General features: G+C 58.7%; 411 protein-coding genes, 2 tRNA genes, 2 pseudogenes and 2 riboswitches. Of the genes and pseudogenes, 211 read left to right on the top strand and 204 right to left on the bottom strand.

Features of this window, described 5'->3' with window-relative positions:
* Positions 1-213, bottom strand: a pseudogene (locus tag GOW98_RS04410) (recombinase family protein); the annotation flags it as partial.
* 676 nt (positions 214-889) lie between these two features.
* On the opposite strand from GOW98_RS04410, the gene GOW98_RS04405 reads away from it, so the two are divergent.
* From GOW98_RS04405 to GOW98_RS04395, 3 genes are all read left to right on the top strand, one after another.
* Entirely contained in the window at positions 890-2,497 is a 1,608-nt protein-coding gene (locus GOW98_RS04405; protein ID WP_170329842.1) for an amidohydrolase, read from the top strand.
* A gap of 43 nt (positions 2,498-2,540) precedes the next feature.
* The gene (locus tag GOW98_RS04400; RefSeq protein ID WP_170329841.1) at positions 2,541-3,098 is read left to right on the top strand and encodes a hypothetical protein; all 558 of its coding nucleotides are present in this window, start codon (positions 2,541-2,543) and stop codon (positions 3,096-3,098) included.
* Between the two features lie 363 nt (positions 3,099-3,461).
* Entirely contained in the window at positions 3,462-4,481 is a 1,020-nt protein-coding gene (locus GOW98_RS04395; RefSeq protein WP_170329840.1) for a helix-turn-helix domain-containing protein, read from the top strand.
* A 47-nt stretch (positions 4,482-4,528) separates the two neighbouring features.
* On the opposite strand, the gene GOW98_RS04390 is transcribed toward GOW98_RS04395, so the two are convergent.
* The 3 genes from GOW98_RS04390 to GOW98_RS04380 all read right to left on the bottom strand — a co-directional run bounded on the left by GOW98_RS04390 (position 4,529) and on the right by GOW98_RS04380 (position 7,099).
* Positions 4,529-5,044 (bottom strand): hypothetical protein, encoded by a 516-nt coding sequence (locus GOW98_RS04390; RefSeq protein WP_170329839.1) that lies wholly within the window; start codon positions 5,042-5,044, stop codon positions 4,529-4,531.
* A gap of 234 nt (positions 5,045-5,278) precedes the next feature.
* Positions 5,279-6,238 (bottom strand): hypothetical protein, encoded by a 960-nt coding sequence (locus GOW98_RS04385; RefSeq protein WP_170329838.1) that lies wholly within the window; start codon positions 6,236-6,238, stop codon positions 5,279-5,281.
* A 162-nt stretch (positions 6,239-6,400) separates the two neighbouring features.
* Positions 6,401-7,099 (bottom strand): GAP family protein, encoded by a 699-nt coding sequence (locus tag GOW98_RS04380; protein WP_170329837.1) that lies wholly within the window; start codon positions 7,097-7,099, stop codon positions 6,401-6,403.
* Between the two features lie 334 nt (positions 7,100-7,433).
* Between GOW98_RS04380 and GOW98_RS04375 the strand changes: the two genes are divergently transcribed.
* Positions 7,434-7,583: a hypothetical protein gene (locus GOW98_RS04375; RefSeq protein ID WP_170329836.1), complete on the top strand. Its 150-nt coding sequence runs from the start codon at positions 7,434-7,436 to the stop codon at positions 7,581-7,583.
* Entirely contained in the window at positions 7,570-8,004 is a 435-nt protein-coding gene (locus GOW98_RS04370; protein ID WP_170329835.1) for a hypothetical protein, read from the top strand. The genes GOW98_RS04375 and GOW98_RS04370 overlap by 14 nt, the downstream gene beginning before the upstream one ends.
* 316 nt (positions 8,005-8,320) lie before the next feature.
* Here the strand turns inward: GOW98_RS04370 and GOW98_RS04365 are convergent, their stop codons facing one another.
* Complete coding sequence (locus GOW98_RS04365) at positions 8,321-9,661, bottom strand: mechanosensitive ion channel family protein (protein ID WP_170329834.1); 1,341 nt, start codon at positions 9,659-9,661, stop codon at positions 8,321-8,323.
* A 488-nt stretch (positions 9,662-10,149) separates the two neighbouring features.
* Positions 10,150-11,691, bottom strand: a complete 1,542-nt coding sequence (locus tag GOW98_RS04360; protein WP_170329833.1) for a hypothetical protein — start codon at positions 11,689-11,691, stop codon at positions 10,150-10,152.
* 552 nt (positions 11,692-12,243) lie between these two features.
* On the opposite strand from GOW98_RS04360, the gene GOW98_RS04355 reads away from it, so the two are divergent.
* Positions 12,244-12,828 carry an outer membrane protein gene (locus GOW98_RS04355; RefSeq protein ID WP_170329832.1) on the top strand — a complete coding sequence of 195 codons (585 nt, stop codon included), beginning with the start codon at positions 12,244-12,246 and terminating at the stop codon, positions 12,826-12,828.
* A 220-nt stretch (positions 12,829-13,048) separates the two neighbouring features.
* Entirely contained in the window at positions 13,049-13,696 is a 648-nt protein-coding gene (locus GOW98_RS04350; protein WP_170329831.1) for a sulfotransferase family 2 domain-containing protein, read from the top strand.
* Between the two features lie 276 nt (positions 13,697-13,972).
* On the opposite strand, the gene GOW98_RS04345 is transcribed toward GOW98_RS04350, so the two are convergent.
* Positions 13,973-14,638: a YrbL family protein gene (locus GOW98_RS04345; protein WP_170329830.1), complete on the bottom strand. Its 666-nt coding sequence runs from the start codon at positions 14,636-14,638 to the stop codon at positions 13,973-13,975.
* A gap of 358 nt (positions 14,639-14,996) precedes the next feature.
* Here GOW98_RS04345 and GOW98_RS04340 point away from each other — a divergent pair, with 358 nt between their 5' ends.
* On the top strand, positions 14,997-16,265 hold the full coding sequence (locus GOW98_RS04340; protein WP_217359335.1) for an agmatinase family protein: 1,269 nt from the start codon (positions 14,997-14,999) through the stop codon (positions 16,263-16,265).
* Positions 16,255-16,788, top strand: a complete 534-nt coding sequence (locus GOW98_RS26175) for a DUF3299 domain-containing protein (protein WP_217359333.1) — start codon at positions 16,255-16,257, stop codon at positions 16,786-16,788. Before GOW98_RS04340 ends, GOW98_RS26175 begins: the two co-directional genes overlap by 11 nt.
* A gap of 678 nt (positions 16,789-17,466) precedes the next feature.
* Here the strand turns inward: GOW98_RS26175 and GOW98_RS26005 are convergent.
* The 3 genes and pseudogenes from GOW98_RS26005 to GOW98_RS04320 form a co-directional block, all read right to left on the bottom strand.
* Positions 17,467-17,574, bottom strand: a pseudogene (locus tag GOW98_RS26005) (IS481 family transposase); the annotation flags it as partial.
* A gap of 371 nt (positions 17,575-17,945) precedes the next feature.
* On the bottom strand, positions 17,946-18,779 hold the full coding sequence (locus tag GOW98_RS04325) for a class I SAM-dependent methyltransferase (protein WP_170329828.1): 834 nt from the start codon (positions 18,777-18,779) through the stop codon (positions 17,946-17,948).
* A 255-nt stretch (positions 18,780-19,034) separates the two neighbouring features.
* Positions 19,035-19,307, bottom strand: a complete 273-nt coding sequence (locus GOW98_RS04320) for an integrase core domain-containing protein (RefSeq protein WP_170329827.1) — start codon at positions 19,305-19,307, stop codon at positions 19,035-19,037.
* Positions 19,308-19,839: 532 nt separating this feature from the next.
* Here GOW98_RS04320 and GOW98_RS04315 point away from each other — a divergent pair.
* From GOW98_RS04315 to GOW98_RS04305, 3 genes are all read left to right on the top strand, one after another.
* A complete protein-coding gene (locus GOW98_RS04315) occupies positions 19,840-20,373 on the top strand; it encodes a hypothetical protein (RefSeq protein ID WP_170329826.1) in 534 nt (177 codons plus the stop codon).
* A 36-nt stretch (positions 20,374-20,409) separates the two neighbouring features.
* Positions 20,410-20,982, top strand: coding sequence for a helix-turn-helix transcriptional regulator (locus GOW98_RS04310; protein ID WP_170329825.1), 573 nt, complete (start codon positions 20,410-20,412; stop codon positions 20,980-20,982).
* 165 nt (positions 20,983-21,147) lie between these two features.
* Complete coding sequence (locus tag GOW98_RS04305) at positions 21,148-21,834, top strand: LamG-like jellyroll fold domain-containing protein (RefSeq protein ID WP_170329824.1); 687 nt, start codon at positions 21,148-21,150, stop codon at positions 21,832-21,834.
* A gap of 328 nt (positions 21,835-22,162) precedes the next feature.
* On the opposite strand, the gene GOW98_RS04300 is transcribed toward GOW98_RS04305, so the two are convergent.
* From GOW98_RS04300 to GOW98_RS04280, 5 genes are all read right to left on the bottom strand, one after another.
* The gene (locus GOW98_RS04300) at positions 22,163-23,179 is read right to left on the bottom strand and encodes an endonuclease/exonuclease/phosphatase family protein (RefSeq protein ID WP_367646800.1); all 1,017 of its coding nucleotides are present in this window, start codon (positions 23,177-23,179) and stop codon (positions 22,163-22,165) included.
* Entirely contained in the window at positions 23,176-24,222 is a 1,047-nt protein-coding gene (locus GOW98_RS04295; RefSeq protein ID WP_170329823.1) for an ABC transporter ATP-binding protein, read from the bottom strand. Before GOW98_RS04295 ends, GOW98_RS04300 begins: the two co-directional genes overlap by 4 nt.
* Before the next feature lie 11 nt (positions 24,223-24,233).
* Positions 24,234-25,127, bottom strand: coding sequence for an ABC transporter permease subunit (locus tag GOW98_RS04290; protein ID WP_170329822.1), 894 nt, complete (start codon positions 25,125-25,127; stop codon positions 24,234-24,236).
* Positions 25,128-25,138: 11 nt separating this feature from the next.
* Positions 25,139-26,020 carry an ABC transporter permease subunit gene (locus tag GOW98_RS04285; RefSeq protein WP_170329821.1) on the bottom strand — a complete coding sequence of 294 codons (882 nt, stop codon included), beginning with the start codon at positions 26,018-26,020 and terminating at the stop codon, positions 25,139-25,141.
* A gap of 72 nt (positions 26,021-26,092) precedes the next feature.
* Positions 26,093-27,397 (bottom strand): extracellular solute-binding protein, encoded by a 1,305-nt coding sequence (locus GOW98_RS04280; protein WP_170329820.1) that lies wholly within the window; start codon positions 27,395-27,397, stop codon positions 26,093-26,095.
* 217 nt (positions 27,398-27,614) lie between these two features.
* Between GOW98_RS04280 and GOW98_RS04275 the strand changes: the two genes are divergently transcribed.
* On the top strand, positions 27,615-28,628 hold the full coding sequence (locus GOW98_RS04275) for a LacI family DNA-binding transcriptional regulator (RefSeq protein ID WP_170329819.1): 1,014 nt from the start codon (positions 27,615-27,617) through the stop codon (positions 28,626-28,628).
* An 18-nt stretch (positions 28,629-28,646) separates the two neighbouring features.
* Here the strand turns inward: GOW98_RS04275 and arsB are convergent, their stop codons facing one another.
* From arsB to GOW98_RS04255, 4 genes are read right to left on the bottom strand one after another with little or no spacing between them, the layout of a single operon-like run.
* On the bottom strand, positions 28,647-29,699 hold the full coding sequence (arsB, locus tag GOW98_RS04270) for an ACR3 family arsenite efflux transporter (protein WP_170329818.1): 1,053 nt from the start codon (positions 29,697-29,699) through the stop codon (positions 28,647-28,649).
* Complete coding sequence (gene arsJ / locus GOW98_RS04265) at positions 29,696-30,961, bottom strand: organoarsenical effux MFS transporter ArsJ (protein WP_170329817.1); 1,266 nt, start codon at positions 30,959-30,961, stop codon at positions 29,696-29,698. Before arsJ ends, arsB begins: the two co-directional genes overlap by 4 nt.
* A complete protein-coding gene (locus GOW98_RS04260) occupies positions 30,958-31,956 on the bottom strand; it encodes an ArsJ-associated glyceraldehyde-3-phosphate dehydrogenase (RefSeq protein ID WP_170329816.1) in 999 nt (332 codons plus the stop codon). Before GOW98_RS04260 ends, arsJ begins: the two co-directional genes overlap by 4 nt.
* Positions 31,953-32,786 carry a helix-turn-helix domain-containing protein gene (locus GOW98_RS04255; RefSeq protein WP_170329815.1) on the bottom strand — a complete coding sequence of 278 codons (834 nt, stop codon included), beginning with the start codon at positions 32,784-32,786 and terminating at the stop codon, positions 31,953-31,955. The genes GOW98_RS04260 and GOW98_RS04255 overlap by 4 nt, the downstream gene beginning before the upstream one ends.
* A 183-nt stretch (positions 32,787-32,969) precedes the next feature.
* On the opposite strand from GOW98_RS04255, the gene GOW98_RS04250 reads away from it, so the two are divergent.
* Together GOW98_RS04250 and GOW98_RS26000 are read left to right on the top strand one after the other, a co-directional pair.
* Positions 32,970-33,045 (top strand) — tRNA-Thr (locus GOW98_RS04250).
* A 285-nt stretch (positions 33,046-33,330) separates the two neighbouring features.
* Positions 33,331-33,573, top strand: coding sequence for a glycine zipper 2TM domain-containing protein (locus GOW98_RS26000; protein WP_170329814.1), 243 nt, complete (start codon positions 33,331-33,333; stop codon positions 33,571-33,573).
* 208 nt (positions 33,574-33,781) lie between these two features.
* On the opposite strand, the gene GOW98_RS04240 is transcribed toward GOW98_RS26000, so the two are convergent.
* A complete protein-coding gene (locus tag GOW98_RS04240; protein WP_170329813.1) occupies positions 33,782-34,093 on the bottom strand; it encodes a hypothetical protein in 312 nt (103 codons plus the stop codon).
* Between the two features lie 113 nt (positions 34,094-34,206).
* Entirely contained in the window at positions 34,207-34,983 is a 777-nt protein-coding gene (locus GOW98_RS04235; protein WP_170329812.1) for a hypothetical protein, read from the bottom strand.
* Between the two features lie 128 nt (positions 34,984-35,111).
* Between GOW98_RS04235 and GOW98_RS04230 the strand changes: the two genes are divergently transcribed.
* From GOW98_RS04230 to GOW98_RS04215, 4 genes are all read left to right on the top strand, one after another.
* Entirely contained in the window at positions 35,112-35,285 is a 174-nt protein-coding gene (locus GOW98_RS04230; protein WP_170329811.1) for a hypothetical protein, read from the top strand.
* 53 nt (positions 35,286-35,338) lie between these two features.
* Positions 35,339-35,482 carry a hypothetical protein gene (locus tag GOW98_RS04225; RefSeq protein WP_170329810.1) on the top strand — a complete coding sequence of 48 codons (144 nt, stop codon included), beginning with the start codon at positions 35,339-35,341 and terminating at the stop codon, positions 35,480-35,482.
* A gap of 500 nt (positions 35,483-35,982) precedes the next feature.
* Positions 35,983-37,485 (top strand): hypothetical protein, encoded by a 1,503-nt coding sequence (locus tag GOW98_RS04220; protein WP_170329809.1) that lies wholly within the window; start codon positions 35,983-35,985, stop codon positions 37,483-37,485.
* Between the two features lie 315 nt (positions 37,486-37,800).
* Entirely contained in the window at positions 37,801-38,499 is a 699-nt protein-coding gene (locus GOW98_RS04215) for a hypothetical protein (protein WP_170329808.1), read from the top strand.
* Positions 38,500-38,753: 254 nt separating this feature from the next.
* On the opposite strand, the gene GOW98_RS26170 is transcribed toward GOW98_RS04215, so the two are convergent.
* From GOW98_RS26170 to GOW98_RS04180, 8 genes are all read right to left on the bottom strand, one after another.
* Complete coding sequence (locus tag GOW98_RS26170) at positions 38,754-39,092, bottom strand: Arm DNA-binding domain-containing protein (protein ID WP_367646799.1); 339 nt, start codon at positions 39,090-39,092, stop codon at positions 38,754-38,756.
* Between the two features lie 219 nt (positions 39,093-39,311).
* Positions 39,312-39,746 carry a hypothetical protein gene (locus tag GOW98_RS04210; protein ID WP_170329807.1) on the bottom strand — a complete coding sequence of 145 codons (435 nt, stop codon included), beginning with the start codon at positions 39,744-39,746 and terminating at the stop codon, positions 39,312-39,314.
* A 260-nt stretch (positions 39,747-40,006) separates the two neighbouring features.
* Positions 40,007-41,935, bottom strand: coding sequence for a 1-deoxy-D-xylulose-5-phosphate synthase (dxs, locus tag GOW98_RS04205; RefSeq protein ID WP_170329806.1), 1,929 nt, complete (start codon positions 41,933-41,935; stop codon positions 40,007-40,009).
* Between the two features lie 16 nt (positions 41,936-41,951).
* Positions 41,952-42,818: a polyprenyl synthetase family protein gene (locus GOW98_RS04200; RefSeq protein WP_170329805.1), complete on the bottom strand. Its 867-nt coding sequence runs from the start codon at positions 42,816-42,818 to the stop codon at positions 41,952-41,954.
* Positions 42,819-43,061 (bottom strand): exodeoxyribonuclease VII small subunit, encoded by a 243-nt coding sequence (locus GOW98_RS04195; protein WP_058272726.1) that lies wholly within the window; start codon positions 43,059-43,061, stop codon positions 42,819-42,821.
* On the bottom strand, positions 43,058-43,984 hold the full coding sequence (locus GOW98_RS04190; RefSeq protein WP_170329804.1) for a histone deacetylase family protein: 927 nt from the start codon (positions 43,982-43,984) through the stop codon (positions 43,058-43,060). The genes GOW98_RS04195 and GOW98_RS04190 overlap by 4 nt, the downstream gene beginning before the upstream one ends.
* Positions 43,985-44,052: 68 nt before the next feature.
* Complete coding sequence (locus GOW98_RS04185) at positions 44,053-44,754, bottom strand: response regulator (RefSeq protein ID WP_170329803.1); 702 nt, start codon at positions 44,752-44,754, stop codon at positions 44,053-44,055.
* The gene (locus GOW98_RS04180; RefSeq protein ID WP_170329802.1) at positions 44,751-45,263 is read right to left on the bottom strand and encodes a MarR family winged helix-turn-helix transcriptional regulator; all 513 of its coding nucleotides are present in this window, start codon (positions 45,261-45,263) and stop codon (positions 44,751-44,753) included. Before GOW98_RS04180 ends, GOW98_RS04185 begins: the two co-directional genes overlap by 4 nt.
* A gap of 159 nt (positions 45,264-45,422) precedes the next feature.
* On the opposite strand from GOW98_RS04180, the gene GOW98_RS04175 reads away from it, so the two are divergent.
* From GOW98_RS04175 to GOW98_RS04155, 5 genes are all read left to right on the top strand, one after another.
* Positions 45,423-46,289, top strand: a complete 867-nt coding sequence (locus tag GOW98_RS04175; protein WP_170329801.1) for a branched-chain amino acid aminotransferase — start codon at positions 45,423-45,425, stop codon at positions 46,287-46,289.
* A gap of 125 nt (positions 46,290-46,414) precedes the next feature.
* Complete coding sequence (locus GOW98_RS04170) at positions 46,415-47,365, top strand: AraC family transcriptional regulator (protein ID WP_170329800.1); 951 nt, start codon at positions 46,415-46,417, stop codon at positions 47,363-47,365.
* Positions 47,366-47,474: 109 nt separating this feature from the next.
* The gene (locus GOW98_RS04165) at positions 47,475-47,840 is read left to right on the top strand and encodes an SPW repeat domain-containing protein (protein ID WP_170329799.1); all 366 of its coding nucleotides are present in this window, start codon (positions 47,475-47,477) and stop codon (positions 47,838-47,840) included.
* A gap of 133 nt (positions 47,841-47,973) precedes the next feature.
* The gene (locus GOW98_RS04160; protein ID WP_170329798.1) at positions 47,974-49,542 is read left to right on the top strand and encodes an alkaline phosphatase D family protein; all 1,569 of its coding nucleotides are present in this window, start codon (positions 47,974-47,976) and stop codon (positions 49,540-49,542) included.
* Positions 49,543-49,741: 199 nt separating this feature from the next.
* Complete coding sequence (locus GOW98_RS04155; protein WP_170329797.1) at positions 49,742-49,936, top strand: hypothetical protein; 195 nt, start codon at positions 49,742-49,744, stop codon at positions 49,934-49,936.
* A gap of 33 nt (positions 49,937-49,969) precedes the next feature.
* Here the strand turns inward: GOW98_RS04155 and cobO are convergent, their stop codons facing one another.
* From cobO to GOW98_RS04130, 5 genes are all read right to left on the bottom strand, one after another.
* Positions 49,970-50,569 (bottom strand): cob(I)yrinic acid a,c-diamide adenosyltransferase, encoded by a 600-nt coding sequence (gene cobO, locus GOW98_RS04150; RefSeq protein WP_170329796.1) that lies wholly within the window; start codon positions 50,567-50,569, stop codon positions 49,970-49,972.
* A gap of 58 nt (positions 50,570-50,627) precedes the next feature.
* Positions 50,628-51,563, bottom strand: coding sequence for a DMT family transporter (locus tag GOW98_RS04145; RefSeq protein WP_170329795.1), 936 nt, complete (start codon positions 51,561-51,563; stop codon positions 50,628-50,630).
* Positions 51,564-51,595: 32 nt separating this feature from the next.
* Complete coding sequence (locus GOW98_RS04140) at positions 51,596-52,270, bottom strand: HD domain-containing protein (RefSeq protein WP_170329794.1); 675 nt, start codon at positions 52,268-52,270, stop codon at positions 51,596-51,598.
* Positions 52,254-53,354 (bottom strand): chorismate synthase, encoded by a 1,101-nt coding sequence (gene aroC / locus GOW98_RS04135; RefSeq protein ID WP_170329793.1) that lies wholly within the window; start codon positions 53,352-53,354, stop codon positions 52,254-52,256. Before aroC ends, GOW98_RS04140 begins: the two co-directional genes overlap by 17 nt.
* A gap of 94 nt (positions 53,355-53,448) precedes the next feature.
* The gene (locus GOW98_RS04130; RefSeq protein ID WP_170329792.1) at positions 53,449-53,889 is read right to left on the bottom strand and encodes a 6,7-dimethyl-8-ribityllumazine synthase; all 441 of its coding nucleotides are present in this window, start codon (positions 53,887-53,889) and stop codon (positions 53,449-53,451) included.
* Between the two features lie 72 nt (positions 53,890-53,961).
* A riboswitch (FMN riboswitch) is annotated at positions 53,962-54,106 on the bottom strand.
* 112 nt (positions 54,107-54,218) lie between these two features.
* On the opposite strand from GOW98_RS04130, the gene GOW98_RS04125 reads away from it, so the two are divergent.
* Positions 54,219-54,827, top strand: coding sequence for a glutathione S-transferase (locus tag GOW98_RS04125; RefSeq protein ID WP_170329791.1), 609 nt, complete (start codon positions 54,219-54,221; stop codon positions 54,825-54,827).
* A gap of 50 nt (positions 54,828-54,877) precedes the next feature.
* Here GOW98_RS04125 and GOW98_RS04120 read toward each other — a convergent pair whose 3' ends face one another.
* Positions 54,878-55,324: a c-type cytochrome gene (locus GOW98_RS04120; protein ID WP_170329790.1), complete on the bottom strand. Its 447-nt coding sequence runs from the start codon at positions 55,322-55,324 to the stop codon at positions 54,878-54,880.
* 484 nt (positions 55,325-55,808) lie between these two features.
* Between GOW98_RS04120 and petA the strand changes: the two genes are divergently transcribed.
* The 4 genes from petA (at position 55,809) to GOW98_RS04100 (ending at position 59,100) form a co-directional block, all read left to right on the top strand.
* Positions 55,809-56,393 carry a ubiquinol-cytochrome c reductase iron-sulfur subunit gene (petA, locus tag GOW98_RS04115; protein ID WP_170329789.1) on the top strand — a complete coding sequence of 195 codons (585 nt, stop codon included), beginning with the start codon at positions 55,809-55,811 and terminating at the stop codon, positions 56,391-56,393.
* A gap of 14 nt (positions 56,394-56,407) precedes the next feature.
* Positions 56,408-57,739 carry a cytochrome b gene (gene petB, locus GOW98_RS04110; protein ID WP_170329788.1) on the top strand — a complete coding sequence of 444 codons (1,332 nt, stop codon included), beginning with the start codon at positions 56,408-56,410 and terminating at the stop codon, positions 57,737-57,739.
* A 17-nt stretch (positions 57,740-57,756) separates the two neighbouring features.
* Positions 57,757-58,542, top strand: a complete 786-nt coding sequence (locus GOW98_RS04105; protein ID WP_170329787.1) for a cytochrome c1 — start codon at positions 57,757-57,759, stop codon at positions 58,540-58,542.
* A 144-nt stretch (positions 58,543-58,686) separates the two neighbouring features.
* A complete protein-coding gene (locus GOW98_RS04100; RefSeq protein WP_170329786.1) occupies positions 58,687-59,100 on the top strand; it encodes a nuclear transport factor 2 family protein in 414 nt (137 codons plus the stop codon).
* A gap of 12 nt (positions 59,101-59,112) precedes the next feature.
* Here GOW98_RS04100 and mtaB read toward each other — a convergent pair whose 3' ends face one another.
* Positions 59,113-60,369 carry a tRNA (N(6)-L-threonylcarbamoyladenosine(37)-C(2))-methylthiotransferase MtaB gene (gene mtaB / locus GOW98_RS04095; protein WP_170329785.1) on the bottom strand — a complete coding sequence of 419 codons (1,257 nt, stop codon included), beginning with the start codon at positions 60,367-60,369 and terminating at the stop codon, positions 59,113-59,115.
* Positions 60,366-61,208: a diaminopimelate epimerase gene (gene dapF / locus GOW98_RS04090; protein ID WP_170329784.1), complete on the bottom strand. Its 843-nt coding sequence runs from the start codon at positions 61,206-61,208 to the stop codon at positions 60,366-60,368. The genes mtaB and dapF overlap by 4 nt, the downstream gene beginning before the upstream one ends.
* 212 nt (positions 61,209-61,420) lie before the next feature.
* On the opposite strand from dapF, the gene GOW98_RS04085 reads away from it, so the two are divergent.
* Positions 61,421-61,496 (top strand) — tRNA-Lys (locus tag GOW98_RS04085).
* 198 nt (positions 61,497-61,694) lie between these two features.
* Here GOW98_RS04085 and GOW98_RS04080 read toward each other — a convergent pair.
* The 9 genes from GOW98_RS04080 to GOW98_RS04040 form a co-directional block, all read right to left on the bottom strand.
* A complete protein-coding gene (locus tag GOW98_RS04080; RefSeq protein WP_170329783.1) occupies positions 61,695-62,540 on the bottom strand; it encodes an MBL fold metallo-hydrolase in 846 nt (281 codons plus the stop codon).
* Positions 62,541-62,654: 114 nt separating this feature from the next.
* The gene (locus GOW98_RS04075; protein ID WP_217359329.1) at positions 62,655-63,035 is read right to left on the bottom strand and encodes a hypothetical protein; all 381 of its coding nucleotides are present in this window, start codon (positions 63,033-63,035) and stop codon (positions 62,655-62,657) included.
* Between the two features lie 135 nt (positions 63,036-63,170).
* Positions 63,171-63,803: a hypothetical protein gene (locus tag GOW98_RS04070; RefSeq protein ID WP_170329782.1), complete on the bottom strand. Its 633-nt coding sequence runs from the start codon at positions 63,801-63,803 to the stop codon at positions 63,171-63,173.
* A 304-nt stretch (positions 63,804-64,107) separates the two neighbouring features.
* On the bottom strand, positions 64,108-67,962 hold the full coding sequence (locus tag GOW98_RS04065; RefSeq protein ID WP_170329781.1) for a hypothetical protein: 3,855 nt from the start codon (positions 67,960-67,962) through the stop codon (positions 64,108-64,110).
* Positions 67,963-68,075: 113 nt separating this feature from the next.
* A complete protein-coding gene (locus tag GOW98_RS04060; RefSeq protein WP_170329780.1) occupies positions 68,076-70,250 on the bottom strand; it encodes a KAP family P-loop NTPase fold protein in 2,175 nt (724 codons plus the stop codon).
* A gap of 75 nt (positions 70,251-70,325) precedes the next feature.
* A complete protein-coding gene (locus GOW98_RS04055) occupies positions 70,326-71,690 on the bottom strand; it encodes a hypothetical protein (RefSeq protein ID WP_170329779.1) in 1,365 nt (454 codons plus the stop codon).
* Between the two features lie 33 nt (positions 71,691-71,723).
* Positions 71,724-72,077, bottom strand: a complete 354-nt coding sequence (locus tag GOW98_RS04050) for a hypothetical protein (protein WP_170329778.1) — start codon at positions 72,075-72,077, stop codon at positions 71,724-71,726.
* A gap of 18 nt (positions 72,078-72,095) precedes the next feature.
* Positions 72,096-72,503, bottom strand: a complete 408-nt coding sequence (locus GOW98_RS04045; protein ID WP_170329777.1) for a DUF2000 family protein — start codon at positions 72,501-72,503, stop codon at positions 72,096-72,098.
* A gap of 14 nt (positions 72,504-72,517) precedes the next feature.
* Positions 72,518-73,105, bottom strand: coding sequence for a LysE family translocator (locus tag GOW98_RS04040; protein ID WP_170329776.1), 588 nt, complete (start codon positions 73,103-73,105; stop codon positions 72,518-72,520).
* Between the two features lie 130 nt (positions 73,106-73,235).
* On the opposite strand from GOW98_RS04040, the gene GOW98_RS04035 reads away from it, so the two are divergent.
* Positions 73,236-73,718, top strand: a complete 483-nt coding sequence (locus GOW98_RS04035; protein ID WP_170329775.1) for an Lrp/AsnC family transcriptional regulator — start codon at positions 73,236-73,238, stop codon at positions 73,716-73,718.
* 87 nt (positions 73,719-73,805) lie between these two features.
* Here GOW98_RS04035 and GOW98_RS04030 read toward each other — a convergent pair whose 3' ends face one another.
* From GOW98_RS04030 to GOW98_RS04000, 7 genes are all read right to left on the bottom strand, one after another.
* Positions 73,806-74,462, bottom strand: a complete 657-nt coding sequence (locus tag GOW98_RS04030; protein WP_254437892.1) for an SDR family NAD(P)-dependent oxidoreductase — start codon at positions 74,460-74,462, stop codon at positions 73,806-73,808.
* 4 nt (positions 74,463-74,466) lie between these two features.
* Positions 74,467-74,832 (bottom strand): nuclear transport factor 2 family protein, encoded by a 366-nt coding sequence (locus GOW98_RS04025; RefSeq protein ID WP_170329773.1) that lies wholly within the window; start codon positions 74,830-74,832, stop codon positions 74,467-74,469.
* Positions 74,829-75,269: a nuclear transport factor 2 family protein gene (locus GOW98_RS04020; protein ID WP_170329772.1), complete on the bottom strand. Its 441-nt coding sequence runs from the start codon at positions 75,267-75,269 to the stop codon at positions 74,829-74,831. Before GOW98_RS04020 ends, GOW98_RS04025 begins: the two co-directional genes overlap by 4 nt.
* 9 nt (positions 75,270-75,278) lie before the next feature.
* Positions 75,279-75,716: a nuclear transport factor 2 family protein gene (locus GOW98_RS04015; protein ID WP_217359325.1), complete on the bottom strand. Its 438-nt coding sequence runs from the start codon at positions 75,714-75,716 to the stop codon at positions 75,279-75,281.
* A 13-nt stretch (positions 75,717-75,729) separates the two neighbouring features.
* Positions 75,730-76,113 (bottom strand): nuclear transport factor 2 family protein, encoded by a 384-nt coding sequence (locus GOW98_RS04010; protein ID WP_170329771.1) that lies wholly within the window; start codon positions 76,111-76,113, stop codon positions 75,730-75,732.
* Between the two features lie 66 nt (positions 76,114-76,179).
* On the bottom strand, positions 76,180-76,671 hold the full coding sequence (locus GOW98_RS04005; protein ID WP_170329770.1) for a nuclear transport factor 2 family protein: 492 nt from the start codon (positions 76,669-76,671) through the stop codon (positions 76,180-76,182).
* A 15-nt stretch (positions 76,672-76,686) separates the two neighbouring features.
* Positions 76,687-77,580, bottom strand: a complete 894-nt coding sequence (locus GOW98_RS04000) for an alpha/beta hydrolase (protein ID WP_170329769.1) — start codon at positions 77,578-77,580, stop codon at positions 76,687-76,689.
* A 28-nt stretch (positions 77,581-77,608) separates the two neighbouring features.
* On the opposite strand from GOW98_RS04000, the gene GOW98_RS03995 reads away from it, so the two are divergent.
* A complete protein-coding gene (locus GOW98_RS03995) occupies positions 77,609-78,577 on the top strand; it encodes a LysR family transcriptional regulator (RefSeq protein ID WP_217359323.1) in 969 nt (322 codons plus the stop codon).
* A 92-nt stretch (positions 78,578-78,669) separates the two neighbouring features.
* Here the strand turns inward: GOW98_RS03995 and GOW98_RS03990 are convergent, their stop codons facing one another.
* The 5 genes from GOW98_RS03990 to GOW98_RS03970 all read right to left on the bottom strand — a co-directional run bounded on the left by GOW98_RS03990 (position 78,670) and on the right by GOW98_RS03970 (position 85,136).
* On the bottom strand, positions 78,670-79,098 hold the full coding sequence (locus GOW98_RS03990; protein WP_170329768.1) for a LysR substrate-binding domain-containing protein: 429 nt from the start codon (positions 79,096-79,098) through the stop codon (positions 78,670-78,672).
* Between the two features lie 151 nt (positions 79,099-79,249).
* On the bottom strand, positions 79,250-79,315 hold the full coding sequence (locus GOW98_RS26165) for a hypothetical protein (RefSeq protein ID WP_217359359.1): 66 nt from the start codon (positions 79,313-79,315) through the stop codon (positions 79,250-79,252).
* Positions 79,316-79,455: 140 nt separating this feature from the next.
* Positions 79,456-81,798, bottom strand: coding sequence for an alginate lyase family protein (locus GOW98_RS03980; RefSeq protein WP_170329767.1), 2,343 nt, complete (start codon positions 81,796-81,798; stop codon positions 79,456-79,458).
* Between the two features lie 559 nt (positions 81,799-82,357).
* Positions 82,358-83,263, bottom strand: coding sequence for a glycosyltransferase family 2 protein (locus GOW98_RS03975; RefSeq protein ID WP_254437890.1), 906 nt, complete (start codon positions 83,261-83,263; stop codon positions 82,358-82,360).
* Between the two features lie 91 nt (positions 83,264-83,354).
* Positions 83,355-85,136, bottom strand: a complete 1,782-nt coding sequence (locus GOW98_RS03970) for an ABC transporter ATP-binding protein (RefSeq protein WP_254437889.1) — start codon at positions 85,134-85,136, stop codon at positions 83,355-83,357.
* Positions 85,137-85,788: 652 nt separating this feature from the next.
* Here GOW98_RS03970 and GOW98_RS03960 point away from each other — a divergent pair.
* Positions 85,789-86,772, top strand: a complete 984-nt coding sequence (locus GOW98_RS03960; protein ID WP_170329765.1) for a glycosyltransferase family 2 protein — start codon at positions 85,789-85,791, stop codon at positions 86,770-86,772.
* A 979-nt stretch (positions 86,773-87,751) separates the two neighbouring features.
* On the opposite strand, the gene GOW98_RS03955 is transcribed toward GOW98_RS03960, so the two are convergent.
* Genes GOW98_RS03955 through ubiT form a run of 4 tightly spaced genes read right to left on the bottom strand, consistent with a single transcriptional unit; the run spans position 87,752 to position 91,361 of the window.
* On the bottom strand, positions 87,752-88,948 hold the full coding sequence (locus tag GOW98_RS03955) for an NnrS family protein (RefSeq protein WP_170329764.1): 1,197 nt from the start codon (positions 88,946-88,948) through the stop codon (positions 87,752-87,754).
* Entirely contained in the window at positions 88,945-89,856 is a 912-nt protein-coding gene (gene ubiV, locus GOW98_RS03950) for a ubiquinone anaerobic biosynthesis protein UbiV (RefSeq protein WP_170329763.1), read from the bottom strand. The genes GOW98_RS03955 and ubiV overlap by 4 nt, the downstream gene beginning before the upstream one ends.
* A gap of 3 nt (positions 89,857-89,859) precedes the next feature.
* Positions 89,860-90,837, bottom strand: coding sequence for a ubiquinone anaerobic biosynthesis protein UbiU (gene ubiU / locus GOW98_RS03945; protein WP_170329858.1), 978 nt, complete (start codon positions 90,835-90,837; stop codon positions 89,860-89,862).
* On the bottom strand, positions 90,837-91,361 hold the full coding sequence (gene ubiT / locus GOW98_RS03940; protein ID WP_170329762.1) for a ubiquinone anaerobic biosynthesis accessory factor UbiT: 525 nt from the start codon (positions 91,359-91,361) through the stop codon (positions 90,837-90,839). Before ubiT ends, ubiU begins: the two co-directional genes overlap by 1 nt.
* A gap of 157 nt (positions 91,362-91,518) precedes the next feature.
* Here ubiT and GOW98_RS03935 point away from each other — a divergent pair, with 157 nt between their 5' ends.
* Together GOW98_RS03935 and GOW98_RS03930 are read left to right on the top strand one after the other, a co-directional pair.
* Positions 91,519-93,123 carry a UbiD family decarboxylase gene (locus GOW98_RS03935; RefSeq protein ID WP_170329761.1) on the top strand — a complete coding sequence of 535 codons (1,605 nt, stop codon included), beginning with the start codon at positions 91,519-91,521 and terminating at the stop codon, positions 93,121-93,123.
* Positions 93,023-93,595, top strand: a complete 573-nt coding sequence (locus GOW98_RS03930; RefSeq protein WP_170329760.1) for a UbiX family flavin prenyltransferase — start codon at positions 93,023-93,025, stop codon at positions 93,593-93,595. The genes GOW98_RS03935 and GOW98_RS03930 overlap by 101 nt, the downstream gene beginning before the upstream one ends.
* Here GOW98_RS03930 and GOW98_RS03925 read toward each other — a convergent pair.
* The 3 genes from GOW98_RS03925 to GOW98_RS03915 are packed head-to-tail and all read right to left on the bottom strand — an operon-like array spanning position 93,592 to position 95,644.
* Complete coding sequence (locus GOW98_RS03925; protein WP_170329759.1) at positions 93,592-94,389, bottom strand: iron chelate uptake ABC transporter family permease subunit; 798 nt, start codon at positions 94,387-94,389, stop codon at positions 93,592-93,594. The two genes, GOW98_RS03930 and GOW98_RS03925, sit on opposite strands and share 4 nt — an antisense overlap.
* Positions 94,389-95,129, bottom strand: a complete 741-nt coding sequence (locus tag GOW98_RS03920; RefSeq protein WP_170329758.1) for a metal ABC transporter ATP-binding protein — start codon at positions 95,127-95,129, stop codon at positions 94,389-94,391. The genes GOW98_RS03925 and GOW98_RS03920 overlap by 1 nt, the downstream gene beginning before the upstream one ends.
* Positions 95,130-95,131: 2 nt before the next feature.
* Positions 95,132-95,644 carry a Fur family transcriptional regulator gene (locus tag GOW98_RS03915; protein ID WP_170329757.1) on the bottom strand — a complete coding sequence of 171 codons (513 nt, stop codon included), beginning with the start codon at positions 95,642-95,644 and terminating at the stop codon, positions 95,132-95,134.
* Positions 95,645-95,700: 56 nt separating this feature from the next.
* Here GOW98_RS03915 and GOW98_RS03910 point away from each other — a divergent pair, with 56 nt between their 5' ends.
* Positions 95,701-96,906, top strand: coding sequence for a zinc ABC transporter substrate-binding protein (locus tag GOW98_RS03910; RefSeq protein ID WP_170329756.1), 1,206 nt, complete (start codon positions 95,701-95,703; stop codon positions 96,904-96,906).
* A 280-nt stretch (positions 96,907-97,186) separates the two neighbouring features.
* Here GOW98_RS03910 and GOW98_RS03905 read toward each other — a convergent pair whose 3' ends face one another.
* Genes GOW98_RS03905 through GOW98_RS03890 form a run of 4 tightly spaced genes read right to left on the bottom strand, consistent with a single transcriptional unit; the run spans position 97,187 to position 100,307 of the window.
* Complete coding sequence (locus tag GOW98_RS03905) at positions 97,187-98,200, bottom strand: FecCD family ABC transporter permease (protein WP_170329755.1); 1,014 nt, start codon at positions 98,198-98,200, stop codon at positions 97,187-97,189.
* A gap of 1 nt (position 98,201) precedes the next feature.
* Positions 98,202-99,149 (bottom strand): ABC transporter substrate-binding protein, encoded by a 948-nt coding sequence (locus GOW98_RS03900; protein ID WP_170329754.1) that lies wholly within the window; start codon positions 99,147-99,149, stop codon positions 98,202-98,204.
* A 19-nt stretch (positions 99,150-99,168) separates the two neighbouring features.
* Positions 99,169-99,954, bottom strand: a complete 786-nt coding sequence (locus GOW98_RS03895) for an ABC transporter ATP-binding protein (RefSeq protein ID WP_170329753.1) — start codon at positions 99,952-99,954, stop codon at positions 99,169-99,171.
* Positions 99,951-100,307, bottom strand: coding sequence for a DUF1636 family protein (locus GOW98_RS03890; protein ID WP_170329752.1), 357 nt, complete (start codon positions 100,305-100,307; stop codon positions 99,951-99,953). Before GOW98_RS03890 ends, GOW98_RS03895 begins: the two co-directional genes overlap by 4 nt.
* 94 nt (positions 100,308-100,401) lie before the next feature.
* Positions 100,402-100,601, bottom strand: a riboswitch (cobalamin riboswitch).
* A gap of 140 nt (positions 100,602-100,741) precedes the next feature.
* On the opposite strand from GOW98_RS03890, the gene GOW98_RS03885 reads away from it, so the two are divergent.
* The 6 genes from GOW98_RS03885 to GOW98_RS03860 all read left to right on the top strand — a co-directional run bounded on the left by GOW98_RS03885 (position 100,742) and on the right by GOW98_RS03860 (position 104,857).
* A complete protein-coding gene (locus GOW98_RS03885; protein WP_170329751.1) occupies positions 100,742-101,503 on the top strand; it encodes a DUF3299 domain-containing protein in 762 nt (253 codons plus the stop codon).
* A 374-nt stretch (positions 101,504-101,877) separates the two neighbouring features.
* Positions 101,878-102,306, top strand: a complete 429-nt coding sequence (locus tag GOW98_RS03880) for a hypothetical protein (RefSeq protein ID WP_170329750.1) — start codon at positions 101,878-101,880, stop codon at positions 102,304-102,306.
* Positions 102,303-102,968, top strand: a complete 666-nt coding sequence (locus GOW98_RS03875) for a MotA/TolQ/ExbB proton channel family protein (protein ID WP_170329749.1) — start codon at positions 102,303-102,305, stop codon at positions 102,966-102,968. The genes GOW98_RS03880 and GOW98_RS03875 overlap by 4 nt, the downstream gene beginning before the upstream one ends.
* Positions 102,961-103,326: a biopolymer transporter ExbD gene (locus GOW98_RS03870; RefSeq protein WP_254437888.1), complete on the top strand. Its 366-nt coding sequence runs from the start codon at positions 102,961-102,963 to the stop codon at positions 103,324-103,326. Before GOW98_RS03875 ends, GOW98_RS03870 begins: the two co-directional genes overlap by 8 nt.
* The gene (locus GOW98_RS03865) at positions 103,323-103,700 is read left to right on the top strand and encodes an ExbD/TolR family protein (protein WP_170329748.1); all 378 of its coding nucleotides are present in this window, start codon (positions 103,323-103,325) and stop codon (positions 103,698-103,700) included. The genes GOW98_RS03870 and GOW98_RS03865 overlap by 4 nt, the downstream gene beginning before the upstream one ends.
* Positions 103,697-104,857 (top strand): energy transducer TonB family protein, encoded by a 1,161-nt coding sequence (locus tag GOW98_RS03860; RefSeq protein ID WP_170329747.1) that lies wholly within the window; start codon positions 103,697-103,699, stop codon positions 104,855-104,857. The genes GOW98_RS03865 and GOW98_RS03860 overlap by 4 nt, the downstream gene beginning before the upstream one ends.
* A 24-nt stretch (positions 104,858-104,881) precedes the next feature.
* On the opposite strand, the gene GOW98_RS03855 is transcribed toward GOW98_RS03860, so the two are convergent.
* From GOW98_RS03855 to GOW98_RS03835, 5 genes are read right to left on the bottom strand one after another with little or no spacing between them, the layout of a single operon-like run.
* Positions 104,882-105,424 (bottom strand): DUF3833 domain-containing protein, encoded by a 543-nt coding sequence (locus GOW98_RS03855; RefSeq protein ID WP_170329746.1) that lies wholly within the window; start codon positions 105,422-105,424, stop codon positions 104,882-104,884.
* Positions 105,421-106,038 (bottom strand): DUF3833 domain-containing protein, encoded by a 618-nt coding sequence (locus tag GOW98_RS03850; RefSeq protein ID WP_170329745.1) that lies wholly within the window; start codon positions 106,036-106,038, stop codon positions 105,421-105,423. Before GOW98_RS03850 ends, GOW98_RS03855 begins: the two co-directional genes overlap by 4 nt.
* On the bottom strand, positions 106,035-107,258 hold the full coding sequence (locus GOW98_RS03845) for an MFS transporter (protein WP_170329744.1): 1,224 nt from the start codon (positions 107,256-107,258) through the stop codon (positions 106,035-106,037). Before GOW98_RS03845 ends, GOW98_RS03850 begins: the two co-directional genes overlap by 4 nt.
* Positions 107,258-107,803: a hypothetical protein gene (locus GOW98_RS03840; RefSeq protein WP_170329743.1), complete on the bottom strand. Its 546-nt coding sequence runs from the start codon at positions 107,801-107,803 to the stop codon at positions 107,258-107,260. The genes GOW98_RS03845 and GOW98_RS03840 overlap by 1 nt, the downstream gene beginning before the upstream one ends.
* Positions 107,754-109,088, bottom strand: coding sequence for an NAD(P)/FAD-dependent oxidoreductase (locus GOW98_RS03835; RefSeq protein WP_170329856.1), 1,335 nt, complete (start codon positions 109,086-109,088; stop codon positions 107,754-107,756). The genes GOW98_RS03840 and GOW98_RS03835 overlap by 50 nt, the downstream gene beginning before the upstream one ends.
* 164 nt (positions 109,089-109,252) lie before the next feature.
* Here GOW98_RS03835 and GOW98_RS03830 point away from each other — a divergent pair, with 164 nt between their 5' ends.
* The gene (locus tag GOW98_RS03830) at positions 109,253-109,978 is read left to right on the top strand and encodes an SDR family NAD(P)-dependent oxidoreductase (protein ID WP_170329742.1); all 726 of its coding nucleotides are present in this window, start codon (positions 109,253-109,255) and stop codon (positions 109,976-109,978) included.
* Between the two features lie 17 nt (positions 109,979-109,995).
* Here the strand turns inward: GOW98_RS03830 and GOW98_RS03825 are convergent, their stop codons facing one another.
* A complete protein-coding gene (locus tag GOW98_RS03825; RefSeq protein ID WP_170329741.1) occupies positions 109,996-111,648 on the bottom strand; it encodes a DUF6504 family protein in 1,653 nt (550 codons plus the stop codon).
* A 61-nt stretch (positions 111,649-111,709) separates the two neighbouring features.
* Positions 111,710-111,997 (bottom strand): I78 family peptidase inhibitor, encoded by a 288-nt coding sequence (locus GOW98_RS03820; RefSeq protein ID WP_170329740.1) that lies wholly within the window; start codon positions 111,995-111,997, stop codon positions 111,710-111,712.
* 130 nt (positions 111,998-112,127) lie between these two features.
* Between GOW98_RS03820 and GOW98_RS03815 the strand changes: the two genes are divergently transcribed.
* Positions 112,128-113,240 carry an S-(hydroxymethyl)glutathione dehydrogenase/class III alcohol dehydrogenase gene (locus tag GOW98_RS03815; RefSeq protein ID WP_170329739.1) on the top strand — a complete coding sequence of 371 codons (1,113 nt, stop codon included), beginning with the start codon at positions 112,128-112,130 and terminating at the stop codon, positions 113,238-113,240.
* Between the two features lie 52 nt (positions 113,241-113,292).
* On the opposite strand, the gene GOW98_RS03810 is transcribed toward GOW98_RS03815, so the two are convergent.
* The 3 genes from GOW98_RS03810 to GOW98_RS03800 all read right to left on the bottom strand — a co-directional run bounded on the left by GOW98_RS03810 (position 113,293) and on the right by GOW98_RS03800 (position 117,757).
* On the bottom strand, positions 113,293-114,231 hold the full coding sequence (locus tag GOW98_RS03810) for a DMT family transporter (protein WP_170329738.1): 939 nt from the start codon (positions 114,229-114,231) through the stop codon (positions 113,293-113,295).
* Between the two features lie 145 nt (positions 114,232-114,376).
* Positions 114,377-114,790 (bottom strand): group III truncated hemoglobin, encoded by a 414-nt coding sequence (locus GOW98_RS03805; RefSeq protein WP_170329737.1) that lies wholly within the window; start codon positions 114,788-114,790, stop codon positions 114,377-114,379.
* 48 nt (positions 114,791-114,838) lie between these two features.
* Positions 114,839-117,757 carry an error-prone DNA polymerase gene (locus GOW98_RS03800; protein ID WP_170329736.1) on the bottom strand — a complete coding sequence of 973 codons (2,919 nt, stop codon included), beginning with the start codon at positions 117,755-117,757 and terminating at the stop codon, positions 114,839-114,841.
* Positions 117,758-117,878: 121 nt separating this feature from the next.
* On the opposite strand from GOW98_RS03800, the gene GOW98_RS03795 reads away from it, so the two are divergent.
* Positions 117,879-118,346, top strand: a complete 468-nt coding sequence (locus GOW98_RS03795) for a DUF1203 domain-containing protein (RefSeq protein ID WP_170329735.1) — start codon at positions 117,879-117,881, stop codon at positions 118,344-118,346.
* Here GOW98_RS03795 and GOW98_RS03790 read toward each other — a convergent pair.
* A complete protein-coding gene (locus GOW98_RS03790; RefSeq protein WP_170329855.1) occupies positions 118,343-119,332 on the bottom strand; it encodes an ABC transporter ATP-binding protein in 990 nt (329 codons plus the stop codon). The genes GOW98_RS03795 and GOW98_RS03790 overlap by 4 nt on opposite strands.
* 87 nt (positions 119,333-119,419) lie before the next feature.
* Here GOW98_RS03790 and GOW98_RS03785 point away from each other — a divergent pair, with 87 nt between their 5' ends.
* The 3 genes from GOW98_RS03785 to polA all read left to right on the top strand — a co-directional run bounded on the left by GOW98_RS03785 (position 119,420) and on the right by polA (position 122,966).
* On the top strand, positions 119,420-119,602 hold the full coding sequence (locus tag GOW98_RS03785) for a zinc-finger domain-containing protein (protein ID WP_170329734.1): 183 nt from the start codon (positions 119,420-119,422) through the stop codon (positions 119,600-119,602).
* Positions 119,603-119,706: 104 nt separating this feature from the next.
* Positions 119,707-120,030, top strand: coding sequence for an SH3 domain-containing protein (locus GOW98_RS03780; protein WP_170329733.1), 324 nt, complete (start codon positions 119,707-119,709; stop codon positions 120,028-120,030).
* Positions 120,031-120,167: 137 nt separating this feature from the next.
* Positions 120,168-122,966, top strand: coding sequence for a DNA polymerase I (polA, locus tag GOW98_RS03775; protein ID WP_170329732.1), 2,799 nt, complete (start codon positions 120,168-120,170; stop codon positions 122,964-122,966).
* A gap of 56 nt (positions 122,967-123,022) precedes the next feature.
* On the opposite strand, the gene GOW98_RS03770 is transcribed toward polA, so the two are convergent.
* Together GOW98_RS03770 and GOW98_RS03765 are read right to left on the bottom strand one after the other, a co-directional pair.
* Entirely contained in the window at positions 123,023-123,253 is a 231-nt protein-coding gene (locus GOW98_RS03770) for a DUF2798 domain-containing protein (protein WP_170329731.1), read from the bottom strand.
* Positions 123,254-123,315: 62 nt separating this feature from the next.
* The gene (locus GOW98_RS03765; RefSeq protein ID WP_170329730.1) at positions 123,316-124,071 is read right to left on the bottom strand and encodes a hydroxypyruvate isomerase family protein; all 756 of its coding nucleotides are present in this window, start codon (positions 124,069-124,071) and stop codon (positions 123,316-123,318) included.
* Between the two features lie 152 nt (positions 124,072-124,223).
* Here GOW98_RS03765 and GOW98_RS03760 point away from each other — a divergent pair, with 152 nt between their 5' ends.
* Positions 124,224-125,189 carry a DMT family transporter gene (locus GOW98_RS03760; RefSeq protein WP_367646798.1) on the top strand — a complete coding sequence of 322 codons (966 nt, stop codon included), beginning with the start codon at positions 124,224-124,226 and terminating at the stop codon, positions 125,187-125,189.
* Here the strand turns inward: GOW98_RS03760 and GOW98_RS03755 are convergent.
* Positions 125,186-125,764, bottom strand: coding sequence for a DUF1285 domain-containing protein (locus tag GOW98_RS03755; protein ID WP_170329729.1), 579 nt, complete (start codon positions 125,762-125,764; stop codon positions 125,186-125,188). The two genes, GOW98_RS03760 and GOW98_RS03755, sit on opposite strands and share 4 nt — an antisense overlap.
* 64 nt (positions 125,765-125,828) lie before the next feature.
* Between GOW98_RS03755 and GOW98_RS03750 the strand changes: the two genes are divergently transcribed.
* From GOW98_RS03750 to GOW98_RS03735, 4 genes are read left to right on the top strand one after another with little or no spacing between them, the layout of a single operon-like run.
* A complete protein-coding gene (locus GOW98_RS03750) occupies positions 125,829-126,836 on the top strand; it encodes an AAA family ATPase (RefSeq protein WP_170329728.1) in 1,008 nt (335 codons plus the stop codon).
* Positions 126,833-127,708 carry a DUF58 domain-containing protein gene (locus GOW98_RS03745; RefSeq protein ID WP_170329727.1) on the top strand — a complete coding sequence of 292 codons (876 nt, stop codon included), beginning with the start codon at positions 126,833-126,835 and terminating at the stop codon, positions 127,706-127,708. The genes GOW98_RS03750 and GOW98_RS03745 overlap by 4 nt, the downstream gene beginning before the upstream one ends.
* On the top strand, positions 127,705-130,467 hold the full coding sequence (locus GOW98_RS03740) for a DUF4159 domain-containing protein (protein ID WP_170329726.1): 2,763 nt from the start codon (positions 127,705-127,707) through the stop codon (positions 130,465-130,467). Before GOW98_RS03745 ends, GOW98_RS03740 begins: the two co-directional genes overlap by 4 nt.
* Positions 130,464-132,506: a hypothetical protein gene (locus GOW98_RS03735; RefSeq protein WP_170329725.1), complete on the top strand. Its 2,043-nt coding sequence runs from the start codon at positions 130,464-130,466 to the stop codon at positions 132,504-132,506. Before GOW98_RS03740 ends, GOW98_RS03735 begins: the two co-directional genes overlap by 4 nt.
* On the opposite strand, the gene GOW98_RS03730 is transcribed toward GOW98_RS03735, so the two are convergent.
* Complete coding sequence (locus tag GOW98_RS03730) at positions 132,507-133,355, bottom strand: 2-keto-4-pentenoate hydratase (protein ID WP_170329724.1); 849 nt, start codon at positions 133,353-133,355, stop codon at positions 132,507-132,509.
* 116 nt (positions 133,356-133,471) lie between these two features.
* Here GOW98_RS03730 and GOW98_RS03725 point away from each other — a divergent pair, with 116 nt between their 5' ends.
* Together GOW98_RS03725 and GOW98_RS03720 are read left to right on the top strand one after the other, a co-directional pair.
* Positions 133,472-135,679 (top strand): response regulator, encoded by a 2,208-nt coding sequence (locus GOW98_RS03725; protein ID WP_170329723.1) that lies wholly within the window; start codon positions 133,472-133,474, stop codon positions 135,677-135,679.
* A 9-nt stretch (positions 135,680-135,688) separates the two neighbouring features.
* Positions 135,689-136,147 (top strand): VOC family protein, encoded by a 459-nt coding sequence (locus GOW98_RS03720; RefSeq protein WP_170329722.1) that lies wholly within the window; start codon positions 135,689-135,691, stop codon positions 136,145-136,147.
* On the opposite strand, the gene yaaA is transcribed toward GOW98_RS03720, so the two are convergent.
* The 3 genes from yaaA to GOW98_RS03705 form a co-directional block, all read right to left on the bottom strand.
* A complete protein-coding gene (gene yaaA / locus GOW98_RS03715; RefSeq protein WP_170329721.1) occupies positions 136,138-136,908 on the bottom strand; it encodes a peroxide stress protein YaaA in 771 nt (256 codons plus the stop codon). The genes GOW98_RS03720 and yaaA overlap by 10 nt on opposite strands.
* Before the next feature lie 133 nt (positions 136,909-137,041).
* On the bottom strand, positions 137,042-139,081 hold the full coding sequence (recQ, locus tag GOW98_RS03710) for a DNA helicase RecQ (RefSeq protein WP_170329720.1): 2,040 nt from the start codon (positions 139,079-139,081) through the stop codon (positions 137,042-137,044).
* 78 nt (positions 139,082-139,159) lie between these two features.
* Positions 139,160-139,447, bottom strand: coding sequence for a YggT family protein (locus tag GOW98_RS03705; RefSeq protein ID WP_170329719.1), 288 nt, complete (start codon positions 139,445-139,447; stop codon positions 139,160-139,162).
* Positions 139,448-139,577: 130 nt separating this feature from the next.
* Here GOW98_RS03705 and GOW98_RS03700 point away from each other — a divergent pair, with 130 nt between their 5' ends.
* The 10 genes from GOW98_RS03700 (at position 139,578) to smpB (ending at position 147,713) form a co-directional block, all read left to right on the top strand.
* A complete protein-coding gene (locus GOW98_RS03700; RefSeq protein ID WP_170329718.1) occupies positions 139,578-140,945 on the top strand; it encodes an MFS transporter in 1,368 nt (455 codons plus the stop codon).
* Positions 140,942-141,805 carry a penicillin-insensitive murein endopeptidase gene (gene mepA, locus GOW98_RS03695; protein WP_170329717.1) on the top strand — a complete coding sequence of 288 codons (864 nt, stop codon included), beginning with the start codon at positions 140,942-140,944 and terminating at the stop codon, positions 141,803-141,805. Before GOW98_RS03700 ends, mepA begins: the two co-directional genes overlap by 4 nt.
* Positions 141,778-142,659 (top strand): esterase-like activity of phytase family protein, encoded by an 882-nt coding sequence (locus tag GOW98_RS03690; protein ID WP_170329716.1) that lies wholly within the window; start codon positions 141,778-141,780, stop codon positions 142,657-142,659. The genes mepA and GOW98_RS03690 overlap by 28 nt, the downstream gene beginning before the upstream one ends.
* A 91-nt stretch (positions 142,660-142,750) precedes the next feature.
* The gene (locus GOW98_RS03685; protein WP_170329715.1) at positions 142,751-143,395 is read left to right on the top strand and encodes a queuosine precursor transporter; all 645 of its coding nucleotides are present in this window, start codon (positions 142,751-142,753) and stop codon (positions 143,393-143,395) included.
* Between the two features lie 264 nt (positions 143,396-143,659).
* Positions 143,660-144,079, top strand: a complete 420-nt coding sequence (arfB, locus tag GOW98_RS03680) for an alternative ribosome rescue aminoacyl-tRNA hydrolase ArfB (protein ID WP_170329714.1) — start codon at positions 143,660-143,662, stop codon at positions 144,077-144,079.
* Positions 144,080-144,133: 54 nt separating this feature from the next.
* A complete protein-coding gene (locus tag GOW98_RS03675; protein WP_170329713.1) occupies positions 144,134-144,880 on the top strand; it encodes an SDR family oxidoreductase in 747 nt (248 codons plus the stop codon).
* Positions 144,881-144,889: 9 nt separating this feature from the next.
* A complete protein-coding gene (locus GOW98_RS03670; protein WP_170329712.1) occupies positions 144,890-145,906 on the top strand; it encodes a P1 family peptidase in 1,017 nt (338 codons plus the stop codon).
* A gap of 113 nt (positions 145,907-146,019) precedes the next feature.
* Positions 146,020-146,433, top strand: coding sequence for a c-type cytochrome (locus GOW98_RS03665; protein WP_170329711.1), 414 nt, complete (start codon positions 146,020-146,022; stop codon positions 146,431-146,433).
* A 207-nt stretch (positions 146,434-146,640) separates the two neighbouring features.
* On the top strand, positions 146,641-147,183 hold the full coding sequence (gene idi / locus GOW98_RS03660; RefSeq protein ID WP_170329710.1) for an isopentenyl-diphosphate Delta-isomerase: 543 nt from the start codon (positions 146,641-146,643) through the stop codon (positions 147,181-147,183).
* Positions 147,184-147,230: 47 nt separating this feature from the next.
* The gene (gene smpB, locus GOW98_RS03655; RefSeq protein WP_170326303.1) at positions 147,231-147,713 is read left to right on the top strand and encodes an SsrA-binding protein SmpB; all 483 of its coding nucleotides are present in this window, start codon (positions 147,231-147,233) and stop codon (positions 147,711-147,713) included.
* A gap of 13 nt (positions 147,714-147,726) precedes the next feature.
* Here the strand turns inward: smpB and glpK are convergent, their stop codons facing one another.
* The 3 genes from glpK to panB form a co-directional block, all read right to left on the bottom strand.
* Positions 147,727-149,205, bottom strand: a complete 1,479-nt coding sequence (gene glpK / locus GOW98_RS03650) for a glycerol kinase GlpK (protein WP_170329709.1) — start codon at positions 149,203-149,205, stop codon at positions 147,727-147,729.
* Positions 149,206-149,272: 67 nt separating this feature from the next.
* Positions 149,273-150,115: a pantoate--beta-alanine ligase gene (gene panC, locus GOW98_RS03645; protein ID WP_170329708.1), complete on the bottom strand. Its 843-nt coding sequence runs from the start codon at positions 150,113-150,115 to the stop codon at positions 149,273-149,275.
* The gene (panB, locus tag GOW98_RS03640) at positions 150,112-150,951 is read right to left on the bottom strand and encodes a 3-methyl-2-oxobutanoate hydroxymethyltransferase (protein WP_170329707.1); all 840 of its coding nucleotides are present in this window, start codon (positions 150,949-150,951) and stop codon (positions 150,112-150,114) included. Before panB ends, panC begins: the two co-directional genes overlap by 4 nt.
* A gap of 170 nt (positions 150,952-151,121) precedes the next feature.
* On the opposite strand from panB, the gene GOW98_RS03635 reads away from it, so the two are divergent.
* From GOW98_RS03635 to GOW98_RS03610, 6 genes are read left to right on the top strand one after another with little or no spacing between them, the layout of a single operon-like run.
* Positions 151,122-152,609: an ABC transporter substrate-binding protein gene (locus tag GOW98_RS03635; protein WP_170329706.1), complete on the top strand. Its 1,488-nt coding sequence runs from the start codon at positions 151,122-151,124 to the stop codon at positions 152,607-152,609.
* A 54-nt stretch (positions 152,610-152,663) separates the two neighbouring features.
* On the top strand, positions 152,664-153,731 hold the full coding sequence (locus GOW98_RS03630; RefSeq protein ID WP_170329705.1) for a hypothetical protein: 1,068 nt from the start codon (positions 152,664-152,666) through the stop codon (positions 153,729-153,731).
* A gap of 40 nt (positions 153,732-153,771) precedes the next feature.
* Positions 153,772-154,719: an ABC transporter permease gene (locus tag GOW98_RS03625; RefSeq protein WP_170329704.1), complete on the top strand. Its 948-nt coding sequence runs from the start codon at positions 153,772-153,774 to the stop codon at positions 154,717-154,719.
* The gene (locus GOW98_RS03620; protein ID WP_170329703.1) at positions 154,716-155,531 is read left to right on the top strand and encodes an ABC transporter permease; all 816 of its coding nucleotides are present in this window, start codon (positions 154,716-154,718) and stop codon (positions 155,529-155,531) included. The genes GOW98_RS03625 and GOW98_RS03620 overlap by 4 nt, the downstream gene beginning before the upstream one ends.
* Positions 155,528-157,126, top strand: coding sequence for an ABC transporter ATP-binding protein (locus GOW98_RS03615; protein WP_170329702.1), 1,599 nt, complete (start codon positions 155,528-155,530; stop codon positions 157,124-157,126). The genes GOW98_RS03620 and GOW98_RS03615 overlap by 4 nt, the downstream gene beginning before the upstream one ends.
* 32 nt (positions 157,127-157,158) lie before the next feature.
* A complete protein-coding gene (locus tag GOW98_RS03610; RefSeq protein ID WP_170329701.1) occupies positions 157,159-158,610 on the top strand; it encodes an aldehyde dehydrogenase family protein in 1,452 nt (483 codons plus the stop codon).
* A 3-nt stretch (positions 158,611-158,613) separates the two neighbouring features.
* Here GOW98_RS03610 and pncB read toward each other — a convergent pair whose 3' ends face one another.
* The gene (pncB, locus tag GOW98_RS03605) at positions 158,614-159,906 is read right to left on the bottom strand and encodes a nicotinate phosphoribosyltransferase (protein ID WP_170329700.1); all 1,293 of its coding nucleotides are present in this window, start codon (positions 159,904-159,906) and stop codon (positions 158,614-158,616) included.
* Positions 159,907-160,173: 267 nt separating this feature from the next.
* On the opposite strand from pncB, the gene GOW98_RS03600 reads away from it, so the two are divergent.
* Positions 160,174-160,605, top strand: a complete 432-nt coding sequence (locus tag GOW98_RS03600) for a hypothetical protein (RefSeq protein ID WP_170329699.1) — start codon at positions 160,174-160,176, stop codon at positions 160,603-160,605.
* Here the strand turns inward: GOW98_RS03600 and pncA are convergent.
* Entirely contained in the window at positions 160,602-161,195 is a 594-nt protein-coding gene (pncA, locus tag GOW98_RS03595) for a bifunctional nicotinamidase/pyrazinamidase (protein WP_170329698.1), read from the bottom strand. The two genes, GOW98_RS03600 and pncA, sit on opposite strands and share 4 nt — an antisense overlap.
* A gap of 95 nt (positions 161,196-161,290) precedes the next feature.
* On the opposite strand from pncA, the gene trhO reads away from it, so the two are divergent.
* Together trhO and GOW98_RS03585 are read left to right on the top strand one after the other, a co-directional pair.
* On the top strand, positions 161,291-162,196 hold the full coding sequence (gene trhO, locus GOW98_RS03590; protein WP_170329697.1) for an oxygen-dependent tRNA uridine(34) hydroxylase TrhO: 906 nt from the start codon (positions 161,291-161,293) through the stop codon (positions 162,194-162,196).
* 75 nt (positions 162,197-162,271) lie between these two features.
* Entirely contained in the window at positions 162,272-162,775 is a 504-nt protein-coding gene (locus GOW98_RS03585; RefSeq protein ID WP_170329696.1) for a potassium channel family protein, read from the top strand.
* An 11-nt stretch (positions 162,776-162,786) separates the two neighbouring features.
* Here GOW98_RS03585 and GOW98_RS03580 read toward each other — a convergent pair whose 3' ends face one another.
* A complete protein-coding gene (locus tag GOW98_RS03580) occupies positions 162,787-163,116 on the bottom strand; it encodes a hypothetical protein (protein WP_170329695.1) in 330 nt (109 codons plus the stop codon).
* Positions 163,117-163,308: 192 nt separating this feature from the next.
* Between GOW98_RS03580 and betB the strand changes: the two genes are divergently transcribed.
* The 3 genes from betB to GOW98_RS03565 all read left to right on the top strand — a co-directional run bounded on the left by betB (position 163,309) and on the right by GOW98_RS03565 (position 168,682).
* Positions 163,309-164,763 carry a betaine-aldehyde dehydrogenase gene (betB, locus tag GOW98_RS03575; RefSeq protein ID WP_170329694.1) on the top strand — a complete coding sequence of 485 codons (1,455 nt, stop codon included), beginning with the start codon at positions 163,309-163,311 and terminating at the stop codon, positions 164,761-164,763.
* A gap of 137 nt (positions 164,764-164,900) precedes the next feature.
* On the top strand, positions 164,901-167,342 hold the full coding sequence (locus GOW98_RS03570; protein WP_170329693.1) for a GcvT family protein: 2,442 nt from the start codon (positions 164,901-164,903) through the stop codon (positions 167,340-167,342).
* On the top strand, positions 167,339-168,682 hold the full coding sequence (locus tag GOW98_RS03565; RefSeq protein WP_170329692.1) for an MmgE/PrpD family protein: 1,344 nt from the start codon (positions 167,339-167,341) through the stop codon (positions 168,680-168,682). Before GOW98_RS03570 ends, GOW98_RS03565 begins: the two co-directional genes overlap by 4 nt.
* A gap of 76 nt (positions 168,683-168,758) precedes the next feature.
* On the opposite strand, the gene GOW98_RS03560 is transcribed toward GOW98_RS03565, so the two are convergent.
* From GOW98_RS03560 to GOW98_RS03540, 5 genes are read right to left on the bottom strand one after another with little or no spacing between them, the layout of a single operon-like run.
* Positions 168,759-170,903, bottom strand: a complete 2,145-nt coding sequence (locus GOW98_RS03560; protein ID WP_170329691.1) for a hypothetical protein — start codon at positions 170,901-170,903, stop codon at positions 168,759-168,761.
* Positions 170,900-171,769 (bottom strand): flagellar motor stator protein MotA, encoded by an 870-nt coding sequence (gene motA, locus GOW98_RS03555; protein ID WP_170329690.1) that lies wholly within the window; start codon positions 171,767-171,769, stop codon positions 170,900-170,902. The genes GOW98_RS03560 and motA overlap by 4 nt, the downstream gene beginning before the upstream one ends.
* A gap of 37 nt (positions 171,770-171,806) precedes the next feature.
* On the bottom strand, positions 171,807-172,382 hold the full coding sequence (locus GOW98_RS03550) for a MotE family protein (RefSeq protein ID WP_170329689.1): 576 nt from the start codon (positions 172,380-172,382) through the stop codon (positions 171,807-171,809).
* Positions 172,379-172,978: a hypothetical protein gene (locus tag GOW98_RS26450; RefSeq protein ID WP_170329688.1), complete on the bottom strand. Its 600-nt coding sequence runs from the start codon at positions 172,976-172,978 to the stop codon at positions 172,379-172,381. Before GOW98_RS26450 ends, GOW98_RS03550 begins: the two co-directional genes overlap by 4 nt.
* Before the next feature lie 9 nt (positions 172,979-172,987).
* The gene (locus tag GOW98_RS03540) at positions 172,988-173,485 is read right to left on the bottom strand and encodes a flagellar basal body-associated FliL family protein (protein ID WP_170329687.1); all 498 of its coding nucleotides are present in this window, start codon (positions 173,483-173,485) and stop codon (positions 172,988-172,990) included.
* Between the two features lie 119 nt (positions 173,486-173,604).
* Between GOW98_RS03540 and fliF the strand changes: the two genes are divergently transcribed.
* Genes fliF through fliP form a run of 4 tightly spaced genes read left to right on the top strand, consistent with a single transcriptional unit; the run spans position 173,605 to position 176,801 of the window.
* Positions 173,605-175,194 carry a flagellar basal-body MS-ring/collar protein FliF gene (fliF, locus tag GOW98_RS03535; protein WP_170329686.1) on the top strand — a complete coding sequence of 530 codons (1,590 nt, stop codon included), beginning with the start codon at positions 173,605-173,607 and terminating at the stop codon, positions 175,192-175,194.
* Positions 175,194-175,790: an ABC transporter ATP-binding protein gene (locus tag GOW98_RS03530; protein WP_170329685.1), complete on the top strand. Its 597-nt coding sequence runs from the start codon at positions 175,194-175,196 to the stop codon at positions 175,788-175,790. Before fliF ends, GOW98_RS03530 begins: the two co-directional genes overlap by 1 nt.
* Positions 175,783-176,070 (top strand): FliM/FliN family flagellar motor switch protein, encoded by a 288-nt coding sequence (locus tag GOW98_RS03525; protein ID WP_170329684.1) that lies wholly within the window; start codon positions 175,783-175,785, stop codon positions 176,068-176,070. Before GOW98_RS03530 ends, GOW98_RS03525 begins: the two co-directional genes overlap by 8 nt.
* On the top strand, positions 176,070-176,801 hold the full coding sequence (gene fliP / locus GOW98_RS03520; RefSeq protein WP_170329683.1) for a flagellar type III secretion system pore protein FliP: 732 nt from the start codon (positions 176,070-176,072) through the stop codon (positions 176,799-176,801). Before GOW98_RS03525 ends, fliP begins: the two co-directional genes overlap by 1 nt.
* A gap of 4 nt (positions 176,802-176,805) precedes the next feature.
* Here the strand turns inward: fliP and GOW98_RS03515 are convergent, their stop codons facing one another.
* Together GOW98_RS03515 and GOW98_RS03510 are read right to left on the bottom strand one after the other, a co-directional pair.
* Positions 176,806-178,257, bottom strand: coding sequence for a sensor histidine kinase (locus GOW98_RS03515; protein ID WP_170329682.1), 1,452 nt, complete (start codon positions 178,255-178,257; stop codon positions 176,806-176,808).
* Entirely contained in the window at positions 178,254-178,991 is a 738-nt protein-coding gene (locus tag GOW98_RS03510; protein ID WP_170329681.1) for a response regulator transcription factor, read from the bottom strand. Before GOW98_RS03510 ends, GOW98_RS03515 begins: the two co-directional genes overlap by 4 nt.
* Before the next feature lie 218 nt (positions 178,992-179,209).
* Between GOW98_RS03510 and GOW98_RS03505 the strand changes: the two genes are divergently transcribed.
* Genes GOW98_RS03505 through GOW98_RS03490 form a run of 4 tightly spaced genes read left to right on the top strand, consistent with a single transcriptional unit; the run spans position 179,210 to position 183,387 of the window.
* Entirely contained in the window at positions 179,210-180,454 is a 1,245-nt protein-coding gene (locus tag GOW98_RS03505; protein WP_170329680.1) for an ABC transporter substrate-binding protein, read from the top strand.
* 59 nt (positions 180,455-180,513) lie between these two features.
* A complete protein-coding gene (locus GOW98_RS03500; RefSeq protein ID WP_170329679.1) occupies positions 180,514-181,386 on the top strand; it encodes a carbohydrate ABC transporter permease in 873 nt (290 codons plus the stop codon).
* Positions 181,379-182,284 carry a carbohydrate ABC transporter permease gene (locus tag GOW98_RS03495; RefSeq protein WP_170329678.1) on the top strand — a complete coding sequence of 302 codons (906 nt, stop codon included), beginning with the start codon at positions 181,379-181,381 and terminating at the stop codon, positions 182,282-182,284. The genes GOW98_RS03500 and GOW98_RS03495 overlap by 8 nt, the downstream gene beginning before the upstream one ends.
* 5 nt (positions 182,285-182,289) lie before the next feature.
* Positions 182,290-183,387, top strand: a complete 1,098-nt coding sequence (locus GOW98_RS03490; RefSeq protein ID WP_170329677.1) for an ABC transporter ATP-binding protein — start codon at positions 182,290-182,292, stop codon at positions 183,385-183,387.
* Between the two features lie 57 nt (positions 183,388-183,444).
* Here the strand turns inward: GOW98_RS03490 and GOW98_RS03485 are convergent, their stop codons facing one another.
* Positions 183,445-184,053: an MlaC/ttg2D family ABC transporter substrate-binding protein gene (locus GOW98_RS03485; RefSeq protein WP_170329676.1), complete on the bottom strand. Its 609-nt coding sequence runs from the start codon at positions 184,051-184,053 to the stop codon at positions 183,445-183,447.
* On the bottom strand, positions 184,043-184,813 hold the full coding sequence (locus GOW98_RS03480; RefSeq protein WP_170329853.1) for an MlaA family lipoprotein: 771 nt from the start codon (positions 184,811-184,813) through the stop codon (positions 184,043-184,045). Before GOW98_RS03480 ends, GOW98_RS03485 begins: the two co-directional genes overlap by 11 nt.
* A 334-nt stretch (positions 184,814-185,147) precedes the next feature.
* Between GOW98_RS03480 and GOW98_RS03475 the strand changes: the two genes are divergently transcribed.
* From GOW98_RS03475 to GOW98_RS03460, 4 genes are read left to right on the top strand one after another with little or no spacing between them, the layout of a single operon-like run.
* Positions 185,148-185,603, top strand: a complete 456-nt coding sequence (locus GOW98_RS03475; protein WP_170329675.1) for a RidA family protein — start codon at positions 185,148-185,150, stop codon at positions 185,601-185,603.
* A complete protein-coding gene (locus GOW98_RS03470) occupies positions 185,600-186,367 on the top strand; it encodes a glycerophosphodiester phosphodiesterase family protein (protein ID WP_170329674.1) in 768 nt (255 codons plus the stop codon). The genes GOW98_RS03475 and GOW98_RS03470 overlap by 4 nt, the downstream gene beginning before the upstream one ends.
* Before the next feature lie 45 nt (positions 186,368-186,412).
* A complete protein-coding gene (locus tag GOW98_RS03465; RefSeq protein ID WP_170329673.1) occupies positions 186,413-187,600 on the top strand; it encodes a GNAT family N-acetyltransferase in 1,188 nt (395 codons plus the stop codon).
* A complete protein-coding gene (locus GOW98_RS03460) occupies positions 187,597-187,890 on the top strand; it encodes a 4a-hydroxytetrahydrobiopterin dehydratase (protein ID WP_170329672.1) in 294 nt (97 codons plus the stop codon). The genes GOW98_RS03465 and GOW98_RS03460 overlap by 4 nt, the downstream gene beginning before the upstream one ends.
* Here the strand turns inward: GOW98_RS03460 and GOW98_RS03455 are convergent.
* The 4 genes from GOW98_RS03455 to GOW98_RS03440 all read right to left on the bottom strand — a co-directional run bounded on the left by GOW98_RS03455 (position 187,887) and on the right by GOW98_RS03440 (position 189,439).
* Positions 187,887-188,192: a hypothetical protein gene (locus tag GOW98_RS03455; RefSeq protein ID WP_170329671.1), complete on the bottom strand. Its 306-nt coding sequence runs from the start codon at positions 188,190-188,192 to the stop codon at positions 187,887-187,889. The two genes, GOW98_RS03460 and GOW98_RS03455, sit on opposite strands and share 4 nt — an antisense overlap.
* A 53-nt stretch (positions 188,193-188,245) precedes the next feature.
* Positions 188,246-188,593 (bottom strand): hypothetical protein, encoded by a 348-nt coding sequence (locus tag GOW98_RS03450; protein WP_254437887.1) that lies wholly within the window; start codon positions 188,591-188,593, stop codon positions 188,246-188,248.
* Between the two features lie 11 nt (positions 188,594-188,604).
* Positions 188,605-188,850: a glycine zipper 2TM domain-containing protein gene (locus GOW98_RS03445; RefSeq protein WP_170329669.1), complete on the bottom strand. Its 246-nt coding sequence runs from the start codon at positions 188,848-188,850 to the stop codon at positions 188,605-188,607.
* Positions 188,851-188,953: 103 nt separating this feature from the next.
* A complete protein-coding gene (locus tag GOW98_RS03440) occupies positions 188,954-189,439 on the bottom strand; it encodes a peroxiredoxin (RefSeq protein WP_170329668.1) in 486 nt (161 codons plus the stop codon).
* Between the two features lie 98 nt (positions 189,440-189,537).
* Between GOW98_RS03440 and GOW98_RS03435 the strand changes: the two genes are divergently transcribed.
* Genes GOW98_RS03435 through GOW98_RS03420 form a run of 4 tightly spaced genes read left to right on the top strand, consistent with a single transcriptional unit; the run spans position 189,538 to position 192,138 of the window.
* Positions 189,538-190,749, top strand: coding sequence for an NAD(P)/FAD-dependent oxidoreductase (locus tag GOW98_RS03435; RefSeq protein ID WP_170329667.1), 1,212 nt, complete (start codon positions 189,538-189,540; stop codon positions 190,747-190,749).
* Entirely contained in the window at positions 190,746-191,306 is a 561-nt protein-coding gene (rsmD, locus tag GOW98_RS03430; protein ID WP_170329666.1) for a 16S rRNA (guanine(966)-N(2))-methyltransferase RsmD, read from the top strand. The genes GOW98_RS03435 and rsmD overlap by 4 nt, the downstream gene beginning before the upstream one ends.
* Complete coding sequence (locus GOW98_RS03425) at positions 191,299-191,934, top strand: HAD family hydrolase (protein ID WP_170329665.1); 636 nt, start codon at positions 191,299-191,301, stop codon at positions 191,932-191,934. The genes rsmD and GOW98_RS03425 overlap by 8 nt, the downstream gene beginning before the upstream one ends.
* A gap of 24 nt (positions 191,935-191,958) precedes the next feature.
* Positions 191,959-192,138 (top strand): hypothetical protein, encoded by a 180-nt coding sequence (locus tag GOW98_RS03420; protein ID WP_170329664.1) that lies wholly within the window; start codon positions 191,959-191,961, stop codon positions 192,136-192,138.
* Here the strand turns inward: GOW98_RS03420 and map are convergent.
* Complete coding sequence (gene map, locus GOW98_RS03415) at positions 192,126-192,938, bottom strand: type I methionyl aminopeptidase (protein WP_170329663.1); 813 nt, start codon at positions 192,936-192,938, stop codon at positions 192,126-192,128. The two genes, GOW98_RS03420 and map, sit on opposite strands and share 13 nt — an antisense overlap.
* Before the next feature lie 189 nt (positions 192,939-193,127).
* Between map and GOW98_RS03410 the strand changes: the two genes are divergently transcribed.
* Entirely contained in the window at positions 193,128-194,798 is a 1,671-nt protein-coding gene (locus GOW98_RS03410) for a tetratricopeptide repeat-containing sulfotransferase family protein (RefSeq protein WP_170329662.1), read from the top strand.
* A gap of 123 nt (positions 194,799-194,921) precedes the next feature.
* Here the strand turns inward: GOW98_RS03410 and sfsA are convergent, their stop codons facing one another.
* Positions 194,922-195,620 (bottom strand): DNA/RNA nuclease SfsA, encoded by a 699-nt coding sequence (gene sfsA / locus GOW98_RS03405; protein ID WP_170329661.1) that lies wholly within the window; start codon positions 195,618-195,620, stop codon positions 194,922-194,924.
* Between the two features lie 51 nt (positions 195,621-195,671).
* Between sfsA and GOW98_RS03400 the strand changes: the two genes are divergently transcribed.
* The 5 genes from GOW98_RS03400 to GOW98_RS03380 are packed head-to-tail and all read left to right on the top strand — an operon-like array spanning position 195,672 to position 199,351.
* A complete protein-coding gene (locus GOW98_RS03400; protein WP_170329660.1) occupies positions 195,672-196,394 on the top strand; it encodes a competence/damage-inducible protein A in 723 nt (240 codons plus the stop codon).
* Positions 196,391-197,101: a GNAT family N-acetyltransferase gene (locus tag GOW98_RS03395; protein WP_170329659.1), complete on the top strand. Its 711-nt coding sequence runs from the start codon at positions 196,391-196,393 to the stop codon at positions 197,099-197,101. Before GOW98_RS03400 ends, GOW98_RS03395 begins: the two co-directional genes overlap by 4 nt.
* Positions 197,102-197,115: 14 nt before the next feature.
* Entirely contained in the window at positions 197,116-197,688 is a 573-nt protein-coding gene (locus GOW98_RS03390) for a peroxidase-related enzyme (protein ID WP_170329658.1), read from the top strand.
* A complete protein-coding gene (locus GOW98_RS03385; protein WP_170329657.1) occupies positions 197,685-198,587 on the top strand; it encodes an OmpA family protein in 903 nt (300 codons plus the stop codon). The genes GOW98_RS03390 and GOW98_RS03385 overlap by 4 nt, the downstream gene beginning before the upstream one ends.
* Positions 198,588-198,640: 53 nt before the next feature.
* Positions 198,641-199,351, top strand: a complete 711-nt coding sequence (locus GOW98_RS03380) for an SDR family NAD(P)-dependent oxidoreductase (protein ID WP_170329656.1) — start codon at positions 198,641-198,643, stop codon at positions 199,349-199,351.
* Positions 199,352-199,409: 58 nt separating this feature from the next.
* Here GOW98_RS03380 and GOW98_RS03375 read toward each other — a convergent pair whose 3' ends face one another.
* Positions 199,410-200,315: a LysR family transcriptional regulator gene (locus GOW98_RS03375; protein WP_170329655.1), complete on the bottom strand. Its 906-nt coding sequence runs from the start codon at positions 200,313-200,315 to the stop codon at positions 199,410-199,412.
* A 228-nt stretch (positions 200,316-200,543) separates the two neighbouring features.
* Between GOW98_RS03375 and GOW98_RS03370 the strand changes: the two genes are divergently transcribed.
* Together GOW98_RS03370 and GOW98_RS03365 are read left to right on the top strand one after the other, a co-directional pair.
* A complete protein-coding gene (locus GOW98_RS03370; protein WP_170329654.1) occupies positions 200,544-200,984 on the top strand; it encodes a DUF4399 domain-containing protein in 441 nt (146 codons plus the stop codon).
* 77 nt (positions 200,985-201,061) lie between these two features.
* The gene (locus GOW98_RS03365; RefSeq protein WP_170329653.1) at positions 201,062-201,670 is read left to right on the top strand and encodes a LysE family translocator; all 609 of its coding nucleotides are present in this window, start codon (positions 201,062-201,064) and stop codon (positions 201,668-201,670) included.
* Here GOW98_RS03365 and GOW98_RS03360 read toward each other — a convergent pair whose 3' ends face one another.
* On the bottom strand, positions 201,671-203,698 hold the full coding sequence (locus tag GOW98_RS03360; RefSeq protein WP_170329652.1) for an NADPH-dependent 2,4-dienoyl-CoA reductase: 2,028 nt from the start codon (positions 203,696-203,698) through the stop codon (positions 201,671-201,673).
* A 137-nt stretch (positions 203,699-203,835) separates the two neighbouring features.
* Between GOW98_RS03360 and GOW98_RS03355 the strand changes: the two genes are divergently transcribed.
* Positions 203,836-204,321: an RNA pyrophosphohydrolase gene (locus GOW98_RS03355; RefSeq protein ID WP_170329651.1), complete on the top strand. Its 486-nt coding sequence runs from the start codon at positions 203,836-203,838 to the stop codon at positions 204,319-204,321.
* On the opposite strand, the gene GOW98_RS03350 is transcribed toward GOW98_RS03355, so the two are convergent.
* Entirely contained in the window at positions 204,309-204,995 is a 687-nt protein-coding gene (locus GOW98_RS03350) for an NYN domain-containing protein (RefSeq protein ID WP_170329650.1), read from the bottom strand. The genes GOW98_RS03355 and GOW98_RS03350 overlap by 13 nt on opposite strands.
* A 143-nt stretch (positions 204,996-205,138) precedes the next feature.
* Here GOW98_RS03350 and GOW98_RS03345 point away from each other — a divergent pair, with 143 nt between their 5' ends.
* From GOW98_RS03345 to GOW98_RS03335, 3 genes are all read left to right on the top strand, one after another.
* Positions 205,139-206,512: a radical SAM protein gene (locus GOW98_RS03345; protein WP_170329649.1), complete on the top strand. Its 1,374-nt coding sequence runs from the start codon at positions 205,139-205,141 to the stop codon at positions 206,510-206,512.
* Positions 206,509-207,351, top strand: a complete 843-nt coding sequence (locus GOW98_RS03340; RefSeq protein ID WP_170329648.1) for a DUF547 domain-containing protein — start codon at positions 206,509-206,511, stop codon at positions 207,349-207,351. Before GOW98_RS03345 ends, GOW98_RS03340 begins: the two co-directional genes overlap by 4 nt.
* Before the next feature lie 224 nt (positions 207,352-207,575).
* A complete protein-coding gene (locus GOW98_RS03335) occupies positions 207,576-208,178 on the top strand; it encodes a VPLPA-CTERM sorting domain-containing protein (protein WP_170329647.1) in 603 nt (200 codons plus the stop codon).
* 230 nt (positions 208,179-208,408) lie between these two features.
* On the opposite strand, the gene GOW98_RS03330 is transcribed toward GOW98_RS03335, so the two are convergent.
* Together GOW98_RS03330 and nth are read right to left on the bottom strand one after the other, a co-directional pair.
* Positions 208,409-209,398, bottom strand: a complete 990-nt coding sequence (locus tag GOW98_RS03330) for an adenosine kinase (protein WP_170329646.1) — start codon at positions 209,396-209,398, stop codon at positions 208,409-208,411.
* On the bottom strand, positions 209,395-210,039 hold the full coding sequence (gene nth / locus GOW98_RS03325) for an endonuclease III (RefSeq protein WP_170329645.1): 645 nt from the start codon (positions 210,037-210,039) through the stop codon (positions 209,395-209,397). The genes GOW98_RS03330 and nth overlap by 4 nt, the downstream gene beginning before the upstream one ends.
* Before the next feature lie 118 nt (positions 210,040-210,157).
* On the opposite strand from nth, the gene GOW98_RS03320 reads away from it, so the two are divergent.
* Positions 210,158-211,009, top strand: a complete 852-nt coding sequence (locus GOW98_RS03320; RefSeq protein WP_170329644.1) for a methylated-DNA--[protein]-cysteine S-methyltransferase — start codon at positions 210,158-210,160, stop codon at positions 211,007-211,009.
* A 44-nt stretch (positions 211,010-211,053) separates the two neighbouring features.
* Here GOW98_RS03320 and GOW98_RS03315 read toward each other — a convergent pair whose 3' ends face one another.
* On the bottom strand, positions 211,054-212,493 hold the full coding sequence (locus GOW98_RS03315) for an aldehyde dehydrogenase family protein (protein WP_170329643.1): 1,440 nt from the start codon (positions 212,491-212,493) through the stop codon (positions 211,054-211,056).
* A 184-nt stretch (positions 212,494-212,677) separates the two neighbouring features.
* Between GOW98_RS03315 and GOW98_RS03310 the strand changes: the two genes are divergently transcribed.
* A complete protein-coding gene (locus GOW98_RS03310; protein WP_170329642.1) occupies positions 212,678-213,328 on the top strand; it encodes a peroxiredoxin in 651 nt (216 codons plus the stop codon).
* A 165-nt stretch (positions 213,329-213,493) separates the two neighbouring features.
* Here GOW98_RS03310 and GOW98_RS03305 read toward each other — a convergent pair whose 3' ends face one another.
* Positions 213,494-214,183 carry an outer membrane protein gene (locus GOW98_RS03305; protein ID WP_170329641.1) on the bottom strand — a complete coding sequence of 230 codons (690 nt, stop codon included), beginning with the start codon at positions 214,181-214,183 and terminating at the stop codon, positions 213,494-213,496.
* 505 nt (positions 214,184-214,688) lie between these two features.
* Here GOW98_RS03305 and GOW98_RS03300 point away from each other — a divergent pair.
* Positions 214,689-215,324 (top strand): DUF1326 domain-containing protein, encoded by a 636-nt coding sequence (locus tag GOW98_RS03300; RefSeq protein ID WP_170329640.1) that lies wholly within the window; start codon positions 214,689-214,691, stop codon positions 215,322-215,324.
* Between the two features lie 6 nt (positions 215,325-215,330).
* Here the strand turns inward: GOW98_RS03300 and GOW98_RS03295 are convergent, their stop codons facing one another.
* The 3 genes from GOW98_RS03295 to GOW98_RS03285 form a co-directional block, all read right to left on the bottom strand.
* Entirely contained in the window at positions 215,331-215,720 is a 390-nt protein-coding gene (locus GOW98_RS03295; protein ID WP_170329639.1) for a nuclear transport factor 2 family protein, read from the bottom strand.
* An 87-nt stretch (positions 215,721-215,807) separates the two neighbouring features.
* Positions 215,808-217,958 carry a polyribonucleotide nucleotidyltransferase gene (gene pnp, locus GOW98_RS03290; RefSeq protein WP_170329638.1) on the bottom strand — a complete coding sequence of 717 codons (2,151 nt, stop codon included), beginning with the start codon at positions 217,956-217,958 and terminating at the stop codon, positions 215,808-215,810.
* 215 nt (positions 217,959-218,173) lie between these two features.
* The gene (locus tag GOW98_RS03285) at positions 218,174-218,338 is read right to left on the bottom strand and encodes a hypothetical protein (protein ID WP_170329637.1); all 165 of its coding nucleotides are present in this window, start codon (positions 218,336-218,338) and stop codon (positions 218,174-218,176) included.
* 58 nt (positions 218,339-218,396) lie between these two features.
* On the opposite strand from GOW98_RS03285, the gene GOW98_RS03280 reads away from it, so the two are divergent.
* On the top strand, positions 218,397-219,998 hold the full coding sequence (locus GOW98_RS03280; RefSeq protein WP_170329636.1) for a BCCT family transporter: 1,602 nt from the start codon (positions 218,397-218,399) through the stop codon (positions 219,996-219,998).
* 155 nt (positions 219,999-220,153) lie between these two features.
* Positions 220,154-221,401: an MFS transporter gene (locus tag GOW98_RS03275; protein WP_170329635.1), complete on the top strand. Its 1,248-nt coding sequence runs from the start codon at positions 220,154-220,156 to the stop codon at positions 221,399-221,401.
* Positions 221,402-221,575: 174 nt separating this feature from the next.
* On the opposite strand, the gene rpsO is transcribed toward GOW98_RS03275, so the two are convergent.
* From rpsO to rbfA, 7 genes are all read right to left on the bottom strand, one after another.
* Complete coding sequence (gene rpsO / locus GOW98_RS03270) at positions 221,576-221,845, bottom strand: 30S ribosomal protein S15 (RefSeq protein WP_170329634.1); 270 nt, start codon at positions 221,843-221,845, stop codon at positions 221,576-221,578.
* 143 nt (positions 221,846-221,988) lie between these two features.
* Positions 221,989-223,035, bottom strand: coding sequence for a calcium-binding protein (locus GOW98_RS03265; RefSeq protein ID WP_170329633.1), 1,047 nt, complete (start codon positions 223,033-223,035; stop codon positions 221,989-221,991).
* Between the two features lie 94 nt (positions 223,036-223,129).
* Positions 223,130-223,633 (bottom strand): DUF1643 domain-containing protein, encoded by a 504-nt coding sequence (locus GOW98_RS03260; RefSeq protein WP_170329632.1) that lies wholly within the window; start codon positions 223,631-223,633, stop codon positions 223,130-223,132.
* A 76-nt stretch (positions 223,634-223,709) separates the two neighbouring features.
* Positions 223,710-224,300: a hypothetical protein gene (locus GOW98_RS03255; protein ID WP_170329631.1), complete on the bottom strand. Its 591-nt coding sequence runs from the start codon at positions 224,298-224,300 to the stop codon at positions 223,710-223,712.
* A gap of 171 nt (positions 224,301-224,471) precedes the next feature.
* A complete protein-coding gene (gene truB / locus GOW98_RS03250) occupies positions 224,472-225,383 on the bottom strand; it encodes a tRNA pseudouridine(55) synthase TruB (RefSeq protein WP_170329630.1) in 912 nt (303 codons plus the stop codon).
* A gap of 54 nt (positions 225,384-225,437) precedes the next feature.
* Positions 225,438-226,181, bottom strand: coding sequence for a phosphodiester glycosidase family protein (locus tag GOW98_RS03245; protein WP_367646794.1), 744 nt, complete (start codon positions 226,179-226,181; stop codon positions 225,438-225,440).
* Positions 226,178-226,573, bottom strand: coding sequence for a 30S ribosome-binding factor RbfA (gene rbfA / locus GOW98_RS03240; RefSeq protein WP_010438628.1), 396 nt, complete (start codon positions 226,571-226,573; stop codon positions 226,178-226,180). Before rbfA ends, GOW98_RS03245 begins: the two co-directional genes overlap by 4 nt.
* Before the next feature lie 92 nt (positions 226,574-226,665).
* Here rbfA and dapB point away from each other — a divergent pair, with 92 nt between their 5' ends.
* Positions 226,666-227,475: a 4-hydroxy-tetrahydrodipicolinate reductase gene (gene dapB / locus GOW98_RS03235; RefSeq protein ID WP_170329629.1), complete on the top strand. Its 810-nt coding sequence runs from the start codon at positions 226,666-226,668 to the stop codon at positions 227,473-227,475.
* A 6-nt stretch (positions 227,476-227,481) separates the two neighbouring features.
* Here dapB and GOW98_RS03230 read toward each other — a convergent pair whose 3' ends face one another.
* The 4 genes from GOW98_RS03230 to tmpA form a co-directional block, all read right to left on the bottom strand.
* Positions 227,482-228,339, bottom strand: coding sequence for a hypothetical protein (locus GOW98_RS03230; RefSeq protein ID WP_170329628.1), 858 nt, complete (start codon positions 228,337-228,339; stop codon positions 227,482-227,484).
* Between the two features lie 83 nt (positions 228,340-228,422).
* A complete protein-coding gene (locus GOW98_RS03225) occupies positions 228,423-229,091 on the bottom strand; it encodes an ureidoglycolate lyase (protein ID WP_170329627.1) in 669 nt (222 codons plus the stop codon).
* A complete protein-coding gene (gene tmpB / locus GOW98_RS03220; protein WP_170329626.1) occupies positions 229,088-229,678 on the bottom strand; it encodes a (R)-1-hydroxy-2-trimethylaminoethylphosphonate oxygenase in 591 nt (196 codons plus the stop codon). Before tmpB ends, GOW98_RS03225 begins: the two co-directional genes overlap by 4 nt.
* Positions 229,675-230,811, bottom strand: a complete 1,137-nt coding sequence (gene tmpA / locus GOW98_RS03215; protein ID WP_170329625.1) for a 2-trimethylaminoethylphosphonate dioxygenase — start codon at positions 230,809-230,811, stop codon at positions 229,675-229,677. Before tmpA ends, tmpB begins: the two co-directional genes overlap by 4 nt.
* 97 nt (positions 230,812-230,908) lie before the next feature.
* Here tmpA and GOW98_RS03210 point away from each other — a divergent pair, with 97 nt between their 5' ends.
* A complete protein-coding gene (locus tag GOW98_RS03210) occupies positions 230,909-231,763 on the top strand; it encodes a LysR family transcriptional regulator (protein WP_170329624.1) in 855 nt (284 codons plus the stop codon).
* 4 nt (positions 231,764-231,767) lie between these two features.
* Here GOW98_RS03210 and GOW98_RS03205 read toward each other — a convergent pair whose 3' ends face one another.
* Positions 231,768-231,950 carry a DUF1674 domain-containing protein gene (locus tag GOW98_RS03205; RefSeq protein ID WP_170326393.1) on the bottom strand — a complete coding sequence of 61 codons (183 nt, stop codon included), beginning with the start codon at positions 231,948-231,950 and terminating at the stop codon, positions 231,768-231,770.
* Positions 231,951-232,039: 89 nt separating this feature from the next.
* Between GOW98_RS03205 and GOW98_RS03200 the strand changes: the two genes are divergently transcribed.
* From GOW98_RS03200 to GOW98_RS03165, 8 genes are all read left to right on the top strand, one after another.
* Positions 232,040-233,296: an RsmB/NOP family class I SAM-dependent RNA methyltransferase gene (locus tag GOW98_RS03200; protein ID WP_170329623.1), complete on the top strand. Its 1,257-nt coding sequence runs from the start codon at positions 232,040-232,042 to the stop codon at positions 233,294-233,296.
* A gap of 90 nt (positions 233,297-233,386) precedes the next feature.
* Complete coding sequence (locus GOW98_RS03195) at positions 233,387-235,126, top strand: heparinase II/III family protein (protein ID WP_170329622.1); 1,740 nt, start codon at positions 233,387-233,389, stop codon at positions 235,124-235,126.
* A 22-nt stretch (positions 235,127-235,148) separates the two neighbouring features.
* Positions 235,149-236,738 (top strand): bifunctional phosphoribosylaminoimidazolecarboxamide formyltransferase/IMP cyclohydrolase, encoded by a 1,590-nt coding sequence (gene purH, locus GOW98_RS03190; RefSeq protein ID WP_170329621.1) that lies wholly within the window; start codon positions 235,149-235,151, stop codon positions 236,736-236,738.
* Positions 236,738-237,208 (top strand): signal peptidase II, encoded by a 471-nt coding sequence (gene lspA, locus GOW98_RS03185; protein ID WP_170329620.1) that lies wholly within the window; start codon positions 236,738-236,740, stop codon positions 237,206-237,208. The genes purH and lspA overlap by 1 nt, the downstream gene beginning before the upstream one ends.
* A gap of 50 nt (positions 237,209-237,258) precedes the next feature.
* On the top strand, positions 237,259-237,777 hold the full coding sequence (locus GOW98_RS03180) for a DUF3035 domain-containing protein (protein WP_170329619.1): 519 nt from the start codon (positions 237,259-237,261) through the stop codon (positions 237,775-237,777).
* An 82-nt stretch (positions 237,778-237,859) separates the two neighbouring features.
* Positions 237,860-239,200: a M16 family metallopeptidase gene (locus tag GOW98_RS03175; RefSeq protein WP_170329618.1), complete on the top strand. Its 1,341-nt coding sequence runs from the start codon at positions 237,860-237,862 to the stop codon at positions 239,198-239,200.
* Positions 239,197-240,501, top strand: a complete 1,305-nt coding sequence (locus GOW98_RS03170) for a M16 family metallopeptidase (protein ID WP_170329617.1) — start codon at positions 239,197-239,199, stop codon at positions 240,499-240,501. The genes GOW98_RS03175 and GOW98_RS03170 overlap by 4 nt, the downstream gene beginning before the upstream one ends.
* A gap of 410 nt (positions 240,502-240,911) precedes the next feature.
* Positions 240,912-241,079, top strand: a complete 168-nt coding sequence (locus tag GOW98_RS03165; RefSeq protein ID WP_170329616.1) for a hypothetical protein — start codon at positions 240,912-240,914, stop codon at positions 241,077-241,079.
* 42 nt (positions 241,080-241,121) lie between these two features.
* Here GOW98_RS03165 and GOW98_RS03160 read toward each other — a convergent pair whose 3' ends face one another.
* The 3 genes from GOW98_RS03160 to deoC are packed head-to-tail and all read right to left on the bottom strand — an operon-like array spanning position 241,122 to position 245,299.
* Positions 241,122-241,931, bottom strand: a complete 810-nt coding sequence (locus tag GOW98_RS03160) for an SDR family oxidoreductase (protein ID WP_170329615.1) — start codon at positions 241,929-241,931, stop codon at positions 241,122-241,124.
* Positions 241,932-241,955: 24 nt separating this feature from the next.
* On the bottom strand, positions 241,956-244,289 hold the full coding sequence (locus GOW98_RS03155; RefSeq protein WP_170329614.1) for an aldehyde dehydrogenase family protein: 2,334 nt from the start codon (positions 244,287-244,289) through the stop codon (positions 241,956-241,958).
* An 11-nt stretch (positions 244,290-244,300) separates the two neighbouring features.
* Entirely contained in the window at positions 244,301-245,299 is a 999-nt protein-coding gene (deoC, locus tag GOW98_RS03150; protein ID WP_170329613.1) for a deoxyribose-phosphate aldolase, read from the bottom strand.
* Between the two features lie 198 nt (positions 245,300-245,497).
* Here deoC and GOW98_RS03145 point away from each other — a divergent pair, with 198 nt between their 5' ends.
* The 6 genes from GOW98_RS03145 (at position 245,498) to GOW98_RS03120 (ending at position 252,815) form a co-directional block, all read left to right on the top strand.
* Complete coding sequence (locus tag GOW98_RS03145; RefSeq protein WP_170329612.1) at positions 245,498-246,451, top strand: metal ABC transporter solute-binding protein, Zn/Mn family; 954 nt, start codon at positions 245,498-245,500, stop codon at positions 246,449-246,451.
* A 3-nt stretch (positions 246,452-246,454) separates the two neighbouring features.
* Complete coding sequence (locus tag GOW98_RS03140) at positions 246,455-247,258, top strand: metal ABC transporter ATP-binding protein (protein ID WP_170329611.1); 804 nt, start codon at positions 246,455-246,457, stop codon at positions 247,256-247,258.
* Between the two features lie 3 nt (positions 247,259-247,261).
* The gene (locus tag GOW98_RS03135; protein ID WP_170329610.1) at positions 247,262-248,467 is read left to right on the top strand and encodes a metal ABC transporter permease; all 1,206 of its coding nucleotides are present in this window, start codon (positions 247,262-247,264) and stop codon (positions 248,465-248,467) included.
* The gene (locus GOW98_RS03130) at positions 248,464-249,393 is read left to right on the top strand and encodes a metal ABC transporter permease (protein ID WP_170329609.1); all 930 of its coding nucleotides are present in this window, start codon (positions 248,464-248,466) and stop codon (positions 249,391-249,393) included. The genes GOW98_RS03135 and GOW98_RS03130 overlap by 4 nt, the downstream gene beginning before the upstream one ends.
* 280 nt (positions 249,394-249,673) lie before the next feature.
* Positions 249,674-251,533: a DNA mismatch repair endonuclease MutL gene (gene mutL / locus GOW98_RS03125; protein WP_170329608.1), complete on the top strand. Its 1,860-nt coding sequence runs from the start codon at positions 249,674-249,676 to the stop codon at positions 251,531-251,533.
* A 52-nt stretch (positions 251,534-251,585) separates the two neighbouring features.
* Positions 251,586-252,815 (top strand): DNA recombination protein RmuC, encoded by a 1,230-nt coding sequence (locus tag GOW98_RS03120; RefSeq protein ID WP_170329607.1) that lies wholly within the window; start codon positions 251,586-251,588, stop codon positions 252,813-252,815.
* A 3-nt stretch (positions 252,816-252,818) separates the two neighbouring features.
* Here the strand turns inward: GOW98_RS03120 and GOW98_RS03115 are convergent, their stop codons facing one another.
* Genes GOW98_RS03115 through GOW98_RS03105 form a run of 3 tightly spaced genes read right to left on the bottom strand, consistent with a single transcriptional unit; the run spans position 252,819 to position 254,588 of the window.
* Positions 252,819-253,223 carry a hypothetical protein gene (locus GOW98_RS03115; RefSeq protein ID WP_170329606.1) on the bottom strand — a complete coding sequence of 135 codons (405 nt, stop codon included), beginning with the start codon at positions 253,221-253,223 and terminating at the stop codon, positions 252,819-252,821.
* Between the two features lie 47 nt (positions 253,224-253,270).
* Complete coding sequence (locus tag GOW98_RS03110) at positions 253,271-253,921, bottom strand: ChrR family anti-sigma-E factor (protein WP_170329605.1); 651 nt, start codon at positions 253,919-253,921, stop codon at positions 253,271-253,273.
* A 10-nt stretch (positions 253,922-253,931) separates the two neighbouring features.
* Entirely contained in the window at positions 253,932-254,588 is a 657-nt protein-coding gene (locus GOW98_RS03105; RefSeq protein WP_170329851.1) for a sigma-70 family RNA polymerase sigma factor, read from the bottom strand.
* A 146-nt stretch (positions 254,589-254,734) separates the two neighbouring features.
* Between GOW98_RS03105 and GOW98_RS03100 the strand changes: the two genes are divergently transcribed.
* From GOW98_RS03100 to GOW98_RS03075, 6 genes are all read left to right on the top strand, one after another.
* Entirely contained in the window at positions 254,735-255,508 is a 774-nt protein-coding gene (locus GOW98_RS03100; RefSeq protein WP_170329604.1) for a DUF1365 domain-containing protein, read from the top strand.
* Positions 255,509-255,595: 87 nt separating this feature from the next.
* Positions 255,596-255,913, top strand: a complete 318-nt coding sequence (locus GOW98_RS03095) for a DUF3775 domain-containing protein (protein ID WP_170326413.1) — start codon at positions 255,596-255,598, stop codon at positions 255,911-255,913.
* 133 nt (positions 255,914-256,046) lie between these two features.
* Complete coding sequence (locus GOW98_RS03090; protein ID WP_170329603.1) at positions 256,047-257,054, top strand: hypothetical protein; 1,008 nt, start codon at positions 256,047-256,049, stop codon at positions 257,052-257,054.
* Between the two features lie 152 nt (positions 257,055-257,206).
* The gene (locus tag GOW98_RS03085; RefSeq protein WP_170329602.1) at positions 257,207-257,443 is read left to right on the top strand and encodes a DUF1127 domain-containing protein; all 237 of its coding nucleotides are present in this window, start codon (positions 257,207-257,209) and stop codon (positions 257,441-257,443) included.
* 43 nt (positions 257,444-257,486) lie between these two features.
* Entirely contained in the window at positions 257,487-257,687 is a 201-nt protein-coding gene (locus GOW98_RS03080) for a hypothetical protein (RefSeq protein ID WP_170329601.1), read from the top strand.
* A gap of 147 nt (positions 257,688-257,834) precedes the next feature.
* Positions 257,835-258,914, top strand: a complete 1,080-nt coding sequence (locus tag GOW98_RS03075) for a tetratricopeptide repeat protein (RefSeq protein WP_170329600.1) — start codon at positions 257,835-257,837, stop codon at positions 258,912-258,914.
* A gap of 38 nt (positions 258,915-258,952) precedes the next feature.
* Here the strand turns inward: GOW98_RS03075 and GOW98_RS03070 are convergent, their stop codons facing one another.
* Genes GOW98_RS03070 through GOW98_RS03055 form a run of 4 tightly spaced genes read right to left on the bottom strand, consistent with a single transcriptional unit; the run spans position 258,953 to position 262,449 of the window.
* Positions 258,953-260,095: a saccharopine dehydrogenase family protein gene (locus tag GOW98_RS03070; RefSeq protein ID WP_170329599.1), complete on the bottom strand. Its 1,143-nt coding sequence runs from the start codon at positions 260,093-260,095 to the stop codon at positions 258,953-258,955.
* 3 nt (positions 260,096-260,098) lie between these two features.
* Positions 260,099-261,154 carry a saccharopine dehydrogenase gene (locus tag GOW98_RS03065; RefSeq protein ID WP_170329598.1) on the bottom strand — a complete coding sequence of 352 codons (1,056 nt, stop codon included), beginning with the start codon at positions 261,152-261,154 and terminating at the stop codon, positions 260,099-260,101.
* A 14-nt stretch (positions 261,155-261,168) separates the two neighbouring features.
* The gene (locus GOW98_RS03060; RefSeq protein ID WP_170329597.1) at positions 261,169-261,783 is read right to left on the bottom strand and encodes a glutathione S-transferase family protein; all 615 of its coding nucleotides are present in this window, start codon (positions 261,781-261,783) and stop codon (positions 261,169-261,171) included.
* Positions 261,784-261,798: 15 nt separating this feature from the next.
* Entirely contained in the window at positions 261,799-262,449 is a 651-nt protein-coding gene (locus GOW98_RS03055) for a histidine phosphatase family protein (RefSeq protein WP_170329596.1), read from the bottom strand.
* A gap of 348 nt (positions 262,450-262,797) precedes the next feature.
* Here GOW98_RS03055 and gcvT point away from each other — a divergent pair, with 348 nt between their 5' ends.
* From gcvT to gcvP, 3 genes are all read left to right on the top strand, one after another.
* On the top strand, positions 262,798-263,892 hold the full coding sequence (gcvT, locus tag GOW98_RS03050; RefSeq protein WP_170329595.1) for a glycine cleavage system aminomethyltransferase GcvT: 1,095 nt from the start codon (positions 262,798-262,800) through the stop codon (positions 263,890-263,892).
* A gap of 18 nt (positions 263,893-263,910) precedes the next feature.
* Complete coding sequence (gene gcvH, locus GOW98_RS03045; RefSeq protein WP_170329594.1) at positions 263,911-264,276, top strand: glycine cleavage system protein GcvH; 366 nt, start codon at positions 263,911-263,913, stop codon at positions 264,274-264,276.
* 114 nt (positions 264,277-264,390) lie between these two features.
* Complete coding sequence (gene gcvP, locus GOW98_RS03040; protein WP_170329593.1) at positions 264,391-267,246, top strand: aminomethyl-transferring glycine dehydrogenase; 2,856 nt, start codon at positions 264,391-264,393, stop codon at positions 267,244-267,246.
* A gap of 43 nt (positions 267,247-267,289) precedes the next feature.
* Here the strand turns inward: gcvP and GOW98_RS03035 are convergent, their stop codons facing one another.
* The 8 genes from GOW98_RS03035 to GOW98_RS03000 all read right to left on the bottom strand — a co-directional run bounded on the left by GOW98_RS03035 (position 267,290) and on the right by GOW98_RS03000 (position 278,950).
* A complete protein-coding gene (locus tag GOW98_RS03035; RefSeq protein ID WP_170329592.1) occupies positions 267,290-269,920 on the bottom strand; it encodes a molybdopterin-dependent oxidoreductase in 2,631 nt (876 codons plus the stop codon).
* Positions 269,917-270,249: a nitrite reductase small subunit NirD gene (gene nirD / locus GOW98_RS03030; protein ID WP_170328020.1), complete on the bottom strand. Its 333-nt coding sequence runs from the start codon at positions 270,247-270,249 to the stop codon at positions 269,917-269,919. Before nirD ends, GOW98_RS03035 begins: the two co-directional genes overlap by 4 nt.
* Positions 270,246-272,678 (bottom strand): nitrite reductase large subunit NirB, encoded by a 2,433-nt coding sequence (gene nirB, locus GOW98_RS03025; protein ID WP_170329591.1) that lies wholly within the window; start codon positions 272,676-272,678, stop codon positions 270,246-270,248. Before nirB ends, nirD begins: the two co-directional genes overlap by 4 nt.
* A 5-nt stretch (positions 272,679-272,683) precedes the next feature.
* The gene (locus GOW98_RS03020; RefSeq protein WP_170329590.1) at positions 272,684-274,369 is read right to left on the bottom strand and encodes an ABC transporter ATP-binding protein; all 1,686 of its coding nucleotides are present in this window, start codon (positions 274,367-274,369) and stop codon (positions 272,684-272,686) included.
* Between the two features lie 5 nt (positions 274,370-274,374).
* Positions 274,375-275,460 (bottom strand): ABC transporter permease, encoded by a 1,086-nt coding sequence (locus GOW98_RS03015; protein ID WP_170329589.1) that lies wholly within the window; start codon positions 275,458-275,460, stop codon positions 274,375-274,377.
* Positions 275,461-275,556: 96 nt separating this feature from the next.
* Positions 275,557-276,924: a CmpA/NrtA family ABC transporter substrate-binding protein gene (locus tag GOW98_RS03010; protein WP_170329588.1), complete on the bottom strand. Its 1,368-nt coding sequence runs from the start codon at positions 276,922-276,924 to the stop codon at positions 275,557-275,559.
* Between the two features lie 272 nt (positions 276,925-277,196).
* A complete protein-coding gene (locus tag GOW98_RS03005) occupies positions 277,197-278,369 on the bottom strand; it encodes an ABC transporter substrate-binding protein (RefSeq protein WP_170329587.1) in 1,173 nt (390 codons plus the stop codon).
* Positions 278,366-278,950, bottom strand: coding sequence for an ANTAR domain-containing response regulator (locus GOW98_RS03000; protein WP_170329586.1), 585 nt, complete (start codon positions 278,948-278,950; stop codon positions 278,366-278,368). Before GOW98_RS03000 ends, GOW98_RS03005 begins: the two co-directional genes overlap by 4 nt.
* A gap of 285 nt (positions 278,951-279,235) precedes the next feature.
* Between GOW98_RS03000 and GOW98_RS02995 the strand changes: the two genes are divergently transcribed.
* From GOW98_RS02995 to GOW98_RS02985, 3 genes are all read left to right on the top strand, one after another.
* Entirely contained in the window at positions 279,236-280,390 is a 1,155-nt protein-coding gene (locus tag GOW98_RS02995; protein ID WP_170329585.1) for a phosphoserine transaminase, read from the top strand.
* A gap of 56 nt (positions 280,391-280,446) precedes the next feature.
* Positions 280,447-282,042, top strand: a complete 1,596-nt coding sequence (gene serA, locus GOW98_RS02990; RefSeq protein WP_170329584.1) for a phosphoglycerate dehydrogenase — start codon at positions 280,447-280,449, stop codon at positions 282,040-282,042.
* Between the two features lie 117 nt (positions 282,043-282,159).
* A complete protein-coding gene (locus tag GOW98_RS02985; protein WP_170329583.1) occupies positions 282,160-282,897 on the top strand; it encodes a metallophosphoesterase family protein in 738 nt (245 codons plus the stop codon).
* On the opposite strand, the gene GOW98_RS02980 is transcribed toward GOW98_RS02985, so the two are convergent.
* From GOW98_RS02980 to GOW98_RS02970, 3 genes are all read right to left on the bottom strand, one after another.
* Entirely contained in the window at positions 282,884-284,401 is a 1,518-nt protein-coding gene (locus GOW98_RS02980) for a malonate--CoA ligase (protein WP_170329582.1), read from the bottom strand. The two genes, GOW98_RS02985 and GOW98_RS02980, sit on opposite strands and share 14 nt — an antisense overlap.
* An 84-nt stretch (positions 284,402-284,485) precedes the next feature.
* On the bottom strand, positions 284,486-285,190 hold the full coding sequence (locus GOW98_RS02975) for a GntR family transcriptional regulator (protein ID WP_170329581.1): 705 nt from the start codon (positions 285,188-285,190) through the stop codon (positions 284,486-284,488).
* A gap of 9 nt (positions 285,191-285,199) precedes the next feature.
* On the bottom strand, positions 285,200-286,552 hold the full coding sequence (locus tag GOW98_RS02970) for a formimidoylglutamate deiminase (protein ID WP_170329580.1): 1,353 nt from the start codon (positions 286,550-286,552) through the stop codon (positions 285,200-285,202).
* Between the two features lie 81 nt (positions 286,553-286,633).
* Between GOW98_RS02970 and hutI the strand changes: the two genes are divergently transcribed.
* From hutI to GOW98_RS02930, 8 genes are all read left to right on the top strand, one after another.
* Positions 286,634-287,842 carry an imidazolonepropionase gene (gene hutI / locus GOW98_RS02965; RefSeq protein WP_170329579.1) on the top strand — a complete coding sequence of 403 codons (1,209 nt, stop codon included), beginning with the start codon at positions 286,634-286,636 and terminating at the stop codon, positions 287,840-287,842.
* Positions 287,839-289,368 carry a histidine ammonia-lyase gene (gene hutH / locus GOW98_RS02960; RefSeq protein ID WP_170329578.1) on the top strand — a complete coding sequence of 510 codons (1,530 nt, stop codon included), beginning with the start codon at positions 287,839-287,841 and terminating at the stop codon, positions 289,366-289,368. The genes hutI and hutH overlap by 4 nt, the downstream gene beginning before the upstream one ends.
* Entirely contained in the window at positions 289,368-290,165 is a 798-nt protein-coding gene (gene hutG / locus GOW98_RS02955; protein ID WP_170329577.1) for an N-formylglutamate deformylase, read from the top strand. Before hutH ends, hutG begins: the two co-directional genes overlap by 1 nt.
* The gene (hutU, locus tag GOW98_RS02950; RefSeq protein ID WP_170329576.1) at positions 290,162-291,844 is read left to right on the top strand and encodes a urocanate hydratase; all 1,683 of its coding nucleotides are present in this window, start codon (positions 290,162-290,164) and stop codon (positions 291,842-291,844) included. The genes hutG and hutU overlap by 4 nt, the downstream gene beginning before the upstream one ends.
* A 71-nt stretch (positions 291,845-291,915) precedes the next feature.
* Entirely contained in the window at positions 291,916-292,794 is an 879-nt protein-coding gene (gene serB, locus GOW98_RS02945) for a phosphoserine phosphatase SerB (protein WP_170329575.1), read from the top strand.
* A 46-nt stretch (positions 292,795-292,840) separates the two neighbouring features.
* Positions 292,841-293,170 (top strand): ArsR/SmtB family transcription factor, encoded by a 330-nt coding sequence (locus GOW98_RS02940; RefSeq protein WP_170329574.1) that lies wholly within the window; start codon positions 292,841-292,843, stop codon positions 293,168-293,170.
* Entirely contained in the window at positions 293,158-293,583 is a 426-nt protein-coding gene (locus tag GOW98_RS02935) for an SRPBCC family protein (protein WP_170329573.1), read from the top strand. Before GOW98_RS02940 ends, GOW98_RS02935 begins: the two co-directional genes overlap by 13 nt.
* Positions 293,584-293,607: 24 nt before the next feature.
* On the top strand, positions 293,608-293,928 hold the full coding sequence (locus tag GOW98_RS02930; protein WP_170329572.1) for a YciI family protein: 321 nt from the start codon (positions 293,608-293,610) through the stop codon (positions 293,926-293,928).
* Between the two features lie 3 nt (positions 293,929-293,931).
* On the opposite strand, the gene GOW98_RS02925 is transcribed toward GOW98_RS02930, so the two are convergent.
* The gene (locus GOW98_RS02925) at positions 293,932-294,930 is read right to left on the bottom strand and encodes an asparaginase (RefSeq protein WP_170329571.1); all 999 of its coding nucleotides are present in this window, start codon (positions 294,928-294,930) and stop codon (positions 293,932-293,934) included.
* Positions 294,931-295,109: 179 nt separating this feature from the next.
* On the opposite strand from GOW98_RS02925, the gene GOW98_RS02920 reads away from it, so the two are divergent.
* From GOW98_RS02920 to GOW98_RS02900, 5 genes are all read left to right on the top strand, one after another.
* Entirely contained in the window at positions 295,110-295,643 is a 534-nt protein-coding gene (locus GOW98_RS02920; protein ID WP_170329570.1) for an invasion associated locus B family protein, read from the top strand.
* A gap of 162 nt (positions 295,644-295,805) precedes the next feature.
* Positions 295,806-295,973: a hypothetical protein gene (locus tag GOW98_RS02915; RefSeq protein ID WP_170329569.1), complete on the top strand. Its 168-nt coding sequence runs from the start codon at positions 295,806-295,808 to the stop codon at positions 295,971-295,973.
* Positions 295,974-296,103: 130 nt separating this feature from the next.
* Entirely contained in the window at positions 296,104-296,481 is a 378-nt protein-coding gene (locus GOW98_RS02910; RefSeq protein WP_170329568.1) for a lysozyme inhibitor LprI family protein, read from the top strand.
* Between the two features lie 79 nt (positions 296,482-296,560).
* On the top strand, positions 296,561-297,748 hold the full coding sequence (rlmN, locus tag GOW98_RS02905) for a 23S rRNA (adenine(2503)-C(2))-methyltransferase RlmN (protein ID WP_170329567.1): 1,188 nt from the start codon (positions 296,561-296,563) through the stop codon (positions 297,746-297,748).
* A 224-nt stretch (positions 297,749-297,972) separates the two neighbouring features.
* Complete coding sequence (locus tag GOW98_RS02900) at positions 297,973-298,599, top strand: cytochrome P460 family protein (RefSeq protein ID WP_170329566.1); 627 nt, start codon at positions 297,973-297,975, stop codon at positions 298,597-298,599.
* Between the two features lie 3 nt (positions 298,600-298,602).
* On the opposite strand, the gene GOW98_RS02895 is transcribed toward GOW98_RS02900, so the two are convergent.
* The 3 genes from GOW98_RS02895 to GOW98_RS02885 form a co-directional block, all read right to left on the bottom strand.
* Complete coding sequence (locus GOW98_RS02895; protein WP_170329565.1) at positions 298,603-300,261, bottom strand: U32 family peptidase; 1,659 nt, start codon at positions 300,259-300,261, stop codon at positions 298,603-298,605.
* Between the two features lie 63 nt (positions 300,262-300,324).
* The gene (locus tag GOW98_RS02890) at positions 300,325-300,663 is read right to left on the bottom strand and encodes a hypothetical protein (RefSeq protein WP_170329564.1); all 339 of its coding nucleotides are present in this window, start codon (positions 300,661-300,663) and stop codon (positions 300,325-300,327) included.
* Positions 300,660-301,577, bottom strand: a complete 918-nt coding sequence (locus GOW98_RS02885; RefSeq protein ID WP_170329563.1) for a DnaJ C-terminal domain-containing protein — start codon at positions 301,575-301,577, stop codon at positions 300,660-300,662. The genes GOW98_RS02890 and GOW98_RS02885 overlap by 4 nt, the downstream gene beginning before the upstream one ends.
* 147 nt (positions 301,578-301,724) lie before the next feature.
* On the opposite strand from GOW98_RS02885, the gene GOW98_RS02880 reads away from it, so the two are divergent.
* Positions 301,725-302,108, top strand: a complete 384-nt coding sequence (locus GOW98_RS02880) for a hypothetical protein (RefSeq protein WP_170329562.1) — start codon at positions 301,725-301,727, stop codon at positions 302,106-302,108.
* Here GOW98_RS02880 and GOW98_RS02875 read toward each other — a convergent pair whose 3' ends face one another.
* Positions 302,109-303,203 carry a cystathionine gamma-lyase gene (locus GOW98_RS02875; RefSeq protein ID WP_170329561.1) on the bottom strand — a complete coding sequence of 365 codons (1,095 nt, stop codon included), beginning with the start codon at positions 303,201-303,203 and terminating at the stop codon, positions 302,109-302,111. It lies immediately after the preceding gene.
* A gap of 3 nt (positions 303,204-303,206) precedes the next feature.
* Complete coding sequence (locus GOW98_RS02870; RefSeq protein ID WP_170329560.1) at positions 303,207-304,049, bottom strand: TIGR00730 family Rossman fold protein; 843 nt, start codon at positions 304,047-304,049, stop codon at positions 303,207-303,209.
* Between the two features lie 79 nt (positions 304,050-304,128).
* Here GOW98_RS02870 and GOW98_RS02865 point away from each other — a divergent pair, with 79 nt between their 5' ends.
* Both GOW98_RS02865 and dapD read left to right on the top strand, forming a co-directional pair.
* Positions 304,129-305,046: a threonine/serine dehydratase gene (locus GOW98_RS02865; RefSeq protein ID WP_170329559.1), complete on the top strand. Its 918-nt coding sequence runs from the start codon at positions 304,129-304,131 to the stop codon at positions 305,044-305,046.
* A 108-nt stretch (positions 305,047-305,154) separates the two neighbouring features.
* A complete protein-coding gene (gene dapD, locus GOW98_RS02860; RefSeq protein ID WP_170329558.1) occupies positions 305,155-305,982 on the top strand; it encodes a 2,3,4,5-tetrahydropyridine-2,6-dicarboxylate N-succinyltransferase in 828 nt (275 codons plus the stop codon).
* Positions 305,983-306,034: 52 nt separating this feature from the next.
* Here dapD and GOW98_RS02855 read toward each other — a convergent pair whose 3' ends face one another.
* Positions 306,035-306,370, bottom strand: coding sequence for a cupin domain-containing protein (locus tag GOW98_RS02855; RefSeq protein ID WP_170329557.1), 336 nt, complete (start codon positions 306,368-306,370; stop codon positions 306,035-306,037).
* 106 nt (positions 306,371-306,476) lie between these two features.
* Here GOW98_RS02855 and GOW98_RS02850 point away from each other — a divergent pair, with 106 nt between their 5' ends.
* Complete coding sequence (locus tag GOW98_RS02850; RefSeq protein WP_170328148.1) at positions 306,477-306,821, top strand: hypothetical protein; 345 nt, start codon at positions 306,477-306,479, stop codon at positions 306,819-306,821.
* Here the strand turns inward: GOW98_RS02850 and GOW98_RS02845 are convergent.
* Positions 306,818-307,876, bottom strand: a complete 1,059-nt coding sequence (locus tag GOW98_RS02845; RefSeq protein WP_170329556.1) for a transporter substrate-binding domain-containing protein — start codon at positions 307,874-307,876, stop codon at positions 306,818-306,820. The two genes, GOW98_RS02850 and GOW98_RS02845, sit on opposite strands and share 4 nt — an antisense overlap.
* Before the next feature lie 199 nt (positions 307,877-308,075).
* Here GOW98_RS02845 and dapE point away from each other — a divergent pair, with 199 nt between their 5' ends.
* From dapE to rnr, 3 genes are read left to right on the top strand one after another with little or no spacing between them, the layout of a single operon-like run.
* Complete coding sequence (gene dapE, locus GOW98_RS02840) at positions 308,076-309,215, top strand: succinyl-diaminopimelate desuccinylase (protein WP_170329554.1); 1,140 nt, start codon at positions 308,076-308,078, stop codon at positions 309,213-309,215.
* Positions 309,216-309,218: 3 nt separating this feature from the next.
* Positions 309,219-309,794, top strand: a complete 576-nt coding sequence (locus tag GOW98_RS02835) for a TIGR04282 family arsenosugar biosynthesis glycosyltransferase (RefSeq protein WP_170329553.1) — start codon at positions 309,219-309,221, stop codon at positions 309,792-309,794.
* A 47-nt stretch (positions 309,795-309,841) separates the two neighbouring features.
* Entirely contained in the window at positions 309,842-312,100 is a 2,259-nt protein-coding gene (rnr, locus tag GOW98_RS02830) for a ribonuclease R (protein WP_170329552.1), read from the top strand.
* On the opposite strand, the gene GOW98_RS02825 is transcribed toward rnr, so the two are convergent.
* On the bottom strand, positions 312,091-312,477 hold the full coding sequence (locus GOW98_RS02825) for a DUF1801 domain-containing protein (RefSeq protein WP_170329551.1): 387 nt from the start codon (positions 312,475-312,477) through the stop codon (positions 312,091-312,093). The two genes, rnr and GOW98_RS02825, sit on opposite strands and share 10 nt — an antisense overlap.
* A 111-nt stretch (positions 312,478-312,588) precedes the next feature.
* On the opposite strand from GOW98_RS02825, the gene GOW98_RS02820 reads away from it, so the two are divergent.
* Complete coding sequence (locus GOW98_RS02820) at positions 312,589-313,887, top strand: lytic murein transglycosylase (RefSeq protein ID WP_170329549.1); 1,299 nt, start codon at positions 312,589-312,591, stop codon at positions 313,885-313,887.
* A gap of 50 nt (positions 313,888-313,937) precedes the next feature.
* Here the strand turns inward: GOW98_RS02820 and GOW98_RS02815 are convergent, their stop codons facing one another.
* From GOW98_RS02815 to GOW98_RS02805, 3 genes are all read right to left on the bottom strand, one after another.
* Complete coding sequence (locus GOW98_RS02815; RefSeq protein ID WP_170329548.1) at positions 313,938-314,414, bottom strand: hypothetical protein; 477 nt, start codon at positions 314,412-314,414, stop codon at positions 313,938-313,940.
* Positions 314,415-314,428: 14 nt separating this feature from the next.
* Positions 314,429-315,826 (bottom strand): aspartate aminotransferase family protein, encoded by a 1,398-nt coding sequence (locus tag GOW98_RS02810; protein WP_170329547.1) that lies wholly within the window; start codon positions 315,824-315,826, stop codon positions 314,429-314,431.
* Positions 315,827-315,901: 75 nt separating this feature from the next.
* Complete coding sequence (locus GOW98_RS02805; RefSeq protein ID WP_170329545.1) at positions 315,902-316,585, bottom strand: GntR family transcriptional regulator; 684 nt, start codon at positions 316,583-316,585, stop codon at positions 315,902-315,904.
* Between the two features lie 140 nt (positions 316,586-316,725).
* Here GOW98_RS02805 and GOW98_RS02800 point away from each other — a divergent pair, with 140 nt between their 5' ends.
* From GOW98_RS02800 to GOW98_RS02780, 5 genes are all read left to right on the top strand, one after another.
* Entirely contained in the window at positions 316,726-317,811 is a 1,086-nt protein-coding gene (locus GOW98_RS02800; RefSeq protein ID WP_170329544.1) for a polyamine ABC transporter substrate-binding protein, read from the top strand.
* A 67-nt stretch (positions 317,812-317,878) separates the two neighbouring features.
* The gene (locus tag GOW98_RS02795; RefSeq protein WP_170329543.1) at positions 317,879-319,006 is read left to right on the top strand and encodes an ABC transporter ATP-binding protein; all 1,128 of its coding nucleotides are present in this window, start codon (positions 317,879-317,881) and stop codon (positions 319,004-319,006) included.
* Entirely contained in the window at positions 319,006-319,896 is an 891-nt protein-coding gene (locus GOW98_RS02790) for an ABC transporter permease subunit (protein WP_170329850.1), read from the top strand. Before GOW98_RS02795 ends, GOW98_RS02790 begins: the two co-directional genes overlap by 1 nt.
* Positions 319,893-320,711, top strand: a complete 819-nt coding sequence (locus GOW98_RS02785; RefSeq protein ID WP_170329542.1) for an ABC transporter permease — start codon at positions 319,893-319,895, stop codon at positions 320,709-320,711. The genes GOW98_RS02790 and GOW98_RS02785 overlap by 4 nt, the downstream gene beginning before the upstream one ends.
* On the top strand, positions 320,708-322,009 hold the full coding sequence (locus GOW98_RS02780) for an NAD(P)/FAD-dependent oxidoreductase (RefSeq protein ID WP_170329540.1): 1,302 nt from the start codon (positions 320,708-320,710) through the stop codon (positions 322,007-322,009). Before GOW98_RS02785 ends, GOW98_RS02780 begins: the two co-directional genes overlap by 4 nt.
* Positions 322,010-322,012: 3 nt before the next feature.
* On the opposite strand, the gene GOW98_RS02775 is transcribed toward GOW98_RS02780, so the two are convergent.
* The 3 genes from GOW98_RS02775 to GOW98_RS02765 are packed head-to-tail and all read right to left on the bottom strand — an operon-like array spanning position 322,013 to position 324,826.
* On the bottom strand, positions 322,013-322,987 hold the full coding sequence (locus tag GOW98_RS02775; protein WP_367646793.1) for a phosphotransferase: 975 nt from the start codon (positions 322,985-322,987) through the stop codon (positions 322,013-322,015).
* Entirely contained in the window at positions 322,935-323,600 is a 666-nt protein-coding gene (locus GOW98_RS02770) for a flagellar hook capping FlgD N-terminal domain-containing protein (protein ID WP_170329539.1), read from the bottom strand. Before GOW98_RS02770 ends, GOW98_RS02775 begins: the two co-directional genes overlap by 53 nt.
* 2 nt (positions 323,601-323,602) lie before the next feature.
* Positions 323,603-324,826, bottom strand: a complete 1,224-nt coding sequence (locus GOW98_RS02765) for a flagellar hook-length control protein FliK (protein ID WP_170329538.1) — start codon at positions 324,824-324,826, stop codon at positions 323,603-323,605.
* 110 nt (positions 324,827-324,936) lie between these two features.
* Between GOW98_RS02765 and GOW98_RS02760 the strand changes: the two genes are divergently transcribed.
* The 6 genes from GOW98_RS02760 to GOW98_RS02735 all read left to right on the top strand — a co-directional run bounded on the left by GOW98_RS02760 (position 324,937) and on the right by GOW98_RS02735 (position 328,659).
* Positions 324,937-325,218, top strand: a complete 282-nt coding sequence (locus GOW98_RS02760; protein WP_170329537.1) for a rod-binding protein — start codon at positions 324,937-324,939, stop codon at positions 325,216-325,218.
* Positions 325,202-325,561 (top strand): flagellar biosynthesis protein FlgN, encoded by a 360-nt coding sequence (locus GOW98_RS02755; RefSeq protein ID WP_170329536.1) that lies wholly within the window; start codon positions 325,202-325,204, stop codon positions 325,559-325,561. The genes GOW98_RS02760 and GOW98_RS02755 overlap by 17 nt, the downstream gene beginning before the upstream one ends.
* A 209-nt stretch (positions 325,562-325,770) precedes the next feature.
* Complete coding sequence (locus GOW98_RS02750) at positions 325,771-327,018, top strand: flagellin (RefSeq protein ID WP_170329535.1); 1,248 nt, start codon at positions 325,771-325,773, stop codon at positions 327,016-327,018.
* Positions 327,019-327,095: 77 nt separating this feature from the next.
* Positions 327,096-327,470, top strand: coding sequence for a flagellar biosynthesis regulator FlaF (gene flaF, locus GOW98_RS02745; protein ID WP_170329534.1), 375 nt, complete (start codon positions 327,096-327,098; stop codon positions 327,468-327,470).
* Entirely contained in the window at positions 327,470-327,871 is a 402-nt protein-coding gene (gene flbT / locus GOW98_RS02740) for a flagellar biosynthesis repressor FlbT (RefSeq protein WP_170329533.1), read from the top strand. Before flaF ends, flbT begins: the two co-directional genes overlap by 1 nt.
* Entirely contained in the window at positions 327,868-328,659 is a 792-nt protein-coding gene (locus GOW98_RS02735; RefSeq protein ID WP_170329532.1) for a DUF1217 domain-containing protein, read from the top strand. Before flbT ends, GOW98_RS02735 begins: the two co-directional genes overlap by 4 nt.
* Positions 328,660-328,721: 62 nt before the next feature.
* Here GOW98_RS02735 and GOW98_RS02730 read toward each other — a convergent pair whose 3' ends face one another.
* The 4 genes from GOW98_RS02730 to GOW98_RS02715 all read right to left on the bottom strand — a co-directional run bounded on the left by GOW98_RS02730 (position 328,722) and on the right by GOW98_RS02715 (position 331,979).
* Complete coding sequence (locus GOW98_RS02730; RefSeq protein WP_170329531.1) at positions 328,722-330,293, bottom strand: DUF427 domain-containing protein; 1,572 nt, start codon at positions 330,291-330,293, stop codon at positions 328,722-328,724.
* Between the two features lie 106 nt (positions 330,294-330,399).
* Complete coding sequence (locus GOW98_RS02725) at positions 330,400-331,101, bottom strand: winged helix-turn-helix domain-containing protein (protein WP_170329530.1); 702 nt, start codon at positions 331,099-331,101, stop codon at positions 330,400-330,402.
* Positions 331,073-331,360 carry a hypothetical protein gene (locus tag GOW98_RS02720; RefSeq protein WP_170329529.1) on the bottom strand — a complete coding sequence of 96 codons (288 nt, stop codon included), beginning with the start codon at positions 331,358-331,360 and terminating at the stop codon, positions 331,073-331,075. Before GOW98_RS02720 ends, GOW98_RS02725 begins: the two co-directional genes overlap by 29 nt.
* A 232-nt stretch (positions 331,361-331,592) precedes the next feature.
* On the bottom strand, positions 331,593-331,979 hold the full coding sequence (locus GOW98_RS02715) for a hypothetical protein (RefSeq protein WP_170329528.1): 387 nt from the start codon (positions 331,977-331,979) through the stop codon (positions 331,593-331,595).
* A gap of 155 nt (positions 331,980-332,134) precedes the next feature.
* On the opposite strand from GOW98_RS02715, the gene GOW98_RS02710 reads away from it, so the two are divergent.
* The 3 genes from GOW98_RS02710 (at position 332,135) to GOW98_RS02700 (ending at position 335,496) form a co-directional block, all read left to right on the top strand.
* Positions 332,135-332,752 (top strand): ribonuclease HII, encoded by a 618-nt coding sequence (locus GOW98_RS02710; RefSeq protein WP_170329527.1) that lies wholly within the window; start codon positions 332,135-332,137, stop codon positions 332,750-332,752.
* 107 nt (positions 332,753-332,859) lie between these two features.
* A complete protein-coding gene (locus GOW98_RS02705) occupies positions 332,860-333,963 on the top strand; it encodes a site-specific DNA-methyltransferase (RefSeq protein WP_170329526.1) in 1,104 nt (367 codons plus the stop codon).
* A 144-nt stretch (positions 333,964-334,107) separates the two neighbouring features.
* A complete protein-coding gene (locus GOW98_RS02700) occupies positions 334,108-335,496 on the top strand; it encodes an adenylate/guanylate cyclase domain-containing protein (RefSeq protein WP_170329525.1) in 1,389 nt (462 codons plus the stop codon).
* 78 nt (positions 335,497-335,574) lie between these two features.
* Here the strand turns inward: GOW98_RS02700 and GOW98_RS02695 are convergent, their stop codons facing one another.
* Both GOW98_RS02695 and mutY read right to left on the bottom strand, forming a co-directional pair.
* Complete coding sequence (locus tag GOW98_RS02695) at positions 335,575-336,711, bottom strand: alkane 1-monooxygenase (RefSeq protein ID WP_170329524.1); 1,137 nt, start codon at positions 336,709-336,711, stop codon at positions 335,575-335,577.
* Between the two features lie 59 nt (positions 336,712-336,770).
* Positions 336,771-337,826, bottom strand: a complete 1,056-nt coding sequence (gene mutY, locus GOW98_RS02690) for an A/G-specific adenine glycosylase (RefSeq protein WP_254437886.1) — start codon at positions 337,824-337,826, stop codon at positions 336,771-336,773.
* 81 nt (positions 337,827-337,907) lie between these two features.
* On the opposite strand from mutY, the gene GOW98_RS02685 reads away from it, so the two are divergent.
* Together GOW98_RS02685 and GOW98_RS02680 are read left to right on the top strand one after the other, a co-directional pair.
* Entirely contained in the window at positions 337,908-338,414 is a 507-nt protein-coding gene (locus tag GOW98_RS02685; protein WP_170329523.1) for a DUF721 domain-containing protein, read from the top strand.
* A 14-nt stretch (positions 338,415-338,428) separates the two neighbouring features.
* Positions 338,429-339,091 carry a DsbA family protein gene (locus GOW98_RS02680; protein ID WP_170329522.1) on the top strand — a complete coding sequence of 221 codons (663 nt, stop codon included), beginning with the start codon at positions 338,429-338,431 and terminating at the stop codon, positions 339,089-339,091.
* Between the two features lie 39 nt (positions 339,092-339,130).
* On the opposite strand, the gene lpxK is transcribed toward GOW98_RS02680, so the two are convergent.
* The 4 genes from lpxK to GOW98_RS02660 are packed head-to-tail and all read right to left on the bottom strand — an operon-like array spanning position 339,131 to position 343,481.
* Complete coding sequence (lpxK, locus tag GOW98_RS02675) at positions 339,131-340,129, bottom strand: tetraacyldisaccharide 4'-kinase (RefSeq protein ID WP_170329521.1); 999 nt, start codon at positions 340,127-340,129, stop codon at positions 339,131-339,133.
* On the bottom strand, positions 340,116-341,351 hold the full coding sequence (locus tag GOW98_RS02670) for a 3-deoxy-D-manno-octulosonic acid transferase (protein ID WP_170329520.1): 1,236 nt from the start codon (positions 341,349-341,351) through the stop codon (positions 340,116-340,118). Before GOW98_RS02670 ends, lpxK begins: the two co-directional genes overlap by 14 nt.
* Positions 341,348-342,148 carry an inositol monophosphatase family protein gene (locus GOW98_RS02665; RefSeq protein ID WP_170329519.1) on the bottom strand — a complete coding sequence of 267 codons (801 nt, stop codon included), beginning with the start codon at positions 342,146-342,148 and terminating at the stop codon, positions 341,348-341,350. Before GOW98_RS02665 ends, GOW98_RS02670 begins: the two co-directional genes overlap by 4 nt.
* Positions 342,135-343,481 carry a TldD/PmbA family protein gene (locus GOW98_RS02660; RefSeq protein WP_170329518.1) on the bottom strand — a complete coding sequence of 449 codons (1,347 nt, stop codon included), beginning with the start codon at positions 343,479-343,481 and terminating at the stop codon, positions 342,135-342,137. Before GOW98_RS02660 ends, GOW98_RS02665 begins: the two co-directional genes overlap by 14 nt.
* A gap of 236 nt (positions 343,482-343,717) precedes the next feature.
* On the opposite strand from GOW98_RS02660, the gene GOW98_RS02655 reads away from it, so the two are divergent.
* Positions 343,718-344,062: a hypothetical protein gene (locus GOW98_RS02655; protein WP_170329517.1), complete on the top strand. Its 345-nt coding sequence runs from the start codon at positions 343,718-343,720 to the stop codon at positions 344,060-344,062.
* 480 nt (positions 344,063-344,542) lie between these two features.
* On the opposite strand, the gene GOW98_RS02650 is transcribed toward GOW98_RS02655, so the two are convergent.
* Complete coding sequence (locus GOW98_RS02650; protein WP_170329516.1) at positions 344,543-346,066, bottom strand: DUF2125 domain-containing protein; 1,524 nt, start codon at positions 346,064-346,066, stop codon at positions 344,543-344,545.
* Between the two features lie 139 nt (positions 346,067-346,205).
* On the opposite strand from GOW98_RS02650, the gene GOW98_RS02645 reads away from it, so the two are divergent.
* Genes GOW98_RS02645 through GOW98_RS02635 form a run of 3 tightly spaced genes read left to right on the top strand, consistent with a single transcriptional unit; the run spans position 346,206 to position 348,288 of the window.
* Entirely contained in the window at positions 346,206-346,949 is a 744-nt protein-coding gene (locus GOW98_RS02645) for an SDR family oxidoreductase (RefSeq protein WP_170329847.1), read from the top strand.
* Entirely contained in the window at positions 346,946-347,554 is a 609-nt protein-coding gene (locus GOW98_RS02640) for an enoyl-CoA hydratase/isomerase family protein (protein ID WP_170329515.1), read from the top strand. Before GOW98_RS02645 ends, GOW98_RS02640 begins: the two co-directional genes overlap by 4 nt.
* Positions 347,551-348,288, top strand: coding sequence for a VOC family protein (locus tag GOW98_RS02635; RefSeq protein WP_170329514.1), 738 nt, complete (start codon positions 347,551-347,553; stop codon positions 348,286-348,288). Before GOW98_RS02640 ends, GOW98_RS02635 begins: the two co-directional genes overlap by 4 nt.
* On the opposite strand, the gene GOW98_RS02630 is transcribed toward GOW98_RS02635, so the two are convergent.
* Positions 348,289-348,585, bottom strand: coding sequence for an HNH endonuclease (locus GOW98_RS02630; protein WP_170329513.1), 297 nt, complete (start codon positions 348,583-348,585; stop codon positions 348,289-348,291).
* 48 nt (positions 348,586-348,633) lie between these two features.
* On the opposite strand from GOW98_RS02630, the gene GOW98_RS02625 reads away from it, so the two are divergent.
* Positions 348,634-349,818 (top strand): TIGR03862 family flavoprotein, encoded by a 1,185-nt coding sequence (locus tag GOW98_RS02625; RefSeq protein ID WP_170329512.1) that lies wholly within the window; start codon positions 348,634-348,636, stop codon positions 349,816-349,818.
* Here the strand turns inward: GOW98_RS02625 and holA are convergent.
* The 4 genes from holA to GOW98_RS02605 form a co-directional block, all read right to left on the bottom strand.
* On the bottom strand, positions 349,810-350,838 hold the full coding sequence (holA, locus tag GOW98_RS02620; protein ID WP_170329511.1) for a DNA polymerase III subunit delta: 1,029 nt from the start codon (positions 350,836-350,838) through the stop codon (positions 349,810-349,812). The genes GOW98_RS02625 and holA overlap by 9 nt on opposite strands.
* A complete protein-coding gene (lptE, locus tag GOW98_RS02615) occupies positions 350,835-351,326 on the bottom strand; it encodes an LPS assembly lipoprotein LptE (RefSeq protein ID WP_170329510.1) in 492 nt (163 codons plus the stop codon). The genes holA and lptE overlap by 4 nt, the downstream gene beginning before the upstream one ends.
* Positions 351,313-353,865 (bottom strand): leucine--tRNA ligase, encoded by a 2,553-nt coding sequence (leuS, locus tag GOW98_RS02610; protein ID WP_170329509.1) that lies wholly within the window; start codon positions 353,863-353,865, stop codon positions 351,313-351,315. The genes lptE and leuS overlap by 14 nt, the downstream gene beginning before the upstream one ends.
* 72 nt (positions 353,866-353,937) lie before the next feature.
* Positions 353,938-354,423 (bottom strand): DUF3576 domain-containing protein, encoded by a 486-nt coding sequence (locus GOW98_RS02605; RefSeq protein WP_170329508.1) that lies wholly within the window; start codon positions 354,421-354,423, stop codon positions 353,938-353,940.
* Between the two features lie 282 nt (positions 354,424-354,705).
* Between GOW98_RS02605 and GOW98_RS02600 the strand changes: the two genes are divergently transcribed.
* On the top strand, positions 354,706-355,779 hold the full coding sequence (locus GOW98_RS02600) for a porin (RefSeq protein ID WP_170329507.1): 1,074 nt from the start codon (positions 354,706-354,708) through the stop codon (positions 355,777-355,779).
* Between the two features lie 102 nt (positions 355,780-355,881).
* A complete protein-coding gene (locus tag GOW98_RS02595) occupies positions 355,882-356,541 on the top strand; it encodes a YggS family pyridoxal phosphate-dependent enzyme (RefSeq protein WP_170329506.1) in 660 nt (219 codons plus the stop codon).
* Here GOW98_RS02595 and GOW98_RS02590 read toward each other — a convergent pair.
* Both GOW98_RS02590 and ribA read right to left on the bottom strand, forming a co-directional pair.
* The gene (locus GOW98_RS02590; RefSeq protein ID WP_170329505.1) at positions 356,525-357,025 is read right to left on the bottom strand and encodes a L,D-transpeptidase family protein; all 501 of its coding nucleotides are present in this window, start codon (positions 357,023-357,025) and stop codon (positions 356,525-356,527) included. The two genes, GOW98_RS02595 and GOW98_RS02590, sit on opposite strands and share 17 nt — an antisense overlap.
* Positions 357,022-358,116 carry a GTP cyclohydrolase II gene (gene ribA, locus GOW98_RS02585; protein ID WP_170329504.1) on the bottom strand — a complete coding sequence of 365 codons (1,095 nt, stop codon included), beginning with the start codon at positions 358,114-358,116 and terminating at the stop codon, positions 357,022-357,024. Before ribA ends, GOW98_RS02590 begins: the two co-directional genes overlap by 4 nt.
* A 161-nt stretch (positions 358,117-358,277) precedes the next feature.
* On the opposite strand from ribA, the gene GOW98_RS02580 reads away from it, so the two are divergent.
* Entirely contained in the window at positions 358,278-358,964 is a 687-nt protein-coding gene (locus GOW98_RS02580; protein WP_170328103.1) for a response regulator transcription factor, read from the top strand.
* A 185-nt stretch (positions 358,965-359,149) separates the two neighbouring features.
* Here the strand turns inward: GOW98_RS02580 and GOW98_RS02575 are convergent, their stop codons facing one another.
* Positions 359,150-360,133 (bottom strand): Hint domain-containing protein, encoded by a 984-nt coding sequence (locus tag GOW98_RS02575; RefSeq protein ID WP_170329503.1) that lies wholly within the window; start codon positions 360,131-360,133, stop codon positions 359,150-359,152.
* Between the two features lie 340 nt (positions 360,134-360,473).
* Between GOW98_RS02575 and GOW98_RS02570 the strand changes: the two genes are divergently transcribed.
* The 4 genes from GOW98_RS02570 (at position 360,474) to GOW98_RS02555 (ending at position 363,110) form a co-directional block, all read left to right on the top strand.
* A complete protein-coding gene (locus GOW98_RS02570) occupies positions 360,474-361,262 on the top strand; it encodes an exodeoxyribonuclease III (RefSeq protein ID WP_170329502.1) in 789 nt (262 codons plus the stop codon).
* A gap of 76 nt (positions 361,263-361,338) precedes the next feature.
* Positions 361,339-362,256, top strand: a complete 918-nt coding sequence (gene trxA / locus GOW98_RS02565; RefSeq protein ID WP_170329501.1) for a thioredoxin — start codon at positions 361,339-361,341, stop codon at positions 362,254-362,256.
* Between the two features lie 27 nt (positions 362,257-362,283).
* Positions 362,284-362,928: an LON peptidase substrate-binding domain-containing protein gene (locus GOW98_RS02560; RefSeq protein ID WP_170329500.1), complete on the top strand. Its 645-nt coding sequence runs from the start codon at positions 362,284-362,286 to the stop codon at positions 362,926-362,928.
* Positions 362,925-363,110, top strand: coding sequence for a Trm112 family protein (locus GOW98_RS02555; protein WP_170329499.1), 186 nt, complete (start codon positions 362,925-362,927; stop codon positions 363,108-363,110). The genes GOW98_RS02560 and GOW98_RS02555 overlap by 4 nt, the downstream gene beginning before the upstream one ends.
* Here the strand turns inward: GOW98_RS02555 and GOW98_RS02550 are convergent.
* Entirely contained in the window at positions 363,107-364,333 is a 1,227-nt protein-coding gene (locus GOW98_RS02550; protein ID WP_170329498.1) for an FAD-dependent monooxygenase, read from the bottom strand. The two genes, GOW98_RS02555 and GOW98_RS02550, sit on opposite strands and share 4 nt — an antisense overlap.
* Before the next feature lie 89 nt (positions 364,334-364,422).
* Here GOW98_RS02550 and GOW98_RS02545 point away from each other — a divergent pair, with 89 nt between their 5' ends.
* From GOW98_RS02545 to GOW98_RS02530, 4 genes are all read left to right on the top strand, one after another.
* Positions 364,423-365,751, top strand: coding sequence for an amidase (locus GOW98_RS02545; RefSeq protein ID WP_170329497.1), 1,329 nt, complete (start codon positions 364,423-364,425; stop codon positions 365,749-365,751).
* 109 nt (positions 365,752-365,860) lie between these two features.
* Positions 365,861-367,042, top strand: coding sequence for an aminotransferase class I/II-fold pyridoxal phosphate-dependent enzyme (locus GOW98_RS02540; protein ID WP_170329496.1), 1,182 nt, complete (start codon positions 365,861-365,863; stop codon positions 367,040-367,042).
* Positions 367,043-367,056: 14 nt separating this feature from the next.
* Positions 367,057-369,951 (top strand): DNA translocase FtsK, encoded by a 2,895-nt coding sequence (locus tag GOW98_RS02535; protein WP_170329495.1) that lies wholly within the window; start codon positions 367,057-367,059, stop codon positions 369,949-369,951.
* 39 nt (positions 369,952-369,990) lie between these two features.
* Entirely contained in the window at positions 369,991-370,587 is a 597-nt protein-coding gene (locus GOW98_RS02530; RefSeq protein WP_170329494.1) for a LolA family protein, read from the top strand.
* 12 nt (positions 370,588-370,599) lie between these two features.
* Here GOW98_RS02530 and GOW98_RS02525 read toward each other — a convergent pair whose 3' ends face one another.
* Both GOW98_RS02525 and GOW98_RS02520 read right to left on the bottom strand, forming a co-directional pair.
* A complete protein-coding gene (locus GOW98_RS02525) occupies positions 370,600-371,181 on the bottom strand; it encodes a transglycosylase SLT domain-containing protein (protein WP_170329493.1) in 582 nt (193 codons plus the stop codon).
* A gap of 60 nt (positions 371,182-371,241) precedes the next feature.
* On the bottom strand, positions 371,242-372,123 hold the full coding sequence (locus GOW98_RS02520; protein WP_170329492.1) for an AEC family transporter: 882 nt from the start codon (positions 372,121-372,123) through the stop codon (positions 371,242-371,244).
* An 80-nt stretch (positions 372,124-372,203) separates the two neighbouring features.
* Here GOW98_RS02520 and hspQ point away from each other — a divergent pair, with 80 nt between their 5' ends.
* A complete protein-coding gene (hspQ, locus tag GOW98_RS02515; RefSeq protein WP_170329491.1) occupies positions 372,204-372,530 on the top strand; it encodes a heat shock protein HspQ in 327 nt (108 codons plus the stop codon).
* Between the two features lie 24 nt (positions 372,531-372,554).
* Here the strand turns inward: hspQ and GOW98_RS02510 are convergent, their stop codons facing one another.
* The 3 genes from GOW98_RS02510 to GOW98_RS02500 form a co-directional block, all read right to left on the bottom strand.
* Entirely contained in the window at positions 372,555-374,132 is a 1,578-nt protein-coding gene (locus GOW98_RS02510; RefSeq protein WP_170329490.1) for a gamma-glutamyltransferase family protein, read from the bottom strand.
* A gap of 211 nt (positions 374,133-374,343) precedes the next feature.
* On the bottom strand, positions 374,344-374,784 hold the full coding sequence (locus GOW98_RS02505; protein WP_254437884.1) for an ATP-binding protein: 441 nt from the start codon (positions 374,782-374,784) through the stop codon (positions 374,344-374,346).
* 32 nt (positions 374,785-374,816) lie between these two features.
* Positions 374,817-375,155 (bottom strand): STAS domain-containing protein, encoded by a 339-nt coding sequence (locus GOW98_RS02500; RefSeq protein ID WP_170329488.1) that lies wholly within the window; start codon positions 375,153-375,155, stop codon positions 374,817-374,819.
* 102 nt (positions 375,156-375,257) lie between these two features.
* Here GOW98_RS02500 and GOW98_RS02495 point away from each other — a divergent pair, with 102 nt between their 5' ends.
* Both GOW98_RS02495 and GOW98_RS02490 read left to right on the top strand, forming a co-directional pair.
* Positions 375,258-376,430 carry a thiolase family protein gene (locus tag GOW98_RS02495; RefSeq protein WP_170329487.1) on the top strand — a complete coding sequence of 391 codons (1,173 nt, stop codon included), beginning with the start codon at positions 375,258-375,260 and terminating at the stop codon, positions 376,428-376,430.
* A 54-nt stretch (positions 376,431-376,484) separates the two neighbouring features.
* Positions 376,485-376,937 (top strand): GAF domain-containing protein, encoded by a 453-nt coding sequence (locus tag GOW98_RS02490; protein WP_170329846.1) that lies wholly within the window; start codon positions 376,485-376,487, stop codon positions 376,935-376,937.
* Positions 376,938-376,990: 53 nt separating this feature from the next.
* Here GOW98_RS02490 and GOW98_RS02485 read toward each other — a convergent pair whose 3' ends face one another.
* Both GOW98_RS02485 and GOW98_RS02480 read right to left on the bottom strand, forming a co-directional pair.
* Positions 376,991-377,380, bottom strand: a complete 390-nt coding sequence (locus GOW98_RS02485; RefSeq protein WP_170329486.1) for an SHOCT domain-containing protein — start codon at positions 377,378-377,380, stop codon at positions 376,991-376,993.
* 111 nt (positions 377,381-377,491) lie between these two features.
* On the bottom strand, positions 377,492-377,833 hold the full coding sequence (locus GOW98_RS02480; RefSeq protein ID WP_367646792.1) for a DUF1294 domain-containing protein: 342 nt from the start codon (positions 377,831-377,833) through the stop codon (positions 377,492-377,494).
* Positions 377,834-377,889: 56 nt separating this feature from the next.
* Here GOW98_RS02480 and GOW98_RS02475 point away from each other — a divergent pair, with 56 nt between their 5' ends.
* From GOW98_RS02475 to rarD, 9 genes are all read left to right on the top strand, one after another.
* Positions 377,890-378,459: a helix-turn-helix domain-containing protein gene (locus tag GOW98_RS02475; RefSeq protein WP_367646791.1), complete on the top strand. Its 570-nt coding sequence runs from the start codon at positions 377,890-377,892 to the stop codon at positions 378,457-378,459.
* A 77-nt stretch (positions 378,460-378,536) separates the two neighbouring features.
* Complete coding sequence (locus GOW98_RS02470; RefSeq protein WP_170329483.1) at positions 378,537-378,917, top strand: GFA family protein; 381 nt, start codon at positions 378,537-378,539, stop codon at positions 378,915-378,917.
* 16 nt (positions 378,918-378,933) lie between these two features.
* Positions 378,934-381,381 (top strand): GcvT family protein, encoded by a 2,448-nt coding sequence (locus GOW98_RS02465; RefSeq protein WP_170329482.1) that lies wholly within the window; start codon positions 378,934-378,936, stop codon positions 381,379-381,381.
* A gap of 17 nt (positions 381,382-381,398) precedes the next feature.
* Positions 381,399-381,875: a cupin domain-containing protein gene (locus GOW98_RS02460; RefSeq protein WP_170329481.1), complete on the top strand. Its 477-nt coding sequence runs from the start codon at positions 381,399-381,401 to the stop codon at positions 381,873-381,875.
* A 12-nt stretch (positions 381,876-381,887) separates the two neighbouring features.
* The gene (locus GOW98_RS02455) at positions 381,888-382,940 is read left to right on the top strand and encodes a zinc-binding dehydrogenase (protein WP_217359315.1); all 1,053 of its coding nucleotides are present in this window, start codon (positions 381,888-381,890) and stop codon (positions 382,938-382,940) included.
* A gap of 13 nt (positions 382,941-382,953) precedes the next feature.
* Positions 382,954-383,847 carry a homocysteine S-methyltransferase family protein gene (locus GOW98_RS02450; RefSeq protein WP_170329480.1) on the top strand — a complete coding sequence of 298 codons (894 nt, stop codon included), beginning with the start codon at positions 382,954-382,956 and terminating at the stop codon, positions 383,845-383,847.
* 10 nt (positions 383,848-383,857) lie between these two features.
* The gene (locus GOW98_RS02445) at positions 383,858-384,823 is read left to right on the top strand and encodes a GlxA family transcriptional regulator (RefSeq protein WP_170329479.1); all 966 of its coding nucleotides are present in this window, start codon (positions 383,858-383,860) and stop codon (positions 384,821-384,823) included.
* 89 nt (positions 384,824-384,912) lie between these two features.
* Positions 384,913-387,366, top strand: coding sequence for a GcvT family protein (locus GOW98_RS02440; protein WP_170329478.1), 2,454 nt, complete (start codon positions 384,913-384,915; stop codon positions 387,364-387,366).
* 160 nt (positions 387,367-387,526) lie between these two features.
* Positions 387,527-388,432 (top strand): EamA family transporter RarD, encoded by a 906-nt coding sequence (gene rarD / locus GOW98_RS02435; protein ID WP_170329477.1) that lies wholly within the window; start codon positions 387,527-387,529, stop codon positions 388,430-388,432.
* Here the strand turns inward: rarD and GOW98_RS02430 are convergent.
* Together GOW98_RS02430 and GOW98_RS02425 are read right to left on the bottom strand one after the other, a co-directional pair.
* Positions 388,423-389,127 carry an SGNH/GDSL hydrolase family protein gene (locus tag GOW98_RS02430; protein WP_254437883.1) on the bottom strand — a complete coding sequence of 235 codons (705 nt, stop codon included), beginning with the start codon at positions 389,125-389,127 and terminating at the stop codon, positions 388,423-388,425. The genes rarD and GOW98_RS02430 overlap by 10 nt on opposite strands.
* A gap of 2 nt (positions 389,128-389,129) precedes the next feature.
* Positions 389,130-389,540: a nuclear transport factor 2 family protein gene (locus GOW98_RS02425; RefSeq protein WP_170329476.1), complete on the bottom strand. Its 411-nt coding sequence runs from the start codon at positions 389,538-389,540 to the stop codon at positions 389,130-389,132.
* Positions 389,541-389,638: 98 nt separating this feature from the next.
* Between GOW98_RS02425 and GOW98_RS02420 the strand changes: the two genes are divergently transcribed.
* Complete coding sequence (locus GOW98_RS02420) at positions 389,639-390,286, top strand: RluA family pseudouridine synthase (protein ID WP_170329475.1); 648 nt, start codon at positions 389,639-389,641, stop codon at positions 390,284-390,286.
* 3 nt (positions 390,287-390,289) lie between these two features.
* Here GOW98_RS02420 and GOW98_RS02415 read toward each other — a convergent pair whose 3' ends face one another.
* Entirely contained in the window at positions 390,290-390,475 is a 186-nt protein-coding gene (locus GOW98_RS02415; protein ID WP_170329474.1) for a hypothetical protein, read from the bottom strand.
* Positions 390,476-390,579: 104 nt separating this feature from the next.
* Between GOW98_RS02415 and GOW98_RS02410 the strand changes: the two genes are divergently transcribed.
* From GOW98_RS02410 to GOW98_RS02395, 4 genes are all read left to right on the top strand, one after another.
* Entirely contained in the window at positions 390,580-391,272 is a 693-nt protein-coding gene (locus GOW98_RS02410; RefSeq protein ID WP_170329473.1) for a helix-turn-helix transcriptional regulator, read from the top strand.
* 118 nt (positions 391,273-391,390) lie between these two features.
* Entirely contained in the window at positions 391,391-392,062 is a 672-nt protein-coding gene (locus tag GOW98_RS02405; RefSeq protein ID WP_170329472.1) for an OmpA family protein, read from the top strand.
* A gap of 114 nt (positions 392,063-392,176) precedes the next feature.
* Positions 392,177-392,719, top strand: coding sequence for an NADPH-dependent FMN reductase (locus GOW98_RS02400; protein ID WP_170329471.1), 543 nt, complete (start codon positions 392,177-392,179; stop codon positions 392,717-392,719).
* A gap of 38 nt (positions 392,720-392,757) precedes the next feature.
* Positions 392,758-393,549, top strand: a complete 792-nt coding sequence (locus GOW98_RS02395; protein WP_170329470.1) for an acyl dehydratase — start codon at positions 392,758-392,760, stop codon at positions 393,547-393,549.
* Here the strand turns inward: GOW98_RS02395 and GOW98_RS02390 are convergent.
* Complete coding sequence (locus GOW98_RS02390) at positions 393,541-394,020, bottom strand: GNAT family N-acetyltransferase (RefSeq protein WP_367646790.1); 480 nt, start codon at positions 394,018-394,020, stop codon at positions 393,541-393,543. The genes GOW98_RS02395 and GOW98_RS02390 overlap by 9 nt on opposite strands.
* Positions 394,017-395,057 carry an NAD(P)/FAD-dependent oxidoreductase gene (locus GOW98_RS02385; RefSeq protein ID WP_170329469.1) on the bottom strand — a complete coding sequence of 347 codons (1,041 nt, stop codon included), beginning with the start codon at positions 395,055-395,057 and terminating at the stop codon, positions 394,017-394,019. Before GOW98_RS02385 ends, GOW98_RS02390 begins: the two co-directional genes overlap by 4 nt.
* Positions 395,058-395,106: 49 nt before the next feature.
* On the opposite strand from GOW98_RS02385, the gene mnmD reads away from it, so the two are divergent.
* Both mnmD and GOW98_RS02375 read left to right on the top strand, forming a co-directional pair.
* Complete coding sequence (mnmD, locus tag GOW98_RS02380) at positions 395,107-395,772, top strand: tRNA (5-methylaminomethyl-2-thiouridine)(34)-methyltransferase MnmD (RefSeq protein WP_170329468.1); 666 nt, start codon at positions 395,107-395,109, stop codon at positions 395,770-395,772.
* Positions 395,769-396,638, top strand: coding sequence for a DMT family transporter (locus GOW98_RS02375; RefSeq protein ID WP_170329467.1), 870 nt, complete (start codon positions 395,769-395,771; stop codon positions 396,636-396,638). Before mnmD ends, GOW98_RS02375 begins: the two co-directional genes overlap by 4 nt.
* Here the strand turns inward: GOW98_RS02375 and GOW98_RS02370 are convergent.
* A complete protein-coding gene (locus tag GOW98_RS02370; RefSeq protein WP_170329466.1) occupies positions 396,612-398,576 on the bottom strand; it encodes a lytic transglycosylase domain-containing protein in 1,965 nt (654 codons plus the stop codon). The genes GOW98_RS02375 and GOW98_RS02370 overlap by 27 nt on opposite strands.
* Positions 398,577-398,709: 133 nt before the next feature.
* Between GOW98_RS02370 and dapA the strand changes: the two genes are divergently transcribed.
* Positions 398,710-399,582, top strand: coding sequence for a 4-hydroxy-tetrahydrodipicolinate synthase (gene dapA / locus GOW98_RS02365; protein ID WP_170329465.1), 873 nt, complete (start codon positions 398,710-398,712; stop codon positions 399,580-399,582).
* A gap of 73 nt (positions 399,583-399,655) precedes the next feature.
* On the opposite strand, the gene GOW98_RS02360 is transcribed toward dapA, so the two are convergent.
* The 5 genes from GOW98_RS02360 to pta all read right to left on the bottom strand — a co-directional run bounded on the left by GOW98_RS02360 (position 399,656) and on the right by pta (position 406,261).
* A complete protein-coding gene (locus GOW98_RS02360; protein ID WP_170329464.1) occupies positions 399,656-400,543 on the bottom strand; it encodes a dimethyl sulfoxide reductase anchor subunit family protein in 888 nt (295 codons plus the stop codon).
* Positions 400,543-401,292 (bottom strand): 4Fe-4S dicluster domain-containing protein, encoded by a 750-nt coding sequence (locus tag GOW98_RS02355; RefSeq protein ID WP_170329463.1) that lies wholly within the window; start codon positions 401,290-401,292, stop codon positions 400,543-400,545. The genes GOW98_RS02360 and GOW98_RS02355 overlap by 1 nt, the downstream gene beginning before the upstream one ends.
* Complete coding sequence (locus GOW98_RS02350) at positions 401,289-404,108, bottom strand: molybdopterin oxidoreductase family protein (protein ID WP_170329462.1); 2,820 nt, start codon at positions 404,106-404,108, stop codon at positions 401,289-401,291. Before GOW98_RS02350 ends, GOW98_RS02355 begins: the two co-directional genes overlap by 4 nt.
* 27 nt (positions 404,109-404,135) lie before the next feature.
* Positions 404,136-405,167, bottom strand: a complete 1,032-nt coding sequence (locus GOW98_RS02345; RefSeq protein WP_170329461.1) for a YeiH family protein — start codon at positions 405,165-405,167, stop codon at positions 404,136-404,138.
* 71 nt (positions 405,168-405,238) lie between these two features.
* Positions 405,239-406,261 carry a phosphate acetyltransferase gene (gene pta, locus GOW98_RS02340; protein WP_170329460.1) on the bottom strand — a complete coding sequence of 341 codons (1,023 nt, stop codon included), beginning with the start codon at positions 406,259-406,261 and terminating at the stop codon, positions 405,239-405,241.
* Positions 406,262-406,325: the final 64 nt, after the last annotated feature.

Raw genomic sequence — 406,325 nt, 5'->3', positions numbered from 1 at the left:
TCCTACTCCCGCAACCACTTTTACCGAACACAGTGTCGAACAAGCCGCCTCAGGGCGGCTTTCGTCGTTCTGTGCCAGACCAATCATCGCTGAAAGTGCACCCTCCAGTTCGATCTGCACGCCATCCCGTTCATGTTGGATCGTAACACGTTCGATCAGACCCCGGATGATCTCCAAAGCACCTGTGCGGATCGACGGGTCCGATAACGTCATCCCGCACCGACGCGGCTCCTTCTGGCCCAGTGCAGAAACTCGACTACGGAACCCACCGGTCGACGGACGTCTTCAGGCACTAGTAGGACCGGGGACCGCTGAGACTGTGCGGTGTTAGAGCGGGGCAGGTGAGAAGCCTTCGGGGAAGCGGCTGGCCTCCGACAAAAGGCAACGCTCGAATACGAACCTGAAAGTGAAGGGCCTTCTCCCACATGACGGGGGGAAGGAGCGGGGGCCGGGGTTGTCTAGAACGTTTGACGTCTCCGCGCTGTTTGGCTTAGCTCACCTCAGCATGCCTAGCTTGCACACTTTGTGAAAATTAAACTTGGGCGCAACATCTGCCTGCCTCAGTTCACGCCAGTACCATCTGCACTATAGCAGTTCACCGATTGCTGGGAAAATCGTGCGAGCCGCTCTGAGAACGTGACTCTGAAATTGTTTTGCAACTGAACCCTTTGACAAGCGGATGGGCGGTAAGGCGAACAAATTCATTTGACATGCATACATTTTGTTTCATGCTTTATTGGGTAATTTCTTTGGGTTGGCAGTGTGTGCGATGAAGTGGATGATGATAACAATCGGTTTGTTAACTTCTCTCGCAACCAACTCCGTTGCTCAGACTGCGCGCCTAAACCCTACAACGGACTATGCGCTTATTAACGGCGAAATCCACACAATGGATGAGGCAGGAACCGTTGCCGAAGCCATCGGGATTAAAGGAAACGAAATCGTCTATGTCGGCGACGCGGCGGGCCTTGCGAATGTGATCGGGATTGGCACCGAGGTAATCGATCTGCAAGGCACGATGGTCTTGCCGGGCTTTGTTGAGGGGCACATGCATCCCACAGCAGGTGCGCTAATCATGCGAGGGGTGGACCTTCAGGTCGACGACGTCGACGGTATCCTTGAGCGCGTGCGGGCTTATGCCGAAGAAAACCCGGATCTTCCAATCATCCACGGCTACGGGGTGCGGCTTCACCTTTGGGAAGACGGCTACGGCACGAAGGAGATGCTGGACGAGATCGACTCCGATCGCCCAATATACCTCTGGGGTGTGGATGGCCATCAGGCCTGGGTGAACTCCAAAGCCTTCGAGATCGCCGGGATCGACGAAAACACGCCCGAAACGGTGCCTGGATTCTCCTACTTTCGCAGAAACGAAGATGGCAAGCCCGCCGGTTGGATTGTTGAAGTTCCGGCGCAGTTGCAGGTACTCTCGAAGCTGATCGATCTGAATATTGAATACACTGAGGCTGGAGTTCGTGAATGGTTGCCTCGGTTCGCGGCTGCCGGAATTACGACCGCTCATGACTATGGTGTTCAGGGCCTTGGCACGGAGGAAGGTTTCCAATTGATGACGGATCTGGCCGAGGCCGGTGACCTTCCTATCCGGGTTCAGGGCAATTTCTATTGGAATGATCCGAACATCGACCCGATCCCGTTGGTGGAATCTATTAGGGAGCAATTCAACTCCGAGTTTGTCACCGCACGAGGCCTCAAGATCAACATGGACGGTGGCGACGATGCCTATAGCGCTCTTTACACCGAACCCTACAGTGACAACCCGGACGCCGACCCATCCCCCATTATTCCCTATGACGTCCTAAACGATGCTGTGGTGCGTGCTGATGCGGCCGGCATCAACGTCGTTTGCCATTGCTTTGGGGATGCCGCAGTGCGGGCAGTTTTAGATGCTATTGAAATGGCGATTGAGCAGAACCCGCCACGTGATCGGCGCAATGTGATCAGCCACGCGATGCTGGTTCATCCCGATGATATTCCACGCTTTGGGGAACTTGGCGTGACGTGGGATTCCACCGGCGCATGGATGAGCCGTGATCCATCGTTGGAAAGTATCTCTGTGTCTCGCCTTGGTGAAGAGCGGATTCAGAGGTACGTTCCGATGAAGGCGATTTCAGAGGCTGGTGGAAACGTGTCCTTGGGCTCAGACTGGCCTGCCGCTGGCTATATCTCGGAATACCGCCCGTTGGTGGCGATCCGCACCGCGGTGATGCGCCAACTTCCGGGACGCGACGACGTACCGCCGCTGGGTGGCGAGGAAGCACGTGTGCCGGTTGACCTCGCAATCCGCGCGAACACGATCAACGCAGCGTACGGTATGGGGCGTGATCACGAAATTGGCAGTATCGAAGTCGGTAAACTCGCCGACCTCGTTGTATTGTCCGAAAACCTCTACGAGATCGACCCCAGCACAATCCACGAAGTCGATGTGCTCTACACGATCATGAACGGCGAACTGACCTGGGATCATACGAAACAGTAAAAAGCCACCATTCTGGTATTCAGCCTCCGAAAGGAGAATAGAAATGAAGCATGTCTTGAGAGCTTTTTTGGCTGTGTGTTTGTTGTTTGGCGGAGTGGGGCAATCCTTTGCCTGCGGGAACCCCCTGCTTTGGGCACTTCTTTTTGAACACCATCCAGAGGCCAAGGTTGCGTTTCAGGCGGACTTAGACGGTAGGAAGGCTGGCATTGTTCAAGCTAGGCCATTCTTGGGAAGGCCCGGCGTCTCATACCATTCCTGGTCCATCAAGTCCTTGAACAAGCTCGCGCAAGAGATGGCTCCTTCAATTTCTGCAAATTTGCGAGAAGGTGAGACATTTACTGTACTCTTGGCAATTGAGGTCGCAGCCATACGCTTTCGTGGCGGGGATAGTGCGCCTGAAATTATTTCAGCTGCGCAGATAAAGACCATTTCCGAGTACGACGTCACGACAACAGTTAATGTACTTCATTCGGGCTGGCGGAATTCTCTCGCCTATGACGCAATGGTCGAGAATGATCTTTTAATTCTAGCGACTCCTGAGGCGGGTGAAACGATCGCCAGCCTTTTCGGCACAATGTCCAATGCTTCGCTGCGCCCCTGAAGGTCTTGTGGTTATGGTTTTCGGCAGAGCTAAAAAGAGTCTGATCAACTTAGTGGTGTCTGTGTCGCGATAGATATTCGCCTTTTCAGAGGTGCCAAGCCCATCGTGAAAGGTCGCGGAATAAGTAGAGTTCGGACCATTTCAATACCGATCTTGTCAGTTGATTTGACCGGCACCCTTCCTTTGCCAGCAACTGCCTCTGCGCTGGAAAGAACTAGGCCATCAGCAAAGCGCCTGTTACCGTTTCTGGGCCCTATTAGTGTCAGTTTTGCAATTGGTGTTGGATTGTCGTTGAATTATCAAAACTCGTAGCTCTGGTAATATTCTGTATCAGAACTGCTTAGCCTTTTACTGGAACAGCTTATGGGCGTCGACAATACGTGGCTGAGGCATTTTGCTGGGGCGTTTGAAGAACGCGCTCCGGATGCCAGCGTATTCAATGATGTGATAAAGGAATCTGGGCTAATACATAGTGAACTAAAGGAGGCTACGCATAAGATTGATCCGTACAAAGAAGGTGAATTTGTTCGTCTCGCTTGCGACCAGTTGAAAAACCCTGCATTTGCCACCGTGGCTGGCTTAGAATTTAAATCACCGCGCGACATTGTCTGGTACATAGCAAAATACTCAAGAAATCTAAGGGAAGCCATTGAAAACGCGTCGTTTTATGGTGCTTTGGTTGATGATACTATTGACTACGGTCTGGTTGTGTCAGGAAATTGTGCTTCCCTTCAGATGCAAGTTACTGACAGCGGACTCGTCAAATTCCATCGACGGACCGAGTTTATTGTTTTCTCGGCGCTTTCGCTAATGCGTGTGGTTACGAATACTCCTGTCCAGCCTCTGGAGGTTCGGTTCCAACATATGGTCAAATCAGCAGGACCCGATATTCAGAGAGCCGCCGGGTGCACTGTTTCCTTTGATTCCGAGAAGACGGAACTCATCTTGACGTTATCATCTCTCGACCTTCCGATACCAACTTATGATCCAGCTCTCAAAGAACACCTGTCTGACTACGGCGACAAACTTTTGAAAGAAACTGCCGGGTGTGAACCTAGTACACGAAGCAGGGTTGAAGCACTGCTTTTGAACGCGTTGCCCGGGCAAATGCCGAGTGTGCAAGAAGTGGCCGTAAATGTCGGTCTCAGCACACGATCATTGTCGCGGCGCCTCAGTGAGGAGGGCGTGAGTTTTCGTAGTATTGTAAGTCATATCAGGTGTGATCTTGCGAAGACGTATCTCAAGGACGGGTTCGGCATCGGAGAGCTTGCATTTTATCTGGGTTTCGCCGACCAGCCCGCTTTCTCCACTGCATTCAAACGTTGGACCGGTTTAACACCGCGCGAATTTCAAAGGCAAAACCAGGCTGACACATCGTCCTGACTGTTGCCGTTGGAGTGGAGCCAAATATAAGATACGCTTCCGTTTCATTAGTGTGTAACCGAGGAAACTTGGGTGACTACACAATCCGAAATCTGTGGTGCTTTCCACAGAACAAGCTCATTTGGTTCACCCTTTTTAATGACCATTGCCACCGCACTTTTGGGGACTCTAGTTTCAAGGATGATCGGAGTTTTGGCTGTTAAACCGTGACATCCAATTGCATAGTCTAATGCTGCATCAAAGTTTGTTGTCCAAGACAACCCGACTTCCTTTCCGAGACTTTGACCGCGATAAACCGAGATCTCTCTGGGAAGCTGATGCCATTCTGCAGTTGGAATCCAACATGACCTTCGCTTTTCGGCGTCCATTGCGTGAACAAACATGGTGTGGTTAACTTTTTCGAACCCACCCCACAAACCCTGCAGCAAGGGCCAGAAATCCGCGCTGGAGATTTCATTTTCAAGCAACATTTCGACAACGGCATCTGCCCGCTGATCGGCTTCGTAGTGTCTGTTCAAATGCATATTGATTACTTCGACGGCACTGACTGCTTCGGTCTTCATGACTGACGCTCCAATTCTATCTCTGTAACTTGCAAAGCACCCTGTGTGGCGCTGTCATCCAATATTGGTTGGGAGTGTCCATTCATTCATTTGAGTTCCCGCCAAAAGTTTTTCTTTTTAGGCCAAAGCGTGATGAAACCGTACACATCCATGATTGACCGAGGGTTTGACCGCAGTGATCTTACCTTTCGACGATGACTATTGGTTTTGGTCAGAAAAACTCTGAATGCGGCACTAAAATCTGAGACCGAGCCCTATGGAAAACCCGTCGAAATTTTCCGCAACAACACCGTTCAGCATTATTCGCCCAGCTTTGACTGCAGGGATGCCTAATCGGCTCGTGTCTAACTCAACGCCAACGCCTGCGGTTGCCAGCCAGTCTGTATCCAGAACCTCAGCGGCATCCCCGTGGTAGTACACCAATCCTGTATCCAGCACGAGCTGGGTCGATAGGTTGAAGAGGTCCACATTCTTCAATGGATAGCGGTGACGTGAAAAAAACGTTGTCTGATTGGAATTTGCTTTGGCGTCCCCAGCCTGTGGTTCATCAATTGGATGAAATTCAAGGAATGTTTTGCGAAACCGGTATTCAGCTTGCCAAAGGCCATAGCTGGCTTCTCGATAGAGTCCGACAGACGCACCTACACCCAGTGCATTCAAATCACCATCAATTGGGTCATTTGTCCCTGAATTGAGAGGCAATATTGGGAAGTCTATGATTGATGCATCTGCGGTAACGTGACCGACCGAAAAATGACCGACAGGACGAAGGTGCCAGTTACTACCTAATGGGAACTCCCAGCCAATTCCAACGGTGGCGGCCACGCTTGCCCAAGTGACGTCCACATCAACGTCAGGAGCGATTTCGGGAAAGATGTCAACCGGGTTGTAGACTTGGTAAGCTACAAGTCCTTCAAAGTAGAGGCCGTTTTCAAGCGGATGAAAACCACCCCGAAGCTGAGTGGACCGAAGGCTGTTGGTGTCACCTGATGCTCTTAAGAAAGAAAGCGAAGACAGTGTCTCATTCGGCGTTGCGGCAATGCTCAAGACCGAAAGCGCTGCGCGTGCGGCTGCTTCTGATGCATCCGGATCAACAGTTTGCGCAGTCGTGGCAGATGCGAGACCCCAAATTGCAATCGACGTACAAACCTGGGGCGCCTTCAGTAATAGCTGACCGGGCTCTTGACGCTTCACCTGTTTTCGTGTGCCCTTCCTAGATTGCGTAGGCATGAGTGTCAGCGCTTGTAAAATGTGCCCCAATCGGACCCGTTCGGCTGCTTGTATTCGTGAGAAAGATCTCGACATAAAAAAGGGTGCTGAGAAGCAGAAGACCGTTTCTGAGCAATATGTTTGGCATCAGACCAAACCGGATCCAGTCAAAAAGTATTTGATTGCGTCAACTACAAACGCCAATCCCAAGATGCCGAACAATAGCGGGACAAACCACGACGCAGTGGTGCTTAAAAACCGATTTAGCGCTTTCAACTTGTCCACAATCGAATTTCCCGCAAGAGCATATGCAAGCGGAATAAGTGCAAACGGAAGCGCATAAAAAAGATTGTAGATCAGCAAACCCACGGGTTTGGATTGCACGTTAAATCGGAACATCTCATTGATGAAACCGAAGTACGGTACGGCAAATGGCATACCTACAATACAAAGTGTTGCGCCCATTACGAAGGATGGAAACACGCCTTCTTTCTGCTGGCGGACCTCGGAACGGGCTGATTGTTTTTCCATTTCGGCACTTGTGCTCACCCGGAAAGCGAGGCTGAGAAGAACCAAGCCGAGAAGAAACCCAATGACGAAATTGATAGGCGTCGGATTCGCGAACCCTTTGACGACAAAGTCCACTACCGGACTGAACAGTTCCGCAAGCCCGTAGACGATCAGCATCCCCATCACAAAGTACGCGATTGAATGACCCAAGATAAGCGCGATGCTATTTGCAATTGGTCGGTTCCCGGTCAGAGCAAAAGCAGTCGCAGCCAGAAGAACGGGACTGACGACGTCAACCAACAAAATTGGTATTCCAACCACCCAAATGTCACTCATTTTCTACTCCGTCCGGTCGGTCTTTTGCCTGTCTGGGAAACTTCGACGACTTTTGCTTTGCCTGCTTCCAACTTCTACGAAAGGAAAAGGTCAAAAGACACAGTGGCCTCTGCCCTAATCCCCTTGCTCCTTGCTCTCTTCGGAGAGCTATTAGCCTAATTTGGTGGCCTTACATCACCAGTTTATCCATCTTTCATTTCGCTGCAAATTCTGAGCTTTTGAGGCCCTACACGCAGACACTGTTATCCCTTTTTGTGTAGTTATCATGCAGTTATATTCTCAATGCGGTGCCGCCCCAATTGAGAGTGAAACTGGGTATCCCAAAAACTCGGTAGTGGGTTGGCAAGCAAAGCTGCCTGCTTTCCCACAAGATTTTTTTGTAGTTTACGGTTACGCTACAGTAGGAAACCTGCTGTTTGCAGTCACTCTTTCCCACTTCTGTTTTGTGAAAACGGAAACAGGAGCGAAAGATGTCTCAATTTGAACTTCTGGAGATCTTAAGGGATCAATACCCTTCAACCACTGCTGCTGCTCATAGTCTTGTGCTGAAAGCATCAGAACTGAGGATAGCCCGTGAGAACAAAACTTGGATTGATTTTCAAGGATTCGAAAAAGCACAAGTCGCGTTCGAAAACGCAATGTGGGAAGCCTTGCTTTGGGCCGCTCGGGAATCTCGAGAAACAAGCGCAGAACGGCTGTTCAAGTTCATGGCCAACTTTTTTGCTCAATTTGCGCTGGCTTGCCCTAGCTGGAATAGCGCGTTGCCTCAGGTAACTGACTTTTTGCTCGAAGCTAGCGAAAAGGAGGACTCAATACTAGTCGGCGCGCTTGCTCAGGTTAAGGGAGAGCATTTGGTGGTGAGAGGCGTTGGTCGACCAGAGCTAGAGAATACACTCCAGGCTTGAGCCTTTAGGCTTTGGACGAGGAAACCAGGCCTGAACAAAAAACAATTAATCGCCCGAACGGAACAATTTGCAACGAGATAGCGTGATTCTATCGGGCGGTTTCAACAAATGCGATTGATTTCGCTGATGCGATCATGCTGCAAAGGTTTATCAAAAATATCTAGGCGGTTTATCGACCACACACAAACCGTGCACGTTAGTACTTAGACATCAATGCGTCGCGACCAATCCCGGTCGCGTGAAAATCCACATAAGAAACGGCTCGAAACCGTTCAGACAAACCGAACCACCTCTAAGAAACAAGCTCGGGGGCATTTCACTTGTCCGACGAAGCTACTTCCTTGGTGTGGACATGCACGTCCATTTGTGGGAACGCGATAAAGATACCATTATTCTGCAAGCGGGTCTTGCCAATCTCTGTCAGGTCCCACATCACATCCCAGTAATCGTCGGTTCGAACCCATGGTCTGCAATAGATGTTCACGGAAGACGGGCCCAATTCACCGACGAATATCTTCGTTTCCGGATTTTTCAGGCAACGTTTGTCTGCCTCAACTATCTCAAAAAGGATCGCTTTAGCGCGCTCGATATCATCGGTGTATCCAATTCCGAAAACAAGATCGACGCGTCGCACTCGGTACTTGGTGAGGTTCTCCATCGACCCTTGCCAAATGGACTGGTTTGGAATCTGTACCAACCGATTGTCAAAAGTTCTGAGCTTTGTCGAAATTATGTTTACGTCGACGACCGTTCCAATTGTTTGATTGATAGATATAATGTCGCCCTTTGTATAAGGGTTTGTTGCCTGTAGCAAAAAGCCGCCAATCACACTTTGAAATAAATTTTGCAGCATGAATGCCACAAGGAAGCCAAGACCACCGATAATGGCAGTTGTCACGCCGATATTTACACCAAGTCCCCACAAAGCGAAAAACAAGCCAAGAACAAGAATGCTCCAGCGAATAACATTTGGAATCACTACTGCAGCAATTTCATTTTCTTCGTTGCGGCCGCGCAGCAATCGGTTTGATAATCTTTTCAGAACCCCGCTGAGCAGAAAAGCAACGACCAAAACTAAGATCGCTTGGAAAAGCCCGCTTAATGCCCTGAGCCCACCCCTGCCGGACATCACCCAGTCCCATGACAGATGAGCAATGGCTGACCATTGGTATGAAAGCAATAGCTCACCGATAAAGCCCTTGATAAACCCTTCGTGCTTTTTCAGTTCCTCTTCAGGACCGCCTTTTCGATCCAAAGCGTAAACCACGGTGATGTAGTTCTGGAGGTCACCAATGTTTTTTTGGTTCGTCGCCTTTATCTCGTCTACGAGTCCTGGGACCTGTTCATCGGCGACAGTTTCCAGCTGCGTTAAACCCTCTGCTATTCTAGCGAGGTTTGTTTGAACCCGGCGTTGCCAGATATCTGCAATCTCTGAAAGATCGTCTGCACCCAAAGCGACTACATGCCGGGATAGTACGTCTTCGTTCACATTTGCCTCGCTCGCTATTGCAACTGAGTTTTGATACGGGTCCGAGTGGGCGAGTTGCTGTGCTTTCGCTGTTCCCAAATCCAGCAATAGAATTAACGCGACAAACAATGCCGTAGTACTAACCGAAGCCACTGCTCTGATGGTAATTTGAAATTGGACCTGCTTCATGTGTCTACTCGCAAAAGTTTCAGTTTATTGTGGCACACAATGGTATTGTTCCCGCAAGAAATACTGTTCCAATAGACAATACCGTTGCGGATCGGCTGAGGTTAATTGCGTCTTCAATCATCAGCGACAAACGGCTCTTTCATTTGTTGCTTCACAGTCAGGGTAGCATAGATTGCCAGGAGCGTATGGCCTGCTTGAACTGCGCTGATGGCCCTGAGTTCGCATCTCACGCTGCGGCAAAACCCTAAAATCCATCGCTATTTTCGACGGCTACCAATAGAGCTTGAGGCTTCAATTCACTTGTAGGCTTTGGTCTGTCGCGCTCACAAGCGCCCAGAATGCCATTGATCTGTTCTCCACTAATACGGCTTCTGTTCATCGTCTGTCTCCACGGTTGGAGAACAGGCTGGCTCCAAATCGAGGACTTTTCAGGGAGCTGGTCAGGGCCCTTCCAGCTCGGCACCAGTTTCGCTAAACCAAACTGAAATCTAGAAGGAACGTAAGTGTTTTGTACCTTCCCTTAGCAGCTCCACCACGCCAGATGCATAAGGAAGATCATCAAGATACTCTTCGAGAGAAAACTTTGTAGTAGGGAAGTTGGACAGCGCGTTCGTTGCCAGTTTAGTCTCACCCGCCATGCCGTGAATAGCAGCGATCAACAACCAGTCGCCTGCGTGTTCACGAGCATCAATCCGCTGCACTTTTTCTGAGGCCTTTGCGTAGTCTCCTTCCTGAACATCGTCCAAGCAAAGTGTGATATTTGTCCAGATCGGCAAAAATGGATTGATGTCCAAAGCCTGCCTTACCATTTTCCCGCCTAACTTAATATCACCAACTAGCGCAATCCAAGCGCCAGCCAACGCAATCAGCAATGCACTGTTTGGATTGGCCTGAATTGCAGCCTCAATCAAGCGATTGAACCTTTGGGTGTCTCTGGTCAGTAGCGCATAAATTGCGGCTGCAAATAGAGCCTCTTGACATTGAGGATCCAGAGTCACTGCCTTTTCAGCATGCATTCGCCCCTGTTCCAGAATGTCTCTCAGGCGTTTTTGGCCTAATGCCACTTCCTCTACATATCCTAACGCCATAAGCGCGTGGGCCAGTCCACTGGCATCATTGCTCTGAATGGCAGAGCGCGTCAGATCCATCATTTGCTGCAAGCTGCTCGATCTCGAAGTGCGAACGTGGGCATGAAAAGCCAAAAGAGCTTGATAGGTATTACCCCAGGCCAGCGAGCGGCTTGCCAAATGACCTGCGGCGTCGGCTGCGACAACTCCATAAGCATCAACCAGCTTTGTCGCGCATTGTTTCGCAATTTCTTCCTGGGCTGTGAAAGGATCGGAGGCGTCTGGAACAATATCACGCCGGTCGGCCCACAAAACAGAGTCGTCAACGGTTCTTCTTAGTTGCACAATCAGGCGCAGGTTGTCCTGATCGTCCCGCACGGAACCATTCAGAACATAATCGCAAGAGGGTAAGGTTTCCGCCTTAAAACCATCTGGGTACTTGTCTGAATACCCGGTTAAAACACGGATATGAGCGAAACGCGCAAGTTCCAGAGCCAGTTCCTCAGGAAAGCCCTCTCGGAAAAGCTTCGCGCGAGACGAATCTGAACCGTCAAAGGGAGTGATCCCGAGAACAGGCCACCCTTCATGGAGCACTGCAGACGATTTTTGCAGTTCGGCGTTTTGGGTGTTTATTTCAAAAAGTGGGCGGTACTGCCCCTTAGGGACAGATATTGAAACCGGGTCGTTGTTGCCTGTCGTCAGGTAATAATAGTCCAATGCCTTTCGCAGCTTGACGGCTTCAATCCTAACGACCGGATCAGAATTAGGATCAAATTCAGCGCCTCTTCCGAAAACATCCATTGCCAAAGCAGTGCCCCGTAATTCGTCACCGCGGCCTTCAAGTTCTCGATGAACAAGGTGCTCGAAGAACGCCTTTGTTCGCGTACTGCACGGGAAATTCTCAGACGTTGTGATACGTTCAAGTTGTTTCAGAATACCCGCCTTATCGACATTATCCGCCACGACTATTCTCCTGCACTTTCGCGAAGCAACGTGTGTTGACCACAACTACTGTATAGCAACATGTAATTTCCTACCGTCAATTCCTTCTCCATCCCATCTTTGAGCCACAGAAGTTGTTTACGTTGGATCGAAGGAGGCTACTTATGACACACCGATGGATGATTACGGGAATTGTCACGCTTGCGGTGCTAGTGACGGTTGTTTCAAAAGTTTATGACGCTGACTTGGTGCAAGAATTTCAGCATCAGTCGATTAGCGGGGCTTCGGTAAGTCCTGGAGTGTTGTAACCCCCGATCTAAAAGCTTTGTCACGGAGACTCTACCCTTTGTCAGTGAGTTCTCACGTCAGTAGTCAGGTAAAAGGCGATGAAACTCAGAACTATTAGAAACTCACTGTGACTTAATCTTTTCGAAACCAGTGTAAAGCATTGCTGCTTCGACACGCTGGGTGCCGTATTTCTAAGGTTGTAGAACCACCACCCTATAACAATGCGGTGAATCTGCGCTAGGCTAGGGGTTCAGGTAAGTTGTTAAGGATTTGATCATTATGACAATGAGCACCCACGCTGTAGTTCTCATGGTTGCTGCGATTTATCCAGCAGTCTCAATCGCGGGCAATGCTGAAGTTTCTCAAGTCTTATCACCGTTTAAAACGCCTGCTGAACTGCCTGCGTCAGGCGTTGACTGGACGGGTTTCTCCTTCGGTTTGGAACTTGGCTATGCTCTTGATGTAGAAGGCACCAGCAGTCCGATTTACGGGGCGAAGCTGGCCTACGATTACGATTTCGGCAGTTTTACACTTGGTTACATCTTTCAATACACCCGACTAGAGCAAGATATTGATGCTGGATTCGAACTCGTTTCATACACTCGTCTTGGTGCGCGTGGTGGCATCGACAGAGGACTGAACTTGTTCTACGCCAGCGCTGGCTACGCTGAAATCGACACGCACGCCGCCGGCAATACGAACCCTGGCGACGGCAGCGGTTATTTCGTGAGCCTTGGCTATGAACGCTTCATTCGGGAAAAGCTCACCGTTGGGGCCGAGTTGGTGTATTCTGAGTTCTCAGATTTTAACCGCGAGTTTAGAGACGTGGATCTGACCGCGCTTTCTTTTTCATTGAACTACAGGTTCTGATCCCGTGCGGGATCCTTCCCCATTCAATACTCCGGTGCGAAATGGGTAGTATCAGGGCCGCGTAGACAACCATTGAGAAGGAGATGGGCGATGATATCGACATTCTTCCGACACTATTTTTTGCCCACCACCAGTGTGTACCAAAACACCGGAGTATATCGCGCCAGACCTTCGGCGCATCGCTCAGCACGCGTTATCGACAAGGAGGCGTAGCAAATCTGTGCCAGTCTATCCCAAGCTTAAGACCGTATTCGTTCATATTCCGAAAACTGGGGGATCAACGGTCTCTACAATTTTGCGCCGTCCGAGTCATTTTAGTCTGACCAAACATGATCCTATTCCAGCGATCGACAAACACTCGTCAGTGTTCGTGAATCTGCAACACTTGGGACCGGATGCGGAGGACTACTTTAAGTTCAGTTTTGTTCGGAACCCTTGGGACCGTTTGGTCTCGGCATACCATTACATCATCGCGCGGCGCGAGAAATTAGAGTCGGTGACAAACAACGACACTTTTGAGAGCTTCCTATCTTCATTCATTGAAGAGCCCTCAAAGTATCTGGAAATACCATATTTCAAACCCCAATCTGATTTTCTCGTGGATGACAATGGAGAAATGCCGTTGGATTTTCTGGGTCGCTTTGAAACCTTCGAGAAAGACCTGAGCGTTGTTCTTAGGGAGATCGGCGGTCGGCGTATGTTCTTCAAGCATCGGAAAAAGTCGAAGAGGAGAGACTATCGAGACTACTATTCTGCTGAAAGCAGCAAAGCAGTCGGTGAGGTATACATCCGTGATGCTGAGAATTTCGGGTATGTTTTCAATGACGGCTTAATTCGCAAAAAAAACTTTGGTCTTCGAAAATTGTAGTTTCGGGGTCGGCAGACAAAGTGCGGAGTTGTTTCTGCTCTGATATTGAAGTTGCCCTGAATGCTGTGGGGAAAAGCACTTGCAGTTTGCCGTTTCGCTTCCAACTTTATGTTGATTTTGGTGCTAAGAGGACATGCCCACCGTTTGCTCTGGTTGACCGCTTCGGCACGCAAATAGAACCTTAGTTTCATTTGTTGAATGTTCCGATTGAACAGAATTGCTCCAATCGAGGTCCATTTCCCTGCACGTCAGTTGTAATTGGTAATAAATCAAACGTTAGCCTGAAAAGGCTGGTATGCTGACCTGATCGACCTGCGCCAACGCCTCCTCGGCTCGACCGACAACCACCTTTCGCACCCGGTTCAAGCCATAGGCGTTTATCCGACTCGAGCACTTCCGCAGAGGTAAAGCCTGCTTACACCCAAAGCTGTCTATCCAGACGAACCTGCCCCGGCCGTCTCCCTGCGTCTGGAACACGATGTTGCTTATGTTCTTGTTGCTAATCACGACATGATTATCGATTAGAGTATCGAAGAAAGTGTTTAATAGCGTCAAGTGCCAGGACGCGAGGCGACCTTCGCAAATCATCTGCCTTAACGTCGGGGGCAGGTTTCCGTCGGGGTCGGAGATGCGCTCGTAGACCAATCCCAGCCCGAGGTCGGTTGGGACCGTTCCGTGAACCTCGCAGATCGGCAATTGTACTCCAAGCTGCTGCACACGGGCCTTTAGCTCGAGATACTCGTGGAACTCCCGCAGAAAGCCCTTGTACATGGTTGCCCGGCGAAATCGGCGCTCGATCCGGTTTGTATTTGGGATATGGCCATGGTCGTCGAAAGTACCCGGCTGCGGCACTTTCACAATAAGAGCCGGATCGCCCGGATGGGCGAAGACATACTGACGGTTACCCTTTGCAAGCACTGGCTCGGCGCTTAACTTCAGCATCTATCACCTCACTGCGCAGTGAATAAAAGTATCCTATCGCACTCTCTCGGTAAGAAAAAGTGTGTGCCTCCGGATGGCAAAAAACTGTGTTGCATCAATACTGGCGCTTCATCTGATCGCATTTAAGCGTGACTGTGTCCGGTTCGGGTTCCAGGACGGCATTCGCGGCACTCAGCTTGCGTGATTGCTGTGTGGACAAAGCCGTAAAGGTGGGAAAAGACTTTTGGATACGAGGGAAGTCCAATAACCTCACAAGACCGCCCACTATTTAGTAACAACTGCAATAAGTCAAAATTTGCTTTTAACAGCGGTTTCGGTGATAGTTTTGGGATAGCCAAAATTCGAGGAGGGACTTCCGGTGTTTCAAAGTCTCCGTACCGCGCTCGCCATTCTGTGCGTTGTTTTTTCTGGTGCAGCCAACGCCCAGTACTATGGCCATGAATTCGAAGGTACTCAGGCCCCGATCCGTGAGGGGGAACAACCCGTTATTCCTTTGGACACTGAAGATCCAACCTACAATGCATGGCGCACACCCTTGCCAAGTTTTGAAGGAGAGCGTGAAGGACGAGACCCCGGAATTGTTGACCCTCAGCGTTTCCCTGGTCAAGGCTACATGCAGCTTCCAACGTTTTTGCACCAACCGTTAGCCTTCACGCCCGGCGATCTGGCCGCCGCTGAGGTCGACGTCGCCATCATGGGTGCCTTTACTGACATGGGGACCGGCGCGCGCGGGGCGTCGCGCGGTCCGAATGCGGTTCGTAACTCCTCGATGTATCTCGGCCGTGGGGCGCGGCAGCCGCATATGCACGTCATGGTCGACCCGCTGCAGGAAATGACAGTCGTTGACTACGGAAACGCCCCGAACGACATCATGAGCACCGAGCGCACAATTCATGCGGTCCGTTCTTTTGTTGGTCAGGCAGCGGCGGTGCAACACGCTGACGGTAGTCGTGTGATACCCTTTATCGTGGGTGGTGATCATTCATTGATGTACCCAAACGTCGCTGCGATGACGGACGTTTATGGAAAGGGCAATGTGGGTGTCGTTCATTTCGATGCACACTACGATGCCGGAAAATATGGCTTTGGACACCTGATCAATCATGGCATGCCTGTTTTCAGGTTGATCGAAGAAGACTTGGTTCAGGGTAAAAACTTCATTCAAGTTGCTTTGCGCGGATACTATCCAGACGAAAAAGCATTTGAATGGATGCGTATGAATGGGTTCCGATATCATACGATGGCTGAGATCGAAGAACGCGGCTGGGACGCTGTTATGGAAGACGTCATTGCCGAGGCGAATGACGGGCCGGAGTATATCTATATCTCTTTCGACATCGACACCTTTGACCCGGCATTCGTACCGGGAACGGGGACACCTGAGCCTGGCGGCCTGATGCCCCGAGAGGTTTTCCCAATAATTCGTCGCCTTTGCGCCGAGTCAAACGTGATTGGGTTCGAAATTGTTGAACTTGCTCCTTTGATGGACCCTACCTACGTTTCTGCTTTGAACGCCAACCGAACCATCAGGGAATGCCTGACGGGCATTGCGATGCGTAAACAAGGTTTGACCGAACCAGATTACAAAAGCCCGCTTACTGTTTCGCACGGTCAGAATGACAACTAGGCTACTCGTCTGTACAGTCTGTTTGGTTTCTCTAACAGGTTTGGCAGTGCACTCCGAACCACTGGAGATTTCGTGGTCTGATCTTCGCGAAGGTCGCCTTGTTGAGTGCTCAGAGTTTTTAGAAGGCTACCTGTCAAATCCAGGTTGTCTGCCAAGAGACTTAAGTGATCGCATGCTTTCAATGCAGATAGCCGAGTGCGTACCCGGGAACTCTAACCTTGAAGGCAGTCTTGTTCTCATTGCAGGTTACGCTCATCCCGTTGAGTTCGAATTTAAGGACGTGAAAAGCTTATTGTTGGTTCCTAAGCTGTCTCAGAAGTGCCGACATCCAACGGCACCTCTTCCTGATCAAGTCATTTCTGTTGAGTATCCAGAAGGCGTCGACATAACAGCTGACCCTGTGTGGGTTACAGGCAAACTTTTCATTCGCCAAAGTCAGAGCGAACTCGCGCCTTCAATATATAGGATTAAAGCTTCGGAAATAGTCACCGCAACCATTCCAGACGTTTCAGCCGCCGAGTAAGGTCTTACGTCGCGAGGCCAGTTACCGCTATGGATTGTTTCGGATATTTGATCCTGTTTCATGATCGCTAGTAATGCCGGTCACAGCGGTCATTCGGCGAAAAAAGTCTTGTCAAAATGCAACAAAAGACCGAGCTGACATGCTTCACTAGAAAAAAGGAGTTTCGTTGACGTTCGGCAAAGGCCAAACCCTACTCCCGCAACCAAACACAAAAAAACAAATACTTAGCGCCCCAAGGGGCGCTTTTAGCGTTTTGGAGCACTGCACCCGGTGCTACACTTGTACTACGCTGCACAGCAAAGAACAGCACCTTGGAAGAAGCGAAACTAACCGTCAGAGTCGCCGATTCTTCCCCCAGAAGAAAAACCAACCCGCAGTCACCGTCTGTTCTGTCAGCCAAGTGAAACTGCCTTGCCCGCAGACGTACGAAAAAGGATTTTCCCCTACCCCGGGTAGGGAGAAACCACGGCTCAAGATGATATCTCGAATGGCGACTTTGAGCCCGTTTCTCGAATGCTGCAGTAAGCACAGATGACGGCAAAGCGCAGATAGCTGACCTTGCAAAGTCGCAAGAAAGAACAGCTTGGCAACCGTTGGATGGTCAAAAGAAGCATTGAGCCGTTGCCGCGAGAATTATTCCTGTGTCGGCAGAGTCGCAAAAGACACTAAAAGAATGGCTCGGACAAAGCCCATCACCTCACAGGCTTTCGAGACATTGCCCAGTTCCTCGGCCAGATTCAGCAAGCCAGTTTTGTGTTTGATGATCTCGTAGGTAGTATTCAACATCGTGGTTTCCTCGTTTCGATGGTTTGGTTGGCACCACCATCAAATCGGACAACCATCTCCCTTCAAGGAAACCACCGCCCCCAATCCAATTTGAAAATTTGGGGGCGGTGTCAGATCACATCGAGACTAATTCACATCAAAGAACGAGGATGGATCGCAGTATATTTTATTGCAATTCATACTGACACACCGTTGGTCTCAATAGGGCTTGTCCACTACTGACGCCCATAAGTCTCTGGCAGAAAATGTTGTGGTACAAGCAGGAGACAGTTGCCGGTTGTTCTAGCTTATATCGAACAACAGCCCCACAAAGACATACTCCCGCTGCTGATACACGTTTTTCATGATCTCTGCTGAGTCGCTGATCTCGTTCAACCGCCGAACAAAGATGTCAATTTTCGTTTCTTCTTGGCGGGCTGCTCAACCGCTTTTTCATTGAAGCGCATGTCGCCAGAACTATCGTAGATAAGATCTGTCCATTTTGTTTTCGCTTCGAGATCAGAAAGCAATTCCGGATCATCTTTCATCAGTATGATCGCTCCGATCTGCCGATAGACGGGTTGAGAGAATTCGATAGTGGGTTTCGGTCCATGAAGGTCCGCGTCATAGTCATGCTGATTTGGGGGCGCATCATAAGGATGGACGCAGGTGTCTGAACTGTCGGTGACAGGTGTTCTTGAATAGATGCGCCACCGACGAGCAGAATTTACACGAGAGATCATACGATAGAGTTCTAGTGACGTCATCGCATTTGGATGCCCTGCCCAATCGGACCAGTATAGCTTTAGTCCATTCTCAAAAAGGTAACCGTCGCTGTCAAACCAGGGTTGTCTTATGAATACGAAGTCTGTTGCTGCCTCACAGGCTGCTTCGATACAGCTTCCCGCTAAATCAACACTCGGCAAATGCTCGAGAAAGTCCATCATAGTGACAAACCGAGCGCTGTTGGGTTGGGCCTTTAGTTGAGTAACATCAGCCAATGCGGCATCGTAACCTGCATTTCGTGTCTGCTCTACCTTTGAACAGCTTATGTCAAGGCCAATACCGCTAGATCCGCCCAGATCTTTCTGTCCATACGCCAACGATCCTCCGTTGCTACAACCAAAGTCGATCTGGTCGTATTGATTGCTTTCAAACAGTGCGCGCAGGTCTGTGTCAGAAAGCAGTTTTGTACTAGCGCTATTTGCAGTCTGTTCTTCCGACATTATCTGTGTCTCCATGAAAAAATTTATTGGAAAAGCATGGCTTGAAGTCTGTCCTCTAAACTGACCTCCAAAGCTCGATAGCTGGTCCTTTCCTTATTTCGACTAGGCTGGAGGCTGAAAAGAATCAACCGTCATTTTCCAAGTGGCAAATTTTTGTGTAAGTCTTCCGTTTCTGGACGTACATACAAAGGTAATTGACCTGAGCCCCAAGTTTCCTCCACCTTGGGGAGTGTCCTAGGGTTTGATTTGATGGCGTTAAGCGACCAGTTTGTCCATCATGGTTTTCTTTCCAAATTCTCTGGGCATCAGGATTCCGAGAGCCGCATGTGGTCTGTGGGTGTAGTAGTCCTCCTGCCACGCGTTCAGCGTGTCACGGGTCTCAGCCAATGAGCTGAAGAGCGTCTCGTTCAGGCACTCATCGCGCAGCTTGCCGTCGAAGTTTTCGATGAACGCGTTTTGTTGAGGTTTGCATGGGTCGGTATAATACCAATCGATCCCGGTCTCCTGCAGCCACTTGAGCACAGCCATTTATGAAGTTCTCTCCGGTTCTTCGAACTTGAGCAACTTGGACAAACCCAGAAACCTTGGCGAGCGTTTCCACATTTAAGCGGTCGTTTGACGAAACACCTATCACTTGGTTGGGGCCAGCATTTTTCGCATCGAAGAATTCAGTTGTGACGTAGAGTCCTCCACAAAACCTCGGATAGGTGACGCAAAGAGTGACGCAAATAGTACTGTGATTGATATAAGGTTCTGTAATTAAATATAAAAATGCAAAAGTAAACAAAAAGTAATCCTGCCGGGGTCGCCAATGCGTTATTATTTTGTTTGTCGATCTGGAAACAAATAAGCTCAACGGAAGCCATCAGAAAATCTGGACCAAAAAAGATATATGTCCACAATCGGAGTCCTTTGAGATGTGATAAAAGGAACGATTTCGCACTTTATTAACACCTGATGGCTTTATGTGAAAAAATGATTAGAAGATCTTTGGCCCAACAAATTAATTTGACCTAGTGGCGGTATGAATTCCATAATTGCGTCCTTCTAGGTGTTTCTTATGGATAAAAATTTCTCGGATCTGGTCGTACCTATTGTCGAAGCCTCCTACCGGCCTGAATTGTGGCCTGGGGTTTGCGATCAGGTGGTTTCGTTGATAGGCAATGCAACAGCTTTTATGATTTTCGAGTATGACTTCGAGGATTTTGGAAGCCAAATCTTCCACAGCTCTTACGAGTTTTCCATTTATGGCCGAGAAGTGATTGAGGTAACGAAGTCGCCAACCCTCATACCAGTCGAAGAAATGGAGGGGTATTCACGTTTCGCGCGGAAGCCATCCGGAAAATTCTATTCTGAGTTCGAGCTTTACGATCTCGAACATGACCAGTTCTTACCTGAGAACCCTTTTCGAGATCGCGTACTGGCGGCTGGAAAATCAAAAAGCCGCAACGTGGCAAAAATGAACGATGTCGGTCCTTGGGCGGATATTGGTGCGTTACACATGGCGCAGTTCGGTGCCGAGATTCCTACGAGAGTGCGCGGCCTTATGGATGACATGGTACCAATCCTGTCAAATTCGATAGAGGCTGGTTGAATAATACGGGGTCTTACCCGAAGTTACGCAGCACTATTGGACGCCTTTGATGCACTCGATTTTGCGGTGGCATTGTGTAAGGCTGATGGCCGCATATTGGTGTCCAACCAAGCGTTCAAAGAGACTGCTGCAGAACGTGATTCACTAACTGATCATAGTGGGACCGTTGGCGCGGCATTGCCGAGTGAAACCGACGCATTGCGTTCAATTCTTAGGTCGGCACTCGACACACGCGCGAGCCCGGAACACCTCATTACGTCACTTCGTCGGCGTTCAGGCAGGTTACCTGTCATCGCAAAAGCCGCGCCAATCCGGGAAAGCGAGGTTGCCCCCGCAACCCTGGCATTATTTGTATTGATTGACCCAGAAGACTCACACTGCCTCAACGTTTCAGGCCTTGAAGCCTTTAATCTTCTGAGCCCTGCCGAGCTGGAGGTTTGCGAACATATCATCCGAGGCACAACAACCGAAGAAATAGCCCAACTCCGTTCGACAAGCCTCAATACCACGCGGGATCAGATCAAATCCTCTACTGCAAAATTGGCCTGTAAATCCCGTCTGGACCTTGTTCGTCTTGCGCTGTCTGCCCGCCCTCCAATCCGAAATTGACGGTCAATCCTCCACATAGGGGATGACGCAGGGTCAATTGTTGTGACATGATGCGGTGTGCAATTTCGAGTTGGGGGTAACGTTAAAATGTTAAGAACGTATCTGATTTCTGCATGCATTCTGCTTTATCCGGTGGGCACTGCAAGCGCTGCAACACTGCAGCACATGTTCACTTTCGACACGGACGAGAACGACGAAGTTGGATCAGCATCGGGAAACCTAATTGGTGGTGCCGTTGTATCGGGCGGCGTGCTTAACTTGGATGGAGGGAATGACTACCTCCAGATGTCAGGTAACTTGCTTCCCACAGACGGAAGCGACTTCACATTGGCATTTCAGGCGTTGAACTCGCGTACTTCGCAATCTGGAATACATGAAATAGTCTCGCAAGGGACTTCGGGTGGACCGGGCTTTTATGTAGGCAATATCAACGGACAGGTGCGTTTCACAGATCAATTTGGCGCAATTTCTACACCCACCCCAACGGACGGGCTGTTTCATGATTACGTAGTCACAAGTGAAGTAGGGGTCGGAACAAAGCTATACCTAGACGGGACTGAAGTTTTTTCATCTGCAACGCCCATTTCAATTGGCGGTTCAACACCGACGCGAATTGGTACCCAATTTAATATGCCAGGAGCAACGCCATTTAATGAGTACTTCCAGGGGCAAGTCGACAACTTCTTCGTTTTTGATGGCGCACTGGGCTCTGGTGAAGTAAAAACCGTTTTTAGCGATGTCGTGCTGGCTCCTGTACCGTTGCCACCGTCGAGTATTCTTTTAATTGGTGGTTTTGCTGGATTAGCTTTCCTTCGCCGACGCAGGACAGTAACTCGGGCACAGAAGAGTTAGGCATCATCCCCAAGCAGTGCTTTTGTAATCAGCGCGATTGGGGAGTTTCATGAAATTCCTCCGGAAAGCGCTGACTCGAACAGGCAGTAAGCTGAAAAAAGCGTTAGCGAGATCAGGGTCAACCCCATACGATTACTCTTTTGATGCTTAATACAAGCCTTTGTTGATATTTCTGCTACAACACTATGCTCAGGATTCCTGCAGTATTCGATTTAGTTTACCCTTTGTTGCAGGAATCCAATGAAACAGTTTTCTAACATTATAGTAAGAATAATAGCATCCTACGTCAAAACGAGAATGAGGGAGTTACCTGACGCGGCCGCTAGTTTTAATCTGACTTCTCTTGCGGTCTGACGGTGCTCCAGACGCAATCGTGGTCCGACAAGGGGGTGCCCGAAGCGGAAATCGAGGTCAGAATTCCGCTTTCAACCGGCGCGTACCCACGGCCTACCAGCCAGTCCAGCTTCATTTTCCGGTCCGGGTGCGGCGTGATCAGGCTTGGTCGCGTCGTGAGACCCGGCGGAGTGAACGCCCAAGAATAGCCCTGACCTTCGGCCAGATCGAACAGGGTCTCCTGCCGCCAGTCGAAATCGGGCGGAAGGTGGTTACCAGTGTTGAGGTCTCCACCGATGAGGACCGGCAGACCGGGGGCAAATGTATCAACAGCCTGCAGCAACAGGTTGAACTGCGCGTGCCTTTGTGCCGCATCCGCATTGCTTTCCAGATGGGTCGAGGCCACGCAGACGGGGCCGTTGGCAGTAGGGATTACGGCGGCGATGGCCATCCGGCCGCCGATACGGGGTTGTTCGGGATCTGCCGCTCCGGCTTCGGGCGCGAACCAGTGGCCATGGTCGTCCAAACGGATCAGGGCGGTGCGTTCAAACGGCACCGAGGACAGGACCGCGTTGCCGTGCCAGCCACGTTCGTTGAATGTATCGGTGCAGAACGCCCGCTCGGTCGGGCCGCCCAGATCAAGCTCGTGAAACTCGACCCCAAAGGCGTAGACCATACCCAGGGCGCGCGCCATCTCTTCGGTTGTGTGACGTTGAGAGGTGCGGGCCATGCCGTGATCGACCTCGGACAACAGCACCACATCCGGAGCGATCGGTTTCAGGTGGGTGGCTGTGTCTTTGGGAAACAAGCAGCGTTCCACATTCCAGGCCGCGACGGTAAATTGAGAGGGAAGTTGGGCGGCTGAACTGCCTCCCCCCACTTGTAGCGCGTTCATCGCGGGCAGGCCGGACAACAGGCCCCGGTGCGCCTCGGACGTGCGTGGGGCGGCCAGAATTTCCCGGCGCTGATCCGGGGTTACAGCGGGAAGAACATTAAAAACGTCACTGATCACAGGGTTTTTCCCGTTTCCGCATCGAACAGCCGCAAGGCGTCGGGTTTTAGGGTGACGCGGGTCTCGCCAGTTTGGACGTCCTCGTCCTTGCCAACCAATACCGAAAAGGGTTGTTCCGCAATCGTACCATGCAGCAGGCGGTGGGCGCCAAGTTCTTCCAGAATATCAACGCGGAACGTGACGGAACCCTGATTGTTCAACTCCACATCCTCGGGTCGGACGCCCAACGTGACCGGGCCGACATAGGCGGCGGGGGCGGGCATCAACCCGTCATACCCGTTGATCCGGACCTGCTGTTCGGCCACTTCGGCCTCGATCAGGTTCATCGGCGGCGCGCCCATAAACGAGGCGACAAAGGTCGAGGCGGGGTTGTGATAGACTTCGTACGGGGTGCCGATCTGTTCGATCCGACCTTCGTTCAGAACGATGATGCGGTCGGCCATTGTCATCGCCTCGACCTGATCGTGGGTGACGTAGACGGCGGTGGTGCCAAGGCGACGCTGCAGGGCCTTAATCTCGATCCGCATCTGGTTGCGCAGTTTGGCGTCGAGGTTGGACAGCGGTTCGTCAAACAGGAACAAGGCCGGATCGCGGACCACCGCGCGGCCCATGGCAACACGTTGACGCTGGCCGCCGGATAGCTGCGCCGGTTTGCGGTCCAGATACTCGGTCAGGTTCAGCATCTTGGCGGCATCTTCCACCTTGGCCGAGATCTCGGTTGCAGGCGTGCCGCGGTTTTTCAGCCCGTAGCCGATATTCTTGCGCACCGTCATATGCGGGTACAAAGCATAGTTCTGAAACACCATTGCGATGTCCCGATCCGCCGGGTCCACGTCATTAACTACCCGGTCGCCGATTTTCAGTGTGCCGTCGGAGATATCCTCGAGCCCCGCGATCATCCGCAGAAGTGTGGACTTTCCGCAGCCCGAGGGGCCGACCAGAACGACGAATTCGCCATCCTGAATGGTGAAACTTGTGCTCTCAACCGCCTGAAAGCCGTTGGGATAAACCTTGCGGATGCCCTCTAAAGAAACCTGAGCCATGCGCGTATTCCTTATTTGTCGGATTCTGTGAGGCCCTTGACGAACCAGTTCTGGAAAAAGATGACGATGGCCACGGGCGGGATCATTGCCACGATGGCCAGCGCCAGGGCCAGTCCATGTTCGGGGATGTTGGCGTCTGTATAGGTCAGAACGATCTGCTTGATGCCCCGGACCAGCGTGAAAAAGCTTTCATCCGTGGTGATCAGAGTCGGCCACAGATACTGGTTCCAGCCAAAGACGAACATTATGATGAAAATCGCCGCGATCATCGTCCGGCTCAGCGGTACGAGGATGTCGATAAAGAACTTCCACGGGCCTGCTCCGTCAATGCGGGCGGCTTCGGCCAGTTCCTCAGGGACGGACAAGAAGAACTGACGAAAGAAGAACGTGCCAGTGGCCGAAGCGATCAGCGGCACAATCAGGCCAGTATAGGTGTTGGTCAGGCCCAGCTTTTGGATCGCCTCGTATGAGGGCAGGATGCGCACCTCAAGCGGCAGCAGCAGGGTGGTGAAGATGATCCAGAAGGCCAGCGTGGCAAAACGCAGACGGAAATAGACAATCGCATAGGCGGCCATCATCGAGATGATGATCTTGCCCACAGCAAAGCCGATACCCAGAATGAACGAGTTCATCAGCATCAACATGCCGTTCACATTCTTGGTGAATCCGCCTTTTTCAAACAGGGCATTTTTGAAGTTCTTGCCCAGATCGTCGCCCAGCGTCAGTTGCAGCCCTTCGCGGTGGATCGTCACCGCATCATGACTGGCCGTAGTGAGTGCGATCAGCGGCGGCAGCATCATCAGTAGAGAGCCGAGGATCAGAACGACATGATCTCCGACCGTCTCCCACCGAATGCGGCGGGGGCGACGGGTGGCGGCGGGTGCTTCAAGCGTTGTGTCAGCCATGATGTGCCCCCTCAGGTATAGTGAATCCGGCGTTCAACCAGCCGGAATTGAAAGACGGTCAGTGCCAGCACCAGCACCATCAGAACCACGGATTGCGCGGATGAACCGCCCAGATCATTGCCCCGGAAGCCGTCCAGATAGACCTTGTAAACCAGCGTCATCGGGTTGTTGCCCGGGTTGCTTTTCATCAATGCGTCGATGATGCCGAATGTGTCGAACAGGGCGTAGGTGATGTTGATGATCAGCAGGAAAAACGCAGTCGGCGCCAGCAGCGGGAAGGTGACCTGCCAAAAACGTCCGGTGGCCGAGCGATTGTCGATCATCGCGGCCTCACGCACGGAACGCGGGATGGATTGCAGGCCAGACAGGAAAAAGATGAAGTTGACTGGGATCTGTTTCCAGACCGACACGATGATCATCGCCGTGGCCGTGGCGTTGTAATCAACGCCCAGTTTGAAATCCCAGCCGAACATCTGGAAGAACCTGGTCATCGGACCGGTGCTTTGGTCGAAGAACAGAATGCCAAGAAAACCTGCCACCGGCGGCGCGATGGCATAAACCCACATCAGCAGCGTCCGGTAAGACTTGGCCCCGCGCAGCACCTTGTCCGCCTTGACCGCCAGCAACAGGGCGATGGCCAGCGAAAAAAAGGTAACCAGAATAGAAAAGACAACCGTGAACCATGCGACGCGCAAGTAGTGATCGTTGCCGATCAGCGAAGTGTAATTGTCCGCCCCGACAAAGGTGGATCCGAACCCGAACGGGTCCTGTAAGTAGAACGATGATTGCAAAGCCCAGCCCGCAGGCCAGTAAAAGAAGATGGCTATGATCATCAATTGTGGCAGCAGCAGCGCCACAGGTAACCAGATATTGTCGAAGCCCGCGCGTTTCATGATTGGTCCGATACGAAAATGAGGAACGGCCGCGCCTGAACGACGCGACCATCCTGGGGGTGATCCCTAAGCTTAGCTTTGGGTTTTGGCGAAGCGAGCCAGCAGAGCGTTGGCTTCTGCTTCGATGGTCTCGAAGGCGGTATTCACGTCGGTTTCACCGGTCAGGATACGGCCATATTCGCGATTCATGATGTCGCGGATCTGGACGTAGAACCCCATGCGGTAGCCCTTGGTGTTGTCGCCCGCTTTGTCCTGCAGCTGGTTCACACCAATTTCGGCGGCCGGGAAACGATCATAGTGACCATCCGACTTTGCAAGCTCATAGGCCGCCTCAGTGATCGGCACATAACCGGTTTCCTGATGCCAGAAATACTGGGTTTCAGGCGCGGTGAGAAAGCGGAAGAACTCGGCTGTTGCCTTGTTTTCCTCGTCCGACTTGCCCGACATGGCGAACAGGGCGGCGCCACCGATGAAGGTTTGGGTCGGCTCGGCGGTGACAGCTTCCCAATAGGGCAGCTCGACTGCGCTGAATTCGAAGCCCAGGTCTTTCTGCAACAGGCCACCAAACGAACCCGACGAGCCCAGCCACATGGCAACCTTGCCTTCTTCGAATGGTTTGGCGTTGTCGCTCCAGCCGGTGCCGTACCATTCGAACAGGCCGTTTTCGTTCCACTCAGACACGGCGGTGAAGTGCGCCTTGATCGCGTCATTGTTGACGAGGATTTGGGTGTCGGTGCCGTCATAGCCGTTGTTGTTGGTCGCGAACGGCAGGTCATGGCGCGACATGAAGTTCTCGGTGAAGATCCAGGGCAGGTGCGACTGGCTGAGTGCGATATAGCCCGCGTCTTTCAGCGCCGGAGCGGTGGTCGACTGGAACTCTTCCCAGGTTTTCGGCGGGGTGACACCTGCGGCTTCCAGCGCGTCGACGTTGTAATACAGGATCGGGGTCGACGAGTTGAACGGCATTCCGATCATCTTGTCGTCGCTGTCTGCATAGAAGTAGCGGACACCGGCGATGTAATCGTTGATGTCGAATTCAATGCCATTATCGGCCAGAAGATCCTGAACCGGGATGGTCGCGCCCTTGGCACCGATGACGGTTGCGGCGCCGGCGTCGAACACCTGCATGACGTTGGGCTGCTCGCCCGCGCGGAAGGCGGCGATACCAGCGGTCAGCGTTTCTTCGTAGCTGCCTTTGTAGACCGGAGTGATCTTGTAGTCGTCCTGCGAGGCGTTGAAATCCTCGGCGATTTTGTTGACGGTTTCGCCCAACTGGCCGCCCATCGCGTGCCACCAGGTGATTTCGGTTTCGGCAAAAGCTGCGGTCGCGGACAAGGCGACAGCGGCAGCGGTTGCGCTGAACTTGAAGTTGGTCATTTCGATCCTCCGGTTCGGGAGCAGCCCCGATTGTTGGCAGATACGCCGTGCTGAGGGGACGGGCCCTCGTCGTGAAAAGTCTGATGCAATCGGGGAAAAACCCGGGCACAATGCACAGGATGTGCACACGTGGTCACGTACGCGGATCGTGTGACAGTTGGGTGAAACTTTTTTAGCAATATTGACAAATTACGCGGAAACGGACGACAGCTTGGACGTGGAGGACGACAACGCCAAACCCGCCAATAGGCCCCGCCGTGTGACGGCGCAAGCCGTTGCCGACGCGGCCGGAGTGTCCCGTTCCGCCGTCTCGCGGGCTTTCACGCCGGGCGCTTATCTTGATGCGGACAAACGAACGAAGATTCACAACATGGCTGCGCGCATGGGCTATCAGCCCAACGCTCTGGCGGCGGGGTTGAAAGGCGGGCGATCGCATCTGGTGGCGGTCTTTGTCGGCAACATGCGCAGCACCTACGATTCTGAATTCGTGAACCGTTTGGTGGGTCAGCTAAACGCGTTGAACAAGTGGCCGATTCTGATTGATGGCGGTGACGACCGAGCAGAAGCCGCCATTGATCAGGTGATGCGATACCCGCTGGATGCCCTGATTCTGCGCGGTGGCAGTATGCCCGGCGCGCTGGTCGAGCAATGCAGCAAGTTCGGTGTTCCGATGATCTCATCCGGCCGGATCGTGGATGCGCCGAGGGTCGATAACGTGTGCTGCCGGAACGCCGAGGGGATGCGCATCGCCACACAGGCCCTTATCGACCGGGGGCGCAAGCGGTTCGGGTTCATCGCCGGTGCGGAGTGTTTTGCCTCATCTGCCGATCGCCGGGCGGGTTTGATCAAGGCCCTGGATCAGGCCGGGCTGCCGCTGATCGCGGAAGAAGCGGGCGAGTTTACCGTCGAGGCCGGGTATGATGCGTCGATGACCCTGTTGCCGGGCAACCGTCTGGATGCGCTGGTCTGTGCCAATGACGCCAGCGCAATCGGCGCGCTGACCGCAGCACGGGAGCTTGGTCTGGATGTGCCGGGCGCGCTGTCGATTGTTGGCTTCGACGATATCGAGATGGCCGGTTGGCCCACCTTTAATCTGAGCACCGTGAACAACCCCATCGACGAGGCGGTCGAGCACGTCATCCACTTGCTGGAACGCCGGTTGTCCGAGCCTGGCAGGCCCAGCGAAACCCTTCTGATCGATCCCTATTTCGTGCCGCGCGGAACTCACTGATCACATGAGGTGCTCGCGCTAGGGATTGAGTTTTCCCGCATCCAGCGCGTCGACCCCGGTGGGCTCGGGAAACCGGGCACGGGTGCGGTTGGCAAAGGCCACCAGTGACAACATCACCGGCACTTCGACCAGAACGCCAACCACAGTTGCCAGCGCCGCGCCTGAGTTCAAGCCAAACAGGTTGATGGCAACGGCGACGGCCAGTTCAAAGAAGTTCGACGTGCCGATCATGGCGCAAGGGGCGGCGATACGGTGGGGGACTTTCAACGCATAGGCTGCTCCGTAGGCCAGGGCGAAGATGCCGTAGCTTTGGATCAGGATCGGCACGGCGATCAGGACAATCACCAGCGGTTTGGCCAAAATCGTCTGCCCCTGCAGGCCAAACAGGATGACCACCGTGGCAATCAGGCCCAGCACCGACCACGGCTTCACCCGGGTCGAAAACGTATCAATGGCGTCTTGCGAGCCCAGTTTCCGCCGCGTGATCAGCCCGGCAATCAGGGGCAACACCACATAAAGCACGGTTGCCAGCACCAGTGTTTGCCACGGGACCGAGATATCGGTGACGCCCAGCAGAAAGGCCACGATAGGGGCAAAGGCCACGACCATGATCAGATCGTTCACCGAGACCTGCACCAGCGTATAGATCGCATCTCCTTTGGTTAGTTGTGACCAGACAAATACCATCGCGGTGCAGGGGGCCGCGCCCAGCAGGATCAGACCGGCAGTGTATTGCGCGGCATCCTCGGGCTGAATCCACGGCGCAAAGACATAGTCGAAAAACAGCACCGCCAGCAGCGCCATGGTGAAGGGCTTGATCAGCCAGTTGACCACCAGCGTCACGATCAACCCTTTGGGCTGGCGCGCCACGCCCGCGACCGCGCCGAAATCAACGCCGACCATCATCGGATAGACCATGGCCCAGATCAGCAAGGCCACCACCAGATTGACACTGGCCACCTCAGCCGAGGCGATCAACCCGACCAGCCCGGGCGCGGCGAGGCCGATCAGAACTCCGCCAATCATGGCCAATGCGACCCAGACGGTCAGGTAGCGTTCGAAAATGCTCATGAGTATGCCTCAGTCGTTTGATCGGTCAGTTTGCTCGAGGTAAGCGCCGCCAGCGCGACCATGACGGCCGCGGTGCCCAGAACCAAAGGCAGCCCGCCGATCTGATAGGTCAGGCCAGACAGCACGGTGCCCACAAGGCGGCCCGTTGCGTTGGCCATGTAATAGAACCCCACATCCATTGTCACCCGCTCGGATTTGGTGAAGGCCAGGATCAGGTAGGAATGTAGCGAGGAATTGACCGCAAAGATCGCCCCGAACACCAACAGGCCCAGAACCAGCGTGACAGTTAGCCATGTCTGCGGCCCTTGGGAGACCAGCGCCGCTATCGTCAACGCTGCCGGAACGCAAAACAGGGCGGCGGCCCAGCTGCGGGCGGCGTGGATCAGGTCGCCCTCGGTGCGCTCGGACGCACGCAGGATTTTGGGCGCGCTGGCTTGAACGGCTCCGTAAAGGATCACCCAGACGGCCATGAAGGTACCGATCATGAAGAAGGCCGCGCGGTTGCCCTCCTCGGTGCCGTCGGACAGCACCGCGTAGAAATAGATCGGTATGCCGACCACAAACCACACGTCGCGCGCGCCGAACAGAAACACCCGTGCCGCCGACAACCAGTTCACGTTGGAGGATTTCGAGAAAACCTCAGAGAATTTCGCACCCTTGCGCCCCTTGGGCAGGCCCGGCGGCATGAACAGGATGACGGCAACCAAAATGACCGCCAGTACAATCGCCATGGCCAGCGTGGCCCACACAAAGCCCAGCGTCGCCAGCAAAGCGGCCCCCAACAGGAAGCCCAAGCCTTTGACGGCATTTTTCGAGCCGGTCAGAACAGCAACCCAGCGGAACAGCCCGCCGCCTTCGGTCGGCGCCAGCAGTTTCACGGCGGATTTCGAAGACATCTTGGCCAAATCCTTGGCCACGCCACTGGCCCCCTGCACGATCATCACAAAGGCAACTTTGGCCGGAATCGCCCAATTAGGGTCTAATTGGGTCAGAACAAGTAGTGCCCCAACCTGCAACGCCAACCCCGCGTAGAGCGTCGAAGTCAGCCCAAACCGCGCCGCAATCCAGCCCGCTGCAAGGTTGGTCCCCATACCGGCGATTTCATAAAGAACAAACAGATATGCCAACTGAACCGGCGAGAACCCCATCGTATGAAAGTGCAGCAGCACCAACATACGCAGAGCCCCGTCGGTCAGCATAAAGGCCCAATAGGCCGCCGTGACCGCGATATAGGCCGACAGTCCTTCGGGCCGGGTGGTCACAGCGAGGCCCCAACCTTCAGCGCGACATCGACCAGACGGTGGGCATAGCCCATCTCATTGTCGTACCACGCATAGATTTTTACCTGCGTCCCGTTCACCACCATGGTCGAGGGTGCGTCGACGATCGTAGACCGTTCGTCATTGGTATAATCGGTCGACACCAGAGGTCGGGTTTCATAGCCCAGAATGTCCTTTAACTCGCCCTCGGCGGCAGCCTTGAAGAAGCCATTGACCTCTTCAACGGTGGTTTCGCGTTCAACCTCGAACACGCAATCAGTCAGCGAGGCGTTCAGCAACGGCACCCGCACTGCGTGGCCGTTCAACCGGCCCTTCAGCTCGGGATAGATCAGCGTGATCGCGGTGGCCGAGCCGGTGGTGGTCGGGATCAGCGAATTCAGTGCTGAGCGCGCGCGCCGTAAGTCCTTGGCCGGGCGGTCCACGATGGTTTGCGTATTGGTCACGTCGTGGATCGTGGTCATCGAGCCGTGGCGGATGCCGAGGTTTTCGTGAATGACCTTGACCACCGGGGCCAGACAGTTGGTGGTGCAGGAGGCCGCCGTCACGATGTGATGCGTGGCCGGGTCATAGACGTCTTCGTTCACACCCATGACAATATTGGCGGTGGGGCCGTCCTTGACCGGCGCCGAGACAACAACCTTTTTCACCCCCGCCTCGAAATAAGGAGCCAGCTTGGCCTCGGTCTTGAAAACGCCGGTACAGTCGATCACCACGTCCACGCCATCCAAAGGCAGGTCGTTCAGGTTCTTGGTGCCGATAAAGGGCAGGCGGGTGCCGTTGATGGTGACGTTTTCCGCGTCGTGGGAAAACTCGGCATCCCAGCGACCATGCACCGTGTCGAACTCCAGCAGATGCGCATGCATCTCGGGGTTGCCAACCCCGTCATTGATCCAGGCGATTTTTGCGCCCTTCTCCAGCAACGGTTTCAGGGCCAGTTTTCCCATCCGGCCCAGGCCGTTTACAGCGTAAGTCGTCATTTCGTGTCCTCAAGTGACGTCCTGCCGATGTCATCGACAGCAGTTTGCAATGCGATCCGATCAAGGCTTTCGACCGGCAGAGAGGTAAAGGCCTCGATCCGACGCTTCAGCGCGCCATAGGCGTTCTGGAAGGCCAGGCTTTTCTCGGCATCGGTGCCGGTGGCCTTGACCGGATCCACCATGCCCCAATGACCGCTGATCGGCTGGCCTTCCCACGCCGGGCATTCTTCGTTGGCGGCCTGGTTGCAGACGGTAAAGACAAAATCCATGTCCGGCGCGCCCGGCGCGGCAAACTCGGACATGTGTTTCGAGCGCAGCACCGAGGTGTCGTGCCCCTTGTCTTTCAACACCTGCACGGCAAAGGGATGGAGCGCCGATGTCGGCTGGGTTCCGGCAGAATAGACGTTGAACCGATCGCTGCCCAGCTCGCGCAGCAGCGATTCGGCAAAGATCGAGCGGGCGGAGTTGCCCACGCACAGAAACAGTACATTGAATTTGCGGTCCGTCATGGTGTCATTTCCTTGGCTGAAAGGCATGCAAATATCAGGGCGGCCACGGCAGCAATCGAGGACCAGAAAATCCAGCATGTGCTGCACGTTCTTCATATCGACCGAGTAGAGCAGGGACGTTCCCGACCGTTCCTGCGTCACCAACCCCGAACGCTGTAGTGCGTTCAGATAGTTCGAGAGGGTGCTGGCTTTGATATCCAGCTCTGCCGCCAGCTCTCCTGCGGGCACAGTGTCAGGAAAGCGTCGCATTAACATGCGAAACACTGAAATGCGCAGCGGGTGGCCGAGGATGGCAAGTTGGTCAGTTATCTGTTCTATCATATTTCATGAAATATAGAAATAAAGATTATGTGGCAATCAGGAATCCACACCGTCACAAAATCTTCACAGACTGGCCAATAGATCAGGGTGCGGAAACGTGAGGCACCAATAAAACTGTAGATGAAAATCACAAAGATCGAGACTTGCGCGTATTATTCTGACCGTTTAAACGAACCATCGCTTGCCTCAATAGCTCAGCTGGTAGAGCAGGTCCTTCGTAAGGACAAGGTCGGGGGTTCGAGTCCCTCTTGAGGCACCACTTAATAAAAAAATATCTCTAAATTACAGCGCAGTATACAAGTTGTATCTATTTTCGTCCACCCTTATATCCACCTTTATGGGGTGGCCAGAAGCTTAGGGGATGCCTCGTGTAACCTAATTAGGTGATGGCGATTCATAACTTTGCTCTGAGGAACTTAACCTGGGGTTTATTTCATTAAGATATGGTTAATCTCAAATTACGTAGACGCTGAAGCCTTGTACAGAATTCTGCCGAGAGCCACCTAGTTAGGTGACTCATTTGGTAATTCGAAAGGCAACCGATATGAAGAAGGTATTGATAGCCTGCGCGCTTGGCGGTTCACTGCTCTTAGCTGCATGTGGGGCACCGACGACGCCAACTCAGGCTCAGGTGCAGCATGACGCTCGCTGTGCTGCTGGTGTCCTAGGAGGCGCTGCACTCGGGGGAGTGGTCGGAAACCGGTTCGGCGGCGGAACTGGCAAAACCCTGGCAACCGCAGCAGGGGCAGGTCTTGGTATGTATGCAGGTCAATCAGCCTGCTACTGACTCTATTAATTCAGTAGCTTGCCTGAATTTGGGAGGCACTTGCGTTCTCAGAGCAGGCTCTGGATTTCACGGAAAGCCTAAGTTGTGTAACCCACATCACTGACTGCCGCGCCTGATCCGTCAATACTGATTGCAGTTATCGAGTTGGCGTTCACGGTGTTTTTGAGAGCGCAGTATTTTCATTATCCTCCCTGAGACTGGGGCGTGCTTATGGTAAGCGCGCCCTCATTCCGTACAGCACAACACCCTTGTCGTGCTCAGTGCCTTTGATGGCGTCTCTGGCCTCATGCGTGACACCCTCGGCACGGGAAACAGCACGCTGAACAGTGCGGGTGTCAACTCCGGCCACCTCTGCCGTTTCAGAGGCAAATTCACTCGGGCGACCTCCGCGGGGTTTCGAGACAACTTGTCGGGAAATTGCACGCGCCGCCCAAAGCTCTTTTCGCTTAGCCAAATGCTCAGCCATCTGCGTCGGCGTCAGTTCCGACCGCATCAGGTTTTCATCAATCTCCCAAATCAAAAAACGTTTTCGGAAGTTAGGGCCTGCTACATTGCTACATAGATGAGCGCGCCTCCGCAGCGCGAAGCTTTCCAGATTTGTCCCAAAGTGGGGAGTTCCGCTTTGGCCCTGCCTTAGGCCCGCTCATAGGCTTTGCGACGTTCAACAAATGCTATGTCGCCTTCGCTGCGCACATTCACCAAGGCAGATGAAACCCAAACGCGCTTGCCACTCGATAGTACGCGTTCGTGAGCTCGTCTTAGGTGCGGGATCGGACTCGCATGAGTTCCACCGTTGTCAGTGTCAGTAAGCTCCGATCCCAGAGCAGAGAGGTACTCCCCCGCATCGACATTGTAATGTGCTGGAATCGGGGTTTTACTAAGTCGCCGACGCCTTGCGTTCACTACACTTGGGGCGCGCTTGAGATCCACGCTGCAACCACGAGTAATGAGCACTGCAATCGCAAGTGGGTAGTTGGAAATTGCGGCCCGTTCTTTAGGAGATTCCGACTGACTAGACGTCGGCGTAATGATGGCGGTCGTACCATCAGGGCCGTGCCTGAATAGGAAATTATTTACAAAGTGTAGCCGCTTGGGGAGGGCGAAAAACTGGCTGACGTATACAGCGCCATCCGATTGTGGTCTCACTACCTCTATAAAAGTTGCTGGTTTCGATAATCCATCATCTTCCATCGTGGAGTAGTCGAGCGTAAAGGCACACGGATGCAAACCAAATGGTTGGCCTACATGTTCTCTGAGTCCCTCTACCACTTCAACTACCCGGTTAAGTTCCAAAACTGTACTATTGAAGGCCCCCAGCGCGAATAAGCGCACCTCATCTATTGCCCCCTGCGGTATCACGTTTCGACTGGCGAGGTCGGGCAATCTCTCTAACAAACGGCTTAGTTTCATATCATGCTTCTTGTCCCATGTTGCGGACTATGGCGACCCGCTCAATGTTCTTGGCCCAAAAGCCAACTATCAGAATCACGCATTTTCAGGTAAACACCCGGCATTGATTTATTCTTTGAGGTATTGCCATGAGCATTGTCCGCACCCCGACCGAGTACCGTGCCGCATTGCGGGAAATCGAATACTTGTGGGGATCTGAACCAGACACAGACGAAGGCAAACAGCTCAAAGAATATCTGTCGGCGGTCGATCAATACGAACAGCTTTCAATCACGGCACCTGTGAAGCTGAGGACGGCTTGAAGCTATAGGTGTCAGCCGCTGTTCGATCCGTTCACCGCACTGGGAGAATAGATATGAACAAAAACTATGTGATAATTGCAATTGCGATCCTTGTCGTTGTCTTGGTCTTCATCATGATGGGGTCAGGCGACGACGGAGCTACCGAAGAAACCGCACCGGCTGCCGATACGGAAACAGCACCCGCCGCTACGGAATGAACGCCCCACAGGGCCGCGAAAGCGTCTGACGTCGGGACGCCACGCTGATACCGCCAAATGTGCCTGACGGGCATATTTGAGGCCTCTGCGGCTAAATGTAGGCTGATCCCATAATTGTGACGCGGTGGAACAATTGGCCCCACCTTGGACTTCAGCCGCTCCGCGTACTCTGGCTTCCTGTGTGACGCCCTCGGCGCGGGAAACAGCCTCTTGAACCCTTCGCTTGTCGACCCCAGCAACCTCCGCCGTTTCAGCCGCAAAACCTTTTGGCCGACCAGGAGTTTCGCGCGGATTCCGCGCAGTATCTCACGCGCCGTCCAAAGTTCCTTTCGTTTTGCCAAATGCTCTGACATCTGCGTCGGCGTAAGTTCCGAGCGCATCAGGTTTTCGTCAATCTCCGAAAGTTGCCATTAACTAGCTTGGCGACACCGACATGGACGCGAAACAGCGTTTCAATTTAGCGTAGTTGGGGTGATTAAAGTAAGTAGGTGGTGAATTAGATGTATAATCTTTTGTTTAGCGCGGGTGCAATTGGACTGCTTTTTCTCAATTTTAACCCTGCTACTGCTGAAACCGTCAACCTGAATTTAATTAATACTATTGATGAAGTTAGTGAATCGGATGACCGAACAGCGATATCTCTGACGAACGCGATTGAAAGTAGAGGGTCCTCGGGGTCATCAGGAGATGGCGGCGGCGGTCCTGGCGGCGGATCGGGTGGCGGTAAGCCCGGTGGCGGCGAGATGTTTCAACCCTCTTCGAACTTTGGTGACCCTTCGTCACCGCCACCCAGTTCTACCGAGTATGCGATTGGTGGTGACACTCTTAACTTCCAGAGGGACAAACCAACGGTAGCGTTTGTTCACGGGCGTCAGCCCAGTTTTGGTGGACAGTATTTGTACACTGGAAACCCATTTGATGTGGAGCAGTTGGAGGGTGCGTACAACAACATCAAAGCAAACTATCCAGACTTCAATGTCTTGCTGGTAACATGGGAAGCCGCATTTGTTTTTAGGGCATCTTTATCCTCAGGGGGGCTACTTAGCCCAATTGGAGATATTTATGATGTTGGCAACTCGATAAGTGACAGCCTGTTTCAGACAATCGGGGGAACGGATTATGACCAGCAGATACATTTTGTTGGTCACTCTTACGGTAGCGCATTGAACAACACCATCGCACCAAATTTGCAGCGACTAGGTGCCGATGTATCTCAGATTACTGTGCTAGACGCCCCGACAAATGTTCTTTTTGGCCCGTATGACGTTCTTAGGCCAGAGCAATACCAGCTAGCGGCCACAGTAGCGCAGGTGGAACGATTCGAGAATTATTACGGTGACCTATTAGATGCATATGGTGAAGCAATAAGCGGTGCGGAAATTAACGGCGGTTATTTCTTAGACCTAGAACATACAGAAATATTTGACACTTATGTTGAGTCCATAAGGGACCCAAGCGCATTGGAAATGGGTGGATTTAATCGGCCTTTGTTAGTTGAAAACCAAGTATTGAAGTCAATCGTATTTGATTTCGTTGTTGAGGACATAGATTTCATTGATCCATTTTTCGCAAATGTACTTTTTGAACCCTCCGGCGGTCTGCTTTACGAAGGTTCAGACGCATATTGGGGCGGAACAATTGGGAATTTAAGCAATTATGGAGCCTTGGGTTTCTCGATTTCTGACATGGATTTGGGGCCAGAAGACTGGTTTGAAGTGTTACTTGACGGTCGCACACTTGCTTATTTCGACCCAGGATCAAAAATTAACGACCTGGATTTGTTTCTGACTTGGGATCAGGATCAAGTAACTGACGGAATACTTTCTTTCCTCTTATCTGGTCGTGGTCTGGTAGACTCCAGCTTAAAAGTTACAGATTTAAAGGTTTACACCTATCAAACTGAGATAGCTCCCGTTCCGCTTCCCGCCTCACTTTCCTTGTTTCTCGTCGGCCTGACTGGACTTGGTTTGGTGGCGCGTAGGCGACGGAACAACCACATTTAAAACGTCCTCCACTTCGCTCTGCTTTAAACGTCGCTTCCTTGCGGCCCGCTTTCTGCATCCCTCAGAACAATACTGAGCGTCCGTTCTGCGATAGTCGGGAAGCTCGTCGCCACACCACCGGCATACCCACGTGCCAGACTTCACACGGCGCAACATGGCTAGACGATAAGGCAACTTGCGCGGTCGTGGTCGCAAGCGGTCGACCAATAGCTAGCAGAGAGCACTTTTTGTAGTGGCTATTCTAATCCTACCGAAACTCTTCTAAAGGTTGAGAAAACACCTATAGGGCGAACGAAGGCGGGCATCAGTATTAAAATGAAGAAGATTTTCTCGGGATTTCCGCACCTAGAGCGGGCCATTGGCTTTGGGGCCAGCTTTGCTGAAGTTTGTGCGTTGTTCGCAGCGGTTTACGCATTTGTTTTTCCGGCCAAAGTTGCCGAAGCTGTTGTGGGCTTCGAACAGCTGTTGACTGAGGCTAGAGCGGATCTCTCAGACATTTCTGAGAACACGGCTCAGACTGCTGAAAACACACGGAAAACAGCTGAAAACACGCTTAACACCGCTGAAAACACGTTCGAAATCTCCGAAGATACACAAAAGATTGCTGAAGCGGTTCCGATGTGGGTCCGCTTTCACGGCGACCCCGATATTAAACGTAGTATGCAAACTGGCGCGACTAAGGTTTTGGTTTTAGTTGAGAACGACTCTCCCTTTGCAATCAACCTTTCAGCAAAGGTTGTCGTCGGTGGCGTTGAAGTCGTTGATCAAAACTCGGTGGTTCCGTCGCGCGAAAGAGAAGGCTTCAAATCGCGAGAATTCGCATTCGATGACGTAAGTTATTTTGATGACTTTAGCGATTCTTACATTTGCCTAAGTGGAAAATCCAAGGGATTTGGCAATCAAACCTTTTACGAGAAGCGTACATATTGGAGAGAGAATGACGGACGTCTGGCCCGGAACCTTGGCAAACCGGTTGATTTAAAACAGGCATTCTCTCCAATCGAGGGTTGCTAATTCGAGACGTGGCGACTCTTCGTTTCCTGATGAAAAAAGAAATGGTGCCAGAGGGTTGGACTTTTGCCCGCACCTTCTAGCGCCTCTTTAAACACTATTTCCCCCCCCCCGCAGAGGGCGACTGCAGGGCCACGCCGCCTCATTGGCCAAACTGTCTTTGCAGTTCACGAACCATGCGCACATGCTCATTAATGGCCTTTCTCACTGCTTGGGCCTTCCGGCTGCGCATACCATGCTTGTAGGCCGGGTTGGACTTACCGGGACCGTGCCCGCCTCCTGCGGCGTGCATCCGGCATACTGTCCAGCCTTTGACCGCCGGATTTTTGCAAGGAAGACCAGTGCGTTTCGACGTTGCAGTGCATCTTGGAGCCGCATGGGCCTTTTGCATGGGGTTGGCGAACTTCCTTAAGTGATACCTCAGGATATGAGCCCAGGCCCATTTCACGCCGACGCCCGTGGACAGTGACGCGGAGAAACCATTGCGCCCCGCCGTCCACACGTCGATGGAACCACAGCCCACCGCCGTCAGAGAGCTTCCCCGGCGACGCCGACTTTAGAGTTGCAGCACTGAGCTTGTTTAGAGGGCGTGACACTCATCCACCTCTCTACCCACCCAATACATATAGTATAGGTTGGGGCACAGTGGAACACAGTGACATAGTAAAACCACCGAAAATCAATTATTTCGTGATTTCTTGGGATACGATGAAACATCTTGAAACAAGGATTAGATGCCCTCTGGAGGCACCACAATTGCCTAAGAAATACTTGGTGCTAACCTCGTGCTCCGAATAGAGGTGCGCCTTTGTGCTTCATACGCACTCCTTCACTCCGAGACCGATCAGGTATTCTCCCGATACAAAGAGCAGCTCACCCGGACCTGCAAATCTTGCTTTGGACATGAACCAGCTGCTGACCGGGCCTGGGAAGTAACTTGAGAGCGTTACACTTTTCCTGTCGAATTCATCGGTCGACATTTTTTTCCGGTCCAACCTGTGAGGGCCGTGAAACCCAAAAATCGTTTCGGATGATACGCAAACATCCTTCGCGCCCAGCAGCATGGTACAACTGGAGTTGCAATAGTCTCCGATAATCTGGAATTGCACGTCGGTTCGATTGGCGATTTCTATCTGGACCATCCGATCCATGATGCGACCGCCGGGGTCGTTGCCAATTTGAATCTCTTTTGATGTCGCCGGAAGACTCATAAGAATGAGTGCCGCCAACGCAGCGATCGTGTTTCTCATCCGCCCGCCTGCTCAAGGGTGGAGTTTTTGTTTTTTAACCTCTAGCAGAAACTTCGGCAGGCAGAAATACCACCCGGAAAAGCGATTTAATCCTGTGTTCACAATGACTCACCCCCAAAATCGCAGGTAAACGAAGAGTTTTGAACACGGATGCAAAACGACCTTACGGGGATTTCAACCTGCACAACAGCTGCCGTTGCTTTTCCGACCTTGGCCGTAAGCGGGCCTGAGCGGCGATGCACGCGCCGCCCCGAACTGACTCAGGCGCGTTTTTCACCGATGGTTGTCACGCCAAGAACCGACAGCACCTTGGCTTCGATCTGTTCGGCGTTCATGCCCGCGACAGCATACATATCCGCCGGGTTGGCCTGATCGATGAAGATATCCGGCAGCACCATCGAACGGTATTTCAGACCGTGATCAAACACGCCCTCATCCGCCAGCAGTTGTGCCACGTGGCTGCCGAACCCGCCAACCGCGCCTTCTTCGATGGTAATCAGGGCCTCATGGTTGGCCGCCAGATCAAGGATTAACTCACGGTCCAGCGGTTTGGCAAAGCGGGCATCGGCGATGGTGGGGGTGATGCCCCTGGCCGAGAGCGCCTCAGCGGCCTTCTGCACCTCGGCCAGACGAGTGCCAAAGGACAACAGTGCCACGCGCGCTCCGGTCTGGATCACGCGGCCTTTGCCGATTTCCAGCACCTCTCCGCGTTCGGGCAGGTCGACGCCAACGCCTTCTCCTCGCGGGTAGCGGAAGGCAATGGGGCCGTCGTTATGGGCCGCGGCGGTGGCGACCATATGCACCAGTTCAGCCTCATCTGCGGCGGCCATGACGGTCATGCCGGGCAGGTTGGCCAGATAGGCGATGTCGAACGACCCAGCATGGGTGGCTCCGTCGGCGCCCACAAGGCCCGCACGATCAATGGCGAAACGTACCGGCAGGCGTTGTATGGCGACGTCATGCACGACTTGATCGTAGCCGCGTTGCAGGAAGGTGGAATACATCGCGCAGAATGGCTTCATCCCCCCGGCCGCCAGTGCGGCAGCGAAAGTTACGCCGTGTTGTTCCGCAATCGCTACGTCAAAACAGCGCGAGGGGTAGCGTTCTGCAAACAGGCTCAGCCCTGTGCCATCTGGCATCGCGGCGGTGACGGCAACGATTTTGTCATCGCGTCCGGCCTCTTCGACCAGCGTCTTGCCAAAGACCGAGGTATAAGACGGCGCGTTGGATGGCGCCTTGTGCTGCTTGCCGGTCACCAAGTCGAACTTGGCCGTCGCATGACCTTTGTCGCGGGCCTGCTCGGCGGGGGCGTAGCCTTTACCCTTTTTGGTCAGCACATGGATCAGGATCGGACCGGTAGCCCGCGCCCTGACCGTTCGCAGAACCGGCAGCAGTTGCTCCATGTCATGACCGTCCAGCGGCCCGATATAGGAAAAGCCCAGTTCCTCGAACAACGTGCCACCCACGGCCATGCCTTTAAGCATTTCCTTGGCGCGTTTCGCGCCTTCGCGGAACGGTTCGGGCAGCAGCGAGACCGCACCTTTGGCGGCGGCTTTCAGGTCGTGAAAAGGGGCCTCGGTGTAAATCCGCGACAGATAGCTGGACAGCGCACCAACGGGCGGGGCGATGCTCATCTCATTGTCGTTTAGGATGACGATCAGGCGTTTCCCAAGATGCCCCGCGTTGTTCATCGCCTCAAAGGCCATGCCTGCAGACATCGAGCCATCGCCGATCACAGCAATTGCGTCGCCAAGTCCCTCCGTCGTCACGCCGCCCAGATCGCGAGCCACAGCAAAGCCCAGCGCAGCGCTGATCGAGGTTGAGCTATGCGCTGCGCCAAACGGGTCATAAGGGCTTTCGCTGCGTTTGGTAAAACCGCTCAGGCCGTCTTTCATACGCAGTGTGCGGATACGGTCGCGCCGTTCGGTCAGAATTTTGTGCGGATAGCATTGGTGGCCGACATCCCAGATGATCTTGTCGCGGGGGGTGTCAAAGACGGCATGCAGCGCGGTAGTCAATTCGACCACACCCAGACCAGCGCCCAGATGGCCGCCGGTGACGGACACGGCCGAGATCGTCTCGGCCCGCAATTCCTGCGCCACCTGATGCAGCTGCGCATCTGAGAACTGCTTGAGGTCCGCAGGGCGGTTCACAAGGTCCAGCAGGGGCGTGTTCGGGCGGTCAGACATTTGGCGCGTTCCTGGCTTAGCTGTCCCGGGCAATAACGAAGCGGGCGGCGTCCTTCAAGGTTTCAGCCGAAGCACCGTACCCATCCAGCGCAGCGCAGGCCAGATCGATCAGCTCTACAGCGCGGGCCTTGGCCGCAGCCAGACCCAGCAAGGATACAAACGTGGCTTTGCCAGCCTCGGCATCCTTTTGCAGTCGTTTTCCGGCCTTTTCGGCATCACCTTCCACATCAAGGATGTCATCCGCGATCTGAAAAGCAAGCCCAAGGGCTTGGGCATATTGGCGCAAGGGGTCCGGATCGGTCTGCGCCAGCCGAGCCCCCGCACAAGCCGACCATTCGATCAAAGCCCCGGTTTTGCCCGCTTGCAAGCGCGTGATTTCCTCCAGCGTCAGCGGAGCCTCCGCCGATTCCGCCGCAATATCCAGCGCCTGACCCAGCACCATACCTTGCGACCCGCTGGCTTTGGCCAGTGTCAGGGCCAGGTCCGCGCGGACTTCGGCAGTGCCGACCTCGGGCCGGGTACACAGCTCAAAGGCCAGCGTCTGCAACGCATCACCCGCCAAAACGGCGGTGCCTTCGTCCCATTTCACATGCACGGTCGGACGCCCGCGCCGCAGGTCATCGTCATCCATGCAGGGCAGGTCGTCATGCACCAGTGAATAGGCGTGCAGCGCCTCAATCCCCGTCGCAGGCCAGATCGCACGGCCCGCGTCCACGCCATGCAGGCGCGCGCTTTCCAGCACCAGAAACCCGCGCAGCCGCTTGCCGCCTTCGGTGGCATAGGCCATCGCTCGGGTCACATCCAGATCGTCCAGCGCGCCCAGAACCAGATCGAATTGGTCCTGAATCCGCGCCGCATCCTGCGCTAGCTTTTCGCGAAACATTTACTGACCTTCGACAGGCGTCGTCCCGGTCGGTTGACCATTGGCGTCGAGAGTGATCGCAGCCACTTTTTCCTCGGCCCTTTTCAGCTCATCCTCGCACCGTTTTTTCAACGCAGCCCCGCGCTCATACAGCGCAATCGACTGGTCCAGCGCCACGTCGCCGCGCTCCAGCTGGCCGACCACGGCCTCAAGCTCTTTCATCGCCTGTTCGAATGTCATCTGATCAACGGGGGTATCGGTCATCGGGCTGCCTTCATCAATTCTTCCACATGGGCGCGGGTGGCCTCGGCCAGTGCGTTCAGATCATACCCGCCTTCCAGAGTCGAGACGATACGTCCCCCACACAGCTCATCAGCGATCTTGCACAGCTCGGCAGTGACCCAAGCAAAGTCGCCGGTGGACCAGTTCAGATTGGCCAGAGGATCGTCCTGATGCGCGTCGAACCCGGCTGAGATGATGATCAGTTCAGGCTTGAAAGCCCGCAGACGCGGGAAGGCTTGTGTTTCATAAGCCGCGCGCATCTCCGCCCCGCCAGTGCCCGGCGACAGAGGGATGTTCAGAACAGTCTCAAAAGCACCGGTCTCGTCCGGACGTCCGGATCCGGGCCACAATGGCATCTGTTGGCTGGTGATAACCAGGGCGCGCTTCTCTTCCCACAGCAGGTCCTGAGTGCCATTGCCGTGATGCACGTCGAAATCCACCACCGCGACCCGCTTCAATCCATGATGATCCAACGCATGTTTCGCCGCCAGCGCCGCATTGCCAAACAGGCAGAATCCCATGGCGGTGTCGGTCTCGGCATGATGCCCTGGCGGGCGGATGGCACAAAACGCATTCGGAGCCTCGCCGCCCAGCACCATATCCACTGCCCGCACCACAGCCCCGGCGGCGCGATAGGCCGCATCGACCGAACCCAGAGACATGAACGTGTCCCCGTCGATTTGGGCAAACCCCTCCGCCGGGCGGGCGCTGCGAATATCGCGGATGTAGCTTTCCGGATGCACCCGCAACAGATCGTCATCCGCCGCCAATGGGGCCGTCACCCGGTTCAGGTCCAGCGATTCCAGCGCGTGCAGGATGTGCTCCAAACGCGCCACCCGTTCCGGATGCCCGTCCGGCGTCACATGCCCCAAACAATCCGCATGAGTCAGAAGGGCAGTTTTCATCGGAATCCCCTGTTCATCTGGCTAAAAAATCCTCGCCGAAGGCATAAAATCGCCGCGCAGCGGCCAAATCAATCCGGTGCCAGCATATATCCGGCGCCGCGCACTGTTTGCAGATACCGAGGTTGCTTCGGGTCTTGTTCAATCTTGCGTCGCAGGCGGGTGATCTGGACGTCCACCGCGCGCTCCTGCGCCTGCCCCTTATCGCGGCCCAGATCCTCAACCAATTTGGCACGGCTGATCGGCTCCCCCGGCTGGGCCGAGAAAATCTTCATCAACTGGCTCTCGGTTGCGGTCAGGCGCACGGGCTCTTCGCCCTGCCACATTTCGCCGCGTTCCACGTCATACCGGATTGGTCCGAGGTTCAGAATCTTGGTCGCTGTGTCCTGCGCCGGCGTTTCCGGCATCCGCCGCAGGATCGCATTGATCCGCAGCAGCAGCTCTTTCGGCTCAAACGGCTTGGCAAGGTAGTCATCCGCTCCGGCTTCAAGCCCGGCGATCCGGTGCTCGGTCTCGCCGCGTGCGGTCAGCAGAAGGATCGGCGTGGTATGGGTTTCGCGCAGCGTTCGGGTCAGGCTCACGCCATCTTCACCGGGCATCATCACGTCCAGCACGATCATGTCGAAATCCAGCCCCGACAACACCCGCCTTGCGTGTGCCGCATCCCGGGCAGCGGTGACCAGAAAACCGCTCCGCATCAGAAACTTCTTGAGCAGATCACGAATACGCTCATCGTCGTCAACGATCAGCAGATGGGCGTCCATTTCGCTCATGAGGTGGTATCCCGCAGTTTCGTGTAAGCATGACGCATATCAGTATCCATCATCGCTTCAAGCACTTTACGAAATCCTGACACGGCCTCGGGGCCCGCGTCCTTATATGCTGCACGCATCCGCACGCGCTGGGCCTCGGACAGCTTGGCCTCTAGCGCCTTGCCCTTTTCGGTCAGAAACAAATGCCGTTCGCGCTTGTCCACCGTACCCACGCGGCTTTCGACCAGACCGTCCTCAATCAGAGTCCGCAGCACCCGGTTCAGAGACTGCTTTGTCACCCCAAGAATGGCCAGCAAGTTGTTCACCGTGGTGCCCGGCGCGCGGTTGATGAAATGAATCGCCCGGTGATGCGCCCGGCCATAAGCCATCTGCGTCAAAATGCGATCGGGGTCCGCGGTGAAACCGCGATATGCGAAAAACATCGCCTCGATCCCCTGCCGAAGCTGTTCGTCGGTTAAAAACAACAAGCTTTCACCGCCAAAGACTTGGGCGGGACGCGTATCCGACATAGTATGCCTCATTCGTTACTCGTTCCAAGTTTATGTCAGCGTTGTTGACATTCCAAGAGTGGACAGGTATCGAATCGCAGTTTCTGCGCAACTTTATGTCCGCATCGGACTTAATTGGCGCAACAATCGGAAAATTCAACCCAAGGCTGGAGGTTTCGCATGGCGGGGTATGATGATCGTGACGGCACCATCTGGTTGGATGGCAAACTTGTGCCCTGGCGCGAGGCCAATGTGCACATCCTGACCCATGCGATGCACTATGCGTCCTCGGTATTCGAGGGCGAGCGCGCCTATAACGGCAAGATTTTCAAAAGCCGCGAGCATTCGGAGCGTCTGATCGCCTCGGCCGAGGCACTGGACATGCCGATGCCCTATTCGGTGGATGAGATCGAGGCCGCCAAGGAAGAAGCCCTGAAAGCCAGCGGGTTGCAGGACGCCTATGTGCGTGCGCTGGTCTGGCGCGGCTCGGGCGAAGATATGGGTGTCGCATCGGCCAAGAACCCGGTGCGGATGGCCGTGGCTGTCTGGCCGTGGGGGGCCTATTACGGCGACGCCAAGATGCAGGGCGCCAAGCTGGATATCGCGGAATGGAAACGCCCCAGCCCCGAAACCATCCCGGTCCACGCCAAGGCGGCGGGTCTTTACATGATCTGCACCATTTCCAAGCACAAGGCTGAGGCCAAGGGCTGCTCGGACGCGCTGTTCATGGACTGGCGCGGCTACGTGGCCGAAGCGACCGGCGCCAACGTCTTCTTCGTCAAGGATGGTGAGGTGCATACCCCTCTGGCCGATTGCTTCCTGAACGGTATCACCCGCCAGACCGTAATACAGATGCTGAAAGACAAAGGCATCACCGTCCACGAACGCCGCATCAAGCCCGAAGAGATGGCCGATTTCGAACAGTGCTGGCTGACCGGCACCGCGGCCGAGGTCACTCCGGTCGGGCAGATCGGCGATTATACCTTCGAGGTCGGAGACCTGACCCGCGAGATCGCGTCCGAGTATGAGGCACTGGTCCGCGCCTGACCCAAGCGACCGACGTTTTCTGGAACCCCCGCCAAGAGCGGGGGTTTTCTTTGCCTGCCGTTCAAGATTTTGTGCAGATCGTTCAGGTGGCTGGACGAATGCGCCGTCGGGGTTAGGTTTACCCCATGTTGGACCTGCTCAGCGATATCCTCACCCGCCTGTCTCTGCGCGGCACATTCTATTTCCGTACCTCTTTCACGCCGCCCTTTGGCGTTCAGGTCCCTGCCTTCGAAAACGTGGCTCGGTTTCACTTCGTTCAACGGGGTGAGCTGAAGGTGTCAGTCTCTAACACAGGTGAAACCTTGCGTTTGAAGCAAGGTGACCTGATCCTGATCCCGCATGGCGCGGCCCATGCCTTGCTGTGCAACGAGGTCAAACCGACGGACGCGCTGCCGCTTGAGCAGGTGTTGGACGAAGCCGGATATCAGGGCGATGGCGTGCTGATTTATGGCGGGGAGGACAAGAGCCGCGACACCCAACTGATCTGCGGTCATTTTTCGTTCACCGGACCGCCGGGGCGGCAAGGGACCGGACATATGCTAATCGACCGCTTGCCGCCTTACATTCTGATCGAAAACTACGGAGAGGAGGCCGGGGCCTGGATCGAGGCCACCCTGCGCATGATCGGGTCGGAGGTCAGCGGCGCCCGCATCGGCGGAGACCTGATCGCGTTGAAACTGTCCGAAGTGTTGTTTGCGCAAGCCATCCGCGCCCATTTGGAACATCAAAGCCCCAGCGAGTCCGCTTTGGCCGGGTTTGCAGACCCCCGCATTTCCCGCGCGCTGACCGCTTTTCATCAGTCTCCGGCGCAAGAGTGGAGTGTCGAGACGCTGGCCCGTGAGGCCGGAATGTCGCGCACCGCTTTCGCGCAGCTCTTTGTCGAGAAGATGGGCACCACGCCGATGCAATACCTGACCGACTGGCGGATGCAGATCGCCTGCCACGGTCTGACTGAGGCCCGCTGGAACGTGGCGGATGCGGCGGCCGAGGTCGGCTATGCCTCCGAGGCCGCGTTTTCGCGCGTGTTTAAAAAGCAGATCGGCTTGTCCCCGGCGGCCTATCGGTCGATGCACTGATCAAACCCGGTTCTGAACGATCTGCAAGATTTCACGAACGATCCGGAGTTAAACGTCCGAACACCCTTTCCTAATTTGGGATCATGCCAAGCAAGGAAAGGAAATAACAATGTCTGTTCGTTTCGTTACCCGCTCCATTCACGCCTATCTGGACTACCCGGTTGCCTTTGCACTGATGGGACTGCCCTTTGTACTGGGGCTGGGGCAATCCAACCCGATGGCCCTGTGGCTGTCTGTGGTAACAGGGGTCGCGGCCTTTGTGCTGACCGTGCTGACCGATCACCACCTCGGCATCTGGCGGGTGCTGCCCTACAAGGTCCATTTGGCCGTCGATCTGCTGGTCGGCGTCGCGTTTCTGGCCGCGCCCAGCCTGTTTGGGTTCTCGGGGCTGGATGCGATATACTATTGGCTGAACGGCGCGGCGGTGGTCGCCGTCATTTCGCTCAGCACGCCGGAACAGAGTGTTGCCGTCTGAGTAAGTTATCCACAAGTGTCACAATTTCATCGTGATACTTTCAAGAATCTGAGCCGCTTGTTTTACAAACAGGCGGCTCACTGCCGCTCACCAATCGCGTGGCCCACAAGGGCCATCAGACAGGAGAGCTCCTATGACCCGAATCCTTCGCCCCAATCGCCGCGCCTTTCTGGCTGGCAGTACTGCTTTTGCCGCGTCGTTGTCCATGCCCGCGATCAGCCACGCCTCATCCCGCCCCGTCTTTACCCACGGCGTGCAGTCGGGCGACGTCGATATGAGTTCGGGCATGATCTGGACCCGCACGGATCGCCCTGCGCGGGTGATGATGGAGGTGTCGACCACCGAGAGCTTTGCCGACGCCCGCCAGTTGACCCCGATGGACGCCATCCCGAACAGCGATTTTGCGGTGAAGCGTCTGGTCGAGGGGCTGCCCTCGGATCAGGATATCTTCTACCGCTTCGTGGCTGCTGATCTGAGCGATATCAACGTCACATCAGAGCCTATTATTGGCCAATTCCGTACTGCACCGTCCGAGCGTCGCAACATTCGCTTTGCGTGGTCGGGTGACACGGCGGGGCAGGGCTGGGGTATTGATGATGAAGGGATGCGTACCTATGCGACCATGGTGCAGCATCGTCCGGATTTCTTCATCCACTCGGGCGACACGGTTTATGCCGATGGTCCGATGCAGGATGAGGTCGAAAAAGACGGCCAGCTGATCTGGAAAAACACCACGCTGATTGACGAAAAACGTAAAGTGGCCGAAACGCTGGACGAATTCCGCGCCCAGTGGAAATACAACATGATGGACGAGCATGTGCGCGCGATGAACGCTGTTTGCCCGACCTTCTTTCAGTGGGATGACCATGAGGTTGTGAACAACTGGTCGGATGCCAAGGATCTGATCTCGGACGACCGCTATAGCGAGAAATCTGTGCATGTGCTGCAATCTCGTGCGAGACGTGCGTTTCACGAGATGACTCCGCTGCGGATCACGCCGGCCGAGCCGGGGCGCGTGTATCGAAAGATCTCATACGGACCGATGCTGGACGTGTTCTTCCTGGACCTGCGCAGCTATCGCGGGCCGAACGGCGCATCGATGGAGGATGAAGTCACCGACAAGTCGCGCATTCTTGGCGCTGAGCAACTGGCCTGGCTGAAACGCGAACTGGCTGCTTCACAGGCCACGTGGAAAGTGATCGCCTCGGACATGCCGATCGGTTTGATCGTTTGGGACAACTGGAAGGAACAGGCCGGGGCCGAGGCAATCTCGAACGGCGACAGCGGCTCTGCCAAGGGGCGTGAGTTGGAGATCGCCGATCTGCTGCGCTTCATCAAGACAGAAGGGGTCTCCAATACGGTCTGGTTTACGGCGGATGTGCACTATACGGCTGCGCACTACTACGACCCTAACAAAGCGCAATTCCAGGATTTTGAACCGTTCTGGGAGTTCGTGTCCGGCCCGCTTCACGCCGGAACTTTTGGCCCGAACGCGCTGGACGGTACATTTGGGCCAGAGGTGAAGTTCGTCAAAGCGCCGACCAAGGAACAGGGCGCAAACCTGCCCCCTAGCGCCGGCCTGCAGTTCTTTGGTCTGGTCGATATCGACGGCGCAACGCAGCAGATGACTGTGCGCCTGATGGACCGCGCCGATACCGAGCTGTGGTCGGTCACACTGGACCCGCAGCCGCAAGGAATCTGATCGTTCGTCCCACCGCGCCCCAAGGACTGATTTGGGGCGCGGTTTTTTTGCCCTTGAAATTCCCGACTAAAATAGTCAGATAGTGGGCAACGCCAGATGTGCGAGCATCCGGCACAGGGTTTCGAGGCGGTTTGCGGGCTTAGCGCATGAATAGGTGACGGCCTGCCACCGCCTCGGAAAGGAATGATCGGGGTAAGACATGGGCGATCCGCTGGATGAAATCATGGCACGGCACGAGGCAGCCACTGCTTGCGGCTGTTGCTGTGACGATGATTTTTGCGCCTATGTCGACAAGACACCCAAAGCAGAACGCGACCCGCCCGAAACCTTGCCGACTAGTGCTGCAAGTCGGCGCGGTTCCGTTCGGTTTCTCAACGAAAACCCGGACCGGTAACAGCCACGGATTGGGGCTGTTCTAGCTTATTTCTTAGAAATCCACGCCGCGCTGGGCTTTGATTCCAGCTTGGAACGGGTGCTTTTCTTCGGTCATTTCGGTAACCAGGTCAGCATAGTCGCGCAGCGCCTGCGGGGCATCGCGGCCGGTCAGGAACACGCTGGTCTTGTCGGACCGTTCATTCAGCCCGTCGATCACCTGGTCCACCGTCAGGTATTCATAGCGCAGGGCGATGTTTATCTCGTCCAGAACCACCAGATCATACTCCCCACTGGCCATCAGCGCGCGGGCCTTGTCAAAGGCGGCGTTGGCTGCGGCGATGTCACGCTCGCGATCCTGCGTGTCCCAGGTGAAGCCTTCGCCCATCGTGTGCCAGGTCACCAGATCACGCTCCTCGAAAAAACGGCGCTCGCCGGTTTTCCACTTTCCCTTGATGAACTGCACCACGGCAACCTTCTGGCCCCAACCCAACGCGCGGATCACCACGCCAAAGGCAGCCGAGGATTTGCCTTTGCCCTTACCGGTGTTGATCAGAACCAGCCCGCGTTCAGGGTCGACGGCCTCGGACACTTTTTTACGGTGCTGGGCCTGCACCTTCTGCATCTTTTCCTTGTGATCTTGTGCGTCGCTCATGGGCGGAACCTTTCCTGATGTTGCGCCCAACCTAAGCGAAGTTTGCCAAAGGTAAAGATCAGGACTTTGGGTCGGGTGCCGACTTGTCCTTGCCGCGATCGACGCCCAATTGCCGTTCCCGCAGGATGACCAGCACGTTGCCTGCGATCACTAACACCGCTCCGCCCAGCATGACAAGCGTCGGCAGTTCATCGAACCACACATAGCCGATGACAATGGCAAACAGCATGGTGGTGTAATCGTAAGGAGCTAACATCGAGGCCTGTCCAAAACGATAGGATGAGGTCACCAGGATTTGCGCCACTCCGCCGATCAACCCCATGCAGGCCAGTATTAGAGCCTGTTCCCACGTCGGCATAGTCCAGCCCCAAAAGGCTGTTAGGGATGACAGCAGCGTGGCAGTCATCGAGAAGTAGAAGACCACCGCAGCAGGGTGATCGACTTGAACCAGTTGCCGGATGTGGATCTGAACGAAAGCCCGAGCCATGGTCGCCGCCAGCACGCAGAGCGCACCGATGGTGGCGGCGGTGTCCATGTTGTTGCCGCCCAGCCGAGGCCAGATCATGATCAGCACCCCCAGCAGGCCGATGGCTACCGCGCCGATGCGGATCATACGGATACGCTCGCCCAGCATGATCGCGGCCAGAATCAGGGTGAAGATCGGCGTGGCATAGCCAATTGCCGTGACCTCGGGCAAAGGCAGCAGGCTGAGGCCGGTAAAGGTCAGGCCCATGGCGCTGGTACCCAGAACGCCGCGCCAGAAATGACCCATGGGTTTTTTGACCACCAACCCTTGCGCCAGCTCTCCCCTGTAGACCAGCCAGCCGATGATCACAGGAACCGCAAAGAGCGAGCGGAAGAACACCATCTCTCCGGGCGGGAAGTCGACTGACAACGCTTTGACCAGCGCCTGCATTGCGGTGAACAGCACCAGCGCGCTGAGCTTCAGCGACACGGCCAGTACAGGTCGATGCGATGTTAAGGGTTTTGCCATCGGCGCGACCCTGCGCCTTTGGCTGTCAAAGATCAATGTCCGGTGCGGGAATTTGACCAGTCGGCGGGCAGGGGATGACCGATCTCGTCGGCAAACTCTTCCAGAAACCGGATCATCCGTTGGGTTCGTCGCCGTGCCAAGTCCGCGCCGCCTTCGGTCAGCATGTCATCGGGCAGAGCCAACAGCTTGACCTTCCAGTGGTCGATCGAAAAGGCAAGATCGTCCAGCGGCCGGTTTGCAGCAAAAGGATCGGCCGCATCATAAAGCGTCCGCCCCAATGCGCCCGAGACGGAGAAGTTCCGAGCAACCCCGATGGCCCCAAGTGCATCCAGCCGGTCTGCGTCGCGCAGAATGCAGGCCTCGGGCGTTTCAGGCGTGATATTGGCCGAAAAACTATGCGCCTCGATAGCGTGCTGAATCGCGCTGATCTGGGTCTCGTTGTAGCCCAGTTCCCGCAGAATAGGCTCTGATTTCTGCGCCGACTTGCGCGAGGCCAGATGACGTTCGGGGTCGTCTTTCGGCAGGTTGACCAGATCATGCAAATAGCAGGCGGCCAGCAAAACGGACCGGTCCGTCGCCTCATCGGCGATGTTCTGAGCATTGACCCAGACCCGGTCCAGATGGGCCAGATCGTGCGCCGGATCGGTTTCCATCCGCTGCGCGACCACCGCTCGCAGGCGGGAGCGCAGATCAGCCGATCCGTCCACGGTTCTCTCCGATCTGGCCGCGGTGCAGCAGCAGGTGGTCGAGGATCACGCAGGCCATCATCGCCTCACCCACCGGTACCGCGCGGATACCGACGCATGGGTCATGGCGGCCTTTGGTGATGATCTCGGTTTCCTCACCGGACTTGGTAATCGTCTTGCGGGTAGTCAGGATCGACGAGGTCGGCTTCACTGCAAACCGCACCACAACGTCCTGTCCGGTCGAGATGCCGCCCAGAATGCCGCCCGCGTGGTTCGAGCTGTATTGCGGGCCATTCTGACCCATGAAAATCTCATCCGCGTTGGCTTCACCGGTCAGTTCAGCAACGGCCATGCCCTCACCGATTTCAACGCCTTTGACGGCGTTGATCGACATCATTGCAGCGGCCAGATCAGTGTCTAACTTGGCATAAACCGGTGCGCCGAGCCCGGCTGGGACGCCGCGGGCCACAACTTCGACCACCGCACCGACTGAGTTGCCGGATTTGCGCAAATCATCCAGATAGGTCGCCCAGTCTTCGGCTGCCTGCGCGTCGGGTGTCCAAAACGGGTTCTGTTCGATCTGGGACCAGTCGAAATTGGCGCGATCGATCTTGTGGGGGCCAATCTGGGTCATATAGCCAGTGATCTGCACGTTCGGTGCGATCTGTTTGATCGCCTCGCGCGCCAAGCCACCTGCCGCCACCCGCGACGCGGTTTCGCGGGCCGAGCTGCGCCCACCGCCGCGATAATCGCGGATGCCGTATTTCTGCCAATAGGTGATATCGGCGTGGCCCGGGCGGAACTTGTCCATGATATCGCCGTAGTCTTTCGATCGCTGATCGGTGTTCTCGATCATCAGCTGCACGGGCGTGCCAGTGGTCTGACCTTCGAATACGCCGGAGAGGATTTTCACCTGATCGGGCTCGCGCCGTTGGGTGGTGAACTTGTTCTGCCCCGGTTTGCGCTTGTCCAGCCAGTGCTGGATCATCGCCTCGTTGATTTCCACACCCGGCGGGCAGCCGTCAACGGTTGCACCCAAGGCGGGCCCGTGGCTTTCACCCCAGGTGGTGACGCGGAAGAGGTGTCCAAAGCTGTTCATCGACATGGGGCGTGCTCCTTTGAGGGTTGTGATTAGCGGGCAAGGCCCGGGGCCTCAAGCGGATTTGCGGTTGGGGCAGGGGCGCCCCAACCAGTTGTAGTTAAGCCGCACGGGTCAGCGTGGCGCGAGTTTCGGTGATTTTCAGGGCGGCCTGCGCGGCCTCGCGCCCCTTTTCCACGAAATGCGCGCGGTAGATGGTGTTATGGTGGTCGGTTTCCTGATATTGATGCGGGGTCAGCGACACCGACAGGACCGGAACTCCGGTATCCATTCCGGCGCGCATCAGGCCATCAACCACGGCTTGCGCCACGAAGTCGTGCCGGTAGATGCCGCCATCCACCACAAAGGCGGCACAGGCGACGGCAGCGTATTGGCCGGTCTGGGCCAGATCGCGGGCCAGCAACGGCATCTCGAACGCGCCAGGGACGTCGAAGACATCGACTTGCTCGGTGGGGATAAGCTCCAGAAAACCGTCAAGCGCGCGGTCCACGATATCGGAATGCCAGTTGGCTTTGATAAAAGCATAGCGGGTGTGTGTCATCATGATCTCCTTTCGTAACAGACACGTCACCCAAGGCGATCACGGGCAGGCGCGCCGCATCACCGGCACGCTGCACGTTCTCTTTCATCCGGACTTTAACCGTCGGCTCTGGCCTCTCACCAGATCTGCTGACACCCCGGCATGGGGCCGCTCGCGGGCTTACGGGTCTAGCCCGCATACCGCCGGTGGGGAATTCCACCCCGCCCTGAGAACGGGGTGGAATGTGCCAAGGTGCGTTCACTTCTGCAAGAGGCTTTGCGTCCCGCCCAATTGACGGGTTTTGTTTTCATGGTCGTCCTGTAAGGTCGCAGCAACCAAGGAGCGCGTGAATGAAACTCTATCACAGTCCAACTTCGCCCTATGTCCGCAAGGTTATGGTTTTGCTGCACGAAACCGGCCAGCTTGAGGATGTCGAGGTGCTGAACGTCGCCACCACTCCGCTGGCTCCTGCGGACGAGCTGCAGGGCAAGGTGCCGCTGAGGCGCATTCCCGCGCTGGAGCGGCCGGATGGCCCGACCCTTTTTGACAGTCGGGTGATCTGCGCCTTTCTGGACGCACGTGCCAAGGCGGGGATGTATCCCGAAGGGGCCGGACGGTGGGACGTGCTGACGTTGGAGGCGTTGGCCGATGGCATTCTGGATTCGGCGGTGGGGATGGCCTACGAGGCACGCCTGCGTCCTGAAGACAAACAATGGGACACATGGCTGGATGCGCAATGGGGCAAGATCGAACGGGCCTGTGCCGCGCTGAACCAGCGCTGGATGGCGCATCTGTCGGGGCCGCTGGATATGGGGCAGGTGGCTGTGGCTTGTGCGCTGGGCTATCTGGACCTGCGCCACGATGCGCGGAACTGGCGTAAGGGCAACGACGCGCTGAGTGAATGGTTTGCCGCGTTCAACGAACGGCCCAGCATGGTAACGACCCGCCCCGAGGGCTGACCCTGATTCAGATGCGCTGGCCGTGACGTGCAGGGCCAGCGCATGGTGGGTCAAGGGGCGCTGAAGGTGGCGAGATAGGCGGCGATGTCGTCGGCGCCTTTTTTCAGCTTCACGCTCATGTTCGGGCGCGCGGTCTCGTCATTCAGATATTCCCGAATGAAACCGATCGGATCCTGCGAATAGGCGGCGATGTTTTCCTGGGTCCAGACCAGACCCTCTTCGCCGGCGCGGATCATGTCATCGGTGAACATGCCGACGGGCAGACGCTCGCTACCGTAGCGGTAGTCATTCTCGGCTCCGGCGACGCGGCCGACAACACCAAAGAGATTCGGCCCGGTGATGCCGCCTTTGACGAGAACCTCGCCATCTTTAATGATCGCATGACAGGAAGAGCAGCGGTTATAGAGTTTTTCGCCTTTGGCCGGGTCGCCGGCGGCTGCGGCATGTGACGCTAGGGCAATTGTAAGAGACAACGCAGTTGGAATGAGTTTTGGCATGGAAAACGTCCTGCTGAGGTTGGGATTTATCCGGCCCTTCGTAGATTCCCGTTAAAAGTGCAATCGAAATCAGACCCGGGTAAGCCCCTATAAAATATCTATTTTTAACTCAGTTTTTTCGCGGTCACAGATTTCCAGAAAGGTGAAATTTGCGTGGCGAAACTGGGTCAGAATCTTGCAGATCCGACATCGCCGGTCAGATGGAAACGGGCCAGGCGGGGTTTTCCCGGCGCGGCGCATCTGACGCGAATCACATTGGCCCCGGCTTCCAGTGATCGGCGGATTTCCCCGCTTAAACCTGTCCAAAACTTGAAAAATCACCCCTTCGTTGTGACATGAATGCCCAGATGCGGCGTAGTGCGCGCCTATGACCGCTGGACGAACCGATTTCTCCCGGCTAGATAGCCGCGATGAGACGCCGCTTTGATGCGGTGCTGATGCATGTTTGCCCGCAACCGCGGGCGCCGGAATCGGAGAAAACCTCGTGTCCCACGCAGAAGACAACGAAGGCACCCGCAGAGATTTCCTCTACTACGTCGCTGGCGGCGCAGGTGTCGTTGCGACGGGTGCAGCCGTATGGCCCCTGATCAACCAAATGAACCCATCGGCAGACGTTCAGGCGCTGTCCTCAATCCGCGTGGACGTGAGCGGCGTTGAGCCGGGTACGCAGCTGACCGTGAAATGGCTGGGCAAACCCGTGTTCATCCGTCACCGCACCGGTGCAGAGATCCAGAAAGCGCAGGAACAGGATGCCGAAGGCGTTGGCGCCCTGCCTGACCCGCTGGCGCGCAACTTCAACCTGAATGCGGACGCTCCGGCGACCGATGCCAACCGCGTAATGCCATCGCCTGAAGGCGAAGGAGCGGGCGCATGGATCGTTCAGATGGGCGTGTGTACCCACCTGGGCTGTGTGCCTTTGGGCGATGCCGGTGATTTTGGTGGCTGGTTTTGCCCCTGCCACGGATCGCACTACGATCTAGCCGGACGTATTCGTAAAGGCCCCGCGCCTGAAAACCTGCCCGTCCCGCCCGCTGAATGGGTGGACAACAGCACCATCAAGCTCGGCTAAGGGAGACCCAACTTATGTCCGGAATTCCCCACGATCATTACGAGCCGAAGACAAACGGCGAAAAGTGGCTGAACAGCCGCCTGCCGATTGTCGGCCTGATCTACGACACCATCATGATCCCCACCCCCAAGAACCTGAACTGGTGGTGGATCTGGGGCATCGTCCTAGCGTTCTGCCTAGCGTTGCAAATCGTCACCGGTATCGTTCTGGTGATGCACTACACCCCGCATGTTGATCTGGCCTTTGCCAGCATCGAGCACATCATGCGCAACGTGAATGGCGGCTATATGCTGCGCTATCTGCACATGAACGGCGCGTCGCTGTTCTTTGTCGCGGTTTACATCCACATCTTCCGTGGCCTGTTCTACGGCTCGTACAAAGCCCCGCGTGAGATCACGTGGATCGTTGGTATGCTCATTTACCTGATGATGATGGGCACCGCGTTCATGGGTTATGTTCTGCCCTGGGGTCAGATGTCCTTCTGGGGTGCGACCGTGATCACCGGCCTGTTTGGCGCGATCCCGTTTGTGGGTGAAGCGATCCAGACCTGGTTGCTGGGCGGACCCGCGGTGGACAACGCCACGCTGAACCGCTTCTTCTCGCTGCACTACCTGCTGCCGTTCGTTATTGCGGCGCTGGTAATCGTGCACATCTGGGCCTTCCACACCACCGGCAACAACAACCCCACGGGTGTGGATGTGCGTCGCGGCTCAAAGGCCGAGGCCGAGAAAGACACCCTGCCGTTCTGGCCCTACTTCGTGATCAAGGACCTGTTCGCACTGGCCGTGATCCTGGTCGTGTTCTGGGCGGTTGTCGGCTTCATGCCGAACTATCTGGGCCACCCGGACAACTACATCGAAGCCAACCCGCTGGTTACGCCTGCACACATCGTGCCCGAATGGTACTTCCTGCCGTTCTACGCGATCCTGCGTGCCTTCACCGGTGAAGTTTGGGTTGTTCAGTTCGCCAGCTTCATCACCGGTGGCATCGTCGACGCCAAGTTCTTTGGTGTGATCGCTATGTTCGGTGCGATCCTGGCCATGGCCCTTGCGCCCTGGCTGGACACCTCGAGCGTGCGTTCGGGCAAGTACCGTCCGATGTTCAAATGGTGGTTCTACCTGCTGGTCATCGACTTCTTTGCCCTGATGTGGCTGGGTGCGATGCCCGCGGAAGAGCCCTACGCGACTTTCTCGCTGATCGCGTCCGCCTACTGGTTCGCCTATTTCTTCGTGATCCTGCCGATCCTCGGTGTGATCGAGAAGCCTTTGGCCCAGCCCGAGACCATCGAAGAAGACTTCAACGCGCATTATGGCAAGGCTGACGCCGACGCCACGCCGGCCGAGTAAGAAGAGGGACCGGAATCATGTTCAAGAAACTTGCAATCGGTGCCGCGTTTGCTCTGGCCCTTGCTCCTGCTGCGTCTTTCGCAGCAGGTGGTGGCGAGCAGCATATCGAGGACTTCAGCTTCTCCTTCGAAGGCCCCTTCGGCACTTGGGACAAGAACCAGCTGCAGCGTGGCCTTCAGGTCTATACCGAGGTTTGCGCGGCCTGCCACGGTCTGAAATACGTACCCCTGCGGACGCTGGAAGATCTGGGCTATTCGGAAGAAGAAGTCATCGCCTATGCGGCGGGCAACTTCGAAGTGTTCGATCCTGAGCTGGACGATTTCCGCCCGGCGATCCCGACCGATCACTTCCCGGCCAATGACGGCGTCGGCGCACCGGACCTGAGCCTGATGGCCAAGGCCCGCGCCGGGTTCCACGGCCCGTACGGTCTGGGTATCAACCAGTTCTTCAAAGGTATGGGTGGCGCGGAATACATCGCCTCGTTGCTGGATGGCTATACCGGCCATGAAAAAGAAGAAGCCGGTACGGTTCTTTACGAAAACACCGCCTTCCCCGGCGGCTGGATTTCGATGGCACCGCCGCTGGCCGAAGATCAGGTTGAGTTCACCGATGGTCACCCGGCCACAGTTGAAGCCATGTCCGAGGATATCGCTGCCTTCCTGATGTGGACGGCCGAGCCGAAGATGATGGAGCGCAAATACTCGGGCTTCGTCGGCGTCATCTTCCTGTCGCTGCTGTCGGTGCTGCTGTACCTTGTCAACAAGCGCCTTTGGGCAGCCGTGAAGGGCAAAAAGACCGCCTGATCGCTTTTTCCCATGAATTCATAGAGGCCCGGTGCTTTGCGCCGGGCCTTTTTTTGTTTGTGAGTTTCAGGATGCTATACTCACCCCGCCCTGAATGCTTTGAGGGCATGTATTTTTAGCGCAATTCATTTGGGAGAGCGGGTTATGGACACGCAGAACAATGTCAAAAAGATGTGGAAGGCTTTTGAGGAATGGAACGACTGTAAGGCCTCGGACGTGGGGATGTGGGAAAAGTACACAACCGAGGATCTGTGTATGCGCTCGCTGGGCCGGGGAAAGTACGGGTTGGATTTCAGTTGCTCGCGCGATGGCAGGGCTGAGATGCGGGAATATCTAGAAGACCTGACAGCCGCGTTCGAAATGGAACACTGGACTTTGAAAGACACTATCGCACAGGATGATCGAGTTGTCGGGATCGGTGAATGCGCCTGGACGCACAAGGCGTCCGGCAAGAGGGTGGAAACACCGATTGTAATCATCTGCCGGTTTCGCGACGGATTGGTCTGCGAATACGAGGAATTCTACGACACCGCCGCTGTATCAGCTGTCACCAGTTGAGCAAGGTCCCGCTCAGGCAGTCAGTTGGGTGTTCGTATGACCGGAAATTCTGGCCGAGACGATCTGCCCTTCGGTTTGAGGGGCGCTGAACGTAACCTCGGTGAATTGTTCGGTGCGGCCCATATGCGGGTTTTCCATCAGGATGTGATGGGTTTCGCCAACTTGGGCTCTCAGGTGTTTAGCGATCTGAGCTTCACCCGCGGCACGCAGACGGGCGGCGCGGTCCTTGATGATGGTGCCGTTGATCTGCTGCGGTATCCGGGCTGCTGGGGTGCCTTCGCGTTTGGAATAGGGGAAGACGTGCAGCCAGGTCAGATCGCAGTCGGTGACCAGCTTCAGAGAGTTCTCGAAATGCGCCTCGGATTCGGTCGGAAAACCCGCGATGATGTCGGCGCCAAAGGTCATCTCGGGGCGCAATTTGCGGGCCTCTTGAGTGAAACGGATGGCATCATCGCGCAGGTGGCGGCGTTTCATCCGTTTCAGGATCAGGTCGTCCCCGTGTTGCAGCGACAGGTGTAGATGCGGCATCAGGCGCGGCTCGGTCGCGATGGCCTGCATCAGGTTTTCATCCACTTCGATCGAGTCGATCGAGCTGATCCGCAGGCGCGGCAGGTCGGGCACCAGTTTCAGGATGCGCATGACCAGATCGCCCAGCTTGGGCTTTGCGGGCAGGTCTGCACCCCACGAGGTCAGGTCAACGCCGGTCAGAACAACTTCGTTATAGCCTCTATCCACCAGCCTCTTGATCTGGTCCACCACCACGCCCGCTGGGACACTGCGAGAGTTGCCGCGGCCGTAAGGAATGATGCAGAAGGTGCAACGGTGATCGCAGCCGTTCTGGACCTGCACATAAGCGCGTGAGCGGGTTCCGAACCCGTCGATCAGATGACCGGCGGTTTCGGTGACCGACATGATGTCGTCGACCTGCACCGCTTCGGTCTGGCCGATGAAATCCGCCGCCATCCCTTTCCAGGTGTCGGGCTGCATTTTCTCGGTGTTACCGATGACAGCATCGACTTCGTCCATCCGTGAGAATGTTTCGGGCTCGGTCTGAGCCGCACATCCTGTCACGATCAGCCTTGCGTTGGGGTTTTCGCGCCGCAGTTTACGAATCTCCTGCCGCGCCTTGCGCACCGCCTCGGCCGTGACAGCGCAGGTATTCACCACAACCGCATCGGTCAGGCCGGCCTGTTGCGACAGTTCTTTCATCGCCTCGGTTTCATAGGCGTTCAGGCGGCAACCCAGCGTGGTGAATTTGGGTGCACTCATCCCAACGTCCTCAGAAACTCGGGTGTCAGGGTGCCCGAGAATACGTGACACGTGGGCCCGGTCATCCAGACGCCATCCTCGCGCCAGTCGATCCAGATGGTGCCGCCGTCTAGGTCGATCTGGACCTTACGCCCGGTCAGGCCCCGCCGTGCGGCGGCAACGGCGGTTGCACAGGAAGACGATCCCGAAGCCAGCGTGATGCCTACGCCGCGTTCCCACACCCGCATGCGGATATGGTCAGGGCCGATAACCTGCGCCACCTGCACGTTCGTGCGCTCGGGGTACAGCGGGTGGTATTCGTAGCGCGCACCGAATTCTGTGAGCGGGATGGCCTCGGCGTCCTCAACAAAGAAGGTGCAATGCGGATTGCCCATCCCGGTGGCAGTCGGTCCGCCCTCGATCGGTAGTTCCAGCGTGTCGACCTCTTCGGCCAGCGGGATTGCTTTCCAGTCGAGTTGCGGCGCGCCCATGTTGACCGAGGTCAGCCCCTCGCCTGCATCGCGTGCATACAGGGTGCCGCGTTCGGTGGTCAGCGTCAGCTTGGATTTGCCGGTTTCCTCCATCAGGAAACGCGCAATACAGCGTGTGGCATTCCCACAGGCGGCCGAAGTCGATCCGTCGGCATTGTAGAACACCAGATGGGCATCCGATTCGCCGTTTTTGATCACGGCCAGCTGATCGAATCCGACACCGAACTGCCGATGTCCGATTCCCCGCGCCAGGGCGGGTGTAATCTCAACGCTTTGCGCGCGCGCATCGACAATGACAAAGTCATTGCCCAGCCCATGCATTTTCATGAAGGGCAAACCGGAGGTCAGTATTCGTTGCATGGCGCGCATATAACCCTGCGTTGGAAAGGAATCCACCCTGCGGTGAAGATTCCTGAAAAAAGGGGTTGACCCCCCCGCGCCACCTGCCTAATTAGGCCGCCTATCGGGACGCTGGAAACAAGTTAAGTTAAGGCGAAACGAGGCGTAAAATAAGGACTTGCACCCGGTCGGGAAAATGCCTTAGAGAGCGCCACGGATCGACAAGATCCAAACAAAAGAGTGGGCCGTTAGCTCAGTTGGTAGAGCAACTGACTTTTAATCAGTGGGTCGCAGGTTCGAATCCTGCACGGCTCACCACTTTTTTCAATTGTGAATGAACCATAAGAGTGCGAATTTGGAGCATAAGCTTGCGAATTCGCTCTTCTGACGGTGGTTCTTAAGATCAGAACGTGAACAAACTTGCTGCCTGGCATTTGGGATCACGATTGCTGAGGTTCTTGCCCTTTGCCCTCGCAGGTCATGTGTTTGATTGTTTGAGCCAGCTTTCTTGCCGATCTACTCTTCCCAGCGAAACGCGCCCTTGTCCTCTTTAATCCGACCCAATGAGGGCAAGGCGAAGTGGTTCCCAAGCACAAGGCACCCAGTTTCCGAGGCGCTTTCCAGCAGTCTCCGGCGAGAGGTTACGGCCATTTCTGCATCGGAGTCGAACTTGAAGTGCCATTCCGGGTGCCAGCACTGCGCGGTTGTGTGGATCGCATCTCCCGTAATCAGAGCACGCTGATCTCCGCTGTTGATCTCGACCGAGACGTGGCCGGGTGTATGGCCCGGTGTGGGCATCAAGGTGATATAATCGCCTAGCATATGTCCGGTCGCTACAAGTTCCGCCTGTCCGGCTTCGATGACAGGTAGAACGCTTTCCAAATAGAGATCGCTGTTATCCTCGAGCTGATACGCCTCGTCCGCCGCGGGCATCAGGTAGCGCGCGTTCGGAAAGGTGGGCACCCAGCGCCCGTCCTCAAGCCGCGTGTTCCAGCCGACATGGTCGACGTGCAGATGAGTGCACAGAACATAGTCGACATCCCCCACATCCAACCCTGCAGCCGTGAGGCTTGCCATAAAGCGTGTGCTTGATCGTCTATTCCAGTCGGGATGTCGAGGCGCGGTCTTGTCATTGCCGACGCAACTGTCGACCAGAATGTTATGCGTGGGTGTTTTCAGCAGAAAACCCTGAACCGGCAGGATCAACCTCCCGGACTGTTCGCAAACACCGCCGGGCACATGCGCCTCGACAATGGCCCGGACATCCGGCCCCGCAGTTGGAAACAGCTCTTCTGTGGTCAGGAAAGGGGCGTGGATCTCCAGAATGCGCCAAACTTCAACGTCGCCTATTTTGCACAGCATGCCCGGTTTCCTCGCTAAGTGCTCATAGCCAAGCACCTTTGGTGTGGTGTTCAGCGTTTCAGTTTCCTAAAGGCGAAGGCTGCAGGAAACATCCTACAGCCTTCCGATCTTTGGCTATTCGACGGCTTTATCTGACCTTTGGCTGGCGTAAGCTTTGAGCATCATTTCCGTGTACTCCACAGTACTGGAAGTGTGCTCACCCAAACCAGGCCAAGCAAAAGGCAACTCTCGTAAGCAAATCTCTTGCTCCACCTTCACTCCTAGAAGAGCCGCTACTGCTAGAGCGGACACAGGTTCCTTCAGTTCCGGCCAAAGGTCTACATCAAGGGTGATGCAGACGTCATTGTCTTCATGAACGTTGATATCTGCAAATAGAGCACCTAAACGCTCGCTTGCGTTTGAAGCGTCTTCTACAAGTGCGCTTCGGATCAACAGCGTAATTTTTTCGGGATTGAGCTCTAATTTCAGCCGTGTGTCTCTGACATCGACAACCAAGTCAGGCCTCCGGGGAATGTCTTTGTCCGCGATTGGTTCGGGTCTTGCATCACCATCTTCAAGCCACCAAGCGTTCACGTGGATATCGAGCGGAGAGGCGCCACAAGTTGGGCAATGCCAAAGGCTCTTCGCAATCTATTTGCCCGTCATCGATGAATTACAATGCAGGCAATACCATTTATTCGACTCAGCGCCATTTATCGGATGACGGGCGACACCTTCTTTGTCAGGTTTTGTAGATCGTCTCGGCCAGTCAGATGCAATACCGGCACGAACTTGCTCCGCCCGTTTGAGTGCAATACTAAGTGCCTGTTTCTGAAATTGCGGTTCGTGAACGGGTGCCTCTTGTTCGATCTGTTCAGCGATCTCAAGGCGAGGTGCCTTGTTCGGTGCTTCCGGCACGTAAAGGTGCCATCCTGTCCCGTACAAATGAACATCGCCCAGTGAAACTGAGATTTGGTATTCGTGCCCGTCGATCTTTCCGTGTTGAACATCGTTTTCGAAAATCGAGGTTTGAATATAAGAGCCATGTTTGGGTCGGCCAGCTTCATCTCCCGGAAGAGAGTTTATGAGCAGGCTTTCGATGCTCGACAGTTGCGCCTGCGTTGGAAGCCAACCTGTTCTGTGCTCCTTTGTGACGTCGTTCCAATGTGGGAACCCAAGCTGCCTGGCAACAAAGTCACGTGCTTGGTGCAAAGGAACCTGCTGCGCTCGTGCATAGCGCTTTGACAGTTCTTTCAGTTTTTTTAGTGAATGTGTCGGTTTCATGATCCATATCCGAACTGGATCCGAAAAGGTGCCCGCTGCTTATCGGACCCTGCCAACGGCATGGTATCCAAAAAATTTATTTCGCGTTGCTTTGCTTCGCATGGCGGGCACACCGGCCTACGCCTCAGGCCAACTACACTATCCGACGATAGCTGAGGAAGTTCAAGCGGCTCTTAGTTGAAATTGGACGAAAAACCAAAAAACTACGCTCGCATCCCGTATTGCTGCCATTTGTTGCATTCCAGCCCATTTATCACATTGAACTTACAAACCAAAGAATAGTCGATGAGTTCGTAGAGAGATTTCACTCAAATCGCTGTTCGCGTTCCTCGTCTCGTTGTCGGTCACGGACCCGTTCGCGTTCGATTTCCATCGCAAGTCGATCTGACACCGACTTAGCGGCCTGAGCTATCTCTTCCCGCTCATGCTTGGTTAGTTCGGCAATGGCATCAGCCCTTGGCTGCATGACATCTGCACGGCTCCCCGACCACGACGATGGAGTTACACGATCTGCGTAAGCATGAAGAACCTGCCCGGGCTCTGGGGCGGCTTCAAGAAACTCAACGGCGGATGACGTGATGGAAGAGCCATCCCCGTTCCCATCGCTTTTCTCCCAAAGCCTGATACCTGACGCGACCAAACCCCAGACATCCGCATCTTTCCGTTGCTTACACCACTCAATCAGGTCGGTCACATCGACCTTGGAGAGTGGGCAGCGCCGAATGCCCCCATGACGAATGAAGAAAGTACGTCGATTCTGCTGATCCTCTGTCCCCTGGAAAACACGATTCAGAAATGCCTTGGGCATCAGCCCTGCTGTAGTCTCAATCGCTTTCTCGAACGAATGAATGTAGCCGTAACGCTCATCAACGACAGAGAATATAGTGTCCACCCACTCTGTCTTTTCGGCGTCATTACCGTCGAAGGTAAGTGCGGCCTTGATGACATTTTCCATGCTATGATCTTTGCTGCCACCAGGGTCGCTGTGATCGGCCAACAGGGATTTCGTTGCGGTCTTCAAACCAAGTTTTCTTAGTGCAGGTCCTAACGTATCGTCCGCAGGGTCCTTTCCGTGCAGTTTCATACTGAGTGCGTCAAGCAATGTGTCGTCACCGCCTGACTTGGCCAGTAGCTTCTGTGCAAGCTCCAACATACGTTCAGACGGTAGGTGTGCGTAGTTATCCCGCCAAAGGATAGATCCGAACATCCAAGTCCGAGTTTCTTCATTGTCGAGTAGGGCCATGCACCGATCCAGATCACTCTCTGTGAAGTCATCCCATGGATGCAGGCCCACAAGGACTTTTCGAAGTTCCGAGTGTTCCGCACATTCGTCCAAGAGTTCTCTCGAAATCGCATTGTCATTGGCGGCAACCTCTTCGATAAAGCCACCAATCACGGCTAGGTCGTGGTTCGAACCGGAGGGCCGAGTGAGGTGTTTCAGCAAGCCTTGCCAACCTTCACGATAATTGTGGGCCCCTTTAGCAAGGCCGATCCCAAACGCCTTGCGATACGGCATCCATTCGTTTGAAAACAGGTCAGACCCCAACTCATCGAGTTGATGGTCAGACGCTGCAAAGCTCTCACCTAAATCCGCTGCCCTTGCGGCTAGCCGATCCTCAGCCGCGCGGTATTTGTCATCGCTACTGTCGTCGAACTCGTCGTCAAGCGCCCAATGATCATGCCCTTTGCCAAGCACGTAGGTTTTGATCTTTGCAATCAGGTCGCGAGGTTCCAGTTCCCGATCCAGATCGACCAGGTCCTGGGGAAGTCGTTCCTGCTCAGGTTCGTCATTTTGCCGGGTGTGGTCGAAATAGATGATTGAGCGAACGGCCTTCCAGCCTTCTCCCCAGGGCTCGTGATCTTTGATCGCCCGAGCCGCTTCGACCAGTTTTTCCCGCATTGCCTCCTGATGCCACAGACTGCGAAACTTATTCGCTAGTACTTGCCGTGCACGGCTCTTGATGTCCTCGTCGTCTGAATTTGCAAGCCGCACTGCCAGATTGATGAAAGTAGCGCGCCACTCAACGAGTTGGTCGTGGTTGGGACGGTAGCCATAGTCCCTTGGCCGTGCCCCAAACTCGTTAAGACCGAAGCCAGTCCATGGTGGTCCATCCAGTGCCGTCGAGAGCAGCTTCAGACCCAAGGAACGTCGTGCCGCATCTTCAGAACTTAGACATCCTTCTACGATGGCGAGGCGTTGTGCCAGTGAAGCATGAGTGCCGGATAGGTAGGGTTGAAAGAATCCCGAAATCTTGTCTCTTACGGCATCATAGTTGTTGTTTTCATCTTCATGGTCCGCAACGCGGATCAGAAGTGAAATGCAGCGGTCAAAAGCATGTGCCTCATATGCCAAGGACTGTAGCAGGTTGAGGATCGTGGTCCTACGCGGATTTTGCTTCGGCTCCATCCCCTGAAAATCGGGAGAGGTGAGTTCGGCTTCGATCCGATCAAGCAGCGCGTCTGGTGCCACGGGCCCAATGTAGTCCAGTATCCTCGATCCATTCTCATCGAGGTTTGAAATACGGCCCAACAAACCATCCGGTTGCAGCCAAGCCTCAACGATCTCCTTGGCAATAGGATGATCATGCATCAAGCCAAGCCTGTGAGCGAACGACATCAGAAGCCGACTATTCCCAGGCGATTCAAGTGTCGATCTCAGTGTTTCTACGGGGACGCTCTCCAGCGCGGAGCTTGCCAGCCTGTTTGCGACGGCATGGGGCAATATTGCCCTCCAATGCGCTCTCTTTTGCACAACATGCCTGTCCGCCAGCAATTTTGTGGCTAGGAATAGTTGGTTTTTTGAGTGCCCTGAAATCGAGCCCAAGACTTCCAGTTCATTGTGACCGACTTCTGGGTCAGAAACCGAGAACGAATACACCAACGACAGAGTCTCCGCCTGTTCGCGAAGATCACCATCTTCTGCCTTCCGTTGTTGAAAAAGACGATCGAATAATTCCGCATCCGACAGTTGAGCTAGGCTCTCACCCTGTTCGACCCGTTCCGCAATTGCCAAAGCTACCCTGGAATTACCATCGGCAAACTCGGCGACCCGCCGTGCATTTCCCTGGCCGATTTCAGGAAACCGCCGTAGTAGGAGTTCTTCGGCGACTTCTGGGCCGTTCGCCTCGATGTGGATCACTTCAGTGGTTTGCGGTTTGTCGTCTCTGATATCGTATTCAACCGTGATCAGGCTGACATCGCTACTTGCAGCCGACACCTTGCTTGCCAATGCCGAATGCAGATCGGATGGGCAGTTGTCGAGGATCATAACGGCGCGACGCCCCTCGGCAATCAAACGGTCCAGCATAGCCGACGCTGAAGGATCAGGGTCTTGTCCTGTGTCTACATAGACAGCGATAGTCCTATCGAGTGGATCGTTACCCACAGTTTCGTCAAAGAGTGCTTGGACAATCCGAGTCTTACCAACACCTGAAAGCCCCGTGATACGGATCGCCTTGTTTGATGTGCGTATCAGACGACGCATAGGTTCTATTGCGTCTTCGATTGAAAGCTCCTGACCTCGCTCAGTCGGCACATGGACAGTTACGCCTGGAGCAGAGATGAGCGTGTCAGGTGATCCCTTTGGGGGATTACTCCAGGCCCCATAAGGTTGCCATCCCGAATATCCTTGACCGAGCTTGCCTTTCAACCACAGCAACACCGAAGGGTGCTGTCGAACCCATTGAACCAGCTTGGAACGGTCGAAGAAATCGAGGTGGATGTTCTCATTGTTGGGATCATTGGCCACAGCCGCCCGCATGGCGTTGAGGCGATGCTTCTTCATCTGCGGTGAACAATCGTCGGTTAGGCTCACAATGATGTAGCTGCCGCCGATCTTCGCCTGGTTTGCGATTGTCGGGTTCAGTTTTGCTTCCTTTAGCATCTCCGCCGCAATTGCGGACTTTGGCATAGAGTCCTTCTTGGACTGGAGAACGGTATCTGGGCGGCTTAGGAAGCTCGTTTCCAGTTTTGTTGTTTCCACCTGAACATGAATATCGATGCCTTCATCAGGGGCCTTAATCGAGCCTGACCAACTCACACTCGCAGGGCTATGGCCAAGTGCGGCAACCTCCGCCTCAGCAAGACGTGCTATCAACTCTTCCAGTCGTTCGTCGGACAACCGAAGCAAGTCATCCTTTTCAATGTCGAAGATCGCCATCTCACCACCTGAATACAACAAGTTGCAGGTCTAGCATGTCCGCCCATCAACACCTAGCGACGCAGGCTTGGTGTTGGCCAATGGAAAACCGGCTCAAGTCGAGCCCAGGATCATCAATCCTCACCAGCGTCGCGTCGATCCCATGCAGCCAAAAACCGACCGATGGTAGACTTTTGCGATTCATCGAGGGCATCGCCTTGAAGGGCTTCACTCAACCGCCGTCTGAACTCGCTCTCATCCAGCAGTCGGTCAATTCCATCCACTTGTGCGCGGTCGTTCTCTCGTTGCACGAGATCGCCAGGTGCGCCACCGAAACCTCCCATACCATGACTGTATGATTTCCCAAGGAAAGCCGAAGCGAGTTGGTAGAGCTTCGTGTCGTCCCTCAATGCTTGAGTTGTGTAGGCCATGACCTCACCAGCCCCATCAGGCTGCAATCTGTCCCAATCAAAGAGAAGGCGGGCTGGGTTCTTCGCAGGCAACATTGTGTTGTCGGCGGCGGCTGCGCGGAGCATTTCGAGTGATTTTTCCTGAAGCTGCTCGGCCACGTCTTCAGTCGTAAGCGTATTGTCTTCAGGCGTAGGATCGCTGTCTGAACCACTTGGATGGTAATCACCCCAAGCTGAGTTACTAAAGTCGAGGTGCCATTGCAGGGTCGCGCCCTCAATCGCTCTGGCGAGCATCTCCGATCTTTCTTGGAGTGTCGTCCGATCCAAAAGGATGGACCGCAAAAGCCAGTGCAATCTATACCTGTTATCGCCGAATGATGCGAAACCGCGTCCCTCATCTTGGTCCAAGAACAGTTCGTCAGCTATGCCAAACAATGCGGTCAGCAGCTTCTCTCCTTGTTCCAAGGAGACGCTAGGTCCGTGAGCCGTCAACTCATCAAGGACATAAGAGGCTTTGGTTCGCCCCTCGGCTTGAGTGATCCCAATTGCCTCCCGAACACGGTTCTGTATCTCTTCAACCGTCCGCGACGCATCGAGAAGATAGTCTAGTTCTGCCTTTGGTATCGTCTTGGGGGACACAGAAAACCGGAAGTAGGTATCAAAGTGCTCGGTTGAACAAACCCGCCTTTGACGAGCCCATTCCCTGGTGCCGGAATAAGACATGTTCGCGAAGACATTCTGCAACTGAGGGAACAGCCTCATGAGGGCTTGTCGAAGCTGACCATGGTCCTCTTCAGGTTCACTGCTCAGAAGCATGGATGTATATTGTGCAGAAAGGGCATCACGCTGGTCATACCTATCGTTCTGACCAGCGTTTAGGATGACTGATTTGTTCTGTCGTATGGCCCTATACACCCCTGGCCGGAACACTCGCAGAGTCTCAAGACTCACAAAATCCGGAAAAAAGACATCTGACTTGATAGGGGTGATGGTGATCGAGAGTGTATTCGCCAACCGTAATACATCCCGTGGCGTTTTTAACTCCGGCACCATGATGGAATGAAACAAATTTCCAAACTCGACCGGATCAATGGCAGGTAGATCAGCCGCCAAACCATTCAGCACCTCACCCATCATAACGTTCAAGTGCGATTGATCGGGTTGAGGAAGCTCGAACCCCGCTTGGATGATCTTCTCAAGGTAATGCGCACCTTCAGACGGAAACCGACGTGCAACGGCCTGCTCAGTGGTCTCTCGGTCATATGCCAAGAGATACATCACGTTTGGAAGCCGTCCTACAGACTTGACCAACCGGAAGATGACCAGCGCCTCCTCTGGTGAAAGGCGGTCCAGATCATCAATGACTACAAGGAACTTCTTCCCCGCTTCACGAAGGGCGTCTGCTAGAGTTGCCTGTAGGTCCTCCGCTGTTTCACCCTGCTCGATGAAGCCACCTAGTGCGTCCAGGGTTGCAGTCGTTGCTTTCTCTCCAAGTGACCCTGCAAACAAGCCGACAGCCATACCTGCAAGGCTGCTTGCGCCTGCAAGGTTCGCCCCCAACTTTCGGAGGGCTCCAGCGGCCTTTTTCTGGTCCGACAGAACGGGTGAGAGCCCAGCATAGAGTTCCTTGAAGAACCCCACGGCCAGCGCATCTTCGGTTCGATACATCCACGCCGGAAAGCTGATTGCATCAAGATCGGGTGCATCATTCGCAAGATGGTGCCGGACAAGATTGATAACGCTACTCTTCCCTGAGCCCCAAGGACCATAGATGGCCACGACGCTGCCAAGAGGGTTCTCAATACTACGAATGCAATCGCTGATCGCATTGGCGAATGGGTCAAACCCAAATCGATCTTTGTCGGGGGTGTTGATTGGAACGTCGTCAAAGTTACTCATGGCATATCTCGTGTTGTTGTGCCCCACAGGGGGTGTCCATTCTCAGAAAAACGGGGGCCGTGCTTATACTGATACTCATCGAGATAGGGTCAGGATAACTTCAAAGCCCATGTCGCTCGGATACCGTTCACCCCAAGCCCTTATTGCTGTTCCATCGATGGTCATTTCGTTTTCAAACACTTGGGAATTTGGAATGAGTGAATCAATTGCGATGTCACCGCGCCCGATAGCTTTTTCGCAAAGTAATGCACCGATCACCTTGAGCCTCTGGATTGCTTCTCCGTTGTCGAAACCATCCATGAACTTCCCGGTTAGTTTGAGCGTGGTAACGACACCTTCTTGTCCCTCGGCGTAGAAGACAGCCTTGTTCGGAAGGATATGACTATCAAGCTCGACATATTCTGAACTAGCCCAGTATTCATCGTGGCCCTTGTGGTAGTCGTTTGTTCTCAATCCCTGCTCACTAAGGAAGTCTCTGGCTTCGAAAGGGCTCCAACCCAGCCTTTTGTCGACGGTCGGTGGGTCTTCCTCGTTTCGTTCGTAGTTCAGAATATCGGCGATGATCCGGTCCACATCTGCATTGGTTTTTGCAGGGAGTGTATGGAATTGGCGTGTTGCCCGCCGCAGAAGCCAGGGACGCAGTGGGAAGATCAGAAAGAAGCGTTTACGTGCATACCCTTTGAGGTCGTCAGACTGAAAGGCATTTTGATCAATCTGGATACGGGCTTGTTCAATGTGAGAATAGCAAAACAGCACATAAAACACTGGGATGCTTCCGACGGTCAGCAGGATCGGTAGAACGAAATTGCGACCCGTATCAGTCGTGAAGAAGATATCTGGCTGTGACCAAATCGATGACACTGAGTTCCAGACTAGAACAATGGCAAAGGCAGCCAGGATGAACTCCAGAAAGAACTTTGCTTTCGCGTACTCTGGTTTTGTGCTCGCGAAAGCCAGAGTAGCTGCCAAAAAGAAGAGGACAGGGGTTAGGACCAACTCGGTCGTCAGACTGAAGGTGTTGGCAACCACGATAAATTCAAAGATACCTCCGAGCCTCAAACTGCCCCGAAACAGGTTTCGGAAATACTGATCGTCTTCCTTCGATTGCAATGCACGACCAGCAAAAACGCAGCCGGCCATTACAAACCACAAAACAGTGGGTGGCACCTGGGTCTTTGACCACAACCTGACTTCTGCCAATAGCCAGCACAGTGCGACTACATTGAGAGCAACAATGCCGAAGAACAGCAACAGCCTCGGGGCAATAAGCGCCTTAGCGACGCTCCAGAGACTATTTCGGAGATCTACCTTAGCAATACAAAACAAGAGGCCAAGGATGATCCACAGGCCAATGGCTAATTCACGATTGTTGAAGGCTTGCTGCAACCAAGTGAGAAACTGTTCGATATTGATGTCCCTTGAAATCGCAAAGTGAGGCATTCTACGACGCCGTCACTACAGCCTGCGTCCTAGTCAGATGAACTCTTTCGCCGGGGCAAATTGCGGACAGGGCAGGAATCGAATGTACGGTTTCATGACCGTGAACTTAAGCTCTTCGCACGCGTAGTTAAAGTCCGCTTCCCGCACTTCGTGCTGAAACGCCACACGTTTTAGTTGAAACCGGCTCACGTAACGAACCGAGAACATCACTGAATGGGTGTTATGTGAAGCGATCTCCGGTTGAGTGAACGGTTCGTCTAAGTGCTCAGCAACCGGCGCGCCAATACAGCTCAGTTGCCATTGAGACGGAATGCAGAGAATGTCGGGAGCGAGCCCATTTATTCGAATGCTGCGCCACGAATGAATGTTCGCTGCGGGCTTTACCAACGGAGCGATCTGGGCAAGTCATCCATGCATTTTTGCGCCCTTGGTGATCTTGTCCACGATCTTCTTTTCGGCGCGCAAGGCGATGCCAACAGTATTGGCCTCGTCGGGGCCATGTTCTGCAAAAACCGCCCGATTGGCGTCGTCGTGCCCTGTGGCAAACATTTCCTCAATGTAAGCCACAGTTTCGACACCTCTGGCGCGCGCTCGATTTTGGATGTTGGTCAGCACATTGGCCGCGCCTGACAAAACGATTACAGGCTGAACACTCATCGGCAGATGCGTGTTACCGTCACAGTCCTCGTAATGTTTGCCGATCAGGTCAGGATTTGCCCCAGTGATACCACTCATCAGAAACGCAGTGACATTCAGTTTCTGCCATGTGGCTAAGTCATCGCGGACAATGATGGCGATTTTCGTATCGAACAAGTTTGTGTTCCTTCTCAGATAATCGTGATCATGGATGCGGCGAGACTTAAGCCAAGGGTATAGTTGAAGAATCGAGCAACCGTTGGGTTCTGTAAGAGCTTGCGTAGGGCGGCCCCGCTGGCCAGCCATGGGAAACATCCCAGAATGGCAGCAGAAATGAACACCGCGCTAAGCGTACTCGCCTGTAGGAAGGCAGACCCATCTGCGGCCATGAACGCCCCGACAATCGACACCGAGATAATCCATGCCTTGGGGTTCAACCATTGAAGCAGGAACGCTGGCAAAAATCCTAAAACCTTAGTGTCGTCCTGTTTTGCAGTGTCCTCAACTGGTGCGGTTGCAATCATCCAAGCCAACCAGAGGAGTGCTCCCATCCCTACGAAGCGCAGCGCAGACAAGGCCATGTCGTTCTCCAGCAGAGTTGCGCCAAGACCGAACCCAACGATGAACAGAACGAGGCCCGTGCCCACAACCGTTCCCAGAAGGGCGGGCACGCCGCGCAAAATGCCCATCCGTGCGCCAACCGTTGTCAGCAAAACATTCGATGGCCCGGGTGTGACGGAGGCTATGAGCGCGAAAGCGAAGAAAGCTGAGAGTTCCATTGCACATCCCCATATTTGTTTTGTCAAAATCGACGTTACGCAGAACTTAGTTCTATATTTTGGGTAATTGACGTTTATCATCCGGTTATTGCCGGAGCCATCGAAACGATTTCGGGAAGAAGGGCTCAAAATGGAAATCGACCGAACAGATCAACGGATTTTGGCGCTTTTGTCGAAGAATGCGCGGATGACCAACAAGGAGCTCTCTCATGCGGTTGGTCTTGCGGCTTCAAGCGTCCATGAACGACTGAAGCGGCTGCAGGAAAGCGACCTGATTGCGGGAACATATACGGATGTCCGGCTGGATCGGCTGGGCCTGTCGCTCAAGGCGCTGCTTTTCATCCAGATGGCCGAACATCAGAAAACGGAACTTGATCGATTTCTCAGAGAAATTTTGAAAATCCCAGAGGTTCGTGCGGGCCGAATGATCGGTGGGCGCTTCGACGCGATTGTAGAAGTTGTGACGCGGGATACGTCTCACCTGCATCGACTGGTTGTAGAGCGGTTTTCTTCGCGCGAAGAGATCAGCCGCATTGAAACGTCCATTGTTTTTGAAAGCGTTGACCAGCGGGATCTGACTAACACACTTGCCTTGTCAAATGAGCGCCCTTGAGCGTGTAAGTCCTAGGCGCAGATTCTCTCGGCCAGCGGCGACTGTGAGCCAAAAATCGCCGATGCTGCGATGCACGAATGGCCGCTTTCACCAATAGATTTCTTTTCTGTCTTTGAAGAATTTCCCGGTTGGCCCAGTATCTTCCAAATTTCCGAGCCAGATCGCCGTGTCAGCACCTTGTTCGGGTGAACGGTTTGCACCCCCGCCGCCCATGCGGGTTCTCACCCAGCCAGGGCACATGGCGTTGACCTTTACGTTGGCTGGCAGAGTCCGCGCGCTGGCGACTGTAAGTGCGTTCAAAGCGGCCTTGGCCACGCCGTAGGATGCAGGTCCATTGACCCCATCAGAAAATGCACCCCAGCCTGAAGACACATTCACCACTCGCCCGTAGCCCTGCGCCACCATATGCGGCGTCAGGTGATGCATCAGGAGATAGGGCCCGTGGACCATCACGGCCATCGAGGCTGCGAAATCCTGAGGGTCATCAAGAAGGCCGCCAGTTCCGAGGATGCCTGCATTATTCACCAGCACATCAACCGCGCCAATCGCTTGAACGGCTCGGGCAATGCTCTCAGGGTTGGCCACATCCAGTTCCACTGCGCTGGCACCGACCTGCTCGGCGGCATCTTGTCCGGCTTTGGCACTACGCGCACCGATCACCACCTCAAACCCACGGTCGGCCAGCCCCTGAGCAATTGCCAGACCGATGCCACGATTGCCACCTGTCACCAAAGCACGCCTCATCTGATCACTCCGCATATTGTAGGGACATCTTGGTGATCTTACCCTCGGCGTCCCACCAATAGGAATAATGCACCACCCAAGACAGCCAGTTCACCTCTGTTTTGGCATAGCCGTCCGACTGCTCCAGAATCTCCCGATGGCGGAAGGTGTCGCCGTTAGGAATGACTTCGCGCATGGCCCTGGGGCGAATGGCGCCTGCGCCAGAGAAGGTGCGCGACACATCGATGATTTCGGCGTCTTCGGTTAAGCAGCCCATGTAGGCGTCGATGTCCTCGGCATTTGCACTGGTTTGATAGCACTGAATCGCCACTGGAAGGTCTTGAGCCATTGCAGGTGTGGAAAGCAGTGCAAGAATAACTGCCCGGATCATGCCGCACGCTCCTGTGCCATGGCGGGAAGATTGGCGTTGCCTTGAAGGAATTTGAACGTGAACGTATTGCCGGACAGTTTCCATCCGCCATCATTCACTAAAGTCAGGACATAGCTGCCATAGACGGTCCATAGCTCCCCGCCTTCAGCCTCGGTGATCTGATGAGTCGCGGTGACATATGCTTGGACGGTTGCTGAACTACCGTCCTGCGTGATGTCCAAGGGACCTAGTTGGTGGTGTGTTTGGTCGAATCCGGGAAGCATTGCTTTCCAGCCGGTTAGTATGTCGATGGGTACGAGGTCTGCGCCTTCTGGCGCGCCAAAGCTGGAATAGTCCAGATGGAATGGGTTGGTCATGAGGGATTCAGCGCCGTCCCAATCCCGCTTGTCTATGGCGGCGAAGAATTTCTGCACGGTGTTGGTGATGTCTTGGGTCATGACGCTCCCCTACTTTAGCTGTTCCAAGAGGCCAAAGCCCTTGGCTGCGGTCACAGGGTTGAAGATCTCAACATATTCCGTGATCTCACCCGCGTCGTTGAATTTGAAAGTCGAATAGTAGTCATTCTCATACCACCCGGCATCATTTTTTAGCTTGATCCGCCCAGTGTAGCGGACAAAGACGGCCCTACCCTCCATGTCCAGCATCTCGTGAATCGGGAAGGTCATCCCTTCGAAGTTCGGAAACGTTGGAGCCCAGTAAGCCTCAATTGCCTCGCGACCTTCGGCGCCGGTTGGAAAAACACCGCAATTGTATGGATTGATGTGTTTGCCATCCTCCGCAAAGAGCGCGGCCACGGCTTTCGGGTCTTCGCTTTCGAGCGCGGCGAAGAAAGCGCTGACAGTGGATTTATTGCGATCAGAAGCTGTGGCCATGATGGTGTCCATTTCAAGTTGTCGTTCAAGCGAATGCCGGGCCTGGGTCCATGAAAATCCGGTAGTCTGAGACTTTGCCATCCTGGGTCAACCGCAGCGTGCTGGTGACCGGAAGCGACACCTTGCGGCCATCGAAAATCTTATAACGTGCTATGGCTTCGACACTGACCACCGGGCCATGCTCGCCGTCGCCTGTCCAAACCCCAAGGATATCGTGATGAATTGACCTAAATCTCTCTTCAGTTGCCTTGAAGGCCACGATCATCTCATCTGCGCCTCTGGTAGGATCCAGGTTTGCCATCTGCAGTCGGATGTCACTCGCAATATACGGACGCAGATCTTCTGCATTCTGAGCATCCACTTTGCCGAAAAACATGCGGGCAAAGATTTCGAGTTCATTTCGGGTCATGACGGCCTCTAAGTTCCGGGTTCGAGGCACTATGGGAATAGACCCATTGGCACCTCGGAGTTTGCCCTAGTTAGCCAGACGTTCCGGGATCGGTTTCAGGTCGTAGTTTGACCAAAAGAAGGTGTTGGCCGCATCCTGATCCGCAGATAGGTTTGTGGCTTCGACGATTTTGCCATCTTCGATCCGGTAGACCAGCGCCCATGTGGTATCGACATTGGGTTTGCCCTCCACATTGGACCAGCCCCGATGGATATCCACGACATAGCTTTCATCGGCTCCGAAATAGATCGGATCTGCCTTAAATCCGGCGCTGCCAAGTTCTGCGAATAAGGCTAAAACCTCGTCACGACCATTCTTGGTTCCGGACAAAGGATGGCGACCAGGAATGTGCCAACGTACATTTTCGTCCATGACTGCGGCGATGCCGTCGAGGTCGTTGTTTCCGTAAGCCGCGAAGAAGTCTTGTACAACTTTGATGTTGTCTTCTGGCGACTGGGCGAACGCACTTTTTGCACAGAGAGTTGCAGCAACGGCGATTGTTTTGGTTAGTTTGTTCATCACGTTCTCCTTGGTTTAGGCTTTGAAGAAGTCAGCAACTGCATCAGCCGAGGCTTTCACGGCATCCGCACGGTCGTAGAAGTCGAATTGCGTGACATCGTCGCCCAACCAGGTCTTTTCCAACGGCGCTTTGGTTCGCGCTTCGTAAGCCGCAGCACCAGTGGGGAGAGCGATTGAAGCCGAGCCAACCATCATCATCGGTTTGGACAAACGATCCGCCGATGCTTGCGCATCATAGGTCAGCCATGGTTTCCAGGTCGCCACCGCAAACTTGTTGTCATAGGCGGCAATCAGGCCCCGGTTTCCTTCGGTATAATACGGTGCGTTGAACATCGGTGCGGTATTGTCGGTCGTGCTGGCTGCTGTCAGAACAGCGCCATCGTCTGCTTCGCTGGCCGCGATCAGGCCTCGCGCGGTGTCATGCCCGCCGTAGATGCCTTCTGCCATATCCGGGTCGTGCAGCCACGGGGCCACGAGCGCCAACTTGCTCAGGCGGTCGTCATCGGCAACAGCTTCGGCCATGTAGCCGGACGAGGCGCAGACGCCCAGACCAGAGAGAGCCGCAATATCATCCCGACCGGCCATATAATCCGTCGCCGCTTTGATGTCGGCGGTCTTCACCGCCGGGTTTTCAACGTAGCGAGTTGCACCACCGCTCTCGCCCCAACCGGTGAAGTCAAACGCCAAGGCTGCCATGCCGCGCAATGCAAGCTCACGAGCATAGGTGCCGGGCATCTGTTCCTTCACGGTGGTCCAGGCGCCGGTGACAATTGCACCAGGCAAAGCGCCTGTTGCGCCTTCGGGCTTGTAAAGCGTGCCTTTGAGGGTGACGCCGTTGCTGTCAAAGCTAACGGCCTCGGAAGTGACACCTGCCTTTGTCGGTGTGTTCTGCAAGTTGATAAGGGTCATCTTGGACACTCCCATTTGCCAAGAATTGATGTTGAAGAAAGAGATAATTGATACACATAAAAATGATAATATTGGTACTTTTCACAACTTACATGTATTATATCGAATAATGCGCTTACCACTTTCAACTCTTGAAATCTTCGATGCCATCGCCCGTGAGGGGTCGTTCAAAGGTGCGGCAAACAGGCTTGGACTTCAGCCATCCACCGTGAGCCATCAGCTAAAGACGCTAGAGACCCAACTTGGGACTGCGTTGATCATACGAACTACGCGGTCCCTGAGCCTGACCGAAGCCGGGCGGGCTTTGTTGCGTGGTGCCGGGCCAGCTTTTGACCAACTCGCCGACGCCGTAGAAAGCGCCAAGGCAACTGGCCACGAGGCTCGTGGCAAATTGCGCTTGGCGATACCTGAATTTGCCTACAAAATTCTTGTCGGCCCGGCAGTGAAATCCTTCCGTAAAGCTTATCCCGAGATCGAGTTGGAGTTTTCCTTCACCGATGCGTTCTCGGACATACTGGGCGAGGAACTACATGCCGGATTCCGTCTTGGCGACCGCATTACCCAAGACATGGTTGCCATCCGCCTTACTCCGCCTTTGCAGCTTGGGGTCTTTGCTAGTCCAGACTATTTGGCTCAGTACGGCACACCAGAACACCCCGGCGATCTTTTGAGTCACGAGTGTATCCGCTATCGGTTTCAAACATCAGGCAACCTCGCCCCATGGACATTTGTGAACGACGGAACGACCTACGATGTAGACGTGGGCGGACATCTGGCGGTAAATACCTTGCCAGCTTCGGTAGACTTGGCGGTGCAAGGGCAAGGTTTGATCCTGACGTTCAAGGCGTATTGCAAAGATGCGCTGGATGCAGGATTACTCCAGTCAGTGCTTGAACCCCATATCGGTGAAACGCCGGGCCTCTATATCTATTTCCCGAGAGAATACCGGGCGATGATGCCGCTCAGGCTGTTCGTTGAGCATCTGAAAGGGCCATGAAATCTATCAACCGCCTGATCCGGTCGGGCAGCAAGCGGCGGCTTGGATAGACGACAAACATTTCCCTTTGTATGGGGTTGCCTCCCTTGATCTCAAGCGGGCGCAGCTGCCCCCTGATCATGTCGGATGGCAACCCCAAGGTTTCGCGCAGCGGCAGCCGCCACAATATCCAGATCATCTATTGAATGGACTACGTCTCTGGGTCGAAGGGTCTGGCCATTTTGCAGAACCCAGGGTTGGCGCGAGATGATTGCGGGCAAGTTGCTTGGCTCATCGAGCGTCAGGCGGTCCAAACCATTATCAGCAATGAACCCAGCTCCTGCGCAAAAACTGTAGGGCACGGACCAGAGGCGTTTGGCCACGAGGCTGGAATCGCTCAGCGGACCCAGTCGGAACGCAATGTCGATATTATCCCGGAAGAAGTCGAGCATTGCGGTTGTGGTGGTCAGGTCAATACTCACGTCCGGGTTTTGTCGCGCGAACTCCAGCAAGCGCGGGCCAATGGTTGTGCGGGCGGCCAAAGGGGGGGGCTGTGATGCGGATGGTGTGGCGTCCAATATCGTCAGAAAAGCCAGCCACCTCCTGGAGCGCTTCAATCGAAGCCTGACACCGATCCAGCAGTCGTCGACCTTCTTCGGTCAGGCGTACCTTGCGCGTGGTTCTTTCGAAAAGCTATATGTCGAGATGATCCTCAAGTTCAGCAATCCGGCGGCTCACGCGGCTGAGCGGAATGCCCAACCTTTGCGCCGCTTGCCGATTACTCTTGTTTGACCCTTTCCTGGGCGGAACGCAAATTCCTCGACTTCATCAAGTTCATAGGATGTGATGTCGCATAGTCGAGGTGCCTCCTCCAGCGTCCAGCCGGTGCTCTCTGACGACTAGTGAGAGACCTTGTATCCACTTGCCTGACGCCAGAAAGGTGCCACCCCATCATGCGGGAAGTAGCAAAATGGTGCGTCTTCCGTCGCCCATGTTCCTTCTCCGGTTCGCTCGCGCAATGCGCTATCAATCGGGAACAGCCGCGCCATATTGAATGGATCAATTTGCGGATGGCTCCATCCAGCCTCCGACTCTGAAAGAAGACGATTCATTGCGGAAATCAATCTTTCACCGGCGGCGCTGCTCCAAGGACGAAATCCCACATTTTCGAGCAAATTGAACAGGTTTATCCAGGACTGCAAATTGAACGTGCAATAGTGCTGGGTCAGCGTGCGTTCCATCTCAAACGGTTGCTCGCCATTCGGTGTAATAGTGCCAAGTAGTCGTGCCTGGGCTCGCAGATTGATTTCTTGCAGGGCCTGTACGTCATCCAGAAAGGCTGCAATGGATGCCACCTGAAGATCAAAACAGCTGCCATGGTTGTTGGTAGCACCGCATTCATCAATGCCTTGCTCGCTGGTGGTCAACCATTCCAGAAATGCGGAAAGCCAGGTTTTGAGTTCCCTTGCGAGCAGATCATCTTCCAGCAGCCGGACAGCATCAAGAAAGAAGTAGAAGTCCTTTGTTTCGATCAGGCCATGTGCCTCCCCTCTGTCGCTCCTATGACCCCGGCGCACCTGCGCGTAATTCAAATTGGGGTTCATCCGCGTTTCAGGGTCAACGAACCATGTTAGAATCAGGTTTTCGGCCTTGTCCGAATACTTCTTTTCTCCGGTCACGCGCGCCGCAAGGGCAAGCGCCGTTGTGTCGTCGAAAAGCCGTTGCAGGCGGGTTCTGTCATAGCGGTCGCTATCCGCTTCATAGAGCTGCGTTCCGGGTACCCGTTTCCCGTCCTGACGAATATAGGGCAGGCCGTCTTTCTTTTTCGGGTTCGGCCACCAATAGGGCGCAGGATGGTAATAGTCATGCGGGTCGCCACTGGGCGCTGGCTCTGGTTTGTCCGTCACAGAGTACGGCCCGCGCGTCATTGCCTCATCCGCGGCAGAACGGAGCGCTACATAATCCGGATCGTCGTTCTTGGCCGATAGTGCTTCCAGACGTGCCGGATCGTAGAAGAATTGACCATGACCGCTCAAATTTTCGGTCACTTTGCGCGCTTCCAGCATGTCCAGAGTTGCGCGGATTGCGTCATTTCTTGCCAGGCCGCGGTTTTTGAAGCTTTTTGTATCTTCTTTTTCCAAGCCCGATTGGCCGGAGAACAGTCGCGCTACCCAACCCGCCTGTGCAACCCGGTGGCCTTCGGGGCTGACTTTTCGTGGGGGTGTGTCAAAAAACTCCACTGGCCACTTTTGCCAAGGACCGTCGATGCCAAGGTGCACAAAAAGTTCGACCTTTGGTCTGCGTCCGTAGGGGTGCTTCTCGTCAAACCGCAGGGGGGCATCGCACCGGAACGCCATCTGTGGTTCTTCAGTCGCATTGAACGTGGTGCCGTCCTCAAGAAGTTCCGCGTTGTCCTGCATCCGAGCCATCGGAACGGTGAAATACCGTTTGTCCCTGTTGGCCACAACATCATCGCGAAATGAGTTCCAAGCACTTTTGGTAAAGTAGCAATTACCATCGAATGGCAGCGCCCATTTGGCGTGACGCAAGCACAACTCAAGCGCTGCATTTCGTGCACCGTTATTATTCATCACATAGTTGTTCTTAGCTCGGTAGGCCTGAGTTATCATTCGGGCTCGGGTTTCCTCATCCACGGAATCGAGCGTACCATCAGAAAAGACTAGTGGATTTTCAAACGTTTCAAAGTGATAGCCCGTCGCTTGCAGTTCTTCCGCATCGTACGGGATTTTTTCATAAACCTGTTGATGCTCATCCAGAAGCGCAACAAGTTTTGCCTCGTTCTCGGGGTCGAAGATCCGATTGAGAATCCACAGCTTGGTGCAGTTTTCAAAGTCAGGCTCGTTTTCGAGAATGAACTTCACGTTCGCCAATGACTGACCTGCGCGGTGTCGGGGTACCAGATCGTTACCGATGACGCGGCAAAGAGCAAACGTATCAGGCAGAGAGTTGACACGTTCTTCTTCCGCTTCGTCCTTCGCCGCAGGCGCGACAGACTTAAGCGATCCGGCGATTTGGCCCATGCTGGGCTTTGAGCGCTGTCGTGCCACGGAGCCCTTATGTGCCGCGCGGTGCACAAAGTAGATTGGCAACAATACGGGAGATAATAGAACCAAGACAGGTGACAGGAGGATGAGTATGAGGTTACGCCGTTTTTTGCGGCGAATTCGTTCCTCCAGAGATAGGGCGGTTTTTTTTGCCTCTGTTCTCACCTTTGTATTCATTTATTCAACCTGTCTCTGCATATGGCGAAGCGGTGCCAGATCTTTAGAAATCACTGACGCTCAAAATACTGTTATGCAATCTCATTAACGCTTGCGAGGTGCAACCGCGGGCATACATTACATTTTTGGTTTTCCCAAAAACCACTCGCGTGATGTCAGCATAGTGTATCGCAAGCATTGGTTACCAAATTTTTTCTGGTTTTGATGGTATATGCTCGCACAAGTCGAATTGATTGCGATCCGGAGATAGCACGGAGAGGCCAGCAGAGGCGCCTACAAGGTCCTGATCCTCCCCCCACCGAAGTGGTCCGCCCCTATAGTTAGGAAACGGAGGATCAAAGACGGGAATAAAACGCCACAAACTAGAAGAGATTGTTGCGAAGTTGCGGCAAGTTGAGGTGCTGTGCGGTCAAGGGATGCTGCGCGTTGACGCAATCCGTCAGGTACAGATTACGTAAGAGACCTTTTTCGCTGGCGTAAGCAATATGGCGGTGCTTTCAACTACGCACAGGTGTGTGCTTCTTAACGTGACACCACATCGCAGTTTTCTTACCCGCTACTATTTTCGCACGTCCGGCTGTCGAAACCAAAGTAGCCGAACCGTTTCCGAAACCCGGACCAGTCGCAGTATGTATTGTACTCTCCAAATCGCCAAAACCTGCGGCCAGCTAAGGTCCGGGTTTTTCCTCAGCTTTTTAAATGTGCGAAACGACGGGATCAGTTTCTGGATCGGTGGGATATAGTTTATGGCACCGCGCCGGGCGTTTCGCCGTATTCTGGCGCCTTCGATGCGGCGCGTTTTTTGGGCGAATTCGCGCAAAGTAGCCCGGGCGGGATGGCGGACGATCGCGTCCGCGGCGAAAACAATAGGTTCGCCAGCTGCAGCTGCCCGATCATTCCACTCCATGTCGCCCCCTGACAACACTTCGCTATTGAACAAACCGACACGGTCAAACATGTCGCGACGCACGATAAGATTAGCCGTGACGGCGCGGCCTCGCTCCACCCATTTCCTTTGCTCAAGCCCGAGGTGGTAGTCGTACAACTCAACAGCCGTCCATTCCGAACCATTGGGAACGAGCGCAACATCTCCCCCGAAACGGCTGACTTCCGGGTGTTCGCGTGCGATGCGTAACCCGCTTTCAACATATTCCGGCACCGGAAGACAATCGGAGTCAGTGAAGAACAACAACTCAGCGCGCGCGGCAGCAATTCCTTTGTTTCGGGCGGCATAAGACCCCGGCTTGCCTTCCGTGATAATCTGCGCATTTGCTGGAAGACGGAAGTCTGCAGGAGTGGGATCCGAAGGATCGTTGTTTACCACAACGATCTCAAATTTTTCGGGTTCAACAGTCTGGGACGCAAGGCAATCTAGGCAGGATTGCAGCTTGTCCCAGCTATGATAAGTCGGAATTATAACTGATGCATCCATGTCAATTCTTTTTGTATTGAGCCCGTCGCGCAATTTCTATTGATGTATGAAACCAGCAAAAACATGGCGTCGCCGTCCAGTATTTACACAGAACTGGCAATGCATTTTCCGGGTATCCCCCTGATTAATCAGCATGTACCACATTTGCATACTGGTGATCGTACAAAGTTCGGAATGGGCCGCTGTTTTTCAGCAGCTCGTCTGCGTTTCCTTTTTCGACAACCTGCCCTGCCTCGATCACCACGATTTGGTCAGCGTGCAGAATAGTGGAAAGTCGGTGGGCGACGATAATGGTTGTCCGTCCTGCGGTCAGTCGCTGCAAAGCCTCCTGCACCAGGTGTTCAGACTTCGAGTCCAGCGCACTTGTAGGTTCGTCCAGTAGCAAAATTGGGCTGTCACGCAACAATGCGCGGGCAATTGCCAGCCGCTGCTTTTGACCGCCAGACAGGAAAGCACCGTTTTCACCCACCAGAGTGTCGAAGCCATCATCAAGATTTTGGATGAAATCGTAGGCGTTGGCGGCTTTGGCGGCTTCGATCACATCCTGTTGTGACGCCCCCTCTCTGCCGAGCCTGATATTGTCAGCAATAGATGCCGAGAACAAAAAGGTTTCCTGTCCGACAAAAGACATGTTCGCCCGTAAGCTTTTGAACGAAGCATGCTTGACGTCCTGGCCATCAATCGTGACCGTGCCGGTTTGCGGGTCGTAGAGTCGAAGCGCGAGGTTAAGGATCGTCGATTTTCCACCTCCAGACAAACCAACAAGCGCGGTTGTTTTCCCAGCGTCAAAAGTCAAAGAAAGGTCTTTGAGTATTGGATCGCTCGTGCGATAGCCAAAGGTGACATTCTCGAACTTTACCTCTTTGGCGCCGGAAGGAAGGGCTTTGGGATCGTCACCTTCCGCCAGGGTCTCAGGTTGGTCCAGCAGATTGAACAGCATTTTTACGGCTCGTAAACTGACTTCGAGCTTGACGCGAACACGTGACAGTCTTTTGGCTGGCTCATATGCCATCATCAATGCGGTCACGAACGACATTAGCTCACCGGGCGTCGAGCCGCCGGACCCGAATATGTTGGCCGCGCTCAATCCGATGACTGATGCGATAGCAAAGCCCGCAAGGATATCCATCAGGGGGCTGGTCGCAGCTTGTAAGCGTGCAAGTTTATTTCGGCGTTTCTCGACACTCTTGACGGCGTCGAACATGCGATTGGCCATCCGCTCTTCCAGCCCGAACGACTTTATGACCCGGATACCGCCAGACGTTTCCTGGATCACTTGCATGATCGCCCCAAGAGATTGCATTTCCATATCGGCAATCTCTCTTACTTTTCGCAAAAGAGTTCTGACGCCCCAGATCGCAAGAGGACCAATTACTAATGTAAAAAGCGACAGCAGAGGTTGCTGGTAGAACATAACTGCCAGCAATCCGATCAAACTCAGCGTGTCGCGAACGGCCGTGGTAACGATGATCTCGACGACCTTACGCGCTGCCTGAGCCGATTGGGTGACCCTCATCAGCAGGTTGGAGCTTTCCGTGAGATTGAAGAAAGACACGCCCTGACGCAGCAGTTTATCATAGAGTTTTATCTGTTGATGCGAAACAATTCTGTTACCAGCGCGCGTCAAGGCCACAACCTGTACATAGGTTGCAAGACCTTTGACCAGAAAAATCACAAACACTGCGATTGAAACACTCATAACCTGCGACGCATTATCCGCCTCGAACAATGAGTCCACGACATCTCTCATGATGAAGGCTATACCGGCAGTGGTCCCTGCGACAAATACCATTGCAATGATTGCAATGATATATGGGACCATCTGAGATTTCAGGTTTTCCCTTAACAGGCGCCACAGAATCGAGTTGTCCAGCGTTTCTGCGATTTTCAGTTTTGTTTTTTGCAATGCAAAATTCCAACCTGTCTGAGTTGCAGTTGTTCCTGATCGAATTCGGGCCGCAATGCAACCCTACCCGATTGATCGTGCGCTTAGCCAGACGACACCCGGCACGTTTTCCAATTGCCAGAACCAATTTTGGCTGGTTCTGCACCTACCACAAGTTTGTCTCCGCAATGTAGTTGACTTCTTGCCGCTCGGAGTCCGGCATTTGCCAAACGGTGGCTATACATCTTTTAATGAAGTTGCCGTTACTTATGGCGCTAAAATCAGGTTTCAACCCGAATATCAGAATTTTGGCATCGCGCTGAATTTAATGGGTTTTGGTGAGTGTAGGACGCTCGGGCGCGGTCGCACACGCATTTGGAATACGAACCCGAAAGTTTCCTATCACTTTGCATAAGATGTAGTAGTAATGGCGTTGACGACGGAGTGGAACGACTGTCGCGCGTTAGGTCGCACCGATCATGCAGAGCCGATGAATTCGGCCAACCGAGTGGTTACATGTAGATTTCATACAATGATCACGGTGCCAAAATCGGGCTTTGACACCTATGTCGGCATCGGGCGATAAACGCGCCCGGAGAACCCTGTTCAGAGGCCGTTTTGAGAAATTTAACACCAGCTTATCAAATCTAAACCAGAGCTATATGAAGTATATATGGATCGTCGTTCGACTCATCTTAAGATCACCGTCTCGACCCTGACCAGACAGCGCCCGGAAATGCTGTCGGCGTTGCTGGAAAGTTGGGGAGAGATGGGTGTTCCGGAAAACTGCTCAGTCCAGTGTCTGGTGGTCGAGAATGACTCGGTTCCGTTCAGTGAAGACGTGGTTCGTGCGTATGAGGGAACACTGCCGAATGGCGTACCGCTTCTGTATGCGCTTGAGACCGAACCGGGCATCCCATTTGGTCGCAATTGCGCCGCCCGAAATGCAATCGCGCAAAAGTCTGATCTGCTGTGCTTTATAGATGACGACGAAACTGTTGCGTCAGACTGGCTAGACAATCTGGTGACCGGATACAGAACCAGTTCAGCCGTTCTATTGGGCGCACCACTACGGGCCGCACCACCCTCGGGAGGCGAATCCGCAATACAGAGGTTGATGCTGAGCAATATCAAAAACCGATATCTGACAAAGGAAAGAAAGGCGTCCAAGCGGGCCACGCTGGAAGACACCGGTGGAGTGACAATCGTAACCAATAACTGGCTGGGGGAGACCCGGCTTTTTACCGACCATAATATCTGGTTCGATGAAACTATGCGGATGACAGGCGGTACTGACGCCAAGTTTTATGCTGAAACTGTTGCCGCAGGATTGCCAGTCGGTTGGGTCGACAATGCGTTTGTTTACGAAAGGATACCACCTGAACGTCTGTCTTTCTGGTATCAGGCTGCACGCGGCAGGGATCAATCCAACACTTACATGCGCAGAAAGCTGGAACAAAGGCCGGTCAATGCGGTGGCGCAGATCGCCGCCGCGCCTCTTCGAATAGTAGCGTTGGCGGGGTTGATTATTTTGCTGCCATTCCAGCCTCAAAAAAGATTTATCGATATTGCCCGTACCGCTGGATGGCTGGTTGGTGTCCTTGGCATCCCTTTTGGCTATAAATCTGAACTCTACAAAAAGGTCACCGGTCACTGACACATTCCAGGCCAGCGGCTTCAACCAAACCCAGAACGCAAGGGTAAGCCGCGCACTTCAGGTTTGGATAACAATCATGCCAATTCCACGTCGTTCACGGCGGTTGGTTCTCTGACACGTAAATAACGATCTCATTCAAGGGCTGCTATTATTGCAAGGATGCAGTCTGTATCGGCCCTTGAGGGCCGATCACCGCATTTACGGTTATGTATGCCTTTTGGTCGCCGGAGCGCCGAGTGGTCTTCATGTTCGTTGCTTTGGTGCCGGAGGTGATGACGGTACGGGCACGGGCCATTCCAACTCAATTGGCAAGATAAACCCATGGTTTATAAATCAGCGCGGCAGGAAAGCTTTGTGGATGGATTGCGCCATTTCCACTTTGCAAAAAACTCCCCATTTCTGGCGAGTAGACTCGGATAAGAATTCAGGCTGCACTAATCCATAGTTGCCTTGCGGCGAAAAAACCGCCTACCGTAGATGTTCTTTTGCGAGATGGGTGGAACGAGGGGCTGGACGAGGGGGTAAAAGCCAGCCCCTCATTCTTAGGGGGTGTGCGGAGCTACGTGCACTGGCTCCGTTAGCTTTACTCTAACGAATGACGGGTAACCGTAATATTGGGGGTTCCCCGTAGTCGGTTAAAATTAATCTTTCAGACACAATTCCGACAGAGCAAGCGGCTATTAAGAAAGTGCGACGCGCCTTGAGGGGGTTAACAATTTCTTGAGGGGGTACGAGTTTGGCGCGTCGCACCTTTAGTTGATGTGCGCGGAGTTGGTCGAAAGATTCAAAACCTCCCCAATGAAATCAACGTAATCACATCTCCACTCAAACTCTCAAAATGTCAGCTTTCGTGTTTCCGTCCGGTGAAACCGAGCAGTTTTTAGCGTGATTTGATTGACGTAGTACCAGAGCATGAGTTCATCGAGGCAGTTGGTCTTGGAAACCACTTTCCTCCCACCTTCACGCGTCGATCATGATTCTAGGCCGGGTTCTTAGGTAATCTGCCGCTGAGCACTGGTCGAACAGGTGGTCCTGAAAGTGTCGGGCGCATGGCGATCAGATAAAACGTCCAGCTGGCGCACCAAAGTAAGGCGGCGGTGTTTTCCCAAGTTTCGGCGTCGGCGACCAAAGGTACGGCCAGGCGCGTCACGGTGGCGCTCCACAGCAAGACCATCGCACAGGTCAGAGCAGGAGGCGCACGCAGAAAACCCTCTGGCGTATGAGACGCGGCGCGACCGGTAAAAGCCATGATCATGCCGGAAATCGCCCCAATGGTCAGGGCGTGCAGGCCGTTTTTCATCGGATAAGCGGTTGGAAAAAACCACAGAGATCCCACAAGCAGCAGGCCAAGAGGAAGCCAGAGAAACGCTATGTGCAGCCCGAACAGAAGCGGGTTGCGCCACGTGCTGAGGCTGCGCCAACGGGTCATCGTTGCCAACAGGACCAGAGCAGCCAGAACGAGCAAGCCATATGTAAAGTCGGGGGCGTTCAGAAGCAGGGCAAATACCGCGCTGGCCAATAACACAAGGGCAGTCAGGCGGAGCCGTTCGTTGTGGGGTGCATTCAGTGCCGGAAGGTTCTGGTGTTGACGCCAGATGGTGGTGAAGGCGGGGACGGCACGAGTTCCGATGGCGGTGATCAGGATCGCAAAACCAATTAATACCGCGCGAGCAAGCGACAGGCTGGCAGTGACATCACCGGATTTAGCGAGGGTCATATAGGTGGTGTCGACCAGACCCAAAGCGAGGATGGCAATAGCAAATGGGGTTTTGACATAGACGCCCGCTGCTACGATGCGCCAAAAAAGCAGGCCAAACAAAACGAAGAAAAAGATCGCATTGCCGATCAATACCAAGCCGAGGGGAAGATGGTCAGCCGTAACCGTTGCAAGGCGGCCCAATGCCCAGAACCCCATCAGAGCCTTCAAAACCAAGCCCTTTTCAGGCGGCTTGCCCACCCAGTTGGGAAGAGCCGTCAGCAGGTAACCACCCACGGCCAGCGCGGCGAAGCCGAACAGCAATTCATGCACGTGCCACAGCACAATTGGGCCAAACCCCGGTGCTGGCAGGCCCAGACGTACGCCCAATGGCCACCACCCGATGCAGATCAGCGCCCAAAACGCCGCGCCGGTGAACATAGGCCGATACGGCGCGGCCCAGAACGAATACTGGGTCACTCTACTGGAACGGGCTGACCGGCGGACCAGTCTGCGCCGCATGCACCTTGCAGGAAACCATCGGAAAAGCGGGCGTCCGGCGTGAGGGATTGAAGCTCAGCTGCCGTCGTCGCTGCTGTCGTGCCCCCTTGCAGGAGGGAGTGATAGGCTGCGCAAATGGCGGGAAATCCCTGTGATTGCGGGGAAAGACGCAGGGCAGAGACACCCGCGCGTGCCAGCGTGTCGGTCTGGTAAACGGCAGCTGCGTGGGTGTCCGACAGAGTCTGCACACCATTCATGGTCATGAATGGCTGACCTTCCAGCGTCTTGACCTCCAGCCCGTCCGGATCGTCTTCGCAAGCAAATTGACAGTTGTCTTTGGTACGACCGTGCAGGCGCGCGTGATAGCAGCGGCCTGAGATTGCCAAGGGCAGGCGGCCGTGGCCCCAGACCTCGACAGCAACGCCGAGATCAGCGGCGGTTTTGGACAGCACCTCAACACTCTCCAACGGTAGTTCGGGCGGCAGGCACACCCGCGTGGCACCCAGCGAGGCAAGCCATGCCAGCGTGCCTTCGTTGTAGACATTGACCAGCGGGCCGACCCAGAATGGCGTGCCTTTGGGAAGATGGGGCAGCGTGGAAAGGTCGTTGACCTCAACCGGCAGGCCCATGTCGACAAGATCGGCGGTCAGCTTGCGCTCGCGTTTCAGGGTGACAAGCGCCAGACTGGTCAGGGCGACCTCTTTGCCAGCGTTTTGCAGCGTGTCGATCGCCTCGGAGATATGCTCCTGATAAAACGGCAAACGTTTGGAACAGACCAATTCGCCCAGAACGACACGGGCAACGGGCGTATCGGCCAGTGAGGTATAAAACTTCAGCCAACGGTCTTTGGACCAGAAGAACTGGGTCGGCCCAGCGGTGAGATCCATGGGTTATCTCCAGGTTTTTTTGTAGGCGCCGGTGGTCATGGCCTGACCCTCGGACAGGCGGGCCAACATGCCCTCGGGCAGAGGGCGGCCCGCGTCCAACGCATCCACGGCGGCGCGGAAGTTGCGCACCACCTGCGCCACGTAGGAACGCGACCGCTGGCGGCCTTCGATCTTGAGTGCGGTGACGCCTGCCTTTTGCAGTTGTGGGATCAGTTTCTCGGCGTTCAGGCTGACCGGATCTTCGAACAGGTGACCGGTTTTCTCACCAGCGCTGAAGCAGCCTTTGCACAGGGTTGGATAAGGGGCGGCTTCGCCTTTGTTGACGCGGTGAATGATGTAGCCGCCTAGCCGCGCATCCAGCACGCCGTTTTCCTCATGATATTCCACATGGCTTGCTGGCGAGCAGACGCCGTTCATGTTGGGCGATTTGCCGGTGGCATAGGACGACAGCGAACAGCGGCCCTCGGCCATCACGCACAGGCCGCCAAAGACGAACACCTCGGTTTCAACCTCGGTTTCGGCGTTGATCGCGGCAATCTCGGGCACCGAAAGCACGCGCGGCAGCACCACACGTTTCACACCAAAGGTCTCGGCATAATAGTTGATGACATCCGCATTGGCAGCGGCGGCCTGGACCGAAAGGTGACGGCGCAGTCCGGGATGGTGGCGCGCGGTGTGGGCCAGAAGGCCGGCATCGGCCAGGATCACTGCATCAGCGTCGCAGTTTTCCGCATCCGCCACGGCACGGTGCCAGATCGCCTCGTGCCCGGCGCGCGGAAAGGTGTTGATGGCGACCAGAACCTTAGCGCCATGTTGGTGGGCAAAGGCGACGCCCTCGCGCATTTCCGCGCGGTCGAAGTTCAGGCCGGGAAAGTTTCGCGCATTGGTTTCATCGGCAAAGCCGCAGTAAACCGTGTGCGCGCCCGCTTTTACCGCCGCACGTAACGCGGCGGGGGTACCGGCAGGGCAGACAATTTCCATTACCATAGGTCTGCCTCTTCAGGTCTGCTCAGGTTAACGCCGGTTCTTCGCTCGATCAGTGCAAGAACCCTCTGCATGGATTGCGCCAGGGGGCCTGACAGGTCCGAAAGTTCCTGCGCGAAGTCCAGCTCGGCATCATCGACAGCATTGCGCAGGGCCAGCGCTGCGGCCGTATCGCCTTCGATCACCAGATCGCGGGAAAAGAACAGCGCGTCCCCGTCGTAAGCACCGTGAACCAGACCCAGCAGGGCGGCCAGCGGGCCGGCGATCCGTGCAGCACCGTCGCGGCGGCCGCGCGTGACCGTCACCCGCGGGTTGCCGCCGTTTGGTTCAAGACAGATCACAAACGGCAAGTCGGTCGGATCAAGGACGAACCGGGTATGATCATGTTCACCCAGCCTGCGGAACATGCCCGGGTGTTTTTGGGCGATCTTGCGGGAAAAGGCAGTCAGGATTGCCGACAATGGGGCGAAGGGCAAAACGCGCAACGGATAGGTGGCCACCTGCGGAAAGCGCGGAATCATAGCGGGCGATTGGGGCAAGCAGAGCTCCTTTGGCACGGTCGACATGTCTCTTGCCGGAACTCATAAGTGTTTGCGCGCTTTCCCAAGTTGACGATTGTCAATTTTGTTGTGGAACTTCGCTGATAGGCAGGTCGGGCTTTCTTGAACAGGATCTTCCGTGCGATCTTTGCCCTCCTTCCCCAGCCTGCGCAGTTTTCTTGACTGGTGCGGGGATACCAATCAGTTGCTGGCGGTGTCCGAGCCCGTCTCGGTTCGCCACCAGATGACAGCGGTCCACCGTATTGTACTGGAACGGGCTGGCCCGGTGCTGCGGTTCGATAGCCCGGTAAGCGAAGATGGAACCGTTTCAAAAATACCGGTTGTCGCAAATCTGTTCGGGACAACAGAACGCGTGTGTGCAGGGCTTGGGATAAAACCGGACGAATTGGATGAGATGGGCGCCTTTCTTGCGGCTCTCAAAACCCCGACACCTCCGGGTGGGCTACGTGATGCCCTGTCGCGCTGGCCGATGTTGAAGGCCGCCTTGGCGACGCGGCCCAAAATAACTAAGTCCGCATCCAGCCAGCAAGTGGTGCTGGAAGGGGCGGATATTGATCTGGCCTCGATCCCGGTGCAGACCCATTGGCCGGGCGACGCGGCGCCGCTTGTGACCTGGCCGGTTGTTATCACCCGGTCGCACGGGTCCGAGGCGGGGAATGTCACGTCCTACAATGCGGGCATCTACCGCGCACAGGTGTTGGACCGGGACAAGCTGATCATGCGATGGCTGCCCCATCGCGGTGGCGCAGCCCATCACCGGAGCTGGGTGAGACACGACCAAAAGACCCCCGTCGCCATTGTCTTGGGGGCGGACCCGGCCACGCTGTTGTCTGCCGCGCTGCCGCTGCCCGAGACCGTATCGGAACTGACCTTTGCAGGCGCGCTCAACGGGGCCCGCCCTCGCATGGTGGCCGCCAAGTCGGTGCCCTTGATGGTTCCCGCCGAGGCCGAGATTATCCTTGAGGGCTGGGTATCGCCCACCGAAACCGCGCCCGAGGGGCCGTTCGGCGATCACACCGGATATTACAACCGGGCCGAGCCTTTCCCGGTGATGCAGGTGACAGCCGTGACCCATCGGCAAGATCCGCTGTACCTATCCACCTATACCGGTCGCCCGCCAGATGAGCCCGCGATCATTGGCGAGGTTTTCAACCGTCTCGCGCTGCCCACCATTCGCGCCCAGATTCCCGAGGTTCGTGATCTGTGGCTGCCGCCCGCCGCTTGTTCGTACCGCATGGCCGTTGTCAGCATCGACAAACGCTATCCCGGTCAGGCGCGGCGGGTGATGATGGCATTGTGGGGGATGCTGCCGCAATTCAGCTATACCAAGATGATCGTGGTGGTGGATGACGATATCGACCCGGCGAACTGGGATGACATCGCTTGGGCACTTGCCACGCGCATGGACCCGGTGCGCGATGTGATGACGCTGGAAAATACACCGATGGACTATCTCGATTTCGCCTCTCCGCAACCGGGGTTGTCCGGCAAAATGGGCATCGACGCCACAAGCAAGATCGAAAGCGAAACCACCCGGGACTGGGGAACCGTGATGAAAACAGCGGACAAGGACGCGGAATTCGCAGCCAATCTTGTTTCGCGACTGATGACAGGGGGGTGTCATGAGCCAACACCGTGTGATTTTGGGCGTAGCTGGAGCCTCGGGCGCAGCACTCGGCATGTCGGTGGCGCGGCAGTTGTCAGATCTGGACGTCGAGATTGACCTTGTCACCAGCGACGCGGCAAGACGCACGCTGCTTGAAGAATGCGGGGGCGATGCGTTTGATACCCTCAGGGGATTGGCCACCCGCCACCATTCTATCGATAACATCGGTGCCAGTATTGCGTCGGGATCAGTCCCGGTCTCCGGGATGATCGTCGCGCCCTGTTCGATGCGCTCCTTGGCAGCAATTGCACATGGTTTTGATGACAACCTGCTGACCCGCACCGCCGGTGTTCAGCTCAAGGAACGCAGGCGTCTGGTCCTCCTGACCCGCGAGGCGCCGCTGACATTGGTGCATCTTCGAAACATGACGACCGTGACCGAGATGGGTGCGATTGTTTTGCCGCCGGTCCCGGCATTCTATCTGAAGCCACAGGGCGTGTCGGATATCGTTGACCAGATTGCGGCCCGCGCGATTGACCTTTTGGGCATTTCCGAACCCGCAGCACAACGATGGGCCGAAGCGATCTAGGTTCTGCTGCGTGTCTGCCATCCGATGAGGCTGAAGCACGCGAATACGACAGCCGCCACACAGACAATTGACGGGCCCGCGGGCGTATCGAAGACGTAGGCCGCCCGTAATCCGGCGACTGCGGAGAACGCACCGATTGCCGCTGCGATCAAAGCCATCGTTTCAGGCGATTTTGCCAAGCTGCGGGCTGCCGCCGCCGGTATGATCAGCATTGCGGCGATCAGCAGAACTCCTACGACCTTGATCGCCACCGCCACGGTCACCGCAAGAGAAAGCGTCAGGATCAATTGCTCGCGCTTAGGGTCATAGCCACTGGCATAGGCCAGTTCCTCATTCAGAGTCGCGGTCAACAGTTGTGACCAACGCCACGCGATCAGTGCCACGACCAGCGCAGCACCACCCCAGATCACCAGCAGATCCGAGCGTGACACCGCGAGAATATCGCCAAACAGATACGCCATCAGGTCAATACGAACGCCAGACAGGAACGATACCGCAACAAGGCCAAAAGCAAGCGCGGAATGTGCCAGCACACCCAGCAAGGTGTCCATCGCATACCCCCGACCGGCCAACAAGGTGACGGTCAACGCCATGATCAACGCAACGGCCAGCGCCCCGGTGAAGACCGACATTTGAAAGGTCAGTGAAAGGGCGACACCAAGGATTGCCGCATGCGCCGTTGCATCCCCGAAATACGCCATCCGGCGCCAAACGACGAAACACCCAAGGGGGGCTGCGGCAAAGGCCACGCCGACACCCGCTAGCGTGGCGCGGGTCATAAAATCATCAAGCATTATTCTGCGGCTTCCTGAGAGTGGTCACAGTTGTCGTGATCGTGATCATGATCATGGCGATAAAGCGCCAGCGCACCGCCCGTACCCGTCCCGAACAGCGCCCGGTATTCCGGGGCCGAGGCGACAACGGCGGGGGAGCCTTCGCAGCACACGTGGCCGTTGAGGCAGATCACCCGGTCAGACGCGCTCATGACCACATGCAATTCGTGGCTGATCATCAGAATGGCGCAGCCGGTGTCACGCCGCACATCTTCGATCTGACGATAAAAGGCGGCTGACCCCGGTTGGTCTAGGCCTTGGGTCGCTTCATCCAAAAGCAGAACGTCAGGGCGGTTGATCAGCGCCCGTGCTAACAAAACCCTTTGGAACTGCCCGCCCGATAGCTGCGACATTTGGCGTTTCAACAGGTCTGGCACACCGGCCGATTCAAGTGCTTCCATGCATTGTTTGCGCGAAACGGGGTTGGTCAGACGCATGAACCGTTCGACTGAAATCGGCAGTGTCGGATCGATATGCAGTTTTTGCGGGACGTAGCCCAGTTTCAGGCCGGGCTTGAGAGAGACATTTCCAACAGACGGCTTGGTCGCCCCGATTATGGCGCGCAACAGGCTGGTTTTGCCCGACCCGTTTGGGCCGACAATGGTGACGATCTCACCGGGCTCGATTGCCATATCCACATGACGCAAAACGGTATTTGCGCCATAGCGGACGCTGAGATTCTCAACGGTGATCAGAGTCATCGCTACGCCTTTTCGGTGCAGTCCGGGCAGAGGCCCTCGGCTTCTACAACCGTTCGCTCAATCTCGAAACCCGCTGCACGCGCAGCCGCACCCAGAACACCCTTGGCCGGGGCTGATTGCGCTTCGGCCACGGCATCGCATTTTCTACAGATCATAAAAGCCGGGGAATGCGCCGCACCGGGATGCGAACAGGCGACGAATGCATTTAAACGCTCGATTTTATGCACGAAGCCGTTTTGGACAAGGAAGTCGAGGGCGCGATAAGCGACCGGAGGTTGGGACCCAAACCCTTCGTCACGCAAACGATCAAGAATGGCATAAGCCCCAAGCGCGCGATGCTCTTGCAGCAGCATCTCCAGAACCTTGCGGCGAACCGGGGTCAGACGCAGCCCTTCTTCTTTGCAGCGCGCTTCCGCCGTGGCCAGCGCGGTCTCGACGCAATGCTCGTGGTCATGTTTCTGAAACCCGACCGGGGCTGAATCGTCCAACGGTATGGGGTGCGCGTCACTTGTCATGTTATTCCATATCATGTATGCGGCTCATAATGTTATAAAATCACACAGAGGGTCTGATGTCCAGAAAGCTTCTCCCACTATCTATCTCGGCTGCGCTTATGGGCGGAACGGCCATGGCTGAAGTACCTAACGTTGCGGTCGATATCGCGCCAGTTCATTCGTTGGTGGCCCGCGTTATGGAAGGTGTTGGAACGCCTGACCTTATTATCCCGCCTGGCGCGTCGCCCCATGAATATAACCTGCGCCCCTCGGAGGCCTCTGCACTGCAAGAGGCGGATCTGGTGTTCTGGATCGGTGAAGATCTGACGCCTTGGCTGGAAGACGCGGTTGGAACCCTGGCAGATGGCGCAACCGTTACGAGCTTGCTTGAATCGGACGGCACCGTTCTTTTGGATTTCCGTGAAAGCGCTTTGTTCGAAGCGCATGATCATGAGGATCACGAAGATCACGCCGACCACGATGACCATGACGACCACGACCATGGCGACGAGCATGCCGAAGACGGTGAGCATGAACACGAAGACGAACATGGTCACGATGAACACGATCATGATGAGCATGCTGAAGACAAGGACCATGATGACCACGGTCATGAGGAAGAGCATGCGCATGAAGACGAGCATGACCACGATGATCACGCCAAGGATGATGATCACGAGGACCATGCTGACCATGCTGACAATGACGATCATGACCACGAAGATCATGCCGACCACGACGGGCACGACGACCATGAAGGTCACGCACATGGCGAACATGACCCTCATGCCTGGCTGTCTCCGGCAAATGCGGAAACCTGGTTGAACCTGATCGCGGCGCAACTGTCGGCGGCTGACCCTGACAACGCGGGCGCGTATTTTGCAAACGCGGCTGCTGCGCGCGAAGAAATGGCTGCGCTGTCTGCGGAAGTGGCTGAAACCCTGGAGCCTGTCCGTGGCGGCAGCTTCGTCGTGTTCCACGATGCCTACCAATACTTCGAGGATGCATTCGATTTCCCGGCCTCGGGCGCGATTTCTGTCGGTGATGCAGTTGACCCGAGCCCTGCGCGCATCGCTGAAATTCAGGGCCGTATTCGCGAAGAAGGCGTCGATTGCGTGCTGGCAGAACCGCAGTTCGACTCCGGGATTGTCGCTACTGTTCTGGATGGAACCGAAGCCAATACCGGCGTGATCGATCCGCTTGGGTCTGATCTGGAACCCGGAGTGGCGCTCTACCCACAAGTTATCCGCAATATGGCAAAGACACTGGCAGAGTGCCTTTAACTTGAACGACAGGCCCGGTCGAATTTGAACCATCGACCGGGCCAAACTCCGTCAGTGACAACGCAGGTAATTGGTTCTTGTGTTTCATGTGACAGCGATGTCCCTGACGCCCTCAGGCAGTGCGCATTTGAAAATTTCATACTTTTCAATGCTTTCGGTCAACGACTAGGACCTTTATGACGATTTGCGTTTTGCGTCCTTTGATCTCCGTAGAGTCACAGACAAATAGTGGTCGTGAGTGGATTCCGCGACGCAGGACTGAACTGCGATGAAGTCGGAGCTAGTGCCGGGCCTTCGCTGTTCTGAACAGCAGCAAAAACACAAAGACCGAGCCAATCGAAGTTGTTACGATTCCCACCGGCAACTCCTGCGGTGCCAGCAGAAGCCTGCTGATTATGTCCGAGCCCGTCAGAAGCGCTGCGCCGACAATTGCGGCAGTTGGCAACAGTCGGCTGTGCAGCGGCCCGGCGATGCCTCGGGCAATATGAGGCACCATCAGGCCGACAAAGCCGATCACCCCGGCGACCGAGACGAAGACTGCGGTCGCAAGAGCCGCAACGAAGAACATGCTGAACCGCAGCCCTTGCACAGGCACGCCCAGCGTTGAGGCGGTCAGATCCCCGGTCAGCAGAGCGTCCAGCCAGCGGCTGCGATACAGCGAATAAGACAGGATCAGCAGCAGGCCGACGCAGACCAGTGGGAAGGTTTCCCACCGGGCCAAACCCAACCCGCCCAGCATCCAGAAGATCACCGAATGAGCGGCACGGCTGTCGCCAGCGAAAATCAGATAGTTGGTGATGGCCGAGAACAGGAACGACACCGCCAGACCGGCCAGAATTAGTTTTTCAGGCGCGCTTGTGCGCAAGGCATGCACCAGCGCCAGCACGATACCGGACGCCACAAGGCCACCGCAGAACGCCGCCAGTGGCAAAGTCCAGAAACCCAGAATATCGCCGGTCACGGTTATGACGAAAACCGCTCCGGCCGCCGCGCCGGAGGACAGGCCGAACAGGAAGGGGTCGGCCAGATCGTTGCGGGTGGTGGTCTGCAGGACAACTCCGACAAGGCCAAGCCCGGCGCCAATGACGGCCGCGAACAGAGCACGGGGCAAACGTAGATCGAACACGATCCGGTGCAGCGCGGACATGTCACCGTCAGCCAGACCGGTGCCCAGCAACACGGCATCAAACGCATCCCGCGCGGGGATGGGTGTGGTGCCGTAGACGGTCGAAATCAGCAAGAGGGCGGCCAGAATGACCGCCCCCAATATCAGAACCAGGCCTAATCGGCCCATATCAGTTGATGCCTGGATGTATGGCTTGGGCCATTTTCGAGATCGCCTCGATATTTGCCGGTCCGGGGGTCAGTTCCTCGTACCGCAGGCCGATCCAGCGCTCGTTTTTCACGGCGTCTGTCTCAGACATCACCGGATGTTCCTGCAGGAACTTGAACGTATCCTCCGCGCCATTGCCGGTTTGATAGTCCAGCAGCACAAGAAACTCCGGGTTTGCGGCAGCGACGGCCTCCCACGAAGTGCGGCCCCAGCTGGTTTCCATATCATGGGTAACGTTCTCTCCACCTGCAGCTGCGATCATCGCGTCGGGGATAGCGAATTTGCCCGCGGTAAAGGGTGCATCGGCCGGGCCATCCAGCAGGAACACACGGGGTTTCGACAGTTCGGCGGTTTGCGCTTCGATGGCTGCCAGTTCCTCTTTCCAGCTACCGACCAGTTCTTCGGCCTTGTCTTCGACACGCATCACTTTGCCCAGACGCAGCACGTCGTCGAACAGCAGATCCATGCTGGCCTCGGGGCGATCCTTGTCCAGATGCACGCAGCTTTCCGTCAGGATCATGGTCTTGATGCCAAAAGGCTCCAGCGTGTCGGGCGTGACGTCGCCACCGGGCTTCATGCCATAATACCAACCGGCAAAGAACAGGTCGGGTTCAACCGCGACAAGGTTTTCAACGGTCGGGTATTTCGGCGCAAGCTCGGGGATGTCACCGCGCAGGGTGTCGAATTCCGGACTGGTTTTGTACCAGCCGGTGATGCCGGTCAGGCCGACGATCTTGTCCTGCAGACCCAGCGCAAAGGCCATGTCGGTCATGTTCATGTCATGCACGACCAGCCGTTCGGGTTGGGTCTCAAAAACCAGCGGCGCGCCGCAATTGTCGACCGTCACCTCATGCGCAAAGGCGCCGCCTGCCACGGCGGTGATCAGGGCCGCAGACCAGATTTGTTTCATTGGGGGAGTTTCCTTAACTTTAGTTTGAGACGGGAGTTCTTCGGATATCCAGCGCCGGGATCACCCGGCCTTCGTGCTGGAAACACAGGTAATCAACGCCGAACGTGTCGCGTACATGCGCGGGTGTCAGCACCTCGGCCACAGGGCCGAAGCTGGTCAGACGTGTGGATTTCATCAGCGCCACATGGGTGGCGAATTCGGGTATCATGACGAGGTCGTGCACGATCATGACCACGGTGATGCCAAGCTCGGCCACCAGCGACAGCATCCGCCCCTTGGCATCCGGGTCCAGATGATTGGTGGGTTCATCCAAGAATAGAAGCGACGGGCTCTGTGCCAGAGCTCGGGCGATGTGCGCCCTCTGACGCTCACCGCCGGACAGCAGGGCCATCCGTTTGCCTGCCAGTGCGGTCAGCCCGGTCAGGTCCAGTATCCGATCCAGCTCGGCCGCGTGGGCGTCGGCAGATCGGTCGGACCGGATCGGAATCTGACCCAGGGCAACATAATCCCGCAGCAGCAGACGACCGTCCGGGAATTCCTGCTGGCTGACAACGGCGATCATGCGGGCGCGCTCGGATGCGGACATCTGTTTCAAGCTGCGCCCGTTTACCAGAACATCGCCCAGAACCAGTTCGGCCGCGCCGCAGAGCAGGTTCAGAAGTGTTGTTTTCCCGGCCCCGTTCGGCCCAGCAATGGCCAGGATCGCGCCCCTGTCCAGTTCGAAAGAGGCACCTTGCAACAGGACATCACCGTTGAGCGCGTAGTATTCGAGGTCGCGCGCAACCAGAAACGCAGGGTTCGTCATGAGCACTCCTCCACGTTCAGCCTTGGCATGCGGGCCAGGGTCTTGTTGAACAAAGCACGCGGACGGTCTGTGGCATTTGTCCAGCCGTCCCCACTGGCGTGGAATTGCCGCGCGAAATCGGCAAGAGCGTCGACATCTTGCGAGGTTTGGATATCCCCAAACAAGTATTGTGCCTTGCCGACAGCCTGAAAGCCGACGGTTATGGGCCGGTCACAACCTGCCATGCACGACACCGAATGTACGGAGTAGCCACAGGGCAGTCGATCTGTCAGTGCCTTTTGGATTGAACGCGCCGCGTCCGAACCTTTGCAGGTTTCGCAAATCAGCAGGAAGTGTTCGGGATTGTTTGCCATTACCCGCTCCGTCTATTGCCGAGGCGAGGTTTTTGAAATGTAATAACGTAACGCTTTCGTCACTTTGCCTCCTTCCAGGACGCCCCGCCCCGGGTTGGTTGAATTCGAGATGGCAGGTCTCCTGACTTGCGGGTCATCGCTTTGCCGACCTTCCCAGCCTTGCGGCCAGTGGTGTTTTGGCATTGCTCACCGCTTACAGTTGCGGGGGCAGTTACGGAGTTGGTGCCAGTTGGCAGACCTCACCGTATTCCCTTTTCATCCCCAATTCGGGGAACCATCACCAGATTGACTGCCCGAGATCGCCCATTGCGTCAATATGAATTTTTTTGTTCCTTTTGTTGACCGGTCAGTCCTGAAGTAGTGGGCTGTTCTGCGAAGGACGGTTTCGACAAAATCCCACTGGAATGAACCCGGCAGAGCGTTAGAGTCCGATCATGCGATATTGGTTTCACTTTGCGACGATTCTAGCGCTGGTCCTGTGCGGTCCATCCGCAATTGCAGCCCCGGGGGCTGCACTAGAGTGGTCCGACTTGCCCGACCCGTCTGCGCAGGTATTCGAAGATCCGTATCGCGATCTCAGTCCGGAACAGTTTGACGATGTGCTTTTCGTTGTGCGTCTGCGGGGCAGGCTGCAGCAAGATATGGGCAGTGTCGAAGAACGTCTTAAGTGGCAAGAACTTCTGATTGAGACAGAAGGCGCTTTGGAAGGAGACGGAATCGATGTCGACTGGTTGCTGGAGCAGCGACATGTCGTGGCCCAACGCCGCGAACGCGCCGGTACAGCGGGAAACCCTGAATTCGACAATCAAACAGTGACATTGGCGGGTTTTGCCATTCCGGCCCCGCCCGATGCGGACGGGCGCTCCATAGCCTATTTGGTGCCTCAGCGCGGTATGTGCAGTCACCTTCCTCCGCCGCCGCCCAATCAGATGATACGGGTGCGGCTGAACGGTGACTGGGCACCCAGCTATTACCACGAACCCGTACGTTTGACCGGAAAGCTGGTCGTCGACCCATCGGAACAAAGCATGATGGTCGTCGATGGTTTTATGCCGATGCGCGCAACCTTCCGACTGGACACTGAAAGCGTTGAGACGTTGGAGGTGCAAACTGATGGGTTGGAATGGACGCAAAGCCCGGCTGACCGCATCCGGGCGGCAGGTGATCGCAAAACCGGTGGGGCGGGTCAGCCGTGATGTGGCAGGCGGAAAACATCACTGGTGGGGCAACCCGAATAATCCTGGGTGCGATCTTTTCGACGGAACGTAACGGCACCGCCTTTGCTGCAGGATTTCGAAAGCCCTAAAAACGCGATCTGCGCCGAAACTAAGGATCAAGTTCAACCAATTGCAACGCATCTTGATCTGCGTGAAGGTTCAAGAAAACCGGGCAGATCTGCTTTAGGAACGGGTCCCTTACCCGGACGACTGGCTGAGGTGGGGTTGAAGGCGTCGTGAATCACCCTTTATCACTAAAATGTCGGCTAACCTTTCGTGCCCCGACGGTCTTGGATATGACAGGAACAGCGCCGCCAAAGCCCTGCCTGCGCTGAACAATCGGGAGCGTGTCTATGAAGTTTCACCGTTCGGCCCTTGCCGCAATCGTTTGCGCGCTGCCACTAATGGCACAGGCCCAAACCGAAGAAGAAGCGCCGGGCCTGATGGTCGAGTTAAACGCAGTGGAAGAGATGGAAGGGGCTTGCCGCCTAACATTTCTGGTCGAAAATGAAACCGCAACGTCAATCGACTCTGCCAGCTATCAAGTGGTGATTTTCGATGCCGCAGGTGTCTTCGAACGCGTCACGCTTTTCGGGTTTCGAGATCTGCCGGCAAAACGTCCACGGGTGCGTCAGTTTGATATCCGCGATACCACCTGCGAAAACATTGGGCGTGTTCTGATCAACGGTGTGAGCAATTGCACAGTCGGCGGCACCGACAGCGACCTATGTGATGAGACACCGACCTTGAACAGCCGAACAGAAGTGGAGCTTTTGGGATGAGTTTTCTTGACGCCCTGCGTGAAATCCTGGCCCTTGGCGGGCCGGTGGTCGCCATCCTGATCGCCATGTCCGTGGTGACGCTGGCGGTCACGCTTTACAAGCTCTGGCAATTCGCGGCCTCGGGCGTAGGGCGGCATCGGGTGCTGTCACAGGCATTGGAGGCCTGGGACGCTGGTGACGAACAGACCGCCCGCGCGCGTCTGGCCAAAAGCCACAGCTATCTTGCACCGCTGGTCGGTGTAGCGATGGACGCCCCGGATGCACCCGGTTTGGATCAGCGGCTGGACGCTGAAGCAGGGCTGGCGTTGGCCGGTCTTGAGCGCGGTTTTCGCCTGCTCGATACAGTGGCCCAGTTGGCCCCTCTGTTAGGGTTGTTCGGCACTGTTTTGGGCATGATCGAGGCGTTCCGCAGCCTGCAATCTGCGGGTTCTTCGGTTGATCCGTCGCTGCTGGCGGGCGGTATCTGGGTGGCGCTGGTGACCACGGCTGTGGGCTTGGCGGTGGCAATGCCGACCTCCATGGTGCTGTCTTGGTTCGAAAGCCGCACCGCACGCGAACGGGTGTTTGCAGACAAGGCGCTGCGCACGGTTTTGGTGCCGGGGCAGGCGATCCCGCTGGCCGAAGATGCCCAACCCATGGCGGCCACGCCCGGACATGCGTAACCTCGCACCCTTTGTCAGACGGCCCATGGCGATGACACCGCTCATCGACGTGATCTTTCTGCTGTTGCTGTTCTTTATGCTGACCTCGACCTTTTCGAAATACGGCGAAATCGAGCTGAGTAACGCCACGACCGGAGGGGCCTCGACGGACGCGCCGCAAGACCGTGCCTTTGTCCAATTGGGCGAAGATCGGTTAGATCTGAACGGCACGCCTGTCACGCTGGATGAATTGACGGCGCAGGTGACCATCGGGCAAGTGTTGGTCAGCCTCGATACTGACACAACAGCGCAGCGTTTGGTGGACCTTCTGGTTTTATTGCGCGGGCGTGAAGGTCTGAGCGTGTTGGTGCTGGAATGATCCGCCATAGCCGCCCCCGCCGCAAACGCGACTCGACCATTGCGCTGATCAACGTCGTGTTCCTGATGCTGATCTTCTTTCTGATCGCAGGTACGGTGGCCACTCCGCTGGATCCCGATCTGAATCTGGTCGACACGTCCGAGCTGGAAGGCCGTGAGCCGCCAGACGCGCTGGTGTTGCACCGGGATGGTACACTCAGCTTTCGCGGTACACCTGTGGAGCCGGAAGCCTATATGGCCGGGCGCGACCCCGGGCCAGTGCGGATCGTTCCGGATCGTGAAGCCTCGGGCGCACGACTGATTGAGGTCACCGGCGAGCTGCGCCGGCTTGGCGCGGCATCGGTGTTTGTCGTGACCGAGAAGGCGCTGGAATGATCCGGGGTTCGGTCGTGATCGCTGTCCTTGCGGCGCTGCTGTCCTTGCTGCTGCACCTGATGGGGTTAAGCCTGACCGCGCCCAGACTGGCTCAGCAGCCGGATAACGCAGGTCGGGGGGACTCCGTCGAGCTGAGCAACAGTTTCGAGGATCTTGTGGAGTCCGTCGCCGAACCGGTAGAAGCTGAGCCGCCCCAAGCTCCGGAACCCCCGGTGGAGGAACCATTGGAACCCGCGCCAGAACCGGAGGAGATTCCAATCAGTGAGGTGCATGTAGCTTCGGACAATCCGCAGCAGACTTATGCCCCCGATACCGGCACGTCCGAAATCCTGCAGCCAGTGGCCCCTGAACCGGTCGAAACAGAGGCTCGGGAAACACAGGACACGACGGATGGCGACAAATCCGCCAGCGATGAGGTGGAAGAGGCCCCGCCGGTCGAGGAGTCTGAGGTTGCCGAAACGCCCGAGGGCAGCCCCGAAGCCACAGAACCGGCGGAGGAAACACCGGCTGCACCCGAGCCCACCGAAGCTGAGCAGATTGCCGCTTTGCCCGAACCAGCGGAAAACTCCGTTCCGTCGATTGTGCCGGTCGTGCCTTCTGAAAGCGAGGCGATCGAGGCCGATATCCCCGCCACCCCGGCTGAGCCAGTGCCCGACGCGGAAGAAAACAGCGAGGAGCCGGAGCAGGCGCTGACCTCTTCGATTCGTCCACGCCTGCCGGATCGTCGGTCGCAACCTGAATCTGTGGGTACGTTACGCGGGGCACGGGATTTCAGCGATCTGCAGTTTCCAACACGCGAAATCGAGTCGCCTCTCACCACTTATCAGCGTCGCGGCGTTGATTCATTCACCTCGGGCGATAGCGGCGCGCGATCGGGCGGGCGTGGGCCCGGAAACTCGGACAGAACCAACTATGCCGGGCGGGTTCTGGTTCACCTGAACCGCGCACCGATTGTCTACACGTCCGCACGGGGCTTTGCGAAGGTCTTTTTCGAGATCAACGCGGACGGCACATTGGCCTGGGTTGACGTTGTGGACAGCAGTGGTACGTCCGAAGTCGAGCGCGCAGCCAAGGCGCAAGTCCGCGCGGCCTCACCCTTCCCAAAACCACCTGGAGGCGTCAGCCGAAAGCTGTCCTTCTTTTATACCAGTAACTGAAGGTTTGGATGCGGACGGTTTGCCCTAGTGCTTTTCGAAGAACAGAATGACCTCACCCAGCCGCACGCCATAGCGAGAGACGTAGGCGCGGTTCAGCAGCCGGTCGTCACTCAGCAGCCACATCCAATCATCGAAATTCACCCGCATGGTGCCGTCTTTCACGGGCAGGTCGATCTTGTACTTCCAGTTGAATGTATCGCCGCGTTCAACTCCGCTGGCGGTGCCTAACACGCCCGGAGCGGTGCCGGTCCATGTATCCTCGCCGGTTTTGGTCAAGGTCCAGATGCGTTGTTCGGTAGCTCCGTCGTCATAGACGAAATCCTCGACCAGCGTCAGGGTTTTACCATCCCATGTACCGTCAATCTCGACGGTGAACCGGCGGGGCACATTGCCCAACACATCCTGAAACTGACCATAGGCGACGGTTTTGCCTTCAAAAAACTCCTCAAGGTTTAGTTGCCGGTCAGACAGAAAGGACTTGGGAACGCGCGGTTTGGCCGAACAAGCCGCCAGCGTGGCAAGTCCGAGAATGGCGAGGGCCGAGATCAGAAACCGGCGGGTGATCATTGCAACGTCCTTTTTTCGGCCGTCGCGTCGTAACCGTTTGATCCGCTGACATGGGCCGGCTTCGCCTCGGGCGCAGGGCGCATTGTGGCGACCAGTTCGGCGACTTTGAGGCCATATTTGCGCATCTCGGAGCGATTCATGATCACGCCGTTTTCAGTCAGGTACATCCAATCGGTGACGTCCAGAGTGTGTCCGCCCGCATCCGCGGGCAGGATGATCCGGTAGGTCAGCTTGACGGTGGAACCGGAAATGGTGCCGTGACCCTCGCCCACGATGTCGTCCGCCGTGGCTGTAAACGTATTGCCGGTGCCCAGCGTCAGATACCATTTGCGGTTCATCTTCTTACCGTTGGAATAGGTAAAATACTCGGACAGAGTACCGGTATTGCCGTCCCAATGGCCGACCATACGAGCGACAAAGCTGTTCGACATCTTGCCATTGGGCCCATAGATCAGCCCTTCGGATAGGATTTCTCCGTTCAGGTTCTCCTTCATTTTGAACGCAGGCCCGGTGGCTGCGTAGTCCGTTGGCGCCTGCGACCGAAAACTCAGGAACCGGCGCTGGGCGACGATCAGGATAAGGATGGCGAGCAGAAGGATGGCGATGACAGTCATTTGGCTGAGACCTCCGTTGGCAGCGTTAGGACCAGCCCGAACGCGCCGAGTTTCAGGATGCAGGGCAGCAAGGCATAGGCGAAGTTGAGTGTACGCAACGCCTCGGCCGAGTTTGTCTGCCCCGGAGTGAACCCGCTACGTTCCAGCAGCGGCAGAGTGAAAAAGGCGGCAAGTGCGAGCCCCAGCTTGCCCGCGAAAGACCAGATGCCGAAGGCAGCCGAGGCATTCAGCCCCGCCCGCGTCAGCACCACTGAGAACATGGCAGGCAGCACGACCATATCCGCCCCTAAAGCAGCGCCCGAGGTCAGGCAGATCATTGCGAATCCGGTCAGATTTCCGGCTGACAATGTGGCAGCCCCAATAAAACCCGCGATCGACAGCGGCATGGCGATCATCAGGGTCTGTTTTGGGCCAATCCGGTTGCTGAGCTTGGCCCAGAGTGGCACGCTTGCCCCGGCGCTGAGGAAGAACAGGATCAGCAGCGGCCCGGCCTTTCCGGGCAGTTGCAGGCGGTCCTCGACAAAGAACAGAAACAGCGTAGAGGTGATGGCCACCGGCAGGCTGTTGACCAACGCCAAAAACAGAAGGCGCAACGCACCAGCCTGACCCAGCCCGGCGAAAGATAACCCCTGACCAGTGATCGGGGTACGACGCCAGATCGGGAAGGTCAGCAGCAGTGTCAGGACGGCCAGCAGACCCATAAACAACCCAAAGGCAGGATACCCTTGCGCGCTCGCCCCGAATGCCACGAATAAGGCGGGAGCGCTGGCGGCAAGGATCACTCCGGTCAGTTGCCCACCTTCGCGCCACGCGGCCAGCGTCATTAGTTCTTTGGCGTCAGCCTGTTTAGCCAGCGTTGCACTGCGGCCATAGAGCAGAATTGTTCCGAGGCTATAGGCCGAGAATAACAGCACCAAAACAGATACTAACAAGGCGATACTCACACCTTGGGGCAGGCCAAACAACAAAGGAAACCCAATAGCCAGCCCAATCGCAGCCGCCGCAGCGAACAGCACCTGTGCCCGCGGCCAGCGGTCGATGGCCCATCCGATCAGCGGGTCCTGCACCAGATCGACAATGCGGATCACCAGCAGAACGGTGCCGATCACTCCCAAGCCGATGCCGAGATTCACGGCGGCAAAACGTGGCAGATGGATGTAAAGCGGGATACCCGCCGCAGCCAGCATCAACGCATAAAGGCTGACCCGCGGGTACAGCATCACTGCCCTCGCAGCCTTTGCGTAAAGGCGGCGGAGCGGGTGTTCTCCCCCAGGAATACGGACATGAAGCTGCGCTTGATCCCCGGATAGGACATTGTGCAGGTCTTGCGCCCGTTCAGCCAGAACGAAACTTTGTTTGGTCCCTCGGACACCGCCAGATAGCGATCTCCCTTTTTGACCGCTTTGAAGCAGACTTGGAGCTGATCGCGTACAGGTGCCGCGCGGCCAATGCGCTGCATCTCATCCAATGTCGAGTTGACCAACGCCTTTTGGCTCACGTTGCGGCGGTATTGCAACTGCAACCCAAAGTCCTGGTTCCAACTGAACGCAGAACCGCCCGGTGTGAACAGCTGCGCGTCATACAACGGTAGCCCGAGATAACGAAAGGTCGCGGTGCCGCGCAGTTGTGGGTTGTCGAGTTCGTTCAGGCCGGATGACGCCGCCAAGCCACCGGGGGTCAGCAGGCAGAGGGACAGCAACGCTGGGCGAAGGAATTTATACTTCGGCCGAGGCAGGGATGGCCGGATCTTTTGCAAGAATGCCATTTTCAGCTCCGAGTGTTTGCGGGATGCCGTTCAAGCGCTCGACAACGTGCATCGCGCTGGCAATCCCGTCTTCGTGAAAACCATGCCGGTTGTAGGCTCCGGCAAACCACGTTCGGTTCTGTCCCTGCATCTCGCGGATTTGCCCCTGTGCTTTCAGGGCTGCCTTGTCGAAGACCGGATGGGCAAACTCGACCTGGTCATAGATTTTATCCGCGGGAATTTCTGATGATGCATTCAACGTCACAAACAGCGGGTCGCTGTCCGGAATGTTCTGCAAACGGTTCATCCAATAGGTGACCCCCACATTCCCGGCTTGCGAGCGATAGGTCCAGCTGGACCAGCAGGCACGCCTGCGCGGCATCTGGCTTGGGTCGCAATGTAGGATGGCGGTGTTGGGTTGGTAACGAATAGACCCTAACGCGGCCTTTTCCGCATCCGTTGCCGCCTCACCCAGAATGGCAAGCGACTGGTCGGAATGTGTGGCGAGGATGATCTCGTCGTACAAATCGGCCTGCCCCTGGCTGTGAACGGTCACACCGGTTTCATCCCGCTGAATGCGATCGACGGGCGAGGCCAGACGAATTTCGCTGCCCCGCGCGCGCAGAGCGGCATCAATGCGACGGACATATTCGATACTGCCACCTTTGACCGTGTACCACTGATGCTGATTGGCGCGACCGCTGGCCAACAGGGCGTGATTGCGGAAGAACTGCACCAGCGAGCGTGCCGGGAACTGATCCACAAACTCCACTGGCGTAGACCAGATCGCACCGCACATCGGCATCAGGTAATTATGGCGGAACCAATGGCCCAGACGCAGCTGATCAACCAGTTCTCCGATCGTTGTGTCGTCATCCTGCGCGGCCTCGGGGGCTTCTTTACCAAAACGCAAGATGTCGGCGATCATCTTATAATAAGCCGGACGCGCAAGATTGCGCTTCTGCGCCGTCAGGGTGCGTAGATTGTTCAGGCCGTATTCGATACGGCCGTTGTCGATGGTGGCACCAAAACTCATTTCGGACTTGATGACCGGTACGTTCAACTCATCAAACAGGCGCGTCAGATAAGGGTAGGTGACATAGTTGAAGACGATGAATCCGGTATCAACGGGCTGATCGCCGTTCTTGCCCGCCATCACCGTGCGGGCGTGACCACCCAGCCGGGGTTCGGCCTCATAAACGGTGACGTCGTTGGCTTCGGAAAGATAGTAAGCGGCCGACAGACCTGAGATACCTGCACCTACTACTGCGATTTTCTTGCGTACGCCTCGGGTTTCGTCGAACATGCCATCCTCTTTGTGCGACATTTTACAATAGGATACGCAGCATATGCGGAGGTGGATCAATCGGATTAGAAGTTTTTCTGAAACGCACTATGTCGTGACGTCTGGTGAAGTGATCCGACCTCTAGCCCTGTCCGTAACAGATGAGACTCAACTGGAATGGGCGCATGAGCAGTTTTGACGGAAAAACCTATTGGATCATTGGTGCCAGCGAGGGTCTGGGCCGGGCGCTGGCTGAGGTGCTGAGCCGCCAAGGCGCGCATCTGATCCTGTCCGCGCGCAATATTGACCGTCTTGCCGAAATCTGCGCCATCCTCCCCAATGCGCAAGCCGTGCCGTGTGATGTGACCGATCTGGATTCCGTGCGCCGTGCCGCGGTTGAGGCCGGAGAGGTAGACGGGCTGGTCTATAACGCCGGAGCCTACGAACCGATGCGCTCGGCCGATTGGGATACCGAGGCCGTGTTGGCAATGACCGACGTGAACTACACCGGCGCGTTGCGGGTTCTGGGGGAAACGGTGCGCAGATTCGTCCGTGCGGGCCGGGGGGATATCACGCTCATCGGATCCTTGTCCGGGTATCGCGGCTTGCCAGCGGCAGTGGGATATGCGGGCAGTAAGGCGGCGCTGATCTCGCTGGCCGAGACCATGCGGTTCGATCTGGTGGGTACAGGGGTAACGGTGCGGATCGTCAATCCGGGTTTCATCAAAACCCGTCTGACCGAGAAAAATAGCTTCAGGATGCCGATGTTGATGAGCCCCGAGGACGCGGCAGAGCGGGTGGTGAAGGCGATGTCACGCCGCCGCTTCCGCGCCGATTTTCCGGCCCCGTTTTCCTGGGTAATCAGGTTGTTGGATTACCTTCCGGATTGGCTGGTATATCGTGGAAAATAGACTCTAATCAGGTCAATTCAGCCAAACTGTCCCTGACAGAACCAGCCCGCCGACAGGGTGCCGCCATGGCCGTAGAACAGCCACAGCCGTTCACCCTGTTCGGTCACCACCACCCAGTAATCGCGTACACCGCTGCGCCAGTTGGGGTCGTCCAGCCACCATTCCGGGGCGATCCGTTCCGGGCCGGTGGCCTGCGCCAGTTGCCAGTCGCGCCCGCGCCAGCGAAAGGCGGTTGGAACATCCGGCGTTTCCGGGGCCATCACCGGCTCGGGTTGCCACATATGCAAGGGGCGCGGACGGGGCGGGACCGGCCAGTCGCGCGCGGGTTCCGACCATGCGGCGGCCAGCGTTTGCGCGGTCTTTTCGGGGATGTGAGAGGCCGCCGGGTGGCGCCGTGTGATCGCCTCCAAGCCGACCCGCGCACCCAGCTTGCCGATCAGGTCGTCCACGGCGGTATTGCCTTCAAGGCGGTTGCGCGCCACCTGACGGGCCTCGGCATGGCCGGCCATGGTGCGAGCGTGGATGGGTTCGGTCTGAACCGCCTCAAGCCGCAGCATGTCGATGCCATAGCCCGCGTCGATCTGATCAATTTTCATCTCTAACAAAGGGCGAATGCGGTGTTTGTCATGGGTTGGGCGGGCCAGCCCGACCTCTATGATCTCAGCCGCCTGATCGGCGCGATGCGCCTCAAGCCGCAGGGTGCGGACGCCGCGACCTTTCTCTTCCAGCTTGGTGCAGAGCGTCGGCAGCACCCGGTCGATGGCGGCCATCACGTCTTCGGTCAGGCCGATCGGGTTGGGTAGCGTCATGCGCACCGCGAAATGATGCGGCGGGCGGGCGGGGGAAACCGGCTCGGGCGCGCTGCCCATGGCCTGATCCAGCCGCAGCACCAGCCCGCGCCCGAACCGTCGCGCCAATGACGCACGCGGTTGGCCCAGCAGGTCCCCGATCCGGCGCAGACCCAGACGGTTCAATTGCGCAACCACCTGATCCTCCAGCCGCAGCGCCGCGATGGGCAGGGGGCTGAGCGCGCCATAGGATTGCCCCGGTGCCGCAATGCGTGCGCCGCCGCCCAAGGCCATTACCTGCGGCGCAACTCCGCCTTTGGTCCAGTGCCGCCGTTTGCCCGCCCGGGCGCGAGTGGCGCGCGCCTCTTGGCTGATGGCGTCACCATTGCGGTCGGACGTGGCCTCTTGCCCCGCATAGCGCGCCAAGGCCCAGGCCGCGCCCAGCGTGTCGGCGATGCCCATCTGCACGCTGAGGCCCATATCGGCGCAGTCGGTTTCAAGGACGCTCAGCAGCGCCTGTTCGCCCCCGAACAGATGCGCGCAGCCGGACAGGTCGACGATCAACCCGTCCGGAGCCTCCTCAGCTACCCATGGGCTGAACTTGCCCGCCCAGCGGCGCAAAGCGGTCAGGAATGCAGCCTCGGCCGGGGCGTTGCGGGGGCGCGTTACCAGTGCCGCACACATGGCATGGGCGTCGCGCACCGGCTGACCGACGCGCAGACCGGCGGCGTGGGCCTCGGCGTTCAGCGAGGTGATCACCTGCATGTTCGACTGTTCAGCCACCACGGCCAAAGGCCCATCCTGCAGGCCCCGCGCAGCGCGGACCAGCCGTTCAGCCCCCAGACGGGGGAACCACAGTGAGAGTATTCGGCGTTTGGGCATCGGCAGACATCAAAATGTTCCCATTTTGTTCTTATCGCAGAATCATCTGCCGAGTCCACGCTTACCCGCAGGTCAGGCGCTGAATGGTCCCCGCTCCGTTCACGTAAACATTTAGCCGATCGATGCGATAATCCTGCGTGGCGATGTCATCCGGGCCCAGAACGCGCGACCGTTCCGGAAGATCGGCTTGAATGGTCGACACAGACTGGCCAACTGCATCAGCAAAAGGCTCGCCCTTGCAAAAGGCCAGATCCACCGCAGCGTTTCCCGAAGTGGCGGCAACGTCCTGGGGAATGCTGGTGTCCGCACAAGCTGCCAGAAGGATCAGGATCGGAAAAAATCGGTGCATTGGCGGTCCTCATCGTGACAATGTCGTTTCTGCAATATCAAACATTTAGCTAACCTGCCATGAAAGCGCAGTTGAAAATACCCTGTATTTGACGCAGGGTCGGGTCAAAGAAGACAGGGAGACAAGCACCATGCGTACCCGTGCCGCCGTCGCCGTTCAGGCGGGCAAACCTTTGGAAGTGATGGATGTGAACCTCGAAGGCCCCAAGGCGGGCGAGGTTCTGGTGGAAATCAAGGCCACCGGTATCTGCCATACCGATGAATTCACCCTGTCGGGCGCCGACCCCGAGGGCCTGTTTCCGGCCATTCTTGGCCATGAAGGTGCGGGCGTCGTGGTCGAGGTTGGTCCGGGCGTGACCAGCCTGAAGCCGGGCGACCACGTGATCCCACTCTACACACCTGAATGTCGCGAGTGTGAATACTGTCTGCACCCCAAAACCAACCTGTGTCAGGCGATCCGCGAGACGCAGGGTAAGGGTTTGATGCCCGACGGGACATCCCGGTTCTCGACGCTGGATGGCGACCCGATCCTGCACTACATGGGCTGTTCGACCTTCTCGAACCACACCGTTCTGCCGGAAATCGCGCTGGCAAAGGTGCGTGAGGACGCGCCGTTTGACAAGATCTGCTATATCGGTTGCGGCGTGACCACCGGTATCGGCGCGGTGATCAACACTGCCAAGGTGGAAATCGGCAGCCGTGCCATCGTGTTCGGTCTGGGCGGTATCGGCCTGAACGTGATCCAGGGCCTGCGTCTGGCCGGGGCCGATCAGATCGTGGGCGTTGACCTGAACCCGTCCAAAGTGGAAATGGCCACGAAATTCGGCATGACCGATTTCGTGAACCCCAAAGAGGTCGAAGGTGATCTGGTTCCCTATCTGGTTAACCTGACCAAGGGCGGCGCAGACTACACATTCGACGCCACCGGCAATGTCGGCGTGATGCGCGACGCGCTGGAATCGGCCCATAAGGGCTGGGGTGAGTCGATCATCATCGGCGTAGCACCTGCAGGGGCCGAGATCTCGACCCGCCCATTCCAACTTGTTACCGGTCGTTCATGGCGCGGGACTGCCTTCGGCGGCGCGCGCGGTCGGACCGACGTGCCCAAGATCGTCGACTGGTACATGGACGGCAAGATCGAGATCGACCCGATGATCACCCACACCATGGGTCTGGACGACATCAACCACGGGTTTGACCTGATGCACAAGGGCGAGAGCATCCGCTCGGTTGTGATCTATTAAGCCTCTGAGCCAAGGGTATTCCTGAACGGCGCGCTGTCTGGCGCGCCGTTTCTTATTTTCCGGGGCGCGAGGCCCCTGTATCCGACCGCGGAGACCGCACCCTAAGAACCGGAGTATTCGCCGACGACGTGTTCGCCCGGCTCTCGCGCCAGACCACGAACACGCCTGATGCGATGATGATGCTGGCCCCGACGGCGACCCAGCCGTCCGGGCGCTCGCCAAAGAAGATCATGCCGAACAACGTAGCCCAGATGATCTGGCTGTATTGGCTGGGGGCCACGACCCCGGCAGGCGCGGCGCGGTAGGCCAGAATGATCAAGTGCTGCGCGATCACCGAGAACACACCTACCAGCGCCATCATCGCCAGATGCAGCAGTGAAGGCGGCAGATAGACGGCGGGCTGCGCAAGGCTCATCACCACAATGGCCAGCAGCATTGGATAGAGGATCAGCACCGCCGAGCGTTCCTCATTGCCGATCTTTCGTACCAAAACAGAGCCTAACGCGCTGCAAAACGCTGCAGTCAGGGCGGCCAGGTGGCCAAGGGTGATGTCCGTTGCTCCGGGACGCAGGACGATCAGCACGCCGATCAGGCCAACGAAGACGGCGGCCCAGCGTTGGGCGCGCACGATTTCCCCCAATATGGGGATCGACAGGACTGTGACGAACAGGGGAAAGGCAAACAGCAGTGAATAGACCTCGGCCAGCGGCAAAACCGAGAAGGCGTAAAAGGCGCAGACCATCGAGGTGACCAGCAAAGCAGAGCGGATCAGGACGAGCCACGGGTGGTGCGGCAGGAAATTCCCAGTGGTCCGGTCGGTCAGGATCGTCACCGCCATCGGCACAAAGGAAAACAGCGTGGCGAAAAAGATGATCTGCATCACCGAATAGGTGCTGCCCAGCACTTTGATCAACGCATCATGGCTGGCAAAGATAGCAAAGCCCGCAAACGCAAAGCCAAGGCCCCTAAGGGTGGTGTTTTGAGTGCTCATAGATCGGCCTCGGGGGATGTATCGGTGTGGTGGCACTATGCCGGCGCAGCGCAAAGGGGCTGTCTTGCCCCTGAGTAAACCCATTTCGTCGGCCCGCATAGCCCCTAATTTACCGCTAACATGGCAAAGCCGCCATGTTGTGAGATCAACGCAGGATCGGCGGCGCGTCCTTGGGTTGGCGGGCGGATTGCACACCGGCCTTCATGCCCACCCCAATGCGCCGGGCCAGAGCGACCCACGGGGTGGCCGTTTCCGGCGGCAGGGTTTCGGAGGCAACCTCTTCGAACAGGTCCAGCCAATGGGCGAAGAATTCGGGTTTCACGTCGGGCCGTTCGATATGAACCCGCTGCGGATTACCGTCATAGCTGCGCTCATACAGGATGGCGTTGCGCCAGAAGGCGGCGATCTTTTCCTCATGCGCGGGCCAGTCGGTGACATGGGTGTTGAAAACGGGGCCCAGTACCTCGTCCTCGCGTACGCGGGCATAAAAGGCGCGGACCTGTGCGTTGATCTGGTCCGGCGTGGCCGGAAAGCGCGGCGGCAGGGTTGGTCTGGTCATGAAAGCACCGAATTCGACTCTGTTGGGGGCCAATATCTGGTTGAGGCGTCAAGCGACAGAGGTGGTTTTGTCGCGCGGCTCCGGTGTCAGCAGATGCCGTATCAAAGCCACCGGATGCGCCTTCAGGCTGAGGCGGGTGGCGACATAATCCTCAACCACCTGCTCGCCCAGTGTCATCTGCGGCAGATAGGCCTCGGGTTCATCCAGCGCCTCGCCCTCCAGATCCTGCGAGAACAGCGGCAGCGGTTTGGCGGTCGCAATCGCCTTGGCCTGCCACAGTGCTTCGCGCCGGGTCAGGTCGCAGGCGGCAAAGGCATCGGCCTCGGCCAGCCGTTCGATCACCGAGGGGCCAAGGCCTGCACGGCGCCAGACATCGTCGACCTGATGGTAGCCATTGCCGCGCGCGGCGGTGAGCCAGCTGGCATCTTCCTCGCTCAGCCCCTTGATCTGGCGAAAGCCCAGCCGCAGGGCCAGCCCGCCATGGCCGTCGGGCTCCATCACATTGTCCCAGAAGCTGGCATTGATGCAGACCGGGCGCACCTGAACCCCGTGTTCGCGCGCATCGCGCACGATCTGGGCGGGCGCATAGAACCCCATCGGCTGTGAATTCAGCAGCGCGCAGGCAAAAATCCCCGGGTGGTGGCATTTGATCCAGGCCGAGGCATAGACCAGCAGTGCAAAGCTGGCCGCGTGGCTTTCGGGGAAACCGTAAGAGCCGAAGCCTTCGATTTGTGAGAAACATCGCTCGGCAAAATCATCCTCATAGCCGTTGCGCTTCATGCCGCGCAGGAACAGCGCGCGGAATTCGCTGACATTGCCGTGTTTCTTGAACGTCGCCAGAGACCGCCTTAACCGGTCGGCCTGCTCCGGAGTAAATCCCGCACCGACAATGGCGATCTGCATCGCCTGTTCCTGAAACAGCGGTACGCCCAGCGTTTTGCCCAGCACCTCACCCAATTCGTCCGAAGGGAAGCTGGCCTCCTCCTCGCCATTCCGGCGGCGGATATAGGGGTGGACCATGTCGCCCTGAATGGGGCCGGGGCGGATGATGGCGACCTCAATGACCAGATCGTAGAAATTGCGTGGTCGCATCCGGGGCAGAAAGTTCATCTGCGCACGTGATTCTACCTGAAACACGCCGATACTGTCGGCCTTGCAGAGCATGTCATAGACCGTGGGGTCCTCGGGCGGCAGGGTGGCCAGCGTATAGCCGGTCTGGTGGTGCTGGGTGATCAGATCGAACGCCTTGCGGATGCAGGTGAGCATCCCGAGGCTGAGGACATCGACCTTGAGGATGCCCAGACTGTCGATGTCGTCCTTGTCCCAGCAGATGACCGTGCGGTCCTCCATCGTGGCGTTTTCGATGGGGACAAGTTCGTCCAGCCGCCCCTCGGTGATGATGAAGCCGCCCACATGTTGCGATAGGTGGCGGGGGAAACCGTTGATCTCATAGACCAGCATTAGAGTCTGTTTTAGTCGCCGATCCTCGGGGTCGAGGCCAATCTCGCGCATGCGTTGGGCTTCGAGCCCGGCGGCCGAAAAGAACCCCCAGAGCTGTGAAGAGAGCGCCGAGATCGTGTCTTCGGTCAAGCCCATGGCGCGGCCGACCTCGCGGATGGCGCGCTTGCCGCGATAGTGGATGACGGTAGCGCAGAGACCGGCGCGGTGGCGACCATAGCGGTCATAGATGTGCTGGATCACCTCTTCGCGGCGTTCGTGTTCGAAGTCGACGTCTATGTCAGGCGGTTCATCGCGCGCCTCGGAGACAAAGCGCTCAAAAACCATGGTGCCCATCTCGGGGCTGACCTCGGTGATGCCGAGGCAGAAACAGACCACCGAATTGGCCGCTGAACCGCGCCCCTGACAGAGGATGCTGCGGGACCGGGCGAAATGGACGATGTCGCGGACGGTCAGGAAATAGGGTTCGTATTTCAATTTGCCGATCAGGGTGAGCTCATGCGCCAGCATCTTTTTTGCCTTTTCTGATGCGCCCGCCGGATAGCGCCATTTCAGCCCCTCATGGGCCAGGCGATGCAGGCGTTCGGTCGGGGTTTCCTGCTCACTGCCCTCGCTGGGATATTCATAGCGCAATTCGTCGAGTGAGAATGTGAGTTGCTCACTGAGCGCATGGGCGCGGGCGACGGTACCCTCATGGCCTTTGAAAATGCGCAGCATCTCACCCTCGGACCGCAGACGTTGTTCACCATTGGCCAGCGCGTCTCGGCCCAGATCATCCACCTTGCGCCGCAGGCGAATGGCGGTCACCACATCGGCCAGCTTGCGGCGAGCGCCGTGATGCATCAGCGGCGTGGCGCTGGCGAGAGTTGGGATGCCGAGCTGCTGTGATTCAGTCTCTAATAAAGAGAAATACGCAGTATCCGCGCCATCGTACCGGGGGTGCATCAACAGATGCATCCGCCCGGCAAAGCGGCGCGTCAGCTGTTGCGCCTGTGTCCGCCATGCCTCCGCGCCGCCCAGAGAGCGCGTCGCTTGTGGCCAGAGCAGCAAGTGGAGGCCGTCGGAGAATTCGAGCAGGTCGGACAGGTGCAGGATGCAGTCACCTTTCTCGGCCCGCAGGCGACCTGCAGAGAGGATGCGGCACAGGTTGGCCCAGCCCTGTCGGTTCAGGGGCAGGGCGGTGACGGTGGGCGCATCGGTGAATATCAGCCGCGCCGCCGGGATCAGGCGGGGCACCGCGTGGATCGGATAGGACGGCGGTTTGGGAATGTGATCGGGGCAGGGCGGGCCGATGGATGTATTCTGCGCCTCCCACGCCAGCCGTTCGCGCACCTTGCGGGCGATCTCGCGCCCTTGGGTGTGGGCGCGGACGATCCCGGCGACCGAGTTGTCATCGGCGATCGCGATGGCGGGTACGCTCAGGGTGACGGCACGCTCCATGTACTCCTCGGGGTGAGAGGCCCCGGTGAGGAAGGTGAAGTTCGACGTGATCGACAGTTCGGCATACATGGCGATTCCATATTATATTCACGTTTTGTTCTTTTTCCGAGTCCTTTGCGTCATTGCGCAGGAACCGGGTCGCCAGAACGTGGTTGGGCAGGCACGTTCCAGGCAGAGAAGGAGACATATCATGCACAGAATATCCGCCCTCCCTACCGACCAGGTTGAGGCCTATCGAAACGGCGCGCCGGATGGTTACGGTAACCCGCCCGAACGGGCCATATCGAATGGTCAGGGGAACCCCTGTCGCCACTGCCTGACCTATATACCTGAAGGCAAAGAGATGCTGGTGCTGGCGCATCGCCCCTTCCCCGAGACGCAGCCATTTGCCCAAACAGGGCCAATTTACCTTTGCTCAGAGTCTTGCCAGCGCTATGAGAACCAAGCGGAATTACCCGAAGCGCTGACTGCGTCGCCCAACTATCTGATCAAGGGATATGGGACGGATGACCGGATCGTATATGGCACCGGGATCATCACACCGCAGGCCAACTTGCACCAATCTGCAGAGGACATCTTCGCCCGCGCAGATGTCGCTTATATCCATATCCGCTCGGCGTTGAACAACTGCTACCATGCGCGGATCGACCGGGCCTAAAGCTTGACCCGGTGCATCCCACTGCGTGGCTGATCCTGATCATCGACCGGTTCATCCGCACGAGAGGACGTGAGCGCAAGGAACACATCCTCAAGGTCGGCTTCTTCTGTGCGAACATCGCGGATGCGGATGCTGGCGGCGCGGACGGATTCCAGAACCTGTTCGGCACTGGTCAGGGCGCTGCTATATTGCAGCACGAGGCTGCCATCGTCGCGTAGGGTCGCTTCGACCCCGTCGGTTGCGGGCAAGTCAACAACCGGGCTGTCTGGGACGATGACCATAGTGCGGCTGTCCATGCGGCCCAGCAGGTTGGCGGTGCTGTCCTGCGCGATCTTTTCACCGTGGTTGATGATGGCGATCTCGTCACACATCTCTTGTGCTTCTTCCAGGTAGTGGGTGGTCAGGATGATGGTCATGCCCTGTTCGTTCAGCTTGCGCACATTGCTCCAGAGCATCTGCCGCAGCTCGATATCCACGCCCGCCGTGGGCTCGTCCAGCACCAGAATCTTGGGATGATGCACTAACGCCTTTGCCAACAGCAATCGCCGCCGCATACCGCCGGACAGCGTGCGGGCATAGGCCTCGGCCTTGTCGCTGAGGCCAACCAGTTCGAGAATCTCATCGCTGCGGCGCTGGGCTTTTGGCACACCATAAAGCCCGGCCTGAACCTCCAACGCGCCCCGAGGGGTAAAGAACGGGTCTAGGTTCAGCTCTTGCGGCATCACGCCGATCGCGGCGCGGGACGAGCGTGGGTTCTGGTCCTGATTGAATCCCCAGATCGACACGTTGCCGGCGGATTTCACCACCAGCCCGGCAAGGATATTGATCAGGGTCGATTTCCCGGCCCCGTTCGGCCCCAACAGGCCAAAGACAGACCCGCGCGGGACAGTCAGATCAATGCCCTTCAATGCCTGTTTCTCGGGCTGCCCCTTGCCGCCGCGATAGGTCTTGCGCAGTCCTTCGATCCTGATTGCCGCATCGCTCATGTGGCTCTTGCCCCCGGTTTGCTCATCGCTCATAAACGCACCTAGTACATGCCCGCGAGGCCGACAACCGAAGAAGGATCGCAAGCCGTGACAATCGAAGCGCCGGAAACCAAGATCGTGGAAACCGCCCGTGTTGCCTGTGATGGCGGCGAAGGCGCATTGGGTCATCCGCGCGTCTGGCTACAAATCCCCGAGGATACCGGCTGGGTCGAGTGCCCCTATTGCGATTGCAAATATGTTCTGAAGGGCAGGGAATTCGAAGTCCTGTAAGACTGGGATGGTGGCCCCTGAAAGGGCGCTGTTGGACGCAAAGCCAAACTCGGTCTATAAACTGACGCATATTTTTTGATGTGATCAGTTTTCAGGAGTTTGGAATGAAGATTTTTCTGACAGTGGTGTTCTCCCTTTTGACCGCAGGCGCTGCTCTGTCTCAGCAGATTGTAAAACCCACCGGACCGGCGATCACCGATACCGGTTGCCTCGTCAAAGGGCTTAATCCGAATGGCGACGGGTTTCTGGCACTCCGAACCGGGCCTGGTTCCTCGTATCAACAAATTGGCAGTCTGAGGAATGGCGACGCCGCCTATATCCGAGCATGCGACGGTAAATGGTGCTATGTCGAAAATGGCGCGATTAACAATGTTGAGTCGAAATTTCGTGGCTGGATTCACACCGGATGGTGCGAATTCTACCCCTGACCGCAGCCAACCGACTGCACGGCGCACTGTGATACAATCTATCTGAGTTTTTCCCTTGGCGACTCATCGTACTGCGACTGGTATCTGCACGCATTCCATGGCAGGACAGACCAACAAGCGGCGAAGGGAGCAAAGGCATGAGCAGTTTCGGAAAAGGGTGTCATCTGCATCTGATCGACGGATCGGCCTTTATTTTCAGGGCCTATCACGCGCTGCCGCCACTGACGCGCAAGTCGGACGGGCTGCCGATCGGCGCAGTGTCCGGGTTCTGCAACATGCTGCAGAAATATGTTGAAGGAAACGCAGGGCCCGACGCCCCGACCCACGTGGCGGTGATTTTCGACAAAGGGTCGCACACATTCCGCAATGATCTGTATGACCTCTACAAGGCCAACCGCGAGGCGATGCCCGAAGATCTGCGCCCGCAGATGCCGCTGACCCGTGAGGCGACCAAAGCATTTAACATCGCCTGCAAAGAGCTTGAGGGCTACGAGGCCGACGACATCATTGCCACGCTGGCCGTGCAAGCCCGTGAGGCGGGGGGGCGTGTGACCATCGTCAGTTCTGACAAAGACCTGATGCAACTGGTCGGCGGCGGTGTGGAAATGCTGGACGCGATGAAGAACAAGCGCATCGATACCGATGGCGTGTTCGAGAAGTTCGGCGTGGGTCCTGACCGTGTGGTGGATGTGCAGGCGTTGGCCGGGGATAGCGTGGATAACGTACCGGGAGCGCCGGGTATCGGGATCAAGACTGCAGCGCTGCTGATCAATGAATATGGTGACCTCGAAACCCTGCTGGACCGCGCGGAAGAGATCAAACAACCCAAACGCCGTCAGACCCTGATCGAGAAACGCAACCAGATCGAACTGTCGAAGAAGCTGGTGCAATTGGACGAGCAGACGCCGCTGGACTTCACGCTGGATGATCTTGAGGTGAAGGACCCCGATGCCGAGATCCTGCTGGGGTTCCTGGCCGAGATGGAGTTCCGCACTCTCACAAAACGCATCGCTGACAAGCTGGGGGCCGAGGCCCCGGTCATTGCCGATGCACCCGCGCCGGTTGCTGAGGTCGAGGAGGCCGAAGCGCTGCCATTCGATGCGACGAAATACGAATGTGTGCGCGATGCGGGCGCTCTGCGGAAATGGATCGATCAGACCTATGAGCGCGGTTGGGTTGCGGTGGATACCGAAACCACCGGCCTGAACGAAATGATCGCTGATCTGGTGGGCATTTCCCTGTGTGTTGAGGCGAGCGAGGCTTGCTATATCCCGCTGACTCACCGCGATGGCGCGGCTGATGACCTGTTCGGCTCGGATGCGCTGGCCGAAGGGCAGATGCCGCTGGATGAGGCTCTGACCCTGCTGAAACCGATGCTCGAGGATCCGTCGATCCTGAAAATCGGGCAGAACATGAAATACGACGCCAAGATATTTAAGCGCTACGGTGTCGTTGTCGCCCCGATCGACGACACGATGCTGATGTCCTACGCCATGCATGGCGGTGAACACGGTCATGGCATGGATACGCTGTCCGAACGATATCTGAGTCACACGCCGATCCCGATCAAACCGCTGCTGGGCTCGGGCAAGTCGGCGATCACCTTTGACAAGGTGCCGATTGACGAGGCCACCGCCTATGCCGCTGAGGATGCGGATATCACCTTGCGCCTGTGGAAGCTGTTCAAACCGCAACTGCATCAGGTTCAGGTGACAACGGTCTATGAAACGCTTGAACGCCCACTGGTGCCGGTTCTGGCCGAGATGGAGATGCATGGCATCAAGGTCGACCGCGATGTTCTGAGCCGCATGTCGAACGCCTTTGCGCAGAAAATGGCCGGATTAGAGGCTGAAATCCACGAATTGGCGGGTGAGAATTTCAACGTGGGCTCGCCTGCACAACTGGGTGAGATCCTGTTCGACAAGATGGGGCTTGAGGGCGGCAAGAAGGGCAAGACCGGGAAATACTCTACCGGGGCCGATATTCTTGAGGACCTCGCGACCGAGCATGAACTGCCGCGCCGGGTGTTGGACTGGCGGCAGCTCTCCAAGTTGAAATCGACCTACACGGATGCATTGCAGACCCATATCAACCCGGATACGGGCCGGGTGCATACGTCCTACTCGATCACCGGGGCGAACACCGGCCGTCTGGCCTCAACCGATCCGAACCTGCAGAACATCCCGGTGCGAACAGAGGAAGGGCGACGCATTCGTGAGGCGTTCATTGCCGAGCCGGGCAACGTGATGGTCAGCCTCGACTATAGCCAGATTGAGCTACGGATTCTGGCCCACATCGCCGATATTCCGGCCCTGAAACAGGCCTTTGCGGATGGGTTGGACATTCACGCGATGACGGCGTCTGAGATGTTTGATGTGCCGCTGGACGAGATGACGCCGGATATCCGACGTCAGGCCAAGGCGATCAACTTTGGTGTGATTTATGGCATCTCAGGCTTTGGTCTGGCGCGAAACCTGCGCATTCCGCGGGCCGAGGCGCAGGGGTTCATCGATCGCTATTTCGAACGCTTTCCGGGTATTCGGAAGTACATGGATGACACTGTCGCCTTCGCCAAAGAGCATGGCTATGTTCAGACCCTTTTCGGGCGCAAAATTCATACACCCGAGATCAATGCCAAAGGCCCGCACGCTGGCTTCTCGCGTCGGGCGGCGATTAACGCGCCGATTCAGGGCACGGCGGCGGATGTGATCCGGCGCGCTATGGTGAGGATGCCGGATGCAATCAACGGGCTGCCCGCCAAGATGTTGCTGCAGGTGCATGACGAATTGCTGTTCGAAGTGGCCGAGGACGCGGTGGATCAGGTGATTGACGTGGCGCGCGACGTGATGGAAGGCGCATCCGACCCGGCGGTGAAGCTGGACGTAAAGCTGAGCGTGGATGCCGGGCAGGGAGCTAACTGGGCCGAGGCGCACTGACCGGCAATTCGGGCGCGCGCTGCTCATCAGGCCCGGCGGGCCCTCTTCGCAGAGGGTCAGTCCTGTGGACTGACCATGCGGTTCACCAACCGCTGCACGGATGGGCCAAGAAGCAGGATTACCGTGAAGGCAATGGGCCAGCAAAAGGCCCAGGAGGCCATCCAGTCACCAAGGGTGCTCGGGCCAAAGCCGATGGCCTTTACCGTTGCGATGCCGGTCACGATGCAGGACATCAGGCCGGACATGATCAGGCTGAATAAGGCGCGGGCATAGCGGGCAGAGATCATTGTGGGCATCCTGAGGGTCGAGATGCCCCTGATGTGCTGTATTTTCCGTCAAAATGCCAGAGCTAGACCCGCATCCATCCGAGACTGTCAGGAGTTCGGGGCGTTGAGGGCGTGTATTCGGCGCTGACCCAACCGGCATAGCCTGCGGCGTCCATGGTGGTGAACAACCGACCGAAATCTGTTGGCCCCAGTCCCGGTTCGCAGCGATCCGGGGCAGCCCCAATCTGGGCGTGGACGACCCGAGGGTGAAAGCGATCCCAAATCGCCTGTGCATCGCCGTGGATCATATGGGCGTGGAAACTGTCAAATTGCAGACCGATATTGGGGCGGTCCACCCGGTCCAGCACCTGCGCTGCCAGATTATAGTCATTCAGGAAATAGCCGGGTTGTGACACCGGGTTGAGCGGCTCGATTGTGAACTGCTGCTGCGGTGCAAAATCGGCGGCCCATTGCAGGTTGCGCACGAAACTCTCTAACGCATCCGGCCCGGAGGCATAGCCTGACATGATGTGGATCAGCCCCGGACTAAGGATATCGGCATAGCGCATCACGCGGTGGATATCGGATTGGAACCGCGCCTCACCGTCCGGAACGGCTGCATAACCGGGCTCACCCCCGGTGTAATTGGGCGGTGGTGCGTTGATCAGCACCAGTTCAAGCCCGTTGGCCAGCAGGGCGCGGTGGGTCTCCTTGGCGGCCAACTCATAGGGGAACAGAATTTCGACGGCTTGAAAGCCGGCCTCGGCCGCCGCCTGAAATCGTTCCAGATAGGGAAGCTCTGCAAAAAGCAGTGAAATGTTGGCGGCGAATTTGGGCATGAATGGCCTCAGTGCAGTTGGTCACGGGACCATAACTGCGCCGAGTTTTCGGTAAAAGGGACTGAAAACGACAGATTGTCGAAAATCGGCCAGAACGCCCCGCGCAAATCAGAGACGTTCCGAAGAATACGGCGAATCATTTTATCGGCGCCGTGCCAACAGAAGGTATGAACCCCATGGCAATGAGCCCTGATCCCGTGCGCGGGAACACTCTCTCTGTGTCTGGTGGCGGTAATTCCGCCTTGTCTGGCAACGGCTTGGCCGTAGCCTCGATGCTGACATGGGCAGCAGGGTTTCCGGCGGCTGAGGTGCTGCTGCAGAGCTGGCCTCCGGTCGCGTTGTTTGCCGCACGGCTGGCACTTGCGGTGGCAGTCATGCTGCCGATCTGGCTGCTGATCGACGGATCAAACCGTGTGCTGCGGGCGCGCTGGGGACATGCGTTGTTTGTTGGCGGAATGCTGGGTGCGGGGATGTTCCTGATCATTCTGGCGCAAAAGATGACTGACCCAGTGACCGTGGCGATCATCGCGTCCTGCGCGCCTTTGTTTGCAACCCTGATCGAACTGGCAACGGGAACGCGGCGGTTGCGGTGGAACTTTGCCCTTGGCGTGATCGTTTCGATCATTGGCGGTCTGATTGCCACCAGCGCCGTGGCTCCGGCCCAATTGGGGATGGGGGCGGCCTGTGCCATCGTGTCCACGGGGTTGTTCTGCTGGGCCTGTATGGCAACCGCGCGGGACTTTCCCGAGCTCAGCCAGACCGGGCGCAGCACCATTACCTTTGCGGGTGGGTTGGTTGTGGCGTTGCTGCTGTTCTTCGTGGCCGGACAATTGGGGATGGAGGTCATGCCCACCGCGCCTATCGATGTTCAACAGATCGGCATGCTTGGTATCTACGCGCTGGTGGCGATGGGTGTGAGCCAGGTGCTGTTCATCTCTTCCGTCGGGCGGCTGGGCGTGGCGCTGGCCTCGTTCCACATCAACATCGCGCCGTTTTACGTGATGCTGATCATGCTGGTGCTGGGGGAAGAGTGGAACTGGACCCGCGCGCTGGGCGCGGGGATCGTGGCAATGGCGGTTGTGCTGGCGCAGGACCGGAAGGTCGCAAACCCCGCTTAATCCGGCAGGTCTTCGGACTTGATCAAGGGGAAAAACTGCCCGCCGGACCAGACGCCGAACCAATTGCCATTGTGTTCGGCGATGTCCACTAGGCGATAGAAACTCTTGCGGTCGATCCGCGCCTCAAGGTTTGCGCGAACCAATATGTAGGGCGATGGTTCATCTGTTTCTGAATCAATGACAATACGGATCGGATGGTCCGGTCCCGCCACCGCGGTGTCGCCGACATGGGTGGTAAAGCTCAGGTTTTGGGCCTTGCCTTCGCCTTCGACATCGAGATCGACGGCCACAAAGGGCGCATCCTCGACGATGATTCCCACCTTTTCGACCGGGGTCACCAGATAGTATTTCCCGTCTTCTTTCTTAAGAATTGAGGAAAATAGCTTCACAAGCTCGAACCTTTTGATGGGTGACCCCAAGTAACTCCATGTGCCATCTTTTGCGATCCGGATGTCCAGATCGCCGCAAAACGGAGGATTCCACAGGTGAACGGGGGGCAAACCCTTGGTTTTGGCCGCTTTGACTGATGCAGCCAGGCCATCAGGCGAAGGTGTCACAGGTTTTTGTCCGCTCATTGCTTTTGCCATTTCCTCTCAGCGCGATACACTTCAATCATAATAGTCCACGGAAGGGAAAGTCATGACCGAACCTGCCGACCTCGTAGCCGAGATCGAAGCGCTGGAAAACAAGCTGCAAGAGGCCAAATCCTCGATCACCCGTCGCTTTATCGGGCAGGAAAGGGTTGTGGATCTGACCCTGACCGCGTTGCTGTGTGGTGGTCACGCGTTGTTGATCGGTTTGCCGGGTCTGGGCAAGACGCGTCTGGTCGAGACGCTATCGACGGTCATGGGCCTGCATGGCAACCGTATCCAGTTCACGCCCGACCTGATGCCTGCCGATATTCTGGGGTCCGAGGTTCTGGACACCGCCGATGACGGCAGCCGCCATTTCCGGTTCATTTCCGGCCCGATCTTCTGTCAGCTGTTGATGGCGGATGAGATCAACCGTGCCAGCCCGAGAACGCAATCGGCGCTGCTGCAGGCGATGCAGGAACGCACCGTGACCGTGGCGGGCGAAGATCGATCGTTGGGTGAACCCTTCCACGTTCTCGCCACGCAAAACCCGATTGAGCAAGAGGGCACCTATCCGCTGCCCGAGGCGCAGTTGGACCGCTTTCTGGTGCAGATCGACGTGGACTACCCGGATCGTCAGACCGAGCGCGATATCCTGTTGGCGACCACGGGGGTCGAAGAGGATGACGCGCACGAGATTTTCACCAAAGAGGAATTGCTGGCCGCTCAGGTCCTGCTGCGCCGGATGCCGGTAGGGGAGTCGGTGGTTGAACTGATCCTCGATCTGGTCCGCGCTTTCCGTCCTGAAGAGGCGGGCGTGTCCGAGCGCGTCGCCGAAACCGTGGCTTGGGGCCCCGGCCCCCGCGCGGCACAGGCTTTGATGATGACAGTACGGGCGCGGGCCATGCTGCAGGGACGGCTGGCGCCCAATGCCGAGGATGTGCTGGACATGGCGCGCCCGGTGCTCAGCCACCGGATGGCGCTGAACTTTGCAGCGCGGGCACGCGGTGACAGTCTGGCCGATCTGATCGACTCGACCGCGGCCGGTCTGATCCGCACTGAGGCTGCGGCGTGAATGCCGCGCTGACCCTTCGCGAAAGATCCGAGGCCGAGGCGTCCCGGCTGCCGCCCCTGTTGGCGCGGGCCGAACATCTGGCCGGAACCGTGCTGCTGGGCGATCACGGGCGCAGACGTTCCGGGCTTGGCGATGATTTCTGGCAATACCGCCCGGCGCAGATCGGTGACAGTCGCCGGATGATTGACCATCGGCGTTCCGCGCGTGGGGATCAGCAGTTTGTGCGCGAACGCGAATGGCAGATCGCGCAATCGGTCATGCTTTGGGTCGATCAAGGCGCGTCGATGCGGTTTGCGTCTGAGAAGTCTTTGCCCTCCAAAGCCGACCGCGCCCGGCTACTGGGCCTGTCCACGGCAATCCTGTTGGTGCGCGGCGGCGAGCGGGTCGGCCTGACCGGCACCACCCTGCCACCCCGGCGCGGCAATGCGCAGGTCATCCGCCTGGCACAGGCTTGGTCCGAGGATTCCGACACTGATTATACTCCGCCCGAACATCGCGCGATGATCCCGCATGCCCGCGCCGTGTTCATTTCCGATTTCCTTGGACCTCTGGACGAGGTCGAACTGGCCCTGACAAAAGCCGCCGATCGCGGTGTGCGGGGCGTTTTGCTGCAGGTTCTCGATCCGGGCGAAGAGACTTTTCCCTATCGCGGCCGGACAATTTTCGAAAGCGTTGGCGGTTCGGTCCGGCATGAAACCCTCAAGGCCGGGGACCTGCGCGACCGCTATCTGGAGCGTCTTGCGAAACGCAAGGACGCGCTGACGCAACTCTGCCGCGCGACGGGCTGGCAATTGGGTCTGCACCATACCGGTGACAGCGCGCAAGCGGCTCTGTTGTGGCTTTATCGGGCGCTTGATGGGGGAACGCGATGACGGTTCTGGCGGGCATCGGCTTTACCGCCCCATGGGTGCTGCTGGGTCTGCTGACTCTGCCGATCCTGTGGCTGATCCTGCGCGCGGTACCACCCGCACCGATCCGCCGCCTGTTCCCGGCGGTGACGCTGCTGCTGGGGCTGAAGGACGACGAAAGCGTTTCGGACCGCACCCCGTGGTGGCTGATGCTGTTGCGGATGCTGGCGGCGGCGGCGATCATCATCGGGCTGGCCGGACCGGTCCTGAACCCGTCACGGGATGAGACTGGGACGGGGCCTCTGCTACTGGTACTGGATGCCAGCTGGGCAGGGGCAACGCGGTGGTCCTCAACGCTGGACCAGATCGACGTACAACTGTCCGAGGCCGGGCGCGCGGGCCGCACCGTGGCCATCCTGCGCCTGACCGAACCCGAAGCGCCGGTGTTTCAGGCGGCTGAGGCATGGCGCGGACGCCTGCCTGGTCTGACGCCGACCCCGTGGCAGCCCACTGAAACACAGCTCGATCAGGCGCTGGCTGCGCTAGATCAATTGGATGGAGGCTTCGACACCCATTGGTTCAGTGACCGTCTGGCCTATGACGGCCATGACCGAGTTCTGGCGGCGTTGCAGGCGCGGGGCGCGGTGACGGTGTATCAATCCACGGCGCCTGTGGTTGCGATCCTGCCTGCCGCCTATCAGGACGGTGTGATCCAGCTGACCGCCCAACGCGCGGCGCCGGGACTCGCCGACCGCGTCACTGTGCTGGCGCAAGGCCGCGATCCGGCGGGAGCAATGCGCGTTCTACAATCGGTCGAAATGGAGTTCCCCAGCGGAGAAACTCTGGCGCAAGTGGATCTGGCTCTGCCGTCCGAACTGCGCGCCCGGATCACCCGGTTCGAGATTCAGGGCCAGCGTTCCGCCGGGGCAGTCACGCTGACCGATGATAGCCTGCGTCGGCGCGAGGTTGCCCTGATCGCCGGAACGCTGAACCGCGAGGGTCTGGAGCTGCTTTCGCCGTTGCATTACCTGACGCAGGTTCTGAAACCCACGGCGGAGTTCGTCGAAGGCGGGTTGCTTGAGGTTCTTCCCGCCAACCCGGATGTGATTGTTCTGGCCGATGTGGCCAAAATGTCCGAGGGCGAACAGGCTGCGCTGGTCGAATGGGTGGAACAGGGCGGGCTGCTGCTGCGCTTTGCCGGTCCGCGCATGGCCGCCAGCGATCTGGGCCGTGATGCCGAAGATGCTCTGTTGCCGGTCCGCCTGCGCAGTGGTGGACGATCAGTTGGTGGCGCGATGAGTTGGGGTGAGGCCAAGGGGTTGGCAGCGTTCCCGGAAAATTCGCCTTTCTACGGGTTGCAGGTGCCGGGTGATGTCACCGTGACCACGCAGGTCATGGCACAACCAGACCCTAATCTGGCGGATCGGGTGATTGCATCGCTGTCGGACGGCACGCCCTTGGTCACGCGCAAGGCGCTGGGCCTGGGGCAGGTGGTGCTGTTTCACGTGACTGCGGATGCGGAATGGTCCAGCCTGCCGCTGTCTGGCTTGTTCGTTGAAATGCTGGATCGTCTTGCCGTCGCCTCGGCCGCCAAGTCCCGGCAGGAGGCTCAGTTGCAGGGAACCACGTGGGAGCCGATACAGGTCATGGACGGGTTTGGCACTCTGTCGGATGCGGGCAATCTGGCGGGTGTTGAGGGCTCCGACCTGATCTCGGGCACAATCGGCCCGGACTTGCAGCCCGGACTGTATGAAAGCGGCAAGGAAAAGCTGGCTTTGAATGTCTTGTCAGAAGATGCGGTGCTGAACCCGATAGCCTGGCCCTCGGAGGTGCCGATCAAAGGGCAAGAGGTGAACAACGAGACACCCATTGGGGGCATCCTGCTCAGCATTGCGCTGTTGTTGCTGACCTTGGACGTCATCGCCTCGCTGGCTTTGTCTGGTCGCCTTGGTCTGGCCAAAGCAGCGGCAGTTGCGCTGGGCGCGGTGTTGCTGGTGCCCGAGGCGCAGGCGCAGACGCCGGAAGAGACCGACTTTGCGCTGAACGCCACGCAGGAACTGGTGCTGGCCCATGTGCTGACCGGCAATGCGCAAGTCGATGACGTGGCAGGCGCGGGAATGCGTGGACTGGCGCAGACGCTGTTCTATCGTACCTCGGTCGAACCGGCGGAACCTATCGGAGTGGATCTGGAGCGCGATGAGTTGGCATTCTTCCCGTTGCTCTACTGGCCAATTACACCGGATCAACCGCAGCCGTCGGTCGAGGCATATGCCAAGCTGAACGCCTATCTGCGTTCGGGCGGGATGATCCTGTTCGACACTCGGGATGCAGACGTGGCGCGGTTTGGTGCTGCCAGCCCCAATGGGCGCAAGCTGCAACAACTGGCCGGTCCGCTGAATATCCCTTCGTTAGAGCCTGTTCCGCGCGACCATGTGCTTACGCGCGCGTTCTATCTGCTGCAGGATTTCCCGGGCCGCTATACAGGCACAGAGGTCTGGGTCGAGGCCGCGCCGCTGGATGCGGAACAGATCGAAGGCATGCCTTTCCGAAATCTCAATGACAACGTGACCCCGGTGGTGATCGGTGGCAACGACTGGGCTTCGGCCTGGGCGGTGGACCGCAACGGGCAGGCGCTGCTGCCGGTGGGGCGTGGATATGCAGGCGAACGTCAGCGCGAGCTGGCCAATCGCTTTGGCGTCAATCTGGTGATGCATGTGCTGACCGGGAACTATAAATCCGATCAGGTCCACGTGCCTGCGCTTTTGGACAGGTTGGGACAATGACCGGAACCGTCATATTCGATCCGCTGATCCCGTGGCCGGTTCTGGCCGCTGTTGCCGCGATTGCGATTGCTGGCGTTCTATTGGCATTGTGGCGCGGACTGTCCGGCTGGGCCTTGCGTGGGCTGGCGGCCTTGGTGGTGATCGCTGCGCTGGCGGGTCCGGTCTATCAGGTCGAAGACCGCGCGCCGTTGACCGACATCGTGCTGATGATTGAGGATGAAAGCGCCAGCCAGACCCTCTCGGATCGGGCCGAGCAAACCGCGCGGGCGGCCGAGGATTTGGCCGCCGAAATCGAATCCCGCGACAATACCGAACTGCGCCGGATCAAGGTGGGTGACGGTAACGGCGACGAAGGCACGCAGGTCATGGCCGCGCTGAACGAAGCGCTGGCCGAGGAACCGCGCGCCCGGATCGCGGGTATTCTGGTGGTGTCGGATGGTATCGTGCATGACGTCGATCAGGCGCCCGAGCTGCCCGCGCCGCTGCATCTGCTGCAAACCGGGCGCGACAGCGACTGGGATCGCCGTTTGATCGTCCGCAACGCTCCCGCCTTTGCCATCATCGGTGAACCCGTGACCCTGACCCTGCGGATCGAGGACAGCGGAGCCGCCCCCGCCGGGGCCGTGACCGCGCCGCTTGAGCTATCGGTCGATGGGGCCGAGCCCGAGCAATTGAGCATCCCCATCGGCATAGATGTCGAACTGCCCATCACGCTGCCCCATGGTGGCCGCAACGTCATCCAGTTCACTGTACCGCAGGCCGAGGGTGAGCTGACCGACCGCAACAACACTGCCCTGATCCAGATGAACGGCGTGCGTGACCGGCTGCGGGTGCTGCTGGTTTCGGGTGAACCACACCCAGGTGGCCGAACATGGCGAAACCTGCTGAAATCGGACAGCTCGGTCGATCTGGTGCATTTCACCATCCTGCGCCCGCCCGAGAAACAGGACGGCGTGCCGGTGGACGAACTCTCACTGATCGCCTTCCCGACGCGCGAGCTGTTTCTGGAAAAGATCAACGATTTCGACCTGATCATCTTTGACCGCTACAAGCGGCGCGGCATCCTGCCTGCGATCTATCTGGACAACGTCACCAACTATATCAACGACGGTGGCGCTGTGCTGATTGCCGCCGGGCCGGATTTTGCCAGTGCCGACAGTATCTTTCGGTCACCTTTGGCGTCGATCCTGCCGGCGCAACCTACCGCTCGGGTGATCGAGGAACGCTTTGTGCCCATGGTCACCGATCTGGGTCATCGCCACCCGGTGACGACCAATCTGGGCGATTCCGAGGATTGGGGTGCGTGGCTGCGTCAGATCGACGTGAATCAAATCACCGGTGAGCTGCTGATGACCGGCGTGGATGACCGCCCCTTATTGGTGCTGGACCGTGTAGGCGAAGGGCGCGTGGCGCTGCTGGCCTCGGACCACGCGTGGCTTTGGAGCCGGGGGTTCGATGGCGGCGGCCCGCAATTGGAGCTGCTGCGCCGCCTGGCCCATTGGATGATGAAGGAGCCCGAGTTGGAGGAAGAAGCCCTGTGGGCCGAGGCCAACGGTCAGCTCATGCGCATCATCCGCCAGACGCTTGAGGATCAGGCGGGGCCTGTGACCATTACCCGCCCCAATGGCGAAACGCTTGAGATCACGCTGGACGAGGTGTCTCCGGGGCGGTTCGAGGCGCTGTATTTTGGGCCAGAGATCGGGCTCTATCGTCTGCAGGAGGGCGAACATATGGCGGTGATCGGACTTGGCCCTGCGGCACCGAAGGAATTTGAGCGCACCATTGCCACCAACGAGGTTCTGCAACCCGTACTGGATGAGGTGCGTGGCGGTGCAATCCGGTTGGAGGACGGCTTGCCGTCGATCCGAAATGTCCGAGCCGGGCGTCCGGCCTCGGGGCGCGGTTGGATCGGTCTGACCCCGCGCAACGCCTATGAGACGCGCGACGTCACGCAGGCCGGGTTGCTGCCGCCGTGGCTTGTCCTGGTGCTGGCCGGAGGGTTCCTGCTGGCCGGTTGGCTGCGTGAGGGGCGACGCTGATTATTCGAACACCACGCTGACCGTCGGATCACCGGGCAACCCGACATAGGTGGCGGATGCGCCGCCCTTGCCTTTGGCAGGCGGAACAAGCGGCCCGAAGGACCCGACTGAGATCAGGTCGCCGGGCTGGAACTCGATCCCTTTGGACATCAGCCACAGGGCCGCGTTCGCCGGATGCCCCAGAACCGCCGCGCCGGGGGCTTGTGCCAGAACCTCCCCGTCCGCGGCGCTGAGCATGACGGTCATATCTGCCAACGCCTGTGTCATCGCCGCAGGATCAGATACCTGAATTTCAGAACCTAACACCCCCAGTTTCGGCGCAACCGCGATCGCGGTCAGGGTCACCGGGGTGATCGGTTCGCCCTCAGTCAGAGTCAGGTCGGGCAATTCGATGAAGGGGTGGATGGCCTGGATGTTCTGCATAACCTCGGCGGGTGTCGTGGCTTGATTGATGTTCACGTCCCCGACGACCAGAATCAAATCGGCCTCGAAAACGGGACGAGCGCCCCATTGGATCAGCACCGTTGCTCCGTCCTCCAGCATCATGTCGCGGAACAGGACGCCCTGAACCGGCTCAGAAGCGCCAAAACGCTCCTGCGCGGGGGCGCTGGTCAAGCCTGCCTTGTAGCCGATGACCGGACCCATATGCGGCTCTAATGCAGCGACAATCTTGGTTTGGGTGCACAACGCGTCCTGCATGCTGCCACCGGCAGAAAGGGCGGGCGTGGGTGCGTTGGCCAGATAGTCCTGCACATATTGATCCACCTGCGCATCCGTGGCGCAATCTGCCTTTGCCGAGGCAACTGAGGCAAGAAAACAAAGTGTTGCGGTTGAGAGAATTAAGCGCATGGCGGACCTCCGGTTTTGAAAACTCTGACACGGGGCACGCGGGTCCGGCAACGGCTTAAACACTTTTTCACGCTCTGCCCGGATGCTGGTCGCGGAATGGTCCGGGATCACTAACGATGAGTCTTGTAAACAAACTGGCACAGGAGCGGCGCGCGCGGCTGGCGGCCGAGCGTCTGCTGGCGATGAAACAGGCCGAGCTATCCTCGGCCAATCGCGAACTGGGACTGCATGCGATGGCGCTGACCAAACGCATCGGCGAAACCCAGGCCGAGGTTGAAACCGTTCGGGGTGAAAACGAAAAGGTTAAATCCGACCTGACCGAGGCCAACGCCAAGATCGAAGTGGCCGAGCGCCGTCTTTGGCATTCGATGCAGACCATTCAGGACGGCTTTGCTTTCTTTGATCATCAAAACCGCCTGATCGGGGCCAATGCGACTTACCTCAGCTTGTTTGACGGGCTGGATGAGGTGGAGCCGGGTATCACCTACGCGCGTATCCTTGAGATTCTGACCGAAGAGGGGCTGGTCGATACCGGGGCGGAAAAGGCGGAGGACTGGCAGGCCAGAATGCAGGAGCGCTGGGTGCAACCGCATCCGGATCCGGTGGTGATCAAGCTGTGGAACGGTGAGTATTTCAAGATGATCGACCAGCGCGGCAATGGCGGCGACGTGGTCAGCCTGGGTCTGAACATCACGGCTTCGGTCCGCAATGAGGCCGAACTGAACGCCGCTCGCGAACGGGCCGAGGCCGCGAACCGGGCCAAGTCCGCTTTTCTGGCCAATATGAGCCATGAGATCAGGACGCCGATGAACGGCATTGTCGGGATGACGGAATTGCTGTCGGAAACCCCGCTGGACGAGGAGCAGCGCCTGTATCTCAACACCATCCGCAACTCGGGCGAGGCGTTGCTGGTGATCATCAACGACGTGCTGGACTATTCCAAGATCGAGGCCGACAAGCTGATCCTGCACCCCGAACAGTTCGACTTCGAACGCTGCATTCTTGAGGTTGCGATGCTGCTGCAGCCCAGCGTGCGCGACAAGGGGCTGTCGCTGCTGGTCGACTATGACCTGTTCCTGCCGACCCTGTTTGTGGGCGACCCCGGCCGCGTGCGGCAGGTGCTGACCAATCTGGTGGGCAACGCGGTCAAGTTCACCTCGGACGGGCATGTGTTAGTCCGCGTCACCGGGGTGCCGAATTCAGAGACTAACACGTGTGATATCCACGTCGCGATCGAGGATACTGGCATCGGGATCGAGGCCGACAAGATCGGGCATATCTTTGGTGAATTCAATCAGGTTGAGGACGAGAAGAACCGCGAATTCGAAGGCACCGGGCTGGGGCTGGCCATCACCAAACGGCTGGTGACGCTGATGGGCGGGACTGTCTGGGTTGAAAGCGAACCGGGGCAGGGGTCGTGTTTTGGGTTTCGGGTCTCGCTGCCCACGGTCGAAGGTCCGCAACCCTTACCGCCCGATCTGGCGGACCGCCTGCGCCATGTGATCGTGGTCGAGGATCTGGCCGTCAATCGCGCCATCCTTTCAAAACAACTGGGGCGATTGGGGTCTCGGGTCACCGTCTGCGCCTCGGGGGGTGAAGCGCTGGCCGCCGTCGATGACAGCGTTGACCTGCTGCTGTGCGATCACGACTTGCCGGATATGGATGGGTTGGAGCTGGCGACCACACTCAAGGACAGGGGCTGGGATGACTTGCCGGTGGTGGTGATGTCGGCAAATCCGGGCGTGATCCACGCCAACCCCGCCCGTCACTTGATCGAGGGGGTGTTGCAGAAACCCATCCCCAGGGCCGAGCTGTATGCGCGTCTGACCACGCTGGGGCGGGCCTCTGCCGTTCCGGGCTTGGGGCCGGAGCCGTCGGAATCCCCGCCTGTGCAGCCCAACGAGCGCCTACGGCAGATGCGTGTGCTGACGGCCGAGGACAACCGGACCAATCAGCTGATCCTGCAAAAGATGATCAAGGACCTGAACATCGACCTGCAATTTGCGGGCAACGGGGTCGAGGCGGTGGATAAACATCTGGACTTCGACCCGGACCTGATTTTCATGGATATCTCGATGCCCAAAATGGATGGCAAACAGGCCACGGCGGAAATCCGAAGGCGCGAGATTGAAACGGGGCGGCACGTGCCAATTGTCGCCCTGACCGCGCATGCCATGGCCGGGGATGATCAGGGTATCCTGTCGGCGGGGCTGGATCACTATCTGACCAAGCCGCTGCAGAAACGCAAAATCCAACAGATGATTGCGGATCACCAGCCCGAGGAGACCTTGCCCGTCATTGCCGAAGGCGTCACTGCCAGCTAGCGTGACCCCATGTCAGATCGTGGATTTCAGCCCCGTGCATTAGGTGAGATTGCTATTCGGTGCGCCGATATGGGCGCGATGGTCGCGTTTTATGAGAACGTGATCGGGCTGGAACGCCTAACCGGAGATCACAACAGCGCAATCACCTTTTTTCGCATTGCCGAAGGGTTTGGCGGCCACACGCAAGTGCTGGCCCTGTTCCATCATACGGTTGCCCCGCGACCGGGTTTGCATCCGAATGATGCCGACAGGCCCACGACTGGCGCAGGGTCCTCGTTGCATCACATCGCGCTGTCCCTGCCGTTTGAGGAACAAGAGGCGGTGATGCGCTGGTACGACGAAATCGGCCAGCCCTACCGCGTGGAAAAGTTCGGCTGGATCGGATGGCGCGGCATTTTCACCGAAGACCCCGAGGGCAATACGGTTGAACTGGTTGCCTATGACCGGTCGATGCTGGATCAGGCCTGATAGGGGCGTACGAAGACGGGCTTGTCGTCCTCTGACAGGTCTGGGCGGTATTCATAGCCGCCGGTGTCGAAATCCAACAGGCCTTTGGGGTCAGTCAGGCGGTGTTGGATGATGTAGCGCGCCATTGCGCCGCGGGCCTTTTTGGCAAAAAAGCTGACGATCTTGGGGGTGCCCGCCTTGTCCTCCATAAAGACCGGCGTGATCACTCGCAGCTTCAGCGCCTTGGGATCGACCGCGCCAAAATATTCCTGACTGGCGCAGTTCACCAGCACGTCCGAGCCGATCTGATTCCCTTGCGTGTTCAGGGCCTTGCTCAGCTGATCGCGCCAATATTCATACAAGTTCTTGCCGCGGCGGGTTTTCAGCTTGCTGCCCATCTCAAGCCGATAAGCCTGAATCGCGTCCAGAGGGCGCAGTACGCCGTAGAGGCCGGATAGAATTCGAAGGTGATCCTGCGCCCATGCCATTTCCTCGGCATCCAGCGAGGCCGCTTCCAACCCTTGATACGTGTCGCCCGCAAAGGCCAGCGCGGCAGGGCGGGTTATGTCGGCACCCGGCGTATCGGAAAAAGCGCGATACCGGTCGCGGTTCAGACGCGCCAGATCATCGCTCAGGTCCATCAGTTTCTTCAGATCGCCCAGCGTCAGATTCCGGGCGGTTTTCGAAAGCCGGATCGCGTCGTCCTGAAAGTCGGGCTGCGTAACTTCAATGTCCCGTTCTGCCCATTCCAGCCGCTTGGCCGGGGAAATCACTACCAGCATATCCGCCCTCGCTCCTTGCCTGTTCCGGGGTATCTAGGTCGTTTTGCGTTTTACCAAAAGAACTTTTGTCGAAAGGCGCGGTCGACCGAAGGGAGAGACAGCGTCTTTTGACGCCTTTGAAGCGCGAAACGAACTAACCCGCCTGTTGCAGCACGTCCAGAAACGCGGCGCCAAACCTTTCGTGACGGCGGTCGCCCAGAACCTGCTCCAAACCGCGCGGATCGTCGGGCCGCAGCAGCGCAACCTTGGCCAGTTGCGAGGCCGAGCAGGTCAGCGGTTTGTCGATCCCGTCGGGGCCGCGCGATAGCTGCGATTGAACCTCAAGCAGCCGGTCAAAAATCTCACCCTGATCGCGCCCGGCCAGTTTGCGGCGGGCGGGGTGGACAGCCTCGACCGCGCCAGCGATCACCTCAAGAAAGGTATCGCCATAGCGTTCCAGTTTTTTGGCGCCGACGCCGCCGATGCGTGCCATGTCGTCCAGCGTTACAGGGCGGTTTTCGGCCATCTCGATCAGGGTGCGGTCGGGGAAGATGACATAGGCCGGCACCCGCGCGGATTCCGCCAAGGCGCGGCGCTTTGCCTTGAGCGCGGACAGTAGTGGCGCGTCTTCCTCGGACACCATCATTTTGACGGCGGGGCGTCGGGTCGCCTTGCGGATCGTGTCCTTGCGCAGGCTTATCAGTTCCTCACCCTTTAGGATCGGCTTGGCGGCCTCGGTCATTCGCAGGGCACCGTGGCGTTCGGGGTCCGGGCGCACCAGATCGTGCCCCATCATCTGCCGGAAGATCGCCTGCCATTGCGGGCGCGACCATTCTTTACCGATGCCCCAAGTGGACAGACTGTCATGACGGCGGGCACGGATCTTGTCGGTTTCGTTGCCTAGCAGGATGTCGATCAGATGACCCGCGCCGAACCATTCCTCGGTGCGCAGGATCGCCGACAGTGCCATACGAACCGGAGTGGTGCCGTCGAACACCTCGGGCGGCGTATCGCACAGATCGCATTTGCCGCAGGGTGCAGCCTGTTCGCCGAAGTATCCCAACAGGGTCTGACGGCGGCAGACCAGCGCCTCGGCCAGTCCAAGCAGAGCGTTCAGGCGGGCGTGGTCGGCCATGCGGCGCTCGGGCGGCGCCAGACCCTCGTCGATTTGAGAGCGGCGCAGGCGGATGTCATCGGGGCCGAACAGGGTCAACGTCTCGGCGGGGCCGCCATCACGTCCCGCGCGGCCGATTTCCTGATAGTAGGCCTCGATGGATTTGGGCAGGTCTGCATGGGCAACCCAGCGAATGTCGGGTTTGTCGATGCCCATGCCAAAGGCCACGGTGGCGACGACGATCAACCCGTCCTCGCGAGCAAAGCGGGTTTCGACAATGCGGCGATCTTCGGGGTCCATGCCACCGTGATAGTGGCAGGCCACGTGGCCTTCGTCGCGCAGGGCTTGGGCCAGCACTTCGGTCTTGTTGCGGGTACCGCAGTAGACGATGCCGGACTGGGTTTTACGGGCGGCGGCAAAGTCGAGGATTTGTTTGCGTGGCCCGTCTTTGGCGGCAAAGGCCAGATGGATATTGGGCCGGTCAAAGCCCCGCAGGAACTTGCGGGGTGCGGTGCAGTCAAACAGCTTCTCGACAATTTCGTCCTGCGTTTCTGCGTCGGCTGTCGCAGTGAAAGCAGCCAGCGGCACGTTCAGCGCACGCCGCAGCTCTCCGATCCGCAGGTAATCGGGGCGGAAATCATGGCCCCATTGGCTGACGCAGTGGGCCTCGTCCACGGCGATCAGGCTGACATTGATCCGCCGCAGCATGCCCAGCGCCGACCCGGCGGCCAGCCGTTCGGGCGCCATGTAGAGCAGTTTCAGCCGCCCGGCCTCCAACGCCTCCCACACCGCGTCGGTTTCCTCGGGGGTGTTGCCGGAGGTCAGCGCACCCGCCTCAACGCCCGCCTCTTGCAGCCCACGCACCTGATCGCGCATCAGGGCGATAAGGGGGGAAATCACTACGGTTACCCCGTCGCGAAGAAGGGCAGGCAGCTGATAACACAGAGATTTACCGCCGCCCGTCGGCATGATCGCCAGCACGTTTTCGCCTGCGGTCACGGCATCGACGATCTCTTCCTGACCGGGGCGGAAGTCGTCGAATCCAAAGACATCTCGCAGCAAAGGCGCGGCGTCAAACATGTGCGGGGTTGCCCTGTTTTAAGGTTTATCTGCTCTTAAGACAGGACAATCACATACTAAGATTCGGTGAACAAGAGGTCAGACGAAATAGACCATATTGTTGATCAGGATGATCCGCAGTGCATAGACGCCGACCAGCACGACCAGAGGCGTCAGGTCCAGCCCGCCCATCGCGGGCAGAAAGCGGCGGATAGGGCCATAGATAGGCTCTAATATGCGGTTCAGGCCGTACCAGATTTGCGCGACCAACTGTTGATGCAGGTTGAGCACCTGAAAGTTGATCAGCCAGCTCATGATCACATGGGCCAGAATAATGAACCAGACAATGTCCAGGATCAGCAGCAGAATTTGGATCAGCGACAGCATGGGGCCTCCGGAGTATTCGTCTGCCGAGACCTAAGCGCCCCTGCAGCAAAGAGCAAGCCCGCGCCAACAGAACGCTTGCGAAACAGGACAAAGGCCCGTCTTATGAACGCAACGATAATCAGGGGCGGTCATGGCAGAGATTTCCAAGCGCAAGCGCATTTGGGGCTGGTGGTTTTTCGACTGGGCCAGTCAGCCCTATCACACCCTTCTGGTCACTTTTGTGTTCGGCCCCTATTTCGCCGGGGTCGCTGCGGGATACTACTCTAACACTGGGCTGGACTCCGAAGCTGCTGCCGCTCAGGCGCAGACGGTCTGGGCCAATTGTCTGACCATCACCGGGCTGATCATCGCCTTTGGTGCGCCGCTTTTGGGCGCGATGGCGGATGTGTCGGGGCGGCGCATCCCGTGGATTTTTGCCTTTTCGGTGATGTATGCGGTGGGCTCGGCGGCGCTGTGGTTTACGATGCCCGATGGCTCGAACATGTGGTTGATGCTGTCGGCCTTTGGGCTGGGCTTTGTTGGTGCGGAATACGCGCTGATCTTTATCAACTCGCAGCTGCCAGATCTTGGGGATGACAATGAGGTCGGAGAGATTTCGGGCTCTGGCTTTGCGTTTGGCTATTTCGGCGGGCTGATCTCTCTGGCGATCATGCTGACGATGTTTGTCGAACAACCCAATGGCAAAACGCTGATTGGTATCGACCCGATTTTTGGCTTGGATGCCGCCACGCAGCAGGGCACGCGGTTCGTCGGCCCCTTCACCGCTGGTTGGTTCGTTCTATTCATGGTGCCTTATTTCCTGTGGGTCCGCGATGATCCCGACAGCCGCAAGCACGGCAGTCTGCGCGAAGCGCTGGGTGTTCTGGCAAAGGCGGTATCGGATCTGCGCCATCGGGTCAGTCTGGCGACCTATCTGGGTTCTTCCATGTTCTACCGCGACGCGCTGAACGGGCTCTACAGCTTTGGCGGCGTCTACGCGCGGCTGGTGCTGGAATGGGGGCTGATCAAGATCGGCGTGTTCGGGATCGTCAGCGTTCTGGCCTCGGCTATCTTTGCCTGGATCGGCGGCAAGATGGACAAGAAATACGGCCCTAAACCGGTCATTCTGGTTGCGATCTGGGTTCTGATCTTTGTCTGCATCACTGTGGTGTCGATGGATCGGACGCAGATTTACGGCATTCCGTTGCCCGAAGGATCGGGCCTTCCGGATATGGTGTTCTTTGGCTGCGGAGTGCTGATCGGTGGCATGGGCGGCATTCTGCAATCGGCCAGCCGCTCGTTGATGGTGCGCCACACTGATCCCGAAGCCCAGGTTGAAAGCTTTGGTCTTTATGGTCTGTCGGGGCGTGCCACCGCTTTTGCCGCGCCCTTGCTGATTGGGATTGCCACAACCGCCACCGGCAGTGCACGGCTGGGGGTGTCACCAATCATTCTGTTGTTTATTCTGGGCCTATTCCTGATGCGCTGGGTCAAGCCGGAAGGGGATCAGAGCAGATGAATTTACTACGTTTTTTGGCAATACTCGCCACGATCACATGGGCTGGCACAGCGGGCGCACAACCTCTGGCAAAGCAATTGTTCGGGGCGCAAAAGCAAAGTTCGCAGCAAAAACCGGCGGCGTTCGGCAGTTATTCGCGCGGATGCGCCGCCGGGTCGGTGCAACTGCCCGAGACCGGGCCGACATGGCAGGCTATGCGCCTGTCGCGCAATCGCAACTGGGGGCATCCGGTGGCGATCGACTATGTGCAGAACCTCAGCCGGTTTGCGGCCAAGCAGCCGGGATGGAATGGTCTCTATGTCGGGGATATCAGCCAGCCGCGGGGCGGGCCGATGACCTCGGGCCACCGGTCGCACCAACTGGGTCTGGATATCGATATCTGGATGCTGCCCGGTGACAACATGCGGCTGTCGCGGAAAGCCCGCGAGAATATCTCGTCGATTTCCCTGCGTCGCGCCAACGGGGCCTATGTGAACGGCAATTGGACGAAACAGCACCACGCGGTGCTGCGCGAGGCCGCCAAGGACAAGCGTGTGGCGCGGATTTTCGTCTTTCCCGGCGCCAAGGCCCAGATGTGCAAGGATGAGAAGGGCAACCGTGCCTATCTGCGCAAGATCCGACCTTGGTGGGGGCATCACTATCACTTCCACGTGCGCCTGAAATGCCCCAGAGGCTCGCGCGGATGCGTCAATCAGGATCCGCCGCCCAAAGGGGATGGCTGTGCCGAGGCGCAGCAATGGGTGCGCAATATCCTCAACCCGCCGCCGCCCGATCCCAACGCCCCGCCGCCCAAGAAACGCCGGGAATATGTTTTAACTGATTTGCCTCAGCAATGCGCAGCCGTTTTGCAATCCAACTGATTGCTATCTTGCTGGCCGGGTCGGCTTGGGCGGTCGAGGTCAAGACGGCCACCCAACTGAGCAGCTTTGCCTGGCGGCACAAGGCCGAGTGGTTCGGTGGGTATTCGGCGGTTCACATCTTTGATGGCGGGCGCCGCATGATAGCACTTAGTGACAGGGCTACTCTTGTGACCGCACAGATCGACCGCAACGGAGACCAAATCGAGGGTGTAGAGATTTCAGGCCATTGGCCGGTTCTATCCAGCAAGGGTCGCCTTATGTCGGGCAGAGCCGGAGATTCCGAGGGAATCGCCGTTGCGCCGGATGGCAGCTTTTTTATCTCGTTCGAAGGCGTTCACCGGATTGCTTATTACCCTGCGCCGGGAACAAATGCGCAGGTTCTGCCAATACCCCGGGATTTCAAGGCACTTGCAAGCAACGGTTCGTTTGAGGGTCTGGCGATTGATAATGCCGGACGGCTGTATACTCTGACAGAGGAAAGCCGCACCCGTACGGGGCAAATCCCCGTTTATCGATGGGATGGCCAACGGTGGTCTTTGCCCTTTGTACTACAACCCCGAGGCAAGTTTCTGCCCGTTGCCGCCGATTTTGGTCCGGACGGGCGATTGTATGTTCTGGAACGCGCGGTTTCCCTCATCGGTTTTCGCTCGCGCCTGCGCCGGTGGCAGATTGAGGGCGACATGCCTGTGGCAGAAGAGACATTGTTTGAGACCGGGACTGGCGCGCATGACAACCTGGAAGGACTGTCGGTCTGGCGCGACGATCAGGGGCGTCTGCGGGCCACCATGATCTCGGATGACAATTTTCTGGCCCTGCAACGCACCGAGTTGGTGGAATATTTGCTGCCGGATTGACTCGCGATCGCCGAAGGTCTAAACGCACGGCTTGCCTTGGGACGGTCCCTTGGCCAAGTCGCCGCTACCTTGTCAAAACGGGCATCAAAACATGCAACGCGCTTATATTCCCGGCATTCTTGCCATGGCCGCCATCGTTGTGGCCTCGAACATCCTGGTCCAGTTCCTGATCTTTGACGGGCTGCTGACATGGGGTGCCTTTACCTATCCGTTGGCCTTTCTGGTCACCGACATCATGAACCGCGTCTACGGCGTGGCCACCGCCCGCAAGGTTGTGTTTGCTGGTTTCATTACCGGTATCATCTGCTCGCTGATCGGCAGCCAGATTGTGCTGCAGGGCGATGGATTCACCTATGCGGCAGTGCCGCTGCGGATCGCCGTGGCCTCGGGCACCGCCTTCCTGATTGCGCAACTCACCGACGTCACAGTGTTCAACGCGATGCGCGGTGGCCGCTGGTGGCGCGCACCGCTGGTCTCCACGCTGGTTGGCTCGGCACTGGATACCGCACTGTTCTTCACCATCGCGTTTTCGGCCTCAGTCACTTTCTTCGGCGCCAATGCGGATGCCGCGATCAACTGGGCGTGGGAGCCTGTGCCCTTCATGCTGTCCGGCGCGATGGCGCCTCTGTGGGTGACGCTGGCCTTTGCGGATTGGCTGGTGAAACTATCACTGGCGCTGATCGCTTTGGTCCCGTTCAAAGTGATTGTTGCGCGCCTGACCGCGCAGCCTGCGTAAAAAAGTGCTTTGAGATTGGCGCATCTTGTGTCAGGCTCAAAGTTAACCGCAACAGATAGAAAAGGAGGTGATCCAGTGTCGAGAAAGAGATTGGAGAGAGGTGTCGGAACAACCGGGGGGATCGCCTGCTAGGGCAGCCCTTGGTGGAGCGCTTGCTCCGGCTGGTCGATTGATCTAACCGACCCGACCTCCTTATACTTTCGAAGGGCCGTCCCGCCGGGGCGGCCCTTTTTGTTTCTGCCCGTGCCGGATAAGGTCCACCCCATGTTGCGCATCACCGACGATATCATCCTGCAAGACTGGGAAATGACCGAGAGCTTTGTCCGCTCGTCCGGCCCCGGTGGGCAGAACGTGAACAAGGTCTCGACCGCTGTTGAACTGCGGTTCGAAGCCGCGCGCTCACCTTCGTTGCCCGATCCTTTGAAAAACAGGCTGAAACGGCTGGCGGGGCGGCGCTGGACCAAGGATGGCGCGATCATCATCCAGTGCGAGGAAACCCGCAGCCAGGCCCGCAACCGCGAGATTGCCCGCGCGCGACTGGCCGAACTGGTCACCCGCGCGCTGGTCAAACCCAAGCGGCGTATTGCGACGAAACCCACCTATGGCTCGGTCAAACGGCGGCTGGCGGCGAAAAAGGCGCGCGGCGACGTAAAGGCGCTGCGCGGCAAGGTCTCGGAAGATTGATCTGGTAGTTTCGTCGCGCCTTGTTACTCTGGCCCCGCAAGGGAGAGCAAGATCATGAGGTTAGAGGGAAAAACCGCAATCGTCACCGGTGGCGCGTCGGGCTTTGGTGCCGGGATCGTGCAGAAATTCCTGTCCGAAGGTGCACGCGTGATGATTGCCGATGTCAACGGCGATGCCGCCGAGGTTCAGGCAAAGCAACTCGGCCCCAACGCAATTGCACAACTGGTGGACGTGGCGGATGCCTCCTCGGTGCAGGCAATGGCCGACATCGTGCAGGATCGGTTCGGGCATCTGGACATTCTGGTGAACAATGCCGGCATCACCCATATGCCAATGCCGCTGGAAGAGGTCACCGAGGACGATTTCGACCGCGTCTTCAACGTGAACATGAAATCCGTCTACCTGACGGCGCGGGCGCTGGTGCCTGCGATGAAGGCGCGCGGGACGGGGGCGATCCTGAACGTGGCCTCGACCGCGGGTCTGTCGCCGCGCCCCAACCTGAACTGGTACAACGCCTCAAAGGGTTGGATGATCACCGCAACCAAGACCATGGCGGTGGAACTGGCCCCGTCCGGCGTGCGGGTGAACGCGATCTGCCCAGTGGCAGGGGAAACGCCTCTGCTGAAATCCTTCATGGGCGAAGACACCCCCGAAATGCGCGCCAAATTCTTGGCGACCATCCCTCTGGGCCGGTTCTCAACTCCCGAAGACATGGCCAACGCCGCCTGTTTCCTGTGTTCGGACGAGGCCAGCATGATCACCGGCACAGCATTGGAGATCGACGGTGGCCGCTGCATCTGAGGTGCGCTTATGACCCCCGGGCTCAGAAACCTGATCACTGATGTTCCCGGCCTGTTGGTCGGGAACACGCAGGATACAGTCTTGAAATCCGGCTCAACCGTCTTGACAGCAGATCAGGCTTTCACCGCCTCGGTTCACGTCATGGGCGGCGCACCGGGAACGCGGGAAACCGATCTGCTGGCGCCGGACAAATCGGTCGCACGGGTGGACGCGATAACCTTGTCCGGCGGGTCGGCCTTTGGGCTCGATGCCTGTTCCGGGGTGTCGGATGCGCTGCGCGCGCAGGGCCGGGGCTATCCGGTTGGCGACACCGTGGTGCCTATCGTACCCGGAGCGATCCTGTTCGATCTGCTGAATGGCGGCGACAAGGATTGGAGTGAAAACCCCTATCGAGCCATGGGCCGGGCCGCATTCGAAGCCGCCGCCGAAGACTTTGCGCTGGGCACGGCTGGGGCAGGCACCGGCGCTTTGACCTCAAGACACAAAGGTGGGCTGGGATCTGCCTCGCTGGTGCTGGACAACGGGATCACCGTGGGCGCACTGGTTGCGGCCAACCCGCTGGGCAGCGTCACCACGCCCGGAGATCGTCATTTCTGGGCCGCGCCCTTCGAGTTTGACGAGGAATTTGGCGGATTAGGGTCTGATTTTGGCGCCGGTCTGGGTCAGCCCGCGCCCAGCCTCAAGGCTCAGGCCATGCGCCTGGCTGAGCCGGAAAAAGGCAACACCACCATCGCCATCGTGGCTACCGATGCCGCGCTGTCGAAACCGCAATGCCAGCGGCTGGCGGTGGCGGCACATGATGGCATTGCCCGGGCGATCCTGCCCGCCCACACGCCGGGCGACGGCGATCTGGTGTTCGGGGTCAGCACCGGCGCGCGCCCGGTCGCCGCTGAATCGGAATTAGGGCTGATTGGACATGCAGCCTCGGTCTGCCTTGCGCGGGCCATTGCGCGGGCGATCTATCTGGCGACCCCGGCCAAGGGCGATCTTTTGCCCTGTTGGTCTGCGTCACATGACTTAAGTTAAGGACGACCAATATGCCGCAGTGGCACAGTGCCCGCGCGCGGCAATCCGCGCGTTGACTCTCAACTGCGCCGGCGGTCCATTCGGTGCAGCCAATTTGTATCGGAGCTAAAGCTATGAATCGCATCCTTGCTACCGCAATTCTCGGCCTTCTGGCCGCACCCGTTTACGCCGAAGGCGATGCCGAAGCTGGCAAGAAAACCTTCAACAAATGCAAGTCCTGCCACCAAATCGCCGGCCCCGATGGCGAGGCAATCGTCAAAGGCGGCAAGACCGGTCCGAACCTCTACGGCATTGCAGGCCGCACCGCAGGCACCGTAGAAGGCTTTAAATACGGTGACAGCATCGTTGCAGCCGGTGAAAACGGTCTGGTCTGGGATGAAACCACTTTCGTTGAATATGCCCAGGATCCCAAGACGTTCCTGAAAACCTATCTGGATGACACCGCCGCCAAATCCAAGATGACCTTCAAGCTGAAGAAGGGCGCCGAAGACGTCTATGCCTATATCGTCAGTGTTTCAGGCGAATAACGTCCGAACCTGACAACATCTACAGTTACAAAAGGCCGCAGCCCCTGCGGCCTTTCGTGCGCTTGATAACAGGAAAGATCAGCGCCACCTTGGGTATGCGCAACCCGTCATGCCTTGCCAGCATGTTTGCGCAAAGCCAAGCCGATCCGGCCTAAGTCACTTTCATATCTTTGGCCCTTCAGACAGATCGGCAGCAGGAGACGACAGATGGGAATCATGATCCCGGCCTGGGTTGATGGCGAATTGACCCCCGTGGACAAGCTTGAGGCGCATGAAAAAGGCCTCAAACACAAGGCTGTGTCCGTCTTCGTTGTGCGCGGCACCGAGATCCTGCTGCAGCGCCGAGCGATGGGCAAATACCATACGCCGGGCCTGTGGGCGAATACCTGCTGCACCCATCCGGATTGGGGTGAGACGCCCTCTGAATGCGCCGTGCGCCGTCTGCGTGAAGAGCTGGGGATCACCGGGCTGTACCCCGAATACCGCCACCGGCTGGAATATCACGCTGATGTCGGTAACAACATGGTCGAACATGAGGTGGTCGACGTCTTTCTTGCCCATGTGCGCGGCCCACTGAAAATTGAGCCTAACCCGGACGAAGTGATGGATATCCGCTGGATCGATTACCACGATCTGCTGGCCGAAGTGCAGCGCCATCCGGCGCGCTTTACGCCGTGGCTAAAGATCTATCTGCACAATCACGCAGACACGATTTTTGGCCCCGATCTGATCATCTCGGCCAAGACCTGACGGCTACGGCTTGCAAGGGCCGCCCAAGCCGCCTAAATCAACGCGTCATGGCCAAGCAAAAGCAGAACTCAGACCCGAACTACAAAGTCATCGCCGAAAACAGGCGTGCGCGCTTCGATTACGCAATCGAGGACGATATCGAGTGTGGCATCGTGCTGGAGGGGTCCGAGGTCAAATCCCTGCGCGCGGGCGGGTCGAATATCGCCGAAAGCTATGCCTCGGTCGATGATGGAGAGCTGTGGCTGATCAACAGCTACATCGCGCCGTATGAGCAGGCGAAGGTATTCAAACACGAAGAACGCCGCCGCCGTAAGCTGCTGGTGTCCCGCAAGGAACTGGCCAACCTGTGGAACGCGACCCAGCGCAAGGGCATGACGCTGGTGCCGCTGGTTCTGTATTTCAATCACAAGGGCCGGGCCAAGCTGAAGATCGGCATCGCCAAGGGTAAGAAACTGCACGACAAGCGTGAGACGCAGGCCAAACGCGACTGGTCACGTCAGAAGCAGCGGTTGATGAAGGATCACAGCTGATCCTTCACCGGTTTCAGAACGCCATCGCTGCGGAAACGGCACGTTTCCAACGATCATAGGCGACGTCGCGTTCTTCGGCGGACAATTCCGGTTTGAAACGGCGGTCCAGCGCCCAAGTCTCCGCAAATCCCTGTTGATTCGGGTAAACACCTGCCCGCATCCCCGCCAGCCAGGCCGCACCCAATGCGGTGGTTTCCTGCATGACAGGGCGGTCAACTTCGGCCCCCAGATAGTCTGACAAGCCCTGCATCGCCCAGTCCGAGGCGCTGGCACCGCCGTCCACCCGCAGGGTCACGTCGGTTTCGGCGCCCCAGTCGCCCTGCATGGCGTGCCACAGGTCGCGGGTCTGGTAGGCGATGCTTTCCAGCGTCGCCTTGGCAAATTCCGCGCGACCCGAATTGCGGGTCAAGCCAAACACCGCGCCGCGGCAGTCGGGCTTCCAATAAGGCGCGCCGAGGCCTGTAAAGGCTGGTACCAGCACCACATGCTGGTTCGGGTCAGCCTGCTGCGCCAACTCTCCGCTTTCGGGGGCGGTTTCGATGATCTGCAACGCATCGCGCAACCATTGCACCGCGGCCCCGGCGACAAAGATCGAGCCTTCTAGCGCATAGGTCCGCTTGCCGTCCAATTGATAGGCAATGGTCGTCAGCAGACGGTTTTTCGATTCAACCGGTTGGTCCCCTGTGTTCAGCAGCGCAAAGCAGCCGGTGCCATAGGTGGATTTCATCATGCCGGGTTGGAAACAGGCCTGCCCGATGGTGGCGGCCTGCTGATCCCCGGCCACGCCCAAAATCGGGGTATTTCCCCCAATTAGGGTCGTATTTCCGAAATCCGACGCACAATCATGCACCTCGGGCAGCATGTTCATCGGCACGTCCAGCAAGTCGCAGATTTCGGCGCTCCATTCGCCCTTGTGGATGTCGAACAGCAACGTACGGGCGGCGTTGGTGGCGTCGGTGGCGTGGCTGCGCCCCTCGGTCAGGCGCCAGATCAGGAAACAGTCGATGGTGCCGAACATCAGCTCTCCGGCCTCGGCCCGGTCGCGGGCACCCGACACGTTGTCCAACAGCCATTTGACCTTGGTGCCCGAGAAATAGGGGTCCAGCAGCAGACCTGTCTGGGCGGTCACGTCATCCTCGCACCCGGCCTGTTTGTAGCGGGCGCAGATCTCGGCGGTGCGGCGGTCCTGCCAGACGATGGCGTTGTAGATCGGCTTGCCCGTGACGCGGTCCCAGACGACGGTGGTTTCGCGCTGGTTGGTGATGCCGATGCCCGCGATCTGGTCAGGTGTGGCGCCGGTGGTTTCCATCACCTCGCGGCAGACGCCTAACACGCTTTCCCAAATTTCCTCGGCATCGTGTTCAACCCAACCTTCCTGCGGGAAATGCTGGGTGAATTCATGCTGCGCCGTGCCTGCGCGCTGCATATCCGCGTCGAACAAAATGGCCCGCGATGATGTGGTGCCCTGATCAATGGCGAGAATATAGGTCATTCCCCGCGCCCCTCCCGTTTGGTTTTGCGGGACTTTAGCGCAAACAACGACAATCGTACCAGAGCGTTCAGACGGGAATGTTGTCGATCAGCCGAACCCCATCCGCCCAGGCCGCCGCAAACAGCCGCGCGGGGCGGTTGGCATGGGTCAGGGGCTCTAAAGTCTCAGCGCAGCGCAGGTGGATGTATTCGACCTGCGTGAACCCTGCGGCCAGCAGATCGGTCTCGGCCTTTACGGCCAGCGCATCAAACGCAGCCCCGGCCCGCAACGACTGGGCCAGGCCCTGCATGATCCGGTGCTTGTTGGCGGCAATTGCCAGCCCGTCGGGCGACAGGCGCAGGTTGCGCGATGACATCGCCAACCCCGAGGGTTCGCGCACCGTTGGGCAGCCGATTACCTCGATTGGAATATCCAGATCGCGCGCCATGCGGCGCACCACCATCAGTTGCTGGAAGTCTTTTTCCCCGAAATAAGCCCGATCCGCCTGAGTCTGTAGGAACAGTTTGGCGACCACGGTGGCAACGCCGTCGAAATGGCCGGGGCGGAACTCGCCCTCCATCACATCGGTCAGGCCCGCAACAGAGACGTTAGTGGCAAATCCTTGCGGATAGATTTCTTCGGGCTCGGGCACGTAGATCGCGTCGACGCCGAAGGGGGCCAGTTTCTGCGCGTCTTCGTGTTCAGTGCGCGGGTATTTGGCCAAATCCTCGGGGTTGTTGAACTGTTTGGGGTTCACAAAGATCGTCACGATCACCCGGTCGGTACCGGCCTTTGCTGCCTCGACCAGTGACAGATGCCCCTGATGCAGCGCGCCCATGGTTGGGACAACGCCGATGGTTTCACCGTTGCGGTGCCATTCGGTCGTCAGCGCGCGCAGGTCGGCCAAGCGGCGCAGGATAGGGGCGGTCATGTCTTGGGTCCTTTGGAGGGTGCCTGATCGGCGAACACATGTTCGTCGGCCGGAAAGGCGCGGGCGCGCACGTCGGCGGCGTATTCGGAAATGGCGGCCTCGGCCTGCGGGCCAAGCTCGGCATAGCGTTTGACGAATTTCGGTTTGAAGGCGGTGAAAAAGCCGACCATGTCATCGACCACAAGGATTTGTCCGTCACACCCGGCAGAGGCCCCGATGCCGATGGTGGGAATCGCAATCTCAGCCGTGATCTGGTCAGCCAGGCCCTGCGGCACTTTTTCAAGCACCACGGAAAACGCGCCAGCCTCGGCCACCGCACGGGCGTCGGCCAGCACCGCCTCGGCCTGTTCGTCCCGGCCCTGCACCTTGTAACCACCCAGCGTATTGATCGACTGCGGCGTCAGGCCGATATGCGCCATCACCGGGATGCCGCGCTTGACCAGAAAGCGGATGGTTTCGGCCATATCGACGCCGCCCTCCAGCTTGACCGCGCCCGCACTGGTTTCGGCCATCAGGCGGGCGGCGTTGCGGAATGCATCCGCTGGCGAGTGCTCGTAGCTGCCAAACGGCATGTCGATGACCATCATCGCCTTGTCCAGCCCGCGCGAAACGGCCTGCCCATGCAGGACCATCATCTCCATCGTCACACCCAGCGTGGATTCCAGACCGTGCAGCACCATGCCCACGCTGTCGCCCACCAGAACAAAGTCGCAATGGGCATCCATCAGCCGCGCCATCGGTGTGGTATAAGCGGTCAGAGAGACCAGCGGCGTGCCCCCTTTGCGGGCGCGAATGTCCTCGGCATTGGGGGCTTTTTTATGGGCGGTGGCGCTCATGATCGCTCCTCCGGTGTTCATGTTGCAGCGCGGCATAACAGATCGGAACGGTCCAAAGAAACCCCGGTTGCGCGAACATTTCCTTGAATGACCCGAGGTTTAAAGGGACATTACCTGCAGAAAGGCCCGCAAAACAGCGGGTTCAGCCATAAAAACGGTGGGAGATTTTTATGACAAATCAGATGTTGAAATCCTTTGCATCGGCGTTGGTGCTGGGGGCCAGTGTCTTTGCCACCGGGGCATTGGCCAAATCCGATATCACCATCGCGATGCAGCTTGAGCCACCGCATCTGGACCCCACAAGTGCCGCGGCACAGGCGATTGACTCGGTTGTTTACACCAACATCTTCGAAGGGCTGACCCGGTTCATGGGCGATGGTTCGGTTGTGCCCGGGCTGGCCGAAAGCTGGGAGATTTCCGAGGACGGCACCGTTTATACCTTTAAGCTGCGCGATGGCGTGACCTTCCATGACGGCACCGTGATGGATGCCGAGGACGTCAAGTTCAGCCTCGACCGCGCCAGCGCCGACGACAGCGCCAATGCACAAAAGGCGCTGTTTGCCGGGATCGAAAGCGTTGAGGTGGTTGATCCGTTGACCGTCAAGGTCACCCTGTCTGAACCGAACGGTAATTTCCTGTTCAACATGGCCTGGGGCGATGCGGTGATCGTGTCCCCTGATAGCATCGAAAACATCACAACTAATCCCGTGGGCACCGGGGCCTTTACCTTTGGCAACTGGGTGCAGGGCGACAGTATAACGCTGAACCAGAACCCGGATTATTGGGGCGATCAGCCCGCGTTAGAGACTGCAACGTTCAAATTCATCTCGGACCCGACCGCCGCGTTTGCCGCCATGATGGCCGAGGATATAGACGTGTTCGACAACTTCCCCGCGCCGGAAAACCTGCCTCAGTTCGAGGCCGATCCGCGCTTTCAGGTGCTGGTTGGTTCGACCGAAGGGGAAACGATCCTGTCGACCAACAACAAGAAGCCTCCGTTCGATGATATCCGGGTGCGGCAGGCGCTGGCCCATGCCATCGACCGTCAGGCGATTATCGACGGGGCGATGTTCGGGTATGGCACGCCAATCGGCACTCATTTCGCGCCGCATAACCCGGCTTATGTCGATCTGACCCGCCTCTCGGCCCATGACCCGGAAAAGGCCGCCAAGCTGTTGGCCGACGCAGGGTATGAAGAGGGGTTCGAGACCACGCTGCACCTGCCACCGCCCTCATACGCCCGTCGCGGGGGTGAGATCATCGCCGCCCAACTTGCCGAAGTCGGCATCACCGCTGAGATCATCAACGTGGAATGGGCGCAGTGGCTGGAATCGGTGTTCAAGGGGAAGGACTACGGCCTGACCATCATCAGCCATACCGAACCGATGGATATCGGCATTTACGCGCGCCCGGACTACTATTTCCAGTATGACAGTCTGGATGCACAGACGCTGATGGAGACGCTGAACGCGACCACCGACCCGGAAGAACGCAAGAAACTTCTGGGTGAAATGCAGCGCCTGATCGCAAATGACTTCGTCAACGGATATTTGTTCCAGCTGCCCAAGTTGGTGATCGCCAAGGCCGGTGTTCAAGGTCTTTGGAAAAACGCGCCGACCGCTGCGATCGACCTGACCCAGATCAGCTGGTCCGAATAACCAATCCTGGGGCTGTAACCAGCTCCGGTGTTCCGTTCCAGAGTGAGCCTAACAATGAGCCTGGTCCGTTTTTTGTGTCTTGTCATAGTTACCGCCTGCCTTTCTTTCGTGGGCGGAAAGGGGCAGGCGCAAAACGGGCTGGAAGGCGGGGTAGGTCCGCTGGTCGGCACGCCTGAAAACCCGCTGCAGGTGGGTGTCGGCATTCACATTGATCAGGTCACCAGTGTGGATCAGAAGGCCGAGAATTATGGTGCCGTCGTCGTTCTGCGGGTCGAATGGACAGACCCGGCATTGGCCTTTAATCGCGATGAGGTCGGGCGCGAAATTCAGGTCTTCAACCCTCCGGCCCTGGCCGATCATGCGCGGGGTCTGGGCGCGGTTGTGCCCGCGTTCGTCATCCACAACCAGCAATCCAACAAATGGATCCACGAGTCTGCCGCCTCGCTTCGCTATGACGGGCATGTGGTCTATGTCGAGAAATCCTCGCTGACCTTGCAGGCCCCGCATTTCGATTTCCGCAAATACCCGTTCGACACGCAGGAGTTCTTTTTCGAAGTCGTCTCGGTTTTTCCGTCCGTATATGTGTCTTATTTCCCGCTTGAGGAGTATTCCGGCCTCGGTGATCTGCTGGGTGAAGAAGAGTGGATACTGGATAACGCACGGGTCGAGCATTCGACGGTGATCGGGTTGTCCGGCCGGGATAGCGATCAGATCGCGCTGGCCTTCGAAGGTCATAGGCACCTGACCTATTACGTGATCCGGGTGTTCCTGCCGATGCTGGTCCTCGTGAGTGTCGGCTGGGCATTGTTCTTTCTGGACGAATATCGCCGACGGATCGAAATTGCCGGGGGCAATCTGCTTGTCTTTGTTGCCTTCAACTGGGCCATCTCAGCAGATCTACCCAAGCTGGGTTATCTGACCTTTTTGGATTTCATCCTTCAATGCATGTTCCTGATGACCGGTGCGCTGATCGTGTTCAACGTCGCCTTGCGCAAAATGAAAGTGATTGGGCGCGAAGACGGGGCCAGAAAGCTGGACAATTACGCGATCAAATGGATTTACCCTTTGGGGTACGGCGCCATCGTCGTCTACGCGGTTTTCATCTATCTTCTGGTGCCATAGGCGCTGGACCCGCGCGGGATGTGTGCCTAACGTGGCCCCAATGCTGCGCTATGCCCTCAAACGTCTGATTTCACTGCTGATCAGCCTCGCCGTTGCCTCGGTGGTCATCTTTGCGGTGATCGAGGTTGCGCCGGGCGATCCGGCCTCGTTCATGCTGGGCGTAAATGCGCAGGAGGACACTCTGGCTGCGTTGCGGGCCGAGCTTGGGTTGGATGTTTCCAAGGCGCAGCGGTATTTCAACTGGGTTGGCGGGATGCTGGTGGGGGATTTCGGCACCTCCTACACATATCGCACGCCGGTATCGCAGATGATTACAGACCGGATGTGGGTATCCCTGCCGTTGGCTTTGTACGCGCTGACATTGTCCACCGTGATCGCCTTTCCCGCCGGGATTTACGCGGCAGCACGTCGCGGCAAGCCCGGTGACCTGACGGTGATGGGCGCAACGCAGCTGGGCATCGCGGTGCCAAACTTCTGGTTTGCAATGATGCTGGTGTTGATCTTCGCCATCAACCTGCGCTGGTTCAACGCGGGCGGGTTCGCGGGCTGGGACAAGGGGTTCTGGACTGGTGTGCATTCCCTGACCCTGCCCGCCATTGCGCTGGCCTTGCCACAGGCGGCGATTCTGGCACGGGTCATGCGGTCATCGCTGCTGGACATACTGGGCGAGGATTTCATGCGCACCGCCCGCGCCAAGGGCCTGTCCCGCCGTCAGGCGCTGTGGCGGCACGGGGTGCGCAATGCGCTGATACCGGTGCTGACCATCATCGGGCTGCAGTTTTCCTTCCTGCTGGCGGGGTCGATCATCATCGAGCAGGTGTTCTACCTGCCCGGCCTCGGGCGGCTGGTGTTTCAGGCCATTTCCGCCCGCGACCTGATTGTGGTGGAATCGGTGGTCATGCTGCTGGTCTTTGCCGTCATCACAGTGAATTTCATTGTCGATCTGGCTTATGCTGCCGTGGATCCAAGGTTGAGGAGTCGGACATGAGCCGCAACCTGATCCTTGGCGCAGCGCTGTCCTCCCTGGTCCTGCTGGCGGCTTTGGTGTCCTTTGTCTGGACGCCTTATGATTATGCGGCTTTGGATATCCCCAACAAATTGCAGCCACCCAACGTGCGGCATTGGTTCGGGACGGATCATTTTGGGCGCGACATGTTCTCGATGATCATGGTTGGCGCGCGCACGTCGATTGCGGTGGCCCTGGTGGCGGTGGGGATAGGCATGGCGCTGGGCGTACCCTTGGGCCTGACCGCGGCGGCGCGCAAAGGGTCCTGGCTGGATGAGGTCATCATGCGTGGCAATGATCTGGTCTTTGCCTTCCCCTCGCTGGTCATTGCCATCCTGATCACCGCCGTGTTCGGGGCCGGAGCAATCAACGCCATCATTGCCATCGGCATCTTCAACATTCCTGTTTTTGCCCGCATCACCCGTGGGGCCGCGCTGTCGCTGTGGGAGCGGGAGTTCATCCTCGCCGCCCGCGTTTCGGGCAAGGGGGCCGCGCGGATATCGGCCGAACATATCCTGCCCAATGTGGCCAACTTGCTGATCGTGCAGGGGACCATTCAGTTCTCCTTGGGCATTCTGGCCGAGGCCGGGCTATCCTATGTCGGCCTTGGCGCGCAGCCGCCCACACCCAGCTGGGGTCGGATGCTGGCCGATGCGCAAACAATGGTCAGTTTTGCCCCGCATTTGGCTCTGATTCCGGGACTGGCGATCATTGTCACCGTCTTGGGCCTGAACCTGCTGGGCGACGGATTGCGCGACTGGCTGGACCCAAGGATCAGGGTGGCGCGGGCATGAGTTTGTTGCAGATTGAAAACCTGTCGTTGTCGATCCACGGTGCGGAGATTCTGAAACAAGTCAGCCTGTCCATCACCCCCGGTCAGATCGTGGCTGTGACCGGAGAGAGCGGCTCGGGCAAGTCGATGACCGCGTTGGCCGTGATGCAGTTGCTGCCGAACGGGGCGCAGGCACAGGGCGCGGTCCGGCTTGAGGGGCAAGACCTGTTGAACCGCCCCGAGGCCGAGACGTGTGCCTTGCGCGGGGCCTCGATCGGGATGGTGTTTCAGGAGCCGATGACCGCCCTGAACCCGGTCAAGACCATCGGCGATCAGGTGATGGAGACGATCCTGATCCACAAAGCCCTGCCGCTCCCGCAGGCCCGTGAGCGCGCGCAGGGAGTTCTGACCCGCGTTGGCCTGCCGCCTGACCGCTTTCCCCTGTCCCGCTATCCGCATGAGCTGTCCGGAGGCCAGCGCCAGCGCGTCGTAATCGCCATGGCTATCGCCTTGCGCCCAAAGCTGTTGATCGCTGACGAACCGACAACCGCGCTGGACGTGACCACTCAGGCGCAGATTCTCGACCTGCTCAAAGGGCTGGTGCGGGAATACGGAATGGGCCTGCTGATGATCACCCATGATCTGGCCGTGGTGGCTGATATGGCTGATCAGATCGTGGTGATGCGTCACGGAGAGGTGGTCGAAAACGGCGCAACCGCCCACCTGCTGCGCAACATGCAGCACCCCTATACACGGATGCTGTTCGAGGCGTCTGGCCATCAGGTTTCGCGGCCCCGGGCCACCGATCCTCGCCCTCTGCTGGAGGTGACACAGGTCACCCGCGACTACCGTCTGCCCCGCAAGGGCCTGTTCGGCACGCCAGGGCATCACCGCGCGGTGGACGAGGTCAGCTTTACCCTCAATAAGGGGGAGCGATTGGGGCTGGTAGGTGAATCCGGATGCGGAAAATCGACCCTAACACGGGCAATTATAGGGCTAGAAGAGGTCCAAAGCGGCGACATCCGTCTGGACGGCCAACCGGTTTTCTCGGACCACAGGCCGAACCCGGTGGTGCGCCGCAAGATGCAGGTTGTGTTTCAGGACCCCTATGGCAGCTTCAACCCGCGCCACCGTGTCGCCCGCCTGATCACTGAACCGTTTCACCTGCTGGAGACGCCGCCCACCGGGTCGGATCGTCAGGACCGGATTGCCGAGATGCTGACTGCTGTGGGTCTTGGTCCCGACGATGCGGGTAAATACATCCATGAATTCTCGGGCGGGCAGCGGCAACGCATCGCCATCGCCCGCGCGTTGATCATCCGCCCCGAACTGATCCTGTTCGATGAGGCGGTCTCGGCGCTGGACGTCTCGGTCCGGGCGCAGATACTTGATTTGCTGGCCGAGCTCTGTGAAGCCTACGACCTGACCTATCTGTTCATAAGCCACGACTTGAGCGTAGTGCGCACCATCACCGACCGGGTGATGGTGATGCAGGCGGGCCGGATCGTCGAACAGGGCGAAACCGAACAGGTATTTACCAACCCGCAGCACTCTTACACCCAAACCCTGATCGAAGCTGCGCCCGTCCTGCCAGATATTGGCATGAGCGTCGCATAAAACCCATTGTTAGAGCCTGAAAGGAGGCCAAAATGTCCAATCCCCTCTGGTTCAATCCCGGCCTGTGTCTGATTGGCGGCAAATGGGTCAGTCCCGCATCTCAGGCGGATATTCCGTTGATCAACCCCTCGGACGGCTCCGAGATTTGCCGGATTGCGCGCGGGGGTGTGGTGGATATCGACGCTGCCGTGCAGGCCGCTCAGGCCGCGCTGCAGGGCGACTGGGGGCGCAAGACCGCGCTGGAGCGGGGCCGTATCCTGACCCGACTGGGCCAGTTGGTGCTGGAAAGGGTGGACGATCTGGCGCATATCGAAGCGATTGACGTGGGCAAACCGCTGACACAGGCGCGCGCCGACGCAGTGGCCCTGGCACGGTATTGCGAGTTCTACGGCGGGGCTGCCGACAAGGTGATGGGCGAGACCATCCCCTATCTGGACGGCTACACCGTCTATACTCTGCGCGAGCCGCACGGGGTGACGGGCCACATCGTACCGTGGAACTACCCGATGCAGATCATCGGGCGCTCGGTCGGGGCTGCGCTGGCGATGGGCAATGCCTGCGTATTGAAACCTGCGGAAGAAGCCTGCCTGACCGCGCTCGCATTCGCCCACTTGGCGCAGGAAGCCGGTTTGCCTGCGGGCGCGTTGAATGTGGTGCCGGGTCTGGGGGCCGAGGCCGGGGCGGCACTGTCCGGACATCCGGGTGTTGACCATATCTCGTTCACGGGGTCGGTTGCCACCGGTGCACTGGTGCAGCAGGCGGCGGGGCGCAACGTGGTGCCAGTGACGCTGGAGTTGGGCGGCAAATCCCCGCAACTGGTGTTTGACGATGCCGATCTGGACGCCGCGCTGCCGTTTCTGGTGAATGCAGGCATTCAGAACGCGGGACAGACTTGCTCGGCCTCGTCCCGCATTCTGGTGCAGCGTGAGGTGTATGAGCGGGTCAAAACCCGCATGGCAGCGGCCTATGCCGATCTGACCGTTGGTCCGGCGTCAGAGGATCTGCGGGTCGGCCCCCTGATCTCGGCCCGGCAGAAAGAGATTGTGACCGGGTTTCTGGCCAAGGGCTCTGATCTGAGCATCGCAGGGCAGGGGCGGGTCGTTGACAACGCGCCGGAGCAGGGGGCCTATGTCCGGCCCACCTTGTTTGCCGATGTCCCCCCGGATCACGTGCTGGCCCGCGACGAGATTTTCGGCCCGGTTCAGGTTCTGATCCCCTTCGACACCGAGGAAGAGGCGGTTCACATCGCCAACAGCACCGATTACGGGCTGGTTGCCAGTATCTGGACCCGCGATGGTGCGCGGCAGATGCGGCTGGCAAAAAGGCTGCGCTCGGGTCAGGTGTTCATTAACAATTACGGCGCGGGTGGCGGAGTGGAACTGCCGTTCGGCGGAGTCGGCAAGTCAGGTCATGGCCGCGAAAAGGGATTTGAGGCGCTTTACGGGTTTTCACAGCTGAAAACCGTGGCGGCTTTCCATGGGTAGGGTCTAAACAATCACCTCGATCGATTGCTGAGCACCGACGCCGAATACGCGCTTATAGCGTTCGATTTCGTCTTGCGGCCCCATCGCCTTTTCCGGGTTGTCCGACAGTTTTACCGTCGGGCGGCCATTTGCCGACACCGCCTTGCAGACCAGCGAGAACGGCGCCAGCGCGTCATCTGGCACCAACCCGCGGAAATCGTTGGTCAGCAGAGTACCCCAACCGAACGAGACCTTGGTGCGGTGGGCAAACTGGCCGTGCAACTCGCGGATCTTGTCCACGTCCAGCCCGTCCGAAAAGATCACCCGTTTCTGCGTCGGATCCTCGCCGCGCGAATTCCACCAATTGATGGCAATCTCGGCCCCGGTCGCCGGATCGCCGCTATCGACGCGGATGCCGGTCCAGCCCGCCAGCCAGTCGGGGGCACGGTCCAGAAACCCCTGCGTGCCATAGGTGTCGGGCAGGATGATGCGCAGGTTGCCTTCATGCTCGTCATGCCAATCGCTGAGAACATCATATGGGGCCTGTGCCAGCGCCTCGTCGGTTTCGGCCAGTGCGGAATAGACCATGGGCAGTTCGTGGGCGTTGGTGCCGATCGCCTCGACCTCGCGCCGCATGGCGATCAGACAGTTTGAGGTGCCGGAAAAGGCAGGACCCAGCCCTTCGATCATCGCCTGCACGCACCAGTCCTGCCACAGGAAGGAATGACGGCGGCGGGTTCCGAAATCGGCGATACCCAGCCCGTCGATTTCCCGAAGCTGCTCGATCTTTTCCCAGACGCGAGTCATGGCGCGGGCATACAGAACCTGCAGCTCGAACCGGCGCATGTCGTTCAGTACCGCGCGGGATCGCAATTCCATCAACACTGCCAGAGCCGGGATTTCCCACAGCATGACTTCGTGCCACTTGCCTTCGAAAGTCAGTTCGTACTGATCGCCCTTGCGCTCCAGGTGATAGGGGGGCAGGCGCATGTTCTCGAACCACTCCATGAAATCCGAGCGGAACATCTGCCGTTTGCCGTAGAATGTATTGCCCCGCAGCCATGTGCTTTCCCCCCGGCTGAGGCTGAGCGACCTGATATGATCCAGTTGTTCGCGCAGTTCCCCTTCGTCGATCAATTCAGCCAGCGGAATGTGATTCGAACGATTGATCAGTGAAAAAACCACATCTGTTTGGGGCTTATTTCGAAACACTGACTGACACATCAGAAGTTTGTAGAAATCCGTATCGATCAAAGACCGAACAATCGGGTCGATCTTCCATTTATGGTTGTACACACGCGTCGCAATATCGACCATGGGGAACTCCTGCGATTTCCGTTGTTAGATCAATAGGCGCGTTAATTGGCAAGAGTCGCTCGTTTGATGACAATGACAAGGTCAGGACACAAAGCGAGCATATTGTGTTGTCTTTTCATGGGTTAGTGAGAAGAAGGGGATGGAAGTTAAAGGTTAAGTCGGTGAATGGTTCTCGAGTACGACTTTGATATTGTAACGATTGACGACGGCGGAACGAAGTCAGGATCAGCGAAGATCGCAACGTCTGCGGATGGGGCGGTGTGTGCCATGTTTCGTAGTGCACAAACGGCCGAGGCTTTGCGTCATAGCTCGCCGAAAATCCGTTTTATCTTCGAAGATGCCGGGTTTGCTTTGGAACCAACAGAAAGCGACCTTCCACACGGGTTCTATCGGCCGGAGGAGAACGTTGAGCGTGAACTTGTCCTGCGTGCGCTGTTCGCCAATATCAGGGCGATTGGTGTTAAGGGTGAGCATCGTGGAGAGTTTGATTTCTGGCAGTTTCTTGAGAATGTGAAAACAGCCCGGCCGCAACCTGAAACACGCCGCCAAGCACAGGTCCGGACCTCAGAACCGCAACAACCTCCTAAACCCAAGGCAAAAAGGCGCTCGATACAGGGGCGTATCGGGTTTGCACTTGGGTTGGCGGTGGTTGTGATTGCGGTACTCAGATATCTGGCGGCGGCAGGCGCAACGCCCTAAGCCAACGTGACGCCGGCCTTTTGCATCGCGGTTTCAGCCGCAGCCAGTGAACCGTCCAGGTCAATGGCGCGGCAGGCCTCCATCCGCACGGTTACATCAAACCCCAAACGCGCCGCATCAACGGCCGAGAAATGGACGCAAAAATCCGTAGCCAGACCAACAAGGGTCAGTTTGTCGATGCCGCGTGTTCTCAGATAGCCTTCAAGACCCGTCGGCGTGGATTGGTCGTTCTCAAAGAACGCTGAGTAGCTGTCGATGGCACTGCGGAACCCTTTGCGAATGATCAGATCGCCATCGGTGCGCAATTCAGGGTGAAACGCCGCGCCCTGTGTGCCCTGCACGCAATGATCTGGCCACAGCACCTGTGGGCCATAGGGCATTTCGGTCATGTCATAATGATTTTTGCCCGGATGCGAGGTGGAGAATGAGGAATGGCCCGCCGGATGCCAGTCTTGCGTCAGGATCACGGCGTCGAAATCACCCATCATGGCGTTGATATGGGCGACGATCTCATCCCCTCCGGGTACGGCCAGCGCACCGCCGGGGCAAAAATCGTTCTGGACGTCGATTACAAGCAAAGCATGGGTCATCGCGATCTCCTCGGGCTGCATTATCGGTACGGGGCTGCAAGGGGGTCGTCAATCCAATCCCTTGCGACTTTGCGCCAGTGCGTTTAGATCGCGGCATGTACACAATTGCCGCTCTCTATCATTTCACCCGTTTCACCGACCCCGCCGCACTGCGCGAGCCGTTGCTTACGCTGTGTCGCGAGCAGGCTGTCAAAGGCACCCTGTTGCTGGCGCAAGAGGGGATTAACGGAACCATCGCGGGCCCCCGTGCAGGGATTGACGCCGTTCTGGCGCACATCCGCGCACTACCCGGTTGCGCTGATCTGGACTGGAAAGAGGCCAGCGCCGATCATCCTCCCTTTGGCAAAATGAAAGTGCGCCTGAAGAAAGAGATCGTGACCATGGGTCAGCCGGATATCGATCCGCGCGCCCGCGTCGGCAATTATGTTGAGCCCGAAAATTGGAACGACCTGATCCGTTCAGACGACGTTGTAGTGATCGATACCCGCAACGACTACGAGGTGGCGATTGGTACATTCGAGGGCGCAATAGACCCTGAAACGGCCAGTTTCCGTGAATTCCCGGCTTGGTGGGACAAGAACAAGGATCGCTTTCACAACAAGCGCGTCGCGATGTTCTGTACTGGCGGTATCCGTTGTGAGAAATCCACCAACTTCCTGCTGGGGCAGGGGGTCGAGGATGTGTATCACCTTAAGGGTGGCATCCTGCGCTATCTTGAAGAGATGCCCGCAGAAGGCAGCACCTGGCAGGGTGAGTGTTTCGTTTTCGACAACCGCGTCTCCGTCGGTCACGGGCTGGTCGAGGGGCCGCACAACCTGTGCCACGGCTGCCGCCGTCCGATCCTGCCCGAGGACATGAAACGCCCCGAATACGAACACGGCGTGTCATGCCATCAATGTATCAACGAGACTTCCGAGGCCGACAAGATACGATTCCGCGAGCGGCAAAAGCAAATCCTGCTGGCGCGGCAACGCGGGCAGGAACATCTGGGCACCGACTAACGCACTGATAAATCTTATTGCAGCCATGCGCCGGAAAGCGGATCATCCTTCCGCGCACACGGTATCGGAGGTGTCATGCGTCGTGAACCAACAACCCTGGCAGAGTGGAAGTCGACCCTGGTTGCAGCCCTGGGGCTGATCGTGGCCAGTTTCATGGCTTGGTATGGGTTGTCCCGTCTCAGCGAGGCGGCAGCGGGGGATACGATCGGGACGATCGCGTCCGTCGGGTTGGTGATCTGGATCGTGTCACAGTCATGGTATTACGTGACGCAGGTCAAATCCCCACGCCGGTTGGTGTTCCTGATGGGCGTGTCCTTCATACAGGTGGTGCCGTTCCTGTTCGCCGCAGCCTATGGGGCTTTTGGGTACTACGACCTCTGTGTGCTTGGCGCCAAAGGGCCAGCGGACGTGCTGTATTTCTCTTACGTCACCTTCACCACGGTTGGGTATGGCGACATGGCTCCTGTTGGGTTGTGTCGTGCGCTTGCCGCAGCCGAGGCCGTCATGGGCTATGTGCTGTTGGGGATGTTTGTCGCGGCGGCGGTCAGCATCTATTCCCGTAACCACCAACCGCATTGAACTGCGCCGGCCTATTTGTTCTGATCGATCCAGCGCGACATCATCTGTTTGTCGCGAAAGCACTCGGACGGGATCGGCCTGCGTTTGCTGCGCGAGATGCGCTCGGCAAAGGCGACCTGTTTGCCGGTGGGATAATTGGCAAACGGTGACGGGTCGTGTGGCTTGTGGGCCGAAATCCAGTCTGACATCGATCTGCGGTCGCGTTGCGCCTCCACCGGAATGTCCAGCGCAGACTGCTCCGCGATGGCGCGGGCATACCGCATTTGCCGGTCGGTAACAGGCAGCAGGTGATAGTCGTTCGACGGGCCGCTCAGGGCGGAATTTCGCATGTTCCGGGTCATCGGGTGATCCTCTGACTGTATAGAACATAAATAGAACATTAACCATTCATTTCAAGGTTTGGCTGTTTCGACTCGGCAATAAGCCGTCTGAAATGGCTTTTATTGACTGACAAATCAATAAAAGCTAAATCCCAGCGTAACGCACCCATTTCCCTTGCACCAAAGGGACATCCGAACAGAAAAGGACGCGGCATGAAGTTTCAGCCCAAGGCCAGCCATTTCATCAATGGCGAATATGTCGAAGACACCAATGGCGCCCCGATCGACGTCATCTATCCGGCTACCGGCGAGGTCATCGCACGGCTGCATTCTGCCACGCCCGAGATCGTGAATCAGGCTCTAAACAGTGCAAAATCCGCCCAAGCGGAGTGGGCTGCGATGTCAGGAACTGAGCGCGGCCGCGTTCTGCGCCGTGCCGCTGACATCATGCGCGAACGCAATCACGACCTGTCGGTTCTGGAAACCCACGACACCGGCAAACCCCTGCAGGAAACGCTGGTGGCCGATGCGACCAGCGGCGCAGATGCGCTGGAGTATTTCGGCGGTCTGGCGGCCTCGTTGACCGGTGAGCATATCCCGCTGGGTGGTGGTGACTTCGTCTATACGATCCGCGAGGCGCTGGGCGTCTGTGTCGGTATCGGCGCGTGGAACTATCCGACACAGATCGCTTGCTGGAAAGGCGCGCCCGCGCTGGCCTGTGGCAACACGATGATTTTCAAACCGTCCGAGACCACTCCTTTGTCCGCGCTGAAAGTGGCGGAAATCCTGGTCGAGGCCGGGGCACCCAAAGGCGTCTATAACGTGGTTCAGGGTTATGGCGATGTCGGCGCGTCGCTGGTGACCGACCCGCGCGTGGCCAAAGTCTCGCTGACGGGTTCGGTGCCGACGGGCCGCAAGGTTTATGCTGCCGCTGCTGCGGACATGAAGCACGTCACCATGGAATTGGGTGGCAAATCCCCGATGATCGTGTTCGACGACGCTGATATCGAAAACGCCGTCTCGGGCGCGATCCTGGGGAATTTCTATTCCTCGGGTCAGGTGTGCTCGAACGGTACTCGTGTGTTCGTGCAAAAGGGTATCAAGGAACAGTTCCTTGCCCGTCTGTCCCAACGCCTGGCGACCGCAAAAATCGGCGATCCTCTGGATGAAGAGGTCAATTTCGGGCCGATGGTCAGCAAAAACCAGATGAATATCGCGCTGGGCTATATCGAAAAGGGTAAAGCCGAGGGTGCGCGTCTGGTTTACGGGGGAGAGCGCATTGATGGCGACGGTTTCTACATGCAGCCGACCGTCTTTGCCGACGTGACCGACGATATGACCATCGCGCGGGAAGAGATTTTTGGCCCGGTCATGTCGGTGCTGGATTTCGACACCGAAGAAGAGGTCATGGCCCGTGCCAATGACACAGAATTCGGTCTGGCTGCGGGTGTGTTCACCAAGGACGTCATGCGCGCTCATCGTATTGTGGCCGGGTTTGAGGCGGGCACCTGCTATATCAACACCTACAACCTCGCACCGGTTGAGGCGCCGTTCGGCGGGTCCAAGATGTCGGGTGTTGGCCGCGAGAACTCGAAGCTGGCGATCAACCATTTCAGCGAGATGAAGACGGTCTACGTGTCGATGAACGACGTCGAAGCACCGTACTGATTCAAGTCTGGTTGAAAATTATTCGAGGCACGAGAGCTCTGTTCCCGACATTTCGCGTCGGGAACAGAGGATAAGCTGCCCCAGACCTGTGGCTGAATTTCCTGCAAGCGCTTTGTACGCAAGCAGGAGATCCGCCCATGAAAACCCACGCTCAGGCCGTTGTGATAGGAGGTGGCCTTGTCGGTTGCTCGATCCTCTACCATCTGGCCAAGCTCGGCTGGACCGACGTTGTCCTGCTGGAACGGGATGAACTGACCTCGGGCTCGACCTGGCACGCAGCGGCCGGGATTCACGGGCTGCACGACAACAACAACATCACCCGTATCCAGCACTATACGATGAACCTGTATAAAGAGCTGGAGGAACAGACCGGGCAGGGCTGTGGCGTGTTCCAGCCCGGCTCGCTGTATCTGGCGCAGACCGAGGACCGGGAACACCAGTTGCGCCTGCAAGAGGCTAAGGCGAAGTTCTATGGCCTGAACTTCTATGAGATAAGCCGTGAACAGGCGATGGAGCTGCACCCGTTGGCGCAGTTCGATGATATCCGCTGTATCATGTTCGAACCCGAAGGCGGCAATGTCGACCCCTCGGGCGTGACTTACGCCTATGCCGCCGGTGCGCGGGCGATGGGGGCCACGATTGAGCGGTTTTGCCCTGTAACAGGGACTGAACAGCAACCTGATGGGTCGTGGATCGTGCGCACCGAAAAGGGTGATATTCACACGCAATGGGTGGTGAATGCGGCTGGCCTTTGGGGGCGTGAGGTGGCCGCAATGGCCGGGATCGAACTGCCCCTGCAACCGACTGAGCATCAGTATTTCGTCACCGATGCCATTGACGAGGTGGCCGCCCTTGGCCGCCGACTGCCATCAATCGCTGATCGCGATGGAGAGTACTACTTCCGGCAGGAAGGCAACGGTCTGCTGATCGGTGCCTATGAAAAAGACATGCGGTTCTGGGCCGAAAACGGCACGCCGCTGGATTTTGCCCATGACCTGTTCCCAGACGATCTGGACCGCATCATGGAAAACGTCATCCGCGCCACCGAACGCGTGCCGGTCGCCGCGACTGCGGGTGTGAAACGGGTGATCAACGGGCCGATGATCTGGTCTCCGGATTCCAATGCGCTTTGGGGGCCGGTGCCGGAGTTGAAAAACTACTTCTGCTGTACAGGGATCATCCCCGGATTCTCACAATCGGGCGGTCTCGGGCTGTTGTCGGCGCAGTGGATGATCGAGGGCGAACCGCAATACGACATGTTCGCCTGGGATCTGACGCGGTTCGGTGACTGGGCTGACAAGGCCTTTACCAAGGCACGGGTCGAGGACGTCTATACCCACCGCTTCGCCATTCATTTCCCGAACGAAGAACGTAGTGCAGGGCGTCCCGCCCGCTTGCGCCCGGCCTATCAAATGCAAAAGGACATGGGCTGCGTCTTTGGCCTGAATTGCGGCTGGGAACACCCGCTGTGGTTCGCCGATCAGCCCGGCGCGGTCGAGACAAACGGCTTCACCCGTCAGAACTGGTGGGAACCGGTGGGTCGCGAGGTGCAGATGCTGCGCGATCATGTGGGCGTCATCGATATCTCGAACTTTGCCAATTACGTGATAAAGGGGCCAGGGGCGTACGATTGGCTTGACCGTCTGGTCGCCAACCGGGTGCCGACCGAGGTTGGACGGTCCTGCCTGACTCCGCTGATTTCGGTCCGTGGTGGCGTGGCAGGGGATTTCACCATCACCAAGGTCGCAGACGACGAATACATGATGATTGGTTCCGGTATGGCCGAGCGCTATCATCAAAGGTTCTTCAACATGGTCGATCTGCCCAAGGACACGACCTTCGACGTCGCCACCAACCGCATCGCGGGCTTCAACGTGGCTGGGCCGAAGTCCCGCGATCTGTTGCAGCGGCTGACGAATGCGGACCTGAGCAATGAGGCCTTCCGCTTCATGCGATCCCGCACGATTGAAGTCGCCGGGGTTACCTGTCTGGCAATCCGCGTCAGCTTTACAGGCGATCTGGGATGGGAACTGCACTGTGCAGAAGAGGATCAAATCAGGCTCTATTCCGCACTTTTGGAGGCCGCAAAGGCATTTAGCGGCGGCCCGGTCGGTGGCCGTGCGCTCGGGTCTTTGCGTATCGAAAAGGGTTATGGCTCCTGGGGTCGCGAGTATTCTCAGGAATATTGGCCGCAAGAGGTTGGGCTGGCGGGTCTGATCAAGCTCGACAAGGATTTCCTGAATAAAGACGCTTACCTTGCCGTTAAGGACAACCCGGCACGTGAGGTTCTGTCTATCCTCGAGGTCGACGCCGATGTGGCCGATGCCTCCGGCGGAGAACCTATCTTCACACCGGATGGTGCGCCCGTCGGTCGCGTGACCTCGGGCGCATATGGGTACTCGGTGTGCAAATCTCTGGCCATCGGATTTGCCGATCCCAAGGTGGCGGGTCCGGGTGATACGGTCGAAATCTTCATCCTTGGAAAACCGCACCGTGCTACAATCCTGGCCAAGCCACCGTTTGATCCCGAAGGTCTCCGGCTACGTGATGTCCGACCGGTATTGGAGGGGACCACGTGACAGAAACCTTCGCCCGCGTTGCCGATTTCACCCTGAACCGCTCTGTTGACGAAATGCCGGACAGTGCCAAAGAGGCCGCGGCGCTTATGATGCTGGACACAATGGGTATCCTGATCGCATCCGGCCCGATGGAGGCCGGGGTGATTGCGCGCGATACGGCGGCGCTGCTCTATGCCAGCTCTGATCCGGCTTACAGCGCGCGCATGTTGTTCGACGGTCGCCCGGTCAGTTTGGCGGGTGCGGCCTATGCGGCAGCCACCCAGACCGACAATCTGGACGGGCACGACGGATACAATCCAACCAAGGGCCATATCGGGGTAGTGGTTTTACCCGCATTGGCGGCCTTGGCGGAACATCGCCCTGACCTGACCGGACCCGAAGCTCTGGCTGCGGTAATCACAGGATACGAAATCGCGGGGCGTGCCGGGCTGTCACTGCATGCGTCGGTCAGTGATTACCATACCTCGGGCGCCTGGAATGCGCTGGGCGTAGTGGCCATGGCGGCGCGTTTGCGGGGATTCACATCCGAACAGACCCGGCAGGCGATGGGGATCGCCGAATATCACGGACCCCGCAGTCAGATGATGCGCGAGATTGCCAACCCAACAATGCTGCATGATGGTTCAGGCTGGGGCGCGATGGTTGGCATCTCTGCCGCCGTTCTGGCCGAGCGCGGGTTTACCGGAGCACCCGCTATCACCATCGAAGCAGAGGCTGCCGCCCCTTATTGGGTTGATCTGGGGCAATTCTGGCAAGTCGAACATCAATACGTGAAACCCTATCCAATTTGTCGCTGGGCGCATGCGGCTATTGATGCTGTACGAGCAGTCATGTCAGCCAATAACCTGACCCACGCACAGATACAGAACATCCGGATCAACAGTTTCCATCAGGCAGCTTGCCTGTACGACGGGATGCCCGGCACGACATCCCAGGCTCAGTACTCACTGCCCTTTGCCGTCGCCGTTCAGGCCATTTACGACCGGATTGGCGTGGAACACATTTCCGGGGCCGGGTTGTGTGATCCGGTCGTGGAAGAGTTTTTGACGCGGATCGAGGTGGTAGAATCCAACCGACACAGCAGCCGTTTCCCGCAAGGACGTTGGGCCGATGTCATTTTATCAACCAGCGCCGGGCGGGTGTTTGAGTCCGGAGACATCCATGCGCGCGGCGGTCCCGAAGCGCCGATCAGTCGGGACGAGGTGCTAGTCAAGTATGCAGAGTTCGCGACCCCGGTGATCGGAAAAGCGCGGGCCGACGCGATCCGCAAAGCAATACTCGGTTGGGTCGATTCAAACTCCCGGTATTCGGATCTATCACAGCTGATTTATTATCCCTGAGAACTTTTTCTTGGGCCTGAGCGAAAGTTGGTCTTATTTTCGTGGAATTCGACGTAGATTTCTTTTGTTAGAGCCGCTACTTCTTTATTCGTAAAGTCGCGAACAGCTTACGGATCCTCTTCCGGGTTGCTTCACTGTCCTGCAAAAGAGCCCTGGCGTCGGCCAAGGGTTTTTCAGGCAAGCGGGACGGCGACGTTACTAAATCTTGGGTCGTTTCAGTGATCCGGCTGTACTTTTCACCCTCTTCCAGCACGGCTTTGTCCGTCAGATCTGCCAGCCAGAACAATCGATTTGACTCTTCCAAGCGTCCTGAGACGCGCAAAAGATCACCTGCTGCCTCGAAATCCCCTGCTTTTTGAAAGGCTTCAGCCCTTATGGGTGAGGCTTCTTCACTGGAATCGTCGGCCAGTTCCAAAATTGCCTGATGCGGACGTTGGTCGTATAGAGCGGCTTTGGCACGCAAGCGGGCACGCTCCCTACGTTTCAAACTGTCTTGTGGACGTTTTGCCAGAGCCCGCGCCTGTGTGAAAAAACCCAGCCTTGCCAACCTGTCCGCAACAATGACTGCAGTGTCGGTCGTCAACTCTTGTGACTGGTCGTGCGACAGTGTCAGAACCCGGCGCAGAAAGGTTGCATCATCGGCCCGCTCGGTCAAAACAAGCACCACACGGTCGAGCGTCTCGGCGGTGTCGCGTGTCTGTAATTCCGCTACGACATCCAGCGCCGCGTCGAATTCTTGCCCCAGGCTCAGGGCAACCGCATGCGTCTGGCGCATTAGAGGGCCAATGTCTGACCGACGAAATTCGACCGTGTAAGACTCTGCCAGATCCAGCTGATGCGGAGAGATTGAGCCCCGTTCCACCCAACGTTTGTCAACCAGCCGGGCCAGTGCCAACGGCGCTTCCAAGGTCGCGTCCGGGGCTTCAATCGCCTCGGTCAACAGTGTTTCTGCCAAAGGACCGTCATGTTCGGCGGCTGCAACTTTTGCCTTGGCTTGGGTCGTACTCGCACTGGCAAGGTGTTCAACCCGACCCACCGAACGCAAGACACGTCGAGCGGCCTCCAACTCCTGCGCTTCTACCAAAATGTTCGATAGCATCGGTCCTGTGTGTCGCCGCAGGTGGTTCGGCAAACGTACAAAAGTCTGTTCAATTGCCGTCAGATTGGCGTCATCCCTCAACCTGCCTTCGGTCAGGATGGCCCAAAAAGCGACATCACTTTCGCAACGCTGAAGACCTGCGAACACATTTGCATCGCTCAGCGGACTTCCATCCAGCACACGGGCAATAGCCGCAATACGCTCAGTTTCTGGCGTGTACTCGTCCAGCAGTTCCAACACGCGGATGGCTTCGGCACCAAACCCGAAATAGGCGTAAAGCTTTGCCAGTTGCAGCGCGCGCGACTTATCGATGGTATCGAATTCCTGATACAACCCTGCTCGCAGCCGTGATGCTTGTTCTGCAAATGGGTGCTTGTCGGACCAGTCGTCAAAGGCCAGCTCGGCGCTCGACACACATGGCGGTCGCCTTTCGAGTAGAGGAATACTCGGACCAAGAAGCCCGTTCAGGTCGTCCAGTATCGAGGTAACCTGAATGTTCAGTGCAAGGCCTGATGGATTGAATAGACTCTGATTTCCCGTGGGTGCACGAGGCCCTACCGGTGCAATTTTTAAATCCACGATTCCCCGGTCCGCACCCTGTAGCAGACGCGTTGCAAGCTGGTCTTCGAACCCGCTCGCGTTCAGGTTCAGCAAAGGCAATTCCACTGCAGCGGTACTGTGATCCAGCCCTGGCGGCGTGTTTTTCTTAGGTGCTTTGGGCAGAGCCAAGCCCGGAATGTCGCTGGTGAGCGGCGGTTGAAAGGTGCCGGGCGCGATATCCACCACGATCATTGTGTTCTTGAACAGAAAGGCCGTGGCGACGCAATCGCAGCCAAACTCCAGTTCGAGGGGCGCGCCGGGTTCCGCCTGTGAAATGGCGGCCAAGCGGTTCCGGGTCAGGCGCTGAAAAACCGCCCCTGTTATAAACGCCACATCTTCCAGCGCGACGTTCAGGCGGGCGCCGTTCTTTGTCTGTTGCAAAACCCAGCCGGTGTCTGGCGGAACCTGAACAACCAGTCTTGTGTAGCCGTCATGCTCGCCCGAGCGCACGGTTGCATCCCGCGCAGCGGCACCAGTGGCCGCTGCAAACAGGGCAGATACAATCAGCGCAAACCGGGTCATGCCGCCGCCTGTTTGAGTTCTTTCAACGCCTCTTCAAGCTCGGTGAAGTCCGGGCGGTTATGGGTCGGCGTGTTCTGGCGCCCAACCTCGATACACATGGCAGCGTTGTGGTTGTGCAGGTTGGCGACCAGAACTTCTTTGATCAGTTGGTAGAAATGGTTGTCCTCTTCGACCACCGCCTTCAGCTTGCCCGCAAAGGGGCCGACCAGGCCGTAGGCCAGAAACACGCCCAGAAAGGTTCCCACCAGCGCACCGCCAATCAGTTTACCCAGCACTTCGGGCGGCTGGTCGATCGAGCCCATTGTCTTGATCACCCCCAGAACCGCCGCCACGATGCCCAGAGCAGGCAGCCCATCGGCAACCGTTTGCAGGGCGTGGCTAGAATGCATGGCATGGTGGAAATTCGCCTCCATCCGCTTTTCCAGCACTTCTTCCACCTGATGCGGATCGTCATAGTTCATCGACGCGGACCGCATCGTGTCACAGATCAGGTCAACGGCTTCTCTGTCGGCCTGAATTTTCGGATAGGCCGAGAACAGGGACGAGCTATCCGGGTCTTCGATATGTTGCTCGACCTCGACCGGGTTGGCCTTGGCGATGCGGATCAGCGAAAACAGCAGGCACAGCAGGTCGCGGTAATCTTCTGGCTTCCATTTGGGGCCCTTGAACACTTTGCCCATGTCCTTGGCGGTGTGTTTTACGGCGCTCATGTCGTTGCTGATCAGGAAGGCACCCACCGCGGCGCCGCCGATCATCATCATCTCAAACGGCAGCGACTTCATAATGATGGCCATCTTGCCGCCCGCAGCCAGATAGCCGCCGAACACCATGGCGAAAATGACGACAATTCCGATTATTCCGATCATGGGTTGTCTCCAGCAAAATCCTATGCGGGTTGAGGTGTTATTCCTGCGGCGCCGCGGCGTTGCGGCCCGCCATGATGACGCTGATCGTATAGGCGGCCTCGGGGCTCAGCCCGGCCAGAACGCCTGCAGCCGCGTCCGGCGGCATCCGCGACAGGAAGCCAGCGGCAAAGCTGGGGTCCATTGTCTCAAACAACGCTGCCGCGTCTTTGGGTTTCATGCTTTGGTAGACGTCGGTCAGGCGCGTCAGGTCGGTCTCGGCGGCCTTTTCGGCAATGGCCAGCGTTTCGCGCAGGGCTTCTTCGGCCTCTTGCAGCGCAATCAGGCGGGTTTCGATCGCCTGATCGGCAATCGCCAGCGCCTTTTCCTTGTCCATAACGGCCGCCTCGCGCTGTTTCAGCGCCTCTTCCCGGCGCAGCAACTCGGTTAGCAAAACCTGAGCCCCGGGCAATTCGGCCCGCGCGTGTTTGGCTTCGGGCATTGACGGCTGGGCGCCTTTTGCCAGTGCGGGGCCGGACTCCAGCCCGATGCGAATCGCGGCGGATCCGATCATCAGTAACGAGATGACCACCAGCACGCCGCATTTGGGGCGCGTTTCGGTTGGCTTGCGGGTCATGTCGAGGTCTTCCCCTGAGACCGGTTGTGCCGGAAGAACATCAGGCCATCGGGCCGCTTGGCCGGAGTTGCGGCAGGTGTTTCGCTGTCCGGCTCTACAGGCTTTTCGGTTGCTTCAGCGGTGTTTTCCGGCTGTTCCGATTTGTCGGCCGCTTCAACACTGTCTTCCGTCTCTGCAGGCTCTTCGCTCGACTCAGGCGTGTCTTCCGACTCTGTTGCCGTTGTTTCCTCATCCGCCTCAGGCTTTGCGATTGTCTCTTTTGCGGGTTTGGCAGGTTCCGATTCTGCCGGTTTCGCAGGCTTGTCTTCGGGCGGAACAATGTCATGCATAGAGGCCATCATCAGCTCAAGGCGCTGGGCGACCGATTCGGCACGTTGCGTCAGCTCTTTCAGAACCTCGCCGGATTGGTCTGATGCTTCTCGCGCAACGCCGAGCGACTTTTTCAGCTCATCAGCCTGGGTCGACAGTACAGCAACCGCGCCGCCAACGCCCTTTTCCAGGTCGGTGAACCGCTTGAGCCGCCGGGAAAGCACGAAACAATAAAGACCCGCACCCAGCGCGCCGGCGACCAGCAAAATATCTGCAATCAGTTCCAACTTCGCCTCCTATTTCAATACGAATTCCATCACGAGGACATCGCGCACGCGCCCCGCGCCGACGACAATTTCAATGCGCCGCAGCAGATGTCCGCGGATGCGCATCAGGGCCAGAGAATCCTCAAGATCCGACACTTCGACCGCGCGCAGATAGCCGTTCAGGATGTCCATAATTCGCGGTTTCATCTTCTCGACATCGGCGGCGTATTCGCTGTTCACCTCAAGCTGAGCGTGAAATTTCAGGTGCCGCGAATCGCCCGCGTTCACCGACACGATCACCGGCGGAAGATCGACGAAACCGACCTGCGGCAACGCCTTGACCGGCTTGCCCTTATCCTTTTCGTTTGCCTCTTCCACCGTGACTTTGCCGCCGAAAGGCAACAGTCCGGACGTGGTCAGGAAATACCCGCCTGCGGCCCCGGCCACGGCCAGAATCACCCCGATGATCAGCCCTTTTTTCCCCGACTTTTCCGGGGTTTCTGCCTGTTCTGCAGTCGCGTCAGTCATGACGTCCTCACTTGTGCGTTCTGCAATCGTCATAACCCGGCAGGGACTAACCGATTGTTAAGGGCAATCGTCCAAACAGGGGATGCGCCGGGCAGAATGTCGGCGAGTCGGAGGTGAGCGTGCAGCAGATCGGAACTGTCTGGGCAAGTTTGGACAGGCGTAAACAAATCATTGTTGCCGGTGCGGTCGTGCTGGTGTTTCTTGGGGTCCTTGCGATGTCACGTCTGGTGACGGCGCCGTCGATGACCCTTCTTTATGCGGGGCTGGAAAGCGGTGCCGCGGGGGATATTGTCCGCTCGCTGGAACAGCGCGGGGTCACGTATGAGATTCGCGGTGGCTCGATCTATGTGCCCGGGTCGCAGCGGGATGAGCTGCGCATGACCCTGGCCAGTGAGGGCCTGCCCGCAAACGGCAATCAGGGCTATGAGCTGCTGGATTCGCTCAGCGGCTTCGGTACAACGTCGCAGATGTTCGATGCCGCCTATTGGCGCGCGAAAGAGGGTGAGCTTGCCCGAACCATCGTCGGCAGCCCCCATGTCAGCCAGGCGCGGGTGCATATCGCCAACGGGTCGACCAATCCATTCCAACGCAGCGTGGCGCCGACGGCCTCGGTCTATCTGGTGCCATCGGGGGCGCAGGTCACGTCCGATCAGGCCAAGGCGATCCGGTTTCTGGTGGCTTCGGCGGTTAGTGGACTGACACCCGAGAATGTTGCGGTTGTCGATTCAAACGGGGCGGTGATCGGGGCGCAGGAAACAGCCGTGGCTGCGGATACGGCCGATGACAAGGCGCGCGAACTGCGCGAACGGGTGATGCGACTGATTGAGGCGCGCGTCGGCACCGGGAACGCGGTGGTTGAGGTCAGTGTCGATACGGTGACAAAGACCGAATCCATCCGCGAGCGCCGCTTTGATCCCAAGGGTCGCGTTGCCATCAGCACTGATATCGAAGAACGCTCGGATAGCGCCCGTAATCAATCCGCCGATGTCACCGTGGCATCGAATCTGCCCGATGGCGATGGTGCTGGCGGCGACGAATCGAACTCCAACGCGACGCAGACGCGCGAGCGGGTGAATTATGAAGTCTCGGAGACCGAGCTTGAGGTTCACAATGCGCCCGGTGCAATCAAACGTCTGACCGTTGCGGTTCTGGTCAATGGAACCCGAACGGTGGACGCGGCCGGGGTCGAGAGCTTTGAACCCATGCCCGAGGCCGAGATGGACGCGCTGAAAGAGCTGGTGGCCTCGGCCGTTGGGTTTGACGAGGCGCGCGGGGACGTCATTACCCTGAAATCGCTGAACTTGCCGATGGTTGAGCCACAGGGCACGATGGCCTCGGCCTCGATCTGGCAAAAGGTGCATTTCGACGCGATGTCGCTGATCCAGATGGCGGTTCTGGCGATTGTCTCGATGGTGCTCGGCCTGTTCGTGATCCGTCCGATCTTGACGAAACCGGCGATAGCGCCCGCGTTGCTGCCTGCCGGGACTGCTCCGGAGCCCGAGGCCTATCTGACCGGTGAAATTGCAACCGACGAGAACGGACAATTCACTTCGCTGCAGGGGCAGGCACCTGCTGGTGACGTACCGGCGCTGGCCACGCAGCAAGGCGCTGATCCGGTGGATCGGCTGCGGGCGATGATCGGCGACAAGCAGGAAGAGACGCTCGAGATCCTGCGCAGCTGGCTTGAAGAAGGGGAGGAGCGTGTCTGATGTCGATTGCTCATCTTCTTGAGGATTTCACCCTGCAAGCCGGGGGCGGCAAGCTGCACCTACTGGACGAGGACGCATTGGAAGAACAACGTCTGGCCGCCTTTGAACAAGGCTACAGCGCCGGTTGGGAAGACGCGGTTCAGGCGCAGGAACAAAGCCGGAGGCGGGTCTCGGCCGAACTGGCCAAATCGCTTGAGGATATGTCCTTTACCTATCACGAGGCCGTCACCCGGATGACCCTGTCGTTGGAGCCGATGTTCCACAGTCTGGTGCAGGTTGTCCTGCCCGAGACACTGGATCGAGGATTTGCCGCTCGGCTGGTGGAACAACTGGCCGACATGGCGCGCGAACAGATCGGCCAGCCGATGCAGATATTCGTACCCGCAGGTCGCACGGACGAGGTCGAAGCCCTGTTGCCGCAGGATTTGTCCTCACCCACCCGCGTGATCGAGGACCCGTCGTTGGAGCCCGGACAGGCAAGGTTGCAGGTCGGAATCTCGCAGCGCGAGGTAGATTGCAGCGGCTTGCTTGCCTCGGTCGCCGGGGCATTCGACGCATATGTATTTGAGGCAAAAAAGGCAGTGAACCATGAATGATCCCCAGACCTCGAAAACGGAGAAATCCAACCCGTTCGAAGCCGTCCCGATCGAAGTCACAGTCTCGGTCGGTCGTGCGCGGCCTTTGATCCGCGACTTGCTGAACATGGGTGAAAACGCAGTACTGACGCTGGACAAGCGGATCGAGGACCCCGTGGACCTGTATGTCGGTGACCAACTGGTGGCCCGTGGCCTGCTGGAGGAGATGGAGGGCGATCAGGCGGGTCAGCTTGTCGTGCGTCTGACCGAGATCGCGGATTTGCAAAACGGGATCGGTTGATGCGGGTTTTTCTCTGGCTGGGTGTCGCGTTTGCGATGCTGTCCCCCTCGCTGGCTGCGGCGCAGGAATTGTCGCTGTCACTGAGTGAGGGGGGCTCGATCTCGGCGCGGACCATCCAGTTGATTCTGTTGATCACGGTGCTCAGCCTCGCGCCGGGGTTGGCGATCATGATTACTTGTTTTCCGTTTTTGATCACCGTCCTGGCCATCCTGCGGCAAGGCATCGGGTTGCAGCAATCTCCGCCCAACATGCTGATCGTTAGTCTGGCGATGTTCCTGACATATTTCATCATGGAACCGGTCTTTTCCCAGGCCTGGACCACCGGCATCAAACCCATGGTCGAAGAAACGATGGAGGTTGAGCCGGCACTGGAAATCGCGATCCAACCGTTCCGCGCCTTCATGGCCGCGCGGCTGGACCCCGATACGTTCCATTCCATGGCCGCCCTGCGCCCCGACGGCGACGCTATCGCGTTGTCACCCGAGGCACCGCTGTCGATCCTGATGCCGTCCTTCATGCTATCCGAGATAGCCCGCGCCTTTCAGATCGGCTTTCTGATCTTCCTGCCGTTTCTGATCATCGACCTGGTGGTGGCGGCGGTGTTGATGTCGATGGGGATGATGATGGTGCCGCCGGCAACCGTCTCGCTGCCGTTCAAACTGGCATTTTTCGTCATCGCCGACGGGTGGTCGATGATCGCAGGCGCATTGGTGCGCAGTTACATGACCTGAACCCTTACTGCCGGGTGATCTGCAGCCGAGCCCGCAAGCCCTGATCCCCGGCCTCGAAACTGAGGGAACCGCCATGTTGTTCGGCAATCGTGGCCACGATGGTCAGGCCAAGGCCGAACCCATCCGAGGACCCGATATTGGACCCGCGGCGAAACGGGGCCATCAGCACTTCGATATCTGAAACGGACAGATCGGCCCCCTTATCCTCAACGGTGATGGTGGCCGTGCGGGCATCGGTTTCCAGCTGAACCTCGGCATGGCGGCCATACTTCAAGGCATTGTCGATGAGGTTGGTCAGCGCGCGTTTCAACGAGATTGGCCGCGCCATTACCAGCATGCGCCGTGTTTCCGGCAGCGATCCATACCCACGTCGCGACATGAAAAGCGACGGCGCGCCCTCGACTGCGACGGGAGTAATTTTCCTCAGCGTCACTGGCAGGTCCATATCCTGGTAATCGGCGACCAGAGACTCGACCAGCGCGGTCAATGAAATCTGACGGGGTTCTTCGACGCTCAACTCGGATCGCGTGTAGGTCAGGACGCTTTCGATCATGCCGGTCATCTGATCCACATCCGCCTCAAGCTTTTCGCGCAATTCGTCATCGGGGATTAGGGCGGCGCGCAGGCGGACCCGGGTGGCGGGTGTGCCCAGATCGTGACTGACCCCGGACAGAACGGTGGCGCGTTTTTCAAGCTGCGCCCGCTCGGCATCCAGATGGTCGTTCACAGCAGATACAATCTCGCGCAGTTCCGCCGGGCCATCGGCTTCATAGTTGTTCGGCCCGCCCCGGCGCTTGCGATCGCGCAGCGCGCCAGCGAACCGGGTGAAGGTATCCGAAACATTGCCAACTGAGGTCAGGATGACCGCCAGTGCCACGATCGCGGCCAGAATGGCGGGAAGGCGAAGATCGGCGGGGGCGGCCTTGCAGCCCCAGACATCTGTGCCATCCACTTGCCGCCAGTCATTGCGCCCGAACCGGGCGATCAGGATGGGTTCGCTGCAATAGGTAGCCAGCAGGCGGGTCAGGTTGCCCATCTTCTCGGCCCCGGTCTGATCGATGCGCGACAGGATATCGGACACCGGATAGACCAGCCGTTCGGACATCACCGCCAGCGTCAACTCTCGCCCGGTCAGAGGGGCGGTGTTGTCGGTCAGGATCGACAGGTTAGTGACAAAACTGCGGTCCGACAGGCCAGGCAATTGTTCGAACTGGCCCGCATCGGCCAGTTTCGCCGCCTCGGGCGACAAGGCATTGACCGTGACACCCGGCGGAGGGGTTATTCCGACCCGCAGCTCCTCGTAGACAGCAAAGCCAGCGACATAGGCGCGGGTGAGAAATTCGTCCCAGGCGCGGGCCGATGAAAACCACAGCCCGGCGGACAAAAGACCCGAGGCAAAGGCCGCCCCGGTCCAGATCCAGCCCAGGCTGCGCAGGCGCGGAGCGCGCGTTGTCATGCGCCCTCGTCCACGAACACCTCGGCGGCAAAGACATATCCGACACCGCGTTCAGTGCGCAGCATTTGTGGATCTTTAGGGTTCGCCTCGATCTTGGATCGTAGCCGCCCGACCAACATGTCGATGGCGCGGCCCTGCGCTTCGGGCTTGTCGGCGCTGCCGGTGACGTCCAGCGCGGCAGCGATCTCATCCCGGGTCAAGGGGATATGCGGATTAGCCAGCAGAACCTTCAGCAGTGCGGTTTCCCGTTGAGACAGAGAAACCAGATAGCCCTCGGGCGAGTGCACCTCGTCCCGCTTGCCGTCATAGGTCCAATCGTTGAACCGAAAGTTGCGCGTGCGGCGGCGATAAGCCAGTGACGGCGTGCGCCGGGCGCGCTGCATCACCGCGCGGACACGGGCCAGCAACAACTGTGGGTTAAACGGTTTGGCGATATAGTCGTCGGCCCCGACCTCATACCCCGCCATGCGCTGATGATCGGCAGACAGCGCCGAGACCAGGATAATCGGCACATCCTGCTCGGCCCGCAGGCGGGCGCAGATCTCGACCCCGTTTTCATCCCCCAGCATCACGTCCAGCAGGATCAGGTCGATCCGGCCTGCGGTCAGATGCGAGCGGATTTCGTTTTCCGAACTGGCGGGCAGCGCGATGAACCCGTTCTGCTGCAGGAACTGGGTCATCATCGACCGCATCTCGGGGTCGTCATCCACCACCAGTAGTCGCGGAATGCTCACGCGGCTTGTCCTCCCAATTTCTGCTCCTCCGGTATCGTGCATTGTAACGAACGGAAACAGATTCAATGTCAACGTAACACGCTGTAACAAAAGCGGTGAAAATTTGGGCGGCGACAGGATTTCGCACGGGATTAAGCGTTGCCAGATGGCAATCCGAGCGCAGTATGTCGGGCATCGCTGCGTTTGCAGTCACAAAGTTCTCAGGGAGGAGACACGTAATGAAGCGTTTTGTATTTGCCACCGCATCGACCCTGGCCGTGGTGGCCGGGACGTCGGTTCTGGCCGAGCCGCAGGCCGAAGTTCTGCATTGGTGGACATCGGGTGGTGAGGCCAAATCGGTCGCCGTATTGCAGGAAGAGTTCGCCGCCAACGGTGGCAGCTGGACCGACATGCCGGTTGCCGGTGGCGGCGGTGATGCTGCAATGACCGCGCTGCGGGCGCGTGTGCTTTCGGGCAACGCTCCGACCGCTGTTCAGCTGAAAGGCCCCGCCATTCAGGAATGGTATGAAGAGGGTGTTCTGGCTGATATCTCGAGCGTGGCTGAGGCCGAAGGCTGGGCCGAGGTGCTGCCCGCCTCGATCGCGGGTCACATGATGTGCGAAGGCGTATGGTGCGCCGCGCCGGTGAACGTACACCGCGTCGACTGGATCTGGGCCAACGCTGACGTGCTGGCGGCAAACGGTATCGAGATGCCGACAACCTGGGATGAGTTCAACGCTGCTGCAACCAAGCTGATGGATGCCGGTGTGATCCCGCTGGCCCATGGCGGTCAAGCGTGGCAGGACGCCACCGTATTCGAAGCCGTTGTGCTGGGCATCGGTGGACCTGAATTCTACCAGAAGGCGCTGGTTGATCTGGACCCCGAGGCACTGACCTCGGACACGATGGTTCAGGTGTTTGACCAAATGCGCATGATGCGCGGTTACGTGGATGAAAACTTCTCGGGCCGTGATTGGAACCTGGCCACTGCGATGGTCATGAACGGCGAAGCCGCCTTCCAGATCATGGGCGACTGGGCCAAAGGTGAGTTCCTGGCTGCGGGCAAGAAACCCGGTGAGGACTTCCTGTGTGCCTCGACCCCCGGCGATGGCTATCTGTATAACGTCGACAGCTTTGCCATGTTCGACGTGGACGGTGATGACAAAAAAGCCGGTCAGGACCTGCTGGCCAAGCTGATCGTGGCACCGAACTTCCAGAAAGTGTTCAACCTGAACAAGGGCTCGATCCCCGCACGCACCGACGTGGCGCTGGATGACTTTGACATCTGCGCCAACCTGTCGGCCGAAGACATGGGTTCGACCTCGGCGGCCGGTTCGCTGCTGCCGTCTTATGCGCACGGTATGGCTTTGCGCGGATCGCAGTCCGGTGCAATCACTGACGTTGTGACCGCTCACTTCAACTCGGAAATGTCCTCGGCTGACGCGGTTCAGCAACTGGCGGACGCGGTGGCCAACAGCTACTGATCCGAACCGGTTCTGCCCCTATACTGCGGGGCAGAACCTCTTTTCTCCCGGAGGAAAAAATGTCCGAATGGCTGGAAAACCACCTGCCCAAGGTGGTGCTGGCACCGTCGTTCATTGCCGTATTGATCTTTGTCTACGGCTTTATCGGATGGACGGCCTGGGTGTCACTGACCCGATCAAAACTGTTGCCGAAATACGAGATCAAGGGATTCATCCAGTATGAACGCCTGTTCGACTCGCCCCGCTGGGATACGGCAATCAACAACCTGTATATCTTTGGCGCGCTGTTCATCGTGATCGCAATGGCGCTGGGCCTGTTGCTGGCGATCCTGCTGGACCAGAAAATCCGCGTCGAAGGGGCCATTCGGACGATCTACCTGTACCCGATGGCGTTGTCGATGATCGTGACCGGTACCGCGTGGAAGTGGATCCTAAACCCGGGTCTGGGCATAGAATCCATGGTGCAGGGTTGGGGTTTCACAAACTTCGAATTCGACTGGCTGGTGAACCCCGATTACGCCATCTACACCATTGTGATGGCCGCCATCTGGCAAAGTTCGGGCTTCGTCATGGCGCTGTTTCTAGCCGGTTTGCGGTCGGTTGATGGTGAGATCATCAAGGCAGCCCAGGTCGATGGCATCCCCACATGGCGCATCTACACGGCGATTATCATCCCCTCGATGGCCCCAATCTTCCTGTCCGCCTTTATCGTGCTAGCGCACCTTGCGATCAAGAGCTTTGACCTTGTCATCGCCCTGACGGGTGGCGGTCCGGGTTACGCGACCGATCTGCCGGCAACCTACATGTACGCAATGGCCTTTTCGCGTGGAGATATTGGTCAGGCGGCGTCTTCCGCGATGATCATGATGCTGGTCGTCTTTGCCATCGTGGTTCCTTACCTTTACTCAGAGCTGAGGGCTAAAAATGACTGATATTTCGATGCCCCAATCCCAAACTCAAAGCCGCACCCAAAGTGCTGCTGGCAAGATTGCCCTGCGTTGGTTGCTGTATGTCCTGCTGGGCCTGTTCGCGCTGTATTACCTGATGCCGCTGTTCGTGATGTTGACCACATCGTTGAAAAGCCTTGAGGAAATCCGCACCGGGTCCCTGATCTCGCTGCCTCGTGAGGTGAGCTTCGACGCCTGGAACACCGCTTGGTCCGGTGCCTGTACCGGTATCCAGTGCGAAGGTCTGCGGCCTTACTTCTGGAACTCGGTCCTGATCGCAGTGCCTGCGGTGGCCATCTCGACCCTGCTGGGCGCGTTGAACGGCTATGTCGTGGCGCAATGGCGGTTCAAAGGCGCCAACATCATCTTCTCGCTGATGCTGTTTGGTTGCTTCATCCCATTCCAGGTTGTTCTGCTGCCGATGGCGCGTTTGCTGGGTATCATGGGCATTGCAGGTACCATTCCGGGTCTGATCTTTGTCCACGTGATCTACGGGCTGGGCTTCACCACGCTGTTCTTCCGCAACTACTATGTCACCATTCCGGCTGAGCTGACCAAGGCCGCCCGGGTTGATGGTGCGGGTTTCATGCGGATTTTCTGGTCGATCTTCCTGCCGCTGTCGCTGCCGATCATCGTGGTGACCGTCATCTGGCAGTTCACGCAGATCTGGAACGACTTCCTGTTCGGCGTGTCGTTCAGCCAGGCGGGCACGCAGCCAGTGACCGTGGCACTCAACAACATCGTAAACTCCACCACCGGCGTCAAAGAGTACAACGTCGACATGGCTGCCGCGATCATCGCGGGGCTGCCGACACTGCTCGTCTATGTCGTTGCCGGTAAGTATTTCATCCGCGGTCTGACCGCTGGCTCAGTGAAGGGATAAGACCCATGGCTCCCATCCTTGATATCAACAAACTCTACAAGAACTACGGCGCGACCGAGATTCTGAAGGACATCAACATCTCGATCGAACCGGGCGATTTCCTGGTGCTGGTCGGCCCCTCAGGCTGCGGTAAATCCACCCTGCTGAACTGTATTGCGGGGCTAGAGGAAATCACCGGCGGCACCCTGTCCATCGGTGGCAACGACATGACCCATGTCAGTCCCAAGGACCGCGACATCGCGATGGTGTTCCAGTCCTACGCCCTGTACCCGACCATGACCGTGGCCAAGAACATCACCTTCGGGATGAAGGTGCGCGGGGTCGATCAGGCGACGCAGGACGCCAAGTTGAAAGAGGTTGCCCAACTGCTGCAGATCGAGCCGCTACTGAACCGCCGCCCCAGCCAATTGTCGGGTGGTCAGCGTCAGCGTGTGGCGATGGGCCGGGCGCTGGTGCGCGATCCCAAGCTGTTCCTGTTTGACGAGCCTCTGTCGAACCTCGACGCCAAGCTGCGGGTCGAAATGCGGACTGAGATCAAGAAACTGCACCAGACGCTGGATGCCTCGATCGTCTATGTGACCCACGACCAAATCGAAGCGATGACACTGGCGACCAAAATTGTGGTTCTGAAAGGCGGCATCGTACAGCAGATCGGCACCCCCGCCGAGATCTACAACAACCCGGCCAACCTGTTTGTGGCAGACTTCATGGGCTCGCCCGCGATGAACCTGATCCCGGCGCAGGCGACCAAGAATGGCTCGGGCACAGAGATCGCCATCGCGCGTGAAACGGGTGAGACGCTGGTACTGAAAGATTCCCGTGATCTGTCGCTGCCCAAGGACGTGATCCTTGGCCTCCGCCCTGAGGATATCGCCGAGGCAGGCTTCCGCGCCGGGGCTGGCGTGCAAGAGGCCGAGTGTCTGGTGGATATGGTCGAACCCGCCGGGGCCGACACCTATGTGGTTTCAGAACTGGGCGGCAAGCAGGTCACGGCGCGTCTGCACGCGGAAACCAGCGCGCAGGCCGGCAGGATGCTAAACCTCGCTTTCGACATGAGCAAAGTGTCCTACTTTGCCAAAGAAACCGGTGAGCGGCTGAACTAAACGAAAAAGCGCCGCGCGAAACCAATCGCGCGGCGCTTTTTTAGCTTGCGAACCGGGTCAGCTGACCCTGTTCTGCTTCATGTCCTTGATCAGACGATTCAGATCGCCGCCGCGCGCGTCCAGCATCGCGCCGATTTCGGTCCTTTCGGTCAGCAGCATATTCACCCCTTCGATGAACATGTTGAAGAACTTGTCGCGGCCCGACTTGTCCGAAACAAGGAAGGTCACTTCGAATGGTGACGAACCCTGCAGCTTGACCGAGGTGCGTACTTCGTACCCTGCCTTGATCTTGCGGGCATTGCGCACGGTCACCTGACCGCCGATGAATTCACGGAAGCGACGGCCATATTTGTTCGAGATATAGCCCTGAAACGCCTTGGTGAACTGCTTGATTTGCGACGGGCTGGCTGAGCGGCCATCGGCCCCCAGCACATAGCGCGCCATGATCGGCACATCGGCGTATTGCACGAAGATCTTTTCGAAATCGCGGATCATCGCTTTTTCGGACTTGCCCGAGGCGATCACGCGGTTGATCTCGTCCACGACACTGACAACCAGTGCCTTTGCGCTGGCTTCAGTCTGGGCAAAGGCGGGAAGGGCGGTCAGCATCACACCGGCTAGGCCAGTGGCGATAAAATTGCGTCTGTTTAAATGATTACTCGGCATAGGGGTCCTCGTAGGGGTCTAGGTAGGGGTCCCTGACTGGGTCGGTCCCGGTTTCAGCATAGGGGTCATCATAAAGACCCAGATAGGCTTCCTCATCGTCCCGTGCCAGTTCGAAGCGGCGGTTCTGGATGAAAATTGTCCGTGCCTGCGCATAGCTATCGGCGCTTTCATACAGAATCGAGTCGACCGTATCCGAAAACCGGCCCCGATCACCCATTCGGCGCACAACTTCGGCATAGACACCGATGTTATCGACCGGGCGGGTGGGGCTGAAGTTGATCGGGTTAGAAAACAGGTTAACCACAACGCCGATCGCATCCCGCTGCGTCGACGGACCATAGAACGGCAGTTCGACATAAGCACCTTCGCCAACGCCCCACACATGCAGCGTTTCGCCAAAATCGGTATCCACCGGTGGCAGGTTCAATTCATCTGCGGGGGATGACAGGCCCACGCCGCCCACTGTCATGTTGATGACGAATCGTAGCAGAGCGTTACCGGATTGCTTGGGGTTGCCCTGAAGCAGATAGTCCAGCGCCTGTCCGGGCAGTGTCAGGTTTTCAGCGAAATTGCTGAAACTGGTCACCATCGGGTCCGGCACGATCTTGACGTACCCTTTCGAGGCCGGGCGGAAAAGAAAGCGGTCAACACCGAGGTTGAATTTGTGAATGCCCCGGTTGTTTCTTTCATAGGGATCGAAAACTTCGCTTGGTGGGGTACCTTCTGGTGGCCGCGTAGCGCAGGCGCTTAGAACTGCCATCAGGGGCAGAACGATCAGGTATTTCAGGCGGGGTCTGCTCAACACGGTCTTTGCCACTCCAAACCTTTCGGGTTCGTTTGCCCGAACTATCAATCAATACTGCCTATGGCCACTAGAGCGGCCCAATCCGACGTCACATATACGTTCCAAAACACGTATGAAACAGATAGCGTTTAACCCGCCCGACGGGCTGAGGTAAAGCGGCACCGCTTCAACTGTTCGGAATAAGAAGAGTTACGCCCACCTTTCGGGCACGTCCATCCCCGTTTTCAGGCTTTCCGAACCTGACCTTCCCGGTTAGCTTCGCCGCGACTCAAGATTTGGAGGAACCCTCATGAGCATCTCAGCGAAACTGGAAAGCCTCGGCGTCACCCTGCCGGATGCGCCCGCACCGGCGGCCAACTACGTGCCTTTCGTACGGGTCGGCAACATCGTTTATGTGTCGGGCCAGATTTCCAAGGATGACGATCTGATTACCGGCAAGCTGGGCGATGACATGGAGGTCGAGGCTGGTGCGGCGGCGGCAAAGGTTTGTGCCATCAACCTGCTGGCTCAGGTCAAGGCGGCCTGCGGTGGCGATATCGAAAAACTGGTGCGGGTGATCAAGCTGACCGGTTTCGTGAACTCGACCGCCGATTTCACCGCACAGCCGCAGGTCATCAACGGTGCGTCCGATTTTCTGGTCGAAGCGCTGGGTGATGCCGGTCGCCACTCCCGTTCCGCCGTAAGCGCCGCAGCACTGCCTCTGGGAGTGGCCGTCGAAATCGAAGGCATCTTCGAGGTCCAATGACACCGTCCTTGCCTTCCGTGTTCTTGCGGACCCCGATTGCGCATCGGGCGTTGCATGACAAATCGGACAGCCGCCCGGAAAACAGCCGGGCGGCCATTCGGGCTGCGGTCGAGGCCGGGTACGGGATCGAGATCGATCTGCAACGGAGCTCGGACAACCGGGCGATGGTGTTTCATGACTATGACATGACGCGCCTGACCGGGCAGTCCGGCCCAATTCAGCAGGTCACGGCGGCGCAGGCGAAGGCCACCCAATTGTTACACGCGGATGACGGCATTCCGACACTGGACGAGGTGTTGGAGATGGTCGGCGGCAAGGTGCCTTTGCTGATCGAGTTCAAGGATCAGGACGGCGCGATGGGAACCGATGTCGGCCCGCTTGAGGCGGACGCGGTGCGGGCCTTGCAGGGCTATGACGGGCCGGTGGCGCTCATGTCGTTCAACCCCAACTCCGTGGCCGAGTTGGCACGCCTTGCCCCGCACCTGCCGCGCGGCATCGTGACCTGTTCCTATCAGCCAAAGGTCGAACTGTTGCCGCTGACCGTCTGTGATCACCTGCGCGACATCCCCGATTTTGACCGGGTCGGTGCCAGTTTCATCAGCCATGAGGTTGCCGATCTGTCCCGCCCCCGCGTGGCTGAACTCAAAGCGCGTGGTGTGCCGGTCCTGTGCTGGACGGTGCGGTCGCCCGAACAAGAGGCACAGGCCCGCGAGGTTGCCGACAATGTGACCTTCGAGGGGTATTTGGCCCCGCATGCGGGTTGAACCCTTCCCCCACCGTCACAGATAAAGACCAGACGCGGAGGGCACATGGATCAGGCGCAAATCGAAGTTCAGGTTCTGGGATCGCTGTCGCAGATTTCTGCCGAGGCTTGGGACAGTTGCGCCTGTCCCGAGGCCGCTGATGGCGGGCGGCCGCTGGACCCGTTTACCACCCATCGGTTCCTGTTGGCGTTGGAAAACAGCGGCTCGGTCGGGCGTGGCACCGGCTGGCAACCGCAATACCTAACCGCCTATCTGGACGGGATGCTGATCGGCGCAGCGCCCATGTACGCCAAGTCGCACAGTCAGGGCGAATATATCTTCGACCACAACTGGGCACATGCCTACGAAAACGCAGGGGGGCAGTACTATCCCAAACTGCAGATCGCCGTACCCTTCACTCCCGCAACAGGGCGGCGCTTTCTGGTGCGGCCGGGATACGAGGCGGTGGGTATGTCGGCGCTGGTGCAAGGCGCGGTGCAACTGGCCGCAGACAACCGTGTGTCGTCGCTGCACGCCACCTTTTGCACCGAGGATGAGGCCATCGCGGGCGAGCAGATGGGCCTGATGCTGCGTACGTCGCAGCAGTTTCACTGGCTCAATGACGCATACTCGGATTTCGACGGGTTTCTGAACGCGCTGTCGTCGCGCAAACGTAAGAATATCCGCAAGGAGCGGGCTCAGGCTTGTGGGTTCGGTGGTGAGATTCGCACATTGACCGGAGACCAGTTGCGGCCGGAGCATTGGGATGCCTTCTGGCGGTTCTATCAGGACACCGGGTCACGCAAGTGGGGCATGCCATACCTGACGCGTCAATTCTTTGATACCGCTCAGGAAACCATGGCGGATGATATGGCTTTGGTGCTGGCGGAACGTGACGGCTATCCGATTGCCGGGGCGCTGAATTTCATTGGGCGCGAAACTCTGTTTGGCCGCTATTGGGGCTGTGTTGAACATCACCCCTGCCTGCATTTCGAATTGTGCTACTATAGGGCGATTGATTTTGCCATTGCCCAAGGTTTGACCCGGGTTGAAGCGGGCGCGCAGGGTGAACACAAGCTGGCACGAGGCTATTTGCCCACGCGCACGCATAGCTTGCATTGGGTCGGTGACCCCGGTTTCGCCGATGCGATCCGAAAATATCTGGACGCCGAGGCCGCCGCAGTGGGAGAAGAGATCGAGATCCTGACGGAATACGGTCCGTTCAGGAAATTGAACCCGGAGGAACAGCAATGACCGAACTCTTGTCGCCCGAGACCCGCGGCCCGCTGCTGGACCCGCTGTTCGAAAACGGCTGGACCATGGTTGAAGGCCGGGATGCAATCACCAAGACCTTTATTTTCGAGGATTTCGTCCACGCTTTTGGCTGGATGACGCAGGTGGCGATATTTGCCGAAAAATGGAACCACCATCCCGAATGGTCCAATGTCTACCGCACTGTTGAGGTGACGCTGGCCACCCATGACGTGGGCGGTCTGTCGGCGTTGGACGCCAAGCTGGCACGCAAGATGGACAGTCTCTGCTAGCGGTTGCCCTCACCGACACCACCTGCCAATGCGGCGGTTACGCCCATTTGCTCGAATTCAGCGGGGGTAACGGTACCGTCACTGACGTCGATGTCACGGGGAATGCGCGTTGTCCGGTTCCCGATCTGACGCACACTGCGCGCGGCCGGGTTAATGTCCAGACAACGATTGTTGTAACAGGTCAGCCCCGATGTGCTGATCTGAATGCGCGGCTGCCCATCTGGCCCGGTCACCACCGGGGCCTGAGGCACGTCACAGGCCACAAGCAGGCCCAAAAGGCCAACACAAACCCATTTGTTCATCGCATGCTCCTGTCTGTGCAGGTCAGCCCCGCCGCTTGCGGGGCTGCAGGCACTTAGTCCAACTGACCGTTCCCATCCTTATCGGCAGATGAGAAGTCTGCATTCATCTGCGCGTCGTATTCTGCACGGGAGATAAAGCTATCGTTGTTACGGTCAACGTCTTGAAACTGCTTAATGTCCAGAAACGGTTTGGCCTCGTCCAATCCCAGCGTACCGTTCTTGTCGTCGTCCATCTCCTGAAACGCATAGTCGGAAAAGGCGTCGAACTCGTCCTTTGACAGGAAACCGTCATTATTTGCGTCGATGGCCTTCAACTCGTTTTCGTGCAGCTCACCAACGGTTTCAGCCGAGGCGGCACCGGCCAGTAAAACGGCCGCAGCGATAATAAGTCCACGTGTCATTCCGATTCTCCTCAGCATGCAAATCTGTTGCCTTCAATGGCACCAGCGGCTGCACCTGCCGCTGTCAGGATAGACTGGCCTGACCCGCCACCAAACTGGTTGCCGATAGCCCCGCCGATCAGCGCGCCACCTAAAGACCCGCTAAGGCAAGCGATCTCATGCTGTCGCGCCGCCTGTTGTTGCGGGGTCGGGGCCGGGCCGCAGGCGGCCAGCGCCCCCGCAGAACCGAGCAAGAGTGTAATGATCTTCAGTTTCATCAAACAAACTCCCTGATTGTATTATTCAAATATTGGCAAATCAGGGCGTTGCATCAAGTTAAATGGGCGTCATGGCCCCGAGGTCACCCGGAGCCAAGCGTTATCAGATCACGTCCAGCAGGCCCTCACCTGCCGAAATTTCGCAGGCACCGGGGTTTTCTTCCAGGTTCAGTGCTGTGACTTTGCCATCCTCGACCAGCATGGCATAGCGTTTGGACCGTGCGATCAACCCAACGGGCGGAGCGTCGAAATCCATACCGATGGCCTTGGTGAACTCGGATGCAGGGTCGCCCAGCATGGTCAGGCCGGCCTCGGCGGCGCCGGTGGCCTCGCCCCACGCCTGCATCACAAAGGGGTCGTTGACCGAGACACAGATGATTTCATCAACGCCTTTGGCGGCGAACTGGTCCTTGGTGCGCATAAAGCTGGGCACATGGGCCGAATGGCATGTCGGAGTGAAAGCACCGGGTACTGCAAAAATCACCACTTTGCGCCCTTTGGTCTTGTCTGAAATCCGCACCTCTTCCGGGCCGTCCGCACCCATTTGGGTCAGCGTGGCGTCGGGCAGCATATCACCTGTTGAAATCATTTTTAGCTCCTGTCGTTTGGATTTGCAGAGTCGGGCTTAGCCGCAATATAGGTGGTCGTGTGGATGAGACCACGGGAATTCGACACGGTGGGAGGAACATGAGCCATATTGTCGTGATCGGTGCGGGGCAGGCGGGGTCTTCGCTTGTTGCCAGACTGCGCAAGGACGGGTTTGACGGGGATATCACCCTGATCGGGGCCGAGCCGCATCTGCCTTATCAGCGCCCGCCGCTGTCCAAGGCCTATCTGCTGGGTGAGATGGAGCTGGAGCGCCTGTTCCTGCGGCCCGAGAGTTTCTATGCCGAGAACAACATTACCCTGCGTCTGGGGCAGCGTGTCACCGCAATCGACCCGCAGGCCAAGACAGTGACCGTAGTGGATGACGTTATTTCTTATGACGAACTGGCGCTGACCACCGGGTCTGACCCGCGTTATCTGCCTGCTGCCATTGGTGGCGATCTGGAGGGCGTGCACGTGGTGCGCGATCTGGCCCATATCGACGAGATGGAGCCCCGCGTTACAGACGGCGCGCGCGCGCTGATCGTCGGTGGCGGCTATATCGGGCTTGAGGCCGCAGCGGTTTGTGCCAAGCGTGGGGTCAATGTGACCTTGGTCGAGATGGCCGACCGTATCCTGCAAAGGGTAGCCGCTTCCGAAACCAGTGACTACTTCCGCGCGCTGCATACCGAATACGGCGCCGACATCCGCGAAGGTGTCGGGCTGGACCGTCTGGTGGGCGAAAACGGCAAGGTGGTGGGTGCAATTCTGACCGATGGAACCGAGTTGCAGGTCGATTTCGTTGTGGTTGGCGTCGGTATCGCCCCCGCGACTCAACTGGCCGAGATGGCAGGGCTTGAGCTGGACAACGGCATCAAGACCGACGCGCATGGCCGTACCTCTGATCCATCGATCTGGGCGGCAGGCGATTGCGCCTCTTTCCCGCATGGCGAAGGGCGTATCCGTTTGGAAAGCGTGCCGAACGCAATCGATCAGGCCGAGATCGTGGCCCAGAACATGCTGGGCGCGGCCAAGGATTATGTGGCGACGCCGTGGTTCTGGTCGGATCAGTATGACGTCAAACTGCAGATTGCGGGTCTGAACACCGGATATGACCGCGTGGTGACCCGTCAGGGCGAAGGGCAGACCGTATCCTTCTGGTACTACAAGGGTGATCAGTTGATTGCAGTAGACGCGATGAATGACCCGCGCGCCTATATGGTTGGCAAACGCCTGATCGAATCCGGTAAGACCGCCGATCCTGCCATCGTGGCCGACGCGAGCGCGGACCTCAAGCCGCTGCTCAAAGCGTGAGGATCATTGCCGGAGAGTTCCGAGGCCGCGCTTTGGCCTCTGTCGGTAAGGGGGATGCGGGCGCACATTTGCGCCCCACCACCGATCGTGTACGCGAAAGCCTGTTCAACGTGCTCAGCCATCAGATCGACTTTGACGGGCTGCGCGTGCTGGACCTGTTTGCGGGCACTGGCGCGCTGGGGCTTGAGGCGCTGTCGCGCGGCGCGGCGCATGCGACCTTTGTGGATGACGGCCGTGTGGCACAAGGCCTGATCCGCAAGAATATCGACCTGACTCGCAGTGCCGACCGCACCGACCTGATCCGCCGCGATGCCACGCGACTGGGTGAAAATACCGGCGCACCTTATGATCTGATATTTTTGGACCCGCCTTACGGCAAGTCTATGGGCCAGAAAGCCATCGCCGCCCTGTCGCAGGGCTGGATTACCGACGATGCCCTGCTTGTGTGGGAAGAAAACGCCCCGATGCAACCGCCCGAGGGGTTCACTCTGCAAGACAGCCGCAAATACGGAGACACGCATATCACCCTGATGTGGAGCAGCGTCCGGGATGCATGATCTGGTCATCTTTGATTGCGATGGCGTTCTGGTCGACAGTGAGCCGCTGTCCAATCAGGTGATGGTCGCCAATCTGGCCCGGCACGGCTTGTCTCTGACGGCGGACGAGTGCCACAGAATTTTTACCGGCAAGACCATGCCGGAAGTTCAGGATATCGCTCGCGATCTGGGGGCTGATCTGCCCGCGAACTGGATCGCGGAATTTGATGCCGAAACCGATGCCCATCTTCGCCAGGGTGTGCCTTTGGTTCCCGGAGTATTGGAACTGCTGAACCTCCTGGACGAACGCGGTGTGCCTTTCTGCGTTGCCTCCAATGGCGGGCCTGACAAAATGCGGGTCACGCTGGGGCAGAACGGTCTTTGGGATCGGTTTAAGGACGTGATGTTCTCGGCCTACACATTAGGTGTCGGCAAGCCCGACCCGACAATGTTTCTGACGGCGGTGAAACACTTCGGCGCCTCGCGGCCGGTGGTCATCGAAGACAGCGCCAGCGGGGTAACTGCCGCAATCCGTGCCAATATGCGCTGCCTGGCCTATGCGCCGCATGGAGGTGGCGAAAAGCTGGCTGATCTTGGGGCCGAAGTTTTTACCGATATGGCTCAGGTTCCGGGGCTTTTGAGGATTTAGTCAGGACGTGATAGTCTTGAGGGTATGGACCGCGCCCTGACAAACCTTTTTTGGACTGTTCCGCAGGAAACCGACGCAGCAACGGGACCCGAGCGGAAACCCACACGCGCGCCGGTATTCATCCAAGACGCTGTGACGCCATGGGGGCAGGAAACTCTGCTACTGAAACTGATGCGTGATCAGGCAGCTGATCAGGAGGAGTAGGTCGGGTGAAACTTGTCACCCGGTGACAGGGTAAAGATCTCGACCCCATCTGCCGTCACACCCACCGAATGTTCGAACTGCGCCGACAGCGACTTGTCGCGGGTCACGGCGGTCCAGTCATCGGCCAGCGTTTTTGTCTCGGGGCGGCCCAGATTCACCATCGGTTCGATGGTAAAGAACATGCCCTCTTCCAGAACCGCGCCGGTGCCCGGACGGCCATAGTGCAGAACGTTCGGCGGCGCGTGGAACACCCGACCCAGACCGTGGCCGCAGAAGTCGCGAACAACGCTCATCCGGTGCGCCTCGACATAGGCCTGAATGGCATGGCCGATATCGCCGAAGGTGTTACCCGGCTTGACCATCTCGATACCCTTGAACAGGGCATCATGGGTCACCTGGATCAGACGCTCGGCCTTGCGGGGCAGTTTGCCTGCCACATACATCCGCGACGTGTCGCCGAACCAGCCGTCAACGATGACGGTGACGTCGATATTCAGGATATCGCCATCCTTCAGCCGCTTGTCGCCGGGGATACCGTGGCAGACCACGTGATTGACGCTGATGCAGCTGGCGTGCTGATAGCCCTTGTACCCGATCGTTGCCGAGGTTGCGCCCGCGTCCTCGACCATCTGAGTGATCAGCCCGTCAATCGCGCCGGTGGTCTGACCGGGAAAGACGTGATCGGCAATGTCATCCAGAATCCGCGCGGCCAAGGCCCCTGCCGCGTGCATACCGGCAAAGTCACCCTGTTCATAGATGCGGATACCGTCCTTGGTCAGACGGCCACGATGTTCCTTCATGGATGCGAGGCTCCAAATGTTTCGCGCAGCATTCCTTTTACGCTGCTTGTGCAGAAAGTACCAGAGGGCGTCGGGTCGCAAGGTCAGAACCGCCCTGTACGAGGTCCGATCGCATGTAGACCCTCAGGTAATAATAAACTAGCACAAGGCAAGTCCGTGCAAGGACAAGAAACAGAGAAGGGCAGGCAGATGCAAAGAAAAGCTGACCAGTTGAGAGCCGAGATCGCCAGCATCAGCGAACTTCTCAAAACCGGGCGGCCGGATCGTGCTTTCAAACGAGCCACCAAAGCCGCCAAGAAATGGCCAAAAGTCGCGGCCCTGCCAAGACTTGCAGGCATCAGCGCAGTGCAGCAGCAAAAACCCAAGCTGGCCCAGACGCATTTCGAACAGGCCTGGCGGCTGGATCCCGGAAATGCCGAGTTGACCCAGAATTATGCGCTCAGCTTGGTGCAGGGTGGCGATCCCGCCGATGCACTGGCGTTTCTGGACAAGATCGCTGCGCGTGGCCCGTTCAGCCCTGCCCTGCAGTTCATCCGCGCGCTGGCCCTGTTGCAAGAGCAGCAACCGGAACAGGCGCTGGCCGATGTTGAGCAGGTTTTGAGTCGCGAACCCGCCAATCCTAATGCACAGGTTCTGAAGGCGGATATCCTAGATTCGATGCACCGGTGGGAAGACGCCGTTAACGTGCTGACGGCGCTGGTCAAGAAACAGCCGAAATTCCTGCCCGGCCTTTTGCGACTGACCAGATCGCAACTGGGTCTGGGGCAATTGGGCGACGTTCTGAAAAACGTGCGCGCCGCTCTTGTGTTGGCACCGGGGCATCCGGAAGCGCTCGAAATTATGGCCGGGCTGCCGAACCTCACTTTTGACGATATCGCCACGTTGCATGCCCAGATTTCCGGATCGCTTGAACGTGGCCCTGCGGCCAACCCGGAGGATGAAGTGAAACTGCGTTTTGCTGCGGCAAATCTGGCGCGCCGGCAAAAGAATACGAAACAGGAAATGCAGCATCTGGCCGAAGCCCATAAGCTGCAGCGCAGTCGGTTCGAGGCCTGGGAGGAACGCAGCGCGAAAGACTGCGTCAGACGGTTGGCGGCCCCTTTGCCTGCTGCGAATTCTGGGGAAGCCGCAGGTCGTCCTCGGCTGATTTTCGTGGTGGGTCTACCCCGGTCCGGCACAACATTGGTAGAGCGTATTCTGGCCCGTCATTCCACCGTACAGGGGCTGGGTGAACTTGCGTCTGTCCACCAATGGGCCCGACAAGCCGAAGCGCAACCGGCGGAATGGCGCGCTGCAAACAAGCTGGCTGACTATTACGTCGCAAAGCTGCCCAAACTTGCCGGGGACACCGCGGCTTTTGTCGATAAGGCCCCCGGAAACTATGCCTTTCTGGGTGAGATTGCGCAGGCTTTCCCCGATGCGGTGATCCTTAATGTGCTGCGCGACCCGCGCGATGTTGCCCTGTCCATGTGGCGCGCGAATTTCGGAGCGGGCGGGTTATACTATACCCATGACCTGAGATGGATGGCGGCTGAGGCCAACCGGTATCAGCGCTATATGCGCCACTGGCACGAGGTTTTACCGGGTCGCATTCACGATATCCGATATGAGGCTCTGGTGGGCAATTTGCAGGAAACAACCGAAGAACTGGCGCGGATTTGTGGGCTAGCGTTCGAGGACACCATGCTGACGCCGGACCAATCTGCGAATGCGATCAGGACGGCCAGTAACCTGCAGGCCCGACAGCCGGTGAACACAGCCTCGATCGGAGGTTGGCAGGCTGTGGCGGATCAGTTAGAGCCATTTGTGAAGGGGTTGGATGCCGAGCTGTGGCCGGAATTGGTTGGCACAAATTCATAGAATGAAACACCGGGCACTTTTCCCGATTAGGCTGCCGCACGCTTGATTTGCGGAAAAGTTTTCTCGAACGGGCAAGGCTGCAATCCACTTTCGCAGAAGTAATGCTCAGACATAGATGTGACTTCAAGCAATTGGTCTGTCGGAAACTGTTACACCGTCTGGCGATATCCGAGTTCCATAAACCAACCGCTCCACCCCTTGCGCCTGCGCGGCATCGAAAGCTGCCGCATAAGCCGGGTCTATATCGGAGGCCAGCGTAAATCGGTCGCAATCGGTGCGCTGTACCAGATACAGCATGATCGCCCGGTGCCCTTGCGAAGCCATCACTGACAACTCGCCCAGATGTTTGGTGCCGCGTGCGGTAACGCTGTCGGGGAATTCGGCTAGACCGGGTTGACGGGACAGGGTGACGCTTTTGACCTCGACATAGGCGTCCGGCAGGCCGGGTTGGGTCAGCAGAAAGTCGATGCGGCTGTTTTCTCCGTATTTCACCTCGGGGCGGACGGTTTCATAGGCGGCCAGTTCGGGGATTTCACACGCCTCCAGCGCGGCGCGCAACGCCCGGTTCGGGACCGAGGTATCGACCCCGGTGAAATGCCCGTTTTCATGATCGACCAGCCGCCAACCGTATTTCAGCTTTTTCTTCGGGTCTTCATTGGGCTCCAGCCAGATTTTCTCACCCGGCTCGGCCAGCCCCATCATCGACCCCGGATTGGCGCAGTGGGCGGTGACCTCGCGCCCGTCCTCCAATGTGCAATCGGCCAGAAAGCGTTTGTAGCGGCGGATCAGGCGGGCGGGGACAAGGGGGGTTTCAAATCGCATGTCTCAGGGCCTATACCTGCCCTAACGGTCGATCAAGAGGGGGCACGCGCCATGGCAAATCCAACCGCTGCAATGCTGGTGATCGGGGATGAGATCCTCTCGGGCCGGACCCGCGACGCGAATATGCACTATCTGGCCGGGGAACTGAGCAAACATGGTATCGACCTGAAAGAGGTGCGGATCGTCAGCGATGATGCCCTGGCGATTGAGGCGGCGGTTAAGGCACTGTCCGAGGGCCACGACCATGTGTTTACCAGCGGCGGCATCGGCCCGACCCATGACGATATCACCGCTGATTGTATCGCGCGCGCCTTTGGGGCGCGGATCGACATTCGCGACGATGCCCGTGCGCTGCTGCAAGCGCATTATGACAAATCTGGGCTGGAGTTGAACGAGGCCCGCCTGCGCATGGCGCGCATTCCGGACGGGGCGGTGCTGATTGACAATCCGGTCTCGACCGCGCCGGGTTTCACCATTGAAAATGTGCATGTGATGGCCGGTGTGCCGTCGGTGTTTCAGGCTATGGTCGCCAGTGTATTGCCCGGCCTGACCGGGGGCAGCCCGCTGCTGTCGCAAACTCTTCGGGTGGACCGGGGTGAGGGCGATATTGCTGCCACTCTGTCCGCGTTGGCGGATGACTTCGCGGATCTGTCCATCGGGTGTTATCCGTTTCAGGTTAACGGGGTCTTTGGCGCCAACGTCGTGGTGCGCGGTACCGATGGCGCGCGCATCGATGCCGCCACCACCCGGCTTGCGAAAGAGCTTGAACTGTGAGTGTCAACTGGGCCGACATCGTTGACGGCACATGGCCTGCCGCGCGGTATGAACGGCTGGGACCGTTTCAATTGCGTCAGGGGCAGGGCGGTGGGTCTCGTGTATCTGCAACCAATGCGCTGGGCCCAGCAAGCGAGGCAGATATCGACGCCGCCGAGGGTGCGATGCAGGCGACGGGGCAAAAGCGCATCTTCTGTCTGCGCCCGGGGGACGAGGCGCTGGACGCGCAACTGGCCGCGCGCGGCTATCAGGTTCTGGACCCGGTCAATATCTATGCCTGCCCTGTTGGTCATCTGACGGACACTCCGATCCCCGGCGTCACAGTGTTCCTCACGCCCGAGCCACTGGCGATCATGCGCGAGATCTGGGCGAAAGGCGGCATAGGCCCAGAGCGTGTGGCGGTGATGGAGCGTGCAAAGGGTCCCAAAACCGGCCTGCTGCTACGCCACACTGATCAGCCTGCCGGGACCGGGTTTGTTGCAATGCATAATGGAGTCGCGATGGTACACGCACTGGAAATCCTGCCCGATCACCGCCGTCAGGGTCAGGGTGGCTGGGCCATGCGCGCCGCAGCCTTCTGGGCGCGGGACAACGGGGCAGACACGCTCAGCGTGATCTGCACCAAGGAAAACGCCGGAGCCAACGGGCTTTATCGCACGCTCGGGATGGAGATTGTAGGCGAATATCACTACCGTCAGCTTGTTTAAGGAGAAAGCCCGACGTGACTGACCAAACCGCCCCCACTGCGCTGGACCTGCCGATGGTGGACCCGCTGCCACCCGAGACGCAGAAATACTTTGATATCTGTGTGGAGAAACTGGGCTTTGTACCGAACGTCCTGCGGGCCTATGCCTTTGATATCGACAAGCTGAACGCCTTCACCGCGACGTATAACGACCTGATGCTGGGCGACAGCGGCCTCAGCAAGCTGGAACGTGAGATGATCGCCGTGGTCGTATCGGCGATCAACAAGTGCTTTTACTGTCTGGTGGCCCATGGCGCGGCAGTGCGGCAATTGTCGGGTGACCCGCAGCTAGGCGAGATGCTGGTGATGAATTACCGCGTCGCGCCCCTGGACACGCGCCAGCGGGCGATGCTGGACTTTGCCGCCAAGATGACCACCGCCAGCACCCAGATTGAGGAACCTGACCGTCAGCGCCTGCGGGATGTAGGGTTCACCGATCGTGACATCTGGGACATCGCCAACGTGACCGGCTTTTTCAACATGTCGAACCGGGTTGCCAGTGCCACGGCGATGGTTCCGAACGACCAATACCACGCGCAGGCCCGATGATCCGCTTTGCCTCACTGATCCTGTTGATGTTGGCCGGGCAGGGGGTTGCGCAGGACCTGACGCTGCCTTCGGGCGCCCGTCAGCTAAGCGAACGGGTCAGCCCATTGGATAGCTATGACCTGCCCACTGGCCCGTTTGCCGATGGCACCCTGCCCACGCGGCAGGTTGAGGGGCGGGTCGAACGTATCACCTGGCGCTTGCAGTCGGGGTCTAGCACGACGCTGCAACTGCTGGCCCCACTGCGTGATCAGATCATCGCGCAGGGCTATGAGGTGATGTTCGAATGTGAGGCCACCAAGTGCGGTGGGTTTGATTTCCGGTTCGACACCGAAGTTGTCCCGACCCCGGACATGTATGTGGCGATACAGGATTATCGCTTTTTGTCAGCCTCGCGCGGTGACGATGTGCTAAGCCTGCTGGTCAGCCGCAACCCGCCCAGCGGGTACATTCAGTTGATCCGGGTCTCTCCGGTTGACGCAGAGGCCCCGCCTCCGCTGGTAATCGAGGAAACGGTCAGCCAGTCGGGTGGCCTGCTTACAGCCTTGACGCAGAACGGACATGTGATTCTTGACGATCTGCATTTCCGAACCGGTGAAATAACGTTGGGTGAAGGCCCGTTTGCTTCGCTTGAGGTGATCGCAGGGTATCTGGCCGACAACCCCGGCGTTCGGATGGCGCTGGTGGGGCATACGGACGACACCGGCGCGTTGGACGCCAATATCTCGGTCAGCACTGGTCGGGCACAAGCTGTACGGGTCCGCCTGATCGAAGCGCATGGCGTTGCCGCGGACCGGCTCGAAGCGCGCGGCATTGGGTATCTGGCCCCGCTGACGTCGAACGCCACGCCAGAAGGCCGCGATCTGAACCGCCGGGTCGAGGCGGTTTTGCTGGTCAATTGATCCCGGTGAAATAAGTCAGGCAAGCGAGCCGATCAAATACGAAAGGAGTTCACATGCCCGAGCAGACACCAACGCCGCAGGCATTGATCATTGGCGCGGGGGCCGGACTGTCGGCCTCGTTCGCGCGGGCGTTGGCACAGGGCGGATACGCTGTGCATCTAACGGCTCGCAACGTGTCGGATCTGGAAACTTTGGCCGCCGAGACCGGCGCGACCTTGCATGAGTTGGACGGAACCGACGCGCAGGGCGTGGCGGCGCTGGTTGCCGATCTTCCGGGTGAGTTGCGGGTTGCGTGCTATAACCCCTCGGCTCGGCAGCGCGGCCCGATCACCGAGCTTGATCCGGAAACTGTCCGCAAGGCGGTAGAAGTCACCGCGCACGGGGCCTTTCTGCTGGGCCAGGCCGCTGCCCGCCGTATGTTGGAACAGCCGATGCGCGACAACCGTCGGGGTACGATCCTGTTCACCGGTGCCTCGGCCGGGGTCAAGGGCTTCCCGCTGTCAGCACCGTTTGCCATGGGCAAGTTCGCTCAGCGCGGTCTGGCGCAATCCATGGCGCGCGAACTGCACCCCAGAGGCATCCATGTGGCATGGGTCAACATCGACGGCGGTATCCGCAACCCGAACCGGGTTGAGGGTGCCGACACGCCCGACGCAATGCTGGACCCGGACGCCATCGCGCGGGAATACATGCATTTGATTCGTCAGGATCGGTCCGCCTGGAGCGATGAACTGACCCTGCGCCCGTGGGTTGAACGGTTCTGAGCGGACAAAAAAAGACCCGCACAGATGCGCGGGCCGTCGAGGTTCACTGGGGGAGATATTACCACTCCATCGGGCCTTTTTCGTTTAAGGCCTCGACAAGAAAATCAATGAAAGCCCGTACCTTGGGCTGCGTAAAGCGCCCGGGCGGGTAGACGGCATAGATGCCCTGAACTTCATCCGGCAACGACGGCATTGCATCCAGAACCAAGCCGGATTTCAGGGCGTCTGCATACAGGTAGCTGGGTAGATACGCGATCCCCAGCCCCGAGATGGCCGCATTCAACAGGGACTGCCCGTCATTCACGCTCAGCCAACCAGCAGTGCGAACTTGTCTCTTTTCGCCGGATGGCGCGGTCAGTTTCCAGACATTGCCCGATGATTGGCTGGAGTAATGCAGCAGCTTGTGTTCGTTGAGGTCGTCGATCTTTTGCGGGCGTCCGAATTTCTCGATATAGCTGGGCGCGGCGACCATCCGTTTTACGGTCTCGGTCAGCTTGCGCGCGCGCAGAGTACTGTCCTCCAGCTCGCCGATTCGCACGGCCACGTCGAACCCTTCAGAGATCAGTTCCACATAGCGATTGTTCAGAACCATGTTGACCGTGATATCCGGGTAGGCGGCCAAGAAATCCGACAGAACCGGAGACAGATGATTCACGCCGAAATCTGTCGCCACGCTGATCCGCAGCAGTCCCGAGGGGGCGGACTGCATAGAGGTCACCAAAGCGTCAGCTTCACCAGCATCATTCAAGACGCGGCGGGCACGGTCGTAGTAGGCCAACCCGATTTCGGTTGGCGAAACGCGGCGCGTTGTGCGGTTCAGCAGCCGTGCGCCCAGCCGGGCTTCAAGGCTGGATACGTGTTTTGACACGGCCGACTTAGAGATGCCCATCTTTTTGGCTGCATCGGTGAATCCACCCTGATCCACCACATTGGCAAAGGCTTCCATTTCGGTAAGTCGATCCATACTCGTTCCCCGGGTGCTTATTCTTTGCATCACTTTGGTTTCCAATCTGGGCGGAAACTGGGCAGACATGGGATAATATCAGGGATTTAAATCAGATCGTTTGCAGATGGGAAACGCGGAAACAATGTTTTCCGGCATCACCGCAGAGCCTGCAAGGCAAGGAGTTTCGGTGTTCCCACCCGAATGTGCTAGGATGAGAATGGCAAATTTGTGACCACGGAGGAGATCATGAGAGCCATACTTGCCCTAGCTGTGCTGTGCCTGTCCGCAACCGTTGCGCTGGCCGGAGGCGAAACACCGTCCAACCCTGATGCGAAGGTTTATTTCGTGAACCTGTCCGATGGGGACACCGTTCAATCCCCGGTCACAGTGGTCTTTGGCCTCAGCAACATGGGCGTAGCACCCGCCGGGACTGAGAAGGAAAACACCGGTCATCACCACCTGCTGATCGACCGGCCGCCACTGGGTGAAGGGGAAGATGGCGCGGATGAGCTGGCCAACGGTCTCCCCTCGGACGACAACCATCTGCATTTCGGTGGGGGTCAAACCGAGGTGACGCTGGATCTGGCCCCCGGCGAGCATACGCTGCAACTGGTGCTGGGCGATGCGGGCCACGTGCCGCATTCCACGCCGATTGTGTCCGAGGTGATTACGATTACGGTGGAATAGCCACCGAAACTGCCCGGAAAGCCGGTTTACAATAATCTGAATGTCGGAAATTCTGCTCCTAACCGAAGGGGAGCAGAATGACGCCAGAGTTTTTCCTGACATCCTTGATTGTCGTGCTATTGCCTGGAACCGGGGTCATCTACACATTGGCCGTTGGCCTGGGGCGCGGGTTTCGCGCCAGTCTTGCTGCTTCGGCGGGATGTACATTGGGGATCATCCCGGCAGCTTTGGCCAGCATCATAGGGCTTGCAGCTCTTTTGCACACTAGTGCGCTGGCGTTTCAGGTCATCAAGTATCTGGGTGTCCTCTACCTGTTCTACATGGCCTGGGGGATCGTCAAAGAAGGCGGAGCCATGGAAGTCAACGCCGAGAAATCCTCGGCAGGTCATCTCAAGATTGCGGCGACTGGGACATTGATCAATGTCCTGAACCCCAAACTATCTTTGTTTTTTCTGGCGTTCCTGCCTCAGTTTCTGCCTGCAGGCACGGCAAATGCCGGTTTGGAACTGGCCAAGCTGGCCGCCGCCTTCATGGCGATGACCTTTGTGGTGTTTGTCGGATACGGCACCTGCGCAGCCCTTGCACGGGACTACGTCATTCGCAGGCCATCCGTGATGGCCTGGATCAAACGATGTTTCGCGACAGCATTCGGTGCATTGGGCGTCAAGCTGGCGCTGTCTGAGTGATCAGAGGGCAGCCGCCAGCCTTGTGCCCTGATTGATCGCCCGTTTCGCGTCCAGTTCCGCCGCCACATCCGCGCCGCCGATTACGTGCGGAGTAATCCCGCGGTCGATCAGCGCATCTGCTAGGCTGCGCTCGGACACCTGACCGGAACACAAAACGATTGTATCTGCATTGATTACAGTGGGATCGGCGCGTTCCTCACCAAAGCTGATATGAAGGCCGTCGTCATCGATGCGCTCGTAATTCACGCCGCCGACGAAGTTGACGTCTTTCATCTTCAGCGTTGCACGGTGAATCCAGCCGGTGGTCTTGCCCAGACCTTTGCCATGCGCTTGTTTCTTGCGCTGCAGCAGCGTGACGTCGCGCGCGGGGGCTGCGGGTTGTGGGCCTTCGGGGGCCAAACCGGCGCGATGCTCGGCTGGGTCGGTCACACCCCATTCCTTCATCCAGGCGGGCAGGTCGGTGGTGATGCTGTGGCCGTTCTCCAATAGGTATTCGGATACGTCGAACCCAATGCCGCCCGCGCCGATAACGGCGACGGACTTGCCGACTTCAGCCTTGTCGCGCAGCACGTCGATATAGTTGATGACGTTTTCATGGTCCTGCCCCGGAATCTGTGGATCGCGGGGGGTGACGCCGGTGGCGATGATCACCTCGTCAAAACCGGTCAGGTCTTCAGCGCTGACCTCGCGGTTCAGTTCCACCTTGACGCCCAGATCGTCCATCATGGTGCGGTACCAGTCGACCAGCCCCCAGAATTCTTCCTTGCCCGGCACCTGTTTGGCCATGTTCAGCTGACCGCCGATCTCAGTGGCGCGGTCGAACAAGGTCACGTCATGGCCGCGCTGGGCGGCGGTCATCGCGGTGGACAGGCCAGCCGGACCGGCGCCAACAATGGCGACAGTCTTCGGCGTCTCGGCCTTGCCGATTTCCAGCTCGGTTTCGTGGCAGGCGCGTGGGTTAACAAGGCATGAGGTCAGCTTGCCGCTGAACGTGTGATCCAGGCAGGCTTGGTTGCAAGCAATGCAAGGCGCTATTTGCGCGGACTGACCGGCAATCGCCTTGTTCACGAAATCAGCATCCGCCAGCATCGGGCGGGCCAGCGACACCATGTCGGCGCAGCCGGTGGACAGAACCTCTTCGGCGACTTCCGGCGTGTTGATCCGGTTCGAGGTGATCACCGGGATACCAACTTTGCCCATCAGCTTTTTGGTTACCCAGGCAAAGGCCGCTCGGGGAACGCTGGTTGCAATGGTGGGAATACGCGCCTCGTGCCAGCCAATGCCGGTGTTGATGATCGTTGCCCCGGCCTGTTCTATCCGCTGGGCCAGTTCCACAACTTCTTCATGGGTCGAGCCATTGGGGATCAGGTCGATCATCGACAGGCGGTAGATGATGATGAAATCGGTGCCCACGGCCTCACGCGTGCGGCGCACCACTTCGATCGGCAGGCGCATCCGGTTTTCATAGGACCCGCCCCAGCGATCCTCACGCTTGTTGGTATGGGTTACGAGGAACTGGTTCAGGAAGTACCCCTCGGAGCCCATGATCTCGACCCCGTCATAGCCTGCCTTCTGCGCCAGAACGGCGGCGTTGACGATGTCGTTGATCTGTTTCTCGATCCCGTCCTCATCCAGCTCATTCGGCGGAAAGGGCGAGATCGGAGATTTCACCGGGCTGGGCGCCACGCATTTCGGGCCATAGGCATAGCGCCCCGCATGCAGGATCTGCATAGCGATCTTGCCGCCCGCCTCATGCACGCGCTGGGTCACGATCGAGTGGTTCGCAACCTCTGTGTCGTTGGTCATCATCGACGCGCCGGGCAGAACCGAGCCTTCGAGGTTCGGACCAATTCCCCCCGTTACCATGAGCGCAACACCGCCACGGGCCCGGGCCGCATAGAATTCGGCCACGCGGTTCCAGTCGCCGGTCTCTTCCAGCCCCGTATGCATCGAGCCCATCAGGACGCGGTTTTTCAACGTGGTAAAGCCCAGATCCAGCGGGGCCAGCATGTTTGGGTACGCAGTCATGGCGAACTCTCCCTCCCGATTCTTAGGCGTTAGATTGACGTTCACGTCATCTTTGTCACGCAGAACCTAACGTCACACCCTTTGCTGTTCGTGTACTGCTTGATACAGAGTTTCCAGAGCAATGTACGAGGCCGCGTATGACCCCCGAAGAAATCGCCAAACTGCCCTATCGCCCCTGCGTCGGGTTGATGCTGATGAACGCCGAGGGCAAGATTTTCGTCGGCCAGCGCAATGATCGCCACGCGGATGCCTGGCAGATGCCTCAGGGCGGCGTGGACAAGGGCGAAGCCCCTCGCGATGCGGCCCTGCGTGAGTTGTGGGAAGAAACCGGAGTGACCGCCGATCTGGTTGAGGTTGTGGCCGAAACCGACGGCTGGCTGCCCTATGACCTGCCCCACGACATCGTCCCAAAAATCTGGAAAGGCCGCTATCGTGGGCAGGAACAGAAATGGTTCCTGCTGCGCTTCAACGGCCGCGACGATCAGATCAATATCGAAACCGCCCACCCGGAGTTCACCCGCTGGAAATGGCAGGAACCCGGTAAACTGATCGAAGAAATCGTGCCCTTCAAACGCGACGTGTATGAGCTGGTGGTCGAAGCTTTTGCTGATTACTTAGGCTGAAGGTTGCGTGCGAACCCATCTGGTTTGAACCGCACATGTGCGTCCTGTCCCGCTTTGTCCAAGTCGTATAGTTCCGGCTTGGACTGCAGATAGTGCCGCCACGTCTTATCTTTCTGTTCGCTGATCTTGACCCCATGTTGCCGGTGCATCTTTGCCCCTAAAATGGTCAGACGCATACCTGCGCCGTTTTTGCTGTTGGCGGCAATAATCTTTTGAATTTGTTGATCCATCTCGGTTGTTTTGACGCTTTCGTTCGTCTCCGGTTTTGACTTTGTTGAAGAACTCAATTCAAAGAATTGCGAACAGGAGCATCGAACGTTCGCTGGAGTTTTTGCCTCACCCACTCCAATGGTCGTGCCTCCGTACTCGCGTAGCCGCCGGTGCAGGTGGACGAAATCGCCGTCCGAACTTGCGATGATTAAGGTGTCGATGTTCTGGCGCAAAGCCAACTCGATCGCGTCGATAGCCAGCATCAGGTCGGTGGCGTTCTTGCCGGTACCGCTGTGGATCAGGTGAAAGCTGCTCGCATCATGCCAAAGTGAATTTTGCTGCGCGTTCATATAGACCCTTGCGATGTCAACGCGTCCGTTTTGCCGACCGGTTTTGAGAATGTCATCGCAATGGACTGCGCTGATATTTTCTCCATCGACCAACACGGCCACCCGTTTCGTCATTCGTTAAATGTCTCCTTGTTCAATGCGATTTTCCTAGTGTCATTTTGAGGCGAAATTTTGACCCCTGCCGCGCCAATCACTCCACGACAACTTGCCGTGAGGGGGCGTGGTTTGGGGTCTGGTAGCCTTCTAGCTTGGTGGGCATGAAAGACTCTGCTCACGCCAAATTCACCATCGTTCCCGCCGGACGCTCGTTCAAAGGCGAAGACCAGCGCGCACCGTTGCGCGGCGGGTTGCAAAGCTGTGGTGAATACGGCGCAGGCCAGACGGCGGGGCGGTTTTATCCCATCGCCTGTGTCGCGCTTGAGGTCACGCAGCGCTGCAATCTGGACTGCACGCTGTGTTACCTTTCAGACCGGGCCGAGATGACCTATGATCCGCCGCTCTCGGTTTTGTTTGCGAGGTTGGCGACGATCCGCAGCCACTATGGCGCCGGGGTTTCGGTACAATTGACCGGGGGAGACCCGACCTTACGCAAGGTTGAAGACCTTGAGGCGCTGTGCCGAGAAATCCGCCGATTGGGGATGCGGTCCTGCCTGATGACCAACGGCATCCGCGCCAGCCGGGCGATGCTCACACGGCTGGCGGCGGCGGGGCTGGACGATGTGGCCTTTCACGTCGACATGACGCAGGAACGCAAAGGGTTCCGCAGCGAGGTTGAACTGAACACTGTCCGTCGCGCCTATATCCGCCGGGTCCGCGGGCTGGGGCTGCGCATTCTGTTCAACACTACGGTTTTTGGAGGCAATTTCGACGACCTCCCAGCGCTTGCCAGATTCCTGCGGGATTGTCCCGAGGTCGCCTTTGTCTCGTTCCAGATGCAGGCCGATACCGGGCGCGGCGTCCTGCGTGCACGGCCGGATGCGATCACGCAGGACAGCGTGGCACGAGCGATCGAGGCAGGATATGAGACGCCGCTGCATTTTGGCACGACTGCCGTGGGGCATTCCAAATGCAACCGTTACGCCAGTGTCGTTACGGCCGGAGGGCGTGCGGTTTCGCTGCTATCGAACCAGCCACTGGTGCATAAAGTGATCGCAGCGCTGGAAGACGTTGATGACAAGCAGGACGCCTTTATCCGTATCCGCCCCACGCTGCGTCGCGCGATCCGCCGTTACCCTTTTCTGGCGTTACGAGCGCTGGGACAGCTGGTTTTCAGCGTGGCGCGTCTGGGACCGGGGCTGTTGCGCGGCCCGGTGCGGCGGCAGGCAGTGTTTATTCACAACTTTATGGCGGCCGATGATCTAGAGGAGGACCGTTGCGCTTCATGCGTGTTCATGGTGGCCACGGCTAGTGGCCCCTTATCCATGTGCGTGCACAATGCACAGCGTGATCTTCACCTGGCCAGTCCGGACCGGATTGATGGCCCCGCCGGGCCGAGCTGGTGGAATGCAGCTGTGCCGCGTCTGTCACGGCAGGCGAACCTGCCTGACTTGAACGACCCGGCATTGGCGCCGCTCAAACGGCTGAAGGGGCAGATGCGGGTTTTGCGCCGGAACCAGAAAGACGCTTCATGAAAAAGCTGTTGGTCCTGATGTTGTTGCCCTTGCTGGCTGCCTGCTCCAGCGTCGAGCGTCTGGCCTTGCCTGCACCCGAAGTGTTGCCGGGACAAACTCTGACCCAGTTCGCGTCTGTGCCGGGTCATCAGGTCGATCACCGGATGTGGAGCGCCTTCCTCTCCCGCTATGTCGCGCCGGATGCCCGAGGTGTAAACCGAGTGGCGTATGGGCAGGTGACCCAGGCGGATCGGGCGCGGCTGGACAGGTATCTGGCCGATCTGCAATCTGTAGACCCGATGCGGCTGACTCGTGATCAGCAGCTGGCGTACTGGATCAACCTCTACAACGCCGTGACGGTAAGTGTCGTTCTTGAAAACTACCCCGTCGACTCGATCCGTGACATCAAAGACCGCCCTCTGTCCATCGGGCCTTGGAGCCGTCCGTTGGTAGAGGTTATGGGCCAGATGCTGAGCCTGAACGACATAGAGCACCGCATTATCCGACCTGTGTTCGATGAGCCGCGCATCCACTATGCGCTGAACTGTGCTGCCGTGGGATGCCCGAACCTGATGGATCGCGCCTGGCAGGCTGAAACCTTGGAGCGTGACTTTACGGCCGCTGAACACGCCTATGTCAATGACCCGCGCGGAGTCCGGTTCGATGAGAATGGCGGGTTAATTCTGTCAAAAATCTACATCTGGTTCCGTGAGGACTTTGGCCCGAACGAGAAGGCACTTCTGCTCCGTATCCAGAAGGCAGCAGACCCAGAACTCCGCGCGCTACTCAAAGAGGCCCAACGCGTAAAGGCCTATAGATACAACTGGGATTTGAACGACGTGCGACCTGAGGATTCGTAAATTTCAGGGCGATTCTTGCAGTGGGCACTGCGTGTTGGCCTTGGAAGTGGGTCATTATGTCCGCTCAAAACAAGGGATACCGGGAGTTTTTGTGTATTTTTTGGGTGCCTCAAACGAAAATAACGAAAGATTTATGTGAGTTGAGAACTTTTTGCTGCAATCGCGTCTTAAATATGGCAATCTTGATTAAATTTTGTACTCAAGTTTAAAAGTAGAGGACGGTAATGAGTTTTCTGAGGATTTGTAAAGTTGCCGCTGTTGCGGTTACCTTAACAGCTGGATCCGCATACGCATCGACGGTGGACTTCTTAGTCGGAGCGGGTTCAGGTACAACTTCAACATCAAGTTGTTTTCGATGTGATATTACCATTACACCGAATGGTGGGCTGATTGGTTCTGCTTTCTCGCTTGGTGTTGGTGAGACAGAACGTTTGGCACTATTTGATGTAGAGCTAGGCCTTGAACACTCGAGGTTTGCATTCGGAGCATTCACAGTAGATACGACGCTGGAATTTACCTCTCCGGGCGGATCACTTTTTAGTGAGGGAGACGGTGGATTCGCGAACTTCCTTGGGGTCATTACCATTGGCGCTCTGGAGTGGCAGCAGAACGTGTTCAACATTGCTTTTGGAAACGGTGGTATCTACACCGTCACCCTTGAGCAAGGTATCGATTTGATCTTGGGGAAATCCCGCACAATCTATGCGGATGTGACTCTGGATGTCGCGCCGGTTCCGCTGCCCGCACCGTTCCTGCTTCTTTTAGGCGGCATCGGTGGGTTGGGTGTGCTGAGACTGCGTCGAAGGAAATCAGCATTGCCCGCATAGGGTCAATCACTTGGAACAAGTTGTACAGCAGTTAACCTATACAGGTTAGCTGCTGTTTTTTTGGGAACGGGATTTCAGAGGCGATTGAACACCCCAAAGTCTCCGCTTTGCTTTTCAAGCTTCAACCCGAATTGGGTGATCTACTCTGAGATTTTGAGCCAGTTTTAAGCACGTACGAAACGACCACCGCAGCGGATTAGTTGCCAAGCTCGGTCCGGGCGCCCACTCACTTACAGCAGTCCCGCGTCGCGCAGCAATTCCTGCATGTTCGCTTCGGGGCGCGGGCCGATATGGCTGATCACTTCGCGGGCGCAGACATTTCCGATCTTGGCGCAAGTCTCGTAGTCGCGACCCGTCGCCATTCCGAATAGGAACCCGGCGGCGAACTGATCGCCCGCACCGGTTGCGTCTACCGGCACCACCTTTTCCACCGGCACATCGATACGCTGACCATCATGCAGAACGGTCACACCGTCGCCCGAACGAGTGCAGACGACCAGAGGACAAATCTCGGCGGTTTTCGCCAGCGCTTCTTCCAGATCGTCGGTTTCGAACAGCGATTTGATCTCGGCCTCGTTGCCGATAACGAAATCCAGCTCATTCTCGATCAGCAGCAGGAAATCGACGCGGTGGCGTTCAACGCAGAACGGGTCGGAAATGGCGATCCCCGCCTTGCCGCCGCCCTTGTGGCAGTTGCGCGCGGCCTCAAGAAACGCGGCCTTGCCCTTTTCCTTGTCGAACAGATAGCCCTCAAGAAACATGATCTGGCTGTTTCCCGCCACGTCCGAGGACACATCGGCCGAGGACAGCTCGGACGAAATGCCCAGATAGGTGTTCATCGACCGCTCACCATCGGGTGAGACAAAGATCATCGAACGCGAGGTTGGCAGTTCCCCACCCGGCACCGGAGGGTTCACGAAATCAACACCATCCTCGTTCATCGCATCCGCGTAGAACCTGCCCAAGGCGTCGTCATGCACGCGACCGATGAATGCAGAATCCAAACCCAGCGCGCCAGCCCCGGCGATGGTGTTGGCAACCGAGCCACCCGGCGTCTGCACCCGGCCTTCCATCGAGGCATAAAGAACTTCGCCGCGTTCCTGCTCGATCAGTTGCATGATGCCTTTTTCGATGCCCATCAGTTCCAGGAAACTGTCATCGGCTTGAGAAATAACGTCCACAACGGCATTGCCGATGCCAACAAGCTGGTAGGTTTTCATAAGTTCTTGTCCTCAAATTCGCAGAGATCGCGGATGATACAGGTGCCACACATGGGTTTGCGGGCTTTGCAGTGATAGCGGCCATGCAGGATCAGCCAGTGGTGTGCATGCAGCTGGAAATCGGTTGGGATGTTGTCCTCGATGGCGCGTTCGACCGCATCCACGTTTTTGCCTGGACAAATGCCCGAGCGGTTGCCGACGCGAAAGATATGGGTGTCCACCGCCTGCGCCGGATAGCGCCACCACATGTTCAGAACCACATTGGCGGTCTTGCGCCCGACCCCCGGCAGCGATTGCAGCGCGGCGCGGGAGTTAGGGACCTCGCCGTCATATTCGTTAACCAGAATGCGGCTCAGTTTGATGACGTTCTTGGCCTTCTGACGAAACAGACCGATGGTCTTGATATGCTGGGTCAAGCCCTCTTCGCCCAAATCCAACATCTTTTGGGGCGTGTCAGCGATCTTGAACAGTTCTTTGGTGGCCTTGTTAACGCCCGCGTCCGTGGCTTGCGCCGACAGCGCCACGGCCACGACCAGAGTATAGACGTTCACGTGGTCCAACTCGCCCTTGGGTTCGGGGTCGGCCTCGTGAAAACGGGTAAAGATCTCGCGGATCTTGTGATATCCAAGTTGTTTTGCCATCCGGGCCTTAATGCCGCCCGTGAGGCCGTGACACAAGCCCAAAGCCATTGCGCATGTTCCGGGTCGCAGGGAAGTAACCGGCGCGCTATGTTTAATCCCAGACAAAGAGGTGAGAGACATGAACGTCCAGACCCCCGAAAGTGGCTATCACTATAACGTCATGCGGCGCGCGATCGAGCTGATCGATCAGGGCGGCGAGAGCCTCAGCCTTGAGGAGCTGGCCCGTCAGATGGACATGAGCCCGGCCCATTTCCAGCGCCTGTTCTCACGCTGGACCGGTGTGTCACCGAAACGGTATCAGCAATACCTGACGCTGGGCCACGCCAAGGCGCTGCTGCGGGAACGGTTCACCACGCTAGAAACGGCGCATAACGTCGGCTTGTCCGGCAGTGGCCGCCTGCACGATCTGTTCCTGAAATGGGAATCTATGAGCCCCGGTGAATACGCCCGCAAAGGCGCAGACCTGACGATCTATTGGGGCTGGTTCGAAAGCCCCTTTGGCCCGGCGCTGGTTATGGGCACCGACAAAGGTATCTGCGGCATGGCCTTCGGTGCTGAAACCGGTGAAGAAGAGGCGATGGAGGATATGCTTTCGCGCTGGCCGCAGGCGGAATTCGTTGAGGACCCGATGCGCCTGCGCCCCTGGGTGCTGAGCGCTTTCGGATCGGTCAGCGACCGGCTAGAACCAACGCCGCTGTACCTGATCGGTTCACCCTTGCAGATCAAAGTGTGGGAGGCGCTGATGCATATCCCATCCGGTCAGGTGACGACCTATTCTGAGATCGCGGAACGGGTGGGTTCGCCGCAGGCGGTGCGTGCAGTGGGGACAGCGGTCGGGCGCAACCCGGTCAGTTGGCTGATCCCATGCCACCGGGCGCTGCGCAAATCCGGCGGCTTGGGCGGGTATCACTGGGGCCTGCCTGTCAAACGCGCTATGCTGGCCTATGAAGCTGCTCAGGCGGATGCATGAGACATAGAGCGAGGCACCGTCAGGTGCCTCACAATTGGATAAGGTTATTCCGCGGCCCAGCCGCCGACGGCTTTGACTTCCAGAAAATCTTCCAAGCCCCAAACGCCACCTTCACGCCCGTTCCCGGACTGTTTCATCCCTCCGAACGGAGACCCCGCGCTGCGCGACTGTCCGTTCATCTCAACCATGCCGGACCGCAACACCCGCGCCATGCGGTTGGCCCGCGCACCATCCTGTGTCTGGACATAGTTAGTCAGGCCATAGGGCGTGTCATTAGCGATCTCGACGGCCTCTTTCTCGGTGTCGAAGGGGATCATGGTCAGGACCGGGCCAAAGATTTCCTCGCGCGCGATGGTCATCTGGTTGTTGGCATCGGCAAAAACTGTGGGTCGCACGTAATAGCCCTTGTTTAGACCTTCGGGCCGTCCGGTGCCGCCCGCAACCAGACGGGCGCCTTCGTCGATGCCTTTCTGGATCAGGTCCTGAATCTTGGTCCACTGCACCTCGTTCACCACCGGTCCGATGTGGCGACCTTCCTCTAGCGCCGGTCCGACCTTGACCATGTCTGCCACCTCGGCTGCTGTCTCAACCGCCTGCTCATAAATCGGGCGCTGCACCAGCATACGGCTGGGGGCGTTACAGCTTTGGCCGGTGTTTTGCATCATGTGCAACACGCCGCGCTTGACGGCCTTTTCATCGGCATCAGCAAAGATCACATTGGCACCCTTGCCGCCCAACTCCAGATGCACTTTCTTCAGTGTCTCGGCTGCGTTCTTGGAAATCGCGGTACCCGCACGGGTCGAGCCGGTAAAGCTGACCATATCCACGTCCCTGTGCGCTGACAGGTGCGAGCCTACGCCGACACCATCGCCATTGACCAGATTGAACACACCTGGCGGGAAGCCGGCTTCATCCATCATCTCGGCAAAGATCATCGCGTTCAGCGGGCTTTGTTCCGAGGGTTTGAGCACCATTGTACATCCCGCAATCGCTGCCGCGCCGACCTTGAGCGTGATCTGGTTCATTGGCCAGTTCCATGGCGTGATCAGGGCAGCGACGCCGACGGCCTCATAGATGATACGGTCATTGGGGGCGTGGTCACCCAGAGGGCGATCGAACTGAAACGCCTTGGCGGCGCGGATGAAGTTCTTCAGGTGATACATCCCGGCGCCAGACTGTGCGGTGCGCGACAGGTCCAGCGGCGCGCCCATCTCAAGCGACATCGCCTGCGCCAGGTCCTCGGAACGGGTCTGGTAAATCTCGACCAGTTTCTCGACCAGCGCGATCCGCTCCGCGACCGGAGTGGCCATCCAGCCGGGCAGTGCCGCCTTGGCAGCGGCGACGGCGGCATCCGTGTCCGCCTGTGCGCCCAGAGAGATCACGGCGCAGGGCTCCTCGGTTGAGGGGTTGATCACCTCGAAGTCATTGGCCGCCGACGGGGCGACCCACTGACCGTTGATGTAGAAATCGCGTTTTTCGATCATGGTGCATCCTCCTGTGCGAACCGTCTGAACCCGGTGTGTCGGGGCCACTCTGGCACCGGCGCTGGGGCGCGGCAAGCTGTAATTTGATCAAATTATTTAACGGAGCAAAATGGTTTAACAATTGCGCAAAGTGTTTAGGTTGACGGCAACCGACTCGGATTTTTCACAGGAGAGGAGATTTACCATGGGTTTGCGCATCAACGATACAGTTCCGAATTTCACAGCAGAAACGGATCAGGGCACCATTCAGTTCCACGACTGGATAGGCGACAGCTGGGCCATCCTGTTCTCGCACCCCAAGGACTTCACCCCTGTTTGCACCACCGAATTCTCGGCCGTGGCACAACTGAACGACGAATGGGCGGCGCGCGGCACCAAGGTGATCGGTGTGTCGGTAGACGGGGTCGAAGACCACAAGAAGTGGAAAAAAGACATCGAAGAATACGGTAAGGCCAATCCGGGCTTCCCGATCATCGCCGACGATGGTCTGGCCGTTTCCAAAGCCTTCGATATGCTGCCCGCCGAGGCTTACCTGCCTGATGGCCGTACGCCCGCGGACAGTGCCACGGTGCGGTCGGTCTTTATCATCGGACCGGACAAGCAGTTGAAACTGTCGATGACCTATCCGATGACCGTGGGCCGGAATTTTGCCGAGATTCTGCGGGCGCTGGACGGGTTGCAGATGTCGGCCAAAGGTGTGGCGACACCTGCCAACTGGGTGCCGGGTGAGGATGTGATCATCCCGCCTGCGGTATCGAATGAAGAAGCGAAAGAGAAGTTCGGCGAGTTCGAGACGATCTTCCCCTATCTGCGCAAGACCAAGGCACCGACGTAAGTCGCAACCGGGTCAGGGGGGCTGTCTGCCCCCCCACATCGCGCCTCAGGCGCGTTTCTCTTCGAAAGTGTTTTCAGGACGCTAAAGCAATGCATGTCCCCTTGCATTGAGCACGGGAACATGGGGAGAAGAGAAAACTGGATGGAAACTCTTCCCCCTGTGCACTCAAAACCCGTAGCGCAGGCCGACATTGACGCTGAATGCGTCGATATCGTCTTCGACCGTACCGGTCGAAGCACCATTGGGGGCCAGTCGTTCGGATGAGACGTCGAACGCGCGGGAATAGCGAGTGTCCAACGTCAGCGCCACGTTCGAATCGATTTCATACGCAACACCGGCGATGATTTGCGCCGCAAAGTTCGTGTCGCTGTCGTCCAGCGAAACTCCGGGGCCATAGGCGAAATCCACATCAGAATAGGTGGCCCCCAGACCCAGACCGACATATGGGGTGAAGGCTCCGGCCTGTTTGAAATCAACCAGAACATTCGCAAATAGCGAAGTCTGCGCGACGTCGCCCGAGATGTTGCCTTCGGCCGCCGGACCATTGCCCGAGAAATTTACGCCATCCACGTCGCCTTCGCGATAGGACAGCTCCAATTCAACTCGCGTTCCGATCTGGTTGTTGGACCATTGAGGAATTTCAGTCCCCACCGCGATCCCAAGCCCATAGCCGGTGTCGAAATCCGCATCCACCGACTGAGATGATCCGTTGACCGTTCCGCTAAAGTCGCTGTCCTGCAACTGGCTGAAACCGGCGTAGCCCTGAAAATACAGACCTTCCGACAAGCTTTGTGCGGCCAACCCCGATGCGCTGATCGTCAAGGCAGCCGAAGCCAAAATGAGACGCGTAACCATAACCATGTCCTTTGTTCCGAATTTGGTATGGCGCACATGTGGGCGAAGCTGACGAGAAAGAAAGGCGCAGGACATTCACTTCGATTCACGGGTTTTTGGGAAGGTGTGAGTGAATAGTCTCGGCCTGAAAACTCAGGTGAACAAAGGGTGGTTTCTGGGGTTGGTTGGGCAATTTCAGGCATGTTTCCTGAAAGTTCTGAGGATCGTAAAGCACCCTTTCTAGCTGAATAATCAGCAGGTTTTCAGGTCAATTACTGGGATGGCGTCTGATAGGTTGGGTATTCCCGCGTAGTTCCGCCAACGGTCGAAACTGGCTGGCTGCGAACTCGGGCGTCATTGCGCAAGAACCTGTGAAAATGTGCTATTGCAAGCGGTCCGCATCGGCAAAAAAGGACACAAGTTCAGAAAACGGGCGAAACATGGTAGGATGTCTTAGGCGGGCATAGCTACAGGCCGGACAACCAGAAACATCGGGCATTCAGACTGTGTACCACAGGAGAACACGATGGCATTTACAGATTGGTACGTTGAAGGCGAAGCTTTTGGAAACTGCGTTTGCGGATATGCCTGCCCCTGCCAGTTCGAGGAATTACCGACACACGGCCATTGCCGTGGGTTCGAAGTGCTTGAAATCGCCAAGGGTCATTTTGGGGATGTTGACCTTGAGGGAACGAAAGCTGCGCTGATTTATGCCTGGCCCGGTCCGATCTTTGAAGGCGGAGGAGAGATGCAGGTGATCATTGACCCCAGTGCCTCGGACGCGCAGCGCGCAGCGCTGGAAAAAGTGTTTCACGGCGAAGAGACAGAAGAAATGGCAACTCATTGGTATGTCTTCCGTGCGATGTGCGAAACCGTGCACGAAACCCTGTATGTGCCGATTGAATTCGAAATGGACATGGAGGGTCGCACGGCCAAAGTCGTTATCGGTGATGTTCTGCAATCTACTGGCGAACCTATTCAGGCGCCTCATGGCGGTGGGCCGCATCGTGTCCGGATCGACATTCCGGGTGGCATCGAATTCACTCTGGCAGAGATTGGTAGCGCATCGACCAAAGCAAATGCGGCGATTACGCTGGATCTGAAGGACAGCTATGGCCAGTGGCATATCATGAAGCACGGGCCATCCGGGGTGGCACACTGACGGGGATCAGGCCTCGCCGAAATCCACCAGAACCGGGGCTGTATCATAGATGATCCGGACGGATTTGAACCTGCTTTGATCTTCGGTCAGTTCAAACAGGTCGACGCATTCGATCGTCTCGGGGTGACCGTCCCGAATGGTGCGCGTGTAATTGAAATGCACTGCCATCTGAGGCGCGCCGGATGTATCTGCAAAGGTGTTCTTGTGAACGGTCGACCGGTCGCTCGTGATGTTCATGACGTTTGTGTAAAAGTCTCGTGCCGGTTGCTTGCCCGATATCGGAGAGATCGCCGTGGCATCCTCATCAAACAAACTTAGCATCAAGGCCAGATCGCCGCTTTCGATGGCTTGCAGGTATTGCCGCGCCAGTTCATCCATTTGGTTTTTGTTAGACATCTACAACCCTCCTGCTGGGCGGCACTGTACCATAAAAAAGGCCCCGGTGGTTTCACCGGGGCCTTCATCATTTGAGAGAGGAACAGATTACTCTGCGCTTTCCTCTTTCTTTTCTTTCTTCTCGGGAACGATCTCTTCACCGGTTTCCTGATCGACAACTTTCATCGACAGGCGGACCTTGCCGCGATCATCAAAGCCCAGAAGTTTGACTTTCACTTCCTGACCTTCCTTCAGAACATCCGACGGATGGTTCAGGCGGCGGTTTTCGATCTGGGACACGTGCACCAGACCGTCGCGCTTGCCAAAGAAGTTCACGAAGGCACCGAAGTCGACGATCTTGACCACTTTTCCGGTGTAGATCTGACCTTCTTCCGGCTCGGCCACGATCGAATAGATCATGTCATAGGCCTTCTTGATCGATTCACCATCCGGCGAGGCGATCTTGATGACGCCGTCGTCGTTGATGTCGACCTTGGCACCCGAGGTTTCCACGATCTCGCGGATGACCTTACCGCCCGAGCCGATCACTTCACGGATTTTGTCGGTCGGGATGTTCATGGTCTCGATGCGCGGGGCGTGGACCGAGAATTCGTTGGTCTCGGACAGGGCTTTGCCCATCTCACCCAGAATGTGCATCCGGCCTTCTTTGGCCTGCGCCAAAGCGGTTTCCATGATCTGCGGCGTGATGCCTGCGACCTTGATGTCCATCTGCAGCGAGGTGATGCCGTTTTCGGTACCAGCCACTTTGAAGTCCATGTCACCCAGGTGGTCTTCGTCACCCAGAATGTCGGTCAGAACAGCATATTCACCGTCATCTTCCAGGATCAGACCCATGGCCACACCGGCAACCGGTGCTTTCAGAGGAACACCCGCGTCCATCATCGACAGCGAACCGCCGCAGACAGAGGCCATCGAGCTTGAGCCGTTGGATTCAGTGATCTCCGACACCACGCGAACGGTGTAGGGGAAATCTGTCGGAGCGGGTAGAACAGCCTGCAGCGCACGCCATGCCAGCTTGCCGTGGCCGATTTCGCGACGACCGGGCGAACCAACGCGGCCAACTTCACCAACCGAATACGGAGGGAAGTTGTAGTGCAGCAGGAAGTTCGACTTGAAGTTGCCATGCAGAGCGTCGATGAATTGCTCATCGTCGCCGGTGCCCAGCGTGGTCACGGCCAGCGCCTGCGTTTCACCACGGGTGAACAGGGCGGAACCGTGCGTACGCGGCAGCAGCGAGGTTTCGGCTTCGATGGCACGAACATCGGTGGTCGAGCGACCGTCGATGCGCTTGCCGCCTTTGACGACGTCGCCGCGCAGGATGCCGGCTTCCAGCTTTTTCATCGCCGAACCCAGGTTGCCGTCTTCCAGCTGTTCCTCGGTCAGTGCTTCTTTGATCGCTTCACGGGCAGCGGCAACAGCGGCGGTGCGCTCTTGCTTGTCGGTGATTGCGAATGCGGCGCGCATCTGCTCTTCACCGGCAGCCGAAACAGCGGCGTACAGCTCCGAGTAGTCGGGCGCTTGGAAGTCAAACGGCTCTTTCGCGGTTTCTTCGGCCAGATCGATGATCAGGTCCAGAACCGGCTGGATTTGCTCATGCGCGAAGTTCACGGCGCCCAGCATTTCTGCCTCGGACAGTTCGTAGGCTTCCGATTCCACCATCATCACGGCGTTCTTGGTGCCGGCGACAACCAGATCCAGACGCTGTTCCGGGTTCAGGCGCAGGTCCTGCATGTCATCCACGGTCGGGTTCAGGACGTACTCGCCATCCACGAAACCAACGCGGGCACCGGCGATCGGGCCGCGGAACGGTGCGCCCGAGATGGTCAGGGCAGCCGACGCAGCGATCATCGCAACGATGTCGGGATCGTTGACCAGGTCGTGGCTCAGCACGGTGCACATCACCAGAACTTCGTTCTTGAATCCGTCAACGAACAGCGGGCGGATCGGACGGTCGATCAGACGCGCGGTCAGCGTCTCTTTCTCGGTCGGGCGCGCCTCGCGCTTGAAGAAGCCACCCGGAACTTTACCGGCGGCATAGTATTTCTCTTGGTAGTGCACGGTCAGCGGGAAAAAGTCCTGACCGGGCTTTTGTTGCTTGGCAAAGGTCACGTTGGCCATGACGCTGGTTTCGCCCAGCGTGGCAATCACGGTGCCGTCGGCCTGACGGGCAACCTTGCCGGTTTCCAGTGTAAGCGTCTCTTCGCCCCACTGCATCGATTTCTTCGTTACATCAAACATATGCGTATCCTAGAACGGAGCACTCCCGCCCCTGCGGGTCTCCGGTTTGAATGGCGACCCCATTGCCGCCGACCCCATTTATCTTCCATTCGAGTGCCGGGGTCAGGGCACAACGTCTCAGATACCGCGCGCATACATCAGAATGGGTTGGAAGGAAAGCGAAACCGGAAAAATGGCCTGTTTCTGTCGGATATTCCGCTGCTGGCTGTTAAAACTCAGGTAAATCTGAGGCTGGCCGAAGCAGAGGCAAACTTGGCCTGAATATCGTACACATATTGTGCAAAATGAATGCGTTTTGTGAAAAAGTGATTGCCGTGTAGGCTGTTACCACTGAACCCGCGGTCGAAGGGACGGAAACGCGCCAGGGGTAGAAAACTCATTATCCGTCGGCCGCACGAATACCTTGGCGTTTGCATCTGGCGAACAGAGGGGCATCGAATGGCTCAAAGCAAGAAAATGCTGGATCCGGATCCGCGGATCTATGATTTCGAAACAGAGTACGAACTGGGGCAGGATAACGTCCGCCCGTTCGGTCTGGACATCCACAATCCGGTCTTCCTGATATCCAGTATCCTGATCTTTGCCTTCGTTCTGATCGCATTGGCCAATCAGGAAGCTGCGGCATCGTTTTTTGGCTGGCTCCGGCCATGGCTGACCAGCACGTTTGACTGGTTTTTGGTCCTTTCCGTTGATGCAATCACCCTGTTCTGTCTGGTGCTGATCATCCTGCCTGTCGGCAAGGTCCGAATTGGGGGCAAAGACGCCAAACCCGACTATTCCTATGCTGGTTGGATTGCGATGATGTTCGCGGCCGGTATTGGTATTGGTCTGCTGTTCTTTGGCGTGATGGAACCCGTCTACTACAACTTTGCAGAAGACGGTAACGCGCGTCCGCTGGGCATCGACATTGCGGTGCCGGGTAATGAATACATCGGCATTGTCGGCACGATCCACCATTGGGGTCTTGAGGGTTGGGCGGTCTATGCCGCAGTCGGCCTGAGCCTTGCAATATTCAGCTACAACCTTGGTTTGCCGCTAACACTCCGGTCTGCTTTTTATCCGATCTTGGGTGAACGTGTCTGGGGTTGGTGGGGTCATATCATCGACACGCTGGCGGTGTTTGCGACTCTTTTCGGTCTGACCACCTCATTGGGATTGGGCGCGCAACAGGTTGCAGCAGGGCTATACGAGGTGTTCGGCATCGAACCCAGTCCAACTGTCACTGTCCTGCTGATCATCGGTATCACAATGATCGCGCTTGGCTCAGTCCTGATGGGCATGGATGCAGGTGTGAAACGGCTGAGTGAGATCAACATGATCATGGCCGTGGGCCTGTTCATCTTTGTGATCGTGGTGACTGGTGTCGGTACTGCAATCGCCCGGTATTTCAACGTGATGGTAGATTACGTGTTCCACCTTCCGTCATTGTCCAACCCGTTCGGAAGAGAAGACACCAGTTACTTCCACGGCTGGACGACCTTCTACTGGGCGTGGTGGATTGCATGGTCGCCATTTGTGGGCATGTTCATCGCCCGCATCTCAAAGGGTCGCACTGTGCGAGAGTTCGTCATCTGCGCCCTGTTGGCCCCAACGGCGGTTTGCGCCCTGTGGATGTCAACTTTTGGCGGCGCCGCGATTGACATGCTGAACGCAGGCGGAGCCGAAGGTGTACGTGCCACGGTGATCGACAGCTATGCCCCCGAGGGCGCGCTGTTCGGGTTCCTGAAGGAGCTGCCGCTTTATGGCATAATCGCCCCCATCGCGCTGATCCTGATCGTAGTGTTCTTTGTCACTTCGTCGGATTCCGGCTCGCTGGTGATCGACACGATCACCGCAGGCGGCAAGATGGATGCCCCGGTGATCCAGCGCGTGTTCTGGTGTACGCTGGAGGGGCTGGTGGCTATTGCACTGCTTCTGGGCGGCGGGCTTTCTGCCCTGCAAGGCGCGGCAGTTTCAACCGGCATTCCGTTTACGCTGGTGGTTCTGATGATGTGCTATTGCCTGTGGCTGGCGCTGAAGTCTGAGAAGGCGAAAATGTAGGGCTGAGGGTCCTGTGAAACTCGAAACGCCCATCGAAAGGTGGGCGTTTCTCCTACTTCAACAAATTCGGTTTTGAGCTCTTAAGGCTTCGTTCCGTCGTATTTTCGTATTGTTGTAACTTTGGGTCTGTCTGGGTTCACATTTAGGTAGTTTCTATGAACCTCTCACGGTTATCATTGCTGCTTGTCGTATTCATTGACGTAATGGGATTTGGCCTAATTGTGCCAATTTTCAACACGGTCTTGCTGAACCCGCAACAACCGTTCCTGCCGCACGGGACACCCGCAAATATCCGCCAGCTTGATTATACGGTTTTGATTGTCGTCTTCTTTTTGTTTTACTTCTTTGGCGCCGCATTTATCGCCAAGTTGTCAGATTATATCGGGCGTAAAAGCGGCATTTTGATTTGCCTGAGCGGGGCGTTGATTGGATACGTTCTGACTGTGCTCGCGATCCTGTCGTCCAACTACTGGCTGTTGCTGTTGGGCAGGGCAATTTCCGGTTTCACAACCGCGAACCAACCGATAGCGCAAGCCGCGTTGATCGACATAAGCCATGACGATCAGGAAAAATCCAAAAACCTGGGGATGATTGTGGCGGCTGCCGCTCTCGGTTTGCTCGGGGGGCCGTTGATTTCCGGGTTGCTTAGTGACCAAAATCTGATGGGGTCATCTGCGTCGCTTGTACTGCCGTTTTATGTCGCCATCGGGCTTATCCTGATCAATATGGCGCTGATCATCTTTTTCTTCTTCGAACCCGGTTTCAAAAAGCAAAAAGTCAACTTCGGCCCTTTGGATGTCGTCGCCAATCTTTGGAAAGTCCGGTCCCATCCTGTCGTTCTGCGGCTGTCGGTCGTCATGCTGTTTTCGCTTATGTGCCTGAACGCGTTTTTCTTCTTTATCGACACTTACCTTCTGACAAAGTTCAAATTCGGTACACTCCAAAACAGTATGGCTCTTGCCGTGTTTGGAGGGTCCATGGCCTTTGGCAGTGCCTACCTTACGGCGCCCCTGCACGAGCGGTTTAAGAAGTTCCCCATATTGTATGTTTCCATCGCTGCGATGGGTCTTGGGATACTGGCATTCATGCTCAACCCTATGCCCGGTCTTTCCTACGTCCTGATCGTTCCAATCACGATCGCATTCGCAATCATGTATCCGACAATGCTGTCTTTGTTCTCTGGGAGTGTCGGACCATCTGAGCAAGGTTGGGTGATGGGAGTAACAGTGGCAATTTACGCGTTGGGGTCGGGAACCATAACGGCACTGAGCGGATCTCTCATGGCGATAAATTTGCAAATGCCGTTTATTATCGCCATTGCGTGCTGCATCTTGGCATTGATCGCGATGGCAAAACTGTTTCGGTATCCGGGCGTCCAAGCCCTAGATACCAAAGGCAAATAGTGCCTATTTTTGGCGCTGTGTGTGTGGGCGCTTTTGACCTTTTTGGTTGTCGATCCGTATCTCCTCTTGGAAACGGGTGCGCACAAAAAGGAAACACCTGCCAATTTGGCAGGTGTTGATCTTTTCACATCGTACAACGCGGGTATATCAACCCGTGCAGTATGAAAAAAGCGTTTAGCGGCGGATGCCCAGCTTTTTGATCAGGTCTTGATAGCGCGCTTCTTCTTTGCCCTTCAGGTAGTCCAGCAGCTTACGGCGCTGGGCGACCATTTTCAGAAGACCGCGACGACCGTGGTTGTCTTTCTTGTGGGTCTTGAAGTGCTCGGTCAGGGTGTTGATGCGCGAGGTCAGGATGGCAACCTGTACTTCAGGCGAACCGGTGTCGCCCTCTTTGGTTGCGAATTCTTGCATGACGCGTGCTTTTTCAGCGGCAGTGATCGACATCGGGGTCTCCTTTAAAGGTTAGAGTTGATGGCGCAGGCCGGGATGTCGTCCAGCGCAGGCCCATGGAGAAATCCGCACCGATTCCAATGCGGATGCGCGCGTATAGGCGCAATTTAGGCAAATGGCAAAGGGATTCTGCCGGGTCAAGCCAACGCGGTCAGCTGTGCCAGCTCTGCCTCGGTGATCAGTTGAATGTCATCCGCCGTCAAACCCTCGGCCCCCAGCAATTGCGCCACGTCCTGCCCGTCAATCAGCACATGGGTCAGGTTTTCGTTCTCGGCATCTGTCTCAATCCGGATATCGGGGTCTTCGGCACCGTCCCAGGACACGAACAGCTTGTCCTGTTCGGGCTGGAAATCCATTACTGTCACAGGCTCATCCTCGGTTTCGGGGTCGAGGATGATCTCATCAGCGTCGTTGCCGCCGGTGACGACATCCCCGCTGTCTGCCAGGATCGTATCCTCTCCGGCACCACCATTCAGGAAGTCGGGGGCCTGTTCGCCCTCACCATCGTCGCCAGTCAGAATGTCATCGCCGTCCCCGCCGAACAGAACATCCTCACCCGCGCCGCCACGCAGCGTGTCGTGGCCATAGCCGCCATGCAGAGCGTCATCGCCTTCGCCACCGTCCAAGGTGTCGCCGTCCTGACCGCCGTGCAACGTGTCGTCGCTCTTACCGCCCTCCAGCCGATCCGTGCCGTGATGGCCATAGATTTCATCATCCCCCTCATCCCCGGCCAACAGGTCGTCGCCATCCTCACCGTGAAGGATGTCGTCATCCTCTCCGCCCGAGACGATGTCTGCGCCTTCACCCCCGTACAACACGTCATTGCCGGCGCCGCCATGGATCACGTCATCCGCGTCGAACCCGTTGATCTGATCGACGCCTTCCTGCCCGGTCAGGACATCTGCATCCTCGGTTCCGGCAATGATCAGATCGCCTTTGAATTCGGAAACGATGGTTCCGGTCGACGGGTCGGGGTCTTCGGCCTTGGCGATTTTGTCGACCTCAACGGTTTCATCCTGGGCCGAGGGGTCTTCAATCTCAAGGAAATTGCCCTCGGTCACTTCATCGATCTGATCTTCCGCGATGTCATCCTCTTCGGGCTCGTCCTCGGGCACGAAGACGTCGCTTATGGCGTAGGCCGCGCCGCCAACAGCGGCCAGTCCAAGTAATCCGACCAAAAACATGGGAACCCTCCGTGAACGCACTGGTCCGAGGGTAAATTTCTCATGCGATCAGTCACTTGGTCAAAGCCGGACTTTTCTTGTGGTTAACGCTTTGTCACCACGTTTCGGGCTGCTGGGTATAGGCGATATAGAGCGGATGTTTCGGGTGCCCGTCCTTGGTCAGACCCAGATGGAACAGCGGCTGGCCGGTGCCGCGCAGTAGGGCTTCAACCGCCGGTCCACGGTCGAGATGCGCGCCATGGGTGCCCCAGGCGGCAATGACTTGATCGGCCCATTCCACGCCATCCAGAATGGCCGCGTCATTTGCGGGTCCCACCGGATCGGCGGCGGCACGCATCTTGCGCGGGTCGGTGTCGCGCCATGCGAAGATATTTGTGACCTGAAACGCCCCGAACCCAAGCGCCCGAGCGCGTCGTTCGCAGCGTTCGACGGTCGGATCGTTCTGCACCTCGGTCGCGGTCGACGGGTTCAGCATAACGAAGAGCGCCTTGTGTCCCGCTGGCTCCCAGATGCGGGTCAGGCTATAGCGATACTTTTCGCAGTCGGAATAGATGGCGGTCGAGGGCGCATCGCCCTTGGTGTGCGTTCGGGTGATCATGCCAACTGCGTAACACGCCGCGCGAGCTGGCACCACATGCGATAAACCCGCTCAGCAGCTTGTTATGTTTTGGGTTCTACCCGACCTCGCACAAATGTCTGTTCCGTCGTTTGTTAGGCAGGAACCGACCCCACAGAGATTGCGTAAACAGCGCCAATATTGCCGCTGCCAAAAGGGTCAGCGGAGCTGGTAGCGGGACCGGGTTCATCGGTGGTGGCATTGTAATGGCGTATTCGCCGGAGTTGGTCACACCGCCGGGAAACATTCCACCAACCAAAGGAAAGATCGCGAATAGAGGGGGAACCACACCCGGGTCGGTGGAATCTTCAAGAGAAAGCACGCATTCCATCGCCAGACACCCTGATCCAGCTGCGGAATTTGTGATGAAACCTTCCGTACCTGGATTGCCGCGAATGTCATTACTGGTTGCGTCGTAGACAGGTGCAGCATTGCCGACGCCCAGAGTATCGAATGTGACGCCATCAATGGTGATACTGAAACTGGTCAACAAACCCCCAGTGTCTGGTGCGTCGAACGTGCCAATCGCACCGTCAATTTCTATCCCGTAGGTCACCGTAATTGCATTTGCGACTGTGGCCGAAAAAGATGCCAGAGCCAACGATAGGACGAGTGCTTTTGAAACAATACGTCGGGTTGCGATCAACATATTCGCCCCTCTCAAACCAAGAAAATAAGGTCGAACATATCAGATTTGGGCCTTTTAGTCCAATCGAGAGCAGTAGCTATCTCTCAATTGGGGTCCAGAATGGGGCTTTGGACGGCTTTAAAGTGCGAGTCTCAAGCGGCCGCAAATGAAGTGGGTTATAGCCAAAGACCGTCAGGTCGGATTCACAAACACCCGGCTGGGGTGCAATTCGCCCGACTTGTAGATGCCCACGGCCACCGCCTTGCCATCCAGCGAAGCCCAGGCCTCATCGCCGTATTCCACATCCGACGCCAGCACCATGCCCGGGTTACCGTTGCGCAGGCGAGTGGCGCCTTCGGGGGTGCATTTCAGCTCGGGCAGGTCGGCGAGGCCGGTTTCCAGCGGATGCAGGTACGCGTCCAACGCCTCGGTTTTGGCCATCTCGTCGATTTGCTCAATTGACAGGCCGCCCTCGACCTCGAAGGGGCCGGACCAAATGCGGCGCAGTTCCTTTACGTGGCCGTGGCAGCCCAGTGCTGCGCCTAGGTCGCGGGCAATCGAGCGAACATAGCCGCCTTTGCCGCAGGTCATTTCCAGCACCACGTGATCCTCGTCTGGGCGGTCGACCAGGATCAATTCCTCGACCCACAACGGGCGGGCGCACAGTTCTACATCCTCACCATCGCGGGCCAGCTTATAGGCGCGCTGGCCGTCGATCTTCACAGCCGAGAATTTGGGTGGCACCTGCATGATGTCGCCCAGAAACGGGCTCAACGCCTGTTTGATATCGTCATCTGAAGGGCGCGCATCGCTTTCGGCAATCACTTCGCCCTCGGCATCGTCGGTGTTGGTGGCCTGCCCCAGACGCACGGTGAAGGTGTAAGCTTTCAAAGCGTCGGTGATGTAGGGAACGGTCTTGGTCGCCTCACCCAAAGCGACGGCCAGAACTCCGGTTGCCTCGGGGTCCAGCGTGCCCGCATGGCCCGCCTTCTTGGCATCCATCGCCCATCGCACCTTGTTGACCACCGCGGTCGAGGTCATGCCCGCAGGCTTGTCCACCACCAGCCAACCGGAAATGTCGCGACCCTTGCGTTTGCGTCCCATGCTTCACCTAGATTCTTGCTGAGGCGCGCGAGTTAGCGGATCACTCTGCCGCTGTCAATTTGTGGGCACGTCTTCGACCACACCCACGATCGGCCCCAGCGAGAACCCGATATCGGAACGGTTGCTCGCCCGCTCGTACATCCGGGAAATATTGCCATCCAGAAACAGCGCGTTCGGAGTTTCCAGTACATCCCGGAACAGGCTGCCGAATTCGTGAAAGGTGACATAGTCGTCCGAGATCGCAAACACCGTGCGTGTGCCATCCGCGCTGGTGCCGACCCCGTTGCGCACATAGAGCGAGGTCGAATCGGGCAGGAAGCGCGGATGCAATTCTCCGTCGATCACCAGCATTGGGCCGGATTGGGTGGCGAACTGGCAATTGGGTGCCTGATCTAAATAGTCCAACGTCTCGAACACGTCTGCGCGGCCCTTGCGGATGCAGAACACACCGTTAGGCAGCAGACCGAAATTGCCGGGGCCGGCGTTGGGGATTACCCGCATCTGCTCCTGACCCTCTTCGACATAATGACCGACGGGCGAGCGGTCATCGTGATACATACCCGCATTCATCGCAAAGGCCAGCCGCTTGCCGCCTGGGGCAAGTGCTTCGTTCACTGACGAGAAATGCCCCAGCAGGTTGCCGTTTTCGTCCTTCAGGAAAAGGCGCAGGTCTTCGGACGCGGCATCCACCTCGCAGATGGTGTACCGCTTATCCTCATGGGTCAGCTTTTCACAGGTGACCGCAGAGGCTTGCGCCGCCCAGAGGGCCGCGCCCATTGTGGCCAGCGCTCGGATCACTCGTCCAGATCGCGGCGCACCGCGTCCTGTTCGAACATGCGGCGGGTGTCGTCCAGACGGTCAAACGTGTCATCCAACCGGAACCGCAGATCGGGCGAGAATTTCAGGCCGACCTTCTTGCCGACCATCCTGCGCAATTCACCCTTGTTCCGAGCGAGCAGTTCAATCACGTCTTCTTGCCCTTTGCCGCCCAAAGGCAGCACATAGGCGGTCGCGATTTTCAGATCGGGCGAGGTGCGCACCTCACCCACGGTGATCGACATACGGTTCAGGTCGGGATCGTGGACATCTCCGCGCGCCAGAACCTCGGACAGGGTGCGGCGGATCAGTTCGCCGACGCGCAGCTGTCGTTGGGACGGGCCGGGGCCATCGTGGAATTTGTTCTTTGCCATACAACCCGATCTAAGCGCAAAGCAGGGCTTTGCCAAGCGGGCGCGAACGGGGTAGGAGGCTTTGAGCCGACAAACGCGAAAGGACCAGCGCAATGACCCATATTCCGGGGATCGTCATCACAGGGGCTTCGGGCCGTATGGGGCAGATGCTGATCAAGACCGTGACGGACAGCGATCAGGCGCGTCTGGTCGGTGTGGTTGAACGCGCGGGACACGATTGGATCGGTCAGGATGTGGGCACGGCGATGGGTGGCCCAGCGCTGGGCGTGACTGTGACAGACGATCCGCTGGAGGCGTTTGCGCAGGCGCAAGCGGTGATCGACTTCACCGCGCCCGAGGCGACGTTGGAATTTGCCGCTCTGGCCGCGCAGGCGCGCTGCGTGCATGTGATCGGCACCACCGGCATGACCGACGAACAGATCGCGGCGCTGGAACCCGCTGCACGCCATGCGGTGATCGTGCGGGCGGGGAACATGAGCCTCGGCGTCAACCTGCTGGTGCAACTGACCAAAAAGGTCGCCGCTGCGCTGGATGAGGATTTCGATATCGAGGTGATCGAAGGCCACCACCACCACAAGGTCGATGCGCCCTCAGGGACTGCTTTGATGCTGGGTGAGGCCGCCGCCGAAGGGCGCGGGGTCAATCTGGCGGACGTGTCCGACCGGGGCCGCGACGGCATCACCGGCGCGCGTCAACGCGGCAATATCGGCTTCCACGCTATTCGTGGCGGAGACATCGTTGGCGAGCACGACGTCCTGTTTGCCGCCCCCGGAGAACGCATCGTCCTGCGCCATCTGGCCACCGACCGCGCCATCTTTGCCCGCGGCGCGCTGAAGGCGGCGCTGTGGGGTCAGGGGAAGGCCCCCGGTCAATATGACATGGTGGATGTGTTGGGACTGTAAGCCACGTCACTTGAACGCAGTCAAACCGGGCGGTTCGGTGCCGTCCTGTTCGACCTGTGCAAACAAAGCACCCAGCCGCTGATCCCAAGTTGGGAACTGGCCGGTCATTGCATAGGTCAGGCGCTCGGCCCCAATGGAAATTCCCAGCGGCGCGGCCTCTCCGCCGATGACAATCTCACCGATTTCGGTCCAGTTGGCTGACGGGGGATAGGAGCCGGGGGCGGGTTCATCCGTTTCCCCGACGCGGTAATAGACGCCCATGGTCACGATGTAGTCTTCGCCAAACGGATCGGGGAAGAAAAAGCCGGATGCATCGCGGGCCGCCAAGGCCTCGGCTTCGTCCCGCAGCAGGACTTTTTCCGCAAAAGGCAGGCCCATCTCGTCCAGCACCGGGCGCATGTCGTCGGCTTGCGGCACGCTGACAAAGGCGATGCGGGATGGGTCGAGGCCGAACCCCTCGCTCAAAAGGCGCATCATCAGGCGGGTCGTGGCCTGACCGTCGGCGTCCTTCGGGTGACAGCCGACCTCGTGAAACAGGGGCAGCACGTCCGGGCGGTGTTGTTCGTCCACATCAGCGACCCGCGCCAACGGCTGGATGACAAAGGCATTGGAGGGCAGGGTAGACTGATCGAAATCGTGTCGCAGCCCGCCATTATAGTCTGCGACCCCCGATACAATCGAAAGCGGTTCGGATTCTGTGAATCCGAGCTCGGCAAATAACGTTCTCAGGCGCGTGAGCGTATCGCTGAGGTCCTGTTCGAACGCCTGATTCTGGTCTTCTGCCGCAAGCGTGGCGCGCGGCAGCAGCGTTCCGACCGTTGCCGCTGTTCCCAACTGGACAACCTTACGTCTGTTCAGTCCCATCTGATGCCTCCCATATCCATCGGACGTGGGTCGAGCGTATCACAGGTGCCAGCGGCAAGGGTTAAGGGAGTCTGAAAGCGGTGTCAGAGGTCCCTGATCTTATCCGCGCGCAACGGGCAGGCGAGGTAAACACCGAATTCCTTGCCGATATCGGCGCTAACCCGTGCGTGAACTGCACCCTGACGGTCGAGGAAACGCTGATTGTCCTCTACGGGAAAAATCCCTTCATGCCAGATGCCGGGATGGATATAGAGCCCGCGTGAGCCGTCGCACCAGAAAGCCACCACCTTTTCCGGCGTCAGATTATCGCCGGGCAGGGCGGCGGGGATGATGAAGGGCTTGTTGTCCAGCGGCCAGAACATCTGTCCGCCATCGGGGTGATAATTCATGTGCCACAGCAATACCTGATCGCGCGGCGCGGTTTGGCGTTGCGCCTGCGCCTGTTTTGGATCAGTGGACCAGCCCAGAACATAGTGGCCGTTCACCGCTTCGTTCCGGCCATAGAGCACATCGCCCTTCCATTCGCCGTGAAACGTGCCTTCGACCCAGCCCCCTTCGTCGCCGGTGCCTTCGTCGATGGGCCGCCAGCCTTGCTGCGGCCAACGGGTGATTTCGATCTCGAAGGTTTCAGGGTCATCGACCAGACAGCCATAGCCCTTGACCGACTCGTCGGTGGCGCGGATCAGTGGGACCTCGTGCCAGGGCAACGAGGGCTTGGTGCTGGCCTCAAAGATATATTCCGGCGCGTTCATGACGTCCCCATATGTTTGTCGACCATACGCTGTACCATCGGTGCGAAATGGGCAAAATCGGGTGTTTCCATGTCCGGGCGCTTGCCCGCCTCGTCCAGATAGCGGACCTGGATGATCTCTTTCAGGTTCGGGTTGGATTCGAACGCGGCCACTTCCTCGGTGCTCATCGGGCCGCCCTGCAGTTCCAGCGTGTGGACCGAGGCCTCGGACAGGCGGTTGAAATACTCGGGCTTGGTGGCGCAGAGATAGCGTTTGGCCGCCACATGGTAACGGCAGCAATCCGTGATCACCGACGGAAAGAATTGCTCCAGCACCGCCGCGCCTGCGTCTTCGTGGTGGCGGTCTTGGGTGTCGTCAGGGTGATAGCTGCCGAATTCCGAGGTGAAATGGCCGATATCGTGCAGCAACGCGCCGACGATGATTTCCTCGGGCATCCCGTTCTGCTCGGCGATGGTGGCGCCTTGCAGCATGTGTTCGGCCATGGTGACGGGTTCGCCAAGATATTCCTCGCTGCCGCGGCGAGTGAAGATGTCACCGATGAACGCGACGATATTATCCCGGTTCAGGGTCGAAAAATCCGGTTTCATTCCGCCGCCTCCGGTTGTGCCATATCCATTGCCGCCAGCGTCGACAGCAGCCCGTCCTTGTCAGCGTAACAGCCTTGCAACCAGCGCGAACCCGCGCCGGAATAGCCCAAACGTGCGTGCAGGACACGGGTGTTGTCGACGATGAAGCTTTCACCCGGTTCCAGCTTGAACGACACGCCCATCGCCGGGTCATCGATGATCTCGCCCAACTGGCGATAGGCGGCGTAGTAGGCCTCCATCCGGTCGAACGGGATATCGACCAGCGGCGCGGTCGAGCGGTTGTTGAAGCGGATGCCAACCAGCTCTCCGTCTGGTGACAGTTCGATCATCGGGCGACGCGACCGCAGACAGACTCCGTCCGAACCTTTGTATTCGAACCGCGCGGGGTAACCGGCCAGCAGGGCAAAGCCCTCGGGATTCAGGTCGCGCAGTTTTTCGGCAGCGCGGAAGCCGTCCACCACGATCGAGTCGCCGCCCTCGGCGCTGTTTTCAAGGCAATAGAGGATTTGCAGCGTCGGCACCGGATCGCGGTAGGGGTTGTCGGTATGGGCCTGCAGGCCAAGACCGGTATAAGCGAGGTTGGTCGGGTTGACTTCGGTCCGAACCTCGAAATAGGGGCCATAGTTGGTCTCGCGCACATAGCCAAACAGGGCGGCCACTTTCAGCAGCGATTCCGGTTCGGTCGGGCCGTTTGTCAGCTTGGCAAAGCCAAACTCGGCCACCGCAGCCAGCCAGTCGCGCTTGGCAGCGGGGTTGGCGAGTACCGCGTGCCAATCCGCGCTAGGTGCGTCGATGCCCCGTTCCCATGTGGTTATACCGGGAGTGGTGCGGCCCATGTTTTGCGCCCGGTCGCGGTCATAGACGTGATTGGCCAGCCAAGTGGCGGGGAAAGTCACGGTTTTGTTTTCTGGCTGAAAGGTAAGGCTCAGATCACCATTCAGAACTTCGGCGGCGCTGATCGAAACATCGGCGGGAATGTCACCGATGGTGATCAGGCGTTGGCCATTGCCTGGCGCGCGGGTCTCGGGGTCCAGCGCGTTGTCGCGCAACCAGATGGCGTGGAACCGGGCCTGAGTGCCGGTGTCAAACTCAACGGTCACGACCGAGGCGTCATGGGTGGCGGTGCGCAGCATGGGGGTCTCCTGTTCAGCGCGGCTTTGCTTGAGGAAATACGCGCCCCGTGGCATTACGACAATTAATCCTTATTGCTGCTGAGGCTTGGAAAATCTTATGGCTAAGAAAAAGATCGGATTACCGCCACTGGACTGGTTGCGTGTGTTCGAAGCAGCCGGGCGATTGGGCGGGTTTTCCGCCGCCGCCAAGGAGTTCGGACTGACTCAGGCCGCAGTCAGCCAGCGGATCGCAAATCTGGAAACGTGGTTGGGCCGCACGCTGTTTGTACGTGAAGCGCGCGGCGTGTCTCTGACGGTTGAGGGCGAGAGCTATCTGCCGCTGGTTCAGGACAGTTTGCAGGCGCTGGAGCGCAACACCGAGGACCTATTCGGCAAATCCCCGCGGGAACTACGGGTCGCTGGCCTGTCATCCCATATCTACGCGCTGGTTCTGCCGTGCCTGCCATTGTTCCTTGAGGCGCGGCCCAAGGTACAGGTCCTGACCGATTCCGTGGCCCGCCGATCTTCGCTGGATGAGGAAAAGACATGGCTGCAAATCCGATATGGTCGCGGAGCGTGGCCGGGGCGAGAGGCGGCTTTGATCGCGCAAGAGGTTCTGGTGCCGATGGCCGCACCTGGCGTTGCTTGGGGGGCTCCCCTGGTCGACCAACGCGGCGAACGGCCCGGTTGGCGCGACTGGGCGGCGACAGCGGGGATGGAAAACTTGCCACCGGCTCGGGTCAGCTTTGATTCAATGGGTCACGCGATTGCAGCGGCACGGCAGGAGATGGGAGTGGTTTTGGGCTCGGTACCGCTGGCTTCCGGGCATGTGCGCAGCGGGCAACTATGTAGGCTGGACTTGCCGGAACTGAAAACGCGCGAAGGCTATTGGCTGACTTGGCCCGAAGATCGGGTGCGGTCAAAGAAACAGCGTGCACTGATTGACGATTTTCTAACGGCGTTGCGGGGCTGAGCGATCAGAAATCGATCGCAATGCCCTTTTTTTCCCAATCGCCGTAACGGGCCGGATCGGGACCATCGCGGCCACCCAATTCCTTGGGCATCTCTTTTGCCTCAGCCTCGGCCTTTTTGCGGCGCTCTTCGGCCTCGGCCAAAGCGCGCTGGGCGGCAGGGGGCAGGTCTTTGCGGTCGTCGCTCATGACATCGGGTTCCTTTCCGTGCAGGGTCTTGATATACGCCCCCGTCCGCGTTTGGCAATGCGGGCGAGGGTCACATCAAAGGCGGTTCCATGTCCGACAACGCAACAGCGGCGCGACGCAGCGCGATCTATCTGCTGGATCAAATTCTGGGAGAAGGCCGGTTGCTGTCCGAATGTCTGGCCGCAGGTGCGCTGGATCGGCTGGACCCTGAGGACCGCGCCCGGGCGCAACGGCTGACGCTGGAAACCTTGCGCGGGCTTGAGCGCGCCGACCGCCTGCTGGACAACCACTTGAACCGGACGCCCGCTCTGACCGTGCACAACGCTCTCCGTCTTGGTGCGGTTGAGCTGTGCCATGGTGAGGCTGCGCATGGTGTGGTCAATTCCATGGTCGAGGTCGTGGGCCGCTCGCGCAAGCATGGCCGCCTCAAGGGCTTGGTGAATGCGGTTCTGCGCAAAGTGGCCGCCGAGGGGCCAGAGGCGTGGCCGAAAATGCGCGTGCCGCGCCTGCCGGAATGGCTGCGTGAACCTTTGATCATGGCTTGGGGTACTGAGGCCGTTGCGGGCATGGAACAGGCCCACTTCGCAGGTGCCCCACTGGATATCACCATAAAACCGGGGGCGAACGGCCCCGGAGAGGCTTTGCCGACCGGGTCGCTGCGCCTGCAGGATGCGGGGCAGGTCTCGGCCCTGCCGGGGTTCAACACAGGCGACTGGTGGGTTCAGGACGCGGCGGCGGCGTTGCCGGTGCAGGTGCTGGTGCCCAAGGTCGGTGAAACTATTTTGGACCTCTGCGCCGCGCCGGGCGGCAAGACGCTGCAACTGGCCGCTGCCGGAGCAAAGGTCACCGCGCTGGATATCTCGGACTCGCGGCTGGAGCGGGTGCGCGAGAACCTCAAACGTACGAGTCTGAATGCCGATGTCATCGCGGGCGATGCGTTGGAGCATCAGGGGCAGTACGACGCCATCCTACTGGATGCGCCCTGTTCGGCCACCGGCACCATTCGCCGCCATCCGGATCTGCCCTTTGCCAAGGATGGCTCGGAATTCGGCGGTCTAATTGAATTGCAGGCCCAGATGCTGGCCCATGCCTGGACCTTGCTGAAACCCGGCGGGCGGCTGGTTTATTGCACCTGCTCTCTGCTGCCGGATGAGGGCGAGGTCCAGATCGAAGAGGCGCTGGAACAATACCCAGACATGGCTGCGGATCGTGATGCACTGAACATTGCCGGGGTTGAGTCCGGCTGGATCACAGAAGAGGGCGGCCTGCGCCTGCGGCCTGATTATTGGCCGGATCGCGGTGGGATGGACGGGTTCTATGTCGCCTGCCTGGCCAAATCCGCCTGACGGGACGCTTTTCGGTGACTTGACGATCCGTGCGGTCTATCGTTGGGTCTCAAGCGCCAGCAGAGCGCAAGAGGCAGAGTAACGAGCGTCATGTCGAATTCAGATACCATGACCAACCGGTGGGCGCGGTTTCAGAACCGTCTCTATGCGCGGCTCAGCCAGCGGCGCAAGGCGGTCACCGGGTTTGTCGGAGACCCCGAACCCCGCACAGTCGGGTCGTTTGCGCGAGGGCGGCAGTTGGTGGCGGGCAATCTGCTGTTTGCAGGTTATCTGGTCGAGGCGCAGGATACCGGCCTGTGGGATGTGTCTGCGCCCAGTGTCGGCTTTGACAACGAGCGTCACGGGTTTGCTTGGCTGGATGATCTGGCCGCAGTCGGAGACATGCGGGCGCGGGAAAAAGCTCAGCGTTGGGTCTGGGGTTGGATTGAAACACATGGCCGCGGGCAGGGGCCGGGATGGGCGCCTGATCTGACCGGTCGGCGTTTGATGCGCTGGATCAATCACGCGATTTTCCTGCTGCGCGGTGCGGATGAAAAACAAAGCCGGGCGTTTTTCCGGTCACTGGCACAACAGACCTGGTTTCTTTCCAAACGCTGGCAGGCCGCGACGCCGGGCCTGCCCCGGTTTGAGGCTTTGGCCGGGTTGGTTCAAGCCGGGCTGGCCTTGGAGGGGGCTGAACGCATGGCCGATCCGGCACTGCGCGCCCTTGCGAAGGAATGTGAAAAACAGATCGATGCACAGGGCGGCATTCCCACCCGAAACCCCGAAGAGCTGCTGGATGTCTTCACTCTGCTATCGTGGACTTCGGCCGCGTTAGGCGATTTGGGCCGGGGGACACCTGCGGCACAGGCCGATGCGATCAAGCGAATGGCCCCGACACTGCGCAGCCTGCGCCATGCCGACGGTGCGCTGGCTCGGTTTCACGGCGGTGGGCGCGGCGTCGAAGGGCGATTGGATCAGGCATTGGCCCAAAGCGGAGTCCGGCCGCACCATGTAACCGGTCTGGCGATGGGGTTTGCCCGGCTGTATGCGGCGCGGACCAGCGTGATCGTGGATGCAGGCGTGCCGCCCAAAGGGGCGGCGTCGCTGAATGCGCATGCTTCGACTAGCGCGTTTGAACTGACCTCGGGGCGGCGGCCTTTGATCGTGAATTGCGGGTCAGGGGAAAGTTTCGGGTCCGAGTGGCGGCGCGCCGGACGAGCGACACCTTCACATTCGACACTGTGCCTGGATGGCTATTCCAGCGCCCGGCTGGCCCCTGCTGGCAACGGCAGCGAGAGCGAAGCACTAGTCGACGCGCCGCAAGACGTACCGGTGGACACCGAAGAGGCATTTGAAGGCACACGCTTTATGGTCGGGCATGATGGCTACACCAAGGTGTTCGGCCTGACCCATGCCCGCACTTTCGAGCTGCGGTTTGACGGGCGCAAGCTGACGGGCGAGGACATTTTGCTGACCGCGACCGACAAAGCCAAGCGGCAGTTCGACAAGGCGATGGACGCCTCAGGGCTGAAGGGCGTCGGCTTCGACATCCGGTTTCACCTGCATCCTGACGTCGATGCAGCCATCGATCTGGGCGGTGCGGCGGTGTCGATGGCGCTCAAAAGCGGTGAGATCTGGGTTTTCCGCCACGATGGTGTTGCAAAATTAACCGTTGAACCAAGCGTTTATCTTGAAAAAGGCCGGTTAAAGCCGCGCGCGACAAAACAGATCGTTCTATCCGGGCGCGCAATGGAGTATGCGACGCGCATCCAGTGGACGTTGAGCAAGGCACAGGATACAGCCTATGCCGTGCGCGACCTGCACCGGGACGAGCCCGAGTTTGACTGACGCCAAAAGGACCTTTGGACCCATGACCGACCTTCACCCCGTGCGCCGCGCGTTGCTTTCCGTATCCGACAAGACCGGATTGATCGAACTGGGACAGGCGCTGTCCGAGCGCGGGGTCGAGCTGCTGTCGACCGGCGGCACCGCCAAAGCGCTGCGCGATGCAGGGCTTGAGGTGAAGGATGTCAGTGAGGTTACCGGCTTCCCCGAAATGATGGACGGCCGGGTGAAGACCCTGCACCCGATGGTGCATGGTGGCTTGCTGGCGCTGCGTGACAACGACACTCATGTCGCCGCGATGACCGAACACGGCATCGGCGCGATCGATCTGCTGGTCGTGAACCTCTACCCGTTCGAGGCGACCGTGGCCAAAGGTGCCGACTATGATGAATGTGTCGAGAATATCGACATCGGTGGCCCTGCGATGATCCGAGCGGCGGCCAAGAACCATGCTTTCGTTAACGTGGTCGTGGATGTCGAGGACTACGAGAAACTGCTGGGTGACATGGACCAGCACAAGGGCGCGACTTGCCCAAAATTCCGCCGCAAGCTGGCGCAAAAGGCTTATGCCCGCACCGCCGCCTATGACACCGCCGTATCGAACTGGCTGGCCGACGCGCTGGAGCTTGAGGCCCCTAAACGCCGCGCCTTTGCCGGTGAGCTGAAACAAACCCTGCGCTATGGCGAAAACAGCCACCAGTCGGCGGCTTTCTACACCGACGGCACGGGTCGCCCCGGCGTGGCAACCGCCGTACAGCATCAGGGTAAGGAACTGAGCTACAACAACATCAACGACACCGATGCCGCTTTCGAACTGGTGGCCGAGTTTGACCCGGCACAAGGTGCAGCGTGCGCCATCATCAAACACGCCAACCCCTGCGGTGTGGCCAAGGGCGCAACCCTGCTGGACGCCTACAAGGCCGCCTTCGACTGTGATCGCACCTCGGCCTTTGGTGGCATCGTAGCGCTGAACCAGCCGCTGGACGCGGAAACTGCGCAGGAAATCACCGGTATCTTCACCGAAGTTGTGATCGTCCCCGGTGCCTCGGATGAGGCCAAAGCCATTTTCGCAGCAAAGAAAAACTTGCGTTTGCTGACGACCGAAGGTCTGCCGGATGTGACCGCTGGTGGCAAAACTGTGCGTCAGGTGGCGGGTGGCCTGCTGGTTCAGGACAAGGACAACGGCTTTGTTGGCATGGATGACCTGAAAGTGGTCACCAAGAAGGCCCCGACCGAGGAGCAGATGCGCGACCTGCTGTTTGCGTGGAAAGTGGCGAAACACGTCAAATCCAACGCCATCGTCTACGTCAAGGACGGTGCGACCGTGGGCGTGGGTGCGGGCCAGATGAGTCGTGTGGACTCAGCCCTGATCGCCGCCAAGAAAGCCGAACGCATGGCTGACGCGCTGGGTCTGCCGCAACCGCTGACCATCGGCTCAGCCGTGGCCTCGGACGCGTTCTTCCCCTTCCCCGACGGTCTGATGGAGGCTGCCGAGGCTGGTGCGACCTGTGTTATCCAGCCCGGTGGCTCGATGCGTGATGATGAGGTGATCGCGGCGGCGGACGAGGCTGGTCTGGCCATGGTCTTTACCGGCATGCGCCATTTCCGTCACTGATGCGCTATCGCCTTCTGCTCTGGGCCGCGCTGGCCGCGTTTCTGATCGACCAGATCAGCAAGTATCTGGTCGTTCACGTGATGCGCGTGGCCGAGGGCAATATCGATGTCCTGCCGCCCCTGTTGGTGTTCAAATACGGTGAAAATCGCGGTATCAACTTTGGCCTCTTCCAAGGCGATACCGACACTGCCCGCTGGGTTCTGATCGGTATCTCCCTGTCCATCTCGATCGGCGTGCTGATCTGGCTGATGCGCACGGCACCGTCCAAGATGATGCTGTTCTGCGGCGGGTTGCTGATCGGTGGGGCGCTGGCAAATGTACTGGACCGGGTGATCTATGGCTATGTTCTGGATTTCCTCAACATGTCCTGCTGCGGCATCAACAACCCGTTTGTGTTCAATCTGGCCGATGTGTTCATCTTTGCAGGCGCTATCGGGCTTGTGTTGTTCGAGGGCAAAAAGCCCTCGTGACGCGCCCGGGGAAATGCGATAAAAGCGCCTGAAACTGGCTGGAGACTCTGATGCGGTTGCCGCGTTCCATACTTGCTGTGACATTGGCCTTTGCAGTTGCGGGGTGTTCTGACATCGGTCTGCGCCATCTTGAGGCACCGGGTGACGGCCCGGATGAGTTCTCGGTCATGCCTGTAGAACCGCTGACCCAGCCCAAGGACTACAAGTTCCTGCCTGCGCCCACGCCGGGTGGAACCAACCTGACCGACCCGAACCCAAAGGCGGACGCGGTTGTGGCCCTGGGCGGTAACGCAGCGGCACTGAATGCAAATACCGCCATCCCATCCACTGATGCGGCGCTTGTGACAGCCTCCAGTCGCTATGGCGTACCTTCCAACGCGCGGCAGGTTGTCGATAGCGAAGATGCCGAGTTCCGCAGAAAGCAGGGCCGTCTGACCCGCTTGCGTCTGTTCAAGGTGGATCGTTATTCTCAGGTTTACCAGCGTCAGGCGCTGGATGCCGATCTGCAGAACGAAGCGGCGCGCCGCGCGGGGCTTGAGACGCCGTCTGCGCCTCCGGCTGATGAATAAATCTTAACTTTCCGTCATCACCCTTGAACCTGCGCCCCACCGCCGTAGTTTGAACACCACAAAACGAAACGGAGGACGCCCCATGGTTCGGGCTCTGGCCTTGTCTGCCGCCCTGGTTGCCGCCACCCCTTTGATTGCCAAAGAGGGGCACGAGGCGGTCACTACCTTTACGCTGGAAAACGGCATGGATGTCGTTGTAGTCGAAGATCACCGCGCGCCAGTCGTGCAACACATGGTCTGGTATCGCGTTGGGTCGGCGGATGAGCCGGTCGGAACGTCCGGCATTGCGCATTTCCTTGAGCATCTGATGTTCAAAGGCACCGATACGCTGGCTCCGGGTGAATTTTCCGCCACCGTCGCGGCCAACGGCGGCAATGACAACGCGTTCACCTCTTACGACTACACCGCTTATTTTCAGCGCGTCGCTGCAGACAGGTTGGAACTGATGATGCGGATGGAGGCGGACCGGATGCGCAATCTCCGCCTGAGCGAAGAAGATATCGTCACCGAACGCGACGTGATTCTTGAGGAACGCAACCAGCGTACCGACAACAGCCCTCGTGCCCTGTTCGGCGAGCAGATGAGCGCGGCGCAGTACCTCAATCACGGCTATAGCGTTCCGATCATTGGCTGGCGGCATGAGATGGAGACTTTGGATATGGAGGACGCGCTGTCCTTCTATGAAACCCACTACGCGCCCAATAACGCCATTCTGGTCGTGACCGGTGATGTGGAACCCGACGCGGTCAAAGCACTGGCCGAGCAATATTACGGTGTTATACCGGCCAACCCGGACCTGCCGGAACGTGTACGTTCACAGGAACCGCCGCAAACAGCCGAACGTCGCCTGACCTTCAAAGACGCGCGTTTGTCGCAGCCCTATGTGCAGCGCAGCTATCTGGCACCTGAGCGTGATCCGGGTGAGCAAGAGAAGGCGGCGGCGCTGTTTTTGCTGGCAGAGTTGCTGGGCGGCAGTACCACGTCCTACCTGAACGAAAAGCTGCAGTTCGAGCAGCAAATGGTTGTCTACGCCGGGGCCTTCTACCGTGGCGTTTCGCTGGACGACACGACCTTTGATCTGCTGGTCGTTCCGGCGCAGGGCGTGTCTTTGCAAGAGGCTGAGGACGCGATGGATCAGGCCGTGGCCGATTTCATCGCCGAAGGCGTGAACGAAGAAGACCTTGATCGGATCAAGATGCAGTTGCGAGCGGCTCAGACCTATGCCCGCGACAACGTTGATGGGATCGGCAACCGCTATGGCCGCGCGCTGACCAGTGGCCTGACGGTCGAGGATGTGCAGGCCTGGCCCGATATCCTGCAGGCCGTGACCGGGGAGGAGATCATCGCTGCCGCCCGTGAAGTGCTGCAACCCGAAACATCCGTGACGGGCTGGCTGATGAAAGACGATGAGGTGACGCAATGAAACGCATCTTTGCAACCCTGATTGCCTTTGTCATCGCGCTGCCCGCATGGGCCGAGATCGAGATCGAAGAAGTGACCTCGCCCGGCGGCATCACCGCTTGGCTGGTCGAGGATCACTCGATCCCCTTTACTGCGCTGGAGCTGCGCTTTCGTGGCGGGACGTCGCTGGATGAACCCGGTAAACGCGGCGCAGTTTACCTGATGAGCGGCCTGATTGAGGAAGGCGCAGGCGACATGGATGCCCGCACCTATGCGCGCGAACTGGAATCTTTGGCGGCCTCGTTCCGGTACAACGCGACTGATGATTCGGTGTCGATCTCGGCACAGTTTCTGACCGAAAACCGCGATGAAGTGATAGACCTGCTGCGAACTACGATTCATGAACCGCGCTTCGATGAGGATGCGGTTGAACGGGTGAAAGCGCAGGTCCTGTCCGGGTTGCGGTCCGATCAGACTGATCCCAACGACATAGCTGGGCGGAGTTTTGCGCAGATTGCCTATGGTGATCACCCCTATGGCACCGAAGGCAAAGGTACCATCGACAGCGTCAGCGCGCTCAGTCGCGATGATGTAGTGACGGCCTATGACAATGTCTTCGCGAAGGACCGGCTCTATGTCGGTGCTGTGGGCGATATCACCGCTGAAGAACTGGGTGCGCTGCTAGACAAGCTGCTGGCGGACCTGCCCGAGACCGGCAAGCCGATTCCGGACCGTGCCGATGTATCTATCCCCGGTGGCGTTAGTGTCGTCGAGTTCGACACACCGCAATCCGTAGCTCTGTTCGGACAAGCTGGTATCGACCGGCACGACCCCGACTTTTTCGCGGCCTTTGTGTTGAACCACATTCTGGGTGGCGGTGGGTTTGAAAGCCGGCTGATGCACGAGGTGCGGGAAAAACGTGGTCTGACATATGGCGTGGCAACTTATTTGGTTCCCAAGGACTTGGCCTCGGTTTACCTGGGCTCTGTGTCTTCGGCCAATGACCGCATCGCCGAAACGGTTGAGGTGATCCGCAGTGAATGGGCCCGTGCCGCGTCTGAGGGCGTGACCGTGAAAGAGCTGGATGACGCCAAGACCTATCTGACAGGGGCCTATCCGCTGCGGTTCGATGGCAACGGACAGATTGCCGGGATCATGGTCGGTATGCAGATGGATAATTTGCCCATCGACTACATCACCACGCGCAACGACAAGGTGAATGCAGTAACCCTCGAGGATGTGAACCGCGTCGCATCCGAGTTGCTGGACCCTGAAGGTCTGCACTTTACCATCGTCGGGAAACCGGAAGGGCTGGACGGTTAGCGCCGAGCTCTCTATGGCGTGGCCGGCAGTGTCGGACTCGGCATGGTAGGGTTTGCCCGGTTGGGCGTTCTGTCGTCGGGTCGATGGGTGTATTTTTGCTCAAGCGGCGGCATAGACCCGCTCATCGCTAAGTTGCGCGAGGTGCCAATCTGCGCCATAGGCGTGTTTCAGGTCACGGAGGGAAAACTCCGTGACCTTTTGAGGAACTGTAATCGAGTTTGAGGTAGGTACAGAGCAGTATAACCGCTGTCTAAAGCGACCTACACTCATCGTAGCCATATTTTGGCCAGAAAGGTCAGGAAAAATATGGTTGAAGGGGATGGGTCTGGCTACTCACGTCGCCATCGCCCGCAATAGGATCAAGGACGAAGCTGGGCGCTATGGTTGTTGTTATAGTGGGATTGGGAACAATGGCTGCTCTGCTGACTTTTGTTGCGGCACTTGTACTTGGTCAATCTCTGCTCAGCGCTTTTGCCTTATATGTTGTCGCCGGTGTCCTGACGTCTCTGTTGGTCGCTGTCGGGCTGTATTTCAGGGTATCGGGTCACGATGACCCAGATACTCAGTTTGATCACTGAGCATCCAAATAACCAGGCCAAGCTTCATTTGCCTGGTGGGTCTCAACTCTTTTTCTGCGCTCGCAACATCTGCCCCATCATCTGTCCGAACTTGCCCGAGCCGCGCTGATACAGCGCCCCGTCCACAGCCATCACGGTGCCGCTGATATAGCTGGCCAGATCCGAGCTGAGGAACAGGCAGGCATTGGCCACATCCTGCGGCTGACCCCAACGACCGAGTGGGACATCCCGGCGCAGCTCTTCATGCGCGTTTTCGGTGGGGGCCAGACGTTTCGCGCCTTCGGTGCCTTCGATGAAACCGGGTACGACCGAGTTCACGCGGATGCCTTCGCCCCCCCACTCCATCGACAGGGTGCGGGTGATCTGGTCGACACCCGCCTTGGCGGCGCAGACATGAGCCTGACCTTCGTACGGCAGATAAGATTGCGGCGCTGAGATGTTGATGATGCTGGCGCCGGGGCGTTTTAAGTAGGGATAGGCCCCTTTCATCACGTGCACCGTGCCCATCAGGTCAATGTCGATCACAGTTTTGAATGCATTAACCGACATCTCAGCCGCCAGCGCCGGGAAGTTGCCCGCTGCGCCTGAAACCAGCACTTCGAAATCGCCGAACGCCTTGTGGAATTGTTTCAGGCCTGCCGCAACCGCTTCGGGGTCACGCACATCAAAAGCTACACCAATTGCGTCCGCCGCGCCCGCTGCTTTCAGTGCGGCGACTGTGTCATCCACCTTTTCCTGCGACCGGCTGGCCACTGCCAGCTTTGCCCCCGAGGCTGCAAAGGCTTCGGCAATGCGCCGGTTGATGCCGCTGGTGCCGCCGATAACGATGACGGTTTTTCCTGAAAAATCCATGTAGGCCTCCCTTGGAGGGGAGCCCTACTCTCCGTAGGGCACCCAGATGTTCTTGATCTCGGTCGAAGACTGCAGGAAGCGGCGGGAATGGTCCATGCCCCAGTCGAATGCCGTCGCGTTATTGACCCAGGTGCGTTTCAGGTTCCCGGCTGCGACGGCCTCGATCTCTTTCGACAGGTCGGTGGACGAGAACGACCAGACCGCATCCACGTTCAGGTGCGAGGCCAGAGGTTTCGCCAGTTCCGCATGGCTGCCGGTCAGGATGTTGACCACACCTGCGGGAACGTCTGACGTTTCGAGGATTTGGTAGAAATCCGTTGCCGCCAAAGGATAGGGTTCGGATGCCGCCAACACCACCCGGTTGCCCATCGCGATTGCCGGGGCCATGGCCGAGACCAGACCCAGCAGCGGCGCCTCATCCGCGCAGAGTGCACCGATAACGCCGACCGGTTCCTTCATGGCAATTGCTACGCCCCGGATTGGAACGCAGTGGACCTGACCGTCATATTTGTCGGCCCAGGCGGCAGCGGTGAACAGGCGCTGGATTGAGGTTTCGACCTCTTTCGCACCGGTCTTGGCCCCGGTCATGGCGTCAATACGTGCGGCGAATTCGTCAGCACGGGCGGAGAGGTTTTCACCGATGTAATAAAGGATTTGCGCTCGCAGATGGCCAGTGGTCTTGGACCAGCCCTTGGCACCCGCCGCAGACTCAACCGCGTTGCGTACGTCCTTGCGGTTGGCAAGGCCGACATGTCCCAGCAGTCCCGACTTGCCCCAGATGGGTTTGGAATAGCCGCTGTCGGGCCGCGCCTGCTTGCCACCCACATACATCTTGGCGGTGCGGTCGATGGGATCGACCGGAGCACCTTCTCCGGTTATCGCTTCAACCTTCGTCAGCGGTTTGGCCTTGCCCTTGGGCTTGGTGTAGGCCGCCAGCCCTTCCCAACCGCCTTCGCGGCCAAAGCCGCTTTCGCGCACGCCGCCAAACCCGGCGGCAGCGTCGAACAGGTTGGTAGCATTGACCCAGACCACGCCAGCAACCAGCTTGGGCGCGATATCCAGCGCCAGGTTCACATTCTCGGTCCACACCGTCGCGGCCAGCCCATAGCGGGTGTTGTTGGCCAGTTCGACGGCCTCTTCCGGTGTGCGAAAGGTCGAGGACACCAGAACCGGGCCGAAGATCTCTTCCTGCATCAGCGGATCGGACGTTTCCAGCCCCGAGATCAGTGTCGGCGGGTAGTAGCAGCCATTCGCAGGCAGTTCACAGGCTGCCTGATGGACGTGGCCGACGGTGTTGCTGTCGACCATACCCTTGATGGTCTGCAACTGAACCGGGTCCACAACAGCGCCCACGTCGATGCATTTGTCCAGCGGATCGCCGATACGCAGCTTGTCCATCCGCGCGCGCAGCTTGTCATGGAAACGGTCTGCGATGCCTTCCTGCACCAGCAGGCGCGAGCCCGCGCAGCAAACCTGACCCTGATTGAACCAGATCGCGTCGACCAGACCTTCGATGGCAGAGTCGATATCGGCGTCGTCGAACACGACATAGGCGGACTTGCCACCCAGTTCCAAGGTCAGTTCCTTGCCCGAACCTGCGGTCGTCTCGCGGATGCGGCGGCCCACAATGGTCGAACCGGTAAAGGCGATCTTGTCCACGTCTGCGGCGACGATCATCTCACCCACCGCACCATCGCCGGTAACGATGTTGACCACACCCTTGGGCAACCCAGCCTGCGTACAGATATCGGCAAACAGCAGCGCGGTGAGCGAAGTGTATTCGGCCGGTTTCAGAACCACCGTGTTGCCCATCGCCAGCGCAGGCGCGATCTTCCACGCCAGCATCAGAAGCGGGAAATTCCACGGGATGATCTGCCCGCAAACGCCCAGCGCCTCAGCATCGGGCAGCTCGCTTTCCATCAACTGTGCCATTCCGGCATGGTAGTAGAAGTGCCGCTGCGCCAGAGGGATGTCGATATCGCGCGATTCCCGGATCGGCTTGCCGTTATCCAGGCTTTCCAGCACAGCAAACAGGCGCGCATGTTTCTGCAACAGGCGTGCAATGGCGTAGAGATACCGCGCGCGGCCTGCGCCGCCCAGCTTCTCCCACTTAGGCTGCGCCTTGCGGGCGGCAGCGACGGCGGCGTCCACGTCGGCCTGTTTCGCTTGCGTTAGCTTGGCCAGCACCTCTCCGGTCGCCGGGTTGCGGCTTTCGAACCCTTTGCCAGGCTTGGTGAAGGCGCCGTCGATATAGTGGCCGAACTTGTCGCCCTGATCGACCAGCCAAGCCAGAGCCTCAGCAGCGCTTTCGGGGGCGGGGCCGTAGTCCATGGTTTCGAAAATCTCTTTGACTGTCATTGTTCTTGTCCTCAGCCCATGGAGTGACGGTGGCCGGCGGAGTACGCGCCTGTCACATAGTGTTCCAACTGCCGCTCGATATCGCCCAGCAGCGATGACGCGCCAAAGCGGAACAGGTCCGGCTCCAGCCAGCGGTCGCCCAGCTCATCCTTGATCAGCGACAGATAAACCAGCGCGTCTTTGGCTTTCGAGATACCACCCGCCGGTTTGTAGCCGACACGATATCCGGTGCGGTCATAATAGTCGCGGATCGCGCGGATCATCACCAGAGATACGGGCAGGGTGGCGTTGACGCTTTCCTTCCCGGTCGAGGTCTTGATGAAATCGGCGCCCGCCATCATGCAGACCAACGAGGCGCGGGCGACGTTGCGCAGGCTGCCCAGCTCTCCGGTCGCAAGGATGGCTTTGACATGGGCATCGCCGCAGGCCGCGCGGAAGGCTTTCATCTCGTCATACAAAGCCTGCCAGTCACCCGACAGCACGTGGCGGCGCGAGATCACGATGTCGATCTCTTCGGCCCCGGCTTTTACGCTTTCCTCGATCTCGGCCACGCGCAGGTGGAATGGAGACAGGCCGGCCGGAAAGCCGGTGGATACCGCGGCCACGGGAATGCCGGTGCCTTTCAGCGCCGCAACCGCGGTTTCGATCATGTCGTGATACACGCAGACCGCGCCGGTGGTGATCGGCGGCATATCCATTGCCTGCAGCAAAGCGGGCGAAACGGGCTGGCGCGCCTTGGCGCATAGGCGGCGCACGCGGCCCACGGTATCGTCACCTGCCAGCGTGGTCAGGTCGATCATGGTGACCGCCTTCAACAGCCACGCGGCCTGATAGTCTTTTTTCACCGACCGACGACCGGGTAGGGTCGCCGCGCGGCGTTCGATCGCCGAGGTGTTGGCCTGCACGGCGCGCACCCAGTCCAGATCAAGGTCCATACCGGGGTTTCTGGGTTCGGTCACTTGCGGCAGATGCGCGGTGCGCACGGGGCTTTCTGAGCTCTGCGTTTCCATAGTCACATCCTTTGGGAGGTTTGCGCCAAATTCGCACGGGTTGCGCGTAAATGGAAGGCATTGAGCGGCAAGGGCGATATGTTTTTTGACCAAATGGACAAAATCGGCATTTTCTTGCGAATAATTCGCAAGAGCGTTGACTTACTTGCGAATGGTTCGCATATTCATTCTCAAGTGAGTTCCAAATCGGGGTCTGACATGATTCGTCGCAGCTTTCTTGCAGCACTGGCTATTGCCGCTGCATTGCCATTGGCGGCCTGGGCCGAAGCGCCGCTGAAGGTGGTTGCCACCACCGGTATGATCGCCGACGCTGCGCGTCAGGTAGGCGGAGATCAGGTCAAGGTGAAGGGCCTGATGGGTCCCGGCGTCGATCCGCATGCCTATCGCCAGACCCGCAGCGATATCGTCGCAATGACCCGCGCGGACCTGATCCTGTGGCATGGCCTGTATCTTGAAGCGCAGATGGAGCACTTCTTCCACGATCTGGGCCGCAAGCGGCCCGTTATGGCCGTTGCCGAAGGGGTCGATACGTCGAAATTGCGCGCCCACGACGACTACGCCGACAAATATGACCCGCATGTGTGGATGAGCCCGGCCCTGTGGCGCGATGTGGTGGTTGAAGTGCAGGATGCTCTGACCGAGGCACGCCCTGACGCGGCCGACATCTTTGCTGCCAACGCACAGGCGCATCTGGCCGAGATCGACCAGTTGGAAGCCTATGCCGCGCAAGCCCTCGCATCTGTTCCTGAAAACAACCGTCTGTTGGTCACGGCGCATGACGCCTTTGGCTATTTCGGGGCCGAGTATGGCTATGAGGTGATGGGCATTCAGGGCATCTCGACCCAATCCGAGGCCGGTTTGAACCGGATCGGAGAGCTGGTGGACACGCTGGTCGACAAACAACTGAAAGCGGTGTTCGTGGAAAGCTCGGTGTCCGATCGGTCGATGCGCGCGCTGATCGAAGGCGCTGCGGCCAAAGGTCATGATGTGGGTGTCGGCGGTGAGCTGTATTCCGACGCTATGGGCGAACCGGGCACTTATGAGGGCACTTATATCGGCATGTTGGATCACAACATCACCGTCATCGCGGGCGCGCTGGGTGCCGATGTGCCCGATCGCGGCATGAACGGCAAATTGTCTGCGGGGTTTTAAGTAATGCTAGAACTGGCCACAAATCAGGGTGTTTCGGTTGCTGAGAGTGGCCTGAAGGACAGCCCTCTGGCCATCCGCGGCCTGACGGTATCCTACGGTCAGAAGCCTGCGGTATTCTCGGTGGATATGACCGTGCAGCCCGGCGCGATGACCGCAATCATCGGCCCGAACGGGGCGGGAAAATCGACCCTGCTTAAGGCCGCATTGGGGATCGTGTCGCCACTGTCCGGGCAGGTCACCGTCTATGGCAAGCCTCTAGAACAGCAGCGCGCCCGCATCGCTTATGTACCGCAGCGCGCCAGTGTGGATTGGGATTTCCCGACCCGTGTCATCGACGTCGTGCTGATGGGCCTGTCACGGGAGTTGGGCCTGCTGGGTCGCATTCGCGGGCGCCACATGGCCCGGGCGATGGAGTGTCTGAACCGGGTCGGTATGCACGATTTCGCGGATCGCCAGATCGGCCAGCTGTCCGGCGGTCAGCAGCAACGGGTGTTTCTGGCCCGCGCTTTGGCGCAACAGGCGGATCTGTATCTGCTGGATGAACCTTTTGCCGGGGTCGACGCGGCCACGGAAAGGGCCATCATCGCAGTGCTGAAATCGCTGAAAGAGGCGGGCAAGACCGTTGTCGTCGTGCATCACGATCTGGCCACCGTCACCGACTATTTTGACCACGTTTTCCTGATCAACACCCGCAAAGTGGCCGAAGGCCCCGTGACAGAGGCCTTCACCGCCGAGACCCTGCAATCGGCGTACGGAGGCCGCTTGGCCACTGCCCAGATCGACCAGATCTCTCGCGCTCTGGGGTAATCCATGCTTTGGGACGCTCTGACCCTGCAGCTTGGCTATAACGCCACGCTGGTCGCCATCGGTGCGACCTTGCTGGGTGTCTCTGCCGGGGTCACAGGCACCTTCCTGTTTCTGCGCAAGCGCGCTCTGGTCAGCGATGCGATCAGCCATGCGACACTGCCGGGCGTGTGCCTTGCTTTCATGGTTTTGGTTGCCTTTGGCGGCGATGGCCGCAATCTGATTGGCTTGTTGGCCGGGTCGGCGATCTCGGCCTGGATTGGCCTGCTGTGCATGAACTGGCTGACTCGCCGCACGCGTTTGGCCGAGGATGCAGCCATCGGAGCGGTCCTGTCGGTGTTCTTCGGCTTTGGCATTGTTCTGCTGACTATCATCCAGACCATGGGCGTTGGACGTCAGGCAGGACTTGAAGGGTTCCTGCTGGGCTCAACCGCCGGAATGCTCTGGGCCGATGCGCTGATCATCGCGATTGGCGGGGCGGCGACGCTGGCGCTGGTGATGATCATCCGGCGCCCGATGACCATGGTGGCCTTCGATCCGGAATATGCCGCGGCGCGCGGGTTACCTGTGCATCGCATTGATCTGGCGATGATGGGGTTGGTGATGGCTGTCACCGTGGTTGGCCTCAAGATCGTTGGGCTGATCCTGATCGTGGCGCTGCTGATTATCCCCGCCGTCACGGCCCGGTTCTGGACGGAACGGTCTGACCGAGTGGTGCTGCTGGCCGGTCTGGCAGGCGGTCTGGCTGGGTATCTGGGGGCGGCGCTGTCGGCCTCGGCTCCAAACCTGCCTACGGGTCCGATCATCGTGCTGGTCAGCTTTGGCTTCTTTGCCCTGTCCTTGCTATTGGCCCCAGTCCGGGGTGTTCTGGCGGCGGTGCTGAAACATCTACGGTTTCAGCGCCGTGTCCACATCCGTCAAGGTCTGCTGGCGCTGGCGCAAGACCAGAAAATCTATGAACCGCTGACCCTGCGCCTGTTGAAACGCGCTGGGCTGGCCCGTGCCGATGGTGTCGCCACCGAGGCTGGTAAGGCCCGCGCCGCCAAAGCCCTGCGCGACGAAAAACGGTGGGAGGTCGTCCGCGCCGATCAGGCGCATGAGGCGACCGCGGCGCTCTATGACGGGTTGCGCGACATCGAAACTGTTCTGACCCGCGACCAGATCGCCGAGATCGACCGCCAGATCGGCGGCCCGCAGGGGGTACCCTCATGAGCGGTGAAGAATTTGTTCCCCTGTCGCTAACGCCTTTGCTGATCGGCACCTTTGCGGCCATTGCCTGCGCGCTGCCGGGCAATTTTCTCGTGCTGCGCAAACAGGCCCTGATCGGCGATGCGATCAGCCATGTGGTGCTGCCTGGCATCGTGGTGGCCTTTATCCTGACCGGAGCCATTTCGACCTGGCCGATGATGCTGGGCGCGGCGGGTGCGTCGATTGTGGCCGTAGTGATGATCGAGGCGATCCGGCGACTGGGCCAGATCGAACCCGGCGCCGCGATGGGGGTGGTGTTCACCACCATGTTCGCAGGCGGTGTGCTGTTGCTGGAACAGACTGACACTTCTACCGTGCATCTGGACGTGGAACATGCGCTTTACGGCAATCTGGAAAGCCTGATCTGGTTGGATGCGGTGGGGTGGTCATCCTTGCTGGACCTGACGGCCTTGGCCGGGTTGCCGCCGGAACTGCCGCGCATTACTTTCACGCTGGCCGGAGTGGTTCTGTTCATCTGGCTGTTCTGGCGCCCATTGAAGATTTCCACATTTGACGAAGGTTTTGCCCGCACCATCGGCATTCGCACCGGTACGCTGGGCATGGCTCTGGTGATCGTTGCGGCGATCTCTGCCGTGGCGGCCTTTGACGCGGTGGGGTCGATCATCGTGATCGCCATGTTTATCTGCCCGCCTGCGGCCGCGCGCATGATGACCAACCGGTTGGAAACCCAGATCGCGTGGAGCGTTGTCTTTGCCAGCGTTTCAGCGATTTCAGGCTATGTGCTGGCGGGATATGGGCCGCTGTGGCTGGGCGGGGCGGACGCTGTCAGCGCGGCAGGCATGATCGCCACTATGTCGGGCCTGATCCTGGCCGCCGCAGCGCTGTGGGGCCCGTGTAGAACCCGCGCCGGAGCGCCCCAGGCCTCTTGACACGGCGTGTTCCCGCCACCCCTGTCTGCGACCGGTCGGCTGGAATCTGCTCAGAAATACTCTGTTGGCAGAGTTAATGATCTTCATGTTACCAATCGTGCTACCAACTCGATTGAATTTACTGGAAGACCACCACTCACCTTGGACCGTTCGGACAATCGCGATCCGGTTCACCGTCTGTTACATCGGTACGGTGCGATTGTTCGAACGCCCCCTCCTGCAAAATTGATACATCCAAACCAGTGGCAGAATCGTACGCGTGTGTGCTAGGTCTGGTGGTATGGCGCAGACACACCCCAATATCAGCGAAATCCCACCCGTTATCCGGCAGCTTGATGATGCTGCGATCAACCGGATCGCTGCGGGCGAGGTGGTTGAACGTCCGGCTTCGGCCGTCAAGGAGTTGGTGGAAAATGCCATCGATGCCGGTGCGACACGCATCGCCATAGATATCGCCGATGGTGGCAAGACGCTGATTCGCGTCACCGACGATGGCTGTGGAATTTCGGCACAAGACCTGCCGCTGGCCCTGTCGCGCCATGCGACCTCGAAAATTGACGGCTCGGATCTGCTGAACATCCACACTTTCGGGTTCAGGGGTGAGGCGCTGCCGTCGCTGGGCGCTGTCGGGCGGCTGACCATCACCAGCCGGGTGCCGGGCGCGGATGCGGCACAAATTCACGTGGCAGGCGGCAAGATGGAGGCGGTGAAACCCGCCGCCCTGCGCACAGGCACAGTGGTGGAACTGCGCGATTTGTTTTTTGCCACGCCCGCGCGGTTGAAATTCATGCGCACCGATCGGGCTGAGGCTCAGGCGATTGGTGACACGGTGAAACGCCTCGCCATGGCCGAGCCCGCCATCACCTTTTCCCTGCGTGATGTTTCTGGTGGAGGCGAGGGGCGCGTAACCTTCCGCGCTGACCGTGAAAACGGCGATCTGTTCGACGCGCTGCACGCCCGTCTGGCCCGCGTGATCGGGCGCGAGTTTGCCGAGAACGCGCTGCAGATCGACGCCACACGCGAAGGCATCCGGCTCTATGGCTATGCCGCCCTGCCGACCTATTCCCGTGGTGCAGCTGTGGCGCAGTACCTGTTCGTCAATGGTCGCCCCGTGCGGGACAAGATGCTGATCGGTGCATTGCGGGCGGCATATTTCGATTTTCTTAGCCGCGATCGCCACCCGGCGGCGGCGCTGTTTATCGATTGCGACCCGACGCTGGTGGATGTGAACGTCCACCCTGCAAAATCCGAGGTCCGGTTTCGTGATCCGGGCGTTGCGCGGGGGCTGATCGTTTCGGCCCTGCGGCATGCGCTGGCCGAAGCGGGGCACCGAGCCTCGACCACCGTGGCCAATGCAACGCTTGGCGCGATGCGGCTTGAACCGGCGCAACCTGCCCCGGCGCGGGTGTATCAGATGGATCGGCCCTCACTTGCGGCCCGTCAGGTGGCCTATCAGGCGCAGGCTCCGGGTTTTGCGGAGCTGTCCCGGGATTACAGCGGCAGCGTAGTTGACCCTGCTCCGGTGGCTCCGGTCGCAATGGAAGAGCCTGCACCGCAGGACTTGCCTTTGGGTGCTGCGCGGGGACAGGTGCATGAGAATTACATCATCGCCCAGACCGCTGATGGCATGGTGATTGTCGACCAACACGCGGCGCATGAACGGCTGGTCTATGAAAAGCTGAAAACCCAGATGGCCGAGAACGGCGTCGCCGCACAGGCGCTGCTAATCCCCGAGATTGTCGAGCTTTCCGAAGGTGACTGCGCACGCCTGATGGCCGTGGCCGACGACCTGTCACGCCTTGGTCTTACGCTGGAACCCTTCGGCGGCGGTGCTATCGCCGTGCGCGAAACCCCGGCGATTCTGGGTGAGGTCGATGCTCGCGCGATGATATTGGATATTCTAGACGAACTGGCCGATCAGGGCGAAAGCCAGACGGTGCAGGCACGGATCGAGGCGATCCTCAGCCGGGTGGCCTGCCATGGCTCGGTTCGGTCGGGACGCCGGATGCGGGCCGAGGAGATGAACGCCCTGTTGCGTGAGATGGAAGCAACGTCCCATTCCGGCCAGTGTAACCACGGGCGACCGACATATGTGGAATTGAAGCTGAGCGATATCGAGCGTCTGTTCGGCCGCAGTTGATCCGGCAACGCTGTCGGGTTATGAAGAATAAAACAAGAACATCCGAGGCGACATGATCGAGATTGCTGGCACCCAAGTTGCATTGAATGACCCCGTGATCCTGATTGCGGGGGGCGTTGTCGCGCTGATTCTGTTGCTGCTGTTTATGTCCATGCGGGCAGCGCAACGCTCGGCCCGCATGGCGGAACCACTGGCACGGCAGATGGCGCATCTGGGCCAGCACGTGCAGCAGTTGGGACAGGGGCAGGAGCAACTGCGCGGCGGCTTGCAGCATGTCTCGGACACACAGGCAAATGCGCAGGTGCAGGTGATCCAGACGGTGGAATCACGTCTGTCCTCGGTGCAGCAGCAGATGAATGATCGGTTGGCAGACAACGCGATGAAATCGACGCGCGCGCTGGCCGAGATGCAGGAACGGATGAAGGAATCGCTGCATGGCTCGTCGGAACAGACCGCGACCTCGCTGACCCAGTTGCAGGAACGGCTGGCGGCCATCGACAAGGCGCAGGACAATATCACCAAACTGTCGGGCGATGTGCTGTCGCTGCAGGATATCCTCTCGAACAAACAGACCCGCGGCGCATTTGGTGAGATTCAGCTGAACGACATCGTCTCAAAGGCGCTGCCCTCGGACAGTTTTCGGTTGCAGGCAACGCTGTCGAACGGGCGGCGCGCGGATTGTCTGATCAACCTGCCGAACCCGCCGGGGCCGATCGTGATCGACAGCAAGTTTCCCTTGGAGGCTTATGAGGCGTTGATCGGCTCGACAAATGACGCCGAGCTGAAAGCAGCCGTGCAAATGTTCCGCAGCACGGTGCGCAAGCACATCAACGATATTGCCGAGAAGTACATTCTGGACGGCGAAACCGCCGATGGCGCGCTGATGTTCCTGCCGTCCGAGGCGGTCTATGCCGAACTGCACGCCAAGTTTCCCGAGCTGGTGCAGGAGAGTTTCAGCAAACGTGTCTGGATCGTTTCGCCCACCACCTGCATGGCGACTCTGAACACGATGCGCGCGATCCTGAAAGACGCGCGGATGCGGGAACAGGCGGGTGCCATCCGCAAGGAATTGGGGATGCTGCACAAGGATGTAGAGCGTCTGGGCGACCGCGTATCGAACCTAGACCGTCATTTTGGACAGGCGGCCAAGGATATTTCGGAAATCAAGATCAGCGCGGAAAAAGCCGGGCGGCGGGCGCAGCGGTTGGACAACTTCGATTTTGAGGAGCTTGCACCGGACGATCACACCAATGTGGTGCCGTTGGGCAAGTCCGAGGGCTGAACCCTACTGGATCGAGAGGTCCAGATTGTAGCCGACCGTCTTGCCGGTATCCCGGTCGTTGCCCATCAGGTAGACGCGGATCGTGTAATCTCCGTCCTCGGGCAGGTTGATCCGAGCGGTGTTGCCGTTGATCGAGCCGTTGTATATTGCAACCCCATCGCTGCCCGGTGGCAGAATGTTAAAGTAGATCACGCCATTGCCGTTGGTGTCGCTGAGTTGAAGGTCTGCAAACATTTCCTGACCGGCACTCGCACCGAGGTTGTAGTCAAAATACTCGTCACCAGTGATGGTGCCGCTGACCATCGTACCGAAATTGCCGGGTTCGAATTTGACCTCAGCGGCGCGTTGCGCCCAGGCGGTGCAGGCAAAACCTGCAAAGACGATACTCAGGATCAAACGCGTTTTCATGATCACCTCCCAAGCCAACTGTGGGGTTAACGTACCACCCAGATTCCTCAGATACGAAGGAAAGGCTGGAACAGACGTGGCATTAGTTTGTTGAACTTTAGTGGCGCATCTGTGACAGCCAGACAGATGCAATCTTCCGAGATATCAGCCGTCGGCGTGTGGTGCAGGTCTTCATCCGCGATCTCAACATCGCCGCGGGCAAAGTGATCGACCTCATCCGAAAAGGCCCCCTGCAACACCATCGTCAGTTCGATGCCATTGTGGCTGTGATCGGGCACGGCTGCACCGGCCGGGATGAACAGAAGGCGCGCGGTGGCTTCACGTGTAGTCGGCAGGATCGCCTGTTTCACACCCATTCCGATGGACCGCCATTTGATGTCATTCACACCTCCGCCCACGTAATCCTGCAGAGGCGCGGGCAGAACTGAACATCCCGGACGGGCCGGTTTGGCAGCCGGCGCGCCCTGAGCGATCAGCGCCATGGTCGCGGCCAGAGAACTATCGCTCATACTCGCCGTCGCGTCCTGATCCTGCAAAACGCAGCCACCGACCGCTTCGAAACTCTCAGCGCGGGCACGGCAGTGGTCACACAGGGACAAATGCGTAGCGACCATCAGGTCGAACGCCTCAGGCAGAGTCCCTGCGGCATAGGCCATCAGCAGGTCGTCTGTCAGGTGATGTTTTATATCGTTGCTCATCATCATCATCTCAGTTCATTGCGTGGCGCAAGCGGTCCAGCGCCAGCCGTATTCGTGATTTGATCGTGCCCAGCGGCAATCCGGTTGCAGAGGCAATCTCGCGGTGGCTCAGATCGCCGAAATAGGCCTTTTCGATCAGTTCTCTTTGCGCCTCGGGCAACGCTGCTATCGCGTTGCGCAGCTGCGCGGTTTCCTGTTGCAGCGCGATCACGTTGTCCTGTTCCGGTTCCGCCTCGGGTCCCCATCCCAGGTCCTCGGGTTCGGGGCGGCGTTGTTTGCGCAGGACGTCGATGCGCTTGTTCCGTGCGATCGTGAACACCCATGTGGCGACGGTCGCGCGGGTAGGATCGAACAGATGCGCCTTGTGCCACAACGTCGCCATCACCTCTTGCGCACATTCCTCGGCCAGCGCAGCGTCAGACCCCGACTTAATCAGGAACGCCTTGATCCGCGGCGCGAAGTGCTGAAACAGTTCGGCAAAAGCCGCCTGATCCTGCGCGTCCCGAATACGCCTGACGTGGCTCACCCACTCAGTTCTGGTCTCGCAACTGCCATCCGCTTTGTTCACCGGCTTGCCCCTGATGCGTTTCTTTGTGCGCCAAGGTTTGAGTGCAGGCCTTTCGGCCACCGGTTCATCCAAGGTCACGGTATCGATCTCGGTAAACATAACCACAATACGCGGCATAGCCCAAGGCGGATCACTTTGTTTGCGGTTTTTGATCCGTGTCGGGCTAGTTTGCGTATTATCTGATGCGAACAGTTTGGGAAAAGAATGCCGGTTGAACGGTTTACAGGCAAAGCAAGGAATGCGGCGTGAAAAGGATCGACCATATCGCGGGCCATACCTTTCACGGGCGGAAGGGGGATATTCAGAACGCCTTTCGCTATTCCATCGACTACATTCTGCTGGACCCTGAAGGTCAACCGGGTACCCCGCTGTTGTTTTCCCTGAACCGGGCCAATGTCACCAACTGGCGGGATCGCGACCATGGTGGAGTGCCGGGAAAGGGGCGAGGTGCCGCTTGGCTGCGTGAGCAGTTCGACCAGATGGGTGTCACCCAACCAGCGCGCATTGCCCTGCTGACTCAACCGCGCGTGTTTGGCCATGTCTTCAACCCGGTCAGTTTCTGGTTCTGTTTTGACGCGGAAGAGCAGCTGTATGCGGTGGTGGCCGAGGTCACCAATACATACGGTACGCGCCACAGCTATCTTTGCCACAATCCCGACTTCGCTCCAATCCAGCCCTCGGATCGGATCCAGGCGAATAAGCTGATGCATGTCTCGCCATTTCAGAAGATCGAAGGGTCTTACACCTTCCGGTTCGACTATCGCCCGGATCGCGTGGGCGTGTGGATCGACTATGGGCGCAAGGGTGGCGGGCTGATCGCAACGCTGACCGGGCCGCGTGCGCCGCTGACTGATGGCGCGATCCTATGGTCGTTGCTGCGCCGCCCGTTCGGTGCCCGCCGCGCGTTTGTTCTGATCTTGTGGCAAGCGTTGAAACTTTGGGTCAAAAAAGCGCGGTTCCACCCGTTTCGCACTGCCCCCGTTCCGGACCATCCGGTTTCCCGCATCCGCGAACCCTAATGCGTCTTTGTTTGCGTAAGATCAAAGACTCGGGCACCTCAGAGTGATTGTGCTAGGATGGAAACCGCGAACACGAGGAGTTGGGTCATGTTGGAAATCTCGGCAAGAAAAATCGCTCAGGTTGCCATGATGGGACGCGAACTGAACCGCGCCGAGGGCGAGCTGCGCGCCTTCATCGACCGTATGGGCGAGGATGAGCAGGCCGAGTTGGTTGCTGTCATGTGGATCGGTCGCGAGAGCTTTTTCGCCGAGGACCTGGCTGAAGCGATTGCAACTGCCAAGTCAGAGGCCTCGACCCCCTGTGCCGACTACCTGATCGGTACGCCGCACCTGTCGGATCATCTTGAGAATGGTCTGGATGCGCTTGGGATCTCAGCAGAGGACGTGGAGAACGATCTGATGTAGACTGGCCATCTGGTGGCCTGAACGAGACGGCCATGGCCGACAACAAAGTAGGGCGTGAATGATGCAACTTTTGTGGCGTCTTTTCGGGGGGCTTTTATTTACCGCTTGTTGCGTTCTCACGCCGCGCGCTTCAGTGGCTTGCGCTGTTTGTGTCACGCTGCCGGAATACTCGCTTGCAGACCGCATCTTGTCGGCACAGGTGATGGTGTTGGCCGCACCCGCGCCGGACAATCCGTTCAGCTACTCTCCAGTCTCCGTGCTCAAGGGCACACCAGAGCAGCTTGCGGTATTACCAGACATCCCCTTTCTGGTTGATAGTGTCTCACGATCCGCCTTTCGCACCGATCCGGACAGAACCGTACTTATGATCTATGGCGGAGGGGTTCAGGACAAAGCGGGGCGCGGCTATGCAAATGTCTGGTCGAAGAGCTTTCTGATGACACCCGACCGGACCGCTTTCTTGGATGCCGTGCGCGCCCGTCACGCGGACTGGAGCATCGGCAAAACGGATGACCCAACCCGCGTCGCCTTTTTTAGCCGTTTCCTGACGCATGAAGATCGGATTTTGCGCAACGCCGCCCTGATCGAGATCCACCGCGCACCATACCCAATTGCGCGGCAGGTTCGGGATGTTGTGCCGACGGCGCATCTGATGCGGGACTTGCGCGATGTGAACCGCCTTGCCTATGCGCCAACCATCATACGCCTGTTGGGGCTGCAATCAGACCCCGAGGCGCGGGCGCTGGTTCAAAGCCGTTATCGGTCTGCACTGCAAACCGGTAGCCTGAACCTGACCGATTGGGCGCTTGCGGGGATCGAGGTGGACGGAGCCGTTGCTGTTGACCTGATTGGAAACGGATTGGCGCAGCAGCATCGCACGCAGGAAGACAGGCAAAAGCTCATCCAGGTTCTGACCGATGGCGGTGCCGCACGGCCAGAGCTGCAGGCGCAAATTCTGGAAATCTACCGGCAAGAGTTGGAAAGCAGCACCTCTCTGGCGGGTTGGATTGCTCTTTCTGTCGATGTATGGGGAACGGGTGCTCTGACCGCATCGCTGCAAGAGGTTCTGGCACGTGACGACGTCGATCCGGTCGCGGCGTTTTTGATCCAAAATGTGCTGGGCGCTGACAACCCCGAGTGAATGGTAGGCCAACAACGTGGCGTTGCCTTCGTCGGATGTGCGATTCCACCAATTCTAAACTGAAGTTAATCTAACGCTCCGGTGCCGTTAATCCCGACTGCTTTAATCAGTTTTGCAACGAAAAACGCAATTCAGACTGAAAGGAGAAAGTCATGGGATACGCACAAACAGTTACTCCGCAGAAGGGGCTCTTCTTCGGTATGTTCTCGAATTACGCCGAAGCACGTGTCGAACATTTCCGCCGTGGAGTTTTCGCCAATACCGTCCGGTCGCTGGAGAAGTTGACCGATAGACAGTTGGAAGACATCGGAGTTCCGCGCAGCGAGATAAACCGACGCGCTTATGAAAGTGTTTACCACAAGCAGCCCTATAACCGTAACAAGCACTGATCGGAACGCCGCGCCAGGCGCGGCGTCAAACATGGAGGAGAGAATGTTGGATTCTGGATCCAGCCGCGAGCTGCCAGTAAACGCCAGTTCTGTTTTGTTGTTCGATCAGGCAATGCGGTTGCAACTAATCAGAACAGAAATCGTGCGCGCTGCGCAGGAACTGAACCGATTGAAGGACCAAGATCTAGCCGAACTTGGTATCAACCGTAACGACATCGACGACGTTATAGAACGCTATATCTGACCGACCGCAGCGTAGAATAAGCCAAAGCCATTCCGAGATTTCGGAGTGGCTTTTTTGTCGTCGTATGGCGAGATGGATAGTTAATCGCAAGAAATCATGTCAGAAATTTCGCGTTAAAGTTGATTAATGCGTTGAAGGGACGGGGTTTTGAACGGGCGTATTGTAAGGCTGGCGGCAGCATGTCTAATCTTTGTAACCGCTTTTCTGTTATACCAGAACAAGCAGCACAGTGATTTGGTCGCAGATATGCTCGCAGCGGACTGTCACAGCCCCGACGCCGAGCCGGACAAGACCATTCAGGGCTGCAGCCGCCTTCTTGAAAACGCAAAGTACACGCCAGAGGAGTTGGCGGTTATCCAGATATACCGTGGGCGGGCTTACATAGTAAAAAAAGACCTCCAGCGCGCTTTAACAGAGTTCAAAGCCGCGGCGACCCTAAACGCGGAAGAACATCAGGCCTGGCAGTGGGTCAGCCATGTTTTAGGCAAATTGGGGGATGATGAGGCTGCATTTGACGCAATCGAAAAGGCGCATCAACTGGCCCCCACGATAACCTACACGGCTAAGCAGCGATTTCGTCTTTTAAAAAAGCTGGAGCGATATGAAGAGGCCGACGCATATTTCTCTCAGCTCATGGAAGAATACCCGGTGGCTGAAAATGAACGGCTACTTTGGATGCCACGCAGACTTGGGCGGATGCGGCTCGAACGAGAACAGTACGGGGCAGCGGCTGAGGCATTCAGAGAAGCGCTTCGTGTTGATCTGACCCACGAGAAAACGCGACAACAGTTTTTCGAAGCGTGCATGTTGGCAGGGTCAAACTGCCCGCCCTTATTCCCCGAGCGGCGAGAAAACTACCCCGTTTTGACCTGCGAAGAAGCGATCGTGAAATTGGGAGAGCACTATCCCAAATTTGTTGAAAGTACAGTGTCAGAAGCGGGGTTCGAAACGCTTGAGGATTTCTTTGAACAAGGTGGGCTGCCAGCTAGGATGATTCTTCAGGCGATATATTTGGGAACAGCTTCGGAGGTTTTAACGGACTTCCCTTCAAGTGAAGCGGCTCGCTTTCTTGTAGATAATCGCGTGTTTGACTGCGTAAACGGCGGTTTGTTCCACTATCCCCGCGGTTCCGTCGAAGATGAAGAATTGAAACTTGCGAACGAAAATCTCTTGAGCCCGCAAATGCGCCGCAACCTCGTCGATTTGGCGCAGGCCGCATTGAACTAAAGGCACCGCCCTGCTTCAAACAGGACGGTGCCAGTCGTTCAGCTCAAATGATCTACCACCTGCAGGTGCTGGGCCAGCTTGTCGATCTCGGCCATCCAGCCCTGCACCAGTTTCGGGTCGCTGGGGGCGGCGTGGACACCGGCGGGGATGGCGCGGTTCAGAACGGCCTCGACGGCCAGCGAAACCGGCACAGACACCAGACGCGCCATGGCGGTGCCACGTGCGTCGCCCCAGGCGTCCATCACATAGGTCTTGTTCCAGACCGGAATGCCGTCTTTTTCCGCCTTCAGACCAACGCACAGAACCACGCGGTCCGGCTCGCCCTCATCATAGGCGTTCTCGGCCCAGAACTGGTCTGACATTTCTTTCAGGCGGGCGTCACCTTCGGGGCCAGACAGCGTCTCGATCTCAGTGAACACGTCCGACCATGCATCGGCCCAACCGTTCAGGCGTAGGGTGCCGCGGACGAATTCCTTGACCGGCCAGTGTTCCTCGAACTGGTACTCGGCCATGAAAGGGATCGAGTCGCGGTTTGGATAGACCTCAAAGCTTTCCGGCGTCGGCAAAGGCGCGATATAGCTGGTGATCGCGTCCCACGGGCGGGCGACGTCCAGCGGTGCGTAGTCGCGGATCGATTTCGAAGGGGACCGCAGCGCCTTGAGCACGCCCAGCGGCGACCAGCTGAACTTGTAGCGGAACGGGTTGGGGTTCTTGGGAATTCCGCCGCAATAAGAGATGAAGCTCAGGTGGTTTTGCGGATCGAATGCGTCCGAGGCGCGGTAGTCTGCGACCAGAGCATGCGCCATCAGGTGGTCGATGCCCGGGTCAAGGCCCACCTCGTTGACCAACGCCACACCGGCCTCGCGCGCTTTGTCGTCCAGCGCGCGCATTTCAGGCGCGATATACGACGACGAGACGAAATTGGCCTGTTTCGAGATTGCCAGCTCCGCCAGCGGCACGTGCCAGTCACCCGGTAGCATGGATACGATCACGTCGCCCTTTTCCAAAACTGCGCCCAAGGCGTCGATGTCGAAGGCACGGATGTCGTCGGTCAGGTCGCCGACTTCGGCCTTGGCCTTGTCGATGGTCCGGTTCCAGACGGTGACCTTATGCCCGCCCTCGATTAGGCGGCGCAAGCCGGGGATAGCCGACAGGCCGGTGCCACACCAGTGAATCGTCATCGCTCAGATCCCTCTCATATGTGTTTTGTAAGTTGCTTCTGCCCGACCCCAGACGCCGCTGTCCAGACCGGCCAGGGTCAGCAGTGAGGGCAGCAATTGCGCGGCGTAGTCTTCCGAGCTTTCGACCGGCAGCATCGACGGCAGGTTGTCGATGGCCATCACGTCCATCACAGGATCGGTGGCCACGCGCAGGGCGGGGGCCTCCCACGTCGTGGCGCGGTCATAGACGGGGACCGGGTTGTAATCGCTGTCCGGGTCGCAGGCCACGTCGCCGATGGCGGTCAGGTTGCGCGGGGCGGTCAGTGCCTCTGGCGGAACAAAGACCGGTGTGCCGGGGCGCGCGAAGATGCAGTTCAGGAACAGGTCGTGGTCGAGGATTTCCGGGAACGGTCCACCGCTGGCGGTTTCGGCCATGTCCCACTTGGTGACGCTGACGCCCATCGCTTCGCACAGGTCTGCAGCCCCGGTTCCGACGCGGCCCAAAGCGCCGATGACGATGGCGCGCGGGCGGTCTGCGCCGGTGGCGTCCAGTTCGGCCAGCAGTTCGGCATTCAGCGCGTCCTTGCTGGGATAGACACCCACCGGTGGGCATTCCTGACCCCGTTGCTGCGCGGCCCATGTCTTGAGTGTAACGGCAGCGCCTGCGTAACCGGCCCAATAGCCAAAGGCCGCAACCCGGCGGTCATTTTCGTCCACCAGATATTCCAGATCGTAAAGCGTACCGCCTCCGGCTTTGAACCGCTCCAATAGCGCGCGGCCGGAGTGCTGGCCTTTATAGGCGTGGCCGAACATGATGTGGCGGTGGGGCAGAGGGCTGCCGTCCTCGGGCAGTTCCTTGAGGCCGAAGATGATTGCATCCAACGGGGCTTCGGGCCATGAGTTCTCAGCCGCGATCTCACAGCCCGCATCCTTGTAACCGTCAATCGGAATGGCGCGTACCGAGCTCTCCTCGACCGTCACGCGGATGCCTGCGGCGATCAGGGCTGCGGCGCCTTCGGGGGTCAGCCCAACCCGTTCCTCGTTCGAGCGCTGTTCTGCCCGGACCCAGAGATGTGTCATCGTATTTCCTTTTGTCAGAGCATTCCGGCGGCGCGCACCGCCTGAACCGAAGGCCGTGCCTCCATCGCCTCACGGAAGGCGACAATCTTGGGGAAGGCCGAAACGTCGACGCCGTCGCCTTCCAACCAACTGCAGACCACATAGAGGTAAGCATCAGCCAGTGAGAAAGCCTCGCCCAGAACAAACGGCCCGCGCAGCCCGTTCGACGAAATGTACTCGCAGGACGCGGTCATCGTCTGTGCGACCTTGTCTTTCATGTCTTTCCAGCTGGATTTTTTGTCGGCCCAGCGATGCCCGCGCATTTTGTGCGCGTGGTTCACATGCATGGTCGAGGCAAGGTAGAACGTCACCTCACGCATCCGCGCCGCCATGATCGGATCCACAGGTACCAGACCAGCCTCGGGGGCTTTGGCCGCGATATATTCCAGCAGTGCTCCGGTTTCGGTCAGGATGCCGCCATCCACCACCAGCGCCGGAACGCGGCCCTTGGGGTTGATCTGCTTATAGGCAGGCTTTGTCTGCTCGCCCCCGGTGAAATCCAGTTGGATCGCTTCATAACTCAGCCCGGCTTCTTCCAAGGCGATGGCAACAGCGATCGAGATCGTGCGGGGAGCATAATAAAGCTGCATGGGGCCTCCGAAAAGTTACAGGTGGGTCTGCGCGTATTGCCGGTTCGGCGCTTCCAGATGCGGAACGGCGTTGAACAGGACCGGGCTCAGCTGCGGGCCGATCGGGTGCAGACGATGCATTGACGTGTTCATGATGGCAAGGGCCACACGCGCCATCGACGGGATATCCAGCCCCATCGCCTGCCGCACAACCATCGAGATCAACCCGCCCGAGGTCACCACGATCGCGGGTCCGCCCTCGGTGCCGATATCACGCAGCGCGCCAGAGACTCGGGCCTCGAATTCCTCGAAGGTCTCGGGTGTGTTTTTGATTTCGCCATTTGCCCAGGCTGAGAATGTCCGAGGCAGATGTTCAACAAACCCCTCACGGTCGGTCGGGACCATCACGCCGTGCTGCTCTTCAAACAGCTTGGCAATGGTGAAGTATTCAATCTCGTTCAGGCGGGGATCGCGGATCGGCTCGGCCAGTCCCATGCTGGCGGCGGTCTCGACATGACGGGTCAGGGTGCCGCAATAGACGCGCGTATAGCTGGTCCGCGTGAACTGCAGATGCGCACCCAGCCAGCGCGCCTGCTGGTGACCCAGATCGCTGAGCTTGTCATAGCTTTCTTCATCACGCGCATCGGTATTGGCCTGGCCGTGGCGAACCAGTGTAATATGTGACATGGCGGTCCCTCTCGGGCGGAGTCTTAGGGCAGGTTGTGGGCAGGGGCCAGAGGTGTTCCGTGGGCATCCGGCAAAAATCTCAGCGGTTTAGGGGGTGTGCACCGCGGGTCTGTCTGCATTTCCAATTTTTGATGTTGCGTAAAAGAAAAAAGTTTCCTATCAGAAACACGGATGCAGCATGCGGACGTATACGCTTTATTCGACCTTCGACAGGTCAACCCTGACACAGATCAAAGTTCCATACCTGTTGACTTGTGACACAGTCATGGGAAGCTTGGCGGTAACAGCTTTGGCGCAATACGAAAATTTGCAGCATTCAGCGACATTGACCTAAGAAAGGTTAGACCCATGACTGAAGTGAAGCGCACGCCTTTGTATGACTTGCATTTTGAGTTGGGTGGCAAGATGGTTGATTTTGCTGGTTGGGAGATGCCTGTTCAGTATCCGATGGGGATTATGGGAGAGCATAAGCAGTGTCGTGAGAAGGCGGCGGTGTTTGATGTGTCTCATATGGGACAGGTGATCCTGCGGGGCGAGAATGTGGGTGAGAAGCTGGAGGCGATCTGCCCGCAGGCTTACGCGACGCTGAAGGAAGGCAAGGCGCGGTACGGGTTTTTCACCAATGCCGAAGGCGGGATCATGGACGATTTGATCGTGTCGAATGCGGGGGATCACTATTTTGTAGTGGTGAACGCGGCGCTGCGGCATCAGGACATTCCGCATATGCAGGCCAATCTGGACGGGGTCGAAGTGACCGAGATCTTCGACCGCGCGCTCGTCGCTGTCCAAGGCCCCAAGGCCGAGGATGTGGTGGGCGAGCTGTGCCCTGCGGCCCGCGAGTTGACCTTCATGGAAACCACCGTGGCCGAGATCATGGGCACCGAATGCCGCATCTCGCGTCTGGGTTACACCGGCGAGGACGGGTACGAGATCTCGATCCCTGAGGATAAAGCCATTGAGATCACCCGCGCTTTCCTGGCGCATGAGGATTGCGAACCGGCGGGGCTGGGCGCGCGCGACAGCCTGCGGCTGGAGGCGGGGCTGTGCCTCTATGGCAATGACATCGACCAGACGACCTCGCCGATCGAGGCCAGCCTCGGCTGGGCGATCCAGAAGCGCCGCAAGGAAGAGGGCGGCTTTCCGGGCGCCGAGCGTATCCAAAAAGAACTGGCCGAAGGCCCCGCGCGCAAGCTGGTGGGCATCAAACCCGAAGGCCGCGCGCCGGCGCGTCAGGGCGTCGAGGTACAATGCCTTGAGGGCAATACGATTGGTCAGATCACCTCGGGCAGCTTTGGCCCCACGGTCGGCGGCCCGGTGGCGATGGGTTACGTATCCGCAGGCCATGCCGAACCGGGCGAGACGGTGAACCTGATCATCCGGGGCAAGGCGCAACCGGCGCAGATCGTGGCGCTGCCCTTCGTCAAACAGAATTACAAGCGTTGAAGTCAGGAGAGAGACACCATGGCAACCTATTATTCCGAAGAGCATGAATGGCTGACTGTTGAGGGCGACACCGCCACGCTGGGCATCACTGCCCATGCCGCCGAGCAGCTGGGCGAGGTGGTCTTTGTCGAACAGCAGGACGTGGGCGAGGAATTTGCCAAGGACGGTGAGATCGGCGTGATCGAATCCGTCAAGGCCGCGTCCGAGCTTTATGCGCCGGTCGATGGCGAGATCACCGAGGTCAACGAGGCGCTGGCCGACAATCCCGGCGCGCTGAACGAAGACCCCGAGGGCAACGCCTGGATCTACAAGATCAAGATCGCAGACGCGTCGCAGCTGGAAGATCTGATGGACGAGGCGGGCTACAAGGCCTTCATCGGCTGAGCCTCTGCCGGGGTCCTGATCCGGGACCCCACCCGTTCGGGCCGACCCGGCCCGCATTCTACCGGAGGTCCTCGCGGCCTCCGCCCGACCTGACTTATTCATAGGAGCGCTGCAATGGCCTTCAAACTGACCGACTACGAAGCCTATGACTTTGCCAATCGCCGCCATATCGGGCCCAGCCCGACCGAGATGCGCGACATGCTCAAGGTGATCGGCTTCAAGACGCTGGACGAACTGATCGACGCCACCGTTCCGCCTGCGATCCGCCAGAAAGAGCCGCTGGACTGGGGCCCGGCGATGACCGAGCGCGATGCGCTCTTTCACATGCGGCAAGTGGCGGGCAAGAACAAGGTTCTGACCTCGCTGATCGGTCAGGGCTATTACGGCACCACCACCCCGGCGCCGATCCTGCGCAACATCCTGGAAAACCCGGCCTGGTACACCGCCTACACGCCGTACCAGCCCGAGATCAGTCAGGGTCGTCTTGAGGCGCTGTTGAACTTCCAGACCATGGTCAGCGACCTGACCGGGTTGGACGTGGCCAACGCCTCGCTGCTCGACGAAGCCACAGCGGCAGCCGAAGCCATGGCGATGGCCAAGCGCGGCGGGCGGTCCAAGGCTAACAACGCAGCTTTCTTTGTCGACAAGAACTGCCACCCGCAGACCATCGCGGTGATCAAAACCCGGGCTGAGCCTCTGGGCATCGATGTGCAGGTGGGCGATCCCGACAGCCTGGACGCGGGCGCGGTGTTTGGCGCGATCTTCCAGTATCCCGGCACCCATGGCCATGTGCGCGACTACACCGCCGAGATCGCGGCGCTGCACGAACACAAAGCCATCGCCATTGTTGCCGCCGACATCCTTTCGCTGGCGCTGCTGAAGTCACCCGGTGAGATGGGCGCGGATATCGCCATCGGCTCGACCCAGCGCTTTGGCGTTCCGATGGGCTATGGCGGCCCGCACGCCGCTTACATGGCGACCACCGACAAGCTGAAGCGCTCGATGCCCGGACGGATCATCGGTGTCAGCATCGACAGCCGTGGCAACAAGGCCTACCGCCTGTCGCTGCAGACCCGTGAACAGCATATCCGCCGCGAGAAAGCCAACTCGAACGTCTGCACCGCGCAGGCGCTGCTGGCCGTCATTGCCTCGATGTATGCGGTCTATCACGGCCCTGATGGCATCAAGGCCATCGCGCAATCGGTGCACCGCAAGACCTCGCGTCTGGCGGCCGGTCTGGAAGAGGCGGGCTTCTCGGTTGAGCCGGAAGTGTTCTTCGACACCCTCACGGTCGAGGTCGGCCATCTGCAGAAGACGGTCATGGAGGCCGCTGTGGCCCGTGGCGTCAACCTGCGCAAGGTCGGCGACACGAAAGTGGGGATCAGCCTGGACGAACAGACTCGCCCCGAGACCATCGAGGCCGTCTGGGGTGCCTTCGGCATCGACCGCAAGGATGACAGCTCAAACAAGCAATACCGCCTGCCGGATTATGCGCTGCGCGAGACGCCCTATCTGACCCACCCGATCTTCCACCAGAACCGGGCCGAGGCCGAGATCACCCGCTATATGCGCCGTCTGGCCGACCGCGACCTGGCGCTGGACCGGGCAATGATCCCGCTGGGGTCCTGCACCATGAAGCTGAACGCCACGATCGAGATGATCCCGGTCACCTGGCCCGAGTTCGGCAATCTGCACCCGTTCTGCCCCGAAGATCAGGCGCAGGGCTATCACGAGATGATTGCCGATCTGAACGACAAGCTGTGCCAGATCACCGGCTATGACGCGATCAGCCAGCAACCCAACTCGGGCGCGCAGGGTGAGTACGCGGGCCTGCTGACCATCCGCAACTATCACTTCGCCCGCGGCGAAGGGCAGCGGAACGTCTGCCTGATCCCGACCTCGGCGCACGGGACCAACCCGGCCTCGGCGCAGATGGTGGGCTGGCAGGTGGTGCCGGTGCAGTCGGATGAGAACGGCAATATCGATCTGGCCGATTTCCGCGCCAAGGCGGAAAAGCATTCGGATCATCTGGCTGGCTGCATGATCACCTATCCGTCCACCCATGGCGTGTTCGAGACCACCGTGCAGGAGGTCTGCCAGATCACCCATGACCACGGCGGTCAGGTCTATATCGACGGCGCCAACATGAACGCCATGGTCGGTCTGTCGCGTCCGGGTGACATTGGCGGTGACGTCAGCCACCTGAACCTGCACAAGACCTTCTGCATCCCGCATGGCGGCGGCGGCCCCGGCATGGGCCCGATTGGCGTCAAGGCGCATCTTGAGGAACACCTGCCCGGTCACCCGGAATACGGCACTGCTGTAGGTCCGGTCTCGGCGGCGCCCTTCGGCTCGCCGTCCATCCTGCCGGTCAGCTGGGCCTATGTGCTGCTGATGGGCGGCGCGGGCCTGACGCAGGCGACGAAAGTGGCGATCCTGAACGCCAACTACATCGCCGTGCGGCTGGCCGAGGCCTATCCGATCCTCTACACCTCGGAAACGGGTCGGGTCGCGCATGAATGCATCCTCGACACCCGCCCGCTGGCGGATGAGGGCAATGTCAGCGTCGACGATATCGCCAAACGTCTGGTCGATAGCGGCTTCCACGCCCCAACCATGAGCTGGCCGGTCGCCGGAACCCTGATGGTGGAGCCCACGGAATCGGAACCCATGGCGGAACTCGACCGCTTCTGCGACGCCATGCTCTCGATCCGGGCGGAAGCGCAGGAGATTATCGACGGCAAGATCGATGCGGAAAACAACCCGCTGAAAAACGCCCCCCACACGGTGCGCGATTTGGTCGGCGACTGGGACCGCCCTTACACCCGCGAACAGGCCTGCTTCCCGCCGGGCTCCATGGGCGTCGACAAATACTGGTCCCCCGTCAACCGCGTCGACAACGCATTCGGAGACCGAAACCTCGTCTGCACATGCCCCCCAATGGACGCATACCAAGACGCTGCCGAGTGAACAGCGACAAAACAAAAAAAACCCCCGCTCAGGCGGGGGTTTTCTATTCAGCGGCCTCTTTCTGTTGGGCCGAGGCCAGAAGCGTGGCCAGTTCCGGACGGCAGGACCCGCAATTGGTTCCGGCCTGCAGCGCCTCACCAATGGCTTCGACCGAGATCAATCCTTGGGTTTCGATCGCTGTCAGGATCGTGTTCACGCCGACATCAAAACACGAGCACAGAATTGGACCCGGGTCCGGCATGTCTGCCGGGGCGCGGCCCGACAGCAGGCCCAGATTGGGCACCTGCGGCAGCGTCGCCAGATAGTCCCTCATCACCGCAACCGGTTGGGGCGAAACAAACAACGCTGCAACCAACCGTCCGTTCTGGTGGCAGGCCAGACGGGCCACGCCCCGGGCCGGGTCCTCGACCGCGGTGATTTCGGCGTCGGGTAATCCGAACAGGTCGCGGGCCGCGGTGTGCCAGTCTTCGACGGGATTCAGCCCTGCCAGCTCTGCGCGATAGCCGGATTTTGTTGGGCTTTGCGCCCAGTAGTGGCAGTTTGGGTTCATCTCACGGTCAGAAACCGCGAATCCGTACCATTTGGCGTTAAACTGGGTGACATTCACAACCGAGGCCTTGCTTTCGGGCTGGCCCGAGACCGGGTCGGTCGCCGCCGCCACCACCACGTCGATGCGAGCGGAGGGTGCGGTTTCTCCGGTCCAGTGGATCGGGGCGAAGACCTGACCCTGCGTGACATCCCTGTTGATCCGCGCGCGCAGGATGGCCTTGCCATGCGGGCTGGTCACTTCGACCAGATCGGCGGCGGAAATCTTGTGAGCCCGGGCGGAATCGGGGTGGATGTCCAGAAACGGTTCGGGCAGATGTGCCGACAGACGGGGCGACAGCCCGCTGCGGGTCATTGTGTGCCACTGATCACGCAGCCGTCCGGTGTTCAGCCAGAACGGATAGCGGGGGCCGGTCTTGGACGCAGGCGCGCGCCATTTGACCCGCAACAACCGGGCTTTGCCGTCGGTGTGAAAGAACTGTCCATCCGCAAAGAACCGTCCGCCCTGCCGCGTGGCGGTCACGGGCCAGCGGGTTGGTTCCAGCGCGTCGTAGTCTGCGGTGTTCAGATCGGCGAAGCCCGAGATATTGAAATCCTTGCCAAACCGCGCGGCCACGCCGGACAGTGCCGCATGTTCGCGGAAGATCTCGCCGGGGCTTTGGTAGTCAAAGGCCGAGGCCCAGCCCATCCGACGCCCGACCTCGCACAGGATATCCCAGTCGGCGCGGGCCTGTCCGGTGGCAGGCAGAACTGCGCGTTGGCGGCTGATGGTGCGGTCGGAATTGGTGACGGTGCCGTCTTTCTCGGCCCAGGCCGAAGCGGGCAGCAGCACATCGGCCAGCCGTGCCGTGTCGGTGCGGTCGGTGATGTCCGAGACCACGGTAAACGGGCAGTTGGCGATTGCGTCGCGCACCGCGTCTGCTTCGGGCATCGACACCGCAGGATTGGTGTGGATCACCCAAAGCGCCTTGACCCGCCCATCGCCGATGGCGCGGAACATGTCCACCGCTTTCAGGCCGGGGGATTCTGGCATTGTCGGCGCTGACCAGAATTCGCGGACCGCGGCGCGGTGATCGGCGTTTTCGATATCCAGATGGCAGGCGAGCATATTGGCCAGCCCGCCGACCTCGCGTCCGCCCATGGCGTTGGGTTGGCCGGTGACGGACAACGGACCGCAGCCGGGTTTGCCGATGCGCCCCGTGGCCAGATGGCAATTAAGGATCGCATTTACCTTGTCACTGCCTGAGGTGGACTGGTTTACGCCTTGGCTGAAGATGGTCACCACCCTCTGCGTGTCGGTCCACATCTGGCAGAACCGGTCGATATCCTCCGGGTTCAGCCCGGTGACCGAGACATCGTCGGTCAGTGCGCTGTCCAGTGCTTCGTGAATGCCGGTTGTGTGGGTTAGGAAATCAACATCCACCAGCCCAAGCGCGTCGATCCGGGTCAGCAGGTGGTTGAACAGTGCCACATCGCTGCCCGCCGCCAGTGGCAGGTGCAGATCGGCGCTGTCACACGAGGCGGTGCGGCGCGGGTCGATCACCACGATCTTGGTGCCGCGCGTCTGTCGTGCCGCCATCAGGCGCTGATACAGCACCGGGTGACACCAAGCCAGATTGGAACCGACTAGAACCACCAGATCGGCCTCATCGATATCCTCGTAGGTGCCGGGAACGGTGTCGGTGCCGAAGGCGCGTTTATGCCCCGCCACGGTCGAGGCCATGCAAAGCCGTGAATTAGTGTCGATATTGGCCGAGCCGATGAAACCTTTCATCAGCTTGTTGGCGACATAATAATCCTCGGTCAGCAACTGGCCCGAGACGTAGAACGCCACCGAATCCGGCCCGTGTTCGGCGATGGTGTCGCGGAACCGGTCGGCCACCAGTTGCAGTGCGTCATCCCAATCGGTCTCGACGCCCGACACACGCGGGGCTAGCAAGCGGTGCGATAGGCCAATGGTCTCGGCCAGCGCCGAGCCTTTGGAACAGAGCCGCCCCTGATTGGCCGGATGGTCCGGATCGCCGGTGACCGTCAGGCCGCCGGCACCGTCCGGCTGCAGCAGAACACCACAGCCGACCCCGCAATAGGGGCAGGTCGAGCGCTTGGCGCAGGCGGTCAAATCCTTCACGCGGCGCTCCTTTGGCCCAGCGAGGTGCTGTCGAGCAGGATGCGGTCACCGTCCAGCTGAACCGGGTAAGTGGCGATCTGTCCTTCGTCCGCGCCTTGCGCCTGACCTGAGTTCAGGTCGAATACCCAATTGTGCAGCGGGCAGGTGACGGACTGGCCGTGCACGATGCCTTCTGACAGCGGCCCGCCCTTGTGCGGGCAGCGGTCCGATGCGGCAAAGACCTCATTTTCTGCCGTGCGGAACAGGGCGATGCAGCCAACCGGGGTTTTTACAACCCGCGCGCCGCGCAGGGGGATGTCGTCGATATGTCCGATGTCGATCCAGCTCATTCTGCGGCCTCCAATGTCAGATCGGCCAACGGCGCAAAGCGCGGGGCCTCTTTGGCCTGCTCGGCCCATGGGTCTTTGCGATAGATGGATTGGCTCAACTCGAACCGTTCGACCAGTGCGCGGCGGTTGTCGAGGTCATCCACCACGGTTTCCTTGATCCAGTCGAGGCCAACCTTCGCCATCCACTTATACAGACGGTCCAGATATTTGCCGCCTTCGCGATAGGCCTGGGTGACGGCCATAACGACCTTGATGGCTTCGTCTTCGGTCGGGACCTGCACCAGCAGTTCGGTTTCCTTGACGTCAATGCCCGCCGCACCGCCGATGCTGATCTGATAGCCCGAGTCCACACAGACAACGCCGATATCCTTACAAGTCGCCTCGGCGCAGTTGCGCGGGCAGCCCGAGACCGCCAGTTTCAGCTTATGCGGCGTCCACGAGCCCCACAGGATTTTCTCAAGCTTCACACCCAATCCCGTGCTGTCCTGCGTGCCGAACCGGCAATGGTCGGTGCCGACACAGGTTTTCACGGTGCGTAAGCCTTTGGAATAGGCATGACCCGAGACCAGCCCGGCCTTGTTCAGATCGGACCAGATGTAAGGCAGGTCAGACCCTTTCACGCCCAGCAGGTCGATGCGCTGGCCGCCGGTGACTTTGACGGTGGGCACATCGTATTTCTCGGCCGCGTCAGCAATAGCGCGCAGTTCCGCCGGGTTGGTGATACCGCCCCACATGCGGGGGACAACGCTGAACGTGCCGTCTTTCTGGATGTTGGCGTGCTTGCGTTCATTGACGAAACGGCTTTGCGGGTCGTCCTGATATTCCACCGGCCAATCGGCCAGCAGGTAGTAGTTCACCGCTGGACGGCAGACATGGCAGCCGTTGAGCGTCTTCCAGCCCAGTTCCTGCCAGACGGCCTCCTGACTTTTCAGCTCTTGCGATTTGATCAGGCGGCGAACGTCTTCGTGGGTCAGGTCACAGCAGCCGCAGATGGGCTGCGCGGTGGGCATCTGGAAGTCGTCGCCCAACGTGACCTGCAGCAATTGTTCCACCAGCCCGGTGCAGGTTCCGCAGGACGCGCTGGCTTTGGTCGAGGCGCGGATTGCGCCCAGATCGGTTGCGCCGCCATCGATGGCGGTAGTGATGTCGGATTTGCAAACGCCGTTGCAGCCACAGATTTCCGCTTCAGGCGGCAATGCTGCAACGGCTGAGAGAGGGTCCGCAGTGCCGCCCCCCTGATAGGCCGGGCCGAAGATCAGCGTCTCGCGCATCTCGGACACGTCCTCGCCGTCGCGGATCAGGCCGAAGAACCAATTGCTGTCGCCGGTGTCGCCATACATGACGGCGCCGACCAGCTTGTCACCTTCCAGAACCAGCCGCTTGTAGACGCCACGGGCAGGGTCGCGGAAAACGATGTCTTCACGAGTGTCGCCCTCGGCAAAGTCGCCTGCACTGAACAGGTCGCAACCGGTGACCTTCAGCTTGGTGGACAGCGAGCGTTGCTTGAACGCGGCCTGCTCACCCAGCAGCGTCTGTGCCAGTACCTTGGCTTGATCATAGAGCGGTGCGACAAGGCCAAAGACCTCGCCCTGGTGTTCGACGCATTCGCCAACGGCAAAGATATCCGCGTCCGAGGTGATCATCTGATCGTCCACGTGGATGCCCCGCCCAACGGCAAGGCCCGTGTCCTGCGCCAGGGCGGTGTTGGGGCGAATGCCCACAGCCATCACCAACAGGTCGCAGGGTAATTCCGTTCCGTCCTCCAACAGCAACGCACGGGCCTTGCCGTTCTCGCCAGCGATCTCGGTCGACTGAGCGTTGAGAAGAACGGTGATGCCTTTTTCTTCCAACGATTTCTTCAACAGGTAACCTGCGGCCGGGTCCAGTTGACGCTCCATCAGGTGGCCCATGATATGCACCACGGTCACGTCGGCACCACGCGCGGCCATGCCTGCGGCGGCCTCAAGGCCCAGCAAGCCGCCGCCGATCACGACGACCTTGTTGCCAGCGCCCATGCCCATCATCTGTTCGGTGTCTTCCAAATCGCGATAGGCGATCACGCCGTCCAGATCATGCCCCGGCATCGGGATCATGAAGGGGTTCGAACCGGTGCCGAAGATCAGCTTGTCATAAGGCACGTGGCCGTTCTCGCCTTCGACCACTTTCAGTTCGCGGTCGATTGTGACGACCTTCTCGCCGAACCGGCAGGTGATGCCCCGTTCGGCATACCAGGCGTCGTCATGGGTGACGATCTCTTCATAAGTCTGATCACCGGCCAGAACCGGGCTCAGCATGATGCGGTTGTAGTTCCCGCGCGGCTCGGCGTTGAACAGGGTGATGTCGAACGCATCGGGGGCAGCGTCAGTCAGGTGTTCCAACACCCGGCCCGAGGCCATGCCGGCTCCGATGACTACCAGTTTTTGTTTCATGTCATTCACTCCGCGGCGATGGCTTTGGGGGAAGGGGTTTTCGGCTTGGGCTTTGCGCCGTGTTCGTATTCCTCGAGGAAATCCAACACCTCTTGCCGGTATTCGTAGTAGTCGGGATGGGCCAGCAGCGCCTTGCGGGTGCGCGGGCGCGGCAGGTCGACATTGGTGATCTTGCCGATGGTGGCCTGCGGGCCGTTGGTCATCATCACCACGCGATCGGCCAACAGGATCGCCTCGTCCACGTCATGGGTGACGCAGATGGTGGTCACTTTCGTGCGCGACCAGACCTCCATCAGCACTTCCTGCAACTCCCAGCGGGTCAGGCTGTCGAGCATCCCGAAGGGTTCATCCAACAGCAGCAGTTTAGGGCTGAGCGCAAAGGCTCGGGCGATGCCGACGCGCTGGCGCATGCCGTTCGACAGGTCAGCGGCGGATTTATCCATCGCATCGGCCAGACCGACGCGTTCCAAATAGTATTCCACCACATCCTGCCGCTCGGCCTGGCTGGCCCGCGGGTACACGCGGTCGACGCCGACCGAGACGTTTTCCTTGGCGGTCAGCCAAGGGAACAGCGAGGGCGACTGGAACACCACGGCGCGTTCGGGATCGGCGCCTTCAACATGGCGGCCATCCAGCTTGATCGCGCCTTTCGAGATCTCGTTCAGACCGGCAGCCATCGTCAGCACGGTGGACTTGCCGCAGCCCGAGTGGCCGATCAGCGAAATGAACTCACCCCGATTGAGCTTGAGGTTGAAATCCTCGACCACAGTCAGCGGGCCTTTGGGCGTGGGGTAGATCTTGTGCAGCTGGCTGAAGTCCAGATAGCGTTCGTCGATCAGACCCGTCTGAGCCTCTTTCACCGCCGCCGGAACACCGTGGATCGGGGTCACGTCGGGTAGGGTCTTGGTGCCTTCGACCTTGGCCTCAATCCCCACATCCATCAGGTATTTGGTGACCTCTCCACGCAGGGCCTTGAACGTTTCATCATGGTTCATGGCCGAACGGTCGCGGGGGCGGGGGAGCGAGACTTTGAACTCGGTTCCCAGCGAGCCATCAGGGTTCAGCGGAATGATGCGGTCTGCCAGCAGGATCGCCTCGTCCACGTCATTGGTGATCAGGACACAGGTCTTGCGGTTTTCTTCCCAGATCTTTTCGATCTCTTCCGCCAGATTGCCACGGGTCAGCGCGTCCAGCGCCGACAGGGGCTCGTCCAGCAGCAGAACCTCGGGGTCCATCGCCAGCGCACGGGCCACGTTCACCCGCTGCCGCATCCCGCCCGACAATTCGGCAGGGCGACGACCAGCAGCGTGGCTCAGGCCGACCATCTTGATGTAATGGGCAACCTTTTCCTCTTTCTCTGCCTTGGGCATCTTGGGGAACACCGCGTCCACGGCCAGCCGCACATTGCCCGTCACCGTCAGCCACGGCATTAGCGAGTAGTTCTGGAAGATCACCCCTCGCTCTGGCGCGGGGCCGGTGATGGCTTTGTCGCGGAAGGTGACGCTGCCCTTGGTGGGGAATTCGATCCCCGCCATCAGGTTGATCAGCGTGGTCTTGCCGGTGCCGGAAAAGCCCAGCAACACCACGAACTCGCCTTCTTCAACCGAGAGGTTGATGTCCTTCAGCACAGCCGTCGCAGCGGTGCCGGTGCCGAAGGATTTACTGACGTTCTTGAATTCCATCACAGCCATATCGATCACCGGTTGTTCGAGAAGGTGAACAGGGACTGCAGCGCGTACATCACTCGATCCAGCAGGAAGCCGATGATGCCGATGGTGAAGACAGCCACCATGATCTTGGCGAGTGAGCTGGAGGAGCCGTTCTGGAATTCATCCCAGACGAACTTGCCCAGACCGGGGTTCTGCGCCAGCATTTCAGCGGCGATCAGAACCATCCAGCCGACGCCAAGCGACAGGCGAAGACCGGTGAAGATCAGCGGCAGGGCCGAAGGCAGCACCAGCTTGGTGATCTTGGTGTAGGTGTTCATTTTCAGAACCTTCGACACGTTCACCAGATCTTTGTCGATGGATGCAACACCCAGCGAGGTGTTGATTAGCGTCGGCCACAGTGAACACAGCGTCACGGTAATGGCCGAAATCAGGAAGGATTTCGCGAACCAGCCGTCATTGGTGACGTACACCGCCGAGACGATCATGGTGACAATTGGCAGCCAGGCCAGCGGCGAGACCGGTTTGAAAATCTGGATCAGCGGGTTCAGCGCGGCGTTTGCGGTGGGCGACAGGCCCGCAGCGATGCCTAGCGGCACGGCCACGATGGTGGCGATCAGAAAGCCGAAGAAGACCGTTTTGATCGAGGTCCAGATCTGGTTGTAATAGCTCGGCGCGCCGGTATAGGCGACTTCTTTAACCTTTTCGGGCTGGCCTGCGTCGATGAATTTCTGGTTCCGCTTTTCGACCATCGCCTCGAACTTGGCCTTCTTGGCAGCCTTGGCCTGAGCGTCCTGATGCAGGCTGACCGCCTCGGACCAAACCTGAGCCGGTCCGGGAACAGCGCCCAGCGAGGTTTGTACCTTGGGCGCCAACGTGCCCCACAGCAGCAGGAACGCGCAGATGGCCAGCAGCGGCACGGCCAGCAAACGCCAAATCTCGCCCATCTGGGTACGGGGGTTGTCGCCTGCGGCGGCTTTCAGAACCGGGGTGATCCAGGATAGGCCCAGAACCTGAAACCATTTGTCGGCGGCGTTGATCCGGGTGAACAGACGGGCCTTGCGGGCCTCGCGTTCAGCATCAGCGGATAGCGTATCGTGGTCGATGGCTGTCATCTTGCGGTCTCCTGGCCCGGGTTGCGATCCGGGCGGGGGTAGAATTCTGAGTGAGAGGGAAGCCCCCCGACCGCTCGGGGCCGGGAGGCAGGGGAGTTAGCCCTGAACTTCGCTGCCGATGACAACCTGCTCGCCTTTCAGGCCAATCGGCAGGCTTTGCAGGTAGGCGTTGGGCTGGCGGGCGTCATAGGGAATGCCGTCGATGATATCCTCGGCGGGCGTCGGGGCTTTGTAGCCATCGCTGTCCCAGGGGAAGTCGGCTTCGTTCGCCAGACCTTCGTCCACCAGCATGCGAGCGGCGTCCAGATAGATGTCGGGGCGATAGACTGACTTGGCGACCTCGTCATACCACGCATCCGTCTGCGGCTCGGCGATCTGGCCCCAGCGGCGCATCTGGGTCAGGTACCAGATGGCGTCAGAATAGAACGGGTAGGTCGCGTTATAGCGGAAGAACACGTTGAAGTCGGGCACCTCGCGCTTGTCGCCTTTTTCGTATTCGAACGTCCCGGTCATCGAGTTTGCGATAACGTCGTAATCAGCGCCCACATATTCCGGCTGGCTCAGCATCTCGACCGCAGCCGGGCGGTTGGCGTTGTCATTTTCGTCCAGCCAGATCGCGGCCCGGATCAGAGCCTTGGTCACGGCGCGGGTGGTGTTGGGGTACTGCTCGGCGAACTCAGCGTTGATGCCGAAGACTTTTTCCGGGTTGTTCTTCCACAGCTCATAATCGGTGATCACTGGCACGCCGATGCCTTTAAACACGGCCTGCTGGTTCCACGGCTCACCCACGCAATAGCCATAGATGGTGCCGGCTTCTAAAGTCGCAGGCATCTGCGGCGGCGGGGTGACCGACAGGAACACGTCCGCGCCAATCTGGCCGGTCACGTCTTCGGGGCTGTAGTATCCGGGGTTCAGACCACCGGCAGCCAGCCAGTAGCGGAGTTCGTAGTTGTGGGTCGAGACCGGAAAGACCATGCCCATGTTGAACGGCTTGCCTTCGGATTTGTACTTTTCGACGACCGGGGCCAGCGCCTCGGCACTGATCGGGTGCTGCGGGCGACCGTCATCCATCACCGGGATGTTCGGCTTCATCTCTTCCCAAATCTCGTTCGACACGGTGATGCCGTTGCCGTTCAGGTCCATCGAGAAGGGGGTGACAATATGCGCCTCGGTGCCATAGCCGATGGTTGCGGCCAAAGGCTGACCGGCCAGCATATGCGCGCCGTCCAGCTGGCCGTCGATCACGCCGTCCAGCAGAACCTTCCAGTTGGCCTGTGCTTCGAGCGTCACGAACAGGCCTTCATCCAGGAAGTAGCCATTTTCATAAGCGACGGCCAAAGGGGCCATGTCGGTCAGTTTGATAAAGCCGAAGGTCAGCTCGTCTTTTTCCAGTTCCAGCGTCTCGGCCATCGCCGGGCTGATCAGGGCGGTGTTGGCGACAAGGCCTGCAATCAATCTTTTCATGTGGGTCTGTCCCTTGTGTATGATCCCGGGTCACCGGGGGTGAAAAAGAAAAAGCCGCTGCACGCTCTGACCGGGAGGAGGTGGTCAGAGTGTGAGCGGCTTTGCTCAGTCGATCCCAAACTTTGGGAAGAATTTCCTCGACACACGCCATTGCGTGCCGTTGAGACAAGGTTCGGAGAAACTCGGCCTCGGCTCAAGCAGTTTTGCTGCAATGCGGCGTGATTTTCTGCGATTGCGTTGTTTGACGCTGGTGACCGCCTATTTTTTGGGCGTCAGATATCCTGTGGGTCAAAAATGCGCCCATCCAGAAACGCGTCCCGTTTCAGCGACAGCTGCCCGTTATGCGAGGCGACGGGGGTGGTTTCCCGAATCGCGCCTTCGAGTTTTTCAGACGCGCCGGGCAGGTCGGCCCCGATGTCGGCCAGCTGATTGCGGTAGATATCACTGCGGAACACGCTGCCCGCCTGCGCTCGCGCCAGATGCGGGTCCAGACCGTATCGTGTGGCCAGACGCTGGGCGATCCACTTGGCCTGACTACGCCATGGGAAATTCGCGGCCCCGTCATGGAATTCGAGGAATCCCGGCACTTCGCGCTGTTCCGCCTGCCCCGAGATGGTGAACCGGCCCGACAAGGCCCGATCAATCAACTCCGAGGGCAAGTTCAGGTAAGCATCGCGCGCCAGTATCTCGGCGGCGGCGGTTTGGCTGCCCGGCTGGCCCAGCCAGCGGCCTGCCCGCCAAACGGCCCTCATCAACTTGCCCAGCAGATGCGGTTCGGTTTCCGCCCACTCGGTGCGTACCGCCAGCACTTTTTCCGGCGCAAAGGCCCAGATCGCCTGACCGGGTAGCAACAATGCCCCAGCCTGCGATTCCACCGCGACCGAGCCCCAAGGCTCGCCCACACAGAACGCATCCACATCCCCTTCGGCCAGCGCCTGCGCCATCAATGGTGGCGGAATGGTGCGCACTTCGACACCGACCTCTGACAATTCGGTGGCCTCAAGCCAGCAATGCAGCAGTTCCACATGCAGCGAGAAGGGGAAGGGCACGCCAAAAACCAAAGGCCGATCTGCGACCGAAGCCAGTGCAGCGGCGGCCTTGAACGGATCGTGGAAGTCGAACCCATAGCCCATCTCGCGCAGGCGGATTTCCAAAGCACGGCTGACACCGATGACGTCTCCGTTCACCGACAGGACCGAGACCGCGGACAAGGGTTGCGTCACCCCGCCCAACCCAAGGGCCATTGCGACGGGTACGGGCGACAGCAAATGCGCCGCATCCACCCGGCCAAAGGCCAGCATATCACGCACCGACGACCACGAGGGTGCGGCGATCAACTCCAGCTCAACCCCTTCGGCGCGGGCCAGCCCCATCTCATGAGCCACGATCAGAGGCGCGGCATCGACCAAAGGCACATAGGCAACGGGCAGGGTGACCGCATTCATGACAGCAGCCCCGATGCGGTGACCAGCGCCTCGGCCACGTCGGCAACGCGGCGGCCCTGATCCATGGCGGCCTTGCGCAACAGGGCGTAAGCCTCTTCTTCCTCCACCCCGCGCGCCTTCATCAGCAACCCTTTGGCGCGGTCGATCACCTTGCGTTCCTCCAGCGCGCGTTTGGTCTCGGCCAGTTCGCGGCGCATCTGGCGGACGATCTGAAACCGGGCGATGGCGGCATCCAGAACCGGTTTCAGCCGGTCGGGTTGCATTCCATCGACCACATAGGCCGACAGCCCGGCCTCGATCGCGGTCGAGGCCAGATCCCCCGCAGCACCCGACACAAACATCGCCACCGGGCGTTCCAACGGACCCGAGGCCAACGTCAGTTCCTCAAGCATGTCGCGGGTGGGATTGTCGATATCGATCAGCACCACATCCGGCACCAACGCCGCTATCTTGCGCGCCAGGCTCGAAACATTGCCGATCACATGTACATCATAGGACCCGGACGCCTTGAGCGCGTCGACAATGGCAATCGCGCGTTCGCGGTCTTCTTCTACAACAACTATGGTCAAGGCGTCGGGCATGGCACCTTTTCACCGGCTCGCCGGTGGACCTCAAGAGAATGGGGCGCAATCCGATGAGGATTACGCATGAATGCCTAAAAAACAGTCAAACACATCCGGGGTCGGATGAAAAACCCGTTAACCTTTCGCCTATCGGAAACTTGCGACCGCGAACGGCACGGGCAAAAATGTCGTTTTCCGGATTCAAAGCGTCTTTTCCGCTTGCTGCGCCGCGGCGGGCTTTCTAGGTGTTGCGGTGGGACACCCCTCCCCAACGAGGGGCGTGTATCTGGAAGGGTAATACAGATGACAAATGAACAACCGGCAACGCGGCCGGCGAATCCGCGTTTTTCCTCGGGCCCCTGTGCCAAACCCCCCACATTTGAGCTGTCCAAACTGGCCGATGCTGCGCTGGGCCGGTCGCACCGTGCTGCTGTTGGCAAGGACAAGCTGAAAGCGGCCATCGAAGGCACGCGCGAGGTGCTGGGCATTCCGGCAGATTACAAGATCGGCATCGTTCCCGCTTCGGACACCGGCGCGGTTGAGATGGCTCTGTGGTCGCTGCTGGGCGAGCGCAAGGTTGAGATGCTGGCGTGGGAGAGCTTTGGTTCAGGCTGGGTGACCGATGTGGTCAAGCAGCTGGAAATCGATGCTGAGGTCAAAACTGCCGAATATGGACAGATCGTGGATCTGGCCTCGGTCGATTTCGCCAATGACGTTGTGTTTACGTGGAACGGGACCACCTCGGGCGTCCGGGTTCCCAATGGCGACTGGATCGCGGATGACCGTCAGGGTCTGACGATCTGTGATGCGACCTCCGCCGCTTTTGCGATGGACCTGCCCTGGGACAAGCTGGATGTGACCACCTTCAGCTGGCAAAAAGTGCTGGGTGGCGAAGCGGCCCACGGCATGCTGATACTGTCGCCCCGCGCGGTGGAACGGCTGGAAAGCTACACCCCCGCTTGGCCGCTGCCGAAGATTTTCCGCCTGACCAAGGGTGGCAAACTGATTGACGGCATCTTTACCGGTGCCACGATCAACACGCCGTCGATGCTGGCGGTCGAAGATTACCTGTTCGCGCTGGACTGGGCGCGCTCGGTCGGCGGGCTGCAGGGGCTGATCGCCCGTGCGGATGCCAATGCCGGTGCGGTACATGCGTTCTGTGAGCAGAATGACTGGATCGCCAATTTGGCCGAGGATGCGGCGACGCAATCCAACACGTCCGTCTGCCTGAAATTCACCGATCCGCGCATTCAGGACGGCGCCACTTTCGCCAAGGCCGTGGCCAAGCGGCTTGAGGTCGAGAACATCGCGCTGGACATCGGTGCTTATCGCGACGCGCCAGCGGGTCTGCGTATCTGGTGCGGCGGTACGGTCGAGACCTCGGATATCGAGGCGATGCTGCCGTGGCTCGCCTGGGCCTTTGAGGCCGAGATCGCGGCACAAACCGAAGCTGCCTGACATTTCACCGGGCCGTCCAAGGCCCGGACCCTCCATACAATTCAAGGACCAGAGATATGGCCCCTAAAGTACTCGTATCTGACAAGCTCAGCGAAACCGCCGTGCAGATCTTCCGGGATCGCGGCATTGACGTGGATTTCATGCCTGATCTGGGCAAGGACAAGGACAAGCTGGCCGAACTGATCGGTCAGTATGACGGTCTTGCGATCCGCTCGGCCACCAAGGTCACGCCGACCCTGCTGGAGAAAGCCGACAACCTGAAGGTCATCGGACGCGCCGGGATCGGCACAGATAACGTCGACAAGGACGCGGCGTCCAAGAAAGGCGTGATCGTTATGAACACGCCCTTTGGCAACATGATCACCACCGCTGAACACGCGATTGCGATGATGTTTGCCGTAGCGCGTCAAATCCCCGAGGCCAGCACCTCGACCCATGCGGGCAAGTGGGAAAAGTCCAAGTTCATGGGGATTGAGCTGACCAACAAGACTCTCGGCGTCATTGGTGCCGGCAACATCGGCGGCATCGTCTGCGAACGCGCGCTGGGCCTGAAAATGAAGGTCATCGCCTATGATCCCTTTCTGGGCGAAGATAAGGCGGCCAAGATGGGTGTGGAGAAAGTTGAGCTGGACGAGCTGCTGGCGCGTGCCGATTTCATCACCTTACACGTGCCGCTGACCGATCAAACCCGTAATATCCTCAGCCGCGAGAACCTGGAAAAAACCAAGCCGGGCGTGCGTATCATCAACTGTGCTCGCGGTGGGCTGGTCGATGAGGATGCATTGGCCGAGATGCTGCAATCCGGTCGTGTTGCCGGTGCGGCCTTTGACGTGTTCAGCGAAGAACCAGCCAAGGAAAACGTCCTGTTCAACCTGCCTAACGTGGTCTGCACGCCCCACCTTGGCGCGGCGACAACGGAAGCGCAGGAAAACGTGGCGCTGCAGGTGGCCGAGCAGATCTCGAACTATCTGCTGACGGGTGCCGTGGAAAACGCACTGAACATGCCCAGCGTAACCGCCGAAGAGGCCAAGGTCATGGGCCCCTGGATCAAGCTGGCCGGTCATCTGGGCAGCTTCATCGGCCAGATGACGGATGAGCCGGTTCAGGCGATCAACATTCTTTATGACGGTGTGGCCGCCGAGATGAACCTGGCCGCGTTGAACTGCGCCGTGGTCGCGGGGATCATGAAGAAGTTCAACCCCGAGGTGAACATGGTCTCGGCTCCGGTCATTGCCAAAGAACGTGGTATCAAGATTTCGACCACCAATCAGGACAAGTCCGGTGCGTTTGAGGGTTATATCAAGGTCACCGTGGTCACTACCAAGCGCGAACGTTCCATCGGTGGCACGGTGTTCAGCGACGGCAAGCCGCGCTTTATCCAGATCAAAGGCATCAATATCGATGCCGAAATCGGCGCGCATATGCTTTACACCACCAACGAGGACGTGCCGGGCATCATCGGTACTCTGGGTCAGACTATGGGCGACAATGGTGTCAACATTGCGAACTTTACCCTCGGTCGGTCCGAAGCGGGTGGTGAAGCGATTGCTTTGCTTTACGTCGACGAGCCGGTCCCGGCTGAAGCCCGCGCCAAGCTGGCCGAGACGGGTCTGTTCACCCAGATCAAACCGTTGGAGTTCGATGTCGCCTAAGCGGTGTTGAATTTCTGAGACAATCCGTACCTGCGCCACCCAAGGCGCGGGTATTTTCTTTTCTGGTGGCCTGAAACGCGCCACAAGCAGGGTATTCGTTTTGCCCGAGGATTTTGCATGACCTCCCCCATCTACGCCGTTGGTGATATTCACGGTCAACTTGGCATGCTGGAACACGCGCTGCGCCTGATTGAACAGGATGGCGGGCCAGATGCGCGCATTGTGTTTCTGGGGGACTATGTGGACCGCGGCCCCGACAGTCGTGGCGTGCTGGACCTGTTGATTGAGGGGCAACGGACAGGTCGAAACTGGATCATGGTCAAGGGTAATCACGACCGGATGATGGCCCGGTTCGTGCAGGAGTGTGAGATCGCCGACAATCGCCTGCCGATCACACTCAGCTGGCTTCACCCGCGTTTGGGCGGGCGGGAAACGCTGGGTTCATACGGGGTCGAGGTCGTGGATGAGGACCGCATCTTTCAGGTCAACGAACGCGCCTGTGCGGCAGTGCCACCCGAACATATCGATTTCATCAATGCGCAGCCTTTGTACCATCAAGAGGGTGAGCTGTTGTTCGTCCACGCGGGCATCCGACCCGGCATTCCGTTGGAACGACAGGCCGAGGATGATCTGATCTGGATCCGTCACGAGTTTCTAGGCGACCCCGGCCCGCATCCGTGGCTGGTGGTGCATGGGCACACGCCGGTGGACCGGGCCGAACATTGCGGTATTCGGATCAATCTGGACGCAGGCGCGGGCTATGGTCGTCCGCTGGCCACGGCGGTATTCGAAGGCCGAGACTGCTGGCTGCTGACCGAGGCAGGGCGGGTGCGGCTGGCCCCTAACCCCTGGTGAACAGGTCCTTGTAGTCCTCGCGCAGGACGTTTTTCTGCACCTTGCCCATCGTATTGCGCGGCAGTTCATCCAGCACGATCAGCTTTCGGGGATGTTTAAACCGGGCCAAAGCGTCCTGCACATTGGCCAGAATGGCCTCGGGGTCCGGGGTCTGTCCCGGCTCGGGCACCAGAATACCCACCGGGGTTTCGCCGAAATCCGGATGCGGCACGCCGATCACCGCGCTTTCCAGCACGCCGGGCTGATCATCCAGCACCAGTTCGACCTCTTTGGGGTAGATGTTGTAGCCGCCCGAGATGATCAGGTCTTTGCCCCGACCAACGATATGGACATAGCCGTCCTCATCCACACGCCCCAGATCTCCGGTGATGAAGAACCCGTCCTCGCGCAGCTCGGCGGCAGTTTTCTCGGGCATCTGCCAATAGCCTTGGAACACGTTCGGGCCGCGCACCTCAATCATGCCAATCTCACCTTTCGGCAGTGGTTCCCCGGTTTCCGGGTCAGTGACCTTCAGGTCCACATCCGGCAACGGGAAGCCAACCGTACCCGCACGACGCTCGCCGTCATAGGGGTTCGAGGTGCTCATGTTGGTTTCGGTCATGCCATAGCGTTCAAGGATGCGGTGCCCGGTGCGGGTTTCAAACCGTTCATGGGACTCGGCCAGCAACGGGGCTGAACCCGAGATGAACAGCCGCATATGCCGTGCCAGATCGTCGGAGAAGCGATCATCGTCCAGCAAGCGGGTGTAGAAGGTCGGCACCCCCATCATCGACGTGGCCCGTGGCATCAGGCGCAGCATGTCTTCAAGGTCGAATTTCGGCAGAAAGATCATCGACCCGCCCGAAGCCAGCACCACGTTGGTCGCCACAAACAACCCGTGAGTGTGAAAGATCGGCAGGGCGTGCAGCAGCACGTCATCTCGCGTAAAGCGCCATTCCTGCACCAGCGTCTCGGCGTTCGACAACAGGTTCGCCTGTGTCAGCATCGCGCCTTTCGACCGCCCGGTGGTGCCCGAGGTATATAGGAAGGCTGCCAGATCATCCTCGGCGCGGCGAACAGGCTCAAACGCGGGCAACATGCCCATGGACCGCCGCATCAGACTGCCCGAGCCGTCGGCGTTCAGCGTCTCTAACCGTGCGTTTTGGGCAGCGGTGATGGGGGCGAGACCTTCGGCCTTTGCATCGTCGCAGACAACCAGCTTGGCGCCGCTGTTTTCAATGAAATACTGCAGTTCGGTGGCGGTGTAGCCCGTGTTGAGCGGTAGAAAGATCAGCCCGGTCTGCACGCAGGCGGCATATAGCGCCAGCGCCTCGGGCGATTTTTCAACCTGCACGGCCACCCGTTCGCCGGGCTCCAGCTCATACCCGGTAAGGGCGTTGGCGATCTGCGCGGCCATGTCCAGAAAGGCCGCATGGGTCATGGTCTGACCATCGGGCAAGTGCAGGAACGGGGTATTCTTGCCCGCGTGAATGCCAAACAGCCGGTCATACAGCGGGTTTCCCATATCGTCATTCCTTTGCGCCTGCTCAATACGGGGCCGAATCTGTCGCGGATTGGTTGGGCGGTAAAGCGGAAAACGGGGTGAGGGTCAGAATTCCGTGGTCATCCGGTAGCCCGCGGCAAAGAACATCTTGGCAAAGGTTACCGGTTCCCCCTGCAGCCATGTGATCCGCTCGCCGGTAAAGACCGGCTCGCCTTCGGGCACGTCCAGAAACCCGGCGACCGTGGCATCGGCGCGGCTGGCCAGAAAGCTCAACTCGACATTGGTGAAGGGCACGGTCTGGATCAGCCACTCATTCGGGCCGATCTGCGAGAAATCCGCCTGCGCCACCTGCGGGACCGAGGCGGTGACGATCCAGCGGTCCTCGTACTGAAACGGTGTGTTGCTGTTGAAATGCATGCAGCGCACATGCACCACGCTTTGTCCCGGTTGCAGGGCCAGACGGGCGCTGAGCCACTCGGGAGCAGTCTCTGAACCAGAGGAAACCAGCGCATAGCGATAGGTGCCGCCCAATGCCTCGACCTCATCGCGGACCATGGGGATGGTGAACCGGGCTTGCCGCTGAGGGGCGCTCAGAACGCGGGTACCGGCTTTGCGGCGACGCTCCAGATAGCCTTCATCGGCCAGTTCGCGCAGGGCGCGATTGACCGTGGTCCGGGTGCAGGAAAACTCGACCGCAAGCTCCTGTTCATTGGGCAGCAGCGAGTCCGGTTGCAACTCGCCCGACCGGATGCGCGCCAAAACGGTCTGTTTGATGTCTTTGTAGCTGGTGGTTTCGCTGGGCTGAGGCATGGCGCAGCTTTAGACCGAGGCCAGCAGGTCCGCAATCGCGGATCGATAGGCGGGGATAATCCGGTCGCGCGCGACGTGGCGGCCCTGTTGTACCATATGACGCCCGGCGGACCACAGATCGGTGACCAACCCATCGGGCGCGGCGAAACACAGCCCGTCCAGCAGTTGGTTATCGCTGAGGGCGCAGAGGGTCGGGTGGTTTCGGTCAACGGCCACTAGATCTGCCAGTTTGCCCTCGGCAATCTCACCCGCGTTGCGACCAAGGGCCTGCGCGCCACCCAGCGCCGCCTGGGTGTAAAGCGCGTGACCGACCGAGCCGTCCTTGACCAGAACAGCCCGCTGTTTGTCGCGCAAACGCTGAGAGTATTCCAGCGTGCGCAGCTCCTCGGGCAGGGAAATCCTAATGTTAGAGTCTGATCCAACGCCAAAACGCCCCCCTTCAGCGACATATACAGCGCCGTTGAAGATACCGTCGCCCAGATTGGCCTCGGTGATTGGACACAGGCCTGCAACGGCGCTGGAACGGGCCAAGGCAGAGGTTTCAGCATCGGTCATGTGAGTCGCGTGGATCAGGCACCAGCGCGCGTCGACAGGCGCATTGTCCAGCAACCAGGCTACGGGACGTTGGCCCAACGCGGCCTGCACATCGGTGACCTCCTGCACTTGTTCAGCGATGTGGATATGCACGGGTCCATCAGATGTGGCCACAAGCGCCTTGGACAAATCCAAGGGCGAAGTTGCGCGTAACGAATGCGGCGCTATACCCACCTCAGAGTCACTGTCTGGCAACCTAGAGCGGCACTCATCGACCAATTTCAGGAACCGCTCCACATCGTTGCCAAACCGCAACTGCCCGCCCGAGAGCGGCTCCTGCGCGACGCCGCCATAGGTGTAGAGTACGGGCAAGTGGGTCAGTCCGATCCCCGTTTGCTGCGCGGCGGAAAGGATGCGCTGGCTGAGTTCCGACAACTGGTCATAAGGCGCGCCACCCGGTTGGTGATGGACATAGTGGAACTCACCGACCGAGGCATACCCGGCCTCTTGCATCTCCATGAACACCAGCGCGGCGATGGCTTCGATCTGCTCCGGCGTCAGGCGGTCCAGAAAGCGGTACATCAGGTTGCGCCAGGTCCAGAAACTCTCGCGCCCGGCAGCGCGGGTCTCGGTCATGCCCGCCATGGCCCGTTGAAAAGCATGGCTGTGCAGGTTCCCCAGGGCAGGCAACAGCACATCGACTTGCACGTCCCCGGGGGCAGCAGCGGCCTGATTCCGAATGCGGGTAATGCGCCCGAGGTCGATCTCGACCCGCACATCATGAGCCCAATCAGAGCCTAATAAGGCTGTTTTAGCGTGGATCAGCATTCCGCTTCCAATTTGTGTAGACTTTATATTTTTACACGTATACGAAAAAATCAAGCAAGAGGGGAGCTGAAAAGAATCGCCATGACCCAAAAAATGGTCCTGACCAGCGCCGCGATGGCCACGATGTTTGGGGGCGATCCGCCCTATGGGCTCTGCCGGGATGCGGCGATTGCCATCGACGGCTCAGTTATCGTCTGGGCCGGTGAGCGACGGGGCCTGCCCGCCGAATACGCCGATTGGACGGTTGAGGATTTTGGAGCGCGCCTGATCACGCCCGCCCTGATCGATGCGCACACCCATGTTGTATTCGGCGGCAACCGCGCGACCGAGTTTGAGATGCGCCTGAATGGGGCTTCCTACGAGGAAATCGCCCGGGCGGGCGGCGGCATCCTGTCCACGGTCAACGCCACGCGCTCGGCCAGCGAGGCGGAACTGCTGACCGACGCGCTGACCCGGGTGGACGCATTGATCGCCGAGGGTGTGTGCACCATCGAGGTCAAGTCCGGCTATGGGCTGGATACGGAAACCGAGCTGAAGATGTTGCGCGTGGCTCGCCGGATCGGCGAAGCCCGCCCGGTGCGGGTCAAAACAAGCTTTCTGGGCGCCCATGCGGTGCCGCCCGAATATGCCGGACGGGCCGATGACTATATCCAAAAGGTCTGCATCCCAACTCTGCGTACGGCACATGCCGAGGGGCTGGTGGATGCGGTGGACGGGTTCTGCGAAGGCATCGCCTTCTCCCCCGCCCAGATCGCTCAGGTTTTCGACGTGGCGCAAGAGCTCGGCCTGTCGGTGAAGCTACATGCTGAACAACTGTCCAATCTGGGCGGTGCGCGGCTGGCGGCCTCGTACGGGGCGCTATCGGCGGATCATATCGAATATCTGGACGCAGAAGGTGTGAAAGCCATGGCCGAAGCGGGCACCGCAGCGGTGCTGCTGCCGGGTGCGTTCTATACGCTGCGCGAAACGCAGATGCCGCCGGTTGATTTGCTGCGTCAGCATCAGGTCCCAATGGCGCTAGCGACCGATTGCAACCCCGGCTCATCGCCGCTGACCTCGCTGTTGCTAACGATGAATATGGGCTGCACCTTGTTCCGTCTGACGCCCGAAGAGGCTTTGACCGGTGTCACCCGCAACGCTGCACACGCGTTGGGGATCAGCGATGCGGGCATGATCGCTCCGGGCCAGAGGGCGGATCTGGCGGTCTGGGATGTGACGCACCCGGCTGAGCTGTCCTATCGCATCGGCTTCAACCCTCTACACAAACGCCTATTTGGAGGGTTGGAATGACACCTCTGTCTTTGCAACCAGGTCAAGTGACGTTGGCGCAACTGGCCCGGGTCTATTGGGACCAATCCGCCGTCGTGCTGGACCCTGACTGCCAACCAGCTGTCGAGGTGGCAGCACGGCGCATTCAGGTCGCCGCTCTGGGTGACGCGCCAGTTTACGGCGTCAACACGGGCTTCGGCAAGCTGGCCAGTCACAAGATCGCGCCACAGGATACCTCAACCCTGCAGCGCAACCTGATCCTCAGCCATTGTTGCGGTGTTGGCCCGGCCATACCCCGACGCGTGGCCCGGCTGATGATGACGCTCAAGTTGCTGTCGTTCGGTCGCGGCGCCTCGGGTGTTCGGTGGGAGTTGATTGAGCTGTTGCAGCAGATGCTGGCGCGCGGCGTTACACCGGTGATCCCGGCGCAGGGGTCTGTGGGCGCGTCGGGGGATCTGGCGCCGCTGGCCCACATGACTGCCGTGATCATCGGAGAAGGTGAAGCCGAGGTGAACGGAAACATCCTGCCGGGCGCTCAGGCACTGAATACCGTTGGTTTAGAGCCGATTCAGCTTGGCCCAAAAGAAGGCCTGGCCTTTATCAACGGCACCCAGTTTTCAACCGCTTTTGCGCTGGCAGGCCTGTTCGATGCCTGGCGTACGGCGCAAAGCGCGCTGGTTATTTCGGCCCTGTCGACCGATGCGATCATGGGGTCCACTGCGCCTCTTCGGCCCGAAATTCACACTCTGCGCGGCCATCGCGGCCAGACCGAGGCCGCCAGCGCCATGCGTGCCGTGCTGGAAGGATCGGGAATCCGGGAAAGTCATCGGGAAGGTGATACCCGTGTGCAGGATCCGTATTGCATCCGATGTCAGCCGCAGGTCACTGGGGCGGCCATGGACGTGATGCGGCAGGCCGCTGCTACGCTTGAGATCGAGGCTAACGCCGCCACCGACAATCCGCTGGTCCTTGAGGACGGCATCGTTTCGGGCGGCAACTTCCAGGCCGAACCCGTCGGGTTTGCCGCCGATATGATCGCGTTGGCACTGTCCGAGGTTGGCGCCATCGCCCAGCGACGCATTGCGCTGATGGTAGACCCGGCGCTCAGCTTTGATCTGCCGCCGTTCCTGACCCCTGATCCGGGGCTGAATTCCGGTCTGATGATCGCCGAGGTCACCACGGCTGCACTGATGAGCGAGAACAAACATCTGGCCAACCCCTGCGTGACCGACAGCACTCCGACGTCGGCCAATCAGGAGGACCACGTGTCGATGGCCGCTCATGGCGCCCGGCGACTGTCAAGGATGGTCGAAAACCTGAACTACATTCTAGGGGTTGAACTACTCTGCGCGGCACAAGGGGTGGAATTTCGCGCGCCATTGGTCACCAGCGGACCATTGCAGAGGGTCATTTCCCGGCTGCGGGTAGATATCCCCTCGCTGGACGAGGACCGTTATCTGGCACCGGAATTGGAGGCCGCTAAACAACTGGTGGCTGAAGGCGCGATCCTTGGTGCGGTGGGTAGCCCTATGCCGGAGCTGAAATGATGCAAGTGGTCAGCGTGCAGCGTGGAGATAGCCCGATTGTGCTGGGCCAGCCCCATGGCGGAACCTTCGTGCCGGACAACATCGCAGCCCGTCTCAACGACACAGGACGCGCGCTGGCGGACACAGACTGGCACATAAGCAGGCTCTATGAAGGGCTTTTGGATAGTGCGACTGTGGTGCAATCACATGTGCACCGTTATGTCATCGATGCCAATCGCGACCCCGAAGGGGTGTCGCTCTACCCCGGTCAAAACACAACGACACTGGTGCCATTGACCGATTTTGACGGACAGCCGATCTGGCGCGATGGGCAGGAGCCCTCGGTGGATGAGATCGAACAGCGCAGGCAGGCCTACCACGCGCCCTATCACGCGGCGCTTGCCAACGAGTTGCAGCGCGTCCGCGATCGTTATGGCGTGGCGGTTTTGTATGACTGCCACTCGATCCGCAGCCGTATTCCGTTTCTGTTCGAGGGAACATTGCCGGACATGAATATCGGAACGGATGGCGGCGCGACCTGTGCGCTACAAATAGAGTCTATTACAAATGAAATCGCGAATTCCTCCCCGTATAGCACGGTTCTGAACGGCCGGTTTCGCGGTGGATGGACAACGCGGCATTATGGTTGCCCGGCCGACGGGATACATGCCATCCAGATGGAGTTGGCGCAGTCCACCTATCTGACGTCTGAGGCTGCTCCGTGGAGTTATGACACCGAAAAAGCCGACCGCCTGCGCTACTGGCTGCGCGGTATTCTGGATGCGATCCAACACACAGCATTGGAGCTTACGCCATGACCGACCCTCGCAAGAACACCCGCGATATATATCCACCAACCGGGCCTGAGCTGAACGCCAAAAGCTGGGTGACCGAGGCACCGCTGCGGATGCTTATGAACAACCTGCATCCGGATGTGGCCGAGAACCCGCATGAGCTGGTTGTTTATGGCGGCATCGGGCGTGCGGCGCGGACGTGGCAGGACTTCGACACTATTGTCGCTGGATTGAAGGACTTGGAAGAGGATGAGACGCTGATCGTCCAGTCCGGCAAACCCGTTGCGATCATTCGCACACATAAGGATGCGCCGCGCGTTCTGATTGCCAATTCGAACCTCGTTCCGCATTGGGCGACATGGGATCACTTCAACGAGCTCGATAAAAAAGGCCTGATGATGTACGGCCAGATGACCGCTGGCTCGTGGATCTATATCGGCACGCAGGGCATCGTTCAGGGTACGTACGAGACCTTTGCCGAGGCCGGGCGTCAGCACTATGGCGGCGATCTGACCGGCAAGTGGATCCTGACCGGCGGGCTGGGCGGTATGGGCGGCGCACAGCCGCTGGCTGCAGTGTTTGCAGGAGCCTGTTGTCTGGCTGTCGAATGCAACCCCGACAGCATCGATTTCCGCTTGCGGACCAAATACCTCGACGAAAAGGCGGAAACGCTGGACGAAGCTCTGGCGATGATCGACCGCTGGACCAAGGCCGGCGAGGCGAAATCTGTGGGCCTGCTGGGCAATGCCGCCGAGATTTTCCCAGAGATTTACCGTCGGATGTCAGAGGGTGGGATGCGTCCCGATATCGTGACCGATCAGACCAGCGCACATGATCCTATCAATGGCTATCTGCCGCTGGGCTGGACCATGGGAGAGTGGCGTGAGAAGCGTGAAACAGACCCTAAGTCGGTAGAAAAGGCTGCTCGCACTTCGATGAAACAGCACGTTGCCGCGATGGTAGATTTCTGGAGTGCGGGTGTGCCGACGCTGGATTATGGCAACAACATCCGGCAGGTGGCGCAGGATGAGGGGTTGGAGAACGCCTTTGCTTTCCCCGGTTTTGTGCCTGCCTATATCCGCCCGCTGTTCTGCAAGGGGATCGGCCCGTTCCGCTGGTGTGCTCTGTCCGGCGACCCCGAGGATATTTACAAGACCGACGCCAAGATGAAGGAGCTGTTCCCCGAGAACGAGCACCTGCACCGATGGCTCGACATGGCGCAAGAGCGGATCGCGTTTCAGGGCTTGCCCGCACGTATCTGCTGGATCGGGTTGGGGGACCGTCACCGCGCCGGGCTGGCCTTCAACGAGATGGTTGCCAACGGTGAGTTGAAAGCGCCGGTTGTGATCGGGCGTGACCATCTGGACAGTGGTTCGGTCGCCAGCCCCAACCGCGAAACCGAGGCGATGCTGGACGGTTCGGACGCGGTATCTGACTGGCCCTTGCTGAACGCACTGATCAACACGGCCAGCGGGGCGACATGGGTGTCGTTGCATCATGGTGGTGGTGTTGGGATGGGGTTCAGCCAGCACGCCGGTGTGGTGATTTGTGCCGACGGCACCGAGGACGCCGCCAGACGCTTGGAACGGGTTCTTTGGAATGATCCGGCTTCGGGTGTGTGGCGTCATGCGGATGCGGGCTATGAAATTGCCAAGGATTGCGCCCGCGCGCATGGGCTGCGTCTGCCGGGAATTCTTGGCTGACCGCATCAAACTGTCACTGGCGAAAATGCTGCACCTGCGATATGCGCAGGTGAGCTTGCCGGAGATCGATGATGTATGTAGCCACGCTGCTAACCAACCCGAAGACGCCCTCGCTGGATCAGGTGTTGTTGGAGTCTTTGCGCAATGCGTGGGGCGGAGGGGACGGCACGTGGCTCAGCCCTGATGAGGCGGCGGAGTTCACCCTGCCAGAGTTACCCGACAATCGCTGGGATGTCTGGGCCGACTTGCAACAGATGGGTGTAGACATGATCGTTCAACCTGCCGAAGGGCGGCGCAAGAAAATGCTGCTGGCCGATATGGACAGCACCATGATCCAGCAGGAGTGCATTGACGAACTGGCCGACGAGGCAGGTGTCGGTGACCGGGTCAAAGACATCACCGCGCGGGCGATGAATGGCGAGTTGGATTTCGAGGGCGCGCTGATTGAACGGGTCGGTCTGTTGACGGGGCTGGATGAGGCGGTGATCGGCAAGGTGCTGCAGGAACGCATCACGCTGATGCCGGGCGGTCGGGAACTGGTCGCAACGATGCGCGCGAACGGCGGCTACGCGGCTTTGGTCTCGGGCGGGTTCACGGCGTTCACTGCGAACGTGGCGGAGCAATTGGGTTTTGACGAGAACCGCGCCAATACGCTGCTGGCCGAGAGTGGCAAGCTAACCGGTGATGTGCAGCGCCCGATTCTGGGCAAGCAGGCCAAGGTAGATGCATTGGAACAGATCACAAAGCGATTGGGCCTGTCTGAGGCCGACGTGCTGGCCGTGGGCGATGGTGCCAATGATCTGGGTATGTTGGGCCGGGCCGGAACCGGGGTGGCGCTGCACGCCAAGCCCTCGGTCGCGCAGCAATGCGACATTCGGGTTAATTACGGAGATCTGACGGCGTTACTCTACTTGCAGGGCTATTCCCGTTCGACCTTTGCCGAGGTTTGACCGCAAGGGGCTTCCCTTTATTTAACTAAAATGTTAAACGAAGGTCATGAACACGCTTCTGACCGCATTCTCGGCCTTGTCCGACGCCACCCGATTCTCGATCGTCGAGCAGTTGATGCAGGATGGCGAACTGCCCGCCGGTGACCTGATTGAGGGACGCGGCATGTCCGGTGCCGCGATCTCGCGCCATCTGAAGGTGCTGCGAGAAGCTGGGCTGGTACAGCAACGGATACAAGGCAGCCAGCGGATGTATTCCATCCAGCCCGAGGGGCTGCGGGCGATTGCCGAATGGACCATCTCGAAACGGCAATTTTGGGAAGGCAGCCTAGACCGTTTGACCGATTTGATTGAAAGGGAGGATTCATGGCCGACCTGAAACTGGAACGTGAGTTTCCCACCACGCCGGAAAACCTTTTTGCCTGGATCAGCGATGGCGCAAAGCTGTTGCAATGGTGGGGGCCGGAAGGGATGCATGTACCCGAGCATGATCTGGATTTTTCACGCCTCGGGCCGTGGTATTCAGTGATGCAGAACGCCGAGGGCCAGCAATACAAGGTCTCGGGGCAGGTCACCCATGTCGATCCGCCCAACTCGGTGGGGTTCACCTGGGGCTGGCATGACTATCAGGATCACCGCGGTGCCGAAAGCCATGTGACGCTGACCGTAGAACCGGCTGGCGAGGGGGCGCGCCTGATTCTGGATCACCGCGATCTGGATGATGATGAGATCGCAGCGAACCACAACCAGGGCTGGACTTCATCGCTGCGCAAGCTCGAAGCGCAATTTTAAGTATTTCATCAAGGAGGAAGAGAAATGCCTCAGTATTTGTTTGTCTATCACGGCGGTCATACTCCGACCGATCCCGCCGAGATCGAAGCAACCATGGCCGCCTGGGGCGCATGGTTTCAGAACATGGGCGACGCGCTGGACATTCCCGGCAACCCGGTGGGCCAGTCCTATACGGTCAGTTCCGGTGGCGTCGTTGACAATGGTGGGGCAAACCCTGCGTCGGGCTTTACCGTCATCAAGGCCGACAGCATCGACGCCGCGACCGAGATGGCCAAGGGCTGCCCCATGGTTGTCAGCGGAACAGGCTCGGTCGAAGTGGCCGAGGTGCATCCAATCGAGATGTGACCCTTAACCGGGGAAACCTGGTGCCGGGCGGATCACGCCGCATTCTATCCCGCGGCGGCTGTATTGGATGGCGTTCATGAATTTGCGGGTGGCCGGGTGTTCGGCCTCCAACACGCCCAGATGCACCAAAAGGGCAGCGATGGCGCATTCGCTGGCGCGGGTGGTGCCATCGGCGATCTTCAGCGCCACACCCATGCGTTTTTCCGGGATGATGGCGACGAAAACGGCTTCGGCCCCGGTTTTGATCGCAGCCCGGCCCTCCATGGCGCGCATCAGCTCGGTACAAGCGCGGTTTTCACCCGCCACCAGTTCCGGGTGCTTGATCATCGCGGCGGTTAACTGCTGCGCAGCATCGCTGGCCCGGTCCGACCGGTCGGCAGCCGACGCAAACCATGCCATCGAGCGCGCCAGCCCCACCAGCGACGTCGCAAAGTTCGGGGCCGAACAGCCATCGATCCCATAGGCCGGGCTAGTCTCTCCCGTTGTTTCCTCAAGCGCGGACAGACACGCCTGTTGCACGTCATGATCGATCTCAAGATATTCAGGCCCCGCGCCCATATGCTGCGCTACCGTCAGGAACCCGCAGTGTTTGCCCGAGCAGTTGTTGTGAATCTGGCAAGGCGTATCATCGGCCAGAATCAGCCCGTCGCGCGCCGCCATGTCCTGTGGCTCTTGCGGGCCGCAGCGCAGATCATGCTCGGTCAGGCCCAGATGGTCCAACCAGGCCGACACACGGTCCGTGTGGATATGCGCGCCGCTATGCGAGGCACAGGCCAGCGCCAGATGCTCGGAATTCAGTCCGTATTTCGCAGCCGCGCCGGAGGTGATCAGCGGAAGCCCTTGAATCATCTTGGCCGAAGACCGGGGATAGATCGTCACATCCGGGTCGCCCCAGCTTTGCACGATCTGGCCGCTGTCATCGCAAATCACCGCGTGGCCCAGATGCAGGCTTTCCAACAACGGGCCGCGCCACAGTTCTGTCATTGCTACGGGCTGTGTCATCTGGACCTCCGATTTTTATGCGCAAAATTCTGCCAATCGCCCTTTCGCCTGTGGCGAAACCTGCGTTAGTGTGTGTATGTCGACAATCATCGGAATACGCAACTTACAGACGAACCGGCAAGGGGCGCAGGCATTTCCGATGGGTATGAGGTTTTTGGTCGAGCTAGGAGGCTGGACAGATGGGATCGAAACTCGTCCGCGTGATAGCGGGCCTGTGCGTGGCAGGGATGGCCACAACCGCAACCGCTCAACAGGCGTCCAGCACCAATCGCGTGGCCGCCAAGACGGATTGGAGCGTGTTCGTCGAAAAGGATCCCACCGAATGCTGGAGCGTGGCAACCCCCGACGAAACCGTAAACACACGCGGCGGGCGCGTGGTCTCGGTGCGGCGCAGCGACATCCTGCTGTTTGTGGTTTTCCGCCCCAGTGAAAATGTCGCTGGTCAGGTGTCCTTTACCGGCGGATACCCGTTTGCGGCCGGGTCTTCGGTCAATGTCCGGATCGACGATCAGGAGTTCGAGTTCATCACTGACGGCGAATGGGCCTGGCCCGCGACACAAGGGCAGGAGCCCAAAGTGATCGAAGCCATGAAAAAAGGCACCGAGGCGGTGGTGACCGCGCGATCCGAACGCGGAACGCAGACCAAGGACACGTTCTCGTTGCTGGGATTCACCGCGGCACTTGAGGATGCCCAGAAACGCTGCGCGAACTGATCGCCATCTGCAGGCTAGCGAAACCCTGTCATCCGGCGGGGTTTTCTTTTGGTGAAAACACATCCGCTTGACGCCACGTCTGCGTGAAAAGTTGATCCGTATCAAAGTGAGCGACCGATGTTTCTGAACTAATCAGTTCAGAGACAAGGAAGGAGCTTGCCTATGCTGAAAAAAACCATTGTCGCCTTCATGATGACCGTCGCCATGTTCCTGAGCGCCTGTGAAAAAGACACTGATACCTACCCTGTATCCGGTGAGCAGTGCGGCCCGGAGGATCCGGTGAAAACGCTGGACGCCGCAGATTGCGATGTGCTGCCTGCGGGCATCTGAGGGGCTTAACCTGACCCGACAAACATGAATCGGTCGCATCGGCTTGGTCGGTGCGGCCGATCAGTATTTGGGGCCTTGGCTGATGGCATGGTATCATGGTTCGGTGCGAAGCCTCAGTTGGGAATAGAATATGCGCCACGCCTTGCTTTTACTGTTGTTGCCATCCGCGGCTTTGGCGGACCCGACGCTGGAGTGTACGAATGCGGGATCGCAGGTCGAAATCGGATCCTGCGTAAGCGCGATGGAGGACCGGGTCGCTCTGGCGCTGGAGGAAAGTTACGGCTTTGCCCTGCAGGCCGCCGCAGAGCTGGATGATGTCACGGGGCGCAACGTTGCGCAGCCCGCTTTGGAAGCCGCGCAATCGGCTTGGGAAAGCTACCGGGATGCGCAATGCGAGGCCATCGGTGCTTCATACGGCGGTGGGTCCGGAACCGGCATCGCGATCACGTCCTGCCGTGTCGATCTGGGGCGAGCAAGAGTGGATGAATTGCTGCGCTTTGCCGATTGATCGATACGATTCCTTTTGATCTTTGCGGATGTTCCTATATAGAGGCGCATCCCAAGCCAGAATCCGTTGAGATAGCCCCATGTCGCCCAAAGCGCCGATCACTCAAGACGTCATGACCATCCCCCGCAAATTGCCCGAGGGGAAGATTAACCTTGTCGGCCTGACCCGCGACCAGTTGCGCGAGGTTCTGATCGAGTACGGCACGCCGGAAAAGCAGGCCAAGATGCGGACCGGTCAGATCTGGCAATGGATCTATCAATGGGGTGTGCGCGACTTTGCCGAGATGACCAATCTGGCCAAGGCTTATCGTGCGCAACTGGACGAGAATTTCGTGATCGAAATCCCTGAGGTTGTGACCCGTCAGGTCTCCGAGGACGGCACCCGCAAGTACCTGTGCCGCATCGCGGGTGGGCATGAGGTCGAGGTGGTCTATATCCCCGAAGAGGATCGTGGCACGCTGTGCATCTCGTCTCAGGTCGGGTGCACGCTGACCTGTTCATTCTGCCATACGGGCACGCAGAAACTGGTGCGCAACCTGACCGCGGCCGAGATTGTCGGACAGGTAATGATGGCGCGTGATGATCTTGAGGAATGGCCCGTTCCCGGCGCACCTAAGGACGAAACGCGCCTGCTGTCGAATATCGTTCTGATGGGCATGGGCGAGCCGCTCTACAACTTCGAGAACGTCCGCGACGCGATGAAGATCGCCATGGACCCCGAGGGGATTTCCCTGTCGCGCCGTCGCATCACGCTGTCGACTTCGGGCGTGGTGCCCGAGATTGCACGCACGGCCGAGGAAATCGGTTGCCTGCTAGCGATCTCGTTCCATGCCACCACGGATGAAACCCGCGACGTGCTGGTGCCCATCAACAAGCGCTGGAATATCGAGGAACTGCTGCAGGCGCTGGCCAGCTATCCCAAAGCCTCGAATTCCGAGCGGATCACGTTCGAATATGTGATGCTGGATGGCGTCAATGACAGTGACGAGGATGCGCACCGTCTGATCGACCACATCAAACGTCATAACATCCCGGCCAAGATCAACCTGATTCCGTTCAACGAGTGGCCGGGCGCGCCGTACAAGCGCAGCTCGAACAACCGTATCCGGGCTTTTGCGAATATCATCTATCAGGCGGGCTATGCCTCTCCCATCCGCAAAACCCGCGGTGAAGATATCATGGCGGCCTGTGGTCAATTGAAATCAGCCACCGAGCGCGCCCGCAAATCGCGCAAGCAGATCGAGGCTGAGGCCGGGCTGCAGCGTTGATTGTATCGCGTAGGGCGACAATAATTTAATGTTCGCCCTGCTGTTTTTTGCATGCACAATTTGATATATTTAAATCGTCAAGGCGGGATGGGCGCATTTCACTCTTGCGCACAAAGCGGTGAAAACCGCTCTCCGGTCGTGGCGAGATTGTTCAGGGCCGCTATCTTTTTTTAAGCATAAATGCGGCGTTCAGGCGAACCTTATAGACTGGGTAGGCCATTATTATGTTGTTACAGATTTCACGAGTGGTCTCGATACCCCTTGCGGCATTGGTGTTTTCAGGTGTGTCCGCTGACTATGCCGCTGCGCAATCCCCCGGTGAGGATGCGCATATAGCCATCGAAAATCCGGCGGATTTGACCAAAGAAGAAGCGCTGCAGATATACAAGTCGTTGCAGCGACGCATGGCGCGAGGGTATCGCGCCGCGCAACTGGATCAGTTGCTGAATTACCAAAGCTGGCCGCTGTTCAATGATGCACCCTATATCTCGGCCACCCATGGTCAGCGTTTCGTGAACAGCTATGCCAATCGCATGGCGCATAACTACGGAACCCTGCAGGAGGGTGAAAAGCTGCCCAAGGGCTCGGTGCTGGCCAAGGACAGCGTAACCGTCACGGACGAGGGCAACATCCATCCCGGCGCCCTGTTTGTGATGGAGAAATTGGCCGAGGGCGCCAGCCCCGACACGGCTGATTGGCGCTATATCATGGTACTGCCGGACGGGTCTTTGTTCGGTGACACTATGGGTTTTCGTGCCTCAGCGGTCGGCTATTGCCATGACTGCCACGAAGCGGTCGCTGACCGGGACTACACCTTCTTTGTTCCCGAAGACTACATCGCCGGGAACTGACAGTCAGACGGCCTCGCTGGGCAGTTTCAGCTCTGTGGCTTCGCGGCGGCTGAGTTGCTCGCCCTGTTTGCGTTTCGACAATACTTCGCGGGCCAGTGCGTATTTCTCGTCCTGCCAGAAGATCAGACAGCCATTGCAGCCTTTGCCGCAGCAGCCCTCGGTGCCGATCCGATTGGTCTTGAACCGGCGTTCATTGCCGTCCTCACCGATTTTTTCCACTAGCTCATCGCGGCGGCGGGCATAGGCGTTGGGGTTGTCGCGGCCCGAGGTTTCCAGCCCCTGCACCAGCTTGTCAAAGCGGATGCGGCTCCAGTGTTCGTCGGTCAGGGCGCGTTCCTTGCGCAGGACGGAATAGACCGGGAAGCGGGCACGCAGATCGTCGATGTCTTCGTGATCGAACAGGGTGAAGGGCAAGCGGATGACGGTTTTTGTACTGCCATGCACCACGTCCAGCCGCGCGCCGTCATGGGCGCGCTCAAAATCATAGACCCGCAGCAGCACCGTATCGCGTGAGATCGGTGAGACGAAATCCAGCACGTCGCCTGGTTCCAGCTTGTTCTTCACCTCGACCAGAAACGCATCTTCGGTCACTTCGGTGACGATCCCGGCATATTCCCATTGGGCGATGGATGCCGTGTGCTCGTAATCGTGGGAATAGTTGGTCAGGCGCCCTTCATGGAAAGCCAGCGTATAGCCGCGGTTCCCGACGGTTTCGAGTTCGCGCATATAGGGCTTGGGATCCCAGTTCTCGGGGTCCGCGTGATAGTCATCAATGGCCATGCGATAGGCGCGGGCGACGATGGCGGCATAGTATTCCGATTTGCCGCGTCCTTCGACCTTGAGGCTATCGACGCCGATTTTCAGGTATTCATCCAATTTCGGCATGATGCACAGATCGCGGGAATTCAGAATGTACGAGCCGCGATCATCCTCTTCGATGGGCATCAGATCACCGGGGCGGCAACCTTCTTCCAGCAGGAACTCGAACAGGTCGGCGTTTTCCTCGGTGATGCGGAGTTCCTGATGCGTGCCGTCTTTTAGGCGCAGTTTCAGGCCATAGTTCCAGCGGCAGGAATTGGCACAGTTACCCTGGTTCGCCCCGCGCTCGGCCATGAAGTTCGACAGCAGGCAGCGGCCCGAGTAGGTCATGCACATGGCACCGTGCACGAACGCCTCAAGTTTGATGTCAGGGCATTTCTCGCGGATTTCGACCAGTTCTGGGTAGGAAACCTCGCGGGCCAGAACCACCAGTTCGGCCCCCTGATCCTGCCAGAACTTCACTGAAAGCCAGGAACAGATATTGGCCTGGGTCGAGATATGCAGCGGCAGTTCCGGTGCCCGTTCGCGGACATATTGAAACACACCGGGATCGGCGATGATCAGCCCGTCGGGCTTCACCTTGCGCACCGTGTCGATATATTCGTCCAGCTTCGGGATGTCCTTGTTGTGCGAGAACAGGTTCAGCGTCAGATAAGCGCGCCGCCCGTGTTGGTGGCAGAATTCGACGCCTTCGATCACCTCTTCCAGCGAAAACTCGGATTTCGTGCGCAACGACATGTCGGGCGTACCCAGATACACCGCGTCCGCCCCATACAGGATGGCGAGTTTCAGCTTGCGCAGATTGCCTGCAGGCATCAGCAATTCGGATCTAGACTGGGTCATGGACATACCGGGCTTTGGATCAAGGGGGCCTTTTACGGCAAAGAGCCCGAGTCCAAAAGCCCGTTATCTGCGACGGAACCGCGCTGTGCCGATGACCTCGATCAGTTGTTTGCGGACGGGGTCGGGCTGCGCCTCGACCGCGTTCAGCACCTCGCGCAGTTCGGCGCGCAACCCATGCATCTGGTCGATCAGCGAGATCATCATCGACAGCGCATCCGGCTCCATCTCGTATTGCTCATGCAGCTCACAGGCCAGTTCCAGACGGGCGACATCGAGGCTGTGATAGACCAGACCCTCATCCGTTTGTTCGGGGATCACAATCTCGGCGGCCAGATACTCGGTCAGCCGGGCCGAGGTCAGGCGGGTGACGGTTGCGATCAGTTGCTCTTCGGTCAGGCTCATGACGGCATTCCTTTGCGCGGATCATAGCTGTGAGTTTCGCGCCATGTCTCCATAAACTGCTTGAGGTCATCGTCGATCTGGTCGGGCATCGTGATGGTTAGCTCGATCAATTGATCACCACGGTCAGATGAGCCACGTTTCTTGACTCCCTTGCCGCGCAGACGCAGGGTCTTGCCGCTGCTGGTGCCCGCCGGGACGCGGACATTAACGCCGCCGTCGATGGTGGGGGCGGGCACCTTGCCGCCCAGAACGGCCTCATCAATTGTGATCGGCAGGGTGATGTGGATATCGTCACCCTGACGATCAAAAACCGGGTGTTTCGCAACCGAGACCGTGACCAGCGCGTCGCCCGGAGGCCCCTCGCCAAAGCCCGGATCGCCCTTGCCGCGCAGGCGGATGGTCTGGCCGTCGGTAATGCCTGCCGGGATTTTCACCTCAATCCGGTCGCCATCGGGCAGGGTCAGTTTCTGGCTGGCGCCAAACACCGCATCCAGAAAGCTGATCTGCAGGCTGTAGGCGCGATTATGTCCCGGCGCGTGGAACTCTTGCGTGCGCTGGCCATATCCACCGCGACCTCGCATGAACTCAGCGAAAATATCCGACATGTCGTCCGGATCTGCCTGACGCCCGCGATAAGGGTTTCCGGCAGCCTCGGCATAGTCGCGATAGTATTGCTGTTGGGGGCGTTCCTGACCCGAGGCGTCAATTTCGCCCCGGTCGTACTGCCCCCGCTTTTCCGGGTCTTTCAGCAGATCATAGGCGGCAGCTGCGGCCTTGAACTTGGCTTCGGCCTCAGCGTCACCGGGTTTCAGATCAGGGTGGCATTCCTTGGCGATGCGCCGATAGGCCTTTTTGATCTCGGCATCGCTGGCGTCTTGAGTGACGCCAAGGGCGGAATAGGGATTGTCGCTCATCTCACCTCTCGCGGGTCGGGCGGAACAGGATGGTTTTATCATGCGTTTTCAAGGGGCCAAAAGGAAGTGGCTTTTGAAACCGCTCGCAAATTCCCGCAGGTCTGTTAACATATGCATGTTTCGCATTGTTTTTTGACGGAGATCCCCATGACGCGCAGACTCAAGTCCATTCTGGCCCTGCTGGCCGGGAATGCCATCGGGTTGTTGATTGCTGCGATTCTGCTACCGGAATTTGCGATCCGGCCGATCTCGTTCATCGTGGTGGTGATCGTCTTCACGCTGGTTCAGTGGATCGCCGAGCCGCTCATCCTGAAGCTGGGGGAAAAGAAAGCGCCTGCTCTGAAAGGTGGGATCGCTTTGATCGTGACTTTTGTGGGTTTGCTTGTGACCGATCTGGTGACCAACGGGCTGACGATTGGAGGGATTTCCAACCTTCTGGCCGCAACATTGCTGGTCTGGCTAGGGGCGCTGATCGGCAGCATTGTGTTGCCGATCTATGTATTCACGGAACTGCGCGAGCCCAAGAAGTAATCACAGCGCGTTCAGACTGGCCTCGATCGCTTGCCACAGTTCCTCTAGCGGCTCACAGCCCACTGACAGGCGGATGAAAGCGGGGTCAACATCGTCGCCCCACCGCGCGCGGCGCTCGGCAGAACTGTGGACACCGCCGAAGGATGTGGCGGGACGCAGCATCGGGCAGGTGTTGATGAAGGTCTCGGCCTTGTCTTCCGACTCCAGCGTGATCGACAAGAGGAAGCCGAACCGCGTGGTTTGGGCTTTGGCCAATGTATGCGAAGGATCGCCGGACAAGCCAGGATAGCGGATGTGTTTCACGGCTGGATGTTCTGCCAGACGCTCGGACAGAACCTGCGCAGTAGAGCACATCCGGTCAAACCGCACGTCCAGCGTTTCCAACCCGCGATGCAGCAGCCAGGCCTCATGCGGGCCCGGGATCGCGCCTGAAACGCGCCGCCATTCCTCAACCCGCTCCATGATCTGCGTGTTACAGCTGGCCACATGACCCATCAGCAAGTCGGAATGTCCGCCCATGGCTTTGGTGTCAGATGCCACCACAACGTCGATGCCCACATCCAGCGGGCGCTGGCCCAACGGCGTCAGGGTAGTGTTGTCGGCAATCGTGATGCCACCCGCCGCGCGCACGGCCAAAGCGATGGCGGGCAAGTCGATCATATCCAGCCCGGGGTTCGATGGGCTTTCGACAAAGACCACATCGAAGCCGTCGAACCCGCCTTCGGTGAAGGTGGTTGTGGGGCGTTCGGTGACTGAAACTCCTAGCCCGGATAGAAACCTCTCGGCCAACACCCGCGTAACGTAATAGCCGTCCGATGGGATCAGCAGGCGCGATCCGGCTTTCACGGTGGCGAACAAGGCCGCCGAGATCGCGCCCATGCCCGACGGAAAACTCAGGCAGGGCGCGCCTTCCAGATGGGCCAGAACATGTTCCAGATGCTGCCATGTCGCGTTGTCGACCCGGCCATAGGTGGGCAGGCCATCGGGCGCACCGGGCAAATGATACATGCTGCTTTGGGTCAGCGGCAACGCTACAGGATCCCCCGCGTTCAGCGCATTGCCGCGCAGATGCAGCATCTCTCCGATCTTTGGCATCCCTCAGCGCCCCGGGATTTCGTCGCGCGGTGGGGCGGGTTCCCAGTTCTCGATGATATCGACCGCCTCTTGCGCGGTATCGACAAAGCGGAACAGGTCGAGGTCTTCGTCCGAGATGGTGCCAGCATCAGCCAGCGCTTCCCAATTGATGACCTTTTCCCAGAACTCGCGGCCGAACAGCAGGAAGGGCACGCGCTCCATCCGGCCGGTCTGGATCAGGGTGAGGGATTCGAACAGCTCATCCATGGTGCCGAAGCCGCCCGGAAAGATGGTGATGGCACGGGCGCGCATCAGGAAGTGCATCTTGCGGATCGCGAAGTAGTGGAAGTTAAAGCTGAGGTCGGGGGTTACAAATTCGTTCGGTGCCTGCTCATGCGGCAGCACGATGTTCAGGCCGATCGAGCAGCCGCCTGCATCCTGCGCGCCGCGGTTCCCGGCCTCCATCACACCAGGGCCACCGCCTGTGACGATCACGTTTTCGCGGCAGCCGGTTTCGTTCGATTTCTCGGTCATCAGTCGGGCGAACTCACGGGCCTCGTCATAGTACTCCGATAGGTTGGCCAGCGTCTGGGTCCGTGCCGTGTGTTTCTGAGATGGCTCGGGAATGCGCGCGCCGCCGAACATGACGATGGTCGAGGTGATCTCGCGCTCGGTCATGATCATCTCGGGTTTCAGCAATTCCAGCTGCAGGCGCACCGGGCGCAGCTCATCCCGACACAGGAAATCGTCGTCGGCAAAGGCAAGGCGATAGGCGGGTGAGCGGGTCTGCGGCGTGTCCGGCACCTCGCTCGCGGTCGAGCGGTCGGTTTGCGCGTCGCGGAAGGGGCTCAGGCGGTCTTCTCTCATGGGTGATCTATCCCTGCTTGCGTGTTCGTAAAACAGCTATAGGGTTCGCGGCCAGAGCGCCAGTCACGGAAGAACAACAATGAATTGGAAGAGTGAAATTTCAGCAGCCGCCAACCGGATCAACGGATATGTGCAGGTGACGCCGGTGATGGAGAGCCGGGCCTTGGGGCTGGGTTACCCGGTCGAGATGAAGCTGGAGCATCTGCAGCATACCGGCAGTTTCAAGGCGCGCGGGGCGTTCAACACGCTGCTGAGCTCGGATGTGCCCGACGCGGGCGTCGTGGCAGCGTCCGGCGGCAATCATGGCGCGGCGGCGGCCTATGCGGCGCGGTCGCTGGGCTATCCGGCGAAGATCTTCGTGCCGGAGATTGCCGGGCCGTCCAAGATTGCCCTGATCGAGCAGACCGGCGCTGATCTGAGCGTGGTGCCCGGCGAATACGCCAACGCGTTGATGGGTGCGCAGGAGCACGAAGAGGCGACAGGTGCTATGCAGATCCATGCCTATGACGCGCCCGCCACCGTGGCAGGGCAGGGCACCTGCTTTGCCGAATGGGAGGCGCAGGGTCTTCAGGCCGATACCGTTCTGATCGCCGTCGGCGGCGGCGGGTTGATCGCCGGTGCACTGGGCTGGTTTCAGGGCGCACGCAAGATCGTGGCGGTCGAACCCGAAACCTCCTGCGCGCTGAATGCGGCCTTGCAGGCGGGTGAGCCGGTGGACGTCACCGTCTCTGGCATCGCCGCCAATGCATTGGGCGCGCGGCGGATTGGCTCGATCTGTTTCGGGCTGGCACAGGGGATGACGTCTGTTCTGGTCAGCGATGAGGCCATTGCCGAGGCCCAGCAACTCCTGTGGCAAGCGCATCGGATTCTGGTGGAACCAGCGGGCGCAACGGCGCTGGCGGCGCTGCTGTCCGGGGCTTACCAGCCGGAACCGGGTGAGCGAGTGGCGGTGCTGATCTGCGGCGGCAATATCTCTCCGAACCCACTGGGCGCTTAAAACCGCAGCAAACAGCCGCAAAGCGCGCGTTCAGCGTCGCATTGCGGCCAGTCCTTCGCTTGCGTATAGGCAACACCAACGTGAACAGATTCTGCAGGGAGCCCTCACATGTCCAACGCGCAACTGGAAGCCGCCATCGAAGCCGCCTGGGAGGCGCGAGACACCATCACGCCCGCCACCACCGGCGAGACCCGTGAAGCGATCGAAGATACGCTGAACGCGCTGGACAGCGGCTCGCTGCGTGTGGCCGAAAAGCTGGAAAGCGGTGACTGGCACGTGAACCAGTGGGCCAAGAAAGCGGTTCTGCTGGGCTTCCGCATCAAGGATATGGAAATCCAGACCGGTGGCCCTCAGGCTGGTGGCTGGTGGGACAAGGTGGACAGCAAGTTCGCCGGTTGGGGTGAGAACCAGTGGCAAGCCGCAGGCTTCCGCGCCGTTCCGAACTGTGTGGTTCGTAAATCGGCCTACATCGCACCGGGCGTGGTGCTGATGCCGTCCTTCGTGAACCTGGGCGCCTATGTCGACGAAGGTACCATGGTCGATACATGGGCCACTGTTGGGTCCTGCGCACAGATCGGCAAGAACGTGCACTTGTCTGGCGGTGTCGGTATCGGCGGCGTCCTGGAGCCGATGCAGGCAGGTCCGACCATCATCGAGGACAATTGCTTTATCGGTGCCCGTTCCGAGGTGGTCGAGGGCTGCATTGTCCGCGAAGGCTCGGTTTTGGGCATGGGCGTATTCATCGGCAAGTCGACCAAGATCGTCGACCGCGAAACCGGAGAGGTCATGTATGGTGAAGTACCGCCCTACTCGGTGGTCGTTGCCGGCTCGATGCCGTCCAAGAACAATGTCAGCCTGTACTGCGCCGTGATCGTGAAGCGGGTGGACGAGAAGACCCGCTCGAAAACCGGGATCAACGAGTTGCTGCGCGACTGATCGGTCCGCTGATCAAAACAAGGGCCGCAGCACGATGCTGCGGCCTTTTTTGTTAACCTTTAACCGGATAGCGGTCGGGTTCCTCGAACACGTCGATCACTCGCGTTCCGGCCTTGATCTTGCCGCCATGTTCGACGCCGGAGGGGATCGAGTAGCTGTCGCCGGGGCGATAGGTTTTTGTCTCATTCCCGATGGTCAGTTCCACGGTACCCTCGATCACTGTACCCCATTGCGCCTTGTGCGAATGCGCGGGCAGTTCGAAATCCTTCAGGAAGGTGAAGAACGCCACCAGCCCCGCATCCGACCGGATCACCGCTGATTGCACCACGTCCTCGGGGAAGGGCACGTCGAGGCTGGGGAAGTCGGTGATGAAATCTGGGTACGCCATCGAAAGATCCTTTGCGGTTTATGTCCAGGCACTATGACCGCGCAGGCGGCGTCCTGCAATTGCCGACCGCTTGACCGTGGGCTGGCACGCGGCTATGGCCCCCCACATGGAAAAGCAAAAGAAACCCTCTCGTCAGCAGGTCTATACTCTGCTTGTGCAGATCGGCCGCAAGGATGGCGACGGCCTGCCCGAAGGCGCGACCGGGGCAGCGCTGATGTGTTTCGCCAGCGGTGTTGATGAGGCCGAAGCCGTGCGCGAAACCGTAGCCATTCTGAAACAGGCCGACACCGCGCCGCTGGATGTCACCGGCTATGGCACTCTGGCCGAGCGCGAAGCGCAGGGCCACGACATTGATCCAGACGAACGGGCGCTGATGCAACGGGCTTTGGACGAAAACGCGGTCATCGTTGCGCAGATGACGCCGTTCTTTGGCGATGAGGAACAGGCTTAATTCCGCACCCCGAACCACTTGCGGTAAATCTCGTCATAGGTGCCGTCTTCGCGCATCGACAACAGCGCCTGATTGACGTCCTCAACCAGAGGTGAGCCGGTCGGGAAGGCGATCCCATAGCTTTCGCGTAGGAAAACTCCACCGGTCATGGACGCGATCCGGCGCCCTTCGTGCGCCGCATAATAAGACAGGATCGGGGCGTCGAAGACCACGGCATCCAGGTTTTTGTCCTTGAAGGCGGTCAGCATCTCTTCAAGACCGGAATACCCAGTGAACTCGATCTCACGTCGGTTCAGGAAACTGGCGGCCGTTGAATTTGAAATCGTGCCGACCTGCTTGCCATACAGATCGTTGACTGAATTTACGCTGCCGCTGATCGCATCGACCGTCATGACCGATGTGATGCGTGCCGTGAACACCGACACGATGAACAGGGACGAGACCACCAGAACCACACCCAAAAGGCGACCGAACGGGGTGCGCGGCATACGCTCTTCGAACCCGCCATTTACCACCAGGTTCAGCGCCCACCAGAAGGACGGGAACCATGCCTCGTTCAGCTTGCGGTCGAAATAGGGCTGCGAGCGGCGCTCGAACGTCCACATCAACATGCCGCCGCCCAGCAAGAGGGCAAAGGCCAGACCGATGGCGATGAACAATTCGCGCGACAGCAACGCGTGCAGCAGTGACGGTTGGCGCGCGGCTTCGGACGGGACCATGATTTGCAACCCGGCCTCGAAAATCGGCTGGCTGAAATCCATCTGCGTCTCGCGCGCGGCGGTGATCGAAATGTTGGCGATGGCCATATCGGCAGACCCGTCCTGCACAGCGCCCAGCATGTCGTTGAAGGTCCCGACTCTATTGACCGAATACTCCCAGTTCAGCGACTCGGCCAGCGCCTCGAGCAGGTCCATGGAAAATCCGGTCTGTGCCCCGTCTTCGACATAGGAAAACGGAGGGCGGGTCACCGTGGTGACATCCAGCGTCTGGGCCCGACTTTGCTGTGCAAGGATGGCAAAGGTCAGGCAGACCAATGCGAAAAGCGCGCGTATCATCTTCAAATCACCTGTTTCGCGGGGCTCTAACGCAGATTTGAACGGTGCAGCAAGGCGGTCGCGGGGTAAAGACCCGTGTTTTGTTTGGGGGGCAGGGTGGATTGCGCGGAAAAAAGGCATCAGATTTGCGTGGGCAGGGGTTGGCAATTGCCTCAATTCGTTGAATCTGTGCGCGCAAACGAACCAAAGGGGCCTCGCCATGACAGATCCGGTAGAATTGACAGCGGCCCTGACCCGTTGCCCATCGGTCACACCCGAGGAAGGCGGTGCCTTGGTTTTATTGGAGCAACTGCTGTCCGATGCAGGCTTTGACTGCACCCGCGTGGACCGCGGCGGCATCAGCAATCTGTTTGCGCGTTGGGGCGAAAAGGGCCACGTGCGCAGCTTTGGGTTCAACGGTCACACCGATGTCGTTCCGGTTGGGGATGAGGCCGCTTGGACCATGCCGCCCTTTGGCGCCGAAATCCGCGATGGCGTGATGTACGGGCGCGGCACAACCGACATGAAATCCGGCGTGGCGGCCTTTGCGGCAGCGGCGGTGGATTTTGTGCGCGACACGCCGCCTGATGGTGCCGTGATCCTCACCATCACTGGCGATGAAGAGGCCGATGCGCTGGACGGCACTACGGCGTTGCTGGATTATATGGCCGAGGCGGATGAAAAGATGTCGGTCTGTCTGGTGGGTGAACCGACCTGCCCGAACACCATGGGTGAGATGATGAAGATCGGCCGCCGGGGCTCAATGACCGCATGGTTCACCGTGACGGGTGTGCAGGGACACTCGGCTTATCCGCACCGGGCGAAGAACCCTCTGCCCGCGATGGCGCGGCTGATGGATCGGCTGGCCAGTCACGAGTTGGATCGGGGCACTGATCATTTCGACGCCTCGACACTGGCGGTTGTAAATATCGACACGGGCAACGAAGCGACCAACGTGATCCCGGCGCAATGCAGCGGGGCGGTAAATATACGCTTCAATGATCTGCATTCCGGCGCAAGCCTCAGCGAATGGCTGCGGACCGAGGCGCAAAACGTGGCCGAAACCTTTGGGGTCGAGGTTGGGGTCAAGATCAAGATTTCGGGTGAAAGCTTCCTGACCCCGCCCGGCCCGCTGTCAGAATTGGTGGCGCAGGCGATCGAGGCGGAAACCGGTGTGCGGCCCGAGATGTCCACAACGGGCGGCACCTCGGACGCGCGGTTCGTCAAGAACCACTGTCCGGTGGTCGAGTTCGGCCTGGTGGGCCGCACAATGCACCAGGTGGATGAATGTGTTGAGGTGGCGCAGATCGAACAGCTCAAGGCGATCTATACGCGCATCCTGCGGGATTACTTTGCCTGAGTGATGCAGCGCACTCTGGTCATCATGGTGAAAGAGCCACGCCCGGGCCGGGTGAAAACGCGGCTGGGCCGAGATATCGGCATGGTCGGCGCGGCGTGGTGGTTCAGGCATCAGACCCGGTCTCTGATCCGGCGTTTGCGGGACCCGCGCTGGCAAATCGTGCTGGCGGTTTCACCAGACCGAGACGGGCTGACCAGCCGCATCTGGCCCGCTGAGCTACCGCGCGCGGCGCAAGGGCGGGGGGATCTGGGCGACCGGATGGGGCGAATGCTGCGCGGCATGCCCAAAGGGCCTGTTTGTCTGATCGGTGCAGATATTCCCGGCATCACGCGAGGACATATTGCTCAGGCGTTCAAGGCTTTGGGGCCGAAACAGATGGTGTTTGGACCTGCACCGGATGGAGGCTACTGGCTGGTCGGCGGGCAAAGATACAGCGCACTGCCATTGGGCCTGTTCCGCGATGTGCGTTGGTCGACCGAACACGCCCTAGCGGACACGTTGGCCTCTGTTCCCGGCACGCGTGTGGGCCTGCTGGATCAGTTGCGCGATGTCGACACTGTCGCCGATCTGAAACCCTGATCCTTTTTAGTCATGACGCCGTCGCACCGCCGTGCTAGGCCGGAATTATGACTCGCATCCCCACCAAGCAGGAGGTCCTCGACTGGATCTCGGCGAACCCCACCCTGACCTCGAAACGCGATATCGCCAAGGCCTTTGGCATCAAGGGCGCGGACCGGATTGATCTGAAGCGCATCCTCAAAGAGCTTGAGGCTGAAGGCCATCTGGAAAAGCGCAAACGCAGCTATGGCGACCCGGATCGTCTGCCGCCGGTCAGCGTGTTGCAGGTAAAGGCACCAAATGACGACGGCGATCTGTTTGCGCGCCCGCTGGAATGGCATGGCGAAGGGGTTGAGCCTATCGTGCTGATCATTGCCCGTGCCAGCGATCCCGCGCTGGGCGAGGGCGACCGCATTCTTGCTCGTCTGACAGTCGTGCATGAAGAGGACCACAACTACGAGGCCCGCCTGATCCGCCGCATCGGGACCAATCCGCGTAAAATCGTCGGCATTTTCCGAAAAGGGGCCGAAGGCGGGCGGATCGTGCCCATCGACAAGACCGGTCAGACCGAGTGGCTGGTCCATGACGGCGCGGTTCTGGGGGCGAAAGACGGTGAATTGGTCGAGGCTGAACAGGCCGGGCCGAAGAACCGCATGGGCCTGCCTCGCGCACGAATCGTGGAACGCTTGGGCGACCCGTCCGCGCCCAAGGCTGTCTCGCTGATCGCGATCCATCAGCACGGTATTCCCGACGATTTCCCCGTCAAGGTGATTGCCGAGGCCGACAAGGCCAAACCGGTTGGCCTGAGCGGGCGCGAAGACCTGCGGGACATGCCGCTGCTGACCATCGACCCCTCGGACGCGCGCGATCATGACGACGCCTGCTATGCCCATGCCGATGACGATCCCAAGAACCCCGGCGGCCATGTGATATGGGTCGCTATTGCTGACGTCGCCGCGTATGTGAAACCGGGCACTGCGCTGGATCGTGAGGCGCGCAAGCGCGGCAACTCCAGCTATTTCCCCGACCGTGTGGTGCCGATGTTGCCGGATCGTTTGTCGGGTGACCTGTGCTCGCTGCACGAAGGCGTTCCGCGCGCCTGCATCGCCGTGCGGATGCAAATTGACGATGACGGCAACAAGATCGGCCACCGTTTTGTGCGCGGCCTGATGCGGTCTGCCGCATCTCTGCATTATGCCGAGGTGCAGGAGGCTATCGACGGAAATCCGAACGACCGCACCGGGCCATTATTGGAGCCGGTGTTGAAACCGCTCTACGCCGCTTATGCCGCGCTGAAAAAGGCGCGAGCTGTACGGCAGCCGCTGGAACTGGACCTGCCCGAGCGCAAGATCGTTCTCAGCGAAAAGGGCGAGGTGGAAAGCGTGGCCTTTCGCGAACGTCTGGACGCGCACAAGCTGATCGAAGAATTCATGATCCTCGCCAACGTGGCCGCCGCCGAGACGCTGATCGCCAAACGCCGCCCGCTGCTATTTCGCGTGCACGAAGAACCTGCGCCCGAGAAACTGGAAAGCCTGCGGGAAACGGCGCAGGCGGCGGGGCTGAACCTTGCCAAAGGGCAGGTGTTGCAAACCCGGCATCTGAACGCGCTGCTGAACGCCGCCGCCGGGACCGAAGACGCCGAATTGATAAACCTCACCACCCTGCGGTCGATGGCTCAGGCCTATTACAACCCCGAGAATTTCGGCCATTTCGGGCTGGCGCTGCGGAACTATGCGCATTTCACCTCGCCCATCCGCCGCTATGCCGATCTGATCGTGCACCGGGCGCTGATCTCGGCCCATGGCTGGGGCAAGGACGGTCTGAACGAGGATGAAATCGCCCGATTGGACGAAACGGCCACCCATATCTCGGACACCGAGCGCCGCTCGATGATGGCAGAACGGGATACGACCGACCGCTATTTGGCTGCCTATCTCAGCGAGCGGGTCGGCAATGAATTCTCGGGCCGCATCAGCGGCATCGCTCGGTTTGGGGCCTTTGTGAAGATGGATGAAACCGGCGCGGATGGGCTGGTACCCGTGCGGTCACTGGGGCGCGAGTTCTTCCACTTCGACCGCGAAGCCGGGACGTTGATGGGCTCGGACACCGGCCTGATCATCGCCATCGGCCAGCGCGTCACCGTGCGTCTGACCCAAGCCACGCCTGTCACTGGTGGGCTGGAGCTTGAACTGTTGTCCATCGACGATCAGGCTCTGCCCCGCGGACGCGCGCCGAAAGGACGGCCAACACGGCGCAAGGCGGTCAGCACCAAGCGCAAGAAGGACAAGATCAAACGCAAGGTCGAACGCAAACGCCGTCAGAGGTGATAGGTCAGCGCCCGGGCAATCAGCCAGCCGTGGCGCGTGGGATCAATCTGCGCAGGGTCGTCAAACAGAACGGCCCTGTTTCCGTCGATCCGATCCTCACCCGGAAAGGCCGAGGTGAAATCGCCCATTAACCGGCTTTGGCAATGCACGAACAATGCAAAAGACGCGGCCTTATGCGTGCCAAGCCGGATCGTCGATCCCTTCGGGGCCAGATAGGCAGGCTGCCCCCAACGTAACGCCTCTTGCAGAGGTTGCGCACGGGGCAGGGACGCGGCGGTGTCAAAGATCAACGCGCGCAGGATCCGGGCACCGGTACGGGCGTTTTTTGGCAAGGCATCATAGGCCGCGGCCACTTTGGGGTCGTCAAATGGTGTCATCTCAGCAGCTTACCCGGTTTCGCAGTGCGCGTCAGAAGTTTCAGTTTGAGCACTTTGTGAATTCCGCATTTTGCGCTATTCTGACCCCGAGCAGTAATCAGGAATTTCGGAATGCGTAAATGCACAAGTGGCGTCATTGCCGCTGCATTATGGGCATCCATTGTGCAGGCGGAATCCCTCAATACAACGGATGGGGTGACGTCCATCCAACTGGCCTCGGCCAATCTGACCGTGTCGTTACGACCGGTCTTGCGGCCCTCAGCGATGGAGTATCGGGTGTCGACCGAAGGTAACGCGCGGTTTCAGGCGTGGCTGGGGGCGTTTCGGGACAGGGCGCTTGAACAAGGCATCTCGGCCGCCACGCTGGATCGATCTCTTGCCGGGCTGACCTATGACAAGAAGATCATTGAACGCGACCGCAATCAGGCTGAGTTCTCGAAACCGATCTGGGAGTATTTGGATTCTGCCGTTTCGGACACGCGGGTTTCGAACGGTCGCGCCGGGTTAGAGCATCACCACGCGACCCTGACCCGGATCGAGGCGCAATATGGCGTCGAAAAAGAGGTCGTCACCGCGATCTGGGGCCTTGAGACCGCATTTGGCACGTTTCGGGGCAGCGATCACACCATCCGATCGCTGGCAACGCTGGCCTTTGACGCGCGGCGGGCACAGTTCTTTGAATCCCAGCTGATCGCCGCGTTGCAGATCATTCAGGCGGGGGATGTCAGCCCCGATCATATGATCGGCAGCTGGGCGGGGGCTATGGGACACACGCAGTTCATGCCGACCTCGTATCTGGATCACGCGGTGGATTTCGACGGCGACGGACGGCGGGATATTTGGTCGGATGACCCGACGGATGCGCTGGCTTCGGCCGCCGCCTATATGGCGCGGCACGGCTGGACCAAGGGGCAACCCTGGGGGGTCGAGGTACGCCTGCCCGAGGGGTTCGACTATGCCGCCGCCAATCGGGACTACACGCTGCTGCCGTCGGATTGGGCCGCGCGCGGTGTGGTCGGGCGCGATGGCAAACCGGTCCCGGACCACGGGCAAGCCGCCATCCTTTTGCCTGCCGGAGGGCAGGGCGTGGCGCTGATGATCTTCGACAATTTCCGCGTGATTGAGACCTATAACGGCGCCGACGCCTATGTGATCGGCATAGGCCACCTGTCTGACCGACTGGCCGGGCGCACCCCGTTTCAGGCCGGCTGGCCGCGCGGCGACCGGGTGCTGAGTTTCACCGAGAAAAAGGAACTGCAATCCCGCCTGACCGAGGCCGGATTTGACACTCAGGGCGTTGATGGACGCACCGGGCCGAACACGACCAATGCGGTACGGGCCTATCAAATCGCACAGGGTCTGTTGCCGGATGGGTATGCGAGTCTCAGGCTGTTGGAGCGGTTGCGGTGATCAGCTTGGCTTACTCACAGCCTTTACCGGAGTTCCATGGCCCGCGCTTGTCATCGCAGTACAGTGTAATGTGCGCGTAAATACCCAGTGGGAGACAAAAAATCCGGTCGTGGTGGCCCCTTGAGGACCGGAACGAGTATGAAAAATACGCCGTCCTCTTCGCGGACATGCGCCGGAAGACGCCCCGTTGGCTCCGCATAGTGGGCCTGCATCAGATTGGCGACTTCTTTTTCTGGGGGCGGCGCGTCCAGCTCGTTCAATAGCCTGATCTGAAGACTGATCCATTCAATCTCAGTATCGTCGTACAAGGTCGCGCTGCCGTCTGGGTAATACCCATTTTGTTGTGTGCAATCACGGCACAGGCTCATGCCGTCACGCCAGTGCAGTTGGAGCGGGTCAAAAAAGATGGCTTCTCGGCCGATATCTGAGGTCTCATAAGTGACCAGATTTACCGGCTCGAAGAAGCGATCTTCTGTTATGCACGCCGACACGAGGATCGCGCTTGCGAAAGGAAGTAGGGGCTTCACAGCCCAAATCGTGACTATGACGCTGCCTTCATCAGCCCCTGTGCGATAATCTCGGCCTGCGCCTCGTCCAGAGATTTATGGATCCGCACGAACATCTCGTCGATATCCGCAGGTGTCAGGACCAGCGGCGGTGAGATGATCATCCTGTCGCCCACATGGCGCATGATCAGATTGTTGGCAAAGCAGCGGTCGCGGCAGATATAACCGACTGTGCCGGGCTCGGATGCGAACTTGGCGCGGCTGGCCTTGTCCGGGGTCAGTGCGATCGAGGCCATCATGCCAACAATCTTGGCCTCACCCACCAGAGGGTGGTCGACCAGCGCCTCCCATTTCTGTTTCAGATAGGGTGCGGCGACGTCGCGGACGTGATCCACGATCTTTTCCTCTTCGAGGATGCGCAGGTTTTCCAGCGCAACAGCAGCAGAAACCGGGTGGCCGGAATAGGTGTAGCCGTGGTTGAATTCGGTGCCGCCGATGACTTCGGCGATCTCGTCATTTACGATCGAGCCACCAATGGGCGAGTAGCCCGAGCTGAGGCCCTTGGCGATGGTCATGATATGCGGCTTGATGCCAACGGTTTCAGATCCGAACCAGTTGCCGGTTCTGCCAAAACCACAGATCACCTCGTCCGCGATCAGCAGGATGTCGTATTTGTCGCAAATACGCTGAACTTCGGGCCAGTAGCTGTCTGGCGCGACGATCACTCCGCCCGCGCCCTGAACGGGTTCGGCGATGAAGGCCGCGACGCGGTCTTCGCCCAGTTCCAAGATGGCCTCTTCCAGTTCCCGTGCGCGGGCCAAGCCGAAGTCTTCCGACGTCATGTCGCCGCCTTCGGCCCACCAGTTCGGCTGGTTGATGTGGTGGATATTCGGGATCGGAATGCCGCCCTGCGCGTGCATCCCGGCCATGCCACCCAGCGAGGCAGAACCCACGGACGACCCGTGATAGGCGTTCTTGCGGCTGATGATGATGTTCTTGTCGGGCTGACCTTTCTCGGCCCAGTAGGTGCGCACCAGTCGGATGTTGGTGTCATTCGCTTCGGACCCGCCTGCGGCGAAGAAGACGTGGTTCAGATCGCCCGGCGCCAGTTCGGCCAGTTTCTTGGCCAGCGCAATGGCGGGCACATGAGTCGTCTTGAAGAACGTATTGTAATAGGGAAGCTCGCGCATCTGGCGGGCGGCGGCCTCGGCCAGCTCATCGCGGCCATAGCCGATATTGACACACCACAGACCAGCCATGGCGTCCAGAATCTCTTCTCCCTCGCTGTCGGTCAGGTAGACGCCCTTGGCGCGGGTGATGACGCGCGCGCCCTCTTTGCCAAGCGAGCCGTTGGCTGAAAACGGGTGCATGTGGTGGGCGGCATCCAGTGCCTGCAATTCAGCGGTGGGCATGTGATTGGTAATGGTGGACATCCGGAAATCTCCTGCAAGAGCGTTTGACGTTCACAATATGATCAAATTTTTTCCTGTCAATCGAATCGCATAAATCTAGTCATGAGACAGGGCGTCGGCCATCAGTTCCATTCCTTGCTCAATGTCCTGCGCGGTGGCCTTTGCCACCCCGTCGGCGTTCTGGGCACGCAAAGCGGCAAGGATATCCTTGTGCCGATCCGGCAGGCTCTGCGTGCCAAAGCGGCCACAAACCACCCGCAGAGACGGCCCGAACCTGAGCCACAACCGCTCGGCCAAGTCGCTGAGAATCGGTGCATTCGCGTGCGAATAGAGTGTCTCGTGAAAACTGTGGTTCAGGCGCAGATAACCGCTGACGTCACCATCGGCGATCGTGCGGTCTAGTTGCTGGTCGATGCGTTCAAGACGGTCGATATCAGTGCTATTCATATTCGTAGTTGCGCGTCTGGAAAGCTCTGTTTCTATTGATAATCTTGCAAAAATCATCTGCTCAACATCACTCGCCGACAGCAGTGGAACACTGACCCTGCGGTTGCCCTGAAACACCAGCGCGCCATCCGAGATAAGGCGCCGGATAGTCTCGCGCACCGGGGTCATTCCAACGCCCAGAGATTCGGTCAGACCCTGTATCGTGACCGGTTGCCCCGGCACCAATTCGCCGAACATGATCTGCGCTTTCAGGGTTTGGTACACCTGCTCATGCGCGGGTCGTTTTTCACCTTCGGCCTTCGTTCCCGGTGCCTTATTTTTGATCAAATCCAATTGGTTTGCCCTGTTTCTAACGATGCTGACTTGCCAGGTGCCTGACCTTTTGAAACCATACGCGGGATCGGGGGAAAACGCAAAACTTGATCAAATCTAAAAAAACGGGAAAATACCCGTACACTTGCAGGGAGAAAAAAATGTCAATCAAAACGCTGACGATGACAGCGGTCATCGCATTGGGGACTTCGGCGGCCTTCGCCGAAGAAGTGCGTGTCTACAACTGGTCCGACTATATCGACGAAGACCTTCTGAAGAAATTCGAGGAAGAAACCGGCCTGACGCTGATCTACGACGTGTTCGACAGCAACGAGGTTCTGGAAACCAAAATGCTGGCCGGCGGGTCGGGTTATGATGTGGTGGTGCCGACTGCGGATTTTCTGCAGCGGCAGATTCAGGCGGGTGCCTTCCAGAAACTGGATAAATCCAAACTTCCGAACATCGGGAACATGTGGGATGTGATCCAGGAACGCACAGATCAATATGATCCGGGCAACGAATATGCGATCAACTACATGTGGGGTACTACCGGCATCGGCCTGAATGTCGACAAAGTAAAAGAAGTGCTGGGTGAAGACGCTCCGCTGAACAGCATGGACCTGGTGTTGGAACCCGAGAACATGGAGAAGCTGGCGGAGTGCGGCATATATTTCCTCGACGCACCGACCGAAATCGTCCCGATGGTGTTGAAATACCTTGGGGAAGATCCGAATAGCCAGGATCCTGATATCATCGCCAAGGTCGAAGAACCTCTCATGGCTGTTCGCCCGTATATAAAGAAGTTCCATAGCTCGGAGTATATCAACGCGCTGGCCAATGGAGACATCTGCGTTGCGGTCGGCTGGTCCGGTGATGTGTTGCAGGCGCGTGATCGCGCAGCCGAAGCCGATAATGGCGTCGAGATCGCCTACAACGCCTTTGCTGAAGGTTCGCTGATGTGGTTTGACATGATGGCAATCCCGACGGATGCGCCGAATGTGGACGGCGCGCACAAATTCCTGAATTTCATAATGGATCCGCAGAATATGGCGGATGCGTCAAACTACGTGTATTTTGCCAATGGCAACAAGGCGTCGCAAGCCTTGCTGGCAGAAGACGTGATCGGCGATCCAGCGATTTACCCGGACGAGGAAACGGTTAAAAACCTCTACACGTTCTCACCTTACCCGTCGAAAACGCAGCGGGTCGTGACCCGACTGTGGACCAAGATCAAGTCGGGCACCTGATCCGATTTTGCGCAGGGCGGCCAGAACCGCCCTGCGCCTTTTTCCAGATTGTCGAACGGGGGCCGCTTTGAATTCTGACATTTTTGCGCCGTGGGAAGACCCGCAGGCGAAACCTTTGATCCAGTTCCAGAATGTCACCAAACGGTTTGGTGACTTCACGGCCATCGACAACCTGTCTCTGGACATTTTCGAGCGCGAGTTCTTTGCGCTGCTGGGGCCTTCGGGCTGCGGCAAGACCACCATGATGCGGATGCTGGCCGGGTTCGAAAAGCCTACCGAAGGGCATATTATGCTGGGCGGTCAGGACATCGACCCGATCCCGCCAAACAAGCGGGCGGTGAACATGATGTTCCAATCCTACGCGTTGTTTCCGCATCTCAGCATCTGGGACAACATTGCGTTTGGACTGCGCCGGGACAACATGCCCAAACATGACCTTGAGGATCGTGTTGAAGAAATGCTGCGCCTCACCCGGCTAGAGCAATTCGCTCGCCGCAAGCCGCATCAAATTTCGGGTGGGCAACGTCAGCGAGTGGCGTTGGCGCGGTCGTTGGCGAAGGCACCGAAGCTGCTGTTGTTGGACGAACCCTTGGGCGCGCTGGACAAGAAACTGCGGCAGGAGACGCAGTTCGAACTGATGGATATTCAGGAAAAAACCGGCACCACCTTTGTTATCGTAACACACGATCAGGAGGAGGCGATGACGGTCGCCAGCCGCGTGGCCGTGATGGATCAGGGCAAGCTGATGCAGGTGGCAACGCCGGATCGTATCTATGAGAACCCCAATTCGGTCTACGTCGCGGATTTCATTGGTGACGTTAACATCATTGAAGGCCGGGCCTCGGCGGATGGCGAAGATACCTATCAGATCGACTGGGCCGAGGGGCAGTCGCCTTTGACGGCGACCTCGGCCAGCGACTTTTCGAACGGGCAGGCCTGCCACATTGCGATCCGGCCCGAGAAAGTGACGATTTCCGCCGATCGCCCGGCAGATGCGATCAACGCTGTGCAGGGCAAGGTGCATGACATCGCCTATCTGGGCAATCTGTCCACCTATCACGTCGAATTGCCGAACGGAACGATCATCAAGGCGCAGACGGCCAATACCCGCCGCATCTCACGCCGGTCGTTCACATGGGAAGACCCGGTCTGGCTGTCCTGGACAGCTACGGCTGCGGTTCTGCTGGCGAACTGATGCGCCGCGCGTTTCTGATCGCTGTTCCTTACGTCTGGCTGCTGGCGCTGTTTCTGGTGCCGTTTTTCATTGTCCTGAAAATCTCTCTGTCAGACACCGAACTGGCAATCCCGCCTTACACGCCGACACTGGATCTGTCGCAGGGCTGGGCCGGGATCAAAGAATTCTTCAGCCAGCTGGACTTTGAGAATTTCATCTGGCTGACCGAGGATGATCTTTACTGGAAAGCCTACCTCTCCAGCGTCAAGATCGCGGTGATTTCAACCTTTCTGACCCTGCTGGTGGGTTATCCCATCGCCTATGGCATGGCGCGTGCGCCTGTGGAATGGCGGCCAACGCTGATGATGCTGGTGATCCTGCCGTTCTGGACCTCGTTCCTGATCCGGGTCTACGCGTGGATGGGCATCCTGTCGAACGAGGGCTATCTGAACCAGTTCCTGCTGTGGACGGGCATCATCTCGACCCCGTTGGTCATTCTGAACACCAACTCGGCGGTCTATATCGGCATCGTTTATACCTATCTGCCGTTCATGATTCTGCCGATCTATTCGTCGCTAGAGCGGATGGATGGGTCCTTGATCGAAGCCGCCGAAGACCTTGGCTGTTCGCGTCTTGAAGCCTTCTGGCTGGTGACGATCCCGCTGTCACGTCCCGGTATCATTGCGGGCTGTTTCCTTGTGATGATCCCGGTGATTGGTGAGTTCGTCATCCCGTCACTTCTGGGCGGCTCGGGTACACTGATGATCGGCAAGGTGTTGTGGGAGGAGTTCTTCTCGAACCGCGACTGGCCGGTGGCCAGCGCTGTGGCCGTGGTGCTGTTGCTGATCCTTGTGGTGCCGATTGTTCTGTTCCAGCGCAACCAGCAGAAACAGGCGGAGGCGGAACAATGAGCAGGTTAAGCTGGTTCAACACGGTCTCACTGACGCTGGGGTTTGCCTTCCTCTATATCCCGATGATCATCCTGATCATCTTCAGCTTCAACGAAAGCAAATTGGTTACTGTCTGGGCAGGCTTCTCGGTCAAATGGTATGGTGAGCTTCTCCAGAACGAGCAAATTCTGGACGCCGCATGGGTGACTTTGCGCGTTGCGGTATTCTCGTCGACGATCGCAACAATTCTGGGTACCGCTGCAGCCTATGTGTTGGTGCGTGGGGGCCGCTTCTTTGGCCGCACTCTGTTTTCCGGCATGATTTACGCCCCGCTGGTGATGCCCGAGGTGATCACCGGCCTGTCGCTGTTGTTGCTCTTCATCGGCATCGGACTGGATCGCGGCATCCTGACCATCGTTTTGGCTCATACGACGTTTTCCATGTGTTTCGTCTCGGTCGTTGTGTCGTCACGCCTTGTGACGTTCGACCAATCGCTGGAAGAGGCTGCACTGGATTTGGGCTGTTCACCCGCACAGGCGTTTCGTCTGGTAACCCTGCCGATTATCGCCCCGGCCGTAATCTCGGGATGGCTGTTGGCTTTCACGCTCTCGCTGGACGATCTTGTGATCGCATCCTTTACCTCAGGACCGTCAGCGACGACCTTGCCGATGAGGATTTTCTCTGCCGTGCGATTGGGGGTCAGTCCCGAAATCAACGCGCTATCGACGATCATGATCGCGGTTGTAACCATTGGCGTCATCACCGTGTCGCTGATCACGAAACGTGCGATGGTGCGGCAAAAGCAGGATGAAATGGCCGCCGCGCGGACCGAATGAAACGGCTGTTCCCGGACTATACCTATGGGCCCGGCCCCCGGACCAATTGCTGGTGGGACGAGACGATTGCCAGCCCCGACTGGCCGGTTTTGCACAGCGATCTGAAGGTCGACGTTGCCATTGTCGGTGGCGGCTTCACCGGGCTGTCGGCGGCCCTGCATCTGGCCGGGGCCGGGGTCTCGGTTGCCGTTCTCGAGGCCGAAACCCCGGGCTGGGGCGCATCCGGGCGCAACGGCGGGTTTTGTTGTCTGGGCGGTTCAAAGCTGAGCCACGACGCCGTGGTCCGCCAGTTCGGGGAGGCCGCCGCAAACAGCTATGCCCAAGCCGAGGAAGACGCGGTTCATATTGTCGCCGATCTGCTCGGCACGCATTGCATCGACGCCGATGTGCATTCACAGGGTGAGACCCAGTTGGCCCACACTGCGCGCGCTATGGAGAAGTTGCGGCGGCGGGCCGAGGCATCGGGTGCGCTTCATGAACCCGGTGACCTGCCAGGGCTTGGCTTTGGTGAGGGTTTCCACGGTGGCTACACCAACCCGGTCGGGTTTGCGCTGAACCCCAGAAAATACCTGTTCGGGCTGGCGCAGGCGGCCCAATCCCGCGGTGCTGATCTGTTCCAACAAAGCGCGGTGCAAGCCATCCGTAAGATGCAGTCCGGTTTCGAAGTCCAGGGCAATTCAGGCCGGATCAGGGCGAAGAATGTGCTGATCTGCACCAACGGGTATTCCAGCGAAGACATCCCACCCTGGATGGCGGGCCGTTACATGCCTGCTCAATCCACGGTTCTGGTGACCCGTCCGCTAACCTCGGCCGAATTGCAGGCGCAGGGCTGGACCACCGACCAGATGTCTTATGACACCCGCAATCTGCTGCACTATTTCCGCCTGATGCCCGACCAACGGTTCCTGTTCGGAATGCGCGGAGGGTTGCTGTCCTCGCCAAGGATCGAGGCCGCCATTCGGCGCAAGGTTGTCAAGGATTTCAGGCAAATGTTCCCGGGCTGGGCGGGTGTAGACGTGACCCATATGTGGTCGGGCATGGTTTGCCTGTCGCGGGGACTGACGCCTTATGTCGGGCCTGTGGTGGAGCAGCCGGGGATGTTCGCTGGGTTCGCCTATCACGGAAATGGGGTGGCGATGGGCACCTATTGCGGGCGTGCTCTGGCACGGATGGTTCTGGGGCAAGAAACTGAACTGCCAGCCCCGATTACCCGTGCCCCGCAAAGGTTTCCGTTGGGGCGTTTGCGGCGTGCGTTGATGCCACCAGCCTATGCGCTGATGGCGCTTGCAGATTGGTAAGGGTCAGAACGCCGCCAACTCCAGCTCCAACCCTTCCGCGTAATCGCCCGCGCCGTTTTCGACACGCCACAGACAATAGGCCGCCATCCGCCACGCATACCAGCGGCGCAGCGTCTTAAACCGTTTCACCGTATCTGCGTGACCATAGGCGGATAAGAACTGACGCTCTTCCGCCTGCGTCAGAGCTGCGCCGCGGTACACGCGCTGCATCGCCGGGGACAGGAATAAAGCCAGATCCTCACACGGGTCACCCTGTGCCGGGCATTGCCAGTCGATCAGGGTCAGGCCGGACGGTGTGGCCAGAATATTCCCGGCGACCGGGTCACCGTGGATCAGGCATGTTTGCGCGGTTGGGGGCACCTGTTCTTCAGGCCTCAGCCGTTCCAGCCGAAGCCGCATTGTCGAAACGCACCCGTCAAGAATGCTCTGCCCATGTCGGGTCAAGTCTGCGCTGCCGTTGCATCCTTTGGGCGCTTGTACGGGCGGGTTGAGCGTATGAAGCTTGCGCAGCAGCGTTCCCACCTCAGCCGCCCCCTTGCGCCAGGGCGCGCCCGGCGCGTGATCGTAGAAAACCCATCGGCCGTGTTCATGCTGACCGGCCGCGCGCAGGCGTGGTACAAAACCGGTGGGCTCCAGAGCGGTCAGGCACTGTGCCTCCAACTCGGCATCGTTGCGAAACAGCGGATTACGCAACCCGGCGCGGTACAGTTTCAGCACCTTGCCGCCGTTTTCTTCCAGCACCTTCCAGACCTGATTGGTGCGTCCGCCATACAAGGTCTGAAACCGCACGCCCTTTGCAATCAAACCCCGATCGCGCAGGTCATCAACAAGATCCAGCGGAGGGGTAATCGGGTCAGACAGAGGGGTCACCGGTACAAGAAGCGAGTCGCAGGTTGCACAGGTGTGGCCTGTCGCGCCCGGCAGATCAAGCTCCGGCGCGAACCGCTGTAACCATTCCCACCGGAACGACCTGTCCACTTTCCAGTGTCAGTAAGACCGAGTCTTCGCCAACCTGTGCCTCAACCACCTGATTGTAGGCCGCGACGGGTTGGGCCGACAGCAGTTTATCCCGGTCATAGCTTTCCAGCGTTGCTGTATAGCTGCCCGCCCGCAGCGGGCTGCCGTCACTGGCCGCTCCGGCCCAGACAAAGTCGGTCTGTGTTACCGGGACGGATACCCGCTCAATCTCGGTGCCGTTGCTGTCACGGATGACCATGACCGCACCGTCGGCCGCCGTTGCAGCTTGCGCGGACAGGGTCAAAGGTTCACCGTCAAAGTGAAACGCTGCGGTGGTCCGGACATCCATGCCGACCCAATTGGCCAGTTCCTCCAGCTTGACACCGCCCAGCGACAGCACCAGCTCGGACAGCGCCTCGTTGGTTTGCACCTGCTGCTCGACCATCGAAAACTGCGCAAGCTGCGAGGCATATTCGCTTGAATCCATCGGCTCCAGCGGGTCCTGATTCTGCGCCTGGGTTGTCATCAGCAACAGGAACGTGTCGAAATTGGATGCCACGGATGCGGCTTGTGAACTGGATGCCGCCTGCGCAGGCGTGTTGGCATGAGTGGTCGATTGCGTAGGGTTAATCATGGTCAAAGCCTCATGTCGATTCGCCCGTCAGGGGCGATGTGTGGGCGCGCCGGACCAGCCTCGGCGACGTGCTCGGGTTGAGGGGTCGAGAATTCGTTGCCCTCACCCCCCTCAGATTGTTCGTGTTGCGCATCGGCGGACGTGCCCAGATCAAAGGACAGATCGCCCAGACCGAAACTCTGGAATTCGGCCTCAAGAACCGAGAGGTGGCGCCGCATCATGTCCAGCGTCTCAGGGCGTTCTGCGCTGATAGTCAGATGCAGGCCGTCGTCGCGGCCATTCAGAATGATCGAAACGCGTCCCAGTTCTTCGGGATTCAGCGCAACCTCGACGGCGCCGGAATGTTGCCGCACATTGATTGCGGTCGCCATCTGAGATGCAATGGCGCGCGCCGTTTCCGCGCGGGCGGTGGCTGTCATTGCCTGACCCGCTGGTCCCGATGCGCGCGCGGATGATAGCGTCGGGGCCTCTCTGGCGGCCTGTATGTCCTCACCCTCGGGGGTAGGCAGTGTGTCCGCCTGAAGGCTGGCTTTCTCGTTCGCCAGAAGCTGCATCTGCATAAATGTCGGTGCGCGTTCCGGTATTTTCTGGATCGGTTCCGCCACTGGCGTGGATTGCGTTACAGGCCTGTCCGGGCCGGCAAAGACCGACAGAATCGACAACTCTTTCGGGCGCTGGTCCAAAATGGCCGGACCCATCGACAGGCTCTGCGGTTTAAGGGCGCCTTCAGTCGGGCGTCTTGGTTGCTCGGCCCCTGAAATCAATGCCTGAAAGACCGGCTGAACCGCGCGCTGTGCTGGGTTTTCGGCTGTTTGCAGGAGTTCAGCCTGTGGAGGACCGGGTTGCTTTTCCCCGGTCGATTCGGCGTCAGCTTGAACGGCCGGCGGTGTTTTAGACCGCACTTTGGGGGCCGTGTCCAAAACAGGTTTTGGAAGAGCCTCTGCAGCAACAGGGCGGATTTCGGCAGGCGGCTGGTTATCCGGTGCAACAGCGATTTCTGTCGACTCAGCCTCTTCCGTGACGGCCTCCAGTTCGGACGCCGCGTCCGGATCCTGAACCAGAAGATCAGCCGTCTCAGCACCCCCGGAATGCGGACCGGTATCCTGATCCAAGACCGTTTGAAAGGACATACCGCCATTGGACTCGCGCGCCTCCTGCTGGGTCGCATCGGGTTTCGCGGCGGCGGCGGTTGGTGAGGACATCACCGCTGAAAGAGGGTTGGGCATTTTGCTCCGGCTCCTTTTGTGTAACCGAAATCTGCCCGCAGGAAGTTACGTTTATTTTAACCGCTTTCGCCTTTGATCGAGAAAGTTCGATGCAAATTTCGGAGAAAGCAATGAAGGTTTCTGCGACCCTTCCCGTCCCGCAACCACGGACGACACCTCAGAAGATACAAGCTGCCGCTGTCGAGTTGGAGGCGGCGTTTCTGGCTGAAATGCTCAAGGCATCCGGGTTGGGCAAAGCGCGCCAATCCTTTGGCGGCGGCGCAGGGGAGGACCAGTTTTCGTCGTTCCTTGTGAAGCATCAGGCGCGCGCACTGGCCGAAGCCGGTGGCGTCGGCCTGTCCGAAATTCTGTTCAAGTCCATGATGGAGAAAACCAATGCCGACCAAAGCTGACACCGACCTGATCAAGTCCTTGGAAGAAGTGCTGGACCTTGAGCGGGCGGCGCTGGTCGACGGTGATCTGGACCGGCTGAGTCACATGGCGCCGGAAAAGGAAAAACTGATCGGGGCAATCAATGACCTTCAGGTCTTTGACAGTGCCGAGTTGATTCGCCTGCAAGAGAAGGTGGAGCGCAATCAGGCATTGCTGAACAGCGCGGCCGAGGGGATTCGCGCCGTGGCCAGCCGCATGGCCGAATTGCGCCGTGTGCGTCAGGAATTCAGTACCTATGGCGCGGATGGTCAGCGCAACGGATACACCGTGCGCCACCATGCAAAGCTGGAAAAACGGGCTTAGCGGCGGGTTTGATTCAAATCCGAATTTTCTGGCTTGGGCGCTTTAGCACTCCGTTAGGGGATCAACGGCAAAAGTGGTCGGGCACCTGAAACAGCAGGTGGCGCGAACAGCCCGACGGCGGATCGCATTGATCAGAAAGACGTCAAAGCCCGCAGATGGTGCGGGGTAAGCATGGGCGTAAAGTGCCCGAACGGAAAAGGAAGAAAGCTATGTCCAGCATTCTGACCAACAATGGCGCAATGGTTGCGCTGCAAACTCTGAAATCGGTCAACAAGAACCTGGCACAGACCCAGAACGCGATCTCGACCGGTAAGGACGTTGCAACCGCCAAAGACAATTCGGCCGTCTGGGCGATCTCCAAAGTCATGGAGTCCGACGTTAAGGGTTTCAACGCGATCAAGGACAGCTTGGCGCTGGGTGAATCGACTGTTGCCGTGGCACGGAACGCCTCGGAAACCGTGACCGACCTTCTGAACCAGATGAAAGGCAAGATTGTCGCCGCGCAGGAAGACAACGTTGATCGCGGCAAGATCAATGCGGACGTGAGTGCGCTTAAGGATCAGATCGAGTCCGTTGTTGGTGCGGCTCAGTTCAATGGTCTGAATCTGGTGAATGGGTCTTCGGGTCCGGCTTCGATCCTGTCGTCTCTGGACCGTGATGCATCTGGTGGTGTGACACCGTCGTCGATCAGCGTTGCAGCGCAAGACCTCTCGGTGGGTGGCTACACAGCCAAGGGTGTTCTTGCTGGGTCGGACAACGTGACCACTGACAACGATACCGCAGGTTTCACCATGGATAAGTCCGGTGGCACCGGGGATATCGTGATCGACAGTTCGACCGACAACTTCGCAGCGGGCGACAAGGTGTCGATTGCAGTGGGTGATCAGGTTGCAACCTACACCATTCAAGCCTCTGATCTTGATCCCTCGGGCACATATGATGCAGCGTACACAGACGGTATCGTTGCCGTGGGTCTGAAGAACAAGATCGACTCGCTGGGTATCACGGGCGTCGCGATTGACTACGATTCGGGTAACCCGGGAACGTTGACCTTCGTGACCGGTACTGCAACGGCGGGCGCTGACGCGGATCGTGACGTGACCGTTTCAGCTCAATTCACCAACGCGGGTGCCGGGGGTCTTGGGGCCTTGGATGCGATCGACGTCTCTACCGACTCGGGCGCATTGGCAGCTCTGGGAACCATTGAGGGGCTGATCGATACTGCCATCGACGCGTCGGCAGCCTTCGGGTCCGCGCAGGGCCGGATCGAGACCCAGAAAGAGTTCATCTCGAACCTGGCCGACTCGTTCAAATCCGGTATCGGTTCGCTTGTAGACGCAGACATGGAAGAAACCTCGGCACGTCTGCAGGCCCTGCAGGTACAGCAACAGCTGGCCACCCAGTCGCTCTCGATCGCCAACCAGGCGCCGCAGTCGATCCTGTCTCTGTTCCGTTAACCTCCGAAACTTGGCCGGGGCGTGGAAACGCGCCCCGTCCCTGACCGCCCAAAGACGGACAATTGGAAGGATTTCAAGTGACACCGCACACTCTTGCACAGCGAGCCTATGCACAGACCGCCGCCCCCACGCGCACACCGCGCGACACCGAGTACGAGGCGATTTCAAAGATCACGCACCGGCTCAAGGCTGCAGCCGCCCGGCAAAAGACAGATTTTGGCGGGTTCGTTCAGGCCCTACACGAAAACCGCCGTCTTTGGTCCGTTCTAGCCAGCGGTGTCACGGATTCGGACAACGCCTTGCCCAATGAGTTGCGGGCACGGATTTTCTATCTGGCCGAGTTCACCGAACAGCACAGCAGCCAGGTTCTGGGCAACAAGGCAACGGTGGAACCCCTGCTTGAGATCAACATGGCCGTTTTGCGCGGCCTGCGGCAAATGGGGGCCACCTGATGGGCGGGCTGGTTCTGAAACTGGCCCCGAAAGAGAGGGTGCTGATCAACGGCGTGGTTGTTGAAAACGGGGATCGCCGCAGTCGGTTTTCGATCATGACACCTGATGCCAACGTCCTGCGTTTGCGGGACGCCATCCACCCGGATGAGGTGAATACCCCGGTGCGACGGGTTTGCTATGCCGCGCAGCTTGTGCTGTCCGGCGAAATGGAACCCGAACGGGCCCGTCAGCAACTGCTGCGCCGGGTCGAAGAGCTGAGCCAGGTCTTTACCGACGCGGACAGTCGCCGTGTGTTGTCCGAGGCGACCGAGGCCTTGTTGGCCGAGCAGTATTACAAGTGTCTGAAAGCTCTGCGCGCATTGTTGCCGCGCGAAGAGCGGTTGATGGCGTATCAGCAATGACGTTCCAGCCAGTCATCCCTACGGGCGGTTTGGTGGGCTGGCGGTTTCTGCAGCGCACCTATGACGCGCAACTGGACAGCTTTTCGTCCTCATCCCTCAGCGAGAGGGAGCGGCAGTACTTTCTGGACAACATCGGCAAGGTGCAAAAGGCCGAGGATCTGGTGTCGGACCGACGCTTGCTACAGGTCGCCTTGGGCGCTTTCGGTTTGGAAGACGATATCAACAACCGCTACTTCATCCAGAAGGTGCTGTCCGATGGCACCAGCGCCGATGATGCGCTGTCAAACCGGCTGTCCGACGGCCGGTATCGGGAGTTTTCCGAGGCGTTTGGTCTGGGGCCGGGTGAAATACGCCGAACCGGGCTTGCGACGTTTATGGAGGACATTGCCCGCGACAACGACGTGTCCCGGTTCGAAATCGCGGTGGGCGAGTCTGATGAAACCATGCGCATTGCGCTGTATGCGCAGCACGCTCTGGTCGACTTGGCGGGGCAAAACGGCAGTGCAGACACCAAATGGTTCGATCTGATGAGCCTGCCGCCGCTGCGCAGCATGATGGAAACGGCGCTTGGGCTGCCATCAAGTTTCGCTCAGCTGGACATCGACCGGCAACTTGCGGTGTTCAAAGACAGGCTGTCGGGTGTGACCGGATCAGATGATTTGTCGCAATTTACGGATGAAGAGGCCGTGGCGCAGCTGACGGACCGGTATCTTGCCCGCAGCCAGATTGCTCAGTTGCAGAGCACGATTTCGCCCGCTCAGACCGCGCTGATCCTGCTGGGGGCGTGACGGTGGTCACAGGTCCGGAATTGGGCCGGTCCTCGTGTGATCGTAACTTCAGTACACGGGTGTCAGCCGCTCAAAACTGTATCTGCTGAGGTTCGGAGGGCAAAAGATGTGACCGGAAGGGACACGTTGTGCAGTTTGACATCCCCAAGCGGCTCGGCATTGGCACAGGCCGGCTGAATGTCGGCTGAGACTACAATACGATGGCCTACCTTTTTGCCATACTCCCCCAATCGGGCCGCCACGTTTGCGGCTTGTCCGATGACGGTGAAATCAAGCCGTTCGCGTGACCCGACATTGCCATAAGTAACCCGACCATAGGCGACCCCGATGGAGCAATCGCAATGGGTGTCTGATCCGGACTGGCGCAATTCGCTCAGTTTTTCGACGATTTCGATGGCAGAGCGTTGAGCATTCCAACGCGCCGACTCCGAGTCATCACCGGCTGGGAAAACTGCCAATACAGCGTCGCCGATGAACTTGAGGACCTCACCGCCGTTTTCGTGCACGATGCCGGATACGGTCTCAAAGAACTCGTTCAGCAGGTTGATATAGGCGGTACGGCCAAGACGTTCTTCCAGGCTGGTGGAGTTGCGCAGGTCGCAGAACATGATGGCGGCGTCGATCTCGTCCCCGTCGCCCCGCCGGATTTCACCCCCCAAAACCCGAGCACCCGAGCGTTTGCCTACATAGGTTTCCAGCAAAACCTGTGCGTTTTCGCGCTGCATGAAAACCTCGTAATACCGGGCAATGACCGAAGAACATTCGAACACCAGCCCAAGGTTCTCGGTGGTGAACCCGTCCGGATGATCGCAGGTCAGGGTCAGTACGTTGGTGCGCCCGTCTGAAAACGGCAGCGGCATGGCGACGTAGTCGGTTGCACCCTTGGCGCGCAGATCCTCCATGATCGGAAAGCTGTTCTGGGGGTTTTCGTCGTTCAACCGCTGACGCACTCCGCCCAGCCCGTTCGACACGTGACGCAGGGGGCTGTTGATATAAGCCGGGTGGTCGTGGATTTCGTAGGTGGGAACATTGGTCGAAATCTCGTCCTCACCCTTTTCCCAGATATAGTGTTTACCCGCGATCAGCGGATGCAGCGACCAAGCCAGAATGCTGAGCCGCTGGATTGCGATGCCGTGCTCCAGCATCTTTTCAGCTAGGGCTTTGGTGAAGGCTTCGGGGGTCTGGTTCTCGGATGCGCCGCGCATCAGCCAGTCGATCAACGGACCGCTGATATTGCCATCCTCGGGGTCGCGCAGAGTGTTTTCGCCCAGATCGATCCGCGTATAGGCGTCGGGCATGAAGCCGATATGGCCCTGAATGGCTGTGCTTTCGGGCAGCGCGTCTTCATACGCCCAGACGGAATTGGCCAGCCGCTGACCATCCAGAATGACATCGTGATAGGTCGCGGTCCCTTTGAAGGGGCAGAAGGTCTGCAATTCGGTTTCCTCGCCAAGATCGATGCAGACGTCCTCCCTTGGAATGTAGATCGTGGCGGGCAGCCGTGTTTCATACATGACTTTGGCGTTGCTGCTTTCGGCTAAAAGGGTGTCATCGCGGTATATCGCAACGCGACCGGTCAGCTTTTCGACCGAGATGCCGTAACCTTTGGTCTTTGGGGTGGTGTGCACATTCATCATCAGACTCCCTGACGCGAGTCCTTATAGGATGGGGCTTTCACCGCCGCATTCCAAGGGGTTTCACCGGCTTTTTACCACACACAAATTGTGCAGAAAGGCCGGATCAGACCATCTGGATTACGTCTTTTTCGATCGACAGCATATAGCCCTTTTTGGCGATGTTCTTGACCAGCAACTCACTGACCATCTGGTTGCCCAATGCATCGCGCAGCCGTTTGATCCGGGTGGCACCTGCGGCCTCATCACAGTCGGCGGCGTCTTTGCCGGAAATCATCGCCTCGATTTGCACGCCCGAAAGAACTTCGTCATCCAGACGGGATTCGGCCAAAACCGACAGGGTCTCCATCGCCGCCGGGGTCAGTTTGAAATCCATGTTGTTCAGGTAGACGGTGTTTTCCTCGCGGCTGATCAGCAGAGAGGTGACCTGAATCCCGGTGCGTTCGATCTGTGCCATCCGCCGGTTCAGCGTCACCAGCATGACCAGAAACACCAGCGCGGTCACCAGCATGGCGCTGGCAAAGACCAGCAGCACGAAGATCACCATGCGATAGCTCGACAGCGTGTCGGCGAAGGCCGTGCCGGATTGCGCCAGAATCTCGAGCAAACGGATTTCCGTCTGCGAGGTCAGGTCGCTTTCGATGAACAACCGTTCAACCCGAGCGTTAAAGGCATTGGCATCTGGAAGGGTCCAGAACAGGAAGATCGCCGCCGTCACCAGAATCACTACGATCGCCGCTATGCCCGCGCCGACCAGTCTGACACCGGATCGGCGGGCCTCAGTAACGGAGATAGAATTTTCCGGCATTGCCCTTCCTTTTATCCAACCCTTCCGATCCGAACACGGATATGACGTTCAGCAAGGTCCAGCCCGAGCCTTTTAGGCGATTGGCGACTTCTTTTTTTGCGCGCCCCTTGTCGCAGGCAGGCACCTGCATGACGCCATAGTGCAGGCGCAGCGGATTATCCTTTTTCGCCTTGTAGTCGACATAGCAATCGGCCGCAGCTGCGGTAGAGCCAAGCGATATCAGGGCCAACAGGACCAAGGAAGAGAGGATCTGTTTCATAAGCCGCATCCTGCGCATGGGTTGCCACGATATTCAATAACCCAAGGGGTTTGGCAGGTCTGATATTGAATAACAAAGGGGCGTTATTGCTTGTCTGAACGGGGAGGGAACAGTGTCAGGGCATCGAGCACACGGCCCGCCACCGGGCCCTTGAGACCTCTGAAGGACAAGCAACATGCATAAGAAATTCATCGCCCTGATCGTGGCCTCTGCGGTTGTGATTACCGGAATTTCAGCGTCGCAGGCGCGGGCTGCTGATGTCGAAGATATCCTCGGCGGGCTTGCGGCAATTGCGCTTCTTGGCGTCGCCGTGAAGCATTTCAGTGACGAAAACAAAAAGAATTCCGTTACGAACAACTACAATCACGTATATAAGGCGCCCCAAAACCGCGTGTACTCGAAACCGAAGCATAAGCCGCGTCGCGTACGCCCGCTGCCCAAACGTGTTGCGCGCTACAACCTGCCGCAACGATGCTTGCGCAATTTCAAAGGGCATGGGTCCAAACAGCGTCTGTTGGGCACGAATTGCCTGAGCAAGCATTACAAATATAGCAATAGCCTGCCAGACCAGTGCGAGGTCAGGTTCTGGAACGGCGACAGGGTCAAGCGGGCGTACCATCCCAGCTGCCTGCGTCAGAAAGGATACCGCGTAAGTAACAAGTAAAGGTTTTCGAGCAGGAGCGGCGCCACAGAAGCGCCGTGCAGGGAGAGGGTGGCGCAAGCTGCCCTCTCTTTTTTCTTGCGGTGCGCGGTGAAACGCGGTTTTCCAGGGGTATGACGACACCGGATTATGAAATTGAGAATACCGCCGCGGCGAATGGCTATCTGCGGATCGCGGGCGTGGATGAGGTGGGGCGCGGGCCGCTGGCTGGGCCGGTGGTGGCGGCTGCCGTGGTTCTGAACCCCGAGGATATTCCCGAGGGGCTGAACGATTCAAAGAAGCTGACGGCAAAGCGGCGCATCGCGCTTGAGGCCGCGCTACGCGACCGTGCCGAGATCGCGGTGGCCGAGGCCACGGTGGCTGAGATCGACGAACACAACATCTTGCGCGCCTCGCATCTGGCGATGGAGCGCGCGGTGGCAGCGCTGAACCCGCCGCCGGATTACCTGCTAATCGACGGCAATATGATTCCGCGTGGCCTGCCGATCCCGTCGCAGGCTGTGGTCAAGGGCGACGCGCATTCGGTGTCGATTGCGGCGGCGTCAATCATCGCCAAAAACTGGCGCGATCAACTGATGGTGGATTTGGCGCAACAGCATCCCGGCTATGGATGGGAGACAAACGCCGGTTATCCGTCGAAACAACACCGCGAAGCGCTGCAAAATCTTGGTGTGACCCCACACCATAGACGTTCGTTCAAGCCGGTACACAATATCTTGTATCAAGAGTAAATCGTAAGTCGCTGATTCAAAAAAGAAATTGACGGCGAATCGTCTTTGACTCATCCTTGTCTCAACCAAATGAGCGCAAAAGCGCCGTGGATACTTGAGGCAGTAAAATGACGACAACCACCAAAAAGGGCGCAAAAGCGCTCCCTTTAAACACGATTCTATCCGGGGACTGCATCGACGTGATGAACAGTCTGCCCGAGGCGTCGGTTGACCTGATCTTTGCGGATCCGCCCTATAATCTGCAGCTGAAAGGCCAGTTGCACCGCCCCGATAACAGTCAGGTAGACGCGGTCGACGATCACTGGGATCAGTTCAGCAGCTTTGGTGCCTATGACCAGTTCACCCGCGAATGGCTGAAGGCGGCGCATCGTCTGCTCAAGCCCAATGGCGCGATCTGGGTGATCGGTTCTTACCACAACATCTTCCGTGTGGGTTCGGCCCTGCAGGACGCGGGATATTGGATTCTGAACGACGTGGTTTGGCGCAAGTCGAACCCGATGCCGAATTTCCGCGGCAAGCGTTTCACCAATGCGCACGAGACAATGATCTGGGCGTCGAAACGCGAAGGCGCGAAGTACACATTCAATTATGAGGCTCTGAAGGCGCTGAACGAAGGCGTGCAGATGCGCAGCGACTGGGTGCTGCCTATTTGCACCGGGCATGAGCGTCTGAAGGACGAAAACGGCGACAAGGCACATCCGACGCAGAAACCGGAATCTCTGTTGCACCGTGTGCTGATCGGTTCGACCAATCCGGGCGATGTGATCTTGGACCCGTTCTTTGGCACCGGGACCACAGGCGCTGTCGCCAAGATGCTGGGCCGCGAATTCATCGGCATCGAGCGCGAGGAAAGCTATCGTAAGGTCGCTGAAAAGCGCATCGCCAAGGTCCGCAAATTCGACCGCGAGGCGCTGGAGGTCAGCGCCAGCAAGCGCGCCGAGCCGCGTGTACCCTTCGGCCAGCTGGTAGAACGCGGGATGCTGCGCCCGGGCGAGGAGCTGTATTCGATGAACCAGCGCCACAAGGCCAAGGTCCGCGCCGATGGCACGCTGGTTGGGCAAAACGTCAAGGGCTCGATCCATCAGGTGGGCGCGCATTTGGAAAACGCGCCGTCCTGCAATGGCTGGACCTATTGGTGCTTCAAACGCGACGGCAAGACGGTGCCCATCGACGTACTGCGCCAGCAAATCCGGGCAGAGATGCACAACTGATCTCACTAACACCGCCGGTGCCTGTGGCCTGACACAAGGCACTACGCCTTGCCCCGCCGTGATCGGCGGGGTCTTTTGTTTTCCTGACGTCTGGTCTCAAACCGCGCCTCCTGTATCCTGCGACACAGTTAAGGAGCCTTTGCGATGTCGGATACCACAGCCAGCCAATCCCGCTTTGACCGGTTCTTTGTAACCCGCCCAGATAACTACGATCTGGAGAACAAATATACCGAAGCCGCGCTGGAACGGCACAAGCGCGAAGGACTGGAGCTTGCCGTGCGTGCGCGGTGGATCGCAATGGGGCTGACCGCTATACTGCTGGTTTTCCTCAACCCGCAATGGGAAGTGCTGTGGTACCATTTCATCCTGCTGCTGATCTGCGCAAATGGCTGGCTGATCCGGCGTGCTGGTCATGTGGGGCAATCGCGGACCGAGCTATTGCTGATTTTTGCGGACTTGTTGATCATGACGACGGCAATGGTCGTGCCCAACCCGTTCAGCGACGATGTGCGACCGCTGGCGATGCAGTACCGGTTCGATAACTTCCAGTATTTCTTCATCATTTTGGCGGCCGGAACGCTGGCGTATTCCTGGCGCACGGTGATTGCGATAGGTTCATGGACGGCGGGCATGTGGACCGCTGGATGGATCATCGCCTGGTGGGTTGCGACTCCGATGCCTGGACTCAGCGAACGTGTGGCCGAGGCTTTGACCGGCTATCCGGATGTGGCTGAGCTGTTGGACCCCAACAGTTTCATGCCCACGCAACGAATCCAGCAGATCGTAGTCTTCATGATGGTCGCGGTGACGTTGGGCGTGTCGATGCGGCGGCTCAACCGATTGCTGATGACCAATGCAGGCTTGGAGCGCGAACGGGCAAACCTGTCGCGCTATTTCTCGCCCAACGTGGTGGATGAACTGAGCCAGAATGACGAGCCGCTCAAGCAAGTGCGCAAAGAAAACATCGCGGTTCTGTTCATCGATATCGTAGGGTTCACCAAATACGCCGCCGGGCGCGATCCTTATGAGGTGATCGAGGTTCTACGCGGTTTCCACGCCCGCATGGAGGCCGAGGTGTTCCGGCATCACGGCACGCTGGACAAGTATCTGGGGGACGGGTTGATGGCGACATTCGGAACTCCGGTGCCTACGCCTTTAGACGCAAGCAACGCGGTGGCCTGTGCCCGGGATATGGTCGTGGTGATCGACCGCTGGAACATTGAGCGCCGCCGGGCGGGTGAGCCCGAGATTCGTGTCGGAATCGGGGTTCATTTTGGTGAGGTGGTTCTGGGCGATATCGGGGCCAACCGGCTGGAATTTGCGGTAATTGGGGACGCAGTGAACGTGGCCGCCAAGTTAGAGGCGCTGACCCGGGAGTTTCAGGCAAGGGTGATCATCAGCGATGCGGTGCGAGGGCAATTGCAGGACGAGGGTCACAGCGCATTTGAGCTGATGGCAGGATTCGAAAAACATGAAAACCATGCGGTTCGGGGGGTAGAGACCCCGATGGATGTTTGGGTGATGGCGGGTTAGGTCCTCCCGCCGACCTGCCCTGCATCAGAGATGCAAGGCGGGTCGTTGGGCTGGGCAGCGCGCTGGCGCGCACTGCGGTCACGGCCGAGGTAAGGGGTTCTCTGCGCGGTTGTAGGGCGTCCAGTCGGTGACTTCGGGGTAGTATTGGCGACGCCAGGCGCGGACGCGGGGGTTCATGACACGGCGCCAGAGCGGTGGGATCATGGCCGCTACGGTCATCACCGGGTAGCCATAGGGTAGTTGCGGGGCGGCGTCCTCGGGGTGGTGTTGCAGCAGCGGAAACCGGCGGTTCGGTTTGTAGTGGTGGTCCGAGTGGCGTTGCAGGTTGATCAGCAGCCAGTTCGACGCCTTCTGCGAGGCGTTCCAGGAATGGCGCGGCAGGACATGTTCGTATTTGCCCTGACCCAGATGTTTGCGGGTCAGGCCATAATGTTCCACGTAATTGACCAGTTCAAGCTGCCAGATGGCCGTGCCCGCTTGGATTAGAAACAAGGCGAGGCCGGATAGACCTCCGATCGCGAAGGCCAGCGCCAGCATCGTGGCTTGCAGGCCCCAATATCGCCAGAACGGGTTGGATGGGTCGCTCCAGTGGCGATCCTTGCGGGCCAGTTTTTCGCGCTCGGCTCGGAACGCGGAGACGAGGCTTTGTTTCAGGACGCGCGGGTAGAAGCGGTGGAAGCCTTCGTTATAGCGCGCCGTGACCGGATCGCGCGGGGTGCCGACATAGCGGTGATGGACCAACAGGTGCTCGGACCGGAAATGCGAATACAGCACCATCGCCAGAAGGATATCGCCCAGCCAACGTTCAAACCGCCCCTTTTGGTGCATCAGTTCGTGGCTGTAGTTGATTCCGATGGTGCCGGAAATGGTGCCCATGCCGAAGAACAAACCGATCTTGGCTGCTGTCGACAGATGGTCGGTATGGGTGGCGTACCAGATCAACCCATAGAGTGTCAGGAACTGCACCGGAACCCAGGCTTTGGTCAGCAGGATATACCAGCGCAGCACGGTGTCTGGCGTGTCGGGGTCGGCGTTGCTCAACTCCAGCCCGGTCAGGCGATCCAGCACGGCAAACGCCCACCACGTGCTTGCCGGGACAAGCAGAACCCACCAGCCGCCTGCCATCGCCGTGCCCCAGATCAACGGGATCAGCAGGAATGAGATCCAGAAGGGCAGTGCCGATTGCCAGCGGGACAGGGACTGGATTGCGGTCATGGGGTGGCTCCGAAAAACTTCGCACAGACTAGTCACAGTCCGACAGGACGTACAACGGGCTATCGGTTGCGCCAGAGGTCGTGCACCTTGCGCATTACGGTGGGCAGGTCGCTAGGGCGAAAGGCGTGTTTTTCCAGCACAATTAGGCCTTCGGGCAGGCTTTCGGCAGTCACCGGCGCCGTCCAGATGCGCAGGATCAGGTGGAAATGTGTGAACGTGTGTCGCACCTCTCCGGTCAGAACCTGCCAATCTGCCTCAAACGGGGGTGTTTCATCCGGCTCATCGCACCAGTCCGAGCCCGGCCAGCCCAGCATTCCGCCCAGCAACCCCTTGTCGGGGCGGCGCTCTAGCAATAGGGCGCCAGTGTCGCTTTGGGCGATATAGACATGGCCGTATCGCGTGGGTTTGGGCTTTTTGGGTGTCTTGCGCGGCAGATCTGGCTGCGTTCCGGCCATGCGGGCCTGACAGGGATCGCGGACGGGGCAGATCCCGCAAGCCGGAGATTTCGGGGTGCAGATCGTGGCCCCCAGATCCATCACCGCCTGCGCATAGTCCCCCGGCCGCGTGTTAGGCGTCAGCGCAGCAGCCTTGTCCTTGAGCAGGGGTTTCGAACCGGGCAGCGGGTCGTGAATATCATAAAGTCGCGCCATGACACGTTCGACATTGCCGTCCAGAACCGTCTCGGGCCGGTCAAACGCAATGGCTGAAATGGCGGCGGCGGTATAGGGGCCGATGCCGGGCAGTTTCAGAAGGGCGTCATAGCTGTCGGGAAAGATGCCGCCATGATCCCCGGCGACCACCCGAGCGCATTTCAGCAGGTTTCGGGCGCGGGCGTAGTAGCCCAGCCCGGCCCATTCCCCCATGACCTGATCATCCGGGGCTGCGGCCAGGTCCTGAACCGTGGGCCAGCGTGTAGTGAAACGCAGGAAATAGTCGCGCACGGCAGCCACGGTTGTCTGCTGCAACATCACCTCGGACAGCCAGACGCGATAGGGATCGGGCACCACCCCTGCAGCCCGATCCGCAGGCCCGACGCGCCAGGGCATCTCGCGGGCGTGGCGGTCGTACCAGTCCAGCAGAGCGCTGCTCAAGTCCTGTTGAATAGAGTCACGCAAGTTTTATCTATCTCCCTGTCGGGTTTCGCTGGCGCCCGGTGTCACGCCCTTTACAATAGCGGCGCAGGAGTTGGAAACCAGATGCAGCGCAGACGTTCTTCGACCCGCGGGTTCAAACGCACCGCGACATTGCTGAACGGACAGATTCGGCGCGCCGGGGAAAGCCGGGGCTTTGCCGTATCGCGTTTGCTGACCCACTGGGCCGAGATCGTGGGCCAGGATCTGGCATCGATCGCGCGACCGGTGAAGGTGGGTTATGGCAAGGGCGGAATGGGCTCGACTCTGACCGTTCTGACCACCGGCCCGCAGGCCCCGATGCTTGAGATGCAGAAGGAACAGCTGCGCGGCAAGGTGAACGCGGTTTACGGCTATAACGCCATCAGCCGGGTGCGCATCACCCAGACCGCTCCGACCGGATTTGCCGAGGGGCAGGCCAGTTTCGATCACAAACCGAAACCGGCGAAACCCAAGATTGACCCAGAGATCGAGGCCGAAGCAGGCCGGACCGCACGCGACGTTCACGATGGTGATTTGCGCGCGGCCCTTGAACGTCTGGGCCGTAACGTTTTATCCAAGCAAAAACGCTGAGAAAGGGCTGAGAAATGAGCCGTATTGCAACCGGAATTTGTGCGGCGGTCGCCATCGCCGCAGGCGGCTATTGGCTGTCGCAGTCAAATTCCTCTCCGTCTTATCCGCTGGTCGGCAGCGCCGAGGCGCAAGAGGCCGATCTGGACACCTCGACCATCGTCGAGATGGTGCAGGGCGCTGAGGACGCGCCGGTCGAGATCATCGAATATGCCTCTTACACCTGCCCGCATTGCGCCACTTTCCATCAGGGCGCTTACAAGCAGCTGAAGAAAGATTTCATCGACACCGGTAAGGTCAAGTTCATCTACCGCGAAGTGTATTTCGATCGTTATGGCCTGTGGGCTTCGATGGTGGCGCGTTGCGGCGGATCTGAAAAGTTCTTTGGCATTACGGACCTGATCTTTGAAGGCCAGTCCGAATGGGTCAAAGCCGGTGGTCCGGCCGAGATCGTGGACGAGCTGCGAAAAATCGGTCGTCTGGCCGGTATCGACAATGACCAGCTTGAGGCTTGCCTGCAGGACGGCACCCGCGCACAGACGCTGGTGGCCTGGTATCAGGAAAACGCCGAGCGTGATGGTGTTCAGGCGACGCCGTCCTTCATCGTGAACGGCAAGAAGGTCGACAACATGTCCTATGCCGATTTCAAGACGCTGATCGAAGACGAACTGGGCAGCTAACTGCCTTATGCGACCGGCCTTTGGCGGGCCGGTCGCCAATCACGGCGACGGGGCGATCTGTAGCAGCATTTTCCGGACCTTGTCGGCTTCATCCACTTTGAGACGAACAGGTAGCGTCAGGACCTTGTTGCGGAATGCGGCAGGCAGGCGGACGGCGTCTTTCTCCGTCGTCACCATCTGTGCGCCCAATTGCCGGGCCTCGTTATCCAACCGCGCCATCAGAGCCGGGGTCAGCGGCTGATGATCATCCAGCGCTTCGGCTCGCAGCAGTTTTGCGCCTTGTTGGCGCAGGGTTAGAAAGAACTTGTCCGGGTGCCCTATGCCTGCAAAGGCCAGAACGGGCGTGTCGACCCAGTCCATTCCGGTCTGCAACGGCGCGACCTCACCCGTGACGTGGGGCACCGTCAGGGCTGTGCCCCACTGATCGGTGAATTGCGCCTGAGACGCCGCATCCCCTAGTGACAGCACCAGATCGGCGCGTTGCAGTCCGATATGAACGGGTTCGCGCAGGGGACCAGCGGGCAGACACAGACCGTTGCCGAAACCGCGCGCGGCGTCGACCACTATGACCGAGAAATCCTTGGCGACCGAGGGGTTCTGGAATCCGTCATCCAGCACGATCACCGTGGCACCGGCCTCGGCGGCGGCACGCGCTCCGGCGGCGCGGTCCTTGGCCACCCAGACCTCGGCGAAGGCCGCCAGCAACAAGGGTTCATCCCCAACCTGTGCAGCGGTGTGTTTTGCGGGATCAACCCGTACGGGACCTTCCAATGAGCCGCCATGGCCACGCGTCACCACATGCGTTTCGTGCCAGGCGTCGCGTAAATGTTCGATCATCCAGATCACGGTCGGGGTCTTGCCGGTGCCGCCCGCGTTCAGGTTGCCGATGCAGATCACCGGAACGCCGGGTTTGACACCGGTGTCCCAGGCAACCCGGCGCGCGGTTGCGGCCGCATATATACGCCCCAACGGTGCCAGCAATCTGGCGCGCAAATCCAGCCGGTCAGGGGCGGTGTTCCAGAAATCAGGTGCGCGCATCATTTGCCCCCCGCTGATCCAGACGGTCCTGCACCATGTCGATCAGCTGATCCGTCTGTGGTGCACCCTCGGACACGATCTGCCACCCGGCCAGCGCCATGTCCGCAGCGCGATCCGGCGACAGCATCTCGACCACGGCGTCGCCCAACTCGGTTGCGGTTTGGACCCTGCGCGCGGCACCGGCGCGGTCCAGTTGATCGTATATTTGCTGATGACGATGCACAAACGGGCCGTGAATGATGGACGAGCCGAGGGCAGCGGCAACTAGCGGATCGTGCCCGCCGGCGCCGCGTTCCAGCGAACGGCCTATGAATGTAACGGGTGAAACCCGGTGCCACAGGCCCAGATCTTCTGAATCTGCTGACAGAATAACCTGCGTGGTGTCTTCGATCTTCCCGTCAATGTCCCAGTTGGCACAGCGCAGGTCCATGGTTTCCAGGCGCCGGTGCAATGGCTCGGCTTCGGCGGTGTCCGCAACATGCAGAACCAGGGTTAGACGGGGCAGACTTCGCATCGCCTGACGATGGGCGCTGAGAACCGAGATGAACTCTTTGTCCAACACACAGGCAGCCAGCCAGACTAGCCGACCGGTCAATGCATGGTTCGTTTCGATCAGTTCGTCTTCGGGCCAGGGCCTCGGGTTTGGGCTGACATGCAGGGACGGCGATTCACTGACTTTGTCCGAGGAAACCCCAAGGCGGCGGATTGTGCGGGCCGTCTCGGAAGTCTTGGTCAGGATCGATTGGAAACAGTCCAGCGTATAGCGGGTAATATCAGGCAACCACCTTGCCCCCCGCGCGATTCTGATGTCGATCTGCGCCTCGATCAGGATCAGGGAAATGCCGCGTTCCTCCGCGCGGGTGATTATGTTGGGCATCAGCCCACCTCCGACCCATATACCGATATCGGGCTTCCAGTGATCCAGAAAGGCACGCGCTGCGCCGGTTTGTTCCAGGGGCAGGTTTACCAGAGGATAGTCACTCTTTGCCCAGCGCCAAAGATCGGCCTCTGGCGGGGCAGTCAGTAACACGTTCAGCGAGGGGCGGCTCTGTTGCAGTCTGCGACAGAAATCGGTCACCGCGCGCTGACGGTGCTGGGCGCTGATATGAATCCAGATCAGCTCACCTTCGGGGCGGGGCGGGTTGGGTTGGCTTGTCGTGTTGGGCACGCCCCAGGACAGAACCCGATACGCGGCCAGGCTGAGAGAGCGCGGCTTGCTCATGGTTGTATACCGCTGCTGTCCGGATCAAGCCCTGCGCGTAGAGCATCGTGAAGCGCCGGACCCGCTGCGATCACGCCATTCAGGCGCGGGTGTGCATTGTTGAACCGCAAGGGCTGGCCCAGCCGATCCGAACAAGTGCCGCCCGCCTCCCGGATGATTAGGTCTCCGGCGGCAATATCCCATTCCCAGCTTGGCCTTAGCGTCAGCATCCCGTCAAACCGCCCCTGGCCTACTAAGGCCATGCGATAGGCCAGCGACGGGCGATAGACCCGTTGGAATTCGGGAACCTGACCGTGCAACCAATGGCGCGGGTCCAGATTGGGTTTCGCGGCCAGAATCTCGGCGTTCGCCAAATCCGAGACCCCGGACACTTGGATCGGCGCACCGTTGAGCGTTGCGCCTTCGCCTTTGGCGGCGGCGTAAAGTAAGTCGCGTTGCGGTAGGTAAATTACCGCGGCAGTGACTTCGCCCTTGTCGGCGATCGCAAGCGAATGCGCCCAGGTGCGGGACCCTTCGGCAAAGCTGCGGGTGCCGTCGATCGGGTCGATGATGAACACACGGTCGCGCGTCAGCCGTGCCGAGGAATCCTCGGTCTCTTCACTCAGCCAACCATAGCCGGGCCGGGCCGAAGGCAGGCGCTGTTCCAACATGGCATTGACGGCCAGATCTGCCTCGGTCACCGGTCCAGCGCCGTCGGGTTTGTCCCAACGCTGCGCCGTGGTGCCCGAGTATCGGGTGGCGATCTTTCCGGCCTCAAGTGCGGCGTCGATCAGAAGGGGCAGGTCAGTTGCCGGCAAGCGTCATTCCTTCGATCAGCACCGAGGGCACCACCCGCGACAGGTAGGGCCGCGCATCGTTTGCCGGGATGATCCGTTTCAGCATGTCGCGCAGATTGCCCGCGATGGTGCATTCATTGACCGGATGGGTGATTTCTCCGTTTTCAACCCAGAAGCCCGAGGCACCGCGCGAATAGTCGCCCGTGTTGGGGTTGATGGTGGAGCCGATCATCGAGGTCACCAACAGCCCGGTGCCCATGTCACGCAAAAGGTCCTCGCGGCTTTGGGCGCCTTGCGTCAGGCTCAGGTTCCAGTTGCTGGGCGAGGGCGGTCCGGACACGCCGCGCGCCGCGTTGCCGGTTGATGTCATGTCCAGCTTGCGCGCACTGGACAGGTCCAGGGTCCAGCCGGTCAGAATGCCGTTTTCAACAATCGCACGCCGCTGGGTCGCCAGCCCTTCGGCATCGAAAGGGCGCGAGCCTGCGATGCGCGGGCGGTGCGGGTCTTCGATCAGCGACAGATGCCCGGGCAGGACCTGTTCGCCCAGGCAATCCTTCAGCCAAGAGGCCCCCCGCGCGATGGCGGCCCCGTTGCTGGCCGCCAGCAGGTGGCCGATCAGCGAGGACGAAATGCGTTCGTCAAACAGCACCGGAAAAGTGCCGGTCGCAGGCTTTTGTGCGCCCACCAAAGCGACAGCGCGTTCGCCAGCGCTGCGGCCAATGTCTTCGGCATTGCGCAGATCGCTTTGAAAGGTGCGGCTGTCGCCGTCATAGTCGCGCTCCATCCCGGTGCCTTCGCCCGAGATCGCCACGCAGGATGTCGAGCGGCTGCTGCGGGAATAGCCACCGGTAAAGCCGTTGGTCGCAGCCAGATGCACGCGGTGGGTGCCATAGCCCGCCGCCGCGTCCGAGACCTGCGAGACCTCCTGAACTGCCATTGCTGCCGCTTCCGCTTCCAATGCGTCGCGCATCAAGTCTTCGGCTGCCGGTTCCGGGGTCGGGTCGAACAGTTCCAGCGCGGGCAGGTCCCAGCCACTTGCCAGTTGTTGTGTATCAGCCAGTCCGGTGAACGGGTCTTCGGGTGCTTCGCGCGCCATGGCCACAGCGCGCTCGGCCATCGCGGTCAGGGTTTCGGGCCGACTGTCCGAGCTTGACACGATGGCCTGTCGCTGGCCCAGAAACACCCGCAGGCCCAAGTCGGTCCCTTCCGAGCGTTCGGCATGTTCCAGCGCGCCGCCCCGCACCTCGACCGATACCGAAGAGCCGTCGATCACAATGGCATCCGCCGCGTCAGCTCCGGCCTTGCGGGCTGCGTCCAGCAGGGATTGGCTGATTTCTTCGGGTGTTCGGGTCATGCGGCCTCCGGTCTTTATCCAATGGACCTAGCCTTGGACCGCCTGTCCCGCAAGACCTCAGGGCTGAGAGATTCAACCTTTGTACCCATTAGATTGACCTGAACCCGGGGGGAGGGCAAAGGGCTTACAATTGCGTTTAAACATCCATTTGTTGGGACGCCCTACTGTTTTGGTGGCCTGCGGTCACAACAGCTTGAAACTTGCACCTGAGTGGATGAAGGCACAAAGAAGAACTCATGTTGGCTAAGTTTTTTGTCAATTTTGATGAACCCCATGTCGTCACCTCGGGCAAAGGGTCAGGTAATATTATGAGTCGCATCACCAAGGAAATGACCAAGCTGCAGGTTCCAGCCGAGGTGATGCCGTTTCAGGAGTTGATCAAGCGTGGCCCTACGATTGACCCGAAAAGCTACGTATTGCTTCACTACAACGAGTTTTTCGTCGCCCAGCACCAATATGTGGACTGGTTGCGTGGGCGTGAGGCCGAGCTTTTGGCTTTGGGTCACAAAATTCTGCATTCCGTTGAGAATGGACGCGTCATTGACCGCAAAATCCGGAACAACAATTGTTTTGACGGCTGAGGGCGTGCCTATGCCCAGGTGGATCGCGCCAAGTGACAGTTCGACACCGCCTTTTCGAACGAAGTATCAAACGCGCATGTTCCGGTTCGACTGGTAAGTGACACCGGAGATTTGGATGCCACCCGTTACAATACTGAATATGTCAATTGCAGGCACGAAAATAAAGGTGAGCTCTGGCAAATCTCTATTCGTGCAATGGCAGTGAGTGAGCAGGTTCTGTTTTCCTGGATAAGAGCCGAACAGGGGTTAAATGTCAGAACGTGAGGTACGTCGCTTGATGCCGAAATGCTGACGTGTTTTCACAAACAACTGATCAACCCAAATACCGATCAGATTCAAAAAACAGCTAAATGCGTAAAAAGAGCCGTTGGCGTCGGGATTTATGCGCATCGCCCGAGCCTTGGTTCAGGAGCTTGATCTAAAGGCTTAAAGCAAAGGGAGGGCGAAGCGCTGTAAAAGCAGAGCTTCGCCCGATCAGCGTCACTTGATGCGTTGGCCATTGGCCAAAATCTGACCATCTTCGGTGAACTCGATCTTCGAATTCAATGTATCGGGTTCATCGCCCGGTACTGCCATCAGCCCCATCATCATCCGCGCACCCATTGCGTCGCTTTCCTGAAGCAGGCCCATGCCGATCAATTTGTCGATCAGCGCATTGGCACCCACCAGCTGCAGGTTGGCCACGCCCGCCGGCGCCGGCATTCCATCAAACTCTTCCGTGTTCGAATTGTCGAAGGTGAAATCTGCGTCACCCGTAAGTTTCGCGCCCACGAGCGATACCAGCAAATCGTTGATTTTCAGCGAGTTCAGCTCACCCGGTGCTTCGCCGGATGCCTCCATCGCTTCGATCGAGGCCGGATCGAAGAAGTTCGTCAGGATCTTGGCGGTTCCAGTGGCGTCCAGCGCAACGGTTGCGGGGTCACGCGGCAGCGAACCCGCCGGGTCGAAGATGCTCCACAATACGTCTGACATGGTGAAGTCCGTCAGGTTCATGGCAAAGCCAAAGGGCTGCTCTTCCTCTGATTGCTTCAACGGGAACTCGAAGCTCAGACCAGTCTTGGCCATGGCGATTTCAATCGGAAACGGCAGTTCGGCCGTTGTGACCGCCAGTTTCGCGCTGTTCTGCTCGATATCATAAGCAAGGCGCTGTTCGTCGAGGCTGGCTCCGAACCGTCCGCCTTGGGATTCGCTGCCCATCGAGAACGCTTCACCCTCGCTGGTGCCGGCGATGGCTGTCTGGCCCGAGCCATAGGTGAACAGACCCGAGAAAGAGGTGTCGCCCTGGAAAAACGACTGCGGGTCCGCGGCGTCGAAATCCGACGGGAACACACTGCTGCCTTCAAAGGTCAGATCGTTCATCGATCCGTCGATCTTGCCATCATCCGATCCTTCGGGGTCGTTGAACACAAGGTCATAGGTCAGGCCGTCGGCGGTGAACTTCTGATCGACTTCGCGGTTTTCGCCGATTTTCATCCGCGAATTACCTGCGAGGTTGGTCATTTCCAGTGCCAGGTCCAATAGGTCATCTGGCGCGGTGTCGCCGTCTACCGTCAGGTTGCCCAGCTTCACGCCCAGGGTGGGCGCCGTATAGTCATAAGTCATGTCGTCCGGTTCGCCGGATACGATCATTTCCAAACCTGTATGATAGTATTCGATATCGACAGAGAACGCGTCCCCCTCTTCTTCGCCCGATATCGTCATGGGGAAGTTTTCAGGCAAGCCGACGCTGACTGTACCGTCGCCATTTTCGGTCAGGGTCATCTGAGGGACGGTCATCTGGAAAGTCCCGTCGCTGTCCGGCACCGTCATGGCCACGACCATATCCGAGATAGTGGTCACATTGCCCGATGCGGATTGTTCAGCCGAAACCGTGTACCCCATCTGGGACAGGTAAGCCTGCCAGTCATCCCAGACCTGCTGCGCGGTGACATCGGCAAGTGCACCTTGGGTGATAACGGCATAAGCCAGAACTGCGCCGCTGCTGCGGCGAAGAAAAACGGACATTTGAGAACCCTTCTTGATCAATTTTGCGCGCATCGTCGTGCCTGTGGGCCCGGGCGTCAAGGGGCAAGGGCTGGACCCTTTCCCCATTGGCGCGGTAGAGATTCACACAATCTCAAAACAACAGAGGTACAGCGTCTATATGCAGGGAAAAACCGTACTTATAACTGGCGCCAGCCGCGGTATCGGGGCCGAGGCGGGGCGCGTATTTGCCGCAGCCGGTGCCAATGTCGCGTTGGTCGCTCGCAATCGTGATCAGATTGATGCGCTGGCTGAGGCGCTCGGCGAGAACGCCATCGCGCTGCAATGTGATGTCAGCGATTTCGGACAGGTCGAGCAGGCCGTTGCGAATTGCGTTGACCAGTTCGGCAGGTTGGATGTGCTGATCGGTAATGCTGGTGTCATTGATCCGATCTTTCATCTGTCCAACGCCGATGTCTCCGCCTGGAGCGCGGCGATCGATGTTAACCTCAAAGGCGTTTTCTACGGGATGCGCGCGGCCTTGCCCGTTATGCGCGCCGCAGGTGGTGGCACAGTGATCACGGTATCTTCGGGGGCGGCGTCCAACCCGATTGAGGCGTGGAGCCACTATTGCGCATCAAAGGCGGGGGCCAAGATGCTGACCGAATGCCTGCATCTTGAGGAGTCGATCCATGGTATCCGCGCCATGGGGCTGTCGCCGGGAACCGTGGCAACGGATATGCAGCGCGTTATCAAGGCCAGTGGTATCAATGCTGTCAGCCAACTGGACTGGAGCGATCACATCCCCGCCGACTGGCCTGCGCGAGCACTGCTTTGGATGTGCTCGGCGGATGCGGATGAGTTTCTGGGCACTGAAATCTCGCTGCGGCGTGAGGATATCCGGCAAAGGGTTGGGCTGAGGTGATCGAACTGACCAAGGAAGACGGATTGTGGACCGTCACGCTCAATAATCCGCAAAAGGCCAATGCCTTGACCGAAGCGATGCTGACAGAACTGGCCGAGATCGCCGAGGCGGCGACCGAGGCCCGCGCTTTGATCCTGACCGGTAAGGGTAAGGTGTTCAGCGCCGGGGCCGATCTGGATGAGGTGCGCGCCGGACTGGCGACATCGGATGTGTGGGAGAAGCTTTCGGGCGCCATCGCCGCGCTGCCGTGCCTGACGGTTGCCGCTCTGAACGGAACGCTGGCGGGCGGGGCCAACGGGATGGTGCTGGCCTGTGACATTCGGATCGCGGTACCGCAGGCCAAGTTCTTTTACCCTGTGATGAAGTTGGGTTTTTTGCCGCAACCCTCGGACCCGGTGCGCATGGCGGCGCTGATCGGATCGGCACGCACCAAGATGATCCTTATGGGCGGGCAGAAGATCACGACCGATGAGGCCTATGCCTTTGGTTTGGTTGATCGTGTGGTTGATCCTGACAGGCTGATGCCAACCGCGCATGAACTGGTGGCGGATAGTCTGGCCGCAAACCCGGAAATTGCTGCGGGTATCGCAAGGATGTGTCAATGAGGCTATCCGCTCTGCTGCTGCGAGTAGCCGACCCAGAGCGGCTGAGTGCGTTTTACGCGGATACTCTCGGCATGACCGGGCGGGCGCAGGGGGCGAATCGGCGTGTTGGCTATGGTGGTCAGGACGCGGACCTGCTGCTGATGCCAGGTGGCGGCGGTTACACCCAAGACAGTGGCCAGAGATACTGGAAAATTGGGATCACAGTGCCGGATGTTGATTTGGCCGCTGCATATCTGCGCCAAAATGGGGTTGAGGTCACGGACCCGAAACAGTTCCTCGACATCGGGTACATGTGCCATCTGAAGGACCCAGAAGGGTTTGTGATCGAGCTGCTGCAACATGATTTCAAGGGTAACCGCCCCGCAAACGTCGCCGATCCGGCTGCGCCTTTCGCCAACGCCTGTATTGGACAGGTCACTTTGCGCACCGGGGATATTGCCGCCGAGGATGCGTTCTGCCGCGCGCAGGGAATGCGCCTGTTATCGGTGCAGGAGGTGGATCCTTACGGCTTTGACCTGCATTTCTATGCCTTCACCGATGAGGTGCCGCCGAACCCGGACCTCTGGTCAGTCGAAAACCGCGAATGGTTGTGGAAACGCCCCTATACCACGCTGGAGTTTCAGCATCTTGCGGGCGCGCAGTTTGCTCCGGCTCCGGATTATCGCGGGTTGGAGGTTCAGGGGCTGACAGCATCTCTCCGCGATGCATTTGGCGATCCGGTGCGGCCCGGCTGATCACCGCCCACGCCGTTTGCCCGGCACTCTCGAGCGAAAACCGGGCGGGCGTTTGCGAACCCAGTTCAGGAATTTCTCCAACCGCGGGTGGGCGCGCAGGGCGTTGACCGTGTTGAAATCGCGGGCCAGTTCAGCCTCGGTCAGGGTGGCGTGGACCTCTTTGTGGCAGATGACGTGCAGCAATACCGTGGGTCCGCCCTTGCCCCCTTTTAGTTTTGGGATCAGATGGTGCAGGCTGCCGTCCCCATCCGGGATGGGGCGGTCACAAAGCGGGCAGATCGGTTCGCTGTTCGACATGGCAGGGACCAATTTGCGCTAGATGGCGCGGAAGGCAAGAGGACAGCAATGGCGCAGGCAGTGGTAATCGGGGCCGGACCCGCAGGTCTGATGGCGGCAGAGGAACTGGCCACCGCCGGCCATGACGTGCTGGTGGCCGAGGCCAAGCCGTCGGTCGCGCGCAAACTCCTGATGGCCGGTAAGTCGGGTCTGAACCTGACCAAGGACGAACCGTTCGAGACCCTGTTGCAGGCCTATGGTGAAGCCTCGGACTGGCTGTGCCCGATGCTTGCCGGGTTCGATGCCGCCGACGTGCAGGATTGGGCGCGAGAACTGGGACAGGAGGTGTTCACCGGTTCGACAGGGCGGGTGTTTCCCACGGTGATGAAAGCGTCGCCTTTGTTGCGGGCGTGGCTGAGGCGACTGGAAGGCGCTGGTGTGCAGATCAACACGCGCTGGCGTTGGCAGGGTTGGGACGGCGATGCGCTGTTGTTCGAGACTGCGGATGGCCAGAAAAACATCACGCCTGGCGTCACCGTTCTTGCGCTGGGCGGAGCCAGTTGGGCGCGACTGGGATCTGACGGTCATTGGGCACAAACCTTGCAGGCAAAGGGTGTGGACCTTGCCCCATTTGCCCCGGCAAACTCTGCCCTGTCCGTTGATTGGAGCCGCCACATGCAGCCTCATTTCGGTGCGGCCTTGAAATCGGTGCGCTGGATGGCTGGAAATTTGGAAAGCCGTGGCGAGGCCACGATATCGGCAAAAGGTCTCGAAGGAGGTGGGCTGTACTCTCTGACCCCGGCCCTGCGCGAAGAAGTGCCTCTCTTTGTTGATCTGGTACCTGATCTGAGCGACGAGGCATTAAGGGTGCGCCTGTCTTCAAAGAAGTCCAAGACCACGCTGTCTCAATGGTTGAAAAAGTCACTCCATCTGCCACCCCAGAAGGTTGCGCTGTTTCACGAGATGGCCAAGGCGGGATCGTTGCCGCAAGCACAGTGGGGCGACGTGCTAAAACGCCTCCCGATCCGCCACACGGGGCTATGCCCGATGGACGAAGCCATTTCGACCGCAGGCGGTGTCAGGCAATCCGCTTTGGATGATGGGCTGATGCTGACCGCAATGCCTGGCGTGTTCTGCGCCGGAGAGATGCTGGATTGGGAAGCCCCGACCGGTGGTTATCTGCTGACCGCCTGCATGGCGACCGGAATATGGGCCGGGCGCTCTGCCGCAAAGTGGGTGACCCGTTCAGCGTGACCGAGCCAACATTGCCAGACGGATCATGGCGCGTTCGACCAGCGCCATGGCGGGGGCGGTCTGCCCCGCCGACCGCAGCGACAGGTCCGTATCGGTAAGGACGGTCAGCGCTGTTTGCAGTTTCGGCGCGCCCCAGCCCTGCGCCTGCCGCAGAATTCGGTCGCGGCGTTTGCCGTAAACCGGCGGTCGCAGCTTGCCAATGCCCTGCGCCGCGCCGCCCGGGTCAGAGGCGCAGGCGTACAGAGTCCGAAAATGCCGGGTCGCGCCGATGCACAGGCTGACCGCATTGGTGCCTTGCGATTGCAGGCGCCGGATCAGCGGACCGATCTCGCCCGCGCGGCCCTCGGCGACCACGTTTAGAACGTCGTCCAGCGCCGCTTCGGTCGAGCGGGGGGCACAGGCTTCGATATCCTCGATGGTCAGTTCCGAGTTGTCGCCACGTTTGTATAGAGACAGTTTCTCAATGGTCTGTGCGAAGTCGCCCGGGCTGATCCCGGTGGCCAGCTCCGCAAGCGCCGACATCGAATCGCGGGGGATGTTAGACAAACCGGCCTCGGTCAAAATCCGTTCGATCTCACCACGTGACGGAGGATCGTCGTAGATACCGATCGCATAGGCCGCCGGATGAGCCTCAAACGCTTTGCGGATTTTCGAGCTGGGTTTCAACTGCCCGGCGGTCACGACGATCTGGGCATCGCCCGGGGCCCAATCCTCAAACGCGGCAAGGATCGCGGGGGCGGCGACGTCGGTAGTGTCTTCGACAAAAACGGCGCGCGGACCAGGAAAGAACCCCACCGCCTTGACCGCGTCCAGCAGCAGGGCCGGGTCGCTGCGCAAATCCGCACCGGGCATACGGGTCAGGCGCATTTCTTCTTCGGCGTTGGCACCCAGCAGTGCGGCCAGAACCTGCTGACGTTTCAGCGCCACGCGCATCGCATCCGAGCCGTATATCAGCAGCCCGGCCTTGTCGGCGTCTGGTCGGGCAAAATACCCCTCAGCCTCACGCGGGCTAAGCTTCATGTGCCAAGACCTGGCGCAGTGTAAAGCTCAGCAATGATTTGATCCGACAGAATAACCATCAACCGTTCTTTCGCATTGCGCTCATCTGCCAATGTTGAGACGGTCGATCCGCTGGCCGAATAGCCAACGAAATTGTTGACTGTACCAGAGGCAATGGTCTGCCCGGTCGAATTCGATCTGAGCGCATAATTCGCGCTGCCCTCGATGGTATAGCGATTGGTTTCGTTCGATGTGGTGATCGCCGCCGAGCGTAAAACCGTTCTGACACTCACATCCAGCTTGTATTCGCTGCCCGACGTTGCGCTACGCCCCAGCCGCTGTTCCAGATTCTGGACCAGCATGTAGCTATCGACCGAATTCGGCGCAGATACAGCGACCTGACCATTCAGGGCCGCACCCGAACCGCCGGGTGCGTAGACCGGTTCAAAGCCACAGGCGGCCAGCGCAAGTGGCATCAGCAACAGGGTTCTGCGATCAAACAACGACATTCACGATCCGGCCTGGCACAACAATCACCTTCTTAGGCGCATTGCCATCCAGCGCCTTTTGCACAGCTTCGGTGCTGAGTGCGATTTTTTCAACCTGCGTCTTGTCCATATCTTTTGGAACGCTGATTTCCGCGCGGCGTTTGCCATTGATCTGGATCGGCAGAGTGACAGTGTCGTCGATCAGCATCGCCTCGTCCGCGAGGGGCCACGGAGCGGTAGCAACCAGACCTTCGCCACCCAGCAACTGCCAAAGCTCCTCGGACAGGTGCGGCGTCATCGGCGACATCAGTTGTGCCAGCGTTTTGGCGGCCTGACGCTTGGCGTCGCTACCAGCCTTCGATTTGGCCAGCGTGTTGGTAAAGGCGTACAACTTGGCGATCGAGGCATTGAAGCCGAATGATTCGACGCCGCCGGACACATCATGGATCGCCTTGTGCATTTCGCGCAGCAGGGTTTCGTCTTCGGCATTGGCCGGTTCATCGGATGCGGCAATTTCCGACGCGATCCGGTGCACACGGCTGAGATGTTTGAACGCGGCCTCGGCACCCGAGGCGGTCCATTCCACATCACGCTCGGGCGGCGAATCGGACAGCACGAACCAACGCGCGGTATCCGCGCCGAAGGCCGAGATGATGCTGACCGGGTCCACCACGTTTTTCTTCGACTTGGACATCTTGGCCGAGGGGATGATCTCAACCTCGGTGCCATCAGCCAGTTTGCCGTCGGCTACATCCTCGGGCAGGTGATAGACCGGGCGACCGTTCTCGTCGCGGGTCTGGTAGATTTCGTGCGTGACCATGCCCTGGGTGAACAGTGCATTGAACGGTTCGATGGCCTTTTTCGGCAGATGGCCGGTAATTTGCATCGCCCGCGCGAAGAAGCGGGAATAGAGCAGGTGCAGAATCGCGTGTTCAATGCCGCCGATATATTGATCGACATTCATCCAGTATTCGGCCTCGGCCAAATCGGTGGGCGTTTTAGCACGCGGAGCGGTGAAACGGGCGTAATACCAGGACGAATCGACGAACGTGTCCATCGTGTCGGTTTCACGCTTGGCTGGCGCGCCGCAGGATGGGCAGGGTGTATCCCGCCAATTGGGGTGGCGGTCCAGCGGGTTGCCGGGGATCGAGAAGTCGATGGGTTTGCTGTTGCCGTCATCATACGGCAGCTCAATCGGCAGATTCTCTTTCTTCTCGGGCACCGTGCCGCATTTCTCGCAATGCACAACGGGAATCGGACAACCCCAATAGCGCTGGCGGGACAGGCCCCAATCGCGCAGACGGTATTTGGTGACACCCTCGCCCCAACCAGCCTTTTCCGCGAAATCAACTGTGGCGTTGATCGCCTCATCGCCCGTGGCTTCGGTCAGGCCTGCGAAATGGTTCACCCAGCGGACTTTCTCGGTCTTCGGGGGAACGAACGCAATCTTGTCGACCGGAGTATCGTCATCCAGCGCAAAGAACGTATCAACCACGGGCAGGCCGTATTTGCGGCAGAAATCCAGGTCGCGCTGGTCATGCGCCGGGCAGGCAAAGATCGCACCGGTGCCGTAATCCATCAGGATAAAGTTCGCGATCCAGACCGGCAGTTCCCAATTCGGGTCCAACGGGTGTTTGACGCGGATTCCGGTGTCATAGCCCAGCTTTTCAGCAGTCTCGATAGCCTCTTCAGTGGTGCCACCCTTGCGGCATTCCGCAACAAATTCAGCAACCTCGGCGTTTTCAGCCTCGAGCTGTTTCGCAATCGGATGATCTGGCGAGATGCCAACAAAGGATGCACCCAGCAGCGTGTCAGGGCGAGTCGTATAGACGGTGATCGGCTCTCCGCCATCGGTGCGTTCAAAGCCGAATTGCAGGCCTCGCGACTTGCCGATCCAGTTTTCCTGCATCAGGCGTACTTTGGCGGGCCAGTTCTCAAGCGTGTCCAGCGCCTCGAGCAGTTCTTCGGAATAGTCTGAGATTTTGAAGAACCACTGAGTCAGTTCGCGCCGCTCAACCAACGCGCCCGAGCGCCAGCCACGGCCGTTTTCCACCTGTTCATTGGCCAGAACGGTCATATCGACCGGGTCCCAGTTCACGACGGCGTTCTTGCGGTAGACCAGCCCGGCCTCGAGCATATCCAGAAACAGTGCCTGCTGTTGACCATAGTATTCCGGGTCGCAGGTGGCGAATTCCCGCGACCAGTCGATCGACAGGCCCAGAGGCTTCATCTGTCCGCGCATGTCGGCGATGTTGCCATAGGTCCAGTCCTTGGGGTGGCCCCCAATGGCCATCGCGGCATTTTCCGCAGGCATCCCGAACGCATCCCAGCCCATCGGGTGCAATACGTTGTGCCCGGTCGCCAGTTTGTGCCGTGCGATCACGTCGCCCATCGTATAGTTGCGCACATGCCCCATATGGATTCGACCCGAGGGGTAGGGGAACATCTCAAGTACATAATATTTTGGCTTGTCCGCCGTGCGGTCGGCAGTGAAGATTCCGGCCTTGTCCCAGGCCTCTTGCCATTTTGCTTCGATTTCGTTGGCCGAGTAGCGAGACATCGTGCGGTCCTTCGTGAATGAAAACGCCGGGTAGGAACCCGGCGTGGTATTAGTGTGATTTTCGGCGGGTTGCTAGAACTTGTTGTCCGCGATGCGCAACTGCCGCGCGCGGGACAGGATCGCATCTTCGACCGCGCGGGACGTCGCCGCGCTGACCGGAGCGCCGCCACTGGTCTGCAGCGACACTGACAAAGAGCGTGCCGCGAGTGCCGGATCACTGATGTGAACAGTGGCACGGTATTGACGACCGCCGCCAGGAGGTGTGCCGTAACCCGTTATGATTACGCCGGTAAACGGGTCGACCTCCTGCACAGGCAGGAAATTCAGAACATCCAGCGACGCTGCCCACAGGTAGCGATTCACATTTGTGACCTGCTCGGCATTCTTGTTGTCGAACAAATCCCAGATCGTCGTGCGATTTGGATCGTTGAACTCTTGTTCATCGGCGTTGCCACCCGTTGCGACAACATTCGGATTCGGTGTCGCCCCCCGATTCTCTCCGCAGGCCGACACGGCAGCCGTCACTATGATCAAACCGAAAATCGTCTGCAGGCGCATTGTCGACTGGTCCTGTTCACTTGGGTCTACGTTGTCAGATGTTACTCCTAGACAAGGACCGGTTCAGCAACAACCCTATTATTGTCGCATTCGCGTGGGTTTGGGGCCGGTATGGCCCCTAAAACGAACTGTGGCATCCTTGCACCAATTTTGTGCCAATGCTGTCCATTCATTTATGCCAAGCTTGCGTGTTGGGGGCAAAAAGAGCGAAACGGTTCCCGTGCTGAGACATGTGCTGAGGCATGTGTCGAGTAGAAAAACTTTGAAACCGAGGGAAACAAGATGAAAAAAGTTCTCTTCGCATCGACCGCTCTGATCGCGACCGCAGGTGTCGCAGCGGCTGAATCCGGAATTAACTTCAGCGGTTACGGCCGTTTTGGTATTGGCTACCAGGAAGACCGCAGCTTCTCGACCTCCGTGCAGGTTGTTAACCCGGACGGTACTGATCTGACCACCGTCACTGCAACCACCGAAGGCGACGACGCCATCCTGGTATCGCGCTTCCGTCTGAACATCGACGGTTTCACCGAAACCGACGGTGGTGTTCGCTTTGAAGGCCGTGTTCGTCTGCAAGCTGACGAAAACCCCGCCACTGGCGAAGCAAACAATGCTGACCTGAACGCGGCACGCTTCTCGGTCATCTATGGTGGTCTGCGCGTTGACGCCGGTAACGTTGCCGGTTCGTTCGACAACCTGGCAAACTACTACGGTAACGAAGTCGGTCTGGAACTGTTCGCAGGTCAGTACTCGGGCGTTAACTACAGCTTCCTGAGCTACCAGTCGGGCGACAGCGACGGTTCGAACGCTGTGTTCTTCCAGTACGCAGTTGGTGACTTCGCCTTCGGCGCGTCGTATGACCAGAAAAAAGCAGTTACCCGCACACTTGGTGTTGGTGTTGACGACGATGGTGATCCCATCCGCACACTCACAGCGACTTCGGAAGATGCAGACCGTTGGGACGTTAGCCTGACCTACGCCTTCAACAACATCACTGCCGCTGTTGCATATGGTGAGAACGACGACGACGGCGCCTCCGGTGGTAGCCTGACCGTTCTGACCCTGGGTGCAGAATTCGGTGACTTCAACGGTACCCTGTTTGTCGCAGACGACGACGTGAACGATGCCGCCAAAAACGGCACCGCATGGGGTCTGTCGGCTGCTTACAACTTGGGCGCCGCAACCACCCTGCTGTTCGCCTACGGTGACGGCAATGCTGACGAAGACAAGCAGCAGATCGCTCTGGGTGCCATCTACGACCTGGGCGGCGGTGCATCGCTGCGCGGTGGTGTTGGCCGCAACGACACCGATGGTGAAGACCAGTGGGTTGCTGACTTCGGTGCGCAGTTCAACTTCTAAGTTGATCTGAAACCGCAAGGTTTTAGGGCAGGTCTTCGGACCTGCCCTTTTCTTTTGCCCCAACATGGTGTTTTTCTGCGCTGAAAGCAGATTGAGGAAACCATGTCGCTGCAAGATATCACTGCCCGCATCGCCAAAGCAGAATCCGCCGCTGGGCGGGCCATCGGATCTGTCAAGCTAATCGCAGTCTCCAAAGTGCAGCCAAATGAGCGTGTGCAGGCCGTTCTGGATCAGGGGCATCGGTGTTTCGGTGAAAACCGGGTGCAAGAGGCCGCTGGCAAATGGCCGGGCTTTACTGCGCAATTCCCGGATGTCGATCTGCATCTGATCGGCCCGCTGCAAACCAACAAGGCCCGGCAGGCGATGGAACTGTTCAGCACCATCCATTCCGTCGATCGGCCCAAACTGGCCAAGACACTGGCCCGACTGGCGCAGGAGGTCGGGTCCTGCCCGGACCTGTTCATTCAGGTCAATACCGGAGAAGAGGAGCAAAAGGCCGGTATCCTGCCTGCCGACGCTGATACGTTTATTGCGGAATGCCGGGACCTGGACCTACCGGTTCAGGGGCTGATGTGCATCCCGCCGGTCGACGAAGAGCCCGCGCTGCATTTTGCCCTGCTGGCCAAGATTGCCGAGCGCAATGGTCTTCGGGACCTGTCGATGGGTATGAGCGGAGATTTCGAAAAAGCCATCGCTCTTGGGGCAACCCATGTGCGCGTCGGCTCCGCGATCTTCGGCGAACGTGTCAAACCTCAGGAATAATCAGCCGCGCGCCCAGAGACACCTTGCCAGCGATCCAATGCAGGTGGTCGCGGCGGAAGGCAACACAGCCCTCGGTCGGATAGCCGGGGCGGCGCCACTGGTGAATGAATATTGCGGATCCGTGGCCAGGCACGGCGTTTGGCCAGTTCCAGTCGGTGATCAGCACCAGATCATACAGGGGATCGGCGCGCCGCAGCTTTTCATGGCTGAAGGCATAGGGCGCGGTGACCAGATGGTTATAGTGGCCATCCTGCACGTCATCCGACCAAAGGTCGCGCGGACCGATGGGAATCGCCCATTCGCACGGTTTCGCAATCCGGTCCGGTCGGTAAAGCATGCCGACAATATGATGCACGCCGGTTGGCGTGGCACCATCGCCTTCGCACTTGGTATTGCTCAGTCCGCCTTTGCCGATGGTGCAGGGAAAGACCCGTCCGGCAAACCGCACTCCGCGTGGGATCAGCACCAGATCATCGGGTGTCAAAGCAGGTGCCCCGACTTGGCCGCCTTGGTCGCCAGATAGCCGCGGTTATGGGCGGTTTCACCGACTTTCAGCGGAACACGCTCGGTCACGGCGATCCCGGTTTTCTCCATCATAGCAATTTTGGCGGGATTATTGGTAAGCAACCGGACAGAGGTGAACCCCAGCGATTTTAGAATATCCGAACCCAGCCGGAAGTCCCGCTCATCATCCTCGAAGCCCAGCCGGTGATTGGCCTCGACCGTGTCGAACCCCTGATCCTGTAGGAAATAGGCGCGCATCTTGTTGGCCAGACCGATCCCGCGCCCCTCCTGGTTAAGATACAGCAGCACCCCGGCCCCTTCCGAGCCCATCTGCGCCAACGCGCCCCGCAACTGCGGTCCACAATCGCATTTCAGGCTGCCCATCAGGTCACCGGTAAAACAGGCCGAATGCAACCGTGCCAGAACCGGTTTGTCCCGATCCGGGCGGCCGATTTCGACGGCGTAATGCTCTTCGCCGCCATCCTCGGGGCGGAAAACGTGCAACCGTCCGGCCTCGGACACTTCCATCGGCAGACGGGCGGCCACAACCTCGTGCAACTCGCTGCGATCCGCCAGATGCGGCGCGGCGCGGGTGTGGTCGATGCATGTCAGGCCATGTGCTGCGGCAAAGCTGTGCCCATCCTCGACGGGTAGAACAACCGCCGCAGGCAACAGGCGCGCCGATTTGGTCAGGGCGATGGCAATACGGTGCAGATTGGCGTGACCCTGACGCTCGGTCATCAGAGGGCCTTTCATCGGCGCGTTCAGATCGTCCGAGGGGTCGGCCACGGCCTGAACCCAGGCAATATCCGCGTCCGCCGGAATGATCACACGCGCCAGATCGCCGTCATAGGCCCGTGCCTTCAGCGTTTCGGCCCGGCGCACGGTGACGGCGACCACGGGCTCGCCGCCGAGGCCGCGCAGATCCGCAAGTCGCTGGGCGCTTAGTGTTTCAGTGGCAACAGCCAACACGCTGAAACCGCTGTCATCGGTCAGGGCAACCGGGACCCCCATACGCAGGTCCGCGCGGGCCCGCGCCAGCAATTCTGAAATATCCGGGACAAGACTCATCTGTGTTACCCTGTAACCATCCGGCTTTCCTGTAGCCTGATAGAACGCAAATGTGAAACATTTCCTCCGCGTCAGACACGAGGGCGTGAGACGATTGCAGTAAACCTTGTTGATTGCATCTTCCGCGCGCAAGTGGTGGAAAAGGCTTAGGAGGACCGGACATGGCTCAGCTCAAGAAAATCCTGCTGGTGGATGATGACGAAGACCTGCGCGAGGCGCTCAGCGAGCAACTTGTGATGACCGAGGATTTCGACGTGTTCGAAGCCCATGACGGGGCATCCGCGATGGAACGCGCGCGTGAAGCGATTTACGATCTGGTCATTCTGGACGTGGGCCTGCCGGATACCGATGGGCGAGAGCTGTGCCGCCTGATGCGCAAGCAGGGCGTCAAAAGTCCGATTCTGATGCTGACCGGCCATGACAGCGACGCCGATACTATTCTGGGTCTGGATGCAGGCGCCAATGACTATGTCTCAAAACCGTTCAAGTTTCCGGTTCTGCTGGCCCGTATCCGCGCCCAACTGCGCCAGCACGAACAGTCCGAGGATGCGGTGTTTGTTCTGGGACCGTATACCTTCAAGCCTGCGATGAAGATGCTGATCACCGAAGACGATCGCAAAATCCGCCTGACCGAGAAAGAAACCAATATTCTCAAGTTCCTGTACCGCTCGACCGATGGCGTGGTTGCCCGCGACGTGCTGCTGCACGAGGTCTGGGGCTACAACGCCGGGGTCACCACCCACACGCTGGAAACGCACATCTATCGTCTGCGCCAGAAGATCGAGCCCGATCCGTCCAATGCACGCCTTTTGGTCACAGAATCGGGTGGATATCGACTGGTCTCTTAACTCGTTGTGGATTGACGTGGATCAAAGTGATACTCTGGATGTGTAATTAGATTTCTCCCAACCCGCGCATGTCCGGGTTATGACATGCACCTCCCTGTTGGACTGCCGGGCCTTTGGCCCGGCTTTTTTTGTTATTTTGTGCTTTCGCGCTGGTTCGCCTGCTGGTGCACGCGAACTGCTAATTGTTAGCCCTCTGTCACGGCGTAGCTTTCTTCTGGACCGCAGATTGCCCGAGGCGCCGACGATTTTGGATGAGACAACAGTGCAGTCTCAAAGCTGCGCAGAATGCGACGTGCCGGAGGGCCGTAACTCTCTATTGTGCGTCCAACGGCAACCAGAGCCTCTATAATCTCGGCCTGCGCTGTGGTCTCCAATGACTCCATGGCGCAACTACCGGGCATTAGGCTTTCGCTCGGGATGCCCTCGGCAAAAACAATCTCGTGCTGCTCCAGCAGGAAGTGATGATAGGTGACGAAACCGCCGATGCGCCGGTAGATTTGATCGTCATCAACCAGATCCATTGCTCTGACCAAAGAGGTATCTGTGTCGAAATAAAGTTGCAGTCTCCAGTCCTGGACCAGCATCCGGTGCTGAGGTGACACGACCAGGTCCCGGGCATTTCCCAATGCGCCGGTCTTTATGACGATCGGAGCCAACTTTCCCAAGGCCGCCTTTCTCGACGATCCTGCCCACAAGATGGGTTGTGGGCCGTGATCGGCCGTGTTGACCAGATCGCCGGGTCGCAGGTCTTCGATGGGGCGATCACCAATGGGCGTTTGGATCAGCGTGCCAGCCGCATAGCAGACAACCTGAGCGCCCAAGCTATCGTGAAGCGCGCCATTGTCATTCTCGATGATATTGCCGACTGTATAGTCGACCCCTGCAGGAGGAACGCCATCAGGAAAAACGAGATAAAAGCCGTCTTCATCCTGTCCGCCGACGCTATCGTTCAAATCGTTATCGTTGTTTAGGTCAACATCGATGACTGCTATTCGGTAAGCGGTCCCGTCCGGTGCAAAAACCTCAAACGTGTAATCCCAGATCACTTGTTGGAAAGTGCCGTCCAATTCGGTGACCTGTTCCCATTGCGCTCCGATCTGTTCCTGTGCAGAAACCTGTTCATTGGTCGGATCACCGTTGAAATTTACAGCACCCTCATTTTCGCGCACTGCGAAATTTGTCGTCGTTCCGTTCCAGCTCCAGGAACTGCCGTTTGCTGGAGCGAGGTCGTAGTTATGGGATGCCCCGTTAACTGTACTTTGAGTGCCGAAGATTGTGTTTTGATAACCGTACCAGATTGGCATGATCAGGCCTCGCTAATGCAATATAATGCAAAGTAACTTTCTGTTTTTTGTCCCAAAATTACAGAAAGTTAAATGGGGAATTATCGGAAAATTTTGACTGAAGTCTGTCGAATCCGTGACGGGAAACGACAATTACGCTTTCCGATGGCGCGAAGTTCGTCTGCGCGCTAGGGTGCGTGCGACGCGACTTAGGAAAGCCTTGCCCATGCCCTTTACCCTAGCTACTTGGAACATCAACTCTGTCCGCCTGCGCGAGCCCATCGTGCTGAAATTGTTGCAGGAAGAAGCTCCGGATGTTCTGTGTCTGCAGGAGTGCAAGTCGCCGGTCGAGAAGATCCCGACCGAAGGGTTCGCCGAACTGGGCTATACCCACATGGTTGCGCGGGGTCAGAAGGGATATAACGGCGTTGCCATCCTGTCGCGCCTGCCGATGGAAGAGGTCGGCGACAAGGATTTCGCAGGTCTCGGCCATGCCCGCCACATCGCCGGGCGGCTGGAAAACGGTGTCACCATCCACAACTTCTATGTCCCCGCGGGCGGTGACATCCCGGATCGGGAAAAGAACGAGAAGTTCGGGCAAAAGCTCGACTACCTCACCGACATGCGCGACTGGTTCCATGCGGAAAGGCCCGAGAAATCCATTCTGGTGGGCGACCTGAACATTGCTCCGCGTGAGGATGACGTCTGGTCGCACAAACAGCTACTCAAGGTCGTATCGCACACGCCGATCGAGGTTGAACAGTTGGCCGAAACGCAGGATGCGGGCGGTTGGGTGGATATCACGCGGCAGGATATCCCCGAAGGGCAGCTCTATAGCTGGTGGTCCTATCGGGCGCGCGATTGGGACGCGGCGGATAAGGGGCGGCGGCTGGATCACGTCTGGGCCACGCCCGATATTTCCAACGCGGGTCATTCCAGCCGCATCCTGCGCGACGCGCGCGGTTGGGAGAAACCCAGCGACCACGCCCCCGTTTTTGCCAGTTTCGATCTGTAATTGCGCAACTCTGCCCTTGGTTTCTGCAACAAGCGGTTGCATATAGGGCGCGAGTTCGAACCGGAGAGTGAATGCCATGGACCTTCTGAACGCCGCAGGTGCCCCCGATACCACCGATCTGATCAAGGACGGAACCGAGGCCACGTTCATGGCCGATGTGGTCGAAACGTCGCAGGAAATTCCGGTCATTGTCGATTTTTGGGCGCCCTGGTGCGGCCCTTGCAAGACGCTGGGCCCGTTGCTGGAAGAAGCCGTGACCGCCGCCAAAGGCGCGGTGAAGATGGTCAAGATCAACGTGGACGAGGCGCAGATGATCGCCGCGCAATTGCGCATTCAGTCGATCCCGACCGTCTACGCCTTCTTCAAGGGCCAGCCTGTTGACGGGTTTCAGGGCGCGCAGCCGGGATCCGAAATCAAAGCATTTGTTGACCGCGTGATTGAGGCCGCGGGCGGTGAAAGCCCCGGTGGGCAACTGGATGACGCCGTTGCCGCCGCCGAAGAGATGCTGGCTGAAGGTGCGGCCAGTGATGCGGCCCAAACCTTTGCGGCGATTCTGGGGGAAGACCCCAACCATGCTGGCGCTTATGGCGGGTTGGTTCGTGCCCATATTGCGGCAGACGATCTGGATCAGGCCGAGGCGATCCTGAACGGTGCACCGGCTGAGATTTCCTCTTCGCCCGAATTGGAAGCCGCTCATGCGCAGCTGGAATTGGCCAAGCAGGCTGCTGATGCTGGCCCCGTAGCCGAACTGACCGCGGCGGTCGAGGCAGCGCCCGACAACCATCAGGCCCGGTTCGATCTGGCACAGGCGCTGCATGCGAATGGCGAAGTGGAACAGGCTGTGTCACAGTTGCTGGAACTGTTCCGCCGGGACCGCGAATGGAATGACGGTGCCGCCAAGACGCAGCTGTTCACCATTTTCGATGCGCTCAAGCCCAACGATCCGATTGTTCTGAACGGTCGACGCAAGCTCAGCTCGATGATATTTGCCTAATTCCGGATCAGAGCTACACTCGGGTACATGATGCATCCCGCTGATCTGCCGGAAACGGTATCCGTTTTTCCATTGCCCGGGGCGCTGCTGCTGCCCCGTTCGCGCTTGCCGCTGCATATTTTCGAGCCGCGCTATCTGCAAATGCTGGACGACGCCCTGAAGACGCGGGAACGGCTCATTGGAATGGTTCAGCCCAACCCCTGTCGAAGCAACGAAGACAAGTTGCACCAGATCGGTTGTGCCGGGCGTGTGACACAGTTTTCAGAAACGGAAGATGGCCGTTATCTGATCACGTTGACAGGCATTTCCCGGTTCCGCGTCGCGTCAGAACTGGATGCTTTTACACCTTATCGGCGCTGCGCGGTGTCGTGGGACGGCTTTGACCGGGATCTGGGCACCAAGGCCGAGTTGGACGAAGGGTTTAACCGATCGCGCTTTTTGCATCTGCTTGAGAGGTTCTTTGCGTCGCGTCAGTTGTCCACTGACTGGGATACGTTGAAAGACGCCGATGATGAACTGCTGGTCAACTCGCTGTCGATGCTGCTGGATTTCGACCCCGAAGAGAAACAGGCGCTGCTTGAGGCCCCCTGCCTGCGCACCCGGCGCGAGACCTTGGTGACACTGATAGAATTCGCCATGCGCGGCGGAACGAATGAGGAAAAACTGCAATGACCGACTCTGAACACGCCTTCGACCGTCACATGCTTGAGGCGCTGATCTGTCCGCAGACCCATACCACGCTGCACTATGACGCCGAAAAGCAGGAGTTGGTGTCCAAGGCCGCAGGTCTGGCCTTTCCGATCCGCAACGGTATCCCGGTGATGTTGGTCGACGAGGCGCGTACGCTCGATTAGATTGAGCGGCCTTGCAGTAGCTTCGGCAGGTCTCCGGTCAGCCCGGCGGCCTCGCGCACGAATCCGCGGCGCAATCCGGGCAGAGAACCGACGATTCCCATCCCGATATCACGCCCCATTCGCAGCAGCGGGTTGTCGTTGGAAAACAGCTTGTTGAACACATCTGTCGCCATCGCCAGCGCGGCGGTGTCAAAGCGGCGCCACTCCTGATAGCGCTCCAGCACCAGAACCGAGCCGATGTCTTCGCCCCGCCTTCCGGCCAACGTCAGCACCTCGGCCAGCGCGCCCACGTCGCGCAGACCCGCGTTCAGACCTTGCCCGGCGATGGGGTGCATTCCGTGCGCGGCGTCTCCGACCAGAGCCATACGGTCGCCGATAAAGGAGTTGGCGATGGTCAAGCTCAGCGGATAGGTGAACCGGTCGCCTTGCAGGCGGATGTCGCCCAGAAAATCCCCGAACCGGGGGCGCAGTACCTGCAGATACTCGGCCTCGGGCAGGGCGTTGATGCGCAGCGCTGCCTCGGTCCTCTCGCTCCAGACGATCGAACTGCGATTGCCGGTCAGCGGCAGGATCGCCAGCGGGCCGGGCGGCATGAAGAACTGATGCGCGATGCCATGATGGGGCAGGTCATGTTCAATGGCGCAGACCAGAGCGGTCTGCCCGTAATCCCAGCCTGTGCGCTTGATGCCAGCGCGCGCGGCGGTGCCGCTGCGGCGGCCGTCGCAGCCGACCAATAGACCACCGGTGACGGTGCTGCCATCGTCCAGCGTCAGGGTTACACCGGTTGCGTCAGCCTCTTGCGCGACGACGGTCCGGCCATTGATCTGGGTGATACCCTTTTCCTCAGCCAATGCGTCCAGAAAGGCGCGGCGCAGGTGGCGATCTTCGACCATATAGCCCATCGGGCCTTCTTCGATTTCGGCATGGTCGAAATGCATGAAGAACGGCGACGGTCCTGCACCCGCATGCCCGTCGGTGACCTTGATCTCCAACATTGGCTGGGCGTGCTCGGCAACCCGCTCCCATACACCGATCGCGTCCAGAAGGCGTTGCGACGCCAGCGCCAGCGCATAGGCGCGCCCGTCAAAGGCCGCGTTCTTTCGCACGGTCTCGGCCAAAGCGTCAATCACGGTGACGGAATGCCCAGTCTGCGCCAGAGCCAGGGCCAGGGCCGGGCCATTCAGGCCGCCGCCCACGATCAGGATATCGGTCTTCTGTTCCATGCCCCGCAATATGCGCGGCCTTTCGGGATTGTCCATGTGCGGTCCTGTCGCTACCGTCCGATGAACGCGATTTTCCAAAGGGGGCGGGGATGCAGGATTGGCTGACCATGACGGCGTGTGATCTGGGCCGGGGCATCGGCATGGGGCGGATCGACCCCGTTGAGCTGACCGAGGTCTACCTTTCAGCCATCGATGCCCACGCGCACCGCGACCGGATCTACGCCCGCGTGACCCACGAACGCGCCCGTGCCGAGGCCAAGGCCGCGCAAGAGCGTGCCAGGCTTGGTTTGCGCCTGTCTCTGCTGGACGGTGTGCCGATCAGCTGGAAAGACCTGTTCGACAGTGCCGGAACCGCGACCGAGGCCGGTTCGGCCCTGTTGAAAGGCCGCGTGCCCGAAGCAGACGCGGTTGTCCTGCGCAACGCCACCGCGATGGGGGCGGTTTGTCTGGGCAAAACCCACATGAGCGAGCTGGCCTTTTCCGGCCTTGGCCTGAACCCGATCACCGGAACCCCACCTTGCATCGCTGATGAAGCGGCAGTGTCCGGCGGTTCCTCTTCGGGGGCTGCAGCGTCAGTAGCCTGGGGTTTGGCGGCCGGTGGGATCGGCTCTGATACGGGGGGGTCGGTGCGCATCCCGGCAGCGTGGAACAATCTGGTCGGGCTGAAAACAACTGCCGGGCGGGTCAGTCTGGAAGGGGTGGTGCCCTTGTGCCTGCGTTTCGACACCGCCGGTCCACTGGCCAGGTCGGTCGAGGATGCGGCCCATCTGCTTGCTTTGCTGGAAGGCAACGCACCAGCCGACCTACGCGGTGCCAGCCTGAAAGGTCGTCGCTTTGCCGATCTTCAAAACGTCGCCAAGGATGATCTGCGGGACGCCCCGCGCAAGGCATATGACGACGCTCTGGACCGTCTGCGGGATGCGGGGGCTGAGATTGTGCCGCTTGATGTGCCTGAGTTGAACGATGCGATGGGCCTGTCTGGGATCCTCTATACAACCGAAGCCTACGGGCTGTGGCGTGATGTGATCGAGGCCAACCCGGACGCGATGTACCCCGAGATTCTGGAACGCTTCCGTGCGGGCAAGAACGCCTCTGGCCCCGACTATATCGCTGCGTGGTCCAAGCTGAAAGCCAGCCGCGCCGCGTGGGACGCAGCCACCGCAGGGTTTGACGCGGTTCTGGCCCCGACCGCTCCAATCCTGCCGCCGAATCTGGATCGGCTGATGAGCGACCACGATTATTATGTCACCGAAAACCTGCTGGCCCTGCGTAACACGCGGATTGGCAACCTGATGGGGCTGGCTGCGCTGACCTTGCCTACGCCAACACCCGGCTGCGGGCTGATGATGATGGGCTATCCGGGGTCGGAAGAGGCTCTGTTACGGCTCGGATCAGCCGCCGAGGCCGCTTTGGCTTGAATGCCACAATCCCCTGATTCGGCACCTCTTTGTCTGGACGAAGCGGGGTGTGACCTGTAATCTGCCAAAAAAACGGGGCGAAAATGATCCCGGTATTGAGGCAACAGTTATGAATTTCCCCGAGCGGTTTTCGAACCTACCGGAATACGCATTCCCGCGTCTGCGCACCCTGTTGGACCACCACCAACCGGGCGGAGATGTGATTCACATGACCATCGGCGCGCCGATGCATGACTTTCCGGCTTGGGTGACCGATGTGATCACCGAGAACGCAGCCGGGTTTCAGGGTTATCCCCCAAATGAAGGCTCGCCGGAGTTGCGGTGCGCGATCACCGATTGGATTGCGCGTCGCTATGGCGTGCAGATGGACCCCGACACAAACGTGATGGCCCTGAATGGCACGCGCGAGGGGTTGTACAACGCCGCCATGGCGCTGTGCCCCGAGGAAAAAAATGGCCAGAAACCGATCATCTTGTGCCCGAACCCGTTCTATCAGGTCTATATGGTCGCCTCGATTTCAGTCCGGGCTGAACCGGTTTTTGTGCCCGCTACGGCGGCAACCGGCCATCTGCCGGACTATGCAGGCCTGCCCAAAGATGTCCTGAACCGCACCGTCGCGGCCTATATTTGTTCGCCCGCCAACCCGCAGGGGGCGGTGGCCTCGCACGATTATTGGGTCGAATTGATCCAATTGGCCGAGAAATACGATTTCCGCATCTTCGCTGACGAATGTTATTCAGAGATATATCGCGATGAGGCCCCCACGGGCGCGCTGACCGTGGCGCAGGAACTGGGTGCTGACCCTGAGCGGGTGACGCTGTTCAACTCGCTATCGAAACGGTCGAATCTGGCTGGCCTGCGGTCCGGCCTGATTGCTGGTGGCCCTGAAACCATCAAGCGGGTCAAACAGTTGCGCAGCTATGCAGGCGCGCCGCTGCCGCTGCCGTTGCAGGCCGCTGCGGCGCGGGTCTGGGCGGATGAAGAACACGTGGCCGAGAACCGCGTGCTCTATCAGGAAAAATACGCAATAGCTGATGAAGTGTTCGCGGGCCAGCAGGGCTATATGCCGCCCGAGGCCGGGTTTTTCCTGTGGCTGCCGGTCGAAAACGGCGAAGAAACTGCATTGAAGGTCTGGAAGCAAACCGGAGTTCGGGTGCTACCGGGCGCATATCTTTCTCAAGGTGATCCGGGGCAAAACCCGGGCGAGCAATTTATCCGGGTCGCGATGGTGGCCCCAAAAACAGAGATGAAGCGCGGGCTGATCAAGCTCCGCGACTGCATCTATTCGTGAGGTACGAGGGCAAAATGGCATCATTGAACGCGCGCAACCGCGATCCATTGTTGGACAGCACGACGCAAGCCGCCATCGAGCGGCGCAGCAAGGAACTGATCGGGATCGCCCTGATCCTGCTGGGGCTGGCCTCGGCCGCCATGATCTGGTCCTATACGCCAGATGATCCGAACTGGATGGTCTCGACCGACGCGCCGGTGCAGAACTGGCTGGGACGGATCGGAGCCTCGATTGCAGCCCCTTTGTTCATGATCGTTGGCTGGGGCAGTTGGAGCATCGCGTTGGTGCTGATCGGCTGGGGTGTGCGCTTTGCCGGGCATTTCGGCGAAGAACGCGCAGTTGCCCGTCTGATCTTTGCCCCGATCTGGATTGCAATTGTCTCGGTTTACGCGGCAACGCTGGTGCCGGGTGAGGCTTGGCGCACGACCCACAGTTTTGGTTTGGGTGGGTTGTTCGGTGATACCGTGATGGGGGCGTTGCTAACGCTGCTGCCGACCTCTTCACATTTCATGGTCAAGCTGATGTCGCTGGCGATGGCCGCCGGAATGCTAGCGCTGGGTGTCTTTGTACTTGGTTTCACTAAGGCCGATGTGCACAAGGGGTTCCGCGGTTTCCTGTTGGGGCTGGTGATGTCCTACGATATGCTGATGAACCTTTTGGGCCGTGGCGCTGCTGCCACCGCGCAGGCCGCGCGTGACCGCCGCGCGCAATGGGATGAACGCAAGACCGCCCGTGCTGATGCCGTTTTTGATGATGAAATCGCCTTTGAGGAGCCGATTTTTGAAGAACCGGAATTCGACGAACCCGAACCCGTAAAAACCGGCCTGCTGGCGCGGATGCCCAGCCTGATCCGCCGCCCCGATCCGATGCCCGAACCCGAGCTGGTCGATCCCGAACCCGTCGCGGGCTTTGATGAGATGCCGGGCGAGGACCGCATCCGGTCCAAGATTTCCGCTGCCGTACGCAACCGCAAGGTCGCTGCGGGCGAGATGGCACCCGAGCATGATCCAAACCTGCCGCTGACCAAGGGGCGTGGCCGTGGACCGGACCCGTTGATCCTGAATGCAAGAGGTGGGGAAGAATTGCCGCCCGAACCGCCGATGACTTTGGCTGGTCTGCCGCCGGAACCGATGCTGACGGCAGAGCCTGCGCCCGAATGGCAGCAGGAACCGCTGCACGAGGATTTTGCGCCCGAGCCGGATTTCGAAGATGAGGCCGTGTTCGAGGATGCACCGATGCCAGAACCCGAACCGCAGTCGCGCCCGGCGATGAAAATCCCTGTGGCCGAGCCGCGCAAGCCGGTGGTGGCCCAACCCGTGCGTCGCGCCCCGCTGCCCTCGCGCCGGGCTCAGGCCGAAGCACAGCCTGCGTTGTCGTTCGAAGAACGCCATTCCGATTTCGAACTGCCGCCCTTGGGCCTGTTGTCGAATCCGGCAAGCATTCAGCGCCATCACCTCAGCGATGAAGCACTAGAGGAAAACGCACGGATGCTGGAAAACGTGCTGGATGACTATGGCGTCAAGGGTGAGATCGTTAGCGTTCGCCCCGGCCCTGTTGTCACCATGTACGAACTCGAACCGGCTCCGGGCCTGAAAGCCAGCCGTGTGATCGGTCTGGCGGATGACATCGCGCGCTCGATGTCGGCCCTGTCGGCGCGGGTTTCGACCCTGCCCGGACGGTCCGTGATTGGTATCGAACTGCCCAACGAAAACCGTGAAATGGTTGTGCTGCGTGAAATTCTCGCCAGCCGCGATTTCGGTGATGGTAACCACGCGCTGCCGCTGGCGCTGGGCAAGGATATCGGCGGTGAGTCTGTTGTGGCGAACCTTGCGAAAATGCCCCACCTGCTGATCGCGGGGACCACCGGTTCGGGTAAGTCGGTTGCGATCAATACGATGATCCTGTCGCTGCTGTATAAGCTGACACCGGATGAATGCCGCCTGATCATGATCGACCCCAAGATGCTGGAACTGTCCGTCTATGACGGCATTCCGCACCTGCTGTCCCCCGTTGTGACTGACCCGAAAAAGGCAGTTGTGGCCCTGAAATGGGTCGTGGGCGAGATGGAGGATCGCTATCGCAAAATGTCCAAAATGGGCGTCCGTAACATCGCAGGCTACAACGGCCGTGTGAAGGATGCTTTGGACAAGGGCGAGATGTTCAGCCGTACGGTCCAGACCGGGTTTGACGATGAAACCGGCGAACCGGTGTTCGAAACCGAAGAATTCGCGCCCGAAGCGATGCCCTATATCGTTGTCATCGTCGATGAGATGGCCGACCTGATGATGGTTGCGGGGAAAGAGATCGAAGCCTGCATCCAGCGTCTGGCGCAGATGGCGCGGGCCTCGGGTATTCACCTGATCATGGCGACGCAGCGCCCCTCGGTCGATGTGATCACCGGTACGATCAAGGCAAACTTCCCGACCCGGATTTCGTTCCAGGTCACCTCGAAAGTCGACAGCCGGACCATTCTGGGTGAGATGGGCGCCGAGCAACTGCTGGGGCAGGGGGACATGCTTTATATGGCCGGTGGTGCGAAGATCACGCGTTGCCATGGACCGTTTGTCTCGGACGAAGAGGTCGAGGAAATCGTCAACCACCTGAAACAGTTCGGTCCGCCGGATTACATGAGCGGCGTGGTTGATGGTCCGGCAGAGGAAAAGGCCGACAATATCGATGCTGTTCTGGGCCTGAACACCGGTGGCAACACCAACGGTGAGGATGCTCTGTACGATCAGGCGGTGGCGATTGTGATCAAAGATCGCAAATGCTCGACGTCCTACATCCAGCGGAAACTCGCCATTGGCTACAACAAGGCCGCGCGGCTGGTTGAGCAGATGGAGGATGAAGGCGTTGTTTCGGCGGCAAATCACGTCGGTAAGCGGGAAATCCTCGTCCCCGAGCAGTAGGATATTTAATAACAAGGGCAGAAGGCTTATCTGGGACGCATGAAACAGATTGCTTTTGCCCTTGCCTTGACCCTGGCCGCACCTGCCGCCTGGGCGGCCGATAAACTGCCGCTGTCGCAGATCTCCAACTATCTGAACGGTCTGAAAACCGTTCAGACGACATTTACTCAGGTCAACGACGACGGCTCGCTGAGCACCGGCAAGCTGTGGATGCAGCGGCCCGGGAAGATGCGGTTCGAGTATGATCCGCCCAGCAGCGCAGTTGTGCTGGCCAATGCAGGCACGGTGCAGATCTTTGATCCCAAGTCAAACCAACCGGCCGAGCAGTATCCGTTGAAACGGACACCGCTGTCACTGGTGTTGGCGCGCAATGTGAATCTGGGGCAGGCGAATATGGTCGTGGCTCATGATTTCGACGGCACCGCGACGGTCGTCACCGCACAGGACCCGAAAAATCCTGAGTCCGGCCGGATTGAGTTGATGTTCACCGATAACCCGGTCGAACTGCGCAAATGGGTGATTCACGACAATGCGGGCACCCAGACAACTGTGTTGCTGGGGCAGCTGGACACGGGCAAGAATCTGAACCGGGACCTGTTTAGGAAATCAAACAGAAGCGGGTCAGGCAATCGCTGACCCGCTGACCTGTCAGTAGCGGCAACCGGACAGTTGCGCCTGATACAGCTTGGCGCGCGCGTCAACGTCATTGGCGACGTTCAACAGCCAGGTCTTGCTGTAGTGACTGCCACGGGCGTAGCCGGTGTGACCCTCGTGATAAGCGAGGTACTGGTTGCGCGTATCACTGGGGTGAATGCCGTTCCGTTCATAGCTTTTGTTCATGTACCAGCCGATGAAATCCGACGCATCGCGGATACGATCCCGCTTGGCGCGGCGTTTGCCGGTTTCTTTCTGGTATTGCTCCCAAGTGCCGTCCAGTGCCTGGCTAAAGCCGTAGGCGCTGCTTTGGCGGCCCATCGGGATCACACCCAGAACGTATTGGTGCGGCGTGCGTGCGTCGTGTTTATAGCGGCTTTCCTGATAGATCGTCGCCATCTGAACGTGGACCGGTACGCCCCATTTCCGTTCGGTGCTTTTGAAGGCCTTCATGAATTCGGGCCGTTCGCGCGCAATGCTGCACGCGTCATTCAGCTTGCTGGGCGGCTGTTTGGAACCACCCCCACAGGATGCCAAAAGCAGCACCCCGAAGAGTACGAAAAGAATTCTGCTCATGTGCCTCGTGCCTTTTTCTTTTATTCTAGCGCAGATTGAGCGTTTAGGGAATCACAATCGTTACAGAACAATAGCAAGAATTAAGGGTAACGCGCCGACGGACAGGATTGTTGAGATCATGACCATCCCCGCAACAGCGTCTGAGTCCGCCTCAAACCGTTCCGCCAAAAGATAAGACGTAACTGCAACCGGTGCGCACATCTGCAGCACCATGACACCAAATGCGATTGCATCGAGGCCGAAGAGAACCGCTAATACCCAGCCTAAAGCAAAACACACGATGAGTTTGATTAGCGATAGCCAGATGGCCTGACTGATTTTGTGGGACGACAGGCGGGCAATGGCCACCCCAACCGTTATCAGCATCATCGGAACAGCCATCTGTCCTAATAATTCCAACGTGTTGGTTAAAAAGACCGGCGTCTGCCAGCCGCGCCACAGAAACAATGCTCCTAACAAAGTTGCCCAGACCATAGGTTCCCGCGCCGCTTTGCCAAACCCGCCTTTACCGGCCACCAGATAGATGCCGTAGGTGAAGGACAGCAGGGCAGTAACGGCCAGAAAAACGACCGCGTAACCCAGCCCAGCTTGCCCAAAGGCAAATATACATAACGGCAGGCCCAGATTGCCTGTATTCCCGAAAATCAACGGAGACAGGTAAGTTCGGCGATCCAGTCCGCGCAGACGTACAAACACCTCAAATACAATTGCCAGCACGACATGCCCGGAAATGGCGGCCAATGTAAAACGCGTCAGCTCTCCGGGAGGGATTTCGGTTTGCATCAGTGCCACAAAGATTAGACTTGGCACTGCAAGCGTGACGCCAAGGCGGGTTACGAACTCCATCCGGTACTCGAATCCCAGTTTGACCCAAGTAAAACCAATCGCTGCCAAAAGAAAAACCGGCGCCACGATTTCGAACACTGTCAGCAAGAGGTTCACAGACTGTTTCCCTTAATTTCGGATCAATGATTGGCTTTTTGGCCCGGAACGGGGTAGTAAGACCAGTGGGGGCAGATACAATGCTGAAGACACATGCCAAATACGGCTTGGGCCAGGTGGTCCGGCATAAAAAACATCCCTTCCGAGGGGTGATCTTCGACGTGGACGCCGAGTTCTCGAACACTGAAGAGTGGTATCAGGCCATCCCCGAGGACAGCCGCCCAATCAAGGATCAGCCGTTTTATCACCTGTTGGCGGAAAACGACCAATCCTTCTATGTTGCTTATGTTTCTGAACAAAATCTGGTTGCGGACCAATCTGGTGAGCCGGTTGAACACCCCGATATCCCCGACATGTTCGGCCCGTTCGAGAACGGCGCATACCCTCTGCACTTTCAGCTGAACTAACGCCGCAAACCCAGTCCGCGCCTGTTAATATCCAAGTGCGCATCCGTCTTTTCGTGGATCGCTTGCGCCCTTCAGAATGCCGTTTTCACAGATTCGAATAGCCTGCGCACCGCCCAAGGGTGTTTCTGAAATCGCAACAGTGTGGCCTAAATCACGCAATTGCTGCGCTGTGCTGGGCGGAATCCCGCGTTCCAGTTTTAGTACGCCGTTATCTGCAAATGCGCGCGGAGCATCCATGCTTGCCTGCATGTCCATCCCGTGATCGGTCAGATTTGACACAAACCGGGCATGACCGGTGGGTTGATAGGCGCCGCCCATCACTCCGAACGGCATTAGAATCCGGCCATTCTGTTTCAAAATGCCGGGAATGATGGTGTGCATGGGGCGTTTGCCGCCGCCCAGCTCATTGGGGTGGCCGGCTTGCAGGGTAAAGCCAGCACCGCGGTTCTGTAACAGAATACCGTATTTTTCCGATGCAATCCCGGAACCGAAGCTGTGAAAGATAGAATAGATCAGGGAAACGGCCATCCTGTCCCGGTCCACCACGGTGATATAGACGGTGTCTTTGTGAATGGCCTCGGTCAGCGGGGCTGCAGCAGGCATCGCGCGTTTCGGGTCGATCAGTGCCGCTAGCTTGTCGGCCACGCCCTGATCCAGAAAGCGATCCGCATGTGTTGTGTGGTCGGGATCGGCAATGAACCGGTTGCGGGCGTCATAAGCAAGCTTTGAGGCTTCGGCCTCGATATGCAGACGTTCGACCCCAAACGGGTCCAGGCTGGCCAGTTCGAAGTTCTTGAGGATGTTCAGCAGCAGAATTGCGGTGGCACCTTGGCCGTTGGGCGGGTGCTCAACCAGTTCCAGCCCTTTATATGGGCCGCTGACGGGGTGGGTCTTGGTGCAGGAGGTGGCCAGAAAATCTACCGCCTTGTGGGTACCGCCCCGCTGGGTCAGCGCGGTGATCATATCCTCGGCGATGTCGCCTGAATAAAACGCGTCCCGTCCATCTCGGGCAATCTGACTCAGAACTTCTGCCTGACCGGGGGACCTGAACACCTGACCGGCATCCGGCGCTTGGTCGTTGATCAAATAATGCGAACGCGCCGCCCCTTGAAGGGTGCTTGCGCCGGTCCGCCAGTCAAAGGCCACTCTCGGGGCAACCGGCACGCCGGTCTCGGCATAGTGAATGGCGGGCTGCAGTATGGCATCCAGTCCCAGCGTGCCCTCGGTTTCCGCCAGATGACAGAACGCATCGACCGCGCCGGGGATGGTCACGGCGTCGGCCGTATTCAGCGGCACCGCAGTCAGCCCTTGTGCCCGCAGTTTCTCCGCATCCGCTGCGGCAGGTGCGCGGCCCGAACCGTTCAGGGCGCGGACCTCATCCTCTCCCGCCCGGTTGAACAAGACAAAGCAATCGCCACCCAATCCGGTCATCTGGGGTTCGCAAATGCCCAGCAAAACCGCCCCGGCAATGGCCGCGTCCATTGCGTTTCCACCTTGTTGCAGAATGTCCAAGGCCGTTTTCGCCGCCAGAGGGTGCGACGTGGCGCACATCCCTTCTGTCGCCAGAACTTCGGACCGGCCCGGAGTTTGAAAATCCCGCATAGTGCATTTCCCCGTTTTGAACGCGTCGAAGGTATCGCGCGGTCAGATGTTGTCCAGTCACATGAGGGAGAAGTTCCTCGGCGCCGTTCACTGGGTGGGGGCTGTGATTCTTGGCGCCGAGGGAAGCTATCTGAGCTACAGATACTTTTTGCCCGTTGTTTGCGGCGCCACAATGGTTCGATCTGGACCTTATTGTGACGTTTTCGTGCCGTCAGGCTGGATCAGGAAAGTCAAACCGCAGCGACAACCGGTTACAGCCGTCGGAACGTTCATAGCGGATATCGCTGGTCAATTCGTGAATCATAAACCAGCCGAACCCGCCTTCGGGCAGTTCGTCGATCGTTGACCCCAACGGTGCCGGAACCCCGTCTGGCACCCGAAACCCGGGCAGCGGGTTGCCGGTGTCCGAGATCAGAATCTCCAGCCAGTTCCGGTGTAGGCGGCACCGCACCTTGACCTTGGCAGGCGTGACATCGGCATAGGCATGTTCCACCACATTGTTGATCGCCTCGGCTAAGGCAATCTTCACGTCACCCGCCTTGTGCTGCGGTAGCCCCTGTGTCGCCAGACACCTACTGAGTTGCGCAATTCCGGCGCTGGCCTCAGACTCGGTCGCTGCGAAACTCAGATCCAAACATTTGCCGTCACACATGGGCATTGAGCCTATTCTTGGTCGGGGAAGGGTCAGCCGGCGGCGGTCGACAATGCGTCATCCAGCGTTGGGTACAGTTTGAACACCGTGTCCATTCGGGTCAGTCGAAACACCTTTTCGACGAAAGGGTGCAGCCCGGCCAAATCCAGCCGGCGGTCGTTGCCAAGCTGTTTCATCGACGCGACGATGGCGCCCAATCCGCTTGAATCGATGAATTCAACGCTGCTCAGGTCCAGCACCACCCTTATGGCGCCGCCTTCAGCCTCGTTGCGCATGTCTTCCTTGAACTGGATAGCCATGGCTGCATCAATGCGGTCTGAATGGACTTTTATAATCTGGGTTGCGTCGGTCGTAGTGCTGGTCAGGGCCATGCGCGACGGTCCTCTAATCTGAAATTCGCTAGTAGAAATACGCTAGACGGCAAATCTTACCATTCGGTATCCATCGGGTGGGAAAAGAGGAGGAACACGCCGATGAAACAGGTTGTTATTGCCGGGGCCGCGCGCACGCCCATGGGCGGATTTCAGGGGATGTTCGACGGAGTGGCCGCCGCCGAGCTGGGCGGAACCGCCATCCGCGCCGCGCTACAGGGCGCGGGCGCTGATACCGTGGATGAGGTGCTGATGGGGTGCGTTCTGCCTGCAGGTCAGGGTCAGGCACCGGCGCGGCAAGCCGGATTCGCGGCGGGTTTGGGCGAAGAGGTGCCCGCCACGACCCTGAACAAGATGTGCGGATCGGGGATGAAGGCGGCGATGATGGCTTTTGACCAGATTGCCCTTGGCCACGCCGACACGATGATCGCAGGCGGGATGGAGAGCATGACCAACGCCCCTTACCTGCTGCCCAAGATGCGCGGCGGTGCGCGGATCGGGCACGGTCAGGTGGTCGATCACATGTTTCTGGACGGGCTCGAGGACGCCTACGACAGGGACCGTCTGATGGGCACCTTCGCTGAGGACTGCGCCGAGGCCTATCAGTTCACTCGCGAGGCACAGGACGAATACGCGCTGCAATCGCTGTCCAACGCCCTGTCCGCGCAGGAAAGCGGTGCGTTCGACGGCGAGATCACACCGGTCACCACCCGCACCCGCAAGGGTGAGGTCACCTTTGGACAAGACGAGCAACCGCAATCCGCGCGGCCGGACAAAATCCCGACGCTGAAACCCGCCTTCCGCAAGGATGGTAGTGTGACGGCGGCCAATTCCTCGTCGATCTCCGATGGAGCCGCAGCACTGGTGCTTGCCTCGGCCGACGCCGCCGAGGCGCAGGGCCTGACCGTGCGCGCCCGGATCGTTGGCCATGCCAGCCACGCGCAGGCACCCGGCCTGTTCACGACCGCGCCGGTCCCGGCGGCGCAAAAGCTGCTCGCGTCCATTGGCTGGTCCAAAGACGACGTGGACTTGTGGGAAGTGAACGAGGCCTTTGCCGTCGTCCCTATGGCCTTCATGCATGAGATGGGCCTGCCGCGCGACAAGGTGAACGTGAACGGTGGCGCCTGCGCTTTGGGTCACCCGATCGGCGCGTCAGGCGCGCGGATTATGGTCACGCTGCTGAACGCGTTGGAAAAGCGAAACCTCAAACGTGGCGTCGCTGCGATCTGCATCGGCGGCGGCGAGGGCACAGCCATCGCTATCGAACGCATTTGACGCTTCGACTGATTGCAAATACTCCGGTGCTAATGTCCACCAAAGAGCATGACCATGACTGTTGACTACAACACGCTCGCCAAAACCATTGCTGCGCTGACCGAGGGGGAAACGGATCAGGTTGCCCTGATGGCGACGATAGCCTGCGAGGTGCACCACTCGGACGATCGGTTCGACTGGACTGGATTCTATCGGGTGACCGAACCGGGGCTACTGAAGATCGGCCCTTATCAGGGCGGGCATGGCTGTCTGGTAATCCCCTTCGACCGCGGGGTCTGCGGAGTTGCGGCGCGCACGGGCGAGGTGCAACTAGTGCCCGACGTGGATGCATTTCCAGGTCACATTGCCTGCGCTTCGTCCACCCGGTCCGAGCTGGTTCTGCCGGTACGTAACGCATCGGGCGACGTGATTGCGGTGTTTGATATCGACAGTGATCAACCGGACGCTTTCACCGATCAGGACGCTTCATCAATCGGTGCAATTCTTTCCGATGTGTTCAAAAAATGAAATCAGCCGGGTTTTGTCCCGGCTGACCCAAAATTGACTGATAACGAGACCGGTCAGGCCCCGAGCACTTTGGCTTTCTGAGCGGCAAACTCCTCGTCCGTCAGGTGCCCTTTTTCCTTCAGCGCAGCAAGTCGCTCCAATTCATCCGCTGCTGACACGCTCGCGACTGAGCGTATGTAGTCCTTCTGCGCTTCTTCAATCTGGTTCATGGTCTCGACGCTGTGCTGGTGCATTTTGTCCCCACGTACGATGAGATAACACAGAACACCCAGCCAGGGGATCAGGATCACAAAGGCGATCCAAAGCGCTTTGCCGCCGCCACTCAGATCTTTTGAGCGAAAGACATCAGCGACGACAGAGATCATCACCCAGAACCAGGCGACCATCAGGAACAGCCAGAAGATTGACCAAACTATATCAAAGAAACCGAGCCCATTTTCCATATTCGTCCAACCCTTTGCTTATCAGAAAGAAATCCCTGTTCTCAGGGATCACGTGATTGTAACAGACAGTTTGCGAGTTGGTTAGAATATTGTTTCGGTTGCAAAAAACGATCACAGAGGATCGGGAAAGACACCAGCCAATTGCGCGTAAATTAGGCTCATCTGGACACCGAGAATCACAAACAGCCTGATTGAAAACCCACGCTTGCGTGTTTTGTGTCGGAAAATCCATCGACCCAGTAAAGCACAGGGGCTGCCGCCAAGTGCAGCCAGCCATAACAGCCGGCGTTCTGGAACTCTGCCTTTGCGCCGGCGCGCACGCGCTTTGTCCCAGGCAAAAGCCAATAGCGTCAGAACGTTAATCGCCCAAAGATAGACCACTGCAATCCACATGGTCTTGGCATAAACAGGCACGGTTTCACGCGCAAATGAAAAATCTCTTGGAAATTTCACGAATCTGGGTCATCGTGAAAAAGAGGATGAAAATTTCACCAGAATCGGAGCGGCACGTGAACACTCAGGCCCCCCATAGCGCGACACTTGGTGCGGATATCCGCGCCCTGCGCAAGGCGCGTGGGCTGACGCTGACCGAAATAGCCGAGCGTCTGAATCGCTCGGTTGGATGGCTCAGCCAGGTTGAGCGGGACATGTCCGACCCCTCGATCTCGGATCTGCGCCAGATCGCCGAATGTCTGGGTGTGCCGATGTCGATGCTATTCGCGCATTCCTCGGTGCCGGTGGACGAGCAGGGGTACGTCGTGCGCGCCGGGTCGCGCCGCCCGATGGGGTCGGGCGAGGAAGGGCTGATCGAAGAGTTGCTCTCACCCGATCTGACCGATGACTTCGAAATGGTGCACTCCACGTTCGAGCCGTATTCAAAGATGCAGACTCCCGCAAACCGTCCCACGCAAGAGGTCGGCTATATGGTGTCGGGGCGTCTGGATCTGGTGATCGGTGGACGGGCGTTCTCGGTCGGTCCCGGGGACAGTTTCCGCATCAAGAACGAGCTATATCAGTGGACCAACCCCTATGATGAGCCCGCAGTGGCCATCTGGGTAATTGCGCCGCCGGTGTACTGACATGACGGGTCCTGCATTCACCATTTGTGGCGTGAGGCCGATACCTGCCCACGCGCCCTCAGCAAGGAGGTAATCACATGCATACCGGTTCCTGCCTTTGCGGCGCTGTTTCGTTTACCATCGACGGAGACCTGTCGCCGCCTTCGGCCTGCCATTGCGGCCAGTGTCGCAAGCAGTCGGGTCACATATGGGCCTCAACCTCGACCCATCAGGACAACCTCAGCTTTACCACCAGCGACACGCTGCGCTGGTTCCGCGCCTCGGACATTGCCCGGCGTGGCTTTTGCAGTGCCTGCGGCTCGTTCCTGTTTTGGCAGCACAATGACGAGGACACGATTTCGATTTCCATGGGCGTCCTGAGCGAGCCCACCGGACTGCACCTCGCCCGGCACATCTTTGTGGCCGACAAGGGCGATTATTACGACATCACAGACGATCTGCCCCAAGAGGCACAGTAAAAGAGGATCCAAACTCATGAGTGATTTTCCAACAAAGGCCCGTGTGGTCATCATCGGCGGCGGCGTCGTTGGCTGTTCGTCCTTATATCATCTGGCCAAGAAGGGCTGGACCGACTGCGTTCTGCTGGAAAAGAACGAACTGACCGCTGGGTCTACATGGCACGCGGCCGGTAACGTACCGACCTTCTCGACCTCCTGGGCGATCATGAACATGCAGCGCTATTCGACCGAGCTGTATGCGCGTCTGGCCGACGAAGTTGATTACCCGATGAACTACCACGTGTCGGGGTCGATCCGTCTGGCGCACAGCAAAGAGCGGATGCAGGAATTCGAACGCGCCATGTCCATGGGTCTGTATCAGGGCATCCCGATGGAGATGTGGACCCCGGAACAGGCGAAAGAGCGTTACCCGTTCCTCGAAACGCACGATCTGGAAGGCGTTCTGTACGACCCGACCGATGGCGATATCGACCCGGCACAGCTGACACAGGCCTTCGCCAAGGGTGCGCGCGATCTGGGCCAGAAGATCATCCGTTTCTGCCCGGCCACCAACGTGACACAGCACGACGACGGCACATGGACCGTGCATACCGATCAGGGCGATATCGCTTGTGACTATGTGGTGAATGCCGCGGGTTACTATGCCCAGCGCGTGGGTGAGATGTTCAAGCCCTTTGGCGGTCGTACCGTGCCTGCAATGGTCATGAGTCACCAGTACCTGCTGACCGATGAAGTGCCCGAAGTTGAGGCATGGTCGAAAGAGAACGGCGGCAAGCTACCGCTGTTGCGCGACGTGGATATCTCGTACTACCTGCGTCAGGAAAAGAATGGCTTTAACCTCGGCCCCTATGAACCCAACTGCAAGGGTCATTGGATGACCGAAGATGACCCGATGCCGGAAGATTTCAGCTTTCAGCTGTGGAATGACGATCTGGAACGCATCGAAGACATCGTCACCGACGCGATGGAGCGGGTGCCGCTGATGGCGACCTCGGGTGTTGGTCGTGTGATCAATGGCCCGATCCCCTATGCACCTGATGGTCTGCCGCTGATCGGCCCGATGCCGGGCGTGGCAAATGCGTTCGAGGCGCACAGCTTTACCTTCGGTATCGCGCAGGGTGGTGGTGCAGGCAAAGTGCTGGCCGAATGGATCGTTGACGGTCACACCGAATGGGATATGTGGGCTGTCGATCCTCGTCGCTATACTGACTATACCGACCAGGATTACTGCAACCAGAAAGGTATGGAAGTTTATGGCAACGAATACGCCATGCACTTCCCGCATCACGAATGGCCTGCAGCGCGCGACAAGAAGCTGTCTCCGGTCCATGCCAAGGTCAAGGAACTGGGCGGCGTCATGGGTGCGTATAACGGTTGGGAGCGTGCCAACTGGTTTGCCAAGCCGGGCGATGATACCTCCGAAGGATCCACCCACACATGGGGCCGGTTCGGCCCGTGGGAACAGCGCATCAAGGAAGAGTGCGAAGCCGTCCGCGACAATTGCGGTGTGCTCGACCTGCCCGGTTTCTCGCGTTTCATGGTCAAGGGCGAAGGCGCGGCCGAAGCTCTGCGTGGCCTGATCACCGGCGGCCTGCCCAAAGTTGGCCGTATCAATCTGGTCTACATCTCTGATGACCGGGGCCGCATCCTGACAGAAATGTCCTGTGTCCGTCTGGGCGATGACGAGTTCATGATGATCACCGCTGCCACCGCTCAGTGGCACGACCGTGACATCCTGACCAAGGCAATGCCCGCCAGTGTTTCGGTTGAGGACGTCACCACCACCCGCGACACCCTGATCGTGACCGGTCCGAATTCGCGCGAGATCTTGGCAGGTCTGAGCGACGCGGACCTGTCCACCGGCTGGCTGACCCATCAGGCGTCCACCGTTGCAGGTAAGTCGGCCTTCCTGATCCGTGTCTCTTTCGCTGGTGAACTGGGTTGGGAGATACACGCCCTGAACGAGGACATGCCTGCGATCTACGACGCGATCCTCGCTGCAGGTGCGACGCCGTTCGGCATGTACGCGCTGAACGCGCTGCGGATTGAAAAGGGCTACCGCACTTGGAAAGGCGATCTGTCCAGCGACTACTCACTGCTGGAAGGTGGCCTAGGACGTTTCGTCAAGCTGGACAAGCCGCAGGACTTCCCCGGCAAGGCCGCTATCCAGAACGAAAAGCAGCAAGGGGTGAAGAAGTCCTTTGTCACGCTGGTCGTCGAAGCCGGTGACTGCGACGCGCCCTACATGTCCTGCATCTCGCAGAACGGTGAGATCGTGGGTGAAACTACCTCGGGCGCCTGGGGCTACCGCGTTGGCAAGTCCATCGCGCTGGGCATGGTCAAAACCGAAGCCGCCAACCCGGGCACCGAGCTTGAGGTGGAAATCTACGGCCAGAAGTACCGCGCTGTGGTACAAGAGGACCAACCGCTCTGGGATCCGGCAAACGAGCGGCTGCGCGCGTAACCCCGGACGGAGGTGCCATGAGCAAGCGATATGTGACAGTGGGGCCCGGCGCGGGCCCCAACTATGACTGGGAAAATGACCATACCTTCGTCAAGGTTTCCGGTCAGGACTCAGATGGCGCGTATACGCTCATGGAAGACAATCTGAAGGCCAGCTTCGCGCTTGGCCTTCATCGCCATGACAGCCATGCCGAAACCTTCTACTTTCTCGAAGGCGCGGTGGATTTCTATGTCGATGGCGACTGGCACCGGTGCACGGCAGGCACCACGATGCATGTTCCACCGGGGGTTCCACATGCGTGTCGTGTGGCCGAGAGTGAACTTGCGCGGATGCTGATGATCTTCCAGCCTTCGGGGTTTGACGGTTTTCTTGCGGAGCTTGCGACGATGAGCGAGGCTGACTTCGCGGATGAGGCAAAAATGGCCGAACTGAACGCCCGCTATGACATCATCCCGATGGGGCCGGTTCCGGCGCATCCGGACGATCAAACCTGAAGGCCGCATCAGATGACGATCCCCAAAACCATGTCCGGTGTGTACCTGACCCAACACGGTGGACCAGAGGCGCTGGAGTGGCGCAAGGATATACCAGTGCCCCAGCCCGGATCGGGGCAGGTGTTGGTTCGGGTTCTGGCCGCAGGGGTGAACAACACCGATATCAACACGCGCGTCGGCTGGTATTCCTCGGACGTGACGGGTGCGACCGATGCCGTTGATCAGGATGTCGAGGCCGGAGGCTGGGGCGGCGCGCTGCACTTCCCGCGTATTCAGGGCGGAGATCTGTGTGGTGTCGTTGAACTGGCCGGACTCGAGACAGGCTTCCAACCCGGCCAGCGCGTGACCTGTCCAATCAACTTGCCGCGTCCACGTCCCGGCCATCCGACGGGGTTTATTGCTCTGGGGTCCGAAATGGACGGTGCATTTGCGCATTATTGTGTGGTTGAGGCAGATGACCTGTATGACGTGACAGCCTCGCCGCTGTCGGATGTCGAAATCGCCGCCATACCTTGCGCCTTTGGTACCGCCGAGAACCTGCTGACCCGCGCAGGTGTGACCTCGGGGCAAAAGGTGCTGATAACCGGGGCGTCCGGCGGTGTCGGTCTGGCCGCCGTGCAACTGGCGGCGCTGCGGGGGGCAACTGTTTGGGGCGTGACCAGCGCTGCCAAGGCCGATGTGGTCAAAAGTCAGGGCGCGGTCGAGACATTTGCGCGCGACGCGGTGCTGCCTGCGGATATGTTCGATGTGGTGATCGACGTTGTGGGCGGCCCGGCATGGCCCAGCCTGATACTTGCCCTGAAACCGGGCGGTCACTATGCAGTATCGGGCGCAATCGCCGGGCCGATCGTACAGGCTGATTTGCGCGATATCTATTTACGTGACATCACTATCCATGGCTGCACCCATCAGGCCTTTGACGTGTTCGGGAGGTTGGTCGAGATGATCAATGCAGGGCAGATCAGGCCCTTAATCTCAAAGACTTATCCTCTAAAGAACATCGCAGTGGCACAGGCGGATTTTCAATCCAAGACATATCCGGGCAAACTTGTTCTGATTCCGTGAAAGGGCTGGAGAAATGGCGAATATCACTCTTCTGGATGGCTCAATCGGGCAGGAACTGGTCAAACGCAGCGGTGACCGGCCAACGCCTTTGTGGTCGACTCGGGTGATGATCGACCAGCCTGACCTGGTTGGGGAGGTCCACGCCGAGTATTTCCGCCGCGGCGCCACGGTTGCCACCACGAACACCTACGCCGTGCATCGGTCGCGGCTGGTGCGAGAAGGGATGGAGGCCCAGCTTGCCGATCTGATCAACGCAGCGGTTGCGCAGGCCGAACGGGCACGCGGTACGGGCGGGGGGCGTATTGCCGGGGCGTTGGGTCCGCTGTTGGCCTCGTACCGGCCTGACCTGAAACCCGATGTGGCCGAAGCGGCCGAGAAGTTCGCGGAATTGGCGAAGCTGATGGCGGATCGTGTCGACTTTTTCCTGATCGAAACCGTGTCCTCGGTTCAAGAGGCCGAAGGCGCCCTGCGCGGCACGGCGGAAGGTGGCAAGCCCGTCTGGCTGGCGTTGACGGTGATGGATGACGATGGCACACGCCTGCGCTCGGGCGAGGCGCTGTCTGATATCGCCCCTGTGGTGGATCGTTACGCGCCCGAGGCCGTGTTGATCAACTGCTCGCGCCCCGAGGCTATTCCTGTCGCGCTGGATGTCATCGCAAAACTCGGTCGGTCGTTCGGAGCCTACGCTAACGGGTTCACCGGCATCACCCAGAAATTCCTGGAAGACGCGCCCACCGTCGATGCGCTGGAACAGCGTCAGGATCTGGGGCCAGAGGCCTATGCGGATCATGCGATGCGCTGGGTGGAGCAGGGGGCGACCATTGTCGGCGGCTGTTGCGAAGTTGGCCCGGATCACATCGAAACCCTGGCCAACCGGTTGCGCGAAGCCGGTCACCAGATTGTCTGAGGTATAGAGGATGGGGAAACCTGCGGACAATTCTACTCAGCTGCATTTCGATATCCTTGTTGCCCCGGGATATGTGCTGTTGGAACTGGCCTCGTTGGTCGAAGTGCTTCGGCTGGCTAATCGCGTGTGCCCGACCCCTCCGTTCACCTATACCTATCGGTCGCTGAAAGGCGGCCCGATTGCCAGCAGTAGCGATGCGGTTGTGCAAACCGAACCCGTGCCAACGCAGCCCAAGGCGGATTACCTGTTCGTGATTGGAAATTCCGACCCCGATCACCCGGGTCTGTCTCTGGGGCGTGTGGTGTCGGACTACACCTTCCGCGGGGCCAAGGTGTTTTTGCTGGCCGAAGCCGCCAGCCGTTACATCGACGAGCAGGGCACCGACGACATGGCGACCCATTGGGAGAACGCCTCGTTCCTGCGTGAACGCGGCGCCCGGTTCGAAGCCAAGCTGTCGATCGCAACCGAACAGGGCGCGGTTGTGACCTGTGCGGGGATGGAGGCGACGACGGATGTGGCGCTGGCCGTCATAGGCCGCCATATCTCGGGGCCGGCCAAGATGACCGTGGCAGACATCATGCTGCACGAGAACATCCGCGACTTTGCCTCGATGCAGCCGTTTTCCGGGGCCAAGCAAACAGCAACGGGTGACGCCAAGCTGGACCAGTGCATCAAGGTGATGCAGGCCAATATCGAAGACCCGCTGCCAATCAACCAGATCGTCGAATCGCTGCACCTGTCGAACCGGTCGCTGGAGCGGAAATTCAAAAACTATTTCGGTACCACGCCGAACGGATTCTACCGTGAAATGCGGCTGGCCAAGGCCAATAATCTGTTGCTGAACACCACCATGAGCGTCCGTGAGATCGGTCTAGCCTGCGGTTTTCCGAACGGATTTTCCTCTGTTTACAAGAGCTTTTTCGGCGTCACCCCCTTTGTTGTCCGTCGGGAAAAGCGAGCAGCGACACATCGGTGAAAATTGCCGATCCTGTGACGTTTTTGGTGCATTTTGTGTCGATCTTCCATGGCATTTTGCCCCAAACCTGACATAGCGGAGATTTCAGGATGGTTGATCTTCCCAGCAAGGCCCGAGTGGTCATCATCGGCGGCGGCGTCATCGGATGCTCGGTCGCGTATCATTTGACCAAGAAGGGCTGGAACGACGTTGTCCTTCTGGAACGCAAACAGCTGACCAGCGGCACCACATGGCATGCGGCGGGTCTGATAGCACAGCTGCGCGCAACAGCGAACATGACCAAGCTGGCTAAATACAGTCAGGAACTCTACGGCTCGCTGGAAGAGGAAACCGGCGTTGCCACTGGCTTCAAGCGCTGCGGCTCGATCACCGTTGCCCTGACCGAAGAGCGCAAGGAAGAGATCTATCGTCAGGCCGCCATGGCCCGTGCCTTTGGGGTTGAGGTCGAAGAGATCTCGAACGAACGCGTGGCTGAGTTGTACCCGCATCTGAACATCGAAGACGTCAAAGGCGCCGTATACCTGCCGCTGGACGGGCAGGGCGATCCGGCAAACATTGCGCTGGCTTTGGCCAAGGGCGCCCGTCAGCGCGGTGGTATCGTAAAGGAACGTGTGAAGGTCACCGACATCGTCAAGCAAGGGCGCAAGGTAACCGGGGTGGACTGGGTTGCGGACGACGGCAGCGCCTCGGGTCACATTGAATGCGACATGGTGGTGAACTGTGCCGGGATGTGGGGGCACGAGGTTGGTCGCATGGCGGGCGTGAATGTCCCGCTGCACGCCTGTGAGCATTTCTACATCGTAACCGAAGGCATCGACGGTCTGACGCAACTGCCGGTGCTGCGGGTGCCGGATGAATGCGCGTATTACAAGGAAGATGCCGGTAAAATCCTGCTGGGTGCGTTCGAACCCAACGCCAAACCATGGGGCATGGCGGGCATCCCCGACAGCTTTGAATTCGACCAGCTGCCCGAGGATTTCGACCATTTTGAGCCGATCCTAGAAGCGGCCTGTAACCGGATGCCGATGCTGGCCGAGGCCGGTATTCACACCTTCTTCAACGGCCCGGAGTCCTTCACCCCCGACGACGCCTATCACCTGGGTCTGGCGCCCGAGATGGACAATGTCTGGGTCGCGGCGGGTTTCAACTCGATCGGTATCCAGTCTGCCGGTGGCGCAGGCATGGCGCTGGCCGAGTGGATGGACAGTGGCGAGAAACCGTTTGATCTGGGTGACGTGGACATCGGCCGGATGCAGCCCTTTCAGGGCAACAAGAAATACCTTTTCGAGCGTTCGAAAGAGACGCTGGGTCTGCTTTACGCCGATCACTTTCCTTACCTGCAAAAAGCGACCGCGCGCGGGGTGCGCCGCACGCCGTTCCACCATCATCTGCTGGAGCAGGGTGCCGTCATGGGCGAACTTGCCGGTTGGGAACGCGCCAACTGGTTTGCCAATGAAGGGCAGGAGCGCGAATATCAGTACAGCTGGAAGCGCCAGAACTGGTTTGAAAACTCGGCCGCGGAACACCGCGCGATCCGCGAGAATGTCGGCATGTATGATATGTCCTCCTTCGGCAAGATCCGCGTTGAAGGGCCGGATGCCGAGAAGTTCATGAACTATATTGGCGGTGGCGATTATTCGGTGCCCAATGGCAAGATCGTCTATACCCAGTTCCTGAACCGCACCGGCGGGATTGAGGCGGACGTGACCGTCACCCGCCTGACCGAAACCGCCTATCTGGTGGTCACACCGGCGGCGACGCGTCTGGCCGATCAGACCTGGATGATGCGCCACGCGGGCAATTTCAACGTGGTTATCACTGACGTAACCGCGGGCGAAGGGGTTCTGGCCATCATGGGCCCGAACGCGCGTACGCTGCTTGAGAAGGTCTCGCCCAACGACTTCTCGAACGCGACCAACCCTTTCGGTACCGCGCAGGAGATTGAGCTTGGCATGGGCCTCGCCCGGGCCCACCGTGTGACCTATGTGGGTGAGCTTGGGTGGGAGATCTATGTCTCCTCCGACATGGCTGGCCACGCGTTCGAAACTCTGCACGAGGCGGGGCAGGACATGGGCTTGAAGCTGTGCGGGATGCACATGATGGACAGCTGCCGGATCGAGAAGGGCTTCCGCCATTTCGGCCACGACATCACCTGCGAAGATCACGTGGTCGACGCCGGGCTGGGCTTTGCGGTCAAGGTCGACAAGGGCAGCGATTTCATCGGTCGCGAGGCGGTGATTGCACGCAAGGAAAGCGGACCCAAGAACCGTCTGGTTCAGTTCAAACTGACCGATGCCGAGCCGCTGCTGTTCCACAACGAGCCGATCATCCGGGATGGTGAATATGTGGGTTATCTGAGCTCGGGCAACTATGGTCACACGCTGGGCGGTGCCATTGGTCTGGGCTACGTGCCGTGCGAGGGCGAAAAGGCGGCGGATGTGCTGGCCTCGACCTATGAGATCGACGTCTGTGGTGTGAAGGTCAAGGCCGAGGCATCGCTGAAGCCGATGTACGACCCGAAATCGGAACGCGTCAAAGTATAATCAAATTGTCGGGGCGCTGCGGCGCCCCGGCTCTTTTCGTGGGGTCACAATTGACGACCGCGACGTATCAGAATTCCTGATGGCCTGCTTCACAGTTTTCGTAGTTCCCAACTAGGTCTGATTTGCCGTAGAGAGGCTCGATATCAATCGGAGACCCGCCGTGGCAGATACCCCCGTCCCACCGAACAGAGAAGATACGCCCAAAGGGTTGGCATTGGCCGTGACGGCCTATGTCCTGTGGGGCTTTCTGCCGCTTTACATGAAGGCGATGTCTCATGTGGGGCCGATCGAGCTCGTGTCGCACCGCGTCATCTGGTCGGTTCCGGTGGCAGGCCTGCTGCTGGTGGCCTTGGGGCGCACACGGGATTTGAAAGCGGCATTGGAGAACCCAAAGATGCTGGGGATGGCTTGCATCACGGCCGCTCTGATTTCGGTGAACTGGGCGATTTATGTGTGGGCGATTGCCAATGACCGGGCGTTGGACGCGGCGCTAGGGTACTACATCAATCCGTTGTTCAGCATCGCTCTGGGCGCGGTTCTGCTGAGGGAGCCGTTGACGAAAATCCAACTTGCGGCAGTTGCAATTGCTGCCCTGGGTGTACTGGTTCTGGTTATCGAAGCTGGAAGCTTGCCGTGGCCTGCGCTGGGGCTGATGGTCAGTTGGGGGTTCTACGCGTTCTTCAAGCGGTCGCTGCCGATCGGCCCAAATCAGGGGTTTTTGCTTGAGGTTCTGATCTTGCTGATCCCGGCGCTGATGTATGTGACGTGGTTGGGCGTGCAAGGCACGGGACATTTCGGCGTGGGCGCAACTGACACCATGTTGCTGGCCTGTGCGGGTGTTGTCACGGCTGTGCCGCTGCTGGTTTATGCCAATGGGGCGAAATTGGTGCGGCTTTCGACCATGGGAATCCTGCAATACATCGCGCCGACCATGATATTCATTACCGCGATCACCGTGTTCGGCGAACATATTGACCGGGGTCGTATGATCGCGTTTCCGCTGATCTGGACAGCGCTGGTGGTGTACTCGATTCCGATGATCCGGCAGATGCGGTCTCAGGCCTGACGTAACAGGCGGGCGGCTGCTTCGGCCCAGATTGCATAAGTTTTCGGGCTGGGGTGATAGCCGTCCGGCGCGGCCAGGGCCGGGTCTTGGGGCAAGTCCAGTTGCAGATGCTTTGCCTGTTGAAAGTTGGCCGCGACCTGCTGCAAACCGCGATCCAGCCGTGCGGCCTGACGACCCAGAACCCAGGCCAGCGGCTGCGGCAGGGCCGGGAACAGGTGCATCTGCGGCACAGCCGTGACCACCAGCCGCCGCACGCCCAGTCGACCGGTCAAAAGCTCCAGCAATTGTGTTTGGCGGTTGATGAACCGCTGGCGTGTCACGCCGCGTGTTACATCATTCACGCCGAGCGCAGTGATAGCCATATCAAACTGGCCGTTCAGGCGACCTAGCCGGTCAATCGTGTCTTGTGTTGTGTGCCCGGTGGTTGCCTCAAGCTGCCATTCGACTGTGTAGTGCTTGGCGAGCTTTGCCACGAGGTATCCTGACAACGCTTGCGCCTGTGTCCCAGCGCCGACCCCTGCGGCGGAACTGTCGCCTGCGATCAGAAGACGTCGTCGCGGCCCTCGTCCCGTGCGTCCTTCACGTGGACCTATGGGCTCCGGCAGCATCTGGGCGTTGCGACGCACTGACAGGCCCTGGGCTGCCAGAACCGGCAGTAATGGCACGCGCAACAGCTGATCGGCAGCAACAGGCATGGTCAGCTGAGCGCGTTCTTGTATTCAAGGAATCGCGGGTCGGTCATGACGCGCGCCATCATCGCCTCGCGCAGGGCCCCGATGGTTTTGTAGGGGCGCATCAGGACTTCGAATACCTGAATCAGCCCCTCATCGTTCAGCGTGATCAGATCCACCCCCACGGCGTCCAGTTCGCCGACCTTGCACTGGAACTCCAGCGCCCAGTCCTTGCCGTCGCCCATCACACGACGATAGTGGAAGTCCGAGAACACCTGCCCAACGTGGCCCAGCACAGCCGCCACCGGTGCGCGACCAGTCCAGGTGCTGTAATAGGTGGGCGGGGAAAAGCGCACGTCCTCGGCCAGCAATTCGTGGATCAGGCTCTCATTGCCCTTGGCGACCACCTCCTGCATGCGTTCGATTGTGGGGTGCATGGGTTCTCCTCTCCGCTTTGGGGGTAGAGTTGCTGAACCGTTCCGTTCAGGCAAGCGCGACGTTGCGGGAGGTCGCGCGCTGCGATAGGCAGGCGCGCATGAGTGAGACCTATGATCCCCCGAAGACCCCTCTGGACGTTTTGCATGAGGACGCGCAGTTGATTGTGGTGAACAAGCCGTCGGGCCTGTTGTCGGTGCCCGGGCGGGGCGAGCATCTGGCTGATTGCCTGCTGAGCCGGGTGCAGGCGGCGTTTCCGCAGGCGTTGCTGGTGCATCGGCTGGATCGGGACACGTCCGGCGTAATGGTCTTTGCCCAGACCCCCCACGCGCAGCGCCATCTGAGCATGCAGTTTGAAAACCGCCAGACCCGCAAAACCTATGTGGCGCGTGTCTGGGGGCGGGTTGAGGAAAAGACCGGAACCGTTGATCTGCCGCTGATCGTGGACTGGCCCAATCGGCCGCGCCAGATGGTGTGTCATGAGACCGGCAAGCCCGCCGTAACCGACTGGCGTGTCATGAAGCACGAAGGTGACACGACACGTGTTCGCCTGTTCCCCAAGACCGGTCGGTCGCATCAGTTGCGGGTTCATATGTTGGCGCTGGGCCACCCGATATTAGGTGACCCGTTCTATGCCGAAGGTGCAGCGCGGGAGTTCCCGCGCCTGATGCTGCATTCCGAGGAATTGCGCCTGAAGAACCCCGAAGGCGGGGTTTCGATGAAGTTCCGCGCCAAGGCGGATTTCTGAACCTCAGGCGGTACTGGTCCACAGCATCTTGAGATTGCCCAGCGAAAACCGCCTGCGGCGTTTGGGCGGGGCGCAGGGCTGACGAGCGGCCATGATCTCGCGTTCGATCTCAAAGCTGCGCAGGGTGTGATCCTGCGCCCAAGGACCCAGTTTCAGGGTCATCATCACGTGATTGTCGAGGCTTGGCATCGGTGATCTCCTTTTCGTTTGAGCACAAGTCTCGCCCATCACTCCTGACAGCACCTTGTCAGGGGGGTGTGCTAGAGTGTCAGCAGATGAACCCGGAGAAACCCATGCGCCGTTCCACCCGCCTGTTTGAGATCATCCAGATTCTGCGCGCTGCCGAGGCGCCGGTCACGGCTGAAAGGCTGGCCGAAAAGCTCGAGGTGTCCGCGCGCACGGTCTATCGCGATATCGCCGCCCTGCAGGCGCAGCGCACCCCGATCGAGGGCGAGGCCGGTGTCGGATACCTGATGCGCCGCGGCTATGACTTGCCGCCGTTGAATTTCGATGCAGAAGAGGTCGAAGCGCTGTGGGTCGGCTTGTCGATGCTGGCGCGCACCGGTGACAGCACCTTGCAGCAGGCCGCCGACCGGGTGTGTCGCAAGATCGAAGCCCTGCGTGTGCCGACCGACTGGTTGCAGGTCGCCCCGTGGGGGGCACCTATGGATGATCCCGAAAAGGGTTGCGTACCGGTGGTGAATTATCGCGAGGCGATCCGAGACGAGCGCAAGATCCGCATCACCTATGTAAACGCCGAAGGCGAGCGGACCGACCGGATCGTTCGCCCCGTGGCGCTGATATATCACATCGAATGCATCATGCTGGTCGCCTGGTGCGAGCTGCGCAACGGGTTCCGCCATTTCCGCACCGACCGTATCTGGGCCTGCGAACTGACTGACGATCACTTTTGCGGACAGGGCGAACCTCTGCGCGCGATCTGGCAGGAACAGAACCCCTGGGAGGTTTCAGAAAGGGTGTCTTAAGTGGCGGGTATTCGCCGATTTCACCAGATTGTTGCTTGAGAACATCTGCAGGCAGCGTGATAAACTGCGCCTAACGATACGCGCCTGATAAACAGGCGCCGGAGCAGAAGGTGATATCATGACGATTTCTAAATTTGTTTTGTCCGCCGGGTTGAGTTCGGCCCTGTTTCTGGGGGCCTGTACAGATCCCGGCACGCTAAACCTGCCGTCCGACCCCAATCAAAACGCCAAACAGGGTGCGCTTTTGGGTGGTCTGGTCGGGGCTGGCGTTGGTGCGATCGCCAATAACTCGAACCCGGGTCTGGGTGCGCTGGCAGGGGCTGCCGTAGGTGCCGCCGGTGGCGGTCTGATCGGCAACCAGTTGGACAGGCAAGCGGCGGAACTGCGTCAACAACTGGCCAATCAAGGCATCACGGTCACCAATGCGGGCGACCGGCTGATCGTGACTGTGCCGAACGATATTTCCTTTGATACCGACAGCGCGACCGTGCGCCCGGCGCTGCGGTCGGATCTTGCGCGAGTTGGGCAGAACCTCGTGAATTATCCCAATTCGAACGTTCAGGTTGTCGGTCATACCGACAGCGATGGCGAGGCGTCCTACAATCAGGCCCTGTCCGAGCGCCGCGCCCAATCCGTGGCGGACATCTTGCAAGCCAATGGCGTCAGCAGTGCCCGGATCAGCACGATTGGCCTGGGTGAAAACCGACCCGCCGCGTCGAACCTGACACCCGAGGGCAAAGCCCGAAACCGTCGGGTTGATATCGAGATCATCCCGAACGGTAGCGTCTAATGCGATAGGGCACCCGCGGGTGCCCTTTTTCGCACATTGACTGCGCGTCAACTGGGCTTTGGCGCGCGCGGGCTTTGGGCTAGCTATTGAGAAACACCATGACGGAGTTTCCCGATGTCCGAACCGATCCTGTTGAGCCTCTCTGGTTCGTTGCGCCAAAGTGCCACTAATCGCAAACTGCTGCGCGAAGCGGCGCGGCTATTCAACCCTGGCGCTCATATCGAGGCCGATCTGAACCTGCCGCTCTATGACGGTGATCTGGAAGATGGCGAAGGTATTCCTCTGGCGGTCCAGACGCTGGCCGATCAGATCGCGCAGGCCCATGCGGTGATTATCTCAACCCCGGAATACAACAAGGGTCCGTCGGGCGTTCTGAAAAACGCGCTGGACTGGGTCAGCCGGACTGATAGTCGCCCCTGGGCCGACAAGCCGGTTGCCGTTATGTCAGCTGCCGCTGGCCGCGCGGGTGGGGAGCGCGCGCAAATGGTGCTGCGCAGCTATATGGTGCCGTTTCAGCCGCGCATCCTACAGGGGCCGGAAATCCATTTGGCGAACAGTTCCAACGAATTCGACGAGCATGGAAAACTCTCCAGCGACCGCTATGAAAGCAGCCTGCGCGTTCTGATGGAGAAACTGCGTGCCGAGGCGGGGTTCTAGAGCTTGTTGACACGGAGCGGGCTGACTAATCTTTAGTTATGGCAAAGGAAATTCAGACCGACGTTGTAGACCCGGCTCGCGCCGCCGCGTTGCAGGTGGCGTTGGAACAGACCGTGACTGTCGAGGCTGGTGCCCCGCTGCCTCCGTTCTTTCACCAGCTTTACTTTTGGTCGCCACAGCCGCCGGATCAACTAGGCCGCGATGGGCACCCGAAGGTCGGGGGCGATCTGATCCCCGATTTGGGCCTGCCCCGCCGCATGTGGGCAGGTGGGCGTCTGCACTTCAACACACCTCTGATCGCTGGGATGGCTGCCGAGCGGCGTTCGGTCTGTGAAAAAGCTATCTCTAAAACCGGACGCACCGGACCGTTGGGATTTGTCACTCTGCGCCACGAGATTTGGCAGGGTAATACGCTGTGCCTGACCGAGTGGCAGGATCTGGTCTACCGTCAGGACCCTTCACCGGGTGAAGTTAAACCGGTTCCGCCCCCGGCGCGCACTGACGAGGTAGAAAGTCGTGATGTTGCCTTCGATACAACATTGCTTTTCCGTTATTCGGCACTGACCTTCAACGGACACCGCATTCACTATGATCTGGACTATGCCCGCCACGTCGAAGGCTATGCCGGGCTGGTCGTACACGGCCCGCTTCTGGCGCAACACCTGATGCTATTTGCGGAAGAGGTGATGGGGCCTTTGGCGCAATTCTCGTTTCGGGCAACTGCACCGCTGATGCATTATGAGACTGCTACGCTGTGTCGGAACGGGCAAACCCTCTGGGTGCGTGGGCCGGATGGTCGTCAATGCATGGTGGCTGACGCGTCACTCTAGGCGTTTATGCATTGTGATGGAGGTTGTTCGGTCATAACCGGTATGGGCTGTCTCGCCCGATTTCACGAATCCCAGTTTGGCAAAGATAGTGTGGTTCTCGACAAGTTCGATCCGTGTTTGCAATTCCAGCGCGGCGTATCCCCTTGACCGCGCCCGCGTCTCGGCCAAATCCACCAGAGTCTGCGCCAGACCTTGCCCACGTCGCGAGCGGGCGACAGCGAGTTTACTCAGATACAGACAGTCTGGCTTGGGGGTCAGAAAGACGACCGCAGCAGCAGGATCGCCAATGATCCAAACCTCTCCGCTGCAGGTTTGCTGACGCAGGTCGTCCTCGGTCAGCCGGTGCATAGAGGAAGGGGGATCAATGCGACCATCCATGAATGCAAAACTCTCGCGGATCAGTCGTAGGACTTCAGGCAGGGCAGGGCTGTCCGCGAACAGTTGCACGGGTGTTTCAGAAGAGTATGTCACAAAGACGCCTCGGGCCGGAAGTCCTCGGGGATCGTATCGCGCCCGTCCAGCATTAGATCGGCCATGACCTCGGCCACTTTCGGGGCCATGCCAAAGCCAATCTTGAATCCGCCATTGGCGATGAACTGCCCCTGATGCAACGGATGCGCACCTAGCATCGGGGCACGGCTTTTGCTGCGGGGGCGCACCCCGGCCCACCGTTCGATCACTTCTGCACCGTGCAGCACCGGCACCGCCCGGGTGACGCGGTCTAGCACGTCGTCCAGCGCGGCATCCGTGCTGGATGGATCGTCATAGTCCCGTTCCGAGGTCGATCCGATCGCCAGCGTGCCATCGGCATGGGGCACGATATGGATCGCATCGGCAAACAGTTGCGGGACTTCACCCGCATCAAAGCGCAGCAGCGCGGCCTGTCCCTTGACGCCATTGCCAACGGTTTTGCCAAATGCCTGGCTCAGTTCCCGCAACCCTGCCAGACCGGTGGCATGAACGACCTGACCTTGATCAGGCGCGTCTGTCACTACGTCCACTCCCATCACTGCCAATGCCGACACCAGCGCGGCGCAGGCGCGGCGGGGGTGCATCCGCGCGGTCAGAGTGTCGTGGATCACAAAACCGGTCGGGCTGGGCGGGCACCATGACCCGAGCGCCTCGGTCTCGACCACCCGCCATTCGGCGCGGTCCTGCCACAGCTCGGCGGCGGATTCCGCCCGGGCATGGGCAAGCTCCAGCGTGCGGGCATCGGCGATGGGCTGCAACCGGCCCAGACGCGCATAGCCGGGGGAAACGCCGCCTGTCGCCTCGACCTGTTTCCAGAACGGTTCGGCCATGATCAGGCTGTCGAACTGAAAAGCCTTCTTGGCGTTCCAGTTCTCGGGCACATGCGGAGCCAGGGCACCGACCAGCCCGTTGCTGGAGCCCGAGCCGGGGCCGAAGGGATCGACAACCTGCACCTTGGCACCTCGTCGGGCGCAGGTCCACGCGATGGACAGGCCAAAGATGCCCGCGCCACGCACCGTTACATCGACCATTGCCATTCCCCTTTTCCTTGTTCAGTGTCGCGCCGCTTAGCTACAGGATTCCCCGATGGCAGACCAGCGCGCCGAACTGACTTGGACCGAGGACCAAATCCCGGTTTCGGCCCGTTTCGACGATCCGTATTTCTCGCTGCAAAACGGGCTGGAAGAGACGCGGCACGTGTTTCTGGCGGGCAATGACCTGCCCGCACGGTTCGCTCCGGGGTTCCGCATTGCCGAGTTGGGATTCGGCACCGGTCTGAACATGCTGACCGTGTGGTCTGAATGGGAGAAGGCGGGCCAGACCTCACCCCTGACCTTTACCAGTTTCGAGGCCTTCCCGATGGTGCCCGAGGACATGGCGCGCGCGCTGGCGGCCTTCCCCGAGCTTGCGCCTTGGGCCGACCGTTTTCTGGCCCAGCGGCGGGGCGGCGCATGTGATCTGGGCACTCTGCATCTTGAGGTGATCGAAGGCGATGCGCGTCAGACATTGCCTGCATGGAGAGGCGAGGCCGATGCTTGGTTTCTGGACGGGTTTTCTCCGGCCAAGAACCCCGAGCTTTGGGGCGCGGACCTGATGCAGCAAGTCGCCGGTCACACGGCCAAGGGCGGCACGGCAGCCACCTACACCGCCGCCGGGTTTGTGCGACGCGGGCTGGAAGAGGCGGGTTTCACCGTCACCCGCACCCCAGGTTATGGCCGCAAACGGCATATGACCCGGGCGATCCGGAAATGACCCAACAGAACAACACCCGCGCCGGCATCGCGCTGATGATCGCGGCGACAGTTGTATTTGCCCTGCAGGACGGTATCTCGCGCCATCTGGCGGGAACCTACAACACCTACATGGTCGTGATGATCCGCTATTGGTTCTTCGCCGCCTTTGTCATTGCTTTGGCGGCGCGGTCCCCTGGAGGGCTGGTGGCTGCCACTCGGACCAGCCAGGTGGGGCTGCAGGTGTTCCGTGGCGTCTTGCTGGCGGCTGAGATTTGCGTCGCCGTTTACGCCTTCACGGTACTAGGTCTGATCGACAGCATGGCGGTGTTCATCTGTTACCCGCTGCTGGTCGCGGCGCTCAGCGGGCCGGTGCTGGGCGAGCAGGTCGGTTGGCGGCGCTGGGTGGCGATCGGCGTGGGCTGCATTGGGGTGCTAATCATTCTGCAGCCCGGCGTGGGTGTGTTCAACCCGTGGGCCATCCTGCCCCTGATGTCAGCACTGATGTTCGCGCTCTATGGCCTCCTGACCCGCTATGCCGCCCGCAAGGACAGCGCGGCCACAAGTTTCTTCTGGACCGGTGTTGCCGGGGCTGTGGCAATGACTCTGGTGGGGATGTGGTTCTGGGAGCCTATGGCACGTGCGGATTGGGCGTGGATGGCGGTGCTTTCCGTCAGCGGCGTTCTGGGTCATTGGCTGCTGATCAAATGCTATGAAATGGCCGAGGCCAGCGCGGTGCAGCCGTTTGCCTATTTCCATCTGGTCTGGACAGCCATCATAGGCATTTCAGTCTTTGGTGAGGCGTTGCGGCCCGCGGTTATTCTCGGGGCCGCATTGGTTGTGGCAGCAGGCCTGTTCACCCTATGGCGCGAACGACGCCAGGGTTGAGCCGATCAGCTCCTGCGAGAACGGAACCGGCAGCGCGGGCTGGCCCAAGCGGGCACGATAGACCGGCAGGCTTTCTGCCACCCGCATCACGTAATTGCGGGTCTCGCTGAAGGGGATGGTCTCGATCCAGTCGACCACATCGATCTCACCGGCGCGGGGGTCACCATAGCGGTCCATCCAAGAAATGGGACGGCGCGGCCCGGCGTTATAGCCCGCAGCCATCATCACCACATTGCCGTTGAAATCCGCAGCCAGACCCGAGAGGTAATTCGCCCCCAGCTTGGCGTTGTATTGCCAGTCCGAGGTCAGTTTCAACGTTTTGTGTCCGCCGAGGATGCCCAGTTCCTTGGCAACCAGCTTGGCTGTCGCTGGCATCACCTGCATCAATCCGCGTGCGCCTGCCCCACTGACCACCACCGGGTCAAACTCGCTTTCACGCCGCGCAATTGCCAGTGTCATCTCCTTCGCCATGGGCAGGCCCATATCGGCCACCGGATGCACCGGGTAGTAGGCGGCGGGCAGCACGACACCGGTTTTCGCCGCACGCTTGGCAATCATCACCGCCAGATGCGGTTCCTTAAGCTCGATCACCAGATCGCCCAATTGCGTGGCTTGTACCTGGTCAAGCTCTTCAACCAGATGCGTCAGGAAGCGTTCAGACAGATTGTTTTCGCCTGCACGCAGCAACAGCAGCCCGGCCTCCAACACGCTGGAATTGGCAAAATCAGCTTGCTTCCAATGCGGTGCCCGGCGTGGATTTGCCAGTTCACCGTCGAAGGGGCGCCCGATCCTCTCGGCGGCCAACAAACCATAGAACGAGGTCTGATAGTCCGCACCTACCGCATAAGCGTCGTAAGCCTTGTCGGCATCCCCTTGCGCCGCATAGGCCCTACCCAACCAATAGCCGCCGCGCCCTTTTGAGATCGGAGATTCCACCGCGCCCGAGAAGTTCTGGAAATGCCGTACTGCCGTGTTTGGGTCATTCAGCTTGCGCAGCGCAAGGAACCCCGCCAGCCACTCGAGATCCGCATAGGCGTACCCCATCTCGGGGGTCATGTGGTGATTGGCAGCAATCCGATAGGCGCGGCTGGCATCGCCATTGCGCATTTCAAGCCGCGCCAGTCGGCGGCGTCCCTCGGCCCATTTGTCAGGCTCACCCAACGCATCCGGCCCGGTCGAGCGTGCCAGCATCAGGTCGATCGCGCTGTCGTCCAGTTCCTTCTTGTCACGCCAGACAAACCGGTCAAAAGCTAGACCCGGAGCCTCGGCTAACGACTTGGGAACCGCAGCGACCTTGCCATCGACACCGGGTTGGCGCTTTTGCAGGGCAATCCGTGCCTCGGCCAGCTTACGCTGATCGGTGCTGACCAGTGGCAGCATCTGTCCGGCGCTGACAAGGTGCCCATCCCACAGCATTCGGTCCAGCCGAGCGGCGTGATGGGGTTTCAGCAGCTTGCTGAAGTTCTCAAGGTAGTCCTTTTGCAGCCCGGCCCCCATTGGCATTGTACGCCAAGCGGCGACGATATCGGCCTCGGCGTCACCCTGCCGCCCCTTTGCCATCAGCGCCACAGCGTAATTCAACGCACCTTCAGCGGTTTGAGGGGGATTGCCAGCGTAGAATTTCAGCACCCGGTCGGGATCGGTTCCGGTAAAGGCGGGCTCGCTTTTACGACGCAGCCATGCCAACCCCGGCCAGTCCGGTCGGCGATCCAGAAACACCAGCACGTCGCCCGAGCTGCCAAAGCCCTGCCGCAGCCAGTGCCAGACGATGATGTCGCGCGTAACGGACCCGCGGTTGCCCGACACACGCAGGGCGGAATTCCAGTCGCCCTTGCGCATTTCGTTCATCCCGGCGCGCAGATCGCCGACGGCATCGGCTTGCGCCTGCCCAATTGACCCCAGAATCACAGCTATCAAAAGCGCCAGAACGCGTGTCATGCCTTGCATTTCCCAACCAACCAAGGATACAGCCACTCAGGATAAACCTTGCGCCGCCGGGATCAACTCACATCGCGACGATTGTGATGGCCCGTGGCGTAAAAATTGCTAACCGCACACCAAGGAGCGTGTCATGTTCAAAGGCTCGATGCCAGCCCTCGTCACCCCGTTCACAAACGGCGAGTTGGACCTGAAGACGCTCAAACACTTGGTGGAACGGCAGATTCAGGAAGGCTCGACCGGGTTGGTTCCCGTGGGCACCACTGGTGAAAGCCCGACGCTTAGCCATGAAGAGCACGAAACCGTGGTGGAAGAGGTCGTCAAGGCCGCCGCCGGTCGTGTGCCGGTTATTGCGGGTGCGGGCTCGAACAACACGGTTGAAGCGATCCGCTTCGTGCGATTCGCAGAACGGATCGGCGCGGATGCGGCGCTGGTTGTGACGCCCTATTACAATAAGCCCACCCAAAAGGGCCTAATCGCGCATTTCCGCGCGCTGCATGACTGCGCCGATATTCCGATCATCATCTACAACATCCCCGGCCGGTCGGTCATCGACATGACCCCCGCCACGATGGGAGAGCTGGCCAAGCTGCCGCGTATTGTCGGCGTCAAGGACGCCACCGGTGATCTGGCGCGTGTCAGCCAGCAGCGTGCGTCCTGCGGGCCGGACTTCTGCCAGTTGTCGGGCGAGGATGCGACTGCGCTGGGCTTCAACGCGCATGGCGGCGTCGGCTGCATCTCGGTCACCGCAAACGTGGCGCCGAAACTATGCGCCGAGTTCCAGCAGGCGACGCTGTCTGGCGACTATGCCAAGGCGCTGGCCTATCAGGATCGCTTGATGCCCCTGCACGAGGCGATCTTTATCGAGCCGGGTCTCGTGGGTGCAAAATACGCGCTCAGCAAGCTGGGCCTGTGCAGTGAAGAGGTCCGTTCGCCGCTTACACCGCTGGAAAACAGCACCAAGACCGCCATCGACGCGGCGATGACGCATGCGGGTCTGATCTGACTCTAGAGATTATCAAGTTTAGTGGGCGGCCTCTGATCTCAGATTGCCGCCCATTTTCTTTTGAGGCTATGGTTCAACGCTTGCCGTAATACAGCCCCACTACGTGTTCCGCCTGCGCGAAGAACAGCCAGCGTGATACAACGACGCCGGTCAGATGCGACAACACGGCCAGCAGCGCAAAGACATGCTTGATCGCAACACCCGAGACCGGGATCAGGATCAGCAGCAAGGGCAGCACAAACGCCAGCCCAAAGGAAATTACCCGTAGTTTCTGCGCATGTTTGCGGCCCACCACGTGGACGAATTCACGTAGCAGATAGTTCGTTCCGGTATGCGGCGGTTCGAAGGCGCGAACGCTGCCCCGGCTTCCCAAACCGGTGGCAGTGCCCAGGTTGGTGCCGGATTGCGCCAATGCACCATCACCTTTGGCCCAATAAGCAAGCTGCACCGCGCCAGCGACAGCCAGCAGCCAAGGGGCCAGCGCCTCGGCTCCGGCCAATAGCGCGCCACCTGCGAGGCTGAAGGACAGGAACATCGCTGGCGTCAGGTTCATGTTCCAGCGCGGGATGGTCTTGAGCTGGGTGTAGATCATTGAGGTGGTAAACACGGTGGCCAGACTGAGCAGTGCACCGATCCAACCCAGTATCGTCCAGTGACTGCCTGCGAATACGGCACCCAGCGCGTAAAGTCCCATGATGATGAGTGCGGCAACCGCGCAGACCCCTTCGCGGCTAAGCCAGCTGGATTTCCATTGGCTGAAGGCCTTCCAGGCGCGTTCCGGGTGGCCAAGGTGGAAGGTTGAAGCCAGCAAGCCGCCCACCGCCAGGGCATAGGCAATAGCGTAGAATACGAAGGCGACCAAACCGGTTACCGCAGGTTGGCCGAGGCCGAGGAAAAACAGCAAGCCAAAGCCCAAGCCGGAACAGGTCGTGAAGATGATGACAGAAGGGGCCGGGTGCATCAGAGCTTCTCCAGAGTTTTGTCGAGCCAGCCAAGGAACCCTTTGGGCTCTTCGGCGACCGGGGCAAGCAGGGGTGCCAGAATGTCGATCTGGTCCTCTATCTGATCCTTGGGTCGCGGCGGCAGGTATTTGTTGACGGGTTTGGTGCCCATTTCAGGCATCAGATCCATGCCTTCGCGCTCGGCGACCAGCTTGCTGACATCGCTGTCCGGGTCGCCAAGATCACCGAAATGCCGAGCGCCGGCGGGGCAGGTGCGCACGCAGGAGGGAACGCGGTCCACCTCGGGCAGGTTCTCGTTATAGATGCGGTCGACGCAGAGGGTGCATTTCTTCATCACACCTTCGGCCACGTCCAGTTCACGTGCGCCGTAGGGGCAGGACCAGGCGCACAGCCCGCAACCGATACAGTCGCTTTCATTAACCAGCACGATGCCGTCCTCAACCCGCTTGTAGCTGGCCCCAGTCGGGCAGACGGTGACGCAGGGGGCGTCCTCGCAGTGGAGGCAAGATTTCGGGAAGTGGATCAGTTGGGCATGGCCTTCGGCCGGTGTGACCTCGTAGGAATGTACCCGGTTCAGGAAGGTGCCCGACGGGTTGGCGCCATAGGCATCCTGATCCGACAACGGCGCGCCGTAGTTTTCGGTATTCCAACCTTTGCACGAGATCACGCAGGCGTGGCAGCCAACACAGGTGTCGAGGTCGATGACCAGACCCATCTTGCGCTCGGTGGATTGGGGGAGTTGAGTCATTTGCCTACCTTCCACGCCAGATCTTTCGGGCCAGTGCCAACGGGTGACTTAATCGGACCAAACTCGGGTTGGCTTTCGGCGTCACTTGGGGCCTCGGCCTTTTCGATTTTCACTTTCAGGTCGAACCATGCAGCCTGCCCAGTGATCGGGTCAGAATTGGCCCAGCGTTGCCCGTCGCCTTTTGGCGGCAGCAGTTCGTGGATCAGGTGGTTCAGCAAGAAGCCCTTGGTCGCCTCTGGTGCGTCCTCTTGCAATGCCCATGCGCCTTTGCGTTTGCCGATGGCGTTCCATGTCCAGACGGTATTGTCGTTCAGCGCGGCCATTTCCATCACCGGAACGGTGATTTCCCCGTGCGGAGAGCTGACCTTGGCCCAATCGCCGTCTTGCAGCCCGTGTTCGCGCATCAGTTTGGTCGGGACGTAGAGCGGGTTGCGCCCGTGCAGCTGACGCAGCCAGGCGTTCTGGGTACCCCAGCTGTGATACATCGCCATCGGGCGCTGGGTCAGGGCGTTGACTGTGAAGCCCTCGTTGCCCTGCTGGTCGGTCTCATACCAGATCGGCAGGGGATCCATCGTGTCCTTGATACGTTGGCGCAGGTGTTCGGGCGGCTGGCGATCGCCATGCCCTTCGGCGGCCAGTTGGAACTTGCGCATCGGCTCCGAATAGAGCTGGAACAGGTAGGGTTGCGGGCTGTCATAAATCCCCATCCCCACGGCCCAGTCCTGATAGGCCGCGTTCCACGGTTTGTAATAATCTGCACCTTCGGGAATATGCGCGACATAGAAGCCGCCGTTTTCGATATAGCGATTCAATTGGTCGGGGTTGACCTCTCCGCGCCCTTCCTTGTCACCGTTTTCACCCCGGAACCCGGCTAGCGGGCCAATGCCCGGTTTGCGCTGGTGGTTGACGATGTAGTCGGCGTAGTCCTTCCACTTGGGCGTGCCGTCCTCATTGGTGAAGCCGGGCAAGCTCATGCGGTTGGCCAGTTCAATCAGCACCGACTGGAAACCGCGCACGTCGCGGTCGGGTTCAACCACCGGCCAGCGAATGGCGTCGGCGGCGGCGTCGGCCTCGCAAATCGGGCGATCGAGCAGCGAGATACAGTCGTGCCGTTCAAGATATGTGGTGTCGGGCAGGATCAGGTCGGCGTAGGCCACCATTTCCGAGGAATAGGCGTCGGAGTAGATTATCTTTGGAATGACGTATTTGCCGTCCTCATTGCGGGCGGTCAGCATCTCCATCACACCCTTGGTGTTCATGGACGAATTCCACGACATGTTCGCCATATACATGAACAGCGTGTCGATCTTGTAGGGATCGCCCGCAGCAGCATTCGAGATCACCATATGCATCAGCCCGTGGGCGGACATCGGGTTTTCCCAAGTGAACGCTTTGTCGATGCGCTGCGGTGTGCCACAGTCGTCGATCAGCAGGTCTTCGGGGCCGCGCACAAATCCCAGGTGCGGACCTTCCAGCGGACGACCGGGCCGACGGTCACCGTGGGGGCTGGGGTGTGCCTCGACTGGCTTGGGGTAGGGCGGTTTGAAGCGGAAACCACCGGGGACCTCGACCGTGCCCAGAAGGATTTGCAGCACATGCAGGGCCCGGCAAGTCTGGAAGCCGTTGGCATGGGCTGAAATCCCGCGCATAGCGTGGAAGCTGACCGGGCGACCGATCATTTTGGAATGCGTCTCACCCCGGAAGTCGGTCCATTCGTGGTCCAGCTCGATGGCTTCGTCAAAAGCAACGCGGGTGATCTCGGCGGCGATGGCGCGGATGCGTTTGGCGGGGATGCCGCAGCGGTCGGCGACAGCCTCGGGAGCGTGGTCGTCGGACAGGTACTTCTCGGCCATCAGGTGGAAGACCGGGCGATGGGTGATGCCGTCCTTTTCGTAGGTGGCCGAGAGGTCCGGGCGCACGCCGGGTTTGTCGAAGGCTGTTGGCTCTCCGGTCGCACGGTCAATCACCAGCGGCTTGCCGTCGGCGTCGCGCAGGAACAGGCCGTTCTCAGGCCCCTCGGACGCATTCACCAGTACCGGTGCGTTGGTGTAGCGGCTGAGGTAGTCCAGATCGATCTTGCCCGCCTTCATCAACACATGGATCAGTGACAGGATGAACAGACCATCGGTGCCAGGTGTGATCCCGACCCAGTCATCGGCGACAGCGTTATAGCCTGAGCGGATCGGATTCACCCCGATCACCCGCGCGCCGCGCGCCTTGATCTTGCCGATACCCATCTTGATCGGGTTGCTGTCATGGTCTTCGGCCACGCCGAACAGCATGAACAGTTTCGTGTGTTCCCAATCGGGCTGGCCGAACTCCCAGAACGCACCGCCCATAGTGTAGATGCCGCCCGCCGCCATGTTGACGGAACAGAACCCGCCATGGGCCGCATAGTTCGGCGTGCCAAAGTTCTGTGCCCAGAAAGAGGTGAAGCTCTGGCTCTGATCTCGACCGGTAAAAAAGGCCAGTTTCTGCGGCGCGGTTTCGTGCAACTCGTTCAGCCAGCCGACGGCAGTGCTGATCGCCTCATCCCATTCGATCTCACGAAACTCACCCGATCCACGCGGGCCGACCCGCCGCAGGGGTTTACGCAGGCGGGATGGCGCGTTGACCTGCATGATCCCGGCCGACCCTTTGGCGCACAGAACGCCCTTGTTGACCGGATGATCACGGTTGCCTTCGATATAGGCGACCTTGCCGTCCTTCATATGCACGTTGATGCCACAGCGACAGGCGCACATGTAACAGGTTGTGCGCCGGACCTCGTCCGAGACTTTGGGGCTGGTGTCGATCTTCGGTTGCTGGATGGTCATCTGGCGTCCTTCTGTCGGGGCAGCGTATCAGGTCAGGAATGTTATTCCGGCAAGGATAACTCCTGCAATAAAAAGAGTTTCTACGACGATCAGGGCGATTGCGGCGCCACCGACCGACAGGATCTGTTTCAGGTTGGTCTTCATGCCGACCGCCGCAATGGCGATCAGCAGCAGCCAGCGCGATGTCTGGCTGAGCAGTTCCGAGATGAAGGGCGGGATCAGGCCGAATGAGCTGGCCGCAGCCAGAACCAGAAAGCCCACGACAAAGCTGGGCAGGATCGGGGGGCGTTTGCCTGCCTCGTCCATGTCTGTGACACCACGGATGATCAGCGACGCGACAAGAACCACCGGTGCCAGCATCGCAACGCGGAACAGTTTCACCAATGTCGCGGTGTCACCGGTCTGTTCCGAGATCGAGAAGCCGGCACCAACCACCTGCGCGACGTCGTGGATCGTGCCGCCCAGGAACACGCCGCCTGCCACGTCGCTCATGCCCAGCGTGCGCACCAGAATGGGATAGGCGATCATTGCGATGGTCGACAGCACGGTGACGCCCAAAACGGTAAAGATCAGCCGTTCCTCGGATCGCTCATCCTTGGGCAGTATGGCGCTGATCGCCATCGCAGCGGAAGCTCCGCAGATCGCAACCGATCCGGCGGTCAGGAAGGCAAAGCGCCATTTGTGGCCAAAGAACCGCGCGATTAGCAGGCCAAAGGCAATTGTTGCCAGAACTCCACCAACGACCAGCGCGATCAGATCCCAGCCCAGACCCATCATCAGGGTCATCGAAACACGCACGCCCAGCAGCGCCACACCCAGACGCAGCAACGATTTCGCGGCAAAGCCGATGCCGGGGACGGTTTTGCCCTCTTCCCCCAGAAAGCTGAGCGCGATGCCCAGCAACAGCGCCATCAACATGGCGGGCGTGGCATAATGCTCGGACAGGAACTTGGCGGTCACGGCAACGGTCGTCGCCACCAGCACGCCTGGAAACAGGGTGCGGATCGTCTGTGAGGCGTTTGCGCCAAAAAGAGACGTAAGTTCAGTCTTTGCCAGCATCTACCCGACAGGCCTTCTTGAAAAAATTGCGGTTTCGGCGGGTGCGCCGCCAAGGGTTTTCGGTAGCCGGGTCAACGCGTCTCCGGCTTGGAATTGGCGTGTTGAGCCTGCACGGTCGTCACGGCGATCATGTGCAGTACGTCTTCTGCGGAACATCCGCGTGACAGGTCGTTTGCCGGTTTGGCTAGCCCCTGCAGCACCGGCCCGATTGCCTCGACCCCGCCGACACGCTGGGCGATCTTGTACCCAAGGTTTCCGGCATTCAGGCTGGGAAAGACAAAGACATTGGCCTCACCTTTCAGCGGCGAGTCCTTGGCCTTCTTGGCCGCAACCTCGGGCACAAAGGCCGCATCGAACTGCAACTCTCCGTCGATCAGAAGCGACGGGTCTTTTTCGCGCGCGATATGCGTGGCCTCGACAACCTTGGAGACCTTGGCGTGTTCGGCGCTGCCGGAGGTGGAAAAGGACAACATCGCAACGCGTGGGGTGTTACCTGTCAGGATCTCGTAGGATGCGGCCGAGGCGCGGGCGATCTCGGCCATTTCCTGCGCGTCCGGGTCAACGACCAGACCGCAATCGGCAAAGATGTGGGCACCTTTGACCTCGTGATGGTCCTTGCAGAACAACATCAAGAAAAAGCTTGAGACCATTGCGGCATCCGGAGCTGTTCCAATGATCTGAAGCGCGGCGCGCACGGTGTCGGATGTGGTTTCAACCGCGCCACCGACAGTGCCGTCTGCGATGCCTTGCTGCACCAGCATGGCGGCATAGTTTAGCCGGTCCGTGATTTGTTGCTGCGCCTCTTCCTGCGTCATACCCCGATGCTTGCGCCGCTCGTACAGCGCATGCGCCAGTTCGGGTGTTAACTCAGACTCAGCAGGATCGTGGATTTCGATCCGTTCGGGATCATAGCCCTCATGGGCCTGCAACAAGGCCGAAACCTCGGCCTTGTTGCCTATCAGGATGATCCGCGCGACGTTCTCTCTCACGGCCATGACCGCGCCTTCGACAATGCGGGGGTCATCGCCCTCGGACAGGGCGATGATCTTGTCAGAGGCGCTTGCCGTCCCGAGAATGGCGCGCAGAGGCTTCACGCGGATTAAACCCCGGCCTGTTGGTTCATGTCGTCGGCGCTGATGCCTGCGACTTCGACGGGCT

This window comes from Ruegeria arenilitoris, from assembly GCF_013032445.1.
In the GTDB taxonomy this organism is placed as follows: Bacteria; Pseudomonadota; Alphaproteobacteria; order Rhodobacterales; family Rhodobacteraceae; genus Ruegeria; species Ruegeria arenilitoris_F.
The sequence above is the reverse complement of the archived record's forward strand: the minus strand, read 5'-3'. Positions and strand labels throughout refer to the sequence as shown.

Excerpts from the sequence above, each read along its gene's own strand:
- GOW98_RS03055 (WP_170329596.1), bottom strand. The coding sequence starts at position 262,449 with ATGTCACATATTACACTGGTTCGCCACGGCCAGGCCAATACCGATGCG.
- deoC (WP_170329613.1), bottom strand. The coding sequence starts at position 245,299 with ATGGAAACGCAGAGCTCAGAAAGCCCCGTGCGCACCGCGCATCTGCCG.
- GOW98_RS03685 (WP_170329715.1), top strand. The coding sequence starts at position 142,751 with ATGCAACGCGCTTATATTCCCGGCATTCTTGCCATGGCCGCCATCGTT.
- GOW98_RS04325 (WP_170329828.1), bottom strand. The coding sequence starts at position 18,779 with ATGTCGGAAGAACAGACTGCAAATAGCGCTAGTACAAAACTGCTTTCT.
- GOW98_RS02460 (WP_170329481.1), top strand. The coding sequence starts at position 381,399 with ATGAGCAAGCGATATGTGACAGTGGGGCCCGGCGCGGGCCCCAACTAT.
- GOW98_RS02850 (WP_170328148.1), top strand. The coding sequence starts at position 306,477 with ATGGAAAAGCAAAAGAAACCCTCTCGTCAGCAGGTCTATACTCTGCTT.
- GOW98_RS03470 (WP_170329674.1), top strand. The coding sequence starts at position 185,600 with ATGACACCGTCCTTGCCTTCCGTGTTCTTGCGGACCCCGATTGCGCAT.
- GOW98_RS02695 (WP_170329524.1), bottom strand. The coding sequence starts at position 336,711 with ATGACCGCAATCCAGTCCCTGTCCCGCTGGCAATCGGCACTGCCCTTC.
- GOW98_RS04405 (WP_170329842.1), top strand. The coding sequence starts at position 890 with ATGGATGAGGCAGGAACCGTTGCCGAAGCCATCGGGATTAAAGGAAAC.
- GOW98_RS02915 (WP_170329569.1), top strand. The coding sequence starts at position 295,806 with ATGCTGAAAAAAACCATTGTCGCCTTCATGATGACCGTCGCCATGTTC.
- GOW98_RS04020 (WP_170329772.1), bottom strand. The coding sequence starts at position 75,269 with ATGACCCAAGACATCACCAACACCGTGCAGAAATTCTTCGCCGCCATA.
- GOW98_RS04105 (WP_170329787.1), top strand. The coding sequence starts at position 57,757 with ATGTTCAAGAAACTTGCAATCGGTGCCGCGTTTGCTCTGGCCCTTGCT.
- GOW98_RS03900 (WP_170329754.1), bottom strand. The coding sequence starts at position 99,149 with ATGAAACAAATCTGGTCTGCGGCCCTGATCACCGCCGTGGCAGGCGGC.
- GOW98_RS02630 (WP_170329513.1), bottom strand. The coding sequence starts at position 348,585 with ATGTCGAACAGCGAACCGATCTGCCCGCTTTGTGACCGCCCCATCCCG.
- GOW98_RS03810 (WP_170329738.1), bottom strand. The coding sequence starts at position 114,231 with ATGAGCACTCAAAACACCACCCTTAGGGGCCTTGGCTTTGCGTTTGCG.
- GOW98_RS03880 (WP_170329750.1), top strand. The coding sequence starts at position 101,878 with ATGAAGTTTCACCGTTCGGCCCTTGCCGCAATCGTTTGCGCGCTGCCA.
- GOW98_RS02890 (WP_170329564.1), bottom strand. The coding sequence starts at position 300,663 with ATGAGCCTGACCGAAGAGCAACTGATCGCAACCGTCACCCGCCTGACC.
- GOW98_RS02360 (WP_170329464.1), bottom strand. The coding sequence starts at position 400,543 with ATGCACCCGGCCCCTTCTGTCATCATCTTCACGACCTGTTCCGGCTTG.
- GOW98_RS03460 (WP_170329672.1), top strand. The coding sequence starts at position 187,597 with ATGACCGAACTCTTGTCGCCCGAGACCCGCGGCCCGCTGCTGGACCCG.
- GOW98_RS04180 (WP_170329802.1), bottom strand. The coding sequence starts at position 45,263 with ATGTCGGATACGCGTCCCGCCCAAGTCTTTGGCGGTGAAAGCTTGTTG.
- GOW98_RS02770 (WP_170329539.1), bottom strand. The coding sequence starts at position 323,600 with ATGATTAACCCTACGCAATCGACCACTCATGCCAACACGCCTGCGCAG.
- GOW98_RS03795 (WP_170329735.1), top strand. The coding sequence starts at position 117,879 with ATGCACAGAATATCCGCCCTCCCTACCGACCAGGTTGAGGCCTATCGA.
- hutI (WP_170329579.1), top strand. The coding sequence starts at position 286,634 with ATGACCCAAAAAATGGTCCTGACCAGCGCCGCGATGGCCACGATGTTT.
- GOW98_RS03800 (WP_170329736.1), bottom strand. The coding sequence starts at position 117,757 with ATGTATGCCGAACTGTCGATCACGTCGAACTTCACCTTCCTCACCGGG.
- GOW98_RS03700 (WP_170329718.1), top strand. The coding sequence starts at position 139,578 with ATGGCAGAGATTTCCAAGCGCAAGCGCATTTGGGGCTGGTGGTTTTTC.
- betB (WP_170329694.1), top strand. The coding sequence starts at position 163,309 with ATGAAGTTTCAGCCCAAGGCCAGCCATTTCATCAATGGCGAATATGTC.
- holA (WP_170329511.1), bottom strand. The coding sequence starts at position 350,838 with ATGAAGCTTAGCCCGCGTGAGGCTGAGGGGTATTTTGCCCGACCAGAC.
- GOW98_RS04255 (WP_170329815.1), bottom strand. The coding sequence starts at position 32,786 with ATGATAGAACAGATAACTGACCAACTTGCCATCCTCGGCCACCCGCTG.
- GOW98_RS04130 (WP_170329792.1), bottom strand. The coding sequence starts at position 53,889 with ATGACACACACCCGCTATGCTTTTATCAAAGCCAACTGGCATTCCGAT.
- GOW98_RS04390 (WP_170329839.1), bottom strand. The coding sequence starts at position 5,044 with ATGAAGACCGAAGCAGTCAGTGCCGTCGAAGTAATCAATATGCATTTG.
- GOW98_RS03195 (WP_170329622.1), top strand. The coding sequence starts at position 233,387 with ATGTCGAATTCAGATACCATGACCAACCGGTGGGCGCGGTTTCAGAAC.
- GOW98_RS03770 (WP_170329731.1), bottom strand. The coding sequence starts at position 123,253 with ATGATCTCTGCCCGCTATGCCCGCGCCTTATTCAGCCTGATCATGTCC.
- GOW98_RS04120 (WP_170329790.1), bottom strand. The coding sequence starts at position 55,324 with ATGCCAAAACTCATTCCAACTGCGTTGTCTCTTACAATTGCCCTAGCG.
- cobO (WP_170329796.1), bottom strand. The coding sequence starts at position 50,569 with ATGAGCGACGCACAAGATCACAAGGAAAAGATGCAGAAGGTGCAGGCC.
- GOW98_RS02370 (WP_170329466.1), bottom strand. The coding sequence starts at position 398,576 with ATGACACGCGTTCTGGCGCTTTTGATAGCTGTGATTCTGGGGTCAATT.
- GOW98_RS02495 (WP_170329487.1), top strand. The coding sequence starts at position 375,258 with ATGAAACAGGTTGTTATTGCCGGGGCCGCGCGCACGCCCATGGGCGGA.
- GOW98_RS02450 (WP_170329480.1), top strand. The coding sequence starts at position 382,954 with ATGGCGAATATCACTCTTCTGGATGGCTCAATCGGGCAGGAACTGGTC.
- arsB (WP_170329818.1), bottom strand. The coding sequence starts at position 29,699 with ATGAGCATTTTCGAACGCTACCTGACCGTCTGGGTCGCATTGGCCATG.
- GOW98_RS03360 (WP_170329652.1), bottom strand. The coding sequence starts at position 203,698 with ATGACTGCGTACCCAAACATGCTGGCCCCGCTGGATCTGGGCTTTACC.
- GOW98_RS03995 (WP_217359323.1), top strand. The coding sequence starts at position 77,609 with ATGTTGAAGAAAGAGATAATTGATACACATAAAAATGATAATATTGGT.
- GOW98_RS03825 (WP_170329741.1), bottom strand. The coding sequence starts at position 111,648 with ATGCCCAAACGCCGAATACTCTCACTGTGGTTCCCCCGTCTGGGGGCT.
- GOW98_RS03120 (WP_170329607.1), top strand. The coding sequence starts at position 251,586 with ATGATCGAGATTGCTGGCACCCAAGTTGCATTGAATGACCCCGTGATC.
- GOW98_RS03580 (WP_170329695.1), bottom strand. The coding sequence starts at position 163,116 with ATGACCCGGAACATGCGAAATTCCGCCCTGAGCGGCCCGTCGAACGAC.
- gcvT (WP_170329595.1), top strand. The coding sequence starts at position 262,798 with ATGACTGAAGTGAAGCGCACGCCTTTGTATGACTTGCATTTTGAGTTG.
- GOW98_RS02505 (WP_254437884.1), bottom strand. The coding sequence starts at position 374,784 with ATGTGTGACGGCAAATGTTTGGATCTGAGTTTCGCAGCGACCGAGTCT.
- GOW98_RS03225 (WP_170329627.1), bottom strand. The coding sequence starts at position 229,091 with ATGAACGCGCCGGAATATATCTTTGAGGCCAGCACCAAGCCCTCGTTG.
- GOW98_RS03255 (WP_170329631.1), bottom strand. The coding sequence starts at position 224,300 with ATGTTGATCGCAACCCGACGTATTGTTTCAAAAGCACTCGTCCTATCG.
- gcvP (WP_170329593.1), top strand. The coding sequence starts at position 264,391 with ATGGCCTTCAAACTGACCGACTACGAAGCCTATGACTTTGCCAATCGC.
- GOW98_RS03180 (WP_170329619.1), top strand. The coding sequence starts at position 237,259 with ATGCGGTTGCCGCGTTCCATACTTGCTGTGACATTGGCCTTTGCAGTT.
- dapB (WP_170329629.1), top strand. The coding sequence starts at position 226,666 with ATGACCCATATTCCGGGGATCGTCATCACAGGGGCTTCGGGCCGTATG.
- GOW98_RS04305 (WP_170329824.1), top strand. The coding sequence starts at position 21,148 with ATGTTCACTTTCGACACGGACGAGAACGACGAAGTTGGATCAGCATCG.
- GOW98_RS02910 (WP_170329568.1), top strand. The coding sequence starts at position 296,104 with ATGCGCCACGCCTTGCTTTTACTGTTGTTGCCATCCGCGGCTTTGGCG.
- GOW98_RS02660 (WP_170329518.1), bottom strand. The coding sequence starts at position 343,481 with ATGACCCGAACACCCGAAGAAATCAGCCAATCCCTGCTGGACGCAGCC.
- GOW98_RS03780 (WP_170329733.1), top strand. The coding sequence starts at position 119,707 with ATGAAGATTTTTCTGACAGTGGTGTTCTCCCTTTTGACCGCAGGCGCT.
- GOW98_RS03340 (WP_170329648.1), top strand. The coding sequence starts at position 206,509 with ATGAAAAAGCTGTTGGTCCTGATGTTGTTGCCCTTGCTGGCTGCCTGC.
- GOW98_RS03805 (WP_170329737.1), bottom strand. The coding sequence starts at position 114,790 with ATGACCAGACCAACCCTGCCGCCGCGCTTTCCGGCCACGCCGGACCAG.
- GOW98_RS03065 (WP_170329598.1), bottom strand. The coding sequence starts at position 261,154 with ATGACACATCTCTGGGTCCGGGCAGAACAGCGCTCGAACGAGGAACGG.
- GOW98_RS02680 (WP_170329522.1), top strand. The coding sequence starts at position 338,429 with ATGAGCCGTATTGCAACCGGAATTTGTGCGGCGGTCGCCATCGCCGCA.
- GOW98_RS04355 (WP_170329832.1), top strand. The coding sequence starts at position 12,244 with ATGAGCACCCACGCTGTAGTTCTCATGGTTGCTGCGATTTATCCAGCA.
- GOW98_RS04005 (WP_170329770.1), bottom strand. The coding sequence starts at position 76,671 with ATGAACAAACTAACCAAAACAATCGCCGTTGCTGCAACTCTCTGTGCA.
- GOW98_RS02780 (WP_170329540.1), top strand. The coding sequence starts at position 320,708 with ATGAAACGGCTGTTCCCGGACTATACCTATGGGCCCGGCCCCCGGACC.
- GOW98_RS02385 (WP_170329469.1), bottom strand. The coding sequence starts at position 395,057 with ATGGCAATGGTCGATGTAACGGTGCGTGGCGCGGGCATCTTTGGCCTG.
- GOW98_RS03490 (WP_170329677.1), top strand. The coding sequence starts at position 182,290 with ATGGCTCCCATCCTTGATATCAACAAACTCTACAAGAACTACGGCGCG.
- GOW98_RS04015 (WP_217359325.1), bottom strand. The coding sequence starts at position 75,716 with ATGGACACCATCATGGCCACAGCTTCTGATCGCAATAAATCCACTGTC.
- GOW98_RS04070 (WP_170329782.1), bottom strand. The coding sequence starts at position 63,803 with ATGAAACCGACACATTCACTAAAAAAACTGAAAGAACTGTCAAAGCGC.
- GOW98_RS04280 (WP_170329820.1), bottom strand. The coding sequence starts at position 27,397 with ATGACCAACTTCAAGTTCAGCGCAACCGCTGCCGCTGTCGCCTTGTCC.
- GOW98_RS03835 (WP_170329856.1), bottom strand. The coding sequence starts at position 109,088 with ATGTTCGACGAAACCCGAGGCGTACGCAAGAAAATCGCAGTAGTAGGT.
- GOW98_RS02755 (WP_170329536.1), top strand. The coding sequence starts at position 325,202 with ATGCCGACCAAAGCTGACACCGACCTGATCAAGTCCTTGGAAGAAGTG.
- hspQ (WP_170329491.1), top strand. The coding sequence starts at position 372,204 with ATGCTGAAGACACATGCCAAATACGGCTTGGGCCAGGTGGTCCGGCAT.
- lspA (WP_170329620.1), top strand. The coding sequence starts at position 236,738 with ATGCGCTATCGCCTTCTGCTCTGGGCCGCGCTGGCCGCGTTTCTGATC.
- GOW98_RS02880 (WP_170329562.1), top strand. The coding sequence starts at position 301,725 with ATGACGCGCAGACTCAAGTCCATTCTGGCCCTGCTGGCCGGGAATGCC.
- GOW98_RS03860 (WP_170329747.1), top strand. The coding sequence starts at position 103,697 with ATGATCCGGGGTTCGGTCGTGATCGCTGTCCTTGCGGCGCTGCTGTCC.
- GOW98_RS02885 (WP_170329563.1), bottom strand. The coding sequence starts at position 301,577 with ATGAGCGACAATCCCTATTCCGCCCTTGGCGTCACTCAAGACGCCAGC.
- GOW98_RS03540 (WP_170329687.1), bottom strand. The coding sequence starts at position 173,485 with ATGACTGACGCGACTGCAGAACAGGCAGAAACCCCGGAAAAGTCGGGG.
- GOW98_RS02405 (WP_170329472.1), top strand. The coding sequence starts at position 391,391 with ATGACGATTTCTAAATTTGTTTTGTCCGCCGGGTTGAGTTCGGCCCTG.
- GOW98_RS02595 (WP_170329506.1), top strand. The coding sequence starts at position 355,882 with ATGTCGCTGCAAGATATCACTGCCCGCATCGCCAAAGCAGAATCCGCC.
- GOW98_RS03385 (WP_170329657.1), top strand. The coding sequence starts at position 197,685 with ATGATCCGCTTTGCCTCACTGATCCTGTTGATGTTGGCCGGGCAGGGG.
- GOW98_RS02650 (WP_170329516.1), bottom strand. The coding sequence starts at position 346,066 with ATGTCCGTTTTTCTTCGCCGCAGCAGCGGCGCAGTTCTGGCTTATGCC.
- GOW98_RS04345 (WP_170329830.1), bottom strand. The coding sequence starts at position 14,638 with ATGCTGAAGTTAAGCGCCGAGCCAGTGCTTGCAAAGGGTAACCGTCAG.
- GOW98_RS02485 (WP_170329486.1), bottom strand. The coding sequence starts at position 377,380 with ATGGAAAATGGGCTCGGTTTCTTTGATATAGTTTGGTCAATCTTCTGG.
- GOW98_RS02400 (WP_170329471.1), top strand. The coding sequence starts at position 392,177 with ATGTCCGAACCGATCCTGTTGAGCCTCTCTGGTTCGTTGCGCCAAAGT.
- GOW98_RS04195 (WP_058272726.1), bottom strand. The coding sequence starts at position 43,061 with ATGACCGATACCCCCGTTGATCAGATGACATTCGAACAGGCGATGAAA.
- GOW98_RS02350 (WP_170329462.1), bottom strand. The coding sequence starts at position 404,108 with ATGACCATCCAGCAACCGAAGATCGACACCAGCCCCAAAGTCTCGGAC.
- GOW98_RS04400 (WP_170329841.1), top strand. The coding sequence starts at position 2,541 with ATGAAGCATGTCTTGAGAGCTTTTTTGGCTGTGTGTTTGTTGTTTGGC.
- GOW98_RS03260 (WP_170329632.1), bottom strand. The coding sequence starts at position 223,633 with ATGATCACCCGAACGCACACCAAGGGCGATGCGCCCTCGACCGCCATC.
- GOW98_RS03160 (WP_170329615.1), bottom strand. The coding sequence starts at position 241,931 with ATGGATTTTTCAGGAAAAACCGTCATCGTTATCGGCGGCACCAGCGGC.
- GOW98_RS03465 (WP_170329673.1), top strand. The coding sequence starts at position 186,413 with ATGGATCAGGCGCAAATCGAAGTTCAGGTTCTGGGATCGCTGTCGCAG.
- ubiU (WP_170329858.1), bottom strand. The coding sequence starts at position 90,837 with ATGGAAATTGTCTGCCCTGCCGGTACCCCCGCCGCGTTACGTGCGGCG.
- GOW98_RS26175 (WP_217359333.1), top strand. The coding sequence starts at position 16,255 with ATGACAACTAGGCTACTCGTCTGTACAGTCTGTTTGGTTTCTCTAACA.
- GOW98_RS03790 (WP_170329855.1), bottom strand. The coding sequence starts at position 119,332 with ATGAGCGATGCGGCAATCAGGATCGAAGGACTGCGCAAGACCTATCGC.
- GOW98_RS03155 (WP_170329614.1), bottom strand. The coding sequence starts at position 244,289 with ATGACAGTCAAAGAGATTTTCGAAACCATGGACTACGGCCCCGCCCCC.
- GOW98_RS02470 (WP_170329483.1), top strand. The coding sequence starts at position 378,537 with ATGCATACCGGTTCCTGCCTTTGCGGCGCTGTTTCGTTTACCATCGAC.
- rnr (WP_170329552.1), top strand. The coding sequence starts at position 309,842 with ATGACTCGCATCCCCACCAAGCAGGAGGTCCTCGACTGGATCTCGGCG.
- mtaB (WP_170329785.1), bottom strand. The coding sequence starts at position 60,369 with ATGAGTGCACCCAAATTCACCACGCTGGGTTGCCGCCTGAACGCCTAT.
- GOW98_RS03830 (WP_170329742.1), top strand. The coding sequence starts at position 109,253 with ATGAGCAGTTTTGACGGAAAAACCTATTGGATCATTGGTGCCAGCGAG.
- GOW98_RS03330 (WP_170329646.1), bottom strand. The coding sequence starts at position 209,398 with ATGAAAACCTACCAGCTTGTTGGCATCGGCAATGCCGTTGTGGACGTT.
- arfB (WP_170329714.1), top strand. The coding sequence starts at position 143,660 with ATGTTGCGCATCACCGACGATATCATCCTGCAAGACTGGGAAATGACC.
- GOW98_RS03670 (WP_170329712.1), top strand. The coding sequence starts at position 144,890 with ATGACCCCCGGGCTCAGAAACCTGATCACTGATGTTCCCGGCCTGTTG.
- GOW98_RS03920 (WP_170329758.1), bottom strand. The coding sequence starts at position 95,129 with ATGACTCTGATCACCGTTGAGAATCTCAGCGTCCGCTATGGCGCAAAT.
- GOW98_RS02705 (WP_170329526.1), top strand. The coding sequence starts at position 332,860 with ATGACGACAACCACCAAAAAGGGCGCAAAAGCGCTCCCTTTAAACACG.
- GOW98_RS03625 (WP_170329704.1), top strand. The coding sequence starts at position 153,772 with ATGCTGCGCTATGCCCTCAAACGTCTGATTTCACTGCTGATCAGCCTC.
- GOW98_RS04175 (WP_170329801.1), top strand. The coding sequence starts at position 45,423 with ATGGCGGGGTATGATGATCGTGACGGCACCATCTGGTTGGATGGCAAA.
- GOW98_RS02870 (WP_170329560.1), bottom strand. The coding sequence starts at position 304,049 with ATGAGAGAAGACCGCCTGAGCCCCTTCCGCGACGCGCAAACCGACCGC.
- GOW98_RS02600 (WP_170329507.1), top strand. The coding sequence starts at position 354,706 with ATGAAAAAAGTTCTCTTCGCATCGACCGCTCTGATCGCGACCGCAGGT.
- GOW98_RS03095 (WP_170326413.1), top strand. The coding sequence starts at position 255,596 with ATGTTGGAAATCTCGGCAAGAAAAATCGCTCAGGTTGCCATGATGGGA.
- GOW98_RS02845 (WP_170329556.1), bottom strand. The coding sequence starts at position 307,876 with ATGATACGCGCGCTTTTCGCATTGGTCTGCCTGACCTTTGCCATCCTT.
- GOW98_RS02935 (WP_170329573.1), top strand. The coding sequence starts at position 293,158 with ATGGCCGACCTGAAACTGGAACGTGAGTTTCCCACCACGCCGGAAAAC.
- GOW98_RS04295 (WP_170329823.1), bottom strand. The coding sequence starts at position 24,222 with ATGGCTCAGGTTTCTTTAGAGGGCATCCGCAAGGTTTATCCCAACGGC.
- GOW98_RS03355 (WP_170329651.1), top strand. The coding sequence starts at position 203,836 with ATGACCCCCGAAGAAATCGCCAAACTGCCCTATCGCCCCTGCGTCGGG.
- GOW98_RS04080 (WP_170329783.1), bottom strand. The coding sequence starts at position 62,540 with ATGCTGTGCAAAATAGGCGACGTTGAAGTTTGGCGCATTCTGGAGATC.
- GOW98_RS03600 (WP_170329699.1), top strand. The coding sequence starts at position 160,174 with ATGTTTCGTAGTGCACAAACGGCCGAGGCTTTGCGTCATAGCTCGCCG.
- GOW98_RS02710 (WP_170329527.1), top strand. The coding sequence starts at position 332,135 with ATGACGACACCGGATTATGAAATTGAGAATACCGCCGCGGCGAATGGC.
- GOW98_RS03300 (WP_170329640.1), top strand. The coding sequence starts at position 214,689 with ATGGCATTTACAGATTGGTACGTTGAAGGCGAAGCTTTTGGAAACTGC.
- GOW98_RS02970 (WP_170329580.1), bottom strand. The coding sequence starts at position 286,552 with ATGCTGATCCACGCTAAAACAGCCTTATTAGGCTCTGATTGGGCTCAT.
- GOW98_RS03630 (WP_170329705.1), top strand. The coding sequence starts at position 152,664 with ATGAGCCTGGTCCGTTTTTTGTGTCTTGTCATAGTTACCGCCTGCCTT.
- GOW98_RS03665 (WP_170329711.1), top strand. The coding sequence starts at position 146,020 with ATGAATCGCATCCTTGCTACCGCAATTCTCGGCCTTCTGGCCGCACCC.
- GOW98_RS03930 (WP_170329760.1), top strand. The coding sequence starts at position 93,023 with ATGAGCCAACACCGTGTGATTTTGGGCGTAGCTGGAGCCTCGGGCGCA.
- GOW98_RS03495 (WP_170329678.1), top strand. The coding sequence starts at position 181,379 with ATGACTGATATTTCGATGCCCCAATCCCAAACTCAAAGCCGCACCCAA.
- GOW98_RS02715 (WP_170329528.1), bottom strand. The coding sequence starts at position 331,979 with ATGGTACGCCCGCTTGACCCTGTCGCCGTTCCAGAACCTGACCTCGCA.
- fliP (WP_170329683.1), top strand. The coding sequence starts at position 176,070 with ATGCGGGTTTTTCTCTGGCTGGGTGTCGCGTTTGCGATGCTGTCCCCC.
- GOW98_RS04370 (WP_170329835.1), top strand. The coding sequence starts at position 7,570 with ATGTCTCAATTTGAACTTCTGGAGATCTTAAGGGATCAATACCCTTCA.
- GOW98_RS03110 (WP_170329605.1), bottom strand. The coding sequence starts at position 253,921 with ATGAGCAACGATATAAAACATCACCTGACAGACGACCTGCTGATGGCC.
- GOW98_RS02865 (WP_170329559.1), top strand. The coding sequence starts at position 304,129 with ATGAATTGGAAGAGTGAAATTTCAGCAGCCGCCAACCGGATCAACGGA.
- GOW98_RS02455 (WP_217359315.1), top strand. The coding sequence starts at position 381,888 with ATGACGATCCCCAAAACCATGTCCGGTGTGTACCTGACCCAACACGGT.
- GOW98_RS03515 (WP_170329682.1), bottom strand. The coding sequence starts at position 178,257 with ATGACAACGCGCGCTCCGCGCCTGCGCAGCCTGGGCTGGATCTGGACC.
- GOW98_RS02760 (WP_170329537.1), top strand. The coding sequence starts at position 324,937 with ATGAAGGTTTCTGCGACCCTTCCCGTCCCGCAACCACGGACGACACCT.
- GOW98_RS02735 (WP_170329532.1), top strand. The coding sequence starts at position 327,868 with ATGACGTTCCAGCCAGTCATCCCTACGGGCGGTTTGGTGGGCTGGCGG.
- GOW98_RS03740 (WP_170329726.1), top strand. The coding sequence starts at position 127,705 with ATGACGGTTCTGGCGGGCATCGGCTTTACCGCCCCATGGGTGCTGCTG.
- GOW98_RS02560 (WP_170329500.1), top strand. The coding sequence starts at position 362,284 with ATGATGCATCCCGCTGATCTGCCGGAAACGGTATCCGTTTTTCCATTG.
- GOW98_RS03485 (WP_170329676.1), bottom strand. The coding sequence starts at position 184,053 with ATGCCGAGTAATCATTTAAACAGACGCAATTTTATCGCCACTGGCCTA.
- hutG (WP_170329577.1), top strand. The coding sequence starts at position 289,368 with ATGCAAGTGGTCAGCGTGCAGCGTGGAGATAGCCCGATTGTGCTGGGC.
- GOW98_RS03960 (WP_170329765.1), top strand. The coding sequence starts at position 85,789 with ATGGATCGTCGTTCGACTCATCTTAAGATCACCGTCTCGACCCTGACC.
- GOW98_RS03720 (WP_170329722.1), top strand. The coding sequence starts at position 135,689 with ATGTCAGATCGTGGATTTCAGCCCCGTGCATTAGGTGAGATTGCTATT.
- GOW98_RS03310 (WP_170329642.1), top strand. The coding sequence starts at position 212,678 with ATGGGTTTGCGCATCAACGATACAGTTCCGAATTTCACAGCAGAAACG.
- GOW98_RS03420 (WP_170329664.1), top strand. The coding sequence starts at position 191,959 with ATGGACCGCGCCCTGACAAACCTTTTTTGGACTGTTCCGCAGGAAACC.
- GOW98_RS02445 (WP_170329479.1), top strand. The coding sequence starts at position 383,858 with ATGGGGAAACCTGCGGACAATTCTACTCAGCTGCATTTCGATATCCTT.
- GOW98_RS03370 (WP_170329654.1), top strand. The coding sequence starts at position 200,544 with ATGAGAGCCATACTTGCCCTAGCTGTGCTGTGCCTGTCCGCAACCGTT.
- GOW98_RS03435 (WP_170329667.1), top strand. The coding sequence starts at position 189,538 with ATGAGCCATATTGTCGTGATCGGTGCGGGGCAGGCGGGGTCTTCGCTT.
- GOW98_RS04125 (WP_170329791.1), top strand. The coding sequence starts at position 54,219 with ATGAAACTCTATCACAGTCCAACTTCGCCCTATGTCCGCAAGGTTATG.
- GOW98_RS04365 (WP_170329834.1), bottom strand. The coding sequence starts at position 9,661 with ATGAAGCAGGTCCAATTTCAAATTACCATCAGAGCAGTGGCTTCGGTT.
- GOW98_RS03070 (WP_170329599.1), bottom strand. The coding sequence starts at position 260,095 with ATGACGATTCACTGGTGTGGCACCGGCCTGTCGGCTATCCCCGGCTTG.
- ubiV (WP_170329763.1), bottom strand. The coding sequence starts at position 89,856 with ATGGATCTCACCGCTGGGCCGACCCAGTTCTTCTGGTCCAAAGACCGT.
- GOW98_RS02875 (WP_170329561.1), bottom strand. The coding sequence starts at position 303,203 with ATGCCAAAGATCGGAGAGATGCTGCATCTGCGCGGCAATGCGCTGAAC.
- GOW98_RS04035 (WP_170329775.1), top strand. The coding sequence starts at position 73,236 with ATGGAAATCGACCGAACAGATCAACGGATTTTGGCGCTTTTGTCGAAG.
- GOW98_RS03675 (WP_170329713.1), top strand. The coding sequence starts at position 144,134 with ATGAGGTTAGAGGGAAAAACCGCAATCGTCACCGGTGGCGCGTCGGGC.
- GOW98_RS02490 (WP_170329846.1), top strand. The coding sequence starts at position 376,485 with ATGACTGTTGACTACAACACGCTCGCCAAAACCATTGCTGCGCTGACC.
- GOW98_RS03105 (WP_170329851.1), bottom strand. The coding sequence starts at position 254,588 with ATGTTTACCGAGATCGATACCGTGACCTTGGATGAACCGGTGGCCGAA.
- GOW98_RS04260 (WP_170329816.1), bottom strand. The coding sequence starts at position 31,956 with ATGACGACTTACGCTGTAAACGGCCTGGGCCGGATGGGAAAACTGGCC.
- gcvH (WP_170329594.1), top strand. The coding sequence starts at position 263,911 with ATGGCAACCTATTATTCCGAAGAGCATGAATGGCTGACTGTTGAGGGC.
- trxA (WP_170329501.1), top strand. The coding sequence starts at position 361,339 with ATGGACCTTCTGAACGCCGCAGGTGCCCCCGATACCACCGATCTGATC.
- smpB (WP_170326303.1), top strand. The coding sequence starts at position 147,231 with ATGGCCAAGCAAAAGCAGAACTCAGACCCGAACTACAAAGTCATCGCC.
- GOW98_RS02855 (WP_170329557.1), bottom strand. The coding sequence starts at position 306,370 with ATGGCGTACCCAGATTTCATCACCGACTTCCCCAGCCTCGACGTGCCC.
- GOW98_RS03705 (WP_170329719.1), bottom strand. The coding sequence starts at position 139,447 with ATGCTGTCGCTGATCCAAATTCTGCTGCTGATCCTGGACATTGTCTGG.
- GOW98_RS04395 (WP_170329840.1), top strand. The coding sequence starts at position 3,462 with ATGGGCGTCGACAATACGTGGCTGAGGCATTTTGCTGGGGCGTTTGAA.
- GOW98_RS03345 (WP_170329649.1), top strand. The coding sequence starts at position 205,139 with ATGAAAGACTCTGCTCACGCCAAATTCACCATCGTTCCCGCCGGACGC.
- ribA (WP_170329504.1), bottom strand. The coding sequence starts at position 358,116 with ATGAGTCTTGTCCCGGATATTTCAGAATTGCTGGCGCGGGCCCGCGCG.
- serB (WP_170329575.1), top strand. The coding sequence starts at position 291,916 with ATGTATGTAGCCACGCTGCTAACCAACCCGAAGACGCCCTCGCTGGAT.
- GOW98_RS03850 (WP_170329745.1), bottom strand. The coding sequence starts at position 106,038 with ATGACTGTCATCGCCATCCTTCTGCTCGCCATCCTTATCCTGATCGTC.
- GOW98_RS04055 (WP_170329779.1), bottom strand. The coding sequence starts at position 71,690 with ATGCCTCACTTTGCGATTTCAAGGGACATCAATATCGAACAGTTTCTC.
- GOW98_RS02980 (WP_170329582.1), bottom strand. The coding sequence starts at position 284,401 with ATGGGAAACCCGCTGTATGACCGGCTGTTTGGCATTCACGCGGGCAAG.
- GOW98_RS03840 (WP_170329743.1), bottom strand. The coding sequence starts at position 107,803 with ATGGCATTCTTGCAAAAGATCCGGCCATCCCTGCCTCGGCCGAAGTAT.
- GOW98_RS04220 (WP_170329809.1), top strand. The coding sequence starts at position 35,983 with ATGTATAATCTTTTGTTTAGCGCGGGTGCAATTGGACTGCTTTTTCTC.
- GOW98_RS04215 (WP_170329808.1), top strand. The coding sequence starts at position 37,801 with ATGAAGAAGATTTTCTCGGGATTTCCGCACCTAGAGCGGGCCATTGGC.
- GOW98_RS02430 (WP_254437883.1), bottom strand. The coding sequence starts at position 389,127 with ATGCCTGTTGCTGCCGATCAGCTGTTGCGCGTGCCATTACTGCCGGTT.
- GOW98_RS03200 (WP_170329623.1), top strand. The coding sequence starts at position 232,040 with ATGTCCGACAACGCAACAGCGGCGCGACGCAGCGCGATCTATCTGCTG.
- GOW98_RS03140 (WP_170329611.1), top strand. The coding sequence starts at position 246,455 with ATGCTAGAACTGGCCACAAATCAGGGTGTTTCGGTTGCTGAGAGTGGC.
- map (WP_170329663.1), bottom strand. The coding sequence starts at position 192,938 with ATGAAGGAACATCGTGGCCGTCTGACCAAGGACGGTATCCGCATCTAT.
- GOW98_RS02645 (WP_170329847.1), top strand. The coding sequence starts at position 346,206 with ATGCAGGGAAAAACCGTACTTATAACTGGCGCCAGCCGCGGTATCGGG.
- nirD (WP_170328020.1), bottom strand. The coding sequence starts at position 270,249 with ATGAGCTGGATCGACATCGGACATATCGACGACATCCCCCTGCGCGGC.
- GOW98_RS03445 (WP_170329669.1), bottom strand. The coding sequence starts at position 188,850 with ATGAAACTGAAGATCATTACACTCTTGCTCGGTTCTGCGGGGGCGCTG.
- GOW98_RS02900 (WP_170329566.1), top strand. The coding sequence starts at position 297,973 with ATGTTGTTACAGATTTCACGAGTGGTCTCGATACCCCTTGCGGCATTG.
- GOW98_RS03000 (WP_170329586.1), bottom strand. The coding sequence starts at position 278,950 with ATGCCCGACGCCTTGACCATAGTTGTTGTAGAAGAAGACCGCGAACGC.
- GOW98_RS03735 (WP_170329725.1), top strand. The coding sequence starts at position 130,464 with ATGACCGGAACCGTCATATTCGATCCGCTGATCCCGTGGCCGGTTCTG.
- GOW98_RS03170 (WP_170329617.1), top strand. The coding sequence starts at position 239,197 with ATGAAACGCATCTTTGCAACCCTGATTGCCTTTGTCATCGCGCTGCCC.
- GOW98_RS03870 (WP_254437888.1), top strand. The coding sequence starts at position 102,961 with ATGCGTAACCTCGCACCCTTTGTCAGACGGCCCATGGCGATGACACCG.
- lptE (WP_170329510.1), bottom strand. The coding sequence starts at position 351,326 with ATGTCGTTGTTTGATCGCAGAACCCTGTTGCTGATGCCACTTGCGCTG.
- hutH (WP_170329578.1), top strand. The coding sequence starts at position 287,839 with ATGACACCTCTGTCTTTGCAACCAGGTCAAGTGACGTTGGCGCAACTG.
- GOW98_RS03505 (WP_170329680.1), top strand. The coding sequence starts at position 179,210 with ATGAAGCGTTTTGTATTTGCCACCGCATCGACCCTGGCCGTGGTGGCC.
- GOW98_RS02580 (WP_170328103.1), top strand. The coding sequence starts at position 358,278 with ATGGCTCAGCTCAAGAAAATCCTGCTGGTGGATGATGACGAAGACCTG.
- GOW98_RS03620 (WP_170329703.1), top strand. The coding sequence starts at position 154,716 with ATGAGCCGCAACCTGATCCTTGGCGCAGCGCTGTCCTCCCTGGTCCTG.
- motA (WP_170329690.1), bottom strand. The coding sequence starts at position 171,769 with ATGATCGGAATAATCGGAATTGTCGTCATTTTCGCCATGGTGTTCGGC.
- GOW98_RS03610 (WP_170329701.1), top strand. The coding sequence starts at position 157,159 with ATGTCCAATCCCCTCTGGTTCAATCCCGGCCTGTGTCTGATTGGCGGC.
- GOW98_RS02635 (WP_170329514.1), top strand. The coding sequence starts at position 347,551 with ATGAGGCTATCCGCTCTGCTGCTGCGAGTAGCCGACCCAGAGCGGCTG.
- mnmD (WP_170329468.1), top strand. The coding sequence starts at position 395,107 with ATGGCAGACCAGCGCGCCGAACTGACTTGGACCGAGGACCAAATCCCG.
- GOW98_RS02540 (WP_170329496.1), top strand. The coding sequence starts at position 365,861 with ATGAATTTCCCCGAGCGGTTTTCGAACCTACCGGAATACGCATTCCCG.
- GOW98_RS04380 (WP_170329837.1), bottom strand. The coding sequence starts at position 7,099 with ATGAGTGACATTTGGGTGGTTGGAATACCAATTTTGTTGGTTGACGTC.
- GOW98_RS02415 (WP_170329474.1), bottom strand. The coding sequence starts at position 390,475 with ATGCCAAGCCTCGACAATCACGTGATGATGACCCTGAAACTGGGTCCT.
- GOW98_RS03725 (WP_170329723.1), top strand. The coding sequence starts at position 133,472 with ATGAGTCTTGTAAACAAACTGGCACAGGAGCGGCGCGCGCGGCTGGCG.
- GOW98_RS04040 (WP_170329776.1), bottom strand. The coding sequence starts at position 73,105 with ATGGAACTCTCAGCTTTCTTCGCTTTCGCGCTCATAGCCTCCGTCACA.
- nirB (WP_170329591.1), bottom strand. The coding sequence starts at position 272,678 with ATGAAACAAAAACTGGTAGTCATCGGAGCCGGCATGGCCTCGGGCCGG.
- GOW98_RS03905 (WP_170329755.1), bottom strand. The coding sequence starts at position 98,200 with ATGGGCCGATTAGGCCTGGTTCTGATATTGGGGGCGGTCATTCTGGCC.
- pncA (WP_170329698.1), bottom strand. The coding sequence starts at position 161,195 with ATGACCCATGCTTTGCTTGTAATCGACGTCCAGAACGATTTTTGCCCC.
- GOW98_RS02375 (WP_170329467.1), top strand. The coding sequence starts at position 395,769 with ATGACCCAACAGAACAACACCCGCGCCGGCATCGCGCTGATGATCGCG.
- GOW98_RS02765 (WP_170329538.1), bottom strand. The coding sequence starts at position 324,826 with ATGCCCAACCCTCTTTCAGCGGTGATGTCCTCACCAACCGCCGCCGCC.
- GOW98_RS03815 (WP_170329739.1), top strand. The coding sequence starts at position 112,128 with ATGCGTACCCGTGCCGCCGTCGCCGTTCAGGCGGGCAAACCTTTGGAA.
- GOW98_RS02555 (WP_170329499.1), top strand. The coding sequence starts at position 362,925 with ATGACCGACTCTGAACACGCCTTCGACCGTCACATGCTTGAGGCGCTG.
- lpxK (WP_170329521.1), bottom strand. The coding sequence starts at position 340,129 with ATGCGCGCACCTGATTTCTGGAACACCGCCCCTGACCGGCTGGATTTG.
- GOW98_RS03615 (WP_170329702.1), top strand. The coding sequence starts at position 155,528 with ATGAGTTTGTTGCAGATTGAAAACCTGTCGTTGTCGATCCACGGTGCG.
- GOW98_RS03320 (WP_170329644.1), top strand. The coding sequence starts at position 210,158 with ATGAACGTCCAGACCCCCGAAAGTGGCTATCACTATAACGTCATGCGG.
- GOW98_RS02975 (WP_170329581.1), bottom strand. The coding sequence starts at position 285,190 with ATGCCTCAGCCCAGCGAAACCACCAGCTACAAAGACATCAAACAGACC.
- tmpB (WP_170329626.1), bottom strand. The coding sequence starts at position 229,678 with ATGAAACCGGATTTTTCGACCCTGAACCGGGATAATATCGTCGCGTTC.
- GOW98_RS02605 (WP_170329508.1), bottom strand. The coding sequence starts at position 354,423 with ATGCGCCTGCAGACGATTTTCGGTTTGATCATAGTGACGGCTGCCGTG.
- GOW98_RS03285 (WP_170329637.1), bottom strand. The coding sequence starts at position 218,338 with ATGAGTTTTCTACCCCTGGCGCGTTTCCGTCCCTTCGACCGCGGGTTC.
- GOW98_RS03730 (WP_170329724.1), bottom strand. The coding sequence starts at position 133,355 with ATGCGCTTAATTCTCTCAACCGCAACACTTTGTTTTCTTGCCTCAGTT.
- aroC (WP_170329793.1), bottom strand. The coding sequence starts at position 53,354 with ATGTCGATGAACAGCTTTGGACACCTCTTCCGCGTCACCACCTGGGGT.
- GOW98_RS03375 (WP_170329655.1), bottom strand. The coding sequence starts at position 200,315 with ATGGATCGACTTACCGAAATGGAAGCCTTTGCCAATGTGGTGGATCAG.
- GOW98_RS03335 (WP_170329647.1), top strand. The coding sequence starts at position 207,576 with ATGAGTTTTCTGAGGATTTGTAAAGTTGCCGCTGTTGCGGTTACCTTA.
- GOW98_RS02720 (WP_170329529.1), bottom strand. The coding sequence starts at position 331,360 with ATGAAACAGATCCTCTCTTCCTTGGTCCTGTTGGCCCTGATATCGCTT.
- leuS (WP_170329509.1), bottom strand. The coding sequence starts at position 353,865 with ATGTCTCGCTACTCGGCCAACGAAATCGAAGCAAAATGGCAAGAGGCC.
- GOW98_RS04060 (WP_170329780.1), bottom strand. The coding sequence starts at position 70,250 with ATGAGTAACTTTGACGACGTTCCAATCAACACCCCCGACAAAGATCGA.
- GOW98_RS04065 (WP_170329781.1), bottom strand. The coding sequence starts at position 67,962 with ATGGCGATCTTCGACATTGAAAAGGATGACTTGCTTCGGTTGTCCGAC.
- GOW98_RS02825 (WP_170329551.1), bottom strand. The coding sequence starts at position 312,477 with ATGACACCATTTGACGACCCCAAAGTGGCCGCGGCCTATGATGCCTTG.
- GOW98_RS02345 (WP_170329461.1), bottom strand. The coding sequence starts at position 405,167 with ATGCTGGCAAAGACTGAACTTACGTCTCTTTTTGGCGCAAACGCCTCA.
- GOW98_RS02725 (WP_170329530.1), bottom strand. The coding sequence starts at position 331,101 with ATGCCGGAAAATTCTATCTCCGTTACTGAGGCCCGCCGATCCGGTGTC.
- GOW98_RS03425 (WP_170329665.1), top strand. The coding sequence starts at position 191,299 with ATGCATGATCTGGTCATCTTTGATTGCGATGGCGTTCTGGTCGACAGT.
- GOW98_RS03305 (WP_170329641.1), bottom strand. The coding sequence starts at position 214,183 with ATGGTTACGCGTCTCATTTTGGCTTCGGCTGCCTTGACGATCAGCGCA.
- GOW98_RS02525 (WP_170329493.1), bottom strand. The coding sequence starts at position 371,181 with ATGAGCAGAATTCTTTTCGTACTCTTCGGGGTGCTGCTTTTGGCATCC.
- GOW98_RS04145 (WP_170329795.1), bottom strand. The coding sequence starts at position 51,563 with ATGGCAAAACCCTTAACATCGCATCGACCTGTACTGGCCGTGTCGCTG.
- GOW98_RS02820 (WP_170329549.1), top strand. The coding sequence starts at position 312,589 with ATGCGTAAATGCACAAGTGGCGTCATTGCCGCTGCATTATGGGCATCC.
- GOW98_RS03910 (WP_170329756.1), top strand. The coding sequence starts at position 95,701 with ATGTCCAGAAAGCTTCTCCCACTATCTATCTCGGCTGCGCTTATGGGC.
- GOW98_RS03165 (WP_170329616.1), top strand. The coding sequence starts at position 240,912 with ATGGCTGCTCTGCTGACTTTTGTTGCGGCACTTGTACTTGGTCAATCT.
- GOW98_RS04155 (WP_170329797.1), top strand. The coding sequence starts at position 49,742 with ATGGGCGATCCGCTGGATGAAATCATGGCACGGCACGAGGCAGCCACT.
- rbfA (WP_010438628.1), bottom strand. The coding sequence starts at position 226,573 with ATGGCAAAGAACAAATTCCACGATGGCCCCGGCCCGTCCCAACGACAG.
- GOW98_RS03230 (WP_170329628.1), bottom strand. The coding sequence starts at position 228,339 with ATGGGACTGAACAGACGTAAGGTTGTCCAGTTGGGAACAGCGGCAACG.
- GOW98_RS03060 (WP_170329597.1), bottom strand. The coding sequence starts at position 261,783 with ATGCAGCTTTATTATGCTCCCCGCACGATCTCGATCGCTGTTGCCATC.
- GOW98_RS02790 (WP_170329850.1), top strand. The coding sequence starts at position 319,006 with ATGCGCCGCGCGTTTCTGATCGCTGTTCCTTACGTCTGGCTGCTGGCG.
- ubiT (WP_170329762.1), bottom strand. The coding sequence starts at position 91,361 with ATGATTCCGCGCTTTCCGCAGGTGGCCACCTATCCGTTGCGCGTTTTG.
- GOW98_RS03885 (WP_170329751.1), top strand. The coding sequence starts at position 100,742 with ATGCGATATTGGTTTCACTTTGCGACGATTCTAGCGCTGGTCCTGTGC.
- hutU (WP_170329576.1), top strand. The coding sequence starts at position 290,162 with ATGACCGACCCTCGCAAGAACACCCGCGATATATATCCACCAACCGGG.
- trhO (WP_170329697.1), top strand. The coding sequence starts at position 161,291 with ATGTACACAATTGCCGCTCTCTATCATTTCACCCGTTTCACCGACCCC.
- mepA (WP_170329717.1), top strand. The coding sequence starts at position 140,942 with ATGAATTTACTACGTTTTTTGGCAATACTCGCCACGATCACATGGGCT.
- GOW98_RS03500 (WP_170329679.1), top strand. The coding sequence starts at position 180,514 with ATGTCCGAATGGCTGGAAAACCACCTGCCCAAGGTGGTGCTGGCACCG.
- GOW98_RS26000 (WP_170329814.1), top strand. The coding sequence starts at position 33,331 with ATGAAGAAGGTATTGATAGCCTGCGCGCTTGGCGGTTCACTGCTCTTA.
- GOW98_RS02750 (WP_170329535.1), top strand. The coding sequence starts at position 325,771 with ATGTCCAGCATTCTGACCAACAATGGCGCAATGGTTGCGCTGCAAACT.
- GOW98_RS02535 (WP_170329495.1), top strand. The coding sequence starts at position 367,057 with ATGGCATCATTGAACGCGCGCAACCGCGATCCATTGTTGGACAGCACG.
- rlmN (WP_170329567.1), top strand. The coding sequence starts at position 296,561 with ATGTCGCCCAAAGCGCCGATCACTCAAGACGTCATGACCATCCCCCGC.
- GOW98_RS02355 (WP_170329463.1), bottom strand. The coding sequence starts at position 401,292 with ATGACTCAACTCCCCCAATCCACCGAGCGCAAGATGGGTCTGGTCATC.
- GOW98_RS04285 (WP_170329821.1), bottom strand. The coding sequence starts at position 26,020 with ATGAAACGCGCGGGCTTCGACAATATCTGGTTACCTGTGGCGCTGCTG.
- glpK (WP_170329709.1), bottom strand. The coding sequence starts at position 149,205 with ATGACCTATATTCTCGCCATTGATCAGGGCACCACATCATCGCGGGCC.
- GOW98_RS03015 (WP_170329589.1), bottom strand. The coding sequence starts at position 275,460 with ATGACAGCCATCGACCACGATACGCTATCCGCTGATGCTGAACGCGAG.
- GOW98_RS04200 (WP_170329805.1), bottom strand. The coding sequence starts at position 42,818 with ATGTTTCGCGAAAAGCTAGCGCAGGATGCGGCGCGGATTCAGGACCAA.
- GOW98_RS02800 (WP_170329544.1), top strand. The coding sequence starts at position 316,726 with ATGTCAATCAAAACGCTGACGATGACAGCGGTCATCGCATTGGGGACT.
- GOW98_RS04025 (WP_170329773.1), bottom strand. The coding sequence starts at position 74,832 with ATGATCCGGGCAGTTATTCTTGCACTGCTTTCCACACCTGCAATGGCT.
- GOW98_RS04190 (WP_170329804.1), bottom strand. The coding sequence starts at position 43,984 with ATGAAAACTGCCCTTCTGACTCATGCGGATTGTTTGGGGCATGTGACG.
- GOW98_RS03915 (WP_170329757.1), bottom strand. The coding sequence starts at position 95,644 with ATGACAAGTGACGCGCACCCCATACCGTTGGACGATTCAGCCCCGGTC.
- GOW98_RS02410 (WP_170329473.1), top strand. The coding sequence starts at position 390,580 with ATGCGCCGTTCCACCCGCCTGTTTGAGATCATCCAGATTCTGCGCGCT.
- GOW98_RS03750 (WP_170329728.1), top strand. The coding sequence starts at position 125,829 with ATGACCGAACCTGCCGACCTCGTAGCCGAGATCGAAGCGCTGGAAAAC.
- GOW98_RS02625 (WP_170329512.1), top strand. The coding sequence starts at position 348,634 with ATGGCGCAGGCAGTGGTAATCGGGGCCGGACCCGCAGGTCTGATGGCG.
- GOW98_RS02895 (WP_170329565.1), bottom strand. The coding sequence starts at position 300,261 with ATGACCCAGTCTAGATCCGAATTGCTGATGCCTGCAGGCAATCTGCGC.
- GOW98_RS03410 (WP_170329662.1), top strand. The coding sequence starts at position 193,128 with ATGCAAAGAAAAGCTGACCAGTTGAGAGCCGAGATCGCCAGCATCAGC.
- panC (WP_170329708.1), bottom strand. The coding sequence starts at position 150,115 with ATGACCGCCCCTATCCTGCGCCGCTTGGCCGACCTGCGCGCGCTGACG.
- polA (WP_170329732.1), top strand. The coding sequence starts at position 120,168 with ATGAGCAGTTTCGGAAAAGGGTGTCATCTGCATCTGATCGACGGATCG.
- GOW98_RS02930 (WP_170329572.1), top strand. The coding sequence starts at position 293,608 with ATGCCTCAGTATTTGTTTGTCTATCACGGCGGTCATACTCCGACCGAT.
- GOW98_RS02465 (WP_170329482.1), top strand. The coding sequence starts at position 378,934 with ATGAGTGATTTTCCAACAAAGGCCCGTGTGGTCATCATCGGCGGCGGC.
- GOW98_RS03135 (WP_170329610.1), top strand. The coding sequence starts at position 247,262 with ATGCTTTGGGACGCTCTGACCCTGCAGCTTGGCTATAACGCCACGCTG.
- yaaA (WP_170329721.1), bottom strand. The coding sequence starts at position 136,908 with ATGCTGGTAGTGATTTCCCCGGCCAAGCGGCTGGAATGGGCAGAACGG.
- GOW98_RS03010 (WP_170329588.1), bottom strand. The coding sequence starts at position 276,924 with ATGAAAAGATTGATTGCAGGCCTTGTCGCCAACACCGCCCTGATCAGC.
- GOW98_RS03085 (WP_170329602.1), top strand. The coding sequence starts at position 257,207 with ATGGGATACGCACAAACAGTTACTCCGCAGAAGGGGCTCTTCTTCGGT.
- GOW98_RS02510 (WP_170329490.1), bottom strand. The coding sequence starts at position 374,132 with ATGCGGGATTTTCAAACTCCGGGCCGGTCCGAAGTTCTGGCGACAGAA.
- GOW98_RS02995 (WP_170329585.1), top strand. The coding sequence starts at position 279,236 with ATGACAAATGAACAACCGGCAACGCGGCCGGCGAATCCGCGTTTTTCC.
- GOW98_RS04290 (WP_170329822.1), bottom strand. The coding sequence starts at position 25,127 with ATGGCTGACACAACGCTTGAAGCACCCGCCGCCACCCGTCGCCCCCGC.
- rpsO (WP_170329634.1), bottom strand. The coding sequence starts at position 221,845 with ATGTCGATCACTGCCGCTGAAAAAGCACGCGTCATGCAAGAATTCGCA.
- GOW98_RS03560 (WP_170329691.1), bottom strand. The coding sequence starts at position 170,903 with ATGACCCGGTTTGCGCTGATTGTATCTGCCCTGTTTGCAGCGGCCACT.
- GOW98_RS03475 (WP_170329675.1), top strand. The coding sequence starts at position 185,148 with ATGAGCATCTCAGCGAAACTGGAAAGCCTCGGCGTCACCCTGCCGGAT.
- GOW98_RS03570 (WP_170329693.1), top strand. The coding sequence starts at position 164,901 with ATGAAAACCCACGCTCAGGCCGTTGTGATAGGAGGTGGCCTTGTCGGT.
- sfsA (WP_170329661.1), bottom strand. The coding sequence starts at position 195,620 with ATGCGATTTGAAACCCCCCTTGTCCCCGCCCGCCTGATCCGCCGCTAC.
- GOW98_RS04235 (WP_170329812.1), bottom strand. The coding sequence starts at position 34,983 with ATGAAACTAAGCCGTTTGTTAGAGAGATTGCCCGACCTCGCCAGTCGA.
- GOW98_RS04210 (WP_170329807.1), bottom strand. The coding sequence starts at position 39,746 with ATGAGAAACACGATCGCTGCGTTGGCGGCACTCATTCTTATGAGTCTT.
- GOW98_RS03275 (WP_170329635.1), top strand. The coding sequence starts at position 220,154 with ATGAACCTCTCACGGTTATCATTGCTGCTTGTCGTATTCATTGACGTA.
- GOW98_RS02545 (WP_170329497.1), top strand. The coding sequence starts at position 364,423 with ATGCAGGATTGGCTGACCATGACGGCGTGTGATCTGGGCCGGGGCATC.
- GOW98_RS03080 (WP_170329601.1), top strand. The coding sequence starts at position 257,487 with ATGTTGGATTCTGGATCCAGCCGCGAGCTGCCAGTAAACGCCAGTTCT.
- GOW98_RS03455 (WP_170329671.1), bottom strand. The coding sequence starts at position 188,192 with ATGAACAAATGGGTTTGTGTTGGCCTTTTGGGCCTGCTTGTGGCCTGT.
- GOW98_RS03980 (WP_170329767.1), bottom strand. The coding sequence starts at position 81,798 with ATGAATACAAAGGTGAGAACAGAGGCAAAAAAAACCGCCCTATCTCTG.
- GOW98_RS03845 (WP_170329744.1), bottom strand. The coding sequence starts at position 107,258 with ATGCTGTACCCGCGGGTCAGCCTTTATGCGTTGATGCTGGCTGCGGCG.
- GOW98_RS03350 (WP_170329650.1), bottom strand. The coding sequence starts at position 204,995 with ATGACGAAACGGGTGGCCGTGTTGGTCGATGGAGAAAATATCAGCGCA.
- GOW98_RS03820 (WP_170329740.1), bottom strand. The coding sequence starts at position 111,997 with ATGCACCGATTTTTTCCGATCCTGATCCTTCTGGCAGCTTGTGCGGAC.
- GOW98_RS03210 (WP_170329624.1), top strand. The coding sequence starts at position 230,909 with ATGGCTAAGAAAAAGATCGGATTACCGCCACTGGACTGGTTGCGTGTG.
- recQ (WP_170329720.1), bottom strand. The coding sequence starts at position 139,081 with ATGTTTGACGCCGCGCCTTTGCTGCGAGATGTCTTTGGATTCGACGAC.
- GOW98_RS04230 (WP_170329811.1), top strand. The coding sequence starts at position 35,112 with ATGAGCATTGTCCGCACCCCGACCGAGTACCGTGCCGCATTGCGGGAA.
- GOW98_RS03635 (WP_170329706.1), top strand. The coding sequence starts at position 151,122 with ATGACAAATCAGATGTTGAAATCCTTTGCATCGGCGTTGGTGCTGGGG.
- dapF (WP_170329784.1), bottom strand. The coding sequence starts at position 61,208 with ATGCGCGCCATGCAACGAATACTGACCTCCGGTTTGCCCTTCATGAAA.
- dapA (WP_170329465.1), top strand. The coding sequence starts at position 398,710 with ATGTTCAAAGGCTCGATGCCAGCCCTCGTCACCCCGTTCACAAACGGC.
- nth (WP_170329645.1), bottom strand. The coding sequence starts at position 210,039 with ATGGCAAAACAACTTGGATATCACAAGATCCGCGAGATCTTTACCCGT.
- GOW98_RS04320 (WP_170329827.1), bottom strand. The coding sequence starts at position 19,307 with ATGGCTGTGCTCAAGTGGCTGCAGGAGACCGGGATCGATTGGTATTAT.
- GOW98_RS03205 (WP_170326393.1), bottom strand. The coding sequence starts at position 231,950 with ATGAGCGACGACCGCAAAGACCTGCCCCCTGCCGCCCAGCGCGCTTTG.
- GOW98_RS03530 (WP_170329685.1), top strand. The coding sequence starts at position 175,194 with ATGTCGATTGCTCATCTTCTTGAGGATTTCACCCTGCAAGCCGGGGGC.
- GOW98_RS04170 (WP_170329800.1), top strand. The coding sequence starts at position 46,415 with ATGTTGGACCTGCTCAGCGATATCCTCACCCGCCTGTCTCTGCGCGGC.
- GOW98_RS03585 (WP_170329696.1), top strand. The coding sequence starts at position 162,272 with ATGCGTCGTGAACCAACAACCCTGGCAGAGTGGAAGTCGACCCTGGTT.
- GOW98_RS02655 (WP_170329517.1), top strand. The coding sequence starts at position 343,718 with ATGTTGGCTAAGTTTTTTGTCAATTTTGATGAACCCCATGTCGTCACC.
- GOW98_RS03765 (WP_170329730.1), bottom strand. The coding sequence starts at position 124,071 with ATGCCCAAATTCGCCGCCAACATTTCACTGCTTTTTGCAGAGCTTCCC.
- GOW98_RS03755 (WP_170329729.1), bottom strand. The coding sequence starts at position 125,764 with ATGAGCGGACAAAAACCTGTGACACCTTCGCCTGATGGCCTGGCTGCA.
- GOW98_RS04030 (WP_254437892.1), bottom strand. The coding sequence starts at position 74,462 with ATGAGGCGTGCTTTGGTGACAGGTGGCAATCGTGGCATCGGTCTGGCA.
- GOW98_RS03890 (WP_170329752.1), bottom strand. The coding sequence starts at position 100,307 with ATGGCAAACAATCCCGAACACTTCCTGCTGATTTGCGAAACCTGCAAA.
- GOW98_RS04315 (WP_170329826.1), top strand. The coding sequence starts at position 19,840 with ATGGATAAAAATTTCTCGGATCTGGTCGTACCTATTGTCGAAGCCTCC.
- GOW98_RS02785 (WP_170329542.1), top strand. The coding sequence starts at position 319,893 with ATGAGCAGGTTAAGCTGGTTCAACACGGTCTCACTGACGCTGGGGTTT.
- tmpA (WP_170329625.1), bottom strand. The coding sequence starts at position 230,811 with ATGCTGCGCACCGCCACCCATGACGCCTCGGTCGTGACCGTTGAGTTT.
- GOW98_RS02420 (WP_170329475.1), top strand. The coding sequence starts at position 389,639 with ATGAGTGAGACCTATGATCCCCCGAAGACCCCTCTGGACGTTTTGCAT.
- mutL (WP_170329608.1), top strand. The coding sequence starts at position 249,674 with ATGGCGCAGACACACCCCAATATCAGCGAAATCCCACCCGTTATCCGG.
- GOW98_RS03400 (WP_170329660.1), top strand. The coding sequence starts at position 195,672 with ATGGCAAATCCAACCGCTGCAATGCTGGTGATCGGGGATGAGATCCTC.
- GOW98_RS02425 (WP_170329476.1), bottom strand. The coding sequence starts at position 389,540 with ATGCACCCCACAATCGAACGCATGCAGGAGGTGGTCGCCAAGGGCAAT.
- GOW98_RS03450 (WP_254437887.1), bottom strand. The coding sequence starts at position 188,593 with ATGACACGTGGACTTATTATCGCTGCGGCCGTTTTACTGGCCGGTGCC.
- GOW98_RS03525 (WP_170329684.1), top strand. The coding sequence starts at position 175,783 with ATGAATGATCCCCAGACCTCGAAAACGGAGAAATCCAACCCGTTCGAA.
- GOW98_RS03005 (WP_170329587.1), bottom strand. The coding sequence starts at position 278,369 with ATGAATGCGGTCACCCTGCCCGTTGCCTATGTGCCTTTGGTCGATGCC.
- GOW98_RS03315 (WP_170329643.1), bottom strand. The coding sequence starts at position 212,493 with ATGATCGAAAAACGCGATTTCTACATCAACGGTCAGTGGGTCGCCCCG.
- flbT (WP_170329533.1), top strand. The coding sequence starts at position 327,470 with ATGGGCGGGCTGGTTCTGAAACTGGCCCCGAAAGAGAGGGTGCTGATC.
- truB (WP_170329630.1), bottom strand. The coding sequence starts at position 225,383 with ATGGGACGCAAACGCAAGGGTCGCGACATTTCCGGTTGGCTGGTGGTG.
- GOW98_RS03925 (WP_170329759.1), bottom strand. The coding sequence starts at position 94,389 with ATGCTTGATGATTTTATGACCCGCGCCACGCTAGCGGGTGTCGGCGTG.
- GOW98_RS03480 (WP_170329853.1), bottom strand. The coding sequence starts at position 184,813 with ATGGCAGTTCTAAGCGCCTGCGCTACGCGGCCACCAGAAGGTACCCCA.
- GOW98_RS03875 (WP_170329749.1), top strand. The coding sequence starts at position 102,303 with ATGAGTTTTCTTGACGCCCTGCGTGAAATCCTGGCCCTTGGCGGGCCG.
- GOW98_RS03295 (WP_170329639.1), bottom strand. The coding sequence starts at position 215,720 with ATGTCTAACAAAAACCAAATGGATGAACTGGCGCGGCAATACCTGCAA.
- GOW98_RS04225 (WP_170329810.1), top strand. The coding sequence starts at position 35,339 with ATGAACAAAAACTATGTGATAATTGCAATTGCGATCCTTGTCGTTGTC.
- GOW98_RS02395 (WP_170329470.1), top strand. The coding sequence starts at position 392,758 with ATGGCAAAGGAAATTCAGACCGACGTTGTAGACCCGGCTCGCGCCGCC.
- GOW98_RS02920 (WP_170329570.1), top strand. The coding sequence starts at position 295,110 with ATGGGATCGAAACTCGTCCGCGTGATAGCGGGCCTGTGCGTGGCAGGG.
- GOW98_RS03175 (WP_170329618.1), top strand. The coding sequence starts at position 237,860 with ATGGTTCGGGCTCTGGCCTTGTCTGCCGCCCTGGTTGCCGCCACCCCT.
- GOW98_RS04160 (WP_170329798.1), top strand. The coding sequence starts at position 47,974 with ATGACCCGAATCCTTCGCCCCAATCGCCGCGCCTTTCTGGCTGGCAGT.
- GOW98_RS04010 (WP_170329771.1), bottom strand. The coding sequence starts at position 76,113 with ATGACCCGAAATGAACTCGAAATCTTTGCCCGCATGTTTTTCGGCAAA.
- GOW98_RS03265 (WP_170329633.1), bottom strand. The coding sequence starts at position 223,035 with ATGTTTTTGGTCGGATTACTTGGACTGGCCGCTGTTGGCGGCGCGGCC.
- purH (WP_170329621.1), top strand. The coding sequence starts at position 235,149 with ATGACCGACCTTCACCCCGTGCGCCGCGCGTTGCTTTCCGTATCCGAC.
- GOW98_RS03145 (WP_170329612.1), top strand. The coding sequence starts at position 245,498 with ATGATTCGTCGCAGCTTTCTTGCAGCACTGGCTATTGCCGCTGCATTG.
- panB (WP_170329707.1), bottom strand. The coding sequence starts at position 150,951 with ATGAGCGCCACCGCCCATAAAAAAGCCCCCAATGCCGAGGACATTCGC.
- GOW98_RS03865 (WP_170329748.1), top strand. The coding sequence starts at position 103,323 with ATGATCCGCCATAGCCGCCCCCGCCGCAAACGCGACTCGACCATTGCG.
- GOW98_RS02550 (WP_170329498.1), bottom strand. The coding sequence starts at position 364,333 with ATGGAACAGAAGACCGATATCCTGATCGTGGGCGGCGGCCTGAATGGC.
- GOW98_RS04165 (WP_170329799.1), top strand. The coding sequence starts at position 47,475 with ATGTCTGTTCGTTTCGTTACCCGCTCCATTCACGCCTATCTGGACTAC.
- GOW98_RS03690 (WP_170329716.1), top strand. The coding sequence starts at position 141,778 with ATGCGCAGCCGTTTTGCAATCCAACTGATTGCTATCTTGCTGGCCGGG.
- serA (WP_170329584.1), top strand. The coding sequence starts at position 280,447 with ATGGCCCCTAAAGTACTCGTATCTGACAAGCTCAGCGAAACCGCCGTG.
- GOW98_RS02530 (WP_170329494.1), top strand. The coding sequence starts at position 369,991 with ATGAAACAGATTGCTTTTGCCCTTGCCTTGACCCTGGCCGCACCTGCC.
- GOW98_RS04000 (WP_170329769.1), bottom strand. The coding sequence starts at position 77,580 with ATGACCCTTATCAACTTGCAGAACACACCGACAAAGGCAGGTGTCACT.
- GOW98_RS03365 (WP_170329653.1), top strand. The coding sequence starts at position 201,062 with ATGACGCCAGAGTTTTTCCTGACATCCTTGATTGTCGTGCTATTGCCT.
- GOW98_RS04185 (WP_170329803.1), bottom strand. The coding sequence starts at position 44,754 with ATGAGCGAAATGGACGCCCATCTGCTGATCGTTGACGACGATGAGCGT.
- GOW98_RS03115 (WP_170329606.1), bottom strand. The coding sequence starts at position 253,223 with ATGAAAACGCGTTTGATCCTGAGTATCGTCTTTGCAGGTTTTGCCTGC.
- GOW98_RS02670 (WP_170329520.1), bottom strand. The coding sequence starts at position 341,351 with ATGAGCAAGCCGCGCTCTCTCAGCCTGGCCGCGTATCGGGTTCTGTCC.
- GOW98_RS02810 (WP_170329547.1), bottom strand. The coding sequence starts at position 315,826 with ATGTCCACCATTACCAATCACATGCCCACCGCTGAATTGCAGGCACTG.
- GOW98_RS03380 (WP_170329656.1), top strand. The coding sequence starts at position 198,641 with ATGCCCGAGCAGACACCAACGCCGCAGGCATTGATCATTGGCGCGGGG.
- GOW98_RS03855 (WP_170329746.1), bottom strand. The coding sequence starts at position 105,424 with ATGATCACCCGCCGGTTTCTGATCTCGGCCCTCGCCATTCTCGGACTT.
- GOW98_RS03280 (WP_170329636.1), top strand. The coding sequence starts at position 218,397 with ATGGCTCAAAGCAAGAAAATGCTGGATCCGGATCCGCGGATCTATGAT.
- GOW98_RS02570 (WP_170329502.1), top strand. The coding sequence starts at position 360,474 with ATGCCCTTTACCCTAGCTACTTGGAACATCAACTCTGTCCGCCTGCGC.
- GOW98_RS03020 (WP_170329590.1), bottom strand. The coding sequence starts at position 274,369 with ATGGCTGTGATGGAATTCAAGAACGTCAGTAAATCCTTCGGCACCGGC.
- GOW98_RS02500 (WP_170329488.1), bottom strand. The coding sequence starts at position 375,155 with ATGGCCCTGACCAGCACTACGACCGACGCAACCCAGATTATAAAAGTC.
- GOW98_RS02940 (WP_170329574.1), top strand. The coding sequence starts at position 292,841 with ATGAACACGCTTCTGACCGCATTCTCGGCCTTGTCCGACGCCACCCGA.
- GOW98_RS03550 (WP_170329689.1), bottom strand. The coding sequence starts at position 172,382 with ATGACCCGCAAGCCAACCGAAACGCGCCCCAAATGCGGCGTGCTGGTG.
- GOW98_RS02835 (WP_170329553.1), top strand. The coding sequence starts at position 309,219 with ATGCAGCGCACTCTGGTCATCATGGTGAAAGAGCCACGCCCGGGCCGG.
- GOW98_RS02685 (WP_170329523.1), top strand. The coding sequence starts at position 337,908 with ATGCAGCGCAGACGTTCTTCGACCCGCGGGTTCAAACGCACCGCGACA.
- GOW98_RS02925 (WP_170329571.1), bottom strand. The coding sequence starts at position 294,930 with ATGACACAGCCCGTAGCAATGACAGAACTGTGGCGCGGCCCGTTGTTG.
- GOW98_RS04100 (WP_170329786.1), top strand. The coding sequence starts at position 58,687 with ATGGACACGCAGAACAATGTCAAAAAGATGTGGAAGGCTTTTGAGGAA.
- dapD (WP_170329558.1), top strand. The coding sequence starts at position 305,155 with ATGTCCAACGCGCAACTGGAAGCCGCCATCGAAGCCGCCTGGGAGGCG.
- GOW98_RS02440 (WP_170329478.1), top strand. The coding sequence starts at position 384,913 with ATGGTTGATCTTCCCAGCAAGGCCCGAGTGGTCATCATCGGCGGCGGC.
- GOW98_RS02700 (WP_170329525.1), top strand. The coding sequence starts at position 334,108 with ATGTCGGATACCACAGCCAGCCAATCCCGCTTTGACCGGTTCTTTGTA.
- pncB (WP_170329700.1), bottom strand. The coding sequence starts at position 159,906 with ATGGTCGATATTGCGACGCGTGTGTACAACCATAAATGGAAGATCGAC.
- GOW98_RS03440 (WP_170329668.1), bottom strand. The coding sequence starts at position 189,439 with ATGATTTCAACAGGTGATATGCTGCCCGACGCCACGCTGACCCAAATG.
- petB (WP_170329788.1), top strand. The coding sequence starts at position 56,408 with ATGTCCGGAATTCCCCACGATCATTACGAGCCGAAGACAAACGGCGAA.
- pnp (WP_170329638.1), bottom strand. The coding sequence starts at position 217,958 with ATGTTTGATGTAACGAAGAAATCGATGCAGTGGGGCGAAGAGACGCTT.
- GOW98_RS03895 (WP_170329753.1), bottom strand. The coding sequence starts at position 99,954 with ATGACGAACCCTGCGTTTCTGGTTGCGCGCGACCTCGAATACTACGCG.
- GOW98_RS03130 (WP_170329609.1), top strand. The coding sequence starts at position 248,464 with ATGAGCGGTGAAGAATTTGTTCCCCTGTCGCTAACGCCTTTGCTGATC.
- GOW98_RS02730 (WP_170329531.1), bottom strand. The coding sequence starts at position 330,293 with ATGAATGTGCACACCACCCCAAAGACCAAAGGTTACGGCATCTCGGTC.
- dapE (WP_170329554.1), top strand. The coding sequence starts at position 308,076 with ATGACAGATCCGGTAGAATTGACAGCGGCCCTGACCCGTTGCCCATCG.
- GOW98_RS02985 (WP_170329583.1), top strand. The coding sequence starts at position 282,160 with ATGACCTCCCCCATCTACGCCGTTGGTGATATTCACGGTCAACTTGGC.
- dxs (WP_170329806.1), bottom strand. The coding sequence starts at position 41,935 with ATGTCTGACCGCCCGAACACGCCCCTGCTGGACCTTGTGAACCGCCCT.
- idi (WP_170329710.1), top strand. The coding sequence starts at position 146,641 with ATGGGAATCATGATCCCGGCCTGGGTTGATGGCGAATTGACCCCCGTG.